General features: G+C 59.2%; 422 protein-coding genes, 5 tRNA genes, 1 other RNA gene, 2 pseudogenes and 2 riboswitches (2 of these 432 running past the window's edge). Of the genes and pseudogenes, 238 read left to right on the top strand and 192 right to left on the bottom strand.

All coding sequences use genetic code 11. From position 1 onward, the window contains the following. Positions 1-862, bottom strand: the 5' portion of a protein-coding gene (locus tag A7J50_RS22705) for a diguanylate cyclase (protein WP_064453816.1). The gene continues 197 nt to the left of window position 1, outside the view; only the first 862 of its 1,059 coding nucleotides appear in the window; it begins with the start codon at positions 860-862; its stop codon lies off the left edge, out of view. A gap of 190 nt (positions 863-1,052) precedes the next feature. Further along, positions 1,053-1,679: a TetR/AcrR family transcriptional regulator gene (locus A7J50_RS22700; protein ID WP_064453815.1), complete on the bottom strand. Its 627-nt coding sequence runs from the start codon at positions 1,677-1,679 to the stop codon at positions 1,053-1,055. 122 nt (positions 1,680-1,801) lie between these two features. Between A7J50_RS22700 and A7J50_RS22695 the strand changes: the two genes are divergently transcribed. The 3 genes from A7J50_RS22695 to A7J50_RS22685 all read left to right on the top strand — a co-directional run bounded on the left by A7J50_RS22695 (position 1,802) and on the right by A7J50_RS22685 (position 4,437). Further along, on the top strand, positions 1,802-2,860 hold the full coding sequence (locus A7J50_RS22695; protein WP_064453814.1) for an MBL fold metallo-hydrolase: 1,059 nt from the start codon (positions 1,802-1,804) through the stop codon (positions 2,858-2,860). Between the two features lie 108 nt (positions 2,861-2,968). After that, the gene (locus A7J50_RS31990) at positions 2,969-3,697 is read left to right on the top strand and encodes a hypothetical protein (protein WP_237140863.1); all 729 of its coding nucleotides are present in this window, start codon (positions 2,969-2,971) and stop codon (positions 3,695-3,697) included. Positions 3,698-3,879: 182 nt separating this feature from the next. Next, on the top strand, positions 3,880-4,437 hold the full coding sequence (locus tag A7J50_RS22685) for an AAA family ATPase (protein WP_064453812.1): 558 nt from the start codon (positions 3,880-3,882) through the stop codon (positions 4,435-4,437). Here the strand turns inward: A7J50_RS22685 and A7J50_RS22680 are convergent. From A7J50_RS22680 to argH, 7 genes are all read right to left on the bottom strand, one after another. Beyond that, entirely contained in the window at positions 4,367-4,747 is a 381-nt protein-coding gene (locus A7J50_RS22680; RefSeq protein WP_082895945.1) for a helix-turn-helix domain-containing protein, read from the bottom strand. The two genes, A7J50_RS22685 and A7J50_RS22680, sit on opposite strands and share 71 nt — an antisense overlap. A gap of 106 nt (positions 4,748-4,853) precedes the next feature. Continuing rightward, positions 4,854-5,801: a hypothetical protein gene (locus A7J50_RS22675; protein WP_064453810.1), complete on the bottom strand. Its 948-nt coding sequence runs from the start codon at positions 5,799-5,801 to the stop codon at positions 4,854-4,856. Between the two features lie 92 nt (positions 5,802-5,893). Beyond that, a complete protein-coding gene (locus A7J50_RS22670) occupies positions 5,894-7,069 on the bottom strand; it encodes an MFS transporter (protein ID WP_064453809.1) in 1,176 nt (391 codons plus the stop codon). 177 nt (positions 7,070-7,246) lie between these two features. Then, positions 7,247-8,068, bottom strand: a complete 822-nt coding sequence (locus A7J50_RS22665; protein WP_064453808.1) for an ABC transporter substrate-binding protein — start codon at positions 8,066-8,068, stop codon at positions 7,247-7,249. Between the two features lie 25 nt (positions 8,069-8,093). Further along, positions 8,094-8,858, bottom strand: a complete 765-nt coding sequence (locus A7J50_RS22660; protein WP_064453807.1) for an amino acid ABC transporter ATP-binding protein — start codon at positions 8,856-8,858, stop codon at positions 8,094-8,096. Between the two features lie 24 nt (positions 8,859-8,882). Further along, a complete protein-coding gene (locus tag A7J50_RS22655; RefSeq protein ID WP_017134649.1) occupies positions 8,883-9,761 on the bottom strand; it encodes an amino acid ABC transporter permease in 879 nt (292 codons plus the stop codon). Positions 9,762-9,884: 123 nt separating this feature from the next. Continuing rightward, a complete protein-coding gene (argH, locus tag A7J50_RS22650) occupies positions 9,885-11,312 on the bottom strand; it encodes an argininosuccinate lyase (protein WP_064453806.1) in 1,428 nt (475 codons plus the stop codon). A 228-nt stretch (positions 11,313-11,540) separates the two neighbouring features. On the opposite strand from argH, the gene A7J50_RS22645 reads away from it, so the two are divergent. Continuing rightward, the gene (locus tag A7J50_RS22645) at positions 11,541-12,500 is read left to right on the top strand and encodes a LysR family transcriptional regulator (RefSeq protein ID WP_064453805.1); all 960 of its coding nucleotides are present in this window, start codon (positions 11,541-11,543) and stop codon (positions 12,498-12,500) included. 240 nt (positions 12,501-12,740) lie between these two features. Here the strand turns inward: A7J50_RS22645 and A7J50_RS22640 are convergent, their stop codons facing one another. From A7J50_RS22640 to A7J50_RS22615, 7 genes are all read right to left on the bottom strand, one after another. Beyond that, on the bottom strand, positions 12,741-13,385 hold the full coding sequence (locus A7J50_RS22640) for an HAD-IB family hydrolase (protein WP_064453804.1): 645 nt from the start codon (positions 13,383-13,385) through the stop codon (positions 12,741-12,743). A 70-nt stretch (positions 13,386-13,455) separates the two neighbouring features. Further along, a complete protein-coding gene (locus tag A7J50_RS22635; protein ID WP_064453803.1) occupies positions 13,456-14,169 on the bottom strand; it encodes an HNH endonuclease in 714 nt (237 codons plus the stop codon). A gap of 66 nt (positions 14,170-14,235) precedes the next feature. Further along, positions 14,236-14,847 carry a Bro-N domain-containing protein gene (locus A7J50_RS22630; RefSeq protein ID WP_064453802.1) on the bottom strand — a complete coding sequence of 204 codons (612 nt, stop codon included), beginning with the start codon at positions 14,845-14,847 and terminating at the stop codon, positions 14,236-14,238. Between the two features lie 358 nt (positions 14,848-15,205). Then, positions 15,206-15,772, bottom strand: coding sequence for a hypothetical protein (locus A7J50_RS31780; protein WP_208604445.1), 567 nt, complete (start codon positions 15,770-15,772; stop codon positions 15,206-15,208). A gap of 18 nt (positions 15,773-15,790) precedes the next feature. Next, positions 15,791-16,384 (bottom strand): hypothetical protein, encoded by a 594-nt coding sequence (locus A7J50_RS31775; protein WP_208604444.1) that lies wholly within the window; start codon positions 16,382-16,384, stop codon positions 15,791-15,793. Between the two features lie 106 nt (positions 16,385-16,490). After that, a complete protein-coding gene (locus A7J50_RS22620; RefSeq protein ID WP_032879817.1) occupies positions 16,491-17,741 on the bottom strand; it encodes a ribonucleotide-diphosphate reductase subunit beta in 1,251 nt (416 codons plus the stop codon). 599 nt (positions 17,742-18,340) lie between these two features. Beyond that, positions 18,341-18,610, bottom strand: coding sequence for a DUF2790 domain-containing protein (locus A7J50_RS22615; RefSeq protein ID WP_064453801.1), 270 nt, complete (start codon positions 18,608-18,610; stop codon positions 18,341-18,343). A gap of 397 nt (positions 18,611-19,007) precedes the next feature. On the opposite strand from A7J50_RS22615, the gene acs reads away from it, so the two are divergent. From acs to argR, 7 genes are all read left to right on the top strand, one after another. Beyond that, complete coding sequence (acs, locus tag A7J50_RS22610; RefSeq protein ID WP_064453800.1) at positions 19,008-20,963, top strand: acetate--CoA ligase; 1,956 nt, start codon at positions 19,008-19,010, stop codon at positions 20,961-20,963. Between the two features lie 696 nt (positions 20,964-21,659). Then, positions 21,660-22,445 (top strand): ABC transporter substrate-binding protein, encoded by a 786-nt coding sequence (locus A7J50_RS22605; RefSeq protein WP_017138432.1) that lies wholly within the window; start codon positions 21,660-21,662, stop codon positions 22,443-22,445. Between the two features lie 91 nt (positions 22,446-22,536). Then, complete coding sequence (locus A7J50_RS22600) at positions 22,537-23,226, top strand: ABC transporter permease (protein WP_053257623.1); 690 nt, start codon at positions 22,537-22,539, stop codon at positions 23,224-23,226. Next, the gene (locus tag A7J50_RS22595; protein ID WP_064453799.1) at positions 23,223-23,921 is read left to right on the top strand and encodes an ABC transporter permease; all 699 of its coding nucleotides are present in this window, start codon (positions 23,223-23,225) and stop codon (positions 23,919-23,921) included. The genes A7J50_RS22600 and A7J50_RS22595 overlap by 4 nt, the downstream gene beginning before the upstream one ends. Position 23,922: 1 nt before the next feature. Beyond that, a complete protein-coding gene (locus A7J50_RS22590) occupies positions 23,923-25,035 on the top strand; it encodes a succinylglutamate desuccinylase/aspartoacylase family protein (RefSeq protein WP_064453798.1) in 1,113 nt (370 codons plus the stop codon). Positions 25,036-25,062: 27 nt separating this feature from the next. After that, positions 25,063-25,827: an ABC transporter ATP-binding protein gene (locus tag A7J50_RS22585; protein WP_003214336.1), complete on the top strand. Its 765-nt coding sequence runs from the start codon at positions 25,063-25,065 to the stop codon at positions 25,825-25,827. A 246-nt stretch (positions 25,828-26,073) separates the two neighbouring features. Beyond that, entirely contained in the window at positions 26,074-27,054 is a 981-nt protein-coding gene (gene argR / locus A7J50_RS22580) for a transcriptional regulator ArgR (protein WP_064453797.1), read from the top strand. Here argR and A7J50_RS22575 read toward each other — a convergent pair whose 3' ends face one another. Continuing rightward, positions 27,055-32,100 (bottom strand): leucine-rich repeat domain-containing protein, encoded by a 5,046-nt coding sequence (locus A7J50_RS22575; RefSeq protein WP_064453796.1) that lies wholly within the window; start codon positions 32,098-32,100, stop codon positions 27,055-27,057. 305 nt (positions 32,101-32,405) lie between these two features. Between A7J50_RS22575 and A7J50_RS22570 the strand changes: the two genes are divergently transcribed. The 7 genes from A7J50_RS22570 to astE all read left to right on the top strand — a co-directional run bounded on the left by A7J50_RS22570 (position 32,406) and on the right by astE (position 40,302). Beyond that, a complete protein-coding gene (locus tag A7J50_RS22570; protein ID WP_064453795.1) occupies positions 32,406-33,626 on the top strand; it encodes an aspartate aminotransferase family protein in 1,221 nt (406 codons plus the stop codon). A gap of 245 nt (positions 33,627-33,871) precedes the next feature. Continuing rightward, entirely contained in the window at positions 33,872-34,891 is a 1,020-nt protein-coding gene (aruF, locus tag A7J50_RS22565; protein ID WP_064453794.1) for an arginine/ornithine succinyltransferase subunit alpha, read from the top strand. A 51-nt stretch (positions 34,892-34,942) separates the two neighbouring features. Next, entirely contained in the window at positions 34,943-35,968 is a 1,026-nt protein-coding gene (gene astA, locus A7J50_RS22560; RefSeq protein WP_053257616.1) for an arginine N-succinyltransferase, read from the top strand. Further along, positions 35,968-37,434: a succinylglutamate-semialdehyde dehydrogenase gene (gene astD, locus A7J50_RS22555; protein ID WP_064453793.1), complete on the top strand. Its 1,467-nt coding sequence runs from the start codon at positions 35,968-35,970 to the stop codon at positions 37,432-37,434. The genes astA and astD overlap by 1 nt, the downstream gene beginning before the upstream one ends. A gap of 175 nt (positions 37,435-37,609) precedes the next feature. After that, positions 37,610-38,956, top strand: a complete 1,347-nt coding sequence (gene astB, locus A7J50_RS22550) for an N-succinylarginine dihydrolase (protein WP_064453792.1) — start codon at positions 37,610-37,612, stop codon at positions 38,954-38,956. Positions 38,957-38,995: 39 nt separating this feature from the next. Next, entirely contained in the window at positions 38,996-39,286 is a 291-nt protein-coding gene (locus A7J50_RS22545; RefSeq protein WP_003214319.1) for a hypothetical protein, read from the top strand. A gap of 11 nt (positions 39,287-39,297) precedes the next feature. Continuing rightward, positions 39,298-40,302: a succinylglutamate desuccinylase gene (gene astE, locus A7J50_RS22540; protein ID WP_064453791.1), complete on the top strand. Its 1,005-nt coding sequence runs from the start codon at positions 39,298-39,300 to the stop codon at positions 40,300-40,302. A 163-nt stretch (positions 40,303-40,465) separates the two neighbouring features. Here the strand turns inward: astE and A7J50_RS22535 are convergent, their stop codons facing one another. After that, positions 40,466-40,975 (bottom strand): 6,7-dimethyl-8-ribityllumazine synthase, encoded by a 510-nt coding sequence (locus A7J50_RS22535; RefSeq protein ID WP_064453790.1) that lies wholly within the window; start codon positions 40,973-40,975, stop codon positions 40,466-40,468. A 113-nt stretch (positions 40,976-41,088) separates the two neighbouring features. Beyond that, a riboswitch (FMN riboswitch) is annotated at positions 41,089-41,258 on the bottom strand. Positions 41,259-41,448: 190 nt separating this feature from the next. On the opposite strand from A7J50_RS22535, the gene ltaE reads away from it, so the two are divergent. The 8 genes from ltaE (at position 41,449) to mgtE (ending at position 49,198) form a co-directional block, all read left to right on the top strand. Then, on the top strand, positions 41,449-42,453 hold the full coding sequence (gene ltaE / locus A7J50_RS22530) for a low-specificity L-threonine aldolase (RefSeq protein ID WP_064453789.1): 1,005 nt from the start codon (positions 41,449-41,451) through the stop codon (positions 42,451-42,453). Positions 42,454-42,599: 146 nt separating this feature from the next. Then, on the top strand, positions 42,600-45,218 hold the full coding sequence (gene alaS / locus A7J50_RS22525) for an alanine--tRNA ligase (protein ID WP_064453788.1): 2,619 nt from the start codon (positions 42,600-42,602) through the stop codon (positions 45,216-45,218). Positions 45,219-45,315: 97 nt separating this feature from the next. Next, positions 45,316-46,557, top strand: a complete 1,242-nt coding sequence (locus tag A7J50_RS22520; protein ID WP_064453787.1) for an aspartate kinase — start codon at positions 45,316-45,318, stop codon at positions 46,555-46,557. 174 nt (positions 46,558-46,731) lie between these two features. Next, complete coding sequence (csrA, locus tag A7J50_RS22515; protein ID WP_003175645.1) at positions 46,732-46,920, top strand: carbon storage regulator CsrA; 189 nt, start codon at positions 46,732-46,734, stop codon at positions 46,918-46,920. 62 nt (positions 46,921-46,982) lie between these two features. Beyond that, positions 46,983-47,073, top strand: a tRNA-Ser gene (locus tag A7J50_RS22510). Positions 47,074-47,181: 108 nt separating this feature from the next. Beyond that, positions 47,182-47,258 (top strand) — tRNA-Arg (locus tag A7J50_RS22505). A 72-nt stretch (positions 47,259-47,330) separates the two neighbouring features. Continuing rightward, positions 47,331-47,407 (top strand) — tRNA-Arg (locus A7J50_RS22500). Between the two features lie 348 nt (positions 47,408-47,755). After that, positions 47,756-49,198: a magnesium transporter gene (gene mgtE / locus A7J50_RS22495; RefSeq protein WP_064453786.1), complete on the top strand. Its 1,443-nt coding sequence runs from the start codon at positions 47,756-47,758 to the stop codon at positions 49,196-49,198. Between the two features lie 116 nt (positions 49,199-49,314). On the opposite strand, the gene A7J50_RS22490 is transcribed toward mgtE, so the two are convergent. The 3 genes from A7J50_RS22490 to A7J50_RS22480 all read right to left on the bottom strand — a co-directional run bounded on the left by A7J50_RS22490 (position 49,315) and on the right by A7J50_RS22480 (position 50,453). Beyond that, positions 49,315-49,641 carry an Arc family DNA-binding protein gene (locus A7J50_RS22490; RefSeq protein WP_003193592.1) on the bottom strand — a complete coding sequence of 109 codons (327 nt, stop codon included), beginning with the start codon at positions 49,639-49,641 and terminating at the stop codon, positions 49,315-49,317. A gap of 393 nt (positions 49,642-50,034) precedes the next feature. Next, positions 50,035-50,214 carry a PA3371 family protein gene (locus A7J50_RS22485; protein WP_064453785.1) on the bottom strand — a complete coding sequence of 60 codons (180 nt, stop codon included), beginning with the start codon at positions 50,212-50,214 and terminating at the stop codon, positions 50,035-50,037. Between the two features lie 11 nt (positions 50,215-50,225). Continuing rightward, a complete protein-coding gene (locus A7J50_RS22480) occupies positions 50,226-50,453 on the bottom strand; it encodes a hypothetical protein (protein ID WP_064453784.1) in 228 nt (75 codons plus the stop codon). Positions 50,454-50,780: 327 nt separating this feature from the next. Between A7J50_RS22480 and A7J50_RS22475 the strand changes: the two genes are divergently transcribed. After that, positions 50,781-50,857 (top strand) — tRNA-Arg (locus A7J50_RS22475). 295 nt (positions 50,858-51,152) lie between these two features. Next, positions 51,153-52,538, top strand: a complete 1,386-nt coding sequence (locus tag A7J50_RS22470) for an MFS transporter (protein ID WP_064453783.1) — start codon at positions 51,153-51,155, stop codon at positions 52,536-52,538. 60 nt (positions 52,539-52,598) lie between these two features. On the opposite strand, the gene A7J50_RS22465 is transcribed toward A7J50_RS22470, so the two are convergent. The 4 genes from A7J50_RS22465 to flgA form a co-directional block, all read right to left on the bottom strand. After that, complete coding sequence (locus A7J50_RS22465) at positions 52,599-53,348, bottom strand: flagellar brake protein (RefSeq protein WP_064453782.1); 750 nt, start codon at positions 53,346-53,348, stop codon at positions 52,599-52,601. A gap of 96 nt (positions 53,349-53,444) precedes the next feature. Further along, positions 53,445-53,915: a flagella synthesis protein FlgN gene (locus A7J50_RS22460; protein WP_064453781.1), complete on the bottom strand. Its 471-nt coding sequence runs from the start codon at positions 53,913-53,915 to the stop codon at positions 53,445-53,447. Between the two features lie 48 nt (positions 53,916-53,963). Next, positions 53,964-54,287 carry a flagellar biosynthesis anti-sigma factor FlgM gene (gene flgM / locus A7J50_RS22455; RefSeq protein WP_064453780.1) on the bottom strand — a complete coding sequence of 108 codons (324 nt, stop codon included), beginning with the start codon at positions 54,285-54,287 and terminating at the stop codon, positions 53,964-53,966. Between the two features lie 142 nt (positions 54,288-54,429). Continuing rightward, positions 54,430-55,194: a flagellar basal body P-ring formation chaperone FlgA gene (flgA, locus tag A7J50_RS22450; protein WP_064453779.1), complete on the bottom strand. Its 765-nt coding sequence runs from the start codon at positions 55,192-55,194 to the stop codon at positions 54,430-54,432. A gap of 91 nt (positions 55,195-55,285) precedes the next feature. Here flgA and A7J50_RS22445 point away from each other — a divergent pair, with 91 nt between their 5' ends. Together A7J50_RS22445 and cheR are read left to right on the top strand one after the other, a co-directional pair. Then, positions 55,286-56,218 carry a chemotaxis protein CheV gene (locus tag A7J50_RS22445; protein WP_064453778.1) on the top strand — a complete coding sequence of 311 codons (933 nt, stop codon included), beginning with the start codon at positions 55,286-55,288 and terminating at the stop codon, positions 56,216-56,218. A 44-nt stretch (positions 56,219-56,262) separates the two neighbouring features. Further along, on the top strand, positions 56,263-57,090 hold the full coding sequence (cheR, locus tag A7J50_RS22440; protein WP_064453777.1) for a protein-glutamate O-methyltransferase CheR: 828 nt from the start codon (positions 56,263-56,265) through the stop codon (positions 57,088-57,090). 91 nt (positions 57,091-57,181) lie between these two features. Here the strand turns inward: cheR and A7J50_RS22435 are convergent, their stop codons facing one another. Next, on the bottom strand, positions 57,182-57,955 hold the full coding sequence (locus A7J50_RS22435; protein ID WP_064453776.1) for a hypothetical protein: 774 nt from the start codon (positions 57,953-57,955) through the stop codon (positions 57,182-57,184). A 332-nt stretch (positions 57,956-58,287) separates the two neighbouring features. Here A7J50_RS22435 and flgB point away from each other — a divergent pair, with 332 nt between their 5' ends. From flgB to A7J50_RS22410, 5 genes are all read left to right on the top strand, one after another. After that, a complete protein-coding gene (gene flgB, locus A7J50_RS22430) occupies positions 58,288-58,695 on the top strand; it encodes a flagellar basal body rod protein FlgB (RefSeq protein WP_003214246.1) in 408 nt (135 codons plus the stop codon). A gap of 3 nt (positions 58,696-58,698) precedes the next feature. Continuing rightward, on the top strand, positions 58,699-59,151 hold the full coding sequence (flgC, locus tag A7J50_RS22425) for a flagellar basal body rod protein FlgC (RefSeq protein WP_064453775.1): 453 nt from the start codon (positions 58,699-58,701) through the stop codon (positions 59,149-59,151). A 16-nt stretch (positions 59,152-59,167) separates the two neighbouring features. Further along, complete coding sequence (gene flgD / locus A7J50_RS22420; RefSeq protein WP_064453774.1) at positions 59,168-59,899, top strand: flagellar hook assembly protein FlgD; 732 nt, start codon at positions 59,168-59,170, stop codon at positions 59,897-59,899. Between the two features lie 31 nt (positions 59,900-59,930). Next, positions 59,931-61,241 carry a flagellar hook protein FlgE gene (flgE, locus tag A7J50_RS22415; RefSeq protein WP_064453773.1) on the top strand — a complete coding sequence of 437 codons (1,311 nt, stop codon included), beginning with the start codon at positions 59,931-59,933 and terminating at the stop codon, positions 61,239-61,241. Between the two features lie 197 nt (positions 61,242-61,438). Then, complete coding sequence (locus A7J50_RS22410; RefSeq protein WP_064453772.1) at positions 61,439-62,548, top strand: hypothetical protein; 1,110 nt, start codon at positions 61,439-61,441, stop codon at positions 62,546-62,548. Between the two features lie 98 nt (positions 62,549-62,646). Here A7J50_RS22410 and A7J50_RS22405 read toward each other — a convergent pair whose 3' ends face one another. Further along, entirely contained in the window at positions 62,647-65,541 is a 2,895-nt protein-coding gene (locus A7J50_RS22405) for a ribonucleoside-diphosphate reductase subunit alpha (protein WP_064453771.1), read from the bottom strand. A gap of 858 nt (positions 65,542-66,399) precedes the next feature. Between A7J50_RS22405 and A7J50_RS22400 the strand changes: the two genes are divergently transcribed. Together A7J50_RS22400 and A7J50_RS22395 are read left to right on the top strand one after the other, a co-directional pair. After that, the gene (locus A7J50_RS22400) at positions 66,400-67,125 is read left to right on the top strand and encodes a response regulator (RefSeq protein WP_064453770.1); all 726 of its coding nucleotides are present in this window, start codon (positions 66,400-66,402) and stop codon (positions 67,123-67,125) included. Then, on the top strand, positions 67,122-68,732 hold the full coding sequence (locus tag A7J50_RS22395) for an ATP-binding protein (protein WP_064453769.1): 1,611 nt from the start codon (positions 67,122-67,124) through the stop codon (positions 68,730-68,732). Before A7J50_RS22400 ends, A7J50_RS22395 begins: the two co-directional genes overlap by 4 nt. Positions 68,733-68,813: 81 nt before the next feature. On the opposite strand, the gene A7J50_RS22390 is transcribed toward A7J50_RS22395, so the two are convergent. Further along, positions 68,814-69,530, bottom strand: coding sequence for a 4'-phosphopantetheinyl transferase family protein (locus A7J50_RS22390; RefSeq protein WP_064453768.1), 717 nt, complete (start codon positions 69,528-69,530; stop codon positions 68,814-68,816). Positions 69,531-69,666: 136 nt separating this feature from the next. On the opposite strand from A7J50_RS22390, the gene A7J50_RS22385 reads away from it, so the two are divergent. Genes A7J50_RS22385 through A7J50_RS22375 form a run of 3 tightly spaced genes read left to right on the top strand, consistent with a single transcriptional unit; the run spans position 69,667 to position 72,014 of the window. Next, the gene (locus tag A7J50_RS22385; RefSeq protein WP_064453767.1) at positions 69,667-69,975 is read left to right on the top strand and encodes a hypothetical protein; all 309 of its coding nucleotides are present in this window, start codon (positions 69,667-69,669) and stop codon (positions 69,973-69,975) included. Between the two features lie 18 nt (positions 69,976-69,993). Then, positions 69,994-70,671 carry a response regulator gene (locus tag A7J50_RS22380; protein ID WP_017138377.1) on the top strand — a complete coding sequence of 226 codons (678 nt, stop codon included), beginning with the start codon at positions 69,994-69,996 and terminating at the stop codon, positions 70,669-70,671. After that, positions 70,668-72,014, top strand: coding sequence for an ATP-binding protein (locus A7J50_RS22375; RefSeq protein WP_064453766.1), 1,347 nt, complete (start codon positions 70,668-70,670; stop codon positions 72,012-72,014). The genes A7J50_RS22380 and A7J50_RS22375 overlap by 4 nt, the downstream gene beginning before the upstream one ends. A 1,124-nt stretch (positions 72,015-73,138) precedes the next feature. Here A7J50_RS22375 and A7J50_RS22370 read toward each other — a convergent pair. Continuing rightward, positions 73,139-74,137 carry an AraC family transcriptional regulator gene (locus A7J50_RS22370; protein ID WP_064453765.1) on the bottom strand — a complete coding sequence of 333 codons (999 nt, stop codon included), beginning with the start codon at positions 74,135-74,137 and terminating at the stop codon, positions 73,139-73,141. A gap of 343 nt (positions 74,138-74,480) precedes the next feature. Here A7J50_RS22370 and A7J50_RS22365 point away from each other — a divergent pair, with 343 nt between their 5' ends. The 3 genes from A7J50_RS22365 (at position 74,481) to A7J50_RS22355 (ending at position 77,531) form a co-directional block, all read left to right on the top strand. Then, the gene (locus A7J50_RS22365) at positions 74,481-75,815 is read left to right on the top strand and encodes a dicarboxylate/amino acid:cation symporter (RefSeq protein WP_064453764.1); all 1,335 of its coding nucleotides are present in this window, start codon (positions 74,481-74,483) and stop codon (positions 75,813-75,815) included. 142 nt (positions 75,816-75,957) lie between these two features. Beyond that, positions 75,958-76,944 (top strand): XdhC family protein, encoded by a 987-nt coding sequence (locus tag A7J50_RS22360; RefSeq protein WP_064453763.1) that lies wholly within the window; start codon positions 75,958-75,960, stop codon positions 76,942-76,944. Next, positions 76,941-77,531 carry a nucleotidyltransferase family protein gene (locus A7J50_RS22355; protein ID WP_064453762.1) on the top strand — a complete coding sequence of 197 codons (591 nt, stop codon included), beginning with the start codon at positions 76,941-76,943 and terminating at the stop codon, positions 77,529-77,531. The genes A7J50_RS22360 and A7J50_RS22355 overlap by 4 nt, the downstream gene beginning before the upstream one ends. Before the next feature lie 176 nt (positions 77,532-77,707). Here the strand turns inward: A7J50_RS22355 and rne are convergent, their stop codons facing one another. Next, positions 77,708-80,881: a ribonuclease E gene (gene rne / locus A7J50_RS22350; RefSeq protein ID WP_082895942.1), complete on the bottom strand. Its 3,174-nt coding sequence runs from the start codon at positions 80,879-80,881 to the stop codon at positions 77,708-77,710. Between the two features lie 768 nt (positions 80,882-81,649). Here rne and rluC point away from each other — a divergent pair. The 3 genes from rluC to A7J50_RS22335 are packed head-to-tail and all read left to right on the top strand — an operon-like array spanning position 81,650 to position 84,263. Then, the gene (gene rluC, locus A7J50_RS22345; protein ID WP_032886795.1) at positions 81,650-82,609 is read left to right on the top strand and encodes a 23S rRNA pseudouridine(955/2504/2580) synthase RluC; all 960 of its coding nucleotides are present in this window, start codon (positions 81,650-81,652) and stop codon (positions 82,607-82,609) included. Continuing rightward, a complete protein-coding gene (locus A7J50_RS22340; protein ID WP_064453760.1) occupies positions 82,596-83,258 on the top strand; it encodes an HAD-IA family hydrolase in 663 nt (220 codons plus the stop codon). Before rluC ends, A7J50_RS22340 begins: the two co-directional genes overlap by 14 nt. A gap of 21 nt (positions 83,259-83,279) precedes the next feature. Further along, positions 83,280-84,263: a S49 family peptidase gene (locus A7J50_RS22335; protein ID WP_064453759.1), complete on the top strand. Its 984-nt coding sequence runs from the start codon at positions 83,280-83,282 to the stop codon at positions 84,261-84,263. A 131-nt stretch (positions 84,264-84,394) separates the two neighbouring features. Here the strand turns inward: A7J50_RS22335 and A7J50_RS22330 are convergent, their stop codons facing one another. Next, complete coding sequence (locus A7J50_RS22330) at positions 84,395-84,973, bottom strand: Maf family protein (protein WP_064453758.1); 579 nt, start codon at positions 84,971-84,973, stop codon at positions 84,395-84,397. A gap of 105 nt (positions 84,974-85,078) precedes the next feature. Here A7J50_RS22330 and A7J50_RS22325 point away from each other — a divergent pair, with 105 nt between their 5' ends. The 21 genes from A7J50_RS22325 (at position 85,079) to A7J50_RS22225 (ending at position 103,618) form a co-directional block, all read left to right on the top strand. Further along, on the top strand, positions 85,079-85,609 hold the full coding sequence (locus tag A7J50_RS22325) for a YceD family protein (RefSeq protein ID WP_032886799.1): 531 nt from the start codon (positions 85,079-85,081) through the stop codon (positions 85,607-85,609). A gap of 13 nt (positions 85,610-85,622) precedes the next feature. Next, entirely contained in the window at positions 85,623-85,805 is a 183-nt protein-coding gene (gene rpmF / locus A7J50_RS22320; protein ID WP_008152339.1) for a 50S ribosomal protein L32, read from the top strand. A 4-nt stretch (positions 85,806-85,809) separates the two neighbouring features. Beyond that, entirely contained in the window at positions 85,810-86,820 is a 1,011-nt protein-coding gene (gene plsX / locus A7J50_RS22315) for a phosphate acyltransferase PlsX (RefSeq protein ID WP_082895941.1), read from the top strand. Positions 86,821-86,946: 126 nt separating this feature from the next. Next, a complete protein-coding gene (gene fabD / locus A7J50_RS22310) occupies positions 86,947-87,885 on the top strand; it encodes an ACP S-malonyltransferase (RefSeq protein WP_064453756.1) in 939 nt (312 codons plus the stop codon). Positions 87,886-87,909: 24 nt separating this feature from the next. Continuing rightward, complete coding sequence (gene fabG, locus A7J50_RS22305; protein WP_010566560.1) at positions 87,910-88,653, top strand: 3-oxoacyl-ACP reductase FabG; 744 nt, start codon at positions 87,910-87,912, stop codon at positions 88,651-88,653. A 192-nt stretch (positions 88,654-88,845) separates the two neighbouring features. Then, entirely contained in the window at positions 88,846-89,082 is a 237-nt protein-coding gene (gene acpP, locus A7J50_RS22300; protein ID WP_010566559.1) for an acyl carrier protein, read from the top strand. A gap of 128 nt (positions 89,083-89,210) precedes the next feature. Beyond that, positions 89,211-90,455 carry a beta-ketoacyl-ACP synthase II gene (gene fabF, locus A7J50_RS22295; RefSeq protein WP_053257561.1) on the top strand — a complete coding sequence of 415 codons (1,245 nt, stop codon included), beginning with the start codon at positions 89,211-89,213 and terminating at the stop codon, positions 90,453-90,455. Beyond that, positions 90,455-91,270, top strand: coding sequence for an aminodeoxychorismate lyase (pabC, locus tag A7J50_RS22290; protein ID WP_064453755.1), 816 nt, complete (start codon positions 90,455-90,457; stop codon positions 91,268-91,270). Before fabF ends, pabC begins: the two co-directional genes overlap by 1 nt. 1 nt (position 91,271) lies before the next feature. Beyond that, positions 91,272-92,474, top strand: a complete 1,203-nt coding sequence (mltG, locus tag A7J50_RS22285) for an endolytic transglycosylase MltG (protein WP_064453754.1) — start codon at positions 91,272-91,274, stop codon at positions 92,472-92,474. Between the two features lie 19 nt (positions 92,475-92,493). Further along, on the top strand, positions 92,494-93,126 hold the full coding sequence (gene tmk / locus A7J50_RS22280) for a dTMP kinase (protein WP_064453753.1): 633 nt from the start codon (positions 92,494-92,496) through the stop codon (positions 93,124-93,126). Beyond that, a complete protein-coding gene (locus tag A7J50_RS22275; RefSeq protein ID WP_064453752.1) occupies positions 93,119-94,108 on the top strand; it encodes a DNA polymerase III subunit delta' in 990 nt (329 codons plus the stop codon). The genes tmk and A7J50_RS22275 overlap by 8 nt, the downstream gene beginning before the upstream one ends. Before the next feature lie 77 nt (positions 94,109-94,185). Next, the gene (locus tag A7J50_RS22270) at positions 94,186-94,971 is read left to right on the top strand and encodes a TatD family hydrolase (protein WP_064453751.1); all 786 of its coding nucleotides are present in this window, start codon (positions 94,186-94,188) and stop codon (positions 94,969-94,971) included. 445 nt (positions 94,972-95,416) lie between these two features. Beyond that, positions 95,417-96,085 (top strand): TetR/AcrR family transcriptional regulator, encoded by a 669-nt coding sequence (locus A7J50_RS22265; protein WP_064453750.1) that lies wholly within the window; start codon positions 95,417-95,419, stop codon positions 96,083-96,085. 139 nt (positions 96,086-96,224) lie between these two features. Next, entirely contained in the window at positions 96,225-97,193 is a 969-nt protein-coding gene (locus A7J50_RS22260; RefSeq protein ID WP_053257554.1) for a GTP 3',8-cyclase MoaA, read from the top strand. 130 nt (positions 97,194-97,323) lie between these two features. Then, positions 97,324-97,929, top strand: a complete 606-nt coding sequence (locus tag A7J50_RS22255; protein ID WP_064453749.1) for a DUF4823 domain-containing protein — start codon at positions 97,324-97,326, stop codon at positions 97,927-97,929. Positions 97,930-97,955: 26 nt separating this feature from the next. Then, positions 97,956-98,516 carry a DUF1285 domain-containing protein gene (locus A7J50_RS22250; RefSeq protein ID WP_064453748.1) on the top strand — a complete coding sequence of 187 codons (561 nt, stop codon included), beginning with the start codon at positions 97,956-97,958 and terminating at the stop codon, positions 98,514-98,516. Between the two features lie 70 nt (positions 98,517-98,586). After that, entirely contained in the window at positions 98,587-99,300 is a 714-nt protein-coding gene (locus A7J50_RS22245; RefSeq protein ID WP_064453747.1) for a GntR family transcriptional regulator, read from the top strand. Next, a complete protein-coding gene (locus tag A7J50_RS22240) occupies positions 99,297-100,298 on the top strand; it encodes an ADP-ribosylglycohydrolase family protein (RefSeq protein ID WP_064453746.1) in 1,002 nt (333 codons plus the stop codon). Before A7J50_RS22245 ends, A7J50_RS22240 begins: the two co-directional genes overlap by 4 nt. A gap of 189 nt (positions 100,299-100,487) precedes the next feature. Continuing rightward, positions 100,488-101,954: a purine-cytosine permease family protein gene (locus A7J50_RS22235; RefSeq protein WP_064453745.1), complete on the top strand. Its 1,467-nt coding sequence runs from the start codon at positions 100,488-100,490 to the stop codon at positions 101,952-101,954. Next, entirely contained in the window at positions 101,947-102,864 is a 918-nt protein-coding gene (locus tag A7J50_RS22230; protein ID WP_064453744.1) for a PfkB family carbohydrate kinase, read from the top strand. Before A7J50_RS22235 ends, A7J50_RS22230 begins: the two co-directional genes overlap by 8 nt. A 25-nt stretch (positions 102,865-102,889) precedes the next feature. Next, entirely contained in the window at positions 102,890-103,618 is a 729-nt protein-coding gene (locus tag A7J50_RS22225) for a class I SAM-dependent methyltransferase (protein WP_064453743.1), read from the top strand. A gap of 278 nt (positions 103,619-103,896) precedes the next feature. Here A7J50_RS22225 and A7J50_RS22220 read toward each other — a convergent pair whose 3' ends face one another. From A7J50_RS22220 to A7J50_RS22210, 3 genes are all read right to left on the bottom strand, one after another. Further along, a complete protein-coding gene (locus A7J50_RS22220) occupies positions 103,897-104,163 on the bottom strand; it encodes a hypothetical protein (RefSeq protein ID WP_064453742.1) in 267 nt (88 codons plus the stop codon). A 51-nt stretch (positions 104,164-104,214) separates the two neighbouring features. Further along, positions 104,215-104,562 carry a hypothetical protein gene (locus A7J50_RS22215; RefSeq protein ID WP_064453741.1) on the bottom strand — a complete coding sequence of 116 codons (348 nt, stop codon included), beginning with the start codon at positions 104,560-104,562 and terminating at the stop codon, positions 104,215-104,217. A gap of 85 nt (positions 104,563-104,647) precedes the next feature. Continuing rightward, positions 104,648-105,844, bottom strand: coding sequence for an MFS transporter (locus tag A7J50_RS22210; protein ID WP_064453740.1), 1,197 nt, complete (start codon positions 105,842-105,844; stop codon positions 104,648-104,650). 189 nt (positions 105,845-106,033) lie between these two features. Between A7J50_RS22210 and A7J50_RS22205 the strand changes: the two genes are divergently transcribed. From A7J50_RS22205 to A7J50_RS22180, 6 genes are all read left to right on the top strand, one after another. Further along, entirely contained in the window at positions 106,034-106,513 is a 480-nt protein-coding gene (locus A7J50_RS22205) for a GNAT family N-acetyltransferase (RefSeq protein WP_064453739.1), read from the top strand. 241 nt (positions 106,514-106,754) lie between these two features. Continuing rightward, positions 106,755-107,576: an SDR family oxidoreductase gene (locus tag A7J50_RS22200; protein WP_064453738.1), complete on the top strand. Its 822-nt coding sequence runs from the start codon at positions 106,755-106,757 to the stop codon at positions 107,574-107,576. A 19-nt stretch (positions 107,577-107,595) separates the two neighbouring features. Then, positions 107,596-108,576, top strand: a complete 981-nt coding sequence (locus A7J50_RS22195) for a substrate-binding domain-containing protein (protein ID WP_064453737.1) — start codon at positions 107,596-107,598, stop codon at positions 108,574-108,576. Next, positions 108,573-110,072 carry an L-arabinose ABC transporter ATP-binding protein AraG gene (araG, locus tag A7J50_RS22190; RefSeq protein WP_064453736.1) on the top strand — a complete coding sequence of 500 codons (1,500 nt, stop codon included), beginning with the start codon at positions 108,573-108,575 and terminating at the stop codon, positions 110,070-110,072. The genes A7J50_RS22195 and araG overlap by 4 nt, the downstream gene beginning before the upstream one ends. Positions 110,073-110,089: 17 nt before the next feature. Beyond that, on the top strand, positions 110,090-111,055 hold the full coding sequence (araH, locus tag A7J50_RS22185; RefSeq protein WP_017138344.1) for an L-arabinose ABC transporter permease AraH: 966 nt from the start codon (positions 110,090-110,092) through the stop codon (positions 111,053-111,055). 198 nt (positions 111,056-111,253) lie between these two features. Continuing rightward, positions 111,254-112,057 carry an IclR family transcriptional regulator gene (locus tag A7J50_RS22180; RefSeq protein ID WP_064453735.1) on the top strand — a complete coding sequence of 268 codons (804 nt, stop codon included), beginning with the start codon at positions 111,254-111,256 and terminating at the stop codon, positions 112,055-112,057. Here the strand turns inward: A7J50_RS22180 and A7J50_RS22175 are convergent, their stop codons facing one another. Continuing rightward, the gene (locus A7J50_RS22175; protein ID WP_064453734.1) at positions 112,058-113,110 is read right to left on the bottom strand and encodes an NAD(P)-dependent alcohol dehydrogenase; all 1,053 of its coding nucleotides are present in this window, start codon (positions 113,108-113,110) and stop codon (positions 112,058-112,060) included. A gap of 228 nt (positions 113,111-113,338) precedes the next feature. Between A7J50_RS22175 and A7J50_RS22170 the strand changes: the two genes are divergently transcribed. Further along, positions 113,339-114,229, top strand: a complete 891-nt coding sequence (locus A7J50_RS22170) for an AraC family transcriptional regulator (protein WP_064453733.1) — start codon at positions 113,339-113,341, stop codon at positions 114,227-114,229. Positions 114,230-114,420: 191 nt separating this feature from the next. Here the strand turns inward: A7J50_RS22170 and A7J50_RS22165 are convergent, their stop codons facing one another. Then, positions 114,421-116,085 carry an electron transfer flavoprotein-ubiquinone oxidoreductase gene (locus A7J50_RS22165; RefSeq protein WP_064453732.1) on the bottom strand — a complete coding sequence of 555 codons (1,665 nt, stop codon included), beginning with the start codon at positions 116,083-116,085 and terminating at the stop codon, positions 114,421-114,423. 532 nt (positions 116,086-116,617) lie between these two features. On the opposite strand from A7J50_RS22165, the gene A7J50_RS22160 reads away from it, so the two are divergent. The 14 genes from A7J50_RS22160 (at position 116,618) to A7J50_RS22095 (ending at position 128,190) form a co-directional block, all read left to right on the top strand. Continuing rightward, positions 116,618-117,367, top strand: a complete 750-nt coding sequence (locus A7J50_RS22160; RefSeq protein ID WP_017138339.1) for an electron transfer flavoprotein subunit beta/FixA family protein — start codon at positions 116,618-116,620, stop codon at positions 117,365-117,367. A 2-nt stretch (positions 117,368-117,369) separates the two neighbouring features. Beyond that, positions 117,370-118,299, top strand: a complete 930-nt coding sequence (locus A7J50_RS22155; protein WP_064453731.1) for an electron transfer flavoprotein subunit alpha/FixB family protein — start codon at positions 117,370-117,372, stop codon at positions 118,297-118,299. An 82-nt stretch (positions 118,300-118,381) separates the two neighbouring features. After that, complete coding sequence (locus A7J50_RS22150; RefSeq protein ID WP_064453730.1) at positions 118,382-119,191, top strand: substrate-binding periplasmic protein; 810 nt, start codon at positions 118,382-118,384, stop codon at positions 119,189-119,191. Between the two features lie 9 nt (positions 119,192-119,200). Further along, on the top strand, positions 119,201-119,563 hold the full coding sequence (locus A7J50_RS22145; RefSeq protein WP_064453729.1) for a DUF4398 domain-containing protein: 363 nt from the start codon (positions 119,201-119,203) through the stop codon (positions 119,561-119,563). Next, positions 119,560-120,375 carry an OmpA family protein gene (locus A7J50_RS22140; protein WP_064453728.1) on the top strand — a complete coding sequence of 272 codons (816 nt, stop codon included), beginning with the start codon at positions 119,560-119,562 and terminating at the stop codon, positions 120,373-120,375. The genes A7J50_RS22145 and A7J50_RS22140 overlap by 4 nt, the downstream gene beginning before the upstream one ends. Before the next feature lie 251 nt (positions 120,376-120,626). Then, on the top strand, positions 120,627-122,066 hold the full coding sequence (locus A7J50_RS22135) for a PLP-dependent aminotransferase family protein (RefSeq protein ID WP_053257531.1): 1,440 nt from the start codon (positions 120,627-120,629) through the stop codon (positions 122,064-122,066). 93 nt (positions 122,067-122,159) lie between these two features. Beyond that, positions 122,160-122,651 carry a hypothetical protein gene (locus A7J50_RS22130; RefSeq protein ID WP_064453727.1) on the top strand — a complete coding sequence of 164 codons (492 nt, stop codon included), beginning with the start codon at positions 122,160-122,162 and terminating at the stop codon, positions 122,649-122,651. A 162-nt stretch (positions 122,652-122,813) separates the two neighbouring features. Then, positions 122,814-123,068, top strand: a complete 255-nt coding sequence (locus tag A7J50_RS22125; protein WP_064453726.1) for a YkgJ family cysteine cluster protein — start codon at positions 122,814-122,816, stop codon at positions 123,066-123,068. Positions 123,069-123,109: 41 nt separating this feature from the next. Continuing rightward, positions 123,110-123,715 carry an START domain-containing protein gene (locus tag A7J50_RS22120; protein ID WP_064453725.1) on the top strand — a complete coding sequence of 202 codons (606 nt, stop codon included), beginning with the start codon at positions 123,110-123,112 and terminating at the stop codon, positions 123,713-123,715. A gap of 103 nt (positions 123,716-123,818) precedes the next feature. Further along, positions 123,819-124,055 (top strand): hypothetical protein, encoded by a 237-nt coding sequence (locus A7J50_RS22115; protein WP_064453724.1) that lies wholly within the window; start codon positions 123,819-123,821, stop codon positions 124,053-124,055. 214 nt (positions 124,056-124,269) lie between these two features. Continuing rightward, positions 124,270-124,611: a ribonuclease E inhibitor RraB gene (locus A7J50_RS22110; RefSeq protein ID WP_003193463.1), complete on the top strand. Its 342-nt coding sequence runs from the start codon at positions 124,270-124,272 to the stop codon at positions 124,609-124,611. A 414-nt stretch (positions 124,612-125,025) separates the two neighbouring features. Continuing rightward, entirely contained in the window at positions 125,026-126,435 is a 1,410-nt protein-coding gene (locus A7J50_RS22105; RefSeq protein ID WP_064453723.1) for a circularly permuted type 2 ATP-grasp protein, read from the top strand. A gap of 4 nt (positions 126,436-126,439) precedes the next feature. Next, positions 126,440-127,390 (top strand): alpha-E domain-containing protein, encoded by a 951-nt coding sequence (locus A7J50_RS22100; RefSeq protein ID WP_064453722.1) that lies wholly within the window; start codon positions 126,440-126,442, stop codon positions 127,388-127,390. Next, positions 127,387-128,190: a transglutaminase family protein gene (locus tag A7J50_RS22095; RefSeq protein WP_064453721.1), complete on the top strand. Its 804-nt coding sequence runs from the start codon at positions 127,387-127,389 to the stop codon at positions 128,188-128,190. The genes A7J50_RS22100 and A7J50_RS22095 overlap by 4 nt, the downstream gene beginning before the upstream one ends. 138 nt (positions 128,191-128,328) lie before the next feature. Here A7J50_RS22095 and A7J50_RS22090 read toward each other — a convergent pair whose 3' ends face one another. Then, positions 128,329-129,135 (bottom strand): c-type cytochrome, encoded by an 807-nt coding sequence (locus tag A7J50_RS22090; protein ID WP_064455001.1) that lies wholly within the window; start codon positions 129,133-129,135, stop codon positions 128,329-128,331. A 649-nt stretch (positions 129,136-129,784) separates the two neighbouring features. On the opposite strand from A7J50_RS22090, the gene A7J50_RS22085 reads away from it, so the two are divergent. The 3 genes from A7J50_RS22085 (at position 129,785) to A7J50_RS22075 (ending at position 134,110) form a co-directional block, all read left to right on the top strand. Beyond that, complete coding sequence (locus A7J50_RS22085; RefSeq protein ID WP_064453720.1) at positions 129,785-130,990, top strand: acetyl-CoA C-acetyltransferase; 1,206 nt, start codon at positions 129,785-129,787, stop codon at positions 130,988-130,990. A 16-nt stretch (positions 130,991-131,006) separates the two neighbouring features. Further along, positions 131,007-133,154, top strand: a complete 2,148-nt coding sequence (locus A7J50_RS22080) for a 3-hydroxyacyl-CoA dehydrogenase NAD-binding domain-containing protein (protein ID WP_064453719.1) — start codon at positions 131,007-131,009, stop codon at positions 133,152-133,154. Between the two features lie 230 nt (positions 133,155-133,384). Next, entirely contained in the window at positions 133,385-134,110 is a 726-nt protein-coding gene (locus tag A7J50_RS22075) for an amidotransferase (protein WP_064453718.1), read from the top strand. On the opposite strand, the gene A7J50_RS22070 is transcribed toward A7J50_RS22075, so the two are convergent. The 3 genes from A7J50_RS22070 to A7J50_RS22060 form a co-directional block, all read right to left on the bottom strand. Beyond that, complete coding sequence (locus A7J50_RS22070; RefSeq protein ID WP_064453717.1) at positions 134,107-135,078, bottom strand: magnesium and cobalt transport protein CorA; 972 nt, start codon at positions 135,076-135,078, stop codon at positions 134,107-134,109. The genes A7J50_RS22075 and A7J50_RS22070 overlap by 4 nt on opposite strands. A 42-nt stretch (positions 135,079-135,120) precedes the next feature. Further along, positions 135,121-135,867: a lysophospholipid acyltransferase family protein gene (locus A7J50_RS22065; protein ID WP_064453716.1), complete on the bottom strand. Its 747-nt coding sequence runs from the start codon at positions 135,865-135,867 to the stop codon at positions 135,121-135,123. Positions 135,868-136,080: 213 nt separating this feature from the next. Continuing rightward, a complete protein-coding gene (locus A7J50_RS22060) occupies positions 136,081-136,773 on the bottom strand; it encodes a crotonase/enoyl-CoA hydratase family protein (RefSeq protein WP_064453715.1) in 693 nt (230 codons plus the stop codon). A 336-nt stretch (positions 136,774-137,109) separates the two neighbouring features. Between A7J50_RS22060 and A7J50_RS22055 the strand changes: the two genes are divergently transcribed. Then, positions 137,110-137,199 (top strand) — tRNA-Ser (locus tag A7J50_RS22055). Between the two features lie 133 nt (positions 137,200-137,332). Here A7J50_RS22055 and A7J50_RS22050 read toward each other — a convergent pair. The 14 genes from A7J50_RS22050 to A7J50_RS21990 all read right to left on the bottom strand — a co-directional run bounded on the left by A7J50_RS22050 (position 137,333) and on the right by A7J50_RS21990 (position 147,629). Next, positions 137,333-138,526 carry an Arm DNA-binding domain-containing protein gene (locus A7J50_RS22050; RefSeq protein ID WP_064453714.1) on the bottom strand — a complete coding sequence of 398 codons (1,194 nt, stop codon included), beginning with the start codon at positions 138,524-138,526 and terminating at the stop codon, positions 137,333-137,335. 94 nt (positions 138,527-138,620) lie between these two features. Beyond that, positions 138,621-138,830, bottom strand: coding sequence for a hypothetical protein (locus A7J50_RS30910; RefSeq protein WP_082895940.1), 210 nt, complete (start codon positions 138,828-138,830; stop codon positions 138,621-138,623). Between the two features lie 13 nt (positions 138,831-138,843). Beyond that, on the bottom strand, positions 138,844-139,695 hold the full coding sequence (locus A7J50_RS22045; protein ID WP_064453713.1) for a DNA adenine methylase: 852 nt from the start codon (positions 139,693-139,695) through the stop codon (positions 138,844-138,846). Between the two features lie 13 nt (positions 139,696-139,708). Beyond that, positions 139,709-139,960 (bottom strand): hypothetical protein, encoded by a 252-nt coding sequence (locus A7J50_RS22040; protein WP_064453712.1) that lies wholly within the window; start codon positions 139,958-139,960, stop codon positions 139,709-139,711. Next, positions 139,957-141,948, bottom strand: a complete 1,992-nt coding sequence (locus A7J50_RS22035) for a DNA cytosine methyltransferase (protein WP_064453711.1) — start codon at positions 141,946-141,948, stop codon at positions 139,957-139,959. The genes A7J50_RS22040 and A7J50_RS22035 overlap by 4 nt, the downstream gene beginning before the upstream one ends. Then, positions 141,941-142,543 (bottom strand): hypothetical protein, encoded by a 603-nt coding sequence (locus A7J50_RS22030; RefSeq protein WP_064453710.1) that lies wholly within the window; start codon positions 142,541-142,543, stop codon positions 141,941-141,943. The genes A7J50_RS22035 and A7J50_RS22030 overlap by 8 nt, the downstream gene beginning before the upstream one ends. A gap of 2 nt (positions 142,544-142,545) precedes the next feature. Next, entirely contained in the window at positions 142,546-142,809 is a 264-nt protein-coding gene (locus A7J50_RS22025) for a hypothetical protein (RefSeq protein ID WP_064453709.1), read from the bottom strand. Positions 142,810-142,867: 58 nt separating this feature from the next. Next, entirely contained in the window at positions 142,868-143,179 is a 312-nt protein-coding gene (locus A7J50_RS22020; protein ID WP_064453708.1) for a hypothetical protein, read from the bottom strand. Between the two features lie 43 nt (positions 143,180-143,222). After that, the gene (locus A7J50_RS22015; protein WP_064453707.1) at positions 143,223-145,940 is read right to left on the bottom strand and encodes a toprim domain-containing protein; all 2,718 of its coding nucleotides are present in this window, start codon (positions 145,938-145,940) and stop codon (positions 143,223-143,225) included. Between the two features lie 12 nt (positions 145,941-145,952). After that, positions 145,953-146,186, bottom strand: a complete 234-nt coding sequence (locus tag A7J50_RS22010) for a hypothetical protein (RefSeq protein ID WP_064453706.1) — start codon at positions 146,184-146,186, stop codon at positions 145,953-145,955. A 75-nt stretch (positions 146,187-146,261) separates the two neighbouring features. Then, positions 146,262-146,633, bottom strand: coding sequence for a hypothetical protein (locus tag A7J50_RS22005; RefSeq protein WP_064453705.1), 372 nt, complete (start codon positions 146,631-146,633; stop codon positions 146,262-146,264). Then, positions 146,633-146,929, bottom strand: a complete 297-nt coding sequence (locus A7J50_RS22000) for an ogr/Delta-like zinc finger family protein (RefSeq protein WP_082895938.1) — start codon at positions 146,927-146,929, stop codon at positions 146,633-146,635. Before A7J50_RS22000 ends, A7J50_RS22005 begins: the two co-directional genes overlap by 1 nt. Next, positions 146,929-147,399 carry a YmfL family putative regulatory protein gene (locus A7J50_RS21995; RefSeq protein ID WP_064453704.1) on the bottom strand — a complete coding sequence of 157 codons (471 nt, stop codon included), beginning with the start codon at positions 147,397-147,399 and terminating at the stop codon, positions 146,929-146,931. Before A7J50_RS21995 ends, A7J50_RS22000 begins: the two co-directional genes overlap by 1 nt. 29 nt (positions 147,400-147,428) lie before the next feature. Next, positions 147,429-147,629: a DNA-binding protein gene (locus A7J50_RS21990; protein WP_064453703.1), complete on the bottom strand. Its 201-nt coding sequence runs from the start codon at positions 147,627-147,629 to the stop codon at positions 147,429-147,431. An 84-nt stretch (positions 147,630-147,713) separates the two neighbouring features. Here A7J50_RS21990 and A7J50_RS21985 point away from each other — a divergent pair, with 84 nt between their 5' ends. The 3 genes from A7J50_RS21985 to A7J50_RS21980 all read left to right on the top strand — a co-directional run bounded on the left by A7J50_RS21985 (position 147,714) and on the right by A7J50_RS21980 (position 149,036). Further along, positions 147,714-148,052, top strand: coding sequence for a helix-turn-helix domain-containing protein (locus tag A7J50_RS21985; protein WP_064453702.1), 339 nt, complete (start codon positions 147,714-147,716; stop codon positions 148,050-148,052). A 214-nt stretch (positions 148,053-148,266) separates the two neighbouring features. Next, positions 148,267-148,428 carry a hypothetical protein gene (locus A7J50_RS31465; protein ID WP_156526302.1) on the top strand — a complete coding sequence of 54 codons (162 nt, stop codon included), beginning with the start codon at positions 148,267-148,269 and terminating at the stop codon, positions 148,426-148,428. A 149-nt stretch (positions 148,429-148,577) separates the two neighbouring features. Beyond that, a complete protein-coding gene (locus tag A7J50_RS21980; protein WP_064453701.1) occupies positions 148,578-149,036 on the top strand; it encodes a hypothetical protein in 459 nt (152 codons plus the stop codon). 5 nt (positions 149,037-149,041) lie between these two features. On the opposite strand, the gene A7J50_RS21975 is transcribed toward A7J50_RS21980, so the two are convergent. The 27 genes and pseudogenes from A7J50_RS21975 to A7J50_RS21850 form a co-directional block, all read right to left on the bottom strand. Then, a complete protein-coding gene (locus A7J50_RS21975) occupies positions 149,042-150,346 on the bottom strand; it encodes a phage late control D family protein (protein WP_064453700.1) in 1,305 nt (434 codons plus the stop codon). Next, complete coding sequence (locus tag A7J50_RS21970; RefSeq protein WP_064453699.1) at positions 150,343-150,783, bottom strand: phage tail protein; 441 nt, start codon at positions 150,781-150,783, stop codon at positions 150,343-150,345. The genes A7J50_RS21975 and A7J50_RS21970 overlap by 4 nt, the downstream gene beginning before the upstream one ends. A gap of 6 nt (positions 150,784-150,789) precedes the next feature. Then, positions 150,790-154,122: a phage tail tape measure protein gene (locus tag A7J50_RS21965; protein ID WP_064453698.1), complete on the bottom strand. Its 3,333-nt coding sequence runs from the start codon at positions 154,120-154,122 to the stop codon at positions 150,790-150,792. Beyond that, positions 154,112-154,231 (bottom strand): GpE family phage tail protein, encoded by a 120-nt coding sequence (locus tag A7J50_RS30905; protein ID WP_082895937.1) that lies wholly within the window; start codon positions 154,229-154,231, stop codon positions 154,112-154,114. Before A7J50_RS30905 ends, A7J50_RS21965 begins: the two co-directional genes overlap by 11 nt. Positions 154,232-154,239: 8 nt before the next feature. Beyond that, entirely contained in the window at positions 154,240-154,581 is a 342-nt protein-coding gene (locus tag A7J50_RS21960; RefSeq protein WP_064453697.1) for a phage tail assembly protein, read from the bottom strand. A gap of 44 nt (positions 154,582-154,625) precedes the next feature. After that, positions 154,626-155,141 (bottom strand): phage major tail tube protein, encoded by a 516-nt coding sequence (locus A7J50_RS21955; protein ID WP_064453696.1) that lies wholly within the window; start codon positions 155,139-155,141, stop codon positions 154,626-154,628. A gap of 57 nt (positions 155,142-155,198) precedes the next feature. After that, positions 155,199-156,368, bottom strand: a complete 1,170-nt coding sequence (locus tag A7J50_RS21950) for a phage tail sheath protein (RefSeq protein ID WP_064453695.1) — start codon at positions 156,366-156,368, stop codon at positions 155,199-155,201. Between the two features lie 127 nt (positions 156,369-156,495). Further along, positions 156,496-156,921: a tail fiber assembly protein gene (locus A7J50_RS21945; RefSeq protein ID WP_064453694.1), complete on the bottom strand. Its 426-nt coding sequence runs from the start codon at positions 156,919-156,921 to the stop codon at positions 156,496-156,498. Positions 156,922-156,941: 20 nt separating this feature from the next. Continuing rightward, the gene (locus A7J50_RS21940; RefSeq protein WP_064453693.1) at positions 156,942-158,483 is read right to left on the bottom strand and encodes a phage tail protein; all 1,542 of its coding nucleotides are present in this window, start codon (positions 158,481-158,483) and stop codon (positions 156,942-156,944) included. Beyond that, complete coding sequence (locus tag A7J50_RS21935) at positions 158,476-159,096, bottom strand: phage tail protein I (protein ID WP_064453692.1); 621 nt, start codon at positions 159,094-159,096, stop codon at positions 158,476-158,478. The genes A7J50_RS21940 and A7J50_RS21935 overlap by 8 nt, the downstream gene beginning before the upstream one ends. After that, positions 159,096-160,007: a baseplate assembly protein gene (locus A7J50_RS21930; protein ID WP_064453691.1), complete on the bottom strand. Its 912-nt coding sequence runs from the start codon at positions 160,005-160,007 to the stop codon at positions 159,096-159,098. The genes A7J50_RS21935 and A7J50_RS21930 overlap by 1 nt, the downstream gene beginning before the upstream one ends. Then, positions 160,004-160,348 (bottom strand): GPW/gp25 family protein, encoded by a 345-nt coding sequence (locus A7J50_RS21925; RefSeq protein WP_064453690.1) that lies wholly within the window; start codon positions 160,346-160,348, stop codon positions 160,004-160,006. The genes A7J50_RS21930 and A7J50_RS21925 overlap by 4 nt, the downstream gene beginning before the upstream one ends. Next, positions 160,345-160,923, bottom strand: a complete 579-nt coding sequence (locus tag A7J50_RS21920) for a phage baseplate assembly protein V (RefSeq protein ID WP_064453689.1) — start codon at positions 160,921-160,923, stop codon at positions 160,345-160,347. Before A7J50_RS21920 ends, A7J50_RS21925 begins: the two co-directional genes overlap by 4 nt. 100 nt (positions 160,924-161,023) lie before the next feature. Next, a complete protein-coding gene (locus tag A7J50_RS21915) occupies positions 161,024-161,836 on the bottom strand; it encodes a hypothetical protein (protein WP_064453688.1) in 813 nt (270 codons plus the stop codon). A gap of 49 nt (positions 161,837-161,885) precedes the next feature. Further along, positions 161,886-162,344, bottom strand: a complete 459-nt coding sequence (locus A7J50_RS21910) for a phage virion morphogenesis protein (protein ID WP_064454999.1) — start codon at positions 162,342-162,344, stop codon at positions 161,886-161,888. Beyond that, positions 162,341-162,817, bottom strand: a complete 477-nt coding sequence (locus A7J50_RS21905; protein ID WP_064453687.1) for a phage tail protein — start codon at positions 162,815-162,817, stop codon at positions 162,341-162,343. The genes A7J50_RS21910 and A7J50_RS21905 overlap by 4 nt, the downstream gene beginning before the upstream one ends. Then, positions 162,814-162,993 (bottom strand): annotated as a pseudogene (lysC, locus tag A7J50_RS31985) (Rz1-like lysis system protein LysC); the annotation flags it as partial. The gene A7J50_RS21905 and the pseudogene lysC, both read right to left, overlap by 4 nt. Continuing rightward, entirely contained in the window at positions 162,914-163,357 is a 444-nt protein-coding gene (gene lysB, locus A7J50_RS21900; RefSeq protein WP_064453686.1) for an Rz-like lysis system protein LysB, read from the bottom strand. The gene lysB and the pseudogene lysC, both read right to left, overlap by 80 nt. Beyond that, positions 163,354-163,557, bottom strand: a complete 204-nt coding sequence (locus tag A7J50_RS21895) for a hypothetical protein (RefSeq protein WP_064453685.1) — start codon at positions 163,555-163,557, stop codon at positions 163,354-163,356. The genes lysB and A7J50_RS21895 overlap by 4 nt, the downstream gene beginning before the upstream one ends. Then, complete coding sequence (locus tag A7J50_RS21890) at positions 163,554-164,399, bottom strand: N-acetylmuramidase domain-containing protein (RefSeq protein WP_064453684.1); 846 nt, start codon at positions 164,397-164,399, stop codon at positions 163,554-163,556. The genes A7J50_RS21895 and A7J50_RS21890 overlap by 4 nt, the downstream gene beginning before the upstream one ends. After that, complete coding sequence (locus A7J50_RS21885; RefSeq protein WP_064453683.1) at positions 164,396-164,674, bottom strand: phage holin family protein; 279 nt, start codon at positions 164,672-164,674, stop codon at positions 164,396-164,398. Before A7J50_RS21885 ends, A7J50_RS21890 begins: the two co-directional genes overlap by 4 nt. Position 164,675: 1 nt before the next feature. Beyond that, positions 164,676-165,029 carry a putative holin gene (locus A7J50_RS21880; RefSeq protein ID WP_014717568.1) on the bottom strand — a complete coding sequence of 118 codons (354 nt, stop codon included), beginning with the start codon at positions 165,027-165,029 and terminating at the stop codon, positions 164,676-164,678. A gap of 27 nt (positions 165,030-165,056) precedes the next feature. Beyond that, on the bottom strand, positions 165,057-165,269 hold the full coding sequence (locus tag A7J50_RS21875; RefSeq protein ID WP_064453682.1) for a tail protein X: 213 nt from the start codon (positions 165,267-165,269) through the stop codon (positions 165,057-165,059). Beyond that, positions 165,269-165,730 carry a head completion/stabilization protein gene (locus A7J50_RS21870; protein ID WP_064453681.1) on the bottom strand — a complete coding sequence of 154 codons (462 nt, stop codon included), beginning with the start codon at positions 165,728-165,730 and terminating at the stop codon, positions 165,269-165,271. Before A7J50_RS21870 ends, A7J50_RS21875 begins: the two co-directional genes overlap by 1 nt. A 394-nt stretch (positions 165,731-166,124) precedes the next feature. Continuing rightward, positions 166,125-166,823 carry a terminase endonuclease subunit gene (locus A7J50_RS21860; RefSeq protein WP_064453679.1) on the bottom strand — a complete coding sequence of 233 codons (699 nt, stop codon included), beginning with the start codon at positions 166,821-166,823 and terminating at the stop codon, positions 166,125-166,127. 11 nt (positions 166,824-166,834) lie between these two features. Then, entirely contained in the window at positions 166,835-167,842 is a 1,008-nt protein-coding gene (locus A7J50_RS21855) for a phage major capsid protein, P2 family (RefSeq protein WP_064453678.1), read from the bottom strand. A gap of 43 nt (positions 167,843-167,885) precedes the next feature. After that, complete coding sequence (locus A7J50_RS21850; RefSeq protein ID WP_064453677.1) at positions 167,886-168,716, bottom strand: GPO family capsid scaffolding protein; 831 nt, start codon at positions 168,714-168,716, stop codon at positions 167,886-167,888. Positions 168,717-168,871: 155 nt separating this feature from the next. Between A7J50_RS21850 and A7J50_RS21845 the strand changes: the two genes are divergently transcribed. Next, a complete protein-coding gene (locus tag A7J50_RS21845) occupies positions 168,872-170,629 on the top strand; it encodes a terminase ATPase subunit family protein (RefSeq protein WP_064453676.1) in 1,758 nt (585 codons plus the stop codon). Continuing rightward, on the top strand, positions 170,629-171,651 hold the full coding sequence (locus A7J50_RS21840; RefSeq protein ID WP_064453675.1) for a phage portal protein: 1,023 nt from the start codon (positions 170,629-170,631) through the stop codon (positions 171,649-171,651). Before A7J50_RS21845 ends, A7J50_RS21840 begins: the two co-directional genes overlap by 1 nt. 20 nt (positions 171,652-171,671) lie before the next feature. On the opposite strand, the gene A7J50_RS31460 is transcribed toward A7J50_RS21840, so the two are convergent. The 4 genes from A7J50_RS31460 to A7J50_RS21825 form a co-directional block, all read right to left on the bottom strand. Continuing rightward, a complete protein-coding gene (locus tag A7J50_RS31460; RefSeq protein WP_156526301.1) occupies positions 171,672-172,430 on the bottom strand; it encodes a hypothetical protein in 759 nt (252 codons plus the stop codon). A 41-nt stretch (positions 172,431-172,471) separates the two neighbouring features. After that, positions 172,472-173,842: an AAA family ATPase gene (locus A7J50_RS21835; protein ID WP_082895936.1), complete on the bottom strand. Its 1,371-nt coding sequence runs from the start codon at positions 173,840-173,842 to the stop codon at positions 172,472-172,474. Between the two features lie 86 nt (positions 173,843-173,928). Further along, positions 173,929-174,780: a phage antirepressor N-terminal domain-containing protein gene (locus tag A7J50_RS21830; RefSeq protein WP_064453673.1), complete on the bottom strand. Its 852-nt coding sequence runs from the start codon at positions 174,778-174,780 to the stop codon at positions 173,929-173,931. A gap of 1,108 nt (positions 174,781-175,888) precedes the next feature. Continuing rightward, entirely contained in the window at positions 175,889-176,320 is a 432-nt protein-coding gene (locus A7J50_RS21825; RefSeq protein WP_064453672.1) for a hypothetical protein, read from the bottom strand. A 391-nt stretch (positions 176,321-176,711) separates the two neighbouring features. Between A7J50_RS21825 and A7J50_RS21820 the strand changes: the two genes are divergently transcribed. The 10 genes from A7J50_RS21820 (at position 176,712) to A7J50_RS21775 (ending at position 190,312) form a co-directional block, all read left to right on the top strand. Continuing rightward, complete coding sequence (locus tag A7J50_RS21820; RefSeq protein WP_064453671.1) at positions 176,712-178,055, top strand: EAL domain-containing protein; 1,344 nt, start codon at positions 176,712-176,714, stop codon at positions 178,053-178,055. Between the two features lie 235 nt (positions 178,056-178,290). After that, complete coding sequence (locus tag A7J50_RS21815; RefSeq protein ID WP_064453670.1) at positions 178,291-178,956, top strand: response regulator transcription factor; 666 nt, start codon at positions 178,291-178,293, stop codon at positions 178,954-178,956. A gap of 150 nt (positions 178,957-179,106) precedes the next feature. Continuing rightward, complete coding sequence (locus A7J50_RS21810; protein WP_064454998.1) at positions 179,107-179,772, top strand: response regulator transcription factor; 666 nt, start codon at positions 179,107-179,109, stop codon at positions 179,770-179,772. After that, the gene (locus A7J50_RS21805) at positions 179,769-182,159 is read left to right on the top strand and encodes an ATP-binding protein (RefSeq protein ID WP_064453669.1); all 2,391 of its coding nucleotides are present in this window, start codon (positions 179,769-179,771) and stop codon (positions 182,157-182,159) included. The genes A7J50_RS21810 and A7J50_RS21805 overlap by 4 nt, the downstream gene beginning before the upstream one ends. After that, positions 182,156-184,462, top strand: coding sequence for an ATP-binding protein (locus A7J50_RS21800; protein ID WP_237140862.1), 2,307 nt, complete (start codon positions 182,156-182,158; stop codon positions 184,460-184,462). Before A7J50_RS21805 ends, A7J50_RS21800 begins: the two co-directional genes overlap by 4 nt. A gap of 278 nt (positions 184,463-184,740) precedes the next feature. Beyond that, positions 184,741-185,289 (top strand): fimbrial protein, encoded by a 549-nt coding sequence (locus A7J50_RS21795; RefSeq protein WP_064453668.1) that lies wholly within the window; start codon positions 184,741-184,743, stop codon positions 185,287-185,289. A 72-nt stretch (positions 185,290-185,361) separates the two neighbouring features. Then, positions 185,362-186,108, top strand: a complete 747-nt coding sequence (locus A7J50_RS21790; protein ID WP_064453667.1) for a molecular chaperone — start codon at positions 185,362-185,364, stop codon at positions 186,106-186,108. Between the two features lie 156 nt (positions 186,109-186,264). Next, positions 186,265-188,739, top strand: coding sequence for a fimbria/pilus outer membrane usher protein (locus tag A7J50_RS21785; RefSeq protein ID WP_335708560.1), 2,475 nt, complete (start codon positions 186,265-186,267; stop codon positions 188,737-188,739). Continuing rightward, positions 188,736-189,857 (top strand): fimbrial protein, encoded by a 1,122-nt coding sequence (locus A7J50_RS21780; RefSeq protein WP_064453665.1) that lies wholly within the window; start codon positions 188,736-188,738, stop codon positions 189,855-189,857. The genes A7J50_RS21785 and A7J50_RS21780 overlap by 4 nt, the downstream gene beginning before the upstream one ends. A 14-nt stretch (positions 189,858-189,871) precedes the next feature. Then, entirely contained in the window at positions 189,872-190,312 is a 441-nt protein-coding gene (locus A7J50_RS21775; RefSeq protein WP_420492086.1) for a response regulator, read from the top strand. Between the two features lie 9 nt (positions 190,313-190,321). Here A7J50_RS21775 and A7J50_RS21770 read toward each other — a convergent pair whose 3' ends face one another. Then, on the bottom strand, positions 190,322-190,705 hold the full coding sequence (locus A7J50_RS21770; protein WP_208604443.1) for an EAL domain-containing protein: 384 nt from the start codon (positions 190,703-190,705) through the stop codon (positions 190,322-190,324). A 556-nt stretch (positions 190,706-191,261) separates the two neighbouring features. Between A7J50_RS21770 and A7J50_RS21760 the strand changes: the two genes are divergently transcribed. Beyond that, positions 191,262-192,821 carry a sensor domain-containing diguanylate cyclase gene (locus A7J50_RS21760; protein WP_064453663.1) on the top strand — a complete coding sequence of 520 codons (1,560 nt, stop codon included), beginning with the start codon at positions 191,262-191,264 and terminating at the stop codon, positions 192,819-192,821. Positions 192,822-192,855: 34 nt separating this feature from the next. Here A7J50_RS21760 and A7J50_RS30900 read toward each other — a convergent pair. Continuing rightward, a pseudogene (locus tag A7J50_RS30900) lies at positions 192,856-193,060 on the bottom strand (EamA/RhaT family transporter); the annotation flags it as partial. Positions 193,061-193,185: 125 nt separating this feature from the next. Beyond that, positions 193,186-193,455, bottom strand: a complete 270-nt coding sequence (locus tag A7J50_RS21755) for a hypothetical protein (protein ID WP_064453662.1) — start codon at positions 193,453-193,455, stop codon at positions 193,186-193,188. A gap of 506 nt (positions 193,456-193,961) precedes the next feature. Between A7J50_RS21755 and A7J50_RS21750 the strand changes: the two genes are divergently transcribed. Both A7J50_RS21750 and A7J50_RS21745 read left to right on the top strand, forming a co-directional pair. Continuing rightward, positions 193,962-194,936 carry a hypothetical protein gene (locus A7J50_RS21750; RefSeq protein ID WP_064453661.1) on the top strand — a complete coding sequence of 325 codons (975 nt, stop codon included), beginning with the start codon at positions 193,962-193,964 and terminating at the stop codon, positions 194,934-194,936. Beyond that, positions 194,937-195,302: a hypothetical protein gene (locus tag A7J50_RS21745; protein ID WP_064453660.1), complete on the top strand. Its 366-nt coding sequence runs from the start codon at positions 194,937-194,939 to the stop codon at positions 195,300-195,302. 61 nt (positions 195,303-195,363) lie between these two features. On the opposite strand, the gene A7J50_RS21740 is transcribed toward A7J50_RS21745, so the two are convergent. The 6 genes from A7J50_RS21740 to A7J50_RS21715 form a co-directional block, all read right to left on the bottom strand. After that, complete coding sequence (locus tag A7J50_RS21740) at positions 195,364-196,404, bottom strand: DMT family transporter (protein ID WP_064453659.1); 1,041 nt, start codon at positions 196,402-196,404, stop codon at positions 195,364-195,366. A 77-nt stretch (positions 196,405-196,481) separates the two neighbouring features. Beyond that, positions 196,482-196,817 carry a hypothetical protein gene (locus tag A7J50_RS21735; protein ID WP_010563783.1) on the bottom strand — a complete coding sequence of 112 codons (336 nt, stop codon included), beginning with the start codon at positions 196,815-196,817 and terminating at the stop codon, positions 196,482-196,484. A gap of 103 nt (positions 196,818-196,920) precedes the next feature. Then, positions 196,921-197,274: a gamma-glutamylcyclotransferase family protein gene (locus A7J50_RS21730; RefSeq protein ID WP_064453658.1), complete on the bottom strand. Its 354-nt coding sequence runs from the start codon at positions 197,272-197,274 to the stop codon at positions 196,921-196,923. Between the two features lie 17 nt (positions 197,275-197,291). Then, positions 197,292-197,951 carry a M24 family metallopeptidase gene (locus A7J50_RS21725; protein WP_064453657.1) on the bottom strand — a complete coding sequence of 220 codons (660 nt, stop codon included), beginning with the start codon at positions 197,949-197,951 and terminating at the stop codon, positions 197,292-197,294. A 206-nt stretch (positions 197,952-198,157) separates the two neighbouring features. Next, complete coding sequence (locus tag A7J50_RS21720; protein ID WP_064453656.1) at positions 198,158-198,736, bottom strand: DUF4337 domain-containing protein; 579 nt, start codon at positions 198,734-198,736, stop codon at positions 198,158-198,160. 54 nt (positions 198,737-198,790) lie between these two features. Further along, entirely contained in the window at positions 198,791-199,675 is an 885-nt protein-coding gene (locus A7J50_RS21715; protein WP_064453655.1) for a LysR family transcriptional regulator, read from the bottom strand. A 93-nt stretch (positions 199,676-199,768) separates the two neighbouring features. On the opposite strand from A7J50_RS21715, the gene A7J50_RS21710 reads away from it, so the two are divergent. Continuing rightward, positions 199,769-200,737: an NAD-dependent epimerase/dehydratase family protein gene (locus A7J50_RS21710; RefSeq protein ID WP_064453654.1), complete on the top strand. Its 969-nt coding sequence runs from the start codon at positions 199,769-199,771 to the stop codon at positions 200,735-200,737. Here A7J50_RS21710 and A7J50_RS21705 read toward each other — a convergent pair. Continuing rightward, on the bottom strand, positions 200,697-201,080 hold the full coding sequence (locus A7J50_RS21705; protein WP_064453653.1) for a DUF2784 domain-containing protein: 384 nt from the start codon (positions 201,078-201,080) through the stop codon (positions 200,697-200,699). The two genes, A7J50_RS21710 and A7J50_RS21705, sit on opposite strands and share 41 nt — an antisense overlap. Positions 201,081-201,525: 445 nt before the next feature. On the opposite strand from A7J50_RS21705, the gene A7J50_RS21700 reads away from it, so the two are divergent. After that, the gene (locus A7J50_RS21700; protein ID WP_064453652.1) at positions 201,526-202,215 is read left to right on the top strand and encodes an HAD-IA family hydrolase; all 690 of its coding nucleotides are present in this window, start codon (positions 201,526-201,528) and stop codon (positions 202,213-202,215) included. A gap of 88 nt (positions 202,216-202,303) precedes the next feature. Here A7J50_RS21700 and A7J50_RS21695 read toward each other — a convergent pair whose 3' ends face one another. Then, positions 202,304-203,050, bottom strand: a complete 747-nt coding sequence (locus A7J50_RS21695; RefSeq protein WP_064453651.1) for a 3-oxoacyl-ACP reductase family protein — start codon at positions 203,048-203,050, stop codon at positions 202,304-202,306. A gap of 106 nt (positions 203,051-203,156) precedes the next feature. Here A7J50_RS21695 and A7J50_RS21690 point away from each other — a divergent pair, with 106 nt between their 5' ends. Then, the gene (locus A7J50_RS21690; protein ID WP_064453650.1) at positions 203,157-204,080 is read left to right on the top strand and encodes a LysR family transcriptional regulator; all 924 of its coding nucleotides are present in this window, start codon (positions 203,157-203,159) and stop codon (positions 204,078-204,080) included. A gap of 59 nt (positions 204,081-204,139) precedes the next feature. On the opposite strand, the gene A7J50_RS21685 is transcribed toward A7J50_RS21690, so the two are convergent. From A7J50_RS21685 to A7J50_RS21675, 3 genes are all read right to left on the bottom strand, one after another. Further along, positions 204,140-204,868 carry an aspartate/glutamate racemase family protein gene (locus A7J50_RS21685; protein ID WP_064453649.1) on the bottom strand — a complete coding sequence of 243 codons (729 nt, stop codon included), beginning with the start codon at positions 204,866-204,868 and terminating at the stop codon, positions 204,140-204,142. A 13-nt stretch (positions 204,869-204,881) separates the two neighbouring features. Continuing rightward, on the bottom strand, positions 204,882-206,411 hold the full coding sequence (locus A7J50_RS21680) for an NCS1 family nucleobase:cation symporter-1 (protein ID WP_064454995.1): 1,530 nt from the start codon (positions 206,409-206,411) through the stop codon (positions 204,882-204,884). Between the two features lie 470 nt (positions 206,412-206,881). After that, positions 206,882-207,616 carry a phosphoadenylyl-sulfate reductase gene (locus A7J50_RS21675; protein WP_064453648.1) on the bottom strand — a complete coding sequence of 245 codons (735 nt, stop codon included), beginning with the start codon at positions 207,614-207,616 and terminating at the stop codon, positions 206,882-206,884. Positions 207,617-207,768: 152 nt separating this feature from the next. On the opposite strand from A7J50_RS21675, the gene thrH reads away from it, so the two are divergent. Next, positions 207,769-208,386, top strand: coding sequence for a bifunctional phosphoserine phosphatase/homoserine phosphotransferase ThrH (thrH, locus tag A7J50_RS21670; RefSeq protein ID WP_027603662.1), 618 nt, complete (start codon positions 207,769-207,771; stop codon positions 208,384-208,386). 116 nt (positions 208,387-208,502) lie between these two features. Here thrH and A7J50_RS21665 read toward each other — a convergent pair whose 3' ends face one another. The 6 genes from A7J50_RS21665 to A7J50_RS21640 form a co-directional block, all read right to left on the bottom strand. After that, positions 208,503-208,859: a helix-turn-helix domain-containing protein gene (locus A7J50_RS21665; protein ID WP_064453647.1), complete on the bottom strand. Its 357-nt coding sequence runs from the start codon at positions 208,857-208,859 to the stop codon at positions 208,503-208,505. Further along, on the bottom strand, positions 208,859-209,161 hold the full coding sequence (locus tag A7J50_RS21660; RefSeq protein ID WP_064453646.1) for a type II toxin-antitoxin system HigB family toxin: 303 nt from the start codon (positions 209,159-209,161) through the stop codon (positions 208,859-208,861). Before A7J50_RS21660 ends, A7J50_RS21665 begins: the two co-directional genes overlap by 1 nt. 227 nt (positions 209,162-209,388) lie before the next feature. Further along, positions 209,389-210,732, bottom strand: coding sequence for an aminodeoxychorismate synthase component I (pabB, locus tag A7J50_RS21655; protein ID WP_064453645.1), 1,344 nt, complete (start codon positions 210,730-210,732; stop codon positions 209,389-209,391). 99 nt (positions 210,733-210,831) lie between these two features. Continuing rightward, positions 210,832-211,818 (bottom strand): alpha-L-glutamate ligase-like protein, encoded by a 987-nt coding sequence (locus tag A7J50_RS21650; protein WP_064453644.1) that lies wholly within the window; start codon positions 211,816-211,818, stop codon positions 210,832-210,834. Beyond that, entirely contained in the window at positions 211,818-213,350 is a 1,533-nt protein-coding gene (locus tag A7J50_RS21645) for an inactive transglutaminase family protein (RefSeq protein ID WP_064453643.1), read from the bottom strand. Before A7J50_RS21645 ends, A7J50_RS21650 begins: the two co-directional genes overlap by 1 nt. A 5-nt stretch (positions 213,351-213,355) precedes the next feature. Next, positions 213,356-213,901 (bottom strand): ATP-dependent zinc protease, encoded by a 546-nt coding sequence (locus A7J50_RS21640; RefSeq protein ID WP_064453642.1) that lies wholly within the window; start codon positions 213,899-213,901, stop codon positions 213,356-213,358. 272 nt (positions 213,902-214,173) lie between these two features. Between A7J50_RS21640 and A7J50_RS21635 the strand changes: the two genes are divergently transcribed. From A7J50_RS21635 to prpD, 6 genes are all read left to right on the top strand, one after another. Then, positions 214,174-214,896 carry a GntR family transcriptional regulator gene (locus A7J50_RS21635; RefSeq protein ID WP_064453641.1) on the top strand — a complete coding sequence of 241 codons (723 nt, stop codon included), beginning with the start codon at positions 214,174-214,176 and terminating at the stop codon, positions 214,894-214,896. Further along, on the top strand, positions 214,893-215,786 hold the full coding sequence (gene prpB / locus A7J50_RS21630) for a methylisocitrate lyase (RefSeq protein ID WP_021491517.1): 894 nt from the start codon (positions 214,893-214,895) through the stop codon (positions 215,784-215,786). The genes A7J50_RS21635 and prpB overlap by 4 nt, the downstream gene beginning before the upstream one ends. Positions 215,787-215,828: 42 nt before the next feature. Then, positions 215,829-216,956 carry a bifunctional 2-methylcitrate synthase/citrate synthase gene (gene prpC / locus A7J50_RS21625; protein WP_064453640.1) on the top strand — a complete coding sequence of 376 codons (1,128 nt, stop codon included), beginning with the start codon at positions 215,829-215,831 and terminating at the stop codon, positions 216,954-216,956. Positions 216,957-217,158: 202 nt separating this feature from the next. Further along, positions 217,159-219,753 (top strand): Fe/S-dependent 2-methylisocitrate dehydratase AcnD, encoded by a 2,595-nt coding sequence (gene acnD / locus A7J50_RS21620; protein ID WP_064453639.1) that lies wholly within the window; start codon positions 217,159-217,161, stop codon positions 219,751-219,753. 11 nt (positions 219,754-219,764) lie between these two features. Beyond that, the gene (prpF, locus tag A7J50_RS21615; protein WP_064453638.1) at positions 219,765-220,955 is read left to right on the top strand and encodes a 2-methylaconitate cis-trans isomerase PrpF; all 1,191 of its coding nucleotides are present in this window, start codon (positions 219,765-219,767) and stop codon (positions 220,953-220,955) included. A gap of 229 nt (positions 220,956-221,184) precedes the next feature. Next, a complete protein-coding gene (gene prpD, locus A7J50_RS21610) occupies positions 221,185-222,669 on the top strand; it encodes a 2-methylcitrate dehydratase (protein WP_064453637.1) in 1,485 nt (494 codons plus the stop codon). A gap of 131 nt (positions 222,670-222,800) precedes the next feature. Here prpD and A7J50_RS21605 read toward each other — a convergent pair whose 3' ends face one another. Further along, the gene (locus tag A7J50_RS21605; RefSeq protein WP_064453636.1) at positions 222,801-224,123 is read right to left on the bottom strand and encodes an AAA-associated domain-containing protein; all 1,323 of its coding nucleotides are present in this window, start codon (positions 224,121-224,123) and stop codon (positions 222,801-222,803) included. 14 nt (positions 224,124-224,137) lie between these two features. Next, a complete protein-coding gene (locus tag A7J50_RS21600; RefSeq protein ID WP_064453635.1) occupies positions 224,138-225,883 on the bottom strand; it encodes an ABC transporter permease in 1,746 nt (581 codons plus the stop codon). A 588-nt stretch (positions 225,884-226,471) separates the two neighbouring features. On the opposite strand from A7J50_RS21600, the gene A7J50_RS21595 reads away from it, so the two are divergent. Next, complete coding sequence (locus tag A7J50_RS21595; RefSeq protein ID WP_156526300.1) at positions 226,472-227,140, top strand: hypothetical protein; 669 nt, start codon at positions 226,472-226,474, stop codon at positions 227,138-227,140. A 104-nt stretch (positions 227,141-227,244) separates the two neighbouring features. Here A7J50_RS21595 and A7J50_RS21590 read toward each other — a convergent pair whose 3' ends face one another. From A7J50_RS21590 to A7J50_RS21570, 5 genes are read right to left on the bottom strand one after another with little or no spacing between them, the layout of a single operon-like run. Beyond that, positions 227,245-227,973, bottom strand: a complete 729-nt coding sequence (locus A7J50_RS21590) for an alanyl-tRNA editing protein (RefSeq protein WP_053257484.1) — start codon at positions 227,971-227,973, stop codon at positions 227,245-227,247. A 2-nt stretch (positions 227,974-227,975) separates the two neighbouring features. Next, positions 227,976-228,968 carry a serine O-acetyltransferase gene (locus tag A7J50_RS21585; protein WP_053257483.1) on the bottom strand — a complete coding sequence of 331 codons (993 nt, stop codon included), beginning with the start codon at positions 228,966-228,968 and terminating at the stop codon, positions 227,976-227,978. 37 nt (positions 228,969-229,005) lie between these two features. Further along, positions 229,006-229,920, bottom strand: a complete 915-nt coding sequence (locus A7J50_RS21580) for a PLP-dependent cysteine synthase family protein (RefSeq protein ID WP_064453633.1) — start codon at positions 229,918-229,920, stop codon at positions 229,006-229,008. A gap of 15 nt (positions 229,921-229,935) precedes the next feature. Further along, positions 229,936-231,798, bottom strand: coding sequence for a molybdopterin-synthase adenylyltransferase MoeB (gene moeB, locus A7J50_RS21575; protein WP_064453632.1), 1,863 nt, complete (start codon positions 231,796-231,798; stop codon positions 229,936-229,938). A gap of 38 nt (positions 231,799-231,836) precedes the next feature. Then, positions 231,837-232,730, bottom strand: a complete 894-nt coding sequence (locus tag A7J50_RS21570) for a DMT family transporter (protein ID WP_017134754.1) — start codon at positions 232,728-232,730, stop codon at positions 231,837-231,839. Positions 232,731-232,890: 160 nt separating this feature from the next. Here A7J50_RS21570 and A7J50_RS21565 point away from each other — a divergent pair, with 160 nt between their 5' ends. After that, positions 232,891-234,315 carry a PLP-dependent aminotransferase family protein gene (locus A7J50_RS21565; RefSeq protein WP_064454994.1) on the top strand — a complete coding sequence of 475 codons (1,425 nt, stop codon included), beginning with the start codon at positions 232,891-232,893 and terminating at the stop codon, positions 234,313-234,315. A 111-nt stretch (positions 234,316-234,426) separates the two neighbouring features. Here A7J50_RS21565 and ppsR read toward each other — a convergent pair whose 3' ends face one another. After that, the gene (gene ppsR / locus A7J50_RS21560) at positions 234,427-235,245 is read right to left on the bottom strand and encodes a pyruvate, water dikinase regulatory protein (RefSeq protein WP_064453630.1); all 819 of its coding nucleotides are present in this window, start codon (positions 235,243-235,245) and stop codon (positions 234,427-234,429) included. Positions 235,246-235,423: 178 nt separating this feature from the next. Here ppsR and ppsA point away from each other — a divergent pair, with 178 nt between their 5' ends. The 8 genes from ppsA to A7J50_RS21520 all read left to right on the top strand — a co-directional run bounded on the left by ppsA (position 235,424) and on the right by A7J50_RS21520 (position 243,566). Further along, complete coding sequence (gene ppsA / locus A7J50_RS21555; RefSeq protein WP_064453629.1) at positions 235,424-237,799, top strand: phosphoenolpyruvate synthase; 2,376 nt, start codon at positions 235,424-235,426, stop codon at positions 237,797-237,799. A gap of 106 nt (positions 237,800-237,905) precedes the next feature. Next, positions 237,906-238,895: an alpha/beta fold hydrolase gene (locus tag A7J50_RS21550; RefSeq protein ID WP_064453628.1), complete on the top strand. Its 990-nt coding sequence runs from the start codon at positions 237,906-237,908 to the stop codon at positions 238,893-238,895. A gap of 231 nt (positions 238,896-239,126) precedes the next feature. After that, complete coding sequence (gene rraA, locus A7J50_RS21545; protein WP_032887592.1) at positions 239,127-239,618, top strand: ribonuclease E activity regulator RraA; 492 nt, start codon at positions 239,127-239,129, stop codon at positions 239,616-239,618. 24 nt (positions 239,619-239,642) lie between these two features. Next, the gene (locus A7J50_RS21540; RefSeq protein WP_064453627.1) at positions 239,643-240,638 is read left to right on the top strand and encodes a zinc transporter ZntB; all 996 of its coding nucleotides are present in this window, start codon (positions 239,643-239,645) and stop codon (positions 240,636-240,638) included. 86 nt (positions 240,639-240,724) lie between these two features. Further along, on the top strand, positions 240,725-240,970 hold the full coding sequence (locus tag A7J50_RS21535; RefSeq protein ID WP_005790375.1) for a hypothetical protein: 246 nt from the start codon (positions 240,725-240,727) through the stop codon (positions 240,968-240,970). Positions 240,971-240,972: 2 nt separating this feature from the next. Further along, positions 240,973-241,797, top strand: a complete 825-nt coding sequence (locus A7J50_RS21530) for a mechanosensitive ion channel family protein (RefSeq protein WP_003175519.1) — start codon at positions 240,973-240,975, stop codon at positions 241,795-241,797. An 87-nt stretch (positions 241,798-241,884) separates the two neighbouring features. Beyond that, complete coding sequence (sigX, locus tag A7J50_RS21525; RefSeq protein WP_064453626.1) at positions 241,885-242,475, top strand: RNA polymerase sigma factor SigX; 591 nt, start codon at positions 241,885-241,887, stop codon at positions 242,473-242,475. Between the two features lie 107 nt (positions 242,476-242,582). Next, positions 242,583-243,566: an OmpA family protein gene (locus A7J50_RS21520; protein ID WP_064453625.1), complete on the top strand. Its 984-nt coding sequence runs from the start codon at positions 242,583-242,585 to the stop codon at positions 243,564-243,566. A gap of 60 nt (positions 243,567-243,626) precedes the next feature. On the opposite strand, the gene cobA is transcribed toward A7J50_RS21520, so the two are convergent. The 8 genes from cobA to A7J50_RS21480 form a co-directional block, all read right to left on the bottom strand. Further along, a complete protein-coding gene (gene cobA / locus A7J50_RS21515; RefSeq protein ID WP_064453624.1) occupies positions 243,627-244,370 on the bottom strand; it encodes a uroporphyrinogen-III C-methyltransferase in 744 nt (247 codons plus the stop codon). Between the two features lie 9 nt (positions 244,371-244,379). Further along, positions 244,380-247,088 (bottom strand): nitrate reductase, encoded by a 2,709-nt coding sequence (locus tag A7J50_RS21510; RefSeq protein ID WP_064453623.1) that lies wholly within the window; start codon positions 247,086-247,088, stop codon positions 244,380-244,382. Next, positions 247,088-247,405, bottom strand: coding sequence for a nitrite reductase small subunit NirD (gene nirD / locus A7J50_RS21505; RefSeq protein ID WP_064453622.1), 318 nt, complete (start codon positions 247,403-247,405; stop codon positions 247,088-247,090). The genes A7J50_RS21510 and nirD overlap by 1 nt, the downstream gene beginning before the upstream one ends. Further along, the gene (nirB, locus tag A7J50_RS21500; protein ID WP_064453621.1) at positions 247,402-249,855 is read right to left on the bottom strand and encodes a nitrite reductase large subunit NirB; all 2,454 of its coding nucleotides are present in this window, start codon (positions 249,853-249,855) and stop codon (positions 247,402-247,404) included. The genes nirD and nirB overlap by 4 nt, the downstream gene beginning before the upstream one ends. A gap of 234 nt (positions 249,856-250,089) precedes the next feature. Beyond that, positions 250,090-251,760, bottom strand: coding sequence for a bifunctional protein-serine/threonine kinase/phosphatase (locus tag A7J50_RS21495; RefSeq protein WP_064453620.1), 1,671 nt, complete (start codon positions 251,758-251,760; stop codon positions 250,090-250,092). Beyond that, positions 251,760-252,971, bottom strand: coding sequence for a nitrate/nitrite transporter (locus tag A7J50_RS21490; RefSeq protein ID WP_064453619.1), 1,212 nt, complete (start codon positions 252,969-252,971; stop codon positions 251,760-251,762). Before A7J50_RS21490 ends, A7J50_RS21495 begins: the two co-directional genes overlap by 1 nt. 211 nt (positions 252,972-253,182) lie before the next feature. Beyond that, on the bottom strand, positions 253,183-253,758 hold the full coding sequence (locus tag A7J50_RS21485; RefSeq protein WP_053257467.1) for an ANTAR domain-containing response regulator: 576 nt from the start codon (positions 253,756-253,758) through the stop codon (positions 253,183-253,185). 14 nt (positions 253,759-253,772) lie between these two features. After that, entirely contained in the window at positions 253,773-254,999 is a 1,227-nt protein-coding gene (locus tag A7J50_RS21480) for a CmpA/NrtA family ABC transporter substrate-binding protein (RefSeq protein ID WP_064453618.1), read from the bottom strand. Positions 255,000-255,285: 286 nt separating this feature from the next. On the opposite strand from A7J50_RS21480, the gene sctC reads away from it, so the two are divergent. The 4 genes from sctC (at position 255,286) to A7J50_RS21460 (ending at position 258,891) form a co-directional block, all read left to right on the top strand. Next, complete coding sequence (gene sctC, locus A7J50_RS21475; protein WP_082895935.1) at positions 255,286-256,740, top strand: type III secretion system outer membrane ring subunit SctC; 1,455 nt, start codon at positions 255,286-255,288, stop codon at positions 256,738-256,740. A gap of 189 nt (positions 256,741-256,929) precedes the next feature. Then, entirely contained in the window at positions 256,930-257,331 is a 402-nt protein-coding gene (locus tag A7J50_RS21470; RefSeq protein ID WP_064453616.1) for a winged helix-turn-helix domain-containing protein, read from the top strand. Then, positions 257,324-257,779: a transglycosylase SLT domain-containing protein gene (locus A7J50_RS21465; RefSeq protein ID WP_064453615.1), complete on the top strand. Its 456-nt coding sequence runs from the start codon at positions 257,324-257,326 to the stop codon at positions 257,777-257,779. The genes A7J50_RS21470 and A7J50_RS21465 overlap by 8 nt, the downstream gene beginning before the upstream one ends. Before the next feature lie 86 nt (positions 257,780-257,865). Further along, positions 257,866-258,891: a quinone-dependent dihydroorotate dehydrogenase gene (locus A7J50_RS21460; protein ID WP_064453614.1), complete on the top strand. Its 1,026-nt coding sequence runs from the start codon at positions 257,866-257,868 to the stop codon at positions 258,889-258,891. Positions 258,892-259,018: 127 nt separating this feature from the next. Here the strand turns inward: A7J50_RS21460 and rmf are convergent, their stop codons facing one another. Further along, positions 259,019-259,234, bottom strand: coding sequence for a ribosome modulation factor (rmf, locus tag A7J50_RS30895; RefSeq protein WP_002553055.1), 216 nt, complete (start codon positions 259,232-259,234; stop codon positions 259,019-259,021). A gap of 531 nt (positions 259,235-259,765) precedes the next feature. Between rmf and rlmKL the strand changes: the two genes are divergently transcribed. Further along, the gene (gene rlmKL / locus A7J50_RS21455) at positions 259,766-262,030 is read left to right on the top strand and encodes a bifunctional 23S rRNA (guanine(2069)-N(7))-methyltransferase RlmK/23S rRNA (guanine(2445)-N(2))-methyltransferase RlmL (protein ID WP_064453613.1); all 2,265 of its coding nucleotides are present in this window, start codon (positions 259,766-259,768) and stop codon (positions 262,028-262,030) included. 159 nt (positions 262,031-262,189) lie between these two features. Beyond that, a complete protein-coding gene (locus A7J50_RS21450) occupies positions 262,190-264,574 on the top strand; it encodes a diguanylate cyclase (protein ID WP_064453612.1) in 2,385 nt (794 codons plus the stop codon). 108 nt (positions 264,575-264,682) lie between these two features. Here the strand turns inward: A7J50_RS21450 and dacB are convergent, their stop codons facing one another. Further along, entirely contained in the window at positions 264,683-266,158 is a 1,476-nt protein-coding gene (gene dacB, locus A7J50_RS21445; RefSeq protein ID WP_064453611.1) for a D-alanyl-D-alanine carboxypeptidase/D-alanyl-D-alanine-endopeptidase, read from the bottom strand. Positions 266,159-266,395: 237 nt separating this feature from the next. Here dacB and A7J50_RS21440 point away from each other — a divergent pair, with 237 nt between their 5' ends. Beyond that, entirely contained in the window at positions 266,396-266,740 is a 345-nt protein-coding gene (locus A7J50_RS21440; RefSeq protein WP_003219101.1) for a YggL family protein, read from the top strand. A gap of 56 nt (positions 266,741-266,796) precedes the next feature. On the opposite strand, the gene A7J50_RS21435 is transcribed toward A7J50_RS21440, so the two are convergent. Next, positions 266,797-267,987 carry a benzoate/H(+) symporter BenE family transporter gene (locus A7J50_RS21435; protein WP_064453610.1) on the bottom strand — a complete coding sequence of 397 codons (1,191 nt, stop codon included), beginning with the start codon at positions 267,985-267,987 and terminating at the stop codon, positions 266,797-266,799. A 227-nt stretch (positions 267,988-268,214) separates the two neighbouring features. Here A7J50_RS21435 and A7J50_RS21430 point away from each other — a divergent pair, with 227 nt between their 5' ends. Then, the gene (locus A7J50_RS21430) at positions 268,215-268,979 is read left to right on the top strand and encodes a GntR family transcriptional regulator (protein ID WP_017134778.1); all 765 of its coding nucleotides are present in this window, start codon (positions 268,215-268,217) and stop codon (positions 268,977-268,979) included. A 152-nt stretch (positions 268,980-269,131) separates the two neighbouring features. Here the strand turns inward: A7J50_RS21430 and guaD are convergent, their stop codons facing one another. The 4 genes from guaD to xdhA all read right to left on the bottom strand — a co-directional run bounded on the left by guaD (position 269,132) and on the right by xdhA (position 275,245). Next, on the bottom strand, positions 269,132-270,436 hold the full coding sequence (gene guaD / locus A7J50_RS21425) for a guanine deaminase (protein WP_064454993.1): 1,305 nt from the start codon (positions 270,434-270,436) through the stop codon (positions 269,132-269,134). 7 nt (positions 270,437-270,443) lie between these two features. Next, positions 270,444-271,286, bottom strand: a complete 843-nt coding sequence (xdhC, locus tag A7J50_RS21420; RefSeq protein ID WP_064453609.1) for a xanthine dehydrogenase accessory protein XdhC — start codon at positions 271,284-271,286, stop codon at positions 270,444-270,446. Positions 271,287-271,404: 118 nt separating this feature from the next. Continuing rightward, on the bottom strand, positions 271,405-273,804 hold the full coding sequence (gene xdhB, locus A7J50_RS21415; protein ID WP_064453608.1) for a xanthine dehydrogenase molybdopterin binding subunit: 2,400 nt from the start codon (positions 273,802-273,804) through the stop codon (positions 271,405-271,407). After that, positions 273,797-275,245 (bottom strand): xanthine dehydrogenase small subunit, encoded by a 1,449-nt coding sequence (xdhA, locus tag A7J50_RS21410; RefSeq protein WP_064453607.1) that lies wholly within the window; start codon positions 275,243-275,245, stop codon positions 273,797-273,799. Before xdhA ends, xdhB begins: the two co-directional genes overlap by 8 nt. A 280-nt stretch (positions 275,246-275,525) precedes the next feature. Here xdhA and A7J50_RS21405 point away from each other — a divergent pair, with 280 nt between their 5' ends. The 6 genes from A7J50_RS21405 to ffs all read left to right on the top strand — a co-directional run bounded on the left by A7J50_RS21405 (position 275,526) and on the right by ffs (position 284,847). Continuing rightward, positions 275,526-276,185: a GntR family transcriptional regulator gene (locus A7J50_RS21405; protein WP_064453606.1), complete on the top strand. Its 660-nt coding sequence runs from the start codon at positions 275,526-275,528 to the stop codon at positions 276,183-276,185. A gap of 2 nt (positions 276,186-276,187) precedes the next feature. Next, a complete protein-coding gene (gene smc / locus A7J50_RS21400) occupies positions 276,188-279,676 on the top strand; it encodes a chromosome segregation protein SMC (protein ID WP_064453605.1) in 3,489 nt (1,162 codons plus the stop codon). Between the two features lie 291 nt (positions 279,677-279,967). Further along, on the top strand, positions 279,968-280,831 hold the full coding sequence (zipA, locus tag A7J50_RS21395) for a cell division protein ZipA (RefSeq protein WP_064453604.1): 864 nt from the start codon (positions 279,968-279,970) through the stop codon (positions 280,829-280,831). 87 nt (positions 280,832-280,918) lie between these two features. After that, entirely contained in the window at positions 280,919-283,285 is a 2,367-nt protein-coding gene (gene ligA / locus A7J50_RS21390; protein ID WP_064453603.1) for an NAD-dependent DNA ligase LigA, read from the top strand. A 65-nt stretch (positions 283,286-283,350) separates the two neighbouring features. Further along, the gene (locus A7J50_RS21385) at positions 283,351-284,517 is read left to right on the top strand and encodes a zinc-binding metallopeptidase family protein (protein WP_064453602.1); all 1,167 of its coding nucleotides are present in this window, start codon (positions 283,351-283,353) and stop codon (positions 284,515-284,517) included. Between the two features lie 233 nt (positions 284,518-284,750). Then, an RNA gene (gene ffs, locus A7J50_RS21380) (signal recognition particle sRNA small type) lies at positions 284,751-284,847 on the top strand. Positions 284,848-284,952: 105 nt separating this feature from the next. Here the strand turns inward: ffs and A7J50_RS21375 are convergent. Further along, positions 284,953-285,543: a hypothetical protein gene (locus A7J50_RS21375; RefSeq protein ID WP_064453601.1), complete on the bottom strand. Its 591-nt coding sequence runs from the start codon at positions 285,541-285,543 to the stop codon at positions 284,953-284,955. Between the two features lie 298 nt (positions 285,544-285,841). Between A7J50_RS21375 and A7J50_RS21370 the strand changes: the two genes are divergently transcribed. The 3 genes from A7J50_RS21370 to A7J50_RS21360 all read left to right on the top strand — a co-directional run bounded on the left by A7J50_RS21370 (position 285,842) and on the right by A7J50_RS21360 (position 288,579). Beyond that, positions 285,842-286,783, top strand: a complete 942-nt coding sequence (locus tag A7J50_RS21370) for an N-acetylmuramidase family protein (protein ID WP_064453600.1) — start codon at positions 285,842-285,844, stop codon at positions 286,781-286,783. 157 nt (positions 286,784-286,940) lie between these two features. Next, entirely contained in the window at positions 286,941-287,987 is a 1,047-nt protein-coding gene (locus A7J50_RS21365) for an N-acetylmuramidase family protein (RefSeq protein WP_064453599.1), read from the top strand. 1 nt (position 287,988) lies between these two features. Next, entirely contained in the window at positions 287,989-288,579 is a 591-nt protein-coding gene (locus A7J50_RS21360) for a hypothetical protein (protein WP_064453598.1), read from the top strand. 85 nt (positions 288,580-288,664) lie between these two features. Here the strand turns inward: A7J50_RS21360 and A7J50_RS21355 are convergent, their stop codons facing one another. Continuing rightward, the gene (locus tag A7J50_RS21355; RefSeq protein ID WP_064453597.1) at positions 288,665-289,567 is read right to left on the bottom strand and encodes a DUF2167 domain-containing protein; all 903 of its coding nucleotides are present in this window, start codon (positions 289,565-289,567) and stop codon (positions 288,665-288,667) included. 61 nt (positions 289,568-289,628) lie between these two features. Next, positions 289,629-290,492 carry a LysR family transcriptional regulator gene (locus tag A7J50_RS21350; protein ID WP_064453596.1) on the bottom strand — a complete coding sequence of 288 codons (864 nt, stop codon included), beginning with the start codon at positions 290,490-290,492 and terminating at the stop codon, positions 289,629-289,631. A gap of 101 nt (positions 290,493-290,593) precedes the next feature. On the opposite strand from A7J50_RS21350, the gene A7J50_RS21345 reads away from it, so the two are divergent. Next, positions 290,594-291,553, top strand: a complete 960-nt coding sequence (locus tag A7J50_RS21345) for a DMT family transporter (RefSeq protein ID WP_064453595.1) — start codon at positions 290,594-290,596, stop codon at positions 291,551-291,553. Here the strand turns inward: A7J50_RS21345 and A7J50_RS21340 are convergent. Next, positions 291,467-291,838 (bottom strand): VOC family protein, encoded by a 372-nt coding sequence (locus A7J50_RS21340; RefSeq protein WP_064453594.1) that lies wholly within the window; start codon positions 291,836-291,838, stop codon positions 291,467-291,469. The two genes, A7J50_RS21345 and A7J50_RS21340, sit on opposite strands and share 87 nt — an antisense overlap. A gap of 54 nt (positions 291,839-291,892) precedes the next feature. After that, the gene (locus A7J50_RS21335) at positions 291,893-292,660 is read right to left on the bottom strand and encodes a substrate-binding periplasmic protein (RefSeq protein WP_064453593.1); all 768 of its coding nucleotides are present in this window, start codon (positions 292,658-292,660) and stop codon (positions 291,893-291,895) included. 133 nt (positions 292,661-292,793) lie between these two features. Between A7J50_RS21335 and dnaX the strand changes: the two genes are divergently transcribed. From dnaX to A7J50_RS21310, 5 genes are all read left to right on the top strand, one after another. Then, complete coding sequence (dnaX, locus tag A7J50_RS21330; RefSeq protein WP_064453592.1) at positions 292,794-294,866, top strand: DNA polymerase III subunit gamma/tau; 2,073 nt, start codon at positions 292,794-292,796, stop codon at positions 294,864-294,866. Between the two features lie 43 nt (positions 294,867-294,909). Next, positions 294,910-295,248: a YbaB/EbfC family nucleoid-associated protein gene (locus A7J50_RS21325; RefSeq protein WP_010563853.1), complete on the top strand. Its 339-nt coding sequence runs from the start codon at positions 294,910-294,912 to the stop codon at positions 295,246-295,248. 180 nt (positions 295,249-295,428) lie between these two features. Next, positions 295,429-296,463: an NADP-dependent oxidoreductase gene (locus A7J50_RS21320; RefSeq protein WP_064453591.1), complete on the top strand. Its 1,035-nt coding sequence runs from the start codon at positions 295,429-295,431 to the stop codon at positions 296,461-296,463. A gap of 66 nt (positions 296,464-296,529) precedes the next feature. Further along, positions 296,530-297,132: a recombination mediator RecR gene (gene recR, locus A7J50_RS21315; RefSeq protein ID WP_064453590.1), complete on the top strand. Its 603-nt coding sequence runs from the start codon at positions 296,530-296,532 to the stop codon at positions 297,130-297,132. Positions 297,133-297,421: 289 nt separating this feature from the next. Then, on the top strand, positions 297,422-298,570 hold the full coding sequence (locus A7J50_RS21310; protein ID WP_064453589.1) for an acyl-CoA dehydrogenase family protein: 1,149 nt from the start codon (positions 297,422-297,424) through the stop codon (positions 298,568-298,570). Between the two features lie 108 nt (positions 298,571-298,678). On the opposite strand, the gene A7J50_RS21305 is transcribed toward A7J50_RS21310, so the two are convergent. Together A7J50_RS21305 and fnr are read right to left on the bottom strand one after the other, a co-directional pair. Then, positions 298,679-299,227 (bottom strand): adenine phosphoribosyltransferase, encoded by a 549-nt coding sequence (locus A7J50_RS21305; protein WP_064453588.1) that lies wholly within the window; start codon positions 299,225-299,227, stop codon positions 298,679-298,681. Between the two features lie 81 nt (positions 299,228-299,308). Beyond that, positions 299,309-300,043 (bottom strand): fumarate/nitrate reduction transcriptional regulator Fnr, encoded by a 735-nt coding sequence (gene fnr / locus A7J50_RS21300; RefSeq protein ID WP_064453587.1) that lies wholly within the window; start codon positions 300,041-300,043, stop codon positions 299,309-299,311. Positions 300,044-300,196: 153 nt separating this feature from the next. Here fnr and A7J50_RS21295 point away from each other — a divergent pair, with 153 nt between their 5' ends. Continuing rightward, positions 300,197-300,682: a hypothetical protein gene (locus A7J50_RS21295; protein ID WP_064453586.1), complete on the top strand. Its 486-nt coding sequence runs from the start codon at positions 300,197-300,199 to the stop codon at positions 300,680-300,682. Positions 300,683-300,688: 6 nt separating this feature from the next. Here A7J50_RS21295 and hemN read toward each other — a convergent pair whose 3' ends face one another. The 14 genes from hemN to ccoN (A7J50_RS21225) form a co-directional block, all read right to left on the bottom strand. Then, a complete protein-coding gene (gene hemN / locus A7J50_RS21290; protein WP_064453585.1) occupies positions 300,689-302,071 on the bottom strand; it encodes an oxygen-independent coproporphyrinogen III oxidase in 1,383 nt (460 codons plus the stop codon). A gap of 103 nt (positions 302,072-302,174) precedes the next feature. After that, positions 302,175-302,858, bottom strand: coding sequence for a sulfite exporter TauE/SafE family protein (locus A7J50_RS21285; protein ID WP_064453584.1), 684 nt, complete (start codon positions 302,856-302,858; stop codon positions 302,175-302,177). Then, complete coding sequence (ccoS, locus tag A7J50_RS21280) at positions 302,851-303,069, bottom strand: cbb3-type cytochrome oxidase assembly protein CcoS (protein ID WP_064453583.1); 219 nt, start codon at positions 303,067-303,069, stop codon at positions 302,851-302,853. The genes A7J50_RS21285 and ccoS overlap by 8 nt, the downstream gene beginning before the upstream one ends. Positions 303,070-303,091: 22 nt before the next feature. After that, a complete protein-coding gene (locus tag A7J50_RS21275; RefSeq protein WP_064453582.1) occupies positions 303,092-305,542 on the bottom strand; it encodes a heavy metal translocating P-type ATPase in 2,451 nt (816 codons plus the stop codon). A gap of 115 nt (positions 305,543-305,657) precedes the next feature. Further along, positions 305,658-306,197 (bottom strand): FixH family protein, encoded by a 540-nt coding sequence (locus tag A7J50_RS21270; protein WP_064453581.1) that lies wholly within the window; start codon positions 306,195-306,197, stop codon positions 305,658-305,660. A 31-nt stretch (positions 306,198-306,228) separates the two neighbouring features. After that, a complete protein-coding gene (gene ccoG, locus A7J50_RS21265) occupies positions 306,229-307,644 on the bottom strand; it encodes a cytochrome c oxidase accessory protein CcoG (RefSeq protein WP_064453580.1) in 1,416 nt (471 codons plus the stop codon). 431 nt (positions 307,645-308,075) lie between these two features. Further along, complete coding sequence (gene ccoP / locus A7J50_RS21260; RefSeq protein ID WP_064453579.1) at positions 308,076-309,053, bottom strand: cytochrome-c oxidase, cbb3-type subunit III; 978 nt, start codon at positions 309,051-309,053, stop codon at positions 308,076-308,078. Continuing rightward, positions 309,050-309,235, bottom strand: coding sequence for a CcoQ/FixQ family Cbb3-type cytochrome c oxidase assembly chaperone (locus A7J50_RS21255; RefSeq protein WP_003193169.1), 186 nt, complete (start codon positions 309,233-309,235; stop codon positions 309,050-309,052). Before A7J50_RS21255 ends, ccoP (A7J50_RS21260) begins: the two co-directional genes overlap by 4 nt. A 5-nt stretch (positions 309,236-309,240) precedes the next feature. Next, positions 309,241-309,849: a cytochrome-c oxidase, cbb3-type subunit II gene (gene ccoO / locus A7J50_RS21250; protein ID WP_053257425.1), complete on the bottom strand. Its 609-nt coding sequence runs from the start codon at positions 309,847-309,849 to the stop codon at positions 309,241-309,243. After that, positions 309,849-311,291: a cytochrome-c oxidase, cbb3-type subunit I gene (ccoN, locus tag A7J50_RS21245; RefSeq protein WP_064453578.1), complete on the bottom strand. Its 1,443-nt coding sequence runs from the start codon at positions 311,289-311,291 to the stop codon at positions 309,849-309,851. The genes ccoO (A7J50_RS21250) and ccoN (A7J50_RS21245) overlap by 1 nt, the downstream gene beginning before the upstream one ends. A gap of 473 nt (positions 311,292-311,764) precedes the next feature. Beyond that, positions 311,765-312,712 (bottom strand): cytochrome-c oxidase, cbb3-type subunit III, encoded by a 948-nt coding sequence (ccoP, locus tag A7J50_RS21240; protein WP_064453577.1) that lies wholly within the window; start codon positions 312,710-312,712, stop codon positions 311,765-311,767. Next, positions 312,709-312,909 (bottom strand): cbb3-type cytochrome oxidase subunit 3, encoded by a 201-nt coding sequence (locus tag A7J50_RS21235; protein WP_064453576.1) that lies wholly within the window; start codon positions 312,907-312,909, stop codon positions 312,709-312,711. Before A7J50_RS21235 ends, ccoP (A7J50_RS21240) begins: the two co-directional genes overlap by 4 nt. A gap of 3 nt (positions 312,910-312,912) precedes the next feature. Further along, a complete protein-coding gene (ccoO, locus tag A7J50_RS21230; RefSeq protein WP_053257421.1) occupies positions 312,913-313,521 on the bottom strand; it encodes a cytochrome-c oxidase, cbb3-type subunit II in 609 nt (202 codons plus the stop codon). 10 nt (positions 313,522-313,531) lie between these two features. Further along, the gene (gene ccoN, locus A7J50_RS21225) at positions 313,532-314,965 is read right to left on the bottom strand and encodes a cytochrome-c oxidase, cbb3-type subunit I (protein WP_064453575.1); all 1,434 of its coding nucleotides are present in this window, start codon (positions 314,963-314,965) and stop codon (positions 313,532-313,534) included. A gap of 79 nt (positions 314,966-315,044) precedes the next feature. Between ccoN (A7J50_RS21225) and A7J50_RS21220 the strand changes: the two genes are divergently transcribed. Then, the gene (locus A7J50_RS21220) at positions 315,045-315,737 is read left to right on the top strand and encodes an alpha/beta family hydrolase (RefSeq protein ID WP_064453574.1); all 693 of its coding nucleotides are present in this window, start codon (positions 315,045-315,047) and stop codon (positions 315,735-315,737) included. 95 nt (positions 315,738-315,832) lie between these two features. On the opposite strand, the gene A7J50_RS21215 is transcribed toward A7J50_RS21220, so the two are convergent. Further along, the gene (locus tag A7J50_RS21215) at positions 315,833-317,398 is read right to left on the bottom strand and encodes a methyl-accepting chemotaxis protein (protein WP_064453573.1); all 1,566 of its coding nucleotides are present in this window, start codon (positions 317,396-317,398) and stop codon (positions 315,833-315,835) included. A 73-nt stretch (positions 317,399-317,471) separates the two neighbouring features. Then, entirely contained in the window at positions 317,472-318,263 is a 792-nt protein-coding gene (locus A7J50_RS21210) for a CPBP family intramembrane glutamic endopeptidase (protein ID WP_064453572.1), read from the bottom strand. Positions 318,264-318,683: 420 nt separating this feature from the next. On the opposite strand from A7J50_RS21210, the gene A7J50_RS21205 reads away from it, so the two are divergent. After that, complete coding sequence (locus tag A7J50_RS21205) at positions 318,684-319,544, top strand: DMT family transporter (RefSeq protein WP_064453571.1); 861 nt, start codon at positions 318,684-318,686, stop codon at positions 319,542-319,544. Positions 319,545-319,613: 69 nt separating this feature from the next. Here A7J50_RS21205 and A7J50_RS21200 read toward each other — a convergent pair whose 3' ends face one another. Further along, the gene (locus A7J50_RS21200) at positions 319,614-321,017 is read right to left on the bottom strand and encodes an FAD/NAD(P)-binding protein (RefSeq protein WP_064453570.1); all 1,404 of its coding nucleotides are present in this window, start codon (positions 321,015-321,017) and stop codon (positions 319,614-319,616) included. A 591-nt stretch (positions 321,018-321,608) separates the two neighbouring features. Here A7J50_RS21200 and A7J50_RS21195 point away from each other — a divergent pair. The 15 genes from A7J50_RS21195 to A7J50_RS21125 all read left to right on the top strand — a co-directional run bounded on the left by A7J50_RS21195 (position 321,609) and on the right by A7J50_RS21125 (position 338,217). Beyond that, on the top strand, positions 321,609-322,583 hold the full coding sequence (locus A7J50_RS21195) for a glycosyltransferase family 2 protein (protein WP_082895934.1): 975 nt from the start codon (positions 321,609-321,611) through the stop codon (positions 322,581-322,583). A 4-nt stretch (positions 322,584-322,587) separates the two neighbouring features. Next, positions 322,588-323,658, top strand: a complete 1,071-nt coding sequence (gene rfbB / locus A7J50_RS21190) for a dTDP-glucose 4,6-dehydratase (protein ID WP_064453568.1) — start codon at positions 322,588-322,590, stop codon at positions 323,656-323,658. Further along, positions 323,655-324,551, top strand: a complete 897-nt coding sequence (gene rfbD / locus A7J50_RS21185) for a dTDP-4-dehydrorhamnose reductase (protein WP_064453567.1) — start codon at positions 323,655-323,657, stop codon at positions 324,549-324,551. Before rfbB ends, rfbD (A7J50_RS21185) begins: the two co-directional genes overlap by 4 nt. Positions 324,552-324,553: 2 nt before the next feature. Continuing rightward, positions 324,554-325,438 (top strand): glucose-1-phosphate thymidylyltransferase RfbA, encoded by an 885-nt coding sequence (rfbA, locus tag A7J50_RS21180; RefSeq protein ID WP_064454992.1) that lies wholly within the window; start codon positions 324,554-324,556, stop codon positions 325,436-325,438. Continuing rightward, the gene (gene rfbC / locus A7J50_RS21175; protein WP_064453566.1) at positions 325,438-325,983 is read left to right on the top strand and encodes a dTDP-4-dehydrorhamnose 3,5-epimerase; all 546 of its coding nucleotides are present in this window, start codon (positions 325,438-325,440) and stop codon (positions 325,981-325,983) included. The genes rfbA (A7J50_RS21180) and rfbC overlap by 1 nt, the downstream gene beginning before the upstream one ends. Beyond that, the gene (locus tag A7J50_RS21170) at positions 325,983-326,801 is read left to right on the top strand and encodes an ABC transporter permease (protein WP_064453565.1); all 819 of its coding nucleotides are present in this window, start codon (positions 325,983-325,985) and stop codon (positions 326,799-326,801) included. The genes rfbC and A7J50_RS21170 overlap by 1 nt, the downstream gene beginning before the upstream one ends. Then, positions 326,791-328,176: an ABC transporter ATP-binding protein gene (locus A7J50_RS21165; protein WP_064453564.1), complete on the top strand. Its 1,386-nt coding sequence runs from the start codon at positions 326,791-326,793 to the stop codon at positions 328,174-328,176. Before A7J50_RS21170 ends, A7J50_RS21165 begins: the two co-directional genes overlap by 11 nt. Next, positions 328,173-330,011, top strand: a complete 1,839-nt coding sequence (locus A7J50_RS21160; RefSeq protein WP_064453563.1) for a sulfotransferase family protein — start codon at positions 328,173-328,175, stop codon at positions 330,009-330,011. Before A7J50_RS21165 ends, A7J50_RS21160 begins: the two co-directional genes overlap by 4 nt. 29 nt (positions 330,012-330,040) lie before the next feature. Continuing rightward, positions 330,041-331,120: a DegT/DnrJ/EryC1/StrS family aminotransferase gene (locus A7J50_RS21155; RefSeq protein WP_064453562.1), complete on the top strand. Its 1,080-nt coding sequence runs from the start codon at positions 330,041-330,043 to the stop codon at positions 331,118-331,120. A gap of 32 nt (positions 331,121-331,152) precedes the next feature. Then, the gene (locus tag A7J50_RS21150; RefSeq protein WP_082895933.1) at positions 331,153-333,807 is read left to right on the top strand and encodes a glycosyltransferase; all 2,655 of its coding nucleotides are present in this window, start codon (positions 331,153-331,155) and stop codon (positions 333,805-333,807) included. Beyond that, positions 333,797-334,975 (top strand): glycosyltransferase, encoded by a 1,179-nt coding sequence (locus A7J50_RS21145; RefSeq protein ID WP_064453560.1) that lies wholly within the window; start codon positions 333,797-333,799, stop codon positions 334,973-334,975. The genes A7J50_RS21150 and A7J50_RS21145 overlap by 11 nt, the downstream gene beginning before the upstream one ends. Positions 334,976-335,058: 83 nt before the next feature. Then, a complete protein-coding gene (locus tag A7J50_RS21140; RefSeq protein WP_064453559.1) occupies positions 335,059-335,715 on the top strand; it encodes an acetyltransferase in 657 nt (218 codons plus the stop codon). Further along, positions 335,715-336,671 carry a glycosyltransferase gene (locus A7J50_RS21135; protein WP_064453558.1) on the top strand — a complete coding sequence of 319 codons (957 nt, stop codon included), beginning with the start codon at positions 335,715-335,717 and terminating at the stop codon, positions 336,669-336,671. The genes A7J50_RS21140 and A7J50_RS21135 overlap by 1 nt, the downstream gene beginning before the upstream one ends. Then, positions 336,668-337,741: a glycosyltransferase gene (locus A7J50_RS21130; protein ID WP_064453557.1), complete on the top strand. Its 1,074-nt coding sequence runs from the start codon at positions 336,668-336,670 to the stop codon at positions 337,739-337,741. The genes A7J50_RS21135 and A7J50_RS21130 overlap by 4 nt, the downstream gene beginning before the upstream one ends. A 35-nt stretch (positions 337,742-337,776) precedes the next feature. Continuing rightward, entirely contained in the window at positions 337,777-338,217 is a 441-nt protein-coding gene (locus tag A7J50_RS21125) for a hypothetical protein (RefSeq protein WP_064453556.1), read from the top strand. A 151-nt stretch (positions 338,218-338,368) separates the two neighbouring features. On the opposite strand, the gene cysN is transcribed toward A7J50_RS21125, so the two are convergent. Both cysN and cysD read right to left on the bottom strand, forming a co-directional pair. Beyond that, complete coding sequence (gene cysN / locus A7J50_RS21120; RefSeq protein ID WP_064453555.1) at positions 338,369-340,255, bottom strand: sulfate adenylyltransferase subunit CysN; 1,887 nt, start codon at positions 340,253-340,255, stop codon at positions 338,369-338,371. Beyond that, entirely contained in the window at positions 340,255-341,697 is a 1,443-nt protein-coding gene (gene cysD, locus A7J50_RS21115; protein WP_237140860.1) for a sulfate adenylyltransferase subunit CysD, read from the bottom strand. Before cysD ends, cysN begins: the two co-directional genes overlap by 1 nt. A gap of 339 nt (positions 341,698-342,036) precedes the next feature. Between cysD and rfbD (A7J50_RS21110) the strand changes: the two genes are divergently transcribed. The 3 genes from rfbD (A7J50_RS21110) to A7J50_RS21100 are packed head-to-tail and all read left to right on the top strand — an operon-like array spanning position 342,037 to position 344,811. Next, positions 342,037-342,933: a dTDP-4-dehydrorhamnose reductase gene (rfbD, locus tag A7J50_RS21110; RefSeq protein ID WP_064453554.1), complete on the top strand. Its 897-nt coding sequence runs from the start codon at positions 342,037-342,039 to the stop codon at positions 342,931-342,933. Positions 342,934-342,935: 2 nt separating this feature from the next. Further along, on the top strand, positions 342,936-343,820 hold the full coding sequence (gene rfbA, locus A7J50_RS21105; protein ID WP_064454990.1) for a glucose-1-phosphate thymidylyltransferase RfbA: 885 nt from the start codon (positions 342,936-342,938) through the stop codon (positions 343,818-343,820). A 40-nt stretch (positions 343,821-343,860) separates the two neighbouring features. Next, positions 343,861-344,811 carry a WxcM-like domain-containing protein gene (locus A7J50_RS21100; protein WP_064453553.1) on the top strand — a complete coding sequence of 317 codons (951 nt, stop codon included), beginning with the start codon at positions 343,861-343,863 and terminating at the stop codon, positions 344,809-344,811. A gap of 67 nt (positions 344,812-344,878) precedes the next feature. Here A7J50_RS21100 and A7J50_RS21095 read toward each other — a convergent pair whose 3' ends face one another. Both A7J50_RS21095 and A7J50_RS21090 read right to left on the bottom strand, forming a co-directional pair. After that, positions 344,879-345,781, bottom strand: a complete 903-nt coding sequence (locus A7J50_RS21095) for a DMT family transporter (RefSeq protein ID WP_064453552.1) — start codon at positions 345,779-345,781, stop codon at positions 344,879-344,881. A 64-nt stretch (positions 345,782-345,845) separates the two neighbouring features. Next, positions 345,846-347,408, bottom strand: a complete 1,563-nt coding sequence (locus A7J50_RS21090) for a methyl-accepting chemotaxis protein (protein WP_420492100.1) — start codon at positions 347,406-347,408, stop codon at positions 345,846-345,848. 452 nt (positions 347,409-347,860) lie between these two features. Here A7J50_RS21090 and aceK point away from each other — a divergent pair, with 452 nt between their 5' ends. From aceK to A7J50_RS21065, 5 genes are all read left to right on the top strand, one after another. Further along, complete coding sequence (aceK, locus tag A7J50_RS21085; RefSeq protein ID WP_064453550.1) at positions 347,861-349,570, top strand: bifunctional isocitrate dehydrogenase kinase/phosphatase; 1,710 nt, start codon at positions 347,861-347,863, stop codon at positions 349,568-349,570. Positions 349,571-349,695: 125 nt separating this feature from the next. Further along, complete coding sequence (hrpA, locus tag A7J50_RS21080; protein ID WP_064453549.1) at positions 349,696-353,607, top strand: ATP-dependent RNA helicase HrpA; 3,912 nt, start codon at positions 349,696-349,698, stop codon at positions 353,605-353,607. Positions 353,608-353,949: 342 nt separating this feature from the next. Then, positions 353,950-355,071 carry a beta-ketoacyl-ACP synthase III gene (locus A7J50_RS21075; protein ID WP_064453548.1) on the top strand — a complete coding sequence of 374 codons (1,122 nt, stop codon included), beginning with the start codon at positions 353,950-353,952 and terminating at the stop codon, positions 355,069-355,071. 65 nt (positions 355,072-355,136) lie between these two features. Beyond that, positions 355,137-355,751, top strand: a complete 615-nt coding sequence (locus A7J50_RS21070; RefSeq protein ID WP_064453547.1) for an RNA polymerase sigma factor — start codon at positions 355,137-355,139, stop codon at positions 355,749-355,751. Beyond that, positions 355,745-355,978 carry an anti-sigma factor family protein gene (locus tag A7J50_RS21065; RefSeq protein ID WP_064453546.1) on the top strand — a complete coding sequence of 78 codons (234 nt, stop codon included), beginning with the start codon at positions 355,745-355,747 and terminating at the stop codon, positions 355,976-355,978. Before A7J50_RS21070 ends, A7J50_RS21065 begins: the two co-directional genes overlap by 7 nt. 82 nt (positions 355,979-356,060) lie before the next feature. Here A7J50_RS21065 and A7J50_RS21060 read toward each other — a convergent pair whose 3' ends face one another. After that, positions 356,061-357,383: a putative porin gene (locus A7J50_RS21060; protein ID WP_064453545.1), complete on the bottom strand. Its 1,323-nt coding sequence runs from the start codon at positions 357,381-357,383 to the stop codon at positions 356,061-356,063. A 284-nt stretch (positions 357,384-357,667) separates the two neighbouring features. Between A7J50_RS21060 and A7J50_RS21055 the strand changes: the two genes are divergently transcribed. Continuing rightward, positions 357,668-358,792: a GNAT family N-acetyltransferase gene (locus A7J50_RS21055; protein ID WP_064453544.1), complete on the top strand. Its 1,125-nt coding sequence runs from the start codon at positions 357,668-357,670 to the stop codon at positions 358,790-358,792. A 36-nt stretch (positions 358,793-358,828) separates the two neighbouring features. On the opposite strand, the gene A7J50_RS21050 is transcribed toward A7J50_RS21055, so the two are convergent. The 4 genes from A7J50_RS21050 to A7J50_RS21035 all read right to left on the bottom strand — a co-directional run bounded on the left by A7J50_RS21050 (position 358,829) and on the right by A7J50_RS21035 (position 363,052). Beyond that, positions 358,829-360,661: an ABC transporter ATP-binding protein gene (locus A7J50_RS21050; RefSeq protein ID WP_064453543.1), complete on the bottom strand. Its 1,833-nt coding sequence runs from the start codon at positions 360,659-360,661 to the stop codon at positions 358,829-358,831. Between the two features lie 82 nt (positions 360,662-360,743). Then, on the bottom strand, positions 360,744-361,307 hold the full coding sequence (locus A7J50_RS21045) for a peptidylprolyl isomerase (protein WP_064453542.1): 564 nt from the start codon (positions 361,305-361,307) through the stop codon (positions 360,744-360,746). 3 nt (positions 361,308-361,310) lie between these two features. Continuing rightward, a complete protein-coding gene (locus A7J50_RS21040; RefSeq protein ID WP_064453541.1) occupies positions 361,311-362,114 on the bottom strand; it encodes an alpha/beta fold hydrolase in 804 nt (267 codons plus the stop codon). Between the two features lie 14 nt (positions 362,115-362,128). Next, on the bottom strand, positions 362,129-363,052 hold the full coding sequence (locus A7J50_RS21035; protein WP_064453540.1) for a LysR family transcriptional regulator: 924 nt from the start codon (positions 363,050-363,052) through the stop codon (positions 362,129-362,131). A 49-nt stretch (positions 363,053-363,101) separates the two neighbouring features. Between A7J50_RS21035 and A7J50_RS21030 the strand changes: the two genes are divergently transcribed. The 3 genes from A7J50_RS21030 to A7J50_RS21020 all read left to right on the top strand — a co-directional run bounded on the left by A7J50_RS21030 (position 363,102) and on the right by A7J50_RS21020 (position 365,249). After that, positions 363,102-363,416, top strand: a complete 315-nt coding sequence (locus tag A7J50_RS21030; protein WP_064453539.1) for a hypothetical protein — start codon at positions 363,102-363,104, stop codon at positions 363,414-363,416. Between the two features lie 151 nt (positions 363,417-363,567). Beyond that, entirely contained in the window at positions 363,568-364,170 is a 603-nt protein-coding gene (locus A7J50_RS21025; RefSeq protein WP_064453538.1) for an FMN-dependent NADH-azoreductase, read from the top strand. Between the two features lie 212 nt (positions 364,171-364,382). After that, the gene (locus A7J50_RS21020) at positions 364,383-365,249 is read left to right on the top strand and encodes a carboxylate/amino acid/amine transporter (protein ID WP_064453537.1); all 867 of its coding nucleotides are present in this window, start codon (positions 364,383-364,385) and stop codon (positions 365,247-365,249) included. A gap of 47 nt (positions 365,250-365,296) precedes the next feature. On the opposite strand, the gene A7J50_RS21015 is transcribed toward A7J50_RS21020, so the two are convergent. Next, positions 365,297-366,595 carry a mechanosensitive ion channel family protein gene (locus A7J50_RS21015; RefSeq protein WP_064453536.1) on the bottom strand — a complete coding sequence of 433 codons (1,299 nt, stop codon included), beginning with the start codon at positions 366,593-366,595 and terminating at the stop codon, positions 365,297-365,299. A gap of 193 nt (positions 366,596-366,788) precedes the next feature. Here A7J50_RS21015 and A7J50_RS21010 point away from each other — a divergent pair, with 193 nt between their 5' ends. Then, positions 366,789-368,135, top strand: coding sequence for a DEAD/DEAH box helicase (locus A7J50_RS21010; protein WP_064453535.1), 1,347 nt, complete (start codon positions 366,789-366,791; stop codon positions 368,133-368,135). Positions 368,136-368,184: 49 nt separating this feature from the next. Here the strand turns inward: A7J50_RS21010 and A7J50_RS21005 are convergent, their stop codons facing one another. Further along, the gene (locus A7J50_RS21005; RefSeq protein WP_064453534.1) at positions 368,185-368,460 is read right to left on the bottom strand and encodes a hypothetical protein; all 276 of its coding nucleotides are present in this window, start codon (positions 368,458-368,460) and stop codon (positions 368,185-368,187) included. 155 nt (positions 368,461-368,615) lie between these two features. On the opposite strand from A7J50_RS21005, the gene A7J50_RS21000 reads away from it, so the two are divergent. Further along, complete coding sequence (locus tag A7J50_RS21000; protein WP_064453533.1) at positions 368,616-369,005, top strand: hypothetical protein; 390 nt, start codon at positions 368,616-368,618, stop codon at positions 369,003-369,005. Positions 369,006-369,109: 104 nt separating this feature from the next. Here the strand turns inward: A7J50_RS21000 and A7J50_RS20995 are convergent, their stop codons facing one another. The 3 genes from A7J50_RS20995 to A7J50_RS20985 form a co-directional block, all read right to left on the bottom strand. Then, positions 369,110-369,976: a DUF6279 family lipoprotein gene (locus A7J50_RS20995; protein WP_064453532.1), complete on the bottom strand. Its 867-nt coding sequence runs from the start codon at positions 369,974-369,976 to the stop codon at positions 369,110-369,112. Positions 369,977-370,042: 66 nt separating this feature from the next. Next, entirely contained in the window at positions 370,043-370,765 is a 723-nt protein-coding gene (locus tag A7J50_RS20990) for a TorF family putative porin (protein WP_064453531.1), read from the bottom strand. 208 nt (positions 370,766-370,973) lie between these two features. Beyond that, positions 370,974-371,153, bottom strand: coding sequence for a hypothetical protein (locus A7J50_RS20985; RefSeq protein WP_003193095.1), 180 nt, complete (start codon positions 371,151-371,153; stop codon positions 370,974-370,976). Between the two features lie 322 nt (positions 371,154-371,475). Here A7J50_RS20985 and A7J50_RS20980 point away from each other — a divergent pair, with 322 nt between their 5' ends. From A7J50_RS20980 to A7J50_RS20970, 3 genes are all read left to right on the top strand, one after another. Next, positions 371,476-372,312, top strand: a complete 837-nt coding sequence (locus tag A7J50_RS20980; RefSeq protein WP_017134857.1) for a S1 RNA-binding domain-containing protein — start codon at positions 371,476-371,478, stop codon at positions 372,310-372,312. Positions 372,313-372,364: 52 nt separating this feature from the next. After that, entirely contained in the window at positions 372,365-372,763 is a 399-nt protein-coding gene (locus A7J50_RS20975) for a DUF2177 family protein (RefSeq protein ID WP_064453530.1), read from the top strand. Between the two features lie 198 nt (positions 372,764-372,961). Next, positions 372,962-374,404, top strand: coding sequence for an NCS1 family nucleobase:cation symporter-1 (locus A7J50_RS20970; protein WP_064453529.1), 1,443 nt, complete (start codon positions 372,962-372,964; stop codon positions 374,402-374,404). Here A7J50_RS20970 and A7J50_RS20965 read toward each other — a convergent pair. After that, on the bottom strand, positions 374,316-375,533 hold the full coding sequence (locus tag A7J50_RS20965; protein ID WP_064453528.1) for an MFS transporter: 1,218 nt from the start codon (positions 375,531-375,533) through the stop codon (positions 374,316-374,318). The genes A7J50_RS20970 and A7J50_RS20965 overlap by 89 nt on opposite strands. 103 nt (positions 375,534-375,636) lie before the next feature. Between A7J50_RS20965 and ptrR the strand changes: the two genes are divergently transcribed. The 3 genes from ptrR (at position 375,637) to A7J50_RS20955 (ending at position 379,412) form a co-directional block, all read left to right on the top strand. Continuing rightward, positions 375,637-376,530, top strand: coding sequence for a putrescine utilization regulator PtrR (gene ptrR / locus A7J50_RS20960; RefSeq protein WP_064453527.1), 894 nt, complete (start codon positions 375,637-375,639; stop codon positions 376,528-376,530). Between the two features lie 142 nt (positions 376,531-376,672). Then, a complete protein-coding gene (locus A7J50_RS32110; protein WP_256347311.1) occupies positions 376,673-376,795 on the top strand; it encodes a PA1414 family protein in 123 nt (40 codons plus the stop codon). Between the two features lie 535 nt (positions 376,796-377,330). Further along, on the top strand, positions 377,331-379,412 hold the full coding sequence (locus A7J50_RS20955) for an FAD-dependent oxidoreductase (protein ID WP_064453526.1): 2,082 nt from the start codon (positions 377,331-377,333) through the stop codon (positions 379,410-379,412). Between the two features lie 97 nt (positions 379,413-379,509). Here A7J50_RS20955 and A7J50_RS20950 read toward each other — a convergent pair whose 3' ends face one another. Genes A7J50_RS20950 through speB form a run of 4 tightly spaced genes read right to left on the bottom strand, consistent with a single transcriptional unit; the run spans position 379,510 to position 383,833 of the window. Continuing rightward, positions 379,510-380,892 (bottom strand): sodium:solute symporter, encoded by a 1,383-nt coding sequence (locus tag A7J50_RS20950; RefSeq protein ID WP_064453525.1) that lies wholly within the window; start codon positions 380,890-380,892, stop codon positions 379,510-379,512. 35 nt (positions 380,893-380,927) lie between these two features. Beyond that, positions 380,928-382,439 (bottom strand): purine-cytosine permease family protein, encoded by a 1,512-nt coding sequence (locus A7J50_RS20945; RefSeq protein ID WP_064453524.1) that lies wholly within the window; start codon positions 382,437-382,439, stop codon positions 380,928-380,930. 21 nt (positions 382,440-382,460) lie between these two features. Then, positions 382,461-382,883, bottom strand: coding sequence for a YybH family protein (locus A7J50_RS20940; protein WP_064453523.1), 423 nt, complete (start codon positions 382,881-382,883; stop codon positions 382,461-382,463). Beyond that, positions 382,883-383,833, bottom strand: a complete 951-nt coding sequence (gene speB / locus A7J50_RS20935) for an agmatinase (protein ID WP_064453522.1) — start codon at positions 383,831-383,833, stop codon at positions 382,883-382,885. The genes A7J50_RS20940 and speB overlap by 1 nt, the downstream gene beginning before the upstream one ends. Before the next feature lie 211 nt (positions 383,834-384,044). On the opposite strand from speB, the gene A7J50_RS20930 reads away from it, so the two are divergent. From A7J50_RS20930 to A7J50_RS20900, 7 genes are all read left to right on the top strand, one after another. After that, a complete protein-coding gene (locus A7J50_RS20930) occupies positions 384,045-384,938 on the top strand; it encodes a LysR family transcriptional regulator (protein WP_064453521.1) in 894 nt (297 codons plus the stop codon). Between the two features lie 5 nt (positions 384,939-384,943). Beyond that, positions 384,944-385,549 carry a tRNA-uridine aminocarboxypropyltransferase gene (locus tag A7J50_RS20925; RefSeq protein WP_064453520.1) on the top strand — a complete coding sequence of 202 codons (606 nt, stop codon included), beginning with the start codon at positions 384,944-384,946 and terminating at the stop codon, positions 385,547-385,549. A gap of 217 nt (positions 385,550-385,766) precedes the next feature. Further along, on the top strand, positions 385,767-386,669 hold the full coding sequence (gene cysM, locus A7J50_RS20920; protein WP_064453519.1) for a cysteine synthase CysM: 903 nt from the start codon (positions 385,767-385,769) through the stop codon (positions 386,667-386,669). Continuing rightward, positions 386,669-388,021, top strand: coding sequence for a 23S rRNA (uracil(1939)-C(5))-methyltransferase RlmD (gene rlmD, locus A7J50_RS20915; RefSeq protein ID WP_064453518.1), 1,353 nt, complete (start codon positions 386,669-386,671; stop codon positions 388,019-388,021). Before cysM ends, rlmD begins: the two co-directional genes overlap by 1 nt. Positions 388,022-388,172: 151 nt before the next feature. Beyond that, positions 388,173-390,416 carry a GTP diphosphokinase gene (relA, locus tag A7J50_RS20910; protein ID WP_064453517.1) on the top strand — a complete coding sequence of 748 codons (2,244 nt, stop codon included), beginning with the start codon at positions 388,173-388,175 and terminating at the stop codon, positions 390,414-390,416. Between the two features lie 161 nt (positions 390,417-390,577). After that, positions 390,578-391,411, top strand: a complete 834-nt coding sequence (gene mazG / locus A7J50_RS20905; protein ID WP_064453516.1) for a nucleoside triphosphate pyrophosphohydrolase — start codon at positions 390,578-390,580, stop codon at positions 391,409-391,411. Between the two features lie 25 nt (positions 391,412-391,436). Next, positions 391,437-391,982 carry a DUF2058 domain-containing protein gene (locus A7J50_RS20900; protein WP_064453515.1) on the top strand — a complete coding sequence of 182 codons (546 nt, stop codon included), beginning with the start codon at positions 391,437-391,439 and terminating at the stop codon, positions 391,980-391,982. A gap of 102 nt (positions 391,983-392,084) precedes the next feature. Here the strand turns inward: A7J50_RS20900 and A7J50_RS20895 are convergent, their stop codons facing one another. From A7J50_RS20895 to purM, 7 genes are all read right to left on the bottom strand, one after another. Next, complete coding sequence (locus A7J50_RS20895; protein WP_064453514.1) at positions 392,085-394,205, bottom strand: TonB-dependent receptor; 2,121 nt, start codon at positions 394,203-394,205, stop codon at positions 392,085-392,087. 11 nt (positions 394,206-394,216) lie between these two features. After that, the gene (locus tag A7J50_RS20890) at positions 394,217-395,428 is read right to left on the bottom strand and encodes an MFS transporter (protein WP_064453513.1); all 1,212 of its coding nucleotides are present in this window, start codon (positions 395,426-395,428) and stop codon (positions 394,217-394,219) included. Continuing rightward, complete coding sequence (locus A7J50_RS20885; protein WP_064453512.1) at positions 395,418-397,343, bottom strand: IucA/IucC family protein; 1,926 nt, start codon at positions 397,341-397,343, stop codon at positions 395,418-395,420. The genes A7J50_RS20890 and A7J50_RS20885 overlap by 11 nt, the downstream gene beginning before the upstream one ends. Before the next feature lie 382 nt (positions 397,344-397,725). Then, positions 397,726-397,914, bottom strand: a complete 189-nt coding sequence (locus A7J50_RS20880) for a hypothetical protein (RefSeq protein WP_064453511.1) — start codon at positions 397,912-397,914, stop codon at positions 397,726-397,728. A gap of 376 nt (positions 397,915-398,290) precedes the next feature. After that, positions 398,291-399,004: a DUF3108 domain-containing protein gene (locus tag A7J50_RS20875; protein ID WP_064453510.1), complete on the bottom strand. Its 714-nt coding sequence runs from the start codon at positions 399,002-399,004 to the stop codon at positions 398,291-398,293. A gap of 8 nt (positions 399,005-399,012) precedes the next feature. Beyond that, positions 399,013-399,663, bottom strand: a complete 651-nt coding sequence (purN, locus tag A7J50_RS20870; protein WP_064453509.1) for a phosphoribosylglycinamide formyltransferase — start codon at positions 399,661-399,663, stop codon at positions 399,013-399,015. Then, positions 399,663-400,721 (bottom strand): phosphoribosylformylglycinamidine cyclo-ligase, encoded by a 1,059-nt coding sequence (gene purM / locus A7J50_RS20865; RefSeq protein WP_064453508.1) that lies wholly within the window; start codon positions 400,719-400,721, stop codon positions 399,663-399,665. Before purM ends, purN begins: the two co-directional genes overlap by 1 nt. Before the next feature lie 343 nt (positions 400,722-401,064). On the opposite strand from purM, the gene A7J50_RS20860 reads away from it, so the two are divergent. The 5 genes from A7J50_RS20860 to A7J50_RS20840 all read left to right on the top strand — a co-directional run bounded on the left by A7J50_RS20860 (position 401,065) and on the right by A7J50_RS20840 (position 405,674). Then, positions 401,065-402,105, top strand: coding sequence for a DUF2066 domain-containing protein (locus A7J50_RS20860; RefSeq protein WP_064453507.1), 1,041 nt, complete (start codon positions 401,065-401,067; stop codon positions 402,103-402,105). Between the two features lie 56 nt (positions 402,106-402,161). Next, positions 402,162-403,235 carry an AI-2E family transporter gene (locus tag A7J50_RS20855; protein ID WP_064453506.1) on the top strand — a complete coding sequence of 358 codons (1,074 nt, stop codon included), beginning with the start codon at positions 402,162-402,164 and terminating at the stop codon, positions 403,233-403,235. Between the two features lie 204 nt (positions 403,236-403,439). Then, entirely contained in the window at positions 403,440-404,144 is a 705-nt protein-coding gene (gene hda / locus A7J50_RS20850; RefSeq protein ID WP_017134884.1) for a DnaA regulatory inactivator Hda, read from the top strand. A 213-nt stretch (positions 404,145-404,357) separates the two neighbouring features. Beyond that, the gene (locus A7J50_RS20845; RefSeq protein WP_064453505.1) at positions 404,358-404,987 is read left to right on the top strand and encodes a C40 family peptidase; all 630 of its coding nucleotides are present in this window, start codon (positions 404,358-404,360) and stop codon (positions 404,985-404,987) included. 144 nt (positions 404,988-405,131) lie between these two features. Further along, complete coding sequence (locus A7J50_RS20840) at positions 405,132-405,674, top strand: C40 family peptidase (protein ID WP_053257356.1); 543 nt, start codon at positions 405,132-405,134, stop codon at positions 405,672-405,674. 74 nt (positions 405,675-405,748) lie between these two features. Here A7J50_RS20840 and A7J50_RS20835 read toward each other — a convergent pair whose 3' ends face one another. Beyond that, on the bottom strand, positions 405,749-407,062 hold the full coding sequence (locus A7J50_RS20835) for a PQQ-dependent sugar dehydrogenase (RefSeq protein ID WP_064453504.1): 1,314 nt from the start codon (positions 407,060-407,062) through the stop codon (positions 405,749-405,751). A gap of 99 nt (positions 407,063-407,161) precedes the next feature. Beyond that, positions 407,162-407,414, top strand: a riboswitch (cobalamin riboswitch). Between the two features lie 78 nt (positions 407,415-407,492). On the opposite strand from A7J50_RS20835, the gene cobO reads away from it, so the two are divergent. From cobO to A7J50_RS20770, 14 genes are all read left to right on the top strand, one after another. Next, complete coding sequence (gene cobO, locus A7J50_RS20830) at positions 407,493-408,104, top strand: cob(I)yrinic acid a,c-diamide adenosyltransferase (protein ID WP_064453503.1); 612 nt, start codon at positions 407,493-407,495, stop codon at positions 408,102-408,104. Then, a complete protein-coding gene (locus A7J50_RS20825) occupies positions 408,101-409,504 on the top strand; it encodes a cobyrinate a,c-diamide synthase (RefSeq protein WP_064453502.1) in 1,404 nt (467 codons plus the stop codon). Before cobO ends, A7J50_RS20825 begins: the two co-directional genes overlap by 4 nt. Further along, on the top strand, positions 409,501-410,151 hold the full coding sequence (gene bluB, locus A7J50_RS20820) for a 5,6-dimethylbenzimidazole synthase (RefSeq protein WP_064453501.1): 651 nt from the start codon (positions 409,501-409,503) through the stop codon (positions 410,149-410,151). Before A7J50_RS20825 ends, bluB begins: the two co-directional genes overlap by 4 nt. Further along, positions 410,148-411,056 (top strand): adenosylcobinamide-phosphate synthase CbiB, encoded by a 909-nt coding sequence (cbiB, locus tag A7J50_RS20815; RefSeq protein WP_064453500.1) that lies wholly within the window; start codon positions 410,148-410,150, stop codon positions 411,054-411,056. The genes bluB and cbiB overlap by 4 nt, the downstream gene beginning before the upstream one ends. After that, a complete protein-coding gene (cobD, locus tag A7J50_RS20810) occupies positions 411,049-412,038 on the top strand; it encodes a threonine-phosphate decarboxylase CobD (RefSeq protein WP_064453499.1) in 990 nt (329 codons plus the stop codon). The genes cbiB and cobD overlap by 8 nt, the downstream gene beginning before the upstream one ends. Then, a complete protein-coding gene (locus A7J50_RS20805; protein WP_064453498.1) occupies positions 412,035-413,486 on the top strand; it encodes a cobyric acid synthase in 1,452 nt (483 codons plus the stop codon). The genes cobD and A7J50_RS20805 overlap by 4 nt, the downstream gene beginning before the upstream one ends. A gap of 73 nt (positions 413,487-413,559) precedes the next feature. Next, on the top strand, positions 413,560-414,081 hold the full coding sequence (gene cobU, locus A7J50_RS20800) for a bifunctional adenosylcobinamide kinase/adenosylcobinamide-phosphate guanylyltransferase (protein WP_064453497.1): 522 nt from the start codon (positions 413,560-413,562) through the stop codon (positions 414,079-414,081). Further along, on the top strand, positions 414,078-415,133 hold the full coding sequence (gene cobT, locus A7J50_RS20795; protein WP_064453496.1) for a nicotinate-nucleotide--dimethylbenzimidazole phosphoribosyltransferase: 1,056 nt from the start codon (positions 414,078-414,080) through the stop codon (positions 415,131-415,133). The genes cobU and cobT overlap by 4 nt, the downstream gene beginning before the upstream one ends. Continuing rightward, entirely contained in the window at positions 415,130-415,705 is a 576-nt protein-coding gene (cobC, locus tag A7J50_RS20790) for an alpha-ribazole phosphatase family protein (protein WP_064453495.1), read from the top strand. Before cobT ends, cobC begins: the two co-directional genes overlap by 4 nt. A 2-nt stretch (positions 415,706-415,707) precedes the next feature. Continuing rightward, the gene (locus A7J50_RS20785) at positions 415,708-416,436 is read left to right on the top strand and encodes an adenosylcobinamide-GDP ribazoletransferase (protein WP_064453494.1); all 729 of its coding nucleotides are present in this window, start codon (positions 415,708-415,710) and stop codon (positions 416,434-416,436) included. Between the two features lie 42 nt (positions 416,437-416,478). After that, positions 416,479-416,883 (top strand): MarR family winged helix-turn-helix transcriptional regulator, encoded by a 405-nt coding sequence (locus A7J50_RS20780; protein WP_064453493.1) that lies wholly within the window; start codon positions 416,479-416,481, stop codon positions 416,881-416,883. Positions 416,884-416,938: 55 nt separating this feature from the next. Beyond that, positions 416,939-418,147, top strand: a complete 1,209-nt coding sequence (locus tag A7J50_RS20775) for an MFS transporter (protein WP_064453492.1) — start codon at positions 416,939-416,941, stop codon at positions 418,145-418,147. Next, positions 418,144-418,266: a hypothetical protein gene (locus tag A7J50_RS32105; protein ID WP_257784281.1), complete on the top strand. Its 123-nt coding sequence runs from the start codon at positions 418,144-418,146 to the stop codon at positions 418,264-418,266. The genes A7J50_RS20775 and A7J50_RS32105 overlap by 4 nt, the downstream gene beginning before the upstream one ends. Positions 418,267-418,299: 33 nt before the next feature. Next, complete coding sequence (locus A7J50_RS20770; protein ID WP_064453491.1) at positions 418,300-418,848, top strand: glutathione peroxidase; 549 nt, start codon at positions 418,300-418,302, stop codon at positions 418,846-418,848. A gap of 63 nt (positions 418,849-418,911) precedes the next feature. On the opposite strand, the gene A7J50_RS20765 is transcribed toward A7J50_RS20770, so the two are convergent. The 4 genes from A7J50_RS20765 to A7J50_RS20750 all read right to left on the bottom strand — a co-directional run bounded on the left by A7J50_RS20765 (position 418,912) and on the right by A7J50_RS20750 (position 422,092). Continuing rightward, positions 418,912-420,213 carry an OmpP1/FadL family transporter gene (locus tag A7J50_RS20765; RefSeq protein WP_064453490.1) on the bottom strand — a complete coding sequence of 434 codons (1,302 nt, stop codon included), beginning with the start codon at positions 420,211-420,213 and terminating at the stop codon, positions 418,912-418,914. Positions 420,214-420,359: 146 nt separating this feature from the next. Next, a complete protein-coding gene (locus A7J50_RS20760) occupies positions 420,360-420,842 on the bottom strand; it encodes a hypothetical protein (RefSeq protein ID WP_064453489.1) in 483 nt (160 codons plus the stop codon). Positions 420,843-421,118: 276 nt separating this feature from the next. After that, complete coding sequence (locus A7J50_RS20755) at positions 421,119-421,343, bottom strand: hypothetical protein (protein WP_007898912.1); 225 nt, start codon at positions 421,341-421,343, stop codon at positions 421,119-421,121. A gap of 443 nt (positions 421,344-421,786) precedes the next feature. After that, on the bottom strand, positions 421,787-422,092 hold the full coding sequence (locus A7J50_RS20750) for a hypothetical protein (RefSeq protein WP_064453488.1): 306 nt from the start codon (positions 422,090-422,092) through the stop codon (positions 421,787-421,789). A 461-nt stretch (positions 422,093-422,553) separates the two neighbouring features. Here A7J50_RS20750 and A7J50_RS20745 point away from each other — a divergent pair, with 461 nt between their 5' ends. Both A7J50_RS20745 and rmuC read left to right on the top strand, forming a co-directional pair. Next, positions 422,554-422,877: a sel1 repeat family protein gene (locus A7J50_RS20745; protein WP_064453487.1), complete on the top strand. Its 324-nt coding sequence runs from the start codon at positions 422,554-422,556 to the stop codon at positions 422,875-422,877. Positions 422,878-423,052: 175 nt separating this feature from the next. Next, complete coding sequence (gene rmuC, locus A7J50_RS20740; protein WP_208604478.1) at positions 423,053-424,417, top strand: DNA recombination protein RmuC; 1,365 nt, start codon at positions 423,053-423,055, stop codon at positions 424,415-424,417. A 103-nt stretch (positions 424,418-424,520) separates the two neighbouring features. Here the strand turns inward: rmuC and A7J50_RS20735 are convergent, their stop codons facing one another. From A7J50_RS20735 to A7J50_RS20725, 3 genes are all read right to left on the bottom strand, one after another. Further along, positions 424,521-427,991 carry a PAS domain-containing hybrid sensor histidine kinase/response regulator gene (locus tag A7J50_RS20735; protein WP_064453485.1) on the bottom strand — a complete coding sequence of 1,157 codons (3,471 nt, stop codon included), beginning with the start codon at positions 427,989-427,991 and terminating at the stop codon, positions 424,521-424,523. A 215-nt stretch (positions 427,992-428,206) separates the two neighbouring features. Beyond that, entirely contained in the window at positions 428,207-428,590 is a 384-nt protein-coding gene (locus tag A7J50_RS20730; RefSeq protein WP_064453484.1) for a YbaN family protein, read from the bottom strand. A 20-nt stretch (positions 428,591-428,610) separates the two neighbouring features. Then, positions 428,611-429,198: a YecA family protein gene (locus tag A7J50_RS20725; protein ID WP_064453483.1), complete on the bottom strand. Its 588-nt coding sequence runs from the start codon at positions 429,196-429,198 to the stop codon at positions 428,611-428,613. A 276-nt stretch (positions 429,199-429,474) separates the two neighbouring features. Here A7J50_RS20725 and recQ point away from each other — a divergent pair, with 276 nt between their 5' ends. Next, positions 429,475-431,601: a DNA helicase RecQ gene (gene recQ / locus A7J50_RS20720; RefSeq protein WP_064453482.1), complete on the top strand. Its 2,127-nt coding sequence runs from the start codon at positions 429,475-429,477 to the stop codon at positions 431,599-431,601. A gap of 121 nt (positions 431,602-431,722) precedes the next feature. Further along, a complete protein-coding gene (locus tag A7J50_RS20715; protein ID WP_053257333.1) occupies positions 431,723-432,157 on the top strand; it encodes a MarR family transcriptional regulator in 435 nt (144 codons plus the stop codon). A gap of 96 nt (positions 432,158-432,253) precedes the next feature. Here A7J50_RS20715 and A7J50_RS20710 read toward each other — a convergent pair whose 3' ends face one another. Beyond that, the gene (locus A7J50_RS20710; RefSeq protein WP_064453481.1) at positions 432,254-434,443 is read right to left on the bottom strand and encodes a patatin-like phospholipase family protein; all 2,190 of its coding nucleotides are present in this window, start codon (positions 434,441-434,443) and stop codon (positions 432,254-432,256) included. Between the two features lie 83 nt (positions 434,444-434,526). Here A7J50_RS20710 and A7J50_RS20705 point away from each other — a divergent pair, with 83 nt between their 5' ends. Beyond that, the gene (locus tag A7J50_RS20705; protein ID WP_064453480.1) at positions 434,527-434,814 is read left to right on the top strand and encodes a SelT/SelW/SelH family protein; all 288 of its coding nucleotides are present in this window, start codon (positions 434,527-434,529) and stop codon (positions 434,812-434,814) included. 3 nt (positions 434,815-434,817) lie between these two features. Here A7J50_RS20705 and A7J50_RS20700 read toward each other — a convergent pair whose 3' ends face one another. Both A7J50_RS20700 and A7J50_RS20695 read right to left on the bottom strand, forming a co-directional pair. After that, positions 434,818-435,702, bottom strand: a complete 885-nt coding sequence (locus A7J50_RS20700) for a DMT family transporter (RefSeq protein WP_064453479.1) — start codon at positions 435,700-435,702, stop codon at positions 434,818-434,820. A 99-nt stretch (positions 435,703-435,801) separates the two neighbouring features. Next, positions 435,802-436,551, bottom strand: coding sequence for an AraC family transcriptional regulator (locus A7J50_RS20695; RefSeq protein WP_064453478.1), 750 nt, complete (start codon positions 436,549-436,551; stop codon positions 435,802-435,804). Between the two features lie 137 nt (positions 436,552-436,688). Between A7J50_RS20695 and A7J50_RS20690 the strand changes: the two genes are divergently transcribed. Next, positions 436,689-437,498, top strand: a complete 810-nt coding sequence (locus A7J50_RS20690) for a UDP-2,3-diacylglucosamine diphosphatase (RefSeq protein ID WP_053257328.1) — start codon at positions 436,689-436,691, stop codon at positions 437,496-437,498. 123 nt (positions 437,499-437,621) lie between these two features. Here the strand turns inward: A7J50_RS20690 and A7J50_RS20685 are convergent, their stop codons facing one another. The 3 genes from A7J50_RS20685 to phhA form a co-directional block, all read right to left on the bottom strand. Further along, positions 437,622-438,815, bottom strand: coding sequence for an amino acid aminotransferase (locus A7J50_RS20685; RefSeq protein WP_064453477.1), 1,194 nt, complete (start codon positions 438,813-438,815; stop codon positions 437,622-437,624). Beyond that, positions 438,815-439,171 (bottom strand): 4a-hydroxytetrahydrobiopterin dehydratase, encoded by a 357-nt coding sequence (locus A7J50_RS20680; protein ID WP_017134918.1) that lies wholly within the window; start codon positions 439,169-439,171, stop codon positions 438,815-438,817. Before A7J50_RS20680 ends, A7J50_RS20685 begins: the two co-directional genes overlap by 1 nt. A gap of 104 nt (positions 439,172-439,275) precedes the next feature. Then, entirely contained in the window at positions 439,276-440,067 is a 792-nt protein-coding gene (phhA, locus tag A7J50_RS20675; protein ID WP_064453476.1) for a phenylalanine 4-monooxygenase, read from the bottom strand. 257 nt (positions 440,068-440,324) lie between these two features. Between phhA and A7J50_RS20670 the strand changes: the two genes are divergently transcribed. The 15 genes from A7J50_RS20670 to A7J50_RS20600 form a co-directional block, all read left to right on the top strand. Then, positions 440,325-441,887: a sigma-54-dependent transcriptional regulator gene (locus tag A7J50_RS20670; protein WP_064453475.1), complete on the top strand. Its 1,563-nt coding sequence runs from the start codon at positions 440,325-440,327 to the stop codon at positions 441,885-441,887. Between the two features lie 330 nt (positions 441,888-442,217). Further along, positions 442,218-442,958 (top strand): flagellar basal body rod protein FlgF, encoded by a 741-nt coding sequence (locus A7J50_RS20665; RefSeq protein ID WP_053257324.1) that lies wholly within the window; start codon positions 442,218-442,220, stop codon positions 442,956-442,958. A gap of 69 nt (positions 442,959-443,027) precedes the next feature. Continuing rightward, complete coding sequence (flgG, locus tag A7J50_RS20660) at positions 443,028-443,813, top strand: flagellar basal-body rod protein FlgG (protein ID WP_064453474.1); 786 nt, start codon at positions 443,028-443,030, stop codon at positions 443,811-443,813. A 53-nt stretch (positions 443,814-443,866) separates the two neighbouring features. After that, entirely contained in the window at positions 443,867-444,562 is a 696-nt protein-coding gene (gene flgH / locus A7J50_RS20655) for a flagellar basal body L-ring protein FlgH (protein WP_064453473.1), read from the top strand. 27 nt (positions 444,563-444,589) lie between these two features. After that, positions 444,590-445,678, top strand: a complete 1,089-nt coding sequence (locus tag A7J50_RS20650) for a flagellar basal body P-ring protein FlgI (RefSeq protein WP_162232029.1) — start codon at positions 444,590-444,592, stop codon at positions 445,676-445,678. Between the two features lie 10 nt (positions 445,679-445,688). Then, positions 445,689-446,948, top strand: coding sequence for a flagellar assembly peptidoglycan hydrolase FlgJ (flgJ, locus tag A7J50_RS20645; protein ID WP_064453472.1), 1,260 nt, complete (start codon positions 445,689-445,691; stop codon positions 446,946-446,948). Between the two features lie 10 nt (positions 446,949-446,958). Next, complete coding sequence (flgK, locus tag A7J50_RS20640) at positions 446,959-448,995, top strand: flagellar hook-associated protein FlgK (protein WP_064453471.1); 2,037 nt, start codon at positions 446,959-446,961, stop codon at positions 448,993-448,995. Between the two features lie 14 nt (positions 448,996-449,009). Continuing rightward, positions 449,010-450,593 (top strand): flagellar hook-associated protein 3, encoded by a 1,584-nt coding sequence (locus A7J50_RS20635; RefSeq protein WP_064453470.1) that lies wholly within the window; start codon positions 449,010-449,012, stop codon positions 450,591-450,593. A gap of 277 nt (positions 450,594-450,870) precedes the next feature. Beyond that, positions 450,871-451,800, top strand: a complete 930-nt coding sequence (locus tag A7J50_RS20630) for a ketoacyl-ACP synthase III (RefSeq protein ID WP_064453469.1) — start codon at positions 450,871-450,873, stop codon at positions 451,798-451,800. A gap of 265 nt (positions 451,801-452,065) precedes the next feature. Further along, positions 452,066-453,511 carry a flagellin gene (locus tag A7J50_RS20625; RefSeq protein WP_064453468.1) on the top strand — a complete coding sequence of 482 codons (1,446 nt, stop codon included), beginning with the start codon at positions 452,066-452,068 and terminating at the stop codon, positions 453,509-453,511. 75 nt (positions 453,512-453,586) lie between these two features. After that, entirely contained in the window at positions 453,587-453,946 is a 360-nt protein-coding gene (locus A7J50_RS20620) for a flagellar protein FlaG (protein ID WP_053257315.1), read from the top strand. Positions 453,947-454,026: 80 nt separating this feature from the next. After that, positions 454,027-455,439, top strand: coding sequence for a flagellar filament capping protein FliD (gene fliD / locus A7J50_RS20615; RefSeq protein ID WP_064453467.1), 1,413 nt, complete (start codon positions 454,027-454,029; stop codon positions 455,437-455,439). Between the two features lie 142 nt (positions 455,440-455,581). Then, on the top strand, positions 455,582-455,971 hold the full coding sequence (fliS, locus tag A7J50_RS20610; protein ID WP_053257313.1) for a flagellar export chaperone FliS: 390 nt from the start codon (positions 455,582-455,584) through the stop codon (positions 455,969-455,971). A 24-nt stretch (positions 455,972-455,995) separates the two neighbouring features. After that, positions 455,996-456,292, top strand: a complete 297-nt coding sequence (locus A7J50_RS20605) for a hypothetical protein (protein ID WP_064453466.1) — start codon at positions 455,996-455,998, stop codon at positions 456,290-456,292. Positions 456,293-456,462: 170 nt separating this feature from the next. Next, on the top strand, positions 456,463-456,946 hold the 5' end (the start) of the coding sequence (locus tag A7J50_RS20600; protein ID WP_064453465.1) for a sigma-54 dependent transcriptional regulator. Its footprint extends 992 nt past the window's final position; only the first 484 of its 1,476 coding nucleotides appear in the window; its start codon is at positions 456,463-456,465; the stop codon falls past the right edge of the window.

Here is a 456,946-nt window from a genome sequence, read left to right as displayed (position 1 = left end):
CGCGTATCTGTTCCATGACCTGCGCCGCTTCTTCAAGCGGCATTTGCGGAAGAATCACACAGAACTCGTCGCCGCCATAACGGCCAGCCAAGTCGTTTTGTCGCAGGTGCAGGCGTAATTTCTGGCTCAACTGACGCAATACCGCATCCCCGACGATATGGCCGTAAGTGTCATTGATCTGCTTGAAGTGATCGATATCGATCAGGGCGATCGTGGCTTGGCCGTGTTGCTGCTGGCACTTATGGAACTTGAGGTTCAGCAGGTCTTTCCACGAACCATGGTTGAGCAGGCCGGTCAGGCTATCGATGCGGCTCTGGGCGCTGAGGGCGCGCTTGTGTTCCGACAGCTTGATCGCCAACTGATAGCAGACCATGCCGATGGCCACCGGGTAGAGCGCCAACATCGGCAGGCAGGTGTAGACCTGGATGAGGCTGACGCTGGGGTTGAACTTGATGCCGAACAAGCCCCACGCCATGCCGACGCCGGCGGCCTGTGCCAGCAGCCCGCGCAGAAACAGGCGCTTGCCGCCGGCGGCGACGTTGTTCATGGTCATCATTGACATAATGGTCACGGCCGTCAGAGGGCTGAACTGGGCAGCGGCGGCCCAGAAGCCGACGAACAACGAGTCATAAAGCAGGTTGCGCTGTTCGGCTTGGTACGGAAACGGCGAGTGAACGGACAGTTGGTACGCCACATGTGCCCAGGCAAAACCATTGAATAGCAGGAACGCCCAGACCCAGCCTGGCATCGCCAGAGGGTAAAGAGCGCCGACGACACTGATACAACCAACCCCCAGGCCGATGATTCTTGGCTTGTAGATACGTCTGGCAAATGACAGCCCTTTGCCTAATCTGTTTTCCATAGTGTTCCGGGTCAGCTCTTTTGTGCAGATGCAACAGCGTGCGTCAGCGGTTAGAGCCGTTGCTCGAATAATAAGTGTGAATATTGTCAGTTATTCGAGTGGGAATAATCAGTGTCCTTCCAAGCCATTTGCGCGGCACAACCGGTGAATACGCAAAAAGAGCCTGGAATGTGGTTCATGCAATCGGGTTTTACTGCGGGCGGGAAGCGCTGACTTCATAACCCGCCAGGAACAGATCGATAGCCGATTCGATCACGTTGGCTTGGCTGGCGGCATCCAGGACAGGTTGGCCCAGGGTGATTTGCGGCCAAAAGGCGAAGGCTTTGAGCAGACTTTGTATCTGGTGGGCGGCGAAGGCCGGGTCGGTGCAGGAAAGTCGGCCATCGTCCTGTGCGGCACGTACCCATTGGGTGAAGCCTTCTTCGCGTTTGCTCAGACGGTTGACCATGTCTTGCGCGCGTTCCGGGGAATGGATAGTGGCGGCAATCGCGACACGGGCGAGGTCGAGGAAATTGGTGTCCGACATCATCTGCATCTTCGCTTGCAGTAACCCGCGCAATTGATCGCGCAGCGGTCGGTCGCTGGCGTAGCTCACGTCCAACTGCGCAACGCTGCTGGCCCACAATTGGTGGAGGATTTCTGCGAACAACTCTTCCTTGCTGGGGAAGTGGTTGTACACCGTGCGCTTGGAAACACCTGCAGTGGCGGCGATTTTGTCCATGCTGGTGACCTCGAACCCGTTAGCCCGAAACTCGGCGATGGCAGCTGCCACGATGGCTTCGCGTTTACGGTCGGTGAGGCGCAGGGGAGCAGTCATGGGGGGCGTTCGGCTCTTAGAGGAAATTACACTCGGCAGTTTACTTGCTTCGCGTTTTGTTGCAATCTAGAAACTACACTGTGCAGTGTAGTTCATGAGCGGACCGTAGGAGTCACTCTGCAATGGCCACGATATCAACCCGTCTCGACCCAGCGCCTGCGGCGCTCAAGCCTGCCGAGCAGGCGCAAGGAAATTTCAGCAACGACGCCCCGGTTCAGCATGGCGGCTTTGGCAAGACGTTGCGTATTTTCTGGAACATGCTGTTTAACAAGCCGCGCAGTACGCGCCCGGTGGGCAAGATCCCGGTGCAAGCCTTGACGCGTGAGCTGCTGTTGGCCGCTCCCGATCACAGCGTGTTCCGCCTGGGGCACTCCACCGTACTGCTGAAAATGCGCGGTAAATTCTGGGTCACCGACCCGGTGTTCGCCGAACGTGCCTCACCGTTCAGTTGGGCCGGCCCCAAGCGCTTCCACCAGCCGCCTATCAGCCTTGAAGACTTGCCGCCGCTGGAGGCGGTGATTCTTTCCCACAATCATTATGACCACCTTGACCGCAACGCCGTGGTCCAACTCGCCGACAAAACCCGTTACTTTCTCGCGCCGTTAGGCGTGGGCGACCTTCTGGTCAAATGGGGCGTGGATGCCAGCAAAGTCCGGCAACTGGATTGGTGGGAAGGCACCGAGGTCGATGGCATTCGGTTTATCGCTTCGCCGGCGCAGCATTTTTCTGGGCGCGGCCTGTTTGATGGCAACCAGACCTTGTGGTGTTCCTGGGTAATGATCGACGGCGCGCGGCGGATCTTTTTCAGCGGCGACACGGGTTACTTCGATGGCTTCAAACGTATCGGCGAACAATATGGCCCGTTTGACCTGACGTTGATGGAAACAGGCGCTTACAACGTCGACTGGCCCCACGTGCACATGCAGCCGGAACAGACCCTGCAAGCCCATATCGACCTCAAGGGCCGCTGGCTGCTACCGATTCACAATGGCACCTTTGACCTGGCGTTTCACGCCTGGCACGAACCGTTCGACCGCATCATGGCCCTGGCCTGGGAGCGCAACGTGTCGATTACCACGCCGGCGATGGGGCAGGCGTTCAGCTTGAACCAGCCCGAACGCGGGCATGCCTGGTGGTTGGACGTAGAAACTCAAGGCGCGCAAGAGCACGCTGCGGGCTGAGGCAAGGGGCTTTTAAAAAAGGTCTTTTCAGGGTGTTTCCGCCCTGCGACAAACGCCAGATGGGAGTGCGATCATCCCGGGAAAGTTATTCCCGGGGTGCAGGTTTTGATGGAAAAAGATTGTAGGACGCATTGGCAATTGGGTATGCCCTGTCACCTGGAGCCATTGACTGGCGAAGAGATGAGCTCGGCGCATGTGCCCGTTCATTCTCACCCCGATAAAGCGAACCTGGCGGGTGTCGTCTTCGCTGCCGAGCACTCCAGGGGCGTCGCGCCCATTCCTGGCTATAACACCCTGGCGCCACTCATGCGAGCCGTGCGGGACCCTGCCTTATCCCTCATCGCTGTGAGTGATGTCGACCCCACTGGGCCGGTGATGGTGGAGGTCCCCCTGGTGCTGAACAACACCACCTTCACGCCTTCCCAAATGCTGTCGGGGTGGCGCATCGGGTTTGCGGATCGGTATGTGTGCGGCGATCATCGCGAACCCGTCGAACACAGCGCGGCTTTGCGCCGTGCCTTTGAGGTTCTGCGTCAGGCCGGTGCGCAATTGGTGCCGGTGGACGCCCGACGTGAGAATTACAACCTTCAATTCAGCCTGCAGCGTTCTAATGAAATTGATGAGCTCGTGACCGCGCATCGCCTGGACGCTTTGGTATCTGACGAGCAGAGCGCCGCGTTTCACGGGGCTTGTACAAACGGGTATCCCTCGCTGTGCGAACCTTTGGAAGAGGGCGCCAAACTCTGGGTGTATGGCGCCCGGTGGGCGCGTGATGCGCTGCCCACGCTGCTGTGCGCGTTTCGACAGATGAGCGCTTGCGTGTCAGGCCATCCGTAGCAACTACCTGGCGCGCTGAACTCTCCTACGATGTGAGTGGCGAGGGTCTTAACGTCTTAGGGGCTGCAGTTCTTAGACTGGCGTCGAGCAGGCGGCTCAAATCAGCGCGAAACCTGGGCTTTAAATGTTGCGCCGGGCGCGGCAAGCCTGACTGATGACACTCAATGCCATTGAGGGAAGCCATGACCTACAGAGTCCACATTCTCGGCGCGGCGGGTGCCGGTACCACAAGCTTGGGAAGGGCCTTGGCCGAACGCCTGAATGTCGCTTATTTTGACTCCGACGACTTCTACTGGCAGCAAACTTCGGAGCCCTTCACCGTCGCTCGGCTGAGGGATGAACGCACCCGACTGCTGGTGGAACAGAGTGCCGACCTCGAGGGCTGGGTGGTGTCCGGCTCACTGTGCGGCTGGGGCGATGCCATGATCCCGCAGTTCACGCATGTGGTATTCCTGCGTGTGGACCCGCAAATACGCCTGAGCCGCCTGCGCCTGCGTGAAGTGCAACGCTACGGCGACAGGGTGCTGGTGGGAGGCAGCCGCCATGAAAACAGTGTGGCTTTCCTCGCCTGGGCCGCCCGTTACGATGAGGGCAATCACAGCCTACGCAGCCTGCGTCGGCATGAAAGCTGGCTGAAACCATTGACCTGCCCGGTGATCCGGCTGGACTCTACGCACCATTCGGTTGCGGCGTTGGTGAATCAATTGATGCCGCTGTTGAGCCCATCAGTCGCGAAATGATGCCTTGTGCGCTGGGCTCGGCCTGGGGGCGGTCAAACCTGCGTGCACTCATGCCCCACCCCGGCGCAAACCCCGGGAAAAACACCAGCCCTTCAGCCTCCAGCCGAAATGCCAATGCCAAGCGGGTTTCATCAGCCGCATCGGCCTGGCTTTCAAAGCGTTGAACCGCTTCCACCGCCAGCCCGGCCTGGCGGGCCAGGTCTTCCCGGCTCCAGCCCAGCATCGCGCGGGCCTGCACACTGTGCTTGGCGGTGAATTGATGCAGGACGATCTGTTGTTCTACGAAAGAGCTCATTGCCAGAGAGGACATGGGGTTTCTCCAGGATTCGACGGGGGAGGGCAAACTATACTGTGTTTTTGTACAGTTGTTTTGACCGCTCATCAACTGGATTTTTTTATAGCGTTTCAGCTATCCCTCATTCCACCCCTGGCGCCTCCCGAATGATCAGGTGATCGAGGTTTTCGATATTCGCGCTGAACACCCCGAACGTCTGCTCGGGGTTCTTCTTGCTGGGCACCTGTTTCAACGCCGGCGTTACGCCGTAGAAGAAGCAGTACAGCGGCCGCTCACTGTCCACCGCCGCCTTGATCTGCTCAAGGAACGCCTTGCGCTTGCGGTAGTTCTCGATGAGTTTTTTGCTCAGGTAGACATTGACCGAGTAGGGCTTCTTGTCGAGCCACACCTTCTTTTCGAAGTCGATGCGAAAGCTGCTGGTGTAGTCCTTGATCGCCTTGATCCTGCCCCAGTAGATCAGGCCGTTGTTGTCCTGCAGGTATTCGATTTTCTTGAAAAACGTCCAGTAGGTCGCGGTGTGCTCGCCGATCTTCAGCGGCATGGCCTTGAGCCTGTCCTTGTCGTCGATGTTCGACACGTAGCATTCCACCGGGTGGGCGAATACGCTGGTTTTGTCCGGGGTTGAATCGCTTGCTCTGTGGGATGGTTCGGAGCGGGTTGAAGGCGCTTTCGTTGGCTCTTGTGGGGCGCTGCCCTCGGACCCAACCCGTGGCGTTTTACGTTCGTACTGACGCCGTGTCAGCACAAATTCCGATGGGAAATTATCCTCGCGCTCGTCGTCACTTTCGCCGGCTGCGGTCTTGTGCGTGCTGGCATAGCGGCAGCCGTCGATATGGCGGGTGCTGGTCTTGTTCTTGAAGTGCGGTGTGCGCAGGTAATTGACGTTTTTCGCGTTGAATGTGCTCAACGTATTGCCCGTATCAAATGCCGCGCGGCATTCATCGTTGGGGCACAGGAAACGGTCCTTGTCGGAATCGAAGTCGGCCGTTTCGTCGAAATTCAGGTCTCGTACGTCGTAGATCGACAGCTTGTCATCGAGACTCAGGCTGTAGGCCGTGTCGAATTTCATGGGGCTCGGGTCCGTGAGATGAATTGCTGGATATTACGCAAAACTTCGCCTTTAAGGAGATCAAAAGTGTGGGAGCGGGCTTGCTCCCACATTTAGATATGAGGCGTGCTGGCTACACGCCGTCCACTCAGGAAACACAAGGTGCCGCCCACGGCGGTCAGTGCGCCGAGGGCATAAAACATGCTGACGGGTGCCGAATTGATCAGTAGATAACCGCAAATCACCGGGCTCATCGCCCCGCCAAATGCGGCCAGATTTTGCGCGCCGTAGTAGCTGCCGCGCAGGGCATCCGGGGCGATGGTGTCGATAAACAGGAACTCCGAGGGGTAGATGATCATCTCGCCCAAGGTGAACACGAACATCGCCAGGCACCACGTGAGCAAGCTGTGCGCCTGGCTGAAGCCGATCAGCCCGGCAATGAACAGCAGGGTGCCAAGTACGATCCAGTAGCGCAGTTGTTCGCGCTTGAGGAAGCGGCCGATTTGGTACTGCATCAAAATCACGGTAATGGCATTGCAGGCCAGCACCGCCGACAGAATCTTCAGCGCCTCGGCCGGCTTGTAGGCCACCAGCAAAAACTGCGACAGATAAAGGGTGTAGCGCCCGTGGACAATGGTGCTCAACAAACTGCCGCTGGTGAACAGGATCAGCGTGCGGTCGCTGCGCAACGTGCGCAGGGTGGTAAGAAAACTTAAGGGTTTGTTGCTGTCGTCCCGTTGGGTGGGCGGGATGCCGATCATCAGGAACAGGCTGCCAAACGCAATGGCGCTGGCGATCAGGAACGGCGCCAGTTGCATGTGGCCGGCGATCACCACGCCGACCATCGGGCCGGTGGCGTAGCCGACGTTGGTCAGTGTGTAGCGCAGTGAAAATACCTTGGCGCGATCCCCGACGGGCAGGTTCTCGCTGATGATGGCCTTGGAGCCGATCAGGAATAATGCCGACGCGGCTTCGGTGATGACCAGGGTCAGGGTGGTGAGGTAGAGGTTGCTGGCAAAGGTCAGCAACAGAAAACCGATGGAGCTGGAGAGCATGGCCAGGATCAGCAGCTTGCGCTTTTCCAGGCGGTCGATGATGTAGCCGCCGTAGAGGCCGAGCAGTGTGGCGATGAACACCGCGATGCCCATCAGCAGGCCGATGTCCTGTTGATTGAGACCCAGTCGGGTGCTCAGCAGCAAGGCCAGCAAGGGACTGGTCATGGCGCGGCTGACCACGATGGTCACCGAGCAGATCATCAGGCGGCGGATTACCAGGGAGTAGGTGGCCACGGTGGGGCGGATGTCCTTGTCATAAATGCGCAGCCGAGCCGAGCACTCTTCTAAAGCTCAATGGAGATCCCCTGTGGGAGCCGGGCTTGCCCGCGATGGCGGTGAGTCAGGCGATGTAGATGCAAGCTGATCCACTGCTATCGCAGGCAAGCCAGCTCCCACAGGAGTTTGTGGTGTTTACTGGCCGGCGTTGATGCTGATTTTCTCGACCGCACCCTGCTCCAGGTCCCATTTCTTCAGGATCTTGCCGTACGTCCCATCCTCAATCATGCCCTGCAACGCTTCACTGATCGCCGTGACCAATTCGGTGTTGCTCTTCTCAATCCCCAGCCCCGTGAACTGCTTGGAAATCGCTAGGCCCACCGGCTTGTACTTGCCCTTGTCCAGCGACATCAGATAAGGAATCGTCTCGCTGCCCTGCATCGCCGCATCCAGGCGGTTCTGCTGCAACTGCGCCCGTGCATCCGCCGAGCCTTCAGTGCCGATCACCACGATGGCCGGCTTACCCGCCGCTTCGCAGTTTTCCTTGCTCCACGCGGCAATTTCCGACGGCCAGGTAGTACGGCGGCTGGTGCCGACTTTTTTACCGCACAGGTCAGTCAACTCCTTGAGGTCTTCACGCTTGGCCAGGGTGTACAGCTGCGGGCCGCTGGTGAAGTAGTCGATGAAGGTCACAGCCTTTTGGCGTTCGGCCGTGTCGCTCATGCCCGACAGCACGATGTCCACGCGCTTGGTGGTCAGGCCGCTGAGCATTTGCTCGAAGCCGGTTTCCTGCCACTTGATCTTCACGCCGAGACGTTCGGCCAGGGCGTTGCCCAGGTCGAAATCCAGGCCGGTGAGCTTGTTGGTGGCGGTGTCTTTGAAATCCATCGGCGGGTAGTTCGGCACGATGGCCGCGCTGATCTCGCCTTTTTCCTTGATTGCTGCCGGCAATGCCGCCAATACACAGGTGGAAGCCATCAGGCCTGCGAGCAACGTTGGGATAAACAATGTTTTCATGGGGGCGTTCTCGTTAGTTTTTTAGTTAAGTGCGAACGGCAGAAATAAAGCTTTGGGTACGCGGGTTTTGTGGGCTTATTAGAATTTCTTCGGGGCTGCCGGCTTCCACAATCTGGCCGGCGTCCATAAACACCATGCGGTTGGAGACTTCGCGGGCAAAGCCCAGCTCATGGGTGACCACAATCATGGTCATGCCGCTGGTGGCCAAATCGCGCATCACCGACAGCACTTCGCCTACCAGCTCCGGGTCGAGGGCTGACGTGGGTTCGTCGAACAACATCAACTTGGGGCGCATGGCCAACGCACGGGCAATGGCCACACGCTGTTGCTGGCCGCCGGACAATTCCACCGGGTAGGCATTGCGCTTGTCCGCCAGGCCAACGCGGGCCAGCAACTCCAGCGCATCTTCGATGGCTTCCTTGGGCGAGCGCTTGAGCACCTGCACCGGGCCTTCGATGATGTTCTGCAGCACGGTCATGTGCGGGAACAAATTGAAGCGTTGGAACACCATGCCGGTCGCCAGGCGCTGGCGGGCGATCTGTGATTCGTTCATCTCATGCAGCTTGTTGCCGACAACGCGGTAACCCACCAGTTCGCCGTCGACCCACAGGCCGCCCTTGTCGATTTTTTCCAGCTGGTTCACACAGCGCAACAGCGTGCTTTTACCCGAGCCGGACGGGCCGATGATGCACATCACTTCGCCTTGCTCGACCTCGATATTGATGTCGCGCAGCGCGTGATACTCGTCGTAATACTTGTTCAGGTTGACGGCCTTGACGATGCTTCTCATGGGGCAAATCTCCTCAACCCAGGCTTACGAACGCTTGCCGGCGCCGCGGGCAAAACGACGCTCGAGGCGGCTTTGACCAAATGAAAGAACAGTCACCACCGCCAGGTACCAAATGCCGGCCACAATCAGCAGCTCCATGACCCGGGCGTTGGCGTAGTAGATGTTTTGCGCGTTGTGCAACAGCTCCGAATACTGGATCACGCTGGCCAGGCTGGTCATTTTCACCATGCTGATGAACTCGTTACCTACCGGCGGAATGATCACCCGCATGGCCTGCGGCAGAATCACCCTACGCAGCGCTTGCAAGCTCGGCATGCCGATGGACTTGGCCGCCTCGTACTGGCCGGTGTCGACCGACAGCAAGCCGGCGCGCACCACTTCGGCGGTGTAGGCGCCCTGGTTGATACTGAGGCCGAGCAGGGCGGCCACGAACGGCGTCATCAGGTCGACGGTGTCGATGCTGAACAGGCCCGGAATCGCGATCACCGGGAAAATCAGCGCCAGGTTGAACCACAGCAGCAGTTGCAAAATCAGCGGCGTACCGCGAAACAGCCAGGTGTAGGTGATGGCCACATACCGCAGGATCGGGTTGGCCGACATGCGCATGATCGCCGTGATCACCCCGATCACCACACCCAGCGCCATCGCCAGAATCGACATGACGATGGTGTTGACCAGGCCCCACAGGATGGCCTCAGACGTGAGGAACTGCCCGATGTAGGACCATTCGATCTGGCCATTGGCAAATGCGCGCAACAACGCGGCCAGGGCGATCACGATCAACGTGGCAAAAAACATCCGCCCGTAATAGCGACGCGGCACGTGCTCGTACTGCGTGATATCGAACTGGTTCTCGGACAACTTACGCTCGGCTTCCAAGCGCTCCGCCGGGGTTTGGTTCATGGTGTTACTCCAAAACTAATAACGCTCTAACTGCTGTACGCGGTCTAACGGTTGAAACCCGGTCAAATGTGGGAGCTGGCTTACCTGCGATAGCGCCAGTGAGCTCACCACACATGCCCAGACTTAAATCCGAAACCCCTGATAACTCTCAGCCCACTTTTGCTGCTCAGCCAACGCCACCTTCAACCGCCCAATCTGCTCGCGAACCCGCTCCGGCGCCGTCCCACCCCAACCACTGCGCGCCGCAATCGCTGCCTCCAGGGTCAAGCAGTCACGCACTTCGGGCAGCAACCGAGCATCCACCTCCGCCAACATCGCCGGCGAGGCTTCCCACAACTCAATCTCATGCTTCTCACAGGCCTGCACCAAGGCGCCGGTAATCTCATGCGCCTCCTTGAACGGCACACCGCGCGTGGCCAGCCAATCCGCCACCTCGGTCGCCAAGGTGAAGCCCATCGGCGCCTGGCGCCGCAGCTCTTCCACCTGCACCTTCATGGTCGCGACCATCCCGGCCATCGCCGGCAGCACCAGCAGCAAGGTGTCGACGCTGTCCAACACGCTGTGTTTGTCTTCACTCAAATCGCGGTTGTACGAGAGCGGCAACGACTTGAGCGTCGACATCAGCCCGGTCAGGTTGCCAATCAAACGCCCAGCCTTGCCCCGCGCCAGTTCGGCAATGTCCGGGTTCTTTTTCTGCGGCATGATCGAGCTGCCTGTGGCATAGGCATCGTCCAATACAACCCAGCGAAACTGGCGCGACGACCACAAGCAAAACTCCTCCGACAGGCGTGAAATGTTCACTCCGAGCATGCCCGCCACAAACAGAAACTCCGCCACATGGTCACGGCTGGCGACGGCGTCGATCGAGTTTTCGCACGGCCCGGTGTAGCCCATTTCCTTGGCCGAATGCTCGGGCTGGCGCGCAATCGCCGAGCCTGCCATTGCGGCAGCACCCAACGGCGACAACGCCGTGCGCGCATCCCAATCCACCAGGCGCTGCACATCACGCAACATCGACTGCGCGTGCGCCAACAAGTGGTGGGCAAACACAATCGGTTGCGCCTGCTGCAAGTGAGTGAAGCCTGGGCAAATGCTGTCGACGTGCTGCTCAGCCTGCTCCACCAGCGCCTGCTGCAAACCCAGCACCTCAGTGGTGATGGTGCGCGCATGGTCACGTAGGAAAAGGCGCAGGTCGTTGGCCGTTTGGTCGTTGCGTGAACGCCCGGCGCGCAGCTTGCCGCCCAAGGCGCCCAGGCGCTCGGTCAAAACGCGTTCGATAAAGGTGTGTACGTCCTCGTCATCCAGGGTTGGATGCAGGCGCCCAGCGGCGAAGTCCTCACCGATACGGTCCAGGGCCTCCAGGGTGCGCAGGGTCTCCGACTCATCCAGCAAACCGGCGCGCTGCAACTCACGGGCATGGGCACGGGAACCGGCCAGGTCGTAGGGCGTCAGGCGGAAATAGCGCTCAGGGCAACGCGACAACGCGGCCAGTGCAGCAGACGGACCGGTCTTGAAACGAGCGCCCCAAAGGCGGTCGGTGGGCTGGGACATGGGTGTTCCTCACGCTTGTTTTTAGAAGAGTCGGAGGCAGTCAAAAAGTAAAAAGTCCTGATCGTAGTGTCAGGTTTTGCGAGGTGTTAAATCAGCCTCTGTGTGCTGTTCAACCCGCTATATTCAAGGTTGCCAAGGGCGGATGTTTATGTTCATTATCGCCGCCTGGCTATGTTCAAGGATTGGGTTGAAGCCTGTTGAATATGGCACTTGAGGTCAACGCGTATTATGGAAACCCCACTTTCCACTTCTGGAAACATACCGCCCAAACCCGGCACACGACCGCCGCTGCAACTGAGCGGGCTGGACTTCAAATTGCTGCGCGTGTTCATGGCCGTGGTCGAAGCCGGCGGCTTCAGCGCCGCGCAAAACGAGCTGAACGTGGGCCTGGCGGCCATCAGCAAACAGATCTCCGACCTCGAAATCCGCATCGGCATGCGCCTGTGCACACGGGGCCGCGAAGGTTTTGGCCTGACCGAAGAAGGCAAGTTGGTGTACCAGGCTTCCATCGAGTTATTTACCTCGGTGGACAGTTTTCGCGACAAACTTAGTTCGGCGCAAAACGAGCTTATTGGTGACCTTAGTGTCGGCGTTATTGATAACACCGTATCCGACATTAATTCGCCGCTGATTACCGCTTTAGGGAAACTGCACAGCGAATCGCCAAAAATTAGATTGCGCCTACAGGCCTCGCAACTGGACGAAGTTGAACGCGGCGTGGTGGAAGGGCGGCTGATCGTCGGCATCGTGCCGGTGTACCAACGCCGCGAAGAATTCGACTACTTCCCGCTCTACGAAGAAAAAGCCCACGCCTACTGCGCCGTAGGACACCCACTGTTCAACGCGAGCGACATTACGCCGGAGGTGGTGCGCCAATACGAAGTGGTCAACCACCGGTATGCGATCCACCGCGACAAGGCCAACTTCGTCACCTACGACAGCCAGTCCGCCTCGGCCTCACAGGTGGAAGCCGTCGCCATCCTGATCCTCACCGGCCGCTTCCTCGGCTTCCTGCCGGAACACTACGCCGCGCCACTGGTCAGGGAAGGGCGCCTGCGCGCACTGTGCCCGGAACAGGTTCACCTGAGCACCGCGTTCAACCTGATCCTGCGCCACAACGCGCCAAGAAGCCCGATGGTAAAAGCCTTCGCAACAGCCCTGGGCGTAGACCTCAAGGCCGCGACATAAGCGCCGCCGAACACCGATCAACAGGCTGACAAAGCTCAAATGTGGGAGCTGTCGAGCCCCAGCGAGGCTGCGAACGGATCACCGCGGTCTACCTGCCGAACCCATCCATCTGCATCGCCCCCCAGCACCCCATGCTAGTGCGCTATCCATCTGGCACCGCTCAAAATGTGGGAGCTCTCGAGCCCCAGCGAGGCAGCGATGGGATCGACTCGGTCCACCTGCCGACCCCATCCACCCGCATCACCGCTGCAACTTGCCCTGCTTCTTCTTCGAATGAAAATGCCGAAAATGCGCATCCTGCGCCGCGGCCAACAACTCCCGATCCCCACGCGTATCGCCCCAGGCTCGCAGCCGATACTCGCCCAAATCCCCATACACCGCCTCAAGCCGCAGCACCTTGTTCTCACAGCGGCAATTATTCCCCGTGAGCTTGCCCGTCAACACCCCGTCGACCACCTCGAGCTCAGTGCCAATCAACTTGATCCCCAGCCGATTCGCAAACGGCTGCAACACCAACGCCGGCGACGCCGAACACAACGTCACCACCGCCCCGGACTTCACCTCATCTTCCACCGACTGCAAGCCCTTGGGGCGCATCAGCTTGGTCCAATAGCGCTGGCAATACGCCTCAGCCTGCTGCTGAACCCACGCCTTCTCCACACCGGTCATAAAGGTGCGGATCAACTGCGCCTTCAACTCATCCCGGCTGATCTGCCGCAGCAAAAAGCGCAGCCCAGGCACCGCCAGCTTCGCCATCCGGCCGTAGAACTCACCGGTGCCAAAGGCAAACTTGAGGAATGGCACGAAACTGTCGTGATGGGTCAGGGTGCCGTCGAAGTCAAAGACGGAGAGTACTTTGGCGTCTACGGGGCCGGCTTCGAGCATGTCTGGGTTCACGGTGGCCTCGGTCCTATCTAGTATTTTTTAAGCGTGCATCAGGTGTGACAGCAGGAGTTTACTCCCGTGCCAATCTTCCGATCTTGGCGTAAAGCGTCTCGGTGAAAGCATCCCGGTCACTCGACCGGTGACAACGCTGATGGCAATTGGGGCACAAGGCTACAGCATTGGTCGTGCGATCCGAACCCTTCTGGGCGAGGTGCTTGACGTGATGTACTTCAAGAAATGGCAAACCATCGACCTCGAAAGGCGCGTTTGAACCGCAGCCTTCGCAGATGCCCTTGGCTTCTTTGAGTACCCAGGCGCGTACCTTTGGGTCGCGGACAAAGGCAGTGCTGACGGTCGACACTTTCTGCGGATTGGCGATGCCATCCGGTAGCTTTTGGAAAGGTTGCTGCTGCAGTTTGGATGCGCGGCGGATAAGCGTTTGCTCATCTGCCGTTTGGGCTGCGTCTTCGGATTCGAATACACCCTGCGCGGCAAGCGCTTGGCGGATGCGTTGCTCTACGCCAGTCCCCACATTCTTCGCAGGCTTATAACCTTCAATACGGTCCCAGCCCATACGGACGAGCACGGTGGAGATATTTTGCATGCGAAGTTCAATAGAACCCTTCGCACGCCCTGCCACCGGCCCTTCACGCAGAAGGCGGTTTTCGAGTGCTTTGTTGAAAGGCTGGCCACTCTTTTCCCAGGCCAACATCTTCAAGTACGCCTCGACTGCCGCTGTCAATTCCGCGTCGTTCCAGTCCGTTTTGTCTTTTGCAATATCCATACAGCCGCCGAGGGTAGAAAACCCTCGGACGATACTGAGTAGCCATTATGGCGTCTACGAAATTTCCTACGAGTCTGTCGGATTTGGTTGTCGTCGAATTTGGTAAAGTCGCTGCGTCATTCGGAACAGTTGAATGAGCTTTCTCCACCACGCAGTCTTTGCTGATTCTCTCCGATAGGTCCGATTCACCAACAAATACGGCATATCTCGAAGCCTAATCCAGCCTTCATCCTGCCAATGCAACAGATTCAACGACATCTCCGGCCAATCCAACATGCTCAACAACGGCCGCTCCATCGTGCGTGGCTGACGCTCGTCCCGTAAAGTTGGAACGACTTCATGAGTGAGCCAACTACGCAGTAGCCGATTCCCAGGTGTGTAGTGATAGACCAGCAGCGCGTAGGCACCGGATTCACTGATCATCAGCATTTGTTCCGGTTGACCGTGGAACAGCAGGTTTAAGGTTCTTCGTTGATCCTCATCGAGCTTGCGAGTCGTCCGCTCATCGAGATACCACCCCATCAAACGCCCAAGGTCACGCGCGCAGAACCACGCTTGGTTTTCTAGAAGGAGAGCGTGTAATTGAAGATTATGGTGGGTGAACACGACGGCAATAGAAGGTTCAGATGTGACCAAACTCGTGGCGCTAGGCAAGTCGAGCAGATATCGGCTAGGCATTTTCTATGATCTCTACGTGATTTACGGAAGGGCGCGAACCCAACGTAGAGAGCGGATTTAAGAAACTCCAACTTGCCATGCCTCAATGCAGCCTTAAGTTCGCATGAATGAGATCAGGCGTTTTTTTTGGCTTACGTGAGGCTAGCTTCTACGTTGGGCGTTTCTTAGGCACCGTCCGCCAAGAATGCTTGGTATGGAGGATGGTATCTATAATTAGAAGGATTATATGTGTGTAAGAAACTTCCTGATGTATTGGAGGTTGGTGTTTGATATTTTTGATTTAGAGGGGTGCCCCGATTTGAGCGGGGCTTCTCATCTGTGCTGATTTGTTGGGTGTATGGTTATAGCTATTATTTGTCTAATTGTTTTGTAAGGCTGCTTTGAATACGGCTTCTTCCGGCGTTCTTAAAGCAGAGAGAATGTTCTCTGCTATTTTTTCAATAAGTTTGTTACCCCAGAAAGGGTCGGTCACGTCGTAGTAGATTACTCGGATATGTTGTAGGTCGAATGGAACATCTGATTCGTTTGAGCATATGAGTACTACAGGTTTGTTCAGGGCGTGCGCTAACCCCAGTTCATAAAAAACGTTAGGGTTTCTATTTGTGAGCTCTGCTACTAAGATCTTAGAGTTATTTATACCTTGCCAAATCTGGTCGATAATTTTACCGGTGCCGAATATGTCTGCATCTGCTCTTATTGGGGTTAACCCCGCTTTTTGTATGGCAGGTTCGTATATCGTGCTGTAGTAAGTGCCGATAGGGTTAGCAAAAGGCATCATTACAAAACAAGTGTCTGTGCTTTTGACTGAAACCTGTCGGCCCAATTTTTTTAATCTGCCATCGCTTGCTTCGATTGACGGTTCTTTCGAGACGTCTAAAATTCTTCTTTTTCCACTATGTTCTTCTAATAGTTGAGCATCTTGCATTGTCTCTAAAAAGATAGCTTAAAATTCTGATGCTTTATCCTCCGGAATTTTAAATTTATCGATCAGTGCATTTCGAAAGAATTGAGGGTCAGGAAGATTTTCTCCGCGATAGTGTTGATACACTTCGCCGATATCTGGAGCATTTATTGCTGCTTCTCTTAAACCAGATATTTCATCCTCAGTTTGTTGAGGACGTATTATTTTTCTAGCAAGCTCGGTAATTGAAATCTGACCAGGTGAAGATGTCCTTTCTAATAAACCATATTTTTGAGCAGAGCTTATTTCGACTTGGAAGTTTCCGCCGAATCCAACGCCAACGAAATTAGCAGCCTCTCTTTCAGAGCAGGGTTGTCCTGCATTTTGTTCTTGAATCGCGCGCGGGATTCGAAGTACTTTTTCTAGGGTGTGCCGAGGGAATTTTGCTGTTTTTGAACTTGGTTTGGGCGGTGGTGTTTTTTTGGATATGGTTTTTTTGGGAGGTGTTGCTTTTTTTGTGGATGCTGCTTGTGGCTTTCGGGTAGGTGTTTTTTTAGATGGGGGGCGTTTGGCGGAAGGATTAGGCTTAACTGGTAATATTACTTGTGAAGAAGTTGTTTCGGTTGGTTCGCTCATTTGTCATCCCTATACACGTTGGCTTATTTTTATTTCCTAATAAGACCCTGAAGGCAGGGTCTTATTAGAGGCAAAGCTTAACTGCTGTAGGACAATTGAGAAAATATTAATCCCAGCTCAGCGCCCCACCAGTCTGGTACTCAATAACCCGAGTCTCAAAGAAATTCTTCTCTTTCTTCAAGTCCATAATCTCGCTCATCCAAGGGAACGGATTCGTCGTCCCCGGATACTCTTCCTTCAACCCAATCTGCGACAGACGACGATTCGCGATGAACTTGAGGTAGTCCTCCATCATCGCCGCATTCATGCCCAGCACCCCACGCGGCATGGTATCGCGCGCATATTCAATCTCCAGCTGCGTCCCTTGCAGGATCATCTGGGTCGCTTCTTCCTTCATCTCGGCATCCCACAAGTGTGGGTTTTCGATTTTGATCTGGTTGATCACGTCAATACCAAAGTTCAGGTGCATCGACTCGTCGCGCAGGATGTACTGGAACTGCTCGGCCACGCCGGTCATTTTGTTGCGGCGGCCCATGGACAGGATCTGGGTGAAGCCGCAGTAGAAGAAGATGCCTTCGAGGACGCAGTAGTAGGCGACCAGGTTGCGCAGCAGTTCTTTGTCGGTTTCGACGGTGCCGGTTTCGAACTTCGGATCGGAGATCGAACGGGTGTACTTCAGGCCCCACGCGGCTTTTTTAGCCACCGATGGGATCTCGTGGTACATGTTGAAGATCTCGCCTTCATCCATGGCCAGCGATTCGATGCAGTACTGGTAGGCGTGGGTGTGGATCGCTTCTTCGAAGGCCTGGCGCAGGATGTACTGGCGGCACTCCGGGTTGGTGATCAGGCGGTACACGGCCAGCACCAGGTTGTTCGCGACCAACGAATCAGCAGTGGAGAAGAAGCCCAGGTTGCGCATGACGATGCGGCGTTCGTCGTCGGTCAGGCCTTCGGGGTTTTTCCACAGGGCGATGTCGGCGGTCATGTTGACCTCTTGCGGCATCCAGTGGTTAGCGCAGCCGTCGAGGTACTTTTGCCAAGCCCAGTCGTACTTGAAGGGCACGAGTTGGTTGAGGTCGGCGCGGCAGTTGATCATGCGCTTTTCGTCAACGGCGACGCGGGCGGCGGAGCCTTCGAGCTCAGCGAGGCCTTCGGCGACGTCGAGTTTATCCAGGGCGGCCTTGGCGCGCACGATGGCGGCGGAGTCACTGGCGGTGACGGCGCGGGCTTCGATGGCGGCAGCGGCGCCGGCACCGTCGAGGCGGTCCATGTTGGCTTCGGTGGCGTGGCCGGCGTTGGCGCCTTTAGCGGCGACTTCGCCTTCTTCTTCTTTGTCGAATTCGTCCCAGCTCAGCATGACGTGTCGTCTCCTGCGTGAGGGCTCAAAGGTGCCCGTGTGAAACCGGATGGTTGGGTGTTCACACGGCCCTCGGGCCGCGGTGGATCTTAAGGAATCGTTTGTTGCAACCGCTGGCGCAGGCATTAAACGCAATTGGGTGAACGGGTGCTCTGCATGAGGCTTGAGGGGGGAGCGACAGATGCATGCTCCTGCGGAGGCCTCAGGTCTGGCTCTTCATCCCGGTGTAAAGGGATATTGCAGGCCCGATTTACCCGCGCATTATAGGGAAAAATTCGGCTTTGTGTTGCGGCGGATGGTCACGACAGAGCGCCAAAATGGTGTGGTTTTCGGCCAAGGCGTGTGTTTGCAAGGCTTTGCTGGGCTAGGATTTTTTTGACGGGCGGTGGGATGTTTTTTGTAGGGCGGGGGAAGTGGGCTTCCGGGGAGTAAAAATGCTGGGAAGGGTGCAGGGTTTTGAGGTGTTGGTGTGGCGGGTATCGCTTTCGCGAGCAAGCCCGCTCCCACATTTGGACCCAGGTGTGTCAGCTGGCTCTTTGCCGCAAGAACGATTTCTTGCGGCGAATAAGATCAGGGTTTAACGCCTTTATAAGAAGTTATTATCCGTTAGAGCAACCGTTGCCCATTACCTGGTAATTAAGAATATGGCGTTGACCTTGTGAGTCTTCATATTCCATTTGTACCGGTACAACTTGGCAGACTTCCGGAACCGTGCTCATTGACAATACTTTGGCCACATCCAAGTGCGTGCTGTACGTGTAGTCCTCAACAATCGGGGTGTTCTGGCCAGCCAGCTCAGTCGGGGCTTCGTCGGCCAGGGCGGCGGTTGCGCACAAGCTGCTGAGGGCCATCACTACTAAAGCTTTCATTTCTCTTTTTACCTTCTTCGGGGCGAAAGGGGTCACGGGGCCCTTATGAGGCCGCGTGTGTAACTTAGGGTGGGCGAGTTCGGATTAACGTTGCCTTCGTGGGGGCTGTTACGTTGTTAATCACAGTGCCGTGTTGGCGGAGCTGATTTTAGGCGTGCGGGTTATATTCATATACCCGTGCTTTTGATAAACACTATTGGCGGTTTTTGTAACAATCCCGTGGTAAAGGTTTTTTCATGCAGTGCCAAAGCCACGCAGGCCGCGGGCCAGAGCCATAAATGGGGATAGCTGGGTATTTTGTAGGGTCTTGTTACTACCATCGTCGAATGGTTCTATAGGCCCACCCCGGCTACAACAGGGGCCATACAACAACAACTATGTCACCGAGGTAAGAAAGATGAGTGCGGCTTCCCTGTACCCCGTTCGCCCCGAAGTAGCAGCCAACACGCTGACCGACGAGGCAACCTACAAGGCCATGTACCAGCAGTCGGTGGTCAACCCCGATGGCTTCTGGCGCGAGCAAGCCAAGCGCCTTGACTGGGTCAAGCCTTTCACCGTGGTGAAGCAGACCTCTTTCGACGACCACCACGTCGACATCAAATGGTTTGCCGATGGCACCCTGAACGTTTCCTACAACTGCCTGGACCGTCACCTCGCCGAGCGTGGCGATCAGGCAGCGATCATCTGGGAGGGCGACGACCCTGCCGAAAGCCGCACCATCACTTACCGCGAGCTGCATGAAGAAGTCTGCAAGTTCGCCAACGCCCTGCGTGGCCAGGACGTGCACCGCGGCGATGTAGTGACTATCTATATGCCGATGATCCCCGAAGCCGTGGTCGCCATGTTGGCCTGTACCCGCATCGGTGCGATTCACTCCGTGGTGTTTGGCGGTTTCTCGCCTGAGGCCCTGGCCGGTCGCATCATCGACTGTAAGTCGAAGGTAGTTATCACCGCCGATGAAGGCATTCGTGCGGGTAAGAAAATTCCGTTGAAAGCCAACGTCGACGACGCCCTGACCAACCCGGAAACCAGCAGCATCCAGAAGGTCATTGTGTGCAAGCGCACCAATGGCAACATCAAGTGGAACCAGCATCGCGACATCTGGTACGAAGATTTGATGAAAGTGGCGGGCACCGTGTGCGCGCCGAAAGAGATGGGCGCCGAAGAGGCGCTGTTCATCCTCTACACCTCCGGCTCCACCGGCAAGCCTAAAGGCGTGCAGCACACCACCGGCGGCTATTTGCTGTACGCAGCCCTGACCCACGAGCGCGTGTTCGATTACCGCCCGGGCGAAGTCTACTGGTGCACCGCTGACGTCGGTTGGGTCACCGGCCACACCTATATCGTCTACGGCCCGCTGGCCAATGGCGCGACCACGCTGCTGTTCGAAGGCGTGCCGAACTACCCGGATATCACCCGTGTGGGCAAGATCGTCGACAAGCACAAGGTCAATATCCTGTACACCGCGCCAACCGCGATCCGCGCGATGATGGCTTCCGGCACTGCCGCCTGCGAAGGTGTAGATGGCAGCAGCCTGCGCTTGCTCGGTTCGGTGGGTGAGCCGATTAACCCTGAAGCGTGGGACTGGTACTACAAGAACGTCGGCCAATCCCGTTGCCCGATCGTCGACACCTGGTGGCAGACCGAAACCGGCGCCACCCTGATGAGCCCACTGCCGGGTGCTCACGCCCTCAAGCCGGGTTCCGCTGCACGGCCGTTCTTCGGCGTGGTGCCGGCGCTGGTCGACAACCTGGGCAACATCATCGAGGGCGCTGCCGAAGGCAACCTGGTGATCCTCGATTCGTGGCCAGGCCAGGCGCGCACGCTGTACGGCGACCATGACCGTTTCGTCGACACCTACTTCAAGACGTTCCGTGGCATGTACTTCACCGGTGACGGCGCCCGTCGCGATGAAGATGGCTACTGGTGGATCACCGGTCGTGTGGATGACGTGTTGAACGTGTCCGGCCACCGCATGGGCACCGCCGAAATTGAAAGTGCCATGGTTGCTCACCCTAAAGTCGCCGAAGCGGCGGTGGTGGGTGTGCCGCATGACATCAAGGGCCAGGGCATCTATGTGTATGTCACTCTGAAAAACGGCGAAGAGCCAAATGAAGCGTTGCGCCTGGAGCTGAAAAACTGGGTGCGCAAAGAGATCGGGCCGATTGCTTCGCCGGACGTGATCCAGTGGGCGCCGGGCTTGCCGAAGACGCGCTCCGGGAAAATCATGCGCCGTATCCTGCGCAAGATTGCCACGGCTGAGTACGACGGGTTGGGCGATATCTCCACCCTGGCGGACCCGGGTGTGGTGGCGCATTTGATTGAGACGCACAAGACCATGAACGTCGCGTAAGGCGAGGTGGGTGGTACAAAGCCCCATTCGGCGTAAGCCGGGTGGGGCTTTTTTGTGGGATTCAGAACACGGCGCGGGATAATGTGGGAGCTGGCTTGCCTGCGATAAAGGTGGGTCAGGCAATAATGGGCTAGATGACAGGCCGCTATCGCAGGCAAGCCAGCTCCCACAGTTGGAATGTGTTTGCAGGCTGGTTGAGGTCGTGGTCTGGCAGACGCGCATAACCACCAAGCCAATAAATATCGACTTCTCTCGTAGGACGTTTCTGAATGTTACCGAGAAGCCTAAATGTGTAACCTCAGGCCCAAACCTGGGGCAAAGTGCTACGCCAACGCCCCTAAAAACCGCGTTTTAGACACCCCAGGAAATAAGATTAAACGCCAGACTTGCCGTGCTAGAAGGGTTTGCGAATAATAGGCCCGCAATTTGCAGCATCAACAGGTTTAATATCTTTTGTCTCTGCATAAAATTCAGAGGCTGTCAATGTGCTGGAACCGCTTTCTCAGTGCTTCTGTAAATTGTTGTCGCATTGAGGAAATATCGGCTTCCGGCCTGTCGTTAGAATGCCGATCACTCGCTCGTCGTCTCCAGTGTTGAAACGGGGTAGGACGCAGCACCGCTATTCGGTTTCACTTAAGTCGCATCGTGGGCCACGGCTCATACTGCTTTTTTGCCCTATACCGATGGAGTCCCAAGATGAAGAAACTTGTGCTGTTGGGCGCCCTGGCGCTGTCCGTGCTGTCCATGCAGGCCTTCGCTGATGAAAAGCCCCTGAAGATTGGTATCGAAGCGGCTTACCCTCCGTTTGCCTCGAAGGCGCCGGATGGCAGCATCGTCGGTTTTGACTACGACATCGGCAACGCCCTGTGCGCCGAGATGAAGGTCAAGTGTGTGTGGGTCGAGCAAGAGTTCGACGGCCTGATCCCGGCACTGAAAGTGCGCAAGATCGATGCGATCCTGTCGTCCATGTCCATCACTGAAGACCGCAAGAAGTCCGTGGACTTCACCAACCGCTATTACCTGAGCCCAGCGCAGCTGGTGATGAAGGAAGGCACCACGGTCAGCGACAGCCTGGATGAATTGAAAGGCAAGAAAATCGGCGTGCAACGCGGCTCGATCCACGATCGTTTCGCCAAGGAAGTCCTGGCCCCTAAAGGCGTCACGGTTGTGCCTTACAGCTCGCAGAACGAAATCTACCTGGACGTGGAAGCCGGTCGCCTTGATGGCACCGTGGCTGACGCTACCTTGCTGCAAGACGGTTTCCTGAAAACTCCGGCCGGTAAAGGCTACGCGTTCGTGGGCCCACAGTTCACCGACGCCAAGTACTTCGGCGACGGCATCGGCATCGCGGTACGCAAAGGCGACAAGGCCGAACTGGACAAGATCAACGCAGCCATCGCAGCGATCCGTGCCAACGGCGAATACAAGAAAATCCAGGACAAGTACTTCGACTTCGATATTTACGGCGCTGACCCTAAGTAACTCGACGCAGCAGTCTGTCCAGAATGGCGCAAGCAACAGAATTCCTGCGGTTTGCGCCATTTTTTCATCCCCCTTTTCGAGGACCTGAATCATGTTGAAAGGCTACGGGGCCGTCATCCTCGATGGCGCATGGTTGACGCTTCAGCTCGCCTTGTCGTCCATGGCCTTGGCCATTGTTCTGGGTCTGATCGGGGTCGCGTTACGCCTGTCGCCGGTGCGCTGGTTGGCCTGGCTGGGTGACTTGTACTCCACGGTGATCCGCGGGATCCCCGACCTGGTGCTGATCCTGCTGATTTTCTACGGTGGTCAGGACTTGCTGAACCGCGTCGCGCCGCTGCTTGGCTATGACGACTATATCGACTTGAACCCCTTGGCCGCCGGTATCGGCACCCTGGGTTTCATCTTTGGCGCCTACCTCTCGGAAACCTTCCGTGGCGCCTTCATGGCCATTCCCAAGGGCCAGGCCGAGGCCGGCCTTGCGTATGGCATGAGCAGCTTCCAGGTGTTTTTCCGGGTGATGGTGCCGCAGATGATTCGGCTGGCGATCCCCGGTTTCACCAACAACTGGCTGGTATTGACCAAGGCCACTGCGTTGATTTCGGTGGTGGGCCTGCAAGACATGATGTTCAAGGCCAAGCAGGCGGCAGATGCCACCCGCGAGCCTTTTACCTTCTTCCTCGCAGTGGCGGCGATGTACCTGGTGATTACCAGCGTGTCGTTGTTGGCCCTGCGCTATCTTGAGAAGCGCTACTCGGTAGGCGTAAGGGCGGCTGATCTATGATCTTCGACTACAACGTCATTTGGGATGCCATGCCGCTGTACCTCGGCGGCTTGGTGACCACCCTGAAATTGCTCGCCATCTCCTTGTTCTTTGGCCTGCTCGCCGCCTTGCCCCTGGGCTTGATGCGCGTGTCCAAGCAGCCGATCGTCAATGGCGCTGCCTGGCTCTACACCTACGTGATCCGCGGCACGCCGATGCTGGTGCAGCTGTTTTTGATCTACTACGGGTTGGCGCAGTTCGAGGCCGTACGCGAAAGTTTCCTGTGGCCGCTGTTGTCCAGCGCCACCTTCTGCGCGTGCCTGGCCTTTGCGATCAACACCAGTGCCTACACCGCCGAGATCATTGCCGGTAGCCTCAAGGCCACGCCCAATGGCGAGATCGAAGCGGCCAAGGCCATGGGCATGTCGCGCTACAAGCTGTACCGCCGCATCCTGCTGCCGTCGGCCCTGCGCCGTGCGCTGCCGCAGTACAGCAACGAAGTGATCATGATGCTGCAGACCACCAGCCTGGCCTCCATCGTCACCTTGATCGACATCACGGGTGCCGCGCGCACGGTGAACGCCCAGTTCTACCTGCCGTTCGAAGCCTATATCACGGCCGGCGTGTTCTACCTGTGCCTGACCTTTATCCTGGTACGCCTGTTCAAGTTGGCCGAAGGCCGCTGGCTGAGCTACCTGGCTCCAAGGAAGCATTGATATGGAACGTATCGATCACCTGTTGCCCTGGGGTCACCTGGGTTGCGAGCGCCAACTGAGCGTGTTTCGTTTTGGCAGTGGCGAGCGCAAGGCCTATATCCAGGCCAGCCTGCATGCCGATGAATTGCCGGGGATGCGCGCGGCGTGGGAGTTGAAAAAGCGCCTCACCGAACTGGAACAGCAAGGCGCGCTCAATGGCGTGATCGAACTGGTGCCGGTGGCCAACCCGATGGGCCTGGGCCAGTTGCTGCAAGGCAGCCACCAGGGGCGTTTCGAGATTGGCAGCGGCAAGAATTTCAATCGCGATTTTGTCGAGCTGAGCGCGCCGGTTGTCGAGTTGCTCAAGGGCGCGTTGGGCGATGATCCGCATGCCAACGTGCGCTTGATCCGCCAGGCGATGACCGATGCGCTCGACGCGTTGCCCGAGCCGAGCAGCCAGCTGCAAGGCATGCAACGGGTACTGCTGAGCCACGCGTGCACCGCCGATATCGTCCTCGACCTGCATTGCGACGCCGACGCCGCGCTGCACATGTACGCGCTGCCCCAGCATTGGCCGCAGTGGCGTTCGCTGTCGGCACACTTGAATGTGAAAGTCGGCCTGCTGGCGGAAGATTCCGGCGGCAGCTCCTTTGATGAAGCCTGCTCGTTGCCGTGGTTGCGTCTGTCCCGGGCGTTCCCCGAGGCGCAGATTCCGCTGGCGTGTTTGGCGACGACCCTGGAATTGGGCGGCCAGGCCGACACCGGTCGCGACGAAGCCATCTTCCACGCTGAAGGCATTCTCGCGTTCCTCGCAGAACAAGGCCTGATCAAGGGCGAATGGCCTGCGCCGCAACACGAACCCTGCGAAGGCTTGCCCTTCGAAGGCACCGAGTTGTTGTTTGCGCCCCACGCCGGCGTGATCAGTTACCTGCGTAAAGCCGGTGACTGGGTCGATACCGGCGAGCCGATTTTTGAAGTGATTGATCCCCTGACCGACCGCGTCAGCATTGTCTGCGCGGGCACCTCAGGGGTGTTGTTTGCCGTTGAACGGCTACGTTATGCCCAAGCGGGTTTCTGGCTGGCCAAGGTGGCGGGGCGCGATGCGCTGCGTCACGGGCGCTTGCTCAACGACTGACCACCTGTTTTTGTGAGAACCGACCGCATGTACAAACTTGAAGTCCAAGACCTGCATAAACGCTATGGCAGTCATGAAGTGCTCAAAGGTGTGTCCCTGGCCGCCGCGGCCGGCGATGTGATCAGCATCATCGGTTCCAGTGGTTCGGGCAAAAGTACCTTTTTGCGCTGCATCAACCTGCTGGAGCAACCCCACGCCGGCAAGATTCTGCTCAATAACGAAGAGCTGAAACTGGTGGCCAACAAGGACGGCGCCATGAAGGCTGCCGACCCCAAGCAACTGCAACGCATGCGTTCGCGCCTGTCGATGGTGTTCCAGCATTTCAACCTGTGGTCGCACATGACCGCGCTTGAAAACGTGATGGAAGCGCCGGTGCATGTGTTGGGCATGTCGAAAAAAGACGCCCGTGAAAAGGCCGAGCACTACCTGGCCAAAGTCGGCGTGGGCCATCGCAAGGATGCGTTCCCGGGCCACATGTCCGGCGGCGAGCAGCAGCGCGTGGCGATTGCCCGTGCCTTGGCGATGGAGCCTGAGGTGATGCTGTTCGACGAACCCACCTCGGCCCTCGACCCCGAGCTGGTTGGCGAAGTGCTCAAGGTGATGCAGGACCTGGCCCAGGAAGGCCGCACCATGGTGGTGGTGACCCACGAAATGGGCTTTGCCCGTGAAGTGTCGAACCAACTGGTGTTCCTGCACAAAGGCATCGTCGAAGAGCGCGGCAACCCGCGCGAAGTGCTGGTTAACCCGCAGTCCGAGCGTTTGCAGCAGTTCCTTTCGGGCAGCTTGAAATAGTCAAGACTGCTTTTGTGCACTGAAGTAGTGCATGCTTCGCAGTCTTGAAATAGGCCCCAATTCCTTGTGGGAGCTGGCTTGCCTGCGATAGCGGTGGATCAGTTGGCACATCTGTTTCTGATGCACCGCTATCGCAGGCGAGCCAGCTCCCACATTGGATCTCCATATGTTTTGAGATTTGTGTTCGTTTACGGGCTAGCATTGGCCTTTGTCTCCATTACTGTTACTCGCTTCGGATAGCCCTCCATGACCGCCCATCGAATTGGTTTCCTGATTTGGCCCAGCACAAAAGCCCTGACGCTTTCGCTGGCTGAGGAGGCTTTGCGCGTTGCTCAGCGGGTGCATCCGGACGTGGTGTACGAACTGTCTTTTTTGCTGGCGGAACCGCGCACCGATGGCGCTTGGCAATTACCCGGTGAGCCGTGGGCCGGCAAGCTTGAAGGCTTCCAGAAGCTGTTCCTGCTGGCGGATGAGCCGCCCACCGTCATTGCTTCGCAACTGAGCACCGCGCTCAAGCAGTTGGTGCGCGCCGGTTGTGTGATCGGTGGCCTGTCGGCCGGTGTGTATCCATTGGCCCAGCTCGGTCTGCTCGACGGCTATCGCGCCGCCGTGCACTGGCGTTGGCAGGACGATTTTGCCGAGCGTTTCCCCAAAGTCATTGCCACCAGCCATCTGTTCGACTGGGACCGTGACCGCTTGACCGCCTGCGGCGGCATGTCGGTGCTCGACCTGCTGCTGGCGGTGCTGGCCCGTGACCACGGCGCCGAGCTGGCCGGTGCGGTCTCCGAAGAATTGGTGGTGGAGCGCATCCGCGAAGGCGGCGAGCGCCAGCGCATTCCGCTGCAAAACCGCCTGGGCTCCAGCCATCCAAAGCTGACCCAGGCGGTGTTGTTGATGGAAGCCAACATCGAAGAACCGCTGACCACCGACGAAATCGCCCAGCATGTGTGCGTGTCGCGACGACAACTGGAGCGGATTTTCAAGCAATACCTCAATCGCGTCCCCAGCCAGTATTACCTGGAACTGCGCCTGAACAAGGCGCGCCAGATGCTCATGCAAACCAGCAAGTCGATCATCCAGATTGGCCTGTCGTGCGGCTTCTCCTCGGGGCCGCACTTCTCCAGCGCCTACCGCAACTTCTTCGGTGCCACCCCCCGTGAAGACCGCAACCAGCGGCGCAGCAGCAGCCCGTTCGAATTATCGTCGGTGCCTTCCGAGCGCGGCTGATCATTCTTCCATCGGCTGCGGCCCCACTACGACGATGGGCACGCCTTGCTCATCCACGGTGGCGGCATCTACCTGAAAATCAATGCCGGTGCGCGCGTAGTGCTGCCTCAGATAATTCAGGCTTTGTGGCGACAATGGGTTGCGGCTGAAATCGCAATCCTGGCCATAGGCCGTGGTCGCTTCCAGCAGGTCGGCGGGAATGTCGCTGATCAGGTTGTCGCTCAGGTCCAGCGTCTCCAGTTCCGGAAGGCTGAACAGCCCGCGGGGCACCTGGTTTATCCCGGTGTTGCGTAGATGAAGCGCGCTCAACTGATGCAGGTTACTGATGTCAGGTGCCAGGCTCAGCGGGTTACTGGTCAGGCTCAGGTACTCGAGTTGGGTCATTTCGCCCAGCAGGTTGATGTCCGGCGCGGCCAAGGTGATTCCGCATTCTTCAAGGTTCAGGGTGGAGAGCTTCGGCATGTGGGCCAAGGCCACCGGCAACTTTCCGAGCCTGCAATGGCTGAGTGTCAGTGTTTCCAGTTTGGTGAAGCAGCGCAAAGTGCCATCGACACCGTTAGTCACGCCATTGCCGTCGATTTCAAGGTTGGTGACATGATCGAACGAGGCGTTCAGTTCCGGCAGGCGGCCTATGATTGATGTTTCGATGGTCACTGAATGGGTCAGGTCATCCGACAGGCTTTCCTGGTCCACCTCGCTTTCACGACGCCAAGCCTCTTCCAGCAAGGTCTTGACGCGCTGGCGCGCCAGTTGCTCCTGGGCGATGGTCTGATCATCTAGCAGGATGCCGAGGACGGGATGGCGGTCAGGTACGTTCAGGGCCCATTGTTGAAGGTCGGTGCCCAGTTGAGCGTACTCGGCTTCAAGCAGGGTCAATGCCGGGGCAACGGCGTCCATGTCGCCGGGCAGGCGGAAGATCGCGAGATCAGCTTCGGCGTCCGAAAAGGTCGGGTACAGGCTCGTGACTCTGGCACGTTCTGTATTGGGGGCTTGGGCGCTGAAAGACTCACCGTGGGTCTGGCAGTAGGTCTTGATCTGGTCCAGTGTCTGCCGTGAAAGCGGGTTGCCGGAAAGGTCGAACTTTCTTGCGGTTTCGGGCGTCACGCTGAATAGGGCCGGGGGGAGCTCGGTCATTTCATTGTCATTCAGCATAACCGCCTGCATCTGAGGGCGATCAAGCACGCCGTTGGGCAAGCGGTCGATGCCGGTGGCCGACAAGTCCAGCAGGGTCAGCTCGGGCATGGCCTGGACATCGGGTATGAGGCCCAGTGGATTGTTGTGGAGGTCCAGCGCGTGCAAGGCACTGATTGCGTTTAATCGGGCATGGCTTTGCGGGGTGAGCGTAATGTCGCAGTCGTTCAGGATCAGGCTGTTCAACGTGGAGAACGTGCTGATCTGTGGCGGCACGTCTCCCAATGGGATGGCCCTGAGTTCCAGGTGGCGCAGCCGAGGGAAACCCTGCAAAAAACTATCGACGCCCAGTAGGCGGTGGCTGCCGGTTATAGACAGCAGTGAGACATGGTTCAACGTTGAGCCCGGATCCGGCAGGTCGGCTAACCCTTCGGCCTGAAGTCTGAGGCTATAACCGTTGGCACTGGGGTCCATGAAGTACTCGTCGCGTTCGGCTTCCCTGCGCCAGCACTCTTCCAATTGTTCGGCTACCAGGCGGCGCGTTCTTTCCTCGTAATCGCGTCGCTCAGGGGTCATGACACGCTGGGTTTCGGGGTCGATGGTGGGGATGGCTTCCTGCCAGGTTTGCAGGTTTTGGCGCAACATCCGGCGTTCCTCTCTCAGGCGCGCAAGTTCATTGCTGGCGCCGCCGGGTTGCGTTTGCAGGTAGGCCAGTGTGGTCTCTACCTGAGCATCGTCAAGTGCGGGAAACAGCTCGCGTACCTGCGCCGCCAGCGGCGGCGGGCCCTCACCGTAAGGCGTCTGGGCCTCATAGCCATCCATGCCGCCCAGAAGCTTCATGAGGGTCGGGTCATACGTCGGTTTACGGACTGGGTCTGCGCTGAGCAGTTCGCGCAGTTGATTGCGCGCCACGGGGTGTTGGCGAATGCGCTGGCGCAGGCGTGAACCTTCACCGACATCCACCTGAAGGGCCTGGCGTTGGCTGTCGGGCAGCGCACTGAGAAGGGCCGAGTAAAAATCGGTGGGGGCGTTGAGCGTACCGAGGGTGTCATGGAGCGTGTAGTCGCCGGTTTCGCTACGCACCAACGTACGCACAATCGGCGCCTCGGCAGCGCCGACCTGGTCGCGCAGGTTGCCGGTAGCGGAGTAGTCCCTGAGCTCCAGGCGCACCTGGTCTGACCAGCCCGGCAGTGAGGGCAGCGAGTGCAGGGCCGCACGTTGGGTGTCCAGGTTCTCGCCGCCAAAATGCAGGCCTTCATAGGCCCGGCTCAGGCGTACCTCTTCGAGGGCGTTGCGCGCGAGCTGATTCAGGCGCGGTGGCGTGCGTTGGTTATCGAGTTCTTCCAGTTCCTGTGCGGTGGCGCGCTCCAGCAGTTTCTCCGCAACGCTGGCGGGCAGGTCTGGGGCGGCGTCCATGAGGCGTTGTGCCCGCGGGTTGCGGGTGGCTTGCAGGGTTGCGTAATGTGATTCGAACAAGGAAACGCGCTTTTCCTCGGCAATGGCCGCGAGTTTTTTTCGCAGATAAGCGGCGCGTGTGTCCAGGCTCAGGCGCGAATCACCCACCGCTGCGCCAAACGCACGGGCGGCCTCCTCAGGTGGCAGTTGGGTGAGTATTGCCTTGAGCAGACCGCCATTGTTCAACAGGCTTTCGGGTATTTGGATGGCGGGCAGTGAGGTGTCGCCAAACGTCCAGGCGGTTTTCCCTTGGGTATCGATAAATTGCAGGCGCCGGGTTTCAGGCCAGTAGCCGTAGCTGGTCAGCAACTGCAGGTTGGTCTGAGGGTCCACCTTGCCGTATGCCTGGGGGTCGTCGCTATCAAGCCGGTCGATCAGCGTTTGAATCTCCCGGTCGAGTCGCAAGCGGTCCAAGGCATCCGTGAGCAGGGCGGGGGGCGTCTCGCTGTTGACGTGCATTTTGCGTAGCGCGTTTTCGTCAACGCCGCTGATGTTCAGTGCCAGCGCCTGGTCTGCTTCGCTGATGCCTTCCACGCTGTACCCCAGACGGCGAAGCAGCGTTTGCCGGTCCCATTGCAACGGATGCTCCAGTTCTGTGTGCCAGGCGCCATGGCCGTTGTGATGCACGGTTGGACGGTAGGCGTCGGGACGCGAAGGGTGCTCGATGAGCAGGGACCTCGAGGCCGGGGCTTTTTCCACGGCATAGACCCCGGTGCCCACGGGCAACAGGCTTTGCTGGCGATGCTGGAACAGGCCTGCCTTGTCACGATAGGTTCCGGGAGGCACGCTGATCGGCTGTTCGTACACCGTAAGGTCGGGTTTCCAGTAGAGCGTGCGGCCATTGGCGAGCGTTACCGGTTTAAGCCGGTCGATGAAGGCGACCAGGCGCTTGGGTAAAACCCTGCGGAACTCGCTGAGGGCAATGGTGCTGCCGACGGCGAAGGCCCCCAATTGCAGCAGCGCTTCAACCGCGCCCACCAGGTGCTCGACGGCCTCACTGCCCACGCCTTCGCTCCAGTCGATGATCCCTTCGAATACCTCGTCGAGCAGTTGATAGGCCATATAGCCCATCATCAATTCGCCGGCAAACGGCACAAACGGCGCGATGATCAGCGCGGCGGCTTCCAGGATTGACGACGCGACGTTGACCCATGAATCCCACCGCGCCCATCGGGCATTGCGGTCGACGGTTGCCGTGGCGATTGCGGTGGTACGACCGTCGTTGATGAGTTGATTGAGTTTGCGCTGGTACTGATGGCGCTTGAGGTCGCCGCTGCGTGGTGTCGCAACAAAGCGCAGCCGTGGATTATTTGTGGGCGTCTCCCGCCAGGTCGGCAGGCTGCTGCCCTGGACGTAAGGGTGCCAGGTCACCTTGTTCAGCAACTGGCCCAGGTTGGCAAAGAAAAAACCGCGCTGATCATGGGCCACAAAACGGCTGAAGAACTGTTGATAGCGTACGTCGCGCAGTTGGCGCACCAGCTCTTTTTGCATCGCCTGGGAGGAGGGGTATTCCTTGATCGGGTGATCGGGGTCGCCAGGTATGTAGGCCACGACACGCGCCGCTGAACGGGTGGTCTCCAGGTTGGGGGCAAACACGATGATGCCGGGCAAGTCCGCGCCCATCAGGCTCAGGTCGTGATAGTGCAGCGCCTGGCCGTCCAGGCGCATGCCGGCCAGGCCATCGAGCAGGCCCTGGATCAGGCGCAAATAATCCGGCTGGATGTCGCCGGTGATCAAGGCCCACTGCAGTGCAGCCTGTAATTCGGTTTTCTGGCTGTGTTCAACCTTGCTACGCACGACGGCCTTGGCGACGGGCTCGTTCAGGCCGAGCTGTTCGCGCAGGTAGGTGGCGTACAGTGCGCCGATGTCCAGATCGCGGCAGAGCTGGGCAAAGGCGCTGATGGACAGTGCGCGCTTGATGGCCGGCAACGTGTCGAAATGGCCCCTGGCGTCGGGGCGAGTGATGAAGGTCGACTCCGCTTCATAGGCATCTGCCTGGGTTTCCTCGGGTTCAAAGTTGTGCAACACGGCGTCCAGCAGCGACACCGTCCAGGTGCGCGCCGCGCCCGAACGGATCGGGAAGCCGGGAATCGTCTGCGGAATGTAGAGGCGCAGGAAGGTGTTTTTGACGTCCAGGTCCAGGTCGAACCGTGTCTTCAGTGCCAGGGTGAGGATCGGCTCGGCAAAGTCTGGGGCATCGAGCACATTGGCCAGGGCGTGTTCGACCGTGTTCTGGGCGTCCCAGTGGGCGCTGGCCAGGCGTTTGAGTTCAGCGCGGTTGCCCGGGCTCGCATCGCGCACGGATTGAGGCAGGCGCGCAACGTTGCTGCTCAAGGCTTGGCGGTGGCGCGGGGAGGTTTCGCCCAGCCAGCGCGGCACGGCGTTTTGCAGCGGCTGGTAGTGGCTATCAGGTTGGTTCGATAGGGTGGCTTGCGGCGTTTGTTGTGCAGAGTCGAGCATGTTGCCAATCCTTGAGCGTCATAAAAGAGCGCCAGTAAATCGGCAAGCGATGGTGCGGCGGCGTTATTGGGTTATTGCAATGGGCATGGGTTGTTCTGATCCCGGGGCGTTGTGCCGAAAAATCTGCCGCTGGTTTACACTGCGCCATTGCGACGCTATTTGTCGCATTGCCGTAAACCCGCGTAAAACCGGGGTTGGCGCTATAAGAAGTTGTCGCTTGGCGGCAAGGCCGCACTGAAAACTGTCCTTACAATCCCTGCATCGCCCGCCAGTTCCAGGCAGGCGTTCCTCTTCAGGAGACTCCGATGTCCGTTGAGCAAGCCCCGGTGCAACGTGCCGATTTTGACCAGGTCATGGTTCCCAACTACGCACCTGCCGCCTTCATCCCCGTGCGTGGCGCAGGTTCGCGCGTATGGGACCAGGCGGGCCGCGAGCTGATCGACTTTGCCGGCGGCATCGCGGTTAACGTATTGGGCCACGCCCATCCGGCGCTGGTCGGTGCGCTGACCGAACAGGCCAACAAGCTGTGGCACGTGTCCAACGTCTTCACCAATGAGCCGGCCCTGCGCCTGGCGCATAAGCTGATCGACGCCACCTTTGCCGAGCGCGTGTTCTTCTGCAACTCCGGCGCCGAAGCCAACGAGGCCGCCTTCAAGCTGGCCCGTCGCGTCGCGTTCGACCGTTTCGGTACTGAGAAGTACGAGATCATCGCTGCGCTGAACAGCTTCCACGGGCGCACCCTGTTCACCGTTAACGTCGGTGGCCAGTCGAAGTACTCCGATGGTTTCGGGCCTAAAATCACCGGCATCACCCACGTTCCTTATAACGACCTGGCGGCGCTGAAAGCCGCTGTGTCGGACAAGACCTGCGCCGTGGTGCTGGAACCGGTCCAGGGCGAAGGCGGCGTATTGCCGGCCGAACTGGCTTACCTGCAAGGCGCCCGCGAGCTGTGCGACGCGAACAACGCGCTGCTGGTGTTCGACGAAGTGCAAACCGGCATGGGCCGCAGTGGCCACCTGTTCGCCTATCAGCACTACGGCGTGGTGCCGGACATCCTCACCAGCGCCAAGAGCCTGGGCGGCGGTTTCCCGATTGCGGCGATGCTCACCCGTGAAGACCTGGCCAAGCACCTGGTGGTCGGCACTCACGGCACCACGTACGGCGGCAACCCGCTGGCCTGTGCAGTGGCGGAAGCAGTGATCGACGTGATCAACACCCCAGAAGTGCTGGCCGGTGTGAACGCCAAGCACGACCTGTTCAAGGCGCGCCTGGAGCAGATCGGCAAGCAATACGGCATCTTCACCGAAGTGCGCGGCCTGGGCCTGCTGATAGGTTGTGTGCTCAGCGATGCCTTCAAAGGCAAGGCCAAGGACGTGTTCAACGCGGCCGAAAAACAAAACCTGATGATCCTGCAAGCCGGCCCCGACGTGGTGCGTTTCGCCCCGAGCCTGGTGGTGGACGACGCAGACATCCAGGAAGGCCTGGACCGTTTTGAACGTGCTGTGAAGACGTTGACGCAAGCTTGATACGCCGTTCGGTGCTCAAACCATTGGGCATCGAACCTAAATTTTTGTGCCGGGCCTCTTGATTGGAGCCGTGAAGATCCAATGTGGGAGCGGGCTTGCTCGCGAAAGCGGTGTGTCATTCAACATTTCAGGTGACTGAACCACCGCATTCGCGAGCAAGCCCGCTCCCACACTTGACCTTCGCTGGTTTCAAATGCGTGCCTGGCATTTTTTCCTGTGAGTTTTTCGAGTTAAGGAGTGACACCATGCTGGTGATGCGCCCCGCGCAAATGGCTGATCTGGGCGAGGTACAGCGTCTGGCTGCGGACAGCCCGATTGGTGTCACCTCCTTGCCGGATGATGTGGAACGCCTGAGCGACAAGATCGCCGCCAGCGAAGCGTCCTTCGCGGCCGAGGTCAGTTTCAACGGTGAAGAGAGCTACTTCTTCGTGCTCGAAGACACCGACACCGGCAAGCTCGCCGGCTGCTCGGCCATCGTCGCGTCGGCCGGTTACTCGGAGCCGTTCTACAGCTTCCGTAACGAAACCTTCGTGCACGCCTCCCGCGAGCTGAAAATTCACAACAAGATTCACGTGCTTTCCCAGTGCCACGACCTCACCGGCAACAGCTTGCTCACCAGTTTCTACGTGGTGCCGGAGCTGGTCGGTTCAGCGTGGTCGGAACTCAATTCCCGTGGTCGCCTGTTGTTCGTCGCCAGCCACCCCGAGCGCTTTGCCGACTCGGTGGTGACCGAGATTGTCGGCTACAGCGACGAGAACGGCGACTCGCCGTTCTGGGACGCCATTGGCCGCAACTTCTTCGACCTCAACTACGCCGCCGCCGAGCGCCTGTGCGGGCTGAAAAGCCGCACGTTCCTCGCCGAGCTGATGCCGCATTATCCGATCTACGTGCCGCTGCTGCCGGACGCAGCGCAGGAAGCCATGGGCCAGGTGCACCCGCGTGCGCAGATCACCTTCGACATCCTGATGCGCGAAGGCTTCGAGACCGACCATTACATCGACATCTTCGACGGCGGCCCGACGCTGCACGCGCGGGTTTCGGGTATTCGTTCGATCGCGCAGAGCCGCGTGGTGCCGGTGAAGATCGGCGAGATGCTCAAGGGTGTCGGCCGCCAGTACCTGGTGAGCAACGCGCAGTTGCAGGATTACCGCGCGGTGATGCTGGACCTGGACTACGCGCCCGGCAAACCGGTGACCCTGGACCTGGACACCGCTGAGGCCCTGGGCGTCGGTGAAGGTGCCAGCGTGCGTCTGGTTGCGGTTTAAACACAGAGTTTCGCGGGTGGCTGGCAACAGCGGCCTGTTTGAGGAGATAGCATGATCGTTCGTCCCGTACGCAGCAGCGATTTACCGGCCCTGATTGATCTGGCGCGCAGCACCGGCACCGGCCTCACCACCTTGCCGGCCAACGAAGAGCGCCTGACCCACCGGGTTGGCTGGGCGGAAAAAACCTTTCGCGGCGAAGCCGGGCGGGGTGATGCCGACTACCTGTTCGTGCTGGAAAACGACGAAGGCCGCGTGGTGGGTATTTCTGCCATCGCCGGTGCCGTCGGCCTGCGTGAGCCTTGGTATAACTTCCGGGTGGGGCTGACCGTCAGCGCTTCCCAGGAGCTGAACATCTACCGTGAGATTCCGACGCTGTTTCTGGCCAACGACCTCACCGGCAATTCCGAGTTGTGCTCGTTGTTCCTGCATGCCGATTACCGCAACGGCCTCAACGGCCGCATGCTGGCCAAGGCGCGCATGCTGTTTATCGCTGAATTCCCGCAGCTGTTCGGCAACAAGATCATTGCCGAGATGCGCGGCGTGTCCAACGAAGCCGGGCGTTCGCCGTTCTGGGAAAGCCTGGGCCGGCACTTCTTCAAGATGGAATTCAGCCAGGCCGACTACCTGACCGGCGTGGGCAATAAGGCGTTTATCGCCGAGCTGATGCCGAAGTTTCCGCTGTACAGCTGCTTCCTTTCCGAAGACGCGCGCAATGTGATCGGCAAGGTCCACCCCGATACCGAGCCCGCGCTGAGCATGCTCAAGAGCGAAGGTTTCAGCTACCAGGGCTATGTCGATATCTTCGACGCCGGCCCGGCGGTGGAATGTGAGACCAGCAAAATCCGTGCGGTGCGCGACAGCCAGTCACTGGTGTTGGCCATCGGCACGCCGGGGGACGACGCCACGCCGTTCCTGATCCATAACCGCAAGCGCGAGGAGTGCCGCATTACCGCCGCACCAGCCCGTCTGGCGGCAGGCACCCTGGTGGTCGATCCGTTGACCGCCAAACGCCTGCAACTGGTGGTGGGTGATCAAGTGCGTGCTGTTCCGTTGTCTGCTGCCCGGGAGTCCAAGTAATGAATTCGCTGTATATCGCAGGTACTTGGCTGACCGGCCAGGGTGAACTGTTTGAATCGCGCAACCCGGTGACCCAGCAGGTGCTGTGGACCGGCAATGGCGCCACCGCCGAGCAGGTCGAGTCCGCCGTGCAGGCTGCGCGCCAGGCATTCCCGGGCTGGGCCCGGCGCTCGTTGGAAGAACGCATCAGCGTGCTGGAAACCTTCGCCGCCACGCTGAAAAGCCGTGCCGATGAAATCGCCCGTTGCATCGGTGAGGAAACCGGCAAGCCACTGTGGGAATCGGCCACCGAAGTCACCAGCATGGCCAACAAGATTGCGATCTCGGTGCAAAGCTACCGTGAACGTACCGGCGAAAAGAGCGGCCCCCTGGGCGACGCCACCGCCGTATTGCGCCACAAACCCCACGGCGTGGTGGCGGTGTTCGGCCCTTATAACTTCCCGGGCCACTTGCCGAACGGGCATATCGTCCCGGCGCTGCTGGCGGGTAACACCGTGCTGTTCAAGCCGAGCGAGCTGACCCCTAAAGTCGCCGAGCTGACCGTGCAGTGCTGGATCGAAGCCGGTTTGCCGGCAGGTGTGCTGAACCTGCTGCAAGGTGCGCGGGAAACCGGCATCGCGCTGGCGGCCAACCCGGGTATCGACGGTTTGTTCTTCACCGGTTCGAGCCGCACCGGCAACCACCTGCACCAGCAGTTCTCCGGGCGCCCGGACAAGATCCTGGCCCTGGAAATGGGCGGCAACAACCCGCTGGTGGTCGACGAAGTGGCCGACGTGGATGCGGCGGTCTACACCATCATCCAGTCGGCGTTTATTTCTGCTGGCCAGCGTTGCACCTGTGCACGCCGCTTGCTGGTGCCGGAAGGCGCCTGGGGCGATGCGTTGCTGGCGCGCCTGGTGGCGGTCAGCGCGACGATTGAAGTGGGCGCATTTGACCAGCAGCCGGCGCCGTTCATGGGCTCGGTGATTTCCCTTGGTGCGGCGAAAGCCTTGATGGACGCCCAGGAACTGATGTTGGCCAATGGTGCTGTGGCACTGCTGGAAATGACTCAGCCGCAGGATCAGGCCGCGTTGCTGACCCCAGGCATCATCGACGTGACCGGTGTGACCGAGCGCAAAGATGAAGAGCTGTTCGGCCCACTGTTGCAGGTGATCCGCTACGCTGATTTTGCCGCGGCGATTGCCGAGGCCAACAACACCCAGTACGGCCTGGCCGCTGGCTTGTTGTCGGATTCCGAAGCGCGTTACCAGCAGTTCTGGCTGGAAAGCCGTGCCGGTATCGTCAACTGGAACAAACAGCTGACCGGCGCCGCCAGCACCGCGCCGTTCGGTGGGGTAGGGGCCTCGGGCAACCACCGCGCCAGTGCCTATTACGCAGCGGATTATTGCGCGTACCCGGTGGCGTCCCTGGAAACGCCAAGCCTGGTGGTTCCAGCCACGCTGACGCCAGGTATAACGCTGAAGTGAAGCTGACACTGATCTAAATGTGGGAGCTGGCTTGCCTGCGATAGCGTCACCTCGGTTTTACTGAAAGACCGAGTAGCCTGGATCGCAGGCAAGCCAGCTCCCACAGTTGAATGGGTTTACAGCTATAGATCTGCACCAGATGCCTATAAAAACAGATGTTCGTGGAGCCTCGCCGATGAAATCCTATGAAGTCAATTTTGACGGTCTAGTGGGGCCGACCCATAACTACGGCGGTTTGTCCTACGGCAACGTCGCGTCCCAGAGCAACAGCCAGCAGTCTTCGAACCCGAAGGAAGCGGCGTTGCAGGGTCTGCAAAAAATGAAAGCCCTGATGGACATGGGCTTTGTGCAAGGGGTGCTGGCGCCGCAGGAACGACCTGACGTGGCTGCCTTGCGTAACCTTGGTTTCAGCGGTACCGACGCCCAGGTAATCCAGCAAGCAGCCAGGCACGCCATGCCGCTGCTGGTTGCCAGTTGCTCGGCGTCGAGCATGTGGGTGGCCAACGCCGCCACTGTCAGCCCGAGTGCCGATACAGCGGATGGCCGCGTGCATTTCACCGCCGCCAACCTCAACTGCAAATACCACCGCAGCATCGAACACCCGACCACCAGCCGCGTGCTGGGGGCGATGTTTGCCGACCAGAAGCACTTTGCCCACCACGCCGCGTTGCCGGCGGTGGCGCAGTTCGGCGACGAAGGCGCGGCCAACCATACGCGCTTCTGCCGTGACTATGGCGAGGCCGGTGTCGAGTTCTTCGTGTTCGGCCGCAGTGCGTTCGACACCCGTTACCCGGCCCCGCAGAAATACCCGGCGCGCCAGACACTCGAAGCCTCCCAGGCCGTCGCACGCCTGCACGGCTTGAAGGATGACGGCGTGGTCTACGCCCAGCAGAACCCGGCGGTGATCGATGCCGGCGTGTTCCATAACGATGTGATCGCCGTGGGCAACGGCGAGGTGCTGTTCTATCACGAGGATGCCTTCCTCAATACCGAACAGATGCTGGGCGAGCTGCAAGGCAAGTTGGGCAAGCTGGGCGGCAACTTCCAGTCGGTGTGCGTGCCTCGCGCTCAAGTCAGTGTCGAAGACGCGGTGCGTTCCTACCTGTTCAACAGCCAGTTGCTGACCCGCGCCGACGGTTCGATGCTGCTGATCGTGCCGGAAGAGTGCCGCGCCAACGAGCGCGTCTGGCAGTACCTGCAAGGCCTGACCGCATCCGGTGGGCTGATCCGCGAAGTGAAAGTCTTCGACCTCAAGCAAAGCATGCAGAACGGCGGTGGCCCGGCGTGCCTGCGGCTGCGTGTGGCGTTGAACGAAACTGAACTGGCGGCGGTGAACCCAGGCGTTATCATGACCGCGCCGTTGTACGAAACACTGACCCAATGGGTCGACAAGCACTACCGCGACAGCCTGCGTGAAACCGACCTGGCTGACCCGCAGTTGCTGCTTGAGTGCCGGACGGCACTGGATGAACTGACGCAAATCCTTAAACTGGGCTCGGTTTATCCTTTCCAGATCAATTAACGCCACCTCTTTTTACACCCTAGGGCTGAGAACTATTTTATGACCACCGACACCCTGAAACTGATCCTTGAAGACACCGATGGCACCCAGCTGGAAACCTCCTGCACCCGCGTCGCCGTGGTCTGGCAGGGTAAGGAAATCTGGATTCAGCACGACGGCCGTGGCCAGCTGCTGATCGGTGTGGATGTGGAAGAAGGCGACGCCGAGTACGCCAACCTGTTGATGCGCCCGTTGGCCACCAACCTGATGAGCCTGCAACTGGAAATGGAACCGGCCGACGTCGAAGGTGACGACGACGATCACGTCCACGGCCCAGGCTGCAACCACTAAGGAAGCTGCTTATGCTCGCCCTCGGCAAATTGCTTGAACTGACCCTCGCCGGTCGTGAACCGGCGCAAAAAATTCAACTGACTGTCGACGGCGTGCAGATGCGCTGGCTCAGCGAGGGCGCACTTGAAGTGCGCCCGCCGCAGGCCCTGGACAATGGCAGCGACGTGCTGCTGTCATCCGGCATCCATGGCAACGAAACGGCGCCGATCGAACTGCTCGACCGCCTGTTGCATGGCATCGCCCGTGGCGAGATCAAGCCCCGCACCCGTATTCTGTTCCTGTTCGGCAACCCCGAGGCCATGCGGCGCGGCGAGCGTTACCTGGAACTGGACGTCAACCGGCTGTTCAACGGCCGTCATGAACAAAACATCGGCCCGGAGGCCATGCGCGCCGCCGAGCTTGAGCAACTGGCCCGCAGCTTTTTCAGCCTGCCCGGCCGTTCGCGCCTGCATTACGACCTGCACACCGCCATTCGCGGCTCGAAGATCGAGCAGTTTGCGCTGTACCCGTGGAAAGACGGGCGTCAGCATTCGCGCCACGAACTGGCCCGTCTGTGCGCTGCCGGCATGCAAGCAGTGCTGCTGCAGAACAAGACGTCCATCACCTTCACGGCGTTTACCTACGAGCAGCTGGAGGCCGAAGCCTTCACGCTGGAACTGGGCAAGGCGCGGCCGTTCGGGCAGAACCAGGGTGTGGATGTGTCCCGCCTGGAAACCCGGCTCAAGCAGATCATCGAGGGCACCGAGCCCGAGACCGTGAGCCTGGATGGCTTGCAGCTGTTTGCCGTGTCCCGTGAAGTCATCAAACACAGCGATGCGTTCCTGCTGCACTTGCCGGCGGATGTGGAAAACTTCTCGCCGTTGGCGAAGGGGTATCTGCTGGCCGAAGACGTGGCCAAGACCCGTTGGGTGATCGAGGAGGAGGGTGCTCGCATCATCTTCCCGAACCCGAAGGTGAAGAATGGTTTGCGCGCGGGGATATTGATTGTGCCGACCACGGATGCCGGGTTGGCATAGAGCTTAAGGCTTAACCGGATCTACATGTGGGAGCTGGCTTGTGTGGGGGCTGGCTTGCCTGCGATAGCATCACCGCGGTGTGGCTGACACACCGAGGTGACTGCATCGTGGGCAAGCTCGACTCCCACACAAGCCCGCTCCCACATTGGTTTTGCGGTGTAGCTTAAACGGCTAAGGCGCGTGGCTCACTGCGACGGATCGCACGGACCTTGTGCAGGGTGTCGGCGCAGGTGCGCGCAGCTTCCTGGCCCTTGTGCACGAAGTGCTCGTAGAAGAACGTGTGGTGTTCGCTGCCAGCGTGGAAATGGTGCGGGGTCAGGGACACCGAGAACACCGGCACTTCGGTTTCCAGCTGCACCTGCATCAGGCCGCTGACTACCGACTGGGCCACGAATTCGTGGCGGTAGATCCCGCCGTCCACCACCAGTGCGGCGGCAACGATACCGGCGTAACGGCCGGTCTTGGCCAGCAGCTTGGCGTGCAGGGGCATTTCAAAGGCGCCGCCGACTTCGAAGAAATCGATGTCCGATTCCTGGTAGCCCTGGGCGATCATTTCGGCGAGGAAACCTTTACGCGATTGGTCGACAATATCCTTGTGCCAGCAGGCCTGGATAAACGCGACGCGCTCGCCGTGGTGGTTTTTGCTTTTGCTGTCGATTGCGGTGGGTTGCATGTTCTGACTCCTGTTTAAGAAAAAAACAGGGCGTTATGAATCGAATGGGATTTAAGGGTACGAACAGCCACGTCATGCAAGCATGAACCCGGCGCGCGGCCCTTAGGTGCCAATCCCGTTCTCTCTTCATCCGGACTATGACCGTCGGCCCCGGGATCACACCGGGTCTGCTGACCTTGCCGCCGTCCTGCGTGAGCAGTTCAAGGCGCCAAGCGCTCGCGGGCTATGCACGTTGCGTGCAATTACCGCCGGTGGGGAATTACACCCCGCCCTGAGAACGTTGCCGCCAGAACCCTGGCGGCGGAGAGTTTTTAACATGGTTTTTCAAAAACTGCACGATCGCCTTATCGATAACCTATATCGATTTGTTTGGTTGGTATTCGATTGACGCTAACGGGGGCTTGATATTCCGTGGCTTTACCCGCAGTAATCATCCATAAAAGGAACTTACATACCCGTTAGAGGCTTGTTTCATGTCTGTGATCGACCTGCGTAGCGACACCGTGACCCAACCCACCCCCGGCATGCTCGACGCGATGGCCAGTGCCGTCAGTGGCGACGATGTCTACGGCGAAGACCCCAGCGTCAACCATTTGGAGGCCGAGTTGGCCAAGCGCCTGGGCTTCGAGGCAGCGTTGTTTGTGCCCACCGGCACCATGAGCAACTTGCTGGCGTTGATGGCCCACTGTGAGCGCGGCGAGGAATACATCGTCGGGCAACAAGCCCATACCTACAAATATGAAGGCGGCGGCGCGGCCGTCCTCGGTTCGATCCAGCCGCAGCCGCTGGAGGTGCAGGCGGACGGCTCCCTTGACCTGGACCACGTGCTGGCGGCAATCAAGCCCGATGATTTTCACTTCGCCCGCACCCGTCTGCTGGCCCTGGAAAACACCATGCAGGGCAAAGTGCTGCCGCTGGAGTACCTGGCGAAGGCGCGAGCGTTCACGCATGAACATGGCCTTGCGCTGCATCTGGATGGCGCGCGTATTTATAACGCGGCGGTCAAGCTTGGGGTGCCGGCGCGGGAGATTGCCCAGCATTTCGATTCCGTGTCGGTGTGCTTGTCCAAAGGCCTTGGCGCGCCGGTGGGTTCGGTGTTGTGCGGTTCCACGGCCTTGATCGCCAGGGCGCGTCGCTTGCGCAAGATGGTCGGCGGCGGTATGCGTCAGGCCGGTTCCCTGGCGGCAGCGGGGCTGTATGCGCTGGATCATCAGGTGCGGCGCCTGGCCGACGACCACGCCAATGCCCAATGGCTGGGGGAGGCGTTGCGCAAGGCCGGTTACGCGGTGGAGCCGGTTCAGACCAACATGGTGTATGTGCAGATCGGCGACCAGGCACAGGCGTTTAAGGCGTTTGCTGCTGAGCGCGGGATCAAGTTGAGCGCCGCGCCGCGCCTGCGCATGGTCACTCATATGGATGTCAGCCGGGCGCAGATCGAGCAGGTCGTGCAGACATTTGTCGAGTTTTCCCGGAAATGACAGTGCAGACCGTCTAATTGACTGTTTCTATCACATAAACACGCTGTACCACTGGCAAAGGGCCGATATAATGCGGCCCTTTGCCGTCGCTCCGTCTGATGATGTTGCGCACTGGCCTTTGGCCGCAGACTCCGTGGAAGAACCTAATGAAAAGCGCAGAAATCCGTGAAGCCTTCCTTCGCTTCTTCGAAGAGCAAGGTCACACCCGTGTAGCCTCCAGCTCCTTGATCCCAGGCAACGACCCAACCCTGCTGTTCACTAACGCGGGGATGAACCAGTTCAAGGACTGCTTCCTGGGCCAGGAAAAGCGCGCTTATACCCGCGCGACCAGCAGCCAGAAGTGCGTACGCGCCGGCGGCAAGAACAGTGACCTGGAAAACGTCGGCTACACCGCTCGCCACCACACTTTTTTCGAGATGCTGGGTAACTTCAGCTTCGGCGACTATTTCAAGAAAGATGCGATTACGTTTGCCTGGACCTTCCTGACCGGCGTGTTGAAGCTGCCGAAGGAAAAACTGTGGGTCACCGTCTACGCGACGGACGACGAAGCGTATGACATCTGGACCAAAGAAGTCGGCGTACCGGTCGAGCGCATGATCCGCATCGGCGATAACAAGGGCGCGCCCTACGCTTCCGACAACTTCTGGACCATGGGCGATACCGGCCCGTGCGGCCCCTGCACCGAAATTTTCTACGATCACGGCGCCGACATCTGGGGCGGCCCACCCGGCTCGCCGGAAGAAGATGGCGACCGTTACATTGAAATCTGGAACAACGTGTTCATGCAGTTCAACCGCACCGCCGATGGCGTGTTGCATCCGCTGCCGGCGCCGTCGGTCGACACCGGCATGGGCCTGGAGCGGATCAGTGCGGTGATGCAGCACGTTCATTCCAACTACGAAATCGATCTGTTCACCAACCTGTTGAGCGCTTCGGCGGCGGCCATTGGCTGCGCCAACGACAACCAGTCTTCGCTCAAGGTGGTGTCGGACCATATCCGTTCCTGCAGCTTCCTGATCGCTGACGGTGTACTGCCGTCGAACGAAGGTCGCGGCTATGTGCTGCGCCGTATCATCCGTCGCGCCTGCCGCCACGGTAACAAGCTGGGCGCCACGGGTAGCTTCTTCTACAAAATCGTTGCTGCGCTGGTGGCCGAGATGGGCGATGCCTTCCCGGAACTCAAGCAGCAGCAGGCCAACATCGAGCGTGTGCTCAAGGCTGAAGAAGAGCAGTTCTCCAAGACCCTGGAACATGGCTTGAAGATTCTGGAGCAGGACCTGGCCGAGCTCAAAGGCACCGTGGTGCCGGGCGACGTGGTGTTCAAGCTGTATGACACCTATGGTTTCCCGATGGACCTGACTGCCGACATCGCCCGTGAGCGCGAGCTGACCGTCGATGAGGCCGGTTTTGAGCGTGAGATGGAGGCCCAGCGTGTACGCGCCCGTTCCGCCAGCTCCTTTGGCCTGGACTACAACACCTTGGTCAAGGTTGATGTACCTACCGAGTTCGTCGGCTACCAGGCGACCGTTGGTTCGGCCAAGATCGTTGCTCTCTATAAAGACGGTAAATCGGTCGACGTGTTGAATGAAGGCGAGGAAGCGGTGGTGGTCCTCGACCAGACGCCGTTCTACGCCGAGTCCGGTGGCCAGGTGGGTGATTGTGGTTTCCTGAGCTCGACGTCGGGCCGTTTTGAAGTGCGCGATACCACCAAGACCGGTGGTGCATTCCTGCATCACGGTGTGCTGGTACTGGGCAACCTGACGGTCGGTGCGCCGGTCGATACTCAGGTCGATGCCGACGTACGGCATGCAACCGCTTTGAACCATTCGGCCACTCACTTGCTGCACGCCGCATTGCGTCAGGTGCTGGGTGAGCATGTGCAGCAGAAGGGTTCGTTGGTCGATAGCCAGCGCCTGCGTTTTGACTTCAGCCACTTTGAAGCGATCAAGCCTGAGCAGATCAAGGCGCTGGAAGACATCGTCAACGCTGAAATTCGCAAAAACACGCCGGTGGAAACCGAAGAAACCGATATCGAGACCGCCAAGAAAAAAGGCGCCATGGCGCTGTTTGGTGAGAAGTACGGCGACGAAGTACGCGTACTGAGCATGGGCGGCAGCTTCTCCGTAGAGCTGTGTGGCGGTATCCACGCCAACCGCACCGGCGACATCGGTCTGCTGAAAATCATCAGCGAAGGCGGTGTGGCGTCCGGTGTACGTCGTATTGAAGCGGTGACCGGCGCTGCGGCCCTGGCCTACCTCAATGCGGCTGAAGAACAACTCAAGGAAGCGGCCGGCCTGGTCAAGGGCAGCCGCGACAACCTGATCGACAAGCTGTCGGCCGTTCTGGAGCGCAACCGTGCGCTGGAGAAACAGCTGGAGCAGTTGCAGGCCAAGGCGGCCAGTGCGGCGGGCGACGATTTGTCGGCTTCTGCCCTGGACGTCAAGGGTGTGAAAGTTTTGGCGGTGCGCCTGGACGGTCAGGATGGCAAGGCGCTGTTGGCCTTGGTCGATCAGTTGAAGAACAAGCTCGGCCGCGCAGTGATCCTGCTCGGCGGTGTCCATGAGGAAAAGGTCGTTCTGGTTGCCGGTGTAACCAAGGACCTGACTGGCCAACTCAAGGCCGGTGATTTGATGAAGCAAGCCGCCGCGGCAGTGGGCGGGAAGGGCGGTGGTCGTCCGGACATGGCGCAAGGCGGTGGTGTAGACGCCGGTGCCCTGGACGCGGCCCTGGCCCTGACCGTGCCGTTTGTCGAGGCTGGCATTTAAGGCACTGTTAACGAGCCCATGGTCTAGTCATGGGCTTGCTTAGGTGCTGGACGATTTGTTTATTGGGCGCCCCTTTACGGGCTGAGGCGGCTTAGAAATGGCTTTGATCGTACAGAAATTTGGAGGCACCTCGGTCGGCTCTGTCGAAAGAATCGAGCAGGTCGCCGACAAGGTTAAGAAATTCCGCGATGCCGGCGACGACCTGGTGGTGGTGCTGTCGGCCATGAGCGGCGAGACCAATCGCCTGATCGAACTGGCCAAGGCAATCAGTGGTGATCAACAGCCACTGCCGCGTGAGTTGGATGTGATCGTGTCCACCGGTGAGCAGGTGACCATCGCGTTGCTGGCCATGGCGCTGAACAAGCGTGGTGTGCCGGCGGTGTCCTACACTGGCAGCCAGGTACGCATCCTCACCGACAGCGCGCATACCAAGGCGCGCATCCTGCAGATTGACGATCAGAAAATCCGTACAGATCTGAAAGCCGGGCGCGTGGTAGTTGTAGCTGGCTTCCAGGGTGTGGATGAGCAGGGCAACATCACCACCCTCGGTCGTGGCGGTTCGGACACTACCGGCGTGGCGCTGGCAGCAGCCCTCAAGGCTGATGAGTGCCAGATCTATACCGATGTGGACGGCGTGTACACCACCGACCCGCGTGTGGTGTCCGTGGCCCAGCGTCTGGACAAGATCACCTTTGAAGAGATGCTGGAAATGGCCAGCCTCGGTTCCAAGGTGTTGCAGATCCGCGCGGTGGAATTCGCCGGCAAGTACAACGTTCCGCTGCGCGTATTGCACAGCTTCAAAGAGGGTCCGGGCACCCTCATTACTATTGATGAAGAGGAATCCATGGAACAGCCGATCATTTCCGGCATCGCTTTCAATCGCGATGAAGCCAAGCTGACGATCCGTGGCGTGCCAGACACCCCGGGCGTGGCCTTCAAGATTCTCGGGCCTATCAGCGACGCGAATGTTGAAGTCGACATGATCGTGCAGAACGTTTCGCACGATAACACCACCGATTTCACCTTCACCGTGCACCGCAACGAGTACGATGCGGCTCACAAGATCCTGGAGCACACTGCGAGCCAGATTGGCGCCCGTGAAGTGATCGGGGATATCAAGATTGCCAAGGTGTCGATCGTGGGTGTGGGCATGCGTTCCCATGCCGGTGTTGCCAGCCGTATGTTCGGTGCCCTGGCCAAGGAAAGCATCAACATCCAGATGATCTCCACGTCGGAAATCAAAGTCTCGGTGGTGATCGAAGAGAAGTACCTGGAGCTGGCTGTGCGCGCGCTGCATACCGCTTTTGAGCTGGACGCTCCGGCCCGACCGGGCGAGTGATGCGATGCCAGGAAGGCGCGGTTTACCGCGCCTTTCATTTTTTGTGGGGCGCATGGTCTTTTGCGTGCGCTCGACGATACTTAGGCCGTTAGGGCTATGGCCATCAGGCTGTAGGTCGAACGCCTTTTTTTTGCAGACTGTTGTTCCTGAACTGAAATGCGTGAGGAGAAAGGTATGCTGATTCTGACTCGTCGGTGCGCAGAAAGCCTGATTATCGGTGATGGCGAAATCACCGTGACCGTGCTCGGCGTCAAAGGCAATCAAGTACGTATCGGGGTTAACGCTCCGAAAGAGGTAGCTGTCCACCGCGAGGAAATCTACCTGCGGATCAAGAAAGAGAAGGACGAAGAACCAAGCCTTTAATTTTTATCGTTTTTTATGTTTGCAAACGGGGATGAACGTGGTTAATATACGCCCCGTGTTGCGGAGAGCTGGCCGAGTGGCCGAAGGCGCTCCCCTGCTAAGGGAGTACACCTCAAAAGGGTGTCGGGGGTTCGAATCCCCCGTTCTCCGCCATTATTTGCTTAGTACGTTGCAATCTGGTTTTTTCGGTAAGTTGTTGAAATTACTCGAAAAAATAGCTTTACATAGAGATTGAACGGCCTATAATGCGCGGCAACAAATGCACTCGTAGCTCAGCTGGATAGAGTACTCGGCTACGAACCGAGCGGTCACAGGTTCGAATCCTGTCGAGTGCACCATTTAAGAGTCAGTTGCAGTAATGCAGGTGATTCGGCTTCAACCAGTTGTGATCTGGTCTAAAAACACAATCTGCACTCGTAGCTCAGCTGGATAGAGTACTCGGCTACGAACCGAGCGGTCACAGGTTCGAATCCTGTCGAGTGCACCATACAAACAAAAAGCCCGCCTAGTGCGGGCTTTTTGCCGTCTGGGGTTTGTGTAGGATTGATCCTGGGCTTCATCTTTTCTTGCGTCCCATGTGTTTTCCCTTCGCGCTGTGTCGTCGCAGTTCATAAGTGCGGCCGATGTTCAGTTTTGGCTCGCAAGCGCTTGTTCTTTCCAGTTTTTTAGCGTTAAGGCGCACGCAGCGTGTATCATTGCGCCCGTCAGCCCCGCCGGGGCTTGTGGAATACCTCCATGGACTTACCCAGTAGTTACTCAGTACCCCGCTTTACCAATCATGAATTGACTGATTGATCCTTCCGGCGTGCCCCGCTGCTGGGAGTGGAGTTCGCCTATGACCGAAGTAGAAGTAAAGAAAACACAAGACAGCCTGCAGGATCGCCTGGCTCAAGTCATCGAGCTGCTGCAGCGTCAGCGCGTGGTCGAAGACCTCACGCACCGCCAGGAAGGTCCGCACCACGACCGCGTTGAAAACCTGGTTCACCGGCAAAACCTCGTCGAGCTGCAACGCAAGCTCGATGACCTGCACTCTGCCGACGTCGCCTATATCCTTGAAGCGTTGCCACTGGGTGATCGACTGACCCTCTGGCAGTTGGTCAAGGCTGACCGTGACGGCGACATCCTCCTCGAAGTATCCGACTCGGTCCGTGAAACCCTGATCGCCGACATGGACGATCATGAGCTCCTGGCCGCCGCCCGGGAGATGGACGCCGACGAACTGGCTGACCTGGCCCCTGAGCTGCCTCGTGATGTCGTCCATGAGCTGATGGAGGCCCTCGACAGTCAGCAGCGTGAGCGCGTGCGCTCTGCGCTGTCCTATGACGAGGACCAGGTCGGTGCGCTGATGGACTTCGAGATGGTCACCATCCGCGAAGACGTCAGTCTGGAAGTGGTACTGCGTTATCTGCGCCGCCTCAAAGAGCTGCCCGGCCATACTGACAAATTATTTGTGGTCGACTACGAAGGCATTCTCAAGGGGGTGCTGCCGATCAAGCGCCTGCTGGTGAATGATCCCGAGAAGAAAGTTGCGGATTTGATGGCCAGCGATACGGTGAGTTTTCACCCGGATGAAGACGCCTACGAGGCCGCGCAGGCGTTTGAGCGCTATGACTTGATCTCGGCCCCTGTGGTCGACAAAAACGGTAAGCTGATAGGCCGTTTGACCATCGATGAAATGGTCGACCTGATTCGTGAAGAGAGTGAAACCGAAGTCCTCAACATGGCGGGTTTGCGTGAAGAGGAAGATATTTTTGCATCGGTCTGGCGTTCCCTGCATAACCGTTGGGCCTGGCTGGCGATCAACCTGATCACGGCCTTCATCGCCTCGCGCGTGATCGGGCTGTTTGAAGGCTCTATCGAGAAGCTGGTGGCCCTGGCGGCGCTGATGCCGATTGTGGCCGGTATTGGCGGCAACTCCGGTAATCAGACCATCACCATGATCGTGCGCGCGATGGCACTGGACCAGGTGAGTACGGCCAATTCCTCGCGCTTGCTGCGCAAAGAGTTGGTAGTGGGGCTGATTAACGGCTTGGTGTGGGGCGGCGTGATCGGCGTGGTGGCCTACTTGCTGTATGGCAGTTGGTCGCTGGGCGTCGTGATGACGGCCGCCATGACCCTCAACCTGCTGCTGGCTGCGCTGATGGGGGTGCTGATCCCCATGACGCTGGCCCGCCTCGGGCGCGACCCGGCCATGGGTGCGAGTGTGATGATTACGGCCATGACCGACAGTGGTGGGTTTTTCATCTTCCTGGGGTTGGCGACCATCTTCCTGCTCTGATCCATTCCAGCGGGAGCAGATCTGCTCCCGCTTTGCTTGCTCTTCCTGACGTTCCTTTCCCAAATCGCAGGCAAAAAAAAGCCAGCACATGGCTGGCTTCGGCTTTCAACTGCAGATTAATTGGCTTCTGCGGCCGCCTCAACGTCGTGCGCGATAAGCGAGACGAGAGCATTTTGCTGGCGGTGGGAGAGCTGACGAAAACGCTGCAGCAGTTCGCGTTCGTGCAGTGACAGCTCTGGGCTGTCCAGGCGCATGCTCAACTCTTCGCCCAACGCACCTTCCTGAATAAGGCTCTGTTCCAGGCGCGCGATGATTTCGGAGTTCATGCTGCGGTGATGATTGCGAGCCACCTCGGCAATGCGTTCCCGCATTCCGTCTGGCAGACGTACGACGAACTTGTCAGCCGTACGGCTGGAATAAATTGCCTGTTTCAATGGGCGCATATATTTAACCGGTTAGTTCAGGGGAGCGGTTTTTGGAATTGGCCGCAAGATGAGTGTTATGACAAGGCTCACGACCAAAGTTCAACCCGAATTGCAAAGAGATCGCATCATGCCTCAGATTTGACAGTTCCTTGGCGTCAATTCTGTGACAAATATTGAACTGCCTAAAGGCGTAATGCCAGCACTCATTTGCATTTTTGCGGACTGGTTGGAAAACTTTTCGACGAGCGATTCTTCAACGGAACTTCCCGTAAGTCCAAGTCTGCTCAGGGGTTGAGGCCGCACATCCTATCGCAAAGTGGCATTTTGCCCTTACCTTTAAGACTAGTGGCAATTTGCTAATTTACTAGGACGGGGCGACATAAGGTCGGGAGAGGTGGGGCGCAGGCGGGGTCAGCGTAAAACCGGGTCGAATTTGATTCTGCGGCCCACGATGAGCGTCAGCAGGAGCAGGCTAGCAAACACGCCAGCGGCAACATAAGCGGTCGTTTGTCCATCTTGCGAACGGGTACCCAGGCCCAGGATGCCGGCGGCAATGGTCAGGCATAAAAATAGCCAGGCGGATTTGGTCACGAGCGGTTTCCTCAGAATACCCAATGTTCAGATGCGGGCGCGGCCTGGGTGCCTTGGGTCAGGCGTACCGGCGATTGCGCGTCGGGCGTCATCACCGCCAGTTGCGGGCGCTGTTGCAGATGGTGCGGCACTGCCTGGCTGATCTGGGCTGGATCGTTGCTGCCAGTCGACTGAAAATGGAACATCACCAGTGCAGCCAGGGCTATGGTGTTGAGGGCTAACAGAAGGGCACTGTTCATGGTCATGTTCTCCGCTTAACGCCGTGGCTGAATGGGTCTTGTAGGAGAAGTATTGCAGGTCTCGTGCCAATGTATTATTTCAATAAAATCAATGGCTTGAGTCTACTTCAAAGGGTCGACAGGTTGCAATTTGCAATGATGGCATTTTGGGGGAGTGCATTTTGCACGATGGTGCCCGGGTGCCCGCGATTACAGGGCGAAGCAGGCATTCTGCGAACAAGGATCGGCCTACACTCAAAAAGCCTACGGACGACATGACAAAACCCACCTCGGCCGTTAACATGCACGCCGTCCGTCGCTGCGCCGTAGGCCGGATGGCTGTCATTTGTCCCAGTAGCTCAATTGGATAGAGCATCCCCCTCCTAAGGGGAAGGTTGGCCGTTCGAACCGGCCCTGGGACACCAGATTCGTGGCCCGTATAAAAAGCCTCGCACATAAAGCCCCGCACAGATTGCTCTGGCGGGGCTTTTTTGTGCGTGCTTGACGAACACCGGTCGAACCTTGCCGGTGATCAGCGTTCACAGCAGGTGCGTGGGTATTTATCGCAACCTTTGTACCTTGCAACCGGCCAGGCAGCGTCTGAGCTATTAAGTAAAATATTCCCGGAAAACAGCCTACATCGCCTGTCCGGGCCTGGTCACACCGGACTATCATGCCGATAGCCCTGTCCCTCACTGCAAGGAGCCGCTCGGAACGCCGATGCGCCAAATCTGGAAATCTTTTCGAGCCCTTTATTTCGCCTCCTTGATGATGTTGATCGGGTCCGGCCTGCTCAGTACTTACCTTGCCTTGCGCCTGGCGGCCGACCATGTCGACAGCCTGTGGGTGGGTGCGCTCATGGCCGCCAACTACTTTGGCCTGGTGCTGGGTGGCAAGATCGGGCATCGCCTGATCGCCCGGGTCGGGCACATCCGTGCATATGCCACCTGCGCCGGGATTGTCGGCGCGGCGGTGTTGGGACATGGCCTGATCAACTGGCTGCCAGCCTGGATCGTGCTGCGGATGATCGTGGGTCTGGGCATGATGTGCCAGTACATGGTCATCGAAAGCTGGCTCAATGAGCAGGCGGATGCCAAGCAGCGGGGCGTGGTGTTCAGCGGCTATATGATCGCGTCCTACCTCGGGTTGGTGTTGGGTCAGTTGATCCTGGTGATGCACCCCGAGCTCGGTCTCGAATTGCTGATGCTGGTCGCTCTGTGCTTTGCGTTGTGCCTGGTGCCGGTGGCCATGACTCGGCGGATTCACCCGGCGCCTCTGCATCCTGCCCCGATGGAGCCGCGCTTCTTTATCAAGCGGGTGCCGCAGTCGCTCAGTACGGTGTTGGGCGCGGGTTTGATCGTGGGTTCGTTCTACGGTTTGGCGCCGCTCTATGCCTCTCAGCAGGGGCTGACCACCGAGCAGGTCGGTCTGTTTATGGGTAGCTGTATTTTCGCCGGGCTGCTGGTGCAATGGCCGTTGGGCTGGTTGTCGGACCGCTATGACCGGGCTTTGTTGATTCGCTGCTTTGCTTTGTGCCTGGCGGTGGCGGCGTTGCCGTTGGCCGTGATGACCCACGTGCCTTTGGAAGTGCTGTTCGTGGCAGGGTTCTTGTGTTCGCTGGTGCAATTCTGCCTATACCCGCTGGCGGTAGCATTTTCCAACGACCATGTGGAGGGTGATCGCCGAGTGTCGCTGACGGCCATGTTGCTGGTGACTTACGGGGTCGGTGCGAGTATCGGGCCGCTCTTGGCCGGTGTGGTCATGAAGCTGTTTGGCAGTCACATGCTGTATGCGTTTTTCAGCCTGTGTGCGTTGATTCTGGTGTGGCGTATCCGGCCAAAAGCGGTGACCAACCTGCATCAAGTGGACGATGCGCCACTGCATCACGTGGCGATGCCCGACAGCATGTCCAGCTCGCCGCTGGTCGCGTGCCTGGACCCACGCGTGGACGAGGCGGTGGTGCAAGAGCAGATGCAGAACGCCGTCCCGGACCCGGAGCCTGAAACTGATCCGCAACCGCCAGTGGATGAGCCGGCTTTCGAAGGGCCACCGGAGCCTCTGGGCCCGGACGACCACCCCCACGATTTGAGCAGGGCGCGCCCCTGATAGCAAAAACGGGCAGATCCCATCAGGATCTGCCCGTTTTTTTACCGCGGTCGTTAAGGCTTAAAGATCGTCATCCTTGTCGAACCGCCGCGCTTCGCGCTGCAGCTGGTACACAAAACGTTCCACCTGGCGCTGCACCAGGCCGCTCATGTTGTGGAAACGCACACCGGCGAAGGTGGTGTTGATCTTGTCTTCGAAGTGCAGGTAACGCAGCTCGACGGAAGTGGTCATGCTGCCGAAGGGCAGGGCGGCGATAAAACGGTCGTAGACCTGGCCCAGTTGCAGGCGCTCGGAAATATCACCTTCAAAGCGCAACTTGCAGCCAGTGGCGGATATATCCAGCAGCTTGCCGCTGATGGGGGCCTTGAGCTTTTCGCCGCCCAGCTCGATGCTGACCAATTGCGCCAGCTTCAACGCGGCGCGGAAGGCATTGCGGCGCTGATGGTAGACCACCTCGGCAGGCATGCTGCCGGTGTAGATGCGATGACCGTCTTTTTCGCTGATGGTCAGCGTGCCGTTGCTTTCCCAAGCGACCCGCACACCGTCATGGAAGCCTTCGATACGAAAGGGTTCACCATTCTCGAGATAGCGTTCACCGTCGCGGGGAATCATTTCGTCCAGGGCCAGCGTCTTGCTGTCCCGGTCAACGTCCACCAGGTAGCTTTGGAAGCGCTGGCTGCGTTCGTGGAAGGTGATGATCAGCGGATCATGACTTTCTTGCAGCATCCGCAACGTGCTGGCGATTTCCAGAGGCGTGGTGAGCACCTTGGGTGGCTGCGGAGCATCTTCCGCGTTAAGGGCGTTGAACACGGTTCTTCCATCTCCAGACAAAGTACGACTACACGCAAGAACCGGCATTTTGCCAGTATGTTGCGCGCCTTGGATAGGGCGCGCTGTAAACCGGCGTCAGGCTTGGCTGCGGGTGCTTGGCTTGACCAGCCGCGAGGTGGAACCTTGGGCGTTGTACAGCGCCGGAGGCTCTCCGCCGTGAAGTATACGCAGCTGGTTGGCGGTCGTAGCTTGCTGAAGCTGGATCGACTGGCCATTGAGCAGGTTGGCTTCCTGGCACTGGGCGAGTAATTGATTGAGTGCGGTGCTCTGCGCCAGCAACTGATCGCCGACCGAAGAATGGCTGGCGAGCTGTGAGAGGCCGTCGTGATCAGCCGGCAGGCCGAGGCTGATCAGAATTTCGCTGCGCTTCTTGCCATGCTGCTCCAGCAGCACAATCAGCGACTGCTTGCGCGCCAGAATTTCTTCCAGCAAGCGCATATCCCGACCATACAGGGCCAGGGATTCTTCTTTGAGCAGCTCGAGCAAATGTTGCGTCGGCGCCAGATCATCAATGATCAGTTGAAGCAAATGTTCGTCGTGGTGCATGGCTGGCCTTGGGTTTTAAGCGTCCAAAAGCCCTGCGCAGGCCTTTGCCTAGCGCTCGGCTTCGAAGTTAAGCAGCTTGCTGGCTACACGGTTGCTGTCGACTTTATAGCTGCCATCGGCGACGGCCTGCTTCAATTCGGCCACGCGGGCTTTATTGACAACGGGTTGATCGCGCAGCGAGTCAGTGACCTTCTGCAACTGTTGAGCCTCATTGCTCAGGTGTACCGATTCCCCACTCTGGCTGGCGCCGGCCTGTTCTGCCTTGACGGGCGCAGGCTGGGCTTTGGCTTCTACGCTGTCCTTGGCACCGCTGGTGCGCGTATTGCCGGGCAAAGCCGGGGTGTTATTTAAACGACTGAAATCAATGACCATGATAAAAAAACCTCTGGGTATTTGGACGCTTGCCATGTTTTCGGCCATACCCGGACAAACTTTAGGTTCGTTTGACAATAAACCTGTACAGGCCGACATCCAACGCACAGTGTAGGAAAAGCTGGCGTTTGACACCAGTGATCTATAACGCGACCTCAACTTGGCCAGGCGCGGTCACTTGCGCCTTTATCACCCGGTTGGAGTTGAGGTTCTTGACTCTAATCTGTTCGCTCATGCCGCCGTTGGACAGCGCCTCGCCCGGCATTTTGACGGTCAGCCCGCCACTGCTGGCAGAAATCACCACCTGATCGCCCTTGCGAATCACTTCAGCCTGTTCCAGATGAACCAGTGTGATGACCTGGTCGGTGACCATTGGTCGGGTAAGTTTCTGCCCGACGGCCTGATCCAGCGAGGTGAGGTAGCCCTGATTGATCAGGCTAATATCCCGCTCGCGCAGGGCGACGTCTTCAAAACCGATGATGCCCGTGCGCTTGAGCGGGCGCGTGACCACCACTACATCGCGAAACAGTTTGACCTGCGCCGGCACGAACACGGTCCAGGGCGATGCGCCCTCGCAGCGCACCTTTACCGTCACGCGGCGGATGGGCTGGGCGGGGCTTTCCAGCGAGGCCGTCAATTCCTTGTCGCACATTGGCATGCGCAGGCGCGGGTCTAACGGGTTGACCTGGATTTCATAACGCCCAGGTGTCTGGGTGGTCGTCAGATAATCTTCTACAGTGAACTCAAGAAAGCCTTGAGTGACGCCGATAAGGAGATCAGGCAATGTGACGTTATCTGCACGTGCCGTGATGCCCGAGCCCAGGGCGAGCAGTGCCATCGAGACGCAGAGCAATCTGCGGTACCGTGGGAGGCGAAGGCGTCGGGAAACTGGCGTTTTAAGATTCATAAATCAATAAATAGCAAAGCTCGTGCCGTTTAGTGTTGGGTACGCGCTGCCCTGTAGGTATCGCCCCAGGTTTTAGCGTAGGAGTCATGGCATGGCAGGAGTAATGGATTCAGTAAACCAGCGCACACAGCTGGTAGGGCAGAATCGCCTGGAGTTGTTGCTTTTTCGCCTTGATGGCAAGCAGCTGTACGGCATTAATGTGTTTAAAGTGCGGGAAGTGCTGCAGTGCCCCAAGCTCACCATAATGCCCAAATCCAGCCCCGTGGTGTGCGGCGTGGCCAACATTCGTGGCGCGACCATACCCATTCTTGACCTGGCCTTGGCCACAAGTTCCGCCGGTCTGCAGGATCGCCAGAATCCGTTCGTGATCATCACTGAGTACAACACCAAGACCCAGGGTTTCCTGGTGCGCTCGGTGGAGCGCATCGTCAACATGAACTGGGAGGAGATCCATCCGCCACCCAAGGGCACCGGGCGCGATCACTACCTCACGGCGGTGACGCGGGTCGATAACCAGTTGGTGGAAATCATCGACGTGGAGAAGATCCTCGCCGAAGTGGCCCCTACCTCGGAATCGATCTCGGTGGGTGTAGTGGACGCCGAGACCGCGCACAAGGCGATTTCCCTGCGTGTACTCACGGTGGATGATTCCTCGGTAGCGCGCAAACAGGTGAGTCGCTGCCTGCAAACCGTCGGTGTGGAAGTCGTGGCGCTCAACGATGGTCGCCAAGCCCTGGATTACCTGCGCAAGCTGGTGGATGAGGGCAAGAAGCCGGAAGAAGAATTCCTGATGATGATTTCCGACATCGAGATGCCGGAAATGGACGGTTACACCCTGACGGCCGAGATACGTAACGATCCACGCATGCAAAAATTGCATATCATCCTGCATACTTCATTGTCGGGTGTATTCAATCAGGCGATGGTCAAGAAGGTCGGTGCTGATGACTTTTTGGCCAAATTCCGCCCTGATGACCTGGCATCCCGGGTAGTCGACCGGATCAAGGCAGCAGATCACGGCTAGGGGGAGTTCCTCCTGGCGGTCACACGATTAAAGAGGCGGTATCCTTGTCTACGGGTAATTTAGATTTCGAACAGTTCCGGGTCTTCCTGGAAAAAGCCTGTGGCATATTGCTTGGTGAAAACAAGCAATATCTGGTATCCAGCCGTCTCAACAAACTGATGGAGCAGCAGGGCATCAAGTCCCTGGGTGAGTTGGTTCAGCGCATTCAGGGTCAGCCGCGCAGTGGGCTCAAGGAAATGGTGGTCGATGCCATGACCACCAACGAAACCTTGTGGTTTCGCGACACCTACCCCTTCGAAGTGCTCAAGAACAAGGTGCTGCCGGAGGCCATCAAGGCCAGCCCGGGCCAGCGACTGCGTATCTGGTCGGCCGCCTGCTCTTCGGGGCAGGAACCGTATTCGATTTCGATGTCCATCGACGAGTTCGAGCGGACCAACATGGGGCAATTAAAGGCCGGTGCGCAAATTGTGGCCACGGATTTGTCCGGCACCATGCTCACCAATTGCAAGACTGGCGAGTACGACAGCCTGGCCCTGGGCCGTGGTTTGTCCCCGGAGCGCCTGCAACGTCACTTCGACCCGAAAGGGGCCGGGCGTTGGGCGGTGAAGGCGCCGATCAAGAGCCGGGTGGAGTTTCGTTCGTTCAACCTGCTCGACAGCTACGCCAGCCTGGGCAAGTTCGACATGGTGTTTTGCCGCAACGTGCTGATCTACTTTTCGGCCGAAGTGAAGAAGGACATCCTGCTGCGTATTCACGGCACGCTCAAGCGCGGCGGTTACCTGTTCCTCGGTGCGTCGGAGGCGTTGAACGGCCTGCCGGATCATTACCAGATGGTGCAGTGCAGTCCCGGCATCATTTACCAGGCCAAGTGATTGGCGTCTAAGCAATAAAAAACGGGAGGCCCGAAAAAGGCCTCCCGTTTTTTATTGGCGCAACGTATCGGTGCTACTTCGTTGGCCGTACTCAGGGCATGAGCGTGATACTGATAGTGTCCAAGGCCAATTGATGAATACCCCTGGGTACCGCTTCGTTGAAAATACCCAGATGCACGCTGCCTGTAATCGGCGCGATGAACGTCCCGCTTTCTAATAGCGTGAAGCCTGGCAGGAGCGGTGCCGCGCGGCCGATCGATTTGCCATTCATCGTCATATACAAGCGTGAGCCGTCGGCAGCGGGCAAGTCTGTTCGGGCGTTGAAGCTGCAATTATAGGTGCGCCCTGCGATCACCGGTACTGAGCGGGTAATGATGTGGGAGGCCCCCGGCACACTGTTGGGCAAGTTTGCGACCACTTCATTATTGATAACACGTAGTAATCCCACGTAGCTCCCTTGAGGCACCCAACCCTGGAGCGTGCCGTCGTTGAAATCCCAGACTGTATCTGGCGTCGGCGTGACAACCGGGCGACGGTTGATGGTCACGGTCGCGTCATTTGCAGGTGTGGAGACCCCGTTACGCCTGATGGTCAGCCGTAGTCGCACGCTGTTGCCCTCATTGGCTTCAACACGGTCTCGGGGTATCAGGGTAGTGAGAGAGGGTGAGGCTTGGCCAATTGAAAAGCTTTGGTTATGGTCGCCGCCCAGGATGCTGCTGATCATGTTTATATTTACAAAGTCCATGGGCAGCAGGGGGAAATTGCAGCTGACTTCTGCGCAGTTGCCAACCAGCAGGTTGGTATTCAGGTTTGGAATCGGCTGTGCGGAATCTTGCAGTGTGAAACCGAGCGGCGGTACGTTCATCGTTGTGAGCCTCTGCCTTGAGTGAGGTGATTTCCGCTCCAATAAGGCTTCGAAGAAGCAGTGCTTCACAACTGTTAGAAATGACAGTGCAGACGGACGGTAAGAACCTCCGGTAACGGGCTCACCGTGTTTATGCTCGTTTGCCGCCACTGCGTAAAAGCGGCAAACACGGTTGCCGCTTTCCTGGCGCCACGCGGAAGTTCGTTGCCGCTTTTCTGGCAATGCCGCAGGCGCTCTCCTCGCAAACCCTTGAATTACGGGCTTTGAACGAATTGGCATGCGCCTTGCTATAACCCAGATACGAAAAGCAGGTCAGCCTAAAGGTTTCCGCCATGAGCATCAGCTTCGATAAAGCGCTCGGTATCCACGAACAAGCCCTGGGCTTCCGCGCCCAGCGTGCTGAAGTCCTGGCCAACAACATTGCCAACGCCGATACCCCGAACTACAAGGCTCGGGACCTGGACTTCTCCGCTGTGCTCGCTGCACAGCAGGACAAGACCAAGAACGGCACCTTTGCCTTGAACATGACCAACAGCCGTCATATTGAAGCGCAAGGCCTGGGCAATGGTGACGAGTCGCTGCTGTATCGCACGCCGATGCAACCGTCGATCGATCAGAACACCGTCGATGCCCAACTTGAGCAATCGGCCTACGCCGAGAACTCGGTGAACTTCCAGGCCAGCTTCACCCTGCTCAACAGCAAATTCAAAGGGCTGATGTCAGCCCTGCGTGGAGAGTAAGCCATGTCCCTAGCCAGTGTTTTCAATATTGCCGGCAGTGGCATGAGCGCGCAGACCACGCGTTTGAACACCGTCGCCAGTAACATCGCCAACGCCGAGACCGTGTCTTCGAGCATTGATCAGACTTACCGCGCCCGTCACCCGGTGTTCGCCACCATGTTCCAGGGCGGCCAAGGTAGCCAGAGCGGTAGCGGCGATTCGCTGTTCCAGAATCAGGATGCCGCAGGCCAGGGCGTGCAGGTACTCGGTGTGGTCGAAGACCAGAGCAACCTGGAAGCCCGTTACGAGCCTAACCATCCTGCCGCGAACGAAAAGGGGTACGTGTACTACCCCAACGTCAACGTGGTCGAGGAAATGGCCGATATGATTTCCGCCAGCCGCTCGTTCCAGACCAACGCGGAAATGATGAATACCGCCAAAACCATGATGCAGAAGGTCCTGACCCTGGGTCAGTGATAAGGGGCGCCAAATAATGGCCATCGTTGATACCACTTCTACACCCAACACGGCGGTCCAGGACCTGTTCAACACCAAGGTCAAGACCGCGACGGACAACAGCAGCCTCAGCTCGGCTGCCTCGGCGGCCACGGGTAACCAGGCGCTGGGCAAGGATGCGTTCCTGCAACTGCTGGTGACCCAGCTGAAAAACCAGAACCCGCTGTCGCCTCAGGATAACGGTGCGTTCGTGGCGCAGCTGGCGCAGTTCAGCAGCCTGGAAGGCATTAACACCCTGAACGACTCGGTGAATGCGATCTCCAGCAACTTCAGCTCTTCGCAAGCGCTGCAGGCGTCGTCGCTGGTCGGGCGTTCGATCATCACCCAGACCAACACGGCCATGGTGGATACCAGCAAGAGCATGACCGGCTCGGTGGCGGTGACGGCGGCGACAGGCAACGTCTCCGTCAAGATCACCGACAAGGACGGCAATGCGGTGCGCACTATCGACATGGGCGCCCAAAGCGCCGGCGATTCCAGTTTTATCTGGGACGGCAAGAACGACAACGGTGAGGTCGCGCCAGCCGGGACTTACACCTTCGCGGCCAGCACCAAGAATGACAAGGGCGACGCGGTTGCCCTGCTAACGTCGCTGCCGGCAACGGTGACCAGCGTGACGTTGAGCAAGACCGGCGGCGAAATGCTGCTGAATCTTGCAGGCGGTATGGGCAGCGTCAAGCTGTCGCAAATCCAGACTATCGGTACATAGAGCCGCCTAAATACGGCAGAGGGAGAGAAACATGTCTTTTAACATCGGCCTTAGCGGCCTCTATGCGGCCAACAAACAACTGGACGTAACCGGCAACAACATTGCCAACGTTGCGACCACCGGTTTCAAATCGTCCCGCGCGGAATTTTCGGACATTTACGCGGCGTCCAAGCTGGGCACCGGCCAGAACAGTGTCGGCAGCGGTGTGAACCTGGCGGCAGTGTCACAGCAGTTCACCCAGGGCGACGTCAACAACACCGGCGGTCTGCTGGACATGGCGATCCAGGGCGGCGGGTTCTTTGTGCAGAAGGGCAGCGACGGTTCGCTGGAATACACCCGCAACGGTGCCTTCCACTCGGATAAAGACGGCTACATCACCAACAACACCGGCACCTCGCGCCTGCAAGGCTACGCGGCGGACGGCGATGGCAACATCGTCAAAGGCGCGCTGACCGACCTGCAATTGAACCTGTCGAACCTGCCGCCGAAGGCTTCCAGCAAGGTGGATTCCACCAGTAACCTGAATTCCTCGTCGCCGGTGATCGACCAGACGGTCAAGCCGTTTGATCCGACCGATTCCACCACCTTCAGCACCCAGTACAACACCACTTTGTATGACACCCAGGGTAACGCTCACCCAATGGTGCAGTACGTGGTCAAAACGGATTCCAACACCTGGAAGTCCTACACCCTGATCGATGGTCGTAACCCTGACGGTTCGGCGCCTACCGGCACGGGTTCGACGCCTCCGGTCGCATCGACATTGAGCTTCGACGGTTCCGGCAAACTCACCGGGATTATCACCGGTACTACGTCCAGCACCACCTTGCAGCTGACCGGTTGGGTGCCGGGCACCGTGACCAACGGCGTATGGACCAAAAACGGTGCGAACGCCAACCCTGGCGGGATTGCCATTAACATGGCCAACATTACCCAATACAACTCGGCCACATACCGCAACCCGCCGGTCACCGATGGCTACGCCACCGGCCAGATCACCGGCCTGAGCATTGACGGTAACGGCGTGCTGTTCGCTACCTTCAGCAACCAGCAGAGCAAGGCCATCGGCCAGCTTTCCCTGGCCAGCTTCAACAACGAGCAGGGCCTGCAGCCGGCTGGCGGCACGGCCTGGAAAGAAACCTTCGCGTCGGGCCAGCCGGGTTACGACACCCCGCAAGCCGGTACGCTGGGTTCGATCGTGTCCAAATCCCTGGAGAACTCCAACGTCAACCTGACCAACGAGCTGGTGGACCTGATCAAGGCCCAGAGCAACTACCAGGCGAACGCCAAGACGATCTCCACCCAGAGCACCATCATGCAGACCATCATTCAGATGACCTGATGCTGTAGCCCTGACGCGCAAGCGAAGCGAAAGCCCCTCAGTCGAGGGGCTTTTTTTTGCCTGTCATTTGGCATTTAGCCCTTTTCCCACCACCTGCCCGTTCGCGAGATGACACGCGCTGATTGGAACTGACTACACCGTTCTTTCCACATATCAAGCCGAAAGGCGTTGGATCCTGTCTTTAAAAGGGGCTTGGTATGTGGAATTCATCGGTGCCTGGCCATGGGGCTGGGGGTGTGCGTTATGACGTGGGTGGGGCAGGGCAGCACCTGGGGGGCGTAAGCCGCTCTGAGGACAAAAAGGACGACGTAGATGCCAATAAGGATGTTGTCGGTAAGCTTCTCAGAGAGCTTGATGATGCCGAGAAAACGTCGAAGAGCCAAACCGTCAAGGATCTGCGAGACAAGCTGAATGAACAGCGGAAAGCGCTCGGAGATGAAAAATTCAAAGAAATCCTCGAGCAGCTGAAAAAAGAAATATTTGAGGATTGGCTCACGCGGATGAAGAGGCTGTTTCCGGATCTTTTTCCGGAAGAGGCGATTCCGTCTCCGGCGCCTTCTCCAAAACCATCGCCGGGCGGTGGCGGTGGTGGCGGTAGAGTTAACCCGAAGAATTTTGGCTCCGTAGAGTCCATGAGTAACAAGCCGTTTACCAAAGGGGCTAATTTCACTGACTACAAGCCTGACAATAGCAATCCTGCAAAAAAACCGGGTATGGGCAGAGAAACCGGCAATATCTGGAGTGGTTTCAAACAGGGGCCGGACGGAAACTGCATCACTGTTTCAGCCATAAAGAGCGCAATGATGAAGTTCGGCCAGAAGCCCACCGATGTTTTCAAGGACGTGAAAGCGTCAGGCGATGGCTATGACGTGCAGATGCGGGACGGGTTTCAGCTCCATTTGAGCAAGGGGCAATTACAGCAGGCGGCACAACAGGCTCGGTTCATGGGGGACGATCCGGCCATGATGACCGACGCCAACTTCATGTACGCCGCCAGCGCCATGCGGGCTTATATGGAAGGTAATAACGGGCAAGGTTACGGTAACGATCATAACGCTCGCCGAAGCTACATGGATGCGTTGGTGAGCTTGAACGACGGTGAACACGCCAATGAGGGGCTGGATCGTCTGGGCCTCAAAGGCCTGTACCGGCAGACGACGAGCGATGAGCTTGCCAGCGGTGCGTTGGGCGTTGTGAACTACGGCGGCCATTCGATGGCGGTCATTGGCGGCCAGATAGAGCTATGGGGCGGGCGAGGCGGTCGGCCTCAGCGGGAGGATCACGGGGAGGCGTACGCATTTATATAGCTATACAGCGGCAGGTGAAGCGGCATTTCACGCTGCAATAAAACGAAAAAGCCCGTTAACCTCTTATAGGGTTAACGGGCTTTATTCACTCGCTTAGCTTATTGGCAAGCTTCGCAATCCGGCTCATCAATCGCGCAAGCCTTTGGCACGGGGGCCGGGCCGGCTGGGGCGGCGAGTACCGAATCATCACCGTGGTTGCCGCTGGAAACAGCGTTCAGCTTACCGGTGTTGATGGTCGACTTCTCGGTGCTGGTCGCAGCCAGGGCACGGAGGTAGTAAGTGGTTTTCAGGCCACGGTACCAAGCCATGCGGTAGGTCACGTCCAGCTTCTTGCCCGAAGCGCCGGCGATGTACAGGTTCAGCGACTGAGCCTGGTCGATCCACTTCTGACGACGGCTGGCGGCGTCAACGATCCACTTGGTGTCCACTTCGAAGGCGGTCGCGTAGAGCTCTTTGAGTTCTTGCGGGATGCGTTCGATCTGCTGCACGGAACCGTCGTAGTACTTCAGGTCGTTGATCATGACCGAGTCCCACAGGTCGCGGGCTTTAAGGTCGCGAACCAGGTACGGGTTGATCACGGTGAATTCGCCCGACAGGTTCGATTTCACATACAGGTTCTGGTAGGTCGGTTCGATCGACTGCGACACGCCAGTGATGTTGGCGATGGTGGCGGTCGGTGCGATGGCCATGATGTTGGAGTTACGAATGCCTTTCTGCACACGGGCACGTACCGGTGCCCAGTCCAGGGATTCGTTCAGGTCAACGTCGATGTACTTCTGGCCACGTTGCTCGATCAGGATCTGTTGCGAATCCAGCGGCAGGATGCCTTTGGACCACAGCGAGCCCTGGAACGTCTCGTAGGCACCGCGCTCATCGGCCAGGTCGCAGGAAGCCTGGATCGCGTAGTAGCTGACCGCTTCCATCGACTTGTCGGCGAACTCGACAGCAGCGTCGGAACCGTAAGGAATGTGCTGCAGGTACAGTGCGTCCTGGAAGCCCATGATGCCCAGCCCGACCGGACGGTGCTTGAAGTTGGAGTTCTTCGCCTGTGGCACCGAGTAGTAGTTGATGTCGATAACGTTATCGAGCATGCGAACGGCGGTGTTCACGGTACGTTCCAGCTTGGCGGTGTCCAGCTTGCCGTTGGTGATGTGGTTCGGCAGGTTGATCGAGCCCAGGTTGCAAACGGCGATCTCGTCCTTGTTGGTGTTCAAGGTGATCTCGGTGCACAGGTTCGAGCTGTGGACCACGCCCACGTGCTGCTGCGGGCTGCGCAGGTTGCACGGGTCTTTGAAGGTCAGCCACGGGTGGCCGGTTTCAAACAGCATGGAGAGCATTTTGCGCCACAGGTCTTTGGCCTGGATGGTCTTGAACAGCTTGATCTTGCCCGGGTACTGGGACAGGGCTTCGTAGTACTCGTAACGCTCTTCGAAGGCCTTGCCGGTCAGGTCGTGCAGGTCCGGTACTTCGGATGGCGAGAACAGGGTCCACGGGCCGTCATCGAAGACGCGCTTCATGAACAGGTCCGGGATCCAGTTGGCGGTGTTCATGTCGTGGGTACGACGACGATCATCACCGGTGTTCTTGCGCAGCTCGATGAACTCTTCAATGTCCATGTGCCAGGTTTCCAGGTAGGCACAGACAGCGCCTTTGCGCTTGCCGCCCTGGTTGACCGCTACGGCGGTGTCGTTCACCACTTTCAGGAACGGTACAACGCCCTGGGACTTGCCGTTGGTGCCCTTGATGTACGAACCCAGGGCACGTACCGGGGTCCAGTCGTTGCCCAGGCCGCCGGCGAATTTGGACAACATGGCGTTGTCGTGGATCGCGTGGTAGATGCCCGACAGGTCATCCGGCACGGTGGTCAGGTAGCAGCTGGACAGCTGTGGACGCAGGGTGCCGGCGTTGAACAGCGTCGGGGTCGACGACATGTAGTCGAAGGACGACAACAGGTTGTAGAACTCGATGGCGCGGTCTTCTTTGTGCTTCTCTTCAATCGCCAGGCCCATGGCCACGCGCATGAAGAACACCTGCGGCAGTTCGAAGCGGATACCGTCCTTGTGGATGAAGTAACGGTCGTACAGGGTTTGCAGGCCCAGGTAGGTGAACTGCTGGTCGCGCTCGTGGTTGATCGCCTTGCCGAGTTTTTCCAGGTCGAAGGTGGCCAGGATCGGGTTCAGCAATTCGAATTCGATACCCTTGGCGATGTAGGCAGGCAGGGCCTTGGCGTACAGGTCGGCCATTTCGTGGTGGGTAGCGCTGTCGGCGACGCCGAGGAAGCCCAGGCCTTCGGCACGCAGGGTGTCCATCAGCAGGCGCGCGGTCACGAACGAGTAGTTCGGCTCACGTTCAACCAGGGTGCGGGCGGTCATCACCAGTGCGGTGTTGACGTCGGTCAGGGCCACGCCGTCGTACAGGTTTTTCAGGGTTTCGCGCTGGATCAGGTCACCGTCGACTTCTTCCAGGCCTTCACAGGCCTCGGTGATGATGGTGTTCAGGCGGCCCAGGTCCAGCGGCGCAAACGTGCCGTCAGCCAGGGTGATACGGATCGACGGGTGAGCTTGTACGGCAGCTTCTTCAGCCGGGGTGCGTACAGCGCGTTCCTTGGAACGGGCGTCACGGTAGATCACGTAGTCGCGCGCCACTTTCTGCTCGCCGGCACGCATCAGGGCCAGTTCGACCTGGTCCTGGATTTCTTCGATGTGGATGGTGCCGCCCGATGGCATGCGACGCTTGAAGGTTGCGCTGACTTGTTCGGTCAGGCGGGCAACGGTGTCGTGGATGCGCGACGAGGCAGCAGCGGTGCCGCCTTCAACTGCAAGAAACGCTTTGGTGATGGCGACGGTGATTTTGTCATCGGTGTAAGGAACGACAGTGCCGTTACGCTTGATCACGCGCAATTGGCCAGGTGCGGTGGCGGACAGATCCAGGTTCGAATCAGCGGCCTGCGGCACGGAGCCCTGCGGGTTCTCGCGAGTTGTGTCGGTTTGCATGGGGGGTTGTCTCCACATTCTATATTTATTTGGGCACCATCACGGTGCCCACCGTTCCGTCCTGAAGCACTTACAACAGGCCTTGGCCTGGCATAACAACTTCGGGACAGGAGGAAGGGAGCTCATCGCGCCGCTTCCATGCCGAAGTCTTCGGCTGGGGCCTTTAAAGAACCCTGCGCCGTATTCCTGTTGGGTGACAGTTGCTCGCTTCAAACACTGCAACACCCGTACCGTTTTTCGCCCTTGTGGCTGGAAAACGGCTGCCATCCGCGTGCGCGGTTTGGGCTTTCAAAAAATGCTTTGGTTCAACCAAACGGGAGCAAGAAAGCACTTGAGTTTCTTGTCTGATCTGTGTTTGGTTTTTCGCTTGAAACCCTACATGTAGGGTTTTTTTAGCGCCGAGGTACAAGATAATGCGTTTTGGGGGTCTTAGCAACGCACTACCTGTGGATAACGCTGTGGGTAAAATGTGTATGAAACATGGAACGCCCGTGTAGGCCGCAGTGCGGCTGGATTGCGCCGTTTGTCACTGAATATTCCAAGGTAAAAACAGCCGATTGGAATTTTGGGCGCGCGAACCCTATCACAAAAAAACGTGATCACCGAATGGATTTCCCGGCTTGTGCTGGAGGGCTGGCCCGTGGCTACAATCGGCCTACTTACAGTCGCTGTTATGCCCGTACAACATTACAAATAGGGTATGACCGGTGAAGATCAAAATGTGGAAGCCGGGCTTGCCCGCGATAGCATCACCGCGGTCTATTCAGTTACACCGCGTTGATGCTATCGCGGGCAAGCCAGCTCCCACATTCGACCGCATTGTCATGACCACTCTCTCTAACGCGACGAGGATCACCCGTGGAGCAAGAAGCCTGGCAAATATTGATTGTCGAGGACGACGAGCGATTGGCCGAGTTGACCCGTGAATACCTTGAGAGCAACGGCTTGCAGGTGTCGGTAGAAAGCGATGGCGCCCAGGCTGCGGCACGCATCATCGCCGAACAGCCTGACCTGGTGATCCTCGACCTGATGCTGCCCGGCGAAGATGGCCTGAGCATCTGCCGCAAAGTCCGCGAGCGCTATGACGGCGTGATTCTGATGCTCACCGCACGCACTGACGACATGGACCAGGTGCTTGGCCTGGACATGGGCGCCGACGACTATGTGTGTAAACCCGTGCGCCCGCGCTTGTTGCTGGCACGTATCCAGGCCTTGCTGCGGCGCAGCGAGCCCGCGGAACCTGCTGCCGTGGAAAACCAGCGCCGCCTGCAATTTGGCCCATTGGTGGTGGACAATGCCCTGCGCGAAGCCTGGCTGCACGAGGGCGGCATCGAGTTGACCAGCGCCGAGTTCGACCTGTTGTGGCTGCTGGTCGCCAATGCCGGGCGCATTCTGTCGCGCGAAGAAATCTTTATCGCCCTGCGCGGTATTGGCTACGACGGCCAGGACCGCTCCATTGACGTGCGTATCTCACGCATTCGGCCGAAAATCGGCGACGATCCGATCCACCCACGGCTGATCAAGACCATCCGCAGCAAGGGCTACCTGTTCGTCCCCGAAGCCGCCGCCGATATGCCGCTGTGAACTCGATCTTTCTGCGCATCTACGGCGGTATGTGTGCTGCCCTGGTTTTAGTCGCATTACTGGGCGTGCTGGCCTTGCACCTGCTCAATGAAGTGCGCAGCGGCCAGTACCGTGAGCGCCTGGCCCACGGCACTTTTGCGCTGATGGGCGACAACCTGCAGCCCATGAGCCCGATCGAGCGCCAGCGCGCCCTGGCGGTGTGGGAGCGTTTGTTGGGCATCCCTCTGGAATTGCGCCCGCTGGCCGATGCGCAGTTGGACCTGGGCCAACGCACTCGCCTGCAACGCGGCCAGGTACTGGTGGAGCAGACCGGGCCGCATGCAGCGCGCGTGCTGCGTCTGGTCAGTGAGCAGTCGCAACTGGTACTCACGGGCGAAGTCCAGCAGATCAGCGAACAACTGGCCCGCGCGACTATTTACCTGCTGGCGGACGAACTGGTGCGCTTCCCTGTCGCCGAGCAGCCGCAGAAACTGGCAGATATCAAGGAAGCCAAGGGTTTTGGTTTTGACATGCACCTCATGACCCTGGATGCGGCGGACATGGACGACGACCAGCGGCGTCGAGTGTCGGAAGGCGATACGGTGATGGCCTTGGGCAAGGGCGGCGATTCAATCCGTGTGTTTGCCGGCATGGTCGGTACGCCGTGGGTACTGGAAATCGGCCCGCTGTATCAAATGAGCCCTTACCCGCCGCAATGGCTGATCCTGATCGCGCTGATCAGCCTGACCCTGATTGGTTTGATCGTCTATTTACTGGTGCGTCAGCTTGAGCGACGCCTCAAAGGCCTGGAGGCGGCTGCCACCCGCATTGCCAAAGGCAACCTCGAGGTTCGCGTACCGGCTCGGGGTGCCGACTCGGTGGGGCGCTTGGCGGCTGCCTTTAATGGCATGGCCGAGCACTTGCAGCAATTGCTGGCGATCCAGCGCGAACTGGTGCGCGCGGTCTCCCACGAGCTGCGCACCCCGGTGGCACGCCTGCGCTTTGGTCTGGAGATGATCGGCGACGCCGCCACCCCTGAGGCGCGGCGCAAATATCTGGAAGGCATGGACAGCGACATCCAGGACTTGGACGGCCTGGTGGACGAAATGCTCACCTACGCACGCCTGGAGCAAGGCGCACCGGCGCTGAATTTCCAGCGGGTCGACCTCAATGCGTTACTGGATCAGGTGATCGGCGAATTATCGCCACTGCGCCCGCAGGTCAGCGTAGCCCGAGGCATCTGCCTGTCTTCGGCACATTGGGATGACGCCTGGGTCGACGCCGAGCCGCGCTACTTGCACCGGGCCCTGCAAAATCTGGTGAGCAACGCCATGCGCCATGCCCAGGGCCAGGTGTTGATCAGCTATCAGGTGGGCCAGGTGCGTTGTCGCATCGATGTGGAAGACGACGGGCCTGGCGTGCCGGAAAGCGCCTGGGAGCGGATCTTTACGCCATTCCTGCGTCTGGACGACAGCCGCACCCGTGCGTCGGGCGGGCATGGCCTGGGGTTGTCGATTGTGCGACGGATTATCTATTGGCACGGCGGGCGGGCGTTGATCAGCAAGAGCAATAATTTGGGCGGGGCATGCTTTAGCCTGAGTTGGCCGCGGGATCAGGATAAACCCTGACACTGCTATCGCGGGCAAGCCCGCTCCCACAGTTGGAATGCATTCTCCTGTGGGCGCTGGCTTGCCTGCGACAGCTATCTATCAGGCGCTGATAGCGACCAGGCTCAACAACTGCTCCCCGTCCACCACAAACTGCCCCTCCAACTCCGTGCCATGGCGCCACTGTGCAGACAAATCCGTCAGCAACCGCAGCCGCACATACCCAGCCGCCGACCACTCCAACACCTCGGCATGCTCAAAGTAGAAGCGCTTTTGCACGATCGGGTAGAGCGCCTTGAACAGGCTTTCCTTGACCGAGAACGTCAGCGTCACCAGCAAGGCGATCTGCTCGCGGGGCAAGGCGGCCATGCGCTGCAATTCATCGGCAGTGAGAATTTCCCCGGCCAGGCGTTCCGCCCGTTCCAGTGTCAGCACATTCTCCAGGTCCATCCCCAGCCCGCGCCATTGCGCCTTGTGCGCGACAATCGCCGCCGCATGACCGGTGCTGTGGGTGATCGAGCCGCTGATATGCCCGGGCCACACCGGCGCCCGGTCTTCGCCGATGGCCGGCACGCAATCGAGCTGATCAAGCTGTAGCAACGCCGCGCGGGCGCACACGCGGCCGGCGAGGAATTCTGCCTGACGCTTGGCCACCGAGCGCTGGATGCTCGCCGGCGGTGGCACGGCACTGCGCTGGAAGTCGTCGGCGATCAGTAAGGCCGGGTCGAATCGAGTGCTGAGAAACACCGTGCCCGGTAATGGAACGGGCAGCGGCCAGTGGGCATCGAGTGGGGTACAGCAAGCGGGTAGGGGCGTCATGTGCGGTATTTTGCCGAGTTGCCACGCCAGTGGATAGCCCGCAACGATTCAGGCCAGGTTCAGAGCCCGTTCAGGGGGAGTTCAGGGGCGCCTGCGTAGTCTGGCTTCAACAGCCAAACGCGTAGAGGTAAGCACCATGACTGCGATCAAAAAGCTGATGTTGGCGTTAACCATGCTCAGTGCTACGGCCGGGGTCCAGGCTTCGGACGGCGCATTTGCGGCATTTGGTAGCGAAAAAACCAAAAAATCCAGCAACCTGATCCAGCGTGTCAGCTTCGACGATGCGGGCAGTCAGGCCGCGCCGTGGGGGCAGTCGTTGGGGCAAGTCACGCCTCAGCCCGCCTATCGCACCGGCTACGAATACCTGACGGGCCAATACAATGGCATTAAACTGCGCCCGCAAGACTTGCAGGGCCGCTATGATATTCCCCTGTCGGACAGTTGAATCGCCTTGGAGAGCCTTATGAAATTGCTGGTCGTGGAAGATGAGGCGCTGCTGCGTCATCACCTGTTCACCCGCCTGACCGACAGTGGTCATGTGGTCGAAGCCGTGGCCAATGCCGAGGAAGCCCTGTACCAGACCGGGCAATTCAACCATGACCTGGCGATTATCGACCTGGGCCTCCCCGGCATGGGCGGCCTGGACCTGATCCGCCAACTGCGCAGCCAGGCCAAGACCTTCCCGATCCTGATCCTGACCGCGCGCGGCAACTGGCAGGACAAGGTCGAGGGCCTGGCCGCCGGCGCCGACGATTACGTGGTCAAGCCGTTCCAGTTCGAAGAGCTGGAAGCGCGGATGAACGCCTTGCTGCGCCGCTCCAGCGGGTTTACCCAGTCGACCATCGTCGCCGGGCCGCTGCTGCTGGACCTCAATCGCAAGCAAGCCTCTCTGGATGAGCAACCGCTGGCGCTGACCGCCTACGAGTATCGGATTCTCGAATACTTGATGCGTCACCATCAGCAGGTGGTGGCCAAGGATCGCTTGATGGAGCAGCTCTACCCCGATGACGACGAGCGTGATCCGAACGTGATCGAAGTGCTGGTCGGGCGCCTGCGCCGCAAGCTGGAAGGCCCGGCCGGGTTCAAGCCGATCGACACCGTGCGCGGCCTGGGCTACCTGTTCAATGAGCGCTGCCGTTGATTCGCTCGTTACGTGTGCGCTTGATGCTCGCGGCCACCACCCTGGCCGTGCTGTTTATGCTGGGCTTGTTGCCCGCCATGCAAGGCGCGTTCAGCCTGGCGCTGCAGGATTCCATCGAGCAGCGCCTGGCGTCGGACGTCACCACCCTGATATCCGCCGCGCGGGTCGAAAACAACCGCTTGCTGATGCCGGCGCAGTTGCCGGACGAACGCTTCAACCTCACTGACAGCCGCCTGCTCGGTTATATCTACGACCGAGAAGGTCATCTGGTCTGGCGCTCGCGGGCGACCCAGGAAGAAAACATCAACTACAAGCCGCGCTATGACGGGCGCGGCAACGAGTTTGCGCGTATTCGCGAGGCCAGTGGCCAGGAGTTCTTCGTGTATGACGTCGAGGTCAAGCTGCTGGGCGGCAAGAGCGCGGCGTTCAGTATCGTGGCGTTGCAACCGGTGCGCGAATACCAGCTGACCCTGGAAGGCCTGCAGGAAAACCTCTACCTCGGGTTTGGCGCGGCCTTGCTCGTATTGTTGACCCTGCTGTGGCTGGGGCTGACCTGGGGCTTGCAAGCCCTGCGGCGCCTGAGTCAGGAACTTGACCAGATCGAAGGCGGCACCCGCGAAAGCCTTACCGAAGAACACCCCCGTGAACTGCTGCGTCTGACCGGCTCCCTCAACCGTTTGCTGCACAGCGAGCGTGAGCAACGTGCGCGTTACCGCGACTCCCTCGACGATTTGGCCCACAGCCTGAAAACCCCGCTGGCCGTGTTGCAGGGGGTGAGCGAAGACATGGCCCAGCGGCCGGAAGAACGCGGTCAGGCCTGGGTATTGCAATCGCAGATCGAACGCATGAGCCAACAGATTGGCTATCAACTGCAGCGCGCCAGCTTGCGCAAAAGTGGCCTAGTGCGTCACCAGGTACGTATCGAGCCGGTGTTGCAAAGCCTGTGTGACACCCTGGATAAGGTTTACCGCGACAAGCGCGTCACCGTGTCTTTTGACTTGCCGCCCGAGTGCGATGTACCGATCGAGAAGGGCGCCTTGCTCGAAATGCTCGGCAACCTGCTGGAAAACGCTTATCGCCTGTGCCTGAGCGAAGTGCGCATCAGCCTGGTGGAGAATCTCGAAGGTATCGAGCTGTGCATTGAAGATGACGGCCCAGGCGTACCGCCTGATCAGCGTGCGCGGATTCTGCAAAGGGGTGAACGGCTGGATCGCCAGCACCCGGGGCAGGGGATCGGCCTGGCGGTGGTCAAGGACATCATTGAAAGCTATAGCGCGCGCCTGACCCTTGGGGATTCGCCATTGGGTGGTGCGGCGTTCAAGATTCACTTCCCGGCTGTTTGATGTGCAGTGGCTGTACCAGCCTCATCGCAGGCAAGCCAGCGCGCACATTTTGAAGGTATGCACGCATCAAAGGTGGGAGCCGGGCTTGCCCGCGATGAGCATAGGTATCTACGCAACTCTTTGTGTCGCTTTAAGCCTGTGAGGGGGTTGGGTAGATTGAGGACATATCCGTTGCTGCGGTAACGGCTGCTATTGGTTCCGCCCTTACGGCGGGTCACTTTTGGCAAACGCCCCAAAAGTAACCAAAAGGTCTTTGCCCCACCACTCGGTGCCTCGCCTGGGCTCGGCATGCCCGCACTCCGGCTTGAATCCGTGGGCCGCCGCAATGGGCCATCCCTGGCCCAGTGCGGCTAACCCGGCGTCCTGCCGGGTTACCCACGGATTCAAGCCTGCGTTCGGCCATCGTGGTTAACGGGGCCTGTCAGATCAAGATCAACAGCAGATCAAAAGCAGAGCACGGCGGCCTGAAAGCCGACCTGAGTGGTTGAAGCAAAAGCAGATCAATAGCTGGGCAGAGCGACACGACTGCTACCTGATGTAATGAGATCCAACTGTGGGAGCGGGCTTGCTCGCGAAAGCGGTGTGTCAGTCAACTTATTTGTAACTGACACACCGCTTTCGCGAGCAAGCCCGCTCCCACATTTGATTGGGTTCAGCTTCCAAGATCAGGTCGGCTGTCAGGCCGCCTCGGTTTTGCTTTTGATCTAACCACTCAGGTCGGCTACCAGGCCGCCGTGCTCTGCTTTTGATCTTGATCTGCTGTTGATCTTAGGCGCCCCGTTAACCACGCTGGCCGAACGCAGGCTTTGGAGCGTGGGTAACCCGGCAGGACGCCGGGTTAGCCGCGATGGGCCAAGGATGGCCCATGGCGGCGGCCCACGGTCCGAAGCCGGAGTGAGGGCACACCGAGCCTAGGCGAGGTGCCGAGTGGTGGGGCAAGAGCCCTTTTGGTTACTTTTGGGGCTCTTTTCCAAAAGTGACCCGCCGTAAGGGCGGAACCCATGTCAGCCGTGACCCAAACAACGGATATGTACTCAGCACCCCCCGACAACCACAGCACTCAACCCATAAAAAAAGATGTGTAGATACCTATGCCGCGATGAGGCCCACCCAGGTAACCCCCTCTAACTCTCTTGCGCCCGATACGCCCCCGGCGTCAGTCCCGTCCACTTCTTGAACGCCCGATGAAACGCCGACGGTTCGGAAAAACCCAACTGCTCGGCGATCTCCTGCAAAGACAAATTTGCTCGCCCCAAATGGTAGATGGCGATGTCTCGCCGCAACTCATCCTTGAGCGCTTGAAAGCTGGTGCCTTCCTCACGCAAATGCCGGCGCAGGGTCTGCGCACTGATATGCAGGTGCTGCGCGACGGCTTCAAGATCAGGCCAAGGGCTGCGGTCGCGGCTGAGCAAGCGGCGTAACTGGCTGCTCAGGCTGTCGCCTTCATCCGGCCGGGACAGCAGGTCGGCGGGGGAATGCTCAAGAAAGTGCTTGAGGGTCCGCTCGTCCTGCAGCAGCGGCAGGCTCAGGTAGCGACTGGGAAATACCAGGCTGCTGTGCGGCGCACCGAACACCTGAGGGCAGGGGAAGAGCAGGTCATATTCGCCGGCATGCGCCGGCATCGCGTAGCTGAATGTTGCCTGATGCAGCCGGATGCGCTGGCCGATCAACCAACTGCCCAAGCGATGCCAGATCACCAATAGGCATTCAGTGAGGAAGTGATCCGGGTCCCACAGCTGCGAATCGTCCAGGCTCAAGCGGGCCATGTCGCCTTCTTTTGTCAGCTGCCAGCGCGGACCCTGTGGGAATAGGCTATAAAATAATAAGCCGCGTTCCAGAGCCTTCTCCAGGGTGCGGCAATGAATCAGCGCGTGGCACATCATGGCGAAGGTGCCGCGCTTACTCGGGCCTTCGGCAAACCCCAGGTATTCGTCATCCAGCGCCAGCCACAGCATTTGCAGCAGCCGGGTGAATTGTTCCGGGGCGATGCGGGCGCGGGGCTCGGTGAGCAACTCCGGGGTAATGCCTATCTGGAGCAACAAACCCGAATAGTCGTAACCCGCCCGGCGCGCACCACCGAGGGCGGCTCGGGCGTAGTGGCTGGCGATGGTACGTTCACGCATGTGAGGGCCTCGTCCATGGAGTGACGGATGTTAGTCATCACCAAGACGGGCGACAAGGCGGATATCCGCCAAATTGTAGGACGGGATGGGGTGAGTGGGCGGATTTCCGCCATGTTGCCCGTGGCCCCTGTGGGCCCACATAAACCCCCGGCCCTGATGTCTAAAGGCCTTCAGGAATTTTGAGCAAAGTGGCACGGCGTTTGCGATAAAGATTACAGCGCAGGCTTGTTCCTACAGACCAGACCTCGCAAACAACAAATCCCTCCAGTGCAGGAGGGTTCGCAATTCAAGTGTCGTGGGCATGGCGGATATTTGCCACACGGTGCGATTGAGGAACTTTGCAATGACGACTCGTCAGCCACTGTACAAATCCCTGTATTTCCAGGTGATCGTTGCAATCGTTATCGGTATTTTGCTCGGTCACTTCTACCCGCAGACCGGTGTGGCCCTCAAGCCACTGGGTGACGGCTTCATCAAGCTGATCAAAATGGTCATCGCCCCTATCATCTTCTGCACCGTTGTCAGCGGCATCGCTGGCATGCAAAGCATGAAATCGGTCGGCAAAACCGGCGGCTACGCGCTGCTCTACTTCGAAGTTGTTTCCACCATCGCGCTGCTGATCGGCCTGGTCGTGGTCAACGTTGTGCAGCCGGGCGCCGGCATGCACATCGACGTCGCTACCCTGGACGCGTCCAAAGTCGCTGCCTACGTGACTGCCGGTGCAGACCAGAGCGTGGTTGGCTTCATCCTCAATGTGATCCCGAACACCATCGTCGGCGCCTTCGCCAACGGCGACATCCTGCAAGTGCTGATGTTCTCGGTCATCTTCGGTTTTGCCCTGCATCGCCTGGGTGCGTACGGCAAGCCGGTGCTGGATTTCATTGATCGCTTCGCCCACGTGATGTTCAACATCATCAACATGATCATGAAGCTCGCGCCACTCGGTGCCCTGGGCGCCATGGCGTTCACCATCGGCGCCTACGGTGTAGGTTCCCTGGTGCAACTGGGCCAGTTGATGATCTGCTTCTACATCACCTGCATTCTGTTCGTGGTCGTGGTGCTGGGCGCCATCTGCCGCGCGCACGGTTTCAGCGTGTTGAAGCTGGTTCGCTACATCCGTGAAGAACTGTTGATCGTACTGGGCACTTCCTCCTCCGAATCCGCACTGCCACGCATGCTGATCAAGATGGAGCGTCTGGGCGCGAAGAAATCCGTAGTAGGCCTGGTGATTCCGACTGGCTACTCCTTCAACCTCGACGGTACTTCGATCTACCTGACCATGGCTGCCGTGTTCATCGCCCAGGCGACCGACACCCACATGGACATCACCCACCAGATCACCCTGCTGCTGGTGCTGCTGCTGTCCTCCAAAGGCGCTGCAGGCGTGACCGGTAGCGGCTTCATCGTGCTGGCTGCGACCCTGTCGGCCGTTGGTCACCTGCCGGTTGCCGGCCTGGCGCTGATCCTGGGTATCGACCGCTTCATGTCTGAAGCCCGCGCACTGACCAACCTGGTGGGTAACGCCGTTGCCACCCTCGTTGTGGCCAAGTGGGTCAAGGAACTGGACACCGACAAGCTGCACAGCGAGTTGGCGTCCGGCGGTACCGGCATCTCCGACACCCGTCCGGAAGATGACCTGGGTGTGGCCGAAGGTCCTGCCCCTGCTGCTGTAAAGTAACAGGCTGATGGCGTGAACTGACGCCGAAGCCACTCGCAAACGCCCCGACTTGTTCGGGGCGTTTGCGTTTGTGCCCGGCCACTTTTGGAATCTTTTGCTTTACAGTCAATCAATACGTCATCAATAACGCGGCGGAGGTTGGATGGATAGCGTGGATCTGAATGTCCTGCGCAGCGTGCTCCAATGGCGCCGCGCCGGGCAGCGAGTAGTGTTGTACAGCGTGGTCCAGACCTGGGGCAGTGCGCCGCGCCCACCGGGGGCGATGTTGGCCTTGCGCGGCGATGGTGTGGTAATCGGGTCGGTGTCCGGCGGCTGCATCGAGGATGACTTGATCGCGCGGTTGCAGGATGGCCGATTGGTGGATGACGGCCCGCCGGTACAGTTGGTGACCTACGGCGTTACCCGCGATGAGGCGGCGCGTTTTGGCCTGCCTTGTGGCGGTACGTTGCGCCTGACGGAAGAGCGCGTGGACGACTGGCGTTGGGTCGCTGAGCTGCTGGAGCGTTGCGAGGCGCATGAAGTCGTCGCCCGAGAGCTGGACCTGGTCACCGGCATGGTGAGCTTGAGTGCTGCGAGCAAGACAGATGCGGTGACCTTCGATGGCGAACGCTTACGCGCCATTTACGGCCCACGCTGGCGCTTGTTGTTGATCGGTGCGGGGCAGCTGTCGCGTTATGTGGCGGAAATGGCGCGGTTGCTGGATTTCGAAGTGTTGATCTGCGACCCGCGCGAAGAGTTCGTCCACGGGTGGGAAGAGCAACATGGCCGTTTTGTGCCAGGCATGCCCGATGAGGCGGTGCTGAATATCCAGACCGACGAGCGCACGGCCATCGTCTGCCTGACCCACGATCCGCGGTTGGACGACATGGCGTTGCTGACGGCGTTGAATTCCAGTGCGTTCTATATCGGCGCGCTCGGTTCGCGGCTTAATAGCCAAAAGCGCCGCGAGTACCTGGCTGCGCTGGGCTTGTCGCCGGAGGCGATCGCACGATTGCATGGGCCGATCGGTTTGCATATCGGCAGCCACACGCCGTCGGAGATTGCGTTGTCGTTGATGGCGGAAATTGTCGCGATCAAGAATGGCGTGGCGCCAGTGCAAAAAAAGCCACTGCCAATGGCGGTTGAATGACGGTCACAGCGATTGTGCTGGCGGCCGGGCAGGGGAGTCGTTTTCGGGCTGAGGCGGGCGCGGATCAGGATAAATTGCTGGCTGATTGCTTGGGGCGCGATGGCGTGACACGGCCGGTGATCGAACAGGTGCTGGTGAATTTGCCTGAGCGCGTGGTAAAGCGCTGGGTCGTGACCTCGCCGGATCGCCTGGAAGTGATTCGCCTAGCGCGGGCCCATGGCTGCGACGTGTTGCTGCTGCACTCGGCCGGCATGGGTGACAGTCTCGCGGCAGCCGTTACGGCCAGCGGTTCAGCGGAGGGTTGGCTCGTGGTGCTGGGGGATATGCCATTTATTCAATCCTCGAGTATTGAGCGGGTGATTGACGCGCTGGAGGAGGGTGGTATCAGCGTGCTCGTACATGCGGGTGAATATGGGCATCCGGTGGCGTTTGATCGTGCGTTTGGGCCGGGCTTGATGGCACTGGTCGGTGACCGTGGCGCCAAGCCGTTATTGGCCGGCGCGAAGGTTGTGGAGGTTCAGGTGCATGACCGTGGCGTGCTTTGGGATGTGGATCTGCCGCACAGGTTGAGTTTCAGCGCGGACTAAACGCGGGGGCGGGCTGCTCGCGAATGCGCAGTGCCAGTCAATGAGTCTGGTGACTGATCCAGCGCTTTCGCGAGCAAGCCCGCTCCCACAGGGGGATCTCCACAAGACTCACGTTAATCGCCCATAAAAAAGCCCCGCCTGATCACTCAGGCGGGGCTTTTTAGTGGCGGATGGAATCAGACGAAGGGTTTAGGTTCGTGCTCTTCTTCCAAGGCCTTGTGCTCAACCACAGCTTCAACGACCGGGGCTGGCGCCTCGACCACTTCGGCAGCAGCCGGTGCGGCAGCGGCTGCAGCAGCGGCTGCTTCAGCTTCCTTGCGACGACGACGCACTTCACGTGGGTCGTTCGGCGCGCGGCCGTTATCGGTCAGGGCGCTGGCAGGAGCGGCTTCAACCACCGGAGCGGCGACCTCGGCAACCACTGGTTCAACCACTGGCGCTTCAACCACTGGCGCAGGCACCACGACCGGGGCAGCTTCAACCACGTCGGCAACCGGGGCCGGTGCCTCTTCTGCCACTGGGGCAGGGGTTGGCGCTTCAACCGGTGCGGCTGGCTCGGCAGTCCACTGGAACGCGGTCTGTTCTTCGCGAACTTCACGCACTGCCGGGGCTGCTTCTTCGACAACCGGTGCTTCAACGGCGGCTTCAACCACTGGCTGAGCTTCAACCACCGGTGCAGGCTCAACAGCAGCCACTTCCACTTCTGGTTGGGCTTCGCGAACCGGCGCAACTTCCACTTCCGGAACCGCTGGGGCTTCGATCGGGGTGATTGCTTCGACGACAGGGGTTTCAACTGCCGGGGCTTCAGCGACTGGCGCTTCTACAGCTGCTGTCTCTTCGACGGCAGCAGTAGCGCGTTCAGCTTGCTCGTAGGCCTGGGCTTCAGCCGGTGCGCTGATGACGGTGCTGGCAACGGCAGCCGTCACAGCCAGGCCGGCAGCCAGTTCGGCGCCGGTCGGTTCTGCGGTTGCGGCTTCAGTGTGCTCGCCGGTCTCTTCCGAGCCTTCGATCACATTGCCATTGGCATCACGCTGACGCTCACGACGGTTGCTGCGACGACGCTGGCCACGGGAGCGGCGGCGTGGACGATCGCCTTCGGCGTTGTCCTGGCCATCTTCCTGCAACTGCTCTTCGCCGGTCAGCACTTCTTCATCTTCTTCGCTGGCGGCAGCGGCTTGCTCGGCGCGTGGTTGACGCTCTTCACGCGGTGGGCGCGGCTGGCGCTCTTCACGTGGGGCGCGTTCTTCACGCGGCTGGCGAGCCGGACGTTCTTCGCTGGCAGCTTCGGCAGCAACGGCCGGAGCGGCGTCCAGCGGCTCGCGCAGTTCACGCACACGTTCTTCGCGCTCGCCACGTGGCTTGCGATCTTCACGCGGTGCGCGCGGAGTACGTGGTGCGCGCTCTTCACGCGGTGCACGTTCTTCACGGGCTACGGTTGGGGTTTCTTCACGGGCTTCGCGAGGTGCACGCTCTTCACGTGGCGCGCGTTCTTCACGCGGTGCACGTTCTTCGCGAGGCTTGCGCTCTTCGTCACGGCGACCGTTGCGGTTACGGCTTTGCTGGCGACCGTTGCGACGTTCTTCGTTACGGGCCGGACGCTCGGCGGCTGGTTTTTCAACCACAACCGGAGCCACAGGCTCTTCTTTGGTGGCGAACAGGCTCACCAGCGACTTCACCAGGCCTTTGAACAGGCTTGGCTCAGGCATGGCGGCAGGGGCGGCAACCGGTGCAGCCACTTCGGTCGGAACCGGTGCATTGGCGCGCGCTGGTGCAGTCTTCACGGCAGCTTCCTGGCGAACCAGTGTGCGGGTTGCGGCGGCCGGCTGGACTTCTTCAACTTCCGCAGCGGCAGCAGCGATTTCGTAGCTGGACTGGCCGCTGTGAGCTTCCGGGCTGTCATCGCGCAGGCGCTGCACTTCGAAGTGCGGCGTTTCGAGGTGATCGTTCGGCAGGATGACGATACGGGCACGGGTGCGCAGTTCAATCTTGGTGATCGAGTTGCGTTTTTCGTTGAGCAGGAAGGCTGCAACCGGGATCGGCACTTGTGCGCGGACTTCGGCGGTGCGGTCTTTCAGGGCTTCTTCTTCGATCAGGCGCAGGATCGCCAGGGACAGCGATTCAACGTCACGGATGATGCCGGTGCCGTTGCAACGCGGGCAGACGATGCCGCTGCTTTCACCCAGGGATGGGCGCAGGCGCTGACGGGACATTTCCAGCAGGCCGAAGCGCGAGATACGGCCAACTTGTACGCGGGCGCGGTCAGCTTCCAGGCATTCGCGGACTTTCTCTTCCACGGCGCGCTGGTTCTTGGCCGGGGTCATGTCGATGAAGTCGATCACGATCAGGCCGCCGATATCACGCAGGCGCAGCTGGCGGGCGATTTCTTCAGCCGCTTCCAGGTTGGTCTGCAGGGCGGTTTCTTCGATGTCGCTACCTTTGGTAGCGCGCGCCGAGTTGATGTCGATGGACACCAGGGCTTCGGTCGGGTCGATAACAATGGAGCCGCCGGAAGGCAGTTCGACGACGCGCTGGAAGGCGGTCTCGATCTGGCTTTCGATCTGAAAACGGTTGAACAGCGGAACGCTGTCTTCGTACAGCTTGATCTTGCTGGCGTACTGCGGCATCACCTGGCGGATAAAGGTCAGGGCTTCGTCCTGGGCTTCAACGCTGTCGATCAGCACTTCGCCGATGTCCTGGCGCAGGTAATCGCGGATGGCGCGGATGATCACGTTGCTTTCCTGATAGATCAGGAATGGCGCGGAACGATCCAGGGACGCTTCTTTGATAGCGGTCCACAGTTGCAGCAGGTAGTCGAGGTCCCACTGCATTTCTTCGCTGCTGCGGCCAAGGCCGGCAGTGCGAACGATCAAGCCCATGTCGGCCGGTGCAACCAGGCCGTTCAGCGCTTCACGCAACTCGTTGCGCTCTTCGCCTTCGATGCGACGGGAAATGCCGCCGGCACGTGGGTTGTTCGGCATCAGGACCAGGTAACGGCCAGCCAGGCTGATGAACGTGGTCAGGGCTGCGCCCTTGTTGCCACGTTCTTCTTTTTCGACCTGAACGATGACTTCCTGGCCTTCGCTCAGGACGTCCTTGATGTTCACGCGGCCTTCAGGGGCTTTCTTGAAGTATTCGCGGGAGATTTCTTTGAGGGGCAGGAAGCCGTGGCGCTCGGAGCCGAAATCGACAAAGGCAGCCTCAAGGCTTGGTTCGATGCGAGTAATACGGCCTTTATAGATGTTGGCCTTCTTTTGCTCGCGTGCACCGGATTCGATGTCCAGGTCGTAGAGGCGTTGGCCATCTACCAGTGCAACACGCAACTCTTCGGGTTGAGTTGCGTTAATCAGCATTCTTTTCATGTTGTACCGTCGGTTTCCGGGCTGCCGGAAACGGCGTTCGGCACACACGACTTCTCACGGTCGGTGTCAGGTGCGTCAAGAGTGGTTGGCCACTCCAGTGTCCAGCAATACCCGCCAATGTGGGCCGGTATCGCGACGGACGCGTCCTGCTTGTTAGCGGTGGTGACAAAGGCACCACTTCAACAAAAGCTAAGGTCAGGAGGAGGAATCAACCGGCGACTGTGGACGAGATGAAGCGTCTAAATATAAGCCTAGTGCTACACGGTCCGACGGTTGTGCATCTCCACCCTACACGTATCCCTGATAATTCGGGTGCTGCCGCGCGCAGAATCCGCAGCGGGTTGGCATTTACCGTGTTCTCCAATGGGGAGTCCACGCTCATGGCTAAACAAGACTAGGTGTGGGCGATTGCGCTCTCACTCAGCTCTTAACAGGCGTTGTTTCCGAAGTATTCGCCATGGTCTGGCTCAAGACTGACTGCACTTTGTGAACTGGCCGTAAATATCGGCGCAGAACGCGAGTATTCACTCTGCTTTCTGCACTCGCTTCAGGCCTCATGTCACCTGCGCTTGTTACAATCTTGAGCCTTCCAAGGTGGCGAAAGCCCCGTAGGACGGCCTCGCGTCCTGATGAATTGCGATGGTCAGGGCCGGCAATTTGCCGCAAGTCCTCTGTCCAGGCCGCTTTTGGCGGCGTTCGCGACTATAGCAGCAATGATTAAGTGCTTCAATTCCATAAAAAATTGTTATCATCGCCGCCATGACGACTACCGCCCCCCAGACCCCCAGCGTCCAGCTGCTTGAGGTCTCGCCGGAATATGCCGGCCAACGCATTGACAACTTTCTCCTGGCCAGGCTCAAAGGCGTGCCCAAGACCTTGATCTACCGCATCTTGCGTAAAGGCGAAGTGCGCGTGAACAAGGGTCGGATCAAGCCCGAGTACAAGCTGCAGGCGGGCGATATCGTCCGTGTGCCGCCCGTGCGCGTGCCTGAGCGCGACGAGCCGGTGCCACTGGCCCAAGGCCTGTTGCAGCGCCTTGAAGCCTCGATTGTCTTCGAAGACAACAAACTGATCGTGATCAACAAGCCCTGCGGCATTGCGGTTCACGGTGGCAGCGGCCTGACGTTCGGCGTGATCGAGGCCTTTCGTCAGTTGCGTCCGGATGCCAAGGAGCTGGAACTGGTTCATCGCCTTGACCGTGACACGTCGGGCCTGTTGATGATCGCCAAAAAACGCAGCATGTTGCGCCATCTGCACACCGCCCTGCGTGGCGATGGTGTGGACAAACGCTACATGGCGTTGGTACGGGGCAATTGGGCCAGTTCCATCAAGAGCGTCCGCGCGCCGTTGCAGAAGAGCAACCTGCGCTCCGGCGAGCGTATGGTCGAAGTGGACGAGGAGGGCAAAGAAGCCCTGACCCTGTTCAAGGTGCTGCGCCGCTTCGGCGACTTCGCCACCTTGGTCGAGGCCAAGCCGGTGACCGGTCGTACCCACCAGATTCGCGTGCATACGCTGCACGCAGGTCACTGCATTGCGGGCGACACCAAGTACGGCGACGAGGATTTCTCCAAGGAAATTCGCGACCTGGGCGGCAAGCGCCTGTTCCTGCACGCCTACATGCTGACGGTGCCGTTGCCCGATGGCGGTGAGCTGAAGCTGCAGGCACCGGTCGATGAGATGTGGGCCAAGACCGTGGAGCGTTTGAGTGTCGCACCTTGATTACAAGCTGCTGATCTTCGATTGGGACGGCACCCTGTGTAACTCCATTGGTCGGATTGTTGAAGCGATGCACATGGCCTCGACCCGTTCAGGCTTCGAGTTGTGCAGCGATCTGGCCGTCAAGGGCATTATCGGCCTGGGGTTACCTGAGGCGATCCGCACGTTGTACCCGCAAATCGGCGACGAAGAGCTGGTAGCGTTTCGCCAGCACTACGCTGATCACTACATCGCGCTGGAAGCTGAGCCTTCGCCGTTGTTTGAAGGCGTGCGGCAATCCCTGGAGGCGTTCCGCGCCGAGGGGTATCACCTCGCAGTCGCCACCGGCAAGGCCCGTCGCGGTCTGGACCGGGTGCTGCAGGCCCATGGCTTTGAAGATTATTTCGACATCACCCGTGCGGCGGATGAAACCGCCAGCAAACCCCATCCTCTGATGCTGGAGCAGATCCTGGCTCATTGCGGCGTCGCGCCGCGCCAGGCATTGATGGTGGGCGATGCTTCCTTCGACCTGATGATGGCTCGCAATGCCGGCATGGACAGCGTGGCGGTCAGCTATGGTGCCCAGGCGGCCGATGCCTTGCAGCAATATGAGCCCAGGCTGACGATTGATCATTTTTCTGAACTGCAGGCCTGGCTCAGCCGGGCCCAATAAGTCTTTGCTGGGGTTAATGGCATGAGTGACGAGTGGAAAGCGCCCGAAAAGGCCGAGAGCGGTGATGACAAAAGCTGGAAGCTGCTGGAGAAGACGCTTCTGGCCAGCGTCCAGGAGCAGCGCCGTTCCAGGCGTTGGGGGATTTTCTTCAAGCTGCTGACCTTTGTTTACCTGCTTGCCATGCTGGCGCTGTTCAGTCCGCTGATGGACATCGAGAAAGGCGCCACCCGTGGCAGCAACTACACCGCTTTGATCGAAGTTCGCGGGGTGATTGCCGACAAGGAGTCCGCCAGCGCCGACAATATCGTCAGCAGCCTGCGTGCTGCGTTTGAAGACCCCAAGGTCAAAGGCGTGATCCTGCGCATCAACAGTCCGGGCGGCAGCCCTGTGCAGTCGGGTTATGTGTATGACGAGATTCGGCGTCTGCGCGCATTGCATCCGGACATCAAGCTGTACGCAGTGATTTCCGACCTGGGCGCCTCGGGCGCCTATTACATCGCCAGCGCCGCTGACCAGATCTATGCCGACAAGGCCAGTTTGGTCGGCTCTATCGGTGTAACGGCGGCCGGTTACGGGTTTGTCGGCACCATGGAGAAGTTGGGTGTGGAGCGTCGCACCTACACCTCGGGTGAGCACAAGTCATTCCTGGACCCGTTCCAGCCGCAAAAAGCCGACGAGACCCAGTTCTGGCAGGGCGTGCTCGACACGACCCACCGTCAGTTCATTGCGAGCGTGAAGCAAGGGCGTGGGGATCGTCTGAAAGATAAAGACCATCCGGAGCTGTTCTCCGGGTTGGTGTGGTCGGGCGAGCAGGCGTTGCCGCTGGGTTTGATCGATGGCCTGGGCAGTGCCAGTTCGGTGGCGCGGGATGTAATTGGCGAGAAAGAGCTGGTGGATTTCACTGTTCAGGAGTCGCCGTTTGACCGCTTCTCCAAGAAGCTCGGCGCCAGCGTGGCAGAGAAACTGGCTTTGTACATGGGCTTTCAAGGCCCGACGCTGCGCTGAGATCTCAAGGTCTGTGTCGATAAATGTGGGAGGGGGCTTGCTCCCGATAGCAGTGGATCAGCCAGCTTATCTGTAACTGACCCGCCGCAATCGGGAGCAAGCCCCCTCCCACATTTGGTTTTGCGCTGGTTTTAAGGGATTTGCACGCCTTCAGCCAGCAGCATGTCCACCAGTCGAATCAGTGGCAGGCCGACGAGGCTGGTGGCATCCGCCCCTTCGGTGCTTTGAAACAGGCTCACACCCAGTCCTTCAGCCTTGAAGCTACCGGCGCAGTCGTAGGGCTGCTCAATGCGCAAGTAGCGCTCGATGCGCTGGGCGTCCAGTACACGCATGTGCACGGTAAATGCCACGCAGTCCACCTGGCAGTGCCCGGTCTCGCTGTTAAGCAGTGCAAGGCCCGTCAGGAAGCTCACACGCTTGCCGCTGGCGGCAAGCAGTTGCTCACGGGCGTTCTCGAAAGTATGCGGCTTGCCGATGATCCTGCCTTCCAGTGCGGCGACCTGATCGGAGCCAATAATCAAATGTCCGGGATGGCGGTCGGCGAGGGCGCGGGCTTTCTCTTCGGCCAGGCGCTTGACCAGCTCAATCGCGGACTCATTTGCACGATGGCTTTCGTCGATATCCGGCGAGCTGCAAATGAACGGCAGGTGCAGGCGGCTCAGCAATTCCCGGCGATAAACCGAGCTGGATGCGAGTAATAAAGGCAGCATTAGCGTCTCCTCAAGGCAGTCAGGGATTCTAGCGGGGCGACCAGCTGACGCACAGGGCTGAATTTCCTTTGACATGGCTGGGTGCATCCCTATAATGCTGCGCCTATGTTGAATGACCCGATTCCACCTCACGTTGACCCGCGCAAATTGGCAGATCGTGGCACTTCCCTTCAAGGTGAATTGCTGCTGGCCGATTTGGAGAGACTCTGCGACCCGCTTTCCGACACTGTCGGTACGGTGCAGGCCAAATTTGTTTTTGAACGAGATGAACGTAAATCTGTGGTAATCCACAGCTTTATCGACACCGAAGTCAAAATGGTTTGCCAGCGTTGTCTTGAGCTGGTCACCCTGCCGATCCACAGCGAATGCAGTTATGCCGTGGTGAAGGAGGGTGCGAATACCCAGTCGTTGCCGAAAGGTTATGACGTGCTGGAACTGGGCGAAGATCCTTTGGATCTGCATGCACTGATCGAGGAGGAGCTTTTGCTCGCCTTGCCCATTGTGCCTGCTCATCATCCGGAAGAATGCCAGCAGCCGGAGGGTCTCGATGACGAGGCCGAACCGAGCGAGGACGAGGTAACGCGGTCCAACCCGTTCAGTGTATTGGCGCAGTTAAAGCGTGACCCAAACGTTTAGGAGTTAATCAATTATGGCTGTTCAGCAGAACAAAAAATCCCGTTCCGCCCGTGACATGCGTCGTTCGCACGATGCCCTGACGGCGAGCACTCTGTCTGTAGAAAAAACCACCGGTGAAATTCACCTGCGTCACCACGTATCGCCAGAAGGCGTATACCGTGGTCGTAAAGTGATCGACAAGGGCGCTGACGAGTAATCACTTGTCTGCTCAAGTCATCGCGATTGACGCAATGGGCGGGGACTTCGGTCCCCGCAGCATTGTTCAGGCTTGCATCGCCAGCCTGTCTGCAACGCCCTCGCTGCACCTGACCCTCGTCGGTCAACCCTCCCTCCTTGAAGAATTGATTGCCAGCCATCCGGCGGTGGATCGCGCGCGCCTGACTGTTACAGCGGCCAGCGAAACCATCAGCATGGATGAAAAGCCGGCGGTCGCCCTTCGCGGCAAGCCTGATTCTTCAATGCGGGTGGCGCTTGAGTTGTTGCGTGATGGCAAGGTGCAAGCCTGTGTCAGTGCCGGCAACACCGGAGCGTTGATGGCATTGTCGCGGCATGTGCTCAAGACGCTGCCCGGTATCGATCGGCCAGCGATGGTCGCGGCGATTCCCACGCAGAAAGGCTATTGCCAGTTGCTCGACCTGGGTGCAAACGTCGATTGCAGCGCCGAGCACCTGTTCCAGTTCGCTGTGATGGGCTCGGTGGCCGCAGAGGCGCTGGGTGTGGCTCGTCCGCGTGTGGCCCTGCTGAATATCGGCACCGAAGACATCAAGGGCAACCAACAGGTCAAGCTCGCTGCCAGCCTGTTACAAGGGGCTCGGGGCTTGAATTACATCGGTTTCGTCGAAGGTGACGGTTTGTACCGGGGCGAGGCGGATGTGGTGGTGTGTGACGGGTTTGTCGGCAATATCCTGCTCAAGTCCAGCGAGGGCCTGGCGACAATGATCGCCACGCGTATCGAGGCCTTGTTCAAGCAGAGCCTGGCGTCACGTTTGGTAGGCGCCCTGGCGCTGCCGTTGATGCGCCGCTTGCAGGCTGATCTCGCGCCGGCGCGGCACAACGGTGCAAGCTTTCTCGGGCTGCAGGGCATTGTGGTGAAAAGCCACGGCTCGGCCGGTGTGCAGGGCTTTCAGAGTGCGATTGCGCGAGCGCTGATCGAGATTCAGGAAAACCTGCCGCAACGCTTGCGCGGCCGTCTTGAGGATCTGTTGCCTTAGGCGAATTGGCCTGGGAGTGCTTAAATGTGACCGGCCAGTTCAATAGACCATCCAACTTGTCAGTTTCGTGCGCTCCGACCGAAGGGGCGCGCATTTTTGACGACCAGATCATTAGGGGCTTGTTACATGTCTACATCCCTCGCATTCGTCTTTCCAGGGCAGGGTTCGCAGTCCCTCGGCATGTTGGCCGAGCTGGGCGCGCAACATCCGCTGATCCTGGAAACCTTCAAGGAAGCTTCCGATGCCCTGGGTTACGACCTGTGGGCACTGACCCAGCAGGGGCCGGAAGAGCAACTCAATCAAACCGATAAAACCCAGCCGGCCATCCTGACCGCTTCGATCGCCCTGTGGCGCTTGTGGCTGGCGGAAGGCGGCGCGCGCCCGGCTTACGTGGCCGGTCACAGCCTGGGCGAATACAGCGCTCTGGTGGCTGCGGGCAGCCTGACCCTCGCTGAAGCGGTCAAGCTGGTCGAGCGTCGTGGTCAGTTGATGCAAGAAGCCGTTCCGGCCGGGCAGGGCGGCATGGCCGCTATCCTGGGTCTGGACGATGCCGTTGTGATCGAGGCCTGCAGCGAGGCGGCCCAGGGCGAAGTAGTCAGCGCAGTGAACTTCAACTCCCCTGGCCAGGTGGTGATCGCTGGCGCCAAGGCGGCTGTTGAGCGTGCCATCGAAGGCTGCAAGGCCCGTGGCGCCAAGCGCGCCTTGCCATTGCCGGTGAGCGTGCCGTCCCACTGTGAGCTGATGCGCCCGGCCGCCGAGCGTTTTGCCGAGTCCATCGCCGCCATCAATTGGCAGGCGCCGCAGATCCCGCTGGTGCAGAACGTCAGCGCGGCCGTGGCCGTCGACCTCGACACCCTCAAGCGCGACCTGCTGGAGCAGCTCTACAAGCCAGTGCGTTGGGTCGAGTCGGTCCAGACCCTGGCTGCCAACGGCGCCACCGAGCTGGTTGAGTGTGGCCCGGGCAAGGTCCTGGCCGGCCTGAACAAGCGCTGCGCCGACGGCGTATCCACCGCCAACCTCAATACACCTGACGCCTTCGCTGCCGCTCGCGCGGCGCTGGCCTGAACCCTGAAATTAGGAGAAGCCTGCATGAGTCTGCAAGGTAAAGTTGCACTGGTTACCGGCGCCAGCCGTGGTATTGGCCAGGCGATTGCCCTCGAACTGGGCCGTCAGGGCGCTGTTGTGATCGGCACCGCTACTTCCGCTTCGGGTGCCGAGCGTATCGCCGCCACCTTGAAGGAAAACGGCGTGCAGGGCACCGGCCTGGAGCTGAACGTGACCAGTGATGAGTCGGTTGCTGCTGTATTGGCCCAGATCACTGCACAATTTGGCGCGCCGGCTATTCTGGTAAACAACGCTGGTATCACCCGCGACAACCTGATGATGCGTATGAAAGACGACGAGTGGTACGACGTGGTCGATACCAACTTGAACAGTCTGTTTCGCCTGTCCAAGGGGGTTTTGCGCGGCATGACCAAGGCGCGTTGGGGCCGAATTATCAATATTGGCTCTGTAGTGGGTGCCATGGGCAACGCAGGCCAAGTAAACTACGCAGCCGCCAAAGCCGGTCTGGAAGGTTTCAGTCGTGCATTGGCACGTGAAGTCGGTTCGCGGTCGATTACGGTCAACTCGGTAGCCCCAGGGTTCATCGACACCGATATGACCCGTGAACTGCCGGAAGCACAGCGTGAAGCTTTGCTGACACAGATTCCGCTGGGCCGTCTGGGCCAGGCTCAAGAGATCGCGAATGTGGTCACTTTCCTGGCATCCGACGGTGCGGCATACGTGACTGGGGCTACAATCCCGGTGAACGGCGGGATGTACATGAGTTAAATTGTGACGGATCGCTTCAAAAAAATGTCATACGAGCTGTCTAAAATCCGTTATAAAGCTGCAACTTAATTTATAGGCAGGTGGTCTGCCGGGTACAAGGGTGAAGCTTTCAGTTGAAAAGCTGAAAAGGCTTTCTATACACTTACCCACTGGCCAGCTGCCTGAATTTGTCCATTAGGAGTTAAACAAGGTATGAGCACCATCGAAGAGCGCGTCAAGAAAATCGTCGCCGAGCAACTGGGCGTTAAAGAAGAAGAAGTGACCAACACTGCTTCCTTCGTAGAAGACCTGGGTGCCGATTCCCTTGACACCGTTGAGCTGGTGATGGCTCTGGAAGAGGAATTCGAGACCGAAATCCCGGACGAAGAAGCTGAAAAAATCACTACCGTTCAAGCTGCTATCGACTACGTTACTGCCCACCAGGCGTAATAGTTTGTAGTCGTCGCTTGCTGTTAGGGAAAAACCGCACTGCTGTAACGGCGTGCGGTTTTTTCTTTAGCTCTGAAGCAAAGTGAGCTCTGAAGCAAAGTGTCGTCATCAAGAAAAAGGAGAGTGCTGTGTCGCGTAGACGCGTCGTAGTCACCGGTATGGGTATGTTGTCGCCACTGGGTACGGATGTGCCGAGCAGTTGGCAGGGCATTCTTGCTGGCCACAGTGGTATTGGTCTGATCGAACACACGGACCTTTCTGCCTATTCCACCCGTTTTGGCGGCTCGGTAAAGGGCTTCAATGTCGAGGAATATCTCTCGATCAAAGAATCCCGCAAACTCGACCTGTTCATTCAATACGGCCTGGCAGCCGGTTTTCAGGCGGTGCGTAATGCCGGCCTGGAAGTAACCGACGCCAACCGTGAGCGCATCGGCGTGGCCATGGGTTCGGGTATTGGTGGTTTGACCAATATCGAAGAAACCAGCCGCACCTTGCACGATTCCGGCCCCCGTCGAATTTCACCGTTCTTCGTGCCGGGCTCGATCATCAATATGATTTCCGGTTTCCTGTCGATCCACTTGGGCGCACAGGGACCTAACTACGCCATCGCCACGGCTTGCACCACAGGCACGCACTGCATCGGCATGGCCGCACGCAACATTGCCTATGACGAAGCCGACGTGATGATCGCCGGTGGCGCCGAAATGGCCGCCTGCGGGCTGGGCATGGGCGGCTTCGGCGCGTCCCGTGCGCTGTCGACTCGCAACGATGAGCCGACCCGGGCCAGCCGACCGTGGGACAAGGGCCGTGACGGCTTTGTACTGTCCGACGGTGCCGGTGCGCTGGTACTGGAAGAGCTGGAGCACGCCAAAGCGCGTGGTGCCACGATCTACGCCGAGCTGATTGGCTTTGGTATGAGCGGCGACGCCTACCACATGACCTCGCCGCCGGCCGACGGTGCCGGTGCTGCACGTTGCATCACCAACGCCTTGCGTGATGCGAAGGTCAACCCTGACCAGGTGCAGTACATCAACGCCCACGGCACCTCGACCCCGACCGGCGATTTGGCGGAAGCCGAAGCCATCAAGTCGGTGTTCGGCGAGCACGCGTACAAGCTGGCGGTCAGCTCCACCAAGTCCATGACCGGCCACCTGTTGGGTGCGGCGGGCGCGGTCGAGGCGATCTTCAGCGTGATGGCGATCAAGGATCAGGTCGCACCACCGACCATCAACCTTGATGAGCCGGACGAAGGCTGCGACCTGAACTTCGTGCCTCACGAAGCGCAGCCGATGCCGATCGACGTGGCGATTTCCAACTCGTTCGGTTTTGGTGGCACCAACGGTTCCCTGGTGTTCCGCCGGTTCGCTGAGTGATGCACAGCTGGGTCGACGGTCAGCCAGCGGACAGCGTGCCCCTGAAAGATCGCGGCCTGGCGTATGGCGACGGGCTGTTCGAGACCATTGCCGTCAAGGCCGGGCAGCCAGTGCTGCTCGACCGCCACCTGCAACGCCTCGCTGAGGGTTGCCGGCGCCTCGCCTTGGTTGCGGATCAAACGCTGATCCGCAGCGAAGTGTTGGCGTATGCCGCCGCCCTTGGCGACGGTGTACTCAAGTTGATCCTCACCCGTGGCGACAGCCTGCGCGGGTATGGCATCAATCCCGGCGCTCCGGTGCGCCGTATCTTGCAGGGCAGTCCGCCCGCTACCTATCCCCATGCTCACGGAACCGATGGCATCCGCCTGTTTCCGTGTGCTACTCGCTTGGCCGAGCAGCCGTTGCTGGCCGGTCTCAAGCACCTTAATCGTCTCGAACAAGTGATCGCCCGCGCTGAGTGGCAAGATGCCGAACATGCCGAAGGCTTGATGCTGGATATGTCCGGACGCGTCATTGAGGGCGTTTTCAGCAATCTGTTTCTAGTGCGCAACGGCTTGTTACTAACCGCTGATCTGAATCGTTGTGGCGTTGCCGGGGTGATGCGCGCGGAGGTTCTGGCACAGGCACAGGCGCTGGGCATCCCGTTGGCCGTGGCCGACATCAGCCTTGAGCAGTTGCGGCAGGCTGACGAAGTCTTCGTGTGCAACAGCGTTTATGGCATTTGGCCGGTGCGTGGTTGCGCTGCGATGAGCTGGTCGGTTGGGCCGCTCACCCGTAAACTGCAGGGCATTGTTCGCGCGCTATTGGATATTTGAGTTGATACGAAAACTGGTTTTACTGCTGCAGATCGGCCTGGTCTCGGCAGGCTTGCTGCTGGGCTTCTCGGCCTGGAAGCTCGACTCTGCCTTGAAGCAGCCCCTGAATCTGACCCAGGAACAATTGCTCGATGTGCCTGCCGGGTCGACCCCGACGGGTACCTTCAATCGCCTTGAAGCCGACGGTGTGCTTGATGGCGCTTTCTGGTTACGCCTTTACTGGCGCTTCAACCTCGATGGCCAGCCGCTGCACAGCGGCGAATACCGCATGACGCCTGGCCTGACCGCTGAAGGCCTGATCGGTTTGTGGCAGCGTGGCGAAGTGGTGCAATACAGCCTGACGCTGGTGGAAGGCTGGAACTTCCGTCAGGTACGGTCGGCCCTGGCCAAGCACGAAAAGATCGTGCAGACCTTGTCGGGCCTGAGCGACAGCCAAGTGATGGACAAGCTCGGCCACGCTGGCGTGTTCCCTGAAGGGCGATTCTTCCCTGATACCTATCGCTTCGTGCGCGGCATGACCGATGTCGAATTCCTGAAAAAGGCCTACAACCGCCTCGACGACGTCCTTGCCCAGGAGTGGAGCAAGCGCGCCGCCGATGCGCCGTACACCGACCCTTACCAAGCGCTGATCATGGCCTCCCTGGTAGAGAAAGAGACCGGCGTACCGGAAGAGCGCGGGCAGATCGCCGGCGTATTCGTGCGCCGCATGAAGATCGGCATGCTGTTGCAGACCGATCCGACGGTTATCTATGGCCTGGGCGAACGCTACACCGGCAAGCTGACCCGCGCTCATCTCAAGGAAGCCAACCCCTACAACACCTACATGATCGCCGGCCTGCCGCCGACGCCGATCGCGATGGTCGGCCGCGAGGCGATCCACGCAGCGCTGAACCCGGTGTCGGGCAGCAGCCTGTACTTCGTCGCCCGCGGTGATGGCAGCCATATTTTCTCCGATGACCTGGATGCGCATAATGCCGCCGTGCGTGAGTTTCAGCTCAAGCGCCGGGCCGACTATCGCTCCAGCCCGGCGCCGGTGGTAAAACCATTGGAAGACCCGGCGGCTCCGGCCGATGCGCCGACTCACGCGCCGGTGGTGAAACCATCGGAAGACCCGGCGCCACCTGCCGATGTGCCGACTCAAGCGCCGGTTGAAAAGCCGACCGAGCCTGCGCCGGCCACCGCCGCGCCGCAAAGCCCGCAATGACTCTGACTAAGGACTGCCTGTGACTGGCTTGTTTATTACCCTGGAAGGCCCGGAAGGCGCCGGCAAAAGCACCAACCGCGATTACCTGGCCGAGCGCTTGCGCGCCGAGGGTGTTGAAGTGGTGCTGACCCGTGAGCCTGGCGGCACGCCGTTGGCCGAACGCATTCGTGAAGTGCTGTTGGCTCCAGGTGAAGAACAGATGAACCCGGACACCGAGCTGCTGCTGGTGTTTGCTGCCCGTGCCCAGCACCTGGCTGAAGTGATCCGCCCGGCACTCGCGCGCGGCGCCGTGGTGATTTGCGATCGTTTTACCGATTCCACCTATGCCTACCAGGGCGGTGGCCGTGGCTTGTCCCTGGAGCGCATCGCTGCACTGGAAACCTTCGTCCAGGGCGATTTGCGCCCCGACCTGACCCTGCTGTTCGATCTGCCGGTGGAAGTCGGTATGGCGCGTGCCAGTGCCCGCGGTCGCCTGGACCGCTTCGAGCTGGAAGGGCATGCGTTCTTCGAAGCCGTGCGCTCTGCATTCCTCACGCTCGCCAAGGCTGAGCCGGCGCGTTACTCCCTGCTGGACGCGGCCCAGCCGCTGGCTCAGGTACAACACGCCATTGACGCTCTGCTACCCAAACTCCTGGAGCGCGCCCGTGGCTGAAGCCTATCCGTGGCAGGACAGTCTCTGGCAACAATTGGCCGGCCGCGCCCAGCATGCCCACGCCTATTTGCTGCACGGGCCGATCGGTATCGGCAAGCGCGCATTGGCCGAGCGGCTCATGGCCAGCCTGCTGTGCCAGCGCCCGGTCAATCTGGAAGCCTGCGGCGAGTGCAAATCCTGCCTGTTGCTCAAGGCCGGAAGCCACCCCGATAACTATTTGCTGGAACCCGAGGAAGCCGACAAGGCGATCAAGGTCGACCAGGTGCGTGACCTGGTCAGCTTTGTGGTGCAGACCGCGCAGATGGGCGGGCGCAAGGTGGTCCTGATCGAGCCGGTGGAAGCGATGAACATCAACGCCGCCAACGCCTTGCTCAAGAGCCTGGAAGAACCCTCGGGTGATACGGTGCTGTTGCTGGTGAGCCATCAGTCCAGCCGCTTGTTGCCGACCATTCGCAGCCGCTGTGTTCAACAGGCCTGCCCTTTGCCAAGCGAAGCCCTGAGCTTGCAGTGGCTGGCCCAGGCGCTGCCTGAGTGTTCGCAGGAAGAACGGGTCGAGCTGCTGACCCTGGCCGCCGGTTCACCGCTGGCTGCCGTGAAGCTGCAAGCCCAAGGCGTGCGCGAGCAGCGCGCGCTGGTGGTGGAGGGCGTCAAAAAGCTGCTCAAGCAAGAGCAGTCCGCGACGCAACTGGCCGAAGGCGCCTGGAAAGACATTCCCTTGTTGTTGCTGTTCGACTGGTTCTGCGACTGGTCGAGCCTGATCCTGCGCTACCAGTTGACCCAGGATGAAAGCGGCTTGGGCCTGCCGGATATGCGCAAGGTGGTGCAGTACCTCGCGCAGAAAAGCGCGCAAGACAAGGTGCTGAATATTCAGGACTGGATTCTGGCCCAGCGCCAGAAGGTTCTCGGCAAAGCCAACCTCAACCGCGTGCTGTTGCTTGAAGCGCTGCTGGTGCAGTGGGTCGGCCTGCTCGGCCGCCGTTAATTTCAGTGGCCGACGGGTGTATCGTTGGCCGCATACTTTCCGTGACTCAACTTTCCGGACTCAAGTCGTAACTTCCTATGCTCGTAGATTCCCATTGCCACCTTGATCGCCTCGACCTTGCCCAGCACGGCGGCTCCCTCGATGCCGCCCTTGAGGCAGCGCGCCAGCGCGGAGTAGGGCACTTCTTGTGCATCGGCGTGAGCGCCGAAAACGCTGCCGACGTCAAAGCACTGGCCGATCGGTATGCCGATGTCGATTGCTCGGTAGGCATCCACCCGCTGGACCTCAAGCCCGGTGAAGCACCGGCCCTCGATTGGCTATTGGGCGAACTCAACCACCCCCGTGTGGTGGCCATTGGCGAAACCGGCCTGGACTATCACTACGAGCCGGAGGCCGCCGAGTTGCAGCAGGCCTCGTTTCGCCTGCACCTGCACGCCGCGCAGCAAACCGGCAAACCGGTGATCGTCCACACCCGCGGCGCCCGCGCCGACACGCTGACCCTGCTGCGCGAAGCGGCGTTGCCCCAGGCCGGCGTGCTGCACTGTTTCACCGAAGACTGGGACATGGCCAAGGCCGCCCTGGACCTGGGCTTCTACATTTCCCTGTCCGGTATCGTCACCTTCCGCAATGCCGACGCCTTGCGCGACGTTGCGCGCCAGGTGCCTGCCGACCGCCTGCTGGTGGAAACCGACTCGCCGTACCTGGCGCCGATCCCCCATCGCGGCAAGCCGAACCTGCCGGAATATGTGCGCGACGTGGCGGATTACCTGGCAATGCTGCGGGGTGAGTCGTACGAGCGCTTTGCCGAGCAGACCACCGAGAACTTCAAGCGGTTGTTCCCGCTGGCCCACGTCGCCAGGTAAAGCAGGCAAATCGCAGGCAAAAAAAACCCGGGTTCTGGGGGGTGAATCCGGGCTAAGACCATTAGGAGTAAAACAAGGGCACGCAGTCCGTCGGTACCCAGGTCGACGCGTCACTTGGGGGAGATGCCACGTCGACAGTTGAAGTATTGATCAGTATCGGATTCAGTCCAGTCACATCTGATCGTTTTTTAAACAGATTTGGAATACGCGCGCTTCGCTTGAGTTCTCATTGCGCAGGTGCACAGGGGTAGTTGTTGCGTATTATTTCTGACTGATATCACGCAAATCGTTGGCATGCTGAAAGTAAAGTGCGTCGCGGGTTCACATAGACGTTGCCCAACGACCGTTCAGTCGGGATAATCCCTCGCACCGGGTAAATCGTATCGCCACGTATCCATGGCCCTGCGCAACCCTCCCTATTTCGACCTTTGCAGACCTCTTCCTCATGCACAAAGAACCCCGTAAGGTCCGTGAGTTTCGCCGCCGTGAGCAGGAAATTCTCGACACCGCACTCAAGTTATTCCTTGAACAAGGTGAAGACAGTGTCACCGTCGAGATGATTGCGGATGCCGTGGGTATCGGCAAAGGCACGATCTACAAGCACTTCAAATCCAAGGCCGAGATTTACCTGCGCCTGATGCTCGACTATGAGCGCGACTTGAACGAACTGCTGCATTCGGCTGACGTGGACAAGGACAAGGAAGCCCTGTCCCGTGCCTACTTCGAGTTCCGCATGCGTGATCCGCAGCGCTACCGCCTGTTCGACCGGCTGGAAGAGAAGGTGGTCAAAGGCCATCAGGTGCCGGAAATGGTCGAGGAGCTGCACAAGATCCGCGCCTCGAACTTCGAACGCCTGACCTTGCTGATCAAGGGCCGCATCAGTGAAGGCAAGCTTGAAGATGTGCCGCCTTATTTCCACTACTGCGCTGCCTGGGCGTTGGTGCACGGCGCGGTTGCGCTGTACCACTCGCCGTTCTGGAGCAATGTGCTGGAGGATCAGGAAGGTTTCTTCCAGTTCCTGATGGATATCGGCGTGCGCATGGGCAACAAGCGCAAGCACAGCGCTGAACTGCCAGGCGCTGAGCCGAAGAGTGCCGACACCTCTGCTACTTAAGCTATTCCCGACAGTGATGGCGCAATGAATTACTGCCAGTTGCAGTACCCCAGGAATATACTCAGGCAAGGACCTTGCTAAAAGTTGATTTATAAGTCAGCTTTTAGCTCGCCCGTACAATCCTCTGCCGGAGTGATCCATGATCGTTGATCGTCAAGGCAGGCGGTTTCGCAATTTGCGGATCAGCCTGACCTCAGCCTGCAATTACGCATGTACCTACTGTGTGCCTAACGGCAAGCGGTTGGTGGCTGCCCAGGACGAACTCTCGGCCGAGGCCATGGCCCGTGGCGTGGCTTATCTGATCGAAGCGGCGGGCATCGAGCGCCTGCGCATCACCGGCGGCGAGCCGCTGGTCAGCCCCAAGCTGGAAGCCTTCATGGGCGCGGTGGGCGGGATGGGGCTCAGTGATATCAGCCTGACCACCAATGGCCAACTGCTCGCCCGCAAATTGCCACTGCTGGTGGACGCCGGTATTCGCCGCATCAACGTGTCCCTCGACACTTTGGACGCCGACGCTTTTCGCAGCATCGCCCGTGGCGGTGACTTGGCCACCGTGCTGGACGGTATGGACCAGGCCCGCGCTGCCGGGATCAAAATCAAAGTCAATATGGTGCCGTTGCGCGGGCAAAACCTCGACCAGGTGATGCCGCTGCTCGACTACTGCCTGGAACGCGGCTACGAGCTGCGTTTTATCGAACTGATGCGCATGGGCCACCTGGCCAAGGACTCCAATGCGTTCCTGCAGCAATTCGTCAGCCTGCAGCAATTGCTCAGCCTGATCGGCGAACACCACGAATACCTGCAAGCCAATGCGCCGGTGGACGCCACCGCGGTGCGCTACGAAGTGCCAGGCAAGGGTTTTTTTGGCGTGATCGCCAACGAAAGCGTGCCGTTTTGCCGTACCTGTTCGCGCCTGCGGCTGTCATCCACCGGCTGGTTGCATGGCTGCCTGTCGTCGAGCAACCGTCACTACGTCGGCGACCTGCTGGACAAGCCGCGTCACCAGGCGTTGCCGGCCTTGCAAGGCTTGTTGGTGAAGGCGTTGGGCGATAAACAGGAAGTGGCCTTCTCCGGTGGTGCGACGATCATGAAGATCATCGGCGGCTAGCTCAAACTGGCGTCGACCCTGTGGGCGCGTGCCCGCTCGCACATTTGTTGTGTGTTGTTCTTGAATGGCGCGGATTCTGCATCTTGTGCCCATTCGCCGGTTTTCCGTCACCGGCTTTTGGAGGATTGGGATGCGTAGTCTGGTTTTGTTGCTGGCGTCGTTGACGCTGAGTGGTTGCATGACCATCAGCGATATGGCCGAAGGCACCCGCTATCAGATGAGCGACGCCGGGTTGCTGGACCACAGTGATACCCGCCGTACCGCGTCAGTTCGCATACAGCCGGACTCCTTTGTCTTTATCGCCCAGGGTGCTTTCGTACCGCCGGGCAGTGCCTACCCGCGTCCTAATGTGGTGGCCGAAGAAGCCTTCAACGGCTTCGTCGAATATTTCCCCATGGTGCGCCGCGCCCGCAAGCCTGAAGGCCTGGAACAGGCCATGGCCGAAGCCCGTGGAGCGGGTGCACATTACCTGCTGTATTGCCGTTTTGCGGCAGCCGATGACCGTATCGGCAATGCCGATGAGTGGACCGATCAGCAGGCATTGGACCGTGTGGGACTCGACAGCGGCGTCATCCAGATCATGTTGATCGAGACCAGCACCCAGTATTTGATTGATACTGCGCGCATTCGCAGTCGTGGCGGTTTACTGACGTTCCACGACAACAAGCCAGAAGACCTGATTGCCCGCCCTCTGGCGAAGTACGCTCGGGGCCTGCTGGGCATGAGTGATCAGTAACCCAGCACGTAAATAATGGAGAGCCCATGACCGATTCCGCCAAGGCCAATGATCTATTGGCTCAACTGCCCAAAGGCAAGGGGCCGGCACCGGTGCATCTGTGGAACCCGGATTTCTGCGGCGCTATCGACATGCGTATCGCCCGTGACGGCACTTGGTTCTATCAGGGCACGCCCATTGGGCGTAAGCCGATGGTCAAGTTGTTTTCCAACATCATCCGCCGCGATGGCGATGAGTATTTCCTGGTGACCCCGGTGGAAAAGGTCGGCATCACCGTCGATGATGCGCCGTTTGTCGCGCTAACCCTTGAAGTCGAAGGGCAGGGCGAAAGCCAGGTATTGCGCTTTACCACCAATGTCGATGAACAGGTCGAAGCCGGGCTTGAACACCCATTGCGGGTGGTGATCGACCCGGTCACCCAAGAGCCCGCGCCTTATCTGCGGGTGCGCACCAACCTCGAAGCCCTCGTGCACCGCAACGCGTTCTACCAATTGGTCGAGTTGGCGGTGAGCCGTCCGATCAACGGTCAGAACTGGCTTGGCGTATGGAGCGGCGGGGAGTTTTTCCGCATTGGCCTTGAGCCTTGAGGCCGGTTTTTTCATCTCTCTGAAATAATTCGCTTGCTGCAGGTGGACGCTTTCGGTTATCAATTTGTACATGATTAGACATGTCCGATTTGATAAGAAAAAACGCGTCGTCGACGAGCTCATCCGCCGTATCGAGGGCGGAGTGATGGCCGACGGCTTCCTGCTGCCGGGCGAGCATCAGTTGGCCGAAGAGTTTGCGGTCAGCCGTGGCACCCTGCGCGAAGCCTTGGCTGAGCTCAAGCGGCGCAACTACATCGCCACCCAGAGCGGCGTCGGCTCCATCGTCACCTTCGACGGCATGGTGCTCGACCAACGCAGCGGCTGGGCCCAGGCCCTGGCTGATACCGGCGCGCGGGTCATCACCGACATTCTGCGTTTGGAGGCGGTGACCCGTCCCGACCTGCTCAGCCGATTCGGCAGTGACCAATTCATCGCCCTCGACCGCCGCCGGCGCACCACGGACGGCACTGCTGTGTCCCTTGAGCGCTCGCTGATGCCTGCCGCCGGTGGCCTGGAAGGCTTGCCCCGTGTCGGCCTGATCGACGACTCCCTGACCATTACCCTGGCCGCTTACGGTTATGTCGGCGCCGAAGGTGACCAATGGATCGGCGCAGAGCCTCTCAGCGATGAAGACGCCGAGTTGCTTGGTCGCCCAGCCGGCACCGTGTTTCTCAAGGCTTCGCGCACCACCTACGACCGCCGTGAGCGCTTCATGGAGTACGTCGAAAGTCTGCTCGACCCTCTGCACTTTCGCCTGCACCTGCAGTTTGGAGCTTCAAAATGACCTCGGAAAATCGCGCCCTTGGCGCCTTCTACGGTCTGGCCTTGGGCGACGCCCTGGGTATGCCCACCCAGTCCCTGAGCCGAGAGCAGGTGCAACAGCGTTTCGGTGCCATCACCGCCCTGGAAGACGCCGACGCCGACCAACCCATCGCGCCGAACATGCCGGCCGGCTCCATCACCGATGACACAGAACAGGCGATCCTGGTAGGCGAGTTGCTGGTGGAAGGCCAAGGCAAGATCGAACCGACCGTGCTCGCCCAGCGCCTGATCGATTGGGAAGCCGTGATGCGCGCCAAGGGCTCGCAGGATTTGCTCGGGCCATCGACCAAGCGCGCAATCGACATGATCCTCGCTGGCCACACCCCGGAGGAGTCCGGGCGCTATGGCACCACCAATGGCGCTGCCATGCGCATCACGCCTGTGGGGATTGCCGCGGATGTCAGCGATCCGGCGCAGTTTATCCAGGCGGTGATTCAGGCGTGCCAAGTCACTCACAACACCAGTCTGGGCATTTCCAGCGCGGCGGCCGTTGCGGCGGTGGTCTCGGCGGGTATCAACGGTGTGGATCTGGGAGAGGCGCTGAACATCGGCACCCAAATCGCCCAGCAGGCGGAAGGCCATGGTCACTGGATTGCCGGCGGACGCATCGCCACCCGCATCAGTTGGGCGCGGACCTTGAGCGTCGGCAGCGGCGACAAAGCCCTGTTTGCCGACCTGCTGTACGAACTGATCGGTACCTCCGTCGCGTCCCAGGAGTCGGTAGTGGTGTCGTTTGCCCTCGCACAGCAAGTGGCGGTGGGCGCGATGAATGCCTTAGAGGCCCTGTGCCTGGCCGCCAGCCTCGGCGGCGACACCGACACCATCGCCGCGATTCTCGGCGCCATGTTGGGCGCGTGCCTGGGGATGCAGTGCTGGCCTGAAGAAATGATCGAACAGGTCAAGGCCGTCAATGGCCTGGATTTGCAGCCGTTGGTCCATAGGCTGCTTGATCTGCGCTAAGCACCGCAGCTCAAGGTGGGAGCGGGCTTGCCCGCGATAGCGACCTGTCAGTCACTGATGCACCAACTGGAAGGCCGCTATCGCAGGCAAGCCAGCTCCCACATTAAATCGTAGGTGAGTCAGGACGACCGGTTAAAGCTTTGAGTATCTGCCACAACCACAACAATACAGGCACCAGGAGCACCCCTCATGAGCACCCCTTCTTCCGGCCAAAGCGCCGGGCAATTGGAAACACGTGGTATCGAACCGGTCCCGGAAAGCGAGTGCAACGGCCATCCGCTGCAACTGTTCTGGGTGTGGTTCGCCGCTAACATCAGCATCCTCGGCTTGCCGCTCGGGGCTACTCTGGTGGCGTTTCGTGGCCTGGCAATCTGGCAGGCAATCATCGTCGCTATTCTCGGCGCCGCCGGCTCTTTCGCGGTGGTGGGCATCATCTCCATTGCCGGCCGGCGTGGTCGTGCACCGAGCTTGACCCTGTCGCGCGCGATCTTCGGCGTGCGTGGCAATATCGGCCCGACCATTGTGTCGCTGATGTCGCGCCTGGGCTGGGAAACCGTCAACACCACCACCGCTGCCTTCGTGTTGCTGTCACTGTGTTCGATCCTGTTTCATTCGCCGGTCGAGGCGAAAAGTGCACCGGTTCTGACACTGATATTCATCGCCATTTTCGTGCTGCTGACCTTGTCCGTGTCCGGCCTGGGTCACGCCACGCTGCTGGTGATTCAGAAGTGGGCGACTTACGTATTCGGCGGTTTGAATATTCTGGTGGGCGGCTTCCTCTGCGCAACCATCGACTGGAGTGCGGTGTTCAACGCCACCCCGGCACCGCTGAGCGCGATGATCATTGGCGTCGGCACCATGGCCGCCGGCACCGGTATTGGTTGGGCCAACGCCGGTGCCGACATGTCGCGCTACCAGCACCGCAGCGTCAAAGCTGCGCGCCTGGTGGCGTCTGCCGCATTTGGTGCGGGAATTCCGTTGGTGCTGCTGATCACCCTCGGCGGCCTGTTGTCGGTCGGCAACAACGACCTGGCCTCGGCCACTGACCCGATCATCGCGATCCGCGACATGCTCCCTACCTGGATGGCCGTGCCGTACCTGATCACCGCGTTTGGTGGGCTGCTGCTCTCCAACAACCTTTCGGTGTATTCGGCGGGCCTGACTACCTTGACCCTCGGCTTGAAGGTCAAGCGCGTACACGCGGTCATCGTTGATATTGTGGCGATCTTCGCCGGTTCGATTTACTTCATGCTGATCGCCGACAGCTTCTACGGCCCGTTTATTACCTTCATCTCGCTGCTGGCGGTGCCGATCACTGCGTGGGTCGGGATCTTCGTGGTCGACCTGATTCACCGTCACTACTACAGCGCCAAAGACCTGCTGGACGTGAGCCCAAGCAGTGCCTATTGGTACCGCGGTGGTGTGGAGTGGCGTGCATTCGGCGCCTGGGCTGTGGCGATCGTGTTGGGTTTCAGCTTCACCACCATCGGCACCACCGCCGAAAACATCTGGTTCGCCGGGCCGTTGTCCGACTCCTGGCTGGGCCACAATGGCCTGGGCTGGATTGTCACCTTCCTGGTGGCCGGCGGGATTTATGCCGTACTGGGCGGCGCGGCTGACCGTCGTTCAGCGTTAGTAGAGAGCCCCAATGTCTAGATTGCTGCACACCGGCCAGGTCATCGTCGACCTGGTCATGGCCCTCGATACCTTGCCCGCAACCGGTGGCGACGTACTGGCGCAATCCGCCAGTTTCGAAGCCGGCGGTGGCTTCAACGTGATGGCGGCGGCCCGGCGCAATGGTTTGCCGGTGGTCTACCTGGGGCGCCATGGAGCAGGGCGCTTCGGCGACCTGGCCCGCGCTGCCATGCAGGCCGAAGGTGTGGAGATAGCCCAGGATGCCAGCGACGATAAGGACACGGGTTTGTGCGTGTCGCTGACCGAGGCCACCACTGAGCGCACCTTCATTTCCCACATCGGCGCTGAAGGTGACTTGAGGGCTGAGGATTTGGCGGGCGTATTACCGCGCGCGGACGACTATGTGTACGTCAGCGGCTACAGCCTGTTGCTCGAAGGCAAGGCCCGGGCCTTGCTCGATTGGCTGTTGGCGCTGCCGCGTGAAATCACGGTGGTGTTCGACCCGGGGCCGTTGGTCAAGGCGCCGGATTCGGCGTTGATGATTGCCTTGCTGCCGCGTATCGATATCTGGACCAGCAACGGCCCGGAAGCGCTTGCGTTTACCGGCGCGGGCACGCTGGCCGATGCGCTGCTGGCGCTCAATCGCCACCTGCCTGCCGAAGCATTGCTGGTGGTGCGCGATGGGCCCAATGGTTGCTGGGTGAGCCAGCAAGGCAAGGCTGAGCATGTGCCGGGGTTCAAGGTGCAAGCGGTGGACAGCAACGGCGCGGGCGATGCCCATGCCGGTGTGTTTCTGGCCGGGTTGGCCAAGGGCTTGGCGCCCGCTGCAGCGGCACGCAGGGCCAATGCGGCGGCAGCGTTGGCGGTCACGCGCTGGGGCCCGGCGACTTCGCCCGGGGCTGACGAAGTGGATGCGTTGTTGGCAGAATAGGGCGTACTCAGCACGGAGCAACGCAATGACTCAGAATATCTACGACACGCCTGCCTTCTTCGAGGGCTACAGCAAGATGGGCCGCTCGGTTGAAGGCCTGGCCGGTGCGCCCGAGTGGCCTGCGTTGCAGGCACAGTTGCCGGCGATGCCTGGCTTGAACGTGGTGGACCTGGGCTGCGGCTACGGGTGGTTCAGTCGCTGGGCCCAGGAGCAGGGCGCTGCGCATGTACTCGGTTTGGACGTGTCACACAAGATGCTGGCGCGGGCCAAAGAGATGACCTCGGCGCCCGCTATCACCTATGCAGTTGTCGACCTGGAGCAGCTTGACCTGCCGGCGGCCTCATTCGATCTGGCCTACAGCTCCCTGGCGTTCCATTACATCGTCGACCTCAAGGGCCTGTTCGAGCGTATCCACCAGGCGCTGGTGCCCGGCGGGCGACTGGTGTTTTCCATTGAACACCCTATTTTCATGTCGCCGCGCAATCCAGGATGGCTGGTCGATGATCAAGGCCGAAAAAGTTGGCCGTTGGATGGCTATCAAATCGAAGGGCCACGGGTCACCAACTGGCTGGCCGATGGGGTGATCAAACAGCACCGTACGTTGGGCACGTTGCTCAATCTGTTGATTCAGGCGGGGTTTGCGTTGAGTCATATCGAGGAGTGGGGCCCAAGCGAGGCGGACCTGATTGCGCGGCCAGAACTGGCCGAAGAGCAAGAGCGCCCTATGATGCTGCTGGTGTCGGCCCACCGCTGATCTCACTGGCAAATCGGATCAACCTGTGGGAGCGGGCTTGCTCGCGAATGCCGAGTGTCAGTCGACATCTCAGCTGACTGACCCACCGCATTCGCGAACACGCCCGCTAGCACATGGGTGTCGAGTGCCTGATCTGAGCCTGGTCTAACCCGTCTTTCTCAAGGCCTAGATACGCGCGGCCTTGCGCTTCTTTGCGGCGGTATATTTGGCTTTGCTTCCAAGAGGCATTTCACTAGTCCCACTGGCCCTGCTGCCAGGGCCAGGCCAGACAAAATGGATCAGTGACGGCTTTCACCTTCCAACTTGCGCGCCTCGTCCACGCCGGACGCGGTCAACTTGATCGGCAGGTTCAACGAATATTCACCGGCGTCGTCGGTGGTCACATGCCCATCCTTGATAAGCCCACGGTCCTGCAGGAATGCCAAGACACTGGCAACCTCCTTCTCGCCGCGGTAGTTATCCAGCACCTCCTTGCCCAAACCGTTCGGGTGGGCGTGCAACAGGCGGGTGAGGACTTCTTTTTCAAGGTTTCTATCGACGTTCATGTGTACCTCTTCACTGGGAAATGATCGGGTGTAAGTCGTGCTATCGCTGCATCAAGGCGCGGGTTGTTTCGGTGCGCCAGGGATGTTGTTGTCATCGCCTTTATTGACCTTCGGCTCGTTGCTGATACCCGGGCCCATTTTGCCGTTGCCCACCGCAGCCGGTGCCTGACGCTGGGTGTCGGCGCCTTTGGTGCGTGGGTCAGCGCCGTTGTCGATAATCGCGCCACCATTGGTGTCGAGGCCGGTACCCATCGAATCCTGGGATTCCTGGGTGGCAGGGCTTGGCGGGCTGCCGACGGGGTCAGTCTTGCCGGTCGACGAGGTCGCGGCGAAGGCGCTCAGCGAGGCGGCAGACAGCAGGCCGGTGAGGGCGAGGGCGGCAAACTTGGAATTCTTCATGGGGGTGTCTCCATATGATTAATGTCCTTACCCTTTATTGGTCCGCGCCCGTTTCTGGTTCGTGCCTTGATGGCGACGAACGGTATCAAGTTACCTGTAAGATTTTGTGTGCCGAGCGCTGGCGCCAGATCAACCGCGCCACCGTAATCAGCCAGTTGAGCACGGCCACGCCCAGCACACTCGCCAGCAGCGTCGGCAGGCCGTAGTCGACGATGAGCTTGCCGGCCAGCCAGGGAAACCCGAACACGCCGATAAAGTACGCCAGGCTGAACAGCAGCAGTGCCTGGGACGTAGTGCCGGACGGCGCCTCGCTGGCCACCAGTCCATTAATCACCGAATACGTGAGGCCATATCCAACCCCCAACATGGCAGCCGCCAGCAGGTAGCTGAAGTTACCGCTGACGCCAAAAGCAAACAGCGCGATCGACCCGAGCATGATCCCGGATAACACGCAGGCGGCCCGGTAGGCGTCACGCTTGACCACGTGGCCGGCGATCAACAGGCGGCTGGTGATGGCGGCACTCAGGAAGCCCGCGAAGAACAGCGAATAGTCCAACCCATGGGCCGCTGCATAGCTGGTCTGGAACGAGGACAGCCCGCCAAATACACAGCCACCCAGGCCGACCATCAGGATCGCAAATGCCGCTTTGGATGACAGCACTCGGCGGCTGGAAGCCCAGGAAATTTTCGAGGTGGGCGCATTCGCGTGATGTTTGAGGCGTGCGCCCATGCGCCAGAACATCACAACGCCGGCGAGGCTGGCCAACCCCGCAATATAGAAGGCCGTTGTAAGCGGCAGGTCCAATGCACTGGCGGCTCGCCCGAGCAAAGGGCCGGCGCCGATCCCGCTCAACATGCTGCCCGACAGCAGCGCAAAGTATTTGGCCCGCTGATGGGACTCCACCAGCAGTGTCACGATGATCGGACCCAAGGTGTAGAACACGCCCCAGCCCAACCCCAAGGACAGCCCGAACAGCATCAGGCCTTGACCAAAACCCGGCGTCAGCGCAAACCCCAGGCAGGCCACCACCAGCAACACGCCCATCCCCGCAATAGCCCGTGCAGCGCCCACGGCATCGGCCAAATGCCCGCAAAAAACCACCGCCACGAACGTGCTGAGCATCGCCATGGAAATCACGCTGCCGGCATCATGCTCGTTCCCCCCGCGCGAATGAATCAATAGCGACAGCAGAAACGTCGAGCCGTAGGACAGCGACAACAAGAAGCTGGCAAGGCAGAACAGCGCGAATGTCTTCGCGCCCACCGCAGGCGTGGTGTGCATGAACAAGTCTCGAATCGTTGGATTTATACGCTCTGTTTACCATGCACGACCCGGCGGATTGTTCTGTGGTTGGTGGTGCTCGGGTTACCGCGCGACGGAGTAAAGCACCCCAGTCACCGCGAAATTGCACTGCAATCCGTCATCAAACCGCCTTAATATGTGGGCTTTGAATTTGCCCAAGGCTCGCCCATGACCATCGAGATTCGCCCCGCCGTACCCAGCGATGCTGCGCAGATCCTGACGTTCATCACCGAGCTTGCCGAGTACGAAAAGGCCCGGCATGAAGTGATCGCCAGTGTGGTGGATATCGAGCGCAGCCTGTTCAGCGAGGGTGCCACCGCCCATGGCTTGATCTGTTCGCGGGACGGCTTGCCGATTGGCTTTGCGGTGTTCTTTTTCAGTTATTCTACGTGGTTGGGCAGCAACTGCCTGTACCTCGAAGACCTGTATATCAACCCCGAGCAACGCGGCGGCGGTGCGGGCAAGAAACTGTTGCGCCACCTGGCCCGGATCGCCTGCGACAACGGCTGCGGGCGTTTTGAGTGGAGCGTGCTGGACTGGAACGAGCCGGCGATTGCCTTCTACAAATCCATCGGCGCCCAGCCGCAGGAGGAGTGGGTGCGCTACCGCATGGAAGGTGACGCGCTGCGCGATTTCGCCACCGGCTGAAAACACTTCTCCTAAAGCACCCAAGATCAAAAATGTGGGAGCGGGCTTGCTCGCGAATGCGGTGGTTCAGCCAATGATTTATTGACTGACCCACTGCATTCGCGGGCAAGCCCGCTCCCACATTATTTTTTGATTTTATTCCAATATATGGGATGCAAATTTATATATTGAGATATTTCAAATGATGGGTTTATAGTCGGCTGCATCAGCACTCACTACCAAAAATAAAACAGGTGAAGCGATGCAGCCCCAACCGTTGTCGTTACCCGCCGTCCCCGAGCCTACCTATGGCGAGCGGTTGAAGAACAAAGTGGTGATCATCACCGGTGCCGCCCAAGGCATTGGCGAGGCGATCGTCGCCTGTTTCCAGGCCCAGCAGGCACGCCTGGTGATCGCGGATATCCAGGGCGAAAAGGTCGAAAAAGTCGCCGCGCATTGGCGCGAGCGCGGGGCGCAAATCGTCGCGCAAGCCGTCGACATCACCTCCAAAGAGCAATGGCAGTCGCTGGTCAACCTGGCCATTGAGCGCTTTGGTCGCGTGGATGTGCTGGTCAATTGCGCAGGCGTCAACGTGTTCCGTGACCCACTGCAGATGACCGACGAAGACTGGCGCCGCTGTTTCGCCATCGACCTCGACGGCGCCTGGTTCGGCTGCCGCACGGTGTTGCCATTGATGATCGAACAGGGCATCGGCAACATCATCAACATCGCCTCCACCCACTCCAGCCACATCATCCCCGGCTGCTTTCCCTATCCCGTCGCCAAGCACGGCCTGCTCGGGCTCACTCGCGCCCTGGGCATCGAATACGCGCCCAAGGGCATCCGCGTGAATGCCATCGCCCCGGGGTATATCGAAACTCAGCTCAATGTCGATTACTGGAACGGTTTTCCTGACCCTCACGCCGAGCGTCAGCGCGCCTTCGATTTGCACCCGCCCAAGCGTATCGGCCAGCCGGTAGAAGTGGCGATGACGGCACTGTTCCTGGCGACTGACGAGGCGCCTTTTATCAATGCAACCTGCCTGATGATCGATGGCGGGCGTTCTGTGATGTACCACGACTAAATCCAACAAGAGGTGGTTCATGTTTAAGAAGACACTCGGCACCCTGGCACTTGCGATCGCCTTCAGCGGCTTTGCATCCGCCGAAGAGGTGAAGATCGGCTTTCTGGTCAAGCAAGCCGAAGAACCCTGGTTCCAGACCGAATGGGCCTTCGCCGAAAAAGCCGGCAAGGACCAGGGCTTCACCGTGATCAAGATCGCCGTGCCCGACGGCGAGAAAACCCTTTCCGCTATCGACACCCTCGCTGCCAACGGCGCCAAGGGCTTTGTGATCTGCCCGCCGGACGTGTCCCTGGGCCCTGCGATCATGGCCAAGGCCAAGCTCAACGGTTTGAAAGTGCTGGCGGTGGACGACCGTTTCGTCGACGCCAAAGGCAAGCCCATGGAAGACGTGCCCTACGTCGGCCTGGACGCCTACAAAATCGGCCAGAAACAAGGCGAAGCCATGGCCACCGAAGCCAAGCATCGCAACTGGGACTGGAAGGACACCTACGCCGTCATCAACACCTTTGACGAGTTGGAAACCGGCAAGAAACGCACCGACGGTTCGGTAGAAGGCCTCAAGGCCGCCGGCTTGCCGGCCGACCACATCCTGTTCAGCGCACAGAAAACCCTCGACGTGCCGGGCAGCATGGACGCCACCAACTCGGCCCTGGTGAAACTGCCCAGCGGCGCGAAAAACCTGCTCATCGGCGGCATGAACGACAGCACCGTGCTGGGCGGCGTGCGCGCCACTGAAAGCGCCGGGTTCAAGGCTGCCAACGTGATCGGGGTCGGCATCAACGGCACCGATGCGATTGAAGAACTGAAAAAATCCGACACCGGTTTCTACGGCTCAATGCTGCTCAGCCCTGACGCGTCGGGCTACAAAACCGCCAGCGCGATGTTCGCGTGGGTCACCAAAGGCACCGAGCCTGCCAAGTTCACCGCCCTGGATAACGTAACTCTGATCACGCGCGCCAACTTCAAGGAAGAGTTGAGCAAAATCGGTCTGTGGAAATGACCGGCGCGGCCCTGCGCTTCAACGGCATCGGCAAGGAATTTCCCGGGGTCAAAGCCCTGGCGCAGATCAGCTTTGAAGCGCGGCCGCACTCGGTGCACGCGCTGATGGGCGAGAACGGCGCGGGCAAGTCCACGCTGTTGAAGATCCTCGGCGGCGCCTACATTCCGAGCAGCGGCACCGTGCAGATCGGCGAGCAGACGATGGACTTCAAATCCGCCGCCGACAGCATTGCCAGTGGCGTTGCGGTGATCCATCAGGAGCTGCACCTGGTGCCGGAAATGACCGTGGCGGAGAACCTGTTTCTCGGGCATCTGCCGTCGCGTTTCGGGGTGGTCAACGGCGGCCTGCTGCGCAAGCAGGCGTTGGCATGCCTCAAAGGCCTGGCCGATGAAATCGACCCGCAGGAAAAGCTCGGGCGGCTGTCCCTGGGCCAGCGCCAACTGGTGGAAATCGCCAAGGCGTTGTCCCGTGGCGCCCATGTGATTGCCTTCGACGAGCCCACCAGCAGCTTGTCGGCGCGGGAAATCGACCGGCTGATGGCAATCATCACGCGCCTGCGCGATGAGGGCAAAGTGGTGCTGTATGTGTCGCATCGCATGGAAGAAGTGTTCCGTATTTGCGATGCGGTGACGGTGTTCAAGGACGGCCGCTTCGTGCGCACCTTTGACGACATGGCCACGCTCACCCACGACCAATTGGTGACGTGCATGGTCGGGCGCGACATCCAGGATATCTACGATTACCGCCCGCGCGAACGCGGTGAAGTGGCGCTCAAGGTCGAGGGTTTGCTTGGCCCGGGCCTGCGTGAAGCGGTCAGCTTGCAGGTGCACAAGGGCGAGATCCTCGGGCTGTTCGGGCTGGTCGGGGCAGGGCGCACCGAACTGCTGCGCCTGCTCAGCGGGCTGGTGCGCAGCACGGCCGGGCAACTCGAACTGTGTGGGCAACCGCTGCACTTGCGCTCGCCGCGTGACGCTATCGCCGGTGGTGTGCTGCTGTGTCCGGAAGACCGCAAGAAGGAGGGCATCATTCCGCTGTCCAGTGTGGCCGAGAACATCAATATCAGCGCACGGGGTGCCCATTCCACGTTTGGCTGGCTGTTGCGTGAGGGCTGGGAGAAAGGCAACGCCGACCAGCAAATCAAGGCGATGAAAGTCAAAACGCCGAACGCGCAACAGAAAATCATGTACCTGTCCGGCGGTAATCAGCAGAAGGCCATCCTTGGTCGCTGGCTGTCGATGCCGATGAAGGTGTTGCTGCTCGACGAGCCGACCCGTGGCATCGACATCGGCGCCAAGTCGGAGATCTACCAGATCATCCACAACCTGGCGGCCAGCGGCATCGCGGTGATCGTGGTGTCCAGCGACCTGATGGAAGTGATGGGCATCTCTGACCGCATCCTGGTGATGAGCGAAGGCGTGCTGACCGGCGAGTTGAACCGCGAACACGCGGACGAAGCACAGCTATTGCAACTGGCACTTCCGCGTACGCGGGCTTGAAGAATTCGAGGTGAATGATGTCCCAGGTAAAAACTGCAAAAGGCTTCTGGCCGGGTTTCAACCAGCGCAAGTTTCTGGATGATTGGGTGATGCTGCTCGCCGCGTTGAGCATCTTTGTGCTCAGTGCGCTGTTTATCGACAACTTCCTTTCGCCACTGAACATGCGTGGCCTGGGCCTGGCGATTTCTACGGTCGGTATTGCCGCGTGCACCATGTTGTTCTGCCTGGCGTCCGGGCACTTCGACTTGTCGGTGGGCTCGGTGATTGCCTGCGCCGGGGTGGTGGCGGGGATTGTGATCCGTGACACTGACAGCGTGGTGCTCGGCGTGTCGGCGGCATTGGCCATGGGCCTGGTGGTGGGGCTGATCAACGGGATTGTGATCGCCAAGCTGCGCATCAATGCGTTGATTGCCACATTGGCAACCATGCAGATCGTGCGGGGCCTGGCCTACATCTTCTCCAACGGCAAGGCTGTCGGCGTGATGGATGAGCGGTTCTTCGTGTTCGGTAACGGCCAACTGATGGGCGTGCCGGTGCCGATCATCATCACCGTGCTGTGCTTTGTGTTTTTCGGCTGGCTGCTCAACTACACCACCTACGGGCGCAACACCATGGCCATCGGCGGTAACCAGGAAGCGGCGTTGCTGGCCGGGGTGAACGTTGATCGCACCAAGATCATTATCTTTGCCGTGCACGGCTTGATCGGCGCTTTGGCCGGGGTAATCCTCGCGTCGCGCATGACGTCGGGCCAGCCGATGATCGGCCAGGGTTTTGAGCTGACGGTGATTTCCGCCTGTGTGCTGGGCGGTGTGTCGCTGAGCGGCGGCATCGGCATGATCCGCCATGTGATTGCCGGCGTGCTGATTTTGGCGATCATTGAAAACGCGATGAACCTGAAGAACATCGACACCTTTTACCAGTACGTGATCCGTGGTTCGATCCTGTTGCTGGCGGTGATTATCGACCGCATGAAGCAACGCTGAAAAAACGCACTGTCTCAAGAACACCCGCGATCTAGTGTGGGAGCTGGCTTGCCTGCGATAGCAATGTTTCAGCCTGCCAATTTGCTGGCTGACACGCCCTCATCGCAGGCAAGCCAGCTCCCACAGTGGATCTCCTCTGTTCAGGAGGGCGGCATTTGCCATAATGGCGCCGTTTTCGTACTTCCCAATAGGCCCGATATGCAGGAAAACGCCCACACCCCCGTCAAAGACGCCGCGCCCACCGGCACCCAGACCCTGCTGCGTGGCCTGGGCGTGGTGCAAGCGGTGGCGGCCGGTGCGCGGGATCTGAAAGAGATCGCCAGGCGCATCGGCACCACCCGCAGCACCACCCACCGCCTGGCCAGTTGCCTGGTGGAAGAGCGTTACCTGCGCGTGGTGCCGCAAGTCGGTTACCTGCTGGGGCCGAAGTTGATCGAATTGGGCTTCCAGGCCCGTGAAGAACTGCCTCTGGTGAGCCTGGCCGTGCCTTATCTGGACGAGCTGTCGGCGCTGACCGGCGACACCATCCACCTGGCCATTCGCGAATACGACGACGTGCTCTACCTGCACAAGAATCCCGGCCGCAACGGCCCGGAAATGCGCTCGCGGGTCGGCCATCGCATGCCGTTGGCGCGCACCGGTATCGGCAAGGCGTTGCTGCTGGATGATTCGGTCGAGGAGTGGCAGCGTCTGTACGAAGTCAGCTTGCCTGCCGGCGGGAAAAGCCTGCAATGGCCGCAGCACCCGGAGCAATCCTGGGCGCAGTTCGAGCAGCGCATGCGCGAATACGTGGTGGGGGGTTATGCGTTCGATCTGGAAGACAACGAACCGTCGATCCGCTGTGTGGCGGCACCAGTGCGCGATGCCAGCCGGCGAATCGTCGCCGGCATCAGCATCGCCAGTACCGTGCCCTACATGCCGCTGGAAAAAATGGCCGAGCTGATTCCTGTGATCAAACAGGTCGCAGCCCGGCTGTCAGCGGAGTTGGGCGCAAAGGCCTGATCAGGCCTTCAGGGTCGCCATGTCGATGACAAAGCGGTACTTCACATCACCGGCGATCATGCGGGTGTAGGCTTCGTTGATCTGGCGGATGTCGAGCATTTCGATATCACACGTGATGTTGTGCTCGGCGCAGAAATCCAGGACTTCCTGGGTTTCGGCAATGCCGCCGATCAAGGAGCCGGCCAGCACTTTACGACCCAACACCAGCTTGGCCGCATTCACAGGCGGGTCCACCGGCTCGATCAAACCAACCAGGATATGCACGCCGTCAAAGCGAAGTACGTCGAGGTAGGGGTTCAAGTCGTGTTGTACCGGAATGGTGTCCAGCAGGAAGTCGAAGTGCCCGGCAGCGGCTTTCATCTGCTCGGCGTCGGTGGACACGATTACGTGGTCGGCGCCCTGGCGACGGCCTTCCTCGGCCTTGCTTGCGGAGCGGGTGAACAGCGTCACTTCCGCGCCCATCGCCTTGGCGAACTTGATGCCCATGTGGCCCAGGCCGCCCATACCCAGAATGCCAACTTTGTCGCCAGCCTTCACGCCGTAGTGCTTGAGCGGCGAGTAAGTGGTGATGCCGGCGCAGAGAATCGGCGCGGCGCTGGCCAGGTCGAGCTTGGCCGGGATCTTCACCACGAAGTGTTCGCTGACGACGATGCTGTCGGAGTAGCCGCCCATGGTATTGCTGCCATCGACCCGGTCCGGGGTGGCGTAAGTCATGGTCGGGCCTTCGAGGCAATATTGCTCCAGGTCCGCATGGCAGGCGTCGCAGTGGCGGCACGAGTCGACCATGCAGCCGACGCCAACCAGGTCGCCGACTTTATGCGCGGTCACGCTGGCGCCAACGGCGGTGACTTTGCCGACGATCTCGTGGCCCGGCATCAGCGGGTACACGGCAATGCCCCATTCGTTGCGAGCCTGGTGGATGTCGGAGTGGCAGACGCCGCAGTAGAGGATCTCGATGGCCACGTCATCGGCGCGCGGGCTGCGACGTTCGAAGGACATGGGGGCGAGGGGAGTGGTAGCCGACTGGGCGGCATAACCGATGGCGGTGTACATGAAGAAACCTCGCAAAAGGAATGACTAAGGAGGCGGCGCATTCTCCGCGCCCGGCCTGGCTGCGGCCATGGCGATTGCTCCGAACCTCATGCCTAAAGCTCCGGAGGAGCAGCTAAAAGCGTCAAGCCTTAAGCCGCACGCTATAAACTGCACGCTCTCTTGCTGCTTGAGGCTTGAGGCTTGAAGCTTGCAGACGCTCAGATCTGAAAACTCCCGAGAACTGCTTTTATGTTATTGACCCGCCATCTCGACGCCAACGCCACGCTGGTGGCCTTGATAAAAGGGCTTACGCCCCGCGACGGTTTTTCCCCGACGAACCTGCCGGGCGTGCAGGTATTGCGCGCCAGTTGCGACGTGGCGCGCGGGCCACAGATTTATGAGCCGAGCCTGATGATCGTCGCCCAGGGCAGCAAAGTCGCCTATCTGGGCCCGCGTACGCTGGAGTATGGCGCGGGACACTACCTTATCCAGGCGATGCCGGTGCCCTTCGAATGCGAGACCTTTGCCCTGCCGAATGCGCCGCTGTATGGCGTCACGGTTGGCATTGACCGCGTGGTGCTGGGCGAGTTGGTCATGGCCATGGGCATTCAGGCGGGGCCGCCGCCGACGGCGCAGACCCTGGAGTCGATGAGCTCGGTGGTGCTCGATGATGCGATGCGCGGGTGCGTCGAGCGGCTGTTGCACTGCCTGCACGATCCGCTGGAGAGCCGGATCATGGGCCCGGCACGGGTGCGTGAGTTGTTGTTCACGGCGCTGCGCGGGCCGCAGGCGGATGTGTTGCGCGCCTTGGTGGAGCAGCAGGGGCAGTTTTCGCGAATCGCCACGTCGTTGAATCACCTGCATGCCCATTACGCCGAGCCGTTGAATATCGAGACCCTGGCAGGTTATGCGCACATGAGTGCGTCGACGTTTCATGAGCATTTCAAACGCTGCACGCTGTTGTCGCCGGTGCAGTACCTGAAGCGTTTGCGCTTGCTCAAGGCTCAGCAATTGTTATTGGTAGAAGGCATGGGCGTGGCGCAGGCGGCGCACAGCGTGGGGTATCAGAGTACGTCGCAGTTCAGTCGCGAATATAAGCGCTACTTCCTGCGTAATCCGGGTGAAGAGCGCGCGGCCTAGGTTCTGTTGATACAACTCGGTCAATGTGGGAGCTGGCTTGCCTGCGATGGCATCCGCTGAGTTTTACTGACAGACCGAGTCGCCTGCATCGCGGGCAAGCCCGGCTCCCACAGAAAGCGGGTTCCACATTCGATTTATGCCGGCCACAAAAAAGGCCCCCGTCTGGGAGCCTTTCAGGTCAAGCAATCGACTTACATATTCGGATAAGTCGGCCCACCCGCGCCTTCCGGTGTTACCCAGGTAATGTTCTGCGAAGGGTCCTTGATGTCACAGGTCTTGCAGTGCACGCAGTTCTGGGCGTTGATCTGGAAGCGCTTTTCGCCGTCTTCCTTGGTGATCACTTCATACACGCCGGCCGGGCAGTAGCGCTGCGCCGGTTCATCGTAGAGCGGCAGGTTGGTGCTGATCGGGATACTCGGGTCTTTGAGCTTCAGGTGGCACGGCTGTTCTTCTTCATGGTTGGTACCGGAGATGAACACCGAGCTCAGCTTGTCGAAGCTCAACTTGCCGTCGGGTTTTGGGTAGGTGATCTGCTTGCTGTCTTTGGCCAGCTTCAGGCAGGCGTAGTCCGGCTTGGTGTCGTGCAGGGTGAACGGCATTTTGCCGCCGAGGATGTTCTGGTCGAACCAGTTGAAGCCGGCGCCGATGATCGGGCCGAACTTGTGCATCGCCGGGCCGAAGTTGCGGCTGGCGAACAGTTCTTCGTAGAGCCAGCTGGCTTTGAAGCTGTCGACGTAGTTGGTCAACTCGTCGCCGCCTTCGGATTCGGCAAACAGACGTTCGGCCACCGCGTCAGCCGCGAGCATGCCGGACTTCATGGCCGTGTGGCTGCCTTTGATCTTGGCCACGTTCATGGTGCCCAGGTCACAGCCAATCAATGCGCCGCCCTTGAATACCATCTTCGGCAACGAGTTGATGCCGCCTTTGGCCAGGGCACGGGCGCCGTAGCTGATGCGCTTGCCGCCTTCCAGGTATTGAGCCAGAACCGGGTGATGCTTGAGGCGCTGGAACTCATCGAACGGCGACAGGAAGGTGTTGCTGTAGGACAGGTCGACGATCAGGCCGACCACCACCTGGTTGTTTTCCAGGTGATAGAGGAACGAGCCACCGGTGTTCTCGTTGCTCATGATGTCCAGCGGCCAGCCGGCGGTGTGCACCACCAGGCCTGGCTGATGTTTAGCCGGGTCGATTTCCCAGATTTCCTTGAGGCCGATGCCGTAGTGCTGGGCGTCGGCGTCGCTGTCCAGGTTGAAGCGTTGGATCAGTTGCTTGCCGATGTGGCCACGGCAGCCTTCGGCGAACAGCGTGTACTTGCCGCGCAGTTCCATGCCAGGGGTGTAGACACCTTCTTTTGGATTGCCTTCGCGGTCGACGCCGAGGTCACCGGTGATGATCCCGCGGACCACGCCGTTTTCGTCGAACAGTGCTTCCTGGGCGGCGAAGCCTGGGTAGACTTCCACACCCAGGTTCTCGGCCTGTTGGGCCAGCCAGCGGCACAGGTTGCCGAGGGAGATGATGTAGTTGCCCTCGTTGTGCATGGTCTTGGGCACAAAGAAGTCGGGAACCTTGGTGGAGGTGTCGGCGCTGCGCAGTACATAGATGTCATCGCGCACCACGGGAGTGTTGAGCGGGGCGCCGAGTTCCTTCCAGTCCGGGAACAGTTCGTTCAGGGCGCGCGGTTCGAACACGGCACCGGAGAGGATATGTGCGCCGACTTCGGAGCCTTTCTCGACCACGCAGACGCTGATTTCTTTACCGGCTTCGGCGGCCTTCTGCTTCAGTCGGCAGGCGGCAGACAGGCCTGCCGGGCCAGCGCCGACGATGACCACGTCGAATTCCATGTATTCGCGTTCCACAGGCTATCTCCTACTCAAGGCTCAACAGGCTTTTTTTCTAATGGGTGGAGGTTCGGTGTCGTGTCCGTCATCGCTGCAAAAGGGCAGGGGATGACCCACCTTTCTCTCTAGGTGGCGCATTATATCTACACCACTGGCAGCGTCCAATACAAACGTTTGTTTGAATTGCTTGGAAGCTAGGTAAATCAAAGCAACGCGGCTTATGACTGGCTATTTTGGCGTATTGACCAGAATAGGCGTTCCGGTCAATATACGGTCGGTTTTGCGCTAACCGTAGGCACACCGCAGGTTTCAAGAGCACGTCCAAAAGCAGGGCAACGGCAAAACAGGTGACGCGCGTTTAATTGATGGCGCGCAGTTTACACGCCGCGATAAGGAATGACCTCTCAGTCACCACTGACGAACGGTCATCAAACCCCCCATCGCTGTGTCACACGCCGAGGTTTTTGGAGGTGCCCTTGTGTGCCGATGAGCATCAACCGCCAGGTTCGCCTAGGCGACTTTCTTTTCACCGGAGAGTAACGAGGAATCCATGAAGGTTCTTGTAGCTGTCAAACGCGTTGTCGATTACAACGTGAAAGTTCGCGTCAAGGCGGACAATTCCGGCGTCGACCTCGCTAACGTCAAAATGTCGATGAACCCTTTCTGCGAAATCGCTGTGGAAGAAGCCGTACGCCTGAAAGAGAAAGGCGTGGCGACTGAAATCGTCGTGGTTTCCATCGGCCCGACCACTGCTCAAGAGCAGTTGCGTACTGCCCTGGCACTGGGCGCCGACCGCGCCATCCTGGTTGAGTCCGCTGAAGACCTGACCTCCCTGGCCGTTGCCAAGTTGCTCAAAGCCGTTGTCGACAAGGAACAGCCTCAGCTGGTGATCCTCGGCAAGCAGGCCATCGACAGCGACAACAACCAGACTGGCCAGATGTTGGCTGCGCTGACCGGTTACGGCCAGGGCACCTTCGCCTCCAAAGTCGAAGTGAGCGGCGACAGCGTTGCTGTTACCCGTGAAATCGACGGCGGCGCACAGACCGTTTCGTTGAAACTGCCGGCTATCGTCACTACCGACCTGCGTTTGAACGAGCCGCGCTACGCGTCCCTGCCAAACATCATGAAAGCCAAGAAGAAGCCGCTTGAGTCGGTAACTCCAGAAGCTTTGGGCGTTTCCACCGCCTCCACCAACAAGACCGTTAAAGTCGAAGCGCCGGCTGCACGCAGCGCAGGCATCAAGGTCAAGTCGGTGGCTGAACTGGTCGAGAAACTGAAAAACGAAGCGAAGGTAATCTAAAAATGACTATCTTGGTAATCGCAGAACACGACAACAAGGTGCTGGCCCCGGCCACCCTGAACACAGTGGCTGCTGCTGCGAAAATCGGTGGCGACATTCACGTGCTGGTAGCAGGCCAAGGCGCTGGCGCCGTGGCTGAAGCCGCGGCGAAAATCGCTGGTGTGAGCAAAGTACTGTCGGCCGACAACGCCGCCTACGCTCACCAACTGCCGGAAAACGTGGCTCCGCTGGTAGCAGAGCTGGGCGCTGGTTACAGCCACATCCTGGCTGCTGCCACCTCCAACGGCAAAAACATCCTGCCACGCGTTGCTGCGCAGCTGGACGTTGACCAGATCTCCGAGATCATCTCGGTAGAAAGCGCCGACACCTTCAAGCGCCCGATCTACGCTGGTAACGCCATCGCCACCGTGCAATCGACCGCGGCCATCAAAGTGATCACCGTGCGCGCCACCGGCTTCGACCCGGTTGCCGCTGAAGGTGGTTCGGCTGCCGTTGAAGCCGTCTCCGCTGCTCACGACGCTGGCACTTCCAGCTTTGTCGGCGAAGAGCTGGCCAAGTCGGATCGTCCTGAGCTGACCGCTGCCAAAATCGTCGTTTCCGGCGGTCGCGGCATGCAGAACGGTGACAACTTCAAGCACCTGTACGCCCTGGCCGACAAGCTGGGCGCTGCGGTCGGCGCTTCCCGCGCGGCCGTCGACGCAGGTTTCGTACCCAACGACATGCAGGTCGGCCAGACCGGCAAAATCGTTGCGCCACAGCTGTACATCGCGGTCGGTATCTCCGGCGCGATCCAGCACTTGGCCGGTATGAAAGACTCCAAAGTGATCGTTGCGATCAACAAGGACGAAGAAGCACCGATCTTCCAGGTGGCTGATTACGGCCTGGTTGCGGACTTGTTCGAAGCCGTACCTGAGTTGGAGAAGCTGGTCTAATCCAGCCGCTTCACTTATAAAGAGCCCGGTCGAGTGACCGGGCTTTTTTTTGCGCGCCCTTTTTCAACCTGGAGAAATTGCCATGGATTTGCGTCCCGTATTGCTGGCTCTGTTGCTGCTGCCAAGCCTGGCGCTGGCCGCCGGCAAATGTGATCGCCTGGTGATTACCGGAAGCCCGGATGCACCGCCGCTGCTGTGGCGCGACCCCCAAGACCCGACGCACCTGATCGGCGCCACCGCCGACGTGCTGCAACAAGTGGGCAAGGATCTGGGGCTTAAAATCGACCTGCTCTACGGTGGTAAACGCTCCCTGGCGTTGGATGAAGTGCGCAGCGGGCGCATGGACATCCTCGCGGATGCACCGCTGAACCTCGGCGAACTGGAAACCCTCGACTACATCCACCCGGCGCTGGTACAGATCGATTACCTGGTCTGGACCCGCAAGGATTCGCCGTTGCCCTACACCACGGCCGCCGACCTTCACGGCCATAAGGGCGCGGTATCCGAACGCGCGCGCTTGAGTGCCGGCTTCGAGACCTTCGCCGCCCAGGAACTCAGCCTGCAACGCCTGCCCAGCTTGACGCCGGCCTTTCAGAAACTGCTGCTGGGGGAGGTCGACTATGTGCTTGCCGGACGTTATTCCGGGATGGCCATGGCCCAGACCTTGGGCATGAGCAACGACCTGATCGCGCGCGAAGTGCCCGTCGATCAACCTGGCCTGTACCTGGCGATTTCCCACAACTCCGCCTGCAATGATCCGTGGCTGCGCGGACAGCTGGCCAAAAAGATGACAGAATTGCCCGCGTCCGGTGCCGCGCAAGCCGCATTGCAGCGCAACCTCGAACGCTGGAAAGCGCAATTGCAGCAACCCGTCGGCACCCCAGCAAAGTAAGGATTTACAGTGACTCTTCGACCTCTTTTCGCGGCCCTCGCCGTTGTCGCTCTGGCGGGATGTGCAGCCGATCCTGCGCCGAATGAACAAATACGCCTCACCCAGCAAGCCTTGGAACAAGCCGGCGCCGTGGGTGCCAGCACCGATGAGTCGCCGGAACTGAAACTGGCCGAAGACAAGTTCGCCAGGGCCCAGGCCGATATGGCTGACCAATCCTACAAGCATGCGCGTATGCGGGCCGAACAGGCCGAGTTGGACGCGCGCCTCGCCGAAGCGAAAATTCTGACCCGCAAGAGCCAGGAGCAACTGAACGTGCTCAATACCCGCATCACTCGCCTGCGCAAGCAATTGCAGTTGGGAGAAGCCCAATGAGCCCGATGATCCGTGGTCTGAGCTGTGTGCTGCTGTTGAGCAGCGCCGCCCTGGGCGGTTGCGCCAGCCAACCCAATAGCGAGCAGGCGTTGCAGCAGGCCGGCAGTGACTTCCAGAAGGTCAAGGAAGACTCCAACGTGTTGCGCTTCGCGCCCAAGGATGTGATTCGCGCCGGTGAGTCCCTGGCCCGCGCCGATCGCTTGTCCAGCTACTGGGGCAGCGGTGCCGACGTGGTGCATTACGCCTACCTGAGCCAGCGCTACAGTGCCATCGCCCGCGAACACACCGAGCAAGGCCTTAACGCAGAGCGCGGTACCAAGCTCGAACTCGAGCGCCAACGCCTGCAACTGGCCCTGCGTGAAAACAAGCTGGCCAGTGTGCAGCAGCAAGGCAAGTGGCTTGAAGAGCAAATCGCCAGCCTGACCACCACCCAGACCGATCGCGGCCTGGTCATGACCCTCGGCGATGTGCTGTTCGACACCGGTGACGCGCAGCTGCAAAACTCGGCCAACCGCACCGTGCTCAAGATCGTGCAGTTCCTGCAACTGAACCCCAAGCGCGTGGTGCGCATCGAGGGCTACACCGACAACACCGGCGGCGAGCAGGAAAACCTCAAGCTGTCCCGCGACCGTGCGCAGGCCGTGGCCGACGTGCTGATGGACCTGGGGATCGACGAAAAACGCATCCAGGTTGAAGGCTACGGCGACCAGTACCCGGTGGAGGTCAACGCCTCCGAGCGGGGCCGCGCACAGAATCGTCGTGTGGAAATTGTGTTCTCCGATGAGAAAGGCCAGTTAGGCGCTGCGCGCTGAAGCCTGTCGCCGAATAAAATGTGGGAGCGGACCTGCTCGCGAATGCGGAGTATCAGTCAACATTTCATTGGCTGACACACCGCATTCGCGAGCAAGCCCGCTCCCACATTTTTGTTCTGTATGCACCTTACAGTTTTTTCTATCACTGCCGCTCGCGCTCGACTATTCTCGCAACTGTCCCCGTACACTTCTAAACTGTGCCGGTATGTTTCACACAAAAATAAAATACCCGTGAAATCGAGTGCTGCGTCATGACCAATCTGTTGCTTTACCAACGTATCGCCCAGCAACTGGCTGAGGACATCCGGCGCGGTGTCTATCAACCCGGTGAGCGCGTGCCTTCGGTGCGCAAGATGAGTTCACAGCTCAACGTCAGCCACGCCACGGTGTTGCAGGCCTACGCCAACCTGGAAGACCAGGGGCTGATCCGGGCGCGGCCACAGTCGGGCTATTACGTGCACCAGACGCCCGCACTCACGGCGCCCACGCCGGACATCGCGCGGGTTGAACGCCCGGGGTTGGTCACCCGCAGCAGCATTATCCAGCAGGTATTGGTCGAGTCGCGCCGTGAAGGTGTGTTCCCGCTCGGCGCGGCGGTACCGAGTGTTGACTACTTGCCGGTACGGGCGCTGCATCAACAGTTGGCCAAGGTCACGCGCTTTCAGAGCCCGCGGGCGTTCAGCTACATGTTCAGCCCCGGCTTTGAACCGCTGCGGCGCCAGGTGGCAATTCGCATGCGCGATGCCGGCGTGGTTGTGGACCCCTCCGAAGTGGTGATTACCCACGGTTGTGTCGATGCGTTGCAGATGTCCTTGCGTGTGCTGACCCGTCCCGGCGACTTGATTGCCGCCGAGTCCCCGACGTATTACGGCTTGCTGCAACTGGCGGATCTGCTGGGCCTCAAAGTCATCGAGATCCCCAGCGACCCGTCCACCGGCATGAGCCTTGAAGCCCTGCAACTGGCAGCCAACCAATGGTCGATCAAGGCGTTGGTGCTGACTACGCGCCTGAGTAATCCGCTGGGCGCGACCATGCCCGAGGAGCGCCAGAAACAGTTGCTGCGCCTGGCCTCGGATTTCGATATTCAGATCGTCGAGGACGATATCTACGGCGAGCTCATGTTCGAACTGGGCCGCACCAAGGCGCTGAAAGCCTATGACCGCCTGGACCGGGTGATCTATTGCTCGAGCTTTTCCAAGACCTTGTCCCCGGGTGTGCGCATCGGCTGGATGATCGCCGGCAAGTATCAACAGGAAATCCAGCGGTTGCAGATGTTCAGTACCCACTCGGCCTGCAGCGTCACCCAGATGGGGGTCGCGGCGTACCTGGAGAACGGTGGCTATGATCGGCATCTGCGCTACATCCGCCAGGAATACCGCAAGAACCTGAGTGCTTTCCAGCTGGCGGTGCAGCAGTATTTCCCGGAGGGCACACAGATGACACGCCCGACGGGCGGCTTCATTTTGTGGGTCAGTTTGCCGGGACGGGTCAATACCCAGGAACTGCATGTGCGTGCACTGCAGCAGGGCATCAGCATCGCGCCGGGGGTGATCTTCAGTAATACGGAACAGTTCAATCACTGTATTCGTCTTAACTGCGGCACGCCGTGGAACCGCGAGGCAGAGCGGGCACTGATGACGCTGGGGATGTTGGCCAACCAGTTGTGTCAGGAAACTGCGGCCGGTTTTTGAAGGGGGGCAAGACGGGCTGGCGAATCACCAGACTTGTCATGCCACGCACAAAAAGCGAGCATATGGCTCTCTGCCGTTAATGCTGTTGGCGATATGACCTCTATTTTTCGCACTGTTGTGGTGATTGGCCTGCTAAGCCTGTGCAATGCCGGCTCGGTGCTGGCGGCGGCTCCCGTGACTGACGGCAAGCCCGCTGCCAGTACCGAACAGAAGACCCCTGCGAAGAAGCCGGCGCCGGTTAAAAAGGCTCCGGCAGCCAAGAAGAAACCTGCAGTAATAAAAAAACGCGCACCGGTCGCGAGCAAATCCAAGTCTGCCCACGAAATAGCCCAGACCAAACTGCCACCGGCACAGTTGGACTTGTCCCTGCCGACGGAAATGGTCAGGCATTTGCAGCCCATTGGCACCATGCCTAAACCGAAGAGCGTGCCGTTGTTACCGCCCATGTTTGCTGAAAAACCCACCGACGACAGCGCGTTCCAGATCAATGGCCGCCTGCTCAGCAACCAGATGCAGCTGCAACTGCGCAGTGAAGAACGACGCGATATTGAAGGCGCCGCGCTCGATTTCGAATTCAAGCAATAAAGTTCCCCCGCAAAGGTGACGCAGGCCATCGACCATTTGTCGCAGACTGGTCAGTCACTTTTGTTTTGTGCGAAAAACCCCTGTTAGACCATTTTAAAACGGCTGTTTAAGGGCGTACTCTAGCCCGGCCATCCACATTGAGTCGTCGAGGACCTGCTGGTCATGAAATGCCGTGAAGGCTGTGGCGCTTGCTGCATCGCCCCCTCCATCAGTTCGCCATTACCTGGAATGCCCCACGGCAAACCGGCAGGCGAACGCTGCCTGCATCTGTCGGTCGAACAGCTGTGCCTGCTGTTCGGGCTACCGGAGCGACCGGCGGTGTGCAGTGACTTCAAGGCAGACCTTGAGGTTTGTGGCAACGATCAAGCCGATGCGATCCGATTGATCGGCTGGTGGGAGCAAATGACGGCGGCTTGATGGGCTTTACTATCGGAACTTCAACAATAAGGAATACAACAATGGGTTCGCTGAAACGAATGGCTGTGTTGTGCGGCTTTACGGTGTTATTTGCAGCCACTGCCCAGGCTGAAGATTGGCAAGTCGCCAAGGACGAAGACGGTATCAAGGTGTCCCTGAGCGAAATTGCCGGCTCCAAATACAAGGCGTATCGCGGTGTGGCCCTGATCAAGGCGCCCGTCGCCAAGATCCAGGCCCTGCAGGAAGACGTGGCCGGTGCCTGCTCCTGGATTCACGAATGCAAATCGCAAAAACTGCTCAAGACCGAAGGTGACAAGAGCTGGACCTACACCCAGTTCAAGGCACCGTTCCCGGTGACCGACCGCGATTCGATCCTTGAAATCACCACGTCGAAGGCCGCCGATGGCACTGTGACCCGTAAACTGCTGGAAGTGCCGACCTACCAGCCGGAAGTCAAAGGCTACGTGCGTGTCGCCCAGGTAGATGGCTACTGGAAACTGGTGCCAAAAGGCGACAACCAGACCGAAGTCACCTACCAGGTGCACACCGAGCCAGGTGGCAGTGTGCCGTCGTGGCTGGCCAACAAGTTTGTGGTGGACGCGCCGTTCAACACCTTGAAAGCCTTGAAAGAACACGCTGAAAAATAAGCGCAGTTGATCAGGTGCCTCCGGCCTTGAGTGGAACGTTTGCCGGTCCCTCAAGGTCCAGATATGTGTAAGCCCACACACGGGTTTTATCGAGGAGGCACCGATGCAAAAGTGGCAGATTACCTTCGTTGATGATCACGGCGTACAGTCCGTGGAGCAGTTCACCTGCGCACAAAAACCCAGCCTCGAAGATGCGGCACACATGATTCGCAGCAAGCTGGTGCCCGTAGCCGCCGAACTCGATCTTAATGACCTTGAGGGCCGCAAGCCCGAGCCTACGGTCAAGATCCTCAAGGATCAGAACAGTATTCAGATTCTCGACATCTCCCCCGCCGCCTGAATATTCCCTGTATGGCATCCAAACCACCTCTGGTGGAGGGGATAGCTTCGCGCTACTCTGCAACTGAGATCAGCGAATGAATCGCTAAGGTCTGGTCTTGTCAGCTACATGCTTGTTTTCCCGCGGTCATGTCATTGCCGTAGTACCCGCGCCAGTAGGGCGCGGGCTTCGGGAAGCACGGAAAGTCTATCCATCGGTTTGAGGAGGACGTTTCATGAGCACAGCCTATCAAGAAGACATCAGCACCAACGTACTGCGCCGCATGAAAGAGGGCGGCTTCGACTTCTCGCGTTTTCACCCCATCGAGTTCTACGCCATTTTCCCGGATGAGGAACGGGCGCGAAGGGCTGCGGGTCGATTTCGTGGGGAATCCCTGAATGCCCAGGTCAGCGCGCGCGATGATGGCGCCTGGTACCTGGAGCTGAGCAAAATCATGTTCGCAACCTACGACGGTATAGGAGACTTCGAGCAAGACTTTGAAGCGGTGGTCGAGCCGCTGGGCGGAATCATCGAAGGGTGGGGCGTCAAGCAGGAGGTGCGTGGGTTACCCATGTAGCTGGATTTTATGAGCAACACAGCGTATCGGCTGACCTTTGGGTCGGCCGATTTTGTTTGTGCTGTCTGAAATTTCCCGAACGTGCAGAGCACTTTTCGAGCAGCAAAAAAAAGCCACCCAAAAAGGGTGGCCCAAAGGGAAGAGAGGTTCGCTGAAATCTCAGGAAACAATCCTGTTCAGCCGATGTGGGTGATTATCCGCAGGAGGGGCCGGGCAGTGAAATCAACTCTGACTATGCTGTTGATAGTCAAAGCCTGCATTGCGATGAAGCGCGGGTCGTGAGCGCCAGCATTCTGCGCACCAGGAAGGTGCGGTCAGATTTTGCAGGTTATTTAACTGACTGATTTTTAAGTGTTTATGCCGATGGCACGGGCCTTGCGACAGTGCTTGCGCCCGGGTGACAAGGAGTACGGCATGACCCGCACTTATTACGATGAAATGTACGACGGGGCAGGGCAGGTTCGCCCCCATTACCGCGAGTTCGCCCGCTGGTTGGCCGAAACGCCGGCCGAACTGCTGGCGCAGCGCCGGCGTGAGGCCGACTTGCTGTTCCACCGTGCCGGTATCACCTTCACCCTCTATGGGGACGAGCAGGGCACTGAGCGTCTGATCCCTTTTGACACCATCCCGCGCAGTATTCCGGCGAGTGAATGGCGGATTGTCGAGCGTGGGTGTATTCAAAGGGTCAAGGCGCTGAACATGTTTCTCGCCGACCTGTATCACGACCAGCGCATCATCAAGGCCGGCATTATCCCCGCCGAGCAGGTGCTGGCCAACGAGCAATACCAACTGGCGATGCAGGGCCTGGACCTGCACCGCGATCTGTATTCCCACATCTCCGGGGTCGATCTCGTACGTGATGGCGATGGCACTTACTACGTGCTGGAAGACAACCTGCGCACCCCAAGCGGTGTCAGCTACATGCTTGAAGATCGCAAGATGATGATGCGGCTGTTCCCGGAATTATTCGCGGCGCAGCGCATTGCGCCGATTGATCATTACCCCAACCTACTGCTCGATACCCTCAAAAGCTCCAGCCCGCTGGATAATCCAAGTGTGGTGGTGCTGACGCCGGGCCGCTTCAACAGCGCGTTTTTTGAACATGCCTTCCTGGCCCGGGAGATGGGCGTGGAACTGGTAGAAGGCGCGGACCTGTTTGTCCGCGATGACCGCGTATTCATGCGCACCACCGACGGCCCCAAGGCAGTGGACGTGATCTACCGGCGCCTCGACGACGCATTCCTCGACCCGCTGGCCTTCAACCCTGATTCGATGCTGGGCGTGCCTGGCCTGCTCGCGGCATACCGCTCGGGCAATGTGGTACTGGCCAATGCGATCGGCACGGGGGTGGCGGATGACAAGTCGGTGTACCCCTTCGTCACCGAGATGATCCGCTTTTACCTGGATGAAGAGCCGGTTCTGAAGAACGTTCCGACGTTTCAGTGCCGAAAGCCCGATGAACTGTCCCATGTGCTGGCCAACCTGCCGGACCTGGTCGTCAAGGAAACCCAAGGCTCCGGCGGCTACGGCATGCTGGTCGGCCCGGCTTCCACGGCGGCGGAAATCGAAGCCTTCCGCGCCCGTATCAAGGCCAAGCCCCACGCCTATATCGCACAACCGACCCTGTGTTTATCCACCTGTCCGACCTTCGTCGAAAACGGCATCGCGCCGCGCCATATCGACTTGCGGCCGTTTGTATTGTCCGGCAAGGAAACCCGCGTCGTTCCCGGTGGCCTCACCCGTGTGGCGCTGCGCGAAGGCTCGCTGGTGGTCAATTCGTCCCAGGGCGGCGGCACCAAAGACACTTGGGTGGTCGAGGACTGATGCCATGTTGAGTAGAACTGCCTCGGATTTGTACTGGATGTCGCGCTACCTGGAGCGCGCCGAAAACCTCGCGCGCATGCTCGATGTCAGCTATTCGTTGTCGCTGATGCCCCAGGACGGGCGCGGCGATGGCTTGCATGAGTTGGCCATGCCGTTGTTGATCACCGGCACTCTGGAGGATTACCACGAACGCCACGGCGAACTGCACGCCGAACGCTTGTTGCACTTCTTTGCACTGGACGCGGCCAACCCGGCCAGCATCTACAGTTGTCTCGGCGCTGCGCGGGCCAGCGCCCATGCAGTGCGTGGGCGAATTACCGCCGACATGTGGGAAAACATCAACGCCACCTGGCTGGATATTCGCGATATTGCCCAACAAGGGCTGAGCCACTACGGCATGAGCCGGTTTTGTGAATGGGTCAAGGAGCGTTCGCACCTGTTCCGAGGCGCTACCTACGGCACCATCATGCGTAACGATGCGTTTCGTTTTATTCGCCTGGGCACCTTTATCGAGCGCGCCGACAACACCCTGCGCCTGCTCGATGCTCGCTACGAAATGGCCGGTGACCAAGCCGCCGCCGTCACCGACGGCACGGCCCACGCCTACTATCAATGGAGCGCCTTGTTGCGCGCCTTGTCGTCATTCGAGGCCTACACCGAGATCTACCGCGACGCGCCCGGCGCCCGGCAAGTGGCCGAGCTGCTGCTGTTACGCGCAGACGTCCCGCGTTCCCTGCGGGCCTGCAGCGAAGAGATCGACCAGATTCTCGCCAGCCTGCCCGGCCTCAATGGCCGCCCGGCCCAGCGCCTGGCCGCCGAGATGGACGCGCGCCTGCGCTTTACCGCCATCGATGAAATTCTCGAGGAAGGCCTGCACGCCTGGCTGACCGATTTTATTCCCTTGGTCCGCCAGTTGGGCGACGCCATCTACAGTTCCTACCTGGAGGCGGCATGAGACTCTCCATCAGCCACGAAACCACCTACCGTTACGAAGACCAGGTGCGCGCCAGCATCCAGTACCTGCGCCTCACGCCCCACGACAGCGAGCGCCAGCATGTGCTCAGCTGGCAACTCGACCTGCCGCGCCCGGTGCGGGCGCAGGTTGACCCGTTCGGCAACATCCTGCACGTGCTGACCCTGGATGAACCCCACGACGCCATCATCATTGGCGCCCGTGGCCAAGTGGATATCGACGAATTACGCGAGGCCGAACACGAGAGCCAGTCGGCCTTTCCGTTCCTGCGCAGCACACGCCTGACCGAGCCCGACGAGGCACTGCGAGGCTTTGCCGAGCAACACTGCCAGCGCCGTCGTGACCGCAGCGCGCTGATCGACCTGATGCACGCCCTCAACCAGTCAATGGTCTACACGCCCGGCGCCACTGAAGTCGACACCTGTGCCGCGCAGGCCTTCGCCGGCCGCGCAGGCGTGTGCCAGGATCACACCCATGCGTTCCTGGCCTGCGCGCGCAGCCTGGGGATTCCGGCGCGGTATGTGTCGGGGTATTTGTACACTGAGGACAGCACGCACCTCGCCAGCCATGCCTGGGCGGAAGCCTGGCTGGATGACGCCTGGTACAGCTTTGACGTGACCAACCAACTGGCCCGGCCGGAACGGCATTTGAAACTGGCCGTGGGCCTGGATTACCTGGATGCCTGCCCGGTACGCGGCATGCGCCGTGGCGGCGGGCATGAGCAGATGCATGCCAAGGTGTGTGTGGCGCCAACGCCGGTGATATCGGTGCAGCAGCAATAGGCGAGGCAACTCTGGTGTGGGAGCTGGCTGGCCTGCGATTGCGCTGGGTCAGCTGCAAATGGGTTAACTGAACGTCCGTTATCGCAGGCAAGCCAGCTCCCACAGTGGGCGCGGGTGTTTTCAGAAAAATTGCCAGGCTCAGGGCTGCTGTTTACGCCCCGCCATATGCTTCAAATACCCCACCAGCAAATCCAGCTCGCCATCCGGCAACACGCTGGCCGTAAACGCCGGCATCTTCGCTTGTGGCCAATGCCGCAGGCTCTGAGGGTCGCGGATATAACGCTTGAGGAAATCCCCGCTGAAATACTCGGTCGGGCTGTAGGGCACGTTCAGGTCCGGCCCCATCTGTGCATCGCCGGCGCCATTGAGGCGATGGCAGGCCAGGCAGTTTTTCTGGAACAACGCGAAGCCCTGGTTGATCGGGTCATTTGCAGCCAACTTCGGATCGGGCAACAGGGCCGGAAAACGCTCGGCCACCGTCTTCAGTTGCTTGATGGCGGAGAGTTGAAACGGCCACTGCTCCGGGCTGATATGGGCGGCTTGCGGGTCGGTCCACACCAGATAGAACGGCCCGGCACCGGGTTTGCCTTCCGCCAGCGCGGGCCACGGGTGCGCCGGGTCTTCCACCGCCAGCCAGGCACGTGCGCCGTGTTTCTCCAACAATGGCGCAGCGGCTAGCTCAGCGGCAAATCCATCCAGGGCCACGGCTTGAAGGTGGTTTTCAGGTTTCAAACCGGGCAGGAGATCTGCCAACGGCACTGCGCGATACGTCATATTGCGCTTGTAGGAAACGTCATCAACGATCTGCACCGTCTGCGCATCCGGGTGCTTGAGCAAGTCCTCGGTCTGCCAGGTTTTACTGGCGTGGTCCAACTCAATGGTCAATTGCGCCGCCGCAGCGGGCAGGGCCAACAGCAAGGCGAGGAAGGCAAGGATCGGTTTCAAGAGGGAGCCCGGTTCGAAGTGACGGTTGCGCACACGATACCGGAAATCTGCACGCAAAAAGACAGCCCCTGCAACAGGACCGCTATACGCAATGTCCCGGCAGGTGCTGCCAAAAACTGCAGTCCTGATGCACTGTGTGCACGCAATGTGAGGATCGAGTCGTCACCCAATAATCTTGGTTAAATTGGGCAAGATCAGAATCAGAGTGGTGGCGAAAAGAATAAGTCCCGCCTGACGTACTTTGGTGTGTTTGAACATGGCTGTCTGCCTTTTGTTGTTATTCCTGAACGTCAAATGCGTGCCGGTTAATTTCAGTATCGCAACGTGACGTGTCGCTTTTCTTACAGCTGCTCCAGCAAAACCCGGCAGCAACTTCTTACTGATTCAACCTTAGAGCCCTCGTTCTTTGCGGCTTAGATCCATTTCATATCAGCTAATCAGTAAATCCGCTAAAAACGGCATGAGGCCTAAGGCCATCTTGGCGCCAGCCCTGAGGCTAGACAGCTAAAACGTTTAACCGACCGTTTTCCGTAGCTGGCTACCGTTCGTCCGAGCGTGGGTGTCAAAAGCAATGAGCGCATCCGTCATTGAAACCGTGTCAATCGGGCCTAAGGTAAGGGGCACACATGCACAGCGGTTCGAGGACGTCATGACCCAAGCTTTGATCTTTGATGCGATACGCACGCCCCGGGGCAAAGGTAAGGCCGACGGCGCCTTGCACAGCGTCAAACCGGTAAACCTGGTGGCGGGCTTGCTCACCGCGCTGGCACAACGCAGCGACCTCGACACGCGCCAGGTGGATGACATCGTCCTCGGCTGCGTCACCCCGGTAGGCGACCAGGGTGCCGACATCGCCAAGACCGCCGCGCTGGTGGCGGACTGGGACGTCAGTGTCGCCGGCTTACAGATCAACCGCTTCTGCGCTTCGGGCCTTGAAGCGGTCAACCTTGGCGCGATGAAAGTGCGTTCCGGCTTTGAAGACCTGGTGGTGGTCGGTGGCGTCGAATCTATGTCCCGCGTGCCGATGGGCAGTGATGGCGGCGCTTGGGTGCTCGACCCACAGACCAACATGCACAGCCACTTCACGCCCCAGGGCATCGGCGCGGATTTGATCGCGACCCTGGAAGGCTTCACTCGCCAGGACGTCGACGCTTTCGCCCTACAGTCCCAGCAGAAAGCGGCCAGGGCACGCGCAGACGGTTCTTTCAACAAATCGCTGATTGCGGTGCAGGACCAGAACGGCATCGTACTGCTGGACCATGACGAGTTTATCCGTGGCGACTCCACCCTCGAAGGCCTGGGCAAGCTCAAGCCGAGCTTCGAGATGATGGGGCAGATGGGCTTCGACGCCACCGCGCTGCGGGTCTACAGCCAGGTGGAGCGCATCAACCACGTACACACACCCGGCAACAGCTCCGGCATCGTCGATGGCGCGGCGCTGATGCTGATCGGCTCTGAGGCCAAAGGCCGTGAACTGGGCCTGCAACCGCGGGCGCGGATTGTCGCCACGGCGGTTACCAGCACTGACCCCACCATCATGCTCACCGGCCCGGCGCCTGCTACACGCAAAGCCCTGGCCAAGGCTGGTTTGCGCGTGGAAGACATCGACCTGTTCGAGGTCAACGAAGCGTTTGCCTCGGTGGTGCTCAAGTTCATCAAGGATATGGGTATCGATGCCGCGCGGGTCAACGTCAATGGCGGCTCCATCGCCATGGGCCATCCACTGGGCGCCACGGGCTGCGCGATCCTCGGCACCTTGCTCGACGAGCTGGAAGTACGCCAGCAGCGCTACGGCCTCGCCACCCTGTGTGTCGGCGGTGGCATGGGCATCGCCACCATTATTGAACGCCTCTGAGCCCAAGGAATTCGTCATGACCGAAGCCATTCGTTACGAAAAAGGCCAGGACCAGATCGTGGTGCTGACCCTCGACATGCCTGGCCAGAGCGCCAACACCATGAACAGTGTGTACCGCGAGGCGATGGCGGCCACTGTCGCGCGCCTGGAAGCGGAGAAGGACACGCTGGCCGGTGTGGTCATTACCTCGGCGAAGAAGACCTTTTTTGCCGGGGGGGATCTCAATGAATTGATCAAAGTCGACACAGCGCACGCCAAGGATTTCTACGCCGGTGTGGTCGTGTTAAAGGCGCAATTGCGCCGCTTGGAAACGCTCGGCAAACCGGTGGTTGCCGCGATTAATGGCGCTGCCCTGGGCGGCGGCTGGGAGATTTGCCTGGCCTGCCATTACCGCGTCGCGCTGGACGACAAGTCGGTGCAGCTCGGCTTGCCGGAAGTCACCCTGGGCCTGTTGCCGGGTGGCGGCGGGGTGGTCCGCATGGTGCGCATGCTGGGGTTGGAAAAAGCCTTGCCGTATTTGCTGGAAGGTAAAAAAGTCCGTGCGCAGCAGGCGCTGCAGGCGGGCTTGATCAATGAGCTGGCGGTGGACCGCGACGAACTGCTGGCCAAGTCCCGCGCCTGGATTCTTGCCAATCCTGAGGCCAGGCAGCCGTGGGACAACAAAGGCTATCAGCTCCCCGGCGGCACGCCGTCGAACCCCAAAGTGGCGCAGATGCTGGCAATTGCGCCGTCGATATTGCGCAGTAAAACCCAAGGCTGCTTCCCGGCACCGGAGAAGATCCTGTGTGCCGCCGTGGAAGGCGCCCAGGTGGATTTCGACACGGCGCACCTGATTGAAACGCGCTACTTCACCGAGCTGGTCACCGGGCAGGTGGCGAAAAACATGATCGGTACCTTCTGGTTCCAGCTCAACGAAATCAACGCCGGCCGTTCACGGCCCCAAGGCTTCGCGCCTTACGTCACGCGTAAAGTTGGCGTGCTTGGCGCGGGAATGATGGGGGCGGGCATCGCGTATGTCAGTGCCTGTGCGGGCATCGAGGTGGTGCTCAAGGACGTCAACCTGGCGGCTGCCGAGAAGGGCAAGGCCCATTCGGCCGCGCTGCTGGACAAGCAGGTCAGCCGTGGGCAACTGACGGCCGAACAGCGTGAAAGCACCCTGGCGCGGATTCATCCTACTCAGGATGACGCCGACCTGGCTGGCTGCGACCTGATCATCGAAGCCGTCTTCGAAGACCGTGAACTCAAAGCCAAGGTGTCGGCGGCTGCACAAAACGTGGTTGGCGCCGGTGCGGTGATTGCCTCCAACACTTCGACGCTGCCCATCAGCGGCCTGGCCAAAGCGGTGCCTGATCAAGGCAAGTTTATCGGCCTGCATTTCTTCAGCCCTGTCGACAAAATGCCGCTGGTGGAAATCATCAAGGGCGCCCTGACCAGCGACGAAACCCTGGCACGAGGTTTCGACTTCGTACTGCAAATCAAGAAAACCCCGATTGTGGTCAACGACAGTCGCGGCTTCTTCACCTCGCGGGTGTTCGGCACCTTCACCAACGAAGGCATTGCGATGTTAGGCGAAGGCGTGGCCGCGCCAATGATCGAGACCGAAGCGCGCAAGGCCGGGATGCCGGTGGGGCCGTTGGCGGTGTCCGATGAGGTATCGCTCAGCCTGATGAGCCATATCCGACAGCAAACCGCGAAGGATCTGCAGGCGGAAGGTAAGGCGGTACCGACGCATCCGGCGACGCGGGTGATCGATCTGTTGGTGAATGAGTACAAACGCGTGGGCAAGGCGGCCGGAGGCGGTTTTTACGACTATCCCACAGGCGGGCAGAAACACCTGTGGCCCGAGCTGAAAGCGCGCTTTGAACAGCCCGGTAATCAGATTTCGCCACAAGATGTACGCGATCGTTTGCTGTTTATCCAGGCGATTGAAACCGTGCGGTGTGTGGAGGAGGGCGTGTTGATGTCGACGGCCGACGCCAACGTGGGCTCGATCTTTGGCATTGGCTTTGCCGCGTGGAGTGGCGGCGCGCTGCAATTTATCAACCAGTATGGGCTCAACGACTTTATCGCTCGGGCACGCTACCTGGCCGAGCAGTATGGGGAGCGGTTCTCACCGCCGGCTCTGCTACTGGAAAAAGCTGCACAGGGAACACTATTCGCCTGACCGAAACGCAATATTTTGGATAATAGAGAACCCTTTTGGGAGCGGGCTTGCCCGCGATAGCGGTATGTCAGCCACTGCAAATATTGGCTGATATGACGCCATCGCGGGCAAGTTGAATCGTCGCACCGACGCTGCTGCAGGTAGGCACTTGGTGGGGCTTGCTTTGCAGGGGTATTTCAAGGCAGGCTCTGGGGTGTGCATTATTCCCATCACCGTGTCAGGTATTTTTTATGTCGCTACGCGTCTGTATCCTGGAAACCGATATCCTGCGTCCAGGCTTGATCGATCAGTACCAAGGGTACGGGCAGATGTTCAAACGCCTGTTCTCCAAGCAACCGATAGCCGCCGAATTTGTCATCTACAACGTCGTCCAGGGCGAATACCCGTCAGATGATGAGGTGTTCGACGCCTACCTGATCACCGGCAGCAAGGCCGATTCCTTCGGCACCGACCCATGGATCCAGACCCTTAAAACCTACTTGCTCGACCGCTATGCGCGCGGCGACAAGTTGCTGGGCGTGTGTTTCGGTCACCAGTTATTGGCGCTGCTGTTGGGCGGCAAGACTGAACGCGCCAGCAAAGGCTGGGGCATGGGCATCCACGACTACACGCTGAATGCCAAGGCGCCCTGGATGAGCCCGGTGGTGGAAGAACTGACGTTGCTGATCAGTCATCAGGATCAAGTGACCAGCCTGCCGGAAAACGCCACGGTGATAGCTTCCAGCGATTTTTGCCCCTATGCGGCGTATCACATCGAAGACCAGGTGCTGTGCTTCCAGGGCCACCCGGAATTCATCCACGATTATTCCCGCGAGTTGCTGGAGATTCTTCAGACAACTCTTGGGGAAAAGGTCTACACCCACGGCGTGGCAAGCCTGGAACGTGACCACCACGGTGCCACCGTGGCGGAGTGGATGATGCGTTTTGTCGCGCACAAGCCAGAGACTGCGGCTTAAAGCCAGCCCGAACGCTTGAAGCTCGCCCACAAACCGGTGCAGCCCGCCGCAATAAACCCGAGCACCGCAAAATAGCCGTAGTGCCATTGCAGCTCGGGCATGTTCTGGAAGTTCATCCCGTAAATCCCCGCCACCGCGGTGGGGAATGCCAGAATTGCCGCCCACGCGGCGAACTTGCGTTGCACCACGCTTTGGCGTGAGGCCTCCAGCAACACACCGATCTCAATGGTCTGGCTGGCGATATCGCGCAGGGTGGTCAGGTCTTCCATCTGCCGCGTCACGTGGATCTGCACGTCACGGAAATAGGGGCGCATGTTCTTGTCGATAAACGGGAAGCTCAGCTTCTGCAGTTCCTGGCTGATTTCGACCATCGGCGCCACATAACGCTTGAGCCGCAGCACGTCACGGCGCAGGCCGTGGAGGTTCTGGATATCGGTTTCATTGAGGGAGTTGCACAACACGTTGCGTTCCAACTCATCGATCTCGGCATGGATCGCCTCGCTCACCGGCTGGTAATTTTCGGTGACGAAATCCAGCAGCGCATAGAGTACGAAATCTTCCCCATGCTCCAGTAACAGCGGCCGCGCCTCACAGCGCTGGCGCACATAGCCGTACGACGCTGAGTGCCCGTTGCGTGCGGTAATGATGTAGCCGTTACCGGCGAAAATATGAGTTTCGATAAACACCAGCTTGCCGTTCTCGCGTACCGGTGAGTAGGTCACGATAAACAGCGCATCGCCGAAGGTTTCCAGCTTCGGTCGGCTGTGCTTTTCCAAGGCGTCTTCAATGGCCAGTTCATGCAGGTTGAACTGGCGTTGCAGGTTGGCCAGTTCCTGGGCGTTGGGCTCTTCCAGGCCGATCCATACAAAATGGTCGGGTTTGGCGGCCCAGGCCGCGCCCTCATCGAGGGTAATATCGGTGACTTTCTTTCCGGCGCTGTAAACGGCTGCCGCAACAACTCTACCCATGGTGCTGATCGCTTCTTATTAGGAGGACAGGTGTTGGGCAGCTTAGCTGGAAGCGAGTTCGATTGTTACGGCACTTTGCAGCTCACGGTCCATCGCGGCAATGCATTCATCCATCTGCGTCTGACAGGTCTGCATCAACTGAGGGATGTCATCCGAAGTCAGGCCTGCGGTAGGAATCGGTGGCAACGAGCGTATCAGCACATCACCACTGTTCCACTGATTAAGCTGCATATGGGTGATGTAATTGCTGACACACACCTGCACGATCGGCACACCTGCCGCAATCGCCATATGGAACGCGCCTTTCTTGAACGGCAACAGGCCTTTGCCGAGGTTGCGCGTGCCTTCCGGAAATACCCAGATCGACGTGTCCTGATGCTGCAAGGTATGCGTGGTCGTGAGCATCGCGCGACGCGCCTTGTGCGCATTGCCGCGGTCGATCAGCACATTGCCAGCCAGCCAGAACAACTGGCCGAACAGCGGCACCCATTTCAGGCTTTTCTTGGCAATACACACCGTGCGGTAAGGCACCACAGTACCCAACACAAACAAGTCATAGTTGGACTGGTGGTTGGCGATGACCACGCACGTGCCGGGCTTGTTGCGCAGCGAGTCGACATCTCTCTTCACGTTTAAACGCAATATCCACATGGCGGGCAGCGCATAGAGGCGCGCGCACAAGCGGCTGTTGTCGGGATTGAACGGCCGACAAATGCCCAACAGCACGCCCAGCACACCGACAACCATAAAGTGCAGGCTCATCAACAACATACGTAACAGAAAGAGCATCGACGCGGCCCATCGGGACAAAAGGTGGCGCAGTGTACGGATGTGCACTGTATTCGGCAATTGCCCCTACAGACGTAGGAGATAGGCGATGTTTAAGTACATGTTTCAACGTAAGCCGACAATGCCTGACTAGAGCGGCTAAAGAGGTTTCGGATGTATCGGTAAGAAAAAGCCCGACTCTAGGTCGGGCTCTGGCGTTGCCGCTGCGGGGTGTTAGCTCAGGATATGGCCCTGATCCTGGATAATTGCATCATCCAACGCTTCCAGCAGCGCTTTACGCACCTTCAACTTGGTGTGCTTGTGGGCGTTCATGTTGATCTTCTTCAACTGGCGGGCCGCTTCTAGGGCCGCCGCGTGCAACTCTTCCGGTGCGACCACCTTATCCAGGAAGCCCGCTTGCAGTGCGCCCTGCGGGTCAAACATTTCCGCATTGATTACCGAACGATGAAACGCCGACTTGCGCAGACGATCCCGCGCCAACTCGATACCGGCGTGGTGCATGGTCATGCCGATCGCCACTTCATTCAGGCCAATGCTGAACGGGCCTTCCACACCAATCCGATAATCTGCCGACAACAGCAGGAACGCACCTTTGGCCACCGCATGTCCGGGGCATGCGACGATGACGGGAAACGGGTGCGACAACAGGCGACGCGCCAACGTCGAGCCCGACGTCACCAGGCCAATAGCCTCTTTAGGGCCGGCCGTCATCACCTTCAAATCATAACCGCCCGACAGAATCCCCGGCGTCCCGGTGATGATCACCACCGCCCGATCTTTCTCGGCCTGATCCAGCGCCGCATTAAACTCACTGACCACCGCCGGAGAAATGGCATTCACCTTGCCGTTGCTCAAGGTCAGGGTCGCGATACCGTCTTCGAGGTGGTAGGCAATCAACTCACTCATGACGCGGTTCCTTGTAGGACTTGTTATAGATAGGCTGTTTATAGAAGAGCATGCGCAGACGTTACCCACCACGCCCGCCCCGGTAAAGCGCCGTGACTGACTACTCAGTCAGACTTTTCCCGGATCTCATTAGGTTAGACGGCCTAGGGCAGGGCGCAGCAGCCGCCCCAAGTGCATGCCAGCGGTGCCCGAGAATGGCAGAATCACCGCCCTCGCCGGGCGGGTAACGGCATAACCGCCTAACCGCATGAAAATTCTGAAAAAAACCTTTGCCATCAGAAAGGCTTTCGACTACATTAGCGCGCCTCGACAGACTGAACTGGTTTGACGAGATACGGTGAAGTGTCCGAGTGGCTTAAGGAGCACGCCTGGAAAGTGTGTATACAAGAAATTGTATCGAGAGTTCGAATCTCTCCTTCACCGCCAAATTTGAAACGACTAAACCCCTGAAAACGTTAAAGTTTTCAGGGGTTTTGTGTTTTAAGGGGGTCAAAAAAGGCCCATATGGGAACATCCATGGGAACACAGGCTGCTGGATTGCCTGCGTTCTGACCCCGGTTTACGGGGCTTCGTCACCACCTGGAGGCTGCATGCCCAGGGCGTGCTGCAGCATGCCGATGACGTCCGGGCCGTCCTCGTTAATCCACATGCCGTAGTGCTGCCTGATCATGTTCGCGCTGGTGTGGCCCATTTGCTCCGCGATCCAGTCGACCGAAGCCACGCCGGTGGTCAGCAACTGGCTGGCGTAGGTGTGGCGACACTGGCCAGGACCGCGATAGCGAACGCCGGCCGCTTTCAAGTGCGCTTTGAAGAACCTGTCCCTCACGACAAAGTCGCTGACGTGCGGCAGGCCGCTCTTGGTGTTCAGGAATACGAAGTGCAGCTTGTGCTTGCGGACTGTCTTGTTGTCCCGCTCGACGACGTCGACCGTGTCCACGGTCTTGAGCTGGTTGATGGCGTCCAACTTGCGCAGGGCATCCCACGCAGGCTCCAGCAGGCGCACCTTACGCGTAGAGCGCCGGGTTTTCGTCACGCGATAGGCCCCCCGCACTTTGGAGCGACGGAAAGTCACCGTCCCCTGTTTCAGGTCGACATCCTCCCAGGCCAGCGCGATGGTCTCCGACACCCGTGGACCGGCCCAAATCATAAACTGCACCATCAATAGCTCCTGGGTGCGGTTGGTGTACGTGTCGAGGATCTGCTTGATTTCCGCCCTGGTGAACGGGTCGGGCGCCTCTGGATCGGGAAGGCGCACAAATAACCCCTCAGTTGGGTCGTGTGCGACCTTCTTCCGGGTGCGGTACAGCCGGAACACCTGGCGCACATTGCTGATGATGTCGCGGATGGTCTTGTTCTTCAGCCGCTTCGACAGCGGCCCCTGAATCCACTCTTGCAGGTCCAGGTGGTCAATCTGATCGATCTGAACGTCACCCCAGCGCGGCCGTACATGGACCTCGGCCTTGTTCTTATATCCACGGAAAGAGGTCGCAGCGACGCTGTTGCTCTTGATCGTCAGCCACAGGTCCAGGTAATGGCCGAAGCTGTTCTCGGCCAGCTTGGTTGACTCGGGAAAATGCCGGCGGTAATCGAAGGTGCCGGCCTGTATTTCGTACTCGATCACCGTCACCAGGCGTTTTGCGTGGTCCCGGTTGGCCGGTGTGTTGCCGCCGGGCACAAGCTCTCGGCACAGCTCGCCATTGAAACGAAAATAGACCCGTACTGAATTGCCACGGGCCTCTACGCCATCTGCCATATGCGTCCCCACGCGATGTATTGAAAGATTCTGCCAACAGGAAGAAAAAAGGCCCGTCGCCGGGCCTGATGTATTGCGGGTTTAGTGTTGCCGATCACTGCTGGCGAAGTAACCAGAACAGGCTGGCACTTTTTCTAGGTGCCGGTGTGTCCCCGGCCTGGGCTTCTTCGGCCCGACGCTTTGCGTTGGTAACCTGGCGCGCTTTGCTGCACTTCTGGTGGTTACCGTGGGCACGGGATCTACCGCACTGGTCACATACGCCGGTGAGGTCAAGGTTCCAGGGGAAGGATTTACCGTTGTTCATGGTTTCGCCTTAATCATCGTATCTCTCCAAACAAAGAAAGACGGTTCAACTGACTGTGGCATTGAGGGTTGATCCATATGCATTCAGTTCGGGTCGCGGAGCCGCGCCCGGCACTGATGCGAGCGGAAGTGCCGTAACTAGCCCAGCCTGGTAGCAATTCGGAATACAGATCGCTTGGGTAGCCAGACAGAACCACCATGCCTTCTAGCTCGAGCAGAACCGCCAGCAATTCCCGATGCATCGTGTCGTCCATTTCGTGCTTGTAGTACCTGCCGCTTGATGCACCCTTGTATCTGGTGTCGTGCACGTAGGGCGGGTCAACGTAGTGCAGGGTCTGCGGCCCGTCGTGCGCCTTAACAACCTCGACTGCCGGCCTGTTCTCGATCAACACTCCGCTCAGCCGCTGGCCAACCTCTGCAAGTTGATCGGGGTAGGCCGCCCAGAGTGACTGGGCTGTGCCGTATTGGCGTTTGGTGTCAATACGAAAACCCGTGACGCCCTTGGTCGCGCCGGCAGAGCCAAAGCCCATCTGAGCCCTGATGATCGTTCGGCGGGCGCGTTCTATTGGATCGGTGCAAGGCTCCCAAGACAACTCAAATTCTTCCCGCGAATAAGGTGTGAACACTAGGCGTTCAACAAGTCCCGATCGGGAATTTTGATCCTGTAGCACTCGGAAGAGGTTCACGATGTCGCCGTCCAGGTCGTTGTAGACCTCGGCATATGATCGGGCCTTCTGCATCAGCACGCCGGCGGCGCCACCGAATGACTCGACGTAGCAAGTGTGCTGTGGGAAGTGTTGCAGCACCCACGGTGCGAGCCGGAACTTGGCGCCGTGGTAACGGATGACCGGTGATGTAATCGTCATTGGTTACCCCCCCTCACATCCGAAACGATTGATGAATGAACGCAGGCAGAGCCTTATGTTCTTCGGGTTTGGCCCCGTCCCCCTGGATCTCACAAACGAACCGATGCCGCTTGCGGTTGGGCGCAGTCAGTGTCTCGGTCAACCCTGGCACGAGGTCGGTGCATTGCTCGTAGGCGGTAGGGCCACTCCAGCTATCGGCCCTCACCATCTGACAATCCGTATGGGTCGCATCAATGCACAGATAAAGCAGCAGGAACACAGTCATACACCAACCTCCTGCTGAGCCACGCTTAGCGCAATCGCCACCGGCTGCACCCAAATCGACACGTTGCTGAGCATGAACGTCTCGCCAGCCTCGGAAAGCAGCAGCGTCACGCCGAACACGTCGGCCATGGCCCTCGCCGCTGCACGCGGAACCGCGTTGCCGATCCGCTCCCGATGGTGGCCGTCGTTGATGCCGTCCAGCCGGAAAACTCCCGCCTGCTCGATCTTGCGAACCCGCTGCATCCGCTCGATCTCTTTTGCGGTCTGCGGATCTGCTGACCAGTGATCCTCTGGATCAAACAGCGATTGCAGCGCAGCCAGCTCAAGGGTGGTGAACGGGCGATGCCAAGTACCGTCCAAGCTGGTGATCATGCAGGTCAGCCGGTCGTTTGGCGCCGGCATGCGCTGATCAGCAACCGACCACCGTCCATTGTCGTGGCAGGCACTGGCGGAAACGGCGCCGGCCGGGGTGTTGTAGTCGACTACACCGTAATGCCCGCCTGTCAGGTACGCATCGCCCTTGCTGCGCGACATGCCTGGGCGCGGATCTGCGATCGATAGTGCCCCGCTGGCAACCTGTTGGGAGCCGGTTACTGTCTTGGCACTCTCGCACCAGGGCGTGATCCGCAGCTTTTGAGTGCTGGCGTTCGGGTGCCAGTTTTTGTATGCGGGATCTGCCACAGCAAAAGCGCCTTGCCCGGTCGTGCTGCCGGCGATGACGGTGCCGGCCGGCTTGCTGTAGTCGGTGACCAGGTACTTTCCGAAGCCCTTGGACGGTTGTCGAGGGTCGGCCACGGCCTGCCCGCCGGAGCTGGGACCATGCCCTGCGGTGACAGTGCCGGCGGCTTGGTCGTTGCGAATTACCCGGAATACGTTGTTGTGCCGTTCGCCGCCCATGCGTGGGTCTGCAACGCTGAACGTCCCTTGCCCTGGGCTGCGTTGGCCGGTGACCACGCCGCAGTGGCGGTTGTAGGGCAGTACGCCGTATTGGGTGTATTCGAATTTGCTGGTCGGACGCGGATCTGCCACGGAGAATTTGCCGTTCATGGGGCGGCTCGCACCTGCGACCACGCCGGCTGTATCGCCCCAATCGACAACTCCGAGCACGCCATTGTGATATTCCGGCACGATCACAAAGTCGCGCAGGTGACCGTCCTCGATCGCAAACCGGCTCAGACTGCGCCAATCCTTCCCAGCCTCAACCAGGGCCAGGCGCACCCACGTTTTCCACTGCAACGCAGGTACCCGGTGCATCGGCCCTGCCTGATCGATATCGCCGGCCAGCGGCATGCGGCTCAGCACGTCGCCGACGGCGCGCAGGCTGCGTTTTTCAGGTTCATACAGGAACGCTGGAACCTGCTCGACGTGCCTGGCCACCAGCAAGAAACGCTTGCGGCTCTGTGCCAGTCCGCCGATTTCGCCGCAGTCGTGGGTAGTTTCTGCCACCGCGTAGCCGTAGTGGCGGAGCAGCTTGGTGATCTGGTCCAGCAGGTAGCGGCCACGGGTAGCCAGGCGCGGCACGTTTTCGAACACGATCAACTTCACCGGGTTGTGCTTCCAGGCTTCGCACATCAACCACACACAGCGCAACGTCAGCTCATTGAGCGCCCGGTATTTGGGCGTCTGGCTCATCGTCTCGGACAGGAGCCCCGAGGCCCCTTTGCATGGGCTGCTGATGAACACCGCATCCGGGTCTTCGTTGCCGGCAGCGCGGCGCAGATCCTCGGCGGTTGCTTCTTTCCAACCGGCGGGCGGCTGATGGCCGTGGAATGCGGTGAACTGCTCGCGGGTGAACAGATCCATCAGCGTGCCAGGCACACCGGTCATCATTTGGAAGTCGCGCAAGCCGGCTGGGTCTACATCGACGCCGCCCAGGCAGCGCCATTCAGCTTGCATGGGGCCAAGGGCTGGTTTGGAGTCGCTAAAGCCCGCGGCACCGCTACCCAGGCCGCAGCAGAGGTGGAAGTGGGTGAGGGTGCGCTTAAGCATTGGACACCTCAATGGCTCTCAATTTTGCGAGGCGTGCGGTTTCGTACTCGCTGGCCAGTATCTCTACCGCGCCGTCAATCCACCCGCAGGATGGTTTCCCAGCCTCCACGTTGGCCAGGTGCTCGACTTCATTGATTTGAAAGCCCAGGTGAAAGTACGCGGTGCCGTCGAGTTCAAACTTGACCCCGCCGCTCATGAGCAAGTGGCCCGTGTTTACCCCCAACCGCTGCCAATATTCATGGGAACTGAGGCGTTTTGGGCAGTGCTCTGCCCACAAGGCAACCAGGCGTTCATGCTCAGCCCGAACTGCTGCGCGATCTTCCTTTGACATGCCTTTGGCAAGCTTGGCGGTGCTGCGCAGTGAGCGGTAGCCATAGTCGTCAGGGCGGCACCAGTGCGCATCCAGATCAGCACCACCTGTAATTTTCACTCCACCAGCAAAGTGGGAAGTGATGTCTCGCATTGGTGCGACCTTGCCACCGAAATGCACGCCCAGCGCGACCAGTAGAGCGCTAAAAGCATCCTTCATGACGTAATAGCTCCGAACAATTTCGACGGTCTCTGGCTCGCTGGACTTGTAGAAGAAGTCGGCCATGATCACTGCCCTCCCACAAGCATGCGCGTCAGTGGATTGGGTTCGCCGAACGGCATCAGCTTGTCGAGCGGTGTTGTGATGCTGCGACCGGTCGCGGTGCGCAAGGTGGCAACGCAACCATCAATCGCTTCGATCACGCCGGTACGAGCGCTGAGACGGAATTCCCTATAGCCACTGCTCATTGCGACGTAGCTGACCGTGTCGCCGATTGCTAGGGGTGTTGTGTTAGCCTCTGCGGTGCCGCCTTTGGGTTGATTCACTTGCATGGTGCTTCTCCTTTGGGTGGTCGGTGTCGAGGGGTTGCAGCCCCTCGGCACCACCTTCTTACTGGCTTGCGCCGGTTGGGTTTTGCTTCCGTACGAGGTGCAGCAGCAGGTTTTCAAATTCAACAACCTCATCTGTTGCCGATTGCCATTCCAGAACTGCCTGGATCTGATCCCGGCTGCACTCCAGCACCAGAATTTCTTTGTCGCCTACCGCACGAACCTCAAGGATCGCGAGCAGCCCCGCAGGGTCGTAGGCTTCGGCGTGAACGATCTTCCCGGACTCGTTGAACCAGTCCTTAAGCTCTTTCAGGTGCCGAAGACGGTTGGTCTCGCCCTGCTGGCCGTCACCGGTGATGACTTGTACGTGCATGGTGCTTCTCCTTTGGGTGAATGGTTTCTAGGGGTTGCAGCCCCTAAGCGCCCTGGAATACCCAGCAGCGAATGGTTTTCGATTTGTCGAACGCGTCCAGCACCCGCGCTGAATTGACGGGCTTATTCGACTCCAGAAACTTGGGTGACTTGCTGGTCTTGAGCAGGCGTTTCAGGTCGCTCAGCGGCGGTACCTGCTGCCGTTTATTGGCAGCCATTTCCACAAACTCGTTGAGGTTCACGGCAATCAGCCCGTCCCTGCGTGCATGGTTGAGCGCGCCTTTCTCGTCCATGCCGTTGAGGAAGTCGTACAAGTCCCAAAACTCGGTAACGGTTGGGTGGTCGGCGTTGATTGCCTGCTGCCGCTCCAGGGCCATGCGGCTGATTTCGGCGTGAGCGAGGGCTTTACGATGCTCGCCGAGGGGTACGACCCCGGCCAGTGCATCCACCAGGCTGCGCAGCTGGGCATGGTTCTTGGCGATACGTACGGTGCGCACGCCAGGTTGGGCCAGCAGCTCCTGTTCGTAGCCGGAGGTGTTTTCCTCCATCAGGCGCATGGTTTCGGTTTCGTGTTGCAGCGCCTTGACCAGGAACCCGCTGATGCTGTCCATCGGCATGCGCTCCAGCTGCTCGGCGTACTGCTTGGTCTCCGGCGTGTGGTGCTCGCGTGTCAGGTGGACATGGCAGATTCGCTGCAGGATTGGCTCTGATGCGTTCACCGGGTTGTTCTGCGCGATCAGCAGTGCGGCTCGGAACGGGGGTTCGTGGGTGTCGTTGCCGTTGTTTTTCACGCCGGTGGAGCGAACGCTGCGGCCGTTGTAGGCGGTTTTCAGTTCGTCCCAGTCGAAGTGTTTAACCGGCTGGCCTTCCTTTTGTTCACGTTCGGACTCGATCAGCACCACCGGCAAGTTGCTGACCTGCGAGAAGTTGCGTGCGCGGCTTGCAGCCGTCGCTTTGGACGGGTCAAAGCCTTCGTAATCAGTCCGTCCGACCGACTTCCACAGCAGCTCCACTAGCGTGGTTTTTCCCGAGCCTGCTTCACCCACCAGCTCCAGGAACATCAGTGACTTGTGGATCTGGCGGATTTGCTCGGCGTGCAACGCTCCCAGCCACCAGGCCAGCACCACCAGCCCCTGTACGCCAAAGCAGCGCCAGTAAATGTCGAACCAACCTTCGTTGTAGGCATTGAGGTCGGTGTTGATGTGCAGCACGGGCGACTGGCTTTGCGACTTGATGCTCAGCTTGCCCAGGTCAAAAAAGTCTTCCTTGTTGCGCACCTGCATCTTGCCGCCGTGAAAGGCCAGGTCGTTGAAGACATAAGCACCATGGTCGCGGCTGTAGCCGATCCATTCGATGGTATTGACGGCTTTCAGGCAATCGAGCTGAGGCGCCATAATCCGCTTCAGCTGCTGGGCGCTGCCCTCGAACCACGCGCCATTGGCGACGTTGAGCAGGCGATTCGCGAACTCGGGCGCTGACGTGAGTTGTTTGGCCGTGAACGTACTCTTGATGGCGGCGCCTTGCGGACGCTCGATGCGGAAGTAGTACCAGGCCTCGTCGGTCAGGTCGTTGCGCATGTAGTACAGCGCCTGGAAGTTGCAGTTGGCTATATTGGTTACTGAGCCGGCTTGGCGTAGCGCCTTGTAGCGCTTCTGTTCGTCGTTTAGCAGTTGGTCCTCATGACGGTCTGAACTCTCCAGATCGGCCTTCGCACGGTCGTATTTATCAAGGTCCAGTCGAAACCAGTACAGGCGCTTGCGGAATGAAAAATTGAATTCCTTGCGCTCGTCGCGCAGGTAGATGAGGAACCCCTTTTCTTCAGCCGAGTCAGCCAGCAGCAAATCGCCGTGGTGACGGGCTTCGTCCAGATCCTGCTCGATCCGCTCGGCGCGCTTGTCGTCGCCCTCGATCGGCTTCCACTTTAGGTGCAGGTCGTTCCAATCAACCTTTTTGCCATTGGGCTGCGGGATCACCGCTGCCTTGCAGATGAAGCCCAGGTCGGCGGCTTCCTTCGCCCAGCGGCGCATGTTGGCCTTGGCGACAGGCTCGTTATCCAATGCCCACACCAGCAGTGGTAGGCGCTTGTCAGCGTCGTGGCGCAGCTTGGCCAGAGCTTTCAGCGAGTCGATAGGGCAGGGAGCGCTGGACATCATAGACACCGCCGGCACGTCGTTGTGCAGCAATGCGATGGCGTCGAATATGCCCTCAGTGATGAACAGCTCGTCGACCTCCAGCAGGTCCAAGCTTGGAGGGCACCACCAGACACCTTTGTATCCAGTCAAGCCTTCACCGGTCGGGCGGAAACGCGCTTTCATCTTGCCGAAGCGGTCTGGTCGATCTATTAGACGTTCCCAGTACCCACCTTTTTCCAAAGCGAAGCGCACCGTGGCGCTGCCGATATTCAGCCGGCCATCCCAGTAGTTATCTTGGGAGAACCAACCAGCGATCAGCTCAAATTTAAAGCCGCGCGCAAACTCGAGGTAGGCGCGTGCAGTGGCAAGGGGGTTGTCTGGCGTCGACGGTGCGGTCTTGCTCCAGTCGTTGAACAGGTCGTCGTAGACGTCCTTCACGTGGACACGGTGGTCGCACTTTTCGGGCCGGCCGCAGATCAACGTCCAGGGCGAATCGTAAAAGGTGTACAGGGTCTTCTGGCCGCATGCCGGGCAAACACCCTTACGCATGTAATTGGTGTTTGCCATGTGCTTGAGCTGGTAGTCCCGCTCAATGCGTTGGATGACGTCGGCTCGCAGCCTTTGTTCCATTTCCATCGTGGCTTACTTCGCTTCGTCGAGACTGTGTTTAAGGGCGCCTATTAGGCTTTTTCGCGCTGCCAACCCAGGGAAGGCCACCAGCAACGAGCCGTGCCGCAAACCCTCGGGGATCATGCGAAAGCGGTCGTCATACCAATGCTCGTTGAACAGCAACGCGTACTGCGCACGCAGTTCAACAAGCAGTGCCTCGGCCTGGTCGCGGGGCAGTTTTGCGGTGATGGCTATGTCGATTTCCATGGTCCACCTCGGATTGCGGGCAAAGCTCACCCAAACCCATTGGGGATGGGGCAGGGCGGGGTTTAAAAGGGAGCGTTACTGAGGGTGTGGCTTTTGTACGGTGTTGCGCTGGTCGAGCAGTTTCTGTGGCAGAAACCGAGCCGGGATGGGGAAGCATTGACCCGCAAGGACGTCTACCAGGTGGACACGGGTGCTGTCCTTCCCACTAGCCCAGTCAACGCCAATCCAGCGACGCTTCTTGATCACCTGCAATTCAGTCCAGGCGTTGTGGACCAACTTGGGTGCCATGAACGCCGGAACTTCCAATGCAAGTGTTAGGTGGCGAATGCAGCGATCAAACAGCAGATCGGAATCCATCAGGTGTTCTGCCTCATGGCGTTGCAAGTAGGTGAAAGCAGCGTGTTGCATGCTGCTGCGGTAGTCATGAGTCTGTTGATCAAGGTTCATCACGCACGCTCCATTTCGAGTTGGTCCAGCAGATCGGGTTGATCGGTTTTTGCAGCAAGGTTTCGACGTGCAAGCAAACGCACTTTCGTGGGTGCCATTGGCAGGACCGTCAGGGGTTGGTCGATACCGGATGGGCTGAGCTGATATTCCCAAACCAACGAGCCGGAGAACGTGGCGCCGCACAGCAGGTTGGTGCATTCCGAATACATCGATCTGAAACAAGGTGTCTGCCCTTCGGAGGTGCGAATACGCATCGAGCTGCTGCAGCAAGGGCAGACCAGTTTGTAAGTACTCACTAAACAGCTCCCTGGCTGTACAGCTGGATGGTCGCGAACACCTCGGCGTAGCGAGCTGACATATAGGTGATCAGGGCGGCGATGATCGCGTCGGCCTCACGCTTTTCGATAACACCGTCATCCAGCGCCGCAGACATGATCTGGTCGACCTTGCCCCTCTTGGCAGAGGCCTTTAGCGATCGGCTATACAGCTCTACGTTGTCGAGCGTTTCCGGCAGGCTCAGCGGCACGAACATGCCGCCGTACATTGAAGCGATGTAATCAGCCAGATACGTGGTGCCGGCGACTTGCTCCAGCCGGCGGATGTGTTCGTCGGCCAGCGGGCGACTGCCGGCGTTCTCGTAGGCCTGGTTGTCGAACTTCTTGAGCGGCATGCCGAGATCTGCCGAGGCGTATTCCCGACCGCCTGGGTAGGATCCAATGACGGCCATAACGACGCTCTTTCTGCTGTCTAGAACTGGGCGTTTCATCTTCTGGTTTCCCCTTGGAGCCAGAGGCCCTAATTTGCAATCTCGCCGTCTTTGATGCCGAGCAATACCGCCGCCCGGTGTGCTTCGCCACGACGACCTTTCTTGCGGCCGTTTAGCAGGTCACTGACCAAATTTCTGTTCAACTCATATGTACGGCAGAACTCAGCAATGCTGACGCCCTTGCGGTCAAGAGCCGCGCGGGCTTGCTCGGGTGTCAAAGGGGCGGGCATAGTGTTCATGTGTGTTCGTTCGTGTTTGTGTGAGGGCATTCTTGAACAGAAAAATATACAAGTCAATAAGGATTGCGCATAAAAATGTACATTTCTGATGGGGTGAGTGATCGCCTAAAAGAAGAGCGCGACCGTTTGGGCCTTAGTCAAACCGATTTCGGGGTGTTGGGAGGTGTCAGCCGAGGGACACAGAAAGCGTACGAACAGGGCGCAAATTCGCCAGATTTGCGATACCTGGCTGCTCTTGAGAGGGCAGGCGTGGACATTCAGTACGTGCTGACAGGCGTGAAGGCCTTCCTGTCGAAAAGTGGAATTGACAGTGCTGAGTCTCGAATCCTAGAAAACTACCGATCTTTATCCGATGGCGATAAAGCATCCGTCCAGAGGCTGACCAGCGCTTTAGCAGTCTCTACTACTAATTAACCTTTTGTCTCGTTCTAGGCCAGCGGGGGTCATTCGACCTTTGTTTCTATGGTCTACGTCGACTTATTTGTCTGTCAAAGCGCTCGCTGTCTTTATTGTATAGAGGGGGTGGTGGCACACCAGAATATGCTGAGAATCGCTCGTTCGCCGGGTGTTTTTGACGGCACTACCGATAGTGCCGGGCGCCCGTTACGTGTTGTAAAGGGAGTAGAACATGTTGGTGAACAGCGATGCAGAGAGCAATCAAACCGCAAGCGGTGAAGACCAGCGTGTTACGCACGCCGAGCATCACTTAGTGAAGGTGTTCAGGCAGTTGAGCGAGGAACACCAGAACGACATGCTGCGCTTTATTGACGCACTCTTGAACGCTCAGTAGGAGGGAAAGCTCGGTTCGCCGGGCTTTTTAATTAGGCAGCTGCGGCCAGTGTGAGGCTCGCGCTATTGCCGAATCAGTGATTGCCAAATAGCCTATGTGCAACACAACAGATGCAATGGTCTCAAGGAATGATCCATAGAGGGAATGCTGTGAAAACTGACGTACTGATCGGAGCCTGCACCAGCCTGATTCTGTTTGCGCTCTCCACAAACGCCCTGGCTGAACCCTGCGATAATGTTCTCGCTGCGCTGCAGCAGGAACGTCACCTGTCCCAAGTCAAACAAACGGAAGGCAAGCAAACCACCGAGTACCGTGATGGCCCAAACATCGTGTTGTCCCTCAGCTGCGCCGTGGGAACTCCCAATGTTGCTGTCACCTGGGATGGCCCGGCCCCGGATCAAGCGTTCTACGATCTGGTCGGCCGCACCGGCAGTCTGGTCTCAAAACGCTCTGCTGCTGACGTTGTGAAAGCATCCCAGCAATGCCGCCAACAAGCACTGAAAGACGAAAGCGAGATCGCCACTGTTGAACAAAAAGGCCTAGCTATCGAATGCCAAGCCTTTGCCCGTGACGGTGGTGGCACGACAATTACTGTGTTTGCTGATTAGCCTTCCTACACTCGGGCTCCGCCCCCGGCATAGCCTCCCTCTTCGGATTTCGCCGCCTGTAACCGTTTCCACTCCCGATCCACCGCCCGCTTTGCCGTTGTCTGGTTGGCATACAGCCAAAGTAGGCGGCGGGGCTTCGCCTGGTCGCCGGCGGTCATGGTCCTCTCTTTCCCGGTTTTCTCGTCGCGGTAGTAGGCGATGATGCCGGTGTAATTCAGTTTGTTATCTTCAGCCAAGTCATCGACTGTATCTTCTGGCAGTTTGCTTTCCAGCTCCAGGCTCATGGTGTAGCCGTTGTCCGGGCTGAGGTTGTGCTGCACGTTGCCCCCGTACCAGATGATTTCGTCAATTTCAGCCTTCACGCCCTGCAGCGTGTAGGTCAGTTCCGGGATCAGATCGGGTCGGCCAACCGCCAGGGTATAGCTGAGCGTGGCGCTGCCACGGCGCAGGCGGTTGAATTCCGCCCGCGCTGCGCGTAGGGCCGACTGTTTGTCGCTGTAGGTGTGGCGCAGGTCTTTGAGGTTTTCGCCGCCGCCAGCAATGGTTTCCTGTTTCTTGGCGCTGTTCACGTCATAGAAGTAGGCGCGTACCCCGTCGTAGCTGTCGCGATCGGCGAGCAAATAGCGGTGTTGGTCGCCATCGGCACGGGTGAGGGTTATGTGGGGCAGGTCCAGGCCGCTGACGGCCTTACCGCCACCGGCAGGCATACATAACAGGCACCCGGCCTTGACACTGGCTACGGCGTCGAACTCTTCGCCTAGGCGGCTGATCAGGTTGGCGTCGGACTCATTGGCCTGATCCAGTTGCAGGATGGGCAGTCCGTCGAGCGCACCGGCAATAGTTGCGGTGAGGCCGTTGCCTATGGCGATATCGCCCAGGACGTCACCGAGGGTCGTATTGCTCCAGCTGCGCTCGCGTTTGGTTTTCAGCCCCTTGCGCAGATCTGCCGACCGGGCACGAATGCTCAACACGTCCGGGGCGCCGCTGTGTTCGGTCTCGTCGACGGTGTAAATGCCTTTGTCGACCAGGCCGGTGTCGCTCCAGCCCAGCCATAACCGTACCACCGCGCCTTTGGGTGGAATCGACAGCAAACCGTCGTGGTCGCTGAGGCTGATACTGAGCTGGTCGGCTTCGATACCGCGGTTGTCGGTCAGTTCCAGGCTCATCAGCCGGGGGCTGATGATCTGGGCGATGTCGTTGCCGTCGACGGTCAGGCGGAAGGCCGGTACCGGATATGCCGCGTCGCGCTTGTAGCGATCGACGGTATCCTTCAGAAACCCGGTCACGCGGGAAAGGGCGGCTTCGATCATATCAATCCACGCAGGATGTTCACGCCGACGGCAGTGCCTGCGCCGAGCAGGTCAATCCGGTCATCGTCGATACGAGTGAGGGCGAGGTTGAACTCAATACGCCGAGGCGTCCCGTCGCGAAAGAAAAAGGTCTTGGTTTCTCCCAGGCTTTCGATCACCCACAGGCCGTAGATACGGCCACTTCCTTCGACCATGGGCCAAGCCTTACCGGTGTTTGCCATCAGCCGAATGGTGTCCAAGCTAAGAGTGGTACCTGCCAGTTCCGGGAGGAGGATGCCTGGCAGCGTGATGGTGTCGTCGCCACGCCCAAGAAACTGCCGCGCAGGTGCTGCACCGATTCGGCTATTGCTGGCATGGCGCCAGTTGGTTTGACGTTGCAGTTCCTGGTAGGCGGCGGTCGTGAGACTGAAAACAAACATGCCAAGGGCGAGCATCATGTGGCATTACTCCAGATCAGACAGTCTGCTGCGCCCGCGGGCACTTTTCTCGCTAGCGATGCGGGCCAGCTCGGCGCGCACGGCCCTGGCAATCGCTTGTGCATCGTCCCCTGATGCTGGTTGGATGTTGATTTCATAATGATCATGGCTGTCATAACTGGGCGCCGCGAGCTGATTAATAGGGGGGCGTTCATCGATCGCGATTGCGGGCGTCGCCACCGTTCCCAGCGCCAACGTGCCGGCGGTGATGAACTGCTTGCCGAAGTTGATCAAGGCTGTGAGAGGATTTTCCTCAAGCGGTGCTGGAGCCTGTGCAATGGCGGGTAATGAAGGAGTGAAGGGCCTGTCTGCAGAGTGCAATTGCGCGTATGGCTTCTTTTCTACCGCGATTGAAGGTGCCGCTGCCGTTCCCGGTGTCCGCGTACCGGAATTGATGAACTGCTTGCCAAAGTTGATCAAGGCTGTGAGAGGGTTTTCCCCAAGCGGTGCTTGAGACTGTGCAGTGGTGGGTAATGAAGGTATGACGGGCCTGTCTGCAGAGTGCAAGTGCGCGTATGGCTTCTTTTCGACCGCGATTGAAGGTGCCGCTGCCGTTCCCGGTGCCCGCGTACCGGAATTGATGAACTGCTTGCCAAAGTTGATCAAGGCTGTGAGAGGGTTTTCCCCAAGCGGTGCTTGAGACTGTGCAGTAGTGGGCACGGAAGGAATCAACGGCCTGTCCAGCGCGAATTCTCTGGCGTCGCTGAGGCGTACGTCTGAAGCCGGATTACTATCACCGCTCGGAGTGGCGATCAGAGGGGCCGGGAACGCGGGTACTGGCAATGACAGCTGTCCCGCTTGAGTGATCTGCTTGCTGAGGTCGTTGATCGCCCCGAGTGGGCCTTTTTCGCCGGCTTCCAACCCTCGGGTCAATCCAGCCATAGTAAAGCCGCCCAGCTCCGCAAACACCCGCGACGGACTGTGAATGCCGAGCTTTTCCTTGAACCATCCAATGGTCGAGTCGCCGATCGAGACGATGGTGTCCTTAACCAGGCCCATGCCGGAAATCAGGCCATTGACCAGCCCGTTGACGATCATGCTGCCGAATTCGGTAAAGCGCGAGGGGAGTTCAATGCCCAAGTAACTCAGCACCCCGGCAAAGGCTTGGTACACCAGTCCGAGCGGGCTGAAGTTCACCAGCGTGGCGATGATACTGCCGATGCCACCGTCAAACCCGGCTTTGATCTCTGTCCAGGCATTGCTGAAATACAGCTTCACCGCGTCCCAGTTCCGATAAATCAGGTAGGCGCCACCAGCGATCGCGGCGACAACAGCGGCGATGATCAGAACAATCGGATTCGCTGCCAAGCCCCACAGGGCCATGCCTACCGTCCGAATTGCGGTGAGCAACGCCCCGCCCATAGTCATGGCCAGCAAGCGAATGCCGTGCATCAGCATAGGAAAGGCGTTTCTGGCGAGGCCAACCAACGTCGGGAACAGTCGCTGGGTTACTGCGATAATCCCCGCGCTTTTGAGGCCGAACAAGCCCATGCCGTAACTTACCACTGCGAAGGGGCCGATCAAGCTCGCCAGGGTCAAGGCCAGCGCGCCAAAGACACCGGCCAGCACACCGACAACCATCAGGGTTTTAACCATGACAGCGGCAGCTGCTGGGTTCTCTTTCATCCAGGCGGTAACGCCTTTAATCGCTTCGGTGATGCTTTTCAGCGCTTCGACATAGGTTGGCAGAATCGCCGCGCTCATCTCTCGGTAAGCATTGGCTTTCTGAGCGAGCAGCTCCAGCTCGACACCCTGGGCGGTGTTCATACCCTTGTCGTAAAGCTGGTCGATGCCGTCGGCGCCGGCATTGAGCTTGGCGTTTTTGTGAATTTGCTCGCGTTGCAAATACATCTGCGCGAATAAGTTGGATGCGGTGCGGTTGGAGAAGATGCTGCCAATGCTATCCAGTACCTGCTTTTTTTCCGTGATGCCTTTGGCGGCGAGCTGCGGCAGCAGGATTTTTTCCATCCATTCAAACTGGTTTTCCCTGAACAGCTCGCTGCCCTTGATTGCGCCGACATCGAGAAAGGCAATTTGTCCAGCCTTGTCGTGCTTGACCTTGGCCGGATCGACCAACCCCAAGTTCTCCAGATTATTGGCTGCACGCTTAGTAGTTTTGCCCTGGTAGATGTTGGAGTAGGCGCTCATCATCGCCGTACCAACGCGGTGACCTCCCATTTCCTGCACCAGAGGTTCCATCTGGTAATAGAACGCCTCGTCCTTGATGCCTTTGGCCGCAACGCCACCGGTCTTGATCACGTTCAGCCATTCGTTCGGCCCTACACGGCCACCCGTGGCGGTGAGGATGCGTTGCACGATGTCGGCTTGTTTGATGAACGCCTCTTTGCTTGCCAAGCCACCACGAAGCTCGATTACCTTGAGCATGTCCATGAACTTGCGTTCGTTCTCGGAGCCTTCCTCCTCGCCGTACATGGCGTGGTTCGCGAACTTCATTTTTGCCAAAGTCGGGGCAACCATTTCGGCTTCATGCTCATCTGCGAACACCGTCATTGCGTCCCGTACCAACGTCAGGTTTTCCGTAACGCTGGTACCGTAGGTCTTCATGCGCTTGGCAAACTCGATTGCTTTGCCTGTGTCTTCTTTGCCCAGGCCCAGGGCGGCGACGCGGTTCTCTTCAAGTGCGAACTGCTTGCCTTCCTGCAAGGGGGCGTACAGACCATGGCCGATGGCATAGCCGGTACCCATACCAGCAGCGCCGGCCATCGCAGCATTCCCAGCGAACTGTTTGCGTCCGCTGTAAGTGCTTTCGAGTCGTGCTCTTGCCTTTGCCATTCGTTCCTGGGTGGCGTTCAACGCACGCAGGCGCCGGCCTTGCTCGCTGATGCTGTTATTCGTGGAGCTGATCTGCTCGCGCAGCTGACGTTCGTGGGTACTGAGGTTCTTGGTGCTGATGCCTGCGTCGGAGAGCTTGGAGCGTAATCGCTGAAGCTGCTCGCTTTGCTGTTGATGTTCTTGTTTCAGGCGCTGTGCTTCGCGCACCGCAGCGCGGACGTCCCTGGTCATGGCCTTGGTGGGCACGCCGGCCGCGGCGAATTGCTGGCTGAGGGCTTTAACCCGTTCGCGGGCTGCATCAAGGGATTGCTTGGTTTCGTCAGCAGCAGTCTTCTGGGAGCGCCAGGCGCTCACGTCTTTCTGCTGGGTGTTGAGTTCCTTCAGGCGATCACGGGCGGCCTTGAGGGCGCGGGCGGTTTCAGTGCTGGCCCCGGAGATTTTCTTCAAGGGGCCAGTGGCTTTGTCGATGGCGTCAAGCAACACGCGCAGTCTTAAATCATTCGCCATCGACACTGCTCCGAATTCGCGCCCGTTCGCGCCAGTCCATCAATTCCTGCAGGCCCAGCTGATTCATGTCAGCCGGTGCCCAGTGAAAAACTACAGCCAGGTCGGCCATGGCGTCCTCTACGCAACGAGGGATGCATCCGTTTTCACCGACTTCTGCAACAAAAAACCGATGACCTTGCTACCGATTGCTACCAGGTCAGCGGGGTCGAGGCCGGCCGCTTCAACTGCGGTAATGCCCGGGTTGCTGATGCGTGGGATTACCTTGATCAGGCTGGCGACATCCAGATTCAGAAGGTCGGACAGGCTCACACCGCGCAACTCGCCGGAGTTCGGCTTGCGCAAGGTGATGGTGTCGATAGTGGTAGTGCCTCGACGGATCGGCGTATCGAGGATGACGGTGTTGTCGTCGGCCAGCGGCTGAACGTCTGGCTGGTCGGCTGCTGCTGCTTTGTCTGTCATTGGAAAAACTCCTGGTGAAGGTTACGGGTGATTGGGCGTTTGGATCAGATGCCTAGCGCGGTGCGCTGTTTGGCGAGCATGTCGACGCCATTGACCTTCTCGATGAAATTGAGCAGGTCGATTTCGATGATTTCGGTGCCGTCCACGGTCAGCTTGTAGTAGGTGCAGGTGGTTTTGATGGTGTGTTCGGTGTCTTCGCCAGCCTTGGCTTCGCCCATCTCGATGTTTTCATGACGTCCACGCACGACAACTTCCACCGTGCTGACTTCGTCGGTGTCGTCCTGCTGAAAAGGCCCGGAGAAACGCAAAGCCACGGCCGAGGCATTCACCGCACCGAACTGTTTCAAGGAGATAAGATCGATGCCACCGGTCTTCCACTCGAACTGGATGCCGTCGTCGGCCATGCCCAGGTCTACTTTGACCGGGCCGTTCATGCCGCCGCCGCGATAGGCTTCCATCTTGCGGCCGAGCGGGGGCAGGGTGACGGACTTCACCACGCCCAGGTAGTTGTTGCCGTCGTTGAACAGGTTGAGGTTCTTGAGTTTGCGAGGCAGGGCCATGGCAGTGTTCTCCGGGATACGGGTTCAGGGTGAACTCCCCTTGCGGGGAGGCCCGGTTTAGCTGTTGATGCCTTTGGCGAATTCGATCAGGTAACGGTCGGTAATTCGCTGGCGGAAGGTGAGGTCTTCAAGCGGCGGTACGGGGGTGTAGTCGTAGTCGACCCAGAGCTTGCCGTCCTTGAGGGTATCCTTGGTGTTGATGTCATCCGGGTACCAGCAGCTCCCGCCGATCAGGTAGCCCTGCGAAACCAGCTCGCGCATCTTGGCGTTAACACCTTCGACCAGGTCGCGCACCAGGGAGGCATGCATCGGGCGATCAACGGCCCACATGTGCGCCTCTGCCATGGTGTCGGCAATGATCTGCGCGGTGCGGGTGTAGTTCTCGAAAGCGAACTGCGGATCGTCGCTACAGGTGCGGCTGCCCCAGAAGCGAAAACCGTTGGCGTTGATCAGAGTGGTGACGTCGTTGCTGTTGAGATAGTTGGCATCGGTGGCCGGGTTTTGCAGATCCCAGAACACATCGGCGCTGATGCCGGTGACGCCGCTTACGGCGACGTTGGAAAGGGTTTTATGCCAGCCGGTCTCTTGATCGATCTTGGCGCGCAGGCCCAACGCGCGGGAAACAGCTGATGCCTTGGTGGTCTTGTCGGTGGCGGTGTCCCAGCTGAGAAAGTCAGGCCAGATGACCATCATTTCGCGGGCACCGAAGTTTTCACGGTAGGCGACCACTTCTTCCTTGGTTTTGCAGCTCCAAGCACTGACGTAGGCGAAAGCGCGTAGGTCTTTGGCGATGGCACCCAATGCGGTGGCCACCGGCAAACTATCCAGGCCTGGTACACCGAGAATGCGCGGTGTCATGCCTACGTGGGCCTTCGCGGCGAGCAGGGCTTTCATGCCGGTGTATTTGCCATCGGCAGTGGTGGTGCCAATCAGCGCGGTTGTGGTGGCCGCTTCGTCGGCACCTTCCTTGACCCGCACCACGATGACGTAGGGCTTTGTCTGGTCGGCGATGCCTTGCAGGCTGGCTGCCAGAGTGCCCTTGATGCCAGCCTTGCCGACAGCGGTTTGTACGTTGGTGATCAGGACTGGAGTGTCCAGCGGGAAAACAGTGGCATCCGCATCTTCAGCTGTGCAAACCATGCCGATAACTGCGGTGGGGATAGTACGAATGGGGCGGGAGCCGTCGTTGAGTTCGATGACCCGCACGCCGTGTAGAAAGTCGGCCATGGGTTGTGCCTGCGCTGTGATGGAATGACAGTGCACAGGCTGCCGCGCGCGCGCCGGTTGGGCGAGCGGCGGGACTTGTAGGAGAGAGCATTACAGGCGTGAGTGGCGATTGCCACCTGAAAGGGTGTTATTGAAACTGGTCTGCCAACCATTTTGGCGCTGGCGGCCGATGTTCGCTCAACGGGAATTCACCCGTTTCCGGCCAAGCGCGTAGTTGGCGACGATAGCCTTGTAGCTCAGCGTATTGCTCGGTCGTGAGAGAGGTCGTGTTGCCATCCTCCAGTTCGTCCCGGTGGCGTGTCACGACGCTATCGGTAACAGCTAGTTGTGAGTCGCGCCATGCGCGCTCAACCATCGCGAGCTGCTCGGGAGACGGTGCAGGGGCTTCCTTCAAGAACGGATAGTCGCCATCCCCCCAGGTTATGACCTTACCTTCTCCTTGTCCCGCCAGAAGCTCTGCATGCGCTTCAGGGGTGATTTCCACAACATCGGCCGGTATAACTTCGTTGAATGCCGGATCGTAAAAGAAACCGGTTTGCTTGGAAGCGAACATAAATTCCCCCTCTAAAATATCTAAATGCCTTTGGCAAAATAGGTGCTTGCTTGCGTGGCGACACTCATTGACGAATTCCAGAATCTGACCTGACCAGCAGATTCATTGTAGGAATTAATCCCAGGACTACCGGCCTGCGACGCGCCCGCTCCCGCCACAATCGCCAGCGGGCCATTGGGGAATTTGATCGGGTAATTGATCAGGACCGAACCACCAGCAGGAATGGGAGGAACGATGCCCCATTGCTCGATATGACCGGAAGGCAGTTTCTGATAGCCGTTCGCCGTAAGACGTGCGGAGAAACCTGGCGAATACTTAAGCGAGGCGTCCCCACCATCAAAACTCCAGCCGCTCCCCCCTAACAGTCGGCGGAATACACCCAGGGAGCCGACAGGGATGAAAAATGGCCCTGGCTCAGTAATCGTATTCGTCAGGGTGTCCCCCGTCGCAGCGACCACCCAGACACCGCCAGACAAAGAGCTGCCGATCGTAATCAATGACGCAGCCGCAACACTCGACGCTGGGGGTAAAGCAACCGTCGAAAGTTGCGCGAAGTTGCTCAGCCTCCCGACGTCGGCAGCGGTTAAAGCGGTGTCGCCCGTGTAGTTCGTTTGCCCTGCATAACTGCCAAGAGCACGCTGCACATGCTCAGTAGTCGCTAACCGCTTGCTGATATCGAACTGAGCCGGGGTTGGTGCGGTTGGAGACCCCAGAAGCGCCGGAGAATTGATCGGCGCAAAACCTTGAGTCACGTTCTGGAACGTCAATGGCGTGGTGCCCAGAACGATCACACCATCCGTGATCAACTGCCAGCGCGTATCGGCCAAAGTGGCGCCTTGCTCGACCGACACCAGAAGCGCCGACGTAACCTCTGCATTGCTGTCGGCATCTTCCGAGCGCTTCCATACGGCAGCCGCAGCGATGTATAGGCCGTTGTCCTTGGCGACAGCCTGGTTTTTTACCAGCACGCGATCCCCGGCAACCAACACAACACCGTCGATGGTCTGTAGACCCGCCAGGGCGATGTTGGCCGTTGTGGCCACGCGTACCGATTGTTTGTTGTCGAGCTTGTACAGCTCTTCCATGATCCGCAGATCGACGTACTCGCGGGTTGCCAGCACCACCGCCGGGTCAATCTTGAGCGTGATGTTGCCGGTACTGGCAACGATGAAGTTCATCCGCACGACTTGAGTACGCCCAGAGCCTTGCGACAGCGCCGGCTTGTAGCTAGGCGCGCAGTTCGCCACGGCCACCAGGTCACCGTCCGCGTCGTAGAGTCCGATCTCACGGATCCAGCGTCCGCCTTCATCGGCCGGAATGATTTGTTCAGCAATGATCACCGCCGCGTTGACCGGATCTACCCGCAACTGATTCAGCGGTCGTCGGCGCCACTCGTTGATAAGTCGAGTTTGCAGCTCGTTCGGAATGGGATCAGTGCCATTGGCATCGCCCACGCCCATCTCGGTGAGTTTCCATGGCACGCCGAGCGCGTCAGCGTTCGCTTGCTTGGCTCTCCCCACGGCAGTAAGGATCGCGAAAAACTGAGAGTTCGCATCAATCATGATAAATGTCCAAGGTGTCTATGGAGTGTTCGCGCCCAACGATGCCTATGGTCCCGGTGACTTCGATGTCACGCATGACCGGTGGGTAAATGTCGATTTCGTCGCCTTCGTACAAGGCAACACAAATGTTCAAAACCCCTTGTGTTTCGAGGCTGATTGCCAGGCCTGTCAGATGTCGGGTTACCGGCCTTGCGTCATCGATCAGCCAGGTGAGTTCTTGATACATCTCTTCGGTGATCCCGGTCTCGAGTACTCCTACCTTGATGGCGAAAGTACCCGGCACGCCCTGCGGGGTGGTCTGCCACCACTCCAGCACCTCAATCAGGTAGCCCAGCGGCTCTACGACGCGGCGCAGTGCACCGATGGTGCCCTTGCGTGAATGGATGTAGTGGGATGAGCGGATGGCGGCGCGCTTGGCAGCCTCCGTCCATTTACTATCCCAGCGGTCGACCGAAAAGGCCCAGGCCAGGTACGGCAGAAGATCGACGGGGCAGGTGTCCGGGTTGCAGAGCTGACGCAGGGGGATCGGTACGTACTGGATCTGTGCGAGCGCCTGTGCTGCTTGGCGCTCCAGCGGCGTGGAGTTCCCCGGCAGCAACTGCTGGGCGCCCATTATTCGGCACCTCGCGTGACGGTGACTTTGGTGCAGAAGGGCGCCTGGGCTTTGGTCGCGACGATATCGACCCAGCCTTCCAGCTCGACCTTGCGCACGCCCTCAACATGAGCAGCGGCGTGCAAGGCAGACTCCGACACTTCCATGCCGAGCCGGCGGCGCTGATGGACGTAGGCAAGCAACCGTTTTTCAGAGGCGGCAAGAATTGGTTCAGATTCAGGTCCGCTGGATAAGAGGTAGAGCTTTGCCTTCACCTCGTACTTAAGGATTTGCGCGCCTTGGACGGTCAAGCGGTCCGCCACTGGCCGGCGATCATCGTCGCTGAGGTAAGCATTGACGCTGGCGAGCAAGTCAGGGGAGGCCGTGCCATCGCCAAGCAGCGATTGTATGGTGACCACGGCCACGGCAGGCGAGGGGCTTTCGGCCGTAGCGTCAGCAACCCGGCCATCTGCTGCCCTGGCGTGGAAAATGTAGCTGTTGCGCGGACCGGCGGTGCTCAATCCTTCCCAGGCCATTTGCGCTCGCTCGCGCAGGCTGTCGTCGCTCTCCATTAACCTTGGAACGGGAGGCACTGCCGAAGGCTTGCCTTCCTGTATGACCAGTCGCTTGACGTTGTAGTTAGCCGCCAATTGCTCCAGATCGGCACCGCGTGCGGTGGCGAGCAGGTTCGCCAGTGATGCTTCATTGACCCGCTGACGCCAGACCGTCTCACGGTAAGCGTTCTCTTGCAGCAGCTTGGTCAGTGGTTCTGACTCTATATCGAGGCGCGCAGCGATTTCGGCCTGTTCCGCTGCCGGCCATAGGCTGATCATGTAGGCCTTGCGTTCGGCCAGGATTATTTCAAAGTCGATCTGCTCGACGATTTGCGGCGGTGGGAGCTGGCTGAGGTCGATGGCAGCAAAGCTGTTCATACACTGCCCCCCATTTGCAACGGTAGGCTGAGGCTCAACGCTTCGTTGGTGTCGACCACGCTGCACTCCAGCTCAATTACGGCCTGGCCTTGAAGGCTTGCACCGGTGAATTGCACGCGGCTCAGGCTGATGCGGGTTTCCCAGCGCATCAGCGCCATGACGGTGGCGGCGTAAACCCTTAACCGGGTGACGTCGTTAAAGGGGTGGTCCACCAGCTCGGGCAGCAGGCTGCCATATTCGCGGCGCATCACTCGGGTCCCAATTCGCGTGGTCAGGATATCGGTGATGCACTGGCTGATATGGGCGCGTTTGTCGATGGCGCCGCCGGTTTGTCGGTTCATGTTGGGATAGGCCCCCCGGACTGATCGCCACCGGACTTGACGCCTGTGTGCGGGTGTTTGACCAGACTGACGCCGGCCGCGACTACGTCAATCGAGACGGTGACCTTGCCGGTGACGGTCTGATTACCGGTCTGGGTGTAGTCACCTTGGTGTGTGATGTCGCCAACCAGGTTTATGCCGCCCTTGCTGATCAGGTTGGTGGTACCGCCCTCGGTCAGGGTGGCGTTGAGGTGATGGGCGATGCTGTCGTACTCGATCACCGTGCCATCGGCGTAGGTGCGGCGGTGCAGGCCCGCGCGGTTGCCGTTGGCCGGGATGTGGTCGCTGAATAAGCCTGTCACAGCAACACCATTGGCGAGCTGGCCGGACGGACTGAACAGCATGACTTGTTCACCCTCGGTCGGCGGGTCCCACACTTGATCGGCTCCGGCACGTTGGGCGATCCAAGGCAGCCAGGCAGTGGTCAGTTCCCCGGTTTTTACCTTCACACGGGGAGGCTCCATCTGCACGGCGGCGATGACGCCGAAGCGGATGAGGTTTTCAAGCATGCGGGCGAAGGCGGCGAAGTCGTTCATGGCGCCGATGGTGGCGCCTCTCGCGTGGGGATGCAGTTGTCGGTGCTTGTAAGCAGTGAGTGTACAAATCAAATGTTTATCGGATACTGAGTTTATTTGGCTAGAACCCTTGATACCAACCAAGTAGTTTTCCGATGATTAGTCCGGCTCCAATAGCTAAAGTCATTAGTGGAAGGTTTATAAGTTTCGCTATGGTGAGTAGGCGTGAGCGAATTGTTTTATATTCAAGTCTGTAATATCGCTTCGATGCCTTTAGTTGTCGATTGTTTTGCTTTAGTAAAGCTAGCTCTTGAAATATGTCGTCAAGGATTGTGAGGTTCTGGTGGGTTGTTATGTTCGGCCAATTTCTGTATGGAATAAGGTCTTTTGCCGTAAGCCATGGATAAGAAATGCCCGAAGATTTGTTTTGGTCATACCAGTCGAAGCGTATTCCGAAATTCTCGTATAGCGTATTTCTGCGGATTTCATTGTTGGATTTTGATCTGGCGTCAGGGATTAATAAGATTTGAGCAACCTTATGCTCCGGGTCGAACTGTTTCGCCCAATGGACAATTTTATAAAAAATGTAGGTCCCGATATGCATGCCTCTGAGGCTGGCATCTACAATCACCCAGCCATTAGTCAATTTGACCTTTGTGCCGTACATATCCCCGCCCATCTCACAAACTAAAGTTCCCGGAGTGAGGGCCCCATCTCCAGAGATGTACGTTGCTCGCACGGTAATTTTTGAGTCATGAATCTGGTGTTTCGCGCCTGTCGTTTTGCTTTCCGTAGTCTTGGTTTCTATGAGTAAGTAGTGAGGGGGGCAGGATGGTATGAATGGGTTTTGCACCGAAATAATTTCTATATCACTACTTTTTGCTCGCGTCGATATCTCAAGCTTTATATCTACAAAGTCCATTATGTTTGTCATTGCTAGCTCCTTTTGCGCCTTTACTCTCTGGGGCACTGTGCGCACTCGGTCAGATGGTCAGATGTAGGAGTAGTTTGTCACGAATCAGGTCAATGTCTCCGTCGGTAAACCCCAAGATTTCACGCTGTTCGTAGCGGATGTCAGGAGCACCGGGTTCTGCACGATCCCTCAAGCCGTATTGGTGGACTCTGGCAATCCTGGCAACCCTGCCGGTGAATCCCACGCTGATGGCACTGCCGTCGCCTTTGGCCTTGAGATAGGCCACCTTGCGCAGCTTTTGGAACATATCGGCCTTGCGCCGAATGTGCCCCTTCTTACCGCGTAAATCCCGCGCCTTTCGGGGGGTGTACTTGCTGCCATCCGGGTTGGCCTGGGCCTTGACGCGCTGCTGCTGATTGCGCCGCAGCTGCTGGGCCAAACTGCGGGCAAGTTTCCCGCGTTCTGCAGGCGCAAGCTTTCTGAGCAGGGGTGCCGCCCAATCCTCCAGGGCTTCCAGGCTTCCGTTCATTTGGGCACCACCCATTCACCTGCGTTGCCTTGTGCACCTGGCACCCAGTTCGGGTCTAGGTAATCCGCCACACGTTGCGGCTCGCCGGCATGTTTGACGGTGGTATTGCCTTCGGCATCTTTTCCAACGATGACCCGCTCTGTCAGCGGTAGGGTCAGACTGAAGTCAACCTTGCTGGTATCAATAATTTCGGCTTCGAACTGGATGCCGGCTTTGACCTTGTCGAGGTTTTCCAGCAGCTCCGATTGGTTGATGCTGAGCCAGCCCAGGATCGGCAGGATCACGCTGTCGGGGTGGCCTGCGAAGTCGGTAAGAATGATCTGCAGGTCAAAGCTGTATTCAAACGATAGGCTTGTGGCAGCGGTGCAGCGGATCTTGCCATTGTCGATGAAAATCAGCAGGCGGTCAGGGTTGTGCTTGAGTTCGGCCACGGTGGCCAGGAGATGAGCGCGTAGGTTTTCGTGCTTGTTCATGGCTTGGCCTGCTGGTGTTGATAGACCATGTCGACCTGGGCGGCGCATTGAGCCCAAGCCGCTTCAACGCGGTCTTGGTCAGTGAGTTGATCGCCGTTACTGCGCGGGCTGGTTGCCGGCAGTTGGCACGGCACCACGGCCGGACAGCCAGTCACGGTAAGCAGCTGCGCCGGTGATGGCGGGGCGCTCGCGCAGCCGGCGAGCTGCATCAGGCAAAAGCTGATCAGCCCATTTCCGAAGGTCGTCATTTTCACGTTTCAGTTCCTCTATGGCTCGCTCGCGTTTTGCCAAGCCCTGGCGCAGTAGATCCTGCTGAGTGCGCAGGGCCCTCTGTGCGTCGCGTTCCTGTTTCAGTGTGTCGGTGAGTGTGTTGGCGGTCGCCAGGTTGCGGTCAGCGTCTTCGCGGGCCGTCTTGGACGCAGCCTTCGCCAGTTCGGTTTTGCCTTCGGCTACGTCGATACGCGCTTCCTGCCCCCAGATCAGCAGCGCCAATGCACCGAGTAAAGCGAAGCCGTACAGTGCCTGGCGCAGGGTGCTCATGCGCGATACCAACCGAGTTTGTTCATGGCTGCCGTGTCGAGATTTTTGATTGGCCCGCGCACGATCACGGCCCTGGCGCCGTTCATGATCTGAATGGATTCGGCTAACAGCTCCATGTCAGCCTGTTCGGTTGATTCCGGCACCACCAGCAGGTCACCGTCTGCCACCCGTAGCCTTTGCAATGCTTCGAAGTCGATCATGCGGCCACCCCTTGACCGCAATCGCAGCCTGCATGCCGCTCGTAGGCGCGCTGGAGCTTGGTGTCGTAGAGATTTCGCAGATAGTCCGGCCCGTTGTAGAGCCGGGCGAACTCGGCCCATTTTCGGCCTTTCAGCGCCTTGTGCAGCACTGGGTCGGTTTCAATGAACCGCGTGAAGGCGTCGAACTGCTGCGACTCGCCGGCACTTATTGCGGCTACAAACTCTTGCACGCTGGCGTAGCCGAGGCGTCGCCAGTGAAAGCCCATAATCTGGAACGCGCCCCAGGAGGCCGACTCCAAGGCGGCGGTGTCATCGATCAAGCGGGCCATGGCCAGACGTTGGTGTTCGGCGGTGCCGCCGATGTATCCGCCGGGTTTCGGGTTGACCAGGGCAGGATTAGCAGCAGCGAGCTGATCGGCGTGGCGCTTGAGTTCGGCCTGGTCATCGCCTGCGTTTCGAGGTGTGGCGAGTTGGCGATACATGATGTGGCGCTCGAACAGGATTACAGGCTTGCCGTTGTCGAGGAAACCCTTGCCCTTGGATTCCACTTCATTGACTGCGTAGATGCTCGCCAGGGGGACGCCGAGACGTTCGGCAGCGTTTACCAGGTCTACATTGCGCAGCAGCTGGGCGCAGTCGCCGCCGACAAGACTGGCTTGCGTCTTGGTGCCGGCGATACCGTCGGCGACCAGGCCGACTTTGACCTGGTAGGCGCGGACGGCAGCCTCGGTGGAGGCGCCGTAGTGCCCATCCGTCACCAAACCTGCCCCGTTTTTGTTGAGGTTCTTTTGCAGCATCAGCACCGCTTGGGAGCGGTCGCCATGGCGAAGGGTAGTGGTCATGCGCTGGGCCTCAACAGGGCGGCGACGTTGCCGCGTGAACGGAAAATCAGGATGCAGAGCAACACGATGGAGACGGCCTGCCAGATGCTGGTGGGCTGGCGATACAGCAGAATTTCCAGGCCGCAGATGCACAGCGCCGAGCCAAACAGGCTGGCGAGTAGCGAGATACTGCGCCGGTACCGGGCTTCACCTCGGCTGTAGCAGGCCAAGCGCAGGGCGCTCAGCAGGTAGGCGATTGCCGTGATCAACTGCACGGTCAGTTCGATGTTAGGCATGTCAGCTGCCCCCTCGGATACGACGCCAGATGTCCCAAATGTCCGCTTTTTCCACCCATACCATCAGCTTGATGCTGATCGGAATAACCACCAGGGCGCAGAGGAATGCGCCGCCGCCGCTGGTGATAAACGGGATTGCTTGCAAGGCCATGGGTGCGAACAGATAGCCCACTCCCGCCGATAGGAACAACGAGCCAAGTCGCTGCCATACCTTGAGGTCATGCTTGGTGCTGGTTACCAGCCACGCGCCTAGGATCGCTCCGAACAACGCCTCGCCATCAATGATCGGCGTCACGGTTGCCAGGCCCAGGCCCATTAGCAGGCCGGTCACGGCGCTGGAAGTCGGATCAGCCATGGTGTGAGTTTCCTTGGTTGCAGAGGATCAGTCCCATAGCTGCACCATCTGCCGCTGGGGCGCGCTGGTTTGGGCTTCGGGCATATTGACGACGAGGCCTTGAGGCAGGATGGGGCCGTAATCAGCCAGGCCGGGGTTAGCGTCAAGCACGGCCTCGGTGACGCCTGCGGTGCGGCCGTAGTGCCGCCAACAGAGCGCGTCGACGGTGTCGTTTTGACGGGCGCGGACGGCGACGGCCATCAGATCAGCTCCACGGTGGTGCGGCTGATGCCGAGAAAGTCGCGGACTGCCCAACGCAGATCGCGGCGGTAGTCGTCGATGTTCGGGGTGAGTTCTTCGGCTTTGTGGTTGCCGACATTGGTGGTGTCGTAGGAGCGGTAACGCTCGCAGACTTCGGCGCCGGTACCGGCTTCGATGGCGCGGCGGTAGAGGTGTGTTTTTACTGACACATCCTTGATGCGGTCACCTGGTACGGCGTCCAGCGTGGCGTAGCCTGCAGATTGTTGGATTGCACGCCATTCGCTCAGCTCGCGGTTGAGGCTGATGGCTGCGGCAATTACGGCAGTTTCCAGTCGTGGTGCCGTAACGCTGGGGTCTATACGCAGGGTGGCGCGCAGGTTGTCCAGGTCAATCGACGGCCAGAACGGGTCGGTGTTGATATGGCCGCTGTCGACTTTGCCGCTGGCTACAAATGCGCTCATGACGTTCGCCCGAGACTATCGATGCGAGAGACTGCGCGCCGGATCTGTTGGTCGCTGAATTCAGGGTTTGCGTTACAGAGACGATCCATGGTCTGGCGAGCATTGCGGTTCGCCAGCGCAAACTGGTGACGGGTGGCGGGCATGACTCCGTCGTGCAAGATAGGGCCAGTGCATACCGTGCGGTCATATGTCTCTGTCTCATCGATGTACTGCAGAGCAAGAGCAAGCAGGCGATGTTCTGATTCAGAAAGCCCGAACTCACGCTGGTAGAGGCTGGCAAATGCGCTCATTAGACTGCACTCGAAAATAGGTCGCCGGTGGTCGGGGCTTCACGTTCAGGAGGAGCGGCCTGGCCGATCCGCCTCGAGCCGGCGGGGTGCGTGGGGACGCTCGGTTAACTGCCAGTGGCAGTGAGTTTGTTGAGCAGGCGGTCTGCCCGCTCCAGATCTTTCTTGCCTCCGCATGCGTCGTGCAGGGCGATGGCTTGTTTCAGCAGGTCGATACCGGCCTGAACCTGACCGGGTTGGCCAGGCTGCTCTTCGGTGATGCTCTCCAGCGTGGCGCGACCGAGAGCCAGGAACAGCTTGGCGCGCGCCTGGTCGGGCATATCTTCGGATTCGGTCAGTTCGGCCGTGCGGTGTAGGATTGCCAAGTCGAACGGCTCGTTGACCTTCTGTGCCTTAAACGCGGCCGTGGCGACTTCTTCGGCTACCAGGCACCCCAGCGTGCGAGCGAAACGGTCAGGCATGACCATCTTGTATTTCAGCACGTAGGTTGCGATATCAAGGCCGCCCGTAAAGTCGCCGGCATCGAAGCGCCAGACCATGACCGTGGTCATTACCTCGTCTTGCGCGCCCTGACCAGCCTGCAGCACTCCCTGGACGTAAGGGATGTAGTCCGGAAGTAACTGGCGCTTAAGTTCGGCCTTGCCCTGGTTTGACTGCACCTGTTTCAGGCGCAGGCGATCCTGTAGCAATTGGTTGAGCTGGTGCTCGTAAGCCGTGGCGCCGGCCATGGTTTGGGTCGGTTCAACGGCTGCCGCCTCCAGGGCGGCAGTGACGCGTTGAAAGTGACGACGGCAAGGATTGGTCATGGTCGTTCGCCTTATGCCAGTTCGATGTTTTCAGCGAGCGAGGCACATTCCAGGTCTTCAATGACGTAGGCGTCATTCACCGACTCATAGTTTTCGATGCGGTCGCGTTTGGCATTGTCGACGACGGTGCGGCGGCGGCTGCCTTCCTGCCAGTAGATCGAGAGGTTTTCCAGCTTGGTTACCAACAACCCGCGCGGTGGGAAGTAAGGCACACGCACGGCAGGCAAATTGCCCAGGCGCTTTTGGCTGGTGACGATATCGGCGGCCAGCATTTCAGTCGGCGCGTTGTCTTTGTTGATTATCGGGAAGTACTTGTCAGCCAGCAGTTGGCGACCGCAGATCACCACCAGGTCAGGATCTTCCTGGTACCACGGGGCAATGAATTCCTCGACCATGCTGAATACCAAGGCGTCGAGGTTGGTGAAGTCTTTACCTGCGCCGATGGTGATCTTGCCGGAGCCTTCGACCACTTCCTTCATGACGCGGGCGGCGTTTTCGGCGCGCATCTTTTGCAGCCAGCCAATGTTGACGTCCTGGCGCAGCGGATTGGTGGCTGGGTTAGACGTCGCGGCGCGACTAACTCCGTTCCAACCGATCAGGATGCGATCCAGCGCCTGGCGTTTCAGGATGGCGTCACGAATACGGGCCTGGAAGTCGGGGAACTTGGCCCATGCATCCAACTTGCTGTAACGCAGATGGGTATCAAAGTTGGTCTGCGAGCAGAAGTAGCCACGGTCATCGAGCGTGCTGATGTCGCTGGTTTCGCGTTCTTTGGTGTTGGTGTCAGTGGTGCCGGCGTTCGGCCCGCCGATGCCCATGCCGATTTTTTCGCCCATCTGCTCGGCGACGCCGTAAATGTTGATGGCGCTCAAGAATTGACTGGATTCCTGCATCCGGGTTTCCAGGGTCTGAGTGACGCTGGGGGCGGTGGCAAATTTGGTGGTGACGTCAGGCACGCTGTGGAGCTTGGCCAGTTGGCCCAGGTAGGCGTTGAAGACGGTACGGGTATCATTGCGCATAGTAGCTGTCCTTCGTTATTCGGGGGCTGTGGTGGGCTGACTGTCAGCAGTCGGTCACGACCTGGTTATCGCCGCCGGATACCTGGGGGCGTTCCTTTTGGCTGTGGTCTTGGGTTTTGGAGAGCTTGATTTTCAGGTCGCCCAAGTCTTTGCTGAGCTGATCAACCTTAGTTTTCAGCTCCCCGGAGAACTTCTTCTCGGCGGCCAATTGCTCGGGCAGATCCTTGACGTGTTCGGCCAGGGTTTGCACGGCTTCGCCGATCTGGCTGAATTCGGTGTCGTCTTTGGTCTGTTTTCCGGTGAGTAACGCTTTGACGGTGCTGAGCAACTGGGCGCCAATGCCGGGCTTCTCTTCAAACTCTTCAAAGGTCAGTTCGGTTTCAACCGCCTCTGTGAACATGGAGGTTGCGGAGTAATGACGGTCTTTGAATGGACTGGCTTCGGGCTTTTGTGCAGAGAAGACCAGCACATCGGTGCCCAGGCTGGCCGGTGAGTCGGTCACCGCCAGGCCGACGATGTACGCTTCTCCGGTGTCGGCGAAACTGTCGTCGATTTCGATTGAGGTGTAGACCTTCTGCTTGGCCTTGTTCATGGCGATCAGCTCGGGCGTCGGCTCGACCTGGGCGAACAGGGCCAATTTCTTCTGGCCATTGATTTCGACCTCTTCGGTCTTGACCGCCAGCACGTCGCCGTAAGCTTTGAAAGGACTGTCCGGCAACAGACTGCGGAAGTGTTCCAGCCAGATGCGGGCGCCATAGGTCGCTGGATTGAAGTTCTTGGCAGCCTGTTCCAGCCAGCTGCGCTTGATGGTGCGTTTGTCCGAGGTAGCGCCCTCGACGGCGACACGGAACCAATTACTGCGAAATTTCTTCATGCCGGGAATCCTCAATGCGTTGGGCGCTAAGTGCGTTGCAATGAGGGGCATGGTCGTGACGCGCGCGAGTTGCGGCAACGGGACGGGTTTGTAAGGAGGGCAGCTACAAGGGGCGGTGCTACTGACTCGCAGGCGCGGGCGGCAGCATCGCGGCCATGACTACGACTGAACTGCTCCCTATCGATCCCCGGCGCCAATCCAAGTTTCTGTATTGGATGGGCTGGCGCATCTGTGAGATTGCAGAGGCTACGGGCGAGAAGGAAAAAACGCTACACAGCTGGAAGGCCCGCGACGAATGGGACCGGGCTGACAACGTCGAGCGTATCGGTGGGGCGCTGGAAGCGCGGCTGGTGCAGCTGATCCTAAAGGAGAGTAAGAGCGGCGGTGACTTCAAGGAAATTGATCTGCTGCACCGTCAGTTGGAGCGCCAGGCCAGAATCCAGCGCTTTCAGAGTGGCGGTACCGAAACCGAACTCAATCCGAACCTCGCTAAACGCAACGAAGGCCCCAAGAAAAAGACCCCGAAAAACGATATCAGCGAAGAGCAGATCGAGCTGCTGCGCGAAGCGTTTATCGACGGTTGCTTCGACTATCAGAAAGACTGGTACCGGGCCGGCAATCAACGGACCCGCGTCATCCTCAAAAGCCGGCAGATCGGCGCGACCTACTACTTTGCTCGCGAGGCGTTTCTTGATGCGCTGGAGACCGGGCGCAATCAGATCTTCCTGTCTGCGTCGAAAAACCAAGCCTATCTGTTTCGCGGGTACATCCAGGCGTTTGCGCGCGAGGTCATCGGTGTCGAGCTGACGGGCGATCCCATCGTATTACCCAACGGCGCCGAGCTATTTTTTCTCGGGACCAACGCCCGTACTGCCCAGGGCTACCACGGCAATTTCTACTTCGACGAATTCTTCTGGACGTTCAAGTTTGAGGAACTGAACAAGGTCGCCTCGGGTATGGCGATGCACAAGAAGTGGCGCAAAACCTACTTCTCAACGCCGTCCAGCATGGCCCATGAGGCCTATACCTTCTGGACCAGCGAACGCTTCAACAAGGGCAAGCCAGCCGCCCAACACACCAAGGTCGACGTTTCCCACGGGGCGCTCCAGCAGGGGCGGTTCTGCGAGGACCGCTTGTGGCGGCAGATCGTCACCATCCTGGACGCTGAACACGGCGGCTGTGACCTGTTCGACATTGAGGAACTGCGCCGGGAGTACAGCCCCGAGGCGTTCGCCAACCTGCTGATGTGCGAATTTGTAGACGATGGGGCCAGCATTTTCCCCCTGGCGTTGTTGCAGAGCTGCATGGTCGACAGCTGGGTTGAATGGGCTGAGGACTACAAACCGTTCGCCATGCGTCCGTTCGGCGACCGCCAGGTCTGGATTGGCTACGACCCAGCCGAAACCGGCGATTGTTCCGGCCTGGTGGTGGTCGCGCCTCCTCTGGTACCGGGTGGCAAATTCCGTGTGCTGGAGCGGCATCAGTTTCGGGGCATGGACTTCGCGGCCCAGGCGGCATTCATCAAAAGCGTTTGCGACCGCTACTGGGTGACCTACATCGGCATAGATGTCACCGGCTTGGGTAGCGGCGTGGCGCAGCTGGTGCGCCAGTTCTTCCCGGCGGTGACCACCTTCAGCTATTCGCCCGAAGTCAAAACCCGCTTGGTGCTCAAGGCCTATGACGTGATCCACAACGGCCGGCTGGAGTTCGACGCCGGCTGGACCGACATGGCGCAGTCGCTGATGGCGATCCGCAAGACCGTCACCGCTGGCGGGCGCCAGTACACCTATACCGCAGGGCGCAACGACAACACCGGCCATGCCGACCTGGCCTGGGCGCTCTTTCACGCATTGCACAACGAACCGCTTGAGGGGCAGACCGCCTCCAATACAGGGCGGATGGAGATTTTTTGATGACCGAACAACACGCAAACTCTGGCCTGGTGCCAACCACAGCAGCGCCGGGGCAGGGCATGCAAGTGTTCAGCTTTGGCGAGCCGACACCCGTGCTGGGTAGTCGGGAGGTCTTCGATTATCTGCAATGTTGGTACAACGGACGGTGGTACGAGCCGCCGTTGTCGCTGGATGGACTGGCCCGTTCCGTCGGGTCTAGCGTCCATCTGCATTCGGGCCTGATGTTCAAGCGCAACCTGTTAAGCAAGACGTTTATTCCACATCCGATGCTGTCGCGGGCAGCATTTGAACAGTTCGCCTTGGACTGGCTGTGCCTGGGCAATGGGTACCTTGAAGCACGGCGCTCGGTGCTCGGAGGCACCCGGCAACTGGTACCGCCTCTGGCAAAGTACATGCGCGCCGGCCCGGAAGGGCGTTATTACCAGGTGCAAGGCTGGAAGGAAGAGCACCAGTTTGACCAGGGCAGCATTTTTCACCTACGAGAAGCGGATCTGCACCAGGAGATTTATGGCTTGCCGGAGTGGATCAGTGCCTTGCAGTCGGCCTTGCTCAACGAGTCGGCCACGTTGTTCCGCCGCAAGTACTACGAGAACGGTAGTCACGCCGGCTTCATTCTGTATATGACAGATGCGGCGCAGACGGAAACCGATATCGACGCTTTGCGCAAGGCGCTCAAGGATTCGAAGGGGCCAGGCAATTTTCGCAACTTGTTCGTGTATTCACCCACCGGCAAGAAGGACGGAATCCAGCTGATCCCGGTCAGTGAGGTCGCGGCCAAGGATGAATTCAACTCGATCAAAAACCAGACCCGTGACGATGTGCTGGCCAGCTTGCGCATTCCGCCGCAATTGATGGGGATCGTTCCGCAGAACGCCGGGGGCTTTGGGTCGATCAGGGAAGCGGCCCAGATCTATGCGGCGAATGAGATAGAGCCGATTCAGACACGTATGCAGCAACTGAATGACTGGATCGGGGAGAACGTAATCCGCTTCAAGCCCTACGAAATTGGTGGAGATGTTTAATGTTAGCCCTCCCCAATAATCTAGAAAAAATTGGCACTTGATGCGTCGGTTTTCAGATCCTGTACAGAAATTATTTTAATTATTTTGGCTATATCAGTTCCTTCTAGAGTCTTCTTCACAGTCTCAGCATCTTCTATTTGATGTTCGTGAAGCCTGTTGGGACTGAAAGGCCATCCGTGAGTCATGATTCCGTCGTGCTCAAGTAATGCAATTGTTTCTGATCCGTTAAATTCATAAATTACTGCAAATTTGGCATTGCTGTTATATGTGGTGCCTTTAAATTTATTTATTATAGATGTTACATAAGTCAGTTCTGAGAATTTCTTTTTTGCTTGATATTCCGGGTAGTACATCTGCGAGCACTTAAAGGTTTTGTCGGTAGTGGTTATATAGATGCTGACGTTCTTACCAGTTCCAAATGGATTGCTGATTGAGTCGGTTTTTATACTGTATTCTGATACTGGAGGAGGCTCTATACTGGTTATTTCAAGCCCTTTAAGTATTATTGGGGTTTTGAATTTTTGAATGGTGATCCAGTGCTCTTTGTTTATTGTTGCATGAATCGCCCATATAACGAGCGGCTTATCTTTTAGGTTGGATATTACTATGTTTGATAATTGTGGTGCTGAAACTCGGTTGAAACTTAAAGAAAAACTAACAGCCGCTTTATGGCTGATTTTTTTCCAGAAAAAATACACGGAAAAAGGTAGTAATATCAAGCCTGGAGCGATTTTAAAGAAATCGCCTAATGTGGAAAGCAGCGCGGCAAGTGTTGACATTTTTTAACCTGTTGTTAATGGTTTTTATGGTTGAGCTTTAGTTATTTGTCGTCCTTTAATCCAACGCCGTGTGGTACGAGTGATTGATAACGACTAGACCCGCCCATAGGTTGTGGCCTTGGATGGATTAGCTGTTTCGGCGCCTTTGCTTCTTGCAGCCATAGCTGAACTCCGTGTGTTTCGGCAAGTAGCCGCACAAAACCTCTAAGCATGTTTTCGGAGAACTGATACCAGCCATTTCTATTCTCATTCATCTTTCTGAGAACAGATCCATGGCTCTCTTTCGTGAGCGTACTAAGACGTTGTGAGAATTTTTTTCGATCAATTGGAGATAACTTTTCAGAATGCTCTTTCTTACTTAGATCTCTTAGTATCCTCTCGTAAGACGAATACATCGAATCGATGTTTCTATGTAAGTTGTCGGATTCTGCAGCAGCCCAAATAATATGATGAAAGTCTTGACTATGCCTTAGAGTTGCCTTGTCGTAAGGCTTTCTTATGTGTTCTTGAATGTCTTTGACTGCGTTTTCTAAGGCGGTCATGTAATGACGTGAGGATGCTTTGCAGTTGGTTTCTGGGTCGTCATAGACAGCCCATAATAAGTGCTCGGTAATAAGGTGTACGTAATAGGGGAATCCGTCACTTATTCCAGCGACACGATATTTTATTTCTTCGTCGAAATCTATATCGAATGCTTCTAGTGCCTCTACTAGTATATCCCACCTTGAGTCCCACGAAATCGGGCTAAGCTGTATTGGCTTTAGCTGCCTGATACTAGACAAGTGCCCCCCTAAAAGGTCATCTAGTGAGGTTGCTATGCCGCTGAAAATTATCGGGACATAAATACCCGAATCGCCCATCTTTTTTAAGAATTCGGCAAATTTGAATCGTTCCTCTTGAATAGCTATAGCATCAAATTCATCAATGACAATGATAGGTTTGTCAGAGTGTATTTCACGTACATCTGAGATTACGTCAAGAGCCTGATCCATGTTGGATACTTTTGGTGTTTCTGGCTTGCTTGATGTTTTGTAAGTAGTCTCTAGGTTTACTATTTTAAGGTTTAAGCTTGCCTTGGTTTGTATCTCGACAGAATCCAATGAATCAATCAGATTTCTAGCAATACTTTCCATTATCTCTAGGAAGGTGCTGGTTTTAGTACAGCCGATTTGAATTATAGAGGCATCTGCTGATTGATATTGATAGGCAGCTGTTTGCGCAAGAGAAGATTTTCCAATGCCTCGGTCGCCATAAATAAAAATATGTCGACCTTTTGCAAATAATGCCCGTCTGATTTCGTCAAGTTCTTCCTGTCGCCCCTTTAGTAATTGTATCGTATCGATAGGCTCGGATGGTCGTACATGCCTGTGAACCTCCTTTCCAAACTCTTCTTCTGAATATCCATTAATCATTTTTAATTCCCTTCATGTAAGAAGTTGGATTGGTATTTTTAGTATTCAACATGTGCCGCATATTATTTGTCTGGTGAAAGTGTTACCTAGTTAATCATTTGTGTGGGCGTACTAAATATCCAGCATTTCTTAGCGCCAGCTTCAATGGCGCTGTCTACAGTTTTTAATGTCATATACAAAGGCTGTCGACTTCGTTTCAACGCGTCTCTCAAATCACGATTGAATATTATGCGTATGTCTTGCTCGAGGAAAATACGAGCTAGGCTGACCAGATTCAGCGCGAGGACGCTCGGGTTCTTAGAGTGATTGTATTTTAAGCCTTTCGCATCTAATTCTTCTAGCGCTCCCCAAAACTCAGCCAGAACGTCTGGGACGGGCAAGTCGGCCACCCCAATACTATCGATCTCTGGCACGCTCAGGCAAAGCGCTTGTGATACATGAGCGATTTGCTCGTGAATAGCCGCACGGCTTCCTCTGTCCCGCGTTCGTTGTAGGTCTGTGAGCAGCTTGACGCGATGGTTCGATAGGGCGATTTGTTGACTAACGTTGGTCCCTGCTCCTGAGAACGGATTGATCCTTGAGTGCTCTCCCTTGCTCCAGTGTTCCCATAGCACGTCGTCGCATTCCTCCTGGTAGCGGATGATCTTTTCCCGCAGCTCATGTTTCACCTTGTTTGGGCTGATTGAGTACAGCCAAGCCGGGAGCTTGCGAAGGGGAAGGCAGGTCATCGCGTATTGTTTGCCATCACCTCCAGTTGTGGTGATTTCCACCATAACTGAACTGAACCTCTCCGTAACTTTTGCGTGTTGGCTCTTCCAGTCCAGCCCCATGTTGACGACGATTGGTTTCATCGCCACAAGCGGCTCAGAGTCTTTTCCGACCAAGACAACGGTGTCCTCATAGAACGGGACGGGCATCAGTTGCTGTGCTGTTTGCATGGGGAGACTCCCTGCCGATATCGAGGATGCCCGATAGTAGCGGCGTCCATCGGCCATTCACAACGCCTTCCCACCTACCAAGCCCTACCTTTATATCCAACCCATAGTTACGACCAGCATCGGCGGTGGTGCGGCCGCGATTACACGAAACAGCTAGGTGGATATATTTGCACCGTTTTGGTGCGATTTTGGGCCGATCAGGTTAGCCTCGCCCTGGCGCGCGCCGTCGTCCCCCCACCTCGCCTGCGGGCTAAATGGGTCGTTTTTTCTGCGGCCCTGCGGACAGCCCAACGCGGCACTGGCTGGGGGGCTGCTCGGCGTTGTCGGTGGTCAAAAGCCTGCGGAACCCTGCACCGAGGGGGTATTTCGTTGAAGGCGTCTAAAGGCTCTGCTGTTGAGGGGGGAGGGGGGGGAGTCTCAAAAAGAGTAACTTCAGTAATCTCTCCACAGAAACGGTCTGGAGGCCACGTATTCCGTAGGTTTTGAGATTACAAAAAGGAGTAACAGAGAAGTAATTGAAAAGGTAATTTTTTAACAACCTATTGATTTTAAAGGATTTTATAAAATCAGAGAATTACATTTATAAAGAGTAATCAGATTACTTCAATATTACTTAAAGATTACCTTTTGCTTGGAATGTAAAACCCTCTATTTTCAAAGGTTTGAGAGTGAAAAACGGTCAAGATTACTTATGTTACTCTTTTTTTTGCCCCCCTCCAGACCCCGGACGTCAGGCCCCTATACGTGTGATGCGCACGCGTACAGAGATGCATGCTGAGGCCCATGGGAATGGCGTGGGAATGCTTTTGCACAACTGGCACCGCTGGAGCCCTTGTATTCCGGGGCCTCGGCTGCGAGATTGAGGGTGCGGGTACTTTCGAATCTCTCCTTCACCGCCATATTGATACCTAAAGGCCCCATAAATGGGGCCTTTTTGCATTCTACGGTTTTTGTTCCCCCCATTCGGATTTTGGAAAGGTGTCCCTGTCGTCAGGTAGTTCGCGATAGGGCGCTTTTCTTTCTTGGCAATCTACGCTGGCGCTTGTGTTCAAATCGGGATCCGAGCTGCGCTGGTGGGCATTGGCGTCGCTGCCCCTGAAGGGCTCGGCTAGTTCGGCGCTCTTTCCGTGCTGCGAGAGAGTTGCTCATTGAGAAATGTCGTTGGACTTTTGCCTGTAAGCTTTTTTAGTGTTTTTGCGTAAAGCGCTTCGCTTTGGCTCTTCTGCTCCTCTGAGAGGCTGGCGATTGAGAGGTCTACGGCTTCCATCATGACGACGCGCTGCGTGAGTTCCGTGGCGCACTTCTGGAGTGCTAGGTATAGGGAGTCCAGCCTCTTTTTTAGTTGCTGCTCCTTTTCTGCGGCCCTTTTGGCGGCATTCTTAGCAACGGTTTTCTGTTGGGCGGCCTGCTCGTATTCATCAGAGAGCAGGCTCTCAAGAAAATTGGTTATGCTGCTTTTGTTCTGCTTCGCCAGCGTGTTCAGTTTTTGCTTCGCCTGTTCTGAGAGCACGAAACTGCAGGCTTGTGAATCGCCCCTCATTCCGTAGACACCTCCATGCCTTAACTGAGGCGAATCAGGAGGCGCCATGAGCAACCTGCGTTGCCCCGAAGATTCAAAAAACCAAGCGGTCAATTAAGTGCCCGGAAAGGAAACTGTCTGTCGCTGATGTAGGCGAGTAGGTCAGCTGATGAGAAAGGAGATGCAGGGAGGAAAATCAAAGCCCGGTTCAAAACTCTACGGATTACCGGTAGCCCACCTATTTCTGACAGCGTGTTAGAACGACGCTTTTATGTGGGAAACCCAACAGCCGCTTGGGTGGGGGCATTAGTTGTCCTGAGCCGCGCGGGTGTACTTTTAGTCCCAGTCCTATTTGCTTCTTTTTTTGCGCTGATAAGCTTTTTCCTGAAACAGTCTCCAGGAAATTTTTATCATGATCTTGAATGCCGCCGTGCCCAGTGAGTTCAGCGCATTACGTGTCATCACGTTGGCGTCCGATGCTGTGTGTGCACACCGGCTGGGTTCTGCCTTGAGTGGAATGGGGGTGACTCCAATCGTCAACCTCGAATCCTTGAGCGGCGTTGAAGCCTGGTTGGGCGAATATCCAGTCGACGTCATTGTGTGTGAGCTCCGTCCTGAGTGTGGCGACGGGCTGATGTTGCCGAGCCTCCTCAGGGGGATGCATGAGGTGGGCAAGCTGACCCATTTCCCCAGTATCTTTTGGACCGGGGAGGCTGCCTTGGATGCGCCCTCCAGTGTTGTCGAAGGGGGGCATTCGCTGGCCCGCAGAACACCGAGCAGTCCGCTCTGGATCAAGTACATGGGCGGGGTTGCGGTTAGTGCTTTGGAGTCCCATGCCCGGTTGGCACGGACGGCCGGCATTTCGGTGGAAATCCTGCGCGAAGGTGCCACCCTGGCCCTGGGCGACGCCTTGCGAGCGGCCGTACTGACCCGTGCGCAACCGGACGCCAGGTTGAGAATGAATACCTTCGACTCTTTGGCTGAAGATGAAGTGATCAATGCGCTGACGACGGGGGAGGGCCTGCGCTTTGTGTTCCAGCCGCAATTCGAACTGCGCAGCCGACGTATTGTGGGAGCCGAGGCGCTGGTGCGTTGGAAACATCCACGGTTTGGGGAAATACCGCCTTCTGTATTGATGCCCTTGGTCAACCGGTTGGGCCTGGACTTGCTGCTGTTCAGCCTGGTGGAAATGTGGACGATCAAGGTCATGCTTGCGCTAAAGCACGAAAATATCGGGATTCCCATTGCGGTGAACGCGTCGGCAAAAACCATTTGCACGCCCAACTTTTCTGATCGGCTGGCGGCGCGAATGCGTCAGGCTGACCTGCCGAGTCGACTGCTTAAAATTGAACTCACCGAGGATGTACCCGAGCCGGACGAACTCTATTTATCGGCCTCGTTGACGGCTATTCGAGCCAAGGGCTTCCGAGTGTCGATGGATGATTTTGGCACGGGCGCCGCTACGTTGAACCTGCTGGCAAACCTGTCGTTTGATGAGATGAAAATTGATGGGTCGTTCGTCCGCGGTGTGGAGCAGCATTCGTCGTCACGTAAAGTCATCGCCGGCATCGTCAACTGGGCACGCTTGCTCAGTTTGAATTTGGTGGCGGAAGGGATCGAGGATGAATCGACTATTCCGCTGTTGTATCGATTGGGTTGCCGGGTAGGGCAAGGTTACGCGTTGGCACGCCCGATGGAAATTGATGCTTTCTTGAATTTCGTTATCCAGCGGGAAAATAATAGTGCATGGCACTGAGCACTTTTAAGAGTTTTCTGATGTTTATTCTCGCGCGATCACATTAACTTTTACGGCCTCTAGCTCTCTGGATTGTTCGCCGCTCTTTTTGTTCGCCTGTGTTTTTATGTACGATTGTTCAATAGCACGGATGTCATTGATTTTATAGGTTCGTCTGAGATGATGAGAACTTATTAAAGATGAGGGCGCGGTATATCTCATCCTTTTGCTCGTTATAAAGAGTGCCGCTTGATTTATGAAACGCCTAAAAATTGCTTTGCTGGATGATCATGCAATTGTACGACATGGGTTGGTCAGTCGATTGCAGCAGGAGTCTGATTTTGAAGTGGTCGGTGTCTATGCCCGCAGCCGTGATGTCATGGCTGGACTCGCGACGGCGCCGGCGGAGGTATTGTTACTGGATTTTGTGCTCGGGCCGAGTGAGTTAGACGGCATCTTGTTGATTCGTGCATTGAGGGTAAAGCACCCGAAGTGTCGCCTCCTGATATTTTCCACCCACCACGATGCGGCGACTGTGATCCTCGCCTTGCGCGTCGGCGCTCGCGGCTTTCTGGGTAAGAGTGAAGACATCAATCAGTTGATCAGTGCTGTCCGGTTGGTGGCGTCGGGCGAGGTTTACCTGAGCCCCGACATGGCTTACCGGGTAGCGGAAGCCACGGCCGCGAATAATCACGGTGAAGAAACCAACCGGGATGAAGCTCTGCGTTTTGTAAGCCTTTCAGCGCGTGAGCAGGACGTGATCCGTTGTTACCTGGCGGGCATGACTATCACGGAAATCGCCGAAAAATTTAGTCGTAGCATCAAGACTATCAGCTCACAAAAAGCCGCGGCATTTCGAAAATTGGGTGTGGTATCGAACAATGAGTTATTCAGAATCAAGCACATCATTGAGGGTATTTGATTCAACTTCGCACTGCTCGGAAAAAAGCACGAGCGGGATGTGATTTACCGATCACTGGATATACTCAACTACGGGCTGAACGTTGTATCGGTAGGCTATTCCTGTGTTCTGATCGCACTGTGTGCGGTCCGCAGAGTGGGGTCGATCACGATGAAACCTGTACGCATTGCTTTGTTGGATGATCACGCGGTTGTTCGACATGGACTCGCCAATACGCTGGCGGCCGAAGCGAACTTTGAAGTGGTTGGCATTTATGCTCGCAGCCGAGACCTTATTGCGGGCCTCGCCACGTCTCCTGCGGATTTACTCTTGCTGGACTTTTCACTGAGCCCTGACGAACTGGACGGGGTTTCCCTGATTCGCGCCTTGCGGGTCAAGTTTCCCCTCTGTCATATCCTCGTCTTGTCCACGCATCACGACCCAGCGACGGTTAGCTTGGTCATGCGCGTCGGCGCGCGTGGTTTTGTCGGCAAGGGCGAAGATATGGCGCAGTTGGTGAAGGCTATCCGCAAGGTAGCGGCGGGGGCGGTGTACCTGAGTACCGACATGACCTATCGCTTGGCGGAGACGGTCACTAATGATACTCGCCAAGCCGAGGGCGATGTGCCAGACGCGTTGGTCCAGGCAGAGTTGACCAGTCGAGAGCAGGAAGTCATTCGCTGTTACTTGGCGGGGATGACCGTGAGTGAAATTGCCGAGAAATTCAGTCGCAGTATCAAAACCATCAGCACCCAGAAAACCTCTGCGTTTCGCAAATTGGGTGTGACCTCGAACAACGAGCTCTTCAAGCTTAATAGAATCATCGGCACGCCATGAAAGCCTGGTTGTGGAGGGCTGCACTGCTTGTGTTGTTGATGCTGGGTTCGCCACTTATCTGGGCCGGCTCTGTTGAGCTGAGCGAAGAGCAGTTGCACTGGATAGCGCAGCACCCGGTGCTACGTGTCGGGGTGGTGGAGAGCCTGATTCCCTTCGAGTACATGAGCGACGGGGTACTGCGCGGGCGGTCAATGCAGTACTTGCAGTTCGTGACGGCCGCTACGGGCCTTCAGTTCACTTATGTGCCGGGAAAGCCCCTGGCCGCACGTGAGGACATGCTGCTGGAGGGCCAGGTGGATCTGCTGTCCTCTTACCTGCGCTTCAGGTCCGAGCCCGCGACCAAGGGGCTGGTAGCGATAGTTTATCACACCACCTCGCCCATCATTGTCACGCGTGTCGACAGTCCCGGTATTTTTGACCTTGAACAGCTGCAGGGCAAAATCGTGATGATTCCAGATGTGGAGCACTACGAGACGATTTTCCGGGGAAAGGCGACTGAGGCCCATCTGATCAGAAGCACGTCGGCCATGGAGATGCTGACCATGGTCAAGGAGGGCAGGGCCGATGCTGTGGTCGCCTCGGAAACCTTTCTGATGCCCTATCTGTATCGACGGTTCCAGGGCGTTCTGGAGACTTCTGGTGTGGTCGGGCACCAGGTACTGGAGGTGAGCATGGCGGTCCGTGAGGACCAGGTCATGCTGCGTTCCATATTTGAAAAAGTCCTTGGGTCCATCACGGCTGAACAACGCAATGCCATCTATGAGGGCTGGTATCACGATCTGGATGTAGATGCTCCGTCCCTGTTGAGTATCGTCAACCACTACATGCATATCCTCACGATTGGTGCATTGACGTTGGCCGGCCTGTGCGGGCTGGTCTACCGCGGTCATCGGTTGCGGCGCCGCGCGCTACGCAATGAGCAGGAAAAGTCGATGTTCCTGGCGGTCATGAACCATGAAATACGCTCCCCCATGAATGCAGTACTGGCAGCGTTGGAGCTACTGGGACACACACGGTTAAACCAGCAACAACGTCATTTTGCTCATTTGGCAAACAGTGGCGCCAACGCGTTGGTGGGTTTACTGGACGATATTTTGGAAACGTCGAGGTCGACGGTGAAGCCAATACGACTGACTGTCGAATCGACTGATGTGACGGCGTTGGTGCAAGGCGTCGTCGGTCTGCACCGTCTGCGTGCCAGAGAAAAACATCTGGAGCTGAACCCGCACATACAGGCTCAGTTACCCTTGTTGTTGCTAGACAGCGCCCGCCTGACGCAGATTTTTCATAATCTGCTTTCCAATGCTATTAAGTTTACCGATGTTGGCGGTATCGATATCGACGTGCGGGTGGTGGGGCTTAGCGATCACGTCGGGCAATTGCAGATTGAAGTGCGTGACACCGGGATCGGGATTTCAGCGCAGGTGCAGGCGTCGCTGTTCCGGGCGTATGCCCAAGACAGCCAATCATACAAACGCTCAGGGGGCACCGGATTAGGATTGGTGATTTGCCAGAAATTGGTCAGCTTGATGAGCGGAACGTTGACGCTCAGTAGCGAGCTGGGTGCAGGCACCACAATCACTATCTGTTTGCCCGTGGTGGCCGCACCGCAATTGGTTGAATTGCCACAAGTAGAAGCCACGTCAGCGCAGCGGGTTTCCCGCCCATTGCAGATCCTGGTGGTGGAGGACACCTTGGCAAATCAGGAGGTGCTGCGGGCGCAAATCAGCAGCTTCGGCGGCTGGTCCGTGGTGGCCGCGAATGCCGCCCAAGCCCGCGCCCTGTTCGCCCAGACCGTGTACGACTTGATCCTGATGGACTGTGATCTACCGGACGAGGATGGTTATAGCCTGGCCCGTGGGTTACGTGCCTTCGAGCAGCAGTTGGACCGCGCACGTTGCCCGATTATCGCCATCTCTGCCTTGACCGGTGAGCAGCACCTTCAGCGTTGCCTGGAAGCCGGGATGGACGCCGCATTGAGCAAGCCTATTGGTCTGGGGCAATTGCGTGAGGCCATTGAGCGATGGTGCAACGTCACACTGGCAGATCCCACTGTGAGTTTGACCGCTCCTGTGCTCGACCAGGCCGGGATCAACCGGGAAATGGCAACTGACCTGAGTAGCTTGATCAAGGCGATAGCGCTGTGTGATCTCCCGTCCGCCCTGCACGTGACTCATCGTTTGCACGGTGCAGCGTTGATCATGGAGTGGTCGGCCATGGGGCAGGCGACGGAGCATCTGGAGAACCTGTTGCGCACGCAGACGGAGTGGAATAACCCTTTTTACACGCAAGCCCTGCGGGCACTGCTCCAGCAATGGCATGATATGGACGGCGATATACCGCTCGATGCGCTACCGGTAATCCGGGCACATCGGATGCAACCATGATGCGGCTTCTTTTACTGGCACTGGTCCTGCTGGGCTACGTTGGTTTGGCTGGCGCACAGGCCAACCCGCCGACGTTGACGTTCACGCAACAGGAACTCGACTGGATTGCGGCTAACCCGATATTACGTGTGGGGGTATTTGAAAACCTGTTGCCCTTTGAGTACATCAGCGGTGGTGAACTGCGAGGGCTTTCGGCCAAGTACCTGGGATTGATCGCACGGCGTACGGGGTTGCATTTCACGTCTGTGCCGACTACGACACGCAGTGCCCGCAAAGACATGCTGATCAGCGGTGAGGTCGATATCTTGCCTACACGGCGTCGCTCCGATAACCCTGCCGAGGATCGTGGGGTCCTCTATACCCTGCCTTACAACACCAGTTCGACCATTCTCGTCAGCCGTTTTGACAATGAGCCTTTTTCCGATCTTGAGCAGCTCGCCGGCAAGCGGCTAGTGATGTTGGGCCGTGAAGGTTATTCGGAGTTTTTGAAGGAGAAGGCGCCTGGCGTCACGATTATTTCCGCCCAAAACGCAGTAGACATGATGGAAATGGTCAAGGACGGCAAAGCGGATGCAGCCATTGCTTCAGAATGGTTGCTGATTCCATACCTGTCTCGCCAGTACCAAGGCGTACTGCAGGTTTCCGGTGTGGTGCCCCAGCAGCATACCGGGGTGAGCATGGCGGTACGGGATGATGATGTGATCCTGCTGTCGATTCTGGAGAAGGTACTGACCTCCATCACGGGGGAAGAGCGCAAGGCGATCTACGACGCCTGGTTCGCCGACATGAACCTGGATATTCCGACCATCAGGGCTATCACCGATCATTACGAAGGTGAGTTGTGGTTGCTGCTGTGCATTGTGTTGATACTCGTAGCACTGGTTTGGCAAAGTCGCGTGCAGCGCCGACGTGCCATCCATAACGAGCAAGAGAAGGCAATGTTCCTGGCGGTGATGAGCCATGAAATTCGCTCGCCCATGAATGCGGTACTGGCCGCTGTCGAGTTGCTGGAGCACACGGCACTCGATGAACATCAACGCCACTTCGCGGACCTCGCCAATAATGGCGCCAAAACCTTATTGCGCTTAGTGGACGATGTACTGGATATCTCCAAGATGGAGGCCGGGCAGTTAAAACTCAACGTGGAAAGCGTAAACCTCGGTGTGTTGGTCCAACGCGTCGTGGACAGCCAGCGTCCGTATGCCGAGGAAAAAGGTCTTGAACTGACAGTGACGAGTGAGCGACTTATTGCCCCTTTGTTACTCGATGAGCTGCGCGTGGCCCAGATTTTGCGCAACCTGATCTTCAATGCCATCAAGGTCACTGACGTCGGCCGGGTAGAGGTTCAGCTTCAAGTGCTTGAGAGTGATCGGCAACTGATGATTCGGGTGGTCGACAGCAGCATCGGTTTGTCTGAGCAAGCGCAGGCTACATTTTTCCGACCCTATTTCCGTGACAAGCAGGCCTACAAGCGCAAGGGCGGCACCGGGCTGGGGCTGGTGGTTTGTCGGCGGTTGGTGAAATTGATGCAGGGCGAGCTGACGCTCAGCAGCACACTGGGAAAAGGGACCGAAATCGGGGTGATGTTGCCCATCCAATGGGCTGAGGCGCTCGATTCGCCGGTACTATCGACAGCTCCCGAATCTGTGGGGTTGCGGGTCTTGGTAGTGGGAGGCACGAAAATCGATCAGCACTTAGTGGCGGTGCAACTGAGTGACTTGGGTTGTGAGCCGTTGTCAGCGGCGGATATTACCCAAGGCTTGAGCCTTTTCAGCGTACGTAAGGTCGACCTGGTGTTGATGGATTGTGATCTGCCAGAGGCCGAGGGGTATAACCTGGCCAGCGAGTTTCGTGAGATTGAGCGCCAACAGCGGCGGACATATTGCCCGATCATCGGGGTCTCGCGGTTTAACGGCAATGAACACCTCGAACGGTGCTTTGATGCCGGAATGGATGGGGCGCTGAGCAAGCCCATTCATCAGGATCCATTGCAACAAACCATTGAGCTGTGGTGCGAAGTTATCCTGGCTCAGCCCACGCAGTTACCCAACGCCCGAGGGCCTGAGGCGTTGCGCAAGAATCTGAGTAGTTTGCTTGAGGCGGTAGCCCTGCGTGATCGCAGCCTGGCGTTGCAGGCCGTGCGGTGCCTGCACGACGCTGCGTTAGTGGCGGGTTGGGCGGATATCGCTGCCACAGCCGAAATGCTCGAGCCTGAATTACAGGCTGAAGGGCACTGGGCCACTGTGGTTATTGCGGGCCATCTCAGTTGTTTGGTTGAACAGTGGGTGGGACTAAGTTCTTGAGTTTTGCTGCAAATTGCTCTCTGGGGGCACAAGTTTTTTAGGAGTGCTCCTATTGACGAAGTGTCGGCGTGATCAATAAAAACAATAACTGATACTTAGGCGTGGGGCGCGAATAGTTAATTGTTGGAGATCTACGCTGGCTAGTTGTTTTTTCGGAGCAGTCCTATTTGGATGGCTCAGTCGGCGCCTTAAACTTAACCCCGCAACAGCACAGGGGGTTGTCCTGCAAAAGGAAACTCCAATACTTACTTAGACCCTTGCTCTTTCGGAGTTACCTCATGGATTACAAAGCCCGCGCCCTCGCTGTACTGGTCGCAGCCACCGCCACCTCCGCCGCCATGGCGTCGGACGGCACCATCAATTTTAACGGCGAACTGAAAGCTGAAACCTGCCAGGTTGCGGTCAATGGTGCTGCCGGCTCCGCGGGCAGCACTGTTACGTTGCCGACGATCTCCACCGCTTCGCTTGCCTCACTCGGCCAAGTGGCAGGCCAGACCGGTTTCAGCATTCAACTGAGCAAGTGCTCTGCTGCACTGAAAACCGCTTCTGCGTTCTTTGAAGCCGGCGCTTCAGTTGACCCGGCCAGCGGCAATCTGAAGAACTTGAGCGGCACTGCCACCAAGGCTCAACTGCAACTAGTTGACGCCTCTAATGGTAATCCGATCAAAGCCGGCGATACCGGGCAAGTTGCTTCTACCAGCCGTATCAGCATCAATTCGACCACCCTGAGTGCAGACCTGCCGTACTCCGTTCAGTACTACGCACAGGCAGCAACTACGCCAGGTACTGTTATCAGTAACGTGACGTACTCTATCAACTATCAGTAAGCCGCGCGCAATGAGCACACGCCCTGATTGGTATGTAAAGGGCGTGTTTTCTGGCAGCGATGGGACAACGTCATGTATTACAAACTTCCATTCAAACAGTTACTGCTGGCAAGCCTCATGGTGCTGGCAAGTTTTCAGGTCAATGCAGGTGTGGTGATCACCGGCACTCGGGTGATCTACCCGGCAGGCCAGAAGGAAGTCACCGTAAAACTCAACAACAACGGCACGCAACCTGCGCTGATGCAGGCGTGGATCGACACCGGCAGTGTGACCTCCACCCCCACCAGTTCTAAGGCGCCGTTTCTGCTTTCGCCACCGGTGGCGCGTATCGACCCGGCCAAAGGCCAAAGCCTGCGTGTAATGTTCACGGGCGCTGCACTTGCCCCCGACAAAGAATCAATATTCTGGCTCAACGTGTTGGAGATTCCGCCAAAGCCCGAAGCCGGCGCAGACCTCAACACCCTGCAAATGGCATTCCGCTCGCGTATCAAGCTGTTCTACCGCCCCACCGGATTGCCTGGAACCGCCACTGAAGCGATTGAACAGGTGCAATGGCAAGTGGTGTCGATCCCTGATGGCGTGGGCCTGGCGTTGCAAGCGTTCAACCCGTCGGCGTTCTACGTGTCGATGGTCGAATTGGACCTGGTGCAAGGTGCTACGCGCGCTCGCAGTGAGGATGGGATGGTTGCCCCGGGCGAAACCCGGCAGTTCCCGCTGCCAACCCTCAAGACTCGACCTGCCGCCGATGCCCAAGTGGAGTTCAGTGCCATCAATGATTACGGCGCGCTGATCCCGACTCGGAAAGCACTCAAGCCCTGATCAATCCCTGACGTTTTTACCCGCGAGTCAATTATGCCAACCTCTTCCAGCTCCAGGCTTGCCCTGCGGGCGCAGCCTCGCTTTGCCTTGAATCCGCTTACGACCTTGATACTCAGGGTATTGGCCGTTACTCCTGGTGCATGGGGAGTGCAAGGGGTGTTGGCGCAAGAGGTGCAGTTCAACGACGCGTTTCTGCCTGAGGATTCACGCAATCTTGACCTCGGTAAATACCAGGCCGGTAACCCGGTGACGCCAGGACAGTACCGCGCCGACGTTTTGCTCAATGGCCAGTTGAACAGCCGCCAGGACATCCGCATTGAGGCCCAGCCCGACGGCAGCAAGCCGGTGGTGTGCATGGATCATGGGTTGCTTGAGCGCCAGGGCGTGGAAATGTCCAAGTTGCCACCCGAGGCCAGTCAGGCGCTCGGTAGTCAGGGCTGCGTGGCACTGGGCAGTTTGATCCAAGGCGCCAGCGCGAACTTTTCGCCCGAGAACCAGGCGCTCGACCTCAGCATTCCCCAAGCGGCCTTGAAGCGTAATTCCCGGGGCTATGTCAGCCCTGAACTGTGGGACCGCGGGGTTACTGCAGGCATGCTCAGTTACAACTTTAACGCTAATCGGAACCGCACCCGCTCCGGTAACTATGACTCGGCTTTCATGGGCCTCAACGCCGGCCTCAATCTGGGTGACTGGCGCCTGCGCCACAACGCGTCGATGAGCTGGCAGTCGCGCCAGGGCAACAAATACCAAGCCCTGGACACTTACGTACAGCGCGATATCACTGCGCTGAAAAGCCAGTTCACGGCGGGGGAGTCCAACACCAGCGGCGAGATCTTCGACACATTGTCCTTTCGCGGCGTGCAGTTGGCCAGCGACGACCGGATGCTGCCCGACTCCATGCGCGGTTATGCCCCGGTCATCCGTGGCATTGCGCGCACCAACGCGCGGGTCACCATTCGCCAGTCCGGCAACGTATTGCTGGAAACCACTGTAGCGCCCGGTGCCTTTGTGATCGACGACCTGTACTCCACCGGCTACGGCGGCGACCTCAATGTGAGCGTTGCCGAGGCAGACGGCACGGAACAGAACTTTATCGTGCCCTATGCCTCGGTCAGCCAGTTGCTGCGCCCAGGAACCGCGCGTTTCAGCCTTACCGCCGGTGAAACCCGCAACAACTATGTCGACCAACAGGTACGCCTGCTGCAAGGTACTTTGCAATACGGCCTGAACAACACGTTCACCGGGTTTGGTGGTGTGCAATCGAGCGACCACTACACGGCGTTACTCACGGGCGTGGCGTTCGGTACGCCCATCGGTGCCATGGCGGTCGACGTGACTCATGCTCAGACCGAGCTGGCTGGCGGTACCGCCAAAGGGCAGAGCATGCGCGTGTCCTACAGCAAGAACGTACTCAGCACCGGCAGTAACTTTTCGGTGGCGGCTTATCGGTTTTCTACCGGTGACTACCTGGATTTCAGCAATGCAGTGCAACTGCTGGATGCCGAGAAAAATGGCTGGGATACCCGCTTATTTGGGCGCCCGCGTAGCCGCCTGTCCATCACCGCCGACCAGACGCTCGGGCCTTGGGGCCAAGTGACTATCAGCGGCTATGCCCAGAACTACTGGAACCAGCCGGGCAGCGACGTGCAATACCAGTTCAGCTATAGCAAGCAATTCAACCGCGTGAGTTTCAGTGTGAATGCCAACCGCAGCCGTGTGGGCATGGGCGACATGGAGAACAGTTTTCTGCTGACCATGAGCATGCCCCTGGAACTCGGCGGCTCGGGTTATGGACCGCAGATGACCGCCCAGGTTGGCCGTGACACCCGCGGCAACTACAGCGAGCAGGTCGGTATCAGTGGTACTGCCGGCGAAGACCGCCAGTATGGCTACGGCGCTACCTTCGGGCACGATGGCGGCAGTAGCAGCAAGAGCGCTGCGTTCAACGGGCAGTACACCGGCGCCCGGGCCATGCTCAATGCCGCATTGGGCTATGGCGATGGGTATACCAGCACGTCCCTGGGCGCCAGCGGCACGGTGGTGGCTCACTCCGAAGGTGTGACGTTGTCGCCTTATCGCGGCGAAACCATGGCAGTGATCAGTGCGCCCGGTGCGCAGGGCGCCAAAGTTTCCGGTTACCCAGGCCTGAGGCTCGACGGGAGTGGCAATGCTGTGGTGCCGTACTTGCGCCCATATGAGTTGAATGAAGTGGCCATTGACCCGGCCGGCAGCTCCCTGGACGTCGAATTCAACGAAACCAGCCAGCAAGTCGCACCACGTGCCGGTGCCGTGGTGCACCTCAAATACACCACCAACCAGGGCCGTGCGGTGCTGCTCAATGTGCGCCTGGACGATGGCAGCAGCTTGCCGTTCGGCGCCGGCGTAACTGATGGCGAAGGCGCCACGGTCGGTATGGTCGGGCAGGGTGGCCAGCTCTATGCGCGGATCAAGCCGGACACCCGTCAATTGCTGATCAACTGGGGCAGCAAAGCCCATCAGCAGTGCGCGTTGGCCATTCCGCCGGGCCCAGGTGAGGGGCAGCAGTTGCAACAGCTGGACGCCGTGTGTGCGGCAGGCAAACAGGTCGCGAACAGCGTGCGGCCCAACACTATGCAAAAGGTACCGTTATGAACATCAGGGCTTTGATCAAATCGGGATTGGCGGTCATGGCGCTGTGGGCCGCTGCCAACACGGCCATGGCAGTCACCTGTACCTACATGAACGGTATTCAGCCGGCGGTGGGCGACATGCCGTTGCAGATATCCTCCATCAGCGTTGGGCGCGATGTGCCGGTGGGCACTGAGGTGTATCGACAGAAGTTCAGCATGGCGGCGGGCCAGGCAGTGAAGCTAGAGTGCCTGTATGCCCCGTTTCAACAATGGATGGAGATGACTCTTGAGAACAATTCACTGGCCAGTTGGTCCAGCGGAACCTACGCCAACAAAGTCTACAGAACCAGGATTCCGGGGCTCGGGGTCGCCTTTAACAGCACGGGCGGCCCGCTACCAAGGCAAAGTAGCCCATCATGGACCACGTGTTCGGCGGGCTGGAGGTGCCTGGTTCCTTTTGATGGTCCATCCAATTATGAATTGATCCTCATCAAGATAGGCGATATCTCCCCGGGAGTGTTAATGGGCAGCACGTTGCCGACCGTGAGCCTGTTTGGCAATTTTGGCGATGCCAGAATGTTGGGGTTCAAGATGGGCATCTCCGGCAGTATCCAGATTGTCTCGCGCACCTGCAGTACGCCGGATGTGACAGTCCCTATGGGCACGCATCAGACCAAGACATTTACCGGAATAAACACGGCCAGCGGCTGGGTCGATTTTGCCATTCAATTGAATGACTGTCCGGCGTTTACGGGAACATTCAGCACCGCAGGGCCAGGTTGGATTTCCCAGAGCGGCAACGCGCCCACCGGCACGGGCACCAGTGGCACCCTGGTCAACAACACCCTGCAATATCGCATTGACCCGGCACGGGCGGCGATCAACGCCGGCACTGGCGTGCTGAGCCTCGACCCATCGGCCACCGGCAGCTCACCTGCCGCCACCGGCGTAGGCGTGCAGATCGCGACCACTAACGGCAGTGGGTTGCCTTTGTCTACCAATCAGAACAGTGGCCTGGTCCTGCGAACGACCGAGAGCAGCTATTCAATCCCGTTGCGTGCCCGCTATTTGCAAACGCAGGCCAAGGTCATGCCGGGGCCGGCCAATGCGTCGGCGACGTTTACGATTATCTATCAGTGATGGAAAACTTGAGAGTGATCGCGAGGATGCGAATAAGGCCGAATAAAGCGCTACGAATTCTGATCGCAGATGAACAACACTTTTACCGGTTGAGGATTGAACGGGACCTGAACCATTTGGGTTATTACCGTATTGCACCCTTGCATCAACTGGTGCAGGTATTTAGTGCGGTGGAGTACGACCGCGAGCCTCTGGACCTGTTGATTATCAACGCCTCATTGGTGAAGGGGGTGAAATTTGATCTGTTTTCTTTCTGCATGGACAACCCGCATATTCGTTATGCATTGATTTACGATGATCAGCAACGGGGCGTACCCTCGCTTCTGGTATGCCGTCAACACAAGGTGCTGATCAGTGCTTTGCCATTGCCGGACCTCGAAACCCTCACCCACCTGATGGCAAAGGTCGAGACCTGTCCTGTTGCGCAGGAGCGAAACGGAGAAGTCGGAGCCTAATGAAAACCGTTATTGGAAACAGGCTTCTGTCATCGGTTCTTGTATCCACCTTTCAAATACATCGATCGCCATCGGTTTAGCACACAAAAAGCCCTGACCAATCTGCACCCCCATCTCATACAAATGATCCTGCTGAGCCGCGGTTTCGATACCTTCCACCACCAGTTGCATGCCCAAATTGCCGGCCAGAACCAGTGTGTTGCGAATGACTGCACGGTAGTGGCCGGGGCCGTCGATAAATTGGGTGAACTCTTGCGCCAGTTTTATTTCACTAAACGGTACCTGGCATAGTCGTAAAAGTGACGAACAGCCCGTGCCGAAGTCATTAATCGATAGGCGTATGCCCAATAGGCGCAGGCGATTAAGCGTTTTCAACGCTGCTAGCGCAAGCACCGCTAGGACCGTCCTCGGTGATTTCGATGGTTAGTGATGAAAGTGGCAGAGGGTGCTGGCGCAACCGAGTCTCCAAGCGCTCGACAAGTGTTTCGCTCATCAATGCCCAAGGGACGGACAGGTTGAATGCCATGCCTATGAGTTGGCCCTGCTCATTGTTCCCCCACAAAGGCTAGGAAGGTGACGAATGTTGGTGGACGTCTTGAGACGATGATAGGCTTATAAGTGCCGTATTATAAAGGCTTGTAGGATTTATTGAGTTTCTGGTGGATTATGATTTGGCGGACTCCTTCACCGCCACATTTAGTAAACACAAACCCCTGATTTTCCTAGCGAAAGTCAGGGGTTTGTGGTTTTTTGCGTCTGAAAAAAGGCCATATAGGTCCAATATGGGACGGGCGGTGTTTTATAGCGTCTACTCTCAGACACAACGGCTCAGTGGGTTCAGAATTGCCTGGCGGGCGTCCAAGCATGCGGCAGCGGCTGCTTTCGGCCAGGATGCGATACCAAGGGTGAAATCGTTTGTCATTCTCCCGCACACCCGGATTTTTTAATAATGACCACTCGACCGAAGCCTAAGCTCAACCTTCGCACTCTGATTCTTATCTTTGTACTGCTCTCTGCCTTTGCAACCCTGGTCAATAGTTTCTGGGTGACGTTCAAGATTCAGAAGCAGGAGTTAATTGAGAATGCCCTGGAGGTGAACAAGGCCTACGCTTCTCGGATCGCGCTGAGTGTGGAGCAGGTGCTTAACTCTGACCTGGACAAGTTAAAGTATGGCTCCGGGGTCATTGGTAAGGCGTTTGACGATAAGCGCTATTTGGCGGAGGAGGCCGATCGACTGTTTGGCCAGGACGCCAGCTTCAACTCTGTGCTGATCGTCGACGCGGGCGGGACAATCATTGCCTCAGCCCCGGAAAGCCTCCATCTCGATGGGCGCACGCTGCAACACAAGGAGCCGCTCAGCCTTCGTGTGCCAAGAATCAGCAATGCGTTCAGGTCCCTCTCCGGCAATCTGGTGGTGTTCATTACCCAGCCCGTATTTGACGCGAAAGGCGAATACCTGGGCCTGATAGGCGGCAGTGTCCGGCTTGAGCAGAGAAATACACTACAGGCACTGATGGATACCAATGTGCGCAAGGATGGGGCGCATGTCTATCTCATCGACAGCGCCCGTCGGGTGCTCTATCACACCGACCCCGAGCAGATCGGCAGCGTCACGGGTAAGGGCTTGATCGCTGATGCTGCGCTCAGTCAGGACGCCGGTACTTTGCAGGCGACGGATGCCAATGACGTGGAAATGCTCGCGGGTTTCGCCAGGGTGCCCAGTAGCGGTTGGGGGGTGATTTCGCAACAGCCACTGGAAAATATCCACGCCGTTCTGCGCCATACCATGGCCAAGGTCATGCAGGGTATAGCGCCACTGGCTCTGTTCGGAATCATCTTGATCTGGTGGTTGGGGACAAGGATCTCGGCGCCGCTGTCCAGGCTTGCCGAGTGCGCCAAACGACTGGACACACCCGACAGCTACGAACGCATCCGGGCAGTCCCGGCGCGTTATTTCGAAAGCTGGCAGATTCGCAGAGCATTGTTGCTGGGTGCCACCCTGCTGCAAGAGAAAATCGGCAAGCTCAATCAGCAAGCGCAAACCGATGCGCTGACAGGCCTGGCCAACCGTCGAGCGATGCAGGACATCCTGGCGCGCTGGCAGGAGGCCGAAAAAGCGTTCGCCGTTGTTTCCATGGACATCGACCACTTCAAACGTGTGAACGACACCTTCGGCCACGGTGCAGGTGATGAAACACTGAGGGCTATCGCGCAGCTCATGCAGCAGAATTCGCGGTCCAATGACTTGCCCTGCAGGGTCGGTGGAGAGGAGTTCGTGTTGTTATTGCCCAATAGTTCGCTTCAGGCTGCAATGGATGTCGCCGAGCGACTGCGTGCCTCAATTGACGCAGCGGACATTGAAACTGTCGGGCACGTGACGGTTTCGCTGGGCGTCGCGCTATGGCACCCCGGCGCCGATTCGATAGCGGTTGTGCTTGAGAGGGCTGACCAGCTGTTGTACCAGGCCAAACAAAACGGGCGCAATTGCGTGGTGGCTGAGCAGCCTTGATGGGCTAGGCCGTCAGCATGAGCACATGCCGTCAATGCCGGTGCCCGTGTTCCGCCGCGTTGTGCGCATGCCACTCCGTCAGGTGCAGCCACACACTCACGGCCAACAGCGCCGACGCAATCCAGAAAGCCACAGACAGTCACCGACTCGCCCATCACCAGCAAGGCAACTGCGGCACCGAGAAACGGCGCGGTCGAGAAGTAGGCTTCGGTGCGCGCACTGCCCAGACCGAGAACTGCGCAGAAAAGGGGGCGGACATATTTGCTTTCTCTCACCGCCAACTACGAGAAAAATAAAACCTCTGATTTCGTAAGAAACCAGAGGTTTTGTTATTTCTTGAATTTGAAAGCGTGCCGTTCTTGTATCACGAGCACGGCGTGTCCATCCGCCGCCCTATGACGTCCAGCAAGTCGCAACCGTCGCGCAGCGGAATTGAGCAGAGCAGCGCGAAATCGCTGAGCACAACTGCATCGCTACTTATCTCGCTACGTAGTGCGAGGTTCTCAATAACTTGGGTAACGGCACGAAGACGATAGGTCGCAGCGTCGAGGAGTATTTCCAGCGGCACGGTGGTATCGACAAAAAGGGCAGGGGTGGCGCTGTCGTTGCTGGTGAGGGCTATGTATTGGTTCATATGTGGAACTCCGGTTGTCGAAGGATAGCAACCACACATTTGTCGCCAAACAAAAAGGGTGGCAGCTGTACGCAGGTTGGCGAACCGGGACAATCGGAAAAACCGGCAGACCCGAAGGTCTCCCGCGCACAGCTACCGTTGAGCAGCTTATTGCGCGCAGAAGCAGCCCGCAAATACGCCGAGACGTTTCTGTCGATTTATCGTCGAGTCGCCAAACCCGATCGCCATGTGGGCGACCGCATGACTATAGGCCTGGCGGTATCGAAGCGGCAGGCCGATGCTTCTGAGTGGCCTGTAGGACGTTGCCGAAGTAATCAATCTCGCTCAGATCCACGCAATCCCCTTGACTGATGGGGGCAGGTGATCAGCCGGAACCTGCAATCGTAGGCATATGCTTCGATTTAAGTAGTCTTTTTCTGAAACGTTAAAACCACCCCTATACGCGTCTTACCTCGGTTGTAGCGCCTTCTTATAGTCGTGCGCCTCAGTCACTTGGAAGTGCACGCATGCAGGGACCCTACGCATTTATCAACGAACGACCGCAGCCTTATCCGCTGCTTAAACTGAGCCTGGCGCTTGATCCCCATACCCAGACCAAATTCGACACCCTCAACTCGCACATCCGCAACACGCTGGTGTTGCCTGGGCAGTTGGTGATCATCGGGGATAGCCGAACTGCCTCTTGCACCGCTGAAGAGGCACAGCTGATGCGCTCGGCGCTGAATATAAAGCTCGCCTTGTTGGCATACTCCGCAACCGACCAGTTCCTGGTCAAAAACTATGATCAGTTGCTGGCCATCTTGACCTATTCGTCCGTTGGCATCGGCAGTGCCAGCAGCGCTTGGAGCAAGCATTTGGCGCAAGTCGAGAAGACCCTTATGGAAATCGAGGAGTTGCATAAGCAGTATTTGAGAAAGGGAACCACGGGGGCGAGGGAGGAGTTTCTGGCTAAACGAAGAGCACTGTTTGCAAGGTTGGACAGCCAAATCTCGGGGATGGCGCGCTTTGGTACGGGGTTGAGAAACGAAGGTTCGATTAAAAAGATGCTGGGGATATCCAGTAAAAGCTATTGGCAGCATGGAGAAATTCGGGGGTATGAGGCGCGGGTCAAGCGTTTAGCCAAGGCTTCGCAGATGCTGAAGAAGGGGACTTACATTGGTATAGCGCTGGATGTTGGGGCGACAGCGTTGGAGATATCGGAGGCGTGTTCCACTGGGCGTGAGCAAGAGTGTACGCAGGCGAAGTATGTTGAAGGCGGCAAGTTGGTGATTGGCGTTGGCGGCGCATCCGTGGGCGGGACACTGGGTGCTCTTGTCGGTACCAGTGCCTGCGCGATTGTTTTTGGCATCCCTACAATGGGCGCCGGAGCTTTGGCATGCGCCATCGTCGGCGGTGCTGCGGGCGGACTCACCTCAGGCAAGTTCGGAAGCAACGCTGGAGAATTTGTAGGAAAATTTCTCTATAAGTCCGTGGAGAGTTGAATGTACTTGGAATATTTTGTGTTGGGCTCGTGCGCCCTCTTGCTACTAAGCTTCCCGATCATGTTTTCTGCCATGTTCAAAAAACTCGATGCCGCCGAGCGCTATATGCAATACAGCAGCTACATAGTCGGATGCAGGCACACTTTTCGTAATGCGCCCTTTGAAGGAAGGCCCCAACGCGTATACGCCATGGCTACCGTCATTCTTATCCCAAAAGTCATTCAGTGGAGAGGGATGGTACTTGTTGAGGATGTTGAAAAAATACCTCGGCACCTAAAGTACTGGATGGTCGTACCAACTTTCGTTACCTGTCTCTCCCTTTTCGGCCTCACCGTCAGCTGGTTTTTTATTGACGATTGGCCTTGAAAAGCAGGGCGACGCTACCTAGCCATTTCTCATAATGTCCGGCCGCCCAGCCGTCAGTGCATCAATGCCTGTGCCGATGATGCACATCCGGAAAATGCGCATGGCTATGCCTCATCGGGCTATGAACATGCACATGACTATGCGGCTGCGCCGGGTCCCATTCAAACCCATGCTCATGTTGATGATGCTCGTCATGCACGTGCCGATGCCCATGCTCCGTCGCCTCGTGCAGATGCTCATGCGCATGCCGCTCCGTCAGGTGCAGCCACACACCTACGGCCATCAGCGCCGACGCAATCCAGAACGCCATGGTCACCGACTCGCCCATCACCAGCAACGCAATCGCGGCACCGAGGAACGGCGCCGTCGAAAAGTAGGCGCCGGTGCGCGCACTGCCCAGACCGCGCAATGCCAGCACGAACATGACCAGGCTGATGCCATACCCCAGAAAGCCAACCAACAAGATAGGCGCCAGCTGCGCAACACCCGGAATCTGCGCCCCGAGATACAGCGCCAAACTGCAATTCACCACCCCGGCAATTAATCCCTTGGCGCCCGCAATAAACACCGCGTCCGACGCAGACACCTTGCGCGTCAGGTTGTTATCAATCCCCCAGCACAAACAGGCCACCGCCACGGCAAACGGCCCGGTCCAGTCGTGGCTCGTGCCGCCACCGCCGGACCCTGACAACACCACGCCGCCCAGCACGATTGCGAGCATGCCCAGGACGATGCGCCGGTCGGCGTTTTCTCTGAATACCAGCCAGGCGATAACGGCGGTCAGCACCGACTCAAGGTTGAGCATCAGGGAAGCGGTCGCGCCTGCTGTGCGAGTCAGGCCGAACATCAACGCGACCGGCCCGAGGATGCCGCCGAACGCGATGGCGCCGATCAGCCACGGCCATTCGGAACGGGTCAGCCCGCTGGGTTTCCAGCCGCGATCACGGATAAGGCGCACGCCGGCCAGGCCGATTCCGCTGCCGAGGTAGAGCAGGCCCGCGAGCAGCACGGGCGAGAGGCCCAGGCCGAGGCTTTTGGCGAGCGGCGTGCTGGCGCCGAAGAGGGCGGCAGCGGCAAGTGCGTACAGGATACTGAGGTTCATGGGCCATCCTCGAAGGTCAGGCCCATGATACGTCGCGCGCAGGGGTTAATGCCCTGGCGATTTTGACACGTTCACACTTATTGCGCGGTTTTCAGCTTGATCACATCACCCGAGATCTTGGTGGTGTAACCGCTCAATACCCATGCCCAGAACCAGTTTTCCTGCACTTGGGTGTTGATCAGCGCGTCGCCGCCTTTGGCTTTGATGGCTGCATCCTGAGCGCGTACAAAACGGCTGTTCTGGCCGATAGGGATAACGCCGAACAACATGATGCCGGTGGCGCTGGCTTCACTGTGGCCCAGCACGGTGTACTGGCTGCTGTCGTACTGCGGGGATTTGATGGCGGTGCCGGTGCAGCCTGCCAGTGCGAAACCGAGAACTGCTGCTGCAACCACTTTACTGACGTACTTCACTGTGTAACTCCATGGACTAACCCTCGCGATTCAATTCACGAGGGGGGCGACACTTTAAACGCGGCCAGGGCGGATTGACATCAATCAGTCCACATTTTGATCTTCACGCTTGTACGTACACCCAAGCCGTCAGCCCGGAAGCCAGCGCGACCGAGACCCGCTTATAGTCGGACACTTCATACGCATCCGCCGCCGCCAGTTCCTGTTCGTTGATCTGAAAGACCATGCCTTCAACGCTGGCCGCCTTTTCTGTAGTCGGTGCGACAATCGGGTGGTGGGTCTTGCCGCTGGTGGCCAGCACTTCGGGGTCGGTGATTTCTACCCAGCTTTGTGAATAGCCCAGCATCGCGTCCTGCTGGCCGACTAATTCCCGGCCGAAGTTGGCCAGTTGCACGGCCTTGTCTTGCAAGGTGCCGTAGGAAAACAGCAGCACAGGAAATTGGGTGGAGTGTTCCATTTTGATTCCTTGGTGGGTCAGGCGAGTAAATCTTCGTAGAAGGCGCCGTACGGCTTGCTCGGGTGGGCGATCTGGATTTCCAGGATCCACAGTCCGGCATTCGGGTAGTGCTCGAAATCCCCCAGGTCGCCGCCACGGTGAATCGCGTGGGGAAAGTCGCTGACGCGGTGCCCTTTGATGTCGAGGTTCAGTTGCCAGCCCATGGCCTGGGCCTGCTCCTCGGCGTAGCGATAAAGCTCAAGACCCACGGCCTGGTGGTTTTTCCAGCGTGATTGTACGCGGTCGAAGAGTTCTTTGGCGGCGTTGGCGCAGGCGATCATCTGCGGGTCGTTGCCGGTGGTGAAGGTCGCACCGGCGTCGCCTTCGTGGCCTTGCCACACCGCGCCCATGTCGATGAAGAAGATATCGTGTTCACCCAGTACCGGGTCGCCGTCGGAGCGTTGCTTGAAGGTCTTGAGGGTGTTGGCACCGAAACGCACCAGTAGCGGGTGCCAGATGCGTTGCATGTCGAGCTCGGTGAGCACCTGCTTGCCCAGCTCGCGCGCTTCGGATTCGAGCATGCCGGGGCGAATACGTTGGGCAAGGTGGTCGATGGCTTGCCACGTCATGGTCTGGGCATAACGCATGGAGTCGATACTGTAGGCGGCGCCCACGGCTTCTTTGGGTTGTGCAGTCACCGGTTTTCCCTCGCGTTCAAGCTGTACTGGTCGCTATGCGTTTTACTATATAGCGATACGATTCAGAGCCCAACTCTGAAAACCCCGAAGAGCACCTGTGGGCGCTGGCTTGCCTGCGATAGCGCGGGTTCAGCAAACAGTGATGCGGCCTGACCCTCCACCATCGCAGGCAAGCCAGCGCCCACTTTTTGACCGCGTTCGGTCAGTCAGAGATGCAGCCACGCCAGGCTGCCCAATATCACGGCCACGCCGCCAGCGGTGTATGACATCCGCTTCAACCACTCCTTACGCGTCAGCAACGTGATCGCCGCCAGCGAAATCGCGATCTGAATCGCCGTCATCGCCTGGGCCCAACGGTGATGCTGGTGCAGCGCCTCTTCGGACTTCTGATCCCAGTCCCGCGAAGTCGCCTCAAGCTTCTCGGCCTGCTTGCGCACTTCTTCCTTCTGGCCCTTGTAGCGTTCGATCTCATCCTTGTAATGCGCAGCATCCACACCGGGAATATGGGTGGCCAGTTCCGCCAGGTTTTGTCGGCTGGATTTGGCCTGGTAGTAGTTCCACTGGTTGGCGGCTTCGGTCTTGATGATGGCGGCGTTGTTTTTGTCCATTGCCGCTTCGCTTTCGGTCGAGCCGGCCTGGTAGCTGAGCATGGCGCCGAGGGTGGCCATCAGGGCGGTCATCACAGCGATGCGGCTGGCGAAATTGTCTCCACGGCCATGGGCGTGTTCGGTGGTGTGTTCGACGTGTTTTTCGTGGGGGCTGGGGACTTCGAAGGCTTCGGACATGGGGGCGTCTACGAACGGAATGAGGGAGTCTGATTCTTTACCAGTTCAGCTGTCTCAATCCTGTACGTAACGCTGTAAACCCTGCACCAGCGCATCAAATGTCACCCGGCAGCGCGGGCTGTTGCGCAGGTCTTCGTGCATGGTGACCCACGTGTCCATCTTGAACGCAAACGCGTCGGGCAGGACCCGGTGCAGGCGCGGGTCTTGCTTGGCCAGTTGCACCTGGCAGCCGCCGATACCGGCACCGGCGCGAATCAGCGCCAGTTGTGCCAGGTCGCTGTCGCTGCTGATGGCGAAGGTGCTGCGTTCAAAGCCTTTGATGGCCAGGCTGCGGATAAACGCGCTTTCCTGATCGAAGCCAATCACCGAGTGGCCGACCAGGTCTTGCATCTGAAGAGGGATGCCGTGCTGTTGCAGATAATCGTCGCGGGCGTGCAGGCCGACTTCGATCAGGCCGACGCGCCTTGCCAGCAGTTGCTCCTGGCTCGGTCGCACCATACGCACAGCGATGTCGGCCTCCAGTTGCAGCAGGTCGATCAGGCGGTTGCTCAGGATCAGTTCAACCCGCAGGTGCGGGTGCTGGCGGCGCAACTGCGTGATGATCGGCGGCAACACTTCCACGCCGACCACTTCACTGGCGGAAATCCGCACCACGCCACGTACCTCGTCGCCTTGGGCTGACGCGGCGCGCTCCAGGGCGGCGGCCGTGCGCTCCATGGTTTCGGCGTGGGCGCGCAAGGTGTGGGCCACCGCCGTCGGCAACAGCCCGGTGGGCGAGCGAGTAAACAGCACCACCCCCAGCGCCAATTCCAGTGCAGCGATGTGCCGGCCGACCGTCGGCTGTGTGATGCCAAGCAGCCGCGCGGCCCCCGACAACGATCCTTCCTTCAGTACGCCGAGGAACGACCGGTAAAGCTCCCAACCAATATTCGCAGGCATGCATAAATGTATAGCGGCTCGATGCTCTTCGGCAATTTATCTATAGCTGACCCCGCCACACAATGGCCTCACCAACCAACGTGGGAGAAGGTCATGAGCAAAGTTCTGGTATTGGGAGCGACGGGCGGGATCGGCGGCGAAGTGGCGCGGCAGATGAGTGCGGCAGGCTGGGAGGTGTGTGCGTTGACCCGGGATGTGGACAAGGCGCGCCGTGCGAATGCCGCCTTCTCCTGGCTCCAGGGCGATGCACTCAATCGCCAGGAAGTGCTCGCTGCCGCGCGTGGCTGTGCGGTGATCGTCCATGCGGTCAACCCACCGGGCTATCGCAACTGGGCCGAGCAGGTGCTGCCAATGATCGATAACAGTATCGCGGCGGCCATCGCCGAGGGCGCGACCATCGTGTTGCCTGGCACGGTCTACAACTTCGGGCCGGATGCGTTTCCCGTGTTGCACGAAGACTCGCCTCAGCACCCGCAGACACGCAAAGGCGCGATTCGTGTGCAACTGGAGCAGCGTCTACAGGACGCTTCCCGCCAGGGCGCTCGTGTGGTGATCGTGCGCGCCGGGGATTTTTTCGGCGCCCGGGTGGCCAACAATTGGTTCGCCCAAGGCTTGGTCAAGCCCGGCAAACCGGTGCACGCCGTCAGCTACCCGGGCGCTCCCGGTGTGGCGCATCAATGGGCGTACCTGCCGGATGTGGCGCGCACGATGCTCGAGTTGATTGAGCGTCGGGCGAGCCTCGATGCGTTCGCGCGCTTTCATATGGCTGGGCATATGGACACGGACGGCACGCAGATGGCCGAGGCGATCCAGCGCGTGGTGCTGCGTCGGACCGGCCATCAACCGCGCGTAGGTCGTTTCCCTTGGTGGTTGATGAAATTGGCAGCGCCCTTTGTCGTCACAGTCCGTGAGATGCAGGAAATGCGCTACCTGTGGCAAACCCCGTTGCGCCTGGATAACCAGCGCTTGCTGGATGCCTTGGGCCGTGAGCCGCACACGCCGCTGGAACAGGCGGTGGAGACTACCTTGGCCGACCTGGGGTGTTTGCCTGCGTCCGCCTGATCAAGCGCACATACACCGCCATGTTGATCAGCAACACCACGGCCCCGAGTACCCATTGAATGTTCGGGGTCAGCCCGGCCGGGTAGATCAGCGTGAGGATGTAATGCTCGACAAACCCGCCGCCATAACCGTCCTGCCCGGCGAGATGGCGGAACAGGTTCTCCCAACGGGTCAGCGGGCAGGGCAGGTGGAACACCTCGACGGCGACCCCCCAGGCCGCTGCGGGCAGGTGCAGCCACATGACAGGCCGCCACTTGAGGGCCAGCAATCCGCCGAACAGCACGAACAAGATGAAACTCAGGTGAAACAGCACCAGGCTGTCGGCGGCTACGCGATAGAGCATGTTGGGATTCGCTTATAAGGTGGGCCAGTGTCAGGCGCCGAATTCTTCTTGCGGGTAGGCGATAAACACAGGCAGTTTTTTCGACATATTACTGCGATTGCCGTCATACACCCGCCACGTACTATGGATGATCCCGTCGCCCAATACTTCTACCCACTCGCCGCTTTGCAAATAGGGCGCGAGGCTGGAGCGCCCAACATAGGCAAAGCCGAAGCCGTCCAGTGTGCCTGCTGCCGGGCAAGGCTACGTTGGGTTTTGCATGCACCCTGGTCAAAGGGTGTTAAGCGCTGATTTTGAGGCGTGGGCTGAGATGACTGAAGGCGTGGACTTTGCGGAGTAAGGCGTGAGGGCGGGCTCAGGTTTGTGGCCGTGATGGTTGCTTGCAAGCAACCTGGGCCGTTATTGTGCTGAATCCTTTTAGTCCTTTCCCCAAGGTTCTGTTGTGATGAATGCACCGCGTACCGCAGTCGGCTCGATCAAGGCCGTGATTTTCGATATGGACGGGTTATTGCTGGATACCGAAGGCATCTACACCGAAGTCACGCAGATCATCGCCGAACGCTACGGCCGTACCTACGACTGGGGCATCAAGCAGCACATCATCGGCCGAGGCGCTCAGGACCTGGCCGATTACGTGGTCAAGGCGCTGGACTTGCCGATCACGCCAGCAGAGTTTCTCAGAATCCGTGAACCGCTGATGAGCGAGCGTTTTCCCAAGGCCTTGGGCATGCCCGGGGCCGAGGCGCTGGTGCGGCACTTGAAGGCGCATAATATTCCGATCGCGGTGGGCACCAGTTCGTCGCGCAATTCGTTTGGCCACAAGACCACCTTGCACCGTGAATGGTTTGGCCTGTTCGGCACCATCGTCACGGCCGATGACCCGGAAGTCGGCGCCGCGAAACCTGCGCCGGATATCTTCCTGACCGCTGCGCGCCGCTTGGGCGTCGCGCCACAGGATTGCCTGGTGTTCGAGGATTCGCCGTTCGGTGTGACGGCCGCGAAAGCCGCCAACATGACCGCTATCGCCGTGCCCGATGAAGCCATGGCCGACAGCAAATACCAACATGCCGACCAGATCATCCGCAAACTCGCGGACTTCGATCTCGCCGCCTATGGCTTGCCACCTTTTCCCTGACTGAACAGGGTCAAAAATGTGGGAGCTGGCTTGCCTGCGATGGCGTCCTCAAGACCGCCGTCGCAGGCAGGCCAGCTCCCACAATGGGTTAGGCGCTGAAACCACCATCAATGGTCAGGCTTGCACCGGTGATATACCCCGCTTCCGGCCCGGCCAGGTAAGCCACAAAGCTCGCTATCTCCTCCACGTGGCCATAACGCCCCACCGCCATCAACCCGATCAGCGTTTCGGCAAACTCACCGTTCGCGGGGTTCATATCGGTGTCCACCGGCCCAGGCTGCACGTTGTTAATGGTGATGCCGCGTGGCCCCAGGTCCCGTGCCAAACCTTTGGTCAGGCCCACCAGCGCCGCCTTGCTCATCGCGTAGGGGCCACCGCCGCCAAACGGCATACGTTCGGCATTGGTGCTGCCGATGTTGATCACGCGGCCGCCTTCACCCATGTGCTTGGCCGCTTCCTGAGTGGCGATAAACACGCTGCGCACATTGATCGCCAGGGTCTGGTCGAAGTCTTCCAGCTTGAAATCCTCCAGTGGCGCGATGGCCAATACACCGGCGTTGTTCACCAGAATATCCAGGCGCCCGAACGCTTCGACGGTGGCGTTGACCGCATTGCGAATCGCCGTGGCGTCAGCACTGTCGGCCTGAATGGCCAGGGCTTTGCCGCCTGCGCTGATCACGACGTTCTGCAGTTCTTCGGCCTTGGCGGCCGAACTGACGTAAGTGAAGGCGACGGCTGCGCCTTGTGCGGCCAGGCGTTTTACGATCGCAGCGCCAATGCCGCGGGAACCGCCCTGGATCAAGGCGACTTTGCCGGTGAGGTTTTGTGTGGTCATGTCGATCTCCAAGTAGTTGATGGGCCGAGTATCGACCTCACCCACCCATGCCGGTAGACCGTGATTGCTATAGTCTGTGTAAACCAAAAGTTTAGAATGGTGCGATATGGAAAGCTTTGGAAGTATCGAATGCTTTGTGCGCAGTGCCGAAGGCGGCAGCTTCGCCGAAGCGGCCCGGCACCTGAGCCTGACGCCGGCGGCGGTCGGCAAGAGTGTCGCCAAGTTGGAAGCACGCCTCGGTGTTCGCCTGTTTCAACGCAGCACCCGGCGCCTGACCCTGACCGAAGCCGGCAAGCTGTTCCTCGAAGAAGTCAGCGGCAGCCTCATCACCATCCAGAACGCCGTGGCCAACCTGGCGAGCGCGGAAGGCCGCCCGGTGGGCACGCTCAAGGTCAGCATGGGCACGGTGTTCGGCAATCGTTATGTGGTGCCGTTACTGGTGGAGTTCATGCGGCGCTTTCCGGATATCAGCCCGGACTGGCATTTCGATAATCGCCAGGTGGACCTGATCGGCCAAGGCTTTGATGCGGCTATCGGCGGCGGTTTTGAACTGCCCCAGGGTGTGGTGGCGCGCAAGTTGGCACCTGCGCATCGAATACTGGTGGCCTCGCCGGCTTATCTGGAGCGGCGTCTGCCGGTAAGGGCGCCCGAAGATTTATCGCGTTGCCTGGGCATCCTGATCCGCTCTCCGCAAACCGGCCGCGTGCGCACCTGGCAGCTCACGGGCCCGGAGCGTGAGCAACGCCCGCTGGTGCTCAAGCCGCGCATGACCATGAGCGATTCCGAAGCCGCCTGCTGCGCCAGCGCCCAAGGCCTTGGGATTGCGCTGGTCAGCATGCCGATGGCCGTGCCGTTCCTCGACAGCGGCGCGGTGGTGCGGGTGTTGCCCGATTGGTACGTCGACGACGGCAACATCTCCATTTACTACGCCGAACACAAGCTGCTGCCCGGCAAGACTCGGGCGTTTGTGGACTTCATCATTGAGCAGTTTTCCGAAAAGGGCTTGGGGCAGCGGTTCAGCGCGATTTGACGACGGTTGCTCAATTCCAATGTGGGAGCCGGGCTTGCCCGCGATGCAGGCGACTCGGTCTACCGGCCCAACTTACCCGGCCAACCAATGACCTTCTTCGGCCTCGGCGTGGCATAGGTCCTGATCTTCGATGTCGACAACCCCAACCGAACCAGGGATTCGGCAATGGTCACCGCCGCCGTCACTCCATCCACCACCGGCACGCCGGTGCGCTGGCGAATTTGCTCATCCAGCCCGGCCATACCGCCGCAGCCCAGGCAGATCACTTCGGCCTTGTCGTCGCGGATCGCCAGTTCCGCCTGGCGCACGATGGCTTCCATGGCGGCCAGTGGGTCTTCTTCAAGCTCAAGCACTGCCATGCCACTGGCGCGTACCGAGGCGCAGCGTTGATACAGCCCGGCAAGTTTCAATCGGTCTTCGATCAACGGCACGGTACGGTCCAGGGTGGTCACCACCGAGTAGGCGTGGCCCAGGAACATCGCCGTGCTGGCCGCCGCCTCGGTGATGTCCACCACGGGCACATTCAACAACTCCTGCAAGCCTTCACGGCCATGTTCGCCATAGCCGGCCTGGATCACCGCATCAAACGGCTGATCGTAGGCCATCACCCGGTCCATCACGGCGATAGCGGCCAGGTAGCTTTCGAAATTGCCTTCCACCGACTCGGCGCCGAAATACGGCGTGAGGCCGACGATTTCGGTGCCGGGCGAGGCCACGGCCCGTGCCTGCTGGGCGATGGTTTCAGTGATGGATTCGGTGGTGTTGACGTTGACCACGAGGATGCGCATGGAATGTCCTTGGTTAATGACTGACGTTATCGACTGCAATGCTTTCGCCGCTGACATCGGCGTAGAACGGTTGGCGCTTGGCGATCAGCCGATACAACAGCCCTGCAATACCAGCGCCAAACAGCCAGGAAAAGGGAGCGACGCTGGTAAAACCTGGCAACAGCGCCAGTAGGATCGCGATCACCGCCGCAGGAATAAACGCCGCGACTGCGCGTAAATTGACGCCTCGGCTGTAGTAATAAACGCCATTCGGGTCTTCGCTATACAGTTGCAGAACGTCCACCTGGCTTTTACGAATCAGCCAGTAATCGACCATGATCACCCCGTACAGCGGCCCCAGCAGCGCGCCCAGTCCGGACAGGAAATACACGATCACCAGCGGGCTGTTGTAGAGGTTCCACGGCAGGATCAGCACCGCCACGGTGGCGCTGATCAGCCCGGCACGACGAAAGTTCAGGTACTTGGGCGCCAGGTTGCTCAACACAAAGGCCGGTGCGACGAAGTTGGCCATGATGTTCACCGCCACGGTGACGATCAGGAATGCCAGGCAGCCCAGCACGAGAAAGAAGGTGTTGGGGATCGCTGCGATGATTTCGGTCGGGCTTTCGATCACCCGGCCATTGAGCTGGAACTGCCCACCGCAGAGCAGCACGGTGATGGCGGCAAACACCAGGATATTCACCGGCAAGCCCCAGAAATTGCCGACCAGGATGGTTTTGCGGCACGGCGAGGACCGGGCAAAGTCGCAGAAGTTGAGAATCAGCGTGCCGTAGATCGTCAGCCACAACGCGCCGCCGGCAAAGATGTTGCGCCACATCTCGCCACCGCTCAGCGGCTCGCGGATCGACCAGGCGATATTGCCGCCGACCTGGAAATACATCCAACCGGCCAATGAGGCCACAGTCACCAGAATGACCGGCCCGGCAAACGCTTCATAGCGGCGCACCATTTCCATGCCGTACGCCAGGATCGCCAGTTGCACAAACCAGATCGCCACGAAACACGCCCAACCCAGCGTCGACAGGCCGAGGATCGAGTTGTGATCATAGTCGGCAAACCCTGGATGAATTGCCGACAACAGCACGCGGAAAACCACTGACGCCAAGTAGGTCTGGATACCAAACCAGGCAATCGCAATCACCGCCCGAATCAGCGCAGGAATTTGTGCGCCATGAATACCGAAACTGATACGGCTGATGACCGGGAACGGCACGCCGGTCTTCTGCCCCATATACCCCGACAAGTTCATGAAGAAGTACACCAGCGCCGCGCCAATCCCCAGTGATAACAGAATCTGCCAACCGCCAAGGCCCAGCGCATATAAGCCAATGGCAAACGAATAGTTGGCGATGTTGTGCACGTCATTGGTCCACAGCGCGAAAATGCTGTAGCGACCCCAGCGACGACCCTCAACTTTGGTGGGCGCCAGGTCCCGGTTGTGCAGGCGAGGGCTGAGCACCAACGGGCCGGGGCTCGCGGCCGCCGGGTTCAGGGCGGAGGAGGGCAGATCCAGTGCGATGTTATTCGAGAGGCTTGTACGCATTCCGGCAGGCTCCAGCGCATCGGCGAGCAAGCCGCAGATGGCAAAGTGTATGTAGGTTTTGTATTTATTGTATACAAAGCGCATTTCACCTTAAGCCACATGCGTGCCAGTTTTGGAACTATGAAACGGGCGATTAATTTCGTTTTTATAGGTTGTCCAAATAACTGACTGAATTAAAAGCGATATAAATTGACCGTTTGAACAGGTATTTATTTTTTATGCATTAGAAACAGTGCGGGAGAGAACGAAAAGAAGCGGGAAGAGATGTTACGTTATGGTGCGCTTTTGACTGGATTGCACACATAAATGGCACCGATGGTTACATCAGTGTGTACAAGATTTATACCCACCACAAAGTAAATGTGGGCGCGGGCTTGCTCGCGAATTTGAAGGGCCAGTCACTGAATGTGTCGACTGATCCACGGCATTCGCGAGCAAGCCCGCTCCCACATGTTTTACTGCGCTAGCCCTCAGGCTTTGCTGATGATATTCCCGGCGTGCAGGCCACATTCTTTCTGCGTAGCTTCTTCCCACCACCAGCGGCCTTCGCGCTCGTGCTGGTTCGGCAATACCGGCCGGGTGCACGGCTCGCAGCCGATGCTGATAAAGCCGCGTTCATGCAGGCTGTTGTAAGGCAACTCGAGCATTCGGATGTAACCCCAGACTTCCTCGCTGGTCATCTGCGCCAGCGGGTTGAACTTGTACAGCGTACGTTCCGGGGTGGAGAAAGCGCTGTCGACCTCCAGTGCCGCCACCTGGCTGCGGGTGCCGGGGCTCTGGTCGCGGCGTTGGCCGGTGGCCCAGGCGCTTACGCCGGACAGTTTGCGGCGCAGCGGCTCGATCTTGCGCACGCCGCAGCATTCGCCATGGCCGTCCTTGTAGAAGCTGAACAGGCCCTTTTCCTTGACGAAGGGTTCCAGCGCGCGCTGGTCCGGCGAGATCAGCTCGATGTCGATCTTGTAGAACTCGCGCACCTGCTCGATAAACCGGTAGGTCTCCGGGTGCAGACGGCCGGTGTCGAGGCTGAATACCTTGACGTTCTTGTTCAGCTTCCAGGCCATGTCTACCAGCACCACGTCCTCGGCGCCGCTGAAGGAAATCCACAGGTCATCGCCGAACTGACTGAACGCCAGCTTGAGAATGTCCTGGGCGGATTTGTTTGCGTAAGTCGCAGCGAGTTCAGCGACGTCGAAGGCTTGGTTCATCAGGACGGTTCCTACAGGTCAGTGGCGCTGAGCGCTCTATAGGGGAGCGATGGTATCAAAATCCGCCCCGCGTTGCGGGGCCGAGCTTGAGTCGCTAGAGTTCGGCAGTCCTTTTGCTCGCTCAACTTGAATAAGATAAATAGGGGTGTGTTGTGGAAATTGCCTGTCTCGACCTGGAAGGGGTGCTGGTTCCGGAAATCTGGATCGCCTTCGCTGAAAAAACCGGTATTGAATCCTTGCGGGCCACCACCCGGGATATTCCCGACTACGACGTGCTGATGAAGCAACGCCTGCGCATCCTCGACGAACACGGGCTCAAGCTCGCCGATATCCAGGAAGTGATCGCCACCCTCAAGCCGCTGGACGGTGCCATCGAGTTCGTCAACTGGCTGCGCGAGCGCTTCCAGGTGGTGATTTTGTCAGACACCTTCTACGAATTCTCCCAACCGCTGATGCGCCAACTCGGCTTCCCGACCTTGCTGTGCCATCGGTTGATTACCGATGAGAACGACCGGGTGGTGAGCTACCAACTGCGCCAGAAGGACCCCAAGCGCCAGTCGGTGCTGGCGTTCAAGACCCTCTACTACCGCGTGATCGCCGCCGGCGATTCCTACAACGATACCACCATGCTCGGCGAAGCTGACCGTGGGATTCTGTTCCATGCGCCGGAGAATGTGATTCGCGAGTTCCCGCAGTTCCCCGCGGTGCATACGTTTGAGGACTTGAAGAAAGAGTTCATCAAGGCGTCGAATCGGCCATTGAGCCTGTAGTTGATTGGTTGATGCTGTTGGCCTCATCGCGGGCAAGCCCGGCTCCCACATTTTGATTTTTGACCCTTCAAATGTGGGTGCTGGCTTGCCTGCGATGAAGCCGGTTCAGTCTGCGCCTAAACCCCGGCCAGCAACCGCTCATAAGGAATACTTAAACCTTCATGCAGGCGTTTGATCATCGCCAGGCTCAGCTTTCGCTTGTGATTCAGCACTTCGGACACTCGCCCGCTCGTACCGATAAAAGGCTCCAGGTCGCGGGCAGTCATGCCCAACTGCTCCATGCGAAATTTAATCGCTTCCACTGGGTCCGAAGCCGGCATTGGAAAATGTTCCGCCTCGTACTTCTCAATGAGTACGGCGAGGATTTCCAGCTCGTCACCCTCTGGCGAGCCGACTTGCGCTCCCCATAGCTGCTCGACGCGTGTGAGCGCCGCAGTCAGGTCTTCCTGGGAATGAATAGGTTTGATGTTCATCACACGGTCTCCGCGTTGATCTGGTCGTATTGCGCATGGGTCCCTACGAAACGGATGAAACCCAGCTGTCGTTGATAGTCGATCGCCATGATCACTCGGTACTTGTTGCCGCCCACGTTGAAAACAACCCTGCCGCCCTTGAGAATGCTCGCCGTTCTAAGCTCATCTTTGAGTGCCTGCGGCGTGGCGTAAATAGTCTTCTCCATGTGGCGATACAGCTCGACCAGCGGCGTTTTGGCCTCGATATACGCGGGATGGCTTTCCCAGAATATTCGTAAGGTAGAAAGAGCGATTATCCGCATCGTTGCAATCTCCCAATACGGGAGATAATAGATATGCTTGAGTGGATATGCAATCGCGGAAATAATTTCTGACGAGTAGACAGTCGCTTCATGTGATCCTTCACAAACGGCGGGTGGACGGTAGGGGCTGGACGCTATCCTCCCACTCACACGCCGTCCACGGCCGTTCTGATTCAGGCTTTTTCGGCTACTGGGCTCTGCGTCTGAGCGCCAGAAGAAGCGCGGCGCTAGAGGTTTTCCAACGTGTGTAACAACACCCGCACCTTGGTCAGCGACTCCTGATACTCCGCCTCCCACTGCGAGTCCGCCACGATCCCGCCGCCGCCCCAGCAGCACACCTGCCCATCCTTGACCAACAAACTGCGAATCGCGATGGAGCTGTCCATCTCGCCGCGTACGTCCAGGTACACCAGCGAGCCGCAGTACAAGCCGCGTCGCGTCGGCTCCAGCTCGTCAATGATCTGCATCGCGCGGATCTTCGGCGCGCCGGTGATCGAGCCGCCGGGGAAGCTGCCGGCGATCAGGTCGAGGGCGTCCTTGTCGTCGGCCAGGATGCCGGTGACGCTGCTCACCAGGTGGTGCACGTTGGGGTAGCTTTCCAGGCTGAACAGCTCGGGCACTTTCACCGAGCCCGTGCGGCAGGTGCGACCGAGGTCGTTGCGCAGCAGGTCGACGATCATCAGGTTTTCGGCGCGATCCTTGGGGCTGGCCAGCAGTTCGGCGGCGTGAGCTGCATCCTCTTCGGCGGTCAAACCCCGTGGGCGGGTGCCCTTGATCGGGCGAGTTTCGACGTGGCGTTCGCTGACCCTGACGAAGCGCTCCGGCGACAGGCTCAATACCGCGCCGTGATCCGGTAGGCTTTGAAAACCTGAGAAAGGTGTAGGACAGGCTTCACGCAGAGCGCAGTAAGCCACCCATGGGTCGCCGATGCACGGCGCCCGGAAGCGCTGCGCGAAGTTGACCTGATAGCAGTCGCCCGCCTGGATATAGTCCTGAATGCGCACGATGGCCTGGCGATAAGCTTCGGCTGTGAGGTCGGGCGCCATCGGGCCGTGGAGCTTGAAGGTGGCTGATGTTTGTGGGGCAGGCTGGCTGAACAGGTCGATCAGCCGTTGTCGCTCGCTGTCGGCCTGCGCCGGGTGGAAGACCAACTGACTGGTCTGTGCCTGGTGATCGCTGATCAGTGCCCACGCATACAGCCCGAAGCGTGCATCCGGCAGGTGCAGGTCATCCGTCGCCAGGTGTGGCATCTGTTCGAGGTGCCGGCCGAAGTCATAGCTCAGATAGCCGATCAAGCCGCCGGCAAACGGCAGTTCCACACCTGCCGGCATTGCCGCCTCACCCAGCTGCGTCAGGTTATCGCGCAAGCGTTGCAGGAAATCACTGCCGCTTTCGTCAGGCCTTACGGTCAAGGTTGCTTGTGGCCAGGCGCTGAGCACGTCATAGCGCCCGCGTTCGGCAGCCGGGCGCCCGCTGTCGAGCAGCACCGCACCTGGGGCATGGCGAATCGCCGCAAAGTATTCGGCGGGGTTGGCCCGGTAGGGCAGCGAGTGTACGGAGCAGGTCGACATTGCGGGGCGGATCAGCGATTGGCGTGGGGAGGCGATTGTAGTCCCCCGTAGGATTTGGTCCTAGAGGGGATGTCGGCTATAGACAGATTGAAGCCCGGATCAGCCTTCGACGTGGGGTATATGCCCAAACATTTCCTGCACAAACTTCACGCGCTCTTGCGGGGTTTCCGTCACGCCGGCGGCTTTCAGCTCTTCCAGGCGCGCTTCCACGGCGTGGGTGCGCAGGGTCAGGCCGCAGTCGTTGGCGATTTGGATATTCAGCCCCGGCCGTGCATTCAGTTCGAGGATCAGCGGGCCTTTTTCCTGGTCCAGCACCATGTCCACGCCGATATAGCCCAGCCCGCACAGTTCATAGCAGCCGGCCGCCAACTGCATGAAACCATCCCAGTTGGGCAGTTGCACACCATCCACTGCGTTGGTGGTGTCGGGATGTTTGGTGATGATGTTGTTCAGCCAGGTGCCGCGCAGGGTCAGGCCGGTGGCCAGGTCCACACCCACGCCAATCGCACCCTGGTGCAGGTTGGCCTTGCCGCCGGACTGCCGGGTCGGCAGGCGCAGCATGGCCATCACCGGGTAGCCCATCAACACGATGATGCGGATATCCGGCACGCCTTCGTAGCTGATGCTCTTGAAGATCTGGTCGGGCACCACGCGGTATTCGATCAGCGCACGGTCGCGGTGGCCGCCCAGGGAATACAAACCGGTGAGGATGCTGGAAATCTGGTGCTCGATTTCTTCATGGCTGATGATCTTGCCGGACACGGTGCGATAGCGCCCTTCAAAACGGTCGGCCACCACCAGGATGCCATCGCCGCCGGCGCCCTGGGCCGGTTTGATCACAAAGTCACTGCGCCCGCCGATGATCTCGTCGAGCTTGTCGATTTCCTTCTCGGTGGAAATGACCCCGTACATTTCCGGCACATGGATGCCGGCGGCAATCGCCCGCTCCTTGGTGATGATCTTGTCATCCACAATCGGGTACAGGCTGCGCTTGTTGTACTTGAGCACGTAGTCGGCATTACGCCGGTTGATGCCCATGATCCCCCGCGCTTCGAGGGCCTTCCAGGTCTTCCAGAAGCCGAACATTACGAGTCAGCCTTGAGGAAGGCCTTGAAGCGCACCAGCTCGGTCAGGCGGTAGCCGCGATAACGACCCATGGCCAGCATGAAGCCCACCAGGATCAACAGGATCGCCGGGAAGGTAAACACAAAGTAGATCAGCTCCGGCACGCTCATGATGATGTGCGCCAGGGAGGCAGCGAACAGCGTACCGATCGCCACTTTCAGCGCATGGTTGGCGCCGCGCTCCTCCCAGGTGATCGACAGGCGTTCGATGGTCATGGTCAGGATCACCATCGGGAACAGCGCCACCGACAGCCCGCGTTCCAGGCCGAGTTTGTGGCTGAACAGGCTGATGGCCGCAATCAGCACCACCACGAAGGTCAGCACCACCGATAGCCTCGGCAGCATCTGCAACTTCAAGTGTTCCAGGTACGAGCGCAGGGACAGGCCCAGCGCCGTGATAATCGTAAACAGGACAATGCCGAAGCCCAGCTGCGTCTCGCGAAACGCCAGGGCGATCAGCACCGGGGTAAAGGTGCCCAGGGTCTGCAGGCCGATCAGGTTGCGCAGGATCAGAATCACCAGCACGCCAATCGGGATCATCACCATGATCATGAAGGTCTGCTGGGTTTGCAGCGGCAGGCCGTACAGCGAATATTCGAGGAAGTTGGCGTCAGTGTTTTCGTCGGTCAGCTTGGCCAGGCGAATGGCGTTCATTTCGCTGTTGTTCAGGCTGAAGGTGACCATGGCTTTCTTGCCGCCATCGACCGTGATCAGGTTTTCATCGCCCGTCCACCACAACAGGCGGTCGGACGGCAGGCCTTGCTCGCCGGTTTCCGGGTTGAAGTACAGCCAGTCATTGCCGTTGAAACTGCGCAGCCACAGCTCGGGGGTTTGCGGTTGGTCGGCCACCAGGCGGATGGTGTGGACCTTTTCGATCGGCACGTGGGCGATGGACAACAGCAGTTCGACGATCTTGGCCTTGTGCGGCGTCGACGGATCGCCGGCCAGCAGCAACTTCACATTGTCGTCGTTGAGGTTGTTGGTGCGCTTGATGGCCTCGCCGATAAAGGTCTCGACGTCCGCCGAGTGCTGGCGTATCGGCGCCAGCAAGGCTTCGGCGGCGATCTTCTCCGGGCCGTCCACTGCGATGCTGTCGCGGAAGGTCGGGCCCTTGACCTTGACCTTTTCACCGCTGTAACGCTTGGTCAGCACCAGTCGGTAATACAGGGTCTGCTTGCCTTTGGCTCGGCGTGCCGACCACGTGACCTTACGGTTGCCGTCGGTACGGTTGACGCTGACGCCATAATTATTGGAGATGAAACTCTCATTGAGGCTGACGAAGTCGCGGCTCAGGGGCGGCACGAACATCGAGATTTTCACCGGGTCCTTGGGGTTGGCGACGAACTCGACCTTGGCGTCGATGTTCCACAGGTCGTCGGTGGCGTCCTCGGTGACAGGAATCCCCAGCACGAAAATCTGGTAGGCGGTGACCGAAATACCCAACACCACCAGGATGGTGATCAGGATTTTCAGGTGCAGGGTCAGAGAGCGCATTCAGTTTACTCGGCGGTATGAGCGTCGGCGGCGCAGGCAGGTTTGCCCGCTGCGTATTTAAGACTGGGGTCGACCAGCGCATCAAAGCGTTTCAACGCTTCGGAGCCGATCAGCAGCGGGTATTGGAAGGCGCTGCGGTCAGTCAAGTTCACTTCGATGCTGCGTAAAGCGCTGCCCATGCAGATTTCCAGCGCGATCACAGGGCGGGCGGTGTAGTTCTTGTCCTCATCGGGGTCGTAGTCACCGGCGCGGCGCTTGATCTTGCTGACGCGGGCCAACGGGCGTTCGATGGGGTGGGAATGGGCGGCGTCGATAGCCAGGTAGAAGCGCACCCAGGATTCGCCGTTGCGCTTGAAGCGCTTGATATCGCGGGCGCTCAACGAGGCGGTCTTGGCACCGGTGTCGAGTTTGGCCGCCACTTCCAGGTCAATGCCGGCCAATTTGGCGTATTCATTCAGGCCATACACGGTCTTCTCGGCGGCAGCACTTAGCCCCGGCATGAGCCCCGGCAGGAACAGTAGGCAAATCAGAAGGAAGGGCTTGAGTCTCATAGATCCTGACGCGGTGCAGTGCGATGTTCAATTCATCAAGGCGACTGGCATTGCTGCGCAATCTCTAGTGCGCCGTTTCATCAAGTGATGTCAGGCAAAAGCGGCGGGCATTCTAACATGATGCTTTTTTGGCGCCAGCGCTGGCAGGCGGCCATGCCCTAGAGCGTGCAGAAGGGGTTATTAGACGATTGTCGACAATGTTGATTTATTCTTTGACTAATAAGGTCTGATTGGCTAGTTTTTGCGGCATTGCTTTTAAAGGTGTCGACAATATGCTGGATCAACTGGAAACCCCAGTGGTAGCGCAAGACGATTCCCAGACCATGTCAGAGAACGTCTTCCGGCGTATCCAGGCCGCCATCGTCAAAGGCGAAATCGCCCCCGGCAGCAAGATCTCCGAGCCGGAACTGGCGCGCACCTACGGCATCAGCCGTGGTCCATTGCGTGAAGCGATCCACCGCCTGGAAGGCCAGCGTCTGCTGGTGCGCGTGCCTCACGTTGGCGCGCGAGTGGTGTCCTTGAGCCATGCCGAGCTGATCGAGCTCTATGAAATCCGCGAATCTCTGGAAGGCATGGCCTGCCGCCTGGCCGCCGAGCGCATGACCGATGCGGAAATCGAGGAGCTACGCCAAGTGCTGCACACCCATGAACGCGACGAAGCGTTCCAGGCCGGGCTCGGTTACTACCAGCAGGAAGGCGACTTCGATTTTCATTACCGGATAATTCAAGGCGCCGGTAATCGCACGCTGACCCAAATGCTCTGCGGCGAGCTGTACCAATTGGTGCGCATGTACCGCATCCAGTTCTCCGCCACCCCCAATCGTCCACGCCAGGCTTTTGCCGAGCATCACCGCATTCTTGACGCGATTGCCGATCGTGACGGTGAACTGGCCGAATTGTTGATGCGCCGGCATATCGGCGCCTCCAAACGCAATATCGCCCGTCACTTCCCGGACGGCGCGCCCCAGACAGCCACTCAGCGAGGTGAGTCATGAGTTCCAACAATAAAACTACTCCAGGCCAGCGTTTCCGCGATGCAGTCGCCAGCGAACATCCCTTGCAAGTGGTGGGCGCAATCAACGCCAACCACGCGCTGCTGGCCAAACGCGCCGGTTTCAAGGCCATCTACCTCTCGGGTGGCGGTGTCGCTGCCGGCTCCCTCGGCGTGCCGGATTTGGGCATCACCGGCCTGGATGACGTGTTGACCGACGTGCGCCGCATCACTGACGTGTGCGACCTGCCGCTGCTGGTAGACGTGGACACCGGTTTCGGTTCCTCAGCCTTCAACGTGGCGCGCACGGTCAAGTCGATGATCAAGTTCGGCGCCGCTGCCATCCACATCGAAGACCAGGTCGGCGCCAAGCGCTGCGGGCATCGCCCGAATAAAGAGATCGTGTCCCAGCAGGAAATGGTCGACCGCATCAAGGCCGCCGTGGATGCGCGCACCGATGACAGCTTCGTGATCATGGCGCGCACCGACGCCCTTGCCGTGGAAGGGTTGGAGTCCGCCCTGGAACGCGCCGCCGCCTGCATCGAAGCCGGCGCCGACATGGTGTTCCCGGAAGCCATCACTGAACTGGAGATGTACAAGCTCTTCGCGTCAAGGGTGAAGGCGCCGATCCTGGCCAATATCACCGAATTCGGCGCAACCCCGCTGTACACCACCGAACAGTTGAAATCTGCCGATGTTTCCATCGTGCTGTACCCGCTCTCGGCTTTCCGTGCCATGAACAAGGCCGCCGAGAACGTCTACACCGCGATCCGTCGCGACGGCACCCAACAGAACGTGATCGACACCATGCAAACCCGCATGGAGCTTTACGATCGCATCGACTACCACACCTTCGAGCAGAAGCTCGACGCGCTGTTCGCCGCGAAAAAGTAACGAACGCGCCTCCCTGAATAACTACAAAATTGGAGAAGAACCATGGCTGAAGCAAAAGTACTGAGTGGTGCCGGCCTGCGTGGTCAGGTAGCCGGGCAGACCGCACTGTCCACCGTAGGCCAGGCCGGTGCCGGGCTCACCTATCGCGGTTACGACGTGCGTGAACTCGCCGCCGACGCGCAATTTGAAGAAGTCGCTTACCTGCTGCTCTACGGCGAGTTGCCGACCAAAGCCGAACTGGCCGCCTACAGCAAAAAACTGAGCACGCTGCGCGATCTGCCCCAGGCCTTGAAAGAAGTGCTGGAACGCATCCCCGCCGACGCCCACCCGATGGACGTGATGCGCACCGGTTGCTCGTTCCTGGGCAATATCGAGCCCGAGAAAGACTTCAGCGTGCAACGCGATGTCACCGACCGCCTACTCGCCGCCTTCCCGGCGATCATGTGCTACTGGTACCGCTTCAGTCACGACGGCAAGCGCATCGACTGCGTGACCGACGAGCCCAGCATCGGCGGCCACTTCCTGCACCTGCTGCACGGCAAGAAGCCGAGCGCGCTGCATGAGAAAGTCATGAACGTGTCGCTGATCCTCTACGCCGAGCACGAATTCAACGCGTCGACCTTCACCGCCCGCGTGTGTGCCTCGACCTTGTCCGACCTGTATTCGTGCGTCACGGCCGCCATCGGCTCCCTGCGCGGCCCGCTGCATGGCGGCGCCAACGAAGCGGCGATGGAAATGATCGAGCGTTTCGGCTCGGCCGAAGAAGCCGTCGAAGGCACCCTTGGCATGCTGGCGCGCAAAGACAAGATCATGGGCTTTGGCCACGCGATCTACAAAGACAGCGACCCGCGCAATGAAGTGATCAAGGGCTGGTCGAAAAAACTCGCTGACGAAGTGGGCGACAACGTGTTGTTCCCGGTCTCGGAAGCCATCGACAAGACCATGTGGGAGCAGAAGAAGTTGTTCCCCAACGCCGACTTCTACCATGCCTCGGCGTACCACTTCATGGGCATACCGACCAAGCTGTTCACGCCGATCTTTGTGTGTTCGCGCCTCACCGGCTGGGCCGCGCACGTGTTCGAGCAGCGCGCCAACAACCGCATTATCCGTCCGAGCGCCGAATACATCGGCGTTGAGCAGCGCAAGTTCGTGCCAATCGAACGTCGCTGAGTGAAGTGACCGGCGATCCTGACGTGGTAACCGAATCAAAAATGTGGGAGCGGGCTTGCTCGCGAATACGGTGTGTCATTCAACACATCCGGCGACTGTTCCACCGCTTTCGCGAGCAAGCCCGCTCCCACATTTTGACCTCATTCCAATTCTGGATCTGCCTCGGCTCTTCTTTTGTAACTACCGTGACCGAGTCCTGACGATGAACACTGAATTTCGTAAACCGCTGCCCGGCAGCCGCCTGGATTTCTACGACGCCCGTGCGGCCGTCGATGCAATCAGCCCCGGTGCCTATGCCACCTTGCCGTACACCTCCCGCGTCCTTGCGGAGAACCTGGTGCGCCGTTGCGACCCGGCCACGCTCAATGCGTCCCTGAGCCAGATGATCGAGCGCAAGCGTGACCTCGACTTCCCGTGGTTCCCGGCGCGCGTGGTGTGCCACGATATCCTCGGCCAGACCGCCCTGGTCGACCTCGCCGGCCTGCGCGATGCCATCGCCCTGCAAGGCGGCGACCCGGCCCAGGTCAACCCGGTGGTGCCGACCCAACTGATCGTCGACCACTCCCTGGCCGTTGAAGCCGGTGGTGCTGACCCGGACGCGTTCGAGAAAAACCGCGCCATCGAGGACCGTCGCAACGAAGACCGTTTCCACTTTATCGAGTGGACCAAAAAGGCCTTCAAGAACGTCGACGTGATCCCGCCGGGCAACGGCATCATGCACCAGATCAACCTGGAGAAAATGTCCCCGGTGATTCAGGTGCGTGACGGTGTGGCGTTCCCCGACACCTGCGTCGGCACCGACAGCCACACCCCGCACGTGGATGCCCTGGGTGTGATCGCCATCGGCGTCGGCGGCCTCGAAGCCGAGAGTGTGATGCTCGGCCGCGCCTCGTGGATGCGCCTGCCGGAAAGTGTCGGCGTGGAGCTGACGGGCAAGCTGCAACCGGGCATTACCGCGACCGACATGGTGCTGGCGCTGACCGAATTCCTGCGTAAGCAGAAAGTGGTGGGGGCATGGCTGGAATTCTTCGGCGAAGGTGCCTCGGCACTCACCCTGGGCGACCGCGCGACTATCTCCAACATGGCCCCGGAATATGGCGCCACCGCCGCCATGTTCTACATCGACCCGCAAACCATCGCCTACCTGAAACTCACCGGCCGCGAAGACGAACAAGTCACGTTGGTTGAGCAGTACGCGCGCCACACCGGCCTGTGGGCGGATGACCTCAAAGGTGCGCAGTACGAGCGCGGCCTGACCTTCGACCTGTCCAGCGTCGTACGCAATATGGCCGGCCCGAGTAACCCGCACGCCCGTGTCGCCACCAGCGATCTGGCCTCCAAAGGCATCTGCGGCCCGTGGGACGAAGTGCCGGGGCAAATGCCCGATGGCGCGGTGATCATCGCTGCCATTACCAGTTGCACCAACACCAGCAACCCGCGCAACGTGATCGCCGCCGGCCTGTTGGCACGTAATGCCAACAAGCTCGGGCTGGTCCGCAAACCGTGGGTCAAATCCTCGCTGGCGCCCGGCTCGAAAACCGTGGCGATGTACCTCGATGAAGCGGGCTTGACCCACGAGTTGGAGCAGTTGGGTTTTGGTGTGGTGGCGTTCGCTTGCACCACCTGCAACGGCATGTCCGGTGCGCTCGACCCGGTGATCCAGCAAGAAATCATCGACCGCGACCTCTACGCCACTGCCGTGCTTTCCGGTAACCGCAACTTTGACGGGCGCATTCACCCGTACGCCAAGCAAGCGTTCCTCGCTTCGCCGCCGCTGGTGGTGGCTTATGCGATTGCCGGCACCATCCGTTTCGACATTGAAAAGGACGTGCTGGGCCTGGATGCCGACGGCAAGGAAATCCGCCTCAAAGACATCTGGCCGAGCGATGAAGAAATCGACGCGGTGGTCAAGGCTTCGGTCAAGCCGGAGCAGTTCCGCGCGGTCTACATCCCGATGTTCGCGATTCACGAAGACACCGGCCCGAAAGTCGCGCCGCTATACGATTGGCGCCCGCAAAGCACCTACATCCGCCGCCCGCCGTACTGGGAAGGCGCGCTGGCCGGTGCTCGCCCGCTCAAGGGGATGCGCCCGCTGGCGGTGCTGCCGGACAACATCACCACCGATCACCTGTCGCCGTCCAACGCGATCATGCTCGACAGCGCCGCCGGCGAATACCTGGCGAAAATGGGCCTGCCGGAAGTCGACTTCAACTCTTACGCCACCCACCGCGGCGACCACTTGACCGCGCAGCGCGCGACCTTCGCCAACCCGAAACTGTTCAACGAAATGGTGGTTGAAAACGGCAAGGTCAAGCAGGGTTCCCTGGCGCGTATCGAGCCCGAAGGCCAGGTCACGCGGATGTGGGAAGCCATCGAAACCTACATGGAACGCAAGCAGCCGCTGATCATTATTGCGGGTGCCGACTACGGCCAGGGCTCGTCCCGCGACTGGGCGGCCAAGGGCGTACGCCTGGCCGGTGTGGAAGCGATTGCCGCCGAAGGCTTCGAACGCATCCACCGCACCAATCTGGTGGGCATGGGCGTGTTGCCGCTGGAGTTCCTGCCGGGCACCGACCGTCACACCTTGAACATCGACGGCAGCGAAACCTATGACGTAATCGGCCAGCGCACCCCGCGTGCGCAGTTGACCCTGGTCATCAACCGCAAGAATGGCGAACGTGTCGAAGTGCCGGTGACGTGCCGCCTGGACACCGCTGAAGAAGTGTCGATCTACGAGGCGGGTGGCGTGTTGCAGCGTTTTGCCCAGGACTTCCTGGAATCGGCGGCGACCGCCTGAAGAGGATAACCATGGCACACACAGCGCAAATCAAGATCCCCGCCACCTATATGCGTGGCGGCACCAGCAAGGGCGTGTTCTTCAGCCTCAAGGACCTGCCCGAAGCGGCGCAGGTGCCGGGTGCCGCCCGCGATGCCCTGCTGTTGCGGGTGATCGGCAGCCCCGATCCCTACGACAAGCAGATTGACGGCATGGGCGGTGCCACCTCCAGCACCAGCAAAACCGTGATCCTGGCCAAAAGTACACGCGCCGAGCACGACGTGGACTACCTGTTTGGCCAGGTCTCCATCGACAAGCCCTTTGTCGACTGGAGCGGCAACTGCGGCAACCTGTCGGCGGCGGTGGGCTCGTTCGCCATCAGCGCCGGGCTGGTCGACCCGGCCCGCGTGCCGCACAACGGTGTAGCGGTGGTGCGGGTGTGGCAGGCCAATATCGGCAAGACCATCATCGCCCATGTGCCGATCACCGACGGTGCGGTGCAGGAAACCGGCGACTTCGAACTCGATGGCGTGACCTTTCCGGCCGCCGAAGTGCAGCTCGAATTCATGGACCCGGCGGCGGAAGAAGAGGGCGGCGGCGGCTCGATGTTCCCCACCGGCAACCTGGTCGACGACCTCGAAGTACCCGGTGTCGGCACCTTCAAGGCGACACTGATCAACGCGGGCATCCCGACGATTTTCATCAACGCCGAAGACCTTGGCTACACCGGCACCGAGCTGCAAGGCGCGATCAACAGCGACCCCAAAGCCCTGGCGATGTTCGAAACCGTGCGGGCCTATGGCGCACTGCGCATGGGCCTGATCAAACACCTCGACGAGGCCGCCCAGCGCCAGCACACGCCGAAGGTGGCGTTTGTGGCCAAGCCTGCGGACTACGTGGCGTCCAGTGGCAAGGCGATCAAGGCCTGTGATGTCGACTTGCTGGTGCGTGCGCTGTCCATGGGTAAGTTGCACCACGCGATGATGGGCACGGCAGCGGTGGCGATCGGCACGGCGGCGGCAATTTCCGGGACGTTGGTTAACCTCGCCGCCGGTGGTGTTGAACGTAACGCCGTGCGCTTCGGGCATCCGTCCGGCACCTTGCGTGTCGGCGCCGAAGCCCGCCAGGTGAACGGTGAATGGGTGGTAAAAAAAGCCATCATGAGCCGCAGCGCGCGAGTCCTGATGGAAGGCTTCGTACGCGTTCCCGGCGACGCCTTTTAAAACCCTACACCGTCACCTGGTGGGGCGGGCTTATGTGGGAGCGGGCTTGCTCGCGAATGCGGTGGTCCCGTCAACTTATGTATAGCTGACACGCCGCCTTCGCGAGCAAGCCCGCTCCCACAGGGGTTCAACGCAATCCGCACTCCATTAGCAGGCAATCAGACCTGCCACACATGATCAACCCTGACCCTGAGGATGAAACAACCCTAACCCACTTTGGAGAACTGCCATGAGCGCCAACGTCGACCAGAACAACCGTCCCGACTACGACCAGGTCCTGCAGGACATCGCCGATTACGTCCTCAATTACCGGATCGATTCACGGGACGCCTTGGACACCGCCCGCAACTGCCTGATGGACACCCTCGGTTGTGGCCTTTTGGCCTTGCGCTTCCCCGAGTGCACCAAGCACCTGGGGCCGATCGTGGAGGGCACGGTGGTGCCGTTCGGCGCGCGCGTGCCGGGCACGTCCTTTCGGCTGGACCCGGTCAAAGCCGCCTGGGACATTGGCTGCATCGTGCGTTGGCTCGACTACAACGACACCTGGCTCGCCGCCGAATGGGGCCACCCTTCGGATAACCTCGGGGGCATTCTTGCCGTGGCCGACCACCTTTCGCAAAAGCGCGTGGCCAATGGCGACGCGCCGCTGACCGTGCGCGCGGTGCTGGACGCGATGATCATGGCTCACGAGATCCAGGGTGTGATTGCCCTGGAAAACTCCTTCAACCGTGTCGGTCTCGATCATGTGCTACTGGTAAAAGTTGCCTCCACTGCCGTCACTGCCAAGCTGATGGGCGCCAACCGTGAGCAACTGCTTGCCGCCTTGTCCCACGCGTTTGTCGATGGGCAGGCGCTGCGCACCTACCGCCACGCGCCCAATGCCGGTTCGCGCAAATCCTGGGCGGCGGGGGACGCGTCGAGCCGTGGTGTGCGCCTGGCGGACATCGCACTGCGTGGCGAGATGGGCATCCCGGGCGTGTTAAGCGCGCCGCAGTGGGGTTTTTACGACGTGCTGTTCAGCCACACCAACAACGACCTGGCGCTCAAACCCGAGGACAAGCGGGCTTTCAGCCTGTCACAACCCTATGGCACGTATGTGATGGAAAATGTGTTGTTCAAGATCAGCTTCCCCGCCGAGTTTCATGCGCAAACGGCCTGTGAGGCGGCGGTGACGTTGCACCCGTTGGTCAAGCATCGCCTGCATGAAATCGAACGCATCGTGATCACCACCCACGAGTCGGCGATTCGCATCATCTCCAAGGTCGGCCCACTGGCCAACGCCGCCGACCGCGACCACTGCCTGCAATACATGACCGCTGTGCCCTTGGCCTTTGGCAACCTGGTGGCCGAGCAGTATGAGGACGAGTTTCATGCGGCTCATCCGATCATCGATGAGCTGCGCCAGAAGATGGTCATTGTCGAAGACCCGCGCTACAGCCGCGAATACCTGGAGGCGGACAAACGCTCCATCGCCAACGCGGTGCAGGTGTTTTTCCAGGACGGCTCCAGCACCGAGCAGGTGGCGGTGGAATACCCGATTGGCCATCGTCGGCGTCGGGTGGATGGCATTCCGTTGCTGGAAGACAAGTTCAAGGCCAATTTGGCCACGCGGTTTACCGCGCAGCGCAGTGCGCAGATTTTTGCGTTGTGCAAGGATCAGGCACGGCTTGAGGCCACGCCTGTGAACCGCTTCGTTGATTATTTTGTAATCTAAACAACACCACGAAACTAATGTGGGAGCGGGCTTGCTCGCGAAAGCGCAGTGTCAGGCAATTCATCTGTCACTGACTCACCGCATTCGCGAGCAAGCCCGCTCCCACATTCACATTAGCGTTTGCTCAGGAGCTACATACTGCCTTCCACATCATCCAGGCTGAACGTCTCGGTGTGGTCGTCATAGGAGAAAATCTCCGCATAGCGCCCCCACGCCACCACGCTTTCCAGGGTTTTCTCCACAAATGCTTCGGTCATCGAGTCTTCCAACTCCTGCTCGAAGCGCACCCGTGGCGCCCGGTGCCCGCTGCGCTCAAGCAGCACCTGATGAATGCGTGCGGCCAAAGGCACGTGCCGGATCAAATGCTCGGCGAACAGGGTTTTGCGTTCCTGGGTGCCGTAGTCGGCGAACAATTTTCCGGCGTCGGTCAGGGTGATGTCGGCGCCCTTGAGCTCAGCGAAGCCCAAATGCTCAAGCATCTCCGCTACCGGGAACAGGTCGTCGACTTCCAGCAAGCGCCGCTCGGCCACGGTCGGCAAGCCGGCATGACCGTTGTAAGGCTCGGCGGCCAGGGTTTCGATCAAGCCGGCCATCAGGTTGGTGGACACTTCCGGCAACAGGCTGCCCATTTTCAGCTCCGGCAGGCCTCGGCTGGCGTCGGCGCTGCGCCGGTCAGTCATCAGTGCGTAGATGTCGTCGACCATTTGCCGAAAGGTCGGGTCCAGCCGGTTGCGCGGGTGCGGGAACGGTACTTTGATTTCTGCGACCACGCGACCGGGGTTGGATGACAGCACCAGGATGCGATCGCACATCAACACGGCTTCTTCGATGTTGTGGGTCACGATCAGGATCGACTTGATCGGCAGTTGTTTGCCGCTCCACAGGTCCAGCAAGTCCGTGCGCAGGGTTTCGGCGGTCAGCACGTCCAGGGCGGAGAAGGGTTCGTCCATCAGCAACAGGGTCGGGTTGACCACCAGGCCACGGGCAAAGCCCACACGCTGGCGCATACCGCCGGACAACTCACGCGGGTAGGCGTTTTCAAAACCGTCCAGGCCGATCAAGTCGATGGCCGCCAGTGCGCGCTTGCGGGTTTCCTTGCGCTCGACCTGCAAGGCTTGCAGGCCGGCCTCCACGTTTTCCAGCACGGTCAGCCAAGGGAACAGCGCAAACGTCTGGAACACCATGGCCACGCCTTCGGCCGGGCCGTTCAGCGGCGCGCCGTTGTAGCGGACTTCGCCCGATGACGGTTGAATAAGCCCGGCGATAATGCGCAGCAGTGTGGACTTGCCCGAGCCAGAGCGGCCGAGCATGCCGACGATTTCACCTTCGTGCAGGCTCAGGTTCACGCCACTGAGCACCTGCAGTTCGTCTTTACCTTTGCCGAACACCCGATTCACGTTTTTCAGCGAGAAGATTTCGGGGGTATCAGCAGTGTGTTCAGTGTTGGTATTCATCACAGCGAATCCCGTCAATTCAAGCGAAGTTTGTTTTCAGCCATGGCGTACATAGGTCGCCAGACCGCGCGGTTGAAGGCCACCACAAAGATCGACATCACCACGACGCCCAAGGCGATCTTCGGGAAGTCGCCGGCAGCCGTGGTCTGCGCGATGTAAGCCCCCAGCCCGTGGGCCACCACATTGTCCTGACCCCAGGACACGTACTCGGACACGATGCTGGCGTTCCATGCACCGCCGGACGCGGTAATCGCACCGGTGACGTAATACGGAAAGATCCCCGGCAGCATCACCTTGCGCCACCACAGCCAGCCGCGAATGCGGAAGTTGGCGGCGACTTCCTTGAAGTCATTGGGGAACGCCGTGGCGCCGGCGATCACGTTGAACAGGATGTACCATTGGGTGCCCAGCACGATCAGCGGGCTCAGCCAGATGTCCGGGTTGAGCTTGTAGTGCAGGATCACAATGACGAACACCGGGAACAGCAGGTTCGCCGGGAACGCCGCGAGGAACTGCGCGAGGGGCTGGATTTTTTCCGCAAGGCTGGGACGCAAGCCGATCATCACGCCCAACGGCACCCAGATCAGCGAGGCGATCAGAATCAGCCCGGCTACCCGTAGCAGCGTGATAAGGCCCAGTACAAACACATGGCCGACTTCGGCGAACGTCACCTCGGTGCCGACGTATTGCACGATGTGGTACAGCGCATAAGCCGCCATCAGCGCAATCAGAGTGCCCCACACCCAGTCGATCACCTTTGACGCCGCCGGTGTCTCTGCCGGCAAGGCCTTGAGCGCACCGCCCGCTAGGCTGAAGCGCTTATTGCCGATGCGACTGACGGTGCGGGTGATAGGGCGCAGGATGCGCTGGACGATGCGTGTGCGCTGGATCAGGTTCAGCAGCCAGGACTGTGGCGCGGCGCCCTGGGAGGCGGTGGTTTCCATGCGGAATTTGTCGGCCCAGGCCACCAGTGGGCGGAACAGGAATTGGTCGTAGATCAGGATCACCACAATCATCGCCAGGATCACATACCCCACCGCATGCAGGTCTTTCTGGGCAATGGCCAAGGCCAGGTATGAACCCACGCCTGGCAGGGTGATGGTCTTGTCGCCGACGGTGATGGCTTCAGAAGCAACCACGAAAAACCAACCGCCGGACATGCTCATCATCATGTTCCACACCAGCCCGGGCATGGCGAAGGGCACGTCGAGTTTCCAGAACTTCTGCCAGCCGGAAAGCCGCAGGTTGGTGGACACTTCCACCAGGTCATGGGGCAGCATGCGCAGCGACTGGTAAAAGCTGAACGTCATGTTCCAGGCCTGGCTGGTAAAGATCGCAAAGATCGCCGCGAACTCGGCTCCCAGCACGCGCCCTGGAAACATCAGCAGGAAGAACGTCACCGTAAACGAGATGTAACCGAGTACCGGCACCGACTGCAGAATGTCGAGCACCGGCACCAGCAGTTTTTCGGCGCGCCGGCTTTTGGCGGCCAGGGTGCCGTACAACAGCGTGAAAACCAGCGATGCCACCATTGCCGCAAGCATGCGCAAGGTGGTGCGCATGGCGTATTCCGGCAGGTTGGCCGGGTCGAGGGAGATGACCTCACTTTGCAACGTGGCGATGGGGGCCCAGGTTTCCCGGGCGCCGATGGACAAGAACAGCAAAAAGCCGATCACCAGAGGCAGTGCGACCAAATCCCAGCGGTTGGGCAGCAGACGCAGCGTGGAAGCTGGTAGGTAGTGACGGAATACTTTTTTCATAGGCCGTGGTTCATAGGCAGTCAGTCCGGCAGCGTTCAGGTTCAAAGAGGTGCGGTGGGGGTGAGCTTAGCTTCTATACAAATCACCCACCGAGAATGGGCGGGCGCTCTTTCTCCGTGAGTCTGGGGCGCATCGAATCTGAGGGAGATTCGCCGCTGGCGGGATTGTACGTTTCAAAATGTTACAAACGTATAAAATTACTGTCAGTTTTAGGTAAAAAAACACCGCCAGGGTGTCGACTGCCCTGGCAAGGCTTAACAATCATTCAAATTGCAGGGTGTGGCTGTTTTTCTAAGCGGACACAATCAGCTACCCACCTGTCATGCAGGCTCGGAACTGCTTTCAGAAAAGTGCCAATCAGGTAGTGAGACGACTGGCTACTGCAGCGCTGCTGGCACGCGTCAGTTACGTATTAAGGATCTGAATCTGAGACGGCACCCCATGACTAGCGTAAATACTCGGCAACCATCGCCCTGCACTGTCGGCCATGAAATCTCCCCGGCGCCTGCGCCCACGGGCCCGGAAGGCGGCGCCGAAGCTTCCGGGAGATCCGACACACGGCCCGACGCGGCACCTCCCCGCAACCCTGTGACACCCGAGCAGCGCGGTCAGTTTTCGAGCCACCATGCAATCGTCAACCCGAAGCCGCCAGATACCGCAGAAACGCGCCTGCTGGCAGAATTGACTCAAAAAAATAATCAACTTCTCGCCAAACTAAACGCGCTGGTGGAAAAGTTTGAGCCGCAAGCCCAGGGTAAAGCAGCTCCCGATTCTGCCGTTGCACCGGCCAGTCAGCCGTATTACCGCCTCTTCGATGAACAGGATGAAACTTTCCTCCTGCAGGGCACGCTGGTGAACGAGTCAGGCCTGTCGCGCAGTCTTGATACGTTGACCCGTGAAAACGATGAGTTTCGCCATATGGTCAAGAAGGCATTCGAGCAGTTCCATAGGATGCTTACACGGCTGCAACAGCTGGTTGGGAGCCTGGCTCACCGAGTCGACACGATGGATCTCCCGCAAAGGCAGATACCTACAGGGACGGCGGCCTCCGCCAAACCGGGTTCGTCAGACGACGTGCTGCCTGAAGCACCCGCTTCCCGGCAAAACCAAGTGTCTGTCCCGGCGAATGAGTCAACAGCCTCGAGGGCCCGGACCGTTGAAGCGCTCAAGAAAGAAAACCAGGCGCTTGAGGACGGACTTGATGCCCGCCACTGCTTACTACCACACGTTGATCTCACCGCTTCAACAGCAGATTGAGGCGCTGGTCAAGAAAGCCGACAAGCAAAAGAAATAGGGCGCGCAAAACTGCTTCGGACAGGGTGGGGTGAGCCCCCCATGCTGGACCGGGTCAGCCTCGATTTTCACTCAAAGCGCAGGATCACCCGACGATTGTGCTTGCTCTTCTTCTCGATTTTTTCGCAAAACACCCGGCCGATTTCTTCGGTGTTGATCACGTGGGTGCCGCCGCACGGCTGGATATCGATCCCGGCGATCTCGATCACGCGGACCGAACCCTGGATGACCGGTGGTGCCACCGCCTGGGTGCGGGTGATTTGGAGCAGGGTCGAATATTCGGAGGCTGGCATCGACAGGGTTTTTACCTCGTGGGCCTGTTCGATCAAGGCGTTGAGGTCGCGGGTGATGCTGTCTTTGTCGAGGGTCATTTCCGGCAGGTCGAAATCCAGGCGTCCTTTGTCTGCGCTGATGCTGCAACCGGTGACCGGAGCATCAATGATCGAGCACAGCAAGTGCAGGCAGGTGTGCATCTTCATGTGCTGGTAACGCCGCTGCCAGTCCAGGCCTGCGTCTACTTGCACACCGGCCGTCAATTGCTCGGGGCAGTGTTCAACCTGGTGCCAGATGATCGAGCGCAGCACCGGGTCGCGCACGGTGCCGATCACCTCGACCCGCGTGCCATCGGCCAGGGTCAGATGCCCGGTGTCGCCCGGTTGCCCGCCGCCGGTGGGGTAGAACAGCGTGTGTTCCAGCGCGATACCGTGCTCGCTGACGGCAATCACCCGTGCGCTGAAGGCGTTCTGATAGGGCGCGCTGTCAAACAGCGCCAGGGTTTCCATGGTGTGCACGGACATGTTCAACCTCCGACGATCAGTGGGCTGGCTTGCAGCAGGTGGCGCACCATTGCACTCAAGCCAGGAGGGGAGAGCAGGGTGATTTCAAATTCCGGCCCGCAGACTTTCAGGTTCAGCGGCAGTCGCGGCAGGTGGTCGCCGACATCGAGGCGACGCAAGCGAAATTGCAGGTGATGGCGCTCTTTTACCGTTGCCTCCAGCATCAGCCCCTGCAGGGGGTGAAAGTCAGCATCCAGTACCGTGACCTTGTGGCTGGCACTGACCTCACCGACCACGTGTAAACGCTCATCCAGGGCGAACGCACCGAGGTAGTTGCTGTGGTCCGATTCGGCGTTTTTCTGCAGCTGAATCTGATTGACCACCTTGACCTTGGTGCCCGCCGGCACATCCTGGGTAATTACACAGGAAGGGCTGATAAACACGTTATCGCCGATCAGCACATAGCCGAGCACGCGCGCGCCGGCGCCCACCTCGACATTGTTGCCCAGGCGCGGGTGACGCTTGCCGTCCGGGTTGTTGGCGATACCCCGTGCGCCCAGTGTCACGCCGCAGAGGATGTAGCAGTCGTTGCCGATCTCGCAGGTTTCGCCGATCACCGTGCCGTAGCCATGGTCGAGTACGAAGCGCCGGCCGATGCGTGCGGCGGGGTGAATCTCGGCGCCGGAGAGCACTTTGCCCTGATTGCTGAGCTTGAGGGCGATGCGCGAAAACAGGCCGTTAGTCTGGTCGGGAAAATTCCACACCAGGTGCGCAAGCCGATAGAACAGCACGGCCTTGAACGAGGCATAGGACTCCAGGATCAACTCGCCACGCCCTCGGGAAGCCGGGTCGCGATAGGCATAGGCGATCAAGTCTTCGGCCACTGCCTGCGCGGCGTTCTGGATCAGCGGCGCCAGGTGCGGTTCCAACTGCTTCATCTGCGTAGGCGTCAGGGTCTTGATGAGGTGGGTAAGCAACTCATCGTGCAGCTGTTGCATGTCGATAAAGCCCCCCATGGAGGCACCCCCACATTCTGGATGGTTGGCAAACGGGTTACTCGAAATTGGGCAGGTAGCTGTCAGCATTGTCGTAGACCATGGTCAACACCACCGTTTCGGGCGGAAGTTCGGGGGCAAGCTGAGCGATGGCAACCATGTTGGCAGCCGAGGACAACCCAAGGCTGATGGCGTCGGTGCGCATGATGCGTTTCATCATGTCGATGCACGCCTGGCGCGATACCTTGAGCATGCCGTCCAGCACCTCGACATTGAGGATGCTTGGGATCAAGCCAATCGACAGGCCCTGTATATGGTGCGGCGCGTGCCGATCTTTTAGCAGGTCGCATTCTTCCGGCTCCACGCCCATTACCCGGATCGCCGGCCACGTGGCTTTGAGGGTTTCGCCGATGCCGGTGATGTGGCCACCGGTACCGATACCGCTGACGAAATAGTCAACGCGCTGTTCACCAAAGGCTCGGATGATTTCCGGCGCGGTGGTATCGCGGTGGGTTTGTGGGTTGGCGCCGTTGCGTTGCTGGTTGAGCATCACGAAGCTGGGGTTTTCCAGCTGCAGCTCCATACACTTTTCGCCATGGGAGTTATTGCCCAAACGGCTGTCCGACAGCACTACCTTGGCGCCGTAGAGGCGCAGCAGTTTCTGTTTTTCGGGGCTGTAGTTGTCGGGGATCACCAGCACCACTTTGTAACCCAGTACATTGCCTGCCATCACCAGGCCGATGCCGGTGTTGCCGCCGCTGGGTTCGATAATGGTTTGCCCGGAATCGCGGATCAGCACGCCGCGACGCTCCGCGTCGAGGATCATGCCCAAGGCGATGCGCGCCTTGTGACTGCCGCCGGGGTTGAGTGATTCCAGCTTGGCGTAGACCTCGATGCCGAGGTCCTCGGAAAACTGCTCCAGGCGCACGATGGGCGTATGGCCGATCACGTCGAGAATTGAGTTATGCAACATCAGGCTGTCCCCGAATCAGTACAAAGGCATATCGGGTTCGACGTCGCGAACCCAGTGCTTCATGCCGCCCTGCAGGACTTTGGTATTGGCGAAACCGGCCGCCAGCAAGGTGCTGGCCGCTTGCTCGGCGCGGGTCCCTGCGTAGCAGATCAGGTAATGGGTGTTGTCCCGGCTGAGGCTGTCGAGTTGCCCATCCAGTTCGGCGAGGGGGATGTGCACAACGCCTGGCAATTTGCACACTTCCAGTTCGCTGGCGTCGCGCACATCCAGCAGCACGTCAGCGCTGCGCGGGTGTTCGAGCAGTTGCTTGAGTACGCGCGGCTTGATGTAGCGCTCTTCGGCCAGGGAAGGTTGGCTGGGGAGGGCGTCCGCGCAAACCGCCGGTGCCACGGTTTCGCTGTGGCGCAGTTCCGAGCAGCAGGGGCAATCGGCGCGACGCTTGAAGCGGATTTCGCTGAACTTCATTGCCAGCGCATCGAAACGCATCAAGCGGCCGGACAGCGGTTCGCCGATGCCGATCAGCAACTTGATGGCTTCGGTGGCCTGAATCATCCCGACCACTCCCGGCAGTACACCGATGACGCCGCCGGCGCTGCAGTTGGGGGCCAGTTCTGCGGGCGGGGCTGTGGGGAACAGGCAGCGGTAGCACGGCCCGCCTTTATGGTTGAGCACGCTGATCTGCCCGTCGAAGCGATAGATGGCGCCATACACCAAGGGTTTGCCCAACTGCACGCAAGCGTCGTTGACCAGGTAGCGCGTGTCGAAGTTGTCGGTGCCGTCGATCACCAGATCGTAGGCGCCCACCAGTTCCAGCGCGTTGTCGGCATTCAGGGCCGTGTTGTGGGCGTTGATCTGAATATGCCGGTTGAGGTCCTGTAGGCGTTGCTTGGCGGACTCGACCTTGGGCATGCCCAGTGTGCTGTTGCCGTGGACGATCTGGCGTTGCAGGTTACTGCTTTCCACCACATCGAAATCCACCAGGCCCAGTGTGCCGATGCCGGCTGCCGCCAGGTACAGGCTGATCGGTGAGCCCAGGCCACCCGTGCCGATGATCAAGACCTTGGCTTTTTTGAGGTTCAACTGACCTTCGCGGCCGACGCCCGGCAGCGTGATGTGGCGCACGTAACGCTGCACTTCTTCATTGCTCAGGGCGTCGACATCCATGCCGCCTGAGGTCGCGAGCAGCACTTCGATCCTGGCTTTTTCCGGCAATGTGTCATCTGCGCCGATCAGTTCTTCTTCGGCGGTGAACAGAAAGTGCTCCTTGAGCTGGTTGTTTTTTTCGTGGAACAGGTGCGGGCGCAGCTGTGGGTGGCTGCTGCAGAGGTTTTCAATGACTTCGCGCAATGTCGATCCAGTGCCCTCAAGGGTCGATTCCGGCAGCTTGGCCACGCGAACCAGAATATCGGGGAAAGAGACAGCGTTCATGGACAACTCCGTGTGCAGGTCGTTGAAGGGTTGAAGTGCGAAATGCTTGCCATCCCAGGCAAACAGCTTTGAGCCCAGGGCCTTACCCTGGCGAACGTCCACCACCAGGTAGCTGACGGGGTAGATCGGCTCACCCAGGAACAGCGCCTTGTCCTGGTCTTCGTCACTGAAATAGGCACCGACGTCCGGGTGGGAGTGGTAGATCACCACCACCGGGTTATCGCTGCGAAACGCCTTGTTCAGCAGCAGCGTGTCGGCCACGGAAAAGGTGTAGCCGTTGGCCGCGCTGCGCGAGTACATCTCGGGGTTCTTGCGGTGCAGCTCATTCTGGATATTGCTGCCCAGGTACACACTGCCGTCGGCGAAGACAAAACCACAGCACTCTTCGGGGTAGCTGCGGCTGGCGTGGGCGTAGATCTGTTCCAGGGCGGTCGGGCGGAGGACATCCATGTTTCTCTCGCGTGGCTGATGTTGATGGGGCAGGACAGTCAATTTTTCTTGGCCAGCAGTTTTTCAACCGGCAACTTGGTAATCGCAAAGCCGGCCAGCAGGATGGCCGAGTACAGCATCAGGTCACGGGAAATCTCCACGCCTTCGTACCAGGCGCCGATGATCACCGCGAACACCGGGAAGATGATGAACACGAACGACAAAATGATCGGGCTCAAGCGTTTTAGCAGCATGAAATAGACGATAAAACCGCCCACCGACGCCACCAGCCCCAGGTAGAACAGTGCACTCCAGGAACGCAGGGTAATGTTTTCGAACGTGGGCGTTTCAAACCACAGCCCGGCGACGAACAGCATCAGCCCGGCAATGCCGATGGGCAGGGTGTTGTAGGTAATTACGCTGATGGCGCTGCCTTTTTGCTTGGTAATGACATAGCACAGTGCATGCATGATCGCGGCGGTCAGGATCGCCAGTACCCCGAAGAACTCGGCGTGGTCCAGGTGCAGGCCCTGGCTCTTGATGATCATGTAGAGGCTGCCGAAACCGATGCCGATGCCGACCACCTGGGAAAAGTAGATGCGCTCGCGCAGGAACAGCGCGGAGAAAATCAGGATGAAGACGGGCATGCAGCTGAACAGCAGGGCGGTGAGGCCGGACGAGACGTGCATCTCGCCATAGTTGAGCAAGTAATAGGGAACGCTGAAATAGGACAGGGTTACGAATACGAAGAACCAGCGGCTTTCTCGGGGGAACAGGATCGGTTCACGGCGCACCAGGGCAAAGCACAGAAACAACGGAAACGCGATCAGGAAGCGCAAGCCTGCAGACGTCAGCGGAGGCACGCTTTCGACGGCGATCTTGATCCCCAGCCAAGTGGTGCCCCAACTCAGGCACACGATAAGAAACATCACGCTGGTTACCAGGCCGGCCAACCACTGTTTCTGAGTTTTTGTTTTTGTAGTGTTTTCAAGAACGGCGGACATTGGCATCGTTTATTGCTTCCCTGAGCCGGAATTGAACTCTATATTGACTGTGTATTAAGTTGTTTCATTCGGTGATTGAACCCGTAAAAGCACACTATTAGGGCGAATGATGGCTGTCAAAACAAATATTGACATGGTGTCAATTATGCGTGAGGGGTTGTCCAGCGGTCAGGGCGTGAAGTACAAGCGCCTGTCTGACGTGATGGAACGCGGCATCCTTGAAGGCTTGATTGAGCCGGGGCGAAAACTGCCGCCCCATCGGGTTCTTTCCGACAATCTGGGCGTGACCATCGGCACCATCAGCCGAGCCTACGGCGAACTGGAACGCCTTGGGTTAGTGGTGGCACGGGTGGGTGACGGTACTTTCGTACGCAAGCGTGGGATGGAGCGTCAGCGTGATGAAGGCTTTCGCAACGTCAGCGAGGAGCCACGTCATTATTTCGATATGAGCCGTAACATGCATATTCCCGGGCAGGAGACGGTGTTTCTCGCGCAGAGCTTCCAAACCCTGTCGACCAATGCCAAGTTCCTTCAAGACATCAGTGCCTACACACCCGACGCCGGTTTGCCGCGCTACCGTGAGGCCGGTGCGCAATGGCTGGTGCAGCGCGAATTTCACCCGATTCCCGAGCAGGTCATCTGTGTCAATGGCGGCCAGCATGGCTTGCTTTGCGCCATGATGGCGCTGCTGCGGGCGGGCGATACGGTGGTCACTGAACAGCTCACGTACCCTGGGCTGATTACCGCTGCGCGGATGCTCGGCGTACGTCTGATCGGTCTGGAGATGGATGAGGAAGGCGTGCTGCCCGGTGCGCTGGATGAAGTTTGTCGTAATCACCGGGTTTCGGCGCTGTACTGCACACCGACCATCCAGAATCCGACCACGGCGGTGCTGTCTGTCGCACGCCGTGAGGCTTTGGTTAAGGTATGCCGTGAGCATAATCTGCTGATTCTTGAAGACGAAGCCCACGGCGTCCTGGTGGAAGATCGCCCACCACCGCTAAGCTTTTTCGCACCGGAGCGTACGATTTTGATCAGTAGCCTGAGCAAGGCGGTGTCTGCCGGGTTACGTGTGGGATATGTGCATGCGCCACCGGCGTTGGTCAGCCGTATTTCGGCAGCGTTGCGCTCGACGTGCTGGATGGCCACGCCGGTGACCCTGGAACTGGCAACCCAGTGGATCGAAAACGGCACGGCGGAATACCTGTTACGCCAACAAATCAATGAGATCAGCCGACGCAAAGCCCTGGTGCGTGACCTGCTGACCGGCTTGGAGTACCGCACCCACCTCAACAGTCCGCATTTCTGGATTGAAGTACCGGAGCCATGGCGAGCGTCGGAAATTGAGGCGGAGCTCAAGCAGAATAATTACCTGATCGCCACCGCCGAGGCGTTTGCCGTGGGGCAAACAGCAGTGCCGCAGTTTATTCGGGCGAGCATTTGTAATACGTCGGGGGATGACCAGTTGTTGCGGGCGGGGTTTGATGCGCTGGCGACGGCGTTGGGGCAGGGTGGGGACAGGTTTCATTTGTAGGACGGTAAACCGAGTTACCGTTCATCGCAGGCAAGCCAGCTCCCACATTTGCAGTGTATTCCGCTATGGGAGCTGGCTTGCCTGCGATGGCGTCAGTTCAAGCAACAGAGATTATTTAAAGCGTCGCTCTACGCCTTTCTCTACCAGAATCTTCGCCGATATCTCTTCCACCGAGAAATGCGTGGAATTGATGTGCGCAATATTCTCGCGACGGAACAGATTTTCCACTTCGCGCACTTCGAACTCGCACTGGGCATAGCTGGAGTAGCGGCTGTTGGGCTTGCGCTCATTGCGGATGGCGGTGAGGCGGTCCGGGTCGATGGTCAGGCCGAACAGCTTGTGCTGGTGCGCGCGCAGGGCGGCCGGCAGCGTCAGGTGCTCCATGTCGTCTTCGGTCAGCGGATAGTTGGCCGCGCGGATGCCGAACTGCATGGCCATGTACAGGCACGTCGGGGTCTTGCCGCAGCGGGATACGCCCACCAGGATCAGGTCGGCCTTGTCATAGTAGTGAGTACGGGCGCCGTCATCGTTGTCGAGGGCGAAGTTTACCGCCTCGATACGCTCCATATAATTGGAGTTGTGCCCAATGGAATGGGACTTTCCTACGGAATAGGAAGAGTGTTCACTCAGCTCTTGCTCCAGCGGCGCCAGGAACGTGGAGAAGATGTCGATCATGAAACCATTGGAAGTCGCGAGGATCTCACGAATATCCTGATTGACGATGGTGTCGAAAATGATCGGGCGACAACCGTCTTTTTCGGCCGCCAGATTGATTTGTTGTACCATGGCCCGCGCTTTATCCACGCTGTCGATATAGGGCCGCGTGAATTTGGCGAAGGTAATGTTTTCGAACTGCGCGAGCAGGCTCTGACCCAATGTTTCGGCTGTAATGCCGGTGCCGTCGGAGATAAAGAAAGCAGATCGTTTCATTTGAGCCCTGGGCCTTAAGCTGATGGCGAATCTTGGATATGATAGGCGCGATTTTGCCGTCCCGCAGTGGGCCGCATTCTCACTTATTTTCCAGGTCCAGGCCACAAGCGTCAGCGTTTGCTCCTACTGAGCAGCCGGCGTCCTGAGCTTTTCCAACACAGAAAGTGGAGAGATCACCTTGGTAGAGTACGTAGTTTCCCTCGATAAGCTCGGCGTCCATGATGTAGAGCATGTGGGGGGCAAGAACGCATCCCTCGGCGAGATGATCAGTAATCTTGCAGGCGCTGGTGTTTCGGTGCCCGGTGGTTTCGCCACCACGGCCCAGGCTTACCGCGATTTCCTCGAGCTGAGCGGGTTGAATGCTCAGATCCACGCCGCGCTGGACGCCCTGGACGTCGATGACGTCAACGCCCTGGCCAAGACCGGCGCCCAGATCCGTAAATGGATCATGGACGCCGAGTTCCCCGAGAAGCTCAACGAAGAAATCCGCACTGCTTTCGCCATTTTGTCGGCCGGCAACCCGGACATGGCCGTCGCCGTGCGCTCTTCTGCCACCGCTGAAGACTTGCCGGATGCCTCCTTTGCCGGCCAGCAAGAAACCTTCCTTAATATCCGCGGCGTGGAAAACGTTATCCGCGCAGCCAAGGAAGTGTTCGCCTCACTGTTCAACGACCGCGCTATTTCCTATCGTGTTCACCAGGGTTTCGACCACAAGCTGGTGGCCTTGTCTGCCGGTGTGCAGCGCATGGTACGTTCGGAAACCGGCACCGCCGGCGTGATGTTCACACTGGACACCGAATCCGGTTTCCGTGACGTGGTGTTTATCACCGGTGCCTACGGCCTGGGCGAAACCGTCGTACAAGGCGCGGTCAACCCGGACGAATTCTACGTCCACAAACACACCCTTGAGGCAGGCCGTCCGGCCATCCTGCGCCGTAACCTGGGCAGCAAAGCCATCAAGATGATCTACGGCGACGAGGCCAAGGCCGGTCGCTCGGTGAAAACCGTTGATGTCGACAAGGCTGAACGCGCGCGTTTCTGCCTGACCGACGCCGAAGTCAGCGAATTGGCCAAGCAAGCAATGATCATCGAAAAGCACTACAAGTGCCCGATGGACATCGAGTGGGCCAAAGACGGTGACGACGGCAAGTTGTACATCGTGCAGGCTCGCCCTGAAACCGTGAAGAGCCGTACCTCGGCTAACGTCATGGAGCGTTACCTGCTCAAAGAAACCGGCACCGTGCTGGTAGAAGGTCGCGCCATCGGCCAGCGCATTGGCGCCGGTAAAGTGCGGATCATCAAGGACGTGTCCGAAATGGACAAAGTCCAGCCAGGCGACGTTCTGGTTTCCGACATGACCGACCCGGACTGGGAGCCGGTGATGAAGCGCGCCAGCGCCATCGTCACCAACCGCGGCGGGCGTACCTGTCACGCGGCGATCATCGCCCGTGAGCTGGGGATCCCTGCTGTGGTGGGTTGCGGCAACGCCACCCAACTGTTGAAAGATGGCCAAGGTGTGACGGTGTCCTGCGCCGAAGGCGACACCGGCTTCATCTTTGAAGGCGAACTGGGCTTCGACATCAAGCAAAACTCCATCGACGCCATGCCAGACCTGCCGTTCAAGATCATGATGAACGTCGGTAACCCGGACCGTGCCTTCGATTTCGCGCAGCTGCCAAACGCCGGTGTGGGCCTGGCCCGCCTGGAGTTCATCATCAACCGCATGATCGGCGTGCACCCCAAGGCCTTGCTGAACTACGACGGTCTGCCGTTGGAGATCAAGGAAAGCGTCGACAAGCGCATCGCCGGCTACAACGACCCGGTAGGTTTCTACGTCGAGAAGCTGGTGGAAGGCATCAGCACCCTGGCGGCGGCCTTCTACCCGAAAAAGGTCATCGTGCGCCTGTCGGACTTCAAGTCCAACGAATACGCCAACCTGATCGGCGGCAAGCTCTATGAGCCGGAAGAAGAAAACCCGATGCTGGGTTTCCGCGGCGCCTCGCGTTACATCAGCGAAGCTTTCCGTGACTGCTTCGAGCTGGAGTGCCGTGCGCTCAAACGCGTGCGCAACGAGATGGGCCTGACCAACGTCGAGATCATGGTGCCGTTCGTGCGTACCCTCGGCGAGGCGAGCCAGGTCGTTGATCTGCTGGCGGAAAACGGCCTGAGTCGTGGTGAAAACGGCTTGCGCGTCATTATGATGTGCGAACTGCCATCCAACGCCATCCTGGCCGAAGAGTTCCTGGAGTTCTTCGACGGTTTCTCCATCGGCTCCAACGACCTGACCCAGCTGACCCTGGGCCTGGACCGCGATTCGGGGATCATCGCTCACTTGTTCGACGAGCGTAACCCGGCGGTCAAGAAGCTGCTGGCCAACGCCATCCAGGCGTGTAACAAGGCCGGCAAGTACATCGGGATCTGCGGCCAAGGCCCTTCCGACCACCCGGACCTGGCCAAATGGCTGATGGAGCAGGGCATCGAAAGCGTCTCGCTGAACCCCGATTCCGTGCTGGAAACCTGGTTCTTCCTCGCGGAAGGCCAAGCGCCCGCATAAGGTCGTTACGTCAAAAGTGCCGGTCACTCATTAAGGATGACCGGCATTCTTATCTGTGCAGGGCGGAACTCCTTCCGGACGCCGCCCTTTTTTGTGCAAGAGCATTATGCAAAGCAGTAGCAACCTGTTTCCCGTCGCCCTGATCAGCGCTGAACGTCGCGGCGACCTGAGTGAAGATGTGTACCGCCTCAAACCCGGCAACAGCCCGGACGGCACCGTCGAGTTGGCCGTGACCCGTTTGGGCCTGGCGGATGTCCCGGAAAACCGGGGCATGCCGGTAATTTTAGTGCACGGCAGTTTTTCCAATCGGCGCTTCTGGTACTCGCCTAAAGGCATCGGCCTGGGCGCTTACCTGGCGCGCCAGGGATTTGATGTATGGATCCCGGAAATGCGTGGGCATGGCCTGTCCAAGCGCAATCAGAACTACGCCAGCAATCGCGTCGCCGATTATGCGCGTTACGATTTGCCGGCCATCGGGGCGTTTGTGCGTGAGCAAAGTGCGCAAATCCCGCACTGGATTGGGCATTCCCTGGGTGGCACCGCTCTGGCGGCAGCCTTGGGCGGTCAGCACCTTGGCGCGCCAGCAGTGGCCTCAGTCGCGCTGTTTGGCTGCCAGGTCAGCCGCACCCACTGGCCGTTGAAAATTCCACCGCTGGAGTGGACGGGGCGTTTGCTTCTGAAGCGCTTTGGCGAGGTATCCGGCTCCCGCCTCAAGCGCGGTCCGGAGGACGAGCCGGCGGGCGTGATGATCGAGGCCATGCGCTGGAATGGCCTGTTCGGTCGCTTTGGCGAGGGTAAGCAAGACTGGTGGAAGGGCTTGGCCGACGTTGACGTGCCGCTGTTGGCGGTGAGCGCTGCGGGTGATCGGCAAGACCCGGATTGGGCGTGTCGCAAACTGTTCGAGCAAGTGGGCTCTGTGCATCGCCAATACCTGTGCCTGGGGCGCGGGCAAGGTTTTACCGGGGATTTCGGGCATGTTGAAATGCTGGTCAGTAAAGCCGCCCAGGCCGAAGTGTGGCCGTTGGTGGCGCAGTGGTTGAACGATCCGCTCACACCTTTGTTCGGGGCTCAATCGCAGATTGCCGCAACGGTTTGACGCAAGCGCTCTACCAAGGGCGTTTCACTTGTGTGTGGTTGCGGCTAAGATATGACGCGTTATGGGCTTCTGGTCATATTCAGTCGCGCAATGGCTATTGCGTTGCGACAAAATGGGTTTGATCATGGCCGCCGTCAACGGGTGAGCATGTAAAGATTGCCTGTCACGACGCGTTTTTCTGATGTACACCGTGGGATGTTCGACCTCTTCTTTCACGACAGGAGTTTCTCGATGAACCATTACGTGACGCCCGACTTGTGCGACGCCTACCCGGACCTGGTGCAGGTGGTTGAGCCGATGTTCAGCAATTTCGGTGGCCGAGACTCCTTTGGTGGCGAAATCGTCACCATCAAATGCTTCGAAGACAACTCGTTGGTCAAGGAGCAGGCCGACCAGCCGGGTGCCGGCAAAGTGCTGGTAGTCGACGGTGGTGGTTCCCTGCGCCGCGCGTTGCTGGGTGACATGATCGCCGAGAAAGCCGCAAAAAACGGCTGGGAAGGGCTGGTGATCTACGGTTGCATCCGTGATGTCGATGTCATCGCCCAGACTGACCTGGGTGTGCAGGCACTGGCCTCTCACCCGATGAAAACCGACAAGCGCGGCATTGGCGACCTGAACGTAGTGGTGACCTTCGCGGGCGTGACCTTCCGCCCGGGTGAATACATCTATGCGGACAATAATGGTGTGATCGTCTCGCCAAGCCCGCTGAAAATGCCTGAATAAACTGCTGTAGCCATAGGGGTGAGGATGTTCGAGGAAGAAAACGCGCAGTGGGGGCTGGTGCATGCCCTGGTACTGGACGGTAAAGGCGGTGCGCGTTCGATTACCCGGACTGAGCTCGACGATTTGCAACTGCAGCCCCAGGAAAGCCTGTGGTTGCATTGGGATCGCAGCCATCCGCAGACCCAGACCTGGTTGCGTAAATCCAGCGGCTTGAGCGAGTTCGCGTGCGACTTGTTGCTGGAGGAAAACACCCGTCCGCGCCTGTTGCCGCTGCCGGACGACGAATTGCTGCTGTTTCTGCGAGGGGTCAACCTCAACCCGGGGGCCGAGCCGGAAGACATGGTCTCGGTGCGTATCTTCGCTGCGGCCAGTCGCGTGATTTCCTTGCGCTTGCGCCCGCTGCGCGCCACTGATGAGTTGCTGGTGCAACTGGCGGAGGGCAAAGGCCCAAAAACCTCGTCTGAACTCATCCTTTATATGGCGCAGTACCTGACCCATAAAGTGCAGGATTTGGTGACCGATCTTTCCGAAATCGTCGATTTCGAGGAAGAAAAACTTGATGCCGACGAACGGTATACTCCGGAACATGGCAATGTTTTGCAGATCCGTCGACGAGCGGCTGGGCTGAAGCGATTCCTGGCGCCGCAGCGGGATATTTTTGCCCAGCTGACGCGGATCAAATTGCCGTGGTTCTGTAACGATGATGCTGACTATTGGAACGAATTGAACAACAGCCTGACCCGTTACCTGGAAGAGCTCGAATTGACTCGGGAGCGCGTGGGGCTTGTGCTTGAGACCGAAGACCGGCGCTTGAGCGTGCGCATGAATCGCACCATGTATCGCTTTGGGATCATCACGGGAATCTTCCTGCCGATGAGTTTTCTGACCGGTTTGCTGGGTATAAACGTGGGCGGAATACCCTTCTCCGGTGACCCCTACGGATTCGCGATTGCCTGCCTGATGATGGTGGCTGTCGCGCTCGGGCAATGGTGGCTATTTCGACGATTGCGCTGGGTTTGACCTGAATATGACCTGAACACAGGAAGGGTCGCATGTGACCCCAAGAATTTAACCCTCGTCTTTTAAAATACTTGCGAGAGGTCTTTATGCACGATCCGTTCGAACAGTCTTTGCGTGACATGCTCAATGCTTCGCCGTCCAACCGTGACGACGACGCTTGCCTGGGCCGCGTGTTGAAAACCGCCAACCGTCAGGTAGGGGCGGGTGACCTGTTCGGTTTGCTCGGTCGTTGGCTGCCAGCGTTGATGATGGCCCTGAACAATGGTTCGGCCCATGTATCGCCGGTTTCCCGTCGTAAACCTCTTGCTCGCACTGCTGATAAGGCTGATTGAATATGGAACTTGATCTCTGGACCCAGAGCCTGGTCACCGCGATGACCGCATTGTGGACCAAGGTGGCGAATTTCATTCCCAACCTGTTTGGTGCTCTGGTCCTGGTATTGCTGGGTTTTGTCGTGGCCAAGTTGCTCGACACCTTGCTGTCCAAATTACTCGCCAAGCTTGGGCTGGATCGCTTGATGGCGGGCACCGGTTTGACCAAACTATTGGGCCGTGCCGGGCTGCAAGTCCCGATCTCTACCCTGATCGGGAAGATCGTCTACTGGTTCGTTTTACTTATTTTTCTGGTTTCTGCGGCTCAATCCCTTGGACTTGAGCGAGTTTCAGCTACGCTCGACATGCTGGCGCTGTATTTGCCGAAAGTATTCGGCGGCGCGCTGGTGTTGCTGGTAGGCGTTTTGCTGGCGCAATTGGCCAACGGTCTGGTGCGTGGGGCAGCCGAAGGCGTGGGCTTGGACTATGCTGCGGGCCTGGGGCGAATTGCCCAGGGGCTGGTGATCATCATCAGTATTTCCGTCGCGATCAGCCAGTTGGAGGTCAAAACTGACCTTCTTAACCACGTGATTGTGATTGTTTTGATTACCGTTGGTCTGGCCGTTGCGCTGGCCATGGGGTTGGGTAGCCGGGAAATTGCCGGTCAGATTCTTGCGGGAATCTATGTGCGTGAGCTGTATCAGGTTGGGCAACAGGTCCGTGTGGGCGAGGTCGAAGGGCAAATCGAAGAGATCGGTACAGTCAAGACGACGGTGCTGACCGATGACGGTGACCTGGTGTCACTGTCCAATCGGATTCTTCTGGAGCAGCAGGTCAGTAGCCGCTAACCCGGTAAACCCTGCTAATGTACGCCGCCGCAAACCCGGGTGACCGGGCTGTAGCGGACATTGACCTGACTGTCGGCACGACTTGTTTTGAATAAAGCCCAAACGCTGTCTACGCGCTATGACCCCCGTGAGCTCTCTGATGAGGAGTTGGTCGCGCGCTCGCACACGGAGCTGTTTCACGTAACACGCGCGTACGAAGAATTGATGCGCAGGTATCAACGCACTCTGTTCAACGTTTGTTCAAGGTATTTAGGGAACGATAGAGACGCGGACGATGTCTGTCAGGAAGTGATGCTCAAGGTGCTGTACGGCCTGAAGAACTTCGAGGGGAAATCGAAGTTCAAGACATGGCTCTACAGCATCACGTACAACGAGTGCATCACGCAGTATCGTAAGGAACGGCGGAAGCGTCGCTTGATGGACGCTTTGAGTCTGGACCCCCTTGAGGAAGCGTCTGAAGAAAAGGCGCCGACACCCGAGGAGAAGGGCGGACTTGACCGTTGGTTGGTGTATGTGAATCCAATTGACCGTGAAATTCTGGTGCTACGATTTGTCGCAGAGCTCGAGTTTCAGGAAATTGCTGACATCATGCACATGGGTTTGAGTGCTACAAAAATGCGTTACAAACGTGCTCTTGATAAATTACGTGAGAAATTTGCGGGCAGTACTGAAACTTAGTTCGGTGCAAATATCTCTTACGTGTAGGCAAGTTCTGTTAGACTTGTCGCCGAGTTGTCCCCCGGTTTGTGGGACTGCTTTACAATCACCAGATGGGGATTTAACGGATGAAACTGAAAAACACCTTGGGCTTTGCCATTGGTTCTCTTATTGCTGCCACTTCTTTCGGCGCTCTGGCACAAGGCCAAGGCGCAGTTGAAGGCCAGCTGTTCTACAAGAAGCAGTACAACGATAGCGTTAAGCACATCGAAGACGGCTTCAACCCTGGCGCAAGCATCGGTTACTTCTTGACCGACGATGTGTCGATCAACCTGAACTACGACACGACCAACCACACCCGCTCCAACGGCGGTACTGGCAACCAGAAGATCAAAGGTGACACTGGCAGCGTGACTGCTCAGTACCACTTCGGTCAGGCCGGTGTTGACTCCCTGCGTCCATACGTTGAAGGTGGTTTCGGTCACCAGAGCCGTACCAACGTTGCTGCTGACGGTCACACTGGTCGTGACCAGTCGACCCTGGCTATCGCTGGCGCTGGCGTGAAGTACTACTTCACCAACAACCTGTTCGCACGTGCTGGCGTTGAAGCTGACTACGCACTGGACAACGGCAAGTGGGATTACTCCGCACTGGTCGGCCTGGGTGTGAACTTCGGCGGTAACGCTGGCGCAGTTGCTCCAGCTCCTACCCCAGCACCAGCTCCAGAGCCAACTCCAGAGCCAGAAGCTCCAGTTGCTCAGGTTGTTCGTGTTGAGCTGGACGTGAAGTTCGACTTCGACAAGTCGGTTGTTAAGCCTAACAGCTACGGCGACGTGAAAAACCTCGCTGACTTCATGAAACAGTACCCACAGACCACCACCGTTGTTGAAGGTCACACTGACTCCGTCGGTCCTGACGCTTACAACCAGAAGCTGTCCCAGCGTCGTGCTGACGCGGTCAAGCAAGTTCTGGTCAAAGACGGTATCGCTCCTAACCGTGTAAGCTCGGTTGGTTATGGCAAATCCCGCCCAGTTGCTGACAACGCAACTGAAGCTGGCCGCGCTATCAACCGTCGCGTAGAAGCCTCGGTAGAAGCTCAAGCTGCTCAGTAATTACTGAGTGGTAGAAAAAAGCCCGGCTTAGGCCGGGCTTTTTTTCGCCTGTGATTTGCCTCAAATGCTGGCTGAGACCGCAACCCGGATCGCCTGTGCAGTGGCGGCAACAGGGCCGATCACCAGGATCGCCGGGCTCTTCAGGGCAAACGCCTGCGCATCCGCATGCATAGACGCCAGATGACTGCGACATTCGCGCTGCTGGGGCAGCGATGCGTTTTCGATCATCGCCACCGGCATATCCGCGGCCATTCCGCCTTCCAGCAGTTGCTGACGAATCTCCTCAAGTTTCGCCACGCCCATATACACCACCAACGTCGTGCCACCCTCGACCAATGCGCGCCAGTTCAGGCTGCTGTCGTCCTGGGTATGCGCCGTGACCAGTGTTACGCCTCGGCTGACACCACGTAACGTCAGCGGGATATCGCAATTCGTTGCCCCCGCCAGCCCCGCTGTAATCCCGTTGACCAATTCCACCTCCACCCCGCGCTCACGCAACCACGTCGCCTCTTCGCCGCCTCGACCAAAAATGCACGGGTCACCACCTTTAAGTCGCACCACGCATTTGCCCTGGCGCGCATAACGCTGCATCAGGCGGTGAATGAAATCCTGCGGCGTCGAACGGCAACCCCCACGCTTGCCTACGGTAATTACCCGCGCGTTGACGCAGTGTTCCAGCACTGCCGGGTTGACCAAATCATCGATCAGCACCACATCGGCTTCGTGCAGGGCCCGCACCGCCTTGAGGGTCAACAACTCCGGATCACCCGGCCCTGCGCCCACCAGCCAAACCTTTGCGCTCATATTTTCCCCTCACACACGCATTGCGATTGGCTGCGGGTTGCTGGCCAAAAGACGTTTGATTTCCGGTACACAGGAGCCGCATTGAGTGCCGCAGCCGAGTTCCTGTTTGAGCCTGTCCAGGTCCAATCCACGGCCGATACCGGCGCACACCGCGCTTTCGCTGACGTTCTTGCAGTTGCACAAAGTCTTGGTGCTGGCTGTCGTGCCACCCGGTGGAGCACTGAGCGGCGCCAACAGCCAGCGACGCAGTTGTTCGTCAGCCCGGCCTTCCTGCCAGAGGTTTTGCAGCCAGTGCCGGGCCAGGGTTTCGCCTGCCAGGCGCAGCGCAGTAATGCGGCCTTTTTCAATTTTGACGCGCTTGCCGATTGAGCGACGGGGGTCGTCATAGGCCATGACAGGGCCGTCGTTCAGGCCCAGCAGTTCGTCGATTCGGGTCAACAGTTGCAGGTCGGGCGCTTCGGTGTGCGCAGCGCGCACCAGCAGCGCCGGCCTTTCGCGCCCGGCCAGGCTGAGGCTGACGTAGGCAAAGCCCTCGCACAGCGGGCGCAGGGCCTCAAAGTGTTGCTGTATATTTCCTTCGATCAGCGCGAACAGCTGCCATGGCAGTTGCACTGGCTCCAGGCGCACGCCGCTGTGCTTGAGTTCGGGTTGTTTTGACAGGGGATCGAACGCCGGTGGGGTCAGGACGTTGACGCCGCCTTTGAGAAAGCGATCGCCCCAATGCATGGGCAAGAACGCCTGGCCTGGACGCACGCTGTCGTCACTGCTGACGGCGACGATCACGCTGCCGCGACGGCTTTTCAGGCTGACCAGGTCACCTTCTTTGAAGCGATGGCGGCGTAACTCTTCCGGGTGCAGGCTCAGTAACGCCTCACTGACGTGCCCGAACAACTGCGCCGCCGTGCCGGTGCGGCTCATGCCGTGCCACTGGTCGCGCAGGCGGCCGGTGATAAGGGTCAGCGGGAAGCGCGCGTCCCGCTGTTCCTTGGCGGCGCGGTAAGGGTCGGCGATAAAGTGCGCGCGGCCGGTTTCGGTGGGGAAGGTGCCATCGGTGTACAGGCGCGGCGTTCCCGTTTGCGCGCCCACGGGAAATGGCCATTGCTGCGGGCCGATCTGATCGAGCAGGGCATGGCTGAGGCCTGACAAGTCTAGGTCGCGGTCGCCGGTCAGTCCTTTGTACTCATCAAAAATCTGCGCAGGTTGTTCAAACGTAAACAGGCTGGTCGATCCCGGCCGTAAGCGACGCTCCAGCCGCCGTGCGAAATCCACCGTAATCGCCCAATCGGGACGCGCTTCTCCTGGTGGGACGATGGCGCGGCGCACGTGGGAAATACGCCGTTCGGAGTTGGTCACTGTGCCTTCCTTCTCCCCCCAACTGGCGGCAGGCAGCAGCAGGTCGGCATAGGCAGCAGTTTCGGTCGTGCGAAAGGCTTCCTGCAAGACCACGAACGGGCAGGCGGCCAAGGCCGCACGGACGCTGTTCTGGTCCGGCAGGGATTGCGCAGGGTTGGTACAGGCAATCCACAATGCCTTGATCTTGCCGGCCTGGATTTGCTCGAACAGTTCGATCGCCGTTAGTCCGGTTGTCGCGGGCAACGATTCAACTCCCCAATAGGCGGCGACTTGCGCTCGGTGTTCGGGGTTGGCCGCTTCGCGGTGCCCTGGGAGTAAATTCGACAAGCTGCCGGTCTCGCGTCCACCCATCGCATTGGGCTGACCCGTCAGGGAAAACGGCCCACAGCCCGGTCGGCCAATCGTGCCGGTCGCCAGGTGCAAGTTGATCAGCGCGCTGTTTTTCGCACTGCCGGCGGTGGATTGGTTCAGCCCCATGCACCACAGCGACAGAAAACTGCTGGACGTGCCGACCCATTGCGCACACAGGCGCAGTTGCTCGACGCTGATCCCGCACAACTGCGTGACCATTTGCGGTGTGTAGTCATGCACCAGTCGCTTTAACTCGGCCAACCCATCGGTATGCGCCTGGATAAAGTCGCGGTCGATCCAGTCTTCCCACAGCAACAGATGCAAAATTCCGTGAAACAACGCGACGTCCGTGCCCGGCAAGATCGCCAAGTGCAGGTCAGCCAAATCGCAGGTGTCGGTACGCCGGGGGTCAATGACCACGACTTTCATCTGTGGACGCCGGGATTTAGCTTCCTCCAGGCGTCGGAACAATACTGGGTGGGCGTAGGCCATGTTGCTGCCGACGATCATCACACAGTCGCTGGACTCCAGGTCTTCATAACTGCACGGCGGTGCATCGGCGCCCAGGCTGCGCTTGTAGCCAACCACCGCCGAAGACATGCACAGCCGCGAGTTGCTGTCGATATTGTTGGTGCCGACCACCGCGCGGGCCAGCTTGTTGAAGCTGTAATAGTCCTCTGTCAGCAATTGCCCGGATATGTAGAACGCCACGCTGTCCGGCCCGTGCTCGGCGATGGTGTCGGCGAACACGTTGGCCGCGTGTTCGAGAGCCGTGTCCCAGTCGGTGCGGGCAGGGGCCAGGCCTTTGCCCAGGCGAAGCTCCGGGTACAAGGCGCGGGCAGCCAGGTCGCCGGTCAGGTGCAGGCTGGCGCCTTTGCTGCACAACTTGCCGAAGTTTGCCGGGTGGTTCGGGTCGCCTTGCACGGCCAGGATCTGCGAGCCGTCATGCTCGATCAGCACGCCGCAACCCACCCCGCAATAACAACACGTGGATGCAGTGGTCTGGCGGTTCATCAACCCGCGTCCCGCAGGGCCAACATCACTCGGCCGTTTTCCACGCGGGCGAAGTGATGATGGGCGCAGCCAATATCCGGTGCCTGGGCTTCGCCGGACGCCAGGTCGATCTGCCAGTTATGCAGCGGGCAGGCCACGCGCTTGCCATAGATCAAACCTTGGGACAGTGGCCCGCCCTTATGCGGACAGCGGTCGTCGAGGGCGAAAACTTCGTCATCACTGGTACGAAAAATCGCGATATCGCCTTTGGGTCCATTGATGATGCGCGAACCCAGAGTGTTGATTTCATCGAGGGCGCAAATATCCAGCCAGTTCATGCCTGCACCTCCAGTTGCTTGACGGGAATAACCTCGAACTCCTTTTTCAGCAGCGGCTGCTCCAGGCGTTCCTTCCAAGGGTCTTGTTCGAATGACAGTGAGAACTGCAGGCGCTCATTGAGCGCCTGGCGCCTGGCCGGGTCTTCCAATACGGCCTTCTTGATATGTTCCATGCCCACCCGTTGCAGGTAATGCACGGTGCGCTCTAGGTAGAAGGCTTCTTCGCGGTACAGCTGCAGGAAAGCGCCGTTGTATTCGCGGACTTCTTCGGCGGTTTTCAGCTTGACGAAGAACGCTGCGACTTCGGTTTTGATCCCGCCATTGCCGCCGATATACATCTCCCAGCCGGAGTCGACACCGATAATTCCTACGTCCTTGATGCCCGCTTCCGAGCAATTGCGTGGGCAGCCCGACACTGCCAGCTTGACCTTGTGCGGCGACCACATATTGAACAGGTCATGCTCCAGTTCGATGCCCAACTGCGTGGAGTTCTGAGTGCCGAAGCGGCAGAACTCGCTGCCGACGCAGGTCTTCACGGTGCGGATGGATTTGCCGTAAGCATGGCCGGACGGCATGTCGAGGTCTTTCCAGACGCCGGGCAGGTCCTGTTTCTTGATGCCCAGCAGGTCAATACGCTGGCCGCCGGTGACCTTGACCATCGGCACGTTGTACTTGTCGGCCACATCGGCGATACGCCGTAGCTCCGAGGGATTGGTCACCCCGCCCCACATCCGGGGGACTACAGAATAGGTGCCGTCCTTCTGAATATTGGCGTGGGCGCGTTCGTTGATCAGGCGCGATTGCGGGTCATCCCTGGCTTCGCCGGGCCAGGTGGAAATCAGGTAGTAATTCAATGCCGGGCGGCAAGTGGCACAGCCATTGGGTGTGCGCCAGTTCAGGTAAGTCATGGTGCTGGCGATGGTCAGCAGATGCTGTTCGCGGATAGCCTGGCGGATTTGCCCGTGGTTGAGGTCGCTGCAACCGCAAATAGCTTTTTCGCTTTTCGGTTTGACGTCCGCAGCGCCTCCCACGGTGTTGATTAAAATCTGTTCCACCAGCCCGGCACACGAGCCGCAGGAGCTGGCGGCCTTGGTGTGCTTTTTCACCTCGTCAACGCTGAACAGCCCATGTTCCTGAATCGCCTTGACGATGGTGCCCTTGCACACGCCGTTGCATCCGCAGACTTCGGCGTTGTCGGCCATGCTCATGGCCTTGTCCTGGCCTTGATGGCCTACATCGCCGAGAGTGTTTTCGCCAAACATCAAGTGATCGCGGATCTCGCCAATCGCGTGGTTCTCACGGATCTGACGGAAATACCAACCGCCGTCTGCGGTATCGCCGTACAGGCAGGCGCCGACCAGGATGTCGTCCTTGATCACCAGTTTCTTGTAAACGCCACCGATCGGGTCGGAGAGGGTGATGGTCTCGGTGCCTTCGCCGCCCATAAAGTCGCCAGCCGAGAACAAGTCGATGCCGGTCACCTTCAATTTGGTCGAAGTGACCGAACCCTTATAGGTCGCAAAGCCCAACTGGGCCAGATGATTGGCGCAGACCTTGGCTTGCTCGAACAGCGGCGCCTCCAGCCCGTAGGCAATCCCGCGATGGTTGGCACATTCACCGATGGCATAGATGCGCGGGTCGTAGGTTTGCAGGGTGTCGTTGACCAGAATCCCACGGTTGCAGGGGATGCCGGACTTTTCCGCGAGTTCAGTGTTGGGGCGGATACCGGCGGCCATTACCACCAGATCGGCGGGGATGATGTCGCCATTCTTGAATTGCACGGAGCCAACGCGGCCATTGCCGGCGTCGTGCAGGGCCTGGGTCTGTTCACACAGCCGAAACACCAGGCCACGGTTTTCCAGTTCGGTTTGCAGTAACTGGCCGCTGGTCTTGTCCAGCTGGCGCTCCAGCAGCCATTCGCCGATATGCACCACAGTCACGTGCATGCCGCGCAGCATCAGACCGTTGGCGGCTTCCAGGCCGAGCAGACCACCGCCGATCACCACGGCGTGCGTGTGGGTCTTGGCGGTGTCGATCATGGCCTGGGTATCGGCGATGTCGCGGTAGCCGATTACACCCTTTAAGGTGTTGCCGGGGATCGGCAGGATAAACGGCGTTGAGCCGGTGGCGATCAGCAGGCGATCGTATTCGGCTTCGCTGCCGTCTTCGGCAATAACGATGCGTTTGATGCGGTCGATCTGCACCACTTTGCGGTTGAGCAACAACTTGATGTTGTTATCCAGGTACCAACTGAGATCGTTGAGCACGATCTCTTCGAACGTCTGCTCGCCCGCCAGCACCGGCGACAACAGAATTCGGTTGTAGTTGGTGTGGGGCTCGGCGCCGAACACGGTGATGTCGTACAGGTCGCTGCTCAGCTTGAGCAATTCCTCGAGGGTGCGAACCCCGGCCATGCCGTTGCCGATCATCACCAATTTGAGTCTTTTCATGTCGTTCTCCGTAATGGCTCGACAAATCACGCGCAAACAAAAAAGGCGTCCCCGCTAGTTAGCTAGCGAGGACGCCTTTGTCCTGGTCCCGTTCTCTCGGGAAGCTCGGCCCTTCGACGTTGAAGGAGCGGCTATATGTGTGTTGTTGAAAAAGTTAATGCAGTGGTTGTGCCAAGTTACCCAGCGCCCGGTTTTATTGGGGAGAGTGCCGATATCCCTGAGTTTATTCGCCCTCTAGTGGTGCAACAGCCAGTAAGCCAGCACCAGATTGACCAGCAGCGATGCCAGCGCCACGGTTTGCCAGACCTTGAGCGGTTCGCGCTCCAGCAGCGGTTTGGGCCGCACGCTCAACTCACGGCGGTCGGCCTGCTCCAGCACCAGCAGCCATTCTTCGGCTGTTTCATAGCGTTGTGCGGGGTGAGCCGCCACTGCGCGTTCCAGGCTGAGGGGCAACCAGTCCGGCAGGTCGGGGCGATAGCGGCTGGCGCTGACGGGCTGGGTGAAACGGGGTCGTTGGAAGGCTTCGATTTCGCCGTAGGGGTAATGCCCGGTCAGTAGGTAATACAGCGTGACACCGACGCCGTATAAGTCTTGTTGCGCCGTAGGAGGTTCGCCACTGAAAGCCTCGGGTGCGATAAAACTCGGCGTGCCGGGCAGCACATGGGCGCGGTCCTCGGAGAGCCCCGGGCAATACGCCAGGCCGAAATCCAAGACGCGCAGTTCGCCATCGTCACCCAATAATACGTTCTGCGGCTTGATGTCCCGGTGCAGGATCTGCCGCCGATGCAGCATGCCTACCGCCCGCAACAAGCGCTCGGCGATGGACTGCCACTGCGCCAGGGGCAACGGGCCCTGATGCTGGAACAGTTCTGCAAGGGTGTGCCCCGGATATTCACGCATCACGTAGTACAAATGCTGACGCCCACTGGCCGCGTGGACTTCAGGAAACGCCCGCCCGGCCACTCGCCGCAGAAACCATTCTTCCGAGAGCAGCGCCTGGCCCGCATCGTTGTCATCCTCGCGGTTAAGCGGCAAGGTTTTCAGCAGCCAAGGCTGCTGCTGTGCATCGCGTACGCGGTACAACAAGGACTGGCGACTCTGCGCCAACACGCTTTCAACCTGCCAGCCCTCAAAGTGTTGCCCGGCTTTCAGGGCCGGTGGCAGCGGCCATTGCTGCAACTGCACCAGCGTATCGCCAAGGGTGGCGGCACCCAGTCTGTCGATACGCACCAGCAGCGCGCTGGCATTGTCCTGGCTGGCGGCCAGGTGTGCGGCGTTGACCAGGGTGTTGACCGCCAGATCCAGGTCGGTTTGCTCACGCAGAATCGCCCGGATGCTTTGATCGCCCAAGGTGGCCCACACGCCATCGCTGAGCAGCAGGAAACATTCACCCTCACGCAATTCGCCGTCGAGAAAATCCAGTACCAGGTGTTGATCCAGGCCAAGGGCGCGCTTGAGCACATGGTGCATGCCCGGTTGCTCCCACACGTGGTCTTCGCTGATGCGCTGCAATTCGCCGTCCAGCCAGCGATAGACCCGGCAATCGCCGACATGTGCGAGCGTGAAGCGTTGGCCGCGAAACACCAGGGCGCTGAGGGTGGTCAACAGTGGCTGGCCGCCGCCGTTGGCCTGTAGCCAGCGATTCTGCGCCAGCAGCAAACGTTCGAGCGCCTGTGCTACGCCCCAGGTTTGCGGCGTGGCGTAGTAGTCCAGCGCCAGCGCCTGCAAGGTCGAGCGCGCGGCCAGGCCACCGTCGGCACATTGGCTGACACCGTCGGCCATGGCGCACAGGTAACCCTTGCTTGCGGCCAGTTCCGCCACCGGGGTGACCACGCGCAGGGCATCCTGGTTTTCCGCTCGAGGGCCGATGGCGCTGGCGTGGGCGATGCTCAGTTGCAGGCTCATCAGACGCGTGCGGCGGTCACGGCGGCCGAGCCCCAGGTGGTTCTCCAGCGACGTTTGACGCCGTGCAGGCCAAACCAGGCCACCACGCCGAGGCTGGCGAACAACCACAGGGCCATCTGATAACTGCCAGTGCTTTGTTTGATCGCACCCATACCCGCAGCGAGGGCGAAGCCGCCGATACCGCCAGCCATGCCGATCAGGCCGGTCATCACGCCGATCTCGCGGCGAAAACGTTGGGGAACCAGTTGGAACACCGCGCCATTACCCGCGCCGAGGCCGAGCATGGTGCAGACGAAAAGCGCCAATGCAGCGTAGGAACTTGGCAGGTTGAACCCGACCGCAGCGATGCAGATTGCCGCCACGCTGTACATGCCGAGCAGGGTACGAATCCCGCCGAAACGGTCAGCCAGGGCGCCGCCCAACGGACGCATCAGGCTGCCACCAAATACGCAGGCGGCGGTGTAGTAGCCGGCGGTCACCGGGCTCAGGCCGTATTGGTCGTTGAAGTAGCCGGGCAGGGCGCTGGCCAGTCCGATAAAGCCGCCGAAGGTCACGCTGTAGAAGAACATGAACCACCAGCTGTCGCGGTCGCCCAGGGCCTTGAAGTAGTCAGCCATGGATTTGGCTTTCGCACGTTCAGGGGCATTGCGCGCAAGCCAGGCGAAGACAATCAGGGTGAGGATCAGCGGAATCAGCGCGAAGCCGAACACATTGCTCCAGCCATACGCAGCGGCCAGCACCGGTGCCAGCAGCGCGGCAAACACGGTGCCGGAGTTACCGGCGCCGGCGATGCCCATGGCCTTGCCTTGGTGTTCAGCGGGATACCACTGGGACGCCAGGGGCAGGGCAACCGCAAAGGACGCTCCGGCCATGCCAAGGAACGCGCCGAGCAGCAGGGCTTGCTCGTAGCTGTGGATGCCAAGCTTCCAGGCCCCGAACAATGCTGCGATCACAATCACCTGACCGATCAGGCCGGCGGTCTTGGGCGACAGCTTGTCGGCCAGCATGCCCATTAAAAAGCGCAGTACCGCGCCGGCCAGGATCGGCGTCGCCACCACCAGGCCACGTTGCTGGGTGGTCAGGTGCAGGTCGGCGGCGATCTGTACCGCCAGCGGGCCCAACAGGTACCAGACCATGAAGCTCAGGTCGAAATACAGGAACGCGGCAAACAGGGTCGGGGTGTGCCCGGATTTCCAGAAGCTTGATTTCATCACGCACCTCAACGGTTGGGAGTCTTGTAAGAAGGCCTGGTGATGGAACAGCCGTTTAGGGCCGCCCCACCGGCCCCATGTTCTGGGGCCAAAACAAAAAAACGCCGCCACCGGGTTTGCGAGGGCAAACCGAGTGGGCGACGTCTTTGTCGTAGAAGGGGCAACCGCCGTTGGTTACCTGTGAGGATTCTTTAGCAAGAGCTGCGCCAGTTCAGCCGAGTAACTCGCTCATCGCAATAATCTGCTCCGCCACCTGGATCAGTTTCTGTTGGCGGCTCATGGCCTGGCGGCGCATCAGGGTGTAGGCCTCTTCCTCATTGCAGTGCTTCATTTTCATCAGCATGCCTTTGGCCAGCTCGATGCGTTTACGCTCGGCCAGTTGCTGATCCCGGGCCTGGAGCTGCGCGCGCAGGGCCTGGTCGCTTTCAAAACGCGCCATGGCCACGTCCAGGATGGGCTGGAGGCGTTGGGCCTGAATGCCTTCAACGATGTAGGCGCTGACACCGGATTTGATTGCCTGGCGCATCACATTCGGGTCGTGCTCGTCGGTAAACATCACGATCGGCCGGGGTTGGTCGCGGCTGACCAGCACCACTTGCTCCATCACATCGCGGCCGGGCGACTCGGTATCGATCAGGATCACGTCCGGTCGCACCGTTTCGACGCGCGCAGGCAGGTCAATGGTCAGGCCGGACTCATCGATTACCTCGAATCCTGCTTCGGTCAGCGCGGCCTTCAGGCGCCCGACTTTGCGCGGGGTATCGTTGATCAACAGGATTCGCAACATCGTGGTTCCTCCTGTCAGCGCTGGGCGTGTCGGCTGGAAGGGTCGGCCATGGCGTGCAGGCGGAAACTGCGGGCATACGCGGCGGGGTTGGAGCCGTCCCAGATTTTGCCATCGATTAACTGGCTGCTGCGCATGTCCTGGCCGTTTGCCGGAACGCCGACGGCAGCGGCCGCTTGACGATACAGGTCCAGTTGCTGCACCTGGCGGGCAACGCCGAGGTAGTCCGGGTCTTCGCGCAGCAGGCCCCAACGCCGGAACTGGGTCATGAACCACATGCCGTCGCAGAGGTACGGCAGGTTCACCTCGCCATCGGCAAAAAACCTCAAGGCATGCGGGTCTTGCCACTGGTTGCCGAGGCCATCGTCATAAGCGCCCAGCAGGCGTGGCTCGATGCAGTCGAGCGGCGTATCGAGGTAGTCGCGGGCGCTGAGCAATTGCGCCGTAGAGCGGCGGTTTTCCTGGCTTTCTTCGATAAAGCGGCTGGCCTCCAGAATCGCCATTACCAGCATGCGGGCAGTGTTCGGGTATTGATCGACGAACGCCTGGGTGCAGCCGAGTACTTTTTCCGGATGGTTCGGCCAGATCGCTTGCGTGGTCGCCAGCGTGAACCCCTGGTTTTGCTTGACTGCGCTGGCGCACCAGGGCTCTCCGACGCAAAAGCCGTCGATACGCCCGGCTTGCAAGTGCGCGAGCATCTGCGGCGGTGGCACCACCACGCTATTCACATCTTGCAATGGATGAATGCCTTGGCTGGCCAGCCAGTAATACAACCACATGGCGTGGGTGCCTGTGGGAAATGTCTGGGCGAAGGTCAGCTTTGTTCGGCTTTGGTGCACGTGACGGTCCAGTGCATCAGGAGTGACCACCCCCTGTTGTTGCAGATTGTGGGAGAGGTTGATGCTCTGACCGTTTTGGTTGAGCCCCATCAACACGGCCATATCGGTAGAGGCTACGCCGCCAATGCCCAGGTGCACGGCATAGACCAGCCCGTACAGGCTGTGGGCGGCGTCCAGCTCACCGCTGACCAGTTTGTCGCGCAGGTTGGCCCAGGATGATTGGCGTTTGAGGTTCAGTGTCAGGCCGTAGGGCTGAGCGAAGCCCTGGGTGGCGGCGACCACCAGCGAGGCGCAATCGGTCAGCGCCATGAAGCCCAGGTCGAGGCTGCTCTTTTCCGGGGCGTCACTGCCGTTTACCCAGGCCAGCGCATTGTTCACCGGGCTGTTGCCGACCGAATCGTTCATCAATACCTACCTTTTCTGTCAAAAAAAAGCGTCGTTTCCTTAGATGGCAGCGCGGTGATGCCTGCGCAGGCCATTGCGGGGTAACGACGCCTTTGTCTGTAGGCACGCTCCGACGTTGGTGCGCGCTCTTATGCAAAGTCCATAGCAAGGCACATGCCACGGGCAGATAGAGGTGGCCTGCCGTCAGCTTTCCATCAAGATTGAAAGTCGACGGCCTTTCAGTATGGCCGCTTCTTTGCGCCAGACTGCCAGGAACCCCTGCGTGTATATCGAACCCCCGGCAATGATGAGTTTCCACAGGCTGTGCCCCTGGCTGATGTGCCTTACGTTGTTGCTGGCAAACGCTCCCGCCCTGGGGGAAAGCTACCAGGCGCGGGATGAAAGCCTGCATACCTTTTTTACCGCGTTATCGGTGCCTTTGGGCCTGCCCGTCGTCGTCAGCCGCGACGTGGCGCGCAAGCGTATCTCCGGGGAGTTCGATTTGGGGGTGGCTCAGCTGACCCTGGAGGCGGTCGCCGCGCAACAAGGTCTGATCTGGTACAGCGACGGGCAGGTGCTTTATCTGTATGACGCCGGCGAAGCAAAAAGCTCTGCGGTGGCGCTGCGGCATATCTCTGTCGACAGGTTGCGAGGGTTCATGCGCCGTTCGGGGCTAGATGAATCACGTTATCCCCTGAGGGAGACCGATGGGCGGACGTTCTACGTGGCCGGGCCACCCAATTATGTGGATCAGGTGTTGCACCTGGCCCGGCTGATGGACAGGCAACGCACCGAGGTGCGCATGGGCAAGCAGATCTTCGGCGTGGTGCAGGTATTCAATACCCACGTGGCGGACCGTCAATACGCCATGGGTAACGACAAGGTCAATGTGCCGGGTATGGCCTCGATAATCGAAAACCTGCTGGCGATCGAGCAGAAGGATGCCACGCAGCGCCAGCCGGGTTTACTGGCTGACAAGAGCTTGTTAGTGATTGCCTATCCTGACTCCAACAGTTTGTTGATCAAGGGCAAGCCTGCCCAGGTGAAGGTGATTGAAGACCTGGTGGCGGAGCTGGACAAGCCCAAACGTCCGATTGAAGTGTCACTGTGGCAGGTCGATGTGGACCGCGACGAACTCGAGAAGCTCGGCGCAGCCTGGGCCCGGGAAACCGACGGCGTGGCTTCCGTGACGCGCGTCATGGAACCCTTGGACGATAACCGCTTGATGGTGCAACTCAATGCGCTGGAGCGTCGCCGCAAAGCCAGGATCACAGCGTATCCGGTGATACTCACCCAGGAAAATGTACCGGCGGTGTTCCAGGATCAGCACACGTTCTACCTGCCCAACCCCGGTGACAATAAAGGCGAATGGCAGCCCGTACGCTATGGCACCGAAGCCAGTGTGCTACCGCGCTTTGCTCAAGCGAATCAGATCGAAATGCTGCTGAGTCTTGAGGATGGCCGCCAGATGGCAGGTAAAACCACGCCTGGCGCCGCAGGGGCGGCAGGCAGAGTGGGAATCAGCACGGTGGTGCGCGTGGCGCAGGGTAAACGCCTGTGGCTGGGCGGTTTTCGACGTGATGACGAGGGGGCGGGTCGCGGGCGACGCGCCGAGGTCCGGTTGTTTGTAATCCAGGCGCGTGCGGTTGGGAGTGAGCCCAGGATGTTGGCCGGCGCTGTGGGGCCGCCGCCGCTGACGCAGACCCAATATGAGCGCGTGCAACGTGCGTTTGTGCGCCAAAACCATGATGTCTCTGAATGAGATAGCCGTTTAAGCACGCTTGTTGACCGTAGCGGCGAAAAATCCTACGCGGTACCCGCCGAAAGCGTCGAATGCATCGGTCTTTTCCTAGCGCTGTCCCAGGTTCAGGTTTTTATAGTCGCGGGGTTGGCGTTTCGCCGTTTCTTGAAACAAGGAATTCAATGTCAGTAGTTGGATGCAGAGGTGTGTATGACCCTCACGAATGAAGGGCCGACGGCCTTATCGGTCTTTGCCGGGTGGACCTTGCATGGCGATGGACGGTTGACCGGCGATGGTGTGGACATTCAGTTGCCGCCCAAGGAGTGGCAGGTGCTGCGGCTGTTGCTGGCGTCCGATGGCGCACTGATCACCAAGGATCGTTTGCTTGAGTGGGTCTGGCCACGTGGAGAGGTTGCTGAAGAGTCGCTCACCCGCTGCATTTATGCGTTGCGCAAACACTTGAAGATGGACAAGCGGTTTATCAAGACGATCTATGGCAGGGGCTATCGCTTTACCTGTGCCGTGAACGTCCGGCAACACGAACCTCGACAGACAGGGCAGGGACGTTCGCAGCGCATCTGTTCGGCTTGTGGCCAGGTGAGACATGATTAGGCGCCTGTGCAAAAGTTTACTGTTGAGCCTGTTGATGGGCAGTCTTCCAGCCTGGGCAAGTTGCTGGGATGAAGTAGCCCGTCGCTACGACATCGAACCGGAACTGTTGCAGGCCATTGCTGCCGTGGAGTCGGGGTACCAGGCGCAAGCCTTGAACGTGGGCAACAGCGATGGCTCCCGGGATATTGGCTTGATGCAAATCAACAGCATGCACTTGCCTCGCTTGCTCAAGCAGGGGATTACCCAGGAGCGGCTGCTGAGTGAGCCTTGTTTGTCGATTGAAGTGGGCGCCTCGATCCTCGCCGAGTTCATCCAGCGCTTCGGTTACAACTGGACAGCAATTGGCTCATACAACGCAGGGGCTGCGCCTGAGCGTGAGGCGTTGCGCTTACGTTATGCACAAAAGATCTGGGCTCGGTATGAGGTGCTGGTTGCGCAACGCCAATGACGATTGGACGGCACGCCTCGCACCTGGCGTGCCACCCCGGCTATAATCGGCGCCACCTTTCGCCGCCATCCGAGTCTAGCCCGCCCATGTATACCCTGGCCCGCCAGTTGTTGTTCAAACTCTCTCCGGAAACCTCCCACGATCTGTCCCTGGACTTGATCGGTGCCGGTGGTCGCCTGGGGCTCAATGGCCTGGTATGCAAGGCACCGGCAAAGATGCCGGTGACGGTGATGGGGCTCGATTTCCCCAACCCGGTCGGGCTGGCTGCCGGCCTGGACAAGAATGGCGCGGCCATCGACGGTTTTGCGCAACTGGGTTTCGGCTTTGTCGAAATCGGCACCGTGACGCCACGGCCGCAACCGGGCAACCCTAAGCCGCGCATCTTTCGTTTGCCGGAAGCCGAGGCGATCATCAACCGCATGGGCTTCAACAACCTGGGCGTTGATCACCTGCTGTCGCGGGTTCAGGCAGCGAAGTACAAGGGCATTCTCGGTATCAATATCGGCAAGAACTTCGATACCCCGGTAGAGCGCGCCGTCGATGATTACCTGATCTGCCTGGACAAGGTTTACGCCCACGCCAGCTACGTCACGGTCAACGTCAGTTCACCCAACACCCCGGGCCTGCGCAGCCTGCAGTTTGGTGATTCCCTCAAGCAATTGCTCGAAGCCTTGCGTCAGCGCCAGGAAGACTTGACGGTGCGCCATGGCAAGCGCGTACCGTTGGCCATCAAAATTGCTCCAGACATGAGTGATGAAGAAACTGTTCTGGTTGCCCAGGCGTTGGTCGATTCGGGTATGGATGCGGTGATTGCTACCAACACCACCCTCAGCCGTGTCGGCGTTGAAGGGTTGGCGCATGGTGATGAAGCGGGCGGCCTGTCGGGTGCGCCGGTGCGTGACAAGAGCACCCATATCGTCAAGGTGCTGGCCGCTGAGCTGGCGGGGCGTTTGCCGATCATCGCGGTAGGCGGCATCACCGAAGGCAAGCACGCCGCCGAGAAGATTGCGGCGGGCGCGAGCCTGGTGCAGTTGTACTCCGGCTTTATCTATAAGGGCCCGGCGCTGATTCGCGAGTCGGTGGATGCGATTGCCGCGTTGCCGAAGGCCTGAAAGTATCGGCCATTAAAAAGGGCTCCATTAGGAGCCCCCTGGGCCGAAGCCCGCCGCCCGGATAGGACGTGCGTGGTTAAGTCGTTACATAATCTTCTAGGTGGTATGTCGGATTAAGTGCCCTGTGTTAGCCGACGGCGTGAAGTTCGTTGAGTCTATGTATCCCCGCAGTGCCGGTCATACCGTCCCAATTGTCGCCGCGTCCTTCTCGCCAGCCGTTGATCCAGGCTTGGCGTACCGACGGTAGAGTAAATGGGCAAAGCTCACGGGATTTGCCATGAACGCCATACTGATATCCGCGTAAAAATGCTCTTTCCAACGGATCACGCTTAAGTCTTCTCATAGGGTGTTTCCCTCACTTGTTGACTGTGTAGATATCCTTCGGCCTCGTCTGAGGCCGGGCAGAGTTTTTCTGCCGTTGGTGGGCTCGCTGCCGGCGTGGCGAGCCAATGTGTCGGCGTCGTTACGGCGCCAACCTGTGTTGAGTTCTAACCAATAGGTCACATGGATTCAATGATCGTTTTGTCATAAGCACGTAACGATAACGATGCTATAGCCATAAGCTGGGATGGCTTTTCGCCCCATTTATTGGGCAAAGCCAGCTATGATGTGCCTTGCAAAGAGGATGGGTTTAATCCTTTAGTGAGAATGCCCGCTCGTTGCAGTCGGTTATTATTCGACGAAGGGTCGCAATATTTCTTTTTGTTGCAAACAATTGTTTATCTGCCCCGGAAATTTTGGCCGAAAGGCCCGGCAGCCGGGGTGGAACGGCACATTCGTGCCACGCGAGCACTCTTCAAGAAAAGTGCTTGATTGAAAACCGAGCCGGCGATGCGTCGCCCGTTCATTTATTGCTGAAAAGCCTGGAATGCCCATGTCGGACCGTTTTGAACTCTTCCTCACTTGCCCCAAGGGCCTCGAAGGCCTGCTGATCGAGGAAGCCGTCGGGCTTGGCCTTGAGGAAGCCCGCGAGCACACTTCGGCCGTGCGCGGCATGGCCGATATGGAAACTGCCTACCGCCTGTGTCTCTGGTCGCGCCTGGCCAACCGCGTATTGCTGGTGCTCAAGCGCTTCCCGATGAAGGACGCCGAAGACCTGTACCACGGCGTGCTGGATATCGAATGGGCTGACCACATGGTCTCGGACGGCACCCTGGCGGTAGAATTCAGCGGTCACGGCTCGGGCATCGACAACACCCACTTCGGCGCGCTGAAGGTCAAGGATGCGATTGTCGACAAGCTGCGCACCCCGACCGGCGAACGCCCGTCCATCGACAAAATCAACCCTGACCTGCGTATCCACCTGCGCCTCGACCGTGGCGAAGCGATTCTCTCCCTCGACCTGTCCGGCCACAGCTTGCACCAGCGCGGTTACCGCCTGCAGCAGGGCGCGGCACCGTTGAAGGAAAACCTGGCCGCCGCGATTTTGATTCGCGCCGGCTGGCCGCGCATTGCTGCCGAAGGCGGCGCGCTGACGGACCCGATGTGCGGCGTGGGTACCTTCCTGGTGGAAGGCGCAATGATCGCCGCCGACATGGCACCCAACCTCAACCGCGAACTGTGGGGTTTCACCACCTGGCTCGGTCACGTCCCGGCGCTGTGGAAGAAACTGCACGCCGAAGCCAGTGAGCGTGCCGCCATCGGCATGAACAAACCGCCGCTGTGGGTCCGTGGTTACGAAGCTGACCCGCGTCTGATCCAGCCAGCCCGCAACAACATCGAACGCGCAGGCTTGAGCCACTGGATCAAGGTGTACCAGGGCGAAGTCGGCACCTTCGAGCCGCGCCCGGACCAGAACCAGAAAGGCCTGGTGATCTGCAACCCACCCTACGGCGAGCGCCTGGGTGACGAAGCCAGCCTGTTGTACCTCTACCAGAACCTTGGCGAGCGTCTGCGCCAGGCGTGTATGGGTTGGGAAGCGGCGGTGTTCACCGGCGCGCCGGACCTTGGCAAGCGCATGGGCATTCGCAGCCACAAACAGTATTCGTTCTGGAACGGCGCGTTGCCGTGCAAATTGCTGCTGATCAAGGTCAACCCGGACCAGTTCGTCACCGGCGAGCGCCGTACCCCGGAACAGCGTCAGGCCGAGCGTGAGCAAGCCGCTTACGATCAAGCCCCGACCGAGCCGCAAGAGCGCCAGTACAACAAGAACGGTAACCCGATCAAGCCAGCACCGGCTCCGGTGGTCGAGCAGGCGCGCCTGAGCGAAGGCGGGCAGATGTTCGCCAATCGCTTGCAGAAGAACCTCAAGCTGCTGGGCAAGTGGGCCAAGCGTGAAGGGGTGGATTGCTACCGTGTGTACGACGCCGACATGCCGGAATACTCCATGGCCATCGACCTGTACCACGATTGGGTTCACGTCCAGGAATACGCTGCGCCGAAGTCCATCGACCCGGAAAAAGCCTCCGCACGCATGTTCGATGCGCTGGCGGCCATTCCCCAGGCGCTGAACGTCGACAAGAGCCGCGTCGTGGTCAAGCGTCGCGAGCGTCAGAGCGGTACCAAGCAGTACGAGCGCCAGAGTGCCCAGGGCAAGTTCACCGAGGTCAGCGAAGGCGGCGTGAAGCTGCTGGTCAACCTCACCGACTACCTGGACACCGGTCTGTTCCTCGACCACCGCCCAATGCGCATGCGCATCGAGAAGGAAGCGGCCGGCAAGCGTTTCCTCAACCTGTATTGCTACACCGCCACCGCCAGTGTGCACGCAGCTAAGGGCGGTGCGCGCAGCACCACCAGCGTGGACTTGTCCAAAACCTACCTGGACTGGGCGCGTCGCAACTTCTCGCTCAACGGTTTTTCCGACAAGAACCGTCTGGAGCAGGGTGACGTGATGGCGTGGCTGGAAGCCAGCCGCGATGAGTTCGACCTGATCTTCATCGACCCGCCGACCTTCTCCAACTCCAAACGCATGGAAGGCATCTTCGACGTGCAGCGCGACCACGTGCAGTTGCTCGACCTGGCCATGGCCCGCCTGGCACCGGGTGGCGTCCTGTACTTCTCGAACAACTTCCGCAAGTTCGTGCTTGAGGACAACCTCAGTGAACGCTATGCCGTAGAGGAAATCAGCGACAAGACCCTCGACCCGGATTTCGCGCGTAATGCGAAGATCCACCGTGCATGGAAAATCACCGCGCGCTGATCGCTGCACCACGACGCATCACGTTGCACCAAAAAGCCGCAAGCCTGGATTAAACCGGGCTTGCGGCTTTTTTGCGCTGGTCAAATACCGGCCTCATGGCTATAACTTAACGCCTAGCCAAAGTGACACCCCCGCACGCTGGCGTTGTGAGTGTTGCCTATGACGTTACAAGCTGTTCGCCCGAAAATCCTAGGCTTTATCAGTGAGCAGGCGTCGGCTTGGCTGGTGGCATTGGCGGTATTACTGGCAGGTTGCACGCTGACGATCATCGTTGCCTGGGGGGCTGCCGACCTTTATCAGCAGCAGGTTCGCCAGCGTTTCCAGTTGCTGGTCAATGAGCGCTACGCCCGCCTTCAGGAACGTTTTGAAGACCAGGAGCAACGCTTGGCAAGCCTGCAACGTTTCTTCGTCAATTCCAGTGGTGTTTCCCGCGCCGAGTTTGATGGTTTCGCCCAACCCTTGTTGTTGCGCGCCCGCGCCTATGCCTGGGCGCCATGGATATCGCGCGATCAGCGCAGCTCGTTTGAGCAGGAAATTTCCCGCCAGCGAGGCGTGCCCTTCGCGATCCGTGAATTGAATGCGTCGGGTGAGCTGGCGCCTGCCGCGGAGCGCGATGAATACGTGCCGGTGCTGTACAGCCAGACTCAAAGCCTGCTGGGCTCACCCTTGGGTTTTGACCTGTTGGCCCAGCCGCTGCGTCGCTCGGCGCTTGAGCGTGCGCAAAAAAGCGGCAAGCCGGCGGTGTCTCAACCCATGCAACTGGTGGGCGTGGAGCCGGCTTATGCTGCCGGTGTGTTGCTGGTGGCGCCCGTCAGCAAGCCCGTTGGCGCAGAGCCTTTCGGTTTTGTGATGGCGGTGATCAGCATGCGCCAGCTGGTCGCCGATGGGTTGCCCAAGCCGAAGCGGGACAACCTGGTGATGCAGATCATCGACACCTCCGACACTCAACAGCGCGTGCTGTACGCGTCCAGCAATGCAGTAGGCGAGAGTGATCTGATTGCCGCGCGCCGTCTGACCCTTGGCGACCATGTGTACGCCCTGAGTATTCGCGCCAGCCAGGTCTTCGACCAGGCTAACCATTCTTCGAAGAGCACGATCCTGACCATGGGCGTGCTCCTCAGCCTGCTGCTGAGTGCTTTGTTGTATGTGCTGGTCAGCCAGCGCCAACGCGCGCTGGAACTGGTGGAGCAACGCACAGAACAGTTGCGCCTGCGTGAGCTGGAGTTGCGTGGGGCGCATGGGCAATTGCGCAGCGTGCTCAATGCCGCCACCCAGGTTGCGATCATTGCCACTGACCTCAGAGGCGTGATCAACACGTTCAATGCCGGTGCCGAGCAGATGCTTGGGTTCAAGGCCGACGAAGTTGTGGGGCGGCTGACGCTTGAGAGCCTGCACCTGACCCTGGAGCTCGAAACCCGCGCCGCCAGTTTAAGTGTGGCCTTGGGCAAGCGTATTGCGCCGAGTCAGGCGATGCTGGTGGAAAGTCCGGACAACCTGCTCGAGGCGCGGGAATGGACACTGTTGCGCCAGGATGGCAGCCATTTGACGGTGAATATGCTGACCACTGTATTACTGGATGACTATGGCCTGTGGGTCGGGCACTTGGCGATATACCTGGATGTCACCGAGCAGAAGCGCGCCTACGAAGCGCTGGCCGCGCGTGACCGCTTACTGAAAAAACTCAGTGCCCACGTGCCCGGCGGAATCTTCCAGTTCACCCTGGACCCCCAGGGAAACGGGCGCTTTATCTACGCCAGCGATGGCATGCGCGATATCTATGAAATCGAACCCGGCGTCTTGCAGCACAACGCGACTAAGGTTTTTGAACGTATCCACCCTCTGGACGTAGAGCGGGTACGACTCTCGATGCGGCTGTCGGCGTTGCAGTTGAGCCATTGGCGCGAAGAGTATCGCGTGGTATTGCCGCAACGGGGTCTGCGCTGGATTCGCGGCGAAGCCACGCCGGAGGAGTTACCCGGCGGCGGCACCTTGTGGCACGGCTACGTTTCGGACATTTCCGATCTCAAGCGGGTAGAGGAGGAACTGCGCGCGTTATCCATTACCGACTCGCTGACGGGGATTTATAACCGACGCTATTTTCAGGATCGCCTGCAGGCCGAGATGCTCAGGCTCAACCGCACTGCAGGGGCGCTGTCGTTGATCATGTTCGATATCGATCACTTCAAGCGGATCAACGACCAGCATGGGCATGCGGTGGGGGATGGTGCCCTGCAGGAAGTGTGCAAGCGCATCAGCCAGCGCCTGCGTCGCACGGACGTGTTCTGTCGCCTGGGTGGCGAAGAGTTCGTGGTGCTGTGCCCGCACACCCATTGTGATCAGGCTTACAGCCTGGCGATGGAGTTGTGGCAGTCACTGCGCACTACGTCGATGGACCCCGTGGGGGTCGTGACCGCCAGTTTCGGGGTGGCCAGTTGGCGGGTCGATGAAGGCGTAGATGAGCTGCTGCTGCGCGCGGATTCGGCGGTGTATGTGGCCAAGCAGGCGGGGCGCGACCGGGTGGAAGCCGAGCGCTTGCGTGCCTGAAGGTGGGAGGCTGGCTTGCCTGCGATTACAGAGTGTCAGTCGATGCATCTGATACTGATACACCGCTATCGCAGGCAAGCCAGCGCCCACACTTGATCTGTGTTGCCTTTAGAGTACCGGCGCCGCCGCCGTCAGCTTAGGCTGGCGATACAAATCCAGCAGCACCTGATCCAGCACCGACGAAGCACCCCAAGGCTTCGAGTCGTTGAGGATCGCCACCACCACCCAGCTATTGCCGTTGTTATCGCGGCTGAACCCGGCGATGGCGCGCACCGTGTTCAGGGTGCCGGTCTTGACGTGGGCCTCGCCGCGCAGGGCGGTGGTTTTCAGGCGTTTACGCATGGTGCCGTCGGTGCCGGCAATCGGCAGCGAGCTGATGTATTCCGCCGCATACGGCCCTTTCCAGGCGGCTTGCAGCATGGCGGCCATCTCGCGGGCGCTGACCCGTTCGGCGCGGGACAGGCCGGAACCGTTTTCCATCACCAGGTGCGGTGCGGTGATGCCTTTCTTCGCCAGCCACTGACGCACTACGCGTTGTGCGGCCTTGGCATCATCGCCATCGGCATCGTTTCGGAACTGCGCGCCGAGGCTCAGGAATAACTGCTGGGCCATGGTGTTGTTACTGTATTTGTTGATGTCGCGAATGATTTCCGCCAGGTCCGGCGAAAATGCACGGGCCAGCACCTTGGCGTCCTTGGGGACCGGCGCCTGGATATCACGGCCCTGGATGGTGCCGCCCAACTCCTGCCAGATCGCGCGCACGGCGCCGGCGGTGTAAGTGGCATGGTCGAGCAGCGACAGGTAAGTCTGCGAGCTGCAACCATCGCCCAACTGGCCACTGACGGTCACGGTGACGCTGCCATCGGCGGCAGTTACGGGGCTGTAGCGCACATCGCCGGTGCATTGCTTGGCGTTGGACACCTTGACCTGATTGTCGATACGGATGCTGGCAATCGGCGGCTCGACCGACACGATCACCCGGCCCGAATCATTGCGGGTAACAAAGCGCAGGGCCTTCAGGTTGACCAGCAGGGCGTCGGGCTTGACCAGGAACGGCTTGTTCTCGTCGTTACCGTCGTCATTGAATTCGGGCAATTGCGGCTGGTTGAAGAAGCTGCGGTCCAGCACCAGGTCGCCGGTGACTTGTTGCACGCCGTTGGCGCGCAGGTCGCGCATCAGCAGCCAGAGTTTTTCCATGTTCAGCTTGGGATCGCCACCGCCCTTAAGGTAGAGGTTGCCGCGCAACACGCCACCGCTGAGGGTGCCGTCGGTGTAGAACTCGGTCTTCCACTGGTGGTTGGGGCCGAGCATTTCCAGGGCCGCATAGGTGGTGACCAGTTTCATGGTGGACGCCGGGTTTACCGAAACATCGGCGTTGAACACGGTCGGGGTGCCGGGGCCGGTCAGCGGCAGCATCACCAGGGACAGCGAAGTATTGGGGATTTTGGCTTTTTGGAGGGCTTGCTGAACATTGGGTGGCAGGGTGTTATTGATCGGCGCAGCGGTAACGGAAAAGGCCAGTGGCAGCAAAAAACCGGCAAACAACATTGAACGTAAAGAATGGGAACGAAAAGAGTTGATCATAAGGAATAAAACCCTACGGTAGAGGAGGGTGAAAAAGGCGAGGGGTATGGAAGAAAATCCCTCATTGGTCACGAAAGTGTCGGCATTATGCCCCAACCTGGAGCCACTTGTAGCTCAACGATAGCTGGTAATCGGCGTTTTTTTAACTGGCGCATAGCCGCCTGTCCCAGAGAGTCGGGCAATTGCCGCCTTAAACTGCTAAAGTGCCGCCCGTTATTACTTATGAGGATTGTTCCAATGGCGACTAACCGTTCCCGGCGTCTGCGCAAAAAACTGTGCGTTGATGAATTTCAAGAGCTGGGTTTCGAACTGAACCTGGACTTCAAAGAAGGTTTGGACGATGAAGCGGTAGACGCTTTCCTCGAAGCATTCCTGACTGAAGCAATGGACGGCAACGGCCTGGACTACGTCGGCGGCGATGACTTCGGTCTGGTTTGCAAAGCCACCCGTGGTTCGGTCAACGAAGAGCAGCGTGCAGCTGTTGAAGCGTGGCTGAAGGCTCGTCCAGAGCTGACCCGCGTTGAAGTCAGCGCCCTGTTGGACGCTTGGCATCCAGAAAAGCCGATCAATCCGGCAGTCTGATGTCATAAAAAAAGCGACCCTCCCGGGTCGCTTTTTCGTTGCGCGGTCTTAAACAATCAAGCCTTGCGCCCATTCAGAATCAGCAGCGTCAACACCCCCGCCACAATCCCCCAGAACGCCGAACCGATGGAAAACAACGTCAAGCCTGACGCGGTGACCATAAAGGTGATCAGCGCCGCTTCCCGTTCCTTCGGCTCATTCATGGCGATGCTCAAGCCATTGATGATCGAGCCAAACAACGCCAAGGCCGCAATCGACAGCACCAGCTCCTTGGGCAAGGCTGCGAACAACGCCGCCAACGTGGCGCCAAATACCCCGGCAATCCCGTAGAACACCCCGCACCACACGGCTGCGGTATAACGCTTGTTGCGGTCTTCATGGGCATGCGGCCCGGTGCAGATGGCCGCACTGATCGCTGCCAGGTTGATCCCGTGGGAACCGAAGGGCGCCAGCACCAGCGAGGCCAGGCCTGTTGCGGTGATCAACGGCGAGGCGGGCACGGTGTAGCCGTCGGCGCGCAATACGGCGACGCCGGGCATGTTCTGCGAGGTCATCGCCACCACGAACAGCGGGATGCCGATGCTGATGGTCGCCGCCAGCGAGAAGTGCGGGGTGGTCCAGACCGGCGTTGCCACTTCCAGATGAAAACCGCTGAAGTCCAGCAGCCCCATCAGGCCCGACAGCAGCGTGCCTATGACCAACGCGGCCAGCACGGCATAACGTGGCGACACGCGCTTGATGAGCAGGTAGGTGAAAAACATCCCCAGCACCAGGCCGGTGCGATGTTGCGCGGCGACGAAAATCTCGCTGCCGATCTTGAACAGAATCCCCGCCAGCAGTGCCGCCGCCAATGAGGCGGGAATGCGCTTGACCAGTTTTTCGAAGCTGCCGGTCAGCCCGCAGAGCGTCACCAGGACCGCGCAGGTGATGTAGGCACCAATCGCTTCGCCGTAACTCACGCCGCCCAGGCTGGTGATCAGCAGCGCCGCGCCGGGGGTCGACCAGGCAATGGTGATGGGCGTGCGATAACGCAGGGACAAGCCAATGCTGCACACCGCCATGCCGATCGAGATGGCCCAGATCCACGAGGAAATCTGCGCGGTGGTCAAGCCGGCGGCTTGTCCGGCCTGGAACATCAACACCAGGGAGCTGGTATAGCCGGTCATCATGGCGATGAAGCCGGCGACGACGGCCGACGTTGAAGTGTCGGCCAGCGGGCGCAAGGGCGCTTGGATGGCGTCAGTCATGGAGGGGGTGTTCCTTTTACCTGGGTGTTTGCCGGTGAAGGCCCGGATTCAAGCCTAAACTCAAACGTAACGACTCATTGCAATACAGCCGAGGCCGCAAACAGCCGTACAGTGTGTTGGCGCACTCGGTTGTGTACAATGTGCCCTGTTTTTAGGTGATACTTGCCAGCGACACGCTGTTGCCGTATTACCGTTAATTCGCCGCCGTTCTCCCTACCCGAGTGCCCATGAACGAACAGTTGCAACCTCTCAAGAAACAACCGCGAGCCGGCAAGGCCGGTCGCAGCGGAACCCAGGACGATATCGTCTATGCGCATATCTTCGAGGCGATCCTCGAACAACGCCTGGCGCCCGGAACCAAATTGAGTGAAGAGGCACTGGGCGAAATCTTCGGCGTCAGCCGCACCATCATTCGCCGCGCGCTGTCGCGCCTGGCCCATGAGGGCGTGGTGTTGCTGCGGCCCAATCGCGGCGCGGTGGTGGCGAGCCCAAGTGTAGAAGAAGCGCGCCAGGTGTTCCTGGCCCGGCGTCTGGTCGAGCGGGCGATCACTGAATTGGCGGTGCAACACGCCACGGCTGAGCAACTGGCCGAGTTGCGCCAGATGGTCAACGACGAGCGCGACAGCTTTTCACGCGGTGATCGCGGTGCGGGTATCCGTCTTTCCGGCGAATTCCACCTCAAGCTGGCCGAAGCGGCGAAGAATGCGCCGCTGATCAGCTTCCAGCGCAGCCTGGTTTCCCAGACATCGTTGATCATCGCCCAGTACGAAAGCGGCAACCGCTCGCACTGTTCCTACGATGAGCACACTCAGCTGATCGATGCGATCGAAGCACGGGACGCGACGCTGGCGGTGAATCTGATGATGCATCACATGGATCACATCGACAGCAAGCTCAACCTCGATGAGGAAAGCGCGTCGGATGATTTGCATGCAGTGTTCTCGCATTTGTTGCAGACCAAGAAGCCAGGGCGTTCTTCAGTAAAACTGTAATTTTCCAGGTTCGCCTGGGACTAAAAATGTGGGAGCGGGCTTGCCCGCGATGCAGTCACCGAGGTGTATCAGTTACACCGCGGTGATGCTATCGCAGGCAAGCCAGCTCCCACACAAGCCAGCTCCCACATTGATTTATGGCGGCCCTGAACTTAGCGCTGGTGCACGAGCTGACCCGCTGCATACGTCTGCAACACCGCCCGATCATCCCCCAGCGTCATCAACACAAACAACGTCTCGGCAATATTATTGGCTTGCTTCAAGCGATAGCTCAGCAGCGGCGTGGCGTTGTAATCCAGTACCAAAAAGTCCGCATCGGTGCCCGGCTGCAAAGTGCCGATCTTGTCTTCCAGGCGCAGTGCCCGCGCACCGCCCAACGTGGCCAGGTACAGCGACTTGAACGGGCTCAACCGCGCGCCCTGCAACTGCATGACCTTGTAGGCTTCGTTCAACGTTTGCAGCAGCGAGAAGCTGGTACCGCCGCCCACGTCCGTGCCCAGGCCCACGTTCAGTTTGTGCTTCTCGGCCATCGGCAGGTTGAACAAACCACTGCCGAGGAAGAAGTTCGACGTTGGGCAGAACGCTACGGCCGAACCCGTTTCTGCGAGCCGCGCGCACTCGTCGTCACACAGGTGCACACCATGGGCAAACACCGAGCGCTCGCCCAGCAGTTTGTAGTGGTCGTACACATCCAGATAGCCTTTGCGCTCCGGGAACAGCTCCTTCACCCACTGCACTTCCTGCAGGTTTTCACTGATGTGAGTCTGCATGTACAGGTCCGGGTACTCGCCCAGCAGTTGCCCGGCCAGTGTCAGTTGTTCAGGGGTGCTGGTCGGTGCGAAGCGCGGCGTGACCGCGTAGTGCAAACGGCCCTTGCCGTGCCAGCGCTCGATCAGCGCCTTGCTTTCCTGGTAGCCGGATTCGGCGGTGTCGGTCAGGTAGTCCGGTGCGTTGCGGTCCATCATCACCTTGCCGGCGATCATGCGCAGGTCGAGTTTCTCGGCCGCTTCAAAGAATGAATTCACCGACTGCGGGTGCACGCTGCCGAACACCAGCGCGGTGGTGGTGCCGTTGCGCAGCAGTTCCTTGATGAAGATGTCCGCGACTTCTTCGGCATGGGCCTTATCGGCGAACTGGCTTTCACACGGGAAGGTGTAAGTGTTGAGCCAATCCAGCAGTTGCTCGCCATAGGCGCCGACCATGCCGGTTTGCGGCAGGTGGATGTGGGTGTCGATCAGGCCCGGTGTGATCAGCGCATCCTGGTAATGGGTGACGTCGATATCGGCGGGCAGCGTCGGCAGCAAATCGCTGGCATGGCCCAAGGCACTGATCTGGCCGTTATCGATCACCAGCAGGCCGTCTTCGAAATACTCGTAGGAGGCTTCGATCCCTACTTCAGCAGGGTCGGCGATGCTGTGCAGGATGGCGGCACGGTAGGCTTTGCGAGTCAAAGGCATGGTCATCTCAACTGATAGCTTGGCTGCGGCGTGATACCGGCAGCAGTTTGGCAATGGGTTCGGCGCTCGCGGTGTGCTGGCCGAAATTCGCGTTATAGGTGGCAATGATTTCGCCGGCGATGGAGATGGCGATCTCCACCGGTAATTTGCCCTTCACCTCGGTGAGGCCCATGGGGCAGCGCATGCGTTGCAACTGTGCGGTATCGAAGCCGCGGTCACGCAGGCGGTGTTCGAACTTGACCCGCTTGGTCTTTGAACCGATCAAGCCGAAGTAAGCAAAGTCATTGCGCTTGAGCAGTGCCGCGGTCAGTTCCAGGTCCAGCGCATGATTGTGGGTCATGACGATGCAGTAACTGCCTGCCGGCAGGTCGGCAATTTCGTCGACCGGCTCTTCGCTGACGATTTTACGCACGCCTTGGGGGATATGTTCCGGAAACTCCTGGTCACGGGAGTCGATCCAGCGGACCCGGCACGGCAAGCTCGCCAACAGTGGCACCAGCGCGCGACCGACATGGCCGGCGCCAAATACGGCGATCTGCGCCTGTACCTGGCCCATGGGTTCGAACAGCAGCACGGTCACGCCACCGCAGCACTGGCCAAGGCTCGCGCCGAGGCTGAAGCGCTCCAGATGGGTGTTCTGCTGGCCACGCACGAGCATGTCGCGGGCGATCTGCATCGCCTTGTATTCCAAGTGCCCGCCACCGATGGTGTCGAAGGTCTGCGCGGCGCTGATCACCATCTTGGAGCCGGCATTGCGCGGCGTGGAGCCGAGCTCTTCGATGATGGTCACCAGCACGCAGGGTTCACCTAGGTTCTGCAGGTCGGCGAGGGCGCTGATCCAGTTGTTCATAGTCACCTCTTGTGGTGTCTGTGAGGCCGCTATCGCGGGCAAGCCCGCTCCCACTTTTTTGAGTGTGAACACCGTCAAATGTGGGAGCTGGCTTGCCCGCGATGGCAGCACCTCGGTCCTAAAGCGAAGCCATCTCGGCGTCAGTCTCAACAGCCTTCGCCGCCTGCAACTGCCGCATCTGCTCACAGCCCCACAACACCCGCTCCGGCGTGGCCGGTGCATCGATCTTCGGCTGATGGCGATACTCACCCAAACTCGCCACCGCATCCTTGATCGCACACCACGAGGCGATCCCGAGCATAAACGGCGGCTCACCCACAGCCTTGGAATGGAACACCGTGTCTTCCGGGTTCTTGCGGTTTTCCACCAGCTTCACGCGCAGGTCCAGCGGCATATCCGCCACGGCCGGGATCTTGTAACTGGCCGGGCCATTGGTCATCAACTTACCCTTGTTGTTCCATACCAGTTCCTCCATGGTCAGCCAGCCCATGCCCTGGATGAAGCCGCCTTCGACCTGGCCGATGTCGATGGCCGGGTTCAGCGAGGCGCCCACGTCGTGGAGGATGTCGGTGCGCAGCATCTTGTATTCGCCGGTCAGGGTGTCGACGATCACTTCGCAGCAGGCCGCGCCGAACGCGAAGTAATAGAACGGCCGACCCTTTGCCTGGCTGCGGTCATAAAAGATTTTCGGCGTCTTGTAGAACCCGGTGCTCGACAGCGAGACCTGGGCGAAATACGCCTGCTGAATCAGGCTTTCAAAGGTCAGGATCTGGTCGCGCACGCGCACATGGCCGTTGTGGAATTCCACGTCCGCTTCGCTCACGTCGTACTTGCGCGCGGCAAATTCCACCAGCCGTTGCTTGATGGTTTCGGCGGCGTTCTGCGCAGCCTTGCCATTCAAGTCGGCGCCGCTGGAGGCCGCGGTCGGCGAAGTGTTGGGCACTTTGTCGGTGTTGGTGGCGGTGATTTGTACGCGGTCGATTTCCACCTGGAACACTTCGGCCACCACTTGCGCGACCTTGGTGTTCAAGCCCTGGCCCATCTCGGTGCCGCCGTGGTTCAGGTGGATGCTGCCGTCGGTGTAGATATGGATCAGGGCGCCCGCCTGGTTCAGGAAGCTCGCGGTGAACGAGATGCCGAACTTCACCGGCGTCAGCGCCAGGCCTTTTTTCAGGATCGGGCTGTGGGCGTTGTACAGGCGAATCGCTTCGCGGCGCTCGGCGTATTGGCTGCTGGCCTCAAGCTCGGCGGTCATTTCCTCGAGCATGTTGTGCTCGACGGTCTGGTAATAGTGGGTGACGTTGCGCTCGGTCTTGCCGTAGTAATTGGCCTTGCGCACGGCCAATGGGTCCAGCGCCAGATGGCGGGCAATGGCGTCCATCACTTCCTCAATGGCGACCATGCCTTGCGGGCCACCGAAGCCTCGATAAGCCGTGTTGGAGGCAGTGTTGGTCTTGCAGCGATGACCATTGACGGTGGCGTCGCCCAGGTAATACGAGTTGTCGGCATGGAACATCGCGCGGTCGACAATCGAGTTCGACAGGTCCGGCGAACAGCCACAGTTACCCGCCAGTTCCAGGTTGATCCCATGCAGGCGGCCGCTGTCGTCGAAGCCCACGTCGTATTCGATATAGAAGGGGTGGCGCTTGCCGGTCATCAGCATGTCTTCGACGCGCGGCAGGCGCATCTTGGTCGGCTGGCCGGTGAGGCGCGCGACCACCGCGCAGAGGCACGCCGGGCTGGCCGCCTGGGTTTCCTTGCCGCCAAAACCACCGCCCATGCGGCGCATATCCACGACGATTTTGTTCATCGACACGTCCAGCACTTCGGCCACCAGTTTCTGCACTTCGGTGGGGTTTTGCGTGGAGCAGTAGACGATCATGCCGCCGTCTTCGGTGGGCATCACCGATGAGATCTGGGTTTCGAGATAGAAGTGTTCCTGGCCGCCGATGTGCAGCGTGCCCTGGATACGGTTTTTCGCCGTGGCCAGCGCACCGGCCGAGTCACCGCGCTGGTGGGTGTGGCTGTCCAACACGAAGTGCTTGTTGCGAAAGGCCTCGACCACATCCAGCACCGGTTCCAGGTCTTCGTATTCGATCACGGCCGCCATGGCGGCTTTGCGCGCGGTTTCCAGGTCGCGGGCGGCGACGGCCAGTACCACTTGGCCAACGAACTGCACCGTGTCGATGGCCAGCAGTGGATCGCCGGGCATCAGCGGGCCGATGTCTTTCAGACCCGGTACATCTTCGTGGGTGATAGCAATGCGTACGCCTTCAAACGCGTAGCAGGGCGCGGTGTCGATGCTGATGATTCTGGCGTGGGCGCGGTCGGACATGCGCGCATACAGGTGCAACTGGTTGGGGAATTCCAGGCGATCGTCGATGTACTGCGCTTCGCCGCTGACGTGCTTGGCGGCACTGTCATGCTTGACGCTGCGCCCGACGCCGGAGGTCAGGTCCTGGGCAAACAGCGCGGCGAGTTCGGCCTGGGTTTTAACGACGGCGTGATGGTTAGACATAAGCGGTCACCCGAGTCTCGATGTGCGGTGTTTGCAGCTCGATGAAGTATTTACGCAACAGGTTCTGTGCGCTTAGCAGGCGGTATTCCTTGCTGGCGCGGAAGTCCGACAGCGGGGTGAAATCCTCGGCGAGTGCGGCGCAGGCTTTCTCCACGGTGGCGGCGTTCCAGGTGGCGCCGACCAACACGGCTTCGCAGCTCTTGGCGCGTTTGGGCGTGGCGGCCATGCCACCGAAGGCGACGCGTGCTTCGTTGATCACACCGTTTTCGATCTTCAGGTTGAAGGCGGCGCACACGGCGGAAATATCATCGTCCAGGCGCTTGGAGACCTTGTAGGCACGGAACAGGGAATGGCCTTTGGGGACAATGATTTTCTCGATGAACTCACTGTCCTGGCGCGCGGTAACGCGGTAGTCGATGAAGTAATCTTCCAGCGCCAGGGTGCGGCGGGTATTGCCTTTGCACAGCACGATCTGCGCACCGAGGGCGATCAGCAGCGGCGGCGAATCACCAATCGGCGAGGCGTTGCCGATATTGCCGCCCAGGGTGCCCTGGTTGCGGATTTGCAGGGAGGCGAAGCGGTGCAGCAGATCGCCAAAGTCCGGGTACTCGTGATGCAGCGCGTTGTAGCAATCGGACAGCGCAGTGGCAGCGCCGATTTCCAGGCGGTCGTCGAAGTTTTCGATGCGCTTCATCTCTTCGATATTGCCAACGTAGATCATTACCGGCAGCGTGCGGTGGAACTGGGTGACCTCCAGCGCCAGGTCGGTGCCGCCAGCCAGCAGCCGGGCTTGTGGGTAGGCGTCGTAGAGGTCGGCCAGGTCGGCAACGGTCAGCGGCACCAGGCAGCGTTTATCACCACTGTTGAGCTCGCCGGTTTGCGTCGGCGCAATGGCTTTGAGGCGGGCGATGGTCTCGGCTTGGCGGCTGTCGAACTGGTCCACCGGTTTATTGCAGCAGGCCTGTTCGGCTGCGGCAAGAATCGGGCGGTAGCCGGTGCAGCGGCAGAGGTTGCCGGCCAGGGCTTCGTGGGCTTTTTGGCTGTCGGGGGCGTCGCTGTTCTTTTGCAGGGCAAACAACGACATCACGAAACCCGGCGTGCAAAAGCCGCATTGCGAGCCGTGGCACTCAACCATGGCTTGCTGCACGCTGTGCAACTGGCCTTGATGCTTGAGGTCTTCGACGCTGATCAGTTGTTTGCCGTGCAACGACGATACGAAGGTCAGGCACGAATTGAGGCTGCGATAACGAATCTGCTCTGCGCCTTGCTCATTGGTATGCAGCTCGCCGACCACCACGGTGCATGCACCGCAATCGCCGCTGGCGCAGCCTTCCTTGGTACCGGGTTTGCCCACATGCTCGCGCAAATAGTTGAGCACGGTCAGATTGGGGTCCAGGGCGTGCTCGCTACGGAGTTCCTGGTTAAGTAAAAACTGGATCACGGAAGGCCTCGCAGACTCATTATTGTTGTTAACCGCTTTGCGCCGAATCTAGTCATATCTGACTTTTCGGTCAATGGTTTTCTGACCTACAGGTCAAGAAAATGCGATCGCAACACTTTCAATTATGGTCCAGTCTTCTGGAACCGGCGTTTTTGGCGGCTTCTGGCTGTTCATCGTTGCTTATTTCGTGCCAAATTCGCCACCGTGGGCGTAGCGCCATCAGCTAGCCAATGCGCTACACTGCCGCGCTTGTACCGATAGACGATTTTGAAGGAAAAACATGACGTTCAAGGCGCCGGACAGTCTCGCCGAGCAAATCGCTCACCACCTCGCCGAACGTATCATTCGCGGCGATCTCAAGCCTGGGGAGCGGATCCAGGAACAGAAAGTCACGCTGGCGCTCAATGTCAGCCGTGGTTCCGTGCGTGAAGCCTTATTGATCCTTGAGCGCCGCCACCTGATCGCGATCCTGCCGCGCCGTGGCGCCCACGTCACCGAACTCACCGCGCACAAGGTGCAGAGCCTGTGTACGTTGATGAGCGAGTTGTACATCCTGCTCGGTAATGCAGTGGCGGATGGCTGGCGGACTCAGGCCGACATGGCGCCGTTCCTGCAAATCCAGCAGCGACTGGTGACCAGTTTTGAACGCGAGGACATCCGTGCCTTCGTCGAAGAAAGCTTCAACGTGATGCGCGCCGCGTACCCCTTCGCCAACAACCCGTATTTGCAGGAAACCGTAGAGAACCTGCAGCCGGCGATGAACCGCGCGTACTACCTGGCGCTGGATCAACGCAAGGCGTCCATGAGCGAGTACCTGGCATTGTTCGAGCAACTGCTCGCCGCCGTGCTGGCCCGTGACCTGGCGCAGATTCGCCAAGTGCTGTCGGCCTATGGCCAGCGCAGTTCCTCGCTGGTGATCGCTGCGTTGGCGGACGCCTAAGCGTGCGGCTCAAGTGCATCAAACTGGCGGGGTTCAAATCCTTCGTCGACCCGACCACGGTGAACTTCCCCAGTAACATGGCGGCGGTGGTCGGGCCCAATGGCTGCGGCAAGTCGAATATCATCGACGCCGTGCGCTGGGTGATGGGCGAGAGCTCGGCAAAAAACCTGCGTGGCGAGTCGATGACCGACGTCATCTTCAACGGCTCCACCAGCCGCAAGCCGGTGAGCCAGGCCAGCATCGAACTGGTGTTCGATAACTCCGACGGCACCCTGGTCGGTGAATACGCGGCCTACGCGGAAATCTCGATCCGCCGCAAAGTGACGCGCGACAGCCAGAACAGTTATTTCCTCAACGGCACCAAGTGCCGGCGCCGTGACATCACCGATATCTTCCTCGGCACCGGCTTGGGCCCGCGCAGCTACTCGATCATCGAGCAGGGCATGATCTCCAAGCTGATCGAAGCCAAGCCCGAAGACCTGCGCAACTTTATCGAAGAGGCGGCCGGCATCTCCAAGTACAAGGAGCGCCGCCGCGAGACTGAAAACCGTATTCGCCGCACCCATGAAAACCTTGCCCGCCTGACCGACCTGCGCGAAGAGCTGGAGCGCCAGTTGGAGCGCCTGCACCGCCAGGCCCAGGCCGCCGAGAAGTATCAGGAATACAAGGGCGAGGAGCGTCAGCTCAAGGCGCAACTGTCGGCCCTGCGTTGGCAGGCGCTGAATGATCAGGTCGGCCAGCGCGAAGCGATCATTGGCACCCAGGAAATCAGCTTTGAAGCGCTGGTGGCCGAGCAGCGCAATGCCGACGCCAGCATTGAGCGCCTGCGCGATGGGCACCATGACCTGTCCGAGCGCTTCAACCTGGTGCAGGGCCGTTTCTACTCGGTGGGGGGTGATATCGCCCGGGTCGAGCAGAGCATCCAGCACGGCCAGCAGCGTCTGCGCCAGTTGCAGGATGATTTGAAGGAAGCCGAACGCGCGCGCCTGGAAACCGAATCGCACCTGGGCCATGACCGCACCTTGTTGCTGACCCTCGGCGAAGAGCTCGACATGCTCACCCCCGAGCAGGAAATCACCAGCGCTGCCGCCGAAGAAGCGGCCGCTGCGCTGGAAGAATCCGAAACCACCATGCACGGCTGGCAGGAACAGTGGGACGCTTTCAACCTGCAATCCGCCGAGCCGCGCCGTCAGGCTGAGGTGCAGCAGTCGCGTATCCAGCAGCTGGAAACCAGCATGGAACGCCTGGCCGAGCGCCAGCGCCGTCTGCAGGAAGAACGTGTGTTGCTTGCCGCCGACCCGGAAGACGCGGCGATCATGGCACTCAGCGAGCAACTGGCCGAGAGCGAAATGACGCTGGAAGAGCTGGAAGCCAGCGAAGAACAACAAGTGGAGCGCCTGGAGCAATTGCGTCAGCAGTTGCAACAGGCGACCCAGGCCCAGCAGCAGGCCCAGGGCGACTTGCAGCGGCTCAACGGTCGCCTGGCGTCACTTGAAGCCTTGCAGCAAGCCGCACTGGACCCGGGCACCGGCACCGCCGAATGGCTGCGCGACCAGCATCTTGCCGAGCGCCCGCGCCTGGCCGAAGGCTTGAAGGTTGAGGCCGGTTGGGAGCTGGCGGTGGAAACCGTACTCGGCGCCGACCTGCAAGCCGTGCTGGTGGATGATTTTGGCGGCTTCGACCTGGCCGGTTTTGCCCAGGGCGATCTGCGCTTACTCAGCCCGGCGGCCGATGGCACCCGCGTGCCGGGTAGTCTGCTGGACAAGGTCGAGGCGGCGATTGATCTGTCGCCCTGGCTGGGCCAGGTCAAACCGGTGGATTCCCTGGAGCAGGCCCTGGCCCAACGCGGTCAGCTGGGCGCCGGTGAAAGCCTGATCAGCCGTGACGGTTACTGGGTTGGTCGGCACTTCCTGCGGGTGCGCCGTGCCAGCGAAGCGGAAAGCGGCGTATTGGCCCGTGGCCAGGAAATCGTCAACCTGACCGCCGAGCGCGAGGAGCGCGAAGCCACCCTCGAACGCCTGGAAACCGAACTGCAAACCTTGCGCGCTACCCAGCGCCAGCAAGAGACCGGTCGCGAACATTTGCGCCGCCTGTTGCAGGATGAGGCGCGCCAGCAAGGTGAATTGAAAGCCCAGCTGTCGGCGAGCAAGGCCAAGGCCGAGCAACTGACACTGCGCCGCTCCCGCCTCGACGACGAAGTGGTCGAGATGGGCGAGCAGCGTGCCCTGGAACACGAACAAATCGGCGAAGCGCGCCTGCAATTGCAAGAAGCCCTCGACAGCATGGCCCTCGACACCGAGCAGCGCGAACTGCTGCTGGCCCAGCGTGACAGCCTGCGCGAGCGCCTCGACCGCGTGCGTCAGGAAGCCCGCCAGCACAAGGACCACGCCCACCAATTGGCGGTGCGCCTCGGCTCTTTGCGCGCGCAGCACGATTCCACGCGCCAGGCCCTTGAGCGCCTGGAGATGCAATCCGAGCGCCTCACCGAAAAGCGCGAGCAGCTGAGCCTCAACCTGGAGGAGGGCGAAGCGCCGCTGGAAGAGTTGCGGCTCAAGCTCGAAGAGTTGCTCGACAAGCGCATGACCGTCGACGAAGAACTCAAGACTGCGCAGATCGCCCTGGAGGACGCCGACCGCGAATTGCGCGACGCAGAAAAACGTCGGACCCAGGCCGAGCAGCAATCCCAATTGATCCGCGGCCAACTCGAACAGCAACGCATGGAATGGCAAGCCCTGACCGTGCGCCGCAAGACCCTGCAAGACCAGTTGTTGGAAGACGGCTACGACCTGCACGGCGTGCTCGATACCTTGACCGCCCAGGCCAACGAAAAAGACGCCGAAGAAGAACTTGAACGGATTGCTGCGCGTATTCAAAGGCTCGGTGCGATCAACCTTGCGGCCATCGACGAGTACCAGCAGCAGTCCGAGCGTAAACGTTATCTGGATGCTCAGAACGCCGATCTGGTGGAAGCCCTCGACACCCTGGAAAACGTGATTCGCAAGATCGACAAGGAAACCCGTAATCGCTTCAAAGATACCTTTGATCAGATTAATAGCGGTTTACAGGCGTTATTCCCGAAAGTTTTCGGTGGAGGCAGCGCCTACTTGGAACTGACGGGCGAAGATCTACTCGATACAGGGGTAACGATCATGGCGCGGCCTCCGGGCAAGAAGAACAGCACCATCCATTTGTTGTCCGGTGGCGAGAAGGCCCTGACCGCATTGGCTCTGGTATTTGCCATCTTCAAGTTGAACCCGGCGCCGTTTTGTATGCTCGACGAAGTTGACGCCCCGCTGGATGACGCTAACGTTGGACGCTACGCTCGATTGGTGAAAGAGATGTCCCAGACCGTGCAGTTCATCTATATCACCCACAACAAGATCGCCATGGAAATGGCGGACCAATTGATGGGTGTAACGATGCACGAGCCGGGTTGTTCGCGATTGGTGGCGGTGGATGTCGAGGAAGCGATGGCGATGGTGGACGCCTAGCGGCGTAGTTTTCAGTTGTAAGCTGTAAGCTTCAAGTGAGTGGGTTTGAGCTTGAGGCTTGTCACTTGAAGCTTGTAGCTCACAGTTGGCGCTAGCGTGTGAAAATGCTATTGGGGAGCGAAGATGCCAATCCAATACATCTTTCGCCAACTGTGCTAATTTAATGTCAATTTTTCGTATGCGTGGGCAAAACGTCAGTCAGAACATAGAGTTGGCGCCACGTTTTAAAGCGGTTTGCACGGTGCTAAACCCCTTATTTTTCAGCATTTTTTATTAGAGGCACGGGATTACATGGAAATCGGTCTGCGCGAGTGGCTGATCGTCATCGGCATTATTGTCATTGCCGGTATTCTTTTTGATGGCTGGCGCCGCATGCGCGGTGGCAAGGGCAAGCTCAAATTCCGCCTGGACCGTAACCTGTCCAACTTGCCCGACGACGACGGCAGCGCCGAGCTGCTGGGGCCGCCCCGTGTGCTGGATACTCATAAAGAGCCGCAGCTGGACGAGCACGACTTACCGTCGATGAGCGCGCCAATGCGTGAAGCGCGGGAGCCGTCCTCCAAGCGTGGCAAGCGCGGCAGTGCGCCGGTGGCCGAGCCGCATCAGGGCGACCTGAACCTCGACGTCGATGAAGGCCCGAGCTTCAGCAGCCGCGATGACGACTTCCCTGACGAGACCCCGACCAAAAGCGCGCCACGCCAATCGGTAAACGATCAGCCGGCCGCCGAAGAAGTGTTGGTGATCAGCGTGATCTGCCGCGACGCCGCCGGCTTCAAAGGCCCCGCGCTGCTGCAGAACATCCTCGAAAGCGGCCTGCGCTTTGGCGAGATGGATATTTTCCACCGTCACGAAAGCATGGCCGGTAACGGCGAAGTGCTGTTCTCGATGGCTAACGCGGTCAAGCCGGGCACTTTCGATCTGGACGATATCGACCTGTTCAGCACCCCGGCAGTGAGTTTCTTCCTCGGCTTGCCAGGCCCACGTCACCCGAAACAAGCGTTCGACGTGATGGTGGCCGCCGCCCGCAAGCTGTCCCAGGAACTCAACGGCGAGCTCAAGGACGACCAACGCAGCGTCCTCACGGCCCAGACCATCGAACACTACCGTCAGCGCATCGTCGAGTTCGAGCGTCGCGCCCTGACACAGAAACGCTGAGGTTCGATCTTAAGCGTTGTCTGTAGAATCCGTGCACTAACATATTGAGCAGCTTCGGCTGCTCTTTTGCTTTATGAGAGAACACCCATGACCGCCGCCCACACCCGCATCCTCGAACTGCGCGCTGAACTGGATCAGCACAACTACCGTTACCACGTCCTCGACGAGCCGAGCATTCCGGACGCCGAGTACGACCGGTTGTTCCATGAGCTCAAGGCCCTTGAGGCCGAGCACCCGGAATGGGTGACACGTGATTCGCCGACGCAGCGGGTCGGCAGTGCGGCGTTGTCGGCGTTTACCCAGGTACGCCACGAAATTCCGATGCTCAGCCTGGGCAACGCCTTTGATGAAACCACCATGCTCGAGTTTGATCGCCGGGTCACCGAAGGCCTCGACCTGCCGGTGGGCGATCTGTTTGGCGGTGGCGCGGCGGTGGAATACAGCTGCGAACCCAAGCTGGATGGCCTGGCGGTCAGCCTGTTGTATCAAGATGGCGAGCTGGTGCGCGGTGCTACCAGGGGTGATGGCACCACGGGTGAAGACATCAGCGTCAACGTGCGCACCGTGCGCAATATCCCGCTGAAGCTGCAGGGCACTGGCTGGCCCGCCACCCTGGAAGTGCGCGGTGAAGTGTTCATGTCCAAAGCCGGTTTCGAGCGGCTGAACGCCTCGCAGCTGGAAGTCGGCGGCAAGACCTTCGCCAACCCGCGCAATGCCGCGGCCGGCAGCCTGCGCCAGCTGGATTCGAAGATCACCGCCAGTCGCCCGCTGGAGTTTTGCTGCTATGGCATTGGCCAAGTGACCGCAGATATCAGCGACACCCATATCGGCAACTTGAAGCAGTTGCAGAAGTGGGGCATGCCGATCAGCCACGAGTTGAAGTTGGCCAAAGGCATCCAGGAATGCCTGGACTACTACCGCGATATCGGCGAGCGGCGTAACAGCCTGGGTTATGAAATCGACGGCGTGGTGTTCAAGGTCAACAGCATCGCCTCGCAGCGTGAACTGGGCTTCCGCGCCCGCGAACCGCGTTGGGCGATCGCGCATAAATTCCCGGCCATGGAAGAGCTTACCGAGTTGCTCGACGTGGAGTTTCAGGTCGGCCGCACCGGCGCCGTGACGCCCGTGGCGCGGTTGAAACCGGTCAAGGTTGCGGGTGTCACCGTGTCCAACGCCACCTTGCACAACATGGACGAAGTCGCGCGTCTGGGCCTGATGATCGGCGACACCGTGATCATCCGCCGGGCCGGTGATGTGATCCCGCAAGTCGTTTCCGTCGTGCCCGAGCGCCGGCCGGAAAACGCCCGCGCGGTGCAGATTCCCGAGCGCTGCCCGGTGTGTGGTTCCCACGTGGAGCGCACGCAGCTGGTCAAGCGCAGCAAGGGCAAGGAAACCGTCAGCGAAGGCGCGGTGTACCGCTGCGTCGGGCGCCTGGCCTGTGGGGCGCAGCTCAAGCAGGCGATTATCCATTTCGTTTCGCGCCGCGCCATGGACATCGACGGCCTGGGCGACAAGACCATCGAGCAACTGGTGGATGAAAAGCTCATCGGTTCGCCGGCCGATCTCTACAAGCTCAAGTACGAGCAGGTCATCGACCTGGAAGGCTTTGCCGATATTTCCAGCAAGAAGCTGATCACCGCCATCGAAAACAGCAAGACGCCGACCCTGGCGCGCTTCATCTACGCGCTGGGTATTCCGGACGTAGGCGAGGAGACCGCCAAGGTGCTGGCGCGCTCGCTGGCGTCTCTGGAGCGGGTGCAGAAGGCTCTGCCGGAAGTGCTGACATATCTGCCGGACGTGGGCCTGGAAGTGGCGCACGAGATTCACAGCTTCTTCGAAGACAGCCATAACCAGGACGTGATTGGCGCCCTGTTGTCACCGGACGAATGCGCGCTGCAATTGCAGGATCAGGGCGACCTGAGCGCCGAGTTTGCCGCCAGCACCACGCTGGGCGGCCTGCTCGACAAGCTGCACGTACCCAGCGTTGGCCCGGGTGCCGCACAGAAACTCGCGGACAAGTTCGGCTCCCTGGAAGACGTGATCAAGGCCGACTGGCTGGATATGCGCCAGGCGCTGCCCGAGAAGCAGGCCAAGGCCGTGCGCGACTTTTTCGATAACCCCGACAATGCCCACCACGCCCTGGCCATCGAGCAGCAGCTCAAGGACTTTGGCATGCACTGGCAGAGCGAGAAGAAGGTGGTCGAAGGGTTGCCGGAGGCGGGGCATACCTGGGTGCTCACCGGCTCACTGGAGCTGATGAGCCGCGATGTGGCCAAGGACAAGCTCGAAAGCCTCGGCGCCAAGGTGGCCGGTTCGGTGTCGGCGAAAACGCACTGCGTGGTGGCTGGGCCGGGCGCCGGTTCGAAACTGGCCAAGGCCAGCGAACTGGGCCTGAAAGTGCTGGATGAGGAGGCATTTGTCGCGTTCCTGGCCAAGCACAACATTACGGTCTGATTTGGACTGAACGATCTCTTCCTGGCGATGCTCTAGTATTGGCAAGCACCCAGGGAGAGATCGCCATGTTCCGCTACTTCGAGCAACTCAGTTCGCGCATCGCCGCACCGTTCATGGCCGGATCCTCGCGCAACAGCAAGGTGTGGCAATGCCGCTGCGGCCAGGCGCTGTTCTTTCGCAACAGCCAATGCCTGGCCTGTCAGGCGTTGCTGGGCTACCAACCGCAACAAAGCCGGTTGTCGTCTCTACAACCCGGGCCCGTCGCCGACACCTGGCTGCAGGACGATAACCTCGACGCCGGCACCTTCCGCCGCTGCGCCAACCTCGACACTGCGGCCGCCTGCAATTGGCTGATTCCCGCCCACAGCACCGCACCGCTGTGTGTGGCGTGCAGCCTGAACCGCACCATTCCGGACCTTTCCGTACCGGAAAACCCCGAACGCTGGCGCAAGGTAGAAACAGCCAAGCGCCGGCTGGTGGCACAACTGATCAGCCTGGGCCTGCAAGTTGTGCCAAAGAGCGTTGACGAAGACACCGGCCTGGCCTTCGACTTCGTCGGCATCGACCTGGAAGGCAACGCGCCCACCACCGGCCATGCCAACGGTCTGATCACCCTCGACATCAAGGAAGCCGACGACGCGCACCGCGAAAAAATCCGTGTGCAGATGCGTGAACCCTACCGCACCTTGCTCGGCCATTTTCGCCATGAAGTCGGCCATTACTACTGGGATCGACTGATCGCCAACAGCCACTGGCTTGAACCGTTTCGCGGCCTGTTCGGCGACGAGCGCGCCAGTTACGCCGAGGCGCTCGACCAGCATTACCAAAACGGCCCACGCCCCGACTGGCAGCAAACCTGCGTGAGTGCCTACGCCACCATGCACCCCTGGGAAGACTGGGCCGAGACCTGGGCCCATTACCTGCACATGATGGACGCCGTCGACACCGCGCTGGGCTTTGGCATGAGCGCCCGTGAGATGGACCTGGATTATCAACCGTTCCCGCTCACCACGCTCTACGACCCCGAGCACCCTGGCGGGCCAGCCTTCCTGTCGTTCGTCAACGCCTGGATCGAACTGGCCGGCATGCTCAACGAACTGTCGCGCAGCATGGGCCAACCGGATTTTTATCCCTTTGTATTGCCGCCGGCAGTGATCGCCAAGCTGCACTTTATTCACCTGGTGATCCAGGAAGAGGGTGGCAGGGCCGATGACGTCCTGAAGGCACAATGATCAAAATGTGCGAGGGGCTTACTGCCAACGGCGTGGATCAGTCACCGGCCTGACTGGCGGGCAGACTGCTTTCGGGAGCAAGCCTCCTCCCACATGGGACAGGGGTGACGCTGAAGGTTATGGCAAGTGCTTGAGCCCCTTCATATTTTAATCCTGCACCAACGGTTGTAACTTCCGATGAGATCGGTACAATGGCGCGGCTTGCCGAGAGGCCAGCGTCGTTATGGTGACCCCATCGGTCCCCCCGCAACGATTACCCGTGAACCTGGTCAGAGCCGGAAGGCAGCAGCCACAGCGGGAACATTGTGTGCCGGGGTGTGGCTGGTGGGGTTGCCTCCATAACGCTCTTCCTGAAGCTCAAAAAAATCCCAAGCTATAGATGTTTTGCCGGCAATCACTGCCTGCGAATCGATTTCTGCTGCTCGCTCAACAGCATTACGGCCGGTAAAGCGGGAACCTTGCCATCGCCGGCAGCACTTCCTGCTGCAACTTCCTCAAGTTTTTTTCCAGGTCGCGCTCTGCTTCAGGCGTCGCTACCGGTATGTTTCGGGCGAAGTGAAAGGTGATGTTCTGCCCCGTTGCGCTGTCCTTGTAAAACTTGAAGATGCTGAATTCGGAGAACCGCCCGTCCTTGCGTACGGAGGAGGGGTAAAACAGCATCAGGGTCGTGACCCCGGTTTTTTCATCGGTATTCAGCTGCACCGTCATCTGTGGGTAATCTTGTTGATGAAGCAGGGCGGCTCGGTTGGCGAGGTCTACCGGCTCAAGATCGTTCAGGAGTGGCGGCGCGACGCGAAAATCCGCCATGTCACTCCAGGCATCAACGCTTTCCTCCGGCAGGAAGTATTCCTTCAGTGGAATCTGGCCGTCAGTCTGGTATTTCAGGACGAACGTTTTGCCCGCGAATATGAGCGATTTGGTTTCAGCAACCGAGGGGCGCGGCAGGACAGGGTTGGCAGGTCTCGACGTCCAGGCGCAACCGGATAGCAGAACCAGGACCGACAGGATGAGCAGGGAGGCTTTCATTTCAATCCTTGAATATTTGAAAGGGACATCTTGCGCAAGAAACAGTAGTTCAATAGGTGACTGAATGCGCTTATTTAATGAAGCGTGTTCGATCTACCGCCCCTCGAAAAATACCTGGTTACTGTGAGGCGAAAGGGGGGCAAGGCTGTTGGGTTGTGAAGAACCTTGAGCCTTTCACAACTCTTTATCTCGCGGCTGGACAACGCCACGCCGCCTGCTAGCTTCAATCATGCAAGCGACCCCGTGCTGGAGTAGTGAAGAAGTGATGGCACTCCTTTGATCAATAAGGATAATTGCCATGACCAACCTTCAAGGTTTACCCAGACCTATCAGTGCTTCAGTCGGCACCCCAGGCAAGGCGCGTAATGTGCCTGCTGACGTTGAATACATTCAGTGTCTGTTTAATCTGATTGCGCCCAAATCTGGTTCGCTCCTGGTGGTAGACGGTAAGTGCGGTGCTCTGTTGGTTCAGCGCATCAGCGATTATCAGTTGAATCGTCTCAAGGTCACCAAACCCGACGGGGTGATTGACCCGCAAGGCCGCACGTTCAACAGCCTGGTCGAGGATACTCGCAAGGCAAATCCTGATACTCCGGCCGCCGAGCCAGACCGGCAGCAATGGATAACCGAGGCTACTTGTGACGGTGGAGTGATCCTCACCGAGGCCGATTTTCAGAGCGCCGCCACAGCGCTGGGCAACGCTGTTTCGGTGAATATTATCAAGGCGTTCGCCACGGTGGAGTCGGGTGGGCGCTCCGGGTTTGGCCCGGCCAAAATGCCGGTGATTGCTTACGAAGGGCACCTCTTCCGCAAGTACACTCAGCAGAAGTACGACAGAAGTCACCCCTTTTTGTCATACCCTTACGTGGAAAAGGCTGGCCCGCAATGGCGTGCCAATAACAAGAACCAGACGACGGCTTGGGCGACGCTGGTCGCTGCTTATAAGCTGGACCCCGTGGCGGCGTTGATGTCCGCGTCCTGGGGCATGTTTCAAATCATGGGCTTCAACTTTGCCGTCTGCGGTTACACGACCGTGTTCGACTTCGTCACTGCGATGAAAACCAACGCTGGTCTTCAATTAAAGGCATTCGTCGGTTTTTGCAGTAAAAACCCGGCCTTGGTCAAGGCGATCAAGAGTAAGGACTATGTGGGCATGGCCTCCCATTACAACGGTAAGGATTACGGCGACTACGACAAGCGAATCCAAAAGGCTTTTGATGCGCTTGAAAGGAAAAAATAGCAGCGCATGATGGCTGCCTCACAATGTTCAGTAGCGCCTACTGGACAACCCAAAACCATCTTGTTAGTTTCCGCCTGCCGCTCGTTTCAGGGTTTGAAAAGTGTGCTGGTTTGATGTTGAAGTGCCATCACTTCATTAACTAACAAGGATGTCTGTGATGAAAAGCCTGCAAGGGTTGCCCCGTCTTATCAGTGCTTCGGTCGGTGCGCCCGGTAAAGCGCGTAACTTGCCCGCCGATGTTCAGTGCATCCAGTATTTATTCAATTTGATCATTCCCAAGATGGGTTTTGCGCTGGCTGAAAATGGCAAGTGCGACGGCCAATTGGTGCAGTGCATCAGTCAGTATCAGTTCCGTCATCTCAAGTACGCGCACCCCGATGGTGTGATCGACCCCACCGGTCGTACCTTCAACAGCTTGATCGAAGAAGCAGTGAAGGTGCCGGTGAAGGCGTACCCGACGATGCGTATTCCGAGCTTCCTCAACGTCTTCGGCAATAACAGTGGCGATGCGGTGCAAGCCACGGTCAATGTGTACCTGGACCGCATGCGCGCGATGGTCGAGGCCGAGCGGCGTAATCGGCAATTAATGCTCCAGTCCACCTGCGATGGCGGCATGACGCTCACCGATACCGACTTTCAGAACGCAGCCACACAGTTGGGCAACGGTATTTCGGTGAACATCATCAGGGCGTTCGCCACTGTGGAGTCCGGTGGGCGTTTCGGTTTCGGGCCGGCCAAATTGCCGGTGATCGCGTTTGAAGGGCATCATTTTCGCAAGTACACCAAGAAGATCTACGACCAGGCGCACCCGTTGCTGTCGTACCCCTATGTGAGAAAGGCCGGGCCGCAGTGGCAGGTCAATAACAAGGATCAAGTCAAAGCGTGGGAAACCATGGCGACCGCATTTGCCCTGGATCAGGAGGCGGCGTTGATGTCGGCCTCCTGGGGCATGTTTCAGGTGATGGGGTTCAACTTTGGATCGTGCGGCTACAAGACAGTATTTGAGTTCGTCGCGGCCTTAAAGATTAATGCCGGTAACCAGTTGAAAGCCTTCGTGTCCTTTTGCAGCCAAAGCCCTTCAATGATGAAGGCCATGAAAAACAAGGATTATGTTGGCATGGCGCGAGGCTATAACGGCGATGATTATGGCAACTATGACGTGCTTATTAAAAAAGCCTACGACGCACTGGAAGGGAAAAAATAAGATGAGCCGTTTTTCAGCGATCGCCGTGTTGTCGTTGTGCGCTGTCTTGCCTGTATGGGCAGGCGCTACTGAACTGCACTCGGGCACGTACGAAGGGCTGATGCTCGCGGTCACGCCCGAGCATCAGGTCGAAGGCTATTATTCGGAAGCACTCGGCGAGGGTGTGACCCGCAGTTGCACGTTCTATCTGCAGGGCAAGCCAGAGGCGCTTACCACCTGGCTCGACGATGCTTACCCAGGCAGTGTGGTGGCCTCATCCGACGGCGTCACCCTGACGGTGGAGCAGGGGCGTCAGCATCCTGGTTGTATCAGCGTGCTGATGCCGGAAATCGCGACGGGCCTGGAATTGACCCAAACAGCCAACAAAAAATGGATCGGCCTCGTGACGGTGACTGCCGACAAGGCTTACCTGCTGAAAACCCCAGGCGCCGACGCTGCCAAGCGCCCGTATATCGTCAAGAATGATGTGGTCGGTGTGTTGGCCTACAAGGAGGGTTCGGCCAAGGTTGAGTTCACCAATGCCAAGGGCCGCTCGTTCACTGGCTGGATCAGCCAGGATCAATACCGCCGTGTGTCTGCGCCCAAAAGCTGAGCAATGCCACGGATAGCCTGAGTTATCCCACACATAAAAACGCCGCAGTGTGCCAGGCACACCGCGGCGTTTTTATGTGCGCGGTTCAGGCCTTGTTGCGGTTGAACAGTTTGCGGATCAAGGCGAGCAGCGCCACAACACCGATTACCAGGAACTTCTTCGCCGCCAGCAGGAATATGCCGATTTTGGCGAACAGCCCGGCCTTGGCGGCGATCCCGCCGGCAACCAACGCCGCGAGGCCGTAAGTCGCAAGCTTGTCGGTCTTCGGGTTGAAATCGGTGTACAGGTTGCCGTCGGTGAAGTTGGTAAAGGCGAGGACTTTGGGCATTTCCTGCTTGATGGTCGGCAGGTCGGCCATGGCGGCGACGGCATTGAGCTCCAGAACCCCTTCACGACCCAATACGCGGATGCTGTAGTTGAGGGTGGTCTGCTGGGCGTCGTCGGCTTTCAGTTCGCGGGCCCAGTACATTTTGTGGGTGGTGTCGTCGTAGCGCGGCGGCTCGGCCCAGCCCAACAAGTGCAGGCCGGCGTAGCCTTGTTTCTGACGCTCTTTGTTATCCGCGTCGTCATCTTCCTGCATTTGCTTGAGCAGTTCGGCGTAGTCGATTTTTGCGGCGTCTTCGTCGGATACGTGACCGTCTGCCTTGTAGCTGACGATCACACCCCAGCCGCGCTCCGACAGTGGGCTCACCGCTTTTGGCACGATCATGCCCAGGGTCTTGAAGCCTGGCGGGTTGCCCCAGCCATCGGTCAGCAGGCGCTCGGTGTCGGCGGGGTCAAGGTAGTAGAACTCGTCGTTAAGCTTGAGGGTTGCAATGCCACTGGGCAGTGTAACCGTGCCGGTCTTCTGCTTGAGTGAAGCGAGAAAGTGCTCGGCGGTTTCGGCCGGTGCGCTGGCTTCAACGGGCGCAGGCGTAGTGGCGGCAAACGCGAGTGCGGCAGGCAGGCTCAGGGCGGCCGCCGCGAGCAATAGGCGGAAGTAATTCATGGTAGTCCCTTACATTTTGAATTAATTTCGCCGGAGAATAGCTTAAACGGGCTCGCCTGGGTTAGCCGAAAGCCTCCCGCAGCAGCTCGGCAAACGCATCCCGCGCCAGGTGCCGTTGGGTGTCTGTGTGCCAGAACAGCAGGTTGTCCACGGCCTGCAACGCCTCGAACCGGTAGGACGTCAGCTGGTTCGCCTGCTCATAGCGGGCCAGGATGCCTTCCGGTGCCAGGGCCACGCCAATGCCTGCGCTGACACAGCCGATGATCGTGCCCCAGCTGGCATAGCTGGCGATGCTTGGCTTGAAGTCATGGGGTTTGATCCAGTTTTCCAGCGCGGCGCGATACGGGCAGCCGGGTGGCCACACCAGCAGCGTGCGGCCCGCGAGGTCTTCGGCGCTGTTGATCGGCGCGCTGGACGCGCTGGAAATCAGCACCAGGCGCTCGCTGTAGACCACGCTGCGTTCGAGCTTGGCGCGTTTACCGCCGGAGGCGACCAACGCCACGTCGAGACGATGGTGTTGCAGGTCGTCCAGCAGTTGCGCCCAGGCGCCGGTGACCAGCTCAAGTGTGACGTCCGGGTAGCGGCGATGGTATTCCGCCAGCAATGGCGGCAGCCGGCCGCTGGCGCTGGACTCTACCGCGCCGATGCGCAAGGTGCCGCGAGGAATGGCGTTGGCATCGACCGCGCGTTTGGACTCGTCCACCAACGCCAGGATGCGCTCGCAGTAGTCCAGGAAAATTTCACCGGCGGCACTGATCGCCAGCCCACGGCCCGCACGAATAAACAGCGGCGTGCCCAACTCGCCTTGCAACTGCTTGATACGTGTGGTGATGTTGGAGGGTACGCAGTGCAATTGCAGAGCGGCCTGGGCCACGCTGCCGGTTTGCGCCACGGCTCGCACCATTTTCAGTTGGGCCAGTTCCATTGCTCAGTTCCAGTGATTTCAGAAGTCAGAAACGGTTAATTGTCCTACGCCTTGCCCAGGCCAAGACTGACGGCATTCCTTCTCAGTTCTGGGCGCCGTCGATGAATACCCCGTCATCCTTAAAGCTTACGCTAGTCATCGCCGGCGTCATCCTCTGTTGGGCTTACTCGCCGATTGGCGTGCACATGGGCCTGCACAGCTATAGCCCTGGTCAGTTGGCGCTGCTGCGGTTCTTGATCGCGTCGATATTCATGGCGGGTGTGGCCTTGGTGGTGGGCATTGCCCGCCCGCGTTTGCAGGATCTGCCGTGGCTGCTGGTGTTGGGGTTTTTCGGGGTGTTCCTGCACCACACCAGCCTCAATTATGGGCAGCAATGGGTGACGGCGGCGGCATCCAGTGTGCTCGCGCAGTCGGCGCCGCTGTTCAGTGTGCTGCTCGCGTTTTTTGGCTTGAAGGAGCGGGTCAGTGCCTGGCGTTGGGGCTGCGTGCTATTAGGGTTGATCGGCGTGCTGGTGGTGATCTGGGGCGATCATGGCTTAGGGGGCATCGACCCGCGCGGTTTGCTGATTCTATTGGCGGCTGTCTCGTGGAGCGTGTACTTCGCCATCCAGAAACACTATGCCCACCGCTATAGCCCGCTGACTATGGCGTGCTACATGGTGTGGGCGGGCACGCTGATGCTTTGCGTGAACCTGCCGGGCTTGGCCAATGCCGTCGGACAGGCGCCGTTGCCGGAAAACCTGGCGGTGCTGGTGTTGGGTATTTTTCCCAGTGCCCTGGCGTATCTGGCGTGGGGTTATGTGTTGAAACACATCGAGGTCAGCCGCGCCTCGGTGGCGATGTACCTGATTCCGCCGGTCGCCATGGTGATGGCCGCGACGCTGCTGGGCGAACACATTGCCGTGCAGGTAGTGCTGGGCGGCGTGATTGTGTTGACCAGCGTCGCTGCCATCAGCCTGGAGGGCCGCTGGCGATCAGTCGCTCAGGCTGAACGCGCGCAGCCGGTGGCCATCAAGGTCCTGGGCGACAAAGGTGTAACCGAAGTCCAGGGTGGCCGGTGACTGGATGATCGTCGCGCCGCGCGCTACCCACTGAGCGTGCAGGGCGTCGACAGCGGCATGGTCGGGCAGGGAAAAGCCCACCTCACCGCCGCCGCCCGTGACCTGGGCCGCCGGCTCGACGGTGTGCCGCGACCACAACCCCAGCTTCACACCGTTGTCGAGGATGAACAGGGCAAACGTCGGGTTCAGCTCCACCGGGGGCTTGTCCAGCAGGCGGCTATAGAAGTTGGCGCTGGTGGCCGGGCTGTCTACGTACAGCAGGAAGTAATGGGCGACGCTGTTCATGCAGGCTCCTTGAGAACGGGCGGTTGAGTGAGGCCAGTCTAGGGGAGGGCCCTGTCAGTTCTTGTCAGGAGTCGGCAGCGGTTGCGCATTTTCGCCGGTGTACAGCTTGATGATGTCATCGATCTCCCCCGACATTTTCATCCGCAGCAGCGTGCGCAAGATCCGCTGCACCGGCACGTTCGGATCATTGCGCACAATGCAGCCCAGGCTTTGCTCGTCGATCACTGCGCCCTTGTGCAACTGCTGGCTCGCAGGCAGGTTGAGATTGAAGCGGTCGAGGGCCCATTCATTGATGACGGCGTATTTAAAGCGCCCGGCGACCAACTTTTGCAGCACGAGCGCCTCGCTGCGGGAATCGTCACGGGTCAGCTGACCGCTGGCGAACAGCGGGTCGAGGACGGCGTAGCGGTAGTTAAGCACCGTGCCGATCGACTGGGGTGCCAGCTCACTCACGTGCACCGGTTGCGGCGCTGCAGGACTGCTCGCCATCACATTGCGTTGCACCATCAGGGGCACGCTCCAGGTGTAGTCGCCGGACAGGTTATCGACCCAGTCCTGGGCGACATAGCAGCGCACGTCAATGTCGCCGTGCGCCATGGCACCGGCGATGCGGGCACGGGCCAGTACGTGGAACTCGGCCGGGCGCCCGACCTGAGTGGCCAGGCTCAACATCAAGTCATACAAAATGCCCTGGGTGGGCCGGTTGTTTTCGACTTCGGCCATGGGCATTGCCCAACTGTCGGAAATCGAGAAGCGCAACGGCGCGGGTGCCGCGAGGCAGGTGAGGGAAATCATCCATAAAGCGCCCAGGATTCCGCGCATACACTCTCCGGGTTGAGGCCTTCGTGGGGCCAGTCACGCAAGCTTAGTCAGATTAGGCGAGCGTGCCGGATGCAATTTCCCCCTTGCTCCGCTAGCATTACCGGCTTCCGCTTCCCAGTTGCGACGGTTTTCGATGAGTTATCAGGTTCTTGCACGTAAATGGCGTCCGCGCTCGTTCCGCGAAATGGTCGGCCAGACCCATGTGCTCAAGGCTCTGATCAATGCCTTGGACAGCCAACGGCTGCACCACGCCTACCTGTTCACCGGTACGCGGGGGGTGGGCAAGACCACCATTGCGCGCATCATCGCCAAATGCCTGAACTGTGAAACCGGCATCACGTCGACGCCTTGCGGCACGTGTTCGGTGTGCCGGGAAATCGACGAAGGGCGTTTTGTCGACCTGATCGAAATCGACGCCGCGAGCCGTACCAAGGTCGAAGACACCCGCGAGCTGCTCGACAACGTGCAGTACGCGCCGAGCCGTGGCCGCTTCAAGGTCTACCTGATCGACGAAGTGCACATGCTGTCCAGTCATTCCTTCAACGCACTGTTGAAAACCCTGGAAGAGCCGCCGCCCTACGTCAAATTCATTCTGGCCACCACCGACCCGCAGAAGCTTCCTGCAACGATTCTGTCGCGGTGCCTGCAGTTCTCCCTGAAAAACATGACCCCCGAGCGAGTGGTCGAGCATCTGACCCACGTGCTGGGCGTCGAGAACGTACCGTTCGAAGACGACGCACTGTGGCTGCTTGGCCGTGCTGCCGATGGTTCGATGCGCGATGCCATGAGCCTCACCGACCAGGCCATCGCCTTTGGTGAAGGCAAGGTCATGGCCGCCGATGTGCGTGCCATGCTCGGCACCCTCGACCACGGCCAGGTCTTCGACGTGCTGCACGCGCTGATCGAAGGTGATGCCAAGGCTTTGCTCGAAGCCGTGCGCCACTTGTCGGAGCAAGGGCCGGACTGGAACGGTGTGCTCTCGGAAATCCTCAATGTGCTGCACCGCGTCGCCATCGCCCAGGCCTTGCCTGAAGGTGTCGACAACGGCCATGGCGACCGCGACCGCGTATTGGCGCTGGCCCAGGCGTTGCCGGCCGAAGACGTACAGTTTTACTACCAGATGGGCCTGATCGGCCGTAGGGACTTGCCCTTGGCACCGGACCCGCGTGGTGGCTTTGAAATGGTCCTGCTGCGGATGCTGGCCTTCCGGCCCGCCGATACGGCAGACGCACCGAGACAGCCGCTAAAGCCAGTGGGGATCAGCCAGGCCACAGTTGATTCCGCCAAACCAGTGGCTGGCGCAGCGGTGGCCGCGCCAGTGGTTGCTGCGCCTGCGCCGGTTGTTCCGGCACCTGCGCCATTGGTTGCCGCGCCCGTGGCCGAGCCAGCGCCGCAGCCTGCGCCTGTGATCGAACCTGAGCCCGAACCCGCCCCGGAGGTCGACCTGCCCTGGAATGATCCGGTAGACGCCGAGCCTGAAGTCGAGCTACAGCCTGCCGTGGAGCCCGTACTGGAAACCACCGGCGAGCAGCCCGAACTGACGCCGATGCCTGCACCGACGCCGGACAGTGTTGTGCCAGCCGCGCCCGAGTGGGTGTCTGCGCCGGTGCCCGAGCCGACTGTCGCTCAAGTCGACGCTGCAACTCCGGGCATCGACCTCGACGACGAGCCGCCACTGGACGAAGACTACATCGAGCCGGACATGGATTCGGCCTACAGCTACCTGGATGACCTGGCCAGCGAGCACACCGCCGACCCGGCGCCCGAGCCCGAGGCGGAACCCGCTGCGGCCCCGGCCACCGGCCTGGCGTTACAGTGGCTGGAACTGTTCCCGAAATTGCCGATCTCCGGCATGACCGGCAGCATCGCGGCCAACTGCACCTTGATCGCCATCGATGGCGACCATTGGCTGTTGCACCTGGACCCGGCCCACAGCGCGCTGTTCAACGCGACCCAGCAACGCCGGCTCAACGATGCGCTGAACCAGTACCATGAGCGCACGCTGACCATCGCCATCGAGTTGATCAAACCCGAGCAGGAAACCCCGGCCCAGGCCGCGACACGCCGACGCATCAACCGTCAGCAAGAAGCGGAAAACTCGATCCAGGCTGATCCGCTCATCCAGCAAATGATGCAACAGTTTGGTGCGGTCGTGCGCCAAGATACTATTGAACCTGTCGACGCCCCGGTGCCCCAAGCGTCATAAAACCGGGCTACTTATTGATCCACGTACTTTTGAGGTGATTCCCATGATGAAAGGTGGCATGGCCGGCCTGATGAAGCAGGCGCAGCAGATGCAGGAAAAAATGGCCAAGATGCAGGAAGAACTGGCCAACGCCGAAGTCACCGGTAAAGCCGGTGGCGATATGGTCAGCGTGGTGATGACCGGTCGTCACGACATCAAGCGCGTGAGCATTGACCCAAGCGTGTTGCCAGGCGCCAGCGAAGATGACCTGGAAATGCTTGAGGCGCTGTTCGCGGCGGCCGTCAACGATGCCGTGCGCAAGATCGAAGCCAACAGCCAGGACAAAATGTCTGGCGTGACCGCCGGCATGCAACTGCCGCCGGGCATGAAGCTGCCGTTCTGATCGGTGAGCGTTTGCTTTAATAAAAATGCCAGGCATCGAGCCTTGCATTTTTGTGTGTGCCGTCATCGTCCGCTGGGCAGTAACGTCATACCGCGAGGACGCACTGCGTTCAATATGAACCCTGGCGCGGCATATAGGGTCTGCACCCTATACCGATGAATTCGATAAAGGAGTTCCCTGATGTCTGAAGAACCGATTTTGAACCAGCGCGTCGTGCTGGTCTCGCGCCCTCAAGGCGCACCGACCCCGGAAAATTTCCGCCTGGAACGCGTGAACTTGCCCGAGTTGGCGGACGGCCAGGTGCTATTGAAAACGCTGTACCTGTCCCTCGATCCCTATATGCGTGGCCGCATGAGTGACGCACCGTCCTACGCCGCTCCGGTTGAAATCGACGAGGTTATGACCGGTGGCGCTGTCAGCCGTATCGAGCAATCGCGTAACCCGAAATTCGAAGTGGGTGACCTGGTAGTTGGCTCCACCGGCTGGCAGAGCCACAGCGTTTCCGATGGACAAAATCTGATCCCGGTGCCCAATGGCCTGGCGAGCCCGTCGATGGCACTGGGTGTGCTGGGCATGCCGGGTATGACCGCGTACATGGGCCTGATGGATATCGGTCAGCCCAAGGAAGGGGAAACCCTGGTGGTTGCCGCAGCGTCCGGCGCCGTCGGCTCGGTGGTGGGCCAGGTGGCCAAGCTCAAGGGCTTGCGGGTGGTGGGCATCGCAGGTGGCGCGGACAAATGTCGCTACGTGGTGGACGAGCTGGGTTTTGACGCGTGCATCGATCACAAGAGCGCCAATTTTGCCAATGAGCTGGCCCTGGCCTGCTCCAACGGTGTGGACATCTACTTCGAAAACGTCGGCGGCAAGGTGTTCGACGCCGTGTTGCCGTTGCTCAACCCCAAAGCGCGGGTTCCCCTGTGCGGCTTGATCGCCGGCTATAACGCCCATGAAGCGCCGAGTGGCCCTGACCGTCTGCCGGCGCTGCAACGCACCTTGCTGACCAAGCGCGTGCGCATCCAGGGCTTTATCGTGTTCGATGACTACGGTGATCGCCAGCCTGAATTCCTCAGCGCCATGGCGCCGTGGGTGCGTGATGGCAAGATCAAGTTCCGCGAAGACGTGGTCGAGGGCCTGGAGCAGGCGCCCGAAGCCTTTATTGGTTTGCTTGAAGGGCGCAACTTCGGCAAGTTGGTGGTGCGCGTCGCGCAGGATTGACCATTTGACGCTAATCCGGGGCGCGGGTATAAACCGCGTCTCGTTGTTTTGTCGGACCATTGCCCCATGAGCTTCAGCCCTCTGATTCGCCAACTGATCGACGCCCTGCGCACCTTGCCGGGTGTGGGCCAGAAAACCGCCCAGCGCATGGCGCTGCAACTGCTGGAGCGGGATCGCAGTGGCGGCACCCGGTTGGCCCAGGCCTTGAGCCAGGCCATGACCGGTGTGGGCCACTGCCGCCAGTGCCGCACCCTTACCGAAGAAGACCTCTGCCCGCAATGTGCCGACCCGCGCCGCGACGACACGTTGCTGTGCGTGGTGGAAGGGCCGATGGATGTGTACGCGGTCGAGCAGACCGGCTATCGCGGGCGCTACTTTGTGCTTAAAGGGCACCTCTCACCGCTGGATGGGCTGGGGCCGGAAGCCATCGGCATTCCGCAACTGGTGGCGCGCATTGAAGAGCAGGGCACCTTTACCGAGGTGATCCTGGCGACCAACCCGACGGTGGAAGGTGAGGCGACCGCGCATTACATCGCCCAGTTGTTGAGCAACAAAGGCCTTGTGACGTCGCGTATCGCCCATGGTGTGCCGCTGGGTGGTGAGTTGGAGTTGGTCGATGGCGGCACGTTGGCGCATTCGTTTGCAGGTCGCAAACCGATCGCCCTTTAAAGACCATCACAGCTCAACATGTGGGAGCGGGCGTGCTCGCGAATGCGCTGGTTCAGTCAATACATCTGCTGACTGACACCCCATCGCAGGCAAGCCAGCTCCCACATTTGACTGGGTTCACACATCAAAATGTGGGAGGGGGCTTGCTCCCGAAGACGCCCTCACAGTCACCAAAAATCCCCCCGCTATCGCAGGCAAGCCAGCTTCCACAGTTTTTGTGAAATCCGCACAGCTTGATAACCAAGCAAGCGCTTGGTAATTTCGTTCCACCTCACCGTGGAGCTTGCCGATGTCTGCCTACCAGGACTACTTCGACCCCAGCCACCAATTGGTCCGCGACAGCGTGCGCCGTTTTGTCGAGCGCGAGATGTTGCCGGGCATCGAGCAATGGGAGGAGGCGGAAAGCTTCCCCCGTGAGCTGTACCTCAAGGCAGGCGCTGCGGGGATTCTCGGCATCGGTTACCCCGAGAGCCTGGGCGGCAGTCACGAAGGTGATCTGTTTGCCAAGGTTGCCGCCAGCGAAGAGTTGATGCGGTGTGGTTCCGGTGGTGTGGTGGCGGGGTTGGGTTCGCTGGATATCGGCCTGCCGCCCGTCGTCAAATGGGCGCGGCCCGAGGTGCGCGAACGTGTCGCGCCGCAGGTGTTGGCCGGCGAGAAGATCATCGCCCTGGCCGTTACCGAGCCCGGTGGTGGCTCCGATGTGGCCAACCTGCAAACCCGCGCTGTGCGTGATGGCGAGCATTACCGGGTGAGCGGCAGCAAAACCTTTATCACCAGCGGCATCCGTGCCGACTTCTACACCGTAGCCGTCCGCACCGGCGGGCCGGGCTTTGGCGGTATCAGCTTAGTGCTCATCGAAAAAGACACCCCCGGTTTCACGGTCGGTCAGCCGTTGAAGAAAATGGGCTGGTGGGCGTCGGACACGGCTGAGTTGTTCTTCGACGATTGCCAGGTGCCTGTGGGCAACCTGATCGGTGTCGAGAACATGGGCTTTGCCTGCATCATGGGCAATTTCCAAAGTGAGCGCCTGGCCCTGGCGTTGATGGCCAATATGACCGCGCAGTTGGCACTGGAGGAAAGCCTCAAGTGGGCCGCCCAGCGCGAAGCCTTTGGCAAGCCCATTGGTAAATTCCAGGTGCTCAAGCATCGGCTGGCGGAGATGGCGACGGCGGTGGAGGTGTCGCGGGAATTCACGTATCGCCAGGCAGCGAAAATGGCTGCGGGCATGAGTGTGATCAAGGAGATCTCCATGGCCAAGAACCTCGCCACAGACACCGCCGATCGTGTTACCTACGACGCGGTGCAGATCCTCGGCGGCCAAGGTTACATGCGCGGCTGCCTGGTGGAGCGGCTATATCGTGACAACCGCATCCTGTCCATCGGTGGCGGCACCCGCGAAGTGATGAATGAAATCATCAGCAAGCAGATGGGGTTGTGAGGTGGGGTGTCTCACAGGCCCCATCGCGGGCAAGCCCGGCTCCCACAGGTGATCGCATACCAATGTGGGAGTCGGGCTTGCCCGCGATGAGGCCGGTTCAAGCAATGATTAACGTTCGGTCAACGCAAACTGCGTCAGGCAGAACGTCGGAATTCCCATGTCTTCCAGGCGCTGCGAGCCACCCAGCTCCGGCAGGTCGATGATCGCTGCCGCTTCGAAGATGGTTGCGCCCATGCGCCGCACCAGATTGGCGGCAGCGATCAAGGTACCGCCGGTGGCAATCAAGTCATCGAACATCAGCACCGAGTCGCCTTCACACAGGCTGTCGGCGTGCACTTCGAGGAAGGCTTCGCCGTATTCGGTCTGGTAACCCTCGGCCAGCACGTCGGCCGGCAGCTTGCCCTGCTTGCGGAACAGGATCAGCGGTTTGTTCAGTTGGTAGGCGATGATCGAACCGATCAGAAACCCGCGTGCATCCATTGCGCCGATGTGGGTGAAGTCGGCCTCGACGTAGCGGTGGGCAAAGCTGTCTGCCACCAGCCGCAGGGCCCTGGGCGATTGGAACAGGGGCGTGATGTCACGAAAGATCACCCCAGGCTTGGGGAAGTCGATGACGGGGCGAATCAGGGATTTGATGTCGAACGAATCGAAGGTCATCGTCGAAGAGTCCTGAGGGCTGAAAACGGACTCGAAGTATACCTGCGGCCTCGCCGATTGGCGCAACCGCAAGCCTCTGCATCAACCTTCCAGCGAACCACCGGCCAGCGCACACAGCTGGATGGGGTCGAGGATATGCACTTCCTTGCCTTCGGCGGCAATCAATTCGTTCTGCTGGAAACGGGTGAACACGCGGGACACGGTTTCCACCGCGAGGCCCAGGTAATTGCCGATTTCATTGCGCGACATGCTCAGGCGGAACTGGTTGGCCGAGAACCCCCGGGCGCGGAAACGTGCCGACAAGTTGACCAGGAACGTGGCGATGCGCTCGTCGGCGGTTTTTTTCGACAGCAGCAACATCATCTGTTGATCGTCACGAATCTCGCGGCTCATCACGCGCATCAACTGGCGACGCAGTTGCGGCAATTGCAGAGCCAGTTCATCCAGGCGCTCGAAGGGGATTTCGCAGACTGATGTCGTCTCCAGCGCCTGGGCCGACACAGGATGAATTTCGGTGTCCATGCCGGACAGCCCGACCAGCTCGCTGGGCAGGTGGAAACCGGTGATCTGCTCTTCGCCGCCGTCGCTCAGGCTGAACGTCTTCAACGCTCCCGAACGTACTGCATAAACGGAATCGAATTTGTCACCCTGGCGAAACAGAAACTCGCCTTTTTTCAGCGGGCGACCGCGTTTAACGATTTCGTCCAGCGCTTCCATGTCTTCCAAATTCAATGAAAGTGGCAGGCATAGCGGGGCCAGGCTGCAATCCTTGCAGTGAGTCTGGCTGTGAGCGCGCAGTTTGACTGGCTCGGACATTTCTTAAATCCTTGTGGGAAAACACACATAAGACGTAAGGGTAACGCACTGGGGGGCAGTGAGGCCAGCGTGTGCAAAAAAGCAGCAACGGTATAAAGGTTTGTGTATCAGCGCCGATACATGCAGATATCTCCATGAGCCGGAGCTCAGATCATGTCAGTCAGTACGATCCAAAACCCGACTATCAACGTGGCGGCGGTATCGGTTTGGAAGTCCGCCGATGCGGCGAAGGATAAAGACGCCACCACCAAGGCGCCAACCGAAGCCAAGGCTGCTGAGCCTGCGGCCACCGCAGGCGTGAAGGTCGTCATTTCCGGTGCGGGGATGGACGCATCGAAGGCCGAGCAATCGTCCAACAGCGATATTGACAACAGCAGCTTGAGCGACAGCGTCAAGCAACTGTTGAAAATGATCCGCCAACTGAAAAAGCAGCTTGCCGAGAAAATGGCCGAACTGTCCGCGGCCATGGCTGACACTTCCATGAGCCCGGAAGCGCGGCAGGCCAAGATAGCCAGACTGCAGGGAGATGTGATGACATTGCAGTCTGGCCTGACCACGGCCCAGACACAGTTGGGCAAGTCCATGAAGGGCGAGCCGCCAGCGGCTCAGTTGGAAGCCATGAGCCTGGCGATGAAGTAACGGCGCTCAGATCACCCGCGAGAATCGTTGCCTGTTCTGGTGCTCCAGGTAGGCATCGAACACCATGCACACCGAGCGCACCAACAATCGCCCGGCGGGCAGTACGTGAATGCCACAGGCGTCCAGTTCAATCAGGCCGTCTGCGGCCATCGTCTCCAGTTGCGGCCATAGCTCGTCGAAATAACCTCGAAAATCGATGTTGAAAGCCTGTTCGATCCGCTCGAACCCCAGGCTGAAATTGCAGATCAACTGCTGAATCACCTCCCGCCGTAATCGATCATCCGTGGTGCATACCAGGCCACGGCTGGTCGCCAGCTGCGCGCCGGCCAGCGCGTTCTGGTAGTGGTTGAGGTCGCTGCTGTTCTGGCAGTACAAGTCGCCGATCTGGCTGATTGCCGATACGCCCAACCCAATCAGGTCGCAATGCCCGTGGGTGGTATAGCCCTGGAAATTGCGTTGCAGCCTACCTTCTTCCTGGGCAACGGCCAGTTCGTCATCCGGCAGGGCGAAGTGGTCCATGCCGATGTAGCGATAGCCCGCCCGGGTCAACTGCTCGATAGTGGTTTGCAGCATCAGCAGTTTTTCTGCCGGGGAGGGCAGGTCGTCGGCGTTGATCCGCCGCTGAGGCATGAAACGCTCCGGCAGGTGCGCGTAGTTGAACACCGACAGGCGATCCGGCTGCAGGCTGATGACTTCTTCGACGGTGCGCGCGAAGTTCAACGGCGACTGCTTGGGCAGGCCGTAGATCAGGTCGACATTGATCGAGCGAAATTGCAGGGTGCGCGCTGCATCAATCACTGCGCGGGTTTCTTCCAGACTTTGCAGGCGGTTGACCGCCCGTTGCACCTCGGGGTCGAGGTCTTGCAGGCCAATGCTCACGCGGTTGAAGCCCAGTTCACGCAGCAGGCCCATGGTCGCCCAGTCGGCTTCACGCGGGTCGATTTCGATGCCGTAGTCGCCGGAGTCATCATCGAGCAAATTGAAATGCTGGCGCAGGCTTGTCATTACCTGGCGCAGTTCGTCGTGGCTGAGAAAGGTCGGGGTGCCGCCGCCAAAGTGCAGTTGCTCCACCGGCTGTTTCGGGTCGAGGTGGCAGGCCACCAGCTGGATTTCCTGCTCCAGTCGTTGCAGATAGGCCTGGGCGCGGCCACGGTCCTTGGTGATGACCTTGTTACAGGCGCAGTAGTAGCAAATGTTCGCGCAGAACGGCACATGCACATACAGCGACAGCGGGCGCACGGCCTTGCGGCTGTCGCGCAGGGCGTGGAGCAGGTCGAAGGTGCCGACCTGGCTGTCGAATTGTACGGCGGTGGGGTAGGACGTGTAGCGCGGCCCCGCCAAGTCGTAACGGTGAATCAGATCTGTGTCCCAACGAATGGCGTCGAGCATGCGGGTGGTCCCCCGGATAGGCTAGTGGACCGAGTCTAGGGGCATGGCCGCAATGGCATGTTGACTTGTATCAACGGGGAGCGGCGCTATGCCACATGGGCGTTTAGTGGCCCATCAACCAGTGCTGATGCGGACCGGGCAGCGTCCAGACACCGAAGAAAATCACCAATAACCCCCCGGCCACGCGCACGCTGCGTTTGCGCAGCAACGCCGTGACACGTTCGGCCGCCAGCCCGGTGGCGAGCAACACCGGCCAGGTGCCCAGCCCGAAAGCCAGCATCAGCCATGCACTGTCCAGCGCATTTCCCTGGCTCGCGGCCCACAGCAGGGTGCTGTAGACCAACCCACACGGCAACCAGCCCCATAGCGCGCCCAGCAGCAAAGCGCGGGGCAGGCTGGACACCGGCAGCAAACGGTTGGCGACGGGTTGCAGGTAGCGCCACAGGCCCCGCCCGAGGCTTTCGATACGGGTGAGGCCGCTCCACCAGCCGGCCAGGTATAACCCCATGCTGATCAGCAGCAACCCGGCAAGCACGCGCATGAACATCGCCGCCGGGCTGTTGGCCACCGCCCAGCCGGCCAGGCCAATCAATAACCCGGCGGTGGCATAGCTGAGCACTCTGCCGAGGTTGTACGCCAGCAGCAGGCGAAAGCGGCGGCTGCGTTGCTCTTTTGGAATGGCCAGGGTCAACGCGCCCATCAGCCCGCCGCACATGCCCAGGCAATGGCCGCCGCCGAGCAGTCCGAGGATCAGCGCGGAGACCAGCAGTGGCGCCAGTTCAAGCATGGGGTGGTTCTTTTGGCGCGGGCGGTTGCTCGGGCCCGTTGGCTTCGTCGACGGCGGCCAGGTGGTTCGGGTCCTGGTCGTCGAACAGCACGCTGTGAGCCGGGCCGTCGAGGTCGTCGTACTGGCCGCTGTCCACCGCCCAGAAGAAGATGTAAATGGCTACGCCTACTAACAGCAGCGCCGCCGGAATCATCACGTATAGAGCTGGCATCTGCACTCCATGCCTGTGCGGCTCAAGCCGGCAGCGGGCGGGTTACTAAGGCGGCGCTTTTAGCCTGCGCGCTCGGCAGGCGAGTCAGGCGCAAGGCGTTGAGCACCACGGTCAACGAGCTGAGGGACATGCCGATCGCCGCCCAGATCGGGGTGATCCAGCCGAGGGCGGCAAACGGCAGCATAAGGCCATTGTACAGCCCGGCCCACAACAGGTTTTCGATGATTACCCGGCGTGTGCGCCGCGCGAGGGTAAACGCCTGCACCAGCGCGTCGAGGCGGTTGGACAGCAGCACAGCATCGGCGCTGGTTTTAGCCAGGTCCGTGGCCGAGCCCATTGCCACACTGATATCGGCGGCGGCGAGCACGGGCACATCATTGACGCCATCGCCGAGCATCAGCACCTTGCGGCCATCCCTGTGCAGTTGTTGCAGCACCTGCAGCTTGTCGTCGGGACGCAGGCCGCCATGGGCTTCGTCGATGCCCAACTCCAGCGCGACACTGGCAACCATCGGCGAGCTGTCGCCCGACAACAGCAGCGTACGCCAGCCCCGCGCCTTGCACGCGGCCAGCAGTGCTGGCGCGTCACTGCGCAGGCGGTCGTCCAGCACGAACCAGGCGAGGGCGCCAGTACGGTCGCCCAGCAGCAGCCATTGGCCGGCCTCATCCGGCGAATCGGGAATCGGGCAGCCACTCAATTCGCAGACAAAACCGGGCTGGCCGATGCGCAACCGGCGTTCGCCTACGCGACCCTCCAGGCCGAGCCCCGGGGCGCTGAGGACTTCATCGGCGGCCAGCGGCGCTCGGCCGAAAGCCCGGGCAATCGGGTGCTCGGAGCGGTTTTCCAGGGCGGCGGCGAGGCTCAGGCATTCATCACTGTTCAGTGCGCTCAAGGGGCGGATCGCGCGTAACGCCAAGCGGCCTTCGGTCAGCGTACCGGTCTTGTCGAAAATCACAGTGTCGATTTGATTCAAGCCTTCCAGCACATGGCCACGGGTCAACAGCAACCCGAGTTTGTGCAGAGTGCCGGTGGCGGCGGTGAGGGCGGTCGGTGTGGCCAGTGACAGCGCGCACGGGCAGGTCGCCACCAGCATCGCCAGCACGATCCAAAATGCCCGCGAGGCATCCAGTTCCCACCACACCAGGCCGATCAATACGGCGGCAATCAGTGAACACAACAGGAACCACTGCGCGGCACGGTCAGCGATTTGTGCCAGGCGCGGTTTCTCGGCCTGGGCGCGCTCCAGCAGGCGCACGATGGCGGACAGGCGCGTGTCATGGCCCAGGGCACGGACCTCGACGGTCAGTGCGCCTTCGACGTTGAGCGTGCCGGCGGTGACTGCATCACCGCTGTGCCGAGGCTGTGGCAGGTACTCACCGGTGAGCAGGGATTCATCGATGCTGGACTGGCCGTCAAGAATCACTCCGTCCGCCGGCAGTACCGCGCCGGGATGCACCAGCACCCGGTCACCCAACGCCAGTTCACTGAGCAGGATGCGTTCGCTCTGGCCGTCAGCGTTGAGGCGTAGGCAGGAGGCGGGTAACAGGTTGACCAATTGCGCGGTGGCGGCGGCCGTACGTTCCCGCGCCCGGCGCTCAAGATAGCGGCCGGCCAGCAGGAACAGCGCGAACATGCCCACCGCGTCGAAGTACAACTCGCCAACGCCGGTGATGGCCGTCCAGATACCCGCGAAATACGCGCCGCCAATCGCCAGGGATACCGACACATCCATGGTCAGGTGGCGCGTGCGCAAGTCGCGCAGGGCGCCCTTGAAAAACGGCGCACAGCTGTAGAACACGATGGGTGTAGTAAGAAACATCGCCACCCAGCGCAGGATCACGTGCAGCTCCGGGCTCAGGTCGATATTGAATTCCGGCCAGGTGGCCATGGTCGCCATCATCGCCTGGAACCACAGCAACCCCGCCACGCCCAGTTGGCGCAAAGCCAGGCGATTTTCGCCGGCCAGTTGCTCGGCAGCGCGATCAGCCTGGTAAGGATGGGCGGCATAGCCGATATGGCGCAGCTCAGCGAGCAGTTGGCTCAACGGCAATTGCCCGTCGGCCCAGCGCACCTGCAGGCGATGGTTGGACAGGTTCAACCGTGCCTCGGCCACCGCGGGCAGGCTGCGCAGGTGTTTCTCGATCAGCCAGCCGCAGGCAGCGCAGCTGATGCCTTCCATCAGCAGCGTGGTTTCGGCGAGCTCGCCGTCGTGGCGCACAAAAGGCTTTTGCACATCGGCGCGGTCGTACAGCGCCAACTCGTCCACCAGCTGCACTGGCAGCGCCTCGGGGTTGGCCGAGGCTTCACTGCGGTGCTGGTAATAGCTTTCCAGGCCGCCGGCCACGATGGCTTCGGCCACCGCCTGGCAGCCTGGGCAGCACAGTTCGCGACGTTCGCCGAGGATCACGGCGGTAAACCGGCTACCGGGAGGGACGGGCAGGGCGCAGTGGTAGCAGGGAATTGGGCTGGTCATGATTTGGATCTTTGATGGCTGGGAGGGCCTCATCGCGGGCAAACCCGGCGCCCACATTGGATCATGGTGTCCTTGTGGGAGCGGGCTGGCCCGCGATGCGCGAAGCGCAGGTTGCTTACTTTTTCAGGTCTTCCGCACCTTGCAACGGCTCATCCCCCAGCAGCAAGTCCTTATCGTGGCTGACCTGTTCTTCTTCAAACAGGCGCCAGGTCTTGTCGCCTTCCACGCCGAGCAGTTCCACGAAGCGTCGGCCTTCGACCTTGTCGGTCACCTGGCCGACGTAGCGGCCAGGCTCGCTGTCGCTGCGGGTCAGGTTGATCTTGCGGTCCTTCTCCGGCTGGGTCGGGGAAATCAGGTTCAGCTCCAGGGTATTCGGGTTGCTGTTGCCGGTGAGGTGCAACTCGACTTCACCGGTCAGTTCGTCCAGGTGCACGTTGGCCCGCAGTTGCAGGGTCTGGGCCAGCAGTTCGCGGTCCAGGGAGCGGTTGATACCCTTGCCGGCTTCGTAGTAGTTGTCGTTAACCAGGTTGTCCGGGTTCTTCACCGCAATGGTCACCATGGACAAGGTCAAGGTCACCGAGCAGGTCAGGATCCCAATGATGATCCAGGGCCAGAGGTGCTTGTACCAAGGGCTTGCGGCAGTAGCTACGGGCATTGTTGTGCTCTCTAGTTAGCGAACTTTATGTTTAACGGACTTGTGGGCCGATGAATCGGCTCTTGGCTTCAATGTGGACGCTGTCATCATCGGCATCCCTGAGGATGAATTTCACCTCATTGGTACTCGACGGCAGTTGCTCCGGCGCGCTGGACAGCTCCACCGGCATGCTGAAAATTTCTCCGGCGGCGACCTTGATTTCGCGTCGGCCTTGCAGTTTGAGGTCCGGCAGGCCCGAGGCGTCGAGCACGTAGGTGTGGTCGCGCTGGTCCTTGTTCATGATTTTCAGGCTGTAGACGTTTTCGATGCGCCCTTCAGCGTTTTCCCGGTACAGCACGCGGTCCTTGCTGACGTCGAATCCCACCAGCGAACGCATGAAAAATGCGCCGGCCAACAGGCTGATCATTGCCAGCAACACCAGGGCATACCCAATCAGACGCGGGCGCAACTTATGGGTTTTCTGCCCGGACAGGTTGTGCTCGGTGGTGTAGCTGATCAGGCCGCGCGGGTAGTCCATCTTGTCCATGATGTTGTCGCAAGCGTCGATACACGCGGCGCAGCCGATGCACTCGATTTGCAGGCCGTCGCGGATGTCGATACCGGTGGGGCACACCTGCACGCACATGGTGCAATCGATGCAATCCCCCAGGCCCTCGGCCTTGTAGTCGATGCCTTTTTTGCGTGGGCCGCGCTCTTCGCCACGGCGCGGGTCGTAGGACACGATCAGGGTGTCTTTATCGAACATCACACTCTGGAACCGCGCGTACGGGCACATGTAGATGCACACCTGTTCGCGCAGCCAGCCGGCATTGCCATAGGTGGCAAGGGTGAAGAAACCGACCCAGAAATACGACCAGCCATCGGCCTGGCCGGTGAAGAAATCAAACACCAGTTCGCGGATCGGCGAGAAGTAGCCGACGAAGGTCATGCCGGTGACAAAACCGATCAACAGCCACAGCGTGTGTTTGCTGAATTTGCGCAGGAATTTGTTGGCGCCCATCGGCGCTTTATCCAGTTTGATACGCTGGTTACGGTCGCCTTCGGTGACCTTTTCGCACCACATGAAGATCCACGTCCACACGCTCTGCGGGCAGGTATACCCACACCAGATGCGCCCGGCATACACGGTGATAAAGAACAGGCCAAAGGCGGCAACGATAAGAATGCCCGACAGCAGGATGAAATCCTGGGGCCAGAAGGTCGCGCCAAAAATGAAGAATTTACGCTCCGGCAGGTTCCACCAAACGGCCTGGTGGCCACCCCAATTCAGCCACACGGTGCCGAAGTAGAGCAGGAACAAACCGGCACCACCGAGCATGCGCAAATTGCGGAACAGGCCGGTGAAAGCGCGGGTGTAGATTTTCTCTCGCGACGCATAGAGGTCGACCGTGTTGCTGGCGTTTTTGGCAGGCGGGGTAACGTCGTTTACCGGTATCTGGTTGCTCATCATTGCATCCCACGGCGGTGGAGATTTGCCTCGGCCAGTACGTGCCAACCGGGGTCAAAAATAGGGTCTTGCAGTGGCGTAATGATACGCCTCCGGTCCTGCTCAAAGGGTGCGACCTTTGGTCGCGTTGGGGGAAATCAATTGATGGTGTACGTGATCTGGATCAATTGACTTGGCAAGTATGGACGGTTTTGGCGGTTGTGGTGGTCGTGCGAGTCTTAAAGCCCTCCACCCAAGAGACCGAGGTCTAACAACAAACAGTTCGAATGTGGGAGCGGGTTTGCTCGCGAATTCGCGGTGTCAGTCACCTTATTCATTACTGACACACTGCATTCGCAAGCAAGCCCGCTCCCACACTGGATCTGTAGTGTGTGCAGAAAAAAGGCCCTGTCAGCGACGGCTGACAGAGCCTCCTTCTATTGGCGTCTGCCTTACTGCGCTTCAGCCTGCTTATCGCCATGGGACAGGCTGTAAACATACGCTGCCAGCAAGTGCACCTTGTCATTGCCTTGCAACAGTTCCTGCGCAGGCATCTGGCCCTGGCGGCCATAACGGATGGTCTGCTGCAGTTGCGCAAAGCTCGAACCGTAGATGAATGCACCCGGGTGGGTCAGGTCCGGCGCGCCCATGGCTGGGGTGCCTTTGCCGGCAGGGCCGTGGCAGGCCACGCAGTTGGCGGCGAAGAGTTTCGCGCCGTTGGCGACGTCGGCCTTTGCGCCTTCGGGCAGTTTGCGGCCGTCGAGGTTGGTCACCACAAAGCCTGCCACATCGGCCACGCCTTGCTCGCCGATGACTTCGGCCCAGGCCGGCATCACTGCATGGCGGCCTTTCATGATGGTTTCCTTGATGGTGGCGGGCTCACCACCCCAGCGCCAGTCGGCGTCGGTCAGGTTAGGGAAACCGTAGGCACCCTTGGCGTCGGAACCGTGGCATACCGAGCAGTTGGAGGCGAACAGGCGGCCACCCATCTTCAAGGCTTGCGGGTCTTTGGCGACGTCTTCGATCGGCATTGAGGCGAACTTGGCGAAGATCGGCCCGAACTTGGCGTCCGACTTGGCCATTTCCTTTTCCCATTCGTGCACGCCGGTCCAGCCGGTCTGGCCATTGGCGAATGGGGTTTGCTTGTCGTTGTCGAGGTAGTTGTAGCCCGGCAGCAAGCCCTTCCAGTTACCCAGGCCGGGGTACAGCGCCAGGTAGCCAAGGGCAAAGATGATGGTGCCGACGAACAGCATGAACCACCATTTCGGCAACGGGTTGTCATACTCCTCGATGCCGTCGAACGAGTGGCCGACTGTCTCGTCTGTTTGCTCGGCGCGCTGCCCCCTGCGGGTCGACAGCAGCAACCAGGTCAGGGCGAAAATGGTACCCAGACTGAGGACTGTGACGTACAGACTCCAGAACGTAGTCATTCTTTGTTACTCCTAGACGCTTGCTCGACGTGCTTGATGGCTTCGGGATCATCTGCAAAGGGCAGCATGGTCGCGTCGTCAAACTCCGACTTGCGCCGTGGGCTGAACACCCACAACGCCAGGCCGATAAAGGCCACCATCACGACAACGGTGCCCAGGCCTCGAATCATCCCGATATCCATGAAGATCACCGTTTGCTTTTGATGATGGTGCCAAGGCCTTGCAGGTAGGCCACCAGTGCGTCCATTTCGGTCTTGCCCTTCACGGCGGCGGCTGCACCGGCGATGTCTTCATCGGTGTAGGGCACGCCCAAGGTGCGCAGGACTTCGAGTTTCTTCGCGGTGTCCTTGCCGTCGAGCTTGTTTTCCACGAGGAACGGATACGCTGGCATTTTCGACTCAGGCACCACGTTGCGCGGGTTGTACAAGTGCGCACGCTGCCAGTCATCGGAGTAACGACCGCCGACGCGGGCCAGGTCCGGGCCGGTACGTTTGGAACCCCACAGGAACGGGTGGTCCCAGACGCTTTCACCGGCAACCGAGTAGTGGCCGTAGCGTTCGGTTTCGGCGCGGAACGGACGGATCATTTGCGAATGGCAACCCACACAGCCGTTGGCGATGAACACGTCACGGCCTTCAACTTCAAGCGCGGGGCGCGGCTTCATGCCTTCTACGGGTTTGTTGGTCACGTCCTGGAAAAACAGCGGAACGATCTGGGTCAGGCCGCCGATGCTCACGGCGATGACCATGAAGAAGGCCAGCAGGCCGATGTTCTTCTCGACTACTTCATGCTTCATCAGTGAGCTCCCACAACGGCGATCTTGGTGGCGGCTTCGGCTTCTACCGGGTCGGAAGCACGCACGGTGCGCCAGACGTTGTAGGCCATGAACAGCATGCCGCTGGCAAAGAACGCACCGCCGATGGCGCGGACGATGTAGCCCGGGTGGCTGGCTTGCAGCGCTTCGACGAAGGAGTAAGTGAGGGTGCCGTCATCGTTGATCGCACGCCACATCAGGCCCTGGGTGATGCCGTTGACCCACATCGAGGCGATGTAGAGCACGGTGCCGATGGTGGCCAGCCAGAAGTGGGTGTTGATCAGCCCGACGCTGTGCATCTGCGCACGGCCGAACAGTTTGGGGATCATGTGATACAGCGCGCCGATGGAGATCATCGCCACCCAACCGAGGGCGCCGGCGTGTACGTGGCCGATGGTCCAGTCGGTGTAGTGGGACAGGGAGTTGACGGTCTTGATCGCCATCATCGGCCCTTCGAAGGTCGACATGCCGTAGAACGCCAGTGACACCACCAGAAAGCGCAGGATCGGGTCGGTGCGCAGCTTATGCCAGGCGCCCGACAGGGTCATCATGCCGTTGATCATGCCGCCCCAGCTCGGGGCCAGCAGGATGATCGACATCGCCATGCCCAGCGATTGCGCCCAGTCCGGCAGCGCGGTGTAGTGCAGGTGGTGAGGACCGGCCCAGATGTACAGGGTGATCAGCGCCCAGAAGTGCACGATAGAGAGGCGATACGAGTAAATGGGGCGCTCGGCCTGTTTCGGCACGAAGTAGTACATCATCCCCAGGAAACCGGTGGTGAGGAAGAAGCCTACGGCGTTGTGGCCATACCACCACTGGATCATCGCGTCCGTCGCACCGGCATACGCCGAGTAGGACTTGAACAGGCTGACCGGCAGGGACGCGTGGTTGACGATGTGCAGCATCGCCGTCACGAGGATGAAGGCACCGTAGAACCAGTTACCGACATAGATGTGCTTGGTCTTGCGCTTGACGATGGTGCCGAAGAACACCACGGCGTAGGTCACCCAGACGATGGCCAGCAAAATGGCGATCGGCCATTCCAGCTCGGCGTATTCCTTGGTGGTGGTGTAGCCCAGCGGCAGGGTCACGACCGCACCGACGATGACGGCTTGCCAACCCCAGAAGGTGAAGGCCGCGAGGCCGTCGGAGATCAGTCGCGTCTGGCAGGTTCGCTGCACGACATAGTAGGAAGTGGCAAATAACGCACAGCCACCGAAGGCAAAAATCACCAGGTTGGTGTGCAGCGGGCGCAGGCGGCCGAAGGTCGTCCATGGCAAACCGAAATTCAATTCCGGCCAAACCAGTTGCGAGGCGATAAACACCCCGAGCCCCATGCCAAGGATCCCCCAGACCACCGTCATGATGGCGAACTGGCGGACTACCTTATAGTTATAAGCAGTCGGACTGATTGCTGTGCTCATTCTAAGGTTCCACGGTTTAGGTTTTTTTATAGGTATAAAACGGCCGCAAGTATGTAGAAAGCGAGGGGCCATTGCAACGCAATGGCTGACCTGTATCAATGCGTTCCACGCCAGATTCTGCGCCCTTTCCATGTTTTGCGTAAGGACAAAATCGGAAATAGAAAGCTGATCGAGTGGACAAGAAATTTTATTGCTGGCGGGGACTTGTAACTTGGTGTGTGTAAACACGCTCTCGAGGTGACGAGTGGTCAGTGGCACGATAGCCGGTCACTGCCAGCCTTTGCGCCTGTCACCCTGCAAAAATGTTCAACCCATCGAGTGCAAATCGGCCGTCGACCGGTCAATACCGATCCACTGTGGGAACAAGCGTAGACCCGAATGGCAGGAGGGGAAAGTTGGGGTCGAGAAGGGTGCGACACTTGGTCGCGTAAAACGGTAGAGCTGCCGCCCCGAATGGGGGCGGCAGTCAAAGGTTACTGAGCCTGGCTTTCTGGCATTGCGCCATCAGCGTTGTGGGACAGGCTGTAAACATAGGCGGCGAGCAGGTGCACCTTGTCATTGCCTTGCAGTGCGTCCTGCGCCGGCATCTGGCCTTGGCGGCCATGGCGGATGGTCTGCTGCAACTGCGCCAGGCTGGTGCCGTAGATAAAGCCGGCAGGCTCGGTCAGGTTCGGCGCGCCCATGGCTTCCGTGCCGTGGCCTTGTGGCCCGTGGCACGCCACGCAGGTGGTGTTGAAGGCGGCTTGACCGGCCGCCAGATCCGCGGTGCTGTCAGCGGGTAATGGCAGCTTGGCCAGGTCGTGGCGCACAAAGGCGGCGACGTTTTTCACACCGTCCTCGCCTAATATCTCGCCCCAGGCCGGCATCGCCGCGTGGCGACCATTGAGGATGGTCGTCTTGATCGCGTCGGCCGAGCCGCCCCAGCGCCAGAGGTTGTCCGCCAGGTTCGGAAAGCCATACGCGCCCTTGGCATCCGAGCCGTGGCACACCGCGCAGTTGGAGGCGAACAGGCGACCGCCCATCTTCAGCGCTTGCGGGTCCTTGGCGACTTCTTCTACCGGCATGGCGGCGAACTTGGCGAAGATCGGCCCGAACTTGGTATCGGCCTTGGCCATTTCCTTGTCCCATTCCTTGGCCGAGGTCCATCCGTCTTCATAGCCCGGCAACACGCCTTTCCAGTTGCCCAGGCCCGGGTAGAGGATCAGGTAGCCGACGGCAAACACCAAAGTGCCGGCGAACAGCATGAACCACCACTGGGGCAGCGGGTTGTCGTATTCCTCAATGCCGTCGAAGGCGTGGCCCATGGTCTGGTCGACGCTGCCCTTGGTCTCGCCCTTGCGGGTGCCGATCAACAGCCAGGTCAGGCCGATCAGGCTGCCGAGGGTCAGTACGCAGATCCATGTACTCCAGAAGGTAGTCATGGGCGAGTGCTCCTTGTTGCAGGCTCTTCTTGAGCGTCGGATGGGGAAGGTTCATCGGCGAAAGGCAGCAGGCGTGCCTGCTCGAACTCTTCATTGCGCCGGTTGTTGAACACCCACAGCGACAGGCCGATAAAGGCGATGGCGACCACCAGCGTGCCCAGGCCGCGGATGGTGCCCGCATCGAATTCAAATCCCATGGCTCACCTCTTGCTCTTGATGGCAGTGCCGAGCACTTGCAGGTAAGAAACCAGCGCGTCCATCTCGGTCTTGCCCTTGAGGCTGGCGACTGCACCGCTGATGTCTTCGTCGGTGTACGGCACGCCGAGCGTGCGCATTACGTGCAATTTGGTCTCGGTGTGGCTGCTGTCGACGGGGGCGGTGACCAGCCATGGATAGGCCGGCATTTTCGATTCCGGCACGACGTTGCGCGGATTGTACAAGTGCGCGCGGTGCCAGTCATCCGAGTAGCGCGTGCCGACGCGCGCCAGGTCCGGCCCGGTGCGCTTGGAGCCCCACAGGAACGGGTGGTCCCATACGCTTTCGCCGGCGACCGAGTAGTGGCCGTAGCGTTCGGTCTCGGCGCGGAACGGGCGGATCATCTGCGAGTGGCACTGCACACAGCCTTCTCGGATGTAAATGTCGCGGCCTTCCAGTTGCAGCGCGGTGTAGGGCTTCATGCCTTCCACCGGTTTGTTGGTGACGTCCTGGAAGAACAGCGGGACGATCTGGGTCAGGCCGCCGATGCTCACGGCGAGCACCATCAGCAGCATCAGCAGGCCGACGTTCTTTTCAATCGTTTCGTGTTTCATCACTGACTCCTCAGGCCATCTGCGCAGCGGTGGCGTGTTCGGCGGTTTGGAGGGATGACGCCGAACGCACGGTGCGCCATGTGTTGTAAGCCATCAGCAACATGCCGCTGAGGAAGATCGCCCCGCCCACCAGTCGCACGATGAAGCCAGGGTGGCTGGCCACCAGGGTTTCGACGAAGGAGTAGGTCAGCGTGCCGTCTTCGTTAATCGCACGCCACATCAGGCCCTGGGCGATGCCGTTGACCCACATCGAGGCGATGTAGAGCACGGTGCCGATAGTGGCCAGCCAGAAGTGCGCGTTGATCAGGCCGAGGCTGTACATCTGCTCGCGGCCGAAGACTTTCGGGATCATGTGGTAGAGCGCGCCGATGGAGATCATCGCCACCCAACCGAGGGCGCCGGCGTGCACGTGGCCGATGGTCCAGTCGGTGTAGTGGGAGAGGGCGTTGACGGTCTTGATGGCCATCATCGGCCCTTCGAACGTCGACATGCCGTAGAAGGCCAGGGAGACGACCAGGAAGCGCAGGATCGGGTCGCTGCGCAACTTATGCCAGGCGCCCGACAGGGTCATCATGCCGTTGATCATGCCGCCCCAGCTCGGTGCCAGCAGTACCAGCGACATCACCATGCCCAGCGACTGTGCCCAGTCCGGCAGTGCGGTGTAGTGCAGGTGGTGCGGGCCGGCCCAGATGTACAGGGTGATCAGGGCCCAGAAGTGCACGATGGACAGGCGATAGGAGTACACCGGCCGCTCGGCCTGTTTCGGTACGAAGTAGTACATCATCCCGAGGAAGCCGGCGGTGAGGAAAAAGCCTACCGCGTTATGCCCATACCACCACTGCACCATGGCATCTGTCGCGCCGCCATAGGCCGAGTAGGACTTGGTCCAACTCACCGGCAGGGAGGCGTGGTTGACGATATGCAGGATGGCCACGGTGATGATAAACGCGCCGAAGAACCAGTTACCGACATAGATGTGCTTGGTCTTGCGCTTCATCACCGTGCCGAAAAACACGATGCCGTAGGCGACCCAGACAATGGCGATAAGAATAGCGATCGGCCATTCCAGCTCGGCGTATTCCTTGGAAGTGGTGTAGCCCAGCGGCAAGCTGATGGCCGCCAGCACAATCACCAATTGCCAACCCCAGAAGCAGAACGCGGCAATTTTCGGTGCGAACAGCTGTGTCTGGCAGGTACGTTGCACCGAGTAGAAGGAGCTGGCGAACAGTGCGCAGCCGCCGAAGGCGAAGATCACCGCGTTGGTGTGCAGCGGGCGCAAGCGGCCGAAGCTGGTCCAGGGCAAGTCGAAGTTGAGTGCAGGCCAAACCAATTGGGCGGCGAGAAAAACCCCGAGCCCCATGCCGACGATGCCCCACACCACCGTCATAATGGCGAATTGGCGGACCACCTTGTAGTTATAGGCGGTACTTAAAGTAGTGTTCATGGTTCCCCATCCACGGTTCAACCCAAGCAAATGCGGCACTTGGGCTGGAGTTATAGGCAGACTAAAAAGCGAGGCAAGCATGGGCAAAGAGCACAAGGCCAGTATTGACGGGGATCAATGGGCGCAGTGTGTGCGGGAGCATGGCTGGTTGTGGGATGCCGCGACCGGGTCTATCGCGCGTGCGCCGGTGACGCTGATCCTGGCTCATGGCGCGGGTGCGCCGATGGACTCATCCTTCATGAGCGACATGGCTGCACGCCTTGCCGGGCACGGCGTGAACGTGTTGCGCTTCGAGTTCCCGTACATGGCTCAGCGCCGGTTGGACGGTGGCAAACGCCCGCCGAACCCGGCGCCGAAACTGCTGGAAGCCTGGCATCAGGTGTATGCCGAGGTGCGACGTCATGTCGCTGGGAAATTGGCGGTTGGCGGCAAGTCCATGGGCGGGCGCATGGCCAGTATTTTGGCCGATGAGTTGGGCGCCGATGGGTTGGTGTGCCTGGGCTATCCGTTCTACGCGGTGGGCAAGCCGGAAAAGCCCCGGGTTGCGCATCTGGCCGAGCTGAAGACGCCGACGTTGATTGTGCAGGGTGAGCGCGATGCCTTGGGCAATCGAGCGGCGGTGGAGGGGTATGAGCTGTCGCCGAGCATCGAGATAATGTGGCTGGTGGCGGGTGATCATGACTTGAAGCCGTTGAAGGCGTCGGGGTTTAGTCATGAGCAGCATTTGGAGGCTGCGGCGGTGAAAATCGCTGAGTTTCTGGGTGCCTGTTAGGGCCCCTTCGCGAGCAAGCCCGCTCCCACATTTTGACCATGTTCATTCAGAACAACGCGGTCAAATGTGGGAGCTGGCTTGCCTGCGATAGCGGTCTACCGGTTAAAACGCTCTACCAGCGAATACTGGGTATTGGCGGTATGCGTCAACTCTTCACTCAACTGCGCCGAGTTCATCGCCTGTTCCGAGGTCTGATCCGCCAACAGCGCAATCGTGCTGATGTTGCGGCTGATCTCTTCGGCCACCGCGCTTTGTTCCTCGGTGGCAGCGGCGATCTGGGTGGTCATTTCGGTGATATTGGCCACGGCCTCACTGATGCCCACCAACGCCTGATCCGCCTCCATCACCCGCGCCACACCTTCTTCGGCCTGGCGATGCCCGGCGTCCATGGTTTGCACCGCAGCGGCGGCGGTCTGCTGCAGCTTGGCGATCAGGGCATGGATCTGCCCGGTGGACTCAGCGGTGCGCTGTGCCAGTTGACGGACTTCGTCGGCCACCACCGCAAAACCGCGGCCCATCTCACCGGCCCGCGCCGCTTCGATGGCGGCGTTCAGCGCCAGCAGGTTGGTCTGGTCGGCGATGCCTTTGATCACATCGACTACGCCGCCGATTTCATCGCTGTCCTTGGCCAATTGCGTAACGGTCACACCGGTTTCGCCCACGGCGACCGACAGACGCTGAATCGCCTCGCGGGTTTCCCCGGCGATGTCGCGGCCGCGACCGGTCAGGCGATTGGCTTCCTGAGTGGCGTCGGCGGTGCGCTGCACATGGCTGGCGACTTCCTGGGTGGTCGCCGCCATCTGGTTGACTGCGGTGGCCACCTGTTCGGTTTCTACACGCTGACGTTCCAGGCCGCTGGAGCTGTTGTGCGCCAGGGTGTTGGACTGCGCCGCCTGGTCGTTAAGGTGCTCGGCAGTGTCCTGCAAACGTGTAAGGCACGTCTTCAAACGCGCCTCCTGGCTGAGGATCGACATCTCCAGCCGCGCTTGTGCGCCACGGCTGTCGGTGTACATCTGCGCGATCAACGGGTCGGAAGTGGTCTGCTCAGCCAGGCGCAACAAGCGCTTGAGGCCGCGCTGCTGCCAGCTCAGGCCCAGCAGGCCCAGCGGCACCGACAAACCCGCCGCAAGGGCAAAGCCCCAGTGGGAGTTGAGCGAAGCACCGATCATGAAGCTCAACTGGCTGACCAGAATAAACGGCAGCCAGTCTTGCAGCACCGGCAGCCATTTGTCCCGCTGAGGCACGGCCGACTTGCCCTGGTTGATGCGTTGATAGAGCGCTTCGGCCCGTCGGATCTGCTCGGCGGTGGGCTTGATGCGCACCGATTCGTAGCCGATCACCTGGTTGCCATCGAAGACCGGCGTCACGTAGGCGTTAACCCAGTAGTGATCGCCCGTCTTGCAGCGGTTCTTAACGATGCCCATCCATGGCAAGCCTTGTTTGAGCGTGGACCACATGTGCGCGAACACGGCCGGTGGCACATCCGGGTGACGCACCAGGTTGTGCGGGGCACGGATAAGCTCGTCGCGAGTGAACCCACTGATTTCGACGAAGGCGTCGTTGCAGTAGGTAATCACGCCTTTGGCGTCTGTGGTGGAGATCAACCGTTGCTGAGCGGGGAAGGTACGTTCGCGCTGGGTAACGGGTTGGTTATTACGCATGATTGTTCAATCCGCAAGGCTTTCATGGGTTGTCGGCCATTGCGGGCATTTATTTAACTTATTTTTGCAACAATCAGCCCGCCAGCATCGGGTAGGTAAACAACCCGAAGTGAAGCAGATTCAAGCCAAAATGCGTGGTGATTGCTGCACCCAAGCCGCCAAAGCGATAGGCCAGCCCATAACCGACGCCTGCGATGCTCGCCAGCAGCACCCAATGCCAGCCTGCGCCCAGGTGCACCAGGCCGAATAACAGCGCGGCCAATAGCAGTGCCAGGTTCTCGCCGTAGGGCAGGTGTTTGAAGCGTTGGCTCAGGCCGCCCTGGATATAGCCACGAAACAGCGCCTCTTCGACCAGGGTCACCAGCAGCAGGTTATTCAGCACCCACAGCCACGCCTGTTCCGGCCATTTGGGTGCCCAACTGATCATCCCCAGCAATGCGGCGCCACCCAAGGCCGCGACCGCCGTCAGGGTCACCGCCAGGGCGGCGACATAAATCGACAGGCGCAACGAACGCCGCGCCACAATCCATGGGCAAGCGAGTAGGAGCCAGAAGCCAATCAGCGGTTTGTCCTGGTTCAGGTACATCGAGAACGGCACCGAGTCCGGTGTAAGGCGCTCGGGCGCGATGCCGCGGCCGTTGTAGAAACCCGGCAGCCAGTGCATCGCCAGGCCCAATGCCAGCACCACGAACAATCCATGCCCGAGGTAGCGCGCCCAAGGGCTGCGTTGCTGGCGTACGGCGTACCCGGCGATCAGCAGCATGGCCACGGAGACCACCGCCAGGATGCCCAATTGCCCGTAGGTCAGGGCCAGAACATAGCCAATTGAGAGAAGCACCAGGTACAGCCAGGGCAAAGCGATCATGTGAAATCCTTCAAAAAAACTGGCCGGCATTATAGCGACCGAGCTTGTTCGCAGGCATGAAAACTCTTCCACGCACAGCGCCTGGTGGAAGTGATTGCATAACTGCAAGGCGGCTGGTTATAGTCGTCGCGTCCTTATCCCTTCAAAAAAGATCAGCACATGCCAGCTTCCCTGCGCATAGCGGTAGTCGATTCAGCGGTCAACGCTGTGGTCGTGCCGTGCGGGAATAAGCAGCCTGCGCAGATCAGTCACTACCCCCCACCTGTCAGTCGCACGCCGGTGTACGCAGTCGTATCACCGCCGGGTGTTGGCATTACGGGCTGATCAGCGAATCGCTGTGCCCTGTGCCCGCCTGAAAAAAACCTACTGAGTTTCAGCCTTGGCTGAATTGGCTTTTTTGCCTGATGACAGGTGGTAACCATGTCTGTTCTTTCGAAACAATCCGTGGCCGCGGCGGCCTCGACGAGCCTGTTTGTCCTGTTGTGGAGCAGCGGGGCGATTTTCTCCAAGTGGGGTCTGGCCCATGCTTCGCCCTTTGCCTTTCTGCTGATTCGTTTTGCCATCGCCCTGGCGGGGTTGGTGGTTCTGGTGCCGATCCTCAGGTTGAAACTGCCACGTCCCGGCAAGCCCCTGCTGTATGCGGCGGCGACGGGGCTGGTGTTGCTAGGGGCGTATCAGATTTTCTATCTGCTGGCGCTGGATCTCAAAGTCACGCCAGGGGTGATGGCCACCATCATGGGCGTGCAGCCGATACTCACGGTGGTACTGGTAGAGCGTCAGCGTTCGTTAAGCCGGATGTTCGGTCTTGGGCTGGGGCTGGCGGGATTGATCATGGTGGTCTATCAGGGCATTGGAGTGTCGGGCATGTCCCTGGCCGGGATGGTGTTCGGCTTGCTGGCGCTGGCGAGCATGACGTTCGGCTCGATCATGCAAAAGCGTATCACCGACAACCCTCTCGGGACGTTGCCCGTGCAGTACCTGGCGGGGCTGCTGCTGTGTGCCGTGTTTGTGCCGTTCCAGCCTTTTCACTTTGAGCAAAGCGCCAGCTTTTACCTGCCGGTGCTGTGGATGGGGCTGGTGGTGTCGTTATTGGCGACGCTGCTGCTGTACCGCCTGATCGCGCGCGGCAATCTGGTGAATGTCACCAGTTTGTTCTATCTGGTGCCGGCGGTGACGGCGGTGATGGATTACCTGATCTTTGGCAATCGGCTCGCGCTGTTGAGCGTGCTGGGGATGGGGTTGATCATCATAGGGTTGGGGTTTGTGTTTCGTAGACGTTGAGTGTGGCGCTGAGCGCTGAATCAACCCTGACGGGAGCCTGCCAAAACGGGCGCCCGTCAGGCCTGCGATCTATTGTTGAGTGAGTGCAGTCGTCAGCGTCTGCGCCATGCTTTTCACATACTCGCGCAATTCAGGCACTGCGGTGGCTTCCCAGTCACGCGCCTGGAGGAAGGGGCCGACGTAATACAGCCAGTCTGACGGCACTGCATTGCAATCGAGCAGTGCGCCTGACGGTGCGATAGCCATACCCGTTCCGAGTGCGTCAGGCACTAACAGCCCATCTGCACGCAGGGATTTGAGCAGGGGGTCGTCCAATTGGCGAAGGTCCAGTGCCGGCGTCGTGCAATTGATCACCGCTTTGACCTCCAGATGTTCCTCGGTGCTTGCGCCACGACGACGTACCGACACGCTTACGCTCTGAGGATTGGACGCGTAGCCGACGATGCGCCCGGCCAGCAGCTTGAGCTGTCCGCTGGCAAGTTCTTCGTGCAGGCGGGCTCCCGGTTGGGGCGCGCAACGATGCCGATGGGCATCCCAGTAGGGGCGTATATGCCGCAAGAATCGCCGGCGTTCATCGAGCGGCAATGCATGCCACAACTGCAGGGTGGCAGACCTCAACCCACCGATGATGTCGCGCCAGTCTCCTCCGGTTTGGGCGTGTAGCCTGACCGCATCACGGACTGCGCGCACGTAATGACGCACCCTGCAATCGGTCAACATGTGCTGTGACAGCCCTTCGTCGTAAGCAGGATGTGCATTCAACTCACGGTGGGGCTGTGGCAGAAGGCCACGGCGTGAGACGGCCTGAATAGTGCCTTTGTGGCCCCGATCACGTAAGTCGAGCACGACATCCAGCATCGTCAACCCGCTACCGATCAGGAAGACAGGGTCATTTGCACTGATGCCATCGAGTGCGCCGGGTTGCCATGGGTCATGCACGTAGCGCGGGCTTTCGTAGAACTGTCGATATCGGGGGGCAATAGAAGGTGCTTGGCGTGCACAGCTACCAATGCTCAAAACGATAGTGTCGGCCCGATAATGCTCTCCGTTATCCATCAAGAGCAGTGCACTCTGTGCATTGGGCTGGGGAACTATTTTCACCACTTCCCCAATAACTTCTTGCAGCTCGCAGCCCAGCGGTGCGCGGCGGGTTGCATCGTTAAGCAGCGCTTCCAGGTAATCGCCATACACACGCCGCTCTACAAAGGAGCCGGGTGTAGCCGTTGGGGTGCTGCGTTTGACGTAGTCATAAAAGCTGTCGTCTTCGCCGGCGAGGGCGTTCATTCTGCCTGCGGGCACGTTGAGTACGTGCGCGCGGGCACGGGTGCTGTAGGCGACACCCCGGGCCATAGTGCCAGGCCGGCTGATCAACAGAATTTTCAAAGGGGTGACCGGCGGGTAGCGCAATAAATGTACGGCCAGCGTCGAGCCGCAGAAGCCTGCGCCGATAATCGCGAGGGTCTTGGTATTCATTCCAGCTCCAGTTTCAACGCTGCTCATTTTTCATTTGACAAAGTTGTTCTATTGCTCTTGTTGAATAAGAGCCGATAAGTGATGTGTAGAGTCGACCGATGGATTGTATGAGCGTGATAATGAAGTGGATCGGGTTCGTCATCCAGTGTGCAACTGCGGCCATTCAGCGTTCGTTGATATAGATCAGTCGCAGTCCCGATAGGCGTTGTCGACGCATCATAGCTGAATATGAACTATACCTTCCTCGGCGTTTGCAGCCCGGGCGCCTGGGATGAATAGGTTTTTCCGGTCGCTGCGTGTGGGACAAGTCGCTGCTGTTGGGCTGATGAGTCGATGGCGCACTCACATTAGCTCGTCATGTCGGACGGGTGTGGGATTGATGCCATCCAGCTATTTAGGCAGCGTAACGTTACTAACCCCCGGTCTAGAGGCGCAACACCTCATACTAGAGCCTTTGAGGGGGGCGAGGCCGTCGACCGTTGGTCACCAGTAAGATTGCTCTTACCATGTAATGCTGTAATAATTCCGACCTTATTGTGGCCTATATCCTACCTCCCTACAGGATATGTAGTACGCTCGCAAAGGGATATTGTGTCTATTTTCGCATCGCGTAGCCTTTCCAATGCTCTGCCGAACGATGTTTGCCTGGCAAACGTCGCGGTATTGATGTGCTCGTACAATGGTGAAGCGTTCCTTGCTGAACAGCTCGACTCCATTGAACGGCAGAGCCATAGCGGCTGGACATTAGTCATTTCTGATGACGGTTCCAAAGATGGTACTTCGCAGATCTTCCAGAAGTACTGCAATCGTTGGGGCAGCGACCGCTTGCGCGTCGTGGCGGGTCCTCAAAAAGGCTTTGTCGCCAATTTTCTGTCGCTCACGTGTCGCGCCGATATCCAGGCAGATTATTTTGCATGGTGCGATCAGGACGATATCTGGAATGACGAGAAGCTGCAGGTGGCCATTGAGTGGTTGCAGACCCAGCCCTCAGATGTTCCGGCCCTTTACTGTGGCCGTACTCAACTGGTCAGTGACTCGGGTGTCACGCTTGGTTATTCGCCGCTATTCACGTTGCCTCCTCACTTCTCGAACGCGCTCGTTCAGAGCATTGCGGGCGGCAATACGATGGTGTTCAACCAGGCGGCTCGCGAGTTGATCATGGAGGCGGGGCTGGATGTCGTAGTCCCTTCTCATGATTGGTGGGCGTATCAGCTCGTCACGGGTGCGGGAGGCGTCGTTCACTACGATCCCCAGCCTAGAATGCAGTACCGCCAGCATGATGAAAATCTGATTGGCAGCAACTCCAGCTGGGCAGCTCGCCTGGTTCGGCTACGGATGATCTTTCAAGGACGTTTTTACGAGTGGAACGAACAGAACATTCGTGCACTCGAAGCCATGCAGCATCGTCTTTGCGAAGAGCATCGAACGACCCTTGCGCGCTTTAAAGGTGCGCGGAGTCAAACGTTATTTAGACGAGTGCTGGGGTTCCGGTCGGCCGGTTTATATCGGCAGACGTTCATGGGTAACCTCGGGCTAATTCTTGCAACACTACTGAAAAAGATCTGACTCAATGACTATCTTAGTAACCGGCGGTGCTGGCTTTATCGGTGCAAACTTTGTATTGGACTGGGTAGCCCAGGCGGATGAGCCGGTCATTAATCTGGATAAGCTGACGTATGCCGGCAACCTGGAGAACCTCAGCTCGCTCGAGGGTGACAAGCGCCACGTGTTTGTACAGGGCGATATCGCCGATACCCAGTTGGTCCAGCGCTTGCTCGCTGAACACCAGCCGCGCGCTATCCTGAACTTCGCCGCCGAGTCGCACGTTGACCGCTCTATCCATGGCCCGGAGGACTTTATCGAGACTAACGTCGTCGGTACCTTCCGTCTGCTGGAGGCGGTGCGCGCCTACTGGAAAGGTTTGGACGCTGATGCACAGCAGTCTTTCCGTTTCCTGCATGTGTCGACTGACGAAGTCTATGGCTCCCTGGCCAAGGACGATCCTGCGTTCACCGAAACTCATCAGTACGAGCCTAACAGCCCTTACTCGGCGAGCAAGGCTGCGAGCGACCACCTGGTACGTGCCTACCACCATACCTATGGCTTGCCGGTACTGACGACCAATTGCTCGAACAACTACGGCCCGTACCATTTCCCGGAAAAATTGATTCCGTTGATGATCGTCAACGCACTGGCAGGCAAAGCACTGCCGGTGTACGGCGACGGTCAGCAAATTCGTGACTGGTTGTACGTAAAAGACCACTGCAGCGCTATCCGTCGTGTACTGGAAGCCGGCACTGTGGGTGAGGTCTATAACGTGGGCGGCTGGAACGAAAAGCCAAACCTGGACATCGTCCACACCGTTTGCGCCTTGCTCGATGAGCTGCGCCCTCAAGCGGATGGCAAGCCTTACAGCGACCAGATCGCTTACGTGACGGATCGCCCTGGCCATGACCGCCGTTATGCCATCGACGCACGCAAACTGGAGCGTGAGTTGGGTTGGAAACCGGCCGAGACGTTCGAGACCGGTATTCGCAAGACCGTGGAGTGGTATCTGGACAACCAGGATTGGGTGAGCAATATCCAATCGGGTTCGTACCGCGAGTGGGTAGAAAAGAACTACGCCGAGCGTTCGGCATGAGGATCCTTCTACTTGGCAAAAATGGCCAAGTGGGATGGGAGCTTCAACGCAGCTTGGCCCCTTTGGGCCAAGTGCTTGCGCTCGACTCGAAAAGCCAGGACTACTGCGGCGACCTGAACGATCTGCAGGGCTTGGCCGCGACTGTGCAGCGGTTTGCGCCTGACGTCATCGTCAACGCCGCCGCTTACACCGCCGTCGACAAAGCCGAAAGCGAGCCCGCCCAGGCCCTGCGTGTCAACGCAGAAGCCCCGGCGGTACTGGCGGCCGAAGCGCTCAAGCTGAATGCCTTGCTGGTGCACTATTCCACCGACTACGTGTTCGCCGGCACCGGCGACACACCCTGGCTGGAAAGCGACCCGGTCGGCCCGCTGAGCGTCTACGGTACGACCAAGTTGCAGGGCGAGCAGGCCATCCAGGCCAGCGGTTGTGCGCACCTGATCTTTCGCACCAGTTGGGTCTACGCAGCACGCGGTAACAACTTCGCCAAGACCATGCTGCGCCTGGCCATCGAGCGTGACAGCCTGAACGTGATTGACGACCAGTTCGGTACGCCCACCGGGGCGGACCTGCTGGCCGACGTCACCGCTCACGCGATCCGCACCCTGGGCTCAAACCCGCAGTTGAGCGGGGTGTATCACCTCGCGGCTGCGGGCGAGACCACCTGGCATCGTTATGCCCGCTTTGTGCTCGAACAGGCGCAAGCGGCGGGTGTGCAGCTCAAGGTCGAACCGGTCAACGTGGGCGCGATCACCACCGCGGCCTACCCGACGCCGGCCAAGCGCCCTGGCAACTCCCGACTCAACACTCAAAAACTGCAGAATGCCTTCTCACTGCGCCTGCCTGAATGGCAGGACGGCGTGGCACGGATGCTTAAAGAAATTCTAGAGAAATGAACATGCTTAAACGTAAAGGAATCATTTTGGCCGGTGGTTCGGGCACACGCCTGCACCCTGCAACCTTGGCTATCTCCAAGCAATTGCTGCCGGTTTACGACAAGCCAATGATCTACTACCCGCTGACCACGCTGATGCTGGCGGGTATTCGCGACATCCTGATCATTTCCACGCCGCAGGACACCCCGCGCTTCGAACAGCTGCTGGGTGACGGCAGCAACTGGGGCTTGAATCTTTCCTACGCCGTACAGGCCTCCCCGGATGGCCTGGCCCAGGCCTTCATCATCGGTGAAGACTTTATCGGCAACGATCTGTCGGCGCTGGTGTTGGGTGACAACATCTACCACGGCCATGATTTCAACGAGCTGCTCAAAAGCGCAACGCAGCGTCAGGACGGCGCCAGTGTGTTCGCCTACCACGTGAACGATCCTGAGCGTTATGGCGTGGTCGAGTTCGATGCCCAGGGCAAGGCGATCAGCCTGGAAGAAAAGCCGCTCAAACCTAAGTCGAACTACGCCGTTACCGGTCTGTATTTCTACGACCAGGACGTGGTTGAAATCGCCAAGAGCATCAAGCCGTCGCCGCGTGGCGAGCTGGAAATCACCGACCTCAACCGCATCTACATGGAACGCGGCAAGCTGTCGGTCGAGATCATGGGCCGCGGCTACGCATGGCTGGACACCGGCACTCACGATTCCTTGCTCGAAGCCAGCAGCTTCATTGCCACGCTTGAGCACCGCCAGGGCCTTAAAGTGGCCTGCCCTGAAGAGATCGCCTTCCGTCAGAACTGGATCGATGCAGAGCAGCTGGAGCGCCTGGCCGCACCGCTGCTCAAAAACGGTTACGGCCAATACCTGAAACGTCTGTTGACCGAGAAGATTTATTAATGAAGCACACAGAGCTAGCGATATCAGACGTCGTTCTAATCGAGCCCCGAGTTTTCGGCGACGAACGTGGGTTCTTTTTTGAGAGTTTCAATCAAGAGCAGTTTGAGAGCGCCATAGGCCGCTCGGTCAAGTTTGTTCAAGATAATCACTCCCGCTCTGTGAGAAACGTATTGCGTGGTCTTCATTATCAAGTCCGTCAGCCACAAGGGAAGTTGGTTCGTGTGGTGTCGGGCGAGATTTTTGATGTGGCTGTCGATATCCGTAAAGGCTCCGCGACGTTCGGTCAGTGGGTAGGTGAAGTGCTGAGCGCAGAAAACAAGCGTCAGCTCTGGATCCCGGAAGGCTTTGCTCACGGTTTTGTGGTGTTGAGCGAGTCAGCGGAACTGCTTTACAAGAGCACTGATTACTACGCACCGGCTCACGAGCGTTGCCTCGCCTGGGATGATCCGAGCCTGGCGATCAAGTGGCCAATCGATGGCACCCCGACACTTTCGGAAAAAGATACCAAAGGGCAGTTGTTGTCGGCTGCCGAGGTGTTTGACTGATGCAGAATTTTTCTGTGTCTCCCCGGGAGATGGTGGGGAGCCTGTGGCGTAATCGCCAATTGATCCGGACCCTGATTCAGCGCGACGTATTGGGGCGCTATCGGGGTTCGATCATGGGCGTGCTCTGGTCATTCATCACTCCGATCATGATGTTGGCGGTGTACACCTTTGTCTTCAGCGTGGTCTTCAAGGCGCGCTGGAGTTCGGGCAGTACCTCGGTGACGGAATTCGGCATGGTCCTGTTTGTGGGGTTGATCGTATTCAACATTTTTGCTGAATGCGTCAACAAAGGCCCTGCGCTCATTTTGGCGAACGTCAATTACGTCAAAAAAGTGGTGTTTCCGCTTGAGGTGCTGCCATGGGTCTCATTGGGGGTCGCACTGTTCCATGCCGCAGTGAGCGTTATCGTCTGGCTGACGGCCTATGTGATCCTTTTTGGAGTGCCCCATTTAACGGTGCTGTTGCTGCCAATTGTGGTGCTGCCGTTACTGTTTCTAATCATGGGGGTGACTTGGTTCCTGGCTTCCTTGGGGGTCTACCTGCGAGATGTCACGCAGTTCGTCGCCATCCTGACCACGGTGTCCATGTTCCTGTCTCCGATCTTCTTTCCGGCGAGTGCTCTGCCTGAGCGGTTTCAGATCCTGCTGCTGCTTAACCCTCTCACTTCCGTTGTGGAAGGTGGGCGTGACGTACTGTTCTGGGGTGTGGTGCCTGATTTGAAGTTCATTGCCATTTACTTTGTCGGCTCCCTCTTTATTGCATGGCTGGGTTTTGCTTGGTTCCAGAAAACTCGCAAAGGGTTTGCAGATGTCCTCTGATACCGCGATCTCAGTACAAAATCTTAGCAAGTGCTTTCAGATTTACGCTAAGCCACACGACCGCTTGAAGCAGTCGCTTTATCCCCGTATTCAAGGGGCTTTCGGCATGCAGAGAAAGCAGTACTTCAACGAGTTCTGGTCGTTGCGGGACGTGTCTTTCGACATCAAGAAAGGCGAGACCATAGGCATCATCGGTCGTAACGGCAGTGGCAAATCCACACTGTTGCAGATTATTTGCGGAACGCTCAGCCAGACCGCGGGATCTATCCAGACCAATGGGCGTATCGCCGCCCTGCTTGAGCTGGGTTCCGGGTTCAACCCGGAGTTCACCGGGCGCGAAAACGTTTACATGAACGGTGCGATCCTGGGCTTGAGCCGGCAGGAAATCGAAGATCGTTTTGACGAAATCGCGGAATTTGCCGATATCGGAGCGTTCCTCGAACAGCCGGTGAAAACCTACTCCAGCGGTATGTTCGTGCGGCTCGCTTTTGCCTGCAACATCATGTCTGACCCTGAAATCATGATTGTCGACGAGGCGCTTTCCGTCGGCGATATGAATTTCCAGGCCAAGTGCATGACGGCGCTGACGCAGATCAAAGAGCGTGGCGCGACGATTCTGTTTGTCAGTCACGACGTGGGCACGGTTAAAAGCCTGTGTTCGCGCTGTGTGTACCTTGACGGCGGTAAAGTGGTTGCGGTTGGTCCATCGGCCGATGTGACTGAGCTATACGTGCGTTCGATGCGCGAGGAGATGAACGCGGAACATCGCAAGTTTTCGCGCGTTTCCAAACCGTTTGCCGAGACGGCCGAGACGGCCGAGACGGCCGAGACGGCCGAGCCGGTTAAGCCGCCGTTGGGCCTGCCGGTCGTCGAGGAAAAGGTCTTCCAGATCGATCACGCGTTCGAAGCACGAGTCGCTCAATTCCGTTACGGTACGGGCGAGGTAAGGGCGCGCTCTGTCGAATTGCTGGATATGAACGATGAGCCCACGACTTTTCTTGATTTCAACCAGCAGGTCAAGATCAGGGTGAATTTCGAGGCTTACGCCGAGAAATCCGTTACTTTGAATGTCAGTGTTTTTGACGAGAAGAAGAACAACATTACCGGCTGTGGCTTCCAGCATGTCGATCAGCCTTACCTGCTGACGAAGCCGGGAGGCAAATACGTTGCCGAGTACCTGTTCAAGATGCCTTTGCAGGAAGGCCACTACTCGTTGCGTATCAATATATCGTCGGTAATTATTGAAAACGAATCGGCAGAGTTTATTGACTTGATCAATGATGCCGTCGTTTTCCGTGTTGCTCGTTGGGAGAAGGCCCGGATTTGGTCCCAAGTCCATCAGTTCGCAGAGTTGAGGGTTGAGGAGCTGCTGTGAGCGAAAAAATCAAACAGGCCTTTATCATCGGTACCGGACGCTGTGGCACCACCTGGCTTGCCCAGATGTTGAACAGCAATCCGGTGCTTTGCGTGCCTCCGGAAATTCAGTTGTTGTTCGAATATTCCAGCAATGGCAACCGGCTGCATGAAGAGTACCTGCTCGCCAACGAGCAGGGGCTCGACAGTGATCAATTGATCTCGATCATTGAGCGCTGCTGTCCGCACAACCTCGACCAGTTTTTTGACTACCCCGAGTTCTGCCGTCAGGACAGTACACCAAAGCGTTCATTTCGTGAGTTCGTCACCGCCTTCTATGCAGCGGTTGCTGAAAGCCACGGTAAACGCTGGCTTATCGAGCAGACACCGTGGTACGGGCAACGCCTCGATTTAGTGACAGCTTTGTTTCCTGATGCAAAGTTCATTCATGTGGTGCGGGATGGGCGTGATGTCGCATTGTCGTTCTCACGTACGATGTGGTGGCACCGATCCGCGCGTTTGAACCTCTCAAGATGGCAGCGGGAGATCAAAAAAATTGCGCTGGATGCAAAGCTTTTGCTGAAGCCCGAGGCTTACCTGGAAGTCAAATATGAAAACCTGGTGGCGGACACGACTGCAGAGCTGAAAAAAATCTGCACATTCCTCGGTGTCGATTTCGACCCGACGATGTTGGACCCCCAGGCGTTCATCGATTACGACCAGTTCTGTAAATTCGACCTCGGCCTGGTGTCGTCGCAGGCTTACTCGGCATGGCGCAAGCAAAAAAGTAAAACCGTATTCACCGATAGCGTTGAAGCCTGGCGTAAAAATGACGGCGCTTTTGATAAGAGCCTGCCGCCGGAGATCTCCAATTGGTTGACTCATTACGGTTACCCGGTCGAGACACCAGATGACACCGAAGCGGAAAATGTTCAACTTCGCGAGTACAACCTGAATGTGTTGGAACAGGAAAATCTCGAGAAGTCTCACTACATTCAAGCGCTGGAGCAGTCGGTTGCCGATTGCACTCAGCATTTAGGCGACGCCAGCGTGGTGGCTAATGACTGGGCTGCGCGCGGTGAGTTGCTGGAGCAATTGGCCGGCACCATTCATGCGCTGGAACAGGAAAATGCCGAGCGCTTCGAAAAAATTCTCACCCTGGAGAGAACGCTCGCGGGACACGTTGAACACGGTTCGTTTATCAAAGACGAGTGGCAAGCGCGTGGTGAGTTGATTGACGAGTTGGGCGAGAAGTTTCAAGCGCTGGAGCGAGAGCTTGCGTCCGGTGCTGAACTGAACGAGACATTACAGCAAGCACTTGCCGCTCAGCAAAGTGAGTCTAACGAGCTGGGGCAGACGATAGACGGTTTGAAACAAGAAATTGATAATCGTACGAATCAGGTACTGCAGGTTGAGCACGCCCTGACGGCTCATGCAGAGCAGCACAGGGTACTTGAGCAAGCGTTGCAGGCACGTGAACACTTGCTGGAGCAGGCAGGCGAAGCCAATGAGGCTTTGAAGAAAGACAGTGCAGATCGTGGCGAGCGCATCAATGTGCTTGAACGATTACTGGCCGAACAGATAGAGCAGTCCGACGTTGCCGAAAAGTATCTCGCTACCCGAGAGGCTTTGATTCAACAACTGACGGCTTCTGTTGAAGCATTAAATTCAACGAGTCAGCAACAGGCAGAAAAAATCGAGCAGCTTATGTTTGATGGTGTTGTCAGTGCTAATACGAACTCCCAACTCGTTCAGGAAATCGCCGATCAGAAACTATTGATCGAGGATTTGGAAGGCCGTCTTAATGAATTTGAGCGTTCGTGGTATGGAATCCTAAGAAAACGTCTCTCTAAATGAGATGTTATTAATTTTCGCTTGAGAACTTCATGAATATTACAGTCACCAAACCCTTTATGCCTCCGTACGCCGATTATCAGAGCTACCTGGCTGGTATATGGTCTCGCGAGTGGTTAACGAACAACGGCCCTCTCCTGAACGAGCTGGAAATCAAGCTCAAAGAATGCCTGTCGGTTGATAATCTGCTGTTTTTGAGCAACGGCACCGTTGCGCTGCAGATTGCAATCCGCGCCCTTGAGCTCCAGGGCGAGATCATCACCACGCCGTTCAGTTACGTAGCGACCACTTCCAGCATTGTCTGGGAGCACTGCGAGCCTGTGATGGTCGATATCTGCCGGGACACGCTGAACATTGACGTGAACCTGATCGAACAGGCCATCACTGAAAAGACCACTGCCATTCTTGCGACGCATGTCTTTGGCAACCCGTGCGACGTAGAGGCGATTGCAGTTATTGCCAAAAAGCATAACTTGAAAGTGATCTACGATGCGGCGCACGCCTTTGGCACTCAGCACAAGGGCAAATCCCTGCTGGCCTACGGTGACGTATCGACTTGCAGTTTCCACTCCACCAAGCTTTTCCACACGGTGGAAGGCGGTGCAGTGATCAGCCCGCATGCAGATGTGTCGAAGCGCATGGCGATGATGAGAAACTTCGGCCACTCCTCGGCCACCGATTTCGGCGACGTTGGCATCAACGGCAAGAATTCGGAGTTTCACGCGGCGATGGGCTTGTGCAACATCAAGCATGTACCCGACATCCTGAAGGTACGCCGGCAGCTGTGCGAGCGTTATGTACAAAACCTGGAAGGCCTGCCGGTTACCTTCCAGAAAATCCTGCCGAAGACCGAATATAACCACGCGTATTTTCCGGTGATATTCGAGAGCGAAGCAGTGCTATTGAAGCTGATTGATTTTCTCAACCTGAACAGTATCTACCCGCGTCGTTATTTCTATCCGTCGTTGACAAAACTGCCTTATGTACACGGGCAGAGTGCGAGCATCGCAGAAGACATTTCCCACAGAATTCTATGCTTGCCGCTGTATCACTCCCTCTCTCTGGAAGAGGTGGATATGATTTGTCGGCTGGTAAAACAAGACCTGTCGTGACCAGCAGTTTTGTGTAAATAGGGACATTTAAAATGGCTGTAAATACTAGTGAATACGCAGGCGGGGACACGAACGTGAGTGGTACTGGATTCTTTAAACGTGATCATTTCAGTGACGAGGATAAGCTCGGTTTGCTGAATTTTCTCATGCAGGAGTTCGGTCTTCAGCAGCCACTCGTGTTGAAAGGGGCCGACGTTGCATTGTCGGCCCGGTTCATCGCCAAGCAGTATTCGCTGCGCGGGAAAAAAATTGACCTGCTGCTACTGGATTCGATTCCTGCGCAACAGTCCGACGCTGCCGTGGCTAAGCTTTTCAATCTGCTCTCGGGGCGAGGGCTCGTCTGTATCGAATCAAAAGATGTCGCGCCCGCAGTGCTGAAGAGCCTGCACCATGCATTCGAACCGGTACTGATCGTGCCGGGCTTTTCGATCTTCGCCAAACCCGGTGGTGAGTGTTCGATTCGCAGCGCGCGCTATCGAGTTGATCTGTATCTCAGGAAGCTGCACTTCCAGAAAAGTTGCTTGATTAGCAAGGGGCCTGAGCACCTGCCATTGGTGACAGTGGTCGTCCTGACATACAAGCATGAAGCTTACATTGCAGAATGCATCAATTCGGTACTGCGCCAGCAAGGTGCGTTCCGCATGCGCATTATCGTGATTGATGATGTGTCGCCCGATAACACGGCGCAGGTTGTTCGGTCCACGATCGAAAATCAGCAAAACGAGCGTATCTCCATTGAGTTCCATGCGAACACAAAGAACGTTGGCGTTGTAGGGAACCTGGCGACGTCGGTAGAGCTTGCCAAAGGCTGTGACTACCTGACGTTCTGTGAGGGCGACGATTTCTGGACATCAGACACGCGTATTCAACAACATATTGATTTGCTGGCGACGCACCCGGAGTCGGTGATGTCGTTCAACTCGATTGAGCTGTGTGTGTCTGATGGATCTTCGCGCGAGATTTTTTCGGTACATAAAAATCTTGAGCGTGACACGATCACCGGCCTTGAAATGGCCGAACATAACCTCATCGGGAATTTTACTGCGTGTTTCTATCGCGGCCCGTTACTGGACGTTATCCCCGCCGAAATATTCGATATTTACACGGTGGATTGGTTCTTTAATATTTACTGCGCACAGTTTGGCAGTATTGCTCATCTCAAGCAGCCGCTGTCGGTCTACCGTCAACATGTCGGCGGCGAATGGAGTGCGCGTAAAGAGCTGGACAAGGCAACAACCCTGATCGACTTGATCGATCAGTACAACGAATTTATCGATTTCAACTACGACGAAGGCTTTCAGAAGTACAACTTTGAGTTGTATTCCTGGGTAGACGGCAAATACGCCGACAGCTTTGAAAAGCTTGATTTGATTATCGTCGATGACGTGTTCCCTTCGCGTCGAAGTGGTTTCCGTCACGTTGAGTTCACTGCGTACCTGAAAGCGTTCAAGCGTTCGTTGGTGCTGACCACCGGCGCCACGTTGCACGTGCTTGAAACGGCATCGATCAACAGTGTGATTCGCGAATACCAGCACACCTACCCAGAGTTGGGTAACCGGGTCATGCTCAAGAATGAGGCATTCCCGCTGGCCATTGGCAAGCTGCTGTATGTCACCTTCATTTCCAACGCTTACGCGCTGTTGCCGTCTGCTGAAGCATTGAATATTCCGTTCGTCTTCACACTGTATCCAGGTGGCGGCTTTGCCTTGAACAGTATCGAATGTGACAAGAAGCTGAAGCGCATCTTTGATTCTCCTTGCTTCCAGAAAGTCATCGTTACCCAGCAAGTGATTTACAACTACATCACTGAAAAGCACCTGTGCCCGGCTGACAAGATCGAGATGATTTTCGGCGTGGTGATGCCTGAAATGGCCAATGAACGACCACCGCTGAAGAAAAACCGTTGGGGGTTTGGCAAGGATCGTCTGGATGTTTGCTTCATGGCGCATAAATACACGACGTATGGTGAAGACAAAGGTTATGACGTCTTTATCAACGCGGCGAGTATTCTACGCCAGCGCTATGACAACATTTTCTTCCATGTGGTTGGCCCCTACAACAAGTCGGTGATTGATGTCGGTACGTTCAGTGACCGGATCACGTTCCATGGTTCACTGAACCCGGAGGAGTTTGATGACTTCTTCCAGGACATGGACATCATCATGTCGCCGAATATCAGTGGGAAAATCTTCCCTGGCTCGTTTGATGGTTTCCCTACTGCAAGCTGCACTGAAGCTGCACTGCGTGGTACTGCGATTTTCGCGTATGACGAATTCAACTCCGCGCAGGGCCGCTTCACCGACGGCGAAGATATCGTACTGCTCAAGTACGACCTGTGGGATATCGTCAGATTGGTTGAGAAGTACCGTGCCGATCCTGCGGCATTGAAAGCGGTGGGCGAGGCGGGTATTGGCCGTGTTCGAGCGCTTTACAGCCATGAGGCACAGCTTGCGCCACGGATCGAATTGCTGCGTCAGGTCATCAGTAACCCTGTGATTACGTCGGCCAGCGTCGACCCGTTGCCGCTGGTCATGCAAAACGTAGAGCCTGCGAGCGAAAGCGTGAAAGAAGTGGCCTCCCAATCGGTGGCGCCAGGGCCGCGCGGCAGACTGAGTACGTTGCGTAAGTGCTGCCCTGAGCCGATCAAAAAAGTGTATCGCCTTTGGAAGGCTCGCCATGTCTCTTGAGAAAGTGGATACAGTACCGGGCACTGATGACCTGCCATTGGTCAGTGTTGTGGTGCCGTCCTATAACCACGCAAAACATATCAGCAAGGCCATTGACAGTGTATTGGGCCAGGGCTTTTCTAACTTTGAATTGCTGATTTCCGATGACTGCTCGCCGGACACTAGCTGGGAAGTGATTTCCAGCTTCACGGATAAGCGTATTCGGACGTTTCGGCAGGAGAGAAACCTTGGGCCTGTCGGCAACCTGGTATTTCTGATCCAGCAGGCGCGGGGCAAATATGTTGCCCTGCTAAACTCCGATGATGCTTGGTACCCGTCGAAACTCGGTAAGCAAGTAGCAGTCCTCGACGCTCAACCCGAGTTGGGGGCTTGCTTTACGTGGGCGGATTTGGTGGACGGTACGGGGCAGGAAATTTCCGGTCCTGAGGCGATCTGGAATGATGTGTTCAGGCAGCCTAACCGTACGCAAGGCGAATGGTTGAAGCACTTCTTCCTGAAGGGCAACTGCATCTGCCATCCGAGCATGTTGGCGCGTAAGGAAGTGTTTGAGACGCTCGGCTATTACAACCCTGGCCTAAGGCAGTTGCCGGATTTCGATATGTGGATCCGGCTGGTCAAACAGTTTCCGATTCATGTCATTCAAGAGAATCTGGTTGGGCATCTACGAGACGGGAATAATACCAGCGCGGTCTCCCCGGAAAACTCAGCGCGAAACTTGACCGAACTGGTTGAGATATTTGGTTCGTTTTTTGAATCGCTTTCGGATGAGCTCTTCATTGACGGGTTTTCTGAACACTTCCGGCTCAAAGGGGTGCCAGCCACGCAGGCCAGGCTGGAAGCCGAGAAGTTCTTTTTGCTGCTAGACAGTGCTTTCGTACCCGCCTCCGGTAGAGCGGCGGCACTGTCCGTGTTTATCAAGCGGTGTGCGGATCCTGAATTCGAGCGTGTGCTACGCGATGAGTACATGTTTTCGGTTTTTGATTTCTACCGGATAAGCGGCCAAAGCGGGTTCGGGCATTACTTGATGGCCGCCCATTATGCTTCTGTTCCCGCGCCGATCTCGGTGGAAGGGGCGGGTGCGAACACTTCGGTCCAGGGCCGTTTTATCTACTTTTTAAAACGCGTAGTGCGCCGTTTACGCCGAGAGCTGCAGCGTATCAGCGCTTAGGGCCATCAGGTTAAAAGTAGACAGGCAGGCGCGCGCATCAGCGCGCGTCTGTCGAGACAGCGGATAATCTTTCAGAGAGCATTATGAAAACATTTTTTGGTCTTATTGGCGCAGGTGGACACGGCCGGGAAGTGATGCCGATGCTGCGGTCAATGATCAAGGGCACGCCGGCCGAATCGAACTCTGAGTTATTATTCGTCGTAGAAAACCTTGACGCGCCAACGCAGATCAACGGGTATCGCGCGATCAGCCTGCAGGCCTTTTTCGAGCTCGATGGCATCAAGCGATTCAACATCGCAATTGGTGACTCCAAGGCACGGCAGAGGATTGCGGATGTTTGCATGGCCCGTGACATCTCGCCGTTTTCGTTAATCGCCCCCAGCGCGATTTTATTGGACAGTAACGAGATCGGTGAAGGGGTCATGATCTCCGCGCAGACGATCATTACCTCGAATGTAAAAATCGGTCGGTTTTTTCAGGTCAATAACCAATGCAATATTTCCCATGATTGCGTCATCGGTGATTTTGTAACGTTCGGGCCTGGTGTGAAATGTAATGGAAACGTCACGATTGGTGACCATGCATACATCGGCGCTGGCGCTCTGATCAAGCAAGGCAGGCACGGGGCTCCGTTAAAGATCGGTGCGGGAGCGGTGGTTGGCATGGGCGCGGTGGTTGTCAAAGATGTTGAGCCCTACACCACGGTAGTGGGCAACCCTGCCAGGCTGTTGGTGAAGTAATGTCCGACGCGAGCTCGCGCTTCGACTTATCGGTGCTGTTGGTTACCTATAATCATGAGCTGTATATACAGCGTGCCTTGGACTCGCTTTTCAGTCAGGACTTCTGTGGCTCTGTCGAGCTGGTTGTTGCTGACGATGCCTCCTCGGATACCACGCTAAAATGTATCCAGCGTTATGAAGGTACAGACGCCCGGTTTACTTTTAAGTACCTCTCGCAGTCGGCGAACTTGGGGATTACCCGGAACTATCAACGCGGTTTTGCCGCCTGTTCCGGCGACTATGTCGCGGTGCTCGAAGGTGATGATTACTGGAGCAGTCCCTATAAACTCACGCGCCAGGTCACGTTTCTCGATGAACATTGGGAATGCAACCTTTGCTCTGTCAACTACTTCGTTTTTAATGAAAATGATGCCAGCGTTGTCAGCCGGGTCGAGCGCGGTGACGGCTATCGGCTGTTAACCGCGCGCGAACTGATTGCCGATAATCTGGTGGGTAACTTCTCCACCTGCCTTTATAGGGCGTCAGCGTTGCAAGCGCTGCCGGCCGAATTGTTCGAACTCAAGTCTTATGATTGGATCGTCAATATCTGCGTGGCGAGAAACAGCCTGATCGGCTTTCTCGAAGAGCCAATGTCGGTTTATCGCGTGCATTCGGGAGGCGCCTGGTCTCACGTTGCCCATACCGGGCAATTGGAACTGCAGCTCAGCTTGATTCCCGCGTATGACCAGCTCACGAATCAACTGTTTCATGCCAGCTTCATGAAGCTGGAACGCCGCTTGCGCCGAGCGATAGTGCTCTCGCGTCGCGGCCCATCGTTAGGCAGAGTTGCGGCATGGAGTGCGGCCAACATTGAGCAGTTCATACCGCCCGTAGTGCTCATGGTTTTCGACGCGCTGATGCCTCCGGTTATTAAAAAGATATTCCTGAGGATCATCCGCCGTGGAGAGGGGTTATGAGCAGCCCCTTGATCAGCGTGATAATGGCGACCTTCAACCATGCGAGTTACGTCAAGGAAGCCATCGCCAGCGTATTGAAGCAGCGCGGCGTTGAACTGGAGTTTTTGATCGCAGACGACGGTTCCACTGACGGTACTCGGGAGGTCGTTGAGTCGATTGTCGACCCCAGGATCCGTTTTTTCCCCCATCAGGAAAACCGTGGTGCCTGCGCGGTTACCAACGAGTTGATCGCGCGTTCAAAGGGGCAGTTTATTGCGCTGATCAACTCGGATGATTATTGGTGTGACGACGACAAGCTGGCTTATCAACTGCAGATATTGCTTGAGAATCCCCAGTTAGGGGCGACCTTCGGTCGAGCCCGTTTCATTGATAAGCACGGCGACGTCATCAGCAAGAATCGGTTGACCTATGGTGCGGTGTTCGACCAGCAGAATCGGTCGCAAGGTGAGTGGTTGCGCTTTTTTTTCGAGCAGGGCAACTGTATTTGTCACCCAACGGTGCTCATCCGGCGTGAATGTTATGATGAGGTCGGTGTCTACGATAATAACCTTCGACAGCTGCCTGACTTTGATATGTGGGTTCGACTGGTAAAAAAATTCCAGATTCATATCTCTGAGCGTGAACTGATCAGCTTCCGCGTGTTGCCGGGGCAAAGCGCCAGTAGCCATACGGTGGCTAACGCTGTGCGCACGATGAATGAGCATTACTTGATTGCCACTTCTTTCTTTCGGAACGTCGGGGCTCAAGCACTCAAGGATGGCTTTTCTGACCTACTGAGATATCCTGATGTCCCTGGTGACATGCATCTTGATATCGAGAAAGCGCTGCTTTTTTTCGTGCCGAACAGAGCCTTGGGCAAGGCATATGAGATGGTAGGTATTCTCGAGCTCAATCGGCTTCTCAGCCTGGATGGGCATCGAGAAGTGCTGGCAAGGGACTACAAGATTGATGCCGGTTGGTATCATCGCAAGATGCAGGATGTTGACGTGCTGCGCCCGAAAATTTTGGCAGTGATTGGCAATAAAATCGCGGGGTTGAAAAGTCTGTATGTGAAGCTTTTCAACTCTTAACTGGTTTGAAAATAGAAATTTAAAAAGGAAGATTTATGCGTTCTCTCTATCTACCCGCTGTTGCTCTCCTAGGTCTTCTTGCTGGCTGTGATGCAGACAAGATGAAAGATGTTGCGTCGAATAACTCATGCTCGCTGGACAGCCCTGCGACGGGCACCCAAGTACTGTCCAACGTTCCGTTCGAGCCGTGGGGCTGGGCGTATAACGTTGTGGCGGGCACTGTCCCTAAAGACGTGACTCTGCAAATTATCAACGCTAAAAACGATGTTGTCCTGACGACGCCGGCAACCCGTGCTCCTCGTCCAGACGTTGCCAAAGCGTTCGACAAGCCTGACCTGGCGAACTCTGGTTTTATCGCCAAGCTCGACATCAGCAAGCTGGAAGCGGGTACCTACTCGATCAAAGTCATCCAGCAGGAAGGCAACTTCCGTTACAACTGCACCTCCCCATCCAAGTTCAAAATTGCGGCTAAATAAGCTCGGTTTGAAAGTGGATTGAGCTGCAGACACAAGCGGGCATTGAGCTGCTTGTGAGCCTTCGTCGTTAATGATGTCTGCATTAGTGACCGGGAAAAACACCTACCCTGTGACCCGCAAGGTAGGTGTTGTCCACGTTGTACCACGTTGGTTATTTGATAATGTCCAGCAGGCGTGTGAGTGCCTGTTCAAGGTCGGTGTGCGCCGTATCGATTTCAAGGTGCGCTTCGATGGGCGCTTCATAAGGGCTGCCCACGCCAGACAGGTTCGGCAATTGCCCGGCCCTGGCCTTTTTATACAGGCCCTTCACATCCCGCTCCTCACACACTTCAAGTGTTGTACTCACATACACCTCGACAAACCGATCCGCCCCAATCAGTTCCTTCGCCATTTCGCGCTCTCTTCTGAACGGTGAGATAAACGCCGTCAAGACGATCAGCCCTGCGTCCATCATCAGTTTGGCCACTTCAGCAATACGCCGGATGTTTTCCACGCGGTCGGCGTCAGTGAAGCCCAAGTCTCTGTTTAAACCTTGGCGCACGTTATCGCCGTCCAGAATATAGGTCCGATAGCCTTTGGCGTGCAGTTCCAGTTCCAGCGCGTTGGCCAGCGTTGACTTGCCCGACCCTGACAGCCCGGTAAACCAGATGACTTTGCCTTTGTGGCCATTAAGCTTTTCGCGGTCTTCCCGGGCAATCGAGAGCGCTTGCCTGTGCACATTTTGCGCCCGTCGCAAGCTGTGATTGATCATGCCCGCCGCGACGGTGGCGTGGGTGACGCGGTCGACCAGGATAAAGCTGCCCAGTGTTTTGGACTGTTGATAGCTATCGAATACCAAGGGCTTGCTGGTCGCGAGGGTGCACACGCTGATGTCGTTCAGCGAAAGGTGTCTGCTGGCGTCACGGGCAAGGGTGTTGGTGTCGATGCGGTATTTTATGTTGGTGATGGAGGCGGACGCCCATTGTGTCGCCAGCTTGATGTCATAACTGCGCCCGTTCAGGCCCGCGTCTTCGTTCATCCAGATCAGCACCGCTTCAAACTGGTCGCTCACCTCCAGCGGGCTTTGGCTCAGGGAGAGAGTGTCGCCGCGCGAGACGTCGATTTCCTTGTTCAACTTCAGGGTAATGGCATCTCCGCCTGCGGCGGACTGTACCGAGCCATCCATGCCGATAATGTCGGTGACCGCCGCTGTTTGCCCAGAAAGGCTTGCGCGAATCTCGTCACCCACGCGTACCTGCCCTTCGGCGACATACCCGCTGAACCCTCGGAACGAGGCATCCGGTCGATTGACCCCTTGCACGGGGAATACCAGGCGCTTGGATTCAGAGGAAGGGATCTCCAGCGTTTCCAGGCAGCCCATCAAGGTGGGGCCGCTGTACCACGGTGTGTTGGTAGAGCGTTGCGTGATGTTGTCACCCTTCAGCGCGCTGAGTGGGATCGCAATGATCTTGTCGAAGCCCAGGCTTTGCGAGAACTGGCGGAACTCATCGGTGATTTGGCGGAAAACCGTCTCGTCGAACCCGATCAAGTCCATTTTGTTCACGGCCACGACAACTTGGCGAATGCCCATCAGCGACGCCAGGTACGCATGCCGACGTGTTTGTGTCAGCACGCCCTGGCGGGCGTCGATCAGAATCACGGCCACATCGGCGGTTGACGCGCCTGTCACCATGTTGCGCGTGTACTGCTCATGGCCAGGGGTGTCGGCGACGATGAATTTGCGTTTGGTGGTGGAGAAGTAGCGGTAGGCAACATCAATGGTGATGCCTTGCTCACGTTCTGCGGACAGGCCATCGACGAGTAGCGCAAAGTCGAGATCCTTGCCCTGGGTGCCATGTTTTTTCGAGTCGATTTGCAAAGCCGTCAACTGGTCGTCGGTCAGTTGCTGTGCATCCCACAGCAAGCGTCCGATCAGTGTGCTTTTGCCATCGTCCACGCTGCCGCAGGTGATGAAGCGCAGCAGGTCCTGGTCACGCTGTTGCGCGAGATAGTCTTCGATCGTTGGATCGGTAGAGGGCGCAAGTGATTCGAGTGCCATTAGAAATAGCCCTCCTTTTTCTTCTTTTCCATACTCGACGCGCAGTCGCTGTCAATCGCTCGGCCTTGGCGTTCCGAGCGAGTGGACCCAGCCAGCTCCAGCAATACATCGGCAGCGGTGAGGGCGTTCGACTCCACCGCGCCGGTGAGTGGGTAGCAACCCAGGGTACGAAAACGGACGTTGCGCGCTTCAATTTTTTCGTCCGGCAGCAACTTCATGCGTGAATCATCCACCATGAGTGCCACGCCGTTACGGATGACGACAGGCCGTTGTTTTGCAAAATACAGAGGTACCAATGGGATGTTTTCCTGGTGGATATATTGCCAGATGTCGAGTTCTGTCCAGTTGGACAACGGAAATACGCGAATGCTCTCGCCAGGGTTTTTATGTGTGTTGTAGAGGTTCCACACCTCTGGCCGCTGGTTTTTTGGATCCCATTGATGGCTTTGGCTGCGGAACGAAAAAATGCGCTCCTTGGCGCGGGATTTTTCTTCGTCGCGGCGGGCGCCACCGAATACCAGGTCAAACTTGTATTTATCCAGGGCTTGCTTCAAGCCTTCGGTTTTGGTCAGGTCAGTGTGCAGCGCAGAACCATGGTCGAAGGGATTAATGTCTTTGCTGACCGCATCAGGGTTGATATGCACGAGCAGGTCCATACCGCTCTCACGCGCCATGTAGTCGCGGAACAGGTACATTTCCTGAAACTTCCAGCGTGTGTCGACATGCAGCAATGGAAAGGGCGGCAGCGATGGGTAAAAGGCCTTGCGGGCAAGGTGCAGCATGACCGCACTGTCTTTACCCATGGAATACAGCATGGCCGGGTTCTCGGACTCGGCCACGGCTTCGCGGATGATTTGCACGCTCTCCGATTCAAGCCGTTTGAGATGAGGCGCAAGGGGGCTTGTACGCGCCCGTGACGCGTTGAACGTGCTTTCGTCCAATACCGGCGCATAGCTCAGCAGTCCGAACTCTACGTTGGCGGGTGCGTCGGTGTGCCTGCACACAGCGGTGAGGCGCCCGCTTGGAAAAATAACGATGAATTTGGCGATATGTGTTTGCAAACGTTGCAGGGCGATGGTCAGCGCCTGCGCATCGAGCGGTTCGGCGCCGAGAGGCAGCCAGTAGCGTGCGCCTCGGGCGTCGTTGGCGTGCAAAAAGTCTTGCCCGTCCGCGGTGCGGAACACTTGCGCGAATATCACCAGCCTGCGCTTGGCGCGGGCCCTTTCAATGTCCCAGGTCAGGACCGCGTGAGTGGGTGGGCGCCCCAACTCATCCTCCAGGTTTTGCACCGTCAGCTCGGCGGGCAGCAGGCCAAGTTCGTGCAGTCTTCGTTCGGCCGTGCGCTTGGTGTCGGCTTGTTCGAGTGCGTGAAGGTGCTGGTAGGCTGAGTGCGTATCCCAAACAATGGGCGCATCCAATCCGAAAAAGTCTGGGTTGGGCATTATGACCTTTGTCGCATTTTGCGAATTAATCTATCGATATTCGTAAATTACATTATTTTTATTGGGTCGTTGCTTGTTTTTTGTTTTTTATGCAAATCGCGACGCGTTTCGTGGCGCGGTGTTGGCCCGCCATTGGGTTCGCGTCGGCCTTGGCTAAACGTTAAATGTCCATGCAGGCCCACCTTGCCGTGGTTGCGGCTCTATACTGTCGTCTTACTGAATCGGGGCGGTGGGGCAGGTTGCTCGCGAATTAATCGTCTGGACGGATGAACCCGTCATCAATATCCAGTCCGGCTCTTACCGCGAATGGATCGAGAAGAACTATTCCGAGCGTTTGGCATGAAGATTCTATTGCTGGGTAAAAATGGCCAGGTGGGCTGGGAGCTCCAACGGAGTATGGCGCCCTTGGGCCAAGTGCTTGCGCTCGACTCGAAAAGCCAGGACTACTGCGGCGACCTGAACGATCTGCAGGGCTTGGCCGCGACTGTGCAGCGGTTTGCGCCTGACGTCATCGTCAACGCCGCCGCTTACACCGCCGTCGACAAAGCCGAAAGCGAGCCCGCCCAGGCCCTGCGTGTCAACGCAGAAGCCCCGGCGGTACTGGCGGCCGAAGCGCTCAAGCTGAATGCCTTGCTGGTGCACTATTCCACCGACTACGTGTTCGCCGGCACCGGCGACACACCCTGGCTGGAAAGCGACCCGGTCGGCCCGCTGAGCGTCTACGGTACGACCAAGTTGCAGGGCGAGCAGGCCATCCAGGCCAGCGGTTGTGCGCACCTGATCTTTCGCACCAGTTGGGTCTACGCAGCACGCGGTAACAACTTCGCCAAGACCATGCTGCGCCTGGCCATCGAGCGTGACAGCCTGAACGTGATTGACGACCAGTTCGGTACGCCCACCGGGGCGGACCTGCTGGCCGACGTCACCGCTCACGCGATCCGCACCCTGGGCTCAAACCCGCAGTTGAGCGGGGTGTATCACCTCGCGGCTGCGGGCGAGACCACCTGGCATCGTTATGCCCGCTTTGTGCTCGAACAGGCGCAAGCGGCGGGTGTGCAGCTCAAGGTCGAACCGGTCAACGTGGGCGCGATCACCACCGCGGCCTACCCGACGCCGGCCAAGCGCCCTGGCAACTCCCGACTCAACACTCAAAAACTGCAGAATGCCTTCTCACTGCGCCTGCCTGAATGGCAGGACGGCGTGGCACGGATGCTTAAAGAAATTCTAGAGAAATGAACATGCTTAAACGTAAAGGAATCATTTTGGCCGGTGGTTCGGGCACACGCCTGCACCCTGCAACCTTGGCTATCTCCAAGCAATTGCTGCCGGTTTACGACAAGCCAATGATCTACTACCCGCTGACCACGCTGATGCTGGCGGGTATTCGCGACATCCTGATCATTTCCACGCCGCAGGACACCCCGCGCTTCGAACAGCTGCTGGGTGACGGCAGCAACTGGGGCTTGAATCTTTCCTACGCCGTACAGGCCTCCCCGGATGGCCTGGCCCAGGCCTTCATCATCGGTGAAGACTTTATCGGCAACGATCTGTCGGCGCTGGTGTTGGGTGACAACATCTACCACGGCCATGATTTCAACGAGCTGCTCAAAAGCGCAACGCAGCGTCAGGACGGCGCCAGTGTGTTCGCCTACCACGTGAACGATCCTGAGCGTTATGGCGTGGTCGAGTTCGATGCCCAGGGCAAGGCGATCAGCCTGGAAGAAAAGCCGCTCAAACCTAAGTCGAACTACGCCGTTACCGGTCTGTATTTCTACGACCAGGACGTGGTTGAAATCGCCAAGAGCATCAAGCCGTCGCCGCGTGGCGAGCTGGAAATCACCGACCTCAACCGCATCTACATGGAACGCGGCAAGCTGTCGGTCGAGATCATGGGCCGCGGCTACGCATGGCTGGACACCGGCACTCACGATTCCTTGCTCGAAGCCAGCAGCTTCATTGCCACGCTTGAGCACCGCCAGGGCCTTAAAGTGGCCTGCCCTGAAGAGATCGCCTTCCGTCAGAACTGGATCGATGCAGAGCAGCTGGAGCGCCTGGCCGCACCGCTGCTCAAAAACGGTTACGGCCAATACCTCAAGCGTGTGTTGCTTGAGAAGATTTTTTGAGGGGCCTGTCGTGAAGAATCAAGCCGACCTGGAGACCAGAATGAGCAGCACCAAGAATTTTTTCGTCCACAGCCATGCGCTGTGCGAGTCCGAAAATATCGGTAAAGACACGCGTGTCTGGGCCTTCGCGCACATCCTGCCGGGGGCCACGTTAGGCAGTGAGTGCAACGTGTGCGACAACGTTTTCATCGAAAACGATGTGATCATAGGCGACCGCGTAACACTCAAGTGCGGCGTGCAAGTGTGGGATGGCATCACCCTTGAAGACGACGTTTTTATTGGGCCGAATGCAACCTTCACCAATGACCTGTTTCCGCGCAGTAAGGTCTATCCGCAGACCTTTGCCCGCACGATCGTTAGAAAAGGCGCGTCGCTGGGTGCCAACTGCACCATCCTTCCAGGTCTGACGATTGGCACCAATGCAATGATTGGTGCCGGCGCCGTCGTCACACGGTCTATTCCGCCTAACGCAATCGTTGTCGGTAACCCTGCCAAAATCATTGGCTATGTTGATGCTAAACCCGTCGATGCAACACAGGATGGGGCTGAAAAAGTCGCCGGCACGCCAGGGGCGGCCGCAACCTCTGTCAACGGCGTCACGTTGCACACCATGACGGAGGTCGCCGACATTCGCGGCAGTCTGTCTGCGGGCGAGTTCGAGCGAACAGTACCGTTCAAGTCAGAGCGTTACTTCCTGGTCTATGACGTGCCTACTGCAGAAACACGCGGCGAACATGCTCATCGGGTCTGCCATCAGTTCCTGGTGGCGGTGAAAGGTTCGGTGCACGTGGTTGCCGATGATGGCAAGAACCGCGAAGAGTTCGTGCTGGATCGGCCGAACAAGGGCGTCTATTTACCGCCGATGACCTGGGGTATTCAGTACCGCTATTCCCAGGACGCGGTACTGATGGTGTTCGCTTCGCACCACTATGATGCTGCCGATTACATTCGCAATTACGACGAGTTCAAAACGCTGATTACTGGGGCTTGATGGCCGCAGCTGCGTGCGATCCAGCCATTGCTGCCAGTGAGTTACGCCGCTGACGTTGCCAACGCAATCAGCGGCGTTCGCCGACCAATAGTTTCCCCGGCCGCAACACCAGCCACAGTGCCCCCGCAATCAACACCCCGCCATACAAGTGCGCCATCGACAACGGCTCATCCAATAACAACGCCCCCCACAACACCCCGAATGGCGGAATCATGAAAGTCACCGTCATCGACTTGACCGGCCCAATGGATGACAGCAAGCGGAAGTACAGGATGTAGGCAAACGCCGTGCACACCAGTCCCAACCCCAGCAGTGACGCCCACACCTGCCAGCCACCCCAACTTGCTGGAGGGTGGGTGATGGCGCTGTAGGCAAAGAACGGCAGCAAAAACAGGGTAGCGCCCAGCATGCTGCCCAACGCCGCGAGTCGGCTGTCCAGGCCGCCACGTTGATCGAGCCAGCGCCGTGCGAGGAAGCCGGCAAAGCCATAGCAGGTAGTGGCCAACAGGCAGGCCAATGCGCCCATCAATAATTCCAGATCAAACGCCACCGGCCCCGCGCGCGTCAGCACGCCTACGCCAAACAAGCCCAGGCTGACCCCGGCGATTTTCGACGGCGTCAGGCGTTCATTGAAGAACAACCCGCCAATCAACACACCCATCAACGGCGTGGTGGCATTGAAGATCGCCGAATAACCCGCCGGCAACACTTGGGCCGCCACCGAGTACATGGTCGCGGGAATCCCGGAGTTGATCACCCCCAGCAGCAGGACGGTCTTGAATTTGCCCTGGAAGTCCCAGTTCACGCGCATCAACGTGAGGATCACCAGCAAGCCCGCCGCTGCAATCGAGACGCGAAAAAACGCCGTCGGCACCGTGCCGATTTCCGGCGCGATGATGCGCATGAACAGGAAGCTCGCGCCCCAAATGGCAGCCAGCCCCAACAGGTACAGGGTGTCGACAGGTCTCACGGAACACTCCTACATCAATAAGGCGGCGAGTGTTGCCTAGAGGCCTGCCTGACACAATCGCTAATTACAGGGCAAACCGCGTGACCAGGCCATTGAGGTCCACTGCCAGGCGTGACAGCTCCTGGCTGGCCGCCGAGGTCTGGGTGGCACCGGCGGCGGTCTGGGTGGACAGGTCGCGAATGTTCACCAGGCTGCGGTCGACGTCACGGGCGACCAGCGCTTGTTGTTCGGCGGCGCTGGCAATGACCAGGTTGCGTTCGCTGATCTGCGAAATGGCGGCGGTGATTTTTTCCAGGGCGCTGCCGGCGCTATTGGCCCGTTGCAGGGTCTGGCCGGCGTGTTCAGCGCTGCTGTTGAGCGCGTCGACGGTGCCCTGGGTGCCTTGCTGGATGCCGTTGATCATCTGCTCGATTTCTTCGGTGGAATCCTGTGTGCGTTGCGCCAGTGACCGCACCTCGTCGGCGACCACCGCAAAACCACGCCCGGCTTCGCCTGCGCGAGCAGCTTCGATGGCGGCGTTGAGCGCCAGCAGGTTGGTTTGCCCGGCGATACCGCGGATCACTTCCAGCACTTTGCTGATGTCCTGGGCCTGGACCGCCAGGCCCTCGGCCTTGTTCGACGCGCCGAGCACTTCGTCCACCAGGTTCTGGATCGCGCTGATGGTTTCGCTGATCTGGTAGTGGCCGTGCTTGCTGTCTTCGTCCGACGCCTTGGACGCCTCGGCGCTGGACACCGCATTGTTCGCCACTTCATCCACGGCTGCGCTCATCTCGTTGACGGCGGTCGCGGCCTGTTCGATTTCATCGTTCTGCGCTTGCAGGCCACGGGTGCTCTGTTCCATCACCGAGCTCATCTCTTCGGCGGCAGAGGCCAGTTGCTGCGCCGACTCGCTGATACCGCGAATGGTGGTTTTAAGCTGGTCCTGCATGGTGGCCAGGGCCGTCAGCAATTGCGCCGGCTCGTCGCTGCCCTTCACTACAATCGGCCGGCTCAGGTCGCCACCGGCAATGGTGCGCGCCACAGCCAGCGCCTGGCCGAGCGGTGCCGTGATGCTGCGGGTCAGTAGCCAGGCCAGTAATAAGGTCGCAATCAATGCGCACACGATGATCAGGCCAACCACCCATTGCGCGCTGGCGTACATCTGCGCTGCCGAGTCGGCCGCGGCTTCCACGCCTTTCTGGTTGAAAGTGATCATGTCCTCCAGGCTTTTATTGAGGACGGTGCCCTGGGGACCGAGGCGGGTGGTGAGCAGGTCAATGGCGTCTTGCTGCTGGTCCTTGTCGACCTGTTCAACCATCTGGCTGACGATGCTGTTGTAGGTGTTCACGTTAACGTTGAGCTGCTTGAGCATCGCCCGTTCTTCATCACCGCTGAGCAGGCTTTCGTGGTGTTCAAGCAGGGTTTTGAGTTCGTTGCGTTGGCTGGCGATCAGGCTTTTGCTGTTGTCGCGGATCCGGGACTCGTCGGTAGTCGCCATGCGCATGGATTCCAGGCGGATGCTGGCAATGCAGGCAGCAGCGTCGTGGATATTCTCGATGCTCGGCATCCACGACTCTTCGATGATCAGCGCGCTTTCACGCAGCTTGGCCATCTGGCCCAGGCCAAACAGACCGACAATCACCAGCATGCTGGCCAAAACCCCGAAACTCAGACTGGCGCGCAGACCGATTCGCATATTCCTCAATGACATCTTGGTGCTCCTTAGGCGATTAGAATCTGTTCCCGGATCGGTCTTCTGACCTTGTTAGGGTGGGAGAGGGCGCGCTATATATCAAAGTGCCATCAAGGTGGTAATCAGGGTTTCCCTTACGGTGTATCAAAGCGGTTACAGGTGTTGTGAATCTGTGACAGCACAGGTTTTTTCCAGCGCCAGCGCCAAGCCACGCGGTTATGGGTCTACAGCGGTGTGCCAGGGGACTTTTCGGTGTATTTACTGACCGCTTGGTCGAGTTGTGAAATTTGAAAATAAATGTACAAGTCACGCGAAGGTGTACAGATACTCCCTGAAAATCATCCTTCTCCGGCCTCGTTTCACTGGCTAAGCTCAGGGCTTCCAGATGCCCGTTCGAGGTTTCCCGCATGTCGCAATCCGCCCTCGCCATCGCCCGCATGATCCTCGATGGCTTCGACGATTACCGTGAGCACTTTCGCCAGATCACCGACGGCGCCCGCGAACGTTTCGAAAAGGCCCAGTGGCAGCAGGGGCAGGCGGCTTCGGCGGCGCGTATCAACTTGTATGAAGACAAGGTGGCTGAAGTGACGGCGCGCCTGCGGGCCGGCTTCGACGAGGCTGCCTTGCTGGAGATCGACACATGGCCCCTGGTCAAGAGCGCGTATATCGGCCTGATCGACCTGCGCTTTGACGATGAGTTGTCCGAGACCTGGTACAACTCGATCTTCTGCGGCCTGTTCAGCCATGACCTGATCAGTGATGGCTGCATGTTCATCCACACCACACGGCCCAGCCTGCGCCGTGCGCGTGCGGCGCAGACCCGGACCTATAAACCGACGGGCGACCTGGCGTTGACGCTGGCGCAGATCTTCGCCGATTACCGTTTCAGCGAACCCTATGCGGACCTGGCGGCCGACTTGCGCCGGCTCGAAGCCCAACTGCGCGAGAACCTGCCGGACTGGGTATGCAAAGACCCGGACCTCAACGTCGAGCTGTTTTCCTCGGTGCTCTACCGTAATAAAGGCGCCTACCTCGTAGGGCGCATCTATACCCGCGACGAACAATGGCCGCTGGTTATTCCCCTGCTGCACCGCGAAGGGCGCGGCATCCAGATCGACGCGCTGATCACGGACGAAGCCGATGTGTCGATCATCTTCTCTTTCACCCGTTCCTATTTCATGGTCGACGTGCCGGTGCCGGCGGAATTCATCGGCTTTCTCAAGCGCATCCTGCCCGGCAAGCACATCGCCGAGTTGTACACCTCCATCGGGTTCTACAAGCATGGCAAGTCGGAGTTCTACCGCGCGCTGATCAACCACCTGGCCACCACCGATGATCAATTCATCATGGCACCCGGCGTGCGCGGCATGGTCATGAGTGTGTTTACGCTGCCGGGCTTCAACACCGTGTTCAAGATCATCAAGGACCGTTTTTCACCGTCGAAAAACGTCAATCGCGCCACGGTGATCGAGAAGTATCGCCTGGTAAAAAGCGTCGACCGGGTTGGGCGTATGGCCGACACCCAGGAGTTCGCCGACTTCCGTTTCCCCCTGAGCAAGTTCGAGCCCGAGTGCCTGGCCGAGCTGCTTGAAGTCGCTGCCGGTACGGTGGAAGTGGAGCGCGACAGCGTGCTCATCCGCCACTGCTGGACCGAACGGCGCATGACCCCGCTCAACCTTTACCTCGACAACGCCAACGCCGCCCAGGTGCGCGAAGCCCTTGAGGACTATGGCCTGGCCATCAAGCAACTGGCGGCGGCGAACATATTCCCCGGCGACATGCTGCTGAAGAACTTCGGCGTTACCCGACACGGTCGCGTGGTGTTCTACGACTACGACGAAATCTGCTTCCTCACCGAGGCCAACTTTCGGCATATCCCCGCACCGCGTACCCCCGAGGATGAAATGGCCTCGGAGCCCTGGTACTCCATCGGCCCACTGGACGTGTTCCCCGAGGAATTCCCGCCCTTTCTGTTTGCCGACGCCGGCCAGCGCAAGCTGTTCAATGAGCTGCATGGCGAGTTGTACAACGCCGATTATTGGAAAGGCCTGCAGGAGGCGATTCGCGCCGGCAAGGTCATCGACGTGTTCCCGTACCGCAGAAAAGAGCAGCTGTAAGCCTCAAGCGGCAAGCCACAAGTAAGCGGTTTTGCTTCTACTTGCCGCTTGAAGCTTGACGCTAATAGCTGCTTTTCTGCCACACTTGCCGGCCGTGCATAAATAGACGACCTGCAAAGTACCTGATGACTGACCAAGCGCCCGCTATCGACCAACTGCTGAAAAACCTCGATCACGCCATGCTCGCCGACCGCCACCGCTTGCGGCGCCAGTTGCTCGAGCTGCGCAAGAAACCCGATGAGGAGAAGCTGGCGCAATGGGTTACGCGCATGCAGGCGTCCTGCGCCCAGGTGACGGCGCGGCGTGCCAGCCTGCCGGTGATTCGTTATGACGACAGCCTGCCGATTGCCGCCAAGCGCGACGAGATCAAAGAGGCACTCCTCAAGCATCAGGTGCTCATTATTGCGGGCGAAACCGGCTCGGGTAAGACCACCCAGTTGCCGAAGATCTGCCTGGAAATCGGTCGGGGCCAGTACGGTTTAATCGGCCATACCCAGCCGCGCCGAATTGCGGCGCGCAGCGTCGCCAGCCGTGTCGCTGAAGAACTGGCGACGCCGCTGGGCGCGCTGGTTGGCTATCAGGTGCGCTTCGAAGACCAGAGTGACTCCAACACCCTGATCAAGCTGATGACCGACGGTATTTTGCTGGCCGAAACCCAGAACGACCGCTACCTGGAACGCTACGACACGATCATCGTCGACGAAGCCCACGAGCGCAGCCTGAACATCGACTTCCTGCTCGGCTACCTGAAAACCCTGCTGCCGCGTCGTCCGGACCTCAAAGTCATCATCACCTCGGCGACCATCGACCTGGAGCGCTTTTCCAAGCACTTCGACGATGCGCCGATTGTCGAAGTCTCGGGCCGCACTTTCCCGGTGGACACCTGGTATCGCCCGCTGACCCTGGAGCAGGACGAGGAGGGCAACCGTGTCGAGGACGATTTGACCGTTGACCAGGCAATCCTCGCCACCCTTGATGAAATTGCCGCCTATGAGCGCAGCGAACGGCGCAGCCCCGGTGATGTGTTGGTGTTTTTGCCGGGTGAGCGCGAGATTCGCGACGCCGCCGACATGCTGCGCAAGGCCCAGCTCAAACACACCGAAATTCTGCCGCTGTATGCGCGGCTGTCACCGGCCGAACAGCAGCGTATTTTCCAGTCCCACCCGGGTCGGCGTGTAGTGCTGGCGACCAACGTGGCGGAAACCTCGCTGACCGTGCCGGGCATTCGTTATGTGATCGACAGCGGCACCGCGCGTATCAGTCGCTACAGCTATCGCGCCAAAGTGCAGCGCCTGCCGATCGAAGCGATTTCCCAGGCCAGCGCCAACCAGCGTAAAGGCCGGTGTGGCCGTGTAGAGCCGGGCATCTGCATCCGCTTGTACAGCGAAGAGGATTTTATTGGGCGCCCGGAATTTACCGACCCGGAAATTTTGCGTACCAACCTTGCTGCCGTCATCCTGCAGATGCTGCACCTGCGCCTCGGCGAAATCACCGACTTCCCGTTTATCGAGCCGCCGGATGGCAAGGCCATCAGCGACGGTTTCAACCTGCTGCAAGAACTCTCGGCGGTAGACCGTAACAGCCAACTGACGCCGCTGGGTCGCCAATTGGCGCGTCTGCCGGTGGACCCGCGTATGGGGCGCATGTTGCTCGAAGCTGCCAAGCTCGGCAGCTTGCAGGAGGTGTTGATTGTCGCCAGTGCGATGTCGATCCAGGACCCGCGCGAGCGCCCGCCCGAGCGTCAGCAAGCTGCCGATCAGGCCCACGCACAGTGGAAGGATGTGGATTCCGACTTCGCCGGTTTGGTTAACCTGTGGCGTGGTTTTGAAGAACAGCGCCAGGCACTCACCGCCAGCCCGTTGCGTAACTGGTGCCGCAAGAACTTCCTGAATTACCTGCGGCTGCGCGAGTGGCGCGATTCTCATCGCCAGCTCAGCCTGATTTGCCGCGATATGCAGCTGACCGTTAACAAAGAGCCGGCGGACTTTGCGAAACTGCACAAAGCCGTGCTGTCCGGTCTGTTGAGCCAAATTGGCCAGAAGACCGAAGACGGCGATTACCTCGGCGCGCGTCAGCGGCGCTTCTGGATTCACCCGTCCTCGGGCATCGGCAAAAAACGCCCGCAATGGCTGATGACCGCTGAACTGGTGGAAACCACCAAGCTGTATGCGCGCATGGTGGCGAAAATTGATGCGGACTGGATCGAGCCCCTGGCCGGGCACCTGATCAAGAAAAACCACTTCGAACCGCACTGGGAGAAGAAGCGCGGCCAGGTCGTGGCGTTTGAGCAGATCACCCTGTTCGGGTTGATTGTGGTCGGGCGGCGGCCGGTGCATTACGGGCCGATTGACCCGGTGGTGTCGCGCGAGCTGTTTATCCGCGAAGGTCTGGTGCGGGGCGAGATTCAATCCCGGGCCAAGTGCCTGACGGCGAACCAGCAACTGCTGGAGCAGCTTGATGAACTGGAGGCCAAGGCGCGGCGTCGCGACATTCTGGCGGACGAAGAAACCCTCTACGCCTTCTACGACGCGCGGCTGCCGGCGGAGATCCACCAGACGGCCACCTTCGACAGCTGGTACAAGGTCAACAGTCAGAAAGACCCGCAATTGCTGATCATGCGCGAGGAAGACGTGCTGGCCCGCGAGGCCAGTGAAGTCACCGCCGCGCATTACCCGGACACCCTTCACCTGGGCGACTTGGCCCTGGCCCTGAGCTATCACTTTGAACCCAACCACCCGCGCGACGGTGTGACCCTGCGCGTGCCGGCGCCGCTGCTGCCGGCGCTGCCGCCGGAGCGCCTGGACTGGCTGGTGCCGGGGGTGATCGAAGCCAAGTGCATCGCGCTGGTGCGCAACTTGCCCAAGGCGCTGCGCAAAAACTTTGTGCCAGTGCCGGATTTCGTCAAGGCGGCGCTGCAACGTATCGAATTTGGCCAGGGTTCACTGCCCCAGGCGCTCGGGCGCGAATTGCTGCGCATGACGGGCGCACGGGTCAGCGATGAAGCCTGGGCCGAAGCGGCGCAGCAGGTGGAAAACCACCTGAAGATGAACCTGGAAGTGGTCGATGGCCAGGGCAAGTTCCTCGGCGAAGGCCGCGACTTGGCCGAGCTGACTGCACGCTTTGCCGAGGCCAGCCAGGCTGCCTTGGCCGTGCCGCAAACCGCGAAAAGCCAGCAGCCGGTGGAAGCCAAGGTGTTCGCGGCGGTGGCGGAGAAGACCCAGCAAAAGATCGCCGGCCTGTCGATGACGGTCTACCCGGCGCTGGTCGAAGAGAACGCTACGGTCAAGGAAGGGCGCTTTTCGACGGCCGCCGAAGCCGAGTTCCAGCACCGCCGCGCCTTGCAACGCCTGCTGATGCAACAACTGGCGGAACCGGCCAAGTTCCTGCGTGGCAAATTGCCCGGGCTGACCGAGTTGGGCCTGATGTACCGCGAATTGGGGCGCATTGACGCGTTGGTGGAAGACATTTTGCTGGCCAGCCTCGACACCTGCGTACTGGACGGCGAAGCCAGCCTGCCGCGAGACGGCGCGGGCCTGGCCGCCCTGGCCGAGCGCAAGCGTGGCAGCTGGACCGAACACGCCGAGCGCCTGGCCCGCTTGACCCTGGAGGTGCTGAAACTGTGGCACGGCTTGCAGAAGCGTTTCAAAGGCAAGATCGACCTGGCCCAGGCTGTGGCGTTGAACGATATCAAGCAACAGCTCAGCAACCTGGTTTATCCCGGTTTTGTCCGGGAAACGCCGGCGCAGTGGTTCAAGGAGTTACCGCGTTTCCTCAAGGCCATCGAGCTGCGCCTGGAGAAGTTGCCAAGCCAGGTGCAAAAAGATCGCGTTTGGAGCTCTGAGCTGGGCGGCCTGTGGGCGCAGTACCAGAGCCGGCTGAACAAACACGCCCAGGAAGGCAAGCGCGACCCCCAGCTGGCACTCTATCGCTGGTGGTTGGAGGAATATCGGGTGTCGTTGTTTGCCCAGCAGTTGGGCACCAAAGTGCCGATTTCCGACAAGCGTTTGAGCAAGCAATGGAGCCTGGTGGAGGCTTGACGTGGTTCTTGGCTAACCGGACACACCCCATCCAATGTGGGCGCTGGCTTGCCCGCGATGCTGACACCACCGTGTCTGATTGATATCGGGTCGATGCCATTGCAGGCAAGCCAGTTCCTACAGATGAATCGGGGGTTTATCCGGCAAATGGCGCCAAATCCCCAGGGTTGTGGCAAACTTCGCGGTTATAAATGCCGGGATCGTCGTAATGGGCTGGTGCGCAGCCGCGGCGCGATGGAATAAAGCGTTGCCAGTTTGATGCCCGCTGGACGGGATCGAACGACTTAAAGTTTGGTACGACGGTACCAATATCTTCTGCCTGACAGATTTAGAGGAACGACCGTGCATAACGTCGTCATCAGCGGCACTGGCCTGTACACCCCGGCCAACAGCATCTCCAACGAAGAGCTGGTGCAGTCTTTCAACGCCTACGTGCAGCAGTTCAACAGCGACAACGCTGCCGCTATCGAGCGCGGTGACGTGCAGGCGCTGACCGAGTCCAGTGCGGCCTTTATCGAAAAGGCGTCCGGCATCAAGAGCCGTTTTGTCATGGACAAGGACGGTATCCTCGACCCGCAGCGCATGGCGCCGCGCCTGCCCGAGCGCAGCAATGATGAGTGGTCGGTACTCTGCCAGATGGCCATCGGTGCTGCCGAGCAAGCCCTTCAGCGCGCCGGCAAGACGGCTGCCGACATCGACGGCGTAATCGTTGCCTGCTCCAACCTGCAACGCGCTTATCCGGCCATCGCCATCGAAGTCCAGGAAGCCCTGGGCATCGCGGGGTTTGGTTTTGACATGAACGTGGCCTGCTCCTCGGCCACCTTCGGTATCCAGAACGCCGCCAACAGCATCCAGCTGGGCCAGGCGCGGGCGATCCTGATGGTCAATCCGGAAGTCTGCACCGGTCACCTGAATTTCCGCGACCGCGACAGCCACTTCATCTTTGGTGATGCGGCCACTGCGGTGATCCTCGAGCGCGCCGACCTGGCGACCTCCGAGCATCAGTTCGACGTGGTGAGCACCAAGCTGCTGACCAAGTTCTCCAACAACATCCGCAACAACTTCGGCTTTCTCAACCGCACGGCGGAAGAGGGTATCGGCGCGCCAGACAAACTGTTCGTGCAGGAAGGCCGCAAAGTCTTCCGAGATGTCTGCCCGATGGTCGCCGAACTGATCGCTGTGCACCTTGAAGAAAACCAGTTGAATGTCTCCGACGTGAAGCGGTTCTGGCTGCACCAGGCCAACCTGAGCATGAACCACCTGATCGTAAAAAAACTGCTGGGCCGTGAAGCCTCGGTGGAAGAGGCGCCGGTGATTCTCGACACCTACGCCAACACCAGTTCGGCCGGTTCGGTGATTGCGTTCCACACCTACCAGGATGACTTGCCCAAAGGCTCCGTGGCAGTGCTCAGTTCGTTTGGTGCGGGCTATTCGATCGGCAGCGTGATCCTGCGCAAGCGCTAAACGTGGTCAATGTGGCATCGGGTTTGCCACACTGATTGGGTTTGCACTTTGAAATAGAGGTTCCAATGGCGGCAGCGGACGACGCGCACCTGCTTGAACGGCTGCTCAAAGGCGAGCAGCGGGCCTATAAAGAATTGGTCACGACCTACCAGAGCGCCATGCGCGCGGTGGCCTATGCGATTGTCGGCCAGCGTCACGCCGACGAAGTCGTGCAGGACGCCTGGCTGTCGGTGGTGCGCAACCTGGCCAAGTTCGAAGGGCGCTCCAGCCTCAAGACCTGGCTGCTGACCATCACGGCCAACTCGGCCAAGGGCCGCTATAAACAAAATCGACGGGAAGTATTGCTCGACGATTTGCCCTCACCCCATGGCACCATCGGTGACGATCGCTTCGTCCCCGACGATGGGCACTGGGCTGTCGCCCCCTACGCCTGGCACCAGGACACTCCGGAAGCCCTGCTGACCGAGGATGAGCTGCGCAAATGCCTGGAGCATACGTTGCTGAGTTTGTCGGAGTTGCAAAGCAGCGTGCTGGTGCTGCGTGAGCGCCAAGGTTTGGAGTTGGAGGAGATTTGTAATCTTCTGACGCTCTCGCTCTCCAATGTTCGTGTGCTGTTGCATCGAGCACGGCTTAAAGTCTTCGCCACGGTGGAGCATTTTGAGGAAACGGGCGAATGTTGACCTGTAAAGAGCAAGTGGCGCGGTCCAGTGACTATCTCGATGGGCAATTGACCTTTCGTGAGCGTCTGCTGGTGCGTCATCACTTGATGTTCTGCCCTAATTGCCGGCGATTTATCCGCCAGATGCGCCTGATGCAGGCGACGCTGAAAATCATGCCGGAGGCGCCGGTGAAGGATGCTGATGCATTGGCTGAGCAGTTGGCGGCCGAACGCCTGAAAGGGAAGTGAAGCGGCTACAAGTTTTAAGCTACAAGCTGCAAGTGGCGCGCCTCTTCTTGAAGCTTGCCACTTGCCGCTCAACGCTGTTTTTCTAGAACTTGGCTTCAGCATCCAACTGCAGGGTGTTGGTGTTGGCATCACGCTGGGTGCGGCTGGCGTAGTCAGCCTTGGTCAGGAAGTACGTGGCGCCGAGGGCAAAGTTCTTGTCGATGTCGTAGCTGACCTTCATCTTGTGACCGCGCGAACCGGTGGTGCCGTTGGCAAAGTCCGAGTCGGTGAAGGCGCCAACCACGGCGTCACGCTGGATATCACGGTAGTTGTAGTCCAGGTTGAAGCCGAACACCTTGGACTTGGCACCGATCAACCACGCGGTGTCCTGATCGGTCACGGCATCGTTGTTTTTCACGTACTGGCCGTAGAACGCCAGGGGCACTGCCAGGCCGCCGATGTCAGCCTGGGCGAAACCTTCATACAGGCGGAATTGGTTGTCGGCCGAGTTGCCGTTGACTGCCAGTGCGCAAGGCGTAGTGGTCGTCGTGCACCGGCTGTCCTTGTCGTTCTGGTAGGCGTAGACACTGCCACCCAGGGTCATTTTCAGGTTGTCGGTGACCGAGAAACGCGTCCCCAACTGGCCGGATGTCAGGCGCAGGTCGTGGCGAAATTGCACGCCGTCGCCGTCGACGTTGTCCTTGAGGTTGTAGTTACCCAGGCTGCCGAACAGCTCTGCGCTGCTGCCCAATGGGTATTTGTAGGTAAGGGCCAGGCCTTCCGGGTTGATGTCGCTGTCCCAGATCACATCGCCCATGTTCACCCACGGCTGCAGCATCTTGCCGCCGATCACGTGCAGGTTCTTGATCTGATCCGGGTGATAGTCGATGTAGCCCAGGTCCAGCCAGATCGACTTCTTGTCGAAGTAGTTGTCCTGGTCCTGGTTGGTGGACCGCGCGTCGTCGCTGCTGCCGGTGGCAATGCGAATGCCGGTGTCCACTTGCGAGTTGACTTCGGTGTACGCGCCCAGGCGGGCACGGATGCGCTGGCGGTCCTTGTCACGGCCACCGTTGTTGGATTCGCCCTGAATCTTCACGGTTTCCTGACGGAAGCGCACGTCACCCTTGAGTTGGGTGCGGGCGGCCCACGCCAGCTTCTGGTCGAACACGCTCAGGTCGTTGGTTTTTTTCGCGGTGGCCGCGATCTGTTCGTTGGTCTCTTGTTGAGCTTGCTGTGCGATCTGCTTTTCTTTCTGGTCTTTGGCCAATTCCGCTTGCAGTTCGGTGTACTGCGCAGCGGTGATCTGGCCGTTGGCCTTGAGCATGTCGAGCAATTTAGCGTCGACTGCAGCGCTGACCGGAACGCTGAGGGCCAGCAACAGGCCGCCACACAGGACCGCCGCAGTTTTAGTGGAAGCAAGACGCATATCAATCTCCGAAAGTGAGGAGGGATGGCAAACCATCCAGGACACAACCGACCGATGACGGACGGAAAATAGCCGCCTGCTAGAACCAGGCGCTCTAAAAAACAGGCGTCAGTATCGCGATCACTCATGACGAGACAGTGGCTAAGTGATGTCACGCAGATGACAAATTATTTAATAACGGAACCAATTGTTTCTGGGTTTGTCCGGCGTGGTTCGAGGTGTGCCCAGCGCTGTGATAGGCGATACTCGCGAAGCTTTCACGCCAACAAACAGTGAGGATGCCGATGCCGTTGCAACGCCTGGACAACCTGTCCGAAATCGCCCCCCATGTTTGGGATGCCCTGGTGCCGCAGGCGCAGCCCTTTGTGCGGCATGCATTCCTGAGTGCCCTGGAAGACAGCGCCAGCCTCGGCCCGCAATCGGGCTGGCAACCTGAGCATCTGCTGCATTGGGAGGGCGATCACCTGGTGGCGGCACTGCCTAGTTATCGCAAGTGGCATTCCTACGGCGAATACGTGTTCGATCACGGTTGGGCGGATGCCTGTGAGCGCGCGGGCATTGATTACTACCCCAAGTTGCTGACGGCGGTGCCGTTCAGTCCGGTCAGCGGGCCGCGCTTGCTGGCGAGGAACGTCGAGGACGGTTTTGAACTGCTCAACAGCCTGCCGGGCTACCTGGAAATCGAAGGGCTCTCCAGCGCCCACATCAATTTCACCGACCCGTTGGCCGACGATGCGTTGTCGCAACAACCGGGCTGGTTGCAACGTTTGGGCTGCCAGTTTCATTGGCAAAATCGGGGCTACCGCGACTTTCAGGACTTCCTTGACGCTTTGAGTTCGCGCAAGCGCAAACAGATGCGCAAAGAACGCGAGCAAGTGGCGGGGCAGGGCATCGACTTCGAATGGCTGCAAGGCCATGAACTGAGCGAAGCGCAGTGGGATTTTGTCTACGCCTGCTACGCCAACACCTACGCGGTGCGCCGCCAATCGCCCTACTTGACCCGTGCATTTTTCAGCCTGCTGGCCGAGCGTATGCCCGAGGCGATTCGCGTGGTGCTGGCCAAACAAGGGTCACGCCCGGTGGCCATGGCATTCAGCCTGATCGGTGGCGACAGCTTTTACGGACGTTATTGGGGCTGCCTGGCGGAGTTCGACCGCCTGCATTTCGAAACCTGCTTCTACCAGGGTATGGATTACGCCATCGCCGCAGGCCTGCAACGCTTCGACGCCGGCGCCCAGGGCGAGCATAAGTTGATTCGCGGGTTTGAGCCGGTGATTACGCGCTCATGGCACTACCTGCGCCATCCGGGTTTGAAGAGTGCTGTCGAGGATTTTCTGGAGCGCGAGCGCGTGGGGATTCTGGCGTATGCCGAAGAGGCGAGGGCAGCCCTGCCTTATCGGCAGGGCTGAATTCGTGCAGAAGGGGCTTGGCTGAGCCCCAACGCATTAATCGATGCCGACAAACCCGCCAGTCTGATGCTGCCACAACCTGGCATACAGCCCACCATGGGCGAGCAGCTCGGCATGGCTGCCCGTCTCGGCGATCTGGCCTTTCTCCAGCACGACCAGCCTGTCCATCCGTGCAATGGTCGACAGCCGGTGCGCAATTGCAATCACCGTCTTGCCCTGCATCAGGGTCTCCAGGCTTTCCTGGATCGCCGCTTCCACTTCCGAGTCCAGCGCTGAAGTGGCTTCATCCATGATCAGAATCGGCGCGTCCTTGAGCAGTACCCGTGCGATGGCGATGCGCTGGCGTTGCCCGCCGGAGAGCTTCACGCCGCGCTCACCCACGTGGGCATCCAGGCCGTTGCGGCCTTCGGCGTCCGACAGCAGCGGGATGAATTCATCGGCGCGGGCCTTGCGGATGGCGGCGGTGAGTTCATCGTCGGTGGCATCCGGCTTGCCGTACAGCAAGTTGTCACGGATCGAGCGGTGCAGCAGCGAGGTGTCCTGGGTGATCATGCCGATCTGTGCGCGCAGGCTTTCCTGGGCGACTTCGGCGATGTTCTGACCGTCGATCAGGATACGCCCGCCTTGCAGGTCGTACAGGCGCAGCAGCAGGTTGACCAGCGTCGATTTGCCTGCACCGGACGGGCCGATCAAGCCGATTTTTTCCCCGGCCTTGATGTTCAGGTTCAGGCCACCAATGATCCCGCTCTTCTTGCCGTAGTGGAAATCCACCTGCTCGAAACGCACTTCGCCATGCGGCACGTTCAGGCGGGGGGCATTCTCGCGGTCGGTCACCGCCAGCGGCGCCGCGATGGTTTTAAGACCGTCTTGCACCATGCCGATGTTTTCGAAGATGCCGTTGACCACCCACATGATCCAACCGGACATGTTGACGATACGAATCACCAGGCCGGTGGCCAGGGCAATCGCGCCGACGGAGATCAGTGACTGCGTCCACAGCCACAAGGCCAGGCCGGTGGTGGTGACAATCAGCAGGCCGTTCAAGATGGCGATCGTCACGTCCATGCTGGTGAGCACGCGTGCGGCCAGTTGGGTTTTTTCGGTTTGCTCGATGATCGCTTCCTTGGCGTATTCCTGCTCATTCTGCGTATGGGCGAACAGCTTCAAGGTCGTGATGTTGGTGTAGCCATCGACAATACGGCCCATCAACTTGGATCGCGCCTCGGAGGAGATCACCGAGCGTTCCTTCACGCGGGGCACGAAGTAGCGCAGTGCAACGCTGTAACAAATAATCCAGCTGATCAGCGGGATCATCAGCCGCCAGTCGGCCTCGGCAAACAATACGAGCGAACTGATCGCATAGATCGACACGTGCCAGATGGCTTCCGCCGTCGCCACCGACGAGTCACGCAACGAGTTGCCGGTTTGCATGATGCGCTGGGCGATGCGCCCGGCGAAATCGTTCTGGAAGAAATTCAGGCTCTGCTTGAGCACGTAGCTGTGGTTTTGCCAGCGAATCAGGCTGGTCATGCCGGGGTTGATGGTCTGGTGCACCAGCAAGTCATGCAGGCCGTTGAAGATCGGGCGTAGCAACAGGGCGACCACGGCCATCCAGATCAGCTCGGTGCTGTGGATCTGGAAGAAGTTGGCAGGCGGCGTGCCCTGGGCCAAGTCGATGATGCGGCTTAGGTAGCTGAACAATGCCACTTCGATCAGCGCGCCGATCAGGCCCACCACCAGCAAGGCGGCAAAGCTTGGCCACACCTGGCGCAGGTAGTAGAGGTAGAAGGGCAGGACTTTGTCGGGAGGGGCGGCGCTGGGGGCGTCGCGGAAGATATCGATCAGTTGTTCAAAGCGACGATAGAGCATTAGGTTGACGCCCGCCTGGCGGGCTCTCCTGTTCAAATGCGCGCGGTGCCTTGTGAGCACCGCACGGAACTACCTGCAGACCTCAGTCGATGAGTTTCGCCGACTTGATCACAACAGGATCGATAGGCACGTTTTGCATGCCCTGCTTGGTGGTGGTCTGCGAGTTGACGATGACGTCTACCACGTCCATGCCTTTGACGACTTTGGCGAACACGGCATAACCGGCGTCACGGCCCGGGTCGAGGAACGCATTGTCGGCCACGTTGATGAAGAACTGGCTGGTGGCCGAGTTCGGGTCATTGGTGCGCGCCATGGACAAAGTGCCCCGCACGTTATGCAAGCCGTTGCTGGCTTCGTTCTTGATGGGCGCTTTGGTCTCCTTCTGCGACATCTGCGCGGTGAACCCGCCGCCCTGGACCATGAAGCCCGGGATTACCCGGTGGAAGATCGTGTTGGTGTAGAAACCGCTGTCGACGTAGGCCAGAAAGTTCTTGGTGCTGATTGGCGCCTTGACCGGGTCCAGTTCGATTTCAATGTCGCCATTGGTGGTGGTGATCAGTACGTGCTGGGCCTTGGCGGGCTCGGCAGCCATCAGGTTGGCCGCGAACAGTACGGAGCCGGCAAAGAAGGCGATTTTTTTCAGCATGGGTCAGTGATCCTGGGTAGTGGTTTCGACTGTCTTTAGAAAATCGAGCAAGGTAGCGTTAAAGACATCGGGTTGATCCAAGGGCGTGGCATGGCGGGAATCCTCGATCACCACCAGCCGCGCATCGGGCAGCAGTTTTACATAGATTTCTTTCTGCGCCACGGGGGTGTAATCGTGGTCGGCGCTGATGACCAGGGTTGGACTGGTAATTCTGGAAAGTTGTTCCTGCACGCCCCAGCCCACAATTGCGTCGAAGCTGGCGAGATAAGCACGTTTGTCGTTCTTTGCCCAGCGCTCGGCCATCTTGCGACGCAGGTCGTGTTGGTCCGGCTTGGGGAATAATCGGTCGCCCAACGCCTTGCCGATGGTCGCCAGGCTAAGCAATCGCGCCAGGCTCCAGCGCTTGGCCCATTGCCAATAGTCATCGGCACTGCGCACTTTGACTTCGGGCGCGCTGTTGACGATGCACAGGCTCTTGACCAGGCCGGGTTCATCCACGGCCAACTGGAAGGCAATCATGCCGCCCATGGACAAGCCCACCACATGGGCCGGTGGCAGGTTCAGGTGTTCAGTCAAGGCGATCAGGTCGACGGTGAAGCCTTTGATGCTGTAGCGCTCGCGCGGTTTGTCGGAACGACCGTGACCGCGTACATCCACTACGATCAGGCGGTAATGCCTGGCCAACACTGGAATTTGCAGCTCCCAGTCCAGGCTGCTGGAACCCAGGCCATGGATCAGAATCAGCGGGGTGCCGTGGCCGTATTCCTCGTAATGCAGGCTGCATCCTTCATGGTCGAACCAGGCCATGCACGAACTCCGTTTCAGGCTTGTTGGGGGGCGGCGAAAGGCGCATCCAGAGGGGCGGTGTCAAAGGTGCGCAGCAACTCCACAAGAATCTGCGTGGCCGGGCCCAGAGGTTTGTCCTTGTTCGCATAGAGGTAGAACGTCGGGTTGCGGCTGCCGCCCTTTTCCAAGGGTAGCTGCTTGAGCAGGCCTTCGTTGAGTTCGCGTTCAATCATGTGCCGGGGCAACCACGCAAAGCCCAGACCGCTGCTGACGAAGGCGGCGGCGGTGGCCAGGCTGCCGACGGTCCAGCGCTGTTCGGCGCCGAGCCAGCCGACATCCCGCGGCTGCTGGCGGCCGGAGTCGCGGATCACCACCTGCATCTGGCTCTCCAGGTCCTGGAAACTCAACTCGCGGTTCAGGCGATGCAGGGAATGCTCGGGGTGGGCCACGGCAATAAACTCCACATCGCTCAATTCCGTGCCCAGGTAGCCCGGGATGATGAAGCTGCTGATGGCCAGGTCGGCCACGCCCTCCATCAATAGCTCTTCAACGCCTGACAGCACTTCTTCGCGCAGGCGAACGCGGCAGCCACGGCTTTGCGGCATAAAGGCGGTGAGGGCGCGCACCAGGCGCGCATTGGGGTAGGCGGCATCCACCACCAGGCGTACTTCGGCTTCCCAGCCTTGTTCCATATGGTGGGCGAGGTCTTCCAGTTGGCTGGCGTTTTTCACCAGTTGTCGGGAGCGCCGTAACAGCACTTCACCGGCTTCAGTGAGTACGGCCTTGCGCCCGTCGATGCGCAGCAGCGGCACGCCGAGCTGGTCTTGCATGCGCGCCACGGTGTAACTCACCGAGGACTGCGAACGGTGCAGTGCTTCAGCCGCCTGGGCGAAGCCACCATGGTCGACCACGGCCTGCAGCGTGCGCCATTGATCGAGGGTAACGCGGGGCGCTTTCAAGATGAGCTCCTCTTGTCCTAAGCTGGCAGTCCTTATTGGAGACTGCCGAATGAGAAAATTCTGTTGTGTGCTGCTGGCGCTGCTGCCATTGACCGCGTTTGCCTATACCACTGATGTTTCCAAAGATATTCAGGGGGTGAAGATCGATTACAGCGCGTCCGACATCGACAGCAATATCAGTTCGATTCGATTGACCAACTACGGGGCCAACGACGCGGTATGCAAAATGGTCTTCACCAACGGCCCGGAGGCGCCGCGTGCGCGTAAAGTCACGGTCGAAGCGGGCAAAAGCACCAACACCACGGTCAATTTCAGCCGGAGCATTATCAAAATGCGCATCAAGCTGACCTGCGTTCCAAAATAAAGCAGCAGCGGAGCATGCCCACGGCAATACTCCGCTTATAAACAAATTTATAGATTGGTTATAGCAGTTTTTTGCGCTTTTTTATCGAATGAGCCCTGGCTAATCTTTTCTCCATCGCCTTACAGCATTTGCAGATGGAGCCTACCTAGCCATGTCCAACGTTCTGATCATCGAAAGCAGCGCCCGCCAGCAGGATTCGATCTCCCGCCAGCTGACCCAAGAGTTCATCAGCCAATGGCAGGATGCTCACCCTGCGGATCAGATCACCGTGCGTGACGTGGCGCTCAACCCCGTGCCGCACCTGGATGCCAACCTGCTCGGCGGCTGGATGAAGCCCGCCGAACAGCGCAGCACTATCGAACAGGCGTCCCTGGACCGCTCCAACGAATTGACCGACGAATTGCTCGCCGCCGACGTGCTGGTAATGGCTGCACCGATGTACAACTTCGCTATCCCCAGCACCCTCAAAGCCTGGCTGGACCACGTGTTGCGTGCCGGTGTGACCTTCAAGTACACCGCCACTGGCCCACAGGGTTTGCTGAACGGCAAGCGCGCCATTGTGCTGACTGCTCGCGGCGGCATCCATACCGGTGCCAGCTCCGATCACCAGGAACCTTACCTGCGCCAGGTCATGGCCTTTATCGGGATTCATGACGTCACTTTCATTCATGCCGAAGGGGTGAACTTGAGCGGTGACTTCCAGGAAAAAGGCATTAACCACGCCAAAGCGCTGCTGGCGCAACTCGTGGCATGAGCCGAGTAAACGTTTAATCGTCACATAATCGCGGGGTGTTTATATCGCTTCACGCAAACCCTTCAAGTACGCGTATCGAACCTCCCTTTGCACTTGTTGCTCCTGAGTGCTCCTACCCGACTGCCGCTATAGCGAGGTCGGGTTTTTTTTGCGCCGAGTTCCGTCAAACACCGAAAACCCTTAAAGTCGCGCCCATTCGAAACGAGGCGCGCATGGGCTATCTACTGGTTGTCACCCTGATTCAGGCATTTTCCTTCAGCTTGATCGGCGAATACCTCGCCGGTCATGTCGACAGCTACTTCGCCGTGCTGGTGCGCGTGGTGCTGGCCGGGTTGGTGTTTATCCCGCTGACCCGCTGGCGTTCGGTAGAACCCAGGTTCATGCGCGGCATGCTGGTGATTGGCGCGCTGCAGTTCGGCGTGACCTATGTGTGCCTGTACCTGAGCTTTCGCGTGCTCACGGTGCCGGAGGTGTTGCTGTTCACCATCCTCACGCCATTGCACGTGACGCTGATCGAAGATGCCCTCAATCGACGCTTCAATCCTTGGGCGCTGGTCGCTGCACTGGTGGCGGTGGGCGGCGCGGCCGTGATCCGTTTCGACCAGATCACCCCGCACTTCCTTGGCGGCTTCTTGCTGCTGCAACTGGCCAACTTCACCTATGCCGCCGGGCAGGTGATGTACAAGCATCTGGTGGCGCGTTATCCGAGTGATTTGCCGCATTATCGGCGGTTTGGCTACTTCTACCTGGGCGCATTGATCGTGGTGTTGCCGGCATTCCTGCTGTTCGGCAAAGCCGACTTCCTGCCGCAAGCGCCACTGCAATGGGGCGTGCTGGTGTTTCTCGGGTTGGTCAGCACCGCGCTGGGTATGTACTGGTGGAACAAGGGCGCTTGCCTGGTCAATGGTGGCACCCTGGCGGTCATGAACAACCTGCATGTGCCGGTGGGGCTGTTGCTGAACCTGCTGATCTGGAACCAGCACGAGCCGCTGGGTCGCTTGGCGTTGGGTGGCTTGGTGATTCTGGGGGCGGTGTGGATCAGTCGGTTGGGTGTACGCAAGGAAGCGATCCACCGCTGACCGCCTGTGTGAGCGGGCAATCCCGCTCCCACAGGAGAAGGGTGGCGTTATACAGCGCTGCGTTCGAGTGCGGGCAAATGACTGGCCCCCAACACCGCGGGCAAAACACCTGCGCGTAAATCATTGCCGCTCGGCTGCTGATACACGCTCAAGCCGAACTCCGGCAACACCGCCAGCAGATAATCAAAAATATCCCCCTGGATACGCTCGTAATCCGCCCACGCCGTGGTGCGGGTGAAGCAGTAGATTTCCAGCGGCACGCCTTGGGCGGTGGTTTGCATCTGGCGCACCATGCAGGTCATGTTCGGCTGGATGTCCGGGTGGCTTTTCAGATACGCCAGGGCATACGCGCGGAAAGTGCCGAGGTTAGTCATGCGGCGGCGGTTGGCCGACAGTTGCGCGCTGTTGCCTTGGGCTTCATTCCAGGCCTTGAGTTCGGCCTGCTTGCGGCTGATGTAGTCAGTGAGCAGGTGCACCTGGGTCATGCGGGCTTCTTCATCGTCGCGCAGGAACCGCACGCCGCTGGCGTCGATATACAGGCTGCGCTTGATGCGGCGCCCGCCGGACGCCTGCATGCCGCGCCAGTTCTTGAACGACTCGGACATCAGGCGCCAGGTCGGGATGGAGACGATGGTCTTGTCGAAGTTCTGCACCTTCACCGTGTGCAGGGTGATGTCCACCACGTCACCGTCGGCGCCGACCTGCGGCATTTCGATCCAGTCGCCGACCCGCAGCATGTCGTTGCTGGTCAGTTGCACGCTGGCGACGAATGACAGCAGGGTGTCTTTGTAGACCAACAAAATCACCGCCGACATCGCACCCAAACCGGACAGCAGCAACAACGGCGAGCGGTCGATCAGGGTGGCGACGATGATGATCGCGGCAAACACGAACAGCACCATTTTCGTCAGTTGCACATAGCCCTTGATCGAGCGGGTGCGGGCATGCTCGGTGCGTGCGTAGATATCCAGCAAGGCGTTGAGCAGGGCGCTTACCGCCAGCGTCATGAACAGGATGGTGAACGCCAGCGCCACATTGCCGATAAACAACGTGGCGGTTTTGCTCAGTCCCGGCACCAGGTAAAGGCCGAACTGAATCACCAGGGACGGCGTCATCTGCGCCAGGCGATGAAAGACTTTGTTGTGCCGCAGGTCATTGAGCCAATGCAGCGCCGGCTGTCGGCCGAGTAATTTGACGGTGTGGAGAATGAGGTACCGCGCTACCCGTCCGAGCAGCAGGGCCACCACCAGCAAAACCAGCAGACCCAGGCCGGAATGCAGCAACGGGTGTTGGTCGAGGGCGCCCCAAAGGTCTTGGAGGTTGAGCCAGAACTGTTTGATATCCATGGGTGAAACCGATTCTTCTGTAAGACAACACGGGCCGATTAGAGCATTTAAGTGCAACAAAGTTGGTTTTACGGACAAATGTCTTAACAAAAAAGCAGCTGATTCGCGCTGTTCGCGTAAAGAAACTCGGTTTGGACGCCCGAAACCGTTACCCTATGCAGCTGATATTTTGTATTTCTTCGAGGTAGCACCCGTGTTTTCCCAATTCGCCCTGCACGAACGCCTGCTCAAAGCCGTGGCCGAGCTTAAATTTGTCGAGCCTACGCCTGTGCAAGCAGCGGCCATCCCGCTCGCGCTCGAAGGGCGTGACCTGCGGGTGACGGCTCAAACCGGGAGTGGCAAGACTGCCGCTTTCGTCCTGCCGATTCTGAACCGCCTGATTGGCCCGGCCAAAGTCCGTGTCAGCATCAAGACCCTGATCCTGCTGCCGACCCGTGAGCTGGCCCAACAGACCTTGAAGGAAGTGGAGCGCTTCTCGCAGTTCACCTTCATCAAGTCCGGCCTGATCACCGGCGGCGAAGACTTCAAGGTCCAGGCCGCGATGCTGCGCAAAGTGCCAGATATTCTGATCGGCACCCCAGGCCGCATGATCGAGCAACTCAATGCCGGCAACCTTGACCTCAAGGAAGTCGAAGTACTGGTACTCGACGAAGCCGACCGCATGCTCGACATGGGCTTTGCCGACGATGTGCAACGCCTGGTGGCCGAGTGCGTCAATCGCCAGCAGACCATGCTCTTTTCCGCCACCACCGGCGGTTCGACCCTGCGCGACATGGTTGCCAAGGTCCTGAACAATCCTGAGCACTTGCAGGTCAACAACGTCAGCGATCTGAACGCGACCACGCGCCAGCAGATCGTCATGGCCGACCACAATGTGCACAAAGAACAGATCCTCAACTGGCTGCTGGCCAACGAGACCTATCAAAAAGCCATCGTATTCACCAATACCCGCGCCGCTGCCGACCGTATCTACGGTCGCTTGGTCGCGCAGGACTACAAGGCATTCGTGCTGCACGGTGAGAAAGACCAGAAGGATCGCAAGCTGGCCATCGACCGTCTCAAGGCCGGCGGCGTGAAAATCCTGGTGGCCACCGACGTTGCTGCCCGCGGCCTGGACGTGGATGGCCTGGACATGGTCATCAACTTCGATATGCCACGCAGCGGCGACGAATACGTGCACCGTATCGGCCGTACCGGGCGTGCCGGCAACAATGGCCTGGCGATCTCGCTGATCTGTCACGGCGACTGGAACCTGATGTCGAGCATCGAACGCTACCTCAAGCAGTCGTTCGAGCGCCGCACCATCAAGGAAGTCAAAGGCACTTACACCGGGCCGAAGAAGGTCAAGGCGTCGGGCAAAGCCGTCGGCGTGAAGAAGAAAAAAGTCGATGCCAAGGGCGACAAGAAAAAGGCCGGCGCCAAGTCGCCGACCAAGCGCAAGATCGCCAATCGGCCGAAGACCGACAACCTGTCGCTCGTCAGCAAGGACGGCATGGCGCCGCTCAAGCGTCGCAAGCCAGAAGCGCCTGCTGCCGAGTAAGGTTGCGTTGATATGAAAAAACCGGACGATGTCCGGTTTTTTTATGCCTTCAGTTTTTTGTCTTGGCGGCGGCTTCGTCGAGGTCTTTCAGGCGTTGATCGATCAATTGGCATTTGTCGGGTAAATCGGCAGCGGTCGTGTCCATATCCATTTTCTGCAGCTCTGCATTTATTTCTTTGGCCTTGGTGGGGTTTTGCTTCGTGAGCTTGGTCACTTCCTGTGCCAGTTGCTCGCGTTTCGCCGTGGCCTCTTCCGGTGTGCACGCCCAAACGGGCAGGGCGGTCATCAACGTGGCGGCGATGGCCAGGTTCTTCAGGGTTTTCATGGTCGGACGTCCTTGGCAGTGGTGTTCAGTTGAGGGGGCGAACGTCTGGAAAGTTCAGAGAAATGACGCCCGTCCATTCGGCTGAACGGCCAGTCACGGGGCATGTCACACCTTTAGACGGGCTACTTTTCCAACGGCCTGCAGGAGGAATCAGGATGACGACTTACAACTGGGATTTGATCGAACGTCTGCTGCATGAAGTGCAGAATGGCGAGGGCAGCTTTGCACCGCGCAAATATGCCGAGCAGGAGGCTGCCGATAAGGCGACTGCAGGCGAGTCCACCGGCAATCTGGACACGCTTAAAAAGACCGCTGCCGACTATGAGGCGTTGTTGTTCAAGCGTGAGTTCATTGAATCGCGCCCCGAGGAAGAGGGCGGCAACGGTGAGAACTTCATTTTGACTGCGCGAGGTGCGCAACTGCTGGCGCTGATCGACAGTTCGATTCCGGGCAATGACCACCCGCGTCAGGTGTTGGATGAGCAGGCGGATGCGCTGGAGCCGGCGACGTTTGATGAAGTAGCTTCGAAGGCGCAGATTGCTTAAAGGCACTACGCAGGCCCATGTGGGAGCGGGCTTGCTCGCGAATGCGGTGAATCAGTCACACGATAGATCGACTGAACAACGGCCTTCGCGAGCAAGCCCACATTTTAAATGGCGGTAGCCTTGAGGCATTTGAGTGCCTTGAAATCGTTGCGTACGCTATCGATCTTCTGTGTCAGCTTAAGCCGTTGCTGCACGGTGCTTTCAGCCATCAAATCCACAATCAGGCTGCGTGCCGCTGCTTCAGTCTGGGCATAGGCGACCCGGTATTCCGGGGGCCAGAGGCTCTCTCGATCCACCAGCAATTGCTCAATTTTCTGTGGGAAGTCGGCGCTCTGGCGTTGCTGCACCGCGGCGATAAATTGCGCCTGCCAGCGGGCGCGGTTGCCGATCCACTGCTCATTTTGCTCACCCAGCGCAATCGACCAGGCGGTGACGCGGTTTTGCTGGCTGGCGCTGAGCGGGCCCATCCACGCGTCAAGGCGTTTGCTCATGCGCTGGGCGCGTTCCTTGATCTGCTGTTCCAGTGGCGGCTTGAGGTATTCGTCCTGGCGTTTGCGCAGGTCCTTGGCCAGGGCGTCGTTCATGTCCTTGACCTGTTGATCATCCAGGCCTTTGAGCAATTCGATCGCTGACGGCGTGATTTGCCGCGCCACTTCAGCAATCGCTTCTTTGGCTTCGACGGTACGGGCCTGTAGCGCGGCATCGGTGACCTGGTTGTTGTCGACCATCTGTTGCAGGCGATCAAGCCAGTCCAGGTAGCCTGGCAATTGCGTGGTGCAGTGCCAGGCCAGGTGTTGCTTGAGTGTGTCGTTGAACCAGCTCTTCTGCCCGGCATGCATGTCCAGGTAGTCGCTGAGGGTCCAGGGGATAATCACGTCCAGGTTGCGGTAGGCGAGGCCTACACGATTGCAGCCGGCGAGTACCAGGCTCAAGGTCAGCAGTACCACCAGAAGTTTGAGCCGACGCAGCATGGGCAGGTCCTTGCGCAGATGGGGTTAGTGCATGTGAACCTGCGCGGTGCGCGACAGTTCAGCCCATCAATAAAACGACCGCACAGCCTTCAAGGTCAACAGGCCATCGCATTGCGAATTGTGTCCTGAGTAGGCTGAGCAGCTTCCGCCGCTGAGGCTGGAGTCGCTGTAGATCAAGTCCAAGTCGACACCCTTCCAGGCGCGGGAGAATTGTACCGACCAGTCGCTGAAGCTGCTGATGGAGCCACCCTCCACCGACGCCGGGGTGCCCAGTTGATGAGTGGTGTACTTCATGCTGACGCCGATGCCGAAGGGTTGCGTACCGCCGAGATCGGCAAAGAGCGTGCTGTCCTGGCGGTCTGGGTCGTTACTGAAGGAGGCGCCGAAGCGATTGCCCAGCAGGTTCAGGCCGCCATAGAACTCCTGGCTGTCCAGAGGGCTGAGCTTGGGGTAGCTGTAGTGGATCATGCCCACTTCATAGCCCAGGGTTTGGTCGAAGGGGTGTTTGAAGCCCATGTAGGAATCGACTTCGAGGTTGTTGGCTGATGACAGCCCCATGTTCGGTGAGAATTGGCCGAAATACACGCCGCTGTTGTGGCTCAGGTCCAACCCGCCGTGGAACGAATCGCTACCGGGCGAGGTGGGTTTGACCAGACCCTGGGCCATGCTGCGGCTTGGTGTGGTGCCCAATTTCAGGTCGAAATCGCCTAACTCGCGCTGAAAAATCTGCGCTTGCGCAAAGGGGCTGGCCGCAAGGGCAGCGATCAGAAAAAAGCAGGGCTTGAGCATGCTTCACTCCATGAAAAGCGAGGAGCAGTGACAGAGGAAATCGGGCAGATGCCCGTACTAGACGTGTGCAAGCATACCGGCGAAAGCTGGGCGGTGAGCCCCGTTCGTCGATTAGCGCAATACGGTGTGATGCAGAAAGGGTGTCTCGGGCTCTAGTCCTAGCGCCTTGAGGACAAGACGCTTAGGGACCAGGTGTAATGCGCGGGTGTTACTTCTTGCCCAGGCTGATCTGCTTGGACGGGCCGAAAGTCTGGCCGCTCACGCCCTTGGCAATTTGCTGGATTTCACCGCCGGACTTGAGGAACGCAGCAATCTGGCTGTTGATCGATTCGCTGGTTTCAACGGCTGGAGCTGGCTTTGCTTTGCTGTTGGATGCTTTTACGCGCATGGCGGCCACTAACCTGTAGAAAATTAACTTGGCCAGGCATCGTACAGGAAATACTTGACAATTGCTTGGTAAATATCCCCCGGGAATAATGGGTGCGCTCATATTCAGCCAAAGTTTGGCGTTGAAATAACCCCCTAACTTACTGTTTTAACTGGAAACCATAGGGCGGATGGCCGCTCGTCCCCGATGAAATTGAAATGATTGATCAGACGAGCGGGGCGCTGCCAGTAAAACGCCACGCCAGCCCTCGATTTTTCAGGGGAACGCGCGTGCCGAGCGCAACTCGGGTAGAATGCTGCCCACGTAACGAGGGTATTTGGAAATGGCTTTAGTCGGGCGCTACAACAGCTTGCAAGTGGTTAAACACACTAACTTTGGTTTGTACCTGGACGGTGCGCAAGATGGCGAAATCCTCTTGCCCAACCGGTATATCCCAAAAGATATTCCCAGTGAAGATGAAGACTGGCTTAACGTTTTCATTTATCTGGACAGCGATGACAAACTTATCGCGACGACTGAGAAGCCGAAAGTTCAAGTCGGCGAATTTGCCAGTTTGAAAGTAGTCGAAGTCAACAGCATTGGCGTATTCCTCGACTGGGGTTTGCCCAAGGATCTGTTGCTGCCGTATTCGGAAGAAAAACGTCAGCTGACCGCCGGGGAATATTGCGTCGTGCATGTCTACCTCGACAAGCACACCAAGCGCATCACCGCCACTGCACGGCTGGACCGCTACCTGGACAAGACGCCTGCCAACTACCAGGTAGGCCAGGAAGTCGATCTGCTGGTGGCTGAAGCCACGGACATGGGCTTCAAGGCGATCATCAACAACAAGCACTGGGGCCTGATCCACAAGAACGAAGTGTTCAAGTTCCTGCGCCCGGGCAAGGAAGAGAAAGGCTTTATCAAAGAGATTCGTGCCGATGGCAACATCAGCCTGAGTCTGCAGCCGGTCGGCCAGGAAGCGGCCTCCAGCCTGAACTCGAAAATCCTCGCCAAATTGCGTGAAAACAACGGCACCTTGCCGGTCAGCGATAAAAGCGACCCGGCAGTGATCAGCAACTTGTTCGGCGTCAGCAAAGGCAACTTCAAGAAGGCCATTGGTGCGCTCTACAAGCAGGGTCAGATTGTGATTCATGCCGACCGCATTGAACTAAGCTGAGTGGGGTTTGCTCTTCTGTAGGAGCAAATGTGCTCCTGCAGAGGTGGTGTGAATGTCCAAAAAATCGTTGTTCGCCTATCTCGGCACCTTGCTGGCTTTCCTGGTGCTCGACGGCTTCTGGCTCGGCGTCCTCATGGGCCCGACCTACAAGTCCCTGCTGGGTTCGCTGATGCTTGATCAGCCGCGCCTGTTGCCCGCCGTGTTGTTCTATCTGCTCTATGTCATCGGTTGCGTGGTGTTTGTAGTCCTGCCAAGCGCCAGTTGGCAGCGTGCTGCGCGCCTCGGTGCCTTGCTTGGGTTGGTCGCCTATGGCACCTACGATTTGAGCAATTGGGCCACGTTGCAAGGCTGGTCCGCGGGCCTGGCGATCATGGACATGGCCTGGGGCATGTTTCTGACGGCCGCATGCTGCACTGTCGGCTACCTGTGTGCACATCGGGTGCACCACTGATTGTGTACAGGATTTATGTGCACCGTTGCTGAGCGGAGTCCCCGTCTTTAATCCACGCTGAACCCCTTTGGGACGCAATTTCAGAGGGATTGTGTGCCATTGGCACGCATTCTGCTGAATGCCTCGTATACAAACCATGCCGCCTTCCGTATGCACCGTGTTACGGAAGCGCAGGCCGGTATTTCGAGGAGCCCAGCGATGACCGAACAATTGCCCAACGGCTACAGCCCGCGCCTGTACAACCAGGATTTGGGCCCACTGCCGCAAAAGTGGACCTGGTACAACATTTTCGCCTTTTGGATGAGCGACGTGCACAGCGTCGGCGGCTATGTATTCGCCGCCAGCCTGTTCGCCCTTGGGCTGGCCAGTTGGCAGGTGTTGATCGCCTTGCTCGCGGGTATTTGCATTGTGCAACTGATCGCCAACCTGGTTGCCAAGCCGAGCCAGCAAGCTGCAGTGCCGTATCCGGTCATCTGCCGGCTGGCCTTTGGGGTGTTCGGTGCGAACATTCCGGCGGTGATTCGCGGCCTGATCGCAGTGGCGTGGTACGGGATTCAAACGTACTTGGCGTCGAGTGCCTTGATCATCGTGGTGCTGCGCTTCTTCCCACAAATGGCGGTGTACGCAGAACCGCATTTCGCAGGTCTGTCCTATTTGGGCTGGTTTGGTTTCCTCAGCTTATGGGTGTTGCAGGCCGCTGTGTTCTGGGCCGGCATGGAATCCATCCGCCGCTTTATCGACTGGGCGGGGCCGGTGGTCTATGCGGTGATGTTTGCCCTGGCTGGCTGGATTGTGTGGAAGGCGGGCTGGGCGAATATCAGCTTTACCCTTGCGGAAAAATCCCTGTCAGGCTGGCAGGCTTTTGGCCAAGTCATTGTGGCGACGGCGCTGGTGGTGTCTTACTTCTCGGGGCCTACGCTGAATTTCGGTGATTTCAGCCGCTACTGCCGCAGCATGCAGGACGTGCGACGCGGCAATTTTTGGGGGTTGCCGGTGAATTTCCTGGCATTCTCGCTGGTGACGGTTGTAATCGTTTCGGGCACCTTGCCGGTGTTTGGCGAAATGCTGCACGACCCGATTGCCACCGTTTCGCGCATCGACAACAGCATGGCTGTGCTACTCGGTGCCTTTGCCTTCGTGACGGCGACCATCGGCATCAATATCGTCGCCAACTTCGTTTCTCCGGCGTTTGACTTTGCCAACGTTGCGCCGAGCAAAATCAGCTGGCGTGCCGGTGGCATGATCGCGGCGGTGGCCTCGATCTTTATCACGCCGTGGAACCTGTTCAATAACCCGCTGATGATCCACTACACCCTGGATATCCTCGCCGCCTTTATCGGGCCGCTGTTTGGAATCCTGTTGGTGGATTTCTATTGGGTCAAAAAACAGAAAATCGATGTGGATGCCCTATTTGATGACAGCCCGAGCGGGCGCTATTACTTCGATGGCGGCGTGAACTGGACGGCGGTCAAAGCGCTGCTAGCGGCGACGCTGGTGGGCGTTGCGATCACGTTCACGCCGGCGTTGCAGGGCATGGCCAACTTTGCCTGGTTTACCGGTTGCTTCCTGGGTGGGCTGTTTTTCCTGATCCTGGCGCGGCGAGAGCAGGTTCGCCTGCCCGCGCCAATGGTTGCTGGCTGACAGCAGCGGCAGGGCGCAGTAACACCGCGCCCGCCACCAACAGGCCTGCACCTGCAATCACCAGCGCCGGTTGCAGGCCGCCGCTCAGATGACTGCTCACCGAGGCCAGCAACGGCCCACTCAATTGACCGATGGCGAAGCTCGCCGTCAGCAAGCCGGTGCTGCGCTGGTAGCCGTGGGGCGCGACGTCCCGCAAGCGTTGCATCACCAGCATCATGCACGCCAGGAACGGCGTACCGCACAGCAATACTCCCAGCGCCAGGCCCCAGCCATTGCCCAGCAAGCAGGCGAACACGCCAGCTGCTTGCAGCCACAGGGTGGTCATCAGCCATCGACGGGTGGTGTGTGGGTGATGCCGGCGCAAGCTCACCACCACGACCCCGATTGCGGCAGCGAGGCCGAAGCACGGCCAGAACAGATCGGCTTGCCACGCACCCTGGAATTGCGCGCTGGCCATCTGCGACAGAAAGGTCGCCGGGATGATGTAGCCCAGGCCGTACAGGAAATAAATCCAGCACAAATGCGCGATGCTTTCGTTGCTGCCCGTGCTGGAGGTGGGAGCAACCGTGGTAGTCGGCTGAGGCAAGAACGGCAGAATTGCCAGCAGCATGACCAGTGCCACCACGCCATAGACGAGCCACAGCGTGGCAGAGCTTTGCCCCAGCAAGTTCGAGCCCAGGGCCAGCAAACCAGTCAGTAAAATCCCCAGCCCCGGCCCGGCAAATACCAAGGCACCCAGGCGTGGGCGCCCGGCGGCAATCGCCAGCGGCTGACTCAAACTGGTGATCATCACCAGCGCCCAGGCACTCGCGACCCCCGTCCCGAAGCGCAGCAGCAGGTGGGGCCAGAACCCATGCGCCCAATACGACGCCAGCGTCAGCAGTACGCACAACCACAGCCCGCCATAGAGACGCCCGCGGACATGATGATGGCTACGGGCAAAAATCGAATCCACCGCACCGACGAAGTAGCCCAGGTAGTTGGCAGCGGCAATCAGCCCGGCGCCGGTCAGGTCGATCTGCCCCTCGCTGAGCAAATGCGGCATCTGCGGCGTAAGGGCGAAACGGCCAATGCCCATGGCCATCATCAGGGCGATAAAGCTGGCGAGTAAGCGAATCAGCGGTGACATGTTCAGGTTTCCTGCAAGGAAGCGAAGACCTTCAGGCTAAAGCGGATTGACTTTCTGTAAAAATGAATAATAGTGAGTAACTTGTTCAGTTTTGGAGAAAGGTATGGAGTTCAGTCAATTGCGCATTTTCCAGGCCGTGGCGGAAGAGGGCTCCATCACCCGTGCGGCCGAGCGCCTGCACCGTGTGCCGTCGAACCTGTCGACACGGCTCAAGCAAATGGAAGAGCAGCTCGGCGTGGACCTGTTTGTGCGCGAGCGCCAGCGGTTGCAGCTTTCTCCTGCCGGCAAAGTGTTGTTGGACTACAGCACCCGTCTGATCGCGCTGCACGATGAGGCCCATGGCGCCGTTCAAGGCGGTCAGCCGGCCGGCGATTTTGTGTTGGGCAGCATGTACAGCACCGCCGCGATTCATTTGCCAAAGTTGCTGGCGCGCTATCACAAGGCTTATCCGATGGTGAACCTGCAAGTGCAGTCGGCGCCCAGTGGTGAACTGCTGGAGGGCTTGATTACCGGGCGCTTGGACGCGGCGTTGGTGGATGGCCCGCTGACCATCGCCACGCTGGACGGGGTGCCGCTGTGCGAAGAGCGCCTGGTGATCATTTGCGAAGCCGATCACCCACCCGTGCGCGGGCCGCAGGATGTTGCCGGCCGCTCGGTGTTCACTTTCCGACGCAGTTGCGCCTACCGCACGCGCCTGGAAACCTGGTTTTCCCACGAGCGCGTGGCCATGGGGCGGGCCATCGAGATCGAGTCCTACCAAGGCATGCTCGCCTGTGTGATCGCGGGCTCCGGCGTGGCATTGATGTCCGAATCCATGCTCGACAGCTTGCCGGGCAAGGACAGCGTGTCCGTTCATCCGCTGACAGGGCCTTTTGCTACTGCGACGACCTGGCTGATGTGGCGAAAGGGTATGCTCGGCGCTAACCTCAATGCGTGGATTGACCTGCAACAGGAAGGTAAAGCCGGGTTTTTGCAGGACGCGCGCGCGATTGCTTGAACGATCCGGGATGATTTGGATCAATTCAGTAATAGTTCGTTGTGGTTTCGTTCAAGCATTACGTAGGACTTAGGGCTACTATCACTGTAGGAAAAGGCGACAGAATTCCCGCCGACCCGCATTACCCGCAAAGGGGGCAACCATGAAAGAGAAAATCCAGAACTGGCTCCATGACGTTGGCGTCGCGCTCGGCTTGATAGAGCCTCCGCTGCAACCGGTGCCAATTCGCACGGATGACGAGCAGCGCCGTCCGCGTCGCCGCTAAGCATTCGGCCGACTCAGCTTAAGTGTGGGAGCGGGCTTGCTCGCGAATCCGCTGTATCAGTCGATAAAAAGTTGATTGGTGCGCCGCATTCGCGATTGAGACCGCTCCCACAGTATTTTTGCGCAATGCACAGAAAACGGCTGCGACATCTCGCGTCGCGCCCGCTGTAGAAATCGCTCTAAATCCCGTATCCCCCAAGTCGCCTGCGCCACCGACACTGCTGGCCGGCGCGACAACCAAATCGCCAATTCAATCGCCAGGGTGATCCACACGGTCGTCCAATACTCGCACGTCAGTCAGGCATTGCGTTCGTGTGTGGAAATTGGACTGCGTGGCTATCAGAAACGGCTGGCTTATTTAGTTCTAAACATACGCGTAGGTTGAGCTCCGACAGGGGAATATTTGTAGCGTTTGCGTTTCTACCCTCTCCTGAAAAGTACCCAAGCATGAATAGCAAACTTCAGGGTTTTTGCGATTTTTTACTTGTGAAGATCTAGATGCCCGAGGCGCTAAGTCAGAATTGTTGGAGACAAGCATGGTGCTCTCTTCCGTTCCGCCAGTTACCACGTCGCTCATCGCCACCACCGAGATTATTTTACATATCGCACCGGTGTCGAAAGGTTGGAAGGCGGACGCCCCGCGCAACGTGGTGTTCTTCCCTCCGACATTAACCCGGCAAGCTCTGCTCTTACAGATCGGGCTCCTGCGGCCATCCATGCTCATCGTCGCAGACCAGACTATCGATGCAGAGGTTATTGACCAATGGCGTACATCCCATCCCTTTGGGGAGCTCTATCTGGTCCGCAGAGGGACGAGTTTGGATAAGGTGCGGTTGGATCTATGCCACGCCAATAACATTCGGGTAGTTAATACGCCAGGGGTCAATGCACCGCATGTTGCTGCCTATATCGCACACTGGCTGACAATGTCTGATGGCTCCATACCCCATGAAGTCTGTGTGCTGGGGTACGGCAATGTGGGAAAGGCGCTCGTCAAGTTGTTACTTGATCGAGACCCGAATGTTCGGATTAAGGTGTTGGGGCGATTCGGTCGAACGCCGGACACTGTCGGGAACGCCAGTTCCGAATCCAGAGTGTCGTTTTTCGTAGACTGGCTTGAGGCGCTGCAAGGGGCTTGTGCTGTCGCCGTATGCGTATCCCTGAATGACGAATCCGCTCATCGTATTGATCGGGCGCTGATCCAGTGCATGCACAAACAAGCTCGCCTGGTCTGTGTCGCCAAGCCGGGTGTCTTTAGCGATGATGCTTTGCAGGCGCTGGCAACGGCGCAAGACATCCAGCTCGTATTGGACTACGGGCCTGCAACATTGGATGCGTTTCGGATTCGCACACAAGCACTCGGTTGTAGTGTCTCCACGTGGTGCAAGCCGGCGACACTGACTACACAGGCAGCAACCACGCAAGCCTGCAATCGCGACCTTGACTATGCGGTCGCGGTTCAGCTGAGCCTGATTGCCCTGCGTGGCCTGGTCAGCCGCAAGCTTGCACAGTCTCTGATGATCCCCTCTCAGCAGGTGTATGCCGGGGCGCCACGGGTGTCGATCATCGGCAGAGGTATCAACGGCCTTCTCCAAGCCGTGATGCTTCGCCTGGCCAATTATCAGGTCACGGTATTCGGAGGGAATCAGCAGAGCGATGGCGCCAGTCATAAGCAGGTGAACATGCGCCATCTGTCAGCAACGGAGACCACCGCAAAGCCGCTGAATAACGATTATCTAACGCCCGGTAATCAGTATTTGGCCGTCGAGTGCAATCGCGCAGGCATTGAATTGTTTGAAAAGCTCCTGGCCGACAACCCGTCCCTGGCACGATTCGCGCGGTCGCGGATTGTACGAGCCTATAGGGACGACGCCACGGGTATAGAGGCCGCTATCCGCGAGCAACGCGATATTGAAAACAGACCCTGGCCGAGTGGCAAGCCGGGAGGTGAACTTGCAGAGATTAATCAACTGCAATTTCAGGCACGTTACGCAATGCCTGGCATCGGTCGAGCGATTGAGGTATCGGGTTACGATCTGGAATTTGTCCCGCTAAAAGATGAAATAGAGGCGCTTTTGCAGCGCTCGGGGGTTCAATTCCTGCCCCAGCGCCTGAACCCGATTCAAATTGCTGATCTGAGCCGAGAACACTTCGTCGTCACTGCCATGGGCGTCGAGGAGCCGGAGGCGGTCGCGATCATTGGCTGGTTTTTCAAGCTGCGCGCTGTGGGTGATGAAGGTGCCGGCATACGCGGGCTCAAGCTGCAGTACGATCTGCCAATCGGCGTCATGAATTGCCGCTTGGACGGGGAATTCATTCTGGTCTCAGGCGGGCAGGTGCCGGCCGATTCTTCACCGGAGAATAAGGCGTCAATACTGGCGGCCTGTCTGGCCGCTGTTGCTCGGCACTTTCCAAACGCCTACCGCAGGGCAATCGAAAGGGGCGACCTGCAAGTTATCGAATGTGCCAGGCCCGGCACTGTAGATGGGCTCTCAATCGTTTATTGGTCCGCTTACAATCGAATTGTGGCTGGGGCGACGTATGCCGCAGGCACAACACAGGGATTGGTATGGGCCTCTTTGGTCCAGGAACTCATCTGCGCAAGAGCGCCCGCTTAAAGGCCGGGATAGCTAAAAGTCCAGCGTTGAATAAAAAAACGGGTGCGACATCCGACGTCGCACCCGCTGAAGAAACCGCTCTAAATTATTTTATAGCTCAAACCGCCCGAGCCACCGATGCGTCCGGCCGTGGCGACAACATACTCACCACCACAAAACTCACCAGCCCGGCCGCCAGGCTGTAATAGATCGGCGTGTTCGCATCCAGCCCATCCTTGAACATGAACACCAGCGCGGTCACGAAGCCCAAGGTCATGGACGCAATAGCCCCCGACGTTGTTGCACGCTTCCAGAAAATTGCCCCCATCAGCGGGACCAACATACCGCCCACCAGCAGGTTGTAGGCCAGGGTCAGGGCGCTGATTACATCATTGACCACCAGTGCGATACCCAGCACGGCAATACCCGTCAACATCGTGAACAGACGGTTGATATTCAGGCTGGACTGCTTGCCACCCCGCAAACGCGGCAGCAGGTCTTCGGTCAATACAGTCGATGCTGCAAGCAAGCCGGCGCTGGCAGTGGACATCATCGCGGCCAGTGCGGCAGCAATCACCAGGCCGCGAATGCCATCCGGCAACGAGGCTTTGACGATGGCGGCGAAGGCATTGTTGACGTTGTCCAGGTTCGGCAGCAGTACATGCGCCGCCATCCCGATCAACGCGCACGCCAGCCCGTAAAGAATGCAGTAGAAACCGGCGAACGTGCCTGCGTACTGGGCGACCTTTTCGTCACGGGCAGTGAATACCCGCTGCCAGATGTCCTGGCCGATCAGGATGCCGAAAAAGTAGATCATGAAGTAGGTGATGATCGTGTCCCAGCCGATTTCGGTGAAGCTGAAATTCGACGCGGGCAACTTGGCCACCAGTTGGTCCCAGCCGCCGACGCGGTACAGGCAGATCGGCAGCAGGATAAACATCAGCCCGACGGTCTTGATCACGAACTGCACAATGTCGGTCAGGGTCAGCGACCACATGCCGCCGATGGTCGAATACACCACCACCACGCCACCGCCCAACAGCACCGACACCCAGAACGGCAGGCCGAACAGCACTTGCAGCACGGTGCCGATGGCCAGGATCGAGGTCACGCCTATCATCAGCGCGTAGGCCAGCATGATCACCGCACTCGCTTGGCGGGCCATGGGGTTGTAGCGTTTTTCCAGGACCTGGGTAACGGTGAAGATCTTCAGCTTCAGCAACGGTTTGGCCAGGAACAGGTTCAGCGCAATGATCCCGGCGCCCAGCGCGGCGCAGAGCCAGAACCCGGAAATGCCGTGCACATAACCCAGGCGCACAGTGCCGACGGTGGATGCACCGCCCAGCACGGTGGCGGCCATGGTGCCCATGTACAGCGACGGGCCCAGGTTGCGACCGGCTACCAGGTAGTCTTCGTGGGTCTTGGCGCGGCGCATGCCGTAATAGCCGAGCACGAGCATGCCGGCGGCGTAGATGAGTACGACGAATAAATCCAAAGCCATGACGGCGGGTCTCCGATTATCGTTTTTATGGGCGATCAGGCGGCTTGTTGCAGCGCCGGTTTAACGCGCGCATCCATGCGCTTGCTGCGAGGGTCGGCTGGGCCGTAGACGGCAGCCGGTTCCGGGAACATGCGAAGCAAGGTCAGGTACACCACCGAGGCCAGCCCCAGCGTCACCGGCAAGCTGATGTCGATGCCATCGGCAAGGTTGCCCAATGGCCCGACAAACTGCCCCGGCAGGTTGACGAAGCACAGGCCCACCAGTGCGCTCGGGATCCAGGCGCCCAGCCCGCGCCAGTTCCAGCCATGGCTGAACCAGTAGCGGCCGCCGGTTTCACCGCGAGTAAACACCTGCAGGTCATCCGGGCAGTAAAAGCCTCGGCGTACGATCAGGCCGATGATCATCATCACCATCCACGGTGTGGTGCAGGTGATGATCAGCACGGCAAAGGTCGACACGCTTTGCACCAGGTTGGCGGCGAAACGTCCGATGAAGATGAAGGCAATCGACATCACCCCGATCAGCAACGTGGCCTTGACCCGTGACAGCAGGCGCGGGAACACGCTGGACATGTCCAGCCCCGTGCCATACAGCGACGTGGTGCCGGTGGACATGCCGCCGATTACCGCAATCAGGCACACCGGCAGGAAGAACCAGGTAGGCGCGACGGCCAGCAGCCCGCCGACGTAGTTGTTGGCCGCGATGTAGTCCGGCGCCTTGATGGCCACGATGGTCGCGGTGGCGAGGCCGAACAGGAACGGGATCAAGGTGGCGATCTGGGCGGCAACCACGGCCAACATGATGCGCATTTTCGGTGTTTCACGCGGGATATAGCGCGACCAGTCACCGAGGAACGCGCCGAAGGAAATCGGATTGCTCATGGCTACCAGTGCTGCGCCGATGAACGCGGCCCAGAAACCGGTCTGGCCCATGGCGACCGTGCCGGCGAAGTGGCTGTCGAACGCCGGTGCAAAGGCGAAGATCCCCAGCAGGAACAGCAGGCTCGCCGCCCATACCGCAATGCGGTTAACCCACAGCATGAAGCGAAAGCCGTAGATGCACACGGTCAGTACGAGCATGGCGAACACGCCGTAAGCCAGGCCCAGGGTCAGGTCGGTTTCCGGCAGGCCGATCAGACGTTTCGCACCACCGACCAGCGCATCGCCCGAACTCCACACCGACAGTGAGAAGAAGGCAATCGCCGTCAGCAGCGACAGAAACGAGCCTACAATTCGCCCGTGCACACCAAAGTGCGCACCGGAAGACACCGCGTTATTGGTGCCGTTGATCGGCCCGAACAGGCCCATGGGCGCCAGGATCAGTGCGCCCACCAGCACGCCCAGCACGATCGCCCAGACGCCGGCCTGGAACGACAGGCCAAACAGCACTGGGAACGCGCCCAGCACGGCGGTGGCAAAGGTGTTGGCACCGCCGAAGATCAGTCGGAACAGATCCTTGGGGCTGGCGGTGCGTTCATGGTCCGGGATCTGTTCGACCCCGTTGGTTTCTATTTTGCGAATACTGTTTTCGTTGTTTTTATTATTCATGATCAGCTCCGATCACATTGGCTAAGGGGGCGGCAGCCCTTCCGGCATAGCGGACAAATGTTCGTGACAGGCCAGCCACAGGCCTTCTTGTTGTTCTGTGCGTCGCCCTTGCCGTGTGAAGACAATGGTCTCGCGCTCCTGGCTAAAAAATTGCTCCCCGTTCATGCGCAGCTCGGTGGCCACGTCATGAATAAATACCGCCACGTTACCCTGCAGGCTGACAAAGGCGTTGCTTGAGGTGCAGGACAGCACCTCAAACCCCTCGTCCCGACGCCAGCTGTCCCACAACACCTGATAGGCATCGCGGCTGAGCAGCGGCTGGGGGAGGGTGTAGAACACAAAGCTGGCATCGACAGTGAACGCGCCGAAATAGGCGGCGCGGTCATTGCGCGCGAAGGCTGACACCAGGTCGGCCGCGGCTTGCAGCACGGCTTGCGTGCTCATCAACGATGCGCCACGCCGGGCAGTACGCAGAGCATCTCGTACAGCAGGTTGGCACCGAGCAGCGAGGTGTTGCCGGTGGTGTCGTAGGGCGGCGAAACTTCTACCAGATCGCAACCAATCAGGTCGAGGCCCTGGCAGCCACGGATGATTTCGATCGCCTGGATGGTGGTCAGCCCGCCGATTTCCGGGGTGCCGGTGCCGGGCGCCCAGGCCGGGTCGATGCCGTCGATGTCGAAGCTCAGGTACACCGGGCCGCCGCCGACTTTTTCACGCACTTCGGCCATCAGCGGCGCGAGAGAGTGGTGCCAGCATTCTTCAGCCTGGACCACGCGAAAGCCCTGTTTGCGGCTCCAGTTGAAGTCTTCGGCGGTGTAGCCCTGGGCACGCAGGCCGATCTGCACCACACGGTCGCAATCGAGCAAGCCTTCTTCCACCGCGCGGCGGAAGGTGGTGCCGTGGGCGATTTTCTCGCCGAACATATGGTCGTTGACGTCGGCGTGGGCATCGATGTGCACCAGCCCGACCTTGCCGTGTTTCTTGTGGATCGCCCGCAGGATCGGCAGGGTGATGGTGTGGTCGCCGCCCAGGGTCATCGGGATCACGTTGTGCTCAAGAATCTCATCGTAGGCTTCCTCGATGATGCGCACGGCGTCGAGCAGGTTAAAGGTGTTGATCGCCACGTCGCCAATGTCCGCAACCGACAACGAGTCGAACGGCGCGGCGCCGGTGGCCATGTTGTAGGGGCGGATCATCACCGATTCGGCACGGATCTCACGCGGCCCGAAGCGGGTGCCGGCGCGCAGCGAGGTGCCGATGTCCAGCGGCACGCCGACAAAGGCGGCGTCCAGGCCTTTGGCCGTTTGCAGGTGGGGAAGTCGCATCATGGTGGCGATGCCGGCGAAGCGCGGCATTTCGTTGCCGCCCAGTGGTTGGTGGAAAATCTTGTCCACGGGATTGCCTCATCATTGTTTTGTTTATTAGGGGCCGATTCTGCGAAAAGCCCGGGGCAGGAAGAATCGGCAGGCGCAAATACTTAGTTCAGATTTTTCTAAACTAATGCCTGAGGTAAACTCCTCTGTCTGTGCTGGGATTGACCGATCCTTCCTGACGAACGCCGTCCAAATGTGGGATCGCGGCGCATTAGCTGAATCTGGAGAACCCATGGCCAACGCCTTGCCCGACCTGAAACTCCTGCGCATTTTCGTCAGCGTCGTGCGGCACCAGGGGTTCGCCAACGCCCAGCACGAACTCAACCTGTCGACGTCGGCCATCAGCACTTATATGAGTCAGCTGGAGTCAGCGTTAGGGCTGGTGTTGTGCCATCGCGGTCGCGGCGGTTTCAGCCTCACCAGCAAGGGCGAGCTGTTCCATCAGGAAACCTTGCGTCTGCTCGGCGAGCTCGAAGGCTTTGAGCAATATGCTGCCGCGCTCAAAGGCGAGTTGCGCGGAACCCTCAAGCTCGGCGTGCTCGACTCCACGGTCAGCGACAAGGCCCTGCCGTTCGCCGAAGTCATTGGCGCCTACAGCCTGGAACACCCGGCCGTGCACCTGCATTTGTCGGTGATGAGCCCATACGAATTGCAACTGGGCGTGCAGGACAACCGGCTGGACTTGGCCATCGGCGCCTTTTCCAACCGCATGAGTGGGTTGATCTACATGCCGCTGTACCGCGAGCAGCATTGGCTGTATTGCAGCACGCGACACCCGTTATTCAACGAACGGCGTATCCCCGAACAAGTGATTACCCAGCAACGCATGGTCGGTCGTGGCTACTGGAGCCAGGCCGAACTGGCGCGTCACGGCTTCAAACACAGCGCGGCGACGGTGGAAAGTATGGAGGCGCAGTTGATTCTGGTGCTGTCCGGCGCCTATATCGGCTACCTGCCCGAACACTACGCCCAGGCCTGGGCCGACAAGGGCGAATTGCGTGTACTGCTGCCGGCGACCTTCGGCTACCAGGCGCCATTCTCGATGATCATGCGCCGGGGGCGTAGCCGAGAACCGCTGATCCAGACCTTCCGCGACCTACTCAAAGCCCAGCTCAACCAGGCCTGAAAATCATGTCCAGACCCCAGTGTTCCCGGTGCCTCAGGCCCATCACCCATTGCCTGTGCCCGCTGATCCCCAGCCTCGACAGCCGCACCCGCGTGTTGCTGTTGCAGCACCCAAGCGAGGTCAACCACGCGCTCAATACCGCGCGGTTGGCGGCGTTGGGGCTGAACAATGCGCAATTGGTGGTTGGCGAGGTATTCGAGGACTTGGCCACGTTGTTGAACCCGCCCGGTTATCAAGCGCGCCTGCTGTTTCCCGCTGATGACGCTCAGCCTTTGCAAGTGTATGCACCTGAGGACCCGCCACTGTTATTAGTGGTGCCCGACGGCACCTGGCGCAAGGCGCGCAAATTGTTGCACCTCAATCCATTGTTGGCTGCATTGCCCCGGGTAACCTTGGCCGAGGGTGGCGTTTCGCGCTATCGGCTGCGCAAGGCACCGGGGCCAGGGGCGTTGTCGACGGTAGAGGCCATTGTGCAGGCATTGCAGGTGTTGGAAGCGCCGACATCCTTTGAGCCTTTGCTCAAGCCATTCGAAGCGTTGATCGAGGGGCAAATCGCGGCAATGGGGGATGAGGTGTTTCAGCGAAATCATGGCGATGGACCGTTGGGTTAGCAGGTTCACCGAGGTGCTGCTGTCGCTGGCAAGCCAGCGCCCACACGGGACCACTGAAGGCCAAATGTGAGAGCGGGCTTGCCCGCGAGAGCGTCCTCCCGATCAACACATCACTCGCTTATTCCTATAAGCCATAAGCACCGCACTTTGCGTGATATGGCCCGCCGGCCTTTCCCGGTATGATGTTCGCCCCCGCAGTCTGGATTGCGAATACGCCATGACCTTGCAGTACCCTACAATCGCCGATTGCGTCGGCAACACGCCCCTGGTCCGCTTGCAACGCATGGCGGGTGAAACCAGCAATACCCTGTTGCTCAAGCTCGAAGGGAACAACCCGGCCGGTTCCGTCAAGGACCGCCCGGCGCTGTCGATGATCGCCCGCGCCGAGCTGCGCGGGCAGATCAAGCCCGGTGACACCCTGATCGAAGCCACCTCGGGTAACACCGGGATCGCCCTGGCCATGGCCGCGGCGATCAAGGGTTACAAGATGGTGCTGATCATGCCCGACAACGGCAGCGCCGAACGCAAGGCGGCGATGACCGCCTATGGTGCGCAGCTGATTCTCGTCACTCAGGAAGAAGGCATGGAAGGCGCGCGCGATCTTGCCGAGCGCATGGCCGCCGAAGGCCGTGGCGTGGTGCTGGACCAGTTTGCCAACGGCGATAACCCCGAGGCGCACTACACCACCACCGGCCCGGAAATCTGGCGCCAGACCCAGGGCACCATCACCCATTTCGTCAGCTCCATGGGCACTACCGGCACCATCATGGGCAACTCGCGCTACCTCAAGGAGCAGAACCCGGCGATCCAGATCGTCGGCCTGCAACCGATGGAAGGCGCATCCATCCCAGGCATCCGCCGTTGGCCCGAAGAGTACCTGCCGAAGATCTACAACGCGACGCGCGTGGACCGCATCATCGACATGGCCCAGCGTGAAGCCGAAGACACTACCCGCCGTCTGGCGCGCGAAGAAGGCATCTTCTGCGGCGTGTCTTCCGGTGGCGCCGTGGCCGGTATGTTGCGCTTGTCCAAAGAAGTGGAAAACGCGGTGATCGTCGCGATCATCTGTGACCGAGGCGACCGTTACCTGTCGACCGGCATCTTCGACGAACCCAACTGATGGCCAAGCACGAGAGAGGCCTGCGCTTCCAACCGACGGGCGGCAGCCGGGCCCCGCAGATTCCGGTGGGCAAGAAGCAACGCCTGACCATCGAGCGCCTGGCCAACGATGGCCGGGGCATTGTGTTCTTTGAAGGCCGTACCTGGTTCGTGAATGGCGCGCTGGCTGGCGAAGAAGTCGAAGCGCGAGTATTGGGCGCCCACGGTAAAGTGGTCGAGGCCCGTACCGAACGCGTTTTCACCGCCAGTCAACTGCGCCGGCCTGCGCCGTGTGCACACGTTGGCCGTTGCGGTGGTTGCAGCGTGCAGCACTTGCCCCACGACGAACAACTCGCCCTGAAACAGCGCATGCTCGCCGAGCAACTGTCCCGCGTGGCCGGTGTCGAACCGCAAGAGTGGGCTGCCCCTTTGAGTGGGCCGGAATTCGGCTACCGCCGCCGCGCCCGCGTCGCGGTGCGTTGGGATGCCAAGGCGAAAAAACTCGAAGTGGGTTTTCGCGCCGTGGCCAGCCAGGACATCGTCGCCATCGACGATTGCCCGGTGCTGGTACAGGCCTTGCAACCGATCATGCAGCGTTTGCCGAATATGTTGCGCCGCCTGAGCAAACCACAGGCGTTGGGGCATGTGGAGTTGTTCAGTGGCTCCTCCATTGCTGTGCTGCTGCGGCACATGGCGCCGCTGTCCGAGGCGGACCTGCTGGTGTTGAAAGAATTTTGCGCTTTCCATGAAGCCCAATTATGGCTGCATGGCGAAGGCCAGCCGGAACCGGTCGAGGCGGATACGGCCCTCGGTTATCGGTTGGCGCAGTGGGGCTTGGAGCTGGCCTATCGGCCCGGCGACTTTGTGCAGGTCAATGCCGGCATCAACGAAGCGATGGTCGCGCAAGCCCTGGAATGGCTGGCGCCACAGCCCGACGATCGGGTGCTGGACCTGTTTTGTGGCCTGGGCAATTTCGCCTTGCCACTGGCGCGCCAGGTGCGCGAAGTGGTCGCGGTAGAAGGCGTGCAGACCATGGTGGACCGGGCGGCGCAGAATGCCGTCAGCAACAATTTGCATAATGTGCAGTTTTTTCAGGCCGATTTGTCCCAGCCTTTGACTGACGCGGAGTGGGCCAAGCAGGGCTTTTCTGCGGTACTCTTGGACCCACCCCGTGATGGTGCCCTGGAGGTTGTGCGCAAGCTCGCCACGCTGGGAGCCAAACGCTTGGTGTATGTGTCCTGCAACCCAGCCACGCTGGCGCGGGACACGGTTGAGTTGGTCAAGCAAGGCTACCGGCTAAAACGTGCCGGGATCCTCGACATGTTTCCACAGACAGCTCATGTCGAGGCCATGGCGTTATTTGAAGCGGGCTAGGATGCCCGTTTAATCCGACTGGCCTGTAGTCTCCTGGGCCGTGACCTGTCAGGGAGTTGTACGTAGCCTAGGGTTGCAAAACTAGGGTTGCGCAGCAGGTCAGCGATGATTTTTGGCGCATTAAAGGTGCGTCGTAGGGAAGGTAAGCAAGATGGTACAGGTGAGAGCACACCAGCCGATCAACACCGACGGCAGTATCAATCTCGAGGCATGGCTGGATCATGCCGTCAGTGTCGACCCGGCACTGGACCGTGAAGCCTTGAAAGCGGCCTGCGAGTTCGCTCGTGAGTCTGAACAGCAAGACAATGCCGCCAAGAACCTGTGGGCGGAGGGCACGTCAAGCTTTCGCACCGGGTTGGAAATCGCCGAAATCCTCGCCGATCTCAAGCTGGACCAGGATTCGCTGATCGCCGCCGTGCTTTATCGCGGCGTACGTGAAGGGCATATTGCGTTGCCGCTGGTCAGCCAGCGTTTCGGCACCGTGGTCGCCAAGTTGATCGACGGCGTGCTGCGCATGGCTGCCATCAGCGCCAGCCTCAGCCCGCGTCAGTCCCTGGTGCTGGGCACCCAGGGCCAGGTCGAGAACCTGCGCAAAATGCTGGTGGCGATGGTCGACGACGTGCGTGTCGCGCTGATCAAGCTGGCCGAACGCACCTGCGCGATCCGTGCGGTGAAGACTGCCGATGACGAAAAGCGCAACCGCGTGGCCCGCGAGGTGTTCGACATCTACGCGCCGCTGGCGCACCGCCTGGGTATCGGCCATATCAAGTGGGAGCTGGAGGACTTGTCCTTCCGCTACCTCGAACCCGATCAATACAAACAGATTGCCACGCTGCTGCACGAGCGGCGGCTCGACCGTGAGCGCTTCATTACCGACGTGATGGGCCAGTTGCGTTCCGAGTTGCAAGCCACCGGCGTCGACGCCGACATCAGCGGCCGTGCCAAACACATCTACTCCATCTGGCGCAAAATGCAGCGCAAGGGCCTGGCGTTCAGCCAGATCTACGACGTGCGCGCGGTACGCGTACTGGTGCCGGAAATGCGCGATTGCTACACCGCGCTGGGTATCGTCCACACGTTGTGGCGGCACATTCCCAAGGAGTTTGACGACTACATCGCCAACCCCAAGGAAAACGGCTATCGCTCGTTGCACACCGCAGTGATCGGTCCCGAGGGCAAGGTGCTGGAAGTGCAGATCCGCACCCACGCCATGCACGAGGAGGCCGAGCTGGGGGTATGCGCGCACTGGCGTTACAAGGGCACCGACGTCAAGGCCGGGTCCAACCAGTACGAAGAGAAAATCTCCTGGCTGCGCCAAGTGCTGGAGTGGCACGAAGAACTCGGCGACATCGGCGGCCTGGCCGAACAGCTGCGGGTGGATATCGAGCCGGACCGGGTCTATATCTTCACCCCCGACGGCCACGCCATCGACTTGCCCAAGGGCGCTACGCCGCTGGACTTCGCCTACCGCGTACACACCGAAATCGGCCACAACTGCCGGGGCGCCAAGATCAATGGGCGCATCGTGCCGCTCAACTACAGCTTGCAGACCGGTGAACAGGTCGAGATCATCACCAGCAAGCACGGCACACCGAGCCGCGACTGGCTGAACCCGAACCTGGGTTACATCACCACGTCGCGGGCCCGGGCGAAAATCGTGCACTGGTTCAAATTGCAGGCGCGCGACCAGAACGTCGCGGCCGGTAAAACCTTGCTCGAACGGGAACTGGCGCGTCTGGGCCTGCCGCAGGTGGACTTCGACAAGTTGGCCGAAAAGGCCAACATGAAGATCGCCGAGGACGTGTTCGCGGCACTTGGTGCCGGCGACCTGCGTCTGGCGCAGTTGGTCAACCTGGCCCAGCAGTTGGTCGAGCCGGAGCGCGGCAGCGAGCAACTGGAACTGATTCCCCGCAAAGCCACCGGCTACAAACCGGGCAAGCGCGGCGACATCCAGATCCAGGGCGTGGGCAACCTGATGACACAAATGGCTGGTTGTTGCCAGCCGTTGCCGGGCGACGCCATCGTCGGTTACATCACCCAGGGCCGTGGCGTGAGCATTCACCGCCAGGATTGCGCCTCGGTGCTGCAACTGGGCGGGCGCGAGCCGGAGCGGATCATCCAGGTCAGCTGGGGCCCGGTGCCGGTGCTCACCTACCCGGTGGACATCATCATTCGCGCCTACGACCGTTCCGGGTTGCTGCGTGATGTGTCGCAAGTGCTGCTCAACGAGCGGATCAACGTGCTGGCGGTCAACACCCGCTCGAACAAAGAGGACAACACGGCGTTGATGTCCCTGACGATCGAGATCCCGGGGCTGGATGCGTTGGGGCGGTTGCTGGGGCGGATTTCCCAGTTGCCGAACATCATCGAGACGCGGCGTAATCGCACACCTTGATGCGGTCTGAAAATATCTGTGGACTGCTTTCTGTGGGAGCCGGGCTTGCCCGCGATGCAGGCGACTCGGTCTGTCTGATAGACCGAGTCGAGGCTATCGCAGGCAAGCCAGCTCCCACATTAGATCTTCAGCGGTTCCAGACAATGGGCAGAGATTGACTGATGTATTCACTTGAAGACCTGCTGCACCTGATGAACCGTCTGCGCGACCCCAAATACGGGTGCCCGTGGGACATCAAGCAAACCTACGCGACCATCGTTCCGCACACCCTGGAAGAAGCCTATGAAGTCGCCGACGCCATCGAGCGTGGCGACTTTGATCACCTGCAAGGCGAGTTGGGTGACCTGTTGTTTCAGGTGGTGTATTACAGCCAACTGGCGCGGGAAGACGGGCGCTTTGAATTTGCCGGGGTGATCGACAGCATTACCCGCAAGCTCATCCGCCGCCACCCTCATGTGTTCCCCACCGGGGATCTGTATGCGCCGCTGGATATCCCGCAGTTGAGCGAAGAGCAGGTCAAGGCGCGCTGGGAGCAGATCAAGGCCGAGGAGCGTGCGGAGAAATCCGACGCGCCGGAGCAACTTTCCCTGCTGGACGATGTGCCTGCGGCCTTACCTGCATTGTCCCGTGCTGCCAAATTGCAAAAGCGCGCCAGCCAGGTCGGTTTCGACTGGCCTGCCGCGTTGCCGGTGGTGGACAACGTGCGCGAAGAGCTGGATGAAGTGCTCGAAGCCATGGCGGATAACGATTCGGTGGCGATTGCCGATGAGGTCGGTGACTTGCTGTTTGCTGCAGTCAACCTGGCACGTCACCTCAAGGTTGACCCGGAAACTGCGCTGCGTGGCGCCAATGCCAAGTTCGAACGACGTTTCCGATTTATCGAACAGGCATTGCGCGACACGCACCAATCCATAGAAGATTGCACCCTCGAAGCGTTGGACGCCCTGTGGGGCGAAGCCAAACGTCAGGAAAAGAATCTGTCCAGCTGCGGTTGAGCAGTGGCCTAAGTGAGTAAGCACCATGAGCATTTCCCTTCGCGACCAGTTGCTTAAAGCAGGTCTGGTCAACCAAAAGCAGGCCAAGCAGGTCGGCAAAGAGAAACAGAAGCAGCAGCGCTTGGTCCACAAAGGCCAGGCCGAGGTGGATGACACCCAGGCACGCCTGGCCGCTGAGGCACAGGCCGAGAAGGTCAAGCGTGACCAGGAACTGAACCGTCAGCAGCAGGAAAAAGCCGAAGCCAAGGCCCGCACTGCCCAGGTCAAGCAACTGATCGAGACCTCGCGCCTGCCCAAGTTGACCACCGAGGACTACTACAACTTCGTGGACGACAAGAAGGTCAAGCGCCTGTCGGTCAACACGTTGATGCGCAACAAGCTCAGCAACGGCTCCCTGGCGATCGTGCACCACGGCGGCGGTTATGAGGTCATCCCGCGCGAGGCGGCGTTGAAGATCCAGGAGCGTGCACCGGAGCGCATCGTGCAGCTCAACATCCTCACCGAAAGCCAGGTGCCGGATGAGGATGATCCGTACGCCGCCTACCAGATCCCGGATGATCTGATGTGGTAAGGCTGTAAAAAACATCCCTGTGGTGAAGGGCTTGCCCCTGCCAGAAAACACAAACCCCGCTCAAAAGGCGGGGTTTGTGTTTTAACCAGTAGCGTCAGCCGCTCACCAGTCCACTGCGTAACTCAGGGTGAAGGTACGACCTTCGGCATTCGGGTACGGTGCACGCGCGTTGGCCTGGGCGAACATGTTCTGGTAGTTGCGGTTAGTGAGGTTGTACACCGCACCTTCGAGGCGACCTACCGGCAACCTCACCGAACCCAATAGGTCGGCCAGCGTGTAGCCTTTGATGTCGCGGCCGTTGTTGTCTTTGAACGCGGCGTCATAGTCGGCCAGGCGCATACCTTGCAGGCGCAGGCTGTAGTCACCACGGTCGTAGCCGACAAAGGCGGTGGTCTTTGAGGGAGAGATGCGTGTGGCAGGCAGGTCGATCCATTTACCGTTCTGCTGGGTCTCGCCTTTGGCGTAAGCGTAAGTACCCCCTACCGACCATTGATCGGTGAAGTTGTACGTCAGGCTGGTTTCAACGCCGCGCACACGCTCTTTCTGATTGATCAGGCGCAGTACACGGTCATTGGCGTCATAGAACTGGGTGACATCCGAGGTGTTTTCATACGCCGTGACGCTGGCCAGCCACTTGTCCCAATTGCCGCGCCAGCCCAGCTCGTAGCTGTCGACCTTCAGCGCTTGGGCATTCAGGTTTTGAATGTCGTACTTGCTGTTCACGTCACGCAGGAAACGCTGGATATCCGGCAGGGAAAAGCCCTGGCTGAAGTTGACGAACACGTCCTGGTTTTCGCTCAGGTGATACACCGCACCGAGGTTATAGAGGGTGTCGTCGTATTTGAGCGTGCCACCCGGCAGTATCGCGCGATTGCCGGTCTGGACGATTTCGCCGTAAGCGATGCTGTCGGAAACCTCGCTTTCGATCCACTCGCGGCGTACGCCACCACGCAAGGTCCAGTCATCGATGTCGTAGGACAGTTGCCCAAAGATGGCTTTGGTGGTGGTCGCGATGTCCGGGCCCAATTCGAACGTGGTGCCGGTCTTGGTGTAGTTCAGGCCGTTGACGCGGTATTGGTCGCCGCGCTGGCGTGAGGTTTCATGGTCATAGTCCGCCCCCCACACCAGATTGCCGGTGGCCGGGCCGATGTCCGGCATTTGCGTATCGATCGCCGCGCGCAGGCCGTAGACATCCTGCACGCTGTTGTTGTCGGATACCCCGGCGCGGCCACGCGACAGGTCCGGGAAGAACAGCGCGTCGGCACGCCGCCAGTAACTTTCGACCTGCAAGCCCTGGCCGTAGAAATCTTTGTCGGCATAGTTAAGGTTGACCGCCTGGTTGTGGGTGAAAGGTTGGTCATCCAGGTCCAGGCCTTTCACCGCGACGGCGCTATTGGTGTTGCGTGGGTCCTTGGTGTAACGGGTGTCTTGTTCGTCTTTGTAGTCTTGCAGTGACAGGCTGATCTTCTTGTCGTCATCCAGCTCGTAGCCGAAGCGACCTTGCAGGTCGTAGGTGTCGGTGTCCATGTTGCTGCCCTGGGACGTGTCCTGGGGAATGCGTTTTCCGTTGCCGTCGAACTGATCGTTGCGTTGTACGTAGTTGCCGGAAAGATACCAGTCCACAGGGCCCTGACGGCCCGTCGCGCTCTGGAATGTTTCGTAGGAGAAACCTTTGTGGCTGAGGTTGTTGCCGGCGGTCATGCCGATTTTGCTGCTGAAGGCGAGGTCTTCACCTTTGTTGCGCTTGGTGATGATGTTGATGATGCCGCCTGACGCACCTGCGCCGTAGACACTGCTGGCGCCGGAAATCACTTCAATGCGCTCGATGCTTTCCGGTGCCACGCTGTTGAGCTGGCGGAAGTTATCGCGTGTGGCGTTCTGGGACACGCCATCGATCAGGATCAGCGTATTGCGCCCGCGAAGCGTCTGGCCGAAGTTGCTCATGCCACCACTGGAGGGCGCAATGCCCGGCACCAATTGCCCGAGGATATCCGCAACCCGGCGTCCTGCACCTGTCTGCTGGCGGATCTGGTCTTCGCTGATGACCTGCACAGAGCCTGGAATCGCCGCGATACTGGTTTCATTGCGTGTGGCCGAAACCACCGTTGCCTGTAATTGCAGGTTGGTAGGCGCTGCTTGGGTTTCTTCAACTTGATCGGCCCAGGCTGGGCCGCTCATAGATCCGAGCAGGGGCAGCAGGGCTGCCAGTTGCAATTTGTTCATGACCTTGCCTTTCAGTTATTAGAAGTATTGACAGAAAAACCGGATGAATCGGGTGTTCGGGTGAACGAACGGATGGCGCGGATACCCAGGGCAGCCAAGGCATAAGTGAGCGCGACCAGCCAAAAGCTGTGCGCCAAGCCCACCATTCCCATGCCAATGCCGCCCATCAAGGCGCCGCACAGCGCGCCGGCTTTGGCGGCGCTATTGCCCATGCCCAAGGCAAAACCCTGCTGGCTGGGCGCAACGGTATTGGCGATCAACGTGTAGGCGACGGGCAGCAGGGCTCCTTGCCACACGCCCCACAGCAACCGGCTGGCGAGGAAGCCCAGCCATTCGTTGGCCATCGCTGTGAAGGCAAGCGTCAAGGCGCAGGACCACGTGACCCATTCGATAATGCGCAGTGTGTGTGCAGGTTGATGTCGGTCAAACAGCCGCCCCCAAAGCGGGGCGGACAGTGCCAGCGTGAGTGCGCTGGCGGCATAGCTGGCGCCGATCAACCAGGCGGGCGCCTGTAAAATATCGGCGACGTACAAGGCGTAAAACGGCTGAGGCATCATCTTGGCAGCCTGAATCAATACGATGATCCCCAGCATTGCGCCGAGCCAGCCTTTGGGCAGTGCGGCGGGTGTGGACGTGCGCGCTGGCCGCGAGCGCGGTGCATCGCTGGGCAGGAACACGCTGATCACGGCACAGCCCAGGCAGACGGCGGTGGCGCTGTAGCACAGCAGTGCGAAGCCCGAGACATCCATCAGCCAGCCGCCCAACACCGGCCCAGCCAGTGACCCCACCGCGGTTGCCGATTGCAGTCGCGCCAGAATGTGCCCGCGCCCACCATCACCGCAGCAGGCCAGTGCGTAGGCTTGGGCCGCTGCGATAAAGCCGGCCAGCGCGCCTTGCGCCACTCTGATCGCCACCAGCAGCCACGGATCGAAGGTGATAGCGGCCAGCGCCTGGCACGCCGCCAACGCCAGCAGCGCCCGAATGATCATCGGCTTGTGGCCGGTACGGTCACCCAGGCGCCCCCACATTGGCGTCAGGATCATCGCTGCCATCATCGGCCCGGCATACACCAGCGAAGACAGCAGGCCAGTGTACTGGGCATTGGCCACGCCAAGCAGCTTCTGGATCTGCAAGGGCCAGAAGGGGCCGCTCATTTCCATGGCCCCCATCGACACCAGCTGAATCACCACCAGCAGCCGCAGGGCGGTGTGGTTAGCTGCCATTGGCGGCGGCACTCAAAGGGTTGGGCAGCCGCCCGACGATATCGGCATGGCTTTCCAGCAGGCGCATGCGCATGAACGACTTGGCCGGCCAGTCCTGTTCCAGCAGGGCTTCGCGCTCGGTTGCCCAACGCTGTGGTTCGACCTGGCTGCGCAAGTCGTCGAAACACTGGCTGACGTGGGCCGACAGTTCATTCCACAGCAGCGCCTGGGGGATATCGAAGTGGCGGGCACTGAGCAATACCAGTTCGCCCAGGTGGCACATGAATACGGTGTGCAGCAGCTTGTCACGTACAAAGCCCGCGTCGTCGTACAGCGTCATCTTGGGGTCGTGCAGTTCGATATCCATACCATGGGCGTGCAAGGTCTTGCGGTCGATTCGAATATCACCGAAGTCACGCAACAACAGGCGGCTCAATTGGCCGTCTGCGGCCATGACCATGAACGAGTTCTGCTGGTGGGCCTCGAAGGCAACGCCATAGCGCAGGTACATACCCAACAGTGCCGGTACGGCGATCGCGGCATAGTCGCGAAAGAACGCAAGCATGGCATCGGCGTCGTCCAGGCCTTTACTCAGGCGTACCCATTGCCTCAGCAGCGGCTGGCCGTGCTGGTCGATGGCAAACAGGCTGCCTACCGGCACGGCCATTTCGCCCGGTTGGAGCAGGCTCTGCGGGTTGTCGCGGTAGAGAACGGCCAGGTGGCGGGAGTGCTCATCATTGGCCGGTTGGGGTTTGAAATGCACGCCTATCCGCTCGGGGACGATGCTGAGAATTCGCTGAATTGCGGGCTCGCGCTCAAGGATCGTCAGCAGCAAATGGCTGATCCGCGGGCCCATGCGCGCCGAGCGTGGTGAAACAGTTCGTTGCACACTGGTCAGGCGCAGTGAGACCGGGAGTTTGACCATCGGCGCGTCGCAGCTGCCTTCAGGCAGCACGGTCCTGAACGACATGGTCGGGTGGGCGGTAAACGCGACGATATCGGTCAGCACCAGCAGCTTGTCACCGATTTCGTTGGCGAACAGTTGCGGTAGCTCCTGGCGTGCCTGCCAAGGGTGAGCAGGCAGCGGTAGATAGTCAGCTGCCTCAAGCCCCTGCGCTGCAAGCGCTACGGTCAATTGCCTGGCAGCCTGTGGAAAATGCTGCTGCCACCACTGCCAGTAATCTGCGCTATCGGCCAATACTTCGACATGCGCGTATTGGCGGTGGAGCGCGCAAAGGAATACCGGGAAGCGTGCTTCGAACTCCGGTGAGAAATCGATGACCTGGTCGGTAGCCAAGCCCAACTTGGTCTTGTAGTTGGGGTGCCATGGGTGGCCCAGCGTGCCCCATTGTTCAAGCACGGACGTAGCGTTGGTGACGCTCGCATCATTCTTGAGGTGGCTCAGCAGATTGTTCTGATGTGCCGGGTCCATTGCTGCGTGCAGCTTGAGTGTCCACTGCTCGTGAAAGGCGAGGCACAGCGTGTCGTTGACAAAGCTGTCATCGATTTCGCTGTTGAGACGGCCCAAGACGTTCAGATCGGCCGATGATTCGAGGCTGTTGTTAAGCAGCGTCAGTAATTGCGACGGGAATTGAATTTTCTGCTCGGTCTGGTCGTTACGTAGCAGTGTGACCTGGCCACGCAGGTCCCAGCTGCCCATGCGGCCGGGCCGCAGGTAATCGAAGCGCAGGCGGGTTTGGTCAGGCAGTGCCAGCCAGCAGTGGCCGAGTTCGTCATAGCTGCGAGTGTTGGGGGCCAGCAGGCCTTCACGAAACAGTGCCTGGATCAAGCGTTGGAAACTGCGTTCGGCGGCGGGCGCCAGCGTGTTGATCAGGGAATCAAGGGTGAGGTGATTGGCCAGGAATTGCGGCGTGGCCAGTGCTTCACTCCAGCGCTCAAGCAGTGATTTTTCCGGCGTGCTGTTGTGTCCATGCATCAAGTCGAATTCCTTATCCGCGGTCCTGGGTGAAAGGCGCGCGAATGGTATCGAGAACTATTACCAGATGTCTATTTGTTGTTACGCTTTTTGCACAAACGTTTATTCAAGCAAGGTGGAAGGCGGGGTTTGCGCGTGAGTAAGGTGATCAGTCAGGCGCGGTGAGATGGCCTGGAGGCGTCTAGAACAGGCGAGTTCTGGGGGTTTGGAATGGCCTGTAGTAAACGCGCTGGTGCTTTGTAGGATGTGTCTGCTTTTGTACGAGCGCTGAGGCGCAGGGGAAGTCGCTGCTTATGAAACGCAAAAAACCCGCCAGGTGGGCGGGTTTTCTGTGTAGGCGGCCCGGCTGCGTGGGGCCGGGCGTCTACGCGATATCAGAGTTTCAGGAGCTTTGTGCCTGGCGTTTCATCTCAAGAGTTTCGAGCTCGTTTTTATAATTGTGGGCTTCGCTCTCGTCGTGGAACATGCCGACCAGTTGGTCTTGTTGATGTACATCCCAGATGTGAATCCCATGGCCCAGTGCTTCATGAGACATGTGTGCATCGTCGCGTTCAGTTACTTTTACAGTCATCTGCTTGCTCCAATCTCTGGTTGATCTGCGGCAAGTCGTCGCAGGCCTCTTTTATATGTTTTGTTAGCTTGCTAAGTAAACTGATTTTGCGCGCAACAATTCTTTGCAGGAAACGCAATATTCCCGCAGGCCGCGTAAACCGCGGCATTGCGTCGCAGGGTGCTGAGTTTTATGACAAAAGTTTCATGTTTCAGATGGCTTTCAAGCTTAGGTCAGCCGTGCTGATGTCATCGCAGGCAAGCCAGCTCTCACCGTTGAAATTCATTCCAATGTGGGCGCTGGCTTGCCTGCGATAGCGGTAGAGCGTCCAGCACAAAACCTGCAGACGAAAAAAAGCCCCGCATTCAGCGAGGCTCTTTTCCAGCTCATCAGCCTATCAGCTACCTTTGACAGCCTTGCCGTCAACGGTGCCGTCCAGCAGCATGATGTTGTATTCCTTACCGTCGGTTTCTACCTGACGCAGGGCAACCAGGATGCCGCCCCAGTCCTTGGCAAACCACATCTGGGTGATGCGCTTGCTCTGCGACGGGTCGCGCACGCGCTCAACCTTGATCGCGTCAATGGCGCCGGCTTTGGTCTGGACCTTTTCAGGGCCGATTACGCGGAAGTCGTAGGTGTCGACGTCGGTGCCCTCGACTACGCGGTAGCTCATGCTTTTCTTGCCGGCGGCGACGTCACGCTGCAGGGCAAGCTGGTAGGTCGACTTGTCGAGCATGCCACTTTCGAGGGTGACGTTGACCGGGTCCTTGTTTTCGAAGCCAGTGACCTTGTTGGTCGCGTGGTCGAAATCCAGGTTGATTTTTTTCGCCTTGCCCAGACCGCCGCGCTCGAAGGTGTAGCTCTTCGGTTGCAGGGTGTCCTTGTCCAAACTGATCACGCTGGTCTCGGTAAGGCTGGCAATCATCATGGACGCCTTGAAATTCAAGGTCCACGAGCCGTTGTCATTCTTGGTCAGGCTGCGTTCGGCCGAACCACTCATGGGCAACTGTTTCCAGTCGGCGGTGTAGCTGGCGGAGAACGGGTGAAGGTCTGCTGCTTGCACGGCGGGCAAGGCGAACAGCGCAAAAGCGAAGAGCAAGGCGCGACGCATAAAATCTCCTAGGTTCGAATCAAGTGGCCGCTGGCCGCGAGTAACTGACCGTCCAATAATGCACCCTGTTCGCCGAGAATCAATCGTCCCTCGGCAAACCAGCGAACAGCCAGCGGGTAAATCCTGTGTTCCTGGGTGTGAACCCGTTGCGCAAGTGTCTGCGCTGAGTCTGCAGACTCTACCGGAACCACTGCCTGTACGACCAGAGGCCCGCCATCGAGTTCCTCGGTCACAAAGTGCACGCTGCAGCCGTGCTCGCTGTCGCCAGCGTCAAGCGCGCGCTGATGCGTGTGCATGCCTTTGTACTTGGGTAGCAGGGAAGGGTGGATATTGAGGAGGCGCCCTTCGTAGTGCCGCACGAAGTCAGCGCTGAGGATGCGCATGAAACCGGCGAGGACCACGAGTTTGGGGTTGAAGGCGTCGATCAGTTCGATCAAGGCGCTGTCGAAGGCCTCACGGCCTTCGAAAGCCTTGTGATCCAGAGAGCGGGTTTCGATACCAGCGTCCCGGGCGCGTTGCAGGCCGTATGCGTCGCCGCGGTTGGAAATCACCGCAGCGATGCGCACCGGGCTGTCGCCGGTGCGCGTGCTGTCGATCAAGGCCTGCAAGTTACTGCCGGTGCCGGAAAGCAGCACCACGACATCACAGGTTGCAGGCATCAGTGCGCCTTAAGGTTCTTCAGTTCAACCTGGGCCGCGCCTTCCGGAGCGGTGGCGATCTGGCCGATGACCCAAGGCTGCTCGCCTGCTTCACGCAGAACGTCCAGCGCCGTTTCAACGTGCTCTTGGGCCACGCAGATGACCATGCCCACGCCGCAGTTCAGCACGCGGTGCATTTCGGTTTCGTTGACGTTGCCTTTCTCTTGCAGCCAGTCGAATACCGCAGGACGCTGCCAGCTGGCCACGTCGACAATCGCCTGGGCGCCTTTTGGCAGTACGCGCGGGATGTTGTCCAGCAGGCCGCCACCGGTGATGTGGGCCATGGCTTTAACGGCACCGGTTTCCTTGATCAGCTTGAGCAGCGGCTTCACGTAGATACGGGTTGGGGCCATCAGCAGGTCGGTCAGCGGCTTGCCGTCGAGCTGGGTGTTCTCGATGTCGGCACCGGACACTTCGATGATCTTGCGGATCAGCGAGTAGCCGTTGGAGTGCGGGCCGGAGGACGGCAGAGCCAGCAGGGCGTCGCCGGCAGCGACTTTGGAGCCGTCGATGATCTCGGCTTTTTCGACAACACCAACGCAGAAGCCGGCCAGGTCGTAGTCTTCGCCTTCGTACATGCCTGGCATTTCAGCGGTTTCGCCGCCCACCAGCGAGCAACCCGACAGTTCGCAGCCAGCGCCGATACCCGTCACCACTTGTGCCGCGGTGTCCACGTTCAGCTTGCCGGTGGCGTAGTAGTCGAGGAAGAACAGCGGCTCTGCGCCACACACCACCAGGTCGTTGACGCACATGGCAACCAGGTCGATGCCGATGGTGTCGTGCTTGTTCAGGTTCAGTGCCAGGCGCAGCTTGGTGCCCACACCGTCAGTGCCGGAGACCAATACGGGCTGCTTGTAGCCGGCCGGGATTTCGCAGAGGGCGCCAAAACCGCCCAGGCCGCCCATGACTTCGGGGCGCGCAGTGCGCTTGGCGACGCTCTTGATGCGTTCGACCAATGCTTCACCGGCGTCGATGTCTACACCGGCGTCCTTGTAGCTCAGGGAGGGTTGCTTGCTCATGATCCAGGCCTTTAGGGGGGATTCAGGGGTAACGACCGAGCGGGCAGGGGCTTTGGGTAAAAGGCCTTGCCGTTGACGGTCTGCGAAGGCGCGCGATTTTATCAGGCTTGAGGGGCAGCGGCCATCCTCGGGCCGACGGGCAGGGGCATATGGTGTTAAAAAAATGCTAATCGGGCCTGTTATGGGGTGTATTAAGGTATAGCCTTTAACCCGCTATCGTTATGACAGTACAAAAACTGCCAAGGCCCTGTGAATGTTTTACCGGTCGCTGTGGTCACAGCCTTGCCAAGCCGAGTTCACGCGGTCTGTTCCAGCCGCTAAATTTGTCGTTCGGGAATCTTTCATGCGTCTGTGTAAATTCTTCTTTGTAGGCTGCTTGTCGTTGGTCAGCCTGGCGAGTCATGCCGAAACCCTCAATGGCCTTTATCAAGTGCTTGAACCGGTCAGCAGCCAATCGCCTCAAGAGCGCGACGCTGCCACCCAACGCGCCGTGCAAACCCTGGTGATCCGCCTGACCGGCGACGCCAAGGCCGCCGACGGCCCGGGCCTGGCGGCAATTCGCAAAGACCCGCAACAAATCATCAGCCAGTATGGCTATGACGCCGGCCCACCGGAAAGCCTGCAAGTCGACTTCGACCCGGTGAGCACCGACCGCGCCCTGCGTGGAGCGGGTCTGTCGATGTGGGGCAGCAACCGGCCGTCAATTCTTGGCTGGTGGCTGAACGACTCCACCGAAGGCAGCAGCCTGGTCGGTGATGGTCAAGCGGTCGCCGGCGCGCTGCGTAGGGCGGCGCAACACCGAGGCTTGCCGCTGCGTCTGCCGCTGGGCGATCTGGATGAACAGGTGGTTGCGACTGCGCCTAATCTCGAAAGCGCCGACGCCACGCCATTGCGTGCAGCCTCCGAGCGCTATGGCGCCGACGCTTTGCTCGCTGTGCACGCCCGCCAGGAAGGCAACCAATGGCAGGCCAAATGGCGCCTGTGGCTGGGCGACAAAAGTGAGCAGGGCACCGCCCAGGGCGCAGACACCGCAGCGGTAGCCGATGCCGTATTGCTCGCGGTCAGCCAAAAGCTGGCGCCACGCTTTGCCGTCAAGCCCGGTGTGAGCAGCGAGCAATTGCTCGAAGTGCAGGGCATGAACCTGGAGCGCTACGCTGCCCTTGGTCATCTGCTTGAACCTTTTGGTGGCCAACCGCAGCGGGTTGATGGCAATCGCATTGTGTATCGCGTCAACGGCAGTGCCGAGCAATTGCGTACGCAGTTGAGTCTGGCCAAGTTGCAGGAAGTGCCTGCTGGTGAAACGCAGGTGCCGCCGCCGGTGGAGGGTGGTACACAACCAGCCGCTGCTCCTGAGCCCCAGGCGCAGTTGCGTTTTCGTTGGTAAATATTCTTTCTTCTTCTATATAGAAGGAAGGTAGCAAATAACAGATGGAGTGGTTTATGGCGGATACGCGTCGTTGGGTGTGGCTTGGCGGGATTGTCCTGCTGTGCGTGTTTGTATTCTTGCTGCATTCGATCCTGACGCCGTTTCTGGTGGCGTTGCTCCTGGCCTATTTATTCGATCCCGTGGTGGATCGCCTGGAGAAAGCCGGCCTGTCGCGCACCTTGGGCGTAGTGACGGTGTTTGCCCTGTTTACGTTGATCATCACCGCGTTGGTACTGGTGCTGGTGCCGATGTTGGCCAAGCAACTGTTTCGCCTGTATGAACTGGCGCCGCAGATGCTCGACTGGTTGCAGCACACGGCGATGCCGTGGGCTCAGGCCAAGCTGGGGCTGGCGGATGGTTTCTGGAAGTTCGACAAGGTCAAGGCGGCGATCAGTGAGCATATGGGCCAGACCACCGATATCGTCGGTGTTGTCCTGAGCCAGGCCACGGCGTCCAGCCTGGCGCTGATCGGCTGGTTGACCAACCTGGTGCTGATTCCGGTGGTAGCGTTCTATCTGCTGCGTGACTGGGACATCATGATGGCCAAGATCCGCAGCCTGCTGCCACGCAACAGCGAAGAGCGCATCGTGTCTCTGGCGGAGGAGTGCCATGAGGTGCTCGGCGCATTCGTGCGAGGCCAGTTGCTGGTGATGCTGGCCCTGGGGATTATCTATGCCGCCGGCCTGATGGCGATTGGCTTGGAGCTGGGCCTGTTGATCGGCTTGATCGCCGGTCTGGCTGCGATCGTGCCGTATATGGGCTTCGTGATTGGTATCGGCGCGGCACTCGTGGCCGGGCTGTTCCAGTTTGGCGGCGATCTGTATCCGATGCTGGGTATTGTTGCGGTGTTCATGGTCGGCCAGGCCCTGGAAGGCATGGTGTTGACGCCGCTGCTGGTGGGTGACCGGATCGGTCTGCACCCGGTCGCGGTGATCTTTGCGATCCTGGCGGGCGGAGAGCTGTTTGGCTTTACTGGCATCCTGCTGGCACTGCCGGTGGCGGCAGTGATCATGGTACTGGTGCGCCATGTTCACGATCTTTATAAGGATTCGGATGTGTACACCGGGGTTGAAGACCCCGATCTGTAACCGCTTCGTCACAAACCCGGCTCAGGCCGGGTTTGTTGTTTATGCAGCCGTGGTGTCAAACAATTTTCGAAAATTGACCCAAGCTAACGCAAACCTTTGATTTTGCTTGTGGTCTGCTGCATTGTGCGCCCGGCGTCACGGGTATAAACTTTGCAAACTTTACACAGAGGCCACTAACGGTTCGTTTGGAGCCGTTCAGTCAGCATGAAACCGATTCAGCTGCCCTTGGGTGTGCGTCTGCGTGACGACGCCACCTTTATCAATTACTACCCAGGCGCCAATGCCGCTGCACTCGGCTATGTCGAGCGGCTCTGCGAAGCCGACGCCGGGTGGACTGAAAGCCTGATCTATCTGTGGGGCAAGCACGGCGTGGGGCGTACCCACCTGTTGCAGGCCGCGTGCCTGCGCTTCGAGCAAATGGGCGAGCCGGCGGTTTACCTGCCATTGGCTGAGTTGATGGACCGTGGCATCGGGATCTTCGACCACCTTGAGCAGTACGAACTGGTCTGCCTGGACGATCTGCAGGCGATTGCCGGCAAGGCGGATTGGGAAGAAGCCTTGTTTCACCTGTTCAACCGTCTGCGCGACAGCGGACGACGGCTGTTGATCGCCGCATCCACGTCGCCGCGAGAGCTGCCGGTGAAGCTGGCCGACCTCAAGTCACGCCTGACCCTGGCGCTGATCTTCCAGATGCGCCCGTTGTCTGACGAAGACAAATTACGCGCCCTGCAATTACGTGCATCCCGTCGCGGCCTGCACCTGACCGATGAAGTCGGGCACTTTATTCTCACGCGCGGCACCCGCAGCATGAGCGCGTTGTTCGATTTGCTGGAACAGCTCGATCAGGCCTCTTTGCAGGCCCAGCGCAAGCTGACCATTCCTTTCCTCAAGGAAACTCTCGGCTGGTAGCCAGCCCTTGTATTTCGCGGCTCTCGGCAAATTTCAGGCGCCAGAAAACCTGCGTGTGGGCTGGTTTGGCCACGCAAAAGGCATGTATGGGGTGTTAAGGGCTTAGATGTCATCGTCGAAACAAGAAGTCACATCGATCACGATTGAATTTGCAAATCGATGTGATAGAGGGCATAGTCTCGACTTCTTTACACATCAGCCACGGTCGTGCCCATGCTAAATCGCTTCGCACCCCTCGTGCCTCTCGCACTCGTTACCCTGTTGTTTGGTTGCGCCACCCACACTCAAAACGTGGCTGAGCAGCAAAAGACTCAACAACAGTCCCAGGCAAAGTTCGTTGCATCGCAGTCTTCCTCTGTTTACCAGGAAGAACTCGCAACTGAAAAAGAACTGGCCGACTTCTCCGGCAGCAAGCCTTACCAGCTTCCAGTTCTGGCCGACAGCATCCTTGAACGCGGCATGTCCCTGATTGGTACCCGTTACCGTTTCGGCGGTACCTCTGAAGCCGGTTTCGACTGCAGTGGCTTCATCGGCTACCTGTTTCGCGAAGAAGCCGGCATGAACCTGCCTCGCTCGACACGCGAAATGATCAACGTGGATGCACCGTTGGTCGCACGCAATAACCTCAAGCCCGGCGATCTGCTTTTCTTTAGTACTGCAGGTCGTGGTCGCGTAAGTCACGCCGGTATCTACTTGGGCGATAACCAGTTTATTCACTCCAGCAGTCGTCGCAGTGGCGGTGTTCGAGTCGACAACCTGGGTGACAGCTACTGGAGCAAAACCTTCATCGAAGCCAAGCGTGCACTCGCCATGGCCCCGACTACCGTTACCGCCAGCAAGTAAAGTTAAAGTGATACTTGAAGTTTGACGTGTAAGCGCTAGAATCTCTGGATATTGTTGTAATCCGTTCGCGCGAGCTTTGCTTGCGCGTTCTGGTTTTCAGCGTTCGGCAGCGAAAGCCGCATCCAGATCAGGATTGTTCTGCCCATGTCGACCTCAGCCCGCCTCATTCTTCTTGTTTGTGCCGCGCTCCTCAGCGCCTGCGCAAGCCGTCCACCGCCGCCTGCCCCGGTAGCGGTCAAGCCGAAACCGGTGTTCAACTATTCCAGCCAAAGTTTCTCGCCTGCTGCCGAAGACGTACTCTTCCGAGCGCTGGGCCTGGTCGGCACGCCTTATCGCTGGGGCGGCAATACGCCGGATTCCGGGTTTGATTGCAGTGGCCTGATCGGCTTTGTATACCGCGACGCCGCGGGCATCTCCTTGCCGCGTACCACGCGTGAACTGATCGTGATGCGTGCGCAGGATGTCAGCGAGCAGAACCTGCAAACCGGTGACTTGCTGTTCTTTGCGACCGGTGGCGGTTCGCGGGTCAGCCACGCCGGGATCTACGTCGGCGAAGGGCGATTCGTACATGCCCCGCAAACCGGTGGTACGGTGAAACTGGATACGCTGTCCAAAGCCTATTGGCAGAACGCCTACCTGAGCGCCAAGCGCGTGTTGCCGGCTGAGCATCTGGCGCGCAATCCTTAAGGCTGAACAGAGAATAAGATGTGGGAGAGGGCAAGCCCCTCCCACATTTGGTTTTGCGCTGTTTTTGAGGCCGGCTACTTAGCCGCCGACACCCGCCACACCTTATTTCCCACGTCATCCGCGACCAGCAAGTCGCCCTGCTGATCAATCACCACGCCCACCGGCCGGCCCATGGCTTTCTCGTCACTGTTGAGGAATCCGGTCAGCACATCCACGGGTTGCCCTTTGGGTTGCCCGCCCTCGAACGGTACGAAAATCACCTTGTAGCCACTGTGCGGCTTGCGGTTCCACGAGCCATGCTGGCCGATGAATGCGCCGTTGCTGAATTGCGCGGGGAGTTTGCTGCCTTCTGCGAACGTCAGCCCCAAGGACGCGGTGTGAGGCCCTACGGCATAGTCCGGTGCAATCGCCTTGGCGACCAGGTCGGGGTTTTGCGGTGAGACGCGTACGTCCACATGCTGGCCGTAGTAGCTGAAGGGCCAGCCGTAAAATGCGCCATCCTTGACCGAGGTAATGTAGTCGGGCACCAGGTCGCTGCCGATCTCGTCGCGCTCGTTAACCGCCGTCCACAGCTTGCCGCTCTGCGGTTCCCAGGCCATGCCGTTCGGGTTGCGCAGCCCGGAAGCAAAAATGCGGTGCTGGCCTGTGGAGCGGTCGACTTCCCAGATCGCCGCGCGACCTTCTTCTGCCTTCAGGCCGTTCTCGCCCACGTTGCTGTTGGAGCCGACACTCACGTACAGCTTGCGACCGTCCTTGCTGGCCACCACGTTTTTCGTCCAGTGGTGGTTGATACTGCCGCCCGGCAGGTCGACCACTGTGGTACCCGCTTGCTTGATCGAGGTTTCGCCTGGCTGATAGGGGAAGCGCAGCAGTTTGTCCGAATCGGCGACGTAAAGGTCGTTACCCACCAGCGTCATGCCGAACGGTGAATTGAGATTCTCCAGGAACACCGTGCGGGTCTCGGCGACGCCGTCGTGGTCGGCATCGCGCAGCAGCGTGATGCGATTCGGGCTTGGCACGCCTGCGCCTGCGCGGCCCATGACCTTCTCCATCACCCAGCCGCGAATACCCTTGGCATCATCCGGCTTGGGCGGGGCGTTGGTTTCCGCCACCAGCACATCGCCATTCGGCAAAACATACAGCCAGCGCGGGTGGTCCAGGCCTTCGGCAAACGCCGACACCTGAGTGCCGGCGGCGGCGGTTGGCTTCGCGCCGTCGGGCCAGCCGATGGCCGGGGCAATGTTTACGGTGGGGATCAGGGTTTTGTTCGGCTCCGGCAGTTTGGGCGAAGGCCCGGTGCCATCGGAGACCTTCAACGTGGAGCTTTCGCCGCAGGCGGCGAGGGTGCCTGCCAGCATGATCAGTAAGGCGAGTCTGGTTTTATGCATGGTTTTCTCCTTAATACCTGTAAGGGTAGAGGAGTGAGATAGTCCGATGGTTCAAGTGCAAGGCCAGCTTTAATTGACGCTCCACCCCCAACCCACTAACCTTCGCGGCTTGTTCCAGGTGCTCTGTGGCGGATACGCCGACAGAGTGAAACAGGGAAGCCGGTGAGTGAGCGCACTTGTACACAGTGCTGCCGCGATCCCGGCGCTGCCCCCGCAACGGTAAATGAGTCAAAACGGTGCCTTTTGCCACTGTATCCGCGTGATATGGGAAGGCGCGCCGTTGGCCTGCTCGCTCGATGAGCAAGAGCGCCACTTATGAGTCCGGAGACCGGCCTGGATCATCCAACAGCATCACGGTGGGCGATGCTTGGCTGTCTGTTTTTTCTTTTTCCTGCCCGCCGTTTTTGTCCAGCCCCAACGGAGAGCTGCCATGACTGATTCCCCCGACCGCGACGAACGCCACCTGGCGCGCATGCTGCGCAAAAAAGCCGTGATCGACGAGCGCATCGCCAATTCCCCGAACGAGTGCGGATTGCTGCTGGTACTGACCGGCAACGGTAAAGGCAAGAGCAGTTCGGCATTTGGCATGCTGGCCCGTGCCATGGGCCACGGCATGCAGTGCGGCGTGGTGCAGTTCATCAAGGGGCGCCACAGCACGGGCGAAGAATTGTTCTTCCGCCGTTTCCCAGAGCAAGTGCGCTTCCACGTGATGGGCGAAGGCTTTACCTGGGAAACCCAGGACCGCCAGCGCGACATCGCCGCCGCTGAAGCGGCCTGGGCGGTTTCCCGCGAATTGTTGCAAGACCCGTCCATTGGCCTGGTGGTGCTGGACGAACTGAACATCGCCCTCAAGCACGGTTACCTCGACCTGGATCAAGTGCTCAGCGACCTGCAAGCCCGCCCACCGAAGCAGCACGTAGTGGTCACCGGCCGTGGCGCCAAGCCTGAAATGGTCGAAATGGGCGACACCGTCACCGAAATGGGCATGCTCAAGCATGCGTTCCAGGCCGGTATCAAGGCACAGAAGGGCGTCGAACTTTGAATCAGCCCCGTCATTGCCCGGCCGTACTGATCGCCGCACCGGCGTCCGGCCAGGGCAAAACCACCGTGACCGCTGCGTTGGCGCGTTTGCACCGCAACCTGGGGCGCAAGGTGCGCGTGTTCAAATGCGGGCCGGACTTTCTCGACCCCATGATTCATGAGCGTGCCAGCGGTGCGCCTGTGTATCAGTTGGACATGTGGATGGTCGGCGAGCAGGAAAGTCGCCGCTTGCTGTGGGAAGCGGCGGGCGAGGCGGACCTGATCCTGATCGAAGGCGTGATGGGCCTGTTCGACGGCACGCCCTCCAGTGCCGACCTGGCGCGGCACTTCGGTGTGCCGGTGCTCGGTGTGATCGACGGCACCGCCATGGCCCAGACCTTCGGCGCCCTGGCCTTGGGGCTGGCGCGCTATCAGCCGGACTTGCCGTTCGCTGGCGTGTTGGCCAACCGCGTCGGCACCCTGCGCCATGCACAGTTACTGGAAGGCAGCCTCACCGAAGGCCTGCGCTGGTATGGCGCGTTGTCTCGCGAAACCGCAATTGAATTACCCAGTCGCCACTTGGGCCTGGTGCAAGCCAGCGAACTGAATGACCTCGATGTGCGCCTGGACGCCGCTGCCGAAGCCCTGGGCAGCAGTTGCGAAGTCGCGTTGCCGCCGCCGGTGACCTTCGCCGCCCCGCAAGTGATCGAGGCCGAACCGTTGCTCGCCGGCGTGCGCATTGCGGTGGCCCGCGACGAGGCCTTTGCCTTCACGTACGGCGCCAGCCTTGACCTGCTGCGGGCGATGGGCGCCGAATTGCGCTTCTTCTCGCCGATCCATGATCGCCAATTACCCGAAGCCAATAGCTTGTACCTGCCGGGCGGCTACCCGGAACTGCACCACCGGGCATTGTCTGAAAACACTTCGATGCTCGACGCTATTCGCGCCCATCACGCGGCGGGTAAACCGTTGCTCGCCGAATGTGGCGGCATGCTGTACCTGCTGGACTCGCTCACCGATGTCGATGGTACCCGTGCCGAACTGGTTGGCTTGCTGCAGGGGGATGCGGTGATGCAGAAGAAGCTCGCGGCCCTGGCCCTGCAAAGCGTCGAGTTGCCGGAAGGCGTACTGCGCGGTCACACCTATCACCACTCCCTGACCAGCACCGAGTGGCAGCCGATTGCCCGTGGCCTTAGCCCTAACGGCGGGCGCGGTGCCGAAGCGGTGTACCGCCAGGGGCGGATGACGGCTTCCTACGTGCACTTCTATTTCCCGTCCAACCCGACGGCAGTGGCCGCATTGTTTGCGCCGAGCCATCAGGCCGCTATCGCAGGCAAGCCAGCGCCCTCATCGACCGGGTTCACCGATCACAATGTGGAAGCGGCGGTGCGACGATTCGACTTGCTCGCGAAGAAGCCATGACCGACAACGCCTTTCCTGAAGCCGACCGCCAGGCCGTCTATCGCGCCATCGCCGAACGCCGCGACATGCGCCACTTTATCGGCGGCACGGTTGCCCCAGAACTGCTGCACCGCCTGCTCCAGGCTGCGCACCAGGCGCCCAGTGTCGGCTTGATGCAGCCCTGGCGGTTTATCCGTATCAGTGACCGCCGGTTGCGTGGGCAGATTCAACACCTGGTGGAAGAAGAGCGCGTGCGCACCGCCGAGGCGTTGGGCGAGCGTTCCGATGAGTTCATGAAACTCAAGGTCGAAGGCATCCATGACTGCGCCGAAGTGTTGGTGGCAGCGCTGATGGATGATCGCGAGCGCCACATTTTTGGCCGTCGCACCTTGCCGGAAATGGACATGGCATCGTTGTCCTGTGCGATCCAGAATCTCTGGCTGGCAGCCCGCGTCGAAGGCCTTGGCATGGGCTGGGTCTCGCTGTTCGAGCCGCAGGCCCTGGCCGACCTGCTGGGTTTGCCGGCCGGTGCGAAACCCTTGGCGGTGCTATGCCTGGGGCCGGTAGCCGGGTTCTATCCGGCACCGATGTTGCAGCTCGAAGGCTGGGCCGAACCACGGCCGCTGAGTGACATGTTGTATGAGAATGTGTGGGGAGTGAGTCAATGAGTGTGGCCTTGCTGTGTGTCGCTGCGGTGGCGCTGGATGCGCTGCTGGGCGAGCCCAGGCGCTGGCATCCGCTGGTGGCATTCGGCAATTTCGCCGGGCGCATCGAGCAACGTTTCAATACCGGAGGCCGTGGCTGGCGCAGCCACGGCGTGACCGCGTGGGTTATCGCGGTGGTGCCGCTGACCCTGATGGCCACTGCGTTGTCGTGGGCGCCTTATATCGGTTGGGTGCTGGAGATTTTAGCGCTGTACTGCGCGCTGGGTATGCGCAGCCTCGGTGAGCACGTGATCCCGGTGGCCCAGGCGTTGCGCAGTGATGACCTGGATGAAGCGCGCAAACGCGTGAGTTATCTGGTCAGCCGCCAGACCAGCGAGCTGGACCGCACCGAAGTCGCCCGCGCCGCCACGGAGTCGGTGCTGGAAAACGGCAGCGACGCGGTGTTTGCCGCGCTGTTCTGGTTTGTGGTCGCCGGTGTGCCGGGCGTGGTGCTGTATCGCTTGAGTAACACCCTCGACGCCATGTGGGGCTATCGCAACGAACGCTTTGAGCGTTTCGGCTGGGCGGCTGCCAAGATCGACGATGTACTCAACTACATCCCTGCGCGGCTGGTGGCTTTGACCTACGCCGTGCTGGGCAAAACCCGCCTGGCGCTTAAATGCTGGCGCACCCAGGGCCCAACCTGGGACAGCCCCAATGCCGGCCCGGTGATGGCGGCTGGCGCGGGCGCACTGGGTGTCGAACTGGGTGGCGCGGCGATTTATCACGGCGAGTTACATCAGCGCCCGTCATTGGGCGAAGGCCCGCCAGCCGATGCCGATTCTATTGATCGAGGCTGGCAACTGGTGCAGCGCGGCGTATGGTTATGGCTGCTGATCCTCTGCGCGGGGGCGCAATTTTATGCTTGAACACGGTGGTCGCCTGCGTAAGGCAGTGATTCAGTACGGAATCGCCGAGGCGGATTGGCTCGACCTGTCCAGCGGCCTGGCGCCCTGGCCCTGGCCGATCCCCGAGATCCCGTTGCGGGCCTGGGCGCGTTTGCCGGAAACCGATGACGGCTTGGAAAAGGCTGCCAGCGAGTATTACGGCGCCGCCCATGTGTTGCCGGTCGCGGGTTCCCAGGCAGCAATCCAATTGCTGCCGCGCTTGCGTCGCTCCGGCAAGGTCGGGGTGTTGTCGCCGTGTTATGCCGAGCACGCCGAAGCCTGGCGTCGCGCAGGTTACGTGGTGCGCGAAGTGCAGGAGCAGGAAGTCGACTTCTTTCTCGATGGCCTCGACGTGTTGGTGGTGGTCAATCCGAACAATCCCACCGGACTTAGCCTGACCCCGCAACGCCTGCTGGAGTGGCATGCGCGGCTGGCCCAGCGCGGCGGTTGGCTGGTAGTGGATGAAGCCTTTATGGACGTCACCCCGCAATTAAGCCTGGCCAGCCACGCCCATCAAGTCGGCCTGATTGTGTTGCGCTCGTTCGGTAAGTTCTTTGGTTTGGCCGGTGTTCGCTTGGGCTTTGTGTTGGCCGAACGCAAGTTGCTCAAGCTATTCGCCGAACAGCTCGGCCCATGGTCGGTCAGCGGGCCGACACGGGTGCTCGGCCAAGTATGCCTGCGCGATATGGCCGGGCACGCCCGCCAGCGTGAGCGCTGTATCGAAGCGGGCCAACGCTTGTTTGACCTGCTTGAGCGCCATGGCTTTCAACCCCACGGTGGCTGCGCCTTGTTCCAGTGGCTGATTACACCGCACGCCGAACACATGCACGAATTCATGGCTCAGCGCGGCATCCTGCTGCGCCTGTTTGTCCACGACAGCAGCCTGCGCTTCGGTTTGCCCGACACCGAGGCGCACTGGCTGCGACTCGATGAAGCCCTGGCCGCCTACAAGGAAGCCATATGAGTACGCTGATGGTGCAAGGCACCACCTCCGACGCGGGTAAAAGCACTCTGGTGACCGCGCTCTGCCGCTGGCTGATTCGCCAGGGCGTCGCGGTGGTGCCGTTCAAGCCACAGAACATGGCCCTCAACAGTGCCGTGACTGCCGAGGGCGGTGAGATCGGCCGAGCCCAGGCGGTGCAAGCCCAGGCGGCCAATCTCGCGCCTCACACCGATATGAATCCGGTGCTGCTCAAACCCAACAGTGACACCGGCTCGCAGGTGATCATCCATGGTCGAGCCGTGACCACCATGAACGCCGTGACCTATCACGACTATAAAGCCATCGCGATGCAAGCGGTGCTGGCCTCCCACGCGCGGTTGAGCGAGGCCTACCCGGTGGTGATGGTGGAAGGCGCGGGCTCCCCGGCGGAAATCAACCTGCGCGCCAATGACATCGCCAACATGGGTTTCGCCGAAGCGGTGGATTGCCCGGTGCTGTTGATTGCCGATATCAATCGTGGAGGCGTGTTTGCCCACCTGGTCGGCACGCTGGAGTTGCTTTCGCCCACGGAGCAAGCGCGGGTCAAGGGCTTCATCATCAACCGTTTTCGCGGCGATATCGCCTTGTTGCAACCCGGCCTGGATTGGCTGGAAGCCCGCACCGGCAAACCGGTGGTGGGCGTGTTGCCCTACGTGATGGACCTGCACCTGGAGGCCGAAGACGGCATCGACGCGCGTCAGATCGACAAGGCGGCGCAGGTGTTAAACGTGGTGGTGCCGGTGTTGCCGCGAATCAGCAATCACACCGATTTTGACCCGCTGCGCCTGCATCCTCAGGTAGATCTGCAATTCATCGGGCCGGGCCAGGCGATTCCGGCCGCCGACCTGATTATCCTGCCGGGTTCAAAAAGTGTGCGCAGCGATTTGGCGTACCTGCGCGCCAATGGCTGGGACACCGCTGTGGCTCGGCACTTGCGCTACGGCGGCAAGGTGCTGGGGATTTGCGGCGGGTTGCAGATGCTCGGCGAGCAGGTGCATGACCCGCTTGGGCTGGAAGGGCCGGCAGGGTCAAGCGAAGGCTTTGGGTTGCTGGCGTTCAGTACGACGCTTGCCGAAGAGAAACAGTTGCGCAATGTGCGTGGGCGCTTGTTGCTGGAGGACGCTCCGGTCAGTGGCTATGAGATCCACGCGGGTGTGACCTCCGGCGAAGCGCTGTCGAAAGCCGCCGTGCTGCTGGATGACGGCCGCAGTGACGGTGCCCAGAGTGAGGACGGCCAGATCTTCGGCACGTATTTGCATGGTCTGTTCGAGACCCCGGCCGCTTGCAGTGCCTTGTTGCGCTGGGCGGGGCTGCAGGATGTGCAGGAAGTCGATTACCACGCGCTGCGCGAGCGCGATATCGAGCGCTTGGCGGACCTGGTGGAGAACCATCTGGACACCGATTTATTGCGCACGTTATGTGGGGTTTAACGGTGTGCACGCCGTCCAAATGTGAGCGCGGGCCTGCATCAAAATATCCGCCGACCGAAAGAGGTGGTTTTCCATGCATCAGTTGATCCTCGGCGGCGCCCGTTCCGGCAAAAGCCGCCTTGCCGAAAAGCTCGCTGCTGACAGCGCGTTGCCTGTCATCTATATCGCCACCAGCCAACCGCTTGACGGTGAGATGAACGCGCGCGTCGCCCTTCATCGCCAGCGCCGTCCCGATCATTGGGGCCTGATTGAAGAGCCCATCGAACTGGCGCGCGTACTGCGTGAAAACGCGTCGTCCGATCGCTGCCTGCTGGTGGATTGCCTGACCCTGTGGCTTACCAACCTGTTGATGCTCGAAGACCCGGCACGCCTGGCGCTTGAGCGTGAATACCTGCTGCAAACCCTGGCCTCGCTGCCGGGTGAAATCATTTTTGTCAGCAACGAGACCGGTTTGGGTGTCGTGCCGCTGGGCGAATTGACTCGCCGCTATGTGGATGAAGCCGGTTGGCTGCATCAAGCCTTGGCCGAGCGGTGTCAGCGTGTTGTCCTGACGGTTGCCGGCCTGCCCCTGACTTTGAAAGGTACTGCGTTATGACTGACACCTGGTGGCTCAACCCCTGCAAGGCCATGGACGCTGCGGCGTACGAACACGCCCTGGCTCGCCAGCAGCAACTGACTAAGCCGGCCGGCTCGCTCGGCCAGTTGGAAGCCGTGGCGGTGCAATTGGCCGGCCTGCAAGGCCAGGTCAAACCGTCGGTGGAGCAGCTGTGGATCGCCATTTTTGCCGGCGACCATGGCGTCGTCGCTGAAGGCGTGTCGGCATTTCCCCAGGAGGTGACCGGGCAAATGCTGCATAACTTTGTGACGGGTGGCGCGGCTATCAGTGTGTTGGCGCGACAGCTGGACGCGCAGCTGGAAGTGGTCGACCTTGGCACCGTGACGCCGTCGCTGAGCTTGCCGGGTGTGCGCCACCTGAACATTGGCGCGGGCACGGCGAATTTCGTCAACGGCCCGGCGATGACTGAGGCGCAGGGGCGCCTGGCCTTGCAAGCCGGTCGAGACAGTGCGCGCCGTGCATTGCAAAGCGGCGCGCAGCTGTTTATCGGCGGCGAGATGGGGATCGGCAACACCACTGCCGCCAGTGCGTTGGCGTGTGCGTTGCTCGATTGCAAGGTGAGTGACCTGACTGGCCCGGGCACCGGCTTGAATGCCAAGGGCGTCAGCCACAAAGTGGCTGTCATCGAGCGCGCGCTGGCGCTGCATGCAGGGCAACGTGGCGACGCGCTGCAAACCTTGTTCAACCTCGGCGGTTTTGAAATCGCCGCGCTGGTCGGCGGCTATCTGGCCTGTGCCCAGGAAGGCATCGTGGTGCTGGTGGATGGGTTTATCTGCACCGTCGCCGCGCTGGTCGCCACACGCTTGAACCCGGCGTGCCGCGAATGGCTGGTGTTCGGCCATCGAGGTGCTGAGCCGGGTCATCGGCATGTGCTGCAAAGCCTCGACGCCGAACCGCTGCTGGAACTGGGGCTGCGCCTGGGCGAAGGCAGTGGTGCGGCGCTGGCGGTGCCGTTACTGCGCCTGGCGTGCGCGTTGCACGGGCAGATGGCGACGTTCGCAGAAGCGGCCGTGGCAGATCGCCCGGCATGACGTTGCACCTGGACCTGCTGCGTCACGGCGAAACCGAACTGGGCGGCGGCCTGCGCGGCAGCCTGGACGATGCGTTAACCGCCAAGGGCTGGGAGCAGATGCGCGCCGCCGTGGCGGAGCAGGGGCCGTGGGATCGCTTGATCAGCTCGCCGTTGCAACGTTGCGCGCTGTTCGCACGTGAGTTGGGCGCACGCCTCAATGTGCCGGTGAGCCTGGAAAAGGCTCTGCAGGAACTGCACTTCGGCGCCTGGGAAGGGCAAAGTGCAGCGGCGTTGATGGAAACCGACGCTGAAGGGTTGGGCTTGTTCTGGGCCGATCCCTACAGTTTCACGCCGCCTGATGGCGAGCCTGTCAGCGAGTTTTCCGAACGTGTTCTAGGCGCGGTCTCACGCTTGCATCAGGCTTATGCCGGTGAGCGCGTGTTGCTGATCAGCCACGGTGGCGTGATGCGCCTGCTGCTGGCTCGGGCGCGCGGTTTGCCGCGCGAGCAACTGTTGAATGTCGAGGTCGGTCACGGTGGGCTGTTCAGCCTGCAGGTCGCTGCCGATGGTGTGTTGAAGGAAGGAATCTGACGATGCTGCCGTTCTGGATCGCCCTGCAATTTCTCAGCAGTCTGCCGATTCGTTTGCCGGGCATGCCGCAGCCTCAGGAACTGGGGCGTTCGTTGCTTTTTTATCCGCTGGTGGGCGTGTTGTTCGGGGTGCTGTTGTGGGGCCTGAATGCCGTGTTGATGGGCGCGCCGCTGTTGCTGCATGCGGCACTGCTGTTGACGGCGTGGGTACTGCTCAGTGGCGGCCTGCACCTGGATGGCCTGGCGGACAGCGCCGATGCCTGGCTCGGAGGTTTCGGCGATCGCGAGCGCACGCTGAGCATCATGAAAGACCCCCGCAGCGGGCCAATTGCCGTGGTTACGTTGGGCTTGGTGTTGTTGCTCAAGTTCACGGCGCTGGTGGCCCTGATCGAGCAGCATAACGGCGCGGCGTTGATCCTCGCGCCGCTGATTGGGCGTGCTTCGATGTTGGCGCTGTTCCTCACTACGCGCTACGTGCGTGCAGGTGGTTTGGGCCAGGCATTGTCGGATCATTTACCAAGGATAGTCGGCCAACAGGTGCTGATCCTCAGCGGTCTGGCCTGCATCCTGATCGGCGGTTTCAGTGGCGGTATTGCCGTTTTGCTGGCTGCGCTTTGCTTTATCGGCCTGCGCCAGCTTATGGTCAATCGGCTCGGCGGCACCACTGGCGACACGGCGGGCGCGCTGTTGGAGCTTTTGGAAGTCGCGGTTTTGGTTGGCTTGGCGCTGTAACACTTTCTTGCATTTCCTCAATCCCGGGTATATACACGCTCTATGCTTGCCTCCCAATGCTTATGCACCAACCTGCGACGCGCCGCCCGTGGCGTCAGCAGGCATTACGACGGCGCTCTCGACGGCTTCGGGATCAACGTCGCCCAGTATTCCTTGCTGTGCAACTTGCAGCGCCTCGACCAACCGAGCATTTCCAGCCTGGCCGAAGCCATGGGGCTGGATCGCAGCACCTTGGGGCGTAACCTTCGGGTGCTGGAGGGAGAGGGGCTGGTGCTGTTGGTCGAGGGTGATGACCTGCGCAACCGCCTGGTGCTGCTGACGCAAGCCGGCGAAGAACGACTGGCTGCCGCCTTGCCGGCGTGGGAAGCGGCGCAGCAGAAGTTGATTGATCGGTTAGGTGTCGAAAAGCGCGAAACGTTGTTGGCCTTGCTGGATGAACTCGCCTGAGCGCGGGTTCTTTTTGACTACACGCGGGTATATACCCGCGAGCGGAGAATAAGAAATGACCTCGATGTGGCGCACCAGTGGTTGGGTTCTTTTGGGCAGTGCGCTGATCCTGGCGTTGTCCTTGGGCGTGCGGCATGGCTTTGGCCTGTTCCTGGCGCCGATGAGCAACGAATTCGGCTGGGGTCGTGAGACTTTTGCCTTCGCTATCGCCCTGCAGAACCTGATCTGGGGCCTGGCACAGCCGTTTACCGGCGCCTTGGCCGACCGTTTCGGCGCTACCAAAGCGGTGTTTGTCGGTGGCGTGCTGTACGCCGTGGGGCTGGTGCTGATGGGTATGTCCGATTCGGCGTGGTCGTTGTCGCTAAGTGCTGGCTTGCTGATCGGGATTGGCCTTTCGGGCACCTCGTTTTCGGTGATTCTCGGTGTGGTCGGCCGCGCCGTGCCGCCGGAAAAACGCAGCATGGCCATGGGTATCGCAAGCGCTGCAGGTTCCTTCGGTCAGTTCGCCATGGTGCCGGGCACCTTGGGGTTGATCGGCTGGCTGGGTTGGTCCGCCGCCTTGCTGGCGTTGGGCCTGATGGTGGCGTTGATCTTGCCGCTGGTGGCGATGCTCAAGGACAAGCCGCTGCCGGTGATGGCGGGTCAGCAAACCCTGCGCGAAGCATTGAAGGAGGCCTGTTCCCACTCTGGATTCTGGCTGCTGGCGTTCGGCTTTTTCGTCTGCGGTTTTCAGGTGGTGTTTATCGGTGTGCACCTGCCGGCGTATCTGGTCGACCAGCATTTGCCAGCGACGGTAGGCACTACAGTGCTGGCCTTGATCGGACTGTTTAACGTGTTCGGCACTTACACTGCCGGCTGGCTCGGCGGGCGCATGTCCAAGCCGCGCTTGCTGACCGGCCTGTACCTGTTGCGCGCGGTGGTGATCGTGTTGTTTCTGTGGGCGCCGGTCACTGAAGTCACGGCTTACCTGTTCGGCATGGCCATGGGCTTCCTCTGGCTGTCGACGGTGCCGCTGACCAACGGCACCGTCGCGACCTTGTTCGGTGTGCGAAACCTCTCGATGCTGGGCGGCATTGTGTTCCTGTTCCATCAGCTGGGCTCGTTCCTCGGCGGTTGGTTGGGCGGGGTGGTCTATGATCGAACCGGCAATTACGATTTGATCTGGCAGGTGGCGGTGCTGTTGAGCTTGCTCGCTGCGGCCCTCAACTGGCCGGTGCGCGAGCGACCAGTGGCGCGATTGCAGACGCAGATGGAGGCGGCATGAGTTTCAACAGGTACTGGCTTGGCGGGGCAGGGGCGGTGACGCTTCTGCTGCTTTTGGCGTGGTGGGGTTGGCAGCGCGGCGGGCTGGCGTTGATGCAACTGGGTATGTCGATCTGTTAAGTTCGTAATCTGGAAACTTTCAAGGACCACGACATGCAGATGCGCTGGCTTGCAGTACCCATCTTGATGGCGATTGGCAGTGTTGCCATGGCCGCCGATTGCCCACCGTTGCTGGCGGGCGAGTTGCCCAAGCTGCGGGCCAAGGAATCCATTGATTTGTGCCAGCGCTTCGCCGGCAAGCCCCTGGTGATCGTCAATACCGCCAGCTTCTGTGGGTTCGCGCCACAGTTTAAAGGCCTCGAAGCCTTGTACCAGCGCTATAAGGGCCAAGGGCTGGAAGTGATCGGCGTGCCGTCCGATGATTTCAAACAGGAAGCCAAGACAGGTGAGGAGACCGCCAAGGTCTGTTATGTGAATTACGGCGTGACCTTCACCATGACCGAGCCGCAAAAAGTCAAAGGGCCGGACGCGGTGCACCTGTTCAAGATTCTGGCGCAGCAGACCAGCGCGCCGAAGTGGAACTTCTATAAGTACGTGGTGGATCGCCAGGGCAAGGTGATTGCCAACTTCTCCAGTTTGACCAAACCCGACAGCCCGGATCTGATCAAGGCAGTGGAAGAGGCGTTGGCCTCCAAACCTTGATCGTCGGCCATTAAAAAGCCCCGCTTCCTTTGCAGGAACGCGGGGCTTTTTTTACGGCTTAAATCAGAACTTGTACGTCACGCCCAGGCCGAAGCCGTTGGCGCTGTTTTCGTACTTGGAAGCGTAGGTCTGACCCAGCGCGTTCTGCTTGTTCACCTTGACCGGCTCTTCCTTGAGGTAGGAATAAGCCAGGTCGACGGTCATGTTATCCATCACCGCGTAGCCCAAGCCGACACTGAAGATCGTCCGGTCACCGGTAGGAATACGCGGCGAGCGATCAGTGTTGTTGGTAGGCGACTGGTCGAAGGTCAGACCGGTACGCAGTACCACTTGTTTGGTGATCTGGTACGAGGTACCCAGGGCGTAGGCCCAGGTGTCGTGCCAGTTTTGCGGCTCTTGGATCTGACCGACGATCTGAGGTGCGAGTGCACCACCGGCTCGGGTCACGCCTTCGTTGTTGACGGTAATGTCTTTCAGGCGGCTCCAGCGCGTCCAGGTTGCACCGCCGTAGACCTTCCAGGCATCGCTCAGGTCTTGAGTGACCGAAGCATCCCAGGATTCAGGGGTGTCAACTTTCAGCGATGCATCGTAGCGGCCTGCACCCAGATAGGCAGCTGGAACGCCAGTGCCCGGGGTTACGTCGGTGTGGCCTTCGAGCTTGTATTTCACTTCCGAGTGATAAGTCAGGCCAACGCGGGTGGTGTCGGTGGCTTGCACCAGGATACCGGCGTTGAAGCCAAGGGCGGTATCGTCGCCTTTGACTTTGACTTTGCTGTCACCGGTGCCTGCCAGCCCAGGAAGCGGCAGCAAGCCCAGGTTTGGCTGCGACTCAAGGGTGCCGGAAATACGGTTGATGGTTGGACCAAAACCGATCGACACCTTGTCATTGAAGGCGTAGCTGACAGTCGGCTGGAAGGTAATGACCGCCACTTCACTTTTGCTGCCGAAAGCACGGCCCTGGAAGCCACGTTCGTAGTCAGTCTTCAGGCCGAACGGTGCGTAAACACCGAAGCCGATTGCCCACTGGTCGTTAAGTTTATTGGTGTAGAAGCCAAAAGGGACCGCGGTGAACGGGACCATGTCGCCTTTGTTACTGCCGCGCGAGCGACCGCTGGCGTCTTTGATGTCGGTTGTTGCATCGATCGCTGCAACACCACCAGTGATTTGCTGGCCTTCCAGGCGAGCCATACCGGCAGGGTTACCATAGACGGTGCTTGCGTTATCGGCAGAAGAAGAGCGGCCTGCGAAACCCGTACCCATGCCGGCGACGTCTTGTTCGTTCAGGGCAAAGCCGCTTGCGAACAGTTGGGAGGATGCCATGGTAACGGCGAGGCTAAGTGTGGTCTTGAGCATTACTTTTTTCATTATTAGAACTCCGTGGTGATCACCGCTGCGGAAAGTATCAACAATTTTAAGTTAGCGCTATAGGTTGTAACGTAGGAGATAGAGCGGTTTTGTAGGACAATCCGACCAAAATCAACGTTTTTAGCCGAATCTTGCAAAAAGCCTGATCAACAAGTGACGTGATTCTGGGGTGAAACACAGGTTTGCCAGGCTTGAGTGAAATCTCGCAGCCGGCCTTGAGGGTGAAATATTTCCTTCCAGATACGCGCCATGGCCAGTACGTCGCCCGGCTGTGGCAATGTGGTGCGATGCTGTTCTACCAGCAGCCAGGCGATGGCGGTGGCGTAACGCAGGTTCACCGTAAGCTCCAACTGGGGTGCACTCAGAAATGCATGCTGGCTGGCGAGGCCGCGCACCAGGCTGGCGCGCTCGGGGTCGCGAGCGAGGTATTCGTCCCAGAGGGCGCGGTGGCGAGGTTCGGTGATGCTGTACAGGCCGTGGCCGCGCCTGTCATGCAGGGCGGAGCCAAGTTCCGATTGGCTGGCGGCAATCCCCAGCAGCAGGGATTCGGCGGTCGGATGATGGCGGCCGAGGTAAATCAAGGTCGGCCTGATCACATAACGACACAATTCGCTGGCGGCGATACCCATACAGGCCTCAATCCATGAAAGTGGTCGACGAAACCTGAGAGGGGGAGCTTGGCAGCGGTGAATCGGACTCAGGCTCGTCGCAAGCGGATCATGCCGCTTGAGTTGAAGTGTAGTGTCATATTCACGATGTAAAGGACTGTTTTTAAAACATCTTCTTCATTTAGTTATAACGTTTATATCTATTCGTACTTAGTCAAAACGCCCGGACTTAAAAGCCAGGCAATAAAAAACCCTGCTTTTTAAACAGGGTTTTTGTATTTCAGCGACTCGGGTCGATCAGGCAACCAGTGCCTGACGGGTACGCTCGATCACAGCCTGCAGCGGTTCAGCGCTGGAGTATTGATCGGGGTACAGGCGTTCGCTGTGACGAGCGATGCCGTGTTCGTTGACCAGGGTGAAGCTGAAGCAGCCTTTGCGAGCGGCCATGATCAGGCAGTTCATTGGTGCAAAAGCGTTAGTGAGGGTGCGGATGGCATCCTGAGTGTGGATTTGAGTGGACATATTATTGGTGTTCCTACAAATGACACGGATAAGAACCGTGCAACGTTAAAACGTTCCAGTAACGTCGATCACCATTGATCGAACGAAGAACCCGACTGGAACAAAGCAGCCAGTTTGAAGCGCTAATAAGTTAGGCGCGCTTGGGCTGGCAGGTAGGTACTTAGGAGGGCAGGCAACACAACAAGGGCAAAGGTTCTGGGCCCGGGGTGAAGATCCTGATCAATTTGCAGGTTGGTTCGGTCAGAGTATTGAAACTTCGCGACACCCTTTGCTTGTTCAAAGGCAGTGCCGTCGCAAGAAATACCTGGAAACCATCGAGGTGGTCGATCCCGTGTTGTTCAAGGGAGTTGTTCGACCAGAATTGACTTTCAGCTTGGTACTAACGCCGCGGATAGTAACGGATTGAAGCAGGGAAGGGAAGTGTGCTAGCCAAAAAACTTTAATCAGCCGCCTGACCATCCGCGATACACCAGCACGGTTGCGGCGGCCGCCAGTGAGCAGCCCAGCCCGTAGGCCGCCAGGGTAAGGCGCCAGGAGCGGCCGGTCTCGATGATTTTCACCACGTCACGCATGTCATTGATCCTGCCTTCTCCCAACTCGATGCACAGGCTCACGGCGGTAAACGCTGCCGATAACAGGATAGCGATGGCAAACAAAGCACCATCGGGGGAGGGCAGGGCCGCATTGATTCCCAATGAAGTCGCACAGATGGCGAGCAGCAATAAGGCGAATAACAGGATTCCTTTCATCTGCCCCTACCTGATGGTTGCGTCCTGGGTCGAGCAGTGTGGCGAGCCCGGGCACTTTTGAAAAGGCCACTGGTTTGGCCTGTCGGTAACATTTTTTTGGCGGGTTGAAGCAAAAAACGCCCGCGATATAGCCAATGGGTCGGTACTTGTGCACATTAGTTGCGAGGTGTGTAACCACTCGGTCAACTGCCTTGGGGCACCGGCGTTTGCCTGTAATGGAAATTTAAGTCAATGAAAAATATCGCTTTTTTTTATTGGTGAAAAAATCGTCAGTTTGACTGCGGCCCCCGTTCCATGGGGCTTTGAGCGAGTTCAAGGCGGGTTGTCCACTGAGTTATCCACAGCTTCTGTGGATTGTCCCAAGCGCTTGCTCTAGAACGGGCGTGTGAGTTTTTTCTGGCTTTACGTCTGCGAAAAAAAGAGTAGAGTGGCGCGCCTTCCGTTCTGTCCCACAGTGCTTTATGAAGTTTCGCTCAGTATCACCTTCTGTTACCGACACCCCTCAAACTGTTACCACACCCAAGCGTTTCTCCTTGAAAGTTGCCTTGTGGCTGCTCGACAGCCCGCGCCTGGGGCATAACACCAGCGTCAAGCACTTTGCCGGGTGCTTACTCAAGCAGCCGGCGCGTGAAGGGGTGGTCGCCGCACAGAGCCGCCTGGGACAGTTGATGTGCCGTGAGTGCGGCAACGCCCGCGACCGTCGCATCGGCCACGACTTGTTACGGCTGGCCGCCCGCGCCGGTGACCGCGGCGCCCAGCGCGAACTGGGGCAGGTCGAAGACTGAGCTGTCCTCAAGCCCTGCGCTTGGTTAACCTTGCTCTTTTTCGGTGATGGCAGAAATGGCTATGGCTTTTGACTGGACCAGTATTGCCTTGGGTCTTGCTGGCGCTGCAGTGCCTTTATTGGCCGTATGCTGGCAGATTCAACGGCGGCTGACCGTGCGCATGACGGGCTGGGAGTTGCTTGAAGAGCGCCTGGCCACTGCGCAACTGGCCCAGGAAGGGCTGGCGGCGCAACTCGACGCCAGCCGCGACGAGATCAGTGACCTCAGCCAGGCCAACGCTGCCAAACAAGCTGACCTGGCCGCCGTGCGCCGTGAGGTCGAACTGCTCCAGATCGACCGCGACAACGCTCGCGACGCGGCACACGCCTGGAACCTTGACCGCAGCGCCAAAGAAACCGAGCTGCGTCGGCTCGACGCGTTGTCAGCGGCTTTGCGCGCCGAACTGCGCGAACAGCAGGAAAGCCATCAACAACGCCTTGCCGACCTGCAGGGCTCGCGTGACGAACTGCGCGCGCAGTTCGCCGAGCTCGCCGGGAAGATCTTCGACGAGCGCGAACAGCGTTTTGCCGAAACCAGCCAAGAACGCCTGGGCCAGTTGCTCGATCCGCTCAAGGAGCGAATTCAGTCCTTCGAAAAGCGTGTGGAAGAAAGCTATCAGAATGAGGCGCGTGAACGTTTTTCGCTGGCCAAAGAGCTTGAACGCCTACAGCAACTGAACTTGCGTCTGTCCGACGAAGCCACCAATCTCACCCGCGCCCTCAAGGGCCAGAAAACCCAGGGCAATTGGGGGGAGCTGATCCTTGAGCGGGTGCTGGAACATGCGGGGCTTGAGAAAGGCCGCGAGTATCAGACCCAAGTCAGCCTCAAAGGCCCGGATGGCGAGCGTTTCCAGCCGGACGTGTTGATCATGTTGCCCGGCGACAAGCAGGTGGTGGTCGACTCCAAGGTCAGCCTCACGGCTTATCAGCAGTACGTTGCGGCGGAGGATGATGTGATTGGCCAGGCAGCGCTGAAGCAGCATGTGCTGTCCCTGCGCAATCACGTCAAGGGCTTGGCCGGCAAGGATTACAAGCGCCTGGACGGCCTGCACAGCCTGGATTTCGTTCTCCTGTTCGTACCTATCGAGGCGGCGTTTTCCGCCGCGTTACAGGCTGAGCCGAACCTGTTCCAGGAAGCCTTCGACCGCCATATCGTCATCGTCAGCCCGACCACTTTGCTGGCCACCCTGCGGGTGATCGACAGCCTGTGGAAGCAGGAACGCCAAAGCCAGAACGCCCGGGAAATCGCCGAGCGGGCCGGCTGGCTCTACGACAAGTTCGTGCTGTTTATCCAGGATCTGGACGAGGTAGGCAACCGTCTGCAACAGTTGGATAAAGCCTACAGTGCAGCACGGAACAAGCTGACAGATGGACGCGGAAACCTCGTCAGTCGTACTGAGCAATTAAGGTTGCTTGGCGCGCGCGCCAGTAAAAGCCTGCCGGCTGATTTGCTTGAACGGGCGATGACGGATGCAGACGGTGTGGCGCATCTGCCGGAATAGAGCCCGGCTGATGCGGGAGCTTGCGTGCCTGCGGTAGTGGGGGCGGCTGATCCACTGCTATCGCAGGCAAGCCAGCTCCCACAGGTTATTGTGTTCAGGCTTCCTACAGAGGTAGGTGCCGACTCAACAGCGCACGCAACGCCGCAGGCTTCACCGGCTTGGCCAGGTAATCCAAACCCGCCGCATGCACCTCGGCCACCATCTCCGGCCGTCCGTCCGCGCTGATCACCACCCCGGGAATCGGCTCCGCCAATTGCGCCCGCAGCCAACCCATCAGCTCGGTGCCGGTCTCGCCGTGGTCCAGGTGGTAATCCACCAGCGCCAGTTGTGGGCGTATGCCTTCGGCCAGCAGCGCCGCACACTGCGCCTGGTCGGTGGCGGTCCACACTTCGCAACCCCAGCGCGTCAGCAGGCTGCGCATGCCAATCAGAATGCTCTCTTCATTATCCACGCACAGCACCTGCGCACCGCTGAGTGGCAACCCACTGTCCTGCGCGGTCTTGACCTGCGGGCTGGCCTGGTTGCGCGCCAGTGGCACGCTCACGCTGAACACGCTGCCTTTGCCCGGCCACGAGCGCACGCTCAGTTTATGTTCCAGAACACGGCACAGGCCGTCTGCGATCGCCAGGCCCAGGCCCAGACCTTTTTCCGCGCGTGTCTGGTGGCTGTCCAAGCGCTTGAATTCTTCGAAGATGACCGTCTGTTTATCCAGCGGAATGCCAGGGCCACGGTCCCAGACCTCCAGGCACAGTTCGCCCTTGCGCCGGCGGACTCCAAGTAGCACTGGGCCGTCGGCATAGCGGAATGCATTGGTCAGAAAATTCTGCAAGATCCTGCGCAGTAATTTGATGTCGCTGTCCACCCGCAGACGACTGCCGCGCAGGCGAAAACGCAGGCCTTGCTCGTGGGCCAGCGCCTTGAATTCCGCGCCCAGGGTGTCGAACAGTTCATTGAGTACAAAAGGCTGTCGCTGCGGGTTGATCTTGCCGTTTTCCAGGCGCGAGATATCCAGCAGGTCGCTGATCAAGTCTTCGGCGGAGCGCAGCGAGCTGTCCAGGTGCTGCACCAACTGCCGCGCCTCCCTGGACAAACCGTCGTTCTGGTGGGAGAGGGCGGCGGAGAACAGCCGTGCGGCGTTCAGCGGTTGCATGAGGTCATGGCTCACCGCTGCCAGAAAGCGCGTCTTCGACTGGCTGGCGGATTCGGCCACGCCTTTGGCGTCGGTGAGCGCCACATTCAGTTGAGACAGTTCATGGGTGCGCTCGGTCACCCGTTGTTCAAGGCCCTCGTTGGCCTCGGTCAGTGCCTGCTCGGCTTCCCGGAATGCGGTGATGTCCGTGAAGCTCATGACAAACCCGCCGCCGGGCATCGGGTTGCCGATCAGCTCAATCACGCGCCCATTCGGGAACAAGCGCTCGGACGTGTGGGCGCGACCCTGGCGCATCCAGTGCAGGCGTCGGGCTACGTGCACTTCGGCTTCGCCCGGCCCGCACAGGCCGCGTTCGGCGTTGTAGCGAATGATGTCGGCAATTGGTCGCCCGACACTGATCAAACCTTCCGGGTAGTTGAACAGCTCCAGGTAGCGCCGGTTCCAGGCCACCAGCTTGAGTGACTGGTCGACCACGCTGATGCCTTGGGTGATGTTTTCGATGGCGCCCTGTAGCAGCGCACGGTTGAACTGCAGCACCTCGGAGGCTTCGTCGGCGATCCGTACGACGTCCTCCAGCTGCATTTCCCGCCCTTCAATCGCGGCTTTTACTACAGCGCGTGTCGACGATGCACCGAGCACACCGGCCAAGAGCCGTTCGGTGTGGGCGATCCAATCGTTATCGGCATTCTGGTTGGGGTTGAACCCTTTGCCTTGGCGATAGGCAAAGCGGATAAAACTCTGCTGGGCGCGTTCTTCACCGACAAAGCGTGCGGCGAGGCTGAGTAAGTCGCTGATTTGCACTGACAACATCGAGCGAGCACTGGCGCGCTGGCTGATTTCCTGGCCGATAAAACGCCCGGCCTGCCAATGCTCGGAAACGCGTGTGCGCGACAGCATCGAGACCCAGACAAACAACGTGAAGTTACCCGCCAGGGAAAACACGGTGCCCAGCGTGAGCGAGTTAACGGATAAACCAAATGGGTGCGAATGCATCCACGTCAGCCCGGGGAAAAGGCTGAACGACCAGCCGAGACTTTTCGCCGTCACCGGCAGGACCAATGTGTAGAACCACAAAAAGGTGCCGGCCGCCAATCCGGCAAACACGCCACGCCGGTTGGCCTGCTTCCAGTAAAGCGCGCCGAGCATCGCCGGGGCCAGTTGGGTCACGGCGGCGAAAGCGATCTGGCCGATGGTCGCCAGGCTCGCGGTGGAGCCAAGCAGGCGATAGCTCACGTAGGCCAGCAACAGGATGATCACAATGCTGACCCGGCGTACCGACAGCATCCAATGGCGAAACACTTCAAACGGCCGCTCAGCGCTGGAGCGCCGCAGCAGCCAGGGCAGCAACATGTCGTTGGAAACCATGGTCGACAGCGCAATACTCGCGACAATCACCATGCCGGTAGCCGCCGATGCGCCGCCGATAAATGCCAGCACAGCGAGGGCTGGATGCGCCTGTGCCATGGGCAGGCTGATGACGTAGGAGTCCGGTAATACCGAGCCAGGCAATAGCATTTTGCCGCCGAGTGCGATGGGAATGACGAACAGCGCGGCGAGGATCAAGTACGCCGGGAACACCCACTTGGCGAGGCGCAAATCCTGCGGGTCGATGTTCTCCACCACGGTGACGTGAAACTGCCGGGGCAGGCAGATGATTGCCATCATCGCCACACCGGTTTGCACCACCATCGACGGCCAGTTGATGGTTTCTTTCCAGTATTCCTCCAGGCGTGGTTCGAGCATCGCCTGGCTGAACAGGTCGCCGAAACCGTCGTACAGGCCGTAGGTCACAAACGCGCCGACGGCGAGAAAGGCGAACAGTTTGACCAGGGATTCAAACGCAATCGCCAGCACCATGCCTCGGTGGTGTTCGGTCGCATCGAGGTTGCGGGTACCGAACACGATGGTGAACAGCGCCAGAACCAGCGACACAATCAGCGCGGTGTCTTGAGCGCGGGTGCCGGTGGTGTCGGGGCCGGAACCGATCAACAGGTTCACGCCGAGCACGATGCCTTTGAGTTGCAGGGCGATGTAGGGCAGTACGCCAACCAGGCAGATCAGCGCCACCACCACCGCCAGGGACTGGGACTTGCCGTAGCGCGCGGCGATAAAGTCAGCAATGGAGGTGATGTTTTCCTGCTTGCTGATCAGAATCATCTTCTGCAGCACCCACGGTGCCAGCACCAGCAGCAGGACCGGTCCCAAGTAGATCGGTAAAAATGCCCACAGTTGTTCGGCGGCCTGGCCTACAGCGCCGAAGAAGGTCCAACTGGTGCAGTAGACGGCCAGAGAAAGGCTGTACACCCAGGCGCGCACCCGTGGTGGCAGCGGCGCGTGGCGGCGGTCACCGTAGAAGGCGATGGCAAACATAATGGCCATATAGGCCAAGGCAACGGCGGCGATCAGCCCGCTGGACAGCGTCATGGTAACTCCGAGCATAAAAACACCCGGGCATTCCAGGCCCGGTTGGACAGTCTCGCATGATGCTCGGGGTTAGTCAGTGTCGACCAAGGTCGTGTGTAGGATCTGGCTTATGTGAGCGCTGGCTTGCCTGCGATTCAGGCACCGCGGTGTATACACTTACAGCCTGGCGATGCTGTCGCGGGCAAGCCCGGCCCCCCACAAGCCAGCGCCCACCGTTATCGCGGTGGCAAGGTTTTCTGACGCAAGATATAGAGCGTTACAAGAATGGCACTGGTCAGCATAAACCCGCGTGCCCACGGTAGTGGCACCAGGTAACAGGAGAAGCCGATGCTCAGCCACATCAAGCCGATTGCATAGACCTTGCCCTTGAGCGGAATGCCATTGCCGTCCAGGTAGTCTTTGGTCCATGGGCCCAGGCGCGGGTGTTCCACCAGCCAGTGGTAGAAACGTGGGGAGCTTCGAGCGAAACAGGCGGCGGCGAGCAAGAGGAAGGGCGTGGTCGGCAAGACCGGTAGGAATATGCCGATCACCCCCAGCGCTACGCTCAGCCAGCCGATGGCCAGCAGCACGTAACGCAGGAGCAGCGAACGGTTGCCCATGGGTGCCACGGGCAAACGACTCAGTGGTGACGTGGCTTGAGGATCGCCGGTTTTTCGTCAGGCGCGTTGCACAGCAGGTACAAGGCGGTCAGGGCTTCCGGGATCTGTACGATCATGTCGTCCATCAGGTTGGCGTCAGCGGCGATGTCGGCGAATTCCGGCTGGTCATCGAACAGGCCCGAACCCACCATGATCGGCAGCAGCATTTCGCTGACTTCTTCTTCGGCGGTTTCGAACCAGGCGGCTTCGCGCAGGAACACACCTTCCATGAAACCGATGCACCAGCCGCGCAGGTCGGAATCATCCGGCTCTTCGCCCAGGTCGAGGTCGCAGGGCAGTTCGAATTCCTCATCGGCAGCCAGTTGGCGACCGATATGGGCCTTGAGGGCCAGCAGGGTGGATTCGATTTCCTCACGCTGGGCGGCGTCGGCGTAGTGAGGTTCTTCGGCGAACAGCGCGTCGATCCATTCACGGTCAGGCACGACTTCGGAGCAGATCGACAAGGCGGTCAGGTAGCCGTGAGCGGCCACGTAGTCCAGCGCCTCGTCATGCAGCTCATCGGCGTCGAGGAAGGCTTGCAGGCGGGTTAGTTGCTCAGCGAAGGACATTGAAGGGCTACCTTGGGAATAAACGATGCTGAATTCTAGGCTTTCTTGAGCGCCCAGGCCAGCCACACTGCATATTTGCCAGGTTTTAGATAGCGGCCGCTATTCGTCAGCGGCGCCCTTTGCGAGGTAACGCTCGGGTATACTGCCGCGTTTTGTGATGCCCCTGCAGGCCAAGCGCCAACCCGAGAAAACTTCGCTTACGGATTATTTCCCGTGCCCCCGCGTTTTTTCGGCCAGCCTGTACAGAGGGATTTCGGCACCATTTTGGAGTTTTACATGCTCGAGCAGGCTCAACGCGTCCTCAAGGACATCTTCGGCTACGACAGTTTTCGTGGCCGCCAGGGTGCGATCATTGAGCGCGTGGCCAGTGGCGGTGATGCTCTGGTCCTGATGCCTACCGGCGGTGGTAAATCGCTGTGCTTCCAGGTGCCGGCGCTGTTGCGTAATGGCTTGGCCGTGGTGGTGTCGCCGCTGATTGCGTTGATGGACGATCAGGTTGCCACCCTTGAGGAACTCGGCGTTGCCGCGGCGGCCTTGAACTCCACCCTCAGCGCTGAGCAACAGCGCGACCTGGCCGCGCGAATCAAGCGCGGTGAAGTAAAGATGCTTTACCTGGCCCCCGAGCGACTGGTGCAGCCGCGCATGCTGGCCTTCTTGCAGAGCCTGGAGATCGCGCTGTTCGCCATTGATGAAGCCCACTGCGTGTCTCAATGGGGCCATGATTTCCGTCGCGAATATTTGCAACTGGGCCAGTTGGCCGAGCTGTTCCCTGACGTGCCGCGTATCGCGCTGACAGCCACCGCCGACAAACGGACCCGTGAAGAAATCGTCGAGCGTCTGCATTTGCAGAATGCCGAGCGCTTCCTGTCGAGTTTCGACCGGCCGAATATTTTCTACCGCATCGTGCCCAAGGAACAGCCGCGCAAGCAGTTGCTGGCGTTCCTGTCCGAGCGGCGCAGTGATGCGGGCATTGTGTATTGCCTGTCGCGCAAGAAGGTGGATGAAGTGGCCGCGTTCCTCTGCGAGCAAGGCTACCCGGCGCTGCCGTACCACGCGGGCCTGCCGAATGAAACGCGCTCTGCGCACCAGAAACGCTTCCTCAACGAGGAAGGCCTGATCATGGTCGCGACCATCGCCTTCGGCATGGGCATCGACAAATCCAACGTGCGTTTTGTGGCGCACATGGACCTGCCCAAATCCCTTGAGGCGTACTACCAGGAAACCGGTCGCGCCGGCCGTGATGGCCTGCCCGCAGATGCCTGGATGGTCTATGGCCTGCAAGACGTGGTGATGCTCAAGCAGATGCTGCAGAACTCCGAAGGCGACGAGCGTCACAAGCGCCTTGAGCAGCACAAGCTCGACGCCATGCTGTCATTGTGCGAAGAGACCCGCTGCCGCCGCCAAACATTGCTGGCTTACTTCGACGAGGACATGCCCGAGCCGTGCGGCCACTGTGACAACTGCGTGGATGGTGTGCAGACCTGGGACGCCACCGAGCCGGCGCGTCAGGCCCTCTCGGCCATCTACCGCACCGGCCAGCGTTATGGCGTTGGCCATCTGGTGGATGTATTGCTGGGCAAGGACAACGAAAAGGTACGCAGCTTCGGCCACGAAAAACTCTCGGTCTACGGCGTGGGCAAGGCCCGTGCAGAGGGCGAGTGGCGGTCACTGTTCCGGCAGATGGTGGCGCGCGGCTTAGTGGATATCGACCTGGAAGGTTATGGCGGCCTGCGCCTGAATGACAGTTGCCGGCCTTTGCTCAAGGGCGAAGTGAGCCTTGAGCTGCGTCGCGACCTCAAGCCGCAGACCACCGCCAAAAGCAGCACCAGCCAGGCCAGCCAGTTGGTGCGTGGCGAAGAACGCGAGCAGTGGGAAGCCTTGCGCACCCTGCGGCGCAAACTGGCGCAAGAGCACAGTGTGCCGCCTTACGTTATTTTCCCCGACTCCACCTTGCTGGAGATGCTGCGCGAACAGCCGACCACCCTGGCAGAAATGGGCAGGGTCAGTGGCGTGGGTGCACGCAAACTGGAACGCTACGGGCAGGCCTTCCTTGAAGTGCTCGGCGGCCAGGCCGAAGCGCCGAAGGAAGTCGCCGATATTCGCCACGAACTGATCAGCCTGGCGCGTGCCGGCATGACTCCGATCCAGATCGCCGGCCAACTGCAATGCTCGGAAAAAAACGTCTACACCTTGCTGGCTGAATCCATTGGCAAGCAGCAGTTGTCGCTGGAGCAGGCCCTTGATTTGCCGGAAGATCTGCTCGGTGAAATCCAGGACGCCTTCCTCGACGGAGAAGGCGAATTGCCACCTGTTGCGGAGATCGCGCCGCTGTTTACCGGGCGTGTTCCGGAAGGTGTTTTGTATTGCGTGCGTGCCGCTTTACAGTCGGAATTCGAAATTTAATGTGCCAATTACGACAATGTAACGAATCAGAACATAGCAACTCTTGCCTCATGGCATGGCTCATGCTTAGCTGACTAATAATTAGCCACACTTTATTTTCAGTCTAACCCACGAGTTTTTTATGCCTTTAACCGATCAACACCGCTTTGGCATGCAGTTGGCGCAAATGTCCCGAGGTTGGCGCGCCGAGCTGGACCGCCGTTTGGCGGGCCTGGGTTTGTCCCAGGCGCGTTGGCTGGTGCTGTTGCACCTGGCCCGTTTCGAGGAAGCACCCACCCAACGCGAATTGGCACAAAGTGTTGGGGTAGAAGGCCCGACCCTCGCACGCCTGCTCGACAGCCTGGAAGGCCAAGGCCTGGTGCAACGCCAAGCCGTGCTGGAAGACCGGCGAGCCAAGCGCATTCTGCTGTGCGACACCGCCCGCCCCTTGATCGAGCAGATTGAAACCATTGCCACGGCCTTGCGCCACGAGTTGTTTGTGGGCGTGGATGAAGAGGATTTGCGCGTGTGCATGCGTGTGCACGGGCATATTTTGGCGAATCTGGAAAAGCCCTGAGGTAGCGCCTGACTAATGTCGGGCAGGGTTGTTGTGGCGAGCGGGGCAAGCCCGCTCACCACACGAGCTCTTCCCACATTTGATGTGTGTTGAGCGTTAGAAGGTCTGGCCCAGGTTCAGGTACACCGCCTGCTGCTTATCATCATTGAACCCATAGCTGAAATTCAGCGGCCCCAGCGGCGTATCAAACCCGAGGAATATACTCGCGGCATTGATATACCCACTGTCGAACTGATTGTCGTTGTTCCACGCGCGGCCGCGTTCCAACGAGGCTCCGAGGTACAGCGGGAAATCCAGTGGCAGGTACGAGCGCGGTGTCAGGCGGCGGTAGTACACCGCACGCATCAGCGCGATGTTCTGCCCCGAGATCGAGTCTTCGCGAAAGCCCGATAATTGCCGTGCACCGCCGAGCAGGAAGCTGGAAATTACCACGTCGGATTTATCCAGCGTGCGCCCGTAGCGACCGCCCAGTATCAGCGTGTCCGGGCCGTGGCTCATGGCCTTGTCCAGCTTGAACTCCCACTGGCGGTAGCGTTGGTCCGAGCCCAGGCCAGGTGCGAACTCGCGGAAGGCCAGGCCGATGTCTTCGCCGGTGTGGGGGAAGTACACGTTGTCCAGCGAGTCGAAGGAGTATTTCAGCTCATAGAAACCCTCGCTGAAGCTCACGCTTGGCAGGTCGCGCTCGCCAATGCGCACATCCGCCTTGCCCCAGGCTTCGCCGACGCCGAAGCGAATTTCGCCGCTGTTGCCAATCTGTCGCCCCACATTCAGGCCAAAACCGTAGCGCTCCAGGCGGTATTCGGCGATGGGGTCGCTGTCCAGAACCAGATCAACGTTCTGCGCCTGGGCACTGATATAGGGCGCGACGAAGTAACGTGAGCCCACATCCAGCGGTTGGTAGAACTCGCTGTACAGTTCCTGACGATCGCCAATCTGTACCCGTGTCAGCCATTCAGCGCCGAGACGGTTGATGCCGTTCATGCGGTAACTGGCGCCGAGGTTGTAGGCGCTGTCGCCGCGCATGTCATCCGACAGGTTGAGGCCCAGGCGCAGATAATCGGTGCCGCTGCGTTTGCCGCGTGCGCTGATGACCAGGGTGTTGTCCGGGCCCTTTTTCACCACGCGGTATTGCACCTGCTCGAAGTAATCCAGGCCGTACAACGTGCCCATATCGGTTTGCAGGCGGTCCAGGTTCAGCGGCTCGCCCAGGGTTTGGCGGATGTAATAGCGGATCACGTCATCGCTGACTTTCGAGTCGTTCTCCACTTTGATCGCGGTGATTATCGGCGTGCGTTCGCCAGGGGTGCGTGCCTCCACCAGTTGCGGGTCGACCGGCTCTGCGGGGCGCAGATGTGCCAGGCGTACATCGAGCGCGCGGGTGGCGCGGTAGCCGGCGTCGATCATGTCCTTGGCGCGGCCAAAGTCCGTAACGCCATAGGCAGCCAGGGGCGGCTGGATCAGCACGTCCTTCGGATGCAAGGCCTTGAGTTGCTCCTCGGAATTGCGTCGGGTCATCAGGGTGATGGACTGGTTGAGCACGTCTACCACTGTCGCCAGTTGTTTACGTGAACGCAGCGGCGTACCGATATCCACCACGATAGCGATGTCGACACCCATCTCCCGGGCCACATCCAGCGGGATGTTGTCGGTCATGCCGCCGTCCACCAGCAGCCGTCCGTCCAGCTCCACCGGGGCGAACACGGCGGGGATCGACATGCTGGCGCGGATCACCTGGGGCAGGTGGCCTTTGTTGAACACCACTTTTTCGCCGGTGGTGATGTCGGTGGCCACTGCGCGGAACGGGATCGGCAGCTTGTCGAAATTACGCGTGTTGCTGGCGTGAGCGAACATACTTTCCAGCAGCAGGGCCAGGTTCTGGCCCTGTATCACGCCGAGCGGCAGGCCCAGACTGCCGTCGTCGCGGAAACTGAGTTTTTGTTTGACCAGGAAATCCCGGTCATCCTGTTTGCGTCGAAACGGTACATCCTCCCGCGGTGGCGCATCGGACAACGCCTGCTGCCAATCGATATTCAGCGCGAGCTTTTCCAGCTCATCTATTTTGTAGCCCGAGGCGTACAAACCGCCAATCACCGCGCCCATGCTGGTGCCGGCAATGGCATCGATCTGAATACCTTGCTCTTCCAGGGCCTTGAGCACGCCAATATGCGCCAGGCCACGGGCGGCGCCGCCGGACAACACCAGGCCGATTTTGGGGCGTGGTGTTTCAACGGCGTTGGCAAGGAGCGGGAGCAGGCACAGGAAAAGGCAGGACAACAGGCGGCGCATCATGTATCTCGGGCTGGGCGATAAAGACCGGTATTATAGCCACTCGATCCTCCGAGCCCGTTACGCCAGGAACCTCTCAAATTATGTCTGCAAGCAAACCCGAGATCGTCATTACGTATTGCACCCAGTGCCAGTGGCTGCTGCGCGCCGCATGGCTGGCCCAGGAGTTGTTGAGCACGTTCTGCGACGACCTCGGGCGCGTGACGCTGGAACCGGCCACCGGTGGCGCGTTTCGTATCACCTGTGACGGCGTGCAGATCTGGGAGCGCAAGGCGGACGGTGGCTTCCCTGAAGCCAAAGTGCTTAAACAGCGCGTGCGCGATCAGATCGACCCGCAGCGGGATTTGGGTCACAACGATCGTAACGCCTGAAGGTCATGCCGTTGCAGCGGGCTGTTTGGCCTGGCTGGCACTGCCCATCAGCCCCGAAAGCACGATGGCGACGATGATCAGTGCGCCCCCCAGCATCATGCGCAACGTCGGGGTTTCGGCAAACAGCAGCCACGCCGCAGTGATGCCGTAGACCGGCTCCATGGCAAACACCACCGACGCCGTGCGTGCCTTGATCACCGCGAGGCTGGCGACAAACAGGCTGTGGGCCAGGCCCGTACAGAAAACCCCGAGCAGCCCGATCCACAACCAGTCCAAGGCCCGCACATCCGCCAGCCCCGGCGCTGCCACGGGCAACAGGCAGGCCGCAACCACGACGTTCTGGCACAGTGCTGCCTGCACCGCCGGGATGCGCCCAGAACTGGCGCGATTGTTCAGCGACAGCAGTGAAAACAGCAGCCCTGAGGCGATGCCCCACAGCAAGCCGCCGGTGGCGGCACTGGCAAGGTTGAAGTCTGGAGTCACCAACACCAGGCCGATGCTGACCAGTACCACCAGCAGGATTTCATTGGCGCGAATGCGCTCACGGAAGATCAGCCCTTCGAGAATCACGGTAAAGGCCGGGAATGCGGTAAAGCCGAGCGTGGCGACGGCGACCCCGGCGACTTTGACTGCAATAAAGAAGGTCACCCAGTGCGCTGCCAGCAACACGCCGCTGACCAGCAGCCGACGCCAGTCGCGCATCTGCAGTTTTTTCCAGGTGGTATTGCTGGCGAATCGGGCAAACACCGCCAGGGCGAGCACGGCAAAGGCGGCGCGGCCAAACACAATGATGGCGGGCGAGGCGGCCGCCAGCTTGCCGAATACGCCGGTAAGGCCAAACATCAATGCGCCGATATGCAGGGCGCCGAGGGCTGAACGGGGAGTCATTGCGATCCTTGAAACAACGGAGTGTCAGCATCGCAGTCTAGAGGGTCGAGGGCGTCGGTGTCTGTCGCGACGCTCGCGGTGATTAACGCAAGGCTCTTGTCAGGCCGCCCGCCGCAACGCCCCGGGTGAGGCGCCGAATTCGCGCAGCATGGCGGCAGAGAATGCACTTTGCGAGGCATAGCCGACGCGTTCGGCGATGTCGCCAATGGCCAGGGGTGTCTCACGTAGAAGCCCGAGCGCCATGTGCAAGCGACGGCTGCGTAGATAGTCCATCGGCGTTTGTCCGCACTCCGCCATAAAGCGTGCATGCAGGCGCGCCACTGAAAGCTCGGCAATCCGTGCCAGGTCGGCCACCTGCAGCGGGCGCGCGGCGTGCCGCTCGATGTGCGCGTTGAATGCCGCATAGGGCAGGCGCTTGCCCTGCATCGGGCGGGCCAGCGGGTGATTGAGGCTGGCCAGTAACAACACTGCGCCTTGCTGCACGATCAGCGGATCATCCACCGGGCTGTGCGCCAGCCATTGCACCAACTGGCTTTGCCGGGAGTCCAGGGCCAGGCGTGCCGGTTGATTGAGCAGGCGGCGGCTGGCGTCGGCATGGTCTCCCAAGGATTGCACCACCCAGTGTTCGGTGGGCACATCCAGCACCAGGCAGCGGCTGCCATCGCGACTGCCGCAGGTATGGTGGGCGGAGAAGGGCAGCACCATCACGCTGCTTTCGTGCACCTGGCTGCCATGGCCGTCGACTTCCAGGTCCAGGTGCCCGGACAGTCCGAACACCAACTGCGCATGATCATGGCTGTGGGCGAGGGGGGCTTCGATGTAGTGGCGCAGCGTGAGGGTCGGTCTCATCGCGGTCTCCTGGGCAGCATGGCGCCAGTCTACAACGCTTTGCGGCCAGCAAACGCTGTCATCAGACTGACGCACGCCTGTCATGGGCTATTAATCGCAAGGGTGCAAGCTCGCGAAAACACCGTCGAGGGATGCCCATGACCAGTGCCGAGTTCGTCAAGCCCAGCCGTAAGCAACGGGTGCGTACCCTGTGGATTTCCGACGTGCACCTGGGCACCCGGGATTGCCAGGCCGAGCACTTGTCACAGTTCCTCAAGGGCTATCACGCCGACAAGGTGTACCTGGTCGGCGACATCATCGACGGCTGGAAGATGCGTGGCGGCATGTATTGGCCCCAGGCCCACACCAACGTGATCCGCCGGCTGCTGACCATGGCCAAGCGCGGCACCGAGGTGATCTACGTCACCGGCAACCATGACGAATTTCTACGGCGTTATTCCAAGCTGATCCTGGGTAATATCCAGTTGGTGGACGAGGCTGTGCACGTCACCGCTGATGGCCGCCACCTGCTGGTGATTCACGGCGACCAATTCGATGTGATCACCCGTTACCATCGCTGGTTGGCGTTTCTCGGGGATTCGGCTTACGAGTTCACGCTGACGCTGAACCGCTGGCTCAATCACTGGCGTGCGCGGTATGGCTATGGCTACTGGTCGCTGTCGGCGTACCTCAAGCACAAGGTCAAGACGGCGGTGAGCTTTATCAGTGATTTCGAAGAGGCGATCGCCCACGAAGTGACCAAGCGTGAGCTGCATGGCGTGGTGTGTGGGCATATCCACCATGCGGAGATTCGCAAGGTCGGTGAGGTGGATTACCTCAACTGCGGGGATTGGGTGGAGTCGTGCACGGCGTTGATCGAGCACTGGGATGGGCATATCGAGTTGTATCGGTTGGCGGATGCGCAGGCAAAAGAGGCACAGCTAAAAGCGGAAATGGTCGCGGGCTAAAGCCGGGCCGATCCAAATGTGGGAGCGGGCTTGCTCGCGAATGCAGTGTGTCAGTCGATGCATCTGACGACTGATCTACCGCATTCGCGAGCAAGCCCGCTCCTGCCTTTACTTCCGGCTGCTTCAGCTGGAAACGTCGGCGATGGCTTGGGCGAGCAGGCTCAAGCGTGTCGCATCAATACCTGCGACGTTAGCCCGTCCCGAACTGACCATGTACACGCTGTGCTTCTCCCGCAGTTGCTTCACCTGCTCGACACTCAAGCCGGTGTAGGAAAACATCCCGCGCTGTGCACCAATATGCGCAAACCGTTCGGACAGCCCGTGTGGCGCCAGCGCCTCCACCAACCCGGAGCGCAACTGTGCGATCCGCGAACGCATGGCTTCGACTTCGTCGCTCCACACCTGCTTAAGCGCGGCATCACCGAGGATGGTCGCGACCACTGCGGCGCCATGATCCGGCGGTGTGGACCACAAATTACGCGCGATATTGGCCAATTGGCTGCGCACATCCGTGAGCTTTTCGGCATCCGCCGCACACACGATCAACGCACCGACACGGTCGCGATACAGGCCGAAGTTCTTCGAGCAGGAACTGGTGATCAGCACTTCCGGCAGCTCGGCTGCCAGCAGCCGTACCGCCCAAGCGTCCTGCTCCAGACCGTCGCCGAAGCCCTGGTAGGCAAAGTCAATCAATGGCAGCAGTTGGCGCTCGCGTACGATTTGCAGCACTTGGCGCCAGTCATCCCGGGACAGGTCGAAACCGGTCGGGTTGTGGCAGCACGCATGCAGCAACACCACGTCGCCCTTCGGTACCGTGGAGAGTGTCGCCAGCATCGCCGCCACGTCCAGGCGATTGTCAGCGTCCACGTACGGGTAATGGCTGACCTTGAGGCCGGCCTTGGCGAAGATGGTTTCGTGGATCGGCCAGGTCGGGTTGCTCAGCCATACACCACGGCCGGGCAGGCTGTGGGCGATAAAGTCGGCACTCAGGCGCAGGGCGCCGGTGCCGCCTGGGGTCTGGGTCGCGCCGGCACGGCGTTCGCGGATCAACGCTGAATCGGCGCCGAGCACCAGTTCGCTGATCAACGTGCCGAAAGCTGCGTCGCCGTGCCCGCCGATGTAGGTTTTGGTGGTTTGAGTGTCCACCAGGCGCTGTTCGGCGAGTTTCACCGAGTGCGGAATCGGGGTCAGGCCCTGGTCGTCCTTGTAGACACCCACGCCCAGGTCGAACTTGTTCGGGTTGCTGTCCTGGGCATACAGGTCCATCAGCCCGAGGATCGGGTCGCCGGGCACGCGGCCAATGGCATCGAAATGCATTACTTGCGGCCCTCGGCGTCCTTGGCCACTTCGTCGGTGCGCGCGGCCATGATGAAGTCGTTGCGGTGCAGGCCCTTGATCGAGTGGCTCCACCAGGTCACGGTGACTTTGCCCCACTCGGTGAGCAAGCCTGGGTGGTGGCCTTCGGCTTCGGAGATTTCACCCATGGCGTTGGTAAAGGCCAGGGCGAATTTGAAATTCTTGAACAGGAAAACTTTTTCCAGCTGCATCACGCCGTCGCGGACTTCGATGTTCCAGTCGGGAATCTGCTTGATCAGTACCGGCAGCTCTTCGTCGCTGACTTGCGGGGCGTCGGCGCGGCAGGCTTCGCAGTGGGCTTGGTTCAAGGTGGTCATGTGTGTGTCCTGAATTCGAGTGTTTGAAAAACGGTCGTCAGTAGCGTCACCCTAAAGCAACGCGGGGCCAGGGAACAGACTCACCTGGCGTCAAAACGTAAGGCTCAAGCCGCTTTGGGTTTGGGTGGGAATTTGGGCGCGTGAAGACCCAACTGCATCCCGCGCTCGACCATGCCCATGATGTCTTCCTGCGCCACTTCGAACAGGCGCTTGAGCTCGGGCAGTACGAAGTACAGCGGTTGCAGGATGTCGATACGATACGGCGTGCGCATGGCTTCCAGCGGGTCGAAGGCTTGATGCTCCGGCTCATCCGACAGGCAATACACGCTCTCCTTGGGCGACGACAAAATGCCGCCACCGTAGATGCGCCGACCTTGTGGCGTATCCACCAGGCCAAACTCGATGGTCATCCAGTACAGGCGCGCCAGGTACACCCGTTGCTCCTTGGTCGCTGCCAGGCCGAGCTTGCCGTAGGTGTGGGTGAATTCGGCAAACCAGGGGTTGGTCAGCAGCGGGCAGTGGCCGAAGATCTCGTGGAAAATGTCCGGCTCTTGCAGGTAGTCCAGTTCTTCACGGGTACGAATAAAGGTCGCCACGGGAAACTGTTTGCTGGCGAGCAATTCGAAGAAGGTCTGGAAGGGGATCAGCGCCGGCACGCGGGCGACTTGCCAGCCGGTGGTCTCGGCCAGCACTTTGTTGATTTCACCCAGTTGCGGAATGCGGTCCAGGGGCAGGCCGAGCTTGTCGATGCCGTCCAGGTATTCCTGGCAGGCGCGACCTTCGATGACTTTCAGCTGACGAGTAATCAGGGTGTTCCACACCGCGTGTTCTTCGGGCGGGTAGTGGATAAAACCTTGCGCATCGGGCTCGCGGGCCACGTATTGCGTCTGCTTCATACGGCTCTCCTGCTAGGCATTCGTTCTTGTTATGTTCGGCGTATGGCCTATTGATAACGCGGAAGGCGGCGGATTCCATCCAGCCCTGACTTGGTCGCGTAGGAAAAGTTACCGATTTTCGTAAAGTATTCGTTACGATCGCCCGGTTCTTCTGTGTCTTGGGCTGTGAAAAGCGCGCGCTCTGTCACATAATCTTGACGACTATCTGCGCCCAGCGGCAAAAAGACGCGGCGCCTTCCCACCTTTCGGGCCTTTTCATGCGTATCAAAGTGCACTGCCAGAACCGCATCGGCATCCTGCGGGACATCCTCAACCTGTTGGTGGAGTACGGCGTCAACGTCGCCAAAGGCGAAGTTGGCGGCGAGCATGGCAACGCGATTTACCTGTTTTGCCCCAATTTGGTGAACATGCAGTTCCAGGCATTGCGCCCGAAATTCGAGGCGATTGCCGGGGTGTTTGGCGTCAAGCGAGTAGGGCTGATGCCCAGCGAGCGTCGGCATATGGAGCTCAATGCGTTGCTCGGTGCGCTGGAGTTTCCGGTGCTCTCCATCGACATGGGCGGCTCCATCGTCGCCGCCAACCGTGCGGCGGCGCAGTTGCTTGGGGTGCGGGTCGACGAGGTGCCGGGGATTCCGTTGTCGCGTTATGCCGAGGACTTCGATCTGCCGGAGCTGGTGCGCGCGAGCAAGTCGCGGATCAATGGCTTGCGGGTCAAGGTCAAGGGCGACGTATTCCTGGCGGACATCGCGCCGCTGCAATCCTCCGAGCACGATGACAGCGAAGCCATGGCCGGCGCAGTGCTGACCCTGCACCGCGCCGACCGCGTCGGTGAGCGTATCTACAATGTGCGCAAGCAGGAACTGCGCGGCTTCGACAGTATTTTCCAGAGCTCCAGGGTCATGGCGGCGGTGGTTCGTGAGGCACGGCGCATGGCGCCCCTGGATGCGCCTCTATTAATAGAAGGCGAAACCGGCACCGGCAAAGAGTTACTGGCGCGCGCCTGTCACCTGGCCAGCCCGCGCGGGCAATCGCCGTTGATGGCGCTTAACTGCGCCGGGCTGCCAGAGTCGATGGCTGAGACAGAGCTGTTTGGTTATGGCCCGGGTGCCTTTGAAGGCGCGCGCGCGGAAGGCAAGCTCGGGCTGCTGGAACTGACGGCGGGCGGTACGTTGTTTCTCGATGGTGTGGGAGAAATGAGCGCGCGGTTGCAGGTGAAGTTGCTGCGTTTTCTGCAGGACGGTTGCTTCCGCCGGGTGGGCAGTGATGAGGAGGTGTATCTGGATGTGCGGGTGATCTGCGCCACCCAGGTCGATTTGTCCGAGCTGTGCGCCCGGGGCGAGTTTCGCCAAGACCTGTATCACCGCCTTAATGTGCTGTCGTTGCACATCCCGCCCTTGCGTGAATGCCTGGATGGTTTGGCGCCTTTGGTTGAGCATTTTCTTGATCAAGCCAGTCGGCAGATTGGCTGCCCACTGCCCAGGTTGGCACCGGCGGCAATGGATCGGCTCAGTCATTACCATTGGCCGGGTAATGTGCGGCAGTTGGAAAACGTGCTGTTTCAGGCAGTGTCGTTATGCGAGGGCGGCACCGTCAAGGCGGAGCATATTCGCTTGCCGGATTACAGGGTGCGTCAGCCGCTTGGCGATTTTTCGTTGGAGGGCGGGTTGGAAAACATCGTCGGGCGTTTCGAAAAGGCGGTTCTGGAAGCCTTGTATGCCGAGCACCCGAGCAGTCGTCAATTAGGCAAGCGCCTGGGCGTGTCGCACACCACCATCGCCAATAAGTTGCGCGATTACGAAATTCTTAAGAGCGATAAATAAGGCACCAGGCTAAACACGGTTTAAAACTGTGGGAGCTGGCTTGCGTGCGATGGCGGTGTATCAGTGACACATAAGCCAACTTACCCTACGCCATCGCAGGCAAGCCAGCTCCCACATTTGTTATTTGTCATCTTCAAGACCTGTGCTTGCCGCAGGCGGCAGTAGTCCGCCGTTTTTTCGACTCTCTCCCAGCCTTGAAATCCTCACACCTCCCCGCAAACCCCCGCGCTGTCTGGACTTTTCCCTCTTTTAAAAAGTTGGTTCGCAAATTGCTTAAGCCTTATCAGTACAGCGGTGGGCGGCAAGCGTCCGTCAGAGAGAGGATAGAGCGTGGACAAGTACCTTTATGTGGCAATGACCGGCGCCAGCCAGAATGCACTGGCGCAGAAGGCCCATGCCAACAATCTGGCGAACATTTCCACCAACGGTTTCCAGCGTGACCTGGAGCAGGCGCGTTCGATGCCGGTGTTTGGTGACAGCTTTCCGGCGCGGGCGTTTGCCATGACCGAACGACCAGCCACCGATTTCTCCCCGGGCGCCATGATCGAAACCGGTCGTGACCTTGATGTGGCGGTCAACGGCAATGGCTGGATGGCCGTGCAAACGCCGGATGGCAGCGAAGCCTACGTGCGCAGCGCCAGCATGAACGTCGACGCGTTGGGCGTGCTGCGTGCCGGCAACGGCATGCCGATCATGGGCAACGGTGGCCCGATTGCCGTGCCGCCCCAGCAGAAAATCGAAGTGGGTGCCGACGGCACCATCAGCATCCGCGCGATGGGCGAAGGCCCACGGGTGATGGCTGAAGTGGACCGCATCAAGCTGGTCCAGCCGGACCTCAAGAACATGACCAAAGGTCTGGACGGCACCATCCACACCAAGGATGGCCAACCCGCCCAGGCCGACGCGAACGTGAAGTTGACCTCGGGCTTCCTGCAGGCGAGCAACGTCAATGCCGTTGAAGAAATGACCGCAGTGCTGTCGCTTTCCAAGCAGTTCGAGCTGCACATCAAAATGATGAACAGCGCTAAAGAAGACGACCAGGCCATGACCCGCGTATTGGCGATGAGCTGATAGCCGTCCCTGACTGAACACTAATTTTGCAGCGCAGCGCCAACAAACAGGCGCACGAAGGAGAACAGCATGCTTCCGGCTCTATGGGTTGCCAAAACAGGTTTGTCCGCCCAGGACACTAACCTGACCACCATTTCCAACAACTTGGCGAACGTGTCGACCACGGGCTTCAAACGTGACCGCGCCGAGTTCCAGGACTTGCTCTATCAGATCAAGCGCCAGCCAGGTGCCCAGTCGACCCAGGACAGCGAACTGCCGTCGGGCCTGCAACTGGGTACCGGTGTGCAAATCGTCGGCACCCAGAAGAACTTCACCGCGGGTAACCTGCAGCAAACCGGGCAGCCGCTGGACATGGCCATCAACGGCAAAGGTTTCTTCCAGATCCTGCAACCGGACGGCACCACCACCTACACCCGTGACGGCACGTTCCACCTGGACGCCAATGGCCAGGTCGTTACCTCCAACGGCTTTGCCTTGGAACCGGCGATCGTCGTACCCGCCAACGCCCAGACCTTCACCGTTGGTAACGACGGCACCGTGTCCATCACCGTTGCCGGCAACCCGGCTTCGCAAGTGATCGGCAACCTGCAAACCGCCGACTTCATCAACCCGGCCGGCCTGCAAGCCATTGGTAACAACCTGTTCCTGGAGACCGCTTCCAGTGGCGCGCCGCAAATCGGCACCCCTGGCCTGAACGGTTTCGGCACCACCCTGCAAAGCACCCTGGAAACGTCCAACGTCAGCACGGTTGAGGAGATGGTCAACATGATCACCACCCAGCGCGCCTATGAGATGAACTCCAAGGTGATTTCCACCGCCGACCAGATGCTTTCGTTCGTAACGCAGAATCTGTAATCAAGTCTATGGGGCGCCTTCGACGGCGCCTGCAACACCGTGAGGTAAGGGTCATGAATCGCTATGTTTCTGTTCTGGCATTGAGTGGGATCGCCGTGCTCGCGGGCTGTGTCGCCCCGACGCCAAAACCCAATGACCCGTACTACGCGCCGGTGCTGCCGCGCACGCCCTTGCCTGCGGCGGCCAACAATGGCTCGATCTACCAGGCCGGTTTCGAACAGAACCTGTACAGCGACCGCAAGGCGTTCCGGGTCGGTGACATCATCACCATCACCTTGAACGAGAAGACCCAAGCCAGCAAAAACGCCAACTCGCAGGTGGGCAAGACCAGCAAGACGAGCATTGGCTTGACCTCGTTGTTTGGTGGCGTCCCCAATACCAATAACCCGTTGGGCAGTGGTGATCTGAGCTTGAATGCCGGCTACAGCGGCGACCGCGCCACCAATGGCAAGAGCGCGGCGGGGCAGGGTAACAGCCTCACCGGTTCGATCACCGTGACCGTCGCGGATGTGTTGCCCAACGGCATCATCGCCATCCGTGGCGAAAAGTGGATGACCCTCAATACCGGTGATGAGTTGGTGCGTATTGCCGGGATGGTGCGGGCCGATGACATTGCCACTGACAACACTGTGCCGTCGACGCGGATTGCCGATGCACGCATCACCTACTCGGGTACGGGTTCGTTTGCTGATGCCAGTCAGCCGGGCTGGTTCGACCGTTTCTTCCTTAGCCCGCTGTTCCCTTTCTAGGTGACCACTTTGAAATTCAAACAGCTGATGGCGGCGGCACTCCTGCTTTCCTTAAGCGCTGTCGCCCAGGCCGAACGCCTCAAAGACATCGCCAGCATTTCCGGCGTGCGTTCCAACCAGTTGATCGGTTACGGCCTGGTGGTAGGGCTCAATGGCACGGGTGACCAGACCACCCAAACCCCGTTCACCCTGCAGACCTTCAACAACATGCTCTCGCAGTTCGGCATCAAGGTGCCGGCGGGTTCGGGCAACGTGCAGCTGAAAAACGTCGCGGCCGTGTCCATCAGTGCTGACTTGCCGGCGTTCGCCAAGCCGGGCCAGGTGGTGGACATCACCGTATCGTCCATCGGTAACTCGAAAAGCCTGCGCGGCGGCACGCTGTTGATGACGCCGCTCAAGGGTATCGACGGTAACGTCTATGCCATCGCCCAGGGCAACCTGGTCGTGGGTGGTTTTGATGCCGAAGGCCGTGATGGCTCGAAAATTACCGTGAACGTGCCGTCTGCCGGACGGATTCCGGGTGGCGCCATGGTGGAACGCACCGTGCCCAGCGGTTTCAACCAGGGCAACAGCCTGACGTTGAACCTCAACCGTTCTGACTTCACCACCGCCAAGCGCGTGGTCGACAAGATCAACGACATGCTCGGCCCTGGCGTGGCTCAGGCCATTGATGGCGGCTCGATCCGTGTGACGGCACCGTTGGACCCAAGCCAGCGTGTCGATTACCTGTCGATCCTGGAAAACCTTGAGGTCGACCCGGGCCAGGCGGTGGCCAAGGTCATCATCAATTCGCGTACCGGCACCATCGTGATCGGCCAGAACGTCAAAGTGTCGCCGGCAGCGGTGACCCATGGCAGCCTGACTGTCACCATCACCGAAGACCCTATCGTCAGCCAGCCTGGGCCGTTGTCCAATGGCCAGACGGCGGTGGTACCTCGCTCGCGGGTTAATGCTCAGCAAGAAGCCAAGCCGATGTTCAAGTTCGGCCCCGGCACTACCCTGGACGAGATTGTCCGTGCGGTGAACCAGGTGGGCGCGGCCCCAGGCGACTTGATGGCGATCCTCGAAGCTTTGAAACAGGCCGGCGCCTTACAAGCCGACCTGATTGTGATCTGAGGCCATCGCCATGGACATGCGCAAGAGCGGGATCAGCAGCACGGCAGACTCGGGGTCTTACTCCGACTTGAACCGGCTTAATCAGCTCAAGGTCGGTGCCGACAAGAACAGCGACGGCAACATGCGCAAAGTGGCGCAGGAGTTCGAGTCGCTGTTCTTGAGCGAAATGCTCAAGTCCATGCGCTCGGCCACCGAGGCCCTCGGCAAGGACAACCCGCTGAACACCCCGGCGGCCAAGCAATATCAGGAAATGTACGACCAGCAACTGGCAGTCTCGATGTCCCGCGAAGGCGGCGGTATCGGCCTGGCCGACGTGCTGATGCGCCAGATGCAGAAGAACAAGCCAGTGGACGCCCAGGCCGCTACCTTGCAAGGCCCGGCGGCTGCCGAGCCGGTGAAGAAAGCGGATGTGCCGACGGAAATCGCGGCGGGTACCAAGGCGAATGGGCCGCTGGGTCGCTCCAATGGGCAGCGGCCTCTGTGGGCGTTCCGTGTGGCGGTCCCTGAAGGCACCAACACTCATGCCAACGACGTGGCGCTGATGAACCAGCGCCGTATCTCCTTGCCGAGCAAGCTGACTGATCGCCTGCTCATTGGCATCGTGCCAAACGCTACCGCTGCCACCACCCCGGCAAGCGCGCCACTGCGTAACAGTGTCGCCGCCGACACGGTGATCAACAGCGCGGCGCGCAGCTTTGCCGTACCGAGCGGGCGCATGCAGGTTTATGGTCGCGCCGTTGCCCAGCCACCCTTGGCACCGGCGAAGAAGGCCTTCAGCTCGCAGGATGAATTCGTCGCCACCATGCTGCCGATGGCCAAGGCGGCCGCCGCGCGTATCGGTATCGATCCGAAGTACCTGGTGGCCCAGGCCGCGCTGGAAACCGGTTGGGGTAAGTCGGTGATGCGCGCCGAAGACGGCAGCAGCAGCCACAACCTGTTCGGTATCAAAGCCGGTCAGAGTTGGCAGGGTGCCCAGGCCCGCGCAATCACCAGTGAGTTTCGCGATGGGGCGATGGTCAAGGAGACGGCGCATTTCCGTTCCTACAACTCTTACCAAGACAGCTTCCATGACCTGGTGACACTGCTGCAAAGCAATGATCGCTATAAAGAAGTTGTGAAATCAGCCGACAACCCGGAGCAGTTTGTACGCGAGTTGCAGAAAGCCGGTTATGCAACCGATCCGGCTTACGCCAGCAAGATTTCGCAGATCGCCAAAACGATGAACAGTTACCAGAATTACGCAGCCGCTGGCGCTACCACACATTTATAAGGTCTGAATCATGAGTTTGCTCAGTATCGGGATGTCAGGGCTCAACGCCGCTCAAGGATCGCTGTCGGTCTTGAGTAACAACATTGCCAACGTCAACACCCCGGGATACTCGCGTCAGCAGACCACTCAGAACGCCAATGCCAGCAACCCCTATGGCGGCGTGTTTATCGGCAGCGGCACGACGCTGGCGGATGTGCGCCGCATTTATAACGACTTTTTGGGCGCCGCCTACCAGAGCAGCACGGCGCTCAATAGCGATGCCACTGCCTACGCGGGCCAGGCCGCAGCGATCGACAAGACCTTGTCGGACAAATCCACCGGCATGTCTGCGGTGCTCAGCGCATTTTTTGCCTCGCTGCAGACCGCCGCGGCGACGCCCAGCGACGTGTCCGCCCGGCAACTGCTGGTGACCAGTGCCCAGACCTTGAGCAACCGCTTCAACGCGATTTCCACGCAATTGACTCAGCAGAAAGAAGGCATCAACGCCCAGTTGACCACCATGAGCGATCAGGTCAACAAGCTGACGTCGTCGATTGCGTCGCTCAATGGTCAGATTTCCCAGGCCCAGGGCTCCTCGACCAGCGCGCCGGCCAACCTGCTGGATGCGCGTAACGAGGCGGTACGTTCGCTCAATGAACTGATTGGTGTCACGGCCACCGAGAAGAACGGCCAGGTCAGCATCACCACTGGCACGGGGCAGTCGCTCGTCGAGGGCAATGTCGCCAACACGATTTCAGCCGTGCCCAGCAAGACCGACAACAGCCAGTACACCATCCAGCTGAACATGGGCGACACACCGATGGACATCGGTAATGTCGTTTCCGGCGGCAGCATTGGCGGCTTGTTGCGTTACCGCAGTGATGCGCTGATGCCGGCCATCAACGACCTGGGCCGCATCGCCATCGCCACGGCGGACAGCGTCAACAGCCAGTTGGGTCAGGGTTTGGACCTCAACAGTGATTTCGGCTCTTCGCTGTTCAGCGACATCAACAGTGCGGCAGCGATTACTCAACGTAGCCAGGCCGCCTCGGGTAACAGCGCAGGCTCCGGCAACCTGAACGTGACGATTGCCGACAGCAGCAAGCTGTCGACCTTCGACTACAAAGTCACCTTCACCAGCGGCAACCAGTACAACGTGGTGCGTTCCGATGGCAAAGCCATGGGTTCGTTCGACACCACCACCACGCCGCCGCCGGTGATTGACGGTTTCACCCTGGCCTTGAATGGCAAGGGGCCGGTCGCTGCCGGTGACAGCTTCAAGGTCAGCCCGACCGCCACGGGTGCGAGCAACATTAGCGTCGATCTCAAAGACCCGAACAAACTCGCGTTCGCTGCACCCTTGGCGGGGAATGCCAGCAAAACCAACACCGGCACCGGCGCGTTTACGCAACCGACATTGACCGTGCCGATTGATATCAACGGCGGCGCCGCCACTGCTCAATTGCGTGCCGGGATCGAAAACTCGATGCCGGTGAAGATGGTGTTCGGCAAGCCTGCGGCGGATGGCACCCAGTCCTACACGGTCAACGATGCCCAGGGCAACGCGATCGGCACCGGCAGTATCATCCCGGGGCAGGGCAACAAGGTCACCATCAATGTGCCGATGCGCGATGCCACTGGTACGTTGATCCCAGGCAAGAGCTTCAGCTTTGATACCACGGTGTCCGGTGCGCCCGCCAATGGCGACAGCACCACCTTTTCGTTCAACAGCGGTGCGACCTCCGATGGCCGTAACGCCCAGCAATTGCTGGGGTTGCAGACCAAGGCGACGGTCGGCGCGGTGGATGGCAACGCGGGCGTCAGCCTGGTCAGTGCCAATAGCCGGTTGGTGTCGCAGGTGGGCTCCAAGGCGGCCCAGGCCAACACCGACAGCACCGCCACCGGCGCCTTGCTGGCGGCGAACAAGGCGGCCAGCAACTCCGTGTCCCAGGTCAACCTGGATGAGGAGGCGGGCGACATGATCAAGTTCCAGCAGTACTACACCGCGTCGTCGCAGATCATCAAGGCCGCGCAAGAAACCTTCAGCACACTGATGAACGCCCTTTAAAGGAGTCTGGAACGATGCGTATCTCTACACAGCAGTATTTCGACACCAGCTCCAGCAAGTATCAGGATAACTATTCGGGTGTGGTGAAGGCCCAGGACCAGGCGAGTTCCGGTGTGCGTGTGCAGACCGCAGCGGACGATCCGGTAGCCGCCGCCCAATTGCTGCTGTTGCAACAGCAGAAAGACATGCTGGGGCAATACAACGGCAACATCACGACCTTGCAAAACTCGCTGACCAACGAAGAAAGTGTCCTGGCGAGCATCAACACCACCCTGCAAAGCGCGCAGGGCCTGGCATTGCAGGCCGGTAACCTCAAGCTCAGCGATGATGACCGCAAGGCAATCGCCAGCCAGATAGGTGCGCTTGAAGACCAGGTGTTGGGCCTGCTCAACACCAAGGACTCCAGCGGCAACTACATGTTTTCCGGGACCAAGACCGACACGCCGCCCTACAGCCGTAACAACGATGGCACCTACACCTACCAGGGTGATGAGACGCCGCTGAGCCTGCAAGTGTCGAGCAACCTGACGATTTCTGCGGGTGATACCGGCAAGACGTTGCTGGAAAGTTCCTCCAATACCGGTCGCACCCAGGCTACCTTGTTGCCGCCTGCGGTGAATGACGGCAAGGTTGCGATCTCGGCGGGCCTGATCACCTCCGGCACCGCTTACACCAAGAGTTTTTCCGATGGTCAGCCCTATAAGTTGACCTTCTCCAGCAGTACCCAATATAGCGTGAGCGACAAGGACGGTAACGACGTTACCTCCGAGATCACCGGTAACGGCACGTTTGACTCCACCAAGGAAGGCGCCGCCAGCGTCAACCTGCGCGGGGTCAAGTTTGACATCAGCTTGAACCTCGGTCCGGACGTCGCATCGGGTGCTCCTTCTGATGCGTTGGTAGCGGGCAAGGCGGTTACCCTGGAAAGCAAGCCGGATACGTTCAGCAGCTCGCGTACCGCCAGTAATCCGTCCACGGCGCAACTGACCGGCGGCCGGGTCACGGATCAGGCGAGCTACGCCAGTACCTTTCCCAACTCGGGGGCGGTGATCAAGTTCACCAGCGGCAGTGCCTACGACGTGTATGCCCAGCCGTACACGCCGAACAGCAAGTCGATTGCCTCGGGCACCATGGCCGCAGGCGCGACGTCGATTACCGCTGCCGGGGTGACGTTCGATGTGAGCGGTACGCCGGGGGCTGGTGATCAGTTTTCCATCGGCGCCACCAGCAACAAGAACATGAACGCCCTGGATACCCTGAGCCAGTTGCGCCAGGCGCTGCTAACGCCGGCCGATGGCAACCAGGTCGCCAAGAACAACCTCAAGGACGTTATCAACACCACCATCGGCAACCTGACGAACGCTTCGGCGCAGATTGACCAAGTGCGTGGTTCGATTGGTGCGCGCCAGAATGCGCTGGATATTCAGGGCCAGGAAAACACCAGCCTGGGCTTGGCCAACACCTCCACCATGTCATCGCTGGCCAACGTCGATATGGGCCAGGCTGCCATTGACCTGACGTTGCAACAGACCATGCTGCAAGCCTCACAACTGGCCTTCGTGAAGATTTCCCAGTTGAGCCTGTTCAGCCGGATGTAATCGGCGGCAGCGCAAGCGGCCCACCCTGGAAGCAGGGTGGGCCGTTGTCGTTTCTGCTGCCGGGAATGTTGCAGGGTTTTGCACAAAGCGCACAAAATTGAGTGACCTGTGAGTCATAAAGCGCATCTTCACTGTATCGTGTGAAAAGGATAAGTCGTCTTCGGGTCTTTACGCGGCGGCTTTCAGCGATATTTTTATGGGGTTATCCCCTTTATTGTCAGCGCTCCCGGCGTAGCCCGAGGGGCGTTATCCAGCTATTTAGTATTGGGAAGCCACAATGATTGGCATAAAAAGCATCGCCAGTTACGTGCCGGCAGACGGGGTTGATAACTACGCCCAGGGCGCCAAATTCGCCAAGGATGAAGATTTCATCATCGGCAAGATCGGTTCGGCGTTCCTGCCGCGCAAGGATGCTGCGCAGGAAACCTCTGATCTGTGTGTCGAGGCGGTCAACGCCTTGTTTGCGGCTAACCCGGATTTGAAGCGCGAATCCATCGACGCGCTGATCGTCGTGACGCAAAACGGCGACGAAGAGGGTTTGCCCCACACCGCCGCTATTGTTCAGGACAAGCTGGGCCTGCCGACCCACGTAGCTGCGTTCGATATCTCCCTGGGCTGCTCCGGCTATGTCTACGGCATCTATGCGATGAAGGGCTTCATGGAAGCCACCGGCCTGAAAAACGGCCTGTTGATCACCGCCGACCCGTATTCGAAGATCGTGGACCCGGAAGACCGCAACACCACCATGCTGTTCGGCGATGCCGCCACCGCCACCTGGATGGGTGAAGACGCGCCCTGGTTGCTGGGCAAGTCGAAGTTCGGTACCGACGGTTCCGGCGCGCCGCACTTGAAGGTCAGCGACGGCGTGTTTTTCATGAACGGTCGCCAAGTGTTCAACTTCGCGTTGCTCAAGGTGCCGGCGCATTTGCACGAGCTGCTCAATGAGTCTGACCTCAAGGCTGACGAAATTGACGCGTTCTGCATCCATCAGGGCAGTGCGGCGATTGTCGACGCCGTCGCGCGGCGTTTCGAAGATGCGCCCGTGGAGAAGTTCATCAAGGACATGGTCGAGACCGGCAACACGGTGTCTTCGAGCATTCCGCTGCTGCTGGAAAAGCACATGATGGATGGCGACTGGAAGCGGGTTGCCATCAGCGGGTTTGGTGTGGGCCTGTCGTGGGGTTCGGCGATTCTCTATCGCCCGTGATGCCTTGATAGGTTGCACAAAAAACGCCCAGGCTTGAAAAAGCCTGGGCGTTTTTTATTTGGCGCCAAAAAACCCAGCATTTGCTGGGCATTGAGCTATCGTAAACGCTTGAATTACAAAGGGTGGCCCCGTGCTAGTAAAAAAAATCAAAAAAGTCCTCAAGCAACTTGCATTCACGACGATAACTATTACGAAGGTTCTCTAGGCCACACCCGGCGGTTGCCAGGGCCGGAAGCCGCAGTACACCACCCACGAGGATTTCGTCATGGCATTAACAGTAAACACCAACCTTGCTTCGTTGACCGTTCAGAACAACCTGAACAAGGCTTCCGGCGCCCTGCAAACCTCCATGCAGCGTCTGTCCTCCGGCCTGCGTATCAACAGCGCCAAAGACGATGCGGCCGGCCTGCAAATCTCCAACCGTCTGACCAGCCAAATCAACGGCCTGGGCGTTGCGATCAAAAACGCCAACGACGGCAGCTCGATTGCTCAGACCGCTGAAGGCGCCATGCAGCAGTCCACCAACATCCTGCAAAGCATGCGTACCCTGGCTCTGCAATCCGCCAACGGCTCGCCAAGCGCTGACGACCGTAAGTCGAACCAGGCTCAATACGCAGCACTGACTGCTGAATTGACCCGTATCGCTACCACCACTACTTTCGGTGGCAAGAACCTGCTGGACGGTTCTTTCGGTACCACTTCGTTCCAGGTCGGCGCCAACGCCAACCAGACCATCGACATGAGCATCGGTAACGTTGCCGCCAACAACATTGGTTCGCAGCAGCTGAAATCCCAATCCCTGACGCCTTCGGCAACAGGTATTGCTGGTGGCGCGATCACCGTTACCGGTGGTGGCCAGTCTGCAACCGTTACCCTGGCAGCTGGCGCTTCCGCCAAGCAGATCGCTGCTCAAATGAACGGCGCTGTCGGCGGCCTGGCTGCTACCGCCAGCACCGAAGCTCAGTTCACCGTGAACGCGGCTACCATTGGTGCGGCTACTCCTCCGAACGCTAACTTCACCCTGCAAGTGGGCAGCGGTGCAGCCGTTCAGTTCACTGGCGTGACCAAAACGTCCGACCTGGCTGACCAACTGAAGTCCAACGCTGCCAAGCTGGGCATCAGCGTTAACTACGATTCGTCGACCAACGCTCTGTCGGTCAAGTCTGACACCGGTGAGAACCTGACCTTCAACGCTGGTGACGGCGGTGCTGCTGGTATCTCGGTTGCAACCAAAGACGGCACCGGTACCTACGGTACTGCTACTGCACTGGCCGCCACCGCGATCATTGCTACCGGTGCTGTTTCGCTGAACTCCTCCAGCAGCTACGCGCTGAACGGCGCTGGTGTAGCCGGTGTGTTCGCTGCCGGTGCTGCTACCGCTGCCAACTCCACCAAAACCACCGTCAACAACACCGACGTTACTACCGCTGCCAACGCGCAAAACGCGATCGACGTGATCACCCAGGCGATCTCGGACATCGACTCCCAGCGTGCCGGCCTCGGTGCTGTACAAAACCGTTTCGACAACACCGTTGCCAACCTGCAGAGCATTGCAGACAACTCCACCGCCGCTCGCGGTCAGATCCAGGACGTTGACTACGCTGCAGAAACTGCTCAGCTGACCAAGCAACAAACCCTGCAACAGGCTTCCACTGCGATCCTGTCCCAGGCCAACCAACTGCCTTCCGCTGTACTGAAGCTGCTTCAGTAATAGCCATCGGTAGATGACTGACGGAAGGGCGCGTTTACGTGCCCTTTTGTCTTTTGCGTGATGAGGAGACTGGACATGGACATGAGCGTCAAGTTGAACCTGTCTTATCCGGCAGCGGCGCCGCAAAGTGCTCCTGCTCCCGTAAGTACCGACCCGCAGAAAACCAAGGTGGACCCTACGGTCGCCACGGTCCAACCCAAGCAGGACTCGAAGCCGTCCGACCTTGAACAGGCGGTCACGGATATTCGCAAATTCGTCCAGGCTGCCCAGCGCAACCTGGATTTTTCCATTGATGACACCACCCATCAGGTGGTAGTCAAGGTCATTGCGACCGACAGCGGCGAGGTGATTCGGCAGATCCCTTCGGAAACTGCGTTGAAACTCGCACAAAGCCTTCACGACGCCAGCAGCGTGTTGTTTGACGCCAAAGTCTGAGCTGGCATGAATTTTGTTGCTGAAGCTGCTTGAGGCGTCGTACGTCAAGAAAGCGCCAGCCCCGGATCAGGAGAACAGTCATGGGTGATATTACGGTTAGCGGCCCAGTTACGAACATCGATACCCAGTCGATCGTGACGGCATTGGTGAACGCGGAACAGGCACCCAAGCAGTCGCAGATCAACAAGCAGACGCAAACGTCGACCGCCCAGCTGTCCTCGATCGGCAAGATTCAAGCGGCATTGGATGCGTTCCGCGGCGCCATGGACAACATGGCCAAAGACGCCAGTATCGGCGGTTTGTCGGCAACGACCTCGGATAACAACGTATCGGCCATCACCCTGGGGGCCGGTGCCTCCGCGGGCAGCTATCAGTTGGTGGTCAACCAGTTGGCGACGGCCTCGAAGGTGGCTACCCAGACTTTTGCAGCCGGGGCGAAGGCTGTCGTCAATACTGGCACTACGTCGACCACCCTGGAAATTTCCCAGTCGGGCCAGAGCTATGGTGTGAGCGTTCCGCCAGGTGCGACGTTGCAGCAGGTGCGTGACTCGATCAACGCGCAATACAGCAGTGCAGGCTTGAGTGCCAACATCCTGACTGACGCCACCGGTTCGCGCTTGGTCATGACGTCGACCAATACCGGCGTCGGTACCGACATTACCCTTGGCGGTAACTCTGGCCTGGAAGCCGGAACCTCGGTCGTGACCGTGCCGAAGAATGCACAGTACACCATTGACGGCACCGCTCAGGAATCCAAGAGCAACACCTTGGGCGACGCGATCAGTGGCGTGAGTATCAAGTTGACGGCTGTGTCGCCTCTGCCTGCCGGTTCTACAGATCCGCTGCCCGCAGGCTCCACCGTTACGCGCCTGAGTTCGACCATTACCATCGCGCGAAGCACTGACACCCTCAAGAGTTCGGTCAAGGGCTTTGTCGACACTTATAACGCCTTGATGACGGCGATGAACACTGAGACCGCCGTGACCACCAATGCCGATGGTTCCACGACGTCTGCTGCGCTGACGGGCGACGCTACCCTGCGTACCCTGTCCTCGGCCGTTCGTAGCGAGCTGAACGCGTTGGGTGGTACGGGGGCGTTGAAGTCCCTGGCCCAGTTTGGTGTGAACACTGACCAGAAGACCGGCAAGCTCAGCATTGACGATAAGTTGTTCAGTGCCGCGATCGCGACCAACCCCACTGACATTGGCGGCATTTTCAACGGTGACACGGGGCTGCTGGCTCGGATGAAGTCCGCGACCGACAGCTATGCGCTCAGTGGCACCGGGGTTCTCGCCACGCGTACGTCGACACTGTCGGCAAACATCAAGGACCTGCAAAACCAGCAGGACACCCTGACTGCGCGCATGGCTGCATTGAAGACGAGCCTGACCGCCAAATACACCACGATGAACAACTTGGTTGCCCAGCTCACCAGTCAACGTTCCAGCGTCATGACCACGCTTAACGCGCTGAATAATCCGAAGACCAGTTGATCCTCAATGAGGCCGCCCGGCGAGGTGATTAACTTTGTCGGGCGTGACCTTCGCAAGACCACCGGCTTAAAGTTTTTTGCGACGCCGTCGACATAATAGTCAGAACCCATTCTTTTAGTGTTGCCTGTCACGAGGTAGAAACATGAATCCCATGAGAGCCCTTCGCCAATATCAGAAGGTCAATTCCCATGCCCAGGTCTCCGAGGCCAGTCCACACCGTCTGGTCCAGATGCTGATGGAAGGCGCGTTGGATCGCATGGCTCAGGCCAAGGGCGCCATGGCTCGTGGTGATATCGCGCAAAAAGGCCTGTTGCTGGGCAAGGCGATCGACATTCTGATCGGTTTGCGTGACGGCCTGAACCCGGAAAAAACCGATGATCCGGCCGCGTTGCAGCAACTGGATAACCTGTATGCCTACATGACCACGCGCTTGCTGGAAGCAAACAGCAAAAGCGATGTCGCCATGATCGACGAAGTAGCCGGCCTGATGATTACGCTTAAGGAAGGCTGGGACGGTATTGCAACGCTGTAGGCCTCTGGGCCTGAGGATGATGTCATGAGCCACGCCCTGCAACGGATTGACGAGACCCGCGAAGCCTTGGTCGATGCATTGGCCAAACGTAACTGGGACGCTATCGGCGAACTGGATTTGGGTTGCCGTGCGGTGATCGATGAGGCGCTCAATAATGCGCCGTTGGACGAAGACGCCCTGCGGGAAAAACTGGAGAGTCTGCTGGCGGTATATCAGCAGTTGCTTGAGGTAACGACGGGCGAGCGCCAGGCGATTTTCGAAGAGATGTCGCAGATCAATCGAGCGCAAAGTGCGTCAAAGGTTTACCATCTGTTCGGCTGAATGGGCTCAGTTAATCCGAACGGCGCGTCATATATTTGACTGTGCCAGCATTTTTGACTTAACTAGTGCTGTTTTCAGATTTCAGACGTCTAGTAATGTAAGAAGTCTTACAGGCGTCTAGATTGCCCTCACTCTGGGGCAGAGCGTTTTACTAGGGAAGTTGCTATTGCATGTGGCGTGAAACCAAAATTCTGCTGATTGATGACGATAGCGTCCGCCGCCGCGATTTAGCGGTAATTTTGAATTTTCTTGGCGAAGAAAATTTGCCCTGCGGCAGCCATGATTGGCAGCAGGCGGTCAGCTCGTTGTCATCGAGCCGTGAAGTCATTTGTGTGCTGATCGGGACGGTAAACGCTCCTGGCGCAGTTCTAGGCCTGTTAAAGACACTGTCGACCTGGGATGAGTTCCTTCCGGTGTTGCTGATGGGTGATATTTCTTCTGTGGACCTGCCGGAAGACCAGCGCCGCCGTGTGCTTTCCACCCTGGAAATGCCGCCCAGCTACAGCAAATTGCTCGACTCCCTGCACCGTGCCCAGGTCTATCGCGAGATGTACGACCAGGCCCGCGAGCGTGGCCGTCATCGTGAACCCAACCTGTTCCGCAGCCTCGTCGGCACCAGCCGTGCGATCCAGCACGTGCGCCAGATGATGCAAC

The sequence above is a fragment of the Pseudomonas antarctica genome, from assembly GCF_001647715.1.
In the GTDB taxonomy this organism is placed as follows: domain Bacteria; phylum Pseudomonadota; class Gammaproteobacteria; order Pseudomonadales; family Pseudomonadaceae; genus Aquipseudomonas; species Aquipseudomonas antarctica_A.
Note: the sequence above shows the minus strand (reverse complement) of the source record. Positions and strands in the feature narration are given on the sequence as shown.

Excerpts from the sequence above, each read along its gene's own strand:
- A7J50_RS22700 (WP_064453815.1), bottom strand. The coding sequence starts at position 1,679 with ATGACTGCTCCCCTGCGCCTCACCGACCGTAAACGCGAAGCCATCGTG.
- A7J50_RS22695 (WP_064453814.1), top strand. The coding sequence starts at position 1,802 with ATGGCCACGATATCAACCCGTCTCGACCCAGCGCCTGCGGCGCTCAAG.
- A7J50_RS31990 (WP_237140863.1), top strand. The coding sequence starts at position 2,969 with ATGGAAAAAGATTGTAGGACGCATTGGCAATTGGGTATGCCCTGTCAC.
- A7J50_RS22685 (WP_064453812.1), top strand. The coding sequence starts at position 3,880 with ATGACCTACAGAGTCCACATTCTCGGCGCGGCGGGTGCCGGTACCACA.
- A7J50_RS22680 (WP_082895945.1), bottom strand. The coding sequence starts at position 4,747 with ATGTCCTCTCTGGCAATGAGCTCTTTCGTAGAACAACAGATCGTCCTG.
- A7J50_RS22675 (WP_064453810.1), bottom strand. The coding sequence starts at position 5,801 with ATGAAATTCGACACGGCCTACAGCCTGAGTCTCGATGACAAGCTGTCG.
- A7J50_RS22665 (WP_064453808.1), bottom strand. The coding sequence starts at position 8,068 with ATGAAAACATTGTTTATCCCAACGTTGCTCGCAGGCCTGATGGCTTCC.
- A7J50_RS22660 (WP_064453807.1), bottom strand. The coding sequence starts at position 8,858 with ATGAGAAGCATCGTCAAGGCCGTCAACCTGAACAAGTATTACGACGAG.
- A7J50_RS22655 (WP_017134649.1), bottom strand. The coding sequence starts at position 9,761 with ATGAACCAAACCCCGGCGGAGCGCTTGGAAGCCGAGCGTAAGTTGTCC.
- argH (WP_064453806.1), bottom strand. The coding sequence starts at position 11,312 with ATGTCCCAGCCCACCGACCGCCTTTGGGGCGCTCGTTTCAAGACCGGT.
- A7J50_RS22645 (WP_064453805.1), top strand. The coding sequence starts at position 11,541 with ATGGAAACCCCACTTTCCACTTCTGGAAACATACCGCCCAAACCCGGC.
- A7J50_RS22640 (WP_064453804.1), bottom strand. The coding sequence starts at position 13,385 with ATGCTCGAAGCCGGCCCCGTAGACGCCAAAGTACTCTCCGTCTTTGAC.
- A7J50_RS22635 (WP_064453803.1), bottom strand. The coding sequence starts at position 14,169 with ATGGATATTGCAAAAGACAAAACGGACTGGAACGACGCGGAATTGACA.
- A7J50_RS22630 (WP_064453802.1), bottom strand. The coding sequence starts at position 14,847 with ATGCCTAGCCGATATCTGCTCGACTTGCCTAGCGCCACGAGTTTGGTC.
- A7J50_RS31780 (WP_208604445.1), bottom strand. The coding sequence starts at position 15,772 with ATGCAAGATGCTCAACTATTAGAAGAACATAGTGGAAAAAGAAGAATT.
- A7J50_RS31775 (WP_208604444.1), bottom strand. The coding sequence starts at position 16,384 with ATGAGCGAACCAACCGAAACAACTTCTTCACAAGTAATATTACCAGTT.
- A7J50_RS22620 (WP_032879817.1), bottom strand. The coding sequence starts at position 17,741 with ATGCTGAGCTGGGACGAATTCGACAAAGAAGAAGAAGGCGAAGTCGCC.
- A7J50_RS22615 (WP_064453801.1), bottom strand. The coding sequence starts at position 18,610 with ATGAAAGCTTTAGTAGTGATGGCCCTCAGCAGCTTGTGCGCAACCGCC.
- acs (WP_064453800.1), top strand. The coding sequence starts at position 19,008 with ATGAGTGCGGCTTCCCTGTACCCCGTTCGCCCCGAAGTAGCAGCCAAC.
- A7J50_RS22605 (WP_017138432.1), top strand. The coding sequence starts at position 21,660 with ATGAAGAAACTTGTGCTGTTGGGCGCCCTGGCGCTGTCCGTGCTGTCC.
- A7J50_RS22600 (WP_053257623.1), top strand. The coding sequence starts at position 22,537 with ATGTTGAAAGGCTACGGGGCCGTCATCCTCGATGGCGCATGGTTGACG.
- A7J50_RS22595 (WP_064453799.1), top strand. The coding sequence starts at position 23,223 with ATGATCTTCGACTACAACGTCATTTGGGATGCCATGCCGCTGTACCTC.
- A7J50_RS22590 (WP_064453798.1), top strand. The coding sequence starts at position 23,923 with ATGGAACGTATCGATCACCTGTTGCCCTGGGGTCACCTGGGTTGCGAG.
- A7J50_RS22585 (WP_003214336.1), top strand. The coding sequence starts at position 25,063 with ATGTACAAACTTGAAGTCCAAGACCTGCATAAACGCTATGGCAGTCAT.
- argR (WP_064453797.1), top strand. The coding sequence starts at position 26,074 with ATGACCGCCCATCGAATTGGTTTCCTGATTTGGCCCAGCACAAAAGCC.
- A7J50_RS22575 (WP_064453796.1), bottom strand. The coding sequence starts at position 32,100 with ATGCTCGACTCTGCACAACAAACGCCGCAAGCCACCCTATCGAACCAA.
- A7J50_RS22570 (WP_064453795.1), top strand. The coding sequence starts at position 32,406 with ATGTCCGTTGAGCAAGCCCCGGTGCAACGTGCCGATTTTGACCAGGTC.
- aruF (WP_064453794.1), top strand. The coding sequence starts at position 33,872 with ATGCTGGTGATGCGCCCCGCGCAAATGGCTGATCTGGGCGAGGTACAG.
- astA (WP_053257616.1), top strand. The coding sequence starts at position 34,943 with ATGATCGTTCGTCCCGTACGCAGCAGCGATTTACCGGCCCTGATTGAT.
- astD (WP_064453793.1), top strand. The coding sequence starts at position 35,968 with ATGAATTCGCTGTATATCGCAGGTACTTGGCTGACCGGCCAGGGTGAA.
- astB (WP_064453792.1), top strand. The coding sequence starts at position 37,610 with ATGAAATCCTATGAAGTCAATTTTGACGGTCTAGTGGGGCCGACCCAT.
- A7J50_RS22545 (WP_003214319.1), top strand. The coding sequence starts at position 38,996 with ATGACCACCGACACCCTGAAACTGATCCTTGAAGACACCGATGGCACC.
- astE (WP_064453791.1), top strand. The coding sequence starts at position 39,298 with ATGCTCGCCCTCGGCAAATTGCTTGAACTGACCCTCGCCGGTCGTGAA.
- A7J50_RS22535 (WP_064453790.1), bottom strand. The coding sequence starts at position 40,975 with ATGCAACCCACCGCAATCGACAGCAAAAGCAAAAACCACCACGGCGAG.
- ltaE (WP_064453789.1), top strand. The coding sequence starts at position 41,449 with ATGTCTGTGATCGACCTGCGTAGCGACACCGTGACCCAACCCACCCCC.
- alaS (WP_064453788.1), top strand. The coding sequence starts at position 42,600 with ATGAAAAGCGCAGAAATCCGTGAAGCCTTCCTTCGCTTCTTCGAAGAG.
- A7J50_RS22520 (WP_064453787.1), top strand. The coding sequence starts at position 45,316 with ATGGCTTTGATCGTACAGAAATTTGGAGGCACCTCGGTCGGCTCTGTC.
- csrA (WP_003175645.1), top strand. The coding sequence starts at position 46,732 with ATGCTGATTCTGACTCGTCGGTGCGCAGAAAGCCTGATTATCGGTGAT.
- mgtE (WP_064453786.1), top strand. The coding sequence starts at position 47,756 with ATGACCGAAGTAGAAGTAAAGAAAACACAAGACAGCCTGCAGGATCGC.
- A7J50_RS22490 (WP_003193592.1), bottom strand. The coding sequence starts at position 49,641 with ATGCGCCCATTGAAACAGGCAATTTATTCCAGCCGTACGGCTGACAAG.
- A7J50_RS22480 (WP_064453784.1), bottom strand. The coding sequence starts at position 50,453 with ATGAACAGTGCCCTTCTGTTAGCCCTCAACACCATAGCCCTGGCTGCA.
- A7J50_RS22470 (WP_064453783.1), top strand. The coding sequence starts at position 51,153 with ATGCGCCAAATCTGGAAATCTTTTCGAGCCCTTTATTTCGCCTCCTTG.
- A7J50_RS22460 (WP_064453781.1), bottom strand. The coding sequence starts at position 53,915 with ATGCACCACGACGAACATTTGCTTCAACTGATCATTGATGATCTGGCG.
- flgM (WP_064453780.1), bottom strand. The coding sequence starts at position 54,287 with ATGGTCATTGATTTCAGTCGTTTAAATAACACCCCGGCTTTGCCCGGC.
- flgA (WP_064453779.1), bottom strand. The coding sequence starts at position 55,194 with ATGAATCTTAAAACGCCAGTTTCCCGACGCCTTCGCCTCCCACGGTAC.
- A7J50_RS22445 (WP_064453778.1), top strand. The coding sequence starts at position 55,286 with ATGGCAGGAGTAATGGATTCAGTAAACCAGCGCACACAGCTGGTAGGG.
- A7J50_RS22435 (WP_064453776.1), bottom strand. The coding sequence starts at position 57,955 with ATGAACGTACCGCCGCTCGGTTTCACACTGCAAGATTCCGCACAGCCG.
- flgB (WP_003214246.1), top strand. The coding sequence starts at position 58,288 with ATGAGCATCAGCTTCGATAAAGCGCTCGGTATCCACGAACAAGCCCTG.
- flgC (WP_064453775.1), top strand. The coding sequence starts at position 58,699 with ATGTCCCTAGCCAGTGTTTTCAATATTGCCGGCAGTGGCATGAGCGCG.
- flgD (WP_064453774.1), top strand. The coding sequence starts at position 59,168 with ATGGCCATCGTTGATACCACTTCTACACCCAACACGGCGGTCCAGGAC.
- flgE (WP_064453773.1), top strand. The coding sequence starts at position 59,931 with ATGTCTTTTAACATCGGCCTTAGCGGCCTCTATGCGGCCAACAAACAA.
- A7J50_RS22410 (WP_064453772.1), top strand. The coding sequence starts at position 61,439 with ATGTGGAATTCATCGGTGCCTGGCCATGGGGCTGGGGGTGTGCGTTAT.
- A7J50_RS22405 (WP_064453771.1), bottom strand. The coding sequence starts at position 65,541 with ATGCAAACCGACACAACTCGCGAGAACCCGCAGGGCTCCGTGCCGCAG.
- A7J50_RS22390 (WP_064453768.1), bottom strand. The coding sequence starts at position 69,530 with ATGACGCCCCTACCCGCTTGCTGTACCCCACTCGATGCCCACTGGCCG.
- A7J50_RS22385 (WP_064453767.1), top strand. The coding sequence starts at position 69,667 with ATGACTGCGATCAAAAAGCTGATGTTGGCGTTAACCATGCTCAGTGCT.
- A7J50_RS22380 (WP_017138377.1), top strand. The coding sequence starts at position 69,994 with ATGAAATTGCTGGTCGTGGAAGATGAGGCGCTGCTGCGTCATCACCTG.
- A7J50_RS22370 (WP_064453765.1), bottom strand. The coding sequence starts at position 74,137 with ATGCGTGAACGTACCATCGCCAGCCACTACGCCCGAGCCGCCCTCGGT.
- A7J50_RS22365 (WP_064453764.1), top strand. The coding sequence starts at position 74,481 with ATGACGACTCGTCAGCCACTGTACAAATCCCTGTATTTCCAGGTGATC.
- A7J50_RS22360 (WP_064453763.1), top strand. The coding sequence starts at position 75,958 with ATGGATAGCGTGGATCTGAATGTCCTGCGCAGCGTGCTCCAATGGCGC.
- A7J50_RS22355 (WP_064453762.1), top strand. The coding sequence starts at position 76,941 with ATGACGGTCACAGCGATTGTGCTGGCGGCCGGGCAGGGGAGTCGTTTT.
- rne (WP_082895942.1), bottom strand. The coding sequence starts at position 80,881 with ATGCTGATTAACGCAACTCAACCCGAAGAGTTGCGTGTTGCACTGGTA.
- rluC (WP_032886795.1), top strand. The coding sequence starts at position 81,650 with ATGACGACTACCGCCCCCCAGACCCCCAGCGTCCAGCTGCTTGAGGTC.
- A7J50_RS22335 (WP_064453759.1), top strand. The coding sequence starts at position 83,280 with ATGAGTGACGAGTGGAAAGCGCCCGAAAAGGCCGAGAGCGGTGATGAC.
- A7J50_RS22330 (WP_064453758.1), bottom strand. The coding sequence starts at position 84,973 with ATGCTGCCTTTATTACTCGCATCCAGCTCGGTTTATCGCCGGGAATTG.
- A7J50_RS22325 (WP_032886799.1), top strand. The coding sequence starts at position 85,079 with ATGTTGAATGACCCGATTCCACCTCACGTTGACCCGCGCAAATTGGCA.
- rpmF (WP_008152339.1), top strand. The coding sequence starts at position 85,623 with ATGGCTGTTCAGCAGAACAAAAAATCCCGTTCCGCCCGTGACATGCGT.
- fabD (WP_064453756.1), top strand. The coding sequence starts at position 86,947 with ATGTCTACATCCCTCGCATTCGTCTTTCCAGGGCAGGGTTCGCAGTCC.
- fabG (WP_010566560.1), top strand. The coding sequence starts at position 87,910 with ATGAGTCTGCAAGGTAAAGTTGCACTGGTTACCGGCGCCAGCCGTGGT.
- acpP (WP_010566559.1), top strand. The coding sequence starts at position 88,846 with ATGAGCACCATCGAAGAGCGCGTCAAGAAAATCGTCGCCGAGCAACTG.
- pabC (WP_064453755.1), top strand. The coding sequence starts at position 90,455 with ATGCACAGCTGGGTCGACGGTCAGCCAGCGGACAGCGTGCCCCTGAAA.
- A7J50_RS22270 (WP_064453751.1), top strand. The coding sequence starts at position 94,186 with ATGCTCGTAGATTCCCATTGCCACCTTGATCGCCTCGACCTTGCCCAG.
- A7J50_RS22265 (WP_064453750.1), top strand. The coding sequence starts at position 95,417 with ATGCACAAAGAACCCCGTAAGGTCCGTGAGTTTCGCCGCCGTGAGCAG.
- A7J50_RS22260 (WP_053257554.1), top strand. The coding sequence starts at position 96,225 with ATGATCGTTGATCGTCAAGGCAGGCGGTTTCGCAATTTGCGGATCAGC.
- A7J50_RS22255 (WP_064453749.1), top strand. The coding sequence starts at position 97,324 with ATGCGTAGTCTGGTTTTGTTGCTGGCGTCGTTGACGCTGAGTGGTTGC.
- A7J50_RS22250 (WP_064453748.1), top strand. The coding sequence starts at position 97,956 with ATGACCGATTCCGCCAAGGCCAATGATCTATTGGCTCAACTGCCCAAA.
- A7J50_RS22245 (WP_064453747.1), top strand. The coding sequence starts at position 98,587 with ATGATTAGACATGTCCGATTTGATAAGAAAAAACGCGTCGTCGACGAG.
- A7J50_RS22240 (WP_064453746.1), top strand. The coding sequence starts at position 99,297 with ATGACCTCGGAAAATCGCGCCCTTGGCGCCTTCTACGGTCTGGCCTTG.
- A7J50_RS22235 (WP_064453745.1), top strand. The coding sequence starts at position 100,488 with ATGAGCACCCCTTCTTCCGGCCAAAGCGCCGGGCAATTGGAAACACGT.
- A7J50_RS22230 (WP_064453744.1), top strand. The coding sequence starts at position 101,947 with ATGTCTAGATTGCTGCACACCGGCCAGGTCATCGTCGACCTGGTCATG.
- A7J50_RS22225 (WP_064453743.1), top strand. The coding sequence starts at position 102,890 with ATGACTCAGAATATCTACGACACGCCTGCCTTCTTCGAGGGCTACAGC.
- A7J50_RS22220 (WP_064453742.1), bottom strand. The coding sequence starts at position 104,163 with ATGAACGTCGATAGAAACCTTGAAAAAGAAGTCCTCACCCGCCTGTTG.
- A7J50_RS22215 (WP_064453741.1), bottom strand. The coding sequence starts at position 104,562 with ATGAAGAATTCCAAGTTTGCCGCCCTCGCCCTCACCGGCCTGCTGTCT.
- A7J50_RS22210 (WP_064453740.1), bottom strand. The coding sequence starts at position 105,844 with ATGCACACCACGCCTGCGGTGGGCGCGAAGACATTCGCGCTGTTCTGC.
- A7J50_RS22205 (WP_064453739.1), top strand. The coding sequence starts at position 106,034 with ATGACCATCGAGATTCGCCCCGCCGTACCCAGCGATGCTGCGCAGATC.
- A7J50_RS22200 (WP_064453738.1), top strand. The coding sequence starts at position 106,755 with ATGCAGCCCCAACCGTTGTCGTTACCCGCCGTCCCCGAGCCTACCTAT.
- A7J50_RS22195 (WP_064453737.1), top strand. The coding sequence starts at position 107,596 with ATGTTTAAGAAGACACTCGGCACCCTGGCACTTGCGATCGCCTTCAGC.
- araG (WP_064453736.1), top strand. The coding sequence starts at position 108,573 with ATGACCGGCGCGGCCCTGCGCTTCAACGGCATCGGCAAGGAATTTCCC.
- araH (WP_017138344.1), top strand. The coding sequence starts at position 110,090 with ATGTCCCAGGTAAAAACTGCAAAAGGCTTCTGGCCGGGTTTCAACCAG.
- A7J50_RS22180 (WP_064453735.1), top strand. The coding sequence starts at position 111,254 with ATGCAGGAAAACGCCCACACCCCCGTCAAAGACGCCGCGCCCACCGGC.
- A7J50_RS22175 (WP_064453734.1), bottom strand. The coding sequence starts at position 113,110 with ATGTACACCGCCATCGGTTATGCCGCCCAGTCGGCTACCACTCCCCTC.
- A7J50_RS22170 (WP_064453733.1), top strand. The coding sequence starts at position 113,339 with ATGTTATTGACCCGCCATCTCGACGCCAACGCCACGCTGGTGGCCTTG.
- A7J50_RS22160 (WP_017138339.1), top strand. The coding sequence starts at position 116,618 with ATGAAGGTTCTTGTAGCTGTCAAACGCGTTGTCGATTACAACGTGAAA.
- A7J50_RS22155 (WP_064453731.1), top strand. The coding sequence starts at position 117,370 with ATGACTATCTTGGTAATCGCAGAACACGACAACAAGGTGCTGGCCCCG.
- A7J50_RS22150 (WP_064453730.1), top strand. The coding sequence starts at position 118,382 with ATGGATTTGCGTCCCGTATTGCTGGCTCTGTTGCTGCTGCCAAGCCTG.
- A7J50_RS22140 (WP_064453728.1), top strand. The coding sequence starts at position 119,560 with ATGAGCCCGATGATCCGTGGTCTGAGCTGTGTGCTGCTGTTGAGCAGC.
- A7J50_RS22135 (WP_053257531.1), top strand. The coding sequence starts at position 120,627 with ATGACCAATCTGTTGCTTTACCAACGTATCGCCCAGCAACTGGCTGAG.
- A7J50_RS22130 (WP_064453727.1), top strand. The coding sequence starts at position 122,160 with ATGACCTCTATTTTTCGCACTGTTGTGGTGATTGGCCTGCTAAGCCTG.
- A7J50_RS22125 (WP_064453726.1), top strand. The coding sequence starts at position 122,814 with ATGAAATGCCGTGAAGGCTGTGGCGCTTGCTGCATCGCCCCCTCCATC.
- A7J50_RS22120 (WP_064453725.1), top strand. The coding sequence starts at position 123,110 with ATGGGTTCGCTGAAACGAATGGCTGTGTTGTGCGGCTTTACGGTGTTA.
- A7J50_RS22115 (WP_064453724.1), top strand. The coding sequence starts at position 123,819 with ATGCAAAAGTGGCAGATTACCTTCGTTGATGATCACGGCGTACAGTCC.
- A7J50_RS22110 (WP_003193463.1), top strand. The coding sequence starts at position 124,270 with ATGAGCACAGCCTATCAAGAAGACATCAGCACCAACGTACTGCGCCGC.
- A7J50_RS22105 (WP_064453723.1), top strand. The coding sequence starts at position 125,026 with ATGACCCGCACTTATTACGATGAAATGTACGACGGGGCAGGGCAGGTT.
- A7J50_RS22100 (WP_064453722.1), top strand. The coding sequence starts at position 126,440 with ATGTTGAGTAGAACTGCCTCGGATTTGTACTGGATGTCGCGCTACCTG.
- A7J50_RS22095 (WP_064453721.1), top strand. The coding sequence starts at position 127,387 with ATGAGACTCTCCATCAGCCACGAAACCACCTACCGTTACGAAGACCAG.
- A7J50_RS22085 (WP_064453720.1), top strand. The coding sequence starts at position 129,785 with ATGACCCAAGCTTTGATCTTTGATGCGATACGCACGCCCCGGGGCAAA.
- A7J50_RS22080 (WP_064453719.1), top strand. The coding sequence starts at position 131,007 with ATGACCGAAGCCATTCGTTACGAAAAAGGCCAGGACCAGATCGTGGTG.
- A7J50_RS22075 (WP_064453718.1), top strand. The coding sequence starts at position 133,385 with ATGTCGCTACGCGTCTGTATCCTGGAAACCGATATCCTGCGTCCAGGC.
- A7J50_RS22070 (WP_064453717.1), bottom strand. The coding sequence starts at position 135,078 with ATGGGTAGAGTTGTTGCGGCAGCCGTTTACAGCGCCGGAAAGAAAGTC.
- A7J50_RS22065 (WP_064453716.1), bottom strand. The coding sequence starts at position 135,867 with ATGCTCTTTCTGTTACGTATGTTGTTGATGAGCCTGCACTTTATGGTT.
- A7J50_RS22060 (WP_064453715.1), bottom strand. The coding sequence starts at position 136,773 with ATGAGTGAGTTGATTGCCTACCACCTCGAAGACGGTATCGCGACCCTG.
- A7J50_RS22050 (WP_064453714.1), bottom strand. The coding sequence starts at position 138,526 with ATGGCAGATGGCGTAGAGGCCCGTGGCAATTCAGTACGGGTCTATTTT.
- A7J50_RS30910 (WP_082895940.1), bottom strand. The coding sequence starts at position 138,830 with ATGAACAACGGTAAATCCTTCCCCTGGAACCTTGACCTCACCGGCGTA.
- A7J50_RS22045 (WP_064453713.1), bottom strand. The coding sequence starts at position 139,695 with ATGACGATTACATCACCGGTCATCCGTTACCACGGCGCCAAGTTCCGG.
- A7J50_RS22040 (WP_064453712.1), bottom strand. The coding sequence starts at position 139,960 with ATGACTGTGTTCCTGCTGCTTTATCTGTGCATTGATGCGACCCATACG.
- A7J50_RS22035 (WP_064453711.1), bottom strand. The coding sequence starts at position 141,948 with ATGCTTAAGCGCACCCTCACCCACTTCCACCTCTGCTGCGGCCTGGGT.
- A7J50_RS22030 (WP_064453710.1), bottom strand. The coding sequence starts at position 142,543 with ATGGCCGACTTCTTCTACAAGTCCAGCGAGCCAGAGACCGTCGAAATT.
- A7J50_RS22025 (WP_064453709.1), bottom strand. The coding sequence starts at position 142,809 with ATGCAAGTGAATCAACCCAAAGGCGGCACCGCAGAGGCTAACACAACA.
- A7J50_RS22020 (WP_064453708.1), bottom strand. The coding sequence starts at position 143,179 with ATGCACGTACAAGTCATCACCGGTGACGGCCAGCAGGGCGAGACCAAC.
- A7J50_RS22015 (WP_064453707.1), bottom strand. The coding sequence starts at position 145,940 with ATGGAACAAAGGCTGCGAGCCGACGTCATCCAACGCATTGAGCGGGAC.
- A7J50_RS22010 (WP_064453706.1), bottom strand. The coding sequence starts at position 146,186 with ATGGAAATCGACATAGCCATCACCGCAAAACTGCCCCGCGACCAGGCC.
- A7J50_RS22005 (WP_064453705.1), bottom strand. The coding sequence starts at position 146,633 with ATGAACCTTGATCAACAGACTCATGACTACCGCAGCAGCATGCAACAC.
- A7J50_RS21995 (WP_064453704.1), bottom strand. The coding sequence starts at position 147,399 with ATGAAACGCCCAGTTCTAGACAGCAGAAAGAGCGTCGTTATGGCCGTC.
- A7J50_RS21990 (WP_064453703.1), bottom strand. The coding sequence starts at position 147,629 with ATGCCCGCCCCTTTGACACCCGAGCAAGCCCGCGCGGCTCTTGACCGC.
- A7J50_RS21985 (WP_064453702.1), top strand. The coding sequence starts at position 147,714 with ATGTACATTTCTGATGGGGTGAGTGATCGCCTAAAAGAAGAGCGCGAC.
- A7J50_RS31465 (WP_156526302.1), top strand. The coding sequence starts at position 148,267 with ATGTTGGTGAACAGCGATGCAGAGAGCAATCAAACCGCAAGCGGTGAA.
- A7J50_RS21975 (WP_064453700.1), bottom strand. The coding sequence starts at position 150,346 with ATGATCGAAGCCGCCCTTTCCCGCGTGACCGGGTTTCTGAAGGATACC.
- A7J50_RS21970 (WP_064453699.1), bottom strand. The coding sequence starts at position 150,783 with ATGATGCTCGCCCTTGGCATGTTTGTTTTCAGTCTCACGACCGCCGCC.
- A7J50_RS21965 (WP_064453698.1), bottom strand. The coding sequence starts at position 154,122 with ATGGCGAATGATTTAAGACTGCGCGTGTTGCTTGACGCCATCGACAAA.
- A7J50_RS30905 (WP_082895937.1), bottom strand. The coding sequence starts at position 154,231 with ATGGCCGACCTGGCTGTAGTTTTTCACTGGGCACCGGCTGACATGAAT.
- A7J50_RS21960 (WP_064453697.1), bottom strand. The coding sequence starts at position 154,581 with ATGACAGACAAAGCAGCAGCAGCCGACCAGCCAGACGTTCAGCCGCTG.
- A7J50_RS21955 (WP_064453696.1), bottom strand. The coding sequence starts at position 155,141 with ATGGCCCTGCCTCGCAAACTCAAGAACCTCAACCTGTTCAACGACGGC.
- A7J50_RS21950 (WP_064453695.1), bottom strand. The coding sequence starts at position 156,368 with ATGGCCGACTTTCTACACGGCGTGCGGGTCATCGAACTCAACGACGGC.
- A7J50_RS21945 (WP_064453694.1), bottom strand. The coding sequence starts at position 156,921 with ATGTTCGCTTCCAAGCAAACCGGTTTCTTTTACGATCCGGCATTCAAC.
- A7J50_RS21940 (WP_064453693.1), bottom strand. The coding sequence starts at position 158,483 with ATGATTGATGCGAACTCTCAGTTTTTCGCGATCCTTACTGCCGTGGGG.
- A7J50_RS21935 (WP_064453692.1), bottom strand. The coding sequence starts at position 159,096 with ATGGGCGCCCAGCAGTTGCTGCCGGGGAACTCCACGCCGCTGGAGCGC.
- A7J50_RS21930 (WP_064453691.1), bottom strand. The coding sequence starts at position 160,007 with ATGAACAGCTTTGCTGCCATCGACCTCAGCCAGCTCCCACCGCCGCAA.
- A7J50_RS21925 (WP_064453690.1), bottom strand. The coding sequence starts at position 160,348 with ATGAACCGACAAACCGGCGGCGCCATCGACAAACGCGCCCATATCAGC.
- A7J50_RS21920 (WP_064453689.1), bottom strand. The coding sequence starts at position 160,923 with ATGAACGACTTCGCCGCCTTCGCCCGCATGCTTGAAAACCTCATCCGC.
- A7J50_RS21915 (WP_064453688.1), bottom strand. The coding sequence starts at position 161,836 with ATGACAAACATAATGGACTTTGTAGATATAAAGCTTGAGATATCGACG.
- A7J50_RS21910 (WP_064454999.1), bottom strand. The coding sequence starts at position 162,344 with ATGAACGGAAGCCTGGAAGCCCTGGAGGATTGGGCGGCACCCCTGCTC.
- A7J50_RS21905 (WP_064453687.1), bottom strand. The coding sequence starts at position 162,817 with ATGAACAAGCACGAAAACCTACGCGCTCATCTCCTGGCCACCGTGGCC.
- lysB (WP_064453686.1), bottom strand. The coding sequence starts at position 163,357 with ATGAGCACCCTGCGCCAGGCACTGTACGGCTTCGCTTTACTCGGTGCA.
- A7J50_RS21895 (WP_064453685.1), bottom strand. The coding sequence starts at position 163,557 with ATGATCGACTTCGAAGCATTGCAAAGGCTACGGGTGGCAGACGGTGAC.
- A7J50_RS21890 (WP_064453684.1), bottom strand. The coding sequence starts at position 164,399 with ATGACCACTACCCTTCGCCATGGCGACCGCTCCCAAGCGGTGCTGATG.
- A7J50_RS21885 (WP_064453683.1), bottom strand. The coding sequence starts at position 164,674 with ATGCCTAACATCGAACTGACCGTGCAGTTGATCACGGCAATCGCCTAC.
- A7J50_RS21880 (WP_014717568.1), bottom strand. The coding sequence starts at position 165,029 with ATGGCTGATCCGACTTCCAGCGCCGTGACCGGCCTGCTAATGGGCCTG.
- A7J50_RS21875 (WP_064453682.1), bottom strand. The coding sequence starts at position 165,269 with ATGGCCGTCGCCGTCCGCGCCCGTCAAAACGACACCGTCGACGCGCTC.
- A7J50_RS21870 (WP_064453681.1), bottom strand. The coding sequence starts at position 165,730 with ATGAGCGCATTTGTAGCCAGCGGCAAAGTCGACAGCGGCCATATCAAC.
- A7J50_RS21860 (WP_064453679.1), bottom strand. The coding sequence starts at position 166,823 with ATGACCAATCCTTGCCGTCGTCACTTTCAACGCGTCACTGCCGCCCTG.
- A7J50_RS21855 (WP_064453678.1), bottom strand. The coding sequence starts at position 167,842 with ATGCGCAATGATACCCGTACCGTCTTCAACGCCTACCTGGGCCAACTG.
- A7J50_RS21850 (WP_064453677.1), bottom strand. The coding sequence starts at position 168,716 with ATGAAGAAATTTCGCAGTAATTGGTTCCGTGTCGCCGTCGAGGGCGCT.
- A7J50_RS21845 (WP_064453676.1), top strand. The coding sequence starts at position 168,872 with ATGACTACGACTGAACTGCTCCCTATCGATCCCCGGCGCCAATCCAAG.
- A7J50_RS21840 (WP_064453675.1), top strand. The coding sequence starts at position 170,629 with ATGACCGAACAACACGCAAACTCTGGCCTGGTGCCAACCACAGCAGCG.
- A7J50_RS31460 (WP_156526301.1), bottom strand. The coding sequence starts at position 172,430 with ATGTCAACACTTGCCGCGCTGCTTTCCACATTAGGCGATTTCTTTAAA.
- A7J50_RS21835 (WP_082895936.1), bottom strand. The coding sequence starts at position 173,842 with ATGATTAATGGATATTCAGAAGAAGAGTTTGGAAAGGAGGTTCACAGG.
- A7J50_RS21830 (WP_064453673.1), bottom strand. The coding sequence starts at position 174,780 with ATGCAAACAGCACAGCAACTGATGCCCGTCCCGTTCTATGAGGACACC.
- A7J50_RS21825 (WP_064453672.1), bottom strand. The coding sequence starts at position 176,320 with ATGAGGGGCGATTCACAAGCCTGCAGTTTCGTGCTCTCAGAACAGGCG.
- A7J50_RS21820 (WP_064453671.1), top strand. The coding sequence starts at position 176,712 with ATGATCTTGAATGCCGCCGTGCCCAGTGAGTTCAGCGCATTACGTGTC.
- A7J50_RS21815 (WP_064453670.1), top strand. The coding sequence starts at position 178,291 with ATGAAACGCCTAAAAATTGCTTTGCTGGATGATCATGCAATTGTACGA.
- A7J50_RS21810 (WP_064454998.1), top strand. The coding sequence starts at position 179,107 with ATGAAACCTGTACGCATTGCTTTGTTGGATGATCACGCGGTTGTTCGA.
- A7J50_RS21805 (WP_064453669.1), top strand. The coding sequence starts at position 179,769 with ATGAAAGCCTGGTTGTGGAGGGCTGCACTGCTTGTGTTGTTGATGCTG.
- A7J50_RS21800 (WP_237140862.1), top strand. The coding sequence starts at position 182,156 with ATGATGCGGCTTCTTTTACTGGCACTGGTCCTGCTGGGCTACGTTGGT.
- A7J50_RS21795 (WP_064453668.1), top strand. The coding sequence starts at position 184,741 with ATGGATTACAAAGCCCGCGCCCTCGCTGTACTGGTCGCAGCCACCGCC.
- A7J50_RS21790 (WP_064453667.1), top strand. The coding sequence starts at position 185,362 with ATGTATTACAAACTTCCATTCAAACAGTTACTGCTGGCAAGCCTCATG.
- A7J50_RS21780 (WP_064453665.1), top strand. The coding sequence starts at position 188,736 with ATGAACATCAGGGCTTTGATCAAATCGGGATTGGCGGTCATGGCGCTG.
- A7J50_RS21760 (WP_064453663.1), top strand. The coding sequence starts at position 191,262 with ATGACCACTCGACCGAAGCCTAAGCTCAACCTTCGCACTCTGATTCTT.
- A7J50_RS21755 (WP_064453662.1), bottom strand. The coding sequence starts at position 193,455 with ATGAACCAATACATAGCCCTCACCAGCAACGACAGCGCCACCCCTGCC.
- A7J50_RS21750 (WP_064453661.1), top strand. The coding sequence starts at position 193,962 with ATGCAGGGACCCTACGCATTTATCAACGAACGACCGCAGCCTTATCCG.
- A7J50_RS21745 (WP_064453660.1), top strand. The coding sequence starts at position 194,937 with ATGTACTTGGAATATTTTGTGTTGGGCTCGTGCGCCCTCTTGCTACTA.
- A7J50_RS21740 (WP_064453659.1), bottom strand. The coding sequence starts at position 196,404 with ATGAACCTCAGTATCCTGTACGCACTTGCCGCTGCCGCCCTCTTCGGC.
- A7J50_RS21730 (WP_064453658.1), bottom strand. The coding sequence starts at position 197,274 with ATGGAACACTCCACCCAATTTCCTGTGCTGCTGTTTTCCTACGGCACC.
- A7J50_RS21720 (WP_064453656.1), bottom strand. The coding sequence starts at position 198,736 with ATGTCCGAAGCCTTCGAAGTCCCCAGCCCCCACGAAAAACACGTCGAA.
- A7J50_RS21715 (WP_064453655.1), bottom strand. The coding sequence starts at position 199,675 with ATGCCTGCGAATATTGGTTGGGAGCTTTACCGGTCGTTCCTCGGCGTA.
- A7J50_RS21710 (WP_064453654.1), top strand. The coding sequence starts at position 199,769 with ATGAGCAAAGTTCTGGTATTGGGAGCGACGGGCGGGATCGGCGGCGAA.
- A7J50_RS21705 (WP_064453653.1), bottom strand. The coding sequence starts at position 201,080 with ATGCTCTATCGCGTAGCCGCCGACAGCCTGGTGCTGTTTCACCTGAGT.
- A7J50_RS21700 (WP_064453652.1), top strand. The coding sequence starts at position 201,526 with ATGAATGCACCGCGTACCGCAGTCGGCTCGATCAAGGCCGTGATTTTC.
- A7J50_RS21695 (WP_064453651.1), bottom strand. The coding sequence starts at position 203,050 with ATGACCACACAAAACCTCACCGGCAAAGTCGCCTTGATCCAGGGCGGT.
- A7J50_RS21690 (WP_064453650.1), top strand. The coding sequence starts at position 203,157 with ATGGAAAGCTTTGGAAGTATCGAATGCTTTGTGCGCAGTGCCGAAGGC.
- A7J50_RS21685 (WP_064453649.1), bottom strand. The coding sequence starts at position 204,868 with ATGCGCATCCTCGTGGTCAACGTCAACACCACCGAATCCATCACTGAA.
- A7J50_RS21680 (WP_064454995.1), bottom strand. The coding sequence starts at position 206,411 with ATGCGTACAAGCCTCTCGAATAACATCGCACTGGATCTGCCCTCCTCC.
- A7J50_RS21675 (WP_064453648.1), bottom strand. The coding sequence starts at position 207,616 with ATGAACCAAGCCTTCGACGTCGCTGAACTCGCTGCGACTTACGCAAAC.
- A7J50_RS21665 (WP_064453647.1), bottom strand. The coding sequence starts at position 208,859 with ATGAACATCAAACCTATTCATTCCCAGGAAGACCTGACTGCGGCGCTC.
- A7J50_RS21660 (WP_064453646.1), bottom strand. The coding sequence starts at position 209,161 with ATGCGGATAATCGCTCTTTCTACCTTACGAATATTCTGGGAAAGCCAT.
- pabB (WP_064453645.1), bottom strand. The coding sequence starts at position 210,732 with ATGTCGACCTGCTCCGTACACTCGCTGCCCTACCGGGCCAACCCCGCC.
- A7J50_RS21650 (WP_064453644.1), bottom strand. The coding sequence starts at position 211,818 with ATGTTCGGCTTCTGGAAGACCTGGAAGGCCCTCGAAGCGCGGGGGATC.
- A7J50_RS21645 (WP_064453643.1), bottom strand. The coding sequence starts at position 213,350 with ATGCGCTCTCTGACCCTGCACCTGAAAATCCTGATCACCATCCTGGTG.
- A7J50_RS21640 (WP_064453642.1), bottom strand. The coding sequence starts at position 213,901 with ATGAGACTCAAGCCCTTCCTTCTGATTTGCCTACTGTTCCTGCCGGGG.
- A7J50_RS21635 (WP_064453641.1), top strand. The coding sequence starts at position 214,174 with ATGCTGGATCAACTGGAAACCCCAGTGGTAGCGCAAGACGATTCCCAG.
- prpB (WP_021491517.1), top strand. The coding sequence starts at position 214,893 with ATGAGTTCCAACAATAAAACTACTCCAGGCCAGCGTTTCCGCGATGCA.
- prpC (WP_064453640.1), top strand. The coding sequence starts at position 215,829 with ATGGCTGAAGCAAAAGTACTGAGTGGTGCCGGCCTGCGTGGTCAGGTA.
- acnD (WP_064453639.1), top strand. The coding sequence starts at position 217,159 with ATGAACACTGAATTTCGTAAACCGCTGCCCGGCAGCCGCCTGGATTTC.
- prpF (WP_064453638.1), top strand. The coding sequence starts at position 219,765 with ATGGCACACACAGCGCAAATCAAGATCCCCGCCACCTATATGCGTGGC.
- prpD (WP_064453637.1), top strand. The coding sequence starts at position 221,185 with ATGAGCGCCAACGTCGACCAGAACAACCGTCCCGACTACGACCAGGTC.
- A7J50_RS21605 (WP_064453636.1), bottom strand. The coding sequence starts at position 224,123 with ATGAATACCAACACTGAACACACTGCTGATACCCCCGAAATCTTCTCG.
- A7J50_RS21600 (WP_064453635.1), bottom strand. The coding sequence starts at position 225,883 with ATGAAAAAAGTATTCCGTCACTACCTACCAGCTTCCACGCTGCGTCTG.
- A7J50_RS21590 (WP_053257484.1), bottom strand. The coding sequence starts at position 227,973 with ATGTCCGTGCACACCATGGAAACCCTGGCGCTGTTTGACAGCGCGCCC.
- A7J50_RS21585 (WP_053257483.1), bottom strand. The coding sequence starts at position 228,968 with ATGGGGGGCTTTATCGACATGCAACAGCTGCACGATGAGTTGCTTACC.
- A7J50_RS21580 (WP_064453633.1), bottom strand. The coding sequence starts at position 229,920 with ATGTTGCATAACTCAATTCTCGACGTGATCGGCCATACGCCCATCGTG.
- moeB (WP_064453632.1), bottom strand. The coding sequence starts at position 231,798 with ATGGATGTCCTCCGCCCGACCGCCCTGGAACAGATCTACGCCCACGCC.
- A7J50_RS21565 (WP_064454994.1), top strand. The coding sequence starts at position 232,891 with ATGGCTGTCAAAACAAATATTGACATGGTGTCAATTATGCGTGAGGGG.
- ppsR (WP_064453630.1), bottom strand. The coding sequence starts at position 235,245 with ATGAAACGATCTGCTTTCTTTATCTCCGACGGCACCGGCATTACAGCC.
- A7J50_RS21550 (WP_064453628.1), top strand. The coding sequence starts at position 237,906 with ATGCAAAGCAGTAGCAACCTGTTTCCCGTCGCCCTGATCAGCGCTGAA.
- rraA (WP_032887592.1), top strand. The coding sequence starts at position 239,127 with ATGAACCATTACGTGACGCCCGACTTGTGCGACGCCTACCCGGACCTG.
- A7J50_RS21540 (WP_064453627.1), top strand. The coding sequence starts at position 239,643 with ATGTTCGAGGAAGAAAACGCGCAGTGGGGGCTGGTGCATGCCCTGGTA.
- A7J50_RS21535 (WP_005790375.1), top strand. The coding sequence starts at position 240,725 with ATGCACGATCCGTTCGAACAGTCTTTGCGTGACATGCTCAATGCTTCG.
- A7J50_RS21530 (WP_003175519.1), top strand. The coding sequence starts at position 240,973 with ATGGAACTTGATCTCTGGACCCAGAGCCTGGTCACCGCGATGACCGCA.
- A7J50_RS21520 (WP_064453625.1), top strand. The coding sequence starts at position 242,583 with ATGAAACTGAAAAACACCTTGGGCTTTGCCATTGGTTCTCTTATTGCT.
- cobA (WP_064453624.1), bottom strand. The coding sequence starts at position 244,370 with ATGAGCGCAAAGGTTTGGCTGGTGGGCGCAGGGCCGGGTGATCCGGAG.
- A7J50_RS21510 (WP_064453623.1), bottom strand. The coding sequence starts at position 247,088 with ATGAACCGCCAGACCACTGCATCCACGTGTTGTTATTGCGGGGTGGGT.
- nirD (WP_064453622.1), bottom strand. The coding sequence starts at position 247,405 with ATGAACTGGCTGGATATTTGCGCCCTCGATGAAATCAACACTCTGGGT.
- nirB (WP_064453621.1), bottom strand. The coding sequence starts at position 249,855 with ATGAAAAGACTCAAATTGGTGATGATCGGCAACGGCATGGCCGGGGTT.
- A7J50_RS21495 (WP_064453620.1), bottom strand. The coding sequence starts at position 251,760 with ATGAGCCTGCAACTGAGCATCGCCCACGCCAGCGCCATCGGCCCTCGA.
- A7J50_RS21490 (WP_064453619.1), bottom strand. The coding sequence starts at position 252,971 with ATGAAATCAAGCTTCTGGAAATCCGGGCACACCCCGACCCTGTTTGCC.
- A7J50_RS21485 (WP_053257467.1), bottom strand. The coding sequence starts at position 253,758 with ATGTTGCGAATCCTGTTGATCAACGATACCCCGCGCAAAGTCGGGCGC.
- A7J50_RS21480 (WP_064453618.1), bottom strand. The coding sequence starts at position 254,999 with ATGAACGATTCGGTCGGCAACAGCCCGGTGAACAATGCGCTGGCCTGG.
- sctC (WP_082895935.1), top strand. The coding sequence starts at position 255,286 with ATGAGTTTCCACAGGCTGTGCCCCTGGCTGATGTGCCTTACGTTGTTG.
- A7J50_RS21470 (WP_064453616.1), top strand. The coding sequence starts at position 256,930 with ATGACCCTCACGAATGAAGGGCCGACGGCCTTATCGGTCTTTGCCGGG.
- A7J50_RS21465 (WP_064453615.1), top strand. The coding sequence starts at position 257,324 with ATGATTAGGCGCCTGTGCAAAAGTTTACTGTTGAGCCTGTTGATGGGC.
- A7J50_RS21460 (WP_064453614.1), top strand. The coding sequence starts at position 257,866 with ATGTATACCCTGGCCCGCCAGTTGTTGTTCAAACTCTCTCCGGAAACC.
- rmf (WP_002553055.1), bottom strand. The coding sequence starts at position 259,234 with ATGAGAAGACTTAAGCGTGATCCGTTGGAAAGAGCATTTTTACGCGGA.
- rlmKL (WP_064453613.1), top strand. The coding sequence starts at position 259,766 with ATGTCGGACCGTTTTGAACTCTTCCTCACTTGCCCCAAGGGCCTCGAA.
- A7J50_RS21450 (WP_064453612.1), top strand. The coding sequence starts at position 262,190 with ATGACGTTACAAGCTGTTCGCCCGAAAATCCTAGGCTTTATCAGTGAG.
- dacB (WP_064453611.1), bottom strand. The coding sequence starts at position 266,158 with ATGATCAACTCTTTTCGTTCCCATTCTTTACGTTCAATGTTGTTTGCC.
- A7J50_RS21440 (WP_003219101.1), top strand. The coding sequence starts at position 266,396 with ATGGCGACTAACCGTTCCCGGCGTCTGCGCAAAAAACTGTGCGTTGAT.
- A7J50_RS21435 (WP_064453610.1), bottom strand. The coding sequence starts at position 267,987 with ATGACTGACGCCATCCAAGCGCCCTTGCGCCCGCTGGCCGACACTTCA.
- A7J50_RS21430 (WP_017134778.1), top strand. The coding sequence starts at position 268,215 with ATGAACGAACAGTTGCAACCTCTCAAGAAACAACCGCGAGCCGGCAAG.
- guaD (WP_064454993.1), bottom strand. The coding sequence starts at position 270,436 with ATGCCTTTGACTCGCAAAGCCTACCGTGCCGCCATCCTGCACAGCATC.
- xdhC (WP_064453609.1), bottom strand. The coding sequence starts at position 271,286 with ATGAACAACTGGATCAGCGCCCTCGCCGACCTGCAGAACCTAGGTGAA.
- xdhB (WP_064453608.1), bottom strand. The coding sequence starts at position 273,804 with ATGTCTAACCATCACGCCGTCGTTAAAACCCAGGCCGAACTCGCCGCG.
- A7J50_RS21405 (WP_064453606.1), top strand. The coding sequence starts at position 275,526 with ATGACGTTCAAGGCGCCGGACAGTCTCGCCGAGCAAATCGCTCACCAC.
- zipA (WP_064453604.1), top strand. The coding sequence starts at position 279,968 with ATGGAAATCGGTCTGCGCGAGTGGCTGATCGTCATCGGCATTATTGTC.
- ligA (WP_064453603.1), top strand. The coding sequence starts at position 280,919 with ATGACCGCCGCCCACACCCGCATCCTCGAACTGCGCGCTGAACTGGAT.
- A7J50_RS21385 (WP_064453602.1), top strand. The coding sequence starts at position 283,351 with ATGTTCCGCTACTTCGAGCAACTCAGTTCGCGCATCGCCGCACCGTTC.
- A7J50_RS21375 (WP_064453601.1), bottom strand. The coding sequence starts at position 285,543 with ATGAAAGCCTCCCTGCTCATCCTGTCGGTCCTGGTTCTGCTATCCGGT.
- A7J50_RS21370 (WP_064453600.1), top strand. The coding sequence starts at position 285,842 with ATGACCAACCTTCAAGGTTTACCCAGACCTATCAGTGCTTCAGTCGGC.
- A7J50_RS21365 (WP_064453599.1), top strand. The coding sequence starts at position 286,941 with ATGAAAAGCCTGCAAGGGTTGCCCCGTCTTATCAGTGCTTCGGTCGGT.
- A7J50_RS21360 (WP_064453598.1), top strand. The coding sequence starts at position 287,989 with ATGAGCCGTTTTTCAGCGATCGCCGTGTTGTCGTTGTGCGCTGTCTTG.
- A7J50_RS21355 (WP_064453597.1), bottom strand. The coding sequence starts at position 289,567 with ATGAATTACTTCCGCCTATTGCTCGCGGCGGCCGCCCTGAGCCTGCCT.
- A7J50_RS21350 (WP_064453596.1), bottom strand. The coding sequence starts at position 290,492 with ATGGAACTGGCCCAACTGAAAATGGTGCGAGCCGTGGCGCAAACCGGC.
- A7J50_RS21345 (WP_064453595.1), top strand. The coding sequence starts at position 290,594 with ATGAATACCCCGTCATCCTTAAAGCTTACGCTAGTCATCGCCGGCGTC.
- A7J50_RS21340 (WP_064453594.1), bottom strand. The coding sequence starts at position 291,838 with ATGAACAGCGTCGCCCATTACTTCCTGCTGTACGTAGACAGCCCGGCC.
- A7J50_RS21335 (WP_064453593.1), bottom strand. The coding sequence starts at position 292,660 with ATGCGCGGAATCCTGGGCGCTTTATGGATGATTTCCCTCACCTGCCTC.
- dnaX (WP_064453592.1), top strand. The coding sequence starts at position 292,794 with ATGAGTTATCAGGTTCTTGCACGTAAATGGCGTCCGCGCTCGTTCCGC.
- A7J50_RS21325 (WP_010563853.1), top strand. The coding sequence starts at position 294,910 with ATGATGAAAGGTGGCATGGCCGGCCTGATGAAGCAGGCGCAGCAGATG.
- A7J50_RS21320 (WP_064453591.1), top strand. The coding sequence starts at position 295,429 with ATGTCTGAAGAACCGATTTTGAACCAGCGCGTCGTGCTGGTCTCGCGC.
- recR (WP_064453590.1), top strand. The coding sequence starts at position 296,530 with ATGAGCTTCAGCCCTCTGATTCGCCAACTGATCGACGCCCTGCGCACC.
- A7J50_RS21310 (WP_064453589.1), top strand. The coding sequence starts at position 297,422 with ATGTCTGCCTACCAGGACTACTTCGACCCCAGCCACCAATTGGTCCGC.
- A7J50_RS21305 (WP_064453588.1), bottom strand. The coding sequence starts at position 299,227 with ATGACCTTCGATTCGTTCGACATCAAATCCCTGATTCGCCCCGTCATC.
- fnr (WP_064453587.1), bottom strand. The coding sequence starts at position 300,043 with ATGTCCGAGCCAGTCAAACTGCGCGCTCACAGCCAGACTCACTGCAAG.
- A7J50_RS21295 (WP_064453586.1), top strand. The coding sequence starts at position 300,197 with ATGTCAGTCAGTACGATCCAAAACCCGACTATCAACGTGGCGGCGGTA.
- hemN (WP_064453585.1), bottom strand. The coding sequence starts at position 302,071 with ATGCTCGACGCCATTCGTTGGGACACAGATCTGATTCACCGTTACGAC.
- A7J50_RS21285 (WP_064453584.1), bottom strand. The coding sequence starts at position 302,858 with ATGCTTGAACTGGCGCCACTGCTGGTCTCCGCGCTGATCCTCGGACTG.
- ccoS (WP_064453583.1), bottom strand. The coding sequence starts at position 303,069 with ATGCCAGCTCTATACGTGATGATTCCGGCGGCGCTGCTGTTAGTAGGC.
- A7J50_RS21275 (WP_064453582.1), bottom strand. The coding sequence starts at position 305,542 with ATGACCAGCCCAATTCCCTGCTACCACTGCGCCCTGCCCGTCCCTCCC.
- A7J50_RS21270 (WP_064453581.1), bottom strand. The coding sequence starts at position 306,197 with ATGCCCGTAGCTACTGCCGCAAGCCCTTGGTACAAGCACCTCTGGCCC.
- ccoG (WP_064453580.1), bottom strand. The coding sequence starts at position 307,644 with ATGAGCAACCAGATACCGGTAAACGACGTTACCCCGCCTGCCAAAAAC.
- ccoP (WP_064453579.1), bottom strand. The coding sequence starts at position 309,053 with ATGACTACGTTCTGGAGTCTGTACGTCACAGTCCTCAGTCTGGGTACC.
- A7J50_RS21255 (WP_003193169.1), bottom strand. The coding sequence starts at position 309,235 with ATGGATATCGGGATGATTCGAGGCCTGGGCACCGTTGTCGTGATGGTG.
- ccoO (WP_053257425.1), bottom strand. The coding sequence starts at position 309,849 with ATGAAGCATGAAGTAGTCGAGAAGAACATCGGCCTGCTGGCCTTCTTC.
- ccoN (WP_064453578.1), bottom strand. The coding sequence starts at position 311,291 with ATGAGCACAGCAATCAGTCCGACTGCTTATAACTATAAGGTAGTCCGC.
- ccoP (WP_064453577.1), bottom strand. The coding sequence starts at position 312,712 with ATGACTACCTTCTGGAGTACATGGATCTGCGTACTGACCCTCGGCAGC.
- A7J50_RS21235 (WP_064453576.1), bottom strand. The coding sequence starts at position 312,909 with ATGGGATTTGAATTCGATGCGGGCACCATCCGCGGCCTGGGCACGCTG.
- ccoO (WP_053257421.1), bottom strand. The coding sequence starts at position 313,521 with ATGAAACACGAAACGATTGAAAAGAACGTCGGCCTGCTGATGCTGCTG.
- ccoN (WP_064453575.1), bottom strand. The coding sequence starts at position 314,965 with ATGAACACTACTTTAAGTACCGCCTATAACTACAAGGTGGTCCGCCAA.
- A7J50_RS21220 (WP_064453574.1), top strand. The coding sequence starts at position 315,045 with ATGGGCAAAGAGCACAAGGCCAGTATTGACGGGGATCAATGGGCGCAG.
- A7J50_RS21215 (WP_064453573.1), bottom strand. The coding sequence starts at position 317,398 with ATGCGTAATAACCAACCCGTTACCCAGCGCGAACGTACCTTCCCCGCT.
- A7J50_RS21210 (WP_064453572.1), bottom strand. The coding sequence starts at position 318,263 with ATGATCGCTTTGCCCTGGCTGTACCTGGTGCTTCTCTCAATTGGCTAT.
- A7J50_RS21205 (WP_064453571.1), top strand. The coding sequence starts at position 318,684 with ATGTCTGTTCTTTCGAAACAATCCGTGGCCGCGGCGGCCTCGACGAGC.
- A7J50_RS21200 (WP_064453570.1), bottom strand. The coding sequence starts at position 321,017 with ATGAATACCAAGACCCTCGCGATTATCGGCGCAGGCTTCTGCGGCTCG.
- rfbB (WP_064453568.1), top strand. The coding sequence starts at position 322,588 with ATGACTATCTTAGTAACCGGCGGTGCTGGCTTTATCGGTGCAAACTTT.
- rfbD (WP_064453567.1), top strand. The coding sequence starts at position 323,655 with ATGAGGATCCTTCTACTTGGCAAAAATGGCCAAGTGGGATGGGAGCTT.
- rfbA (WP_064454992.1), top strand. The coding sequence starts at position 324,554 with ATGCTTAAACGTAAAGGAATCATTTTGGCCGGTGGTTCGGGCACACGC.
- rfbC (WP_064453566.1), top strand. The coding sequence starts at position 325,438 with ATGAAGCACACAGAGCTAGCGATATCAGACGTCGTTCTAATCGAGCCC.
- A7J50_RS21170 (WP_064453565.1), top strand. The coding sequence starts at position 325,983 with ATGCAGAATTTTTCTGTGTCTCCCCGGGAGATGGTGGGGAGCCTGTGG.
- A7J50_RS21165 (WP_064453564.1), top strand. The coding sequence starts at position 326,791 with ATGTCCTCTGATACCGCGATCTCAGTACAAAATCTTAGCAAGTGCTTT.
- A7J50_RS21155 (WP_064453562.1), top strand. The coding sequence starts at position 330,041 with ATGAATATTACAGTCACCAAACCCTTTATGCCTCCGTACGCCGATTAT.
- A7J50_RS21150 (WP_082895933.1), top strand. The coding sequence starts at position 331,153 with ATGGCTGTAAATACTAGTGAATACGCAGGCGGGGACACGAACGTGAGT.
- A7J50_RS21145 (WP_064453560.1), top strand. The coding sequence starts at position 333,797 with ATGTCTCTTGAGAAAGTGGATACAGTACCGGGCACTGATGACCTGCCA.
- A7J50_RS21140 (WP_064453559.1), top strand. The coding sequence starts at position 335,059 with ATGAAAACATTTTTTGGTCTTATTGGCGCAGGTGGACACGGCCGGGAA.
- A7J50_RS21135 (WP_064453558.1), top strand. The coding sequence starts at position 335,715 with ATGTCCGACGCGAGCTCGCGCTTCGACTTATCGGTGCTGTTGGTTACC.
- A7J50_RS21130 (WP_064453557.1), top strand. The coding sequence starts at position 336,668 with ATGAGCAGCCCCTTGATCAGCGTGATAATGGCGACCTTCAACCATGCG.
- A7J50_RS21125 (WP_064453556.1), top strand. The coding sequence starts at position 337,777 with ATGCGTTCTCTCTATCTACCCGCTGTTGCTCTCCTAGGTCTTCTTGCT.
- cysN (WP_064453555.1), bottom strand. The coding sequence starts at position 340,255 with ATGGCACTCGAATCACTTGCGCCCTCTACCGATCCAACGATCGAAGAC.
- cysD (WP_237140860.1), bottom strand. The coding sequence starts at position 341,697 with ATGCCCAACCCAGACTTTTTCGGATTGGATGCGCCCATTGTTTGGGAT.
- rfbD (WP_064453554.1), top strand. The coding sequence starts at position 342,037 with ATGAAGATTCTATTGCTGGGTAAAAATGGCCAGGTGGGCTGGGAGCTC.
- rfbA (WP_064454990.1), top strand. The coding sequence starts at position 342,936 with ATGCTTAAACGTAAAGGAATCATTTTGGCCGGTGGTTCGGGCACACGC.
- A7J50_RS21100 (WP_064453553.1), top strand. The coding sequence starts at position 343,861 with ATGAGCAGCACCAAGAATTTTTTCGTCCACAGCCATGCGCTGTGCGAG.
- A7J50_RS21090 (WP_420492100.1), bottom strand. The coding sequence starts at position 347,408 with ATGCTGGTGATTGTCGGTCTGTTTGGCCTGGGCCAGATGGCCAAGCTG.
- aceK (WP_064453550.1), top strand. The coding sequence starts at position 347,861 with ATGTCGCAATCCGCCCTCGCCATCGCCCGCATGATCCTCGATGGCTTC.
- hrpA (WP_064453549.1), top strand. The coding sequence starts at position 349,696 with ATGACTGACCAAGCGCCCGCTATCGACCAACTGCTGAAAAACCTCGAT.
- A7J50_RS21070 (WP_064453547.1), top strand. The coding sequence starts at position 355,137 with ATGGCGGCAGCGGACGACGCGCACCTGCTTGAACGGCTGCTCAAAGGC.
- A7J50_RS21065 (WP_064453546.1), top strand. The coding sequence starts at position 355,745 with ATGTTGACCTGTAAAGAGCAAGTGGCGCGGTCCAGTGACTATCTCGAT.
- A7J50_RS21060 (WP_064453545.1), bottom strand. The coding sequence starts at position 357,383 with ATGCGTCTTGCTTCCACTAAAACTGCGGCGGTCCTGTGTGGCGGCCTG.
- A7J50_RS21055 (WP_064453544.1), top strand. The coding sequence starts at position 357,668 with ATGCCGTTGCAACGCCTGGACAACCTGTCCGAAATCGCCCCCCATGTT.
- A7J50_RS21050 (WP_064453543.1), bottom strand. The coding sequence starts at position 360,661 with ATGCTCTATCGTCGCTTTGAACAACTGATCGATATCTTCCGCGACGCC.
- A7J50_RS21045 (WP_064453542.1), bottom strand. The coding sequence starts at position 361,307 with ATGCTGAAAAAAATCGCCTTCTTTGCCGGCTCCGTACTGTTCGCGGCC.
- A7J50_RS21040 (WP_064453541.1), bottom strand. The coding sequence starts at position 362,114 with ATGGCCTGGTTCGACCATGAAGGATGCAGCCTGCATTACGAGGAATAC.
- A7J50_RS21030 (WP_064453539.1), top strand. The coding sequence starts at position 363,102 with ATGAGAAAATTCTGTTGTGTGCTGCTGGCGCTGCTGCCATTGACCGCG.
- A7J50_RS21025 (WP_064453538.1), top strand. The coding sequence starts at position 363,568 with ATGTCCAACGTTCTGATCATCGAAAGCAGCGCCCGCCAGCAGGATTCG.
- A7J50_RS21020 (WP_064453537.1), top strand. The coding sequence starts at position 364,383 with ATGGGCTATCTACTGGTTGTCACCCTGATTCAGGCATTTTCCTTCAGC.
- A7J50_RS21015 (WP_064453536.1), bottom strand. The coding sequence starts at position 366,595 with ATGGATATCAAACAGTTCTGGCTCAACCTCCAAGACCTTTGGGGCGCC.
- A7J50_RS21005 (WP_064453534.1), bottom strand. The coding sequence starts at position 368,460 with ATGAAAACCCTGAAGAACCTGGCCATCGCCGCCACGTTGATGACCGCC.
- A7J50_RS21000 (WP_064453533.1), top strand. The coding sequence starts at position 368,616 with ATGACGACTTACAACTGGGATTTGATCGAACGTCTGCTGCATGAAGTG.
- A7J50_RS20995 (WP_064453532.1), bottom strand. The coding sequence starts at position 369,976 with ATGCTGCGTCGGCTCAAACTTCTGGTGGTACTGCTGACCTTGAGCCTG.
- A7J50_RS20990 (WP_064453531.1), bottom strand. The coding sequence starts at position 370,765 with ATGCTCAAGCCCTGCTTTTTTCTGATCGCTGCCCTTGCGGCCAGCCCC.
- A7J50_RS20985 (WP_003193095.1), bottom strand. The coding sequence starts at position 371,153 with ATGCGCGTAAAAGCATCCAACAGCAAAGCAAAGCCAGCTCCAGCCGTT.
- A7J50_RS20980 (WP_017134857.1), top strand. The coding sequence starts at position 371,476 with ATGGCTTTAGTCGGGCGCTACAACAGCTTGCAAGTGGTTAAACACACT.
- A7J50_RS20975 (WP_064453530.1), top strand. The coding sequence starts at position 372,365 with ATGTCCAAAAAATCGTTGTTCGCCTATCTCGGCACCTTGCTGGCTTTC.
- A7J50_RS20970 (WP_064453529.1), top strand. The coding sequence starts at position 372,962 with ATGACCGAACAATTGCCCAACGGCTACAGCCCGCGCCTGTACAACCAG.
- A7J50_RS20965 (WP_064453528.1), bottom strand. The coding sequence starts at position 375,533 with ATGTCACCGCTGATTCGCTTACTCGCCAGCTTTATCGCCCTGATGATG.
- ptrR (WP_064453527.1), top strand. The coding sequence starts at position 375,637 with ATGGAGTTCAGTCAATTGCGCATTTTCCAGGCCGTGGCGGAAGAGGGC.
- A7J50_RS32110 (WP_256347311.1), top strand. The coding sequence starts at position 376,673 with ATGAAAGAGAAAATCCAGAACTGGCTCCATGACGTTGGCGTCGCGCTC.
- A7J50_RS20955 (WP_064453526.1), top strand. The coding sequence starts at position 377,331 with ATGGTGCTCTCTTCCGTTCCGCCAGTTACCACGTCGCTCATCGCCACC.
- A7J50_RS20950 (WP_064453525.1), bottom strand. The coding sequence starts at position 380,892 with ATGGCTTTGGATTTATTCGTCGTACTCATCTACGCCGCCGGCATGCTC.
- A7J50_RS20945 (WP_064453524.1), bottom strand. The coding sequence starts at position 382,439 with ATGAATAATAAAAACAACGAAAACAGTATTCGCAAAATAGAAACCAAC.
- A7J50_RS20940 (WP_064453523.1), bottom strand. The coding sequence starts at position 382,883 with ATGAGCACGCAAGCCGTGCTGCAAGCCGCGGCCGACCTGGTGTCAGCC.
- A7J50_RS20930 (WP_064453521.1), top strand. The coding sequence starts at position 384,045 with ATGGCCAACGCCTTGCCCGACCTGAAACTCCTGCGCATTTTCGTCAGC.
- A7J50_RS20925 (WP_064453520.1), top strand. The coding sequence starts at position 384,944 with ATGTCCAGACCCCAGTGTTCCCGGTGCCTCAGGCCCATCACCCATTGC.
- cysM (WP_064453519.1), top strand. The coding sequence starts at position 385,767 with ATGACCTTGCAGTACCCTACAATCGCCGATTGCGTCGGCAACACGCCC.
- rlmD (WP_064453518.1), top strand. The coding sequence starts at position 386,669 with ATGGCCAAGCACGAGAGAGGCCTGCGCTTCCAACCGACGGGCGGCAGC.
- relA (WP_064453517.1), top strand. The coding sequence starts at position 388,173 with ATGGTACAGGTGAGAGCACACCAGCCGATCAACACCGACGGCAGTATC.
- mazG (WP_064453516.1), top strand. The coding sequence starts at position 390,578 with ATGTATTCACTTGAAGACCTGCTGCACCTGATGAACCGTCTGCGCGAC.
- A7J50_RS20900 (WP_064453515.1), top strand. The coding sequence starts at position 391,437 with ATGAGCATTTCCCTTCGCGACCAGTTGCTTAAAGCAGGTCTGGTCAAC.
- A7J50_RS20895 (WP_064453514.1), bottom strand. The coding sequence starts at position 394,205 with ATGAACAAATTGCAACTGGCAGCCCTGCTGCCCCTGCTCGGATCTATG.
- A7J50_RS20890 (WP_064453513.1), bottom strand. The coding sequence starts at position 395,428 with ATGGCAGCTAACCACACCGCCCTGCGGCTGCTGGTGGTGATTCAGCTG.
- A7J50_RS20885 (WP_064453512.1), bottom strand. The coding sequence starts at position 397,343 with ATGCATGGACACAACAGCACGCCGGAAAAATCACTGCTTGAGCGCTGG.
- A7J50_RS20880 (WP_064453511.1), bottom strand. The coding sequence starts at position 397,914 with ATGACTGTAAAAGTAACTGAACGCGACGATGCACACATGTCTCATGAA.
- A7J50_RS20875 (WP_064453510.1), bottom strand. The coding sequence starts at position 399,004 with ATGCGTCGCGCCTTGCTCTTCGCTTTTGCGCTGTTCGCCTTGCCCGCC.
- purN (WP_064453509.1), bottom strand. The coding sequence starts at position 399,663 with ATGCCTGCAACCTGTGATGTCGTGGTGCTGCTTTCCGGCACCGGCAGT.
- purM (WP_064453508.1), bottom strand. The coding sequence starts at position 400,721 with ATGAGCAAGCAACCCTCCCTGAGCTACAAGGACGCCGGTGTAGACATC.
- A7J50_RS20860 (WP_064453507.1), top strand. The coding sequence starts at position 401,065 with ATGCGTCTGTGTAAATTCTTCTTTGTAGGCTGCTTGTCGTTGGTCAGC.
- A7J50_RS20855 (WP_064453506.1), top strand. The coding sequence starts at position 402,162 with ATGGCGGATACGCGTCGTTGGGTGTGGCTTGGCGGGATTGTCCTGCTG.
- hda (WP_017134884.1), top strand. The coding sequence starts at position 403,440 with ATGAAACCGATTCAGCTGCCCTTGGGTGTGCGTCTGCGTGACGACGCC.
- A7J50_RS20845 (WP_064453505.1), top strand. The coding sequence starts at position 404,358 with ATGCTAAATCGCTTCGCACCCCTCGTGCCTCTCGCACTCGTTACCCTG.
- A7J50_RS20840 (WP_053257356.1), top strand. The coding sequence starts at position 405,132 with ATGTCGACCTCAGCCCGCCTCATTCTTCTTGTTTGTGCCGCGCTCCTC.
- A7J50_RS20835 (WP_064453504.1), bottom strand. The coding sequence starts at position 407,062 with ATGCATAAAACCAGACTCGCCTTACTGATCATGCTGGCAGGCACCCTC.
- cobO (WP_064453503.1), top strand. The coding sequence starts at position 407,493 with ATGACTGATTCCCCCGACCGCGACGAACGCCACCTGGCGCGCATGCTG.
- bluB (WP_064453501.1), top strand. The coding sequence starts at position 409,501 with ATGACCGACAACGCCTTTCCTGAAGCCGACCGCCAGGCCGTCTATCGC.
- cbiB (WP_064453500.1), top strand. The coding sequence starts at position 410,148 with ATGAGTGTGGCCTTGCTGTGTGTCGCTGCGGTGGCGCTGGATGCGCTG.
- cobD (WP_064453499.1), top strand. The coding sequence starts at position 411,049 with ATGCTTGAACACGGTGGTCGCCTGCGTAAGGCAGTGATTCAGTACGGA.
- A7J50_RS20805 (WP_064453498.1), top strand. The coding sequence starts at position 412,035 with ATGAGTACGCTGATGGTGCAAGGCACCACCTCCGACGCGGGTAAAAGC.
- cobU (WP_064453497.1), top strand. The coding sequence starts at position 413,560 with ATGCATCAGTTGATCCTCGGCGGCGCCCGTTCCGGCAAAAGCCGCCTT.
- cobT (WP_064453496.1), top strand. The coding sequence starts at position 414,078 with ATGACTGACACCTGGTGGCTCAACCCCTGCAAGGCCATGGACGCTGCG.
- cobC (WP_064453495.1), top strand. The coding sequence starts at position 415,130 with ATGACGTTGCACCTGGACCTGCTGCGTCACGGCGAAACCGAACTGGGC.
- A7J50_RS20785 (WP_064453494.1), top strand. The coding sequence starts at position 415,708 with ATGCTGCCGTTCTGGATCGCCCTGCAATTTCTCAGCAGTCTGCCGATT.
- A7J50_RS20780 (WP_064453493.1), top strand. The coding sequence starts at position 416,479 with ATGCTTGCCTCCCAATGCTTATGCACCAACCTGCGACGCGCCGCCCGT.
- A7J50_RS20775 (WP_064453492.1), top strand. The coding sequence starts at position 416,939 with ATGACCTCGATGTGGCGCACCAGTGGTTGGGTTCTTTTGGGCAGTGCG.
- A7J50_RS32105 (WP_257784281.1), top strand. The coding sequence starts at position 418,144 with ATGAGTTTCAACAGGTACTGGCTTGGCGGGGCAGGGGCGGTGACGCTT.
- A7J50_RS20770 (WP_064453491.1), top strand. The coding sequence starts at position 418,300 with ATGCAGATGCGCTGGCTTGCAGTACCCATCTTGATGGCGATTGGCAGT.
- A7J50_RS20765 (WP_064453490.1), bottom strand. The coding sequence starts at position 420,213 with ATGAAAAAAGTAATGCTCAAGACCACACTTAGCCTCGCCGTTACCATG.
- A7J50_RS20760 (WP_064453489.1), bottom strand. The coding sequence starts at position 420,842 with ATGGGTATCGCCGCCAGCGAATTGTGTCGTTATGTGATCAGGCCGACC.
- A7J50_RS20755 (WP_007898912.1), bottom strand. The coding sequence starts at position 421,343 with ATGTCCACTCAAATCCACACTCAGGATGCCATCCGCACCCTCACTAAC.
- A7J50_RS20750 (WP_064453488.1), bottom strand. The coding sequence starts at position 422,092 with ATGAAAGGAATCCTGTTATTCGCCTTATTGCTGCTCGCCATCTGTGCG.
- A7J50_RS20745 (WP_064453487.1), top strand. The coding sequence starts at position 422,554 with ATGAAGTTTCGCTCAGTATCACCTTCTGTTACCGACACCCCTCAAACT.
- A7J50_RS20735 (WP_064453485.1), bottom strand. The coding sequence starts at position 427,991 with ATGACGCTGTCCAGCGGGCTGATCGCCGCCGTTGCCTTGGCCTATATG.
- A7J50_RS20730 (WP_064453484.1), bottom strand. The coding sequence starts at position 428,590 with ATGGGCAACCGTTCGCTGCTCCTGCGTTACGTGCTGCTGGCCATCGGC.
- A7J50_RS20725 (WP_064453483.1), bottom strand. The coding sequence starts at position 429,198 with ATGTCCTTCGCTGAGCAACTAACCCGCCTGCAAGCCTTCCTCGACGCC.
- recQ (WP_064453482.1), top strand. The coding sequence starts at position 429,475 with ATGCTCGAGCAGGCTCAACGCGTCCTCAAGGACATCTTCGGCTACGAC.
- A7J50_RS20715 (WP_053257333.1), top strand. The coding sequence starts at position 431,723 with ATGCCTTTAACCGATCAACACCGCTTTGGCATGCAGTTGGCGCAAATG.
- A7J50_RS20710 (WP_064453481.1), bottom strand. The coding sequence starts at position 434,443 with ATGCGCCGCCTGTTGTCCTGCCTTTTCCTGTGCCTGCTCCCGCTCCTT.
- A7J50_RS20705 (WP_064453480.1), top strand. The coding sequence starts at position 434,527 with ATGTCTGCAAGCAAACCCGAGATCGTCATTACGTATTGCACCCAGTGC.
- A7J50_RS20700 (WP_064453479.1), bottom strand. The coding sequence starts at position 435,702 with ATGACTCCCCGTTCAGCCCTCGGCGCCCTGCATATCGGCGCATTGATG.
- A7J50_RS20695 (WP_064453478.1), bottom strand. The coding sequence starts at position 436,551 with ATGAGACCGACCCTCACGCTGCGCCACTACATCGAAGCCCCCCTCGCC.
- A7J50_RS20690 (WP_053257328.1), top strand. The coding sequence starts at position 436,689 with ATGACCAGTGCCGAGTTCGTCAAGCCCAGCCGTAAGCAACGGGTGCGT.
- A7J50_RS20685 (WP_064453477.1), bottom strand. The coding sequence starts at position 438,815 with ATGCATTTCGATGCCATTGGCCGCGTGCCCGGCGACCCGATCCTCGGG.
- A7J50_RS20680 (WP_017134918.1), bottom strand. The coding sequence starts at position 439,171 with ATGACCACCTTGAACCAAGCCCACTGCGAAGCCTGCCGCGCCGACGCC.
- phhA (WP_064453476.1), bottom strand. The coding sequence starts at position 440,067 with ATGAAGCAGACGCAATACGTGGCCCGCGAGCCCGATGCGCAAGGTTTT.
- A7J50_RS20670 (WP_064453475.1), top strand. The coding sequence starts at position 440,325 with ATGCGTATCAAAGTGCACTGCCAGAACCGCATCGGCATCCTGCGGGAC.
- flgG (WP_064453474.1), top strand. The coding sequence starts at position 443,028 with ATGCTTCCGGCTCTATGGGTTGCCAAAACAGGTTTGTCCGCCCAGGAC.
- flgH (WP_064453473.1), top strand. The coding sequence starts at position 443,867 with ATGAATCGCTATGTTTCTGTTCTGGCATTGAGTGGGATCGCCGTGCTC.
- A7J50_RS20650 (WP_162232029.1), top strand. The coding sequence starts at position 444,590 with ATGGCGGCGGCACTCCTGCTTTCCTTAAGCGCTGTCGCCCAGGCCGAA.
- flgJ (WP_064453472.1), top strand. The coding sequence starts at position 445,689 with ATGGACATGCGCAAGAGCGGGATCAGCAGCACGGCAGACTCGGGGTCT.
- flgK (WP_064453471.1), top strand. The coding sequence starts at position 446,959 with ATGAGTTTGCTCAGTATCGGGATGTCAGGGCTCAACGCCGCTCAAGGA.
- A7J50_RS20635 (WP_064453470.1), top strand. The coding sequence starts at position 449,010 with ATGCGTATCTCTACACAGCAGTATTTCGACACCAGCTCCAGCAAGTAT.
- A7J50_RS20630 (WP_064453469.1), top strand. The coding sequence starts at position 450,871 with ATGATTGGCATAAAAAGCATCGCCAGTTACGTGCCGGCAGACGGGGTT.
- A7J50_RS20625 (WP_064453468.1), top strand. The coding sequence starts at position 452,066 with ATGGCATTAACAGTAAACACCAACCTTGCTTCGTTGACCGTTCAGAAC.
- A7J50_RS20620 (WP_053257315.1), top strand. The coding sequence starts at position 453,587 with ATGGACATGAGCGTCAAGTTGAACCTGTCTTATCCGGCAGCGGCGCCG.
- fliD (WP_064453467.1), top strand. The coding sequence starts at position 454,027 with ATGGGTGATATTACGGTTAGCGGCCCAGTTACGAACATCGATACCCAG.
- fliS (WP_053257313.1), top strand. The coding sequence starts at position 455,582 with ATGAATCCCATGAGAGCCCTTCGCCAATATCAGAAGGTCAATTCCCAT.
- A7J50_RS20605 (WP_064453466.1), top strand. The coding sequence starts at position 455,996 with ATGAGCCACGCCCTGCAACGGATTGACGAGACCCGCGAAGCCTTGGTC.